The sequence below is a fragment of the Sphaerisporangium flaviroseum genome, assembly GCF_039537005.1.
Classification (GTDB): Bacteria; Actinomycetota; Actinomycetes; order Streptosporangiales; family Streptosporangiaceae; genus Sphaerisporangium; species Sphaerisporangium flaviroseum.
On the sequence record NZ_BAAAZR010000001.1, the window covers coordinates 342110 to 715108 of the forward strand.

Sequence of the window (372999 nt, forward strand, 5' to 3'; positions counted from 1 at the left end):
GTCGGCGACCGGCCACCGGCGTCCCGACAGGGCTCGCAGCAGCCCCGACCCACCCGCGTAGTCCTCGTCGCGCAGCTCGACCGGCTCGGCGGGGTCCAGCGTGCCCGCGCAGATCGCCCGTGCCACCGTCGCCAGCAGCGGCAGCTTGCCGACGCTGGCGAGCGGCAGCTCGGCGTCGTCGCTGACCGCGATCTCACCGGGCACCGAGACTGCGATCATCATGGCGTCAGCACCGTTCCCGGCCGCGCGGCCGTCTCCTCACCCTCCCGTACCACGACCCGGCCGGCCACCACCACGGTGTGCACGCCCTTCGGCGGCAGCAGCGGCTCGGCGAAGGTCGCGCCGTCGCCCACCGTGGCCGGGTCGAACACCACCAGGTCGGCGTGCGCCCCGTTCACGATCATCCCGCGCCCGGCCAGCCCGAACCGCTGCGCCGCCAGCCCCGTCATCTTCCGTACCGCCGTCGCCAGGTCGAGGATCCCGAGGTCCCTGGTGTAGCGGCCGAGCACGCGAGGGAACGTGCCCGCCCAGCGGGGATGGGGGCGCCCGCCCGGCTTCGGCACGCCGTCCGAGCCGATCATCGTGTACGGCGCGGCCAGCACCCGGCGCACGTCGTCTTCCACCATAGAGTGACTGATGATCATGACTTCGCCGCGCTCGGCCAGCAGCAGGTCGGCGGCCACGTCGAAGGGGTCGCGGCCGTGCGCGGTGGCCAGCTCGGCGACCGTACGGCCCTCGGTGTGCGGATGGCGGGGGGCGCGGGCGATGGCGATACGGTCCCAGCCGCCGTTTCCCACGGTGTTCTCCCAGCCGGGCACGCCCTCGGAGATCGCGGCCCGCATCCGGTCGCGCTGCCCGGGGTCGGTCAGCCGCGCGGTGAGCGCGGCGGTGCCGCCGTTGGACGCCCAGGGCGGCATCATCGCGGACAGGTGCGTGCTGGCCGCCGTGTAGGGATAGACGTCGCAGGTCACGTCGAAGCCCTCGGCGCGCAGCCGGGCCAGCCTGGGCAGGGTCCGCTCGGTGCGGCCCCAGGCGTACTTGCCGGCGGTCTTGTGGTGTGAGACGTGCAGGGCCGCGCCACTCCGGCGGGCGATCTCCACGGCCTCCTCCAGCGCCTCCTCCACCCGCGACATCTCGTCGCGCAGGTGGGTGACGTACGGCTTGCCGTGCCGGGCCGCGACCTCGGCCAGCGCGACCACCTCGTCGGTGTCCGCGTAGGTGCCGGGCGTGTAGATCAGCCCGGTAGACAGGCCGGCGGCTCCCTGAGCGAGCGACCGGTCGAGCAGCGAGCACATCATCGCCAGCTCGGCGGGTGTCGCGGTACGGTCCACGGGCCCCAGCACCCCGGCGCGCAGGGTGCCGTGCCCCACCAGGGAGGCGATGTGGTTGGCGCGCGGCACGGCGGCGTGCGCCGCGGCGAACCCGGCGAAGTCCTCCCAGAAGCCGACGTCGCCGCCGAACCCGACGGACGCCTCGGCCCGCAGCTCCGGCACCCGTTCGGGCAGCGCTGAGAACAGTCCGGAGCCGCAGTTGCCGCAGATCTCGGTCGTCACCCCGGCCAACACCGGTGCCCGCACCAGCTCCCGGTCGCCGCCGAGCAGCGCGATCCCGTCGGAGTGGGTGTGCACGTCGATGAACCCGGGGGCGACGGCCAGCCCGGCCGCGTCCAGGGTTTCGCGGGCGTCCGCGCCCGAGTCGGCGGGCAGTACGGCGAGCCGCCCCCCGGCCACGCCCACGTCCGCGGTCCGCGGCGGCGCCCCCGTGCCGTCGACCAGGAGCCCGCCTCGGACCAGCAGGTCGAACCTCACAGCACCTGTCCAAGGAAGGCGCGGAAGCGCTCGTTGCGGGGGTTCGCCAGCACCTCACGCGGGTCGCCCTGCTCGACGATCACGCCGTCGTCGATGAAGACCAGGTGGTCGCCCGCCTCGCGGGCGAAGCCCATCTCGTGCGTCACCACCATCATGGTCATCCCGCTGACCGCCAGGTCGCGCATCACCGCCAGCACCTCCTGCACCAGCTCGGGGTCGAGCGCGCTGGTCGGTTCGTCGAACAACATCACCTTGGGGCGCATCGCCAGGCTGCGGGCGATCGCGACCCGCTGCTGCTGGCCGCCGGAGAGCTGCGCCGGGTAGTGGCCGGCCCGATCGGCCATGCCCACCCGGTCGAGCAGTTCCTCGGCCTGCCGCCGAGCCTTCTCCCTGGGAACGCCGCCGACGACCAGCGGTCCCTCCATGACGTTCTCCAACGCCGTGCGGTGCGGGAAGAGGTGGAACCGCTGGAAGACCATGCCGATGTTCTGGCGCTGCCGGTTCAGCCGTGCGGGAGGAAGATGGTGGAGCCTGTCGTCGCGCTCCTCGAACCCGATCAGCTCGCCGCCCACCCTGATCCGGCCGGCGTCGATCGTCTCCAGCCGGTTGACACAGCGCAGCAGGGTGGACTTGCCCGACCCCGACGGCCCCACGACGCAGACCACGCCGCCCTCGGGCACGTCGAGGCTCACGCCCTTCAGCACCTCCAGTGCGCCGAAGCGCTTGCGCACCGAGCGGATCTCCACCATGGGACGGTCCACTAGACCTCACCTCCGGCGAACGGCCGCAGGTTGCGGCGCACCCTGGCGGGCAGCTTGTCGTGGCCGCGCTCGAACCGCCGCTCGATGAAGTGCTGCCCGACGCTCGCGATCGTGGTGAGCACCAGGTACCAGATCGACGCGACCACCAGCATCGCGATGACCTCGAAGTTGCCCAGGTAGATTCGCTGCGCGACGGTCAGCAGCTCGGCTCCCGCGATCACCGACACCATCGACGTCGTCTTCAGCATGGAGATGAACTGGTTGCCGGTCGGTGGCACGATCACCCGCATCGCCTGGGGCAGCACCACCCTGCGCAGCACCTGGCCGTGCGACATGCCGAGGGACTCGGCCGCCTCCCGCTGGCCGGGGTCGACCGAGCGGATGCCCGCCCTGACGATCTCCGCCATGTACGCGCCCTCGTTGATCGCCAGCCCGAGCAGCGCCGCGGTGAACGGCGTGACCAGCTCGTTCGCCTGCCACTCGACCAGTTTCGGACCGCCGAACGGCACCCCGATCGCGATGGTGGGGAAGACGAGGCCGATATTGAACCAGAAGATCAGCTGGACCAGCAGCGGCGTGCCGCGGAAGAACCACGTGTACAGGGCGGCGGCCCCACGCAGCACCGGATTGCCCGACTGCTGCGTCACCGCCGTGAGCACGCCGAGGGCGAGCCCGATCACCATGGACAGCACGGTGAGCTGGATGGTGACCCACAGCCCGCCGAGGATCCTGCCGTCGCCGAGGAAGGCGATGATCACGTCCCAGTGCAGGTTCGGGTTGACGATGATCGTGTAGAGGAGCCACACCAGGAACAGCCCGGCCAGGGCCGCGGCCAGCCACCGCCCGGGGCGCGGCGGCCGTACCGCGTCCACGGGCAGTTCGGTCACTTCCACGGTTTGGTGTTCACCATCGCCTCGGGCACGGCATTGGCGGCCACGCCGTACTTGTCGAGGATCTTCTTGTAGCCGCCGTCGGCGATCAGCTCCTGCATGGCCTTCGCCACCGCGTCACGCAGGGCGGTGTCGCGCCGGTCGACGGCGATGCCCCACGGCCCGGCGTCGTACTGGCCGGGCAGCACCTCGTACTTGCCGGTCTGCTCGGCGTACATGGCAGCCACCGGGGAGTCGACGATGGTGGCGACCGCGCGGCCGGAGTCGATGCTGAGCAGGCCGGTGGGGGCGTCCTCGCTCTGCATGATCGTCAGCTTCTTGTCGCACTTGTCGCTCTGCTTCTCGCCGATGGCCAGGTTGGAGCTGCCCTTGGCGAGCACGACGGTGCGGCCGCACAGGTCGGCGAGGTCCTTGACGCCCTCCGGGTTGCCCTTCTTCACCATGACGGCCCCGCCCGCGCTGAAGTAGTCGACGAAGTCGACGGCGGCCCGGCGCTCCTCGGTGTCGCTCATGGAGGACAGCACGAGGTCCCACCGGTCGCTCTGCAGACCGGGGATGAGCCCGTCGAAGGCCGCATTGGTGATGGTCGACTTCAGCCCGAGCTTCGCGGCGATGGCCGCGCCGAGATCGGGATCCACGCCGGTCAGCTCCTGGGTGCCCTTCTTGTACATCTCCATCGGCGGGTAGCCCTCGGCGGTCGCCAGCCGGAGCACGCCCCGCTCGCGCACGTCGGCGGGCACGAGATCCTGGGCGGTCTTGCCCGTGGCCGCCGCGGCGCCTTGGGCCGCATCCGTCCCCGAAGAGGAGCGGCCGCAGCCGCCCGCCAGCGCCGTGACGATCAGCACGGCTGCGGCGGCCGTGTAAAGGCGCTTCGTCATGAAAACTCCCAGTTCACGAAATGGTTGTGCACATGGTGGCGGTGAGAGTGGAGGATCCCAAGACTCGTGAATGCTTGTGACCCTCAGCCTCGAAAATCTCGATGCTCGCGCTGACACACTCACGAGAGGACCGCCGTATGGCCCAAGCCCTGCTCGTCGCGTTCGAGATCTCGGTACGGGACAATCGGGAGAGACTCGACCCATAAAGCGCAACGGGGGCAATGAGGATGGGGATCCTGATCCGCACTCGTGACGTGCCCGCCGCGCGCCGATATGACGAATGGCGAAGCATCGTCTGCGACACGCTGGGTCCTCTCGATTTGCGGATCGAGGGGGACGCACCGTTACGGGGTGAGATCAGCGCGGGGCATCTCGGCCCATTGGGTGTCGGCAGGGTGCAGACCTCCACGCCACACAGCGTCCACCGGACACCTGGTCTGATCCGCCACGACAACCCCGACCTCTATCGGGTGGTGCTGGCGATCTCCGGACGCCCCGCCCTGATGCAAGACGGCAGGTCCACGCAGCTCAAACGCGGAGAGTTCGCAATCTACGACTTCGGCCGGCCGTACGAGCTGGCCTATGACTCGGCGGTGCATCTGGCGATCTTCGGCTTTCCCCGTACGATGCTGGCCCTGCCCTTCGAGTCCATCGCGAAGCTCACCGCGGTCCCGATCACACCAGATTCCGGGGGCGGCGCCCTCGCGGCCCCCCTGCTTCGCAGGGTGGCCCTGGATCTCGAGACCTACCAGACCGCGAACGCGGCCCGGCTGTCCACAGTGGTGATGGACCTGGTCACCATGGCCATCACCGAGCGTGTCGAGCAGACCGAGACGCTCTCGGAGGAGTCACGGTCACGAACGCTGCTGCTGCGCATCCACACCTTCATCGAGCAGCATCTGGGCGAACCAGATCTCGCTCCCGGCACCGTCGCGGCCGCGCACCATGTCTCCTTGCGTTACCTGCACCGACTGTTCGAGACACAGGACACCACAGTGGCCGCGTGGATACGGCACCGGCGTCTCGAACGCTGCCGCAAAGACCTGGCCGACCCGGCCTTCCACAACGTACCCGTCGGGGTCATCGCGTCCAGGTACGCCCTTCCGGACTCGGCTCACTTCAGCCGGCTGTTCCGGCGCACGTACGGATTGCCTCCCGCCGAGTACCGCCGCACCTGCCTCATGCCACCGGGCTGAGGGCCTGGCACGGAAAGTCAATCGCCTGGCACCGAGAGCCAAGCCCCGGCGGGCCCGGATCCGCAGAATGAAGGTGTTCGCACCGACCGGCGCGAACAACCGCCAGGAAAGGCCCAGCGATGTCCCCCGTACTGTTCGTCAATCTGCCGGTCAGAGACCTGGACAGGTCGAAGACGTTCTTCACCGACCTCGGCTTCACGTTCTTCGGCATGGCCGACGACATGGCCTCCGTGGTGATCAATGAACACGCGCAGGTCATGCTGCTGACCGAGCCCACGTTCGCCACGTATGCGGGCACGGATGTCGCCGACGCCACCAAGAGCACCCAGGTGATCCTGGTCATGGGCGTCGAGAACCCCGCTCAGGTCGACGAGTTGTTCGACAAGGCCCTCGCGGCGGGTGGCGCCCCCGTCGGCGATCTGAGGAATGACGGCTTCCGGTACCAGCGCGGCTTCACCGACCTCGACGGCCACCACTGGGAGGCCCTGTGCCTGGTGGCACCGGCAGGCTGAAGGAATGCGCGCCATGAACGAGATGATGACCGGAAGGGTGACCTCGGCCGACGGGACCTCCATCGCGTACGACCGATCCGGCTCAGGTCCGGCGGTCGTCCTGGTGCACGGCGCGTTCACCGACAAGACCCATCCCACGCTGCACGGCGTAGCGACCGCCCTGGCCCCATGGTTCACGGTTTTCAACTATGACCGTCGTGGCCGCGGCGAAAGCGGCGACACCCGGCCGTATGCCGTTGAGCGTGAGATCGAGGACCTGTCCGCCCTCATCGAGGCGGCGGGCGGGTCGGCCATGGTCTTCGGTGGGTCCTCCGGCGCCGCCCTGGCGCTGGAGGCCACGGCCCGGAACCCGGCCATCTCGAGACTCGCCGTGTGGGAGCCTCCGTACCACGTTGACCACAGCGCACCCACTCTGTCGTACGACTTCGCCGGCGAGAGAATTCTCCGGGGCCGTGTCGATCAGCGGGCCGCTCGTTCGACGTATGGGGGCGAGGGCCGAGGGGCGGCCCCGCAGGACAAGGAGAACGCGATGCCGAAATACCTGCTGATCATGCGGGGCACCGATGAGACGAACGCGGCCATGATGGCTGATCTCGACGAGATGATGGCCACCACCCACCGGTTCATCGAGGACCTGATGAAGGCCGAGGTCCTTGTCGCGGCCGAAGGGCTGGACGATCCGGGCCAGGGCGTCGTGGTCGACTTCAGCGGCGAGGCGCCGGTGGTCACGGACGGGCCGTACGGCGAGACCAGGGAACTGTTCGGCGGCTACTTCATGCTCGATGTGGCCACGAAACAGGAGGCGGTCGAGTGGGCCAAGCGGGTCCCGGCGGTTCGCGGGTCTAAGATCGAGGTCCGGCGGGTGGCCGAGGCCGACGAGGTCCCGCAGGGCAGCGAGAGCAACGGCCAGATCTGATGGGTACGGCCGACGTCGAGGCCGTCTGGCGGATCGAGTCGGCCAGGATCGTCGCCGCGCTGACCCGGTTCACCGGCGATTTCGGGCTGGCCGAGGACGCGGCCCAGGAGGCGGTGGCCGAGGCGCTGGTGTCGTGGCCGCGTGCCTCTCCGGCCAATCCGGCCGGCTGGCTGATGGCCACGGCCCGGCGGCGGGCGATCGACGCGATCCGCCGCCGGACCGCCCTCCAGGACCGATACGCCCTGCTGGCGGCCGACCCCGCGGTCGACCAAGAAATGGACCCCGACAAGATCGACGACGACGTCCTGGCGCTGATGTTCGTCAGCTGCCACCCGGTGCTCTCCCGCGAGGCCCGGGTGGCGCTGACCCTGCGCGTGGTCGGCGGACTGTCCAGCGAGGAGATCGCCCGCGCGTTCCTGGTACCCGTGCCGACCGTGCAGGCCCGCATCACCCGGGGCAAGAAGACGATCGCGGCGGCCGGGGTGCCGTTCGAGCTGCCACCGGCCGGCGAGCGCCGGGAACGGCTGGGAGGCGTGCTCAGCGTCCTCTATGTGATCTTCACCGAGGGGTCGACGGCCACGTCGGGCGACCGGCTGCTGCGCCCCGACGTCGCGTACGAAGCGATCCGGCTGGCACGCATGCTGGTCGCGCTGCAGCCGGACGAGCGGGAGGCGCACGGCCTGCTCGCGTTGTGCGAGCTGACGGCCGCGCGCTTCCCGGCCCGGACCGGCCCGGACGGCACGCCGATCCTGCTCGAGGACCAGGACCGGCGGCTGTGGGACTTCTCGGCGATCCGCCGGGGGCTGGCCGCGCTGGCCAGGGCATCGACCCGTGGCCTCGGCCCCTACGGCCTGCAGGCCGCGATCGCCGCCGTCCACGCGTCGGCGCCCTCGGTCGAGGCGACCGACTGGGACCGGATCGTGCTGCTCTACGAGGCGCTCGGCCGGGTCGCGCCCTCGCCGGTGGTCGAGCTCAACCGGGCCGTTGCCGTGGCCATGGCCTCGGGTCCGGCGCAGGCCCTGGCCATCGTGGACGAGCTGATCGCCTCGGACCGGCTCCCCGGTTCGCATCTGGTTCCGACCGTACGCGGGGAGCTGCTGTCCCGCCTCGGCCGGCGACCGGAGGCACGCGCCGAACTGGAGCAGGCCGCCCGGCTGTGCGCCAACCAGCGCGAACGCTCAGTGCTGTTGCGCAAGGCGGCCGCGCTGGACAGAACCCTGGACTGACTCCCCCCAGCGTCCGGCCCTCTTTACACCCTTCGGCTGCCCTGCCTTCCTTGGTGATCGTTGCGAACGCGCGAGGAGGGCGGGTCGGCGCTGGTGGAATTGAGCGTCATGAAGCGCCGCATCCCGTACGGTGACCAACCACACTGCAGCCCATGAAGGGAGTTGAAAGTGCCAAGTCAAGAGGTGAGCAACGGGCCCACTCGATCCACGCGGCGACGTCTGGCCGTTACTCTTGCCCTGCTCACCGTGGTGGCGATGATGGGTACAGGATGTGCTGTTGTCACGTCCTGGGCGTCCTCTTGCGTCAACGACCCGACTGGTCCTTGGACAGATCGTGCGAAACAAGAGTCGATCGTGGACCGATACCCGGCGGACGCGGCTGCTCTCTCTGCCAAGTATGTAACTCTGGGTTGCGAAGATGACGACGACATCGCGGTTGTCGGACGGCGCTACCGATTTACCGGTAATCCGCATGCTGTCGTGGATTACTACAAAGACGCGGCCGGAAAGCAAGGATGGCATCTCTTCAGAGACGGATCCAAGGAGCGGCTAACACACCCGCAGTCCTCAGATGTTTGGCCAGGCGAGACGTGCTTTTCCAAAGATCTGGGAAAGTTCACGGGGTATCTGAGCCTCGCGGGCGACTACACCTCACCAGAGCTAGGAAGCGATCCGCCTACAAAGACGTACTGGCTGGAGATCTCTTTTGCCGCCAGTGGCGGAGGCTGGTGTACGCCGGACTGATCTCCGCGCGTTTCCCCGCCTGAGCTGACTCACAGCTCAACACGATGCTCGATGAGCCGGGGCTGAGGAACGAAGTCCCGGATCTTCGATCGCCCCCAGTCTGGTATGGCGGCCAGCCACTCGCCGGCGATCGTGAGGGCGGTACGTGTGCGACGGTGCGACCTGGGGCGGCGGGTGACGTTTGGCGGCGCGGAGCGTCGTCGCCTTGATTGATCGAGTGAAACGATCAACGTGTACAGGTACCGTTCCGAGGCATGATCCCCTCGACGCTACAACCGGAGCAACCCATTGAGCAGCAGCGCCCGCCGCAGGAGCGGCAGAGGAGCTCCGGCAAGTGGATCGGCCTGATGGTGGCCGGGATCGCCATCCTGTTAACCGGCTTCGCCGCGGGCGTCGTGGTCACCTCGAATGCGACGACGGAGCCTTCGCCTGCGGCGTCGGTCCCGCCGACGACTGCGACGTCCACCCTCCTGGACATCCTTGGGCCGAACCTTGAGCAGCGCACCGCCTACCTCAAGATCCTCGGGGAGATGAACCCCGAATTCGCCTCGAACCCTGACCGCGCGGTACGCCGAGGACAGAGCTTGTGCCTCGACATCGCCGAGGGCATGCCAAGGGTCAAAGTCGAGGACAATGCGCTGAAGCAGTTCTCCAGTACGAATGGCGTAGGCCTGGACCAGGCGCGCGACATTGTGGCTGCGGCGAACAGGTTCATCTGCCCGAAGATCACCATGACGTCCTAGCCCCCACACAGACGAAAGGCACCGCTAGGGAGCGGTGCCTGGTCGCAGGCTCGTACGGCGCGTATCCGGGAACAGCTCCTGAAACTGGACGGTGGAGAGATCTCGTACGGCGCGTATCCGGGAACAGCTCCTGGAACCGGACGGTGGAGAGATGGTGCTCAGTCCTCCGAAATCGCGAGCCGGGAGACGTACGGTCGGTATCCCCTCGGCCACCATTCCGGCGCTGACGGACCATCTCCTGCACCGCGCCATCGACGGAAGCGAAGCGCATCCCCGTTGCGAGGGTGCCTACGCCGGTGCCTTGACGGCCGAGCCCTCCGCGACCCGCTCTCGCGTGACGCGGCGGCGCCGGGTCGGCAGCCCGAGTGTCGGGTTGCCGACGCTCCAGGCGGCGCCCTTGCAGATCAGCTCCTTGTAGACGGCGGCGAGCCGACCGGTCAGGACCGGCCGCACGGCGCGGTCGTCGGCGGTGACGTACTGGATCAGACCCTCCTTGCGGCCCAGTGAGATGCACTGGTTGAAGTAGCGGATCGGCGCGTTCGGGAGCTTCCCGCCGGTCAGGCGCGCCGCGATCGCGTCGGCGGCCCGCCACGCGGTCGGAGTTCCCGAGGCGCACGACATCCGCAGCGGCTTGTCCCCGGGGCCCATCGCCATGGCCGCGTCCCCGATTGCGTACACGCCCGGGTGCGAGACCGAGCGCATGGTCGCGTCGACCACGATCTGGCCGGTTCCGGTGACCTCCAGGGTGGTCGCCTTCGCGATCGGGTGGACCGCGAAACCGGTGGTCCACACGGTGACCGCGGCCGGGATGGCCTTGCCGTCGGCGGTGACGACGCGGTCGGCTTCGACTCCGGTGACGGCGGCGTGCTCGTGCACGGTGATCCCGAGCTTGCCGAAGACCTTGCACAGGTGCTCACGGCCCTTGGGTGAGAGCCAGTCGCCGAGGCCGCCGCGGGCGGCGAGGGCGACGTCGAGGTCCGGGCGGGTCTCGGCGATCTCGGTCGCGGCCTCCAGGCCGGTGAGGCCGCCGCCTACGACGACCACGGTCTGCCCGGCGTCGAGGCGGGCCAGGCGCTCACGCAGCCGGAGGGCTCCGGGGCGGCCTGCGATCTCATAGGCGTGCTCGGCGGTCCCGGGGACGCCTTGGGCGTCCCAGCCGCTGCCGAGGGCGTAGACGAGAGTGTCATAAGCGAGTTCTTCGGTGCCGTCCGCGTCGGCGACCACCACGGTCTTACGATCGACGTCAACGCCGGTGACCTTCCCGAGCCTCAGTTCGACACCTGTGCCCGCGAACATCTCTCTGAACGGCCGGGGCTTGAGGTCTTGGCCGACCGCGAGCTGGTGGTTGCGGACGCGTTCGACGAAGTCGGGCTCGGCGTTGACGAGGGTGATGGCGACGTCCTCGCGGTGGAGCCGCCTGGCGAGACGACCGGCGGCGATGGCTCCGGTGTATCCGGCTCCGAGAACGATGATGCGGTGCTGCATCTTCTTTGCTCCTTCATGCGCGGGTTCGCCACTTGAACCGAGCGGCCCGCCGTTTCCTGACAGGAACGCGATGTGAAGCACCTCACATAGCGCTCAGAAGACGTTGAACAGGGACTCCCCGTGGTCGGCGGCCGCCCACTGCGCGGTCGCGCGTTCGAGCTTGTCGGGGTTGACCTGGTTGCGGACCGCGGCGATGCCCTCGCCGGTGACCTCCAGGCACATGACGCCGACGACCCGGCCGTCCAGCACGACCACGACGGCGGGCTCGCCGTTGGCGGTCCAGGCGTAGACCTCGGGCGAGCCGCCGGCCAAGGCGCGCTTGGCCTCGCCGGGTTTGAACAGGCCCCACAGGAACTTCGCGACCGCGACGGCGCCCACGAACGCCTTGGCGCGGGCCGGGACCTTCCCGCCGCCGTCTCCGATCGAGATGGCGTCCTCGGTGAGCAGGCGCACGAGCGGCTCGGTCCGGCCGCTGGTGGCGGCCGCCAGGAACTCCTCGACGATCCGCCGGGCGGCGCCCTCGTCGACCTCGGTGCGGACCTTGCCGTCCGCGATGTGCTTCTTGGCGCGGTGGAAGATCTGCTGGCTGGCGGCCTCGGTGGTGTCGAGGATCTCGGCGATCTCCCGGTGCGGGTAGTCAAAGGCCTCCCGCAGCACGTACACCGCCCGCTCGTTCGGCGAGAGGCGCTCCATGAGGGTGAGGACCGCGTACGAGACCGATTCACGCTGCTCGACGGTGTCGGCCGGGCCGAGCATCGGGTCCCCGGCGAGCAGCGGCTCGGGAAGCCATTGGCCCACATAGGTCTCGCGGCGCGCTCGCGCGGAGGCGAGCTGGTTGAGGCACAGGTTGGTAAGGACCTTCGTCAACCACGCCTCGGGGATCTCGATGCGGTCGACATCTGCGGCCTGCCAGCGCAGGAACGTCTCCTGCACGGCGTCCTCGGCCTCCGCGGCGGAGCCGAGGAGGCGGTATGCAATGGCCTCCAGGCGCGCCCTGGAGGCCTCGAACCGGCCGACGTCGCTCGCGGTCAAGGGCATGGCCCGAGCCTAGCCCGCGCGGCACGAATCGGCCGCCGCCGCGATGGGGCCGGTCCCCGTTCACACGTGAAGGGACTTCGCGCAGGACGCGACACGGGCAACATCCTCACCGCGAACGCCTGGGCGTCGATCCGGGAGCTGATGGACCGGATGGGCCACTCCATCCCGGGCCGCGATGATCTCTATCAGCACGGGTCGGACGAACGGCAACGCCGTACCCGCTGCTGTACACGGTCCCCGCACCTGCGGGGGCAACACCCTTGGGGGCTCAGGCTGGAGAGCGTTCGGAGGGTGGCTCCCAGCCACCGGGTCAGCGCGTTGCCGAGCGTCTCCCGAGGTGCTGGAACGGATCGTGCGACGCGGAGATCGCCGGTCAGCCCAGGTCGGCGTCGTGGACCAGGATGGCGGCCTGGACCCGGTTCGCCAGGCCCAGCTTGGCCAGCAGGCGGCTGACGTGCGACTTCACCGTGCCCTCCGTCAGCCGCAGCTCGCGGCCGATATCGGCGTTGGACAGGCCGCGGGCCACGGCTCTGATCACCTCCTCCTCCCGCCCGGTGAGCCCGGCGAGCTGCCTGCGCGCGGCGTCGGCGCGGGAGGGGGTACGGTCCACGTAGGAGGCCAGCAGGCGTTTGGTGACCGACGGGGAGAGCATGGCGTGTCCGCCGGCCACCGTACGGACCGCGGCGGCCAGCTCTCGCGGCGGGCTGTCCTTGAGCAGGAAGCCGACCGCGCCCAGACGCAGCGCCTCGTGCACGTACTCGTCCAGGTCGAACGTCGTGAGCATGACGAGCTTGGGTGGGTCCGGCTGGGCGAGAAGCCGGGCGGCGGCGGTGAGGCCGTCCACGCCCGGCATGCGCACGTCCATCAGCACCACCTCGGGCCGCAGTCGCCGCACGGCCGAGACGGCCTCGGCGCCGTCGCGAGCCTCGCCGGCGATCACGATGTCGCCGGCGGCCTCCAGGATCAGCCGCAGGCCGGAGCGGACCAGTTCCTCGTCGTCCACAAGCAGCACCCGGATCACGCAGGTCTCCCAGTCCCGCTCGCGTGCGGCGGCGCGCTCATGCCGGGATCCGCGCGCGCACCAGGAAGCCGCCGCCGTCCTCGGCGCTCGTCCGCAGCGTGCCGCCGAGCAGTTCGACCCGCTCCCGCAGGCCCACCAGGCCCCAGCCCGCGCCCGGCAGTTCCTCGCGCGGCGCGCCCGGCGCGTCGTTGCGCACCTCCACCTCCAGCACGTCAGGACCGTAGCGGATGCGCACGTCCGTCCCCGCGTCCCCGGCGTGCTTGTGCACGTTGGTGAGCGCCTCCTGCACCACCCGGTACGCGGTCCGCTCCACCGTCGTCTCCACCGGACGTACCTCGCCCTCGTCGTACCTGGTCACCGTGATGCCCAGGGAGCGGGACTGGTCGAGCAGCCGGTCGAGGTGGGCCAGCGTGGGCGGCGGCCGCAGCGCGCCCTCCCGGTCGGGCGAACGCGGAGAGCGCAGCACGCCGAGCACGTCGCGCAGGTTGGCCAGCGCCTCCCGCCCGATCCCGCCGATCAGCGCGGCTACTCGGGCCGCCTCGTCGTCGTCCGTTCGCACCTCCAGCGCCCCGGCGTGCAGCACGATCAGCGAGACCCGGTGCGCGACCACGTCGTGCATCTCCCTGGCGATCCTGGCCCGCTCCTGTGCCCTGGCCTGCTCGGCCCGCAAGACCTGCTCGCGTTCCAGCCGCTCGGCCCGCTCCCTCGCCGCCGCCAGCACCTCGCGCTTGGCACGTACGTAAAGGCCCACCGCCACCGGCAGCCCGATCATCGCCAGCGCCATTACCAGGGCGTTGCCCGGGTTGGTGGTCATCACCTCACGCAGGCCGTCCTGGCACGCGCCCACGACGGCGGAGATCCCGCACACGATCAGGCAGCCACCGAGGTAGGCGACGATGCCGCGGCTCCGGCTCAGGGTCAGTCCCGCGTAGTAGGAGGAGATCACCAGCGGCGGCCACATGACAAGCCAGGCGTAGCCGACGGCGCCCACCGCGGCCAGCGGCCACCAGGACCGCGGCACCCACCAGGTGGCCACGCCCGTGGCCGCGGAGAGCACGACCAGAACCGGGAGCGGCAGGTCCGACGGCACGCCGGCCTGCCCCTGCACCACGAGCAGTGAGAGCGCGAACACCCCTCCGCCGAGTAACACGAACCGCATGTTCACAAGCTAGGGGGTGGCCCGGAAAGGGTGTTATGACGAAAGTAGCAAAGGCCGATCGACGATCGGGGCATCCCGGGCGGCGGGCGAGGGCGCGAACGTGGGTCGCATGCGTAGAACCGTTACCGCCGCCGTCGTGTCGCTGGTCGTCCTCGGTGGTCTCAGCACCCAAGCCCACGCCCGGTCCGCCGTCACGGCCGACCCGGCCCTGCCGGAGCCGACCGGCTCCCTGTCCGTCGGCACCACCACCCTGTACCTGGTCGACGCGGACCGTCCCGACCCGTGGAACCCCGCGGCGGACAAGAGAGAGCTGCTGGTCTCGCTCTGGTATCCGGCCAAGAAGACCGTGGGGAAGCGGGCGCCGTACGTGACGCCCCAGGAGTCCGCCGCGATCCTCAAGGACTACGAGGACGTTGCCCCGGACGCGCTCACCAGAACCAGGACCCACGCCAAGGTCGGCGCGCCCGTCCGGACGGTCAAGGGCGGCCTGCCCCTGGTCGTCATGTCGCCGGGGTTCAGCTTCCCGCGCGCCACCTTGACCTCGCTGGCCGAGGACCTGGCCAGCAGGGGGTATTTGATCGCAGGAGTGGAGCACACGTACGAGTCGGTCGCCACCACGTTCCCGGACGGCCGCACCACCTCCTGCCTGGCGTGTGTGAGTGGGCAGGACGGCGCCAGGGTCGCCGCGAGCCGGGTCAAGGACGTGCGATTCGTGCTCGACGAGCTCGCCGAGGGCCGCTGGGGCAAAATGATCGACCGTGAGAGGATCGCCATGGTGGGCCACTCGATGGGCGGCAACAGCGCCGCGCTGGCCATGGAGTCCGACTCGCGGGTGCGGGCCGGGGTCAACCTGGACGGCAGCTTCAACCCGCTGGTCAAGTCGCTGAAGCGGCCCTTCATGCTGATCGGGACCCAGGCGCTGCACACGCCCAGCGGAAAGGACCGCTCGTGGCCGGACTCCTGGCCCGGCCTGAAGGGCTGGAAGCAGTGGATCACGGTGGCGAGGACGGACCACTCGGCATTCGTCGACTACGCCGTGCTCAGGCCCCAGCTCGGCCTGCCCGCGCAGGAGTTGGACGGCGAGCGGGCGCTGCGCATCACCCGCGCCTACCTGGCCGCCTTCCTCGACCGTCACCTGCTCGGCAGGCACACCGCAGTCGAGGACTTCCCCGAGGTCACCGACCACACATGCGACGCTCATTCGGGGTAGTCCTTCGAGCGTGATGGCGTGCGCGGCACGGTGGATCGGCCTGGCCCCCTGGATCCCCGACCTTAATGGCACGCTAATGGCACGCGATCATGCCCGTGTCCTACGCGGACGCAGACGGCTCCCCCTGCCTGATCTTCCCGTCTGCCTCGACCCACCGCGAAGCGGCAGCATACCTACCCGGAGCCGAGGCCCCCGCCGGAGGCATGGGTTTGGGGTTGCAACCTGTACCGGGGTACGGGCTTACCGTCGAGGTGTAGGGGTCGCTCGCGTGAGAGTCGGGCGGTCTTGGCACGTGGAGGGCTCATGGAGTGGGCACCGGCTGCATGCACGCTGCCGACAGAGGAACGGCCGTTGAGGGTGGCGGAGTTCGATGAGTTGTTCGCCTCGGCGCTGTGCGGGCTGGAGCGTGTGACGTCTACGCGCCTGCGGCTCGTGCTGGCTGGTGGAGCACAGGTGGAGGAGACCGCGAGGGGTCTGGCTGCGCGTGAGTCGGACTGCTGCTCGTTCTTCGTCTTCACCTTCGCCGGCGACGGTAAGAGCCTGGTGCTGGACGTCGAGGTGCCCGCGGTTCAAGCCAAGGTGCTGGATGGGCTGGCGGCTCAGGCGGTCAAGGCGGCTCCCCGGGTAGCGCCGTGAGTGGGAAGTGGTTGCGTACGGGAGAGGTCGCGGAGGCGGTGGGGGTCAACGTCCAGACGTTGCGTTACTACCATCGGCGGGGCCTGCTGGAGGAGCCGCAGCGGAGCAACGGAGGGCACCGGCTGTATCCGCCGGAGACCGTGACGGTTCTTCGTGTGATCAAGGTGGCGCAACGGCTGGGCTTCACGCTGGATGAGGTGGCCGACCTGGTCGAGACAGTCGCACATCGTCATGGCAGACCCGACACGGGCTTGCAGGCGCGGGCCACGGCCAAGCTGGCCGAGGTGGAACAGAAAATCGCCGACCTTCAGGCGATTCGCGAAACGCTCGTCCAAGCGGTCGATGCCGGGTGTGACGACCTGGTGGCGTGTGCGGGAAGTCCGTGCTGTCCCCTGCCCTTCTCGGACGTGACGGACGGGGGCCGGCATGCCGATCTCAACTGATCCCAGCCGACGCCGGCGACTGCTTCCGGCTGGCGTGACGGGCTTGGCTGCACTGGCCTGCGCCGCCTGCTGTGTGCTTCCTGTACTGCTGGCGGCAGGGGTGATCGGTGGCGCTGGAGCTGTGGCGCTGACGAACATCATGCCGATGGTGGCTCTGGGCCTGGCGGGTGTGACCGTGCTGATCTGGGGGCTGGCATGGTTTCTCCGGAGCCGCAGGCGGGTGACTGGGTGCGCGGGCGGAGACGGCTGCGGCTGCCACAGTGCGAAGACCCGTCAGCACCTGGTAAGCGACCCTCTACAGTCACGGCTGTGACTGTCGCGCGTTCCCTGCTGCTGTTCGTGGTCGCCGCGCTCGCCGAGATCGGCGGGGCCTGGCTGGTCTGGCAGGGGGTTCGAGAACAACGCGGGCTGCTGTGGGTCGGCGCCGGGTTCATCGCTCTGGGCTTTTACGGGCTCGTGGCCACCTTCCAACCGGATGCCCACTTCGGCCGCATCCTGGCCGCCTACGGCGGAGTGTTCGTGGCGGGCTCACTGGTGTGGGGCATGGTGGTAGACAAGTTTCGCCCCGATCGGTGGGACCTGATCGGGGCGGCCATCTGCCTGCTGGGTGTGCTGGTCATCATGTACGCCCCACGCGGGTGACCATCGAGTGACCTACGCCAGTGCACCGCTGTTGCACCGCATGGCGATGGCGCGTCCTCGGTCGGCGGGTGCGGCTTGGTACGGCGGGTGCTGCGTGCGGCGGGCGGCCCGCGTTCCCGCCGCCGGCCGGGACCGGCGTCCACGCCGCACGCCCGGCCGGGCGGAGCGGGCGGCGGGCCGTGCGGCGGCGCGGAGCGCCGTCGCCTTGATCGGCGGTTCTGGTGTGCGAGCGTCATGTGTGCGGTGCCCCTGTCATGCTGCCCCGTAGGCGTGACGAGGGTGCTTTAGGCCGCGGTGGACAATATGAGCTTTCGACCGCCAGGGAAGAGGATGGTCCTATGCGGATAAGAATCCAAGCCTCAGACCTGCCTGGGCGCATCTGCGGCCCCGGCCATGACATGCCCGGCTACGGCAACGTGCACGTCGGGGTCCAGCGGCGGGACCGGCGCGACGAGATCCTCGATCTCCAGCCAGGCGACGTGCCTTCGGCCGTGTGGACGCTGGAGTGCGTCACGGTCCCGAGCGAGAACGGGGTCGACATCAAGGGTCCTCATATCCAGGGCCGCCCCGGAGGTCGGTTCGTCTACCTCTCCTGGGGCACCGTGGATGGCAACGGCGGCTTCGAGATGTTCCGCCGGGCGAAGCTGATGCTCGACGCCCTCGATCCGGGCGTTCTCGATGCCGCCATGCGCTCAGGGGTGCTCCTCGCGCGGCTTGGGCTCACCGACGCCAAGGGACAGCCGTTGTGCGCTGCCGTGCGTCCGCCGGCCATCACGTGGTCCGCAGCTCCGGACTGATCCCGTCCCCGGAACCGCCAGATCCTCTGCGGTCGCCGCCTGCGCTCTGGGGCCTGGTTTTCCGCCAGACGACCACGCCTCCGGTGAAGGACAAGATGGCGGCGAGGCCGCCCAGCACGTGGATGATGTGCTCGAATCGCACGTCGGGATCCATCACGGTGCCCTGTGGATCGTCGGGGTCGTAGATAAGGGTCTTGGTCTGGCCGTATACCGGCTCGCCAGACCAGCGATGGAAACCGATCCGCGCCCTGACCTGCGCGCCTTTACGGGTCGTGAATCCGACGATCACGGCGCCCTGTCCGCGAGATCCATGATCCACTCCGTGAACGAGAGCGTTCACCTCAACGCCATGGCCACGAAGTTTCCGTACATGCACGAAGTCGTCTACCGACATCACCAGGAACCCGGTACCGGCCAGCACCAGCAGAACCGCGATGCTGCCCGGCAGGGTGAAGACCCAGTCCCAGAATCCCAGTGACGACGCCGCTGAAGGGTCAGCCGCCGTTCGCCGCGGTCGGCGATACTTGGCTCGACGCGATCGATTCTTTCGAGCCTGCCGCTGAGATGCCCTGTTCACCGCGTCCGCTCTCACACCCAATCGACGGCCAGATGATCGAAGAACGTTTCGCCGGCCGACTGGGGTTCCCGGTACGACGCCGCTTGGTCCTGGTGCGCTTTGTCGGTCGACGCTGGCAGGTGGTTCACTGGGACTGAGCTGATGGCTCGTCGTCCTCGTCGGGGTCATCTTGTGGGGTGATCTGCTCGGGTGGACGGCCTGTGGCTGGGTCCATCCTGGTCACAGTCGGCACGAGCAGAGGAAGCCTGTCCGACCTGGCGACGAGCGGCCCCTCGCCTCGTACCGCCTCACAGCTAGGATTGCCGTTGCTGTACTTCGCTGCTGTACACGTCAAAAGGCCACTTCGGCACTCACAGGGCCATTCCAGCACGCGGGCGGCGATGATCTATCAGCACTCGAACGACGAGCGGCAGCGGTAGGTAGCCCGGAAGCTCGATGACCTCGCCTGTAGGGCACCTAAGAGGGGATCGGGCGCGCAACGGGCACGGAAGCCGAAAAGTGCCGGATGTAGATCAAAGCCTCGTTTGCGACAACCATGCCTGACCTGGGCTTTTCTATGTCCGTAAGAGGAGTGGAGCCTAGGAGATTCGAACTCCTGACATCCTGCTTGCAAATCGGCCTGATTCTCAAGGACAACGGCCTCGACCTGCGCGGGAGACGGTCCGCGAGTGACCGTGATTAACCGCTGTTGACCGCCCTTAATGGCACGCTAATGGCACGCTAATGGCACGACGATCATGCTCGCACCTGGGCACTCCACGCAACGCGCGGACCCCGCCCTCTGATCAGCCCGTCTGCCGACGACCCGCCCGAAGGGGAAGCGGGCCAGGGCCACGGGTACCAGATGGAGCGCCCTGCTGGACGAACGATCTGGTACCCGTGGCCCTGGTCTGCTCGGCTTGTCCCGGGTCGATGGCGGGCGCGATGATCAGCCTACGGAGTTGATACCCCGGCATGACGACCATCCCGGAGCCGGAGCGCCCCCGCCGGAGGCAAGAGCACCTGGCTGCACTTCACACGCGAAAGCATCTCATGGTCAACTCGGGGAATGTCGGCGATCGTCACATCCATCATTGCGGTCACTGGGACCCTCTTAGGTTCTCTGATGACATTCCTACTCCAGCGTCGTTCCATCGATAGATCGGAAAGGTTCGCTCGAGCGGAGCGGCTTCGAGGTGAGCAGATCAAGATTTACAGCGACTTTGCGCGGACAATTCTGCACTTCCGCAGTGCTCAACGACGGGCCTGGAGTGAGCGGGCCAAAGACGACAGGAACAGCGAGGCCTACCGCACGGCGGTGGATGAGGTCTTGCGCGCACGTGCAACGGGGTGGACGGCTCTGTATCAGGTAGAACTGATCACAGAGGATGTCGAGATCAGACGACTCGCGAACCACGCCATGGAATTGGTCAAGAGCATGAACAAGGCCGAGACCGCGGATGATGTGAAGGCTCTGACTCCGGAAGTTCGCGTAGCGGTGGAGGACTTCGTCCGTGCGGCTGGCGTCATGGTGCGGAAGGTGTAAGTGTGCGTGATCCGAGCGCGGGCGCCGCTTTCCCTGATGCGGGAAGCGGCGTTTTGGCTGGTGGAGCCTAGGGGATTCGAACCCCTGACTTCCTGCTTGCAAAGACGCGTGCCGATCTTTCTCGACCTGCGAAGACGCAGCTCAGCGCACTGATCGTGTTTCCCGTGGTTCCCTGTGACTCCCCCTTGATCACCGCCCCATCGGGCACGCAACGGGCACGGCAACCGGCGACGACCTCCTCTTTATCAGGACCGTTCGCCCCACGATCCGGGAGTAGCGGCCTGGCTCGCGATGGTGACCGGCGGCGGTGATCGTGAGCGGTTGTGTGGGGCTGTTGCAGTATGCGTTTCAGTAGTCGGCCCCTTGCCTGCCAGGGGGCTATACCGCACCGAGCCTTCGTACGTAGTGGACCCCCGGCATGTCCTTGATTGATTCACCGATGATCTTTATGGCCCGGCGGTCCGTCAGCTTGACGTAGAACGACTCGGTCATCTCCTCCAGGGAGAGAGTGCCCGTGTCCTCGGGTTCACTCTGCGTGTAGTGTTCGCGAACTTTCTTCCGCTGCGCGTGGTCCTCGAAGTAGATCTTTTCCACTCTGTCGATAGCCCAGAGCCGGTCGACTATGGCCTGTTTCTGTGCCTCCGTCACGGACCGGTCGTGTACGCCCGTGCACAGTAGTCCGGGACCATGAGAGCAGAGGTCGATGGCCACATCTGCCTTGCCTTGCCAGAAGTCCGGAACCGCGGGGACGACATAGCGCACTCCAGGGATGGACCTGGCTTCCTCCGCCACGCGTGCGTAGTTGTCCCATTGACTTACCGTTCCGACGAAGTAGGCCAGAATGGTGGCGGTATCGAGATACGGAGTATTGTGGACAGTTCCGTCGAGGATCCGCGACGTCCACACACCTAGGGGCGGCTCAGCGGGAGGCACCTGCTCGGGCTCGCTTTGGGACCGAGTCATGGTGGTGCTTGGTCGGAAGCGAATGGTGATGACCCCGGTTATATTTCGCAGGGCCGCCTCTATCTTGGTTGGGTTCTTCGCGGCCTCGTTGTTCGCCGGCGAGCAGCGGAAAATCGGATTGTCGCAGAGTCCCACAGAGAAACCGTGTTGCTCCGGCCATGGGCCATCAGGGGGAGAAAGCGGCCTACGGGACAGGTCGCGAAGGTACCAGGCGCCGCCGCCGGACACGCCTAGCAGCATCAGCACCGCTAGGCTCGTGAGCAGTAGCCTGCGATGGGCGAAGACCCACGAGCGTAACCACGAAATCCGGGGAGAGTCGTTTCCGAACGATAACTCCTCGGCGTCTGGCGAGTCGGTTGGCGTATTCATGCTCCCACTCTTCCGATCTTCCTCATCGCCGGTCAACTGCTTGGGAGCCCGATGGGTGCTGGTCCGCTGCCGCGACAAGCGTGCCCGGTCGGACCTCACGTCTCCGCCTGTGGATGGACCGTCCAGGCCAGCGTGTTCGATGCTGCTTGCGCTTGAACGGTGGGCCGGGGTTGAGGAACGAAGTCCCGGACCTCCGATCGCCCCCAACCCCGTATGGTGGCCGGCCAAGCATGGCGATCGTCGTGCTGCATCTGGGCGGCGGCGCGTCCCTGGTCGGCGGGTGCGGCTTGGTACGGCGAGCGCTGCGTACGGCGGGCGGCCCGCGTTCCCGCCGCCGGCCGGGACCGGCGCCCACGCCGCACGCCCGGCCGGGCGGAGCGGGCAGCGGGCCGTGCGGCGGCGCGGAGCGCTGCCGCCTTGAAGACGTGGAGAAAGTTCTCATCCAGCGTCGTTGGTGTCCTTGTCCTGCCTCGCTTGATGGTTAACACTGCGCCTCGGTTGATGGTTGACATGATCAATCCGGAGTCGTGCCGGGGATGCGACTTGCGGCATGAGCGGACGTCGGCACCTGCTGTCCGAATGAAGAACGGTCGCCGCGATTCCTCGCTCCCCTGTTCACCGTCTCATCAGTGGTGGGTGCTGTCGGATGGCGATGGCGCGGGGGACGATGGGAGGTTCAGGCTTGTGATGGAGATGGCGAACGACGATGCTGCTGCCGCGGCGGCCGTTCGGGCAGGTGACGAGTCGGCGTTTGCGTCGTTGGTCGAGCGGCACCGTCGAGAGCTGCGGGTGCATTGCTACCGGATGCTCGGTGCCTTCGCCGACTCCGAGGATCTGGTGCAGGAGACGTTTCTACGTGCGTGGCGCAGTCGGGGCGGATTTGAGGCCCGGTCCACGTTTCGGGCCTGGCTCTACCGGATCGCGACGAATGCGTGCCTGGACGTGCTGGCGCAGCGGCCACGACGGGTGCTGCCCTATGACGTAGCGCCGGCGGCGGGTTCGGGCACCGCGCTGCCGCTCCCGATGGACGGGCCGTGGTTGGAACCCTGTCCGGACCACCTCTTGTCGGGTGCGGTACCGGCTGACCAGGCCCCTGACGCGGTCTTGGTGGCCAAGGAGACCATCGAGCTGGCGTTCCTGGCGGCCATCCAACACCTGCCGCCGCGACAACGTGCGGTGCTCATCATGCGTGACGTGCTGGGCTGGTCGGCCTCCGACACGGCCGGGTCGCTCGATCTGAGCGTTGCTGCGGTGAAGAGCGCGTTGCAGCGTGCGCGGTCGACGTTGCGTAGGCATCTGCCGCGCAGTCGGCTGGAGTGGGGCTCGGTGGCCGGCGCGACGGCCGAGGAGCGTGTGTTGCTGCGCCGGTACGTCGACGCGCACCGCCGGGGTGACGGCGATGCCCTTGCCGCGCTCCTGAGTGAGGACGTACGTGTGTCGTTCCCGCCGCTTCCGCTGTGGGTCGACGGGCGGGACTCGTTCATCGCCGGCAGCAAAGAGTTCGCCGACGCCGGCGAGTACAGGTATGTGGAAACTGGTGCCAACCTGCAGCCGGCGGCGGCGGTCTACCTCCGCCGACCCAGCGACACGGTGTTCCGGCTGCTCGCGTTGGAGGTCCTCCGGATCGAGAAGGGCCGGATCGCCGAGATCGTGGACTTCAACGATCCTGCGGTACTCGCTGCGTTCGGTCTCGCACCGGCGCTGTGACGCCGCCGAGCGATTCCTTTCGCGTCCGGTCGCAGTCTCGACTACCAGCGCGTCGATCAGCCGACGCGAGTGAACGAGGAGGCACGAGCGATATGAGCCCAGACGGTTCCCCGCGGACGATCCCGGTCGCAGTCCGGGACCGCGCATGGTCCGGCGCGTCCTGGTGCGCGCGCATCCTATTGGCACTGTTCTTCGTGCCCGTCGGCGCAGCGAAGGTGGCCGGTGCGCAGCAGGCGGTGGACATGTTCACGCAGATCGGAGCGGGCCAATGGCTTCGGTACGTCACCGGAGCAGTCGAGATCATCGGAGCTGTCGGACTGCTCGTGTCGCCGGTGGCCGGCCTGGCCGCACTCGGTTTGGCCGCGACGATGATCGGCGCGACCGCGACACACCTCTTCGTCCTCGGCGGCGAGCCATGGACGCCTCTGCTGCTGCTGGTGGTGAGCGCGCTCGTCGCGTGGGGCTGCCGACACCGGAGCCGTGCCCTTCTCGGGAGCATGCGACACGCGCTCGCGCCGCAGCTCGCCGACCAGGGAGGGAAGCAGGCATGAGGAAGGTCATCCTCGCGATGCAGATGTCACTGGACGGCTTCGTCGCCGGCCCCAACGGTGAGCTCGACTGGATGTGGCACGCCTTCAACGACGAGCTGAAGACATCCATCATCGAATCCATCCGGCAGACCGACACACAGCTGCTCGGCCGGGTCGCCTACCAGGAGCAGGCGGCGCACTGGCCCACCTCGACGGACGAGATCGCGCCCCTGGTCAACAACGCCACGAAGGTGGTGTTCTCGCGGACCCTCGACTCCGTCATGTGGGCGAACTCCCGCCTGGCGACCAGTGACATCGCCACCGAGATCGCGCAGCTCAGGCAGCAACCGGGCAAGGACATCACCCTCGTCGGCGGCGCACGCCTGGCCCAGACCGCGTCCAGGCTGCGCCTCATCGACGAGTACAACCTCGTCGTCCACCCCGTGGTGCTAGGCGCCGGCCTGCCGCTGTTCGCCGATATGGCCGCACCGATGCCGCTGAAGCTCGTCAAGAAGGAAGCCTTCGGTACCGGCGCGATGCGACTCCTCTATCGACGCGAATGACGCTATGCCAGCCGACACGTAAGGCACCACCCGGGACGTGAGGGACATTAACGACGCGACGAGGCGGGGGGCCGAGCTCAACTCTGCGTTCGGCCCCCATGATCGACAGGCCAGATCCAGATCCAGATCTCGCCTCGTCATCAACACCCCACGGCGCTGACGCGACAGGTCCACGGCCGGGCTCAACCGCCTCAGCATGCTGCGCTCGTCACCGCCTGGACCCCCGCGAGGCAACTACTGATGGCCTCACGCGGAGCCCGACTGAACGTCCGCTCATCGGCATGAGCGGAAGTGTCGCCGGGCGACATGATGGCCAGTCCGCGCAGAACTTGGGTTGGTCAGCCTCCTCGTGATCATGTAAAGCATCAGGCGGGGCCGAAGCGTCAAGCATCATGTGAGGCCAGGCAGTGTAGGGCGCTCGGATGATCTCGTGTTGGGTCCGGGGTCTTCTTGTGGTGCCGGCTACTTCTCGGGGTCGAACTCGAGGATGGTGCGGTCTGCGGGGAGTAGGCGGGGTTCTTCGCCGGGCTCGGTGATGACGAGTATGGGGACGCCTTCGCTGATGCCGTGGGTTCGGCGCTCGGGGTCGGTGGGCATGCGGGCGGTTACCTGGGTGCCTGGGGCCACGGGCACGGGATCGCTCGGCCGCCTGGAACTCCTCAAGATCGGCACCTCGGCCGAGCCGGACATCACCCCCGGCGACGAGATCACCCCGATCGGCCTCATCGGCTACGTCTGGGAGCAGACGCCCCACCGCACAGCAGTGCGTAGCGTCACGGTGGACGGCCGGCGCAAGCCCGGTGTCGTAAGGGGTCGACGGTTGCCGTTGCTGTATTTCGCTGCTGTACGCATCAAAAAAGGCCACTTCCCGATCATGGGATGTGGCCTTTGAGCTGGGGTGGAGCCTAGGGGATTCGAACCCCTGACTTCCTGCTTGCAAAGCAGGCGCTCTGCCAACTGAGCTAAGGCCCCTCGCTGGAGGACAGCCTACCGGGAGGAGGTGGCCACTGGGGCCGTGCGTGGCTCGTTGTCGAGGATGAGGCTGGGGAAGTCGGCGATGGAGTCGATGATCTTTGTCGCGCCGCCCCTGAGGAGGCGTTCGCGGCTGTGGACGCCGGTCAGGACGCCGGCGACGATGGACGCGCCCGCGCGGCTGCCGCACAGCATGTCGCTCTCGGAGTCGCCGGCCACCGCGACCTGGCGGACGTCGTCGATGCGCAGGCGCAGAATCGCCGAGAGCACCAGGTCAGGTGCGGGGCGGCCGCGTCCGGCGTCCTCCGGGCAGAGGGCGAGGTCGATCTTGTCCATCCAGCCGACGGCGTTCAGCACCCGGCCGAGGGTCGCCCGGCTGAAGCCGGTGATCAGGCAGATCTTCACCCCGGCGGCACGTAACTTCTCCAGGGCCTCGACCGTGCCGGGCATGGGATAGAGGCCGGCCCGTTCGATCGCGCCCTCGTAGGAACGTTCGAAGGTCAGGTTGGCCGCCTGTGCCTGCGCCTCGTTGCCGGGGAAGATGCCCCGGAAGACTTCGATTTTGGGACAGCCCCGGGACCGATGCACGTGCACCATAGCGCGCGCATATGCCCCGGTCCCGGGGACTATGCCCTGCGTGGCGATCGCCTCGGCGAACGCCCGCTCCACCATGGCGATGTCACCGATCGTGGTGCCGGCCAGATCGAGGCAGGCAAGCTTGATGGGTGAGGCGCTGGTCATGCCGTCACCTCCGCCTTGATCCGAAACCGTTTCACGCACCGTCAACAGCCCAGGTGGTCAGTTCTCGCTGCCGGTCGCCTCGGTCCACAGATCGAGCTCGGCGCGGTCGGCCTGCACCTTACGCCAGACGAGCAGCCCCCCGAGGGCGACGAGCGCGAGAACGAGCAGCTTCTTCACGGTGTAACCCCACTTCTCAACGGTCTCACCAACCGAGGATGAGACAACGCCGGGTTCCTAATAGATGGTTGCAGCCTAGCAAGGGTTCGCCTTCCTCCCCCGGCCGCACGAGAAGCGGTTGTCCAGAATCTTCTGATACGGAACCCTCTTTGCGACATCCGTTACGAGCCTCGGCCCTTTAGGTAAGAGCCGACCAAGGATCTGATCAGGCGTTACTCCGTATGGAGACCGGACGCCTCGCTGCGGAGATTTCGTCCTACAGCGGACAAGGTCAGCGTCCGATGGTGCCCTCCGGGGGTACGTCGGCGAGGTAGGCCGTCAGGTCGGGACTGTCGGGGGCCAGCATGTGCCGCACCCAGGCGGCTCGCTCGTGTTCCAGCGGTGGCAGCTCCCAGACACAGCCGATCCACGGCTTGGCGAGCTCTTTGAAATTGGCCGGATCGGTGTCCTCGCACCCCAGGAAGGGCATGCCGGCCGCGGCCGTGTGGCACTCCAGCACGTTGTCCCACACCCAGGTGTAGGCGTTGAGGTACGAGGCCTCGCGCGCGCGGTGCAGGACGACGAACGCGGCCGGCGGGGTGTCGTCGAGCTCGGGCAGCAGGTGAGGAAGGTACGCGTAGGCCGCCCTCTGGATCGCCTCCTCGATTTCGGTGTCGAAGGTGTTGACGTGATAGCGCTTGACCTGCCGTCCGGCGATCTCGATCATGCCGGGGACGCGCAGAAACTTTTCGGTGAAAGCCACTGTTGGACGGTAAAGCGATCACACTGACACGTATTGTCAGTGTTATGCGCGCGAGTCGGCTGCTTTCCATTCTCCTTCTCCTCCAGACCCGAGGCCGGCTGACCGCGCGCCAGCTGGCGGAGACGCTCGAGGTCTCCGTACGCACCATCTACCGTGATGTTGAGTCACTGCACGCGGCGGGCGTCCCCCTGTACGGCGACGCCGGCCCCGCGGGCGGCTACCAGCTGGTGGACGGCTACCGCACCCGGCTGACCGGGCTGACGACCGAGGAGGCGGAGGCGCTCTTCCTGGCCGGGATGCCCGGTCCCGCGGCCGAGCTGGGCCTTGGAGCGGTGGTCGCGGCGGCGCAGCTCAAGCTCCAGGCCGCGCTCCCCTCGGAGCTGCGTGACAGGGCGGCCCGTATCCAGGAACGGTTCCACCTGGACGCTCACGGCTGGTACCACGACGGCGACCAGTCACCACATCTCGCCCCGATCGCCGAGGCCGTGTGGAACCAGCGTCGCATCAAGGTGTGCTACCGCCGCTGGAAGGCGCCCACGGATGTCACCCGGATCCTGGAGCCGTACGCCATCGTCCTCAAGGGCGGGAAGTGGTATCTCGTGGCGTGCGGCGGCGGGCGGGTACGCACGTACCGCGTGCACCAGGTGCTCGACCTGACCGTCATGGACGAGAGCTTCGACCGGCCCGCCGACTTCGACCTGGCCGCCTACTGGCGGGCCTTCCTCGTGGAGTTCCGCACCCGGCTGTACCAGGACGAGGCGACCGTACGGATCTCACCGGACGGCCTGGAGCGCATGCGCGAGTTGATGAGCGCCGCCGTGGTCGACTCCGTGAGCGAGACCGCCACCGCTCCGGATGAGGACGGCTGGGTGACCGCCGTGGTGCCGATCGAATCCCTACAGCACGCCCATACTGAGTTCATGAAGCTGGGAGCACTGGTGGAGGTGCTCAAGCCGTACGAACTTCGCGAGCGGCTGGAGGCTACGGCACGCGGGCTCTCCGCGCTGTATCTCTCCGGCTGAAGACAGGCTCCTCCTGCGCCCCGTACCCGGACAAGACCGAAACGCGGGGGCCGTTCTCTCCTAAGTGCTACGACACGGTCGCGCGCCACCGAATGGACACTCGGAGTTATCGATGATTACTGTGAGTGACGAAGTGAGCACATCCCGCTCCGGTAGCACAGGCCTGCCGGGAACCCGCCCGGGGGCTCGCCTCGGGTGGACGGGGACTATCCAAGGAGAACTGATGCAAGCCAAGTGGCTTACGACTCTCGCGCTGACCGCGGTGGTCAGCGGCGCGAGTGTGGCGGCGGTCGCGGTGCCGGCGTCGAACGCGGACTCCACGCCGGCGCGTCCGGGTGCCGCCGCGGACTTCCGCGGTTACCAGGTCCTCAAGCTGCCCAACGCCAATGTCGCCAACTTCGCCCGGCGGACGATCAGGTGCCCGAGCGGTAAGAGGGCGATCGGCGGCGGCGCCGAGGCCCAGGGCAACGACGCCATCCTGGTCGGTTCGTTCCCCACCGACGACGCGGGCGGCTGGGTCGGCCTCGGCCGTCAGAACAACTACGGCACGGTGGGGATCAGCGTGTACGTGATCTGCGCCGACGCCAGCTGAAGTTCCTGACGAGGTGAAGTGACCGAGGAACCAGGGGTGCCGACGGACCGAGGTCGACGACGAGATGCCGGTGCCGCAGGCTGATGGCGGCCGCAGTTGTGATGGCGGCCAAAGGTGAAGGCGCCGCAGGCTGAGCGGTGTGCGCCGAAGTCGCCGGGCGCCGGCCATCCTGATGGTCGACGTAGCGTGTCGGCGGTCGAGGCGAGGTGGACGGTCGGCTCCGGCCAGGGCTGACGACCCGGCCGTCCACCCACCTCAGCCCATCTCGGCCACCTCGAGCCACCCACCTCACAGTCCACGTCAGCCCAGCTCGTAGTCCAAGTAGTACGAGTGCACGCCCTCCTCCACGACGATCTGTCCCCCGCCCTTGATTCCCAGAAGCTCGCCGGTTCCCGAGTCGGGAAGGATCGTCCAGCTCATCGTCTGCTCGCCCCCCGAGCCCGTGGCGGTGTGGTGAAGTACGAAGCTTCCCTTACGCCCCTGGACACTCCCCGTGAAACGTTCAAATCCCACGTAGGCCGCCGAGCCTTCGACCTGCGCCATCGCGGTGAGGATGTCGGTCGTGCTGGTCCCTTCCAGGTCTCCGTGGAAGGTCTTGGTCAGGTGCACCCGGCCCAGCGTGGCGCCCTCACGCTCGTCGAACGTGTGAGGCTCCCAGCTCTCGATATCGAAGGTGCCGTTCGCGCGTGACACAGTTGTCCTCCTTGGATGGTGTTCGGGCACCCCATCCTGCTGCGCATGCCTGACACCTGCTGTCAGGTACGCGCCACCTCTGCTAGGTACCATGCGATCGCGGCGCCAATCCCCCGTTCGCACCCATTTGTACGGCGCGCTCCGGGGCCCCTACAGACTTGGAGAGGCAATGACCCTGTTCGACATGCCCCTGGAACGCCTCCGCGAGTACCGTCCGGAGCGGGACGAGCCCGCCGATTTCGACGCCTTCTGGAAGCAGACCCTCGATGAGGCGTCGACCCATGACCTGGCGCCGGACTTCGCCCCCCACGACGCCCCGCTTACCGGTGTCCAGGTCTACGACACCACGTTCGCCGGTTGGGGCGGCCATCCCATCAGGGCCTGGATGATGGTCCCCACCGGTGGCACCCGGCTGCCCTGTGTGGTGCAGTACATCGGCTACACCGGAGGCCGGGGCCTTCCCATCGACCACCTGGTCTGGCCGACGGCCGGATTCGCCGCACTCATCGTGGACACACGTGGTCAGGGCGCGGAGAACCCTTCGAGCGCCGGCGCGACCGGCGATCCGCACGGCGGCGACTTCGCCCAGGCGCCCGGCATGATGACCCGGGGCATCCTCGACCCCGAGCAGTACTACTACAGGCGTGTCTTCACCGATGCCGTCCGCGCGGTCGACGTGGCCGCCACCCACCCTGCCGTGGACGCCGGCAGGATCGCGGTCGCCGGTATCAGCCAGGGCGGTGGCATCGCCCAGGCCACCGCGGCACTGCACCCGGACGTCAAGGCGGCCCTGATCGACGTGCCCTTCCTGACGCACTTCCGGCGGGCCGTCGAGATCACCGACCGTGAGCCGTACCAGGAGATCGTGCGCTTCCTGGCCACCCAGCGCGACACCGCGGACCGGGTCTTTCGTACGCTGTCGTACTTCGACGGGATGAACTTCGCCGCCCGCGGCCGGGTCCCCGCCATGTACTCGGTGGCGCTGATGGACTTCATCTGCCCGCCCTCCACGGTCTTCGCCGGTTACAACCACTGGGCCGGCCAGAAGGAGATCACGGTGTGGCCCTGGAACGGGCACGAGGGCGGTGGGGGCCGCCAGCGTGAGCTCCAGCTTCACCACCTGCGAAGGCTCTTCTCCGTGGTCTGACCTCAGCGGATCTAGGCCGCGCCCGCCGCCTGGTACGCCCGCGCGATCTGGCGTGCGCCTGTGAGCAGGGGCTCGACGAGCTGGGGCAGTTCCCGGGCGCGGCGGGAGGACAGGACGACACCCACGGCGGCGATCGGCCGGCCGTCCACGATGATCGGTGCGGCGGCCGAGCACGACCCCAGCGTCATCTCCTCGTAGGTGAACGCGTATCCCTGGGCTCGTACGGACGCGAGCTCGCGCGCGAGCCTGCCGGGTTCGGTCACGGTGTGCGGCGTCGGCCGTTCCAGCTTCCTGGAGAGGTAGGAGGTGATGAACCACTCGTCCTCGAACGCCAGAAGCGCCTTCCCGACGCCGGTGGGATGCATGGGCAGGCGCGCGCCGGTGCGGGAGACGATCGGCACGGCGCGCCGCCCGTACACCTTGTCCACATAGAGCACCTCCACCCCGTCGCGGACCGCGAGATGGACGTTCTCCCCCGTGCTGCCGAACAAGTCCTGCAGCCACGGGTGCGCGACCTCGATCAGGCGGCGGGGCGCGAGCTGGCCGAGCTCCCAGATGCGCAGGCCGATGTGGAACCGGCCGTCGTCGTCGCGGCTGAGCGCCTTTGATGCCACCAACTCGTGGACCAGCCGGTGGGCCGTGGTGAGGGTGACGCCGCTACGACGGGCGATCTCGGTCAGGGTCAGCTGCGGGTGTGCGGAGTCGAAGGCACCCAAGATGGCCAGCACCCGCGATGTCACCGTACGCCCCAGGTCGCGGGATCCACCGGCCACCACGCCTCCCCGCCATCCATCCACACGCTGTGGATATTTTGCCTCATCTTCCACTCAGCGGAAGGCGAAGCTCGTACCGCGGCTACTCGCGGCAGGATCCTCCTCCTATGCGAACTCAGGTCGGAATCGTCGGAGCGGGTCCGGCAGGTCTGCTTTTGTCCCATCTACTCCATCTACGGGGCATCGAGTCGGTCGTGCTGGAGCTCCGCAGCCGGGACCACGCGGAGAAGCGGGTACGGGCCGGAGTGCTGGAGCAGGGGACGACCGACACCCTCGTCGAGGCCGCCGTGGGCGAGAGGCTGCTGCGGGAAGGGCTTCCGCACCGGGGGATCGAGCTGCGGTACGGGGGAGCGGGGCACCGCATCGCCTTCGAAAAGCTCGTCCCCGGACGGGCCATCACGGTCTACGGCCAGCAGGAGGTCGTCAAGGACCTGATCGCGGCCCGCCTCGCCGACGGGGGAGATCTGCGCTTCGACGTGGACGACGTGGCCCTGCACGCCATCGACACCGACCATCCGTACCTCACGTTCGGCGGCGAGCGGCTCGACTGCGACTTCATCGCGGGCTGCGACGGTTTCCACGGCGTGTCGCGACCGTCGATCCCGGAAGGCGTGCTGACCGAGTACGAGCGTGAGTACCCGTTCGCCTGGCTGGGCATCCTCGCCCGGGTCAAGCCGTCGGCGGAGGAGCTGATCTACGCGCGGACCGAACGGGGGTTCGCCCTGCACAGCATGCGCTCCCCCGAGATCAGCCGGTTCTACCTCCAGGTCGCCGCGGACGAGGACATCGCCGAGTGGCCGGACGACCGCATCTGGGCGGAGCTGAAGGCACGGCTGGAGACGGTCCCCGGCTTCGTCCTCGCCACGGGGGAGATCATCGACAAGGGCGTCACGCCCATGCGGAGCTTCGTCGCCGAGCCGATGCAGTACGGGAGGCTGTTCCTGGCCGGTGACGCGGCCCACATCGTGCCCCCGACGGGGGCCAAGGGCCTCAACCTGGCCGTCGCGGACGTACGCCAGTTGACCAAGGCGCTCGTCCACCGGTACGAGACCGGCTCGGACGAGTTGCTGGACGGTTACTCGAAGGCGTGCCTCAAACGGGTCTGGCGGGCGCAGCACTTCTCCTGGTGGATGACGACGCTCCTGCACACCTTCGACTCCGACGACGCCTACGGTCACCGGCTGCAACTCTCCTACCTGGACTACGTGACCTCCTCCGAGGCCGCGGCGAGGACGCTGGCGGAGAACTACGTCGGCCTGCCGTACGGATCGCTGGAGTGAGCACCGCCCCCGTCGAGTGAGCCTCTCCCACCGAGCCGAGCCCCCAAGGACGCCCCCGCGCCGAGGCGGTATCCCCCCGTGTGCTTAACCTGAAATAACAGGAGACGGGAGGGATTCGGATGCCCGATCCAGCAGAAGCGAGCGTCTTCTTCATCGGAAACGCCACCACGCTGATTCGCTCTCATGGTTTCACCCTGCTGACCGACCCGAACTTCCTCCACCGCGGACAGCGTGCGTACCTGGGCTGGGGCATCAGCACCCGCCGCCGTACCAACCCCGCGTTGGAGATCAGCCGGCTTCCGGAGATCGACGCCGTCGTGCTGTCGCACATGCACGGTGATCACTGGGATCGTGTGGCCCAGGAAGGGCTGGACGCGGATGTGCCGATCATCACCACGCCCCACGCCGCCTCGCGGCTCAAGCGTCAGGGGTTCCGGAACGCGATCAGCCTGGAGACCTGGCAGGACCGCCGGCTTCGCCGGGGAGGTAACACTCTTAAGGTCACCGCCCTGCCCGCCCGCCACGCGCCCGGGTTCGCCGAGAAGCTGCTTCCTCCCGTCATGGGAAGCATGCTGGAATTCGGCCACGACGACGGCGAGGTCAGCCTCCGGCTGCACATCAGCGGGGACACGCTCCTGGACGAGCGCCTCGCCGCGATCCCCCGCCGCTTCCCGATGATCGATCTCGCCATCGTCCACCTGGGCGGTACCAAGGTGCTCGGGGCGCTGCTGGTGACCATGGACGGGGTCCAGGGCGCTCACTGGGTCGAGTTGATCAACGCGAACTACACGCTCCCAGTGCACTACGACGACTACGAGGCCTTCACCTCAGGGCTCGACGACTTCCGTCACCACGTCAACCGCCTCGGGCTGTCGGACCGGGTCCGCTACATCACCCGCGGCGAGACCTACCACATCCTGGGCCGGCGGGCGGGGCACGGGATCCGCTGACCGGATATGGGGGAAATCCTGGTCGGCACGGCGTCATGGACGGACAAGACGCTGCTGAAGTCCGGCTGGTACCCGCCGGACGTCACGACGCCTGAGGAACGTCTGCGTTACTACACGCGCCTGTTCCCGCTTGTGGAGGTCGACTCCACCTACTACGCGACGCCCGCGCAGGAGACCGCGCGGCTGTGGGCGGAGCGGAGCCCACCTGGCTTCACCTTCGACGTCAAGGCGTTCTCGCTGCTGACCGGCCACCCGACCCGCCCGGCGGCGCTGCCGAAGGACCTGCGGGTCGAGATGGCACCGGGCAAGAAGAACCTGTACGTCCAGGATCTGGATCCCGCCGTCGTCGAGCAGGTGTGGGAGCGCTTCGTGTCCGCGCTGCTGCCGCTGTGGGAGGCGGACAAGCTCGGGGCGGTGCTCTTCCAGTTCCCCCGGTGGTTCCCGATCAGCAGGCGCAACAAGCACTACATCCTCGAGTGCAAGCGGCGCTGCGATCCGTTGCGGATCTCGGTGGAGTTCAGGAACCGCACCTGGATGACCGAGGAGAACCAGGCCGAGACGCTGGACTTCCTGCGCTCGTACGCCATCCCGTACGTGTGCCTCGACATGCCGCAGGGTCACCCGTGCTCGATCCCGCCGGTCGTCGCGGCCACGGCGGACCTGGAGATCGTCCGGTTCCACGGCCACAGCGACAAGTGGACCAGCAGCGACATATACGAACGCTTCGGCTACCTGTACTCCCCCGAGGAGCTCAAGGAATGGACGCCCAAGCTGTGCGAGCTGGCCGGCCAGACCTCCACCACGCACGTGCTGATGAACAACTGCTACCGCGACTACGCCCAGACCAACGCACGGCAGCTCGCCGACCTGCTCAGGAGCATGCCGTCGTGCCAGGTGAGGCAGGCGGCCGAATGATCGAAGGGCCTACGCCGAGGCGGCCACGGTGGGCACCCGGTCGAGGGAGATGCCGAAATGCTTCCGGTAGGCGTCCAGCACCTCGGCGTCGCCGTCCAGAAGCTGCTCGCGGCGCTCACCGTCGATCGTGTGGATCAGCTTAGCCCCGCTCAGCGTGACCCGGCCCGACTCGGTCATCCGCGAGCAGGTCAGCGACCGGGTGAAATGGGACTGCGGCGAGGTCTGCTGCCACCAGCAGGTCGGCACGAAATCGCTCAGCTCGTAGGGCCGCGGGTCCAGCCGGTACTCCGGTGTGCCGTCGAGGATGACATCCACGTCGCCGTGCCGGTTGTCCCGGACGATCCGGAACACTCCGCCGGGATCATGCTGGTCACCGTCGGCTTCCATGCGCAAGGGATGCCGGCTGAACTTCCCGAAGCCGACGTCGACGAGCCACGGCTCATCGAGATCGACCCGCAGGGCGAGGTGGTCGAACGGCGGTCCTGCCCGGTCGCCGTCGAAGACGCGGGCGGACAGCAACCTCACCGGATAGCCCAGGGCGGTCAGCAGGGCGGCGAAGGCACCGTTGAGTTCGTAGCAGAACCCGCCCCTGCGGTGATCGACGATCTTGTCCAGGAGCGACCCCTCATCCAGCACGATCGGCTCGCCCAGATGGATGCTGAGGTTCTCGAACGGTACGGACAGCAGATGCGCCTGTTGCAGGTCCCGGAGCGCCTCGATGTCGGGACGGACGGGCCGTACCACGCCGATCCGGGTGAGATACGCATCGATCTGTGAGTCGTCCATGCAGCTCTCCATCCCATATGTCCTATCCCGTCATACTGCCGCACGATCGTTTCCACAGGCTGTGGAAGGTGCTCGACCCGGCCGGATTGGGGAGAGCCCGCATTTCGTGGCCGTGCCCGCTGAGAGACGAGCGCTACGCACGGTGACCTGCGTGTTGTCCACATAGGGGAAAGGGCTGCTACCGGATCGGTGAGCAGCCCTTTCCTGGGTTCCAGAACTCGACCTCTGGTCTCGTCCTCAACGCGTGGCGGTACGCACTTCGCTATGCCACGCCTTTCTTCACAACCGCCCTTAGAAGGGCTGTGAGAACGGCTGGCTGAACGGCTGCGAGAAGGGCTGGCTGAACGGCTGGGAGAACGGCTGGGAGAACGGCTGACTGAACGGCTGGGAGAACGGTTGCGAGAAGGGCTGGCTGAACGGCTGGGAGAACGGCTGGCTGGAGGCGCTGGCAGGAGCGGCCAGGACCCCGAACGCCACACCGGTCACAAGGGCGGTACCAGCGATGATGCGGCTGTAGCGGGCGAGACGGCGCATGACGGCAAGACCTCTCATTCGCTTATATGGGCAGGATCAATATAAGCAGGAGACATGCCCTTTTCCCACTGGTTGACTCATATTTGTTGATCCGAGCATCGGCGAACCGCAAGGGTCACAGCCATCGCGCCGGCTCCTGGAATCCATATACTCCATGACACTCCGTAAACCACGCTGATCAGCGAAGTGCGCGCCTTTTCATAGTTCTCATTCGCACACGCAGAGCAACCGTCCAGGACACCGGTAACCCATCACGACGGCTGAGGGACGCCGTCGGACACCGTGACCCTCAGGAGGTCGCCTCGACGAATGAGACGATCTGCCGTCCCAGCCGCTCGCCCGCGTCCTCCTGGAGGAAGTGCCCTGCCCCCTCGATCGTGGGGTGGGTCAGGCTCGCGGCGCCGGGGATCAGCTGCTTGAACAGCGGAGCCATCGGCCCGGTGATGGGGTCCTTGTCGCTGAACGCGACCAGGAACGGCCCGTCCCAGCTTCTGAGCACCTCCCAGGCGGCCCGGTTGGCGGGGGCCTCGGGGTCATCCGGCTCAGCGGGCACCAGGCCGGGCATGGCACGCGGACCCGCCTTGTAGGACTCGTCCGGGAACGGCGCGTCGTAGGCGGCCCGGACCGCGGCCGGCAGCGTGGTCTCGCAACCGGCCTGCACCGACCGGGCCACGTCGAAGGACGGCGCGGTCTGCACCGAGTGCCGGAACCGCAACCAGGTCTCGGGCATCGGGAAGTCACCGGTCGGCAGGCCGGTGTTGGCCGCGACGATGCGCGCGAACCGTTCGGGATGGGCGACGGCCAGCCGCAGCCCGATCAGCCCGCCCCAGTCCTGCCCTACCAATGTGACCTCTCGCAGGTGGAGGACGTCGAATATCAGCGAGCGGGTCCATTCGATGTGCCGCTTGTAGGAGTGGTCGCCGATCTCCGTGGGCTTGTCGGACCGGCCGAAGCCGACCAGATCCGGAGCGACCACGCGCAGACCGGCCGCGGCCAGCACCGGTATCACGTGGCGATAGAGGAACGACCAGCTCGGCTCGCCGTGCAGGCACAAGACGACCTGACCATCGGCCGGCCCCGCCTCGACGTAGGCCATACGCAGCCTGCCACCGTCCAGATCGGGGACCTCGGCATACCCGACGTGGAACGCGAAGTCGGGCAGATCGGCAAAGCGCTCCTCCGGCGTACGCAAAACTCGCATCGCCCCATCATGGCACCACCGACTTCACCGCCCTTTGATCTCGCACCACACGCCGACCCGATCCGGCCTGAACCCGGGACGCACCGGCCCGACCCGCCGTCTTCGGTGATCTACAACCCGCTCGCATCGCATGAAACTTTCATTTCTGCCCGCATCGTCCCAAGATGCGTTTCATGTGGCAGGACAGCGTTCCACTGTATGCACGATCTGCGGGCCAACGGCAGCCGGGATCCGATGTCTTGACCCCCTGTTTCACCGGACGTAAAAGTGCGGAGGAGTTGGACAGCGCTTCCTTCACTCGCCTCGGAGCGTCACCGAGGACGGCCGTCTTCGCGTACTCCGCCACGGGCCGGGCCATGTCAGAGTCCCGGCCCAGAGGACGGCGGATGGGCGCAGAGGCGGCCCGCCCACCGGTGCGCACCGGGGCTGCACGTCATGCCAGCACGTGACCGCGCAGCGGGGCCACGCCGTCATCGGCCCGGCCCGGCACGCGGCCATGGCCCGGCTCGGTCCGCACAGGACCGGCCGGCTCCCACGGAACTGGAGGTTCCAGTGCGAAGAAGGAAGGACCGCGGCACCCGCTCCATGCTCGCCGCGCTCGCGACGACCGTCACCGCCATCGTGATCTGGGCACTGGCGCTGGTGACCATGCCCAGCGCGTCCGCCGCGACGCTGTTCGGCGACGACTTCCAGGACGGCGACGCGGCGGGCTGGTCCAGGTCCGGTGGCAGTTGGTCGGTGGTCGCCGACGGATCCCAGGCGCTTCGGCAGTCCGGCACCAGCGCCGACGCCCGGGCGGTGGCCGGCGCCGGATGGTCGGACCAGGCGGTGCAGGCGCGGGTGAAGCCGATCGTGTTCAACGGCAGCGGCCGCAACGTCGCGATACTGGCCCGGGCGCAGAGCACCAGCAGTTACTACTTCCTCGGGCTGAGCAACTCGGGCTCGGTCGTCCTCGGCAAGCGGACCGGCGGCGGCCTGGTCACCCTCGCCTCCGCCCCCACGACTGTGACCACGGGCACGTGGTACACGCTGAGGCTGGAGGCGTTCGGCACGACGTTGCGCGGCTTCGTCAACAACGTGCAGGTCGTCTCGGCGACCGACACCACCTACGCCTCCGGCCGCGCGGGCCTGGCCGGCTACTACGCCAGCGCCTCGTTCGACGACGTGCTGGTGACCGACGTCGGCGGACCCAGCGAACCGCCGACCACCCCGACGGTCACCCCGCCGCCGCCCGGCACCTGCTCGACTTCCGGGACGCCCATCGGGTTCGCCTCGGTCAACGCCTGGGGGCAGAGTGGAACCACCGGCGGCGCCGGCGGGTCGACCGTCGAGGTCGACACGGCGAGCGAACTGATCTCCGCCATCGCGCAGAGCGGGCCGCTGAACATCTGCGTGCGCGGCATGATCACGGTTCCGGCCGGGATGTACAACGTCGCCTCGGACAAGACGATCGTGGGCATCGGCTCCAACGCCGGCATCAGCGGCGGCGGGCTCAACATCGGCCTCCCCGTGGACGACGCGATCACCTCACCGCCGGCGACCGCCGTGAACAACATCATCATCCGCAACCTGTCGTTCCGGAACGCGAACGATGACTCGATCAACGTGCAGATGTTCTCCCACCACGTGTGGATCGACCACAACGACCTGTGCTGCGGGTACGACGGGCTGATCGACATCAAGCGCGGCTCGTCCTACATCACCGTGTCGTGGAACCACCTGCACAACCACACCAAGAACATGTTGCTCGGCCATGACGACGGCGCCGGCGCGCAGGACATCGGCCGGCTCAAGGTCACCTACCACCACAACTGGTTGAACCAGACGCCGCAGCGCAACCCGCGGGTGCGGTTCGGCGAGCCGGTGCACGTGTTCAACAACTACTACTACTACAACACCGACGTCGGAGTGGCCTGCCAGGCGAATGCCGGCTGCATGGTCGAGGGCAACTACTTCGACCGGGTCGAGGAGCCGGTGTCGAACTCCTATGCCGGCCCGACCGGCAGGTGCGTCGCACGGAACAACGTGTTCGTCAACGAATCAGGCCAACCGGACTGCAGCGGCAGCGTGCAAGAGCCCAGCACCTACTACAGCTACACCCTGGACGACCCCAACTCCGTTAAGGCCCTGGTCACCGCGGGCGCGGGGGTCGGCAAGATCTGACCCCCAGGGACTGGCGGGCCCTCTCCCGCACCCGCCAGTCCCCCAACCCCTCGCAACTTCCCTCTCTAGAAGTCCTTCTGAACCTCAAAGGCCGCTCCCCGATCACCGGGAGCGGCCTTCGTTCAGGTGGCCAGGTCGGCGGTCGGTTCGGCGGCGGTCGCGGAGATCGGTGGCGGCGACGGCCGGCCCGGGGGCCGTCGACACGATGTACCGGGAGTTCACGGACGCGGCGGAGCAACGCAGACAACACGAGCTGGACGCGGTCCGCGGCCTGCACCCCCAAGAGGTGATCGAGGCCACGGAGAGCGACCTGCTCCATCGTGTCGCCCCTCCGTGATGGAAGCCGGTCAGCGCGCCGCCGCGGCCATGGCCGTGACGCTCGTCCGGAGGTTCGCCGGGACTGGGACGTCCTCGACGAATCCCCCGCCGTCCGCGGCGCAAGGTGTCGTGGCAGCGATGCCGTGCGTACGTGCGTGGTCGTGTGCTCCTCCCGGGACCGGCTCGGCCGACTGCGGTGCACACCCGTCCCGGGGAACCCAAGGCTACGGAAGTGTCATTTTCTGGCAACACCGCTTTGAGATGGGTAAGCGTCCCCGTGGTCGGCGGGTAGCTGACCACGGGAGACCTATGCATGCCGTGTCGAGCGAGGAGCGAGGAGCGCGGACGTGGACTACGAAGAGTTCCTCGAAATCGTGAGCCGCCAGACCGGCCTGGACGCCGAGGCCGCCGAGCGCGCCATACAGGCGACGCTCGAGACGCTCGCGCGGCGCCTGTCGAAGGGCGAAAGCCGCGACCTGCTCCGGCAACTGCCCGCCGAGCTGAAGCCGTATGTCTACACGGACAAGGACCCCGAGGCCTTCGACGTCGACGAGTTCCTCCGGCGCGTGGCCGAGCGGGAGCAGGTGGACGTCGAGGAGGCCGAACGACACGCGCGAGCCGTCTTCTGGGCGCTGGGCGGCGCCCTGGACGCCAAGGAGGTGGCCGACCTGGCGGCGGACCTGCCGGAGGAATTCGACCCCCTGGTGGCCGAGGCCCAGCGGCGGCACGTGGAGGTCATGCGGTCCTCGGAGTTCCTCAGCAGAGTCGCCAGACGCGCCGGGCTCGACGCCGAGGGCGCCGAACGCGCCACCGCGGCCGTGCTGGAGACGCTCGCCGAGCGCATCGCCGCAGGCGAGGTCAGGGACCTCATCCGCGAACTGCCAGTCCGGCTGCACCCACCGCTGAGGCGGGGCATCGCCGGTCGCCCCGGCACGGCCACACGGATGGGGCTGGAGGAGTTTCTGCGCCGGGTGGCTGAGCGGGAGGGCGTGTCCCTTGACCAGGCGCGGGAACATGCCGCCGCCGTGTTCGCCACGTTGCGCGAGGCCATTACGGACAAGGAGTTCTTCGACGTGACCGTCCAGTTGCCGAACGAGTACTGGACCCTGCTTCCCCGTCCGTGAGTGGGCGATGGGCGGGCTCGCCGCTCCACGTGCTCCATGAAAACCCCGGCAGGTCCTCGAAACCGCGTCAGAAGCGGGTCACCTCTTCCCGCGGAGGCCCTGACACGTCACAGGCCGGCCCGGCGGTCCCGGGTCCGATCATGGCTGTCGTCTCAGTCCGTCGTGATCGCGGCTCCGTCCCCGTGCGCATGGAGTCCGGCCGGTCCATCGTCGTGGCGGGCAAGCAAGGAGGTCTTGGCCGCCGGGGACGGCGCGGTGCGCCTGGACGAGGAGGGCGACCTGGTGATCTCGCCGTTGACCGCGGAGGACTGCCGACACCCACGGGGTGACGCTGGTCAACTTCGCGCTGTTCGACCTGCTGGGGTTACAGCTGTCGCCCCGCATCCGCGACCTGGGCAAGATCACCCTGTACCGGGCATGGCCACGGGCACGGGCCGAGGCCGACTACCCCCGCGCCGCGCCGCTGCTGACTCGGCGGCTGAACACCGGTCTGATCACCGAGCACTACGACGACCTGCTCAGGCTGGCCGGGTCGCTGAAGCTCGGCCACGCCACCGCATCCTGTCACTATCTCTGCTCCGGAGTCAGGACGTGTCGGGTCCGGTCCCCGATCCAGGCCGCTTCGAGGATCGCGGTCAGGCTGGCGGTGTCGGTCGGGCCTGGATGGTTCTGGATCAAGCGGGTGACGCCACTGGCCATCTCCGCGAAGCGCGGGAGGTCGGCGCGTGCCACGCCGATGTCCGCCAAGGTGGTAGGGATGCCGATGTCGGCAAGGAGCCCGTCGAGCCAGGTGAGGAACGTGTCTGCGGCCTCGGCATCCGAGGCGTCGGTCACGTCGAGCCCGCACACCCCGGCGAGGATGGCCAACCGGTCGCCGATGGCATCCCTGGCCGCGTCCAGCGCGTAGGGCAGCAGCAGCCCGACACCCAGGCCGTGCGGCGTGTGGGTGGCTGCGCCGATGGGGTACTGGAGGGCGTGCGGAGCCGCGTTGCCTGCGTGGGAAAATGCGAGCCCGGCCAGCATGGACCCATAGGACATGTCCGCGCGCGCGTCCTTGTCGCCTCCGTCCCTGACGACATGGGGCAAGCTGCGGGCGATCCGCTCCGCGGCCAGGAGCGCGTAGTGATCGGTGATCGGGTTGCGGCCGAGGAAGACCTGCTCCACCGGGTCGCGCGGTCCGTGGGCCCGGGGTCGCGCGGTGTAGCTCTCCACCGCGTGACAAAACGCGTCGATGCCGGAGTGGGCAGTGACGGTCGCAGGGCAGGTGTAGGTGAGCTCGGGGTCGACGATGGCGAAGTCGGGCACGATGTGGACGCTGGAGACCCCCACCTTCAGCTCGCGGTCCGGGTCGGTCAACACCGAGACGGGCGTGAGCTCGGAGCCGGTGCCTGACGTCGTCGGGACCGCGACGAGAGGAATCGTCGGCCCCGGCACCTTCGACTCGCCGTAGAAGTCGCGCGGCGTCCCACCGTGGCGCCGGATGACGCCGACGATTTTGGCGAGGTCGATCACCGTGCCACCCCCGATGGCGAGGATTACGTCGGCGTCCACCTCTGCGGCGACCGAGACGGCCAGGGCGACATCGGCGAGTGGCACGTCGGGAGTCGCGTCGGCGAACACCCCGACGACTTCGACCTTCTCCCGCACGGCGGCCACGATCTCGGCCACGCCCGGCTGCCCCAGAAGAACCCGGTCGGTCACGATGAGGACTCGCGAGCCACACTCGGCCACCACTCGTGGGATGTTCTGCGCGACCCCTTCGCCCATTATCAGCTGGCGTGGTCCGCGGACGGTCTCAAGCATGTCAGTGCCTCTCTGGAACGTCGGCGGTGATTCGCTGGGCGGACGTCCAGGTCAACTGCGAGAACGGGACGGCGTCGGCAAGGTTGGCCGCCGGGTGGCGCGGGCAGGCGCCGGGCTCCCAGACTCGGTCGTGCCCGGGCGCCCTCAGGTCCATCGCGATGATGACGTCGCCCTTGGTGGGCGGGTCAGTCGGGTCGAGGGTCCCGGTCAGGTCATGTGTGCACAGGGCGCGGTGATCCTCGGCGGGAACCCGGAGCAGCAGGCCGGTCACGGTAGGTCGATCGCCGCGTAGGTGACGTCGAGGTACTCAAGGATGCCCTCGTGCGACCCCTCCTTGCCGATCCCGGACTGCTTCACGCCTCCGAACGGAGCTGACGGGTCCGAGATCAGACCACGGTTGATGCCGACCATCCCCGTCTCCAGCCCCTCGGTGAACCGGAGCGCCCGCTGGAGGTCACGGGTGAAGACGTATCCGACCAGGCCGTGCTCGGTGTCGTTGGCCTTCGCCATTACCTCGTCGTCGGACGTGAACGAGATGATCGGCGCCACCGGGCCGAAGATTTCCGCCTCCAGCATCCGCGCGTCTTCGGGCACGTCGACGAGGACCGTAGGCGGGTAGAAGTAACCCGGCCCATCCGGACGCTCGCCGCCCACCAAGACACGGGCGCCGCGATTGACCGCGTCGGCGACGAGCTCGTCGATCTTGGTGACCGAGGCCTCGTTGATCAACGCCCCGACGTCCACGCCGTCGTCGAGACCATGGCCCACCGAGAGCGCGCCCATCCGCTTGGCGAAGCGCGCCGTGAACTCCTCGCGCACCGGCTCCTCGACGTAGATTCGGTTGGCCGCTATGCAGGACTCGCCGATGTTGCGCATCTTGGCCACCATGGCACCGTCGAGCGCGACGTCCAGGTCCGCGTCGGCACACACGATCAAGGCCGCGTTGCCGCCCAGTTCCATGGAGGTGCGCAGCACGTTGTCCGCCGCCTGTCGTAGCAGCACACGCCCGACCTCGGTCGACCCGGTGAACGAAAGCTTGCGGGTCCGACGGTCGGCTAGCAGTGCTGAGACCACCTCGCCGGCACGCTTGGTTGTCACGACGTTGACGACGCCTGGGGGAACGCCGACCTCCTCCATGATGCGGGCCAGGAACAGCATGGTGAGTGGCGTCTGGGCTGCCGGCTTGGTGATCGTCGTGCAGCCCGCCGCCAGCGCAGGAGCGATCTTGCGGGCACCCATGGCCAACGGAAAGTTCCAGGGCGTCACGAAGACGCACGGTCCGACCGGCTTCGGCACGGTGAGGATGCGATACCCACCTGCGGGAGCGGTGTTGTAGCGTCCCTCGACGCGCACCGCCTCCTCGGCGAACCAACGGAAGAACTCGGCGCCGTAGGCCACCTCTGCCCGAGCCTCGGCGAGCGGCTTGCCCATCTCGAGCGTTATCAGCCGGGCGACCTCCTCGGATCGCTCGGTCAGTGCCCGGTACGTCGCGGTCAACAACTCTGACCGTTTTCGCGGCGGGGTCGCCGCCCACTCCGCCATTGCCTTGCTCGCCACGTCCAGAGCGGCGAGCCCGTCAACGACGTCGGCGTCCGCCACCTCGGCGATGGTCTTGCCGGTGGCCGGGTCCTCGACGACAAAGGTGGCTCCGCCGGCGGCGTCGCGCCAGGCGTCGCCGATCCGGAGCCGCCGGTGCTCGGGGGCCAGGACGTTCATCGGGTCACTCATCGCGTCGCCTCCTGTGATGTTCTTGGTGATGTCCAGCGTGACCTCGGCGATCGCGCCACGCGCGTTGACGAACGGGTCACACGACCTCGTCGGGGTCGAGGTCGCCGAGCGGGTCGAACGTGGCCTTGGCCCTGGCCGCAGGGCGACGCCCCGCGCCACCGGTCGCCTTCTCGGGCCATGGCCGCTTCAGCGTCGTCAGGCCGTGCTCACCGGGACGGTCCGCCGAGGCTCGATTGCCACGTGCGGGCGCATGTTGACGTCGCCGCCCTGCGCGGTTACCTCCCGGCCTCGGACAGCGCCAGCCCGGTGCCCGCATCGAACAGGTGCGCACGGTCCAGGTCGACCGTGACAAGCAGCCGCTCGCCCGGCGTGCCTGTGACGGTGGGTCGTGCCTTGACCTTGAGGATCTCCGTCCCCACTCGGACGTCGACCACCGTTCGGTCACCGAGCGGCTCAAGGCCGTAGAGCTCGCCCGACAACGACGCGTTCCCACGCTGCTCGACGGACAGGTCCTCTGCGCGCAGGCCCAGCAGCAGCGGACGACCGTCCTCAGCCGTGGTCCAGCGGGGCCGCGGCAGTGTCCAGCCGTCCGCCCCGACCAGACGATCTCCCTCGGCGTGGCAGGCGAGCAGGCTGATCGGCGGGCTCCCGACGAAGCCTGCGACCCACTGGTTGGCTGGACGCTCGTACACCTCGGTCGGCGTTCCGACCTGTTGCACCTTCCCCTCCTTGAGGACCGCGACCTGGTCGGCCATGGACAGGGCCTCGACCTGGTCGTTGGTCACGTAGACGAAGGTCGCTCCGAGGCTCCGGTGGATGCGGGTGAGCTCGGTGCGCATCTCGACGCGGAGCTTGAGGTCGAGGTTCGTCAGCGGCTCGTCCATGAGAAACGCGCGCGGGCGACGGACCAGCGCCCGGGCCAGGGCGACACGCTGCATCTCACCGCCCGACAACTGCGCCGGACGACGCTGCAGCAGACGTTCGATGTGCAGCAGGCTCGACATCTGCTCGACGGCAGCGGCGACCTCGCTCGAAGAACAGCGGCGTGCCCGCAGCGGCGAAGCGATGTTCTCGTACGCCGTGTGTCGCGGGTAGAGGGCGTAGTTCTGGAAGACCATGGCCAGGTCGCGTGCGGCCGGGGCGTCACCGGTCGCGTCCCTCCCGTCCAGATGCACCGACCCGGCGTCAAGCTTCTCAAGGCCGGCGATCGCTCGCAGGGTCGTCGTCTTGCCTGCCCCGGAGGGCCCGAGCACGACGAAGAACGAGCCGTCCGGCACGTCCAGCGTCACCCCGTCCAGGGCCTGGACTTTACCGAAGGACTTGCACAGCCCGTGCACTACCACGGTTCCCATCAGGCCACCAGCTCTTCCGTGCTCACGTCGTAGACCGCCGGGGTCCCGCCGGTGTGCCGCAGCCCGACCGGTGCGTCAGCGGCGAAACGGACAGTCGGTGGCATGCGAACCCGTACGTCGCGCTGGCCGCCGTGGTCGACCACGTAGATGATTTCGTCGCCCAGCCACTCCGCCGAGGCCACGCGGGCCGGGACCGAACGTTCCGCCCCTGGTTCTGTGACTTCCAGCGCCTCCGGCCGGACGCCTGCGACCAGGCGACGGTCGCGCGGCAGGCCTGGCGGTGGCGTGAGGACCAGTCCGCCCTGACTGCGCAGCTTCCCGTCGGCCACCTCCACCTCGATCAGGTTCATCGGCGGGGAGCCGATGAACGCGGCGCAGAAAAGACTCGCCGGACGGTCGTAGACTTCCAGCGGCGTGCCGATCTGCTCGACGCGGCCCTTGTTGAGGATGGCGATTCTGTGACCGAGCGACATCGCCTCGACTTGGTCGTGGGTGACGTAGACCATCGTCGTCCCCAGCTCCCCCTGCAAGTGCTTGATCTCCGTGCGCATGTCCGCCCTCAGCTCCGCGTCCAGATTGGTGAGAGGTTCGTCCATGAGGAATGCGCGCGGTCGTCGCACCAGGGCGCGAGCGAGCGCGACGCGCTGCTGCTCCCCGCCGGACAGTCGGCGCGGTCGCCGGTCCAGGAGCGGACCGAGCCGCATCAGCCGGGCGGCCTCCTCGACCCGCTCGTGCACCTCCGCCTTGGGCAGTCCCTCGGCCCGCAGGGGGAACGCCAGGTTGTCGCGGGTTCTCAGATGCGGGTAGAGAGCGTAGAACTGGAACACCATGGCGATGTCGCGCTCGGCGGGCGGCAGGTCGTTGACGAGCGTGTCGCCGATGCGGATGTCGCCCGTCGTCTGCCTCTCCAGGCCGGCTATGGCCCGCAGCGTGGTCGTCTTGCCGCAACCCGAAGGGCCGAGCATCACGAACAGCTCGCCGTCGCCGATGGACAGGTCCACGTGATCAACTGCGACCGTCCCGTCCGGGTAGCGCTTGCGCAGGGCGGTCACCTCGATGCCCGCCATCAGCGTCGCACCGCCCCGAGCGTCACACCGGCGACGAGGTGCTTGCGCACCAGGTAGGCGAAGACGAGCACCGGCAGGGCGAACACCACGGAGGCGGCGGCCACGAGACCCCAGTCCACAGTGGTTCCACCGATGAGGCCGGCGATGGCGGGTGGGGCCGTCCGCACATCGTCGCTGGAGGTGAGGAAGATGGCGAACACGAACTCGTTCCACGAGAAGATGAGTGCGAAGACCGCCGTCGCGGCGATGCCGGGCAGCAGCAGGGGAAGGGTGAATCGCCGGAACGCCTGCAAGCGGGTGTAGCCGTCGAGCATGGCGGCATCCTCGTACTCTGCGGGCACCTCGTCGACGAACCCCTTCATCATCCAGATCGTGAACGGGACGTTGAACGCGGCGTAGATGAGGATCAGGCCGAGCTTGGTGTCGATGAGTCCGACTTGGCGGTACATGAGAAAGATCGGGATCACGACCACCACGGGCGGCATGAAGCGGGTGGACAGGATGAAGAACAGTTGGTCCTTCTTGGCCTTCACCGCGAAGCGTGAGTAGGCCCACGCCGCCGGGACCCCCAGCACGGTGGCCAGCACCGTGGAGACCCCGGCGACCACGACGGAGTTGAGGAACGAGACGGACAAGGCCGAGCGACCGCCGCCGGAGGCGACGAACACGTCCTTGAAATGGTCCATCGTGAACTTGAAGTCGAAGAACTTGGCCGGGATGGCGTAGACGTCCCGGTTCTCCTTGATGGACGTCTCGATCATCCACAGCACCGGAAAGAGCATCACGACGGCCAGCACGGTCAGCAGCGCGACCTCCAGCACTGCGCGGCCCCGGCCGCCAAGGCGGCGCCCGGGGGGCCTGTGATCCCGGACAGGACCTGGGGACACGGCCTCGTCGACGGAGACGGCCATCAGTCCTCCTTGAGCTTGTTCAAATAGCGCAGGTAGAGCTGCGTGAGCACGATGACGACGAGGACCATGAGAATCCCGTACGCCGAGGCGGTTCCGGTGTTGAAGCCCAGGAACGCGACCTTGTAGACGTGGAACGACAACGTCTCGGTGGAGACCCCCGGACCTCCGCTGGTGAGGATGTAGACGAGGTCGAACAGCCGGAAGGCCTCGATGGCTCTGAACAACACGGCAATGAGGAGCAGCGGCCACACCAGCGGAAGAGTGATGGTGCGGAACCGGAACCACTCGGACGCCCGGTCGATCGAGGCGGCCTCGTACAAGTACTTGGGGACCGCGGTAAGGCCCGCAAGTGCGATGAGCATGATGAACGGCGTCCATTGCCAGGTGTCGACCACGATCAGGGAGATCAATGCCGTTCGCTGCCGGGTGAGCCATTCCACCTGATCCAGGCCGAGCGAGCCGAGCATGCTGTTGATCACGCCGAACTGCGCGTCGAGCATGAATCGCCAGAACAGCCCGACCACGACCGGCGACAGCATCATCGGAACCAGGAACAGAGTGGTCAGCAGTCCTCGCCCGTGCGTGCGCCGTGAGATCAGGTAGGCGATGGCGAAACCGAGCACGGTCTGCAGGGCGACCGCGCCGACCACGTAGATCAACGTCGTCAAGGCCCTCAGGTGGACCTGCGCCGAAGCCAGGATGGCGGTGTAGTTCCCGAACCAGATGAACTCGGCGGGCCCCCCGCGGGTGGCCGAGTAGTCGGTGAAAGACAGGTACAACGCCCACAGCAACGGGAACACCGACATCGCGAGCAACAGCAGCAGCGCGGGGGAGATGAAGGCCACGGCGAGCCCGCGGTCGCTCAACCGGCGGGACCGACCCGGTGCAGGCGGCGTCGCGGACGCCACCTGCCCGGGGTGGTCGGTCGTCAGAGGGGCGGGGTCACTCACAGTCCGCCGCCGCCCTTGCGGCTGCCGGAGTCGAGCACGCCCTGCTGCTGCTTGGCGATGTCGTCGAGCGCGTCCTTCGGCTTCTTCGCGCCGTTGAGGGCCGCGTTCACGTTGGTGTTCTCAATGTCGACGAGGCGCGCGTACTCGGGCACGTTCCACATGTCCCGCATCCGCGGAACCGAGTCGGCGTACACCTTGTTGAACGGCCCGGCATTGAGGAACTCGGGCGACTCCAGGGCGTCCGTACGCGATGGCACGCCACCGGCCGCGGCCCACTTCTTCTGGATGTCGGCCCGCTCGAACCACTTCATGAAGTTCAGGGCCTCCGCCTGGTTCGCCTTGGGGGAGTAGGCCGATACGTGCATCCCCATGCCGCCGAGAGGCACCAGGTTCGTCTTCTGGCTCGGCAGGGTGGCAAAACCCAGCTTGTCGAGAATCTGCTCCCGCGTGGTGCCGAGCGTCGACTGCTTCGGGTCAAGCAGGCCGCCGCTCGCGGCGATCCAGTTGAACGCGATGCATGCCTTGCCCTGGGCGACCGCCGCGTTCACCTCGTCGATGAACCAGTTGCCGGAGCCCTTGGCGGTCAGCGGCTTCATCTTGTTGACCAGGACGTCCATCGCCTCCTGGCCCGCAGTGTCGTTGAGGACGCCGTCGATCTTGCGCGTCTTGGAGTCCCAGAGGTTGCCGCCGTAGACGCCGTTGACCGTGTTGTAGGTTACGGCCGCGGCGTCGGAGCCGTTGGCCTGGTGGAAAGCCAGCCCGCTGACGCCAGGGTGGTCCGCCTGGCACTTCTCGGCGACTGAGATCATCTCGTCCCACGTCTGCGGTGGCTTGTCGCCGATCAGGTCCTTGCGGTAGATCATCGTCCAGGTGTCGCCGAGCAGCGGCAGTCCGTACATGCTGGCGTTTTCGTCGCGCTTCCCGGTCTCCGCCTGGGGGAACTGGCCGTAGGCCGCCAGGAGGTACGGGTTGTAGGCCTTGAGGTCGATGTTCGCCTTGACGAAGTCGGTGATGTCGAGGATGTTGCCGTTCGTCACGGCCTCGCCGATGTGTTGCGAGTCCAGGATCGGGATGTCGAAGTCGGTCTTGTGCGCTGCGAACTGGGTGAACATCGCGTCGTGCCAGTTCGCGTTCGGCACGGTTTTGACCTTGACGGTCACGTTCGACCGCTCCTTGGTGTACTCGGCGTTCGCGAAGGCTTCCAGCGCGTGGGCGGGGGGCCAGTCGAACCAGATGAAGCTGAGGGTCAGCGGGTCCTTGGCGAGCTCCGGGATGGCCGCCGGTGCCTTGGGGGCGCTCGCCTTCGCGCCGTCGTCCTGACCGCAAGCCGCCATGGTCGTGGCCACCAACATGGCCGCCGTCGCCAGCCGCACCTTTCGACGGGGAACGGACAGTCGTCCTATTCGCTTTGGATACCGCATCCTTCTTGCCTGCTTTCTGGGTGGGGACCTCTGGAGCCTTGCTGCGTGCTTCGCCGAGCGGTTGCTGGGTTGTTCAGGCGTGTTGCCGGCCGTCGCAGGGGCTGACCCGCGGACCGGCGTCACGAGTACGCCGCGATGTAATGGGGCTTCAAGCAGTCGAGAAGTCCTTCGGTCCTTGTGCGGCCCGGGGGCGAATCGAGTAGGACGTCGAGCATGCTCATGGGAGCTCCAACTGATCGAAGCGGAGCGATGGCGGGCGGTTCCGCGATGGGTGAAGGATGGCTGGCATCCGTCACATTTCCTATACGATCCGAGTGGGGGCAGCATCCCGCAGCGTTGCGACCGATGTCAACAGGTTCCCGAAGACGCAAGAAAGGACCTCACGTCACGATGGACGACGAAGCGATGATCGCGCGGCGCCGTGGGGCCATGACGGGCGGAACGCCGCCGGGAAGATCTCGCGGCCGGCTTGCCGACGAGGTGTACGACACGCTGCTCGGACAGCTGATGTCGCTACGGATCGAGCCTGGCTCCCGCGTCACGATCGACGTCCTGGCGCGAGAGCTGGGGGTCTCGCAGACGCCGATCCGAGACGCTCTGAACCGCATGGAGGCCGAGGGCCTGGTCGTGCGTGTGCCCCATGCCGGCTATCGCATTCCCCCCCAAATCACCCGTCACCGATTCGAGGACATGCTTGAGCTCCGCCTGCTCCTCGAGCCGGCAGCGGCGCGCAAAGCCGCCGAACGCGCATCCTCGAAGCAGGTGGCCGGTCTGCGACGAATGCTGGAGGAGATGGCGGAGCTGGAGGGGGGCGATGGGCCCATGGCCTATGGCGCCTTCGGGCTACGCGACGCCGCTTTTCACGATCTCGTCGCCCTGAGCGCGGAGAACCAGGTCATCCGCGAAGCGCTCGCTCGCCTGCACACGCACGTGCACCTGTTCCGGCTTCTCCACGACACCCAGGTCACTCACTTGGCCATGGCCGAGCACGAAGAAGTTCTGGCCGCGATCGCCGCACGTGACCCCGACGCCGCCGCCTACGCCATGCGTCGGCACATCCTGCTGTCCGGCGAGCGGTTCCGACGATTGTTCGACGAGGCCAAGGGCGCGGACGGAATGGCGGTAAAGGCTTGACGGGCGGGCTGGGCCGAGGAATGCTAACTCAATCGGATCGGATCGGATTGGATCCACCTCACCCGCCCCAGATGTGAGGAGAAGCAGGTGCCCAGAGCGCTGCTCCTGACCGGCGACGCCGCCGAGGAGCTCGACACCATGTATCCCTACTATCGCGTGCAGGAGGGCGGCTGGGACGTTGACGTCTCGTCACGGACGATGCGTGACGTTCAGCTGGTCATCCACGAGTTCGACCCCAACTCCGACGCCTACGTGGAGAAGAACGGCCGAAAGTTGCCGGTCGACGTGCCCTGGGCCGAGGTCGACGTCGAGCGCTATGACGCCCTCATCATCCCTGGGGGACGTGCCCCCGAATGGATCCGGGTCGACGCCGACGTCAGGCGCATCACCGAGCACTTCTTCGCGCGCGACCTCCCGATCGCGCTGGTGTGCCACGGCGCGCAGGTGCCGGCTGTGTACGGGCTGCTGAAGGGTCGAAGGACGGCGTGCTTCCCCCCCATCACCGGTGACATGGAGAACGCGGGCGCGACGGTCGTCGACGCTCCCGACGTCGTGGACGGCAACCTCGTCTCCTGCCGGGGGTGGCCCGACATGCCGCAATTCGGCAGGGCGATGATGGAGGTCTTCTCGAAGTCCGTCAACTCCGCATCGGCATGAGCACACCGGACCTGTCCCGGTGACGGCACTTCGGACCGTCACCGTCGACGGCTCCCCCGTCCACGTCCTGGAGAGCGGCACCGGGCCCGCGGTGCTGATGCTGCACGGCTCCGGACCCGGTACGACCGGATCCGGCGCCTGGGCGACGACGGCACAGGCGCTGGGCACGTCCTGGCACCTGGTGGCTCCTGACCAGGCGGGGTTCGGCCGTACACCGATCCCGGCGGGCTCCAGGGGTGGGCTCCGGCTCTGGACGGAACAGGCCGCGGGCCTGATGGATGCTCTCGGTGTCGAGCACTACGCCGTGGTGGGCCACTCCATGGGCGGTGCCGTGGCGCTGGCGTTGGCGGCCGCGCGTCCCCAGCAGGTCACCCGTGTCGTGGCGGTCTCGACGATGGGCGCCCCCGGGGCGCCGCTGTCCGCCGAGCTCGACGCGGTCTGGGCCGCCCCCGCCGGCCCGCTCGGGGCACGAGACATGTTGAGTCGCCTCGTCCTCGACCAAGCGCTCGTGACCGAGTCGGCCGTCGCTGCCCGTGCAGCTGCGATGCGAGCGGGGGCGGCCGCATTCGCGTCGTTGTTCCCTCCACCTAGGGCACGTTGGGCCGACGAGCTCACCCTCTCGGCGCAAACGCTGGCAGGGGTCCGCGCGCCCGTGCTGCTCGTCCACGGCGCCGAGGACCGAGTCACCCCGCTCGGGACGGCAGCCCTGCCCCTGCTCGAACACCTGGCCGATGTCCGTCTGTACGTGCTCGGCCGATGCGGGCACGTGCCGGCGCTCGAGCACCCGCACGACTTCAGGCGACTCCTGTCGTGCTTCCTCGGCCAGGAACGAGGTCACTGATCAGCGGGCGCTGTTGGAGGTCCACTTCTTCGGCCCCGCCGCGCTGACCCGCGCCGCCCTTCCCCACCTGCGGGCACGGCGGTCCGGCGCGATCGTGCAGCTGGTTCGCCGGCGGGGTGCTGTTCGTGGACATGTTGGGCTACGACCCCGCCCGCCGGGTGGACCCCGACCGCGCGGTGGAGGGGTAGTACGCGGGTTGCGTCGAGAGGAGGTGGCGCATCTCGCCGGAGTGAGCGTCGACTACTACACCCGCCTGGAGCAGGCACGCCACAGCACCCCGTCGGACGCGGTCGTTGACGCCCTGGCACGGGTGTTCCGGCTGGATCCGGCCGCCCGCGCACACCTGGCCGACCTCGCGCGACCGGCCCGGCAACGCGCCAGGCAGCCACCGCCGCAGCGCGTGCGCCCGGCCATGCAGCAGATGATCGCCTCGATGACCGAGCACCCGGCAGTGATCCTGGGCCGGCGCACCGACGTGCTGGCCGCGAACCTGCTCGCCCGCGCCCTGCTCACCGACTGGACGCGGCTGCCGGCCCGGGACCGCAACTACACGCGGTGGATCTTCCTCGATCCCGGCGCCCGCGCCGCTTTCCTCGACTGGCCGTCCGTGGCCGCCGACGTCGTCGGCACGCTGCGCCTCTACGCCGGCCGCAACCCGGACGACACCAGGCTCAGCGAACTGGTCGGCGAACTCACGATCAAGAGCCCTGAGTTCCGTACGTGGTGGAACAGCCACAAGGTGCACGAGCGCACCCACGGCACCAAGCACATGATCCACCCCGCCGTCGGGCCGATCACCTTACGGTATGAAGCCTTGACGCTGCCCGGCGACGAGGACCAGACACTCTTCCTCTACACCGCCGACCCTGGCAGCCCGTCACAGGAAAACCTGCGGCTGCTCGGCTTGACAGTCAGTGAGTACCAGATCACGGCAAGCCGCCGGTCAGGTGATTGAGCCACCTGGCGACGGCATGGTTCTGTGCGGGCCGCCGACCCGGTAGGCGGCCATCAGCACGGCTCGTCCCAAGCGCAGTCCTCGTGTTCCGCGCCGCGTACCCGGCGAACCTCATCGGTGATCCGCTCATCGAGGTCGATGGCGATGGCCGTCCCAGGGGGGTAGCCGTGCGGCGCGGGGTGCGAGGACGGTCACCGGGAGGTTCCTAGGTTTCGAGAAAGTGCCTTCTTCTCACCACGCTGACGATCTCCTACGGTTACCAGGTAACCGAAAGAGAGTAGGAGGCACCTCCATGGCCGTCACCCTGGTCGACCCGAGCGGGCTGCCGCAGGTCGGCGTCTACCGGCAGGTGTCGGTGGCAACCGGCTCGAAGCTGATCCACGTGGCCGGGCAGGTCGCCTGGGACACGGACGGGAACACCGTCGGTAAGAATGACCTCGCCGCCCAGGTCGAGCAGTGCTACCTCAACGTCGCTACCGCGCTGGCAGGCGTCGGGGCGTCCTTCGCCGACGTGGTGAAGTTGACCGTGCACGTCGTCGACTGGGCGCCGCAGCGGATGCCGGAGCTGCTGGCCGGGATCGCTCAGGCGTCCACGAAACTGGGTATCACGCCCGCGGCGCCGGCCTCGCTATTCGGTATCGCGGCACTGGATGTGCCCGAACACCTGGTCGAGGTCGAGGCGACGGCCGTCCTCGATTAGGGCTGCGATGCGCCGAACTGGCGGCGCGACATCTCGATGTGGCCCAGAAAACGCTGGGTCCAGCCGCACATGCCGTCGATCACCTCGCGCAGAGCCTCGCCGGCCTCGGTGAGGGTGTACTCCACGCGGGGCGGGATGCTGGGGTGCACGGTCCGCTCCACCAGGCCGTTGCGCTCCAGCATTCGCAGGTTCTGGGTCAGCATCTTGTGGCTGATGCCACCGATCTCGCGGCGAAGCTCGCTGAACCGCAGGGTTCCCTGACCGAGGAATTCGACGATCAGAAACGCCCACTTGTTGGCCACGTCCGAGAAGATCTCGCGTGCCAGCGAGTCAGCACGCGCCAGATCGGCGCCCGGCGGCAGCTCGCTGATTTCCTGTCTAGTTCCCATCGCCAGACTCTCCAATGGTTCTTCAGTAACCGCAAGAGAGTGAACCCGTCTTCGGCGCCGATGGCAAACTGATCGTCGGACCGGTATCCGACACGGTCCGGGTGAATTCGGCAACGACAGGCTGGACGGCATCGGAGGCAACGACACCCTCGACGGCCGCGGTCCGTTCGTCACCGGCGGTACCGACACCTGTGTCGCCGACGTTGGTGACCATCTCGCCAACTGCTGAGTGCGGTACGTGCCCCGCTCGCCACCCGGGAGCAGGGCACGCCGGAGCAGGTGTTCGGCTCGATGAGCGCCGAGCGCCGCTAACGTGGGCGTGTGGTCACGGACATCGGTCTGCCGATCTCTGTCGCGATCAGCGCGGCCGACACCCACGACAGCCTTGCACTGGAACCGCTGGTGCGCGGCATCCCGCCGATCCGCTCCCGGCGCCGCCCACGACGCCGCCGGCCCGCCAAGCTCCACGGCGACAAGGGCTACGACCACCCGCGCCTGCGAACCTTCCTGCGCGGGCGCGGGATCATCCCGCGCATCGCCCGCCGAGGGATCGAGTCCAGCCGGCGGCGGGACGCCACCGCTGGGTCGTGGAACGGACCGTCTCCTGGCTGGCCGGCTGCCGACGCTTACACCGCCGCTACGAACGCCGGGCCGACCACTTCGCATCCTTCGTCGCCATCGCCGCAGCCCTCATCTGCTACCGCCGCCTCACCAAATGAGTCGTCGTCTAAGAAGCCCCGGCGTAGCAGGCGGGGCAACGGCGAGGGCACCGTGTACCAGCGGTCGGATGGCACATGGTGCGGTCAGGCGTACGTCCTCACAACCGACGGCACCGAGAAGCGGAAGACCGTGTACGGCAAGACCGCTGAACAGGTGCGCACGAAGATCAACGAATTGCAGGTGAAGTCACCCCGCGACGCGATGGAGATTCTCGGGCACAGCCGGATCTCGGTCACGATGGAGATCTACACGCACGGCGACGAGGAAAGCCGGGAGAGCGCGATTCGCAAGGTCAACGACCTGTTCGAATAGGCCGTTGCAGTAGTGGTTGCAGTAAACAGCCCCGGACGGAGATCCGTTCGGGGCGTTTTGGCTGGTGGGGCTACCAGGACTTGAACCTGGGACCTCTTCCTTATCAGGGAAGCGCTCTAACCGTCTGAGCTATAGCCCCGCTGTGCGGCGCAGAGAAGACTATCGCCTCCGCGGAGCGGAAGCGAACCGTCTGTCTGACACGGAAAAGCTTACCGTGCTCTCAGGCTTCCCGCGCCAACGGGATGCACTCGTTATCGTCTGACGCGGGGAGTGTAGGGATGCCGTTGAGGGCGGGGGGACGGACCCTCAACGGCACCTACAGCACTACTCGGCCTCGCTGAAGGTCACCTCGACGCCGCCGACCAGATCGGAGGCGACGTTGTAGATGACGGCTCCGAGCGTGGAGAGCGCGGTGATCAGTACGACGTTCACCGCGCCGAGGAGAGCGGTGTAGCCGAGGATCCGCACGGGCTCGAACCACGACTTGATGTCGAGGCCGCTGCTCGTCTTGCCGTCGGGGACGGTGAGCTGGGTCACGGTGTTCACGATGGAGTCGAAGACACCGAGGGCCGACAGCACGCCGTACAGCACGGCCACGGCCACGAACAGCACCACGAAGCAGACCAGGGAGACGACGAAGCTGAACTTCATCGCCGACCACGGCTCGATTCTGCGCAGCACCAGGTGGGCCTTGCGCGGGGCCTTGACCGGTGCGGGCTTGTCACGCTGCTCGGGGCGCTGCCCGACGACCGGTTCGGGGGTGGCCAGGGCCGACATGGCTCCGAAACCCCCCTGCTTGGTCCCGCCGCCAGGACCGGTGGCCGTGCCCGTACGCTGCGCGGGCCCTGCGCCCGTGCGCTGGCCGCCGGGACCCGTGGGGCCCGGAGTGGATCCAGGACCCGGCCGGGTGGAGCCGGGAATCGTCCCTGAGCCGGGGCCGGGCCTTCCGGAGTCGGGAGTTCCGGGACCGGGCCTTCCGTCGGGGATACCTCCGGGGCCGGGCCTCCCAGAGCCGGGAGTGGCCCCAGGACCGGGCCTTCCCGAGCCGGGAGTGGTTCCGGGAGTGGTTCCGGGCGTACCGGAAGGGCCGGGAGCGGCTCCGGGGCGGGGAGCGCCACCGGGGCCGGGCCGTGAGTCGGGACCAGGACCGTCGGGACCGGGCCGCGGGGTGCCGCCGGGGCCGGGCCGCGGAGCGGTCGACGGGCCGGCGGGCATCGCGGGAGCCGGAGCCGCCGCGGGCGGCTTCTGCGCGGGCCTGGTGGGACCCCCTCCCGGACTGTCGGGAGTAGGAGACCAGGCGTTGTTTTCAGGAACGGCCGAGGAGCGGATGCGAAGGGTCGCGTCTCCGTCCTTGCCATCTCCGGCAGGGGTCACCGCATCATCGTCACTGGACACGACAACTACCCTGTCATCACTCTGGTCCCCCGGGGGCTGACCCTTGCCCGTATTTTCCGAGGTGTTCACGCTCTCCGTCACTTGATTACGTGTCGAAGAGTTCACCGAGGAGGCAGGGCGGGGTCCCTTGGCGGAGGTTCGCTTGCGGTTCGCCGATGTACCGGATGATTTACCGGTATTCCCGGAGTTGGCCTGAGGGCTCATTCCTCGTCATCTCCCCCGTTGTCCTCGGTGTCCAGCGCTTCGGCGTTGCGGGCGAGGGCAACCACGCTGTCTCCCTCCGAGAGGTTCATCAGGCGCACTCCCATGGTCTGGCGGCCGGACTGCTTGATCTCGCCCGCACTGGTCCGGATCACCCCGCCGGCCGAGGTGATAGCGAACACCTCGTCCTCGGGACTCACCATGACTGCTCCGACCAGCTTGCCACGGGCACTGACAATCTTCGCAGTCAGTACACCTTGCCCGCCTCTGCCTTGAACGGGATATTGATCCGAAGGTGTCCGCTTCGCATACCCACCGACGGTCGCGATAAGCACGTCGGCGCCATCGCTGACGACGTTCATCGCCAGCAATTCGTCCCCATCGAGGAACCTCATGCCGATGACACCGCTGGTGGCGCGGCCCATCGGGCGCAGGGCCTCGTCGGAGGCGGTGAAGCGGATCGACTTCGCGCCGCGGGAGATCAGCAGGAGGTCGTCCTCCTCGGAGACGAGCCGGGCGGCGATCACCTCGTCGTCCTCGCGGAGGCTGATGGCGATCAGGCCGCCGGACCTGGGGGAGTCGTACTCCGACAGCCGGGTCTTCTTCACCAGACCGCTGCGGGTCGCCAGCACGAGGTACGGCGAGACCTGGTAGTCACGAAGATCGAGGATCTCCATGACGTGCTCGTCGGGCTGCATCGCCAGGAGGTTCGCCAGGTGCTGGCCACGCGCGTCGCGGCCCGAGTCGGGAAGTTCGTATGCCTTGATCCGGTAGACGCGGCCCTTGTTGGTGAAGAACAGCAGCCAGTGGTGGGTCGTCGTTACGAAGAAGTGCTCGACGATGTCGTCCTGCCGGAGCTGCGCGCCGCGCACGCCCTTGCCGCCGCGCTTCTGCGCGCGGTAGAGGTCGGTCCTGGTGCGCTTGGCGTAACCGCCACGGGTGATCGTGACGACCATGTCCTCTTCGGCGATGAGGTCCTCGATGGACATGTCACCGTCGTAGGCGATGATCTCGGTCTTGCGCTCGTCACCGAACTTGCCGACGATGTCGCTGAGCTCGTCGGCCACGATCTGCCGCTGCCGCGGCTCCGACGCCAGGATCGCCTCGTACCCGGCGATCTGCGTCATCAGGGCTTCGTACTCGTCGATGATCTGCTGGCGCTCCAGCGCGGCGAGCTTGCGCAGCTGCATGTCGAGGATGGCCTGAGCCTGGATCTCGTCGATCTCCAGCAGCTCGATCAGGCCGCCGACCGCCTGCGCCGCCGAGGGCGACCTGCGGATCAGCGCGATGACCTCGTCCATGCGGTCCATGGCCTTGAGCAGACCGCTCAGGATGTGGGCACGCTCCTGCGCCTTGCGGAGCAGGTAGCGGGTGCGGCGGACCACGACCTCGATCTGGTGGGCCACGTAGTGCTTGACGAACTGGTCGAGGCGGAGCGTCCTCGGCACGCCGTCGACCAGCGCCAGCATGTTCGCGCCGAAGGTGGTCTGGAGCTGGGTGTGCTTGTAGAGGTTGTTCAGCACGACCTTGGCGACCGCGTCGCGCTTGAGCACGATGACCAGACGCTGGCCGGTGCGCGAGGAGGTCTCGTCGCGCACGTCGGCGATGCCGGTGACCTTGCCGTCCTTGACCAGCTCGGCGATGGTCAGCGCCAGGTTGTCGGGGTTCACCTGGTACGGCAGGGCGGTCACCACGAGGTTCTGCCGGCCCTTGGCGTCCTCTTCGACCTCGACGATGGCCCGCATCGTGATCGAGCCGCGCCCGGTGCGGTAGGCGTCGTCGATGCCGCGGCGGCCGACGATGAGCGCGCCGGTGGGGAAGTCGGGACCCTTGACGCGGACGATCAGCGCTTCGAGGAGCTCCTCATCAGAGGCCTCGGGGTGCTCCAGAGCCCACTTGACGGCCTCGGCGACCTCGCGCAGGTTGTGCGGCGGGATGTTGGTCGCCATGCCGACCGCGATGCCGGCGGCGCCGTTGACCAGCAGGTTGGGGAACCTCGCCGGCAGGACGATCGGCTCCTGGGAGCGCCCGTCGTAGTTCGGCTGGAAGTTGACGGTGTCCTTGTCGATGTCACGGAGCATCTCCATGGCGATCGGCGCGAGCCGGCACTCGGTGTATCGCATCGCGGCCGCGGGGTCGTTGCCCGGCGAGCCGAAGTTGCCCTGGCCGTCGACCAGGGTGTATCGCAGCGCCCAGGGCTGCGCGAGCCGCACGACGGTGTCGTAGATCGACGCGTCGCCGTGGGGGTGGTAGGAGCCCATCACGTCGCCGACGACGCGGGAGCACTTGAAATATCCACGGTCGGGCCGGTATCCGCCGTCGTACATGGCGTAGAGGACACGCCGGTGCACGGGCTTCAGGCCGTCACGCACGTCGGGCAACGCTCGGGACACGATGACCGACATCGCATAGTCCATGTAGCTGCGCTGCATCTCGGACTGGATGTCGACGGGCTCGACGCGGTCAGCCGGAGGCCCCGGCGGGATGTTGACTTCGGTCACGGGTGCTATGTCCTTTTGGGAGATGAGTCTGTACGGCTGCCGCTACACGTCTAGGAATCGGACATCCCGTGCGTTTCTAATGATGAACGACCTCCGTGCCTCGACGTCCTCACCCATCAGCACGGTGAACATCTCATCGGCCTGGGCGGCGTCGTCGAGGGTGACTTGAAGCAGAACCCGGGTCGCCGGGTTCATCGTGGTGTCCCAGAGCTGGGCGGCGTTCATCTCGCCCAGACCCTTGAAGCGCTGGACTCCGTCGTGCGCGCGCGGGTCGCGCCGGCCCTGCTCGACTCCGGCGTTGATGATGGAGTCGCGCTCGCGGTCGGAGTAGGCGTAGCTGGCGTCCTCGCCCTTGCGGTCCCACTTGATCTTGTACAGCGGCGGCTGGGAGAGGTAGACGTGGCCCGCCTCGATCAGCGGCCGCATGAAACGGAAGAGCAGCGTCAGCAGCAGCGTGGTGATGTGCTGGCCGTCGACGTCGGCGTCCGCCATGAGGATGAGCTTGTGGTAGCGGAGCTTCGCGATGTCGAACTCGGCGTGCACGCCGGTGCCGAGAGCGGTGATCAGCGCCTGGACCTCGTTGTTCTTGAGCACCCGGTCGATGCGGGCCTTCTCGACGTTGAGGATCTTGCCGCGGATCGGGAGGATCGCCTGGAACTTGGGATCGCGGCCGCCCTTGGCGGAGCCACCGGCCGAGTCGCCCTCGACGATGTAGAGCTCGCACTTCTCGGGCTCGGTCCACTGGCAGTCGGCCAGCTTGCCCGGCAGCCCCGAGCCCGCCTCCAGCAGCGACTTACGGCGGGTGAGGTCGCGCGCCTGACGCGCGGCGATGCGGGCGCGAGAGGCCTGGAGAGACTTGTTGAGGATCTCCTTGGCCTCGCCGGGGTTCCGCTCGAACCAGTCGCGGATGTAGTCGTTGCAGGCCTTCTGCACGAACGACTTGGCCTCGGTGTTGCCGAGCTTGGTCTTGGTCTGGCCCTCGAACTGCGGGTCGGTCAGCTTCACCGAGATGATGGCGGTCAGGCCCTCACGGATGTCGTCACCGGTGAGGTTGTCGTCCTTGCCCTCCTTGAGGAACTTCTGCTCGCGGGCGTAGCGGTTGACGATGGTGGTCAGCGCCGCGCGGAAGCCTTCCTCGTGGGTGCCGCCCTCGGCGGTGTTGATCGTGTTGGCGAACGTGTAGACCGACTCGCTGTAGGAGGCGTTCCACTGCATCGCGATCTCGACGGAGATGCCCTCGCCCTCGGACTCGAAGTCGATGACCGAGCCGTGGACGGCGTCCTTCTTGGCGTTGATGTGCCGGACGAAGTCGGAGATGCCGCCCTCGTAGTGATAGGTCACGGTGCGGGGCGAGCCGTTGACGTGGTCCTCGCGCTCGTCGTTGAGGACGATCGTGAGCCCCTTGTTCAGGAACGCCATCTCCTGCAACCGGCGCGACAGCGTCTCGAAGTTCCAGGTGGTGGTCTCGAAGATGGTCTCGTCGGCCCAGAAGGTGATCGAGGTGCCGGTCTCGTCGGTGGGCTCGCCCTTGGCCAGAGGAGCGATCGGCCTGCTCTCGGAGTAGGACTGCCGCCAGTAGTGCCCCTCGGTCCTGATCTCCACCTCGAGCCGCCTGGAGAGGGCGTTCACGACCGAGACGCCGACGCCGTGCAGACCGCCGGAGACGGCATAGGACTTGCTGTCGAACTTGCCGCCCGCGTGGAGGACGGTGAGGACGACCTCGACGGCCGGGCGCTGCTCACCGGGGACGATGCCGACGGGGATGCCACGACCGTTGTCCACTACCCGGACACCATTGTCCGCCAGCAGCGTGACCTCGATGTGGTCGGCGTGACCGGCGAGTGCCTCGTCCACGGAGTTGTCCACGACCTCTTGGACGAGGTGATGGAGGCCACGCTCTCCGGTGGAGCCGATATACATACCAGGGCGCTTACGAACCGCCTCAAGTCCTTCGAGAACGGTGATTGAGCTAGCGTCGTAGGACAAGTGCGAAATCCTCCTGCCGCGGACACGCGGCGGGAGAGACCACATGCGGCTGCCCCTGCCGTGCCCGTCACCGTCGTGAGTGCCTCGATGCGACCACCCTGGGAGATCGGCGCGCGGCCGGGGGTGACTCGCATGCGGACGTGTCCGGAATCCGATTTCATTCTACCGGTCAGAAGCGCATCAGGTGGCATTGACGGCCGCTGTGATGGCCTGTCGGGCGTCGAAGGCCTTCCTCAGCATCCCCCCACCGGGATGGGGGTCACTGCCGCCAACGTGATTCTGATCGGTTTCCCCGGGGGTCACCACCTCGATTTCGCTGCTCTGACGACGCTGAAACGCACAGCTCAGCCGTAGGTGTCTCCGGGGCCCCGGCTGCCGGTCACCCGCAATCCGCCTGTCGGCCGGGGGCCGTTCTGCGGTCCGCGCACCTTCACCCGGCTCACCGTGCCGTCACCGAGCTCCTCATTCAGCCGCCTGACCAGGGAGGACGCAAGCAGGCGCACCTGGGTGGCCCAGGCCGTGGAGTCGGCCACGACCAGAACCTCTCCGTCGGCGAAGGTCTCGGGCTTGGTGTGGGCGGCCACATCGGCCCCAACGATCTCGTGCCATCTCCCGAACACGCCTCCGACGGCGAGCGGCTGCTCCCATCCGCGATCGGAGAGCAGGTCGCGGATGGCACGCCCGAAAAGCTGGGGATCGCCGGCGTCGCGCCGGGCCGAAGATCGGCGACGAGGCTCGCGCCGGGGAAGCTGCCCGCGTTTGGCGGCGTCGGATTTCGCCTGGGCGAGCTTCTCGCGCGCCATGGCGGCGCCGCGCGCCGCGACGCCCTCAGGGGACTGGACTCCGGATGGCTCACCTGACACGGGTGACGCTCCCTTCCGCGACGTCGAACCGGGCACCCGCGAGCTGCGCGGGGACGTCCTCGGGCACCGCCGCGGTGATCAGGACCTGTTCGGCGGGGGCCACGATCTCGGCCAGGCTGCGGCGCCTGCGGCTGTCGAGCTCGGCGAACACGTCGTCGAGGATCAGCACCGGGTCACCGCCCTCGGCCTTGAGCAGGTCGTACGCGGCGAGGCGCAGCGCGAGCGCGAACGACCAGGACTCGCCGTGGCTGGCGTAGCCACGCGCGGGAAGCTCGCCGAGGCGGAGCAGCAGGTCGTCGCGGTGGGGTCCGACGAGCGTCACGCCGCGATCGAGCTCGGCCTGGCGGACCTCCAGCAGGCTCGCCCGCAGGGCCTCCTCCAGCACCGCGCGATCGACCACGGCGACTGTGGACAACTCGGGCGCCACGGGACTCGGAGTCCCCGCGGCGGTCCCCAGCCCTGTGGACAAGGTGCCGCGGTATTCGATGTCGGCGGGTGCCGAGGAGGGGGCCAGCAGCGCGTACGCCTGGGCCACGAGCGGGCGCAGGGCCTGCACCAGCTCCAGCCGCGCGGCGAGCAACTCGGCGCCGTGCCTGGCCAGGTGGGCGTCCCAGACCTCAAGCGTGCTGAGAGCGTCACCGGCGCCGGCGGCGGAGAACCCCGCCTCGGACTCCTGACGGCGGGCACTCTGCCGCCGGCCGGGTTTGGCGTGCATGGCCGTGCGCAGCAGGGCGCCGCGCTGCTTGAGCACCCGGTCGTAATCGGCCCGGACTCCCGCGAAGCGCGGCGCTCGGGCGACGAGCAGATCGTCGAGGAACCTGCGCCTGTCGCCTGGATCGCCCTTCGCGAGGGCGAGATCCTCAGGGGCGAACAGCACCGTGCGCAGCAGGCCGAGGACGTCACGCGGGCGGGGCACCGAGGAGCGGTTGAGCCTGGCGCGGTTGGCACGGCCCGGGTTGATCTCCAGCTCGACCAGCGCGCGGCGGTCGTCGCGGACGACCACGGAGCGGATGATGGCCCGGCTGGCGCCCTGGCGCACGAGCGGGGCGTCGGTGGCCACCCGGAAGCTCGCGAGCGTCGCCACGTAGCCCAGGGCCTCTACCAGGTTGGTCTTGCCCTGCCCGTTCGGGCCGACGAGCGCCGTCACCCCCGGCTCCAGGGCCAGCTCCACGGCGGAGTAGGACCGGAAGTCGGTCAGCGACAGATGGGCGACATGCACCTCACGAAGGTTAGTGCGCCCCTACGACAACAACAGCCCAAGAACGCAACGCGTGCCGACGTTCGTAGCTCAGGTTGCGCCGGCCCCACTCGCGGGACGTCGGCATGTGTCACGTCGCGGCGTGACGGGCGCCGCAGGGGTTGCCATGGTGCCGCATGACCGGCCCCGCCGGCACGCGGTATGACCGGCCGCCGCCGGCACGCGGTATGACCGGCCGCCGCCCGCACGCGTTTATGACCGGGGCCGTGGCACCGCATGGCCACCCGCGTACGGCCCTGTACCGGCCGTACGCCACCCGCGAGACGGGAGGGAGCGTGGGATGCCCAAGGGAACGCTGGGATCGGTACGGACCGGCGTGGGACGCCGCCCGTGCCCGGCTGCCCTACAGGACCGCCGGGCCTCGCGCGGGGATCAGCGCTCCTGTGCGGGGCTCAGCGCTCGGCTTCCACAGGGGGTATGACGTCGGCGCCTGGGGAGTCGGCGCCCTTGGCGTGCTGACCCTCGGCCGAGGAGACGGCGTGGCCGCCGAACTGGTTGCGCAGGGCCGCGATCATCTTCATCGCGGGGGAGTCGTCCTGGCGCGAGGCGAAGCGGGCGTACAGCGCGGCGGTGATGGCGGGCAGCGGAACGGCGTGCTCGATCGCGGCCTGGATGGTCCAGCGGCCCTCGCCGGAGTCCTGCGCGTACCCCTTGAGGTCGGACAGGTCGGAGTCCTCCTCGAGCGCGCGCACCGCCAGGTCGAGCAGCCAGGAGCGGATGACCGTGCCGGTGCGCCAGCTCTTGAAGGTGCCGGGGACGTCGTCGACGATGTCGGTCGCGTCCAGCAGTTCCCAGCCCTCGGCGAGCGACTGCATGATGCCGTACTCGATGCCGTTGTGGACCATCTTGGCGAAGTGGCCCGCGCCGACCTTGCCCGCGTGGACGAAGCCGTCCTCGCCTTCGGGCTTGAGCGCCTCGAAGATCGGCATGAGCTTGCGGACGTTCTCGGGGTCGCCTCCGACCATGAGGGCGTAGCCGTTCTCCAACCCCCAGACCCCGCCGCTGACGCCCACGTCGACGAATCCGATGCCCTGCTCTGCGAGCCGCTCGGCGTGCTTCTGGTCGTCGAGGTAGTGGGAGTTGCCCCCGTCGACGAGGATGTCGCCGGGCGAGAGCACCTTGCCCAGTTCCTCGATCGTCGCCCGGGTCGGATCACCGGAGGGGACCATCACCCAGACCACACGGGGGGCTTCGAGTCGCTCCGCCAGCTCGTGCAGGCTGGCGACATCGCTGGTCTTCGGGTCACGGTCATAGCCGACAACGTCATGGCCGGCGCGACGCAGCCGCTCCGCCATGTTGCCGCCCATCTTGCCCAGCCCGACCATGCCGATCTGCATCTCAGCCACCCCTCGTGAAGGTCTCCATCATCCACGACGCATCGAACGCGCCGTACCCCGCCCCGCCGTGTCCAATCAAGGCACGGCGGGGACTCTAGCTGGACAGGCGGATGGGCATGATCAGGTAGCGGTAGTCGGGCGTGACGCCGTCGTCCACAGGCTTGCCTCCGGTGAGGATGGCCGGCTTGGTGGAAGTGGTGAACTGCAGGCGGGCCACGTCGGAGTCGATGGCGCCGAGCCCTTCCAGCAGGAACTGGTGGTTGAAGGCGATGTTGATGTCGTCGCCGTCGAACTCGACGGGAAGCACCTCGACCGCCTGCGCCTCGTCGCCGCTGCCGGCCTCCAGCACGACCTCGCTCCCGTGGAATGCCAGGCGCACCGGGGTGTTGCGCTCGGCCACCAGCGCCACGCGCTTGACGGCCTCGACGAAGGCCGCGGTCGCCAGGTCGGCGTGGGCGGAGAACTCCGTGGGCAGCAGCGAGCGGTATTTGGGGAACTCCGGGTCCAGGAGCCGGGTGGTGGTGCGCCGGCCGGCACTGGAGAAGCCGATCATGCCCTCGCCGGTGCCGCCGGTGGAGCTGAGCGCGATCTCGACCTCGGCGCCGGTGGTCAGCGACTTGGCCGTGTCGGCGAGGGTCCTGCCCGGGATCATCGCGATGGCCGAGAAGTCGGGCTGGTCGGGCTGCCACTTCAGCTCACGGACGGCGAGGCGGTAGCGATCGGTCGCGGCGAGGGTCACGGTGTCGCCCTCGATCTCCATGCGGACGCCGGTGAGCATGGGCAGCGTGTCGTCCTTGCCCGCCGCGACGGCGACCTGGGCGACGGCGGAGGAGAAGATGTCGCTCCCGACCCGGCCGGCGGCCGGGGGCATCGTCGGAAGCGAAGGGTAGTCCTCCGCGGGCATGGTCAGCAGGGTGAACCGGGCGCTTCCACAGGTGACCACGGCCTTGGCGCCTTCCACCAGGAAGTCCACAGGCTGTGAGGGGAGAGCGCGCGTGATCTCGGCGAGCAGGCGGCCGGAGACGAGCACCAGGCCTGGTTCACCGGTCTGCAGCTCCAGGGTCACCTCGGCGGAGACCTCGTAGTCGAAACCCGAGAGCTTGAGCTGCTGCTGGTCGGTGACCTCCAGCCGCATGCCGGCGAGCACCGGCACGGACGGCCTCGCGGGCAGGCTGCGTGCGGTCCACGCGACCGCCTCTGCGAGTACGTCTCGGTCGACACGGAACATCACGTGGATCCGCCTCCTGTTGGTTCGTCTGTGTCTTGATCGCGGTCTTCATCCCGGCTCGACTGCTCCGCGCCGTTGATTCAAGTGTTCACTCTCCCGCACGGGAGGGCCGCGAGAACCCTTCTATGGGTCTTGAGTTCTAAGTAGAGAGAGATACAGGTCATCGCATTAGGGGGCGTGGATACTGTGGAAGTCTAATGTCTTCCCAGCTCAGAGCCCTTTATTTGTCCACCGGGCCTGTGGGCGGGCGGTGGGTTACCGAGCCGGGCCTGGGGACAGACAAGAGTTGCACACAGGCCGTCCCCAGTTTCGGGGGTGTTCATCCACCGGTCATCCACGAGGTTTCCACCGGTTATCCACGGGGTAAGAGGCGTACTTCGGGGTGCCTCCAGACCCTACCCACAGGCCGTCCCCAGGTCGTCCACCGGTGGTCCCCAGGTCTTCCCCAAGATGTCCCCAGGTTCGTCCCCAGGGCTCCGACCAGCCGTTCGCTTGCTTGGTAGCGCTTCGCGGCCCGGATTCGCTCTTCTCACCGGCATTGTGCACTGATCCACAGAGATATCCACAGGCTGTGGATCATCAGGCGTTGCGCGAGTTCTGTTTGATGCGGTTCGTCAGCTCGGTGACCTGGTTGTACATCGACCGGCGCTCCGCCATCAGCGAGCGGATCTTGCGTTCCGCGTGCATGACCGTCGTGTGGTCACGCCCGCCGAACTGCTGGCCGATCTTGGGAAGGGAGAGGTCGGTGAGCTCCCGGGCCAGGTACATGGCGATCTGCCGGGCCGTCACCAGTACGCGCGAGCGCGAACTTCCGCACAGGTCGTCGATCGACAGCCCGAAGTAGGCCGCCGTCTGCGCCATGATCGTCGCGATCGTGATCTCGGTGCTGGAGTCCTCGGTGATGAGGTCCTTCAACACGACCTCGGCGAGCTGCAGATCCACCGACTGCCGGTTCAGGCTGGCGAACGCCGTGACGCGGATCAGCGCGCCCTCCAGCTCGCGGATGTTCGTGGAGATCTTGCTGGCGATGTATTCGAGCACGTCACCGGGGGCGGCCAAGCCCTCCTGGATCGCCTTCTTCCGGAGGATCGCGATGCGCGTCTCCAGCTCGGGCGGCTGGACGTCGGTGATCAGGCCCCACTCGAAGCGGTTGCGGAGCCGGTCCTCCAGGGTCACCAGTTGCTTGGGCGCCCGGTCGCTGGAGATGACGATCTGCTTGTTGGCGTTGTGCAGCGTGTTGAAGGTGTGGAAGAACTCCTCCTGCGTCTGCTCCTTGCCCTCCAGGAACTGGATGTCGTCCACAAGCAGGATGTCGACCGCGCGATAGCGAGCCCTGAATCCGTCGGCCTTGTGGTCGCGGATCGAGTTGATGAAGTCGTTGGTGAACTCTTCCGAGCTGACGTACCTCACGCGGGCCCCGTCGTAGAGCCGCTGCGCGTAGTGACCGATCGCGTGGAGCAGGTGGGTCTTCCCCAGCCCCGAATCGCCGTAGATGAACAGCGGGTTGTACGCCTTGGCCGGCGCCTCGGCGACCGCGACGGCGGCCGCGTGCGCGAACCTGTTCGACGCGCCGATGACGAAGGTCTCGAAGGTGTACTTGGGATTCAGCCGCGCGGGCTCACTGGGCTTGCCGCCCCGGCTGTCCCACCGGTTCTGCACCGGGCGGTCGTAGCTCTCCGACTCTTGGCGCGGACGCGGCGGCTGGCTCTCTGGCCTGCCGGAATACGGCGGTTGTCCCCCATAAGCCCCGGTCTGCTGGGGGTACTGCTGCGCCGCGTCCCCCCGGGCGTACGGCTGAGCGGGCTCACCGCGGGGGTACTGCTGGGGCGTTTCGCCCCGGGAGTACTGCTGCGGGGCGTCGCTGCGGGGGAAAGGCTGTGCGCCGTCGCCACGCGGAAAGGGCTGCGAGCCGTCGCCGCGGGGGTACGGCTGGGACGCGGGCGGTTCCTGCTGGGAAGGCTGAGGCTGCTCCTGGCCGCCCGGACCCGGCTGGCCGGGGAAGTTGTCCTGGTTCTGGTAGCCGTCCTGCCCCTGGTAGCCGTCCTGTGGATACGGCTGGGAGGACCCTCCGGGATTGCCTCCATAGGAGTCGTCGGGGTTCGCTCCATAGGAATAGGAGTAGGGCTGCGCCTGTGGCCTGTTCTGTGGATAGTCGGTGGACACTCCCTGGTCGGGAAAGGGCTGCTGGCCCATGGGGCCTTGCCTGCCAGGCTGTCCGTACCCCTGCTGCGGTTGTCCACCCTGGGGATAACCGGGTGACGAGCCCTGGGGATATCCCTCAGGCCTCGGGGCCGGGGCGTCCCCAGCGCCGGCCATCGGGTCCACCATGACCGCTACTCGCATCGGCCGGCCGAACTCCTGCGAGAGCGCCTGGGCGATGAGCGGGCGGAGCTTGGTCTCCAGGACGTCCTTGGCGAAATCGTTCGGCGCCGCAAGGATGATCGTGTCGTTCACCAGACCGAACGGCCGGGTCATGTTCAGCCACGCGCGCTGCTGAGGCGGGACGCTTCCTTCGGCGAAGCTCTCCAGCGCCCGGGCCCACAACGGACCGAGGTCGACACCATCCATTGGTCGGCCCCTCCTCCCTTACGCGGCCCCCGCACGCGCGCCGCGATTCGTTATCCACATGGATGCCTGCCGGAGCAGGCTCCCTCGGCGTCGGGCCTCGCGGCTGTCCCCACAGCGTTGTCCGCAGGCTCCTTTCGGTGGTCCACAACGGGTCCACACCATGTCCACATACGGTCCACACAGTGTCCACAACTCTCATACGCGCGTCCATGCACGTTGATGAGATGGAGGGAAGGTCCGAAGGGCTGACAGTAGCGCTGTGCACATCCCTGTTCAAGACGTTGTCCACAGCCTAGTGGCAGGTTGGGGGCGGCATGGTGCACATACTGTGGATGACGCGGCGGCGGTGGAAAGACGGCCTGTGGAATAGTGGATAACCGTACGGGCGGCGGCTGATCCGGCCTTTCCGGTTTGACCTCTAGCCTGGTTGCCCCGTAACGTACGACGGTCGGCTTGTCGCGCGACGGCACTTTGGCGTGCCCACGCATTCGGCAGGCCTTGCCCTGTGTGTCAACAGCTCGCACCGTGTGCGGGTGAACTCAAGCCTGGAGCCCACTCGTGAGCAAGCGTACTTTCCAGCCGAACAACCGCCGTCGCGCGAAGACCCACGGCTTCCGGCTGCGCATGCGCACGCGGGCCGGCCGTGCCATCCTCGCCGCCCGCCGTCGCAAGGGCCGCGCGGAGCTGTCCGCCTGACAGCGCGGAGCGCCCGGTGCGTGCTTTCCTCGCCCGTCGGAATTGACCGGCGGGCGATAGCCGTACCCGGACCCATATCCGTCTGAAAGCAGGTCCACTCGTGCTGCCGTCCGCCTCCCGTATGCGCCGTGGTGAGGAGTTCGCGAGCGCGATCCGGGGAGGCAAGCGCGCAGGACGCCCGACCTTGGTCGCCCACCTGAGCACCCAGGGAGATCCCGAGGGTCCGCCACTCGTCGGATTCGTCGTCAGCAAGGCCGTCGGCGGGGCGGTCGTCAGGAACCGCGTCAAGCGCCGTCTGAGGCACCTGATGCGCCACCGCCTGCACTCGCTACCGCGAGGTAGCCTGCTTGTTGTACGCGCCAATCCACAGGCGGCGTCCGCGCGAAGCGAGCACCTAGCCGCCGAGCTCGATGTCGCGCTGGATCGACTTATCGGGCGACGGGCGCCTGGACGACGATCCGGTCGTCCGGTCGCGACGGATGGACAGGCATGAGTAGCGGTGACCCGGGAGCCAGAGAGCGGAACGCGGATGGAGCGAGCCTCCCTCCGCCGGACGCGGCTCTGCCCGGCGCGATCGTGAGCGCGCGGCGGACCCCGGAGATCTCTCCGTTCGCCCGGGCCCTCATGCTCCCGATCCGGTTCTATCGAGCCTTCATCAGCCCCATGCTGGGGCCGAGATGTCGCTTCGAACCATCCTGCAGTGCCTACGGCCTCGAGGCGATCGCCACTCACGGTGCGCTGCGGGGACTGTGGCTGACCGCCAGGCGAATCGGGCGTTGCCACCCCTTCCACCCGGGAGGTTACGACCCGGTGCCTCCGCGCCCGGTCCGGTCCCACGACGAAACGCAAGGGAGCTAGCTCGGTGGAGCTGTCATGGCTGGAGCCGCTGTACACAGCGGTCGCTAAGGTGATCGCCTGGATTCATGCGGCGTACAGCGTCATCATTCCCCCAGACAACGGGCTGAACTGGGCCCTCACCATCATCACGCTGACCGTGCTGATGCGTCTGCTGATCTTCCCGCTCTTCCTCAAGCAGATGCGCTCCTCGAAGAAGATGCAGGAGCTCGCGCCCAAGGTGCAGGAGCTGCGGAAGAAGTACAAGAACGACAAGCAGCGCATGAACCAGGAGGTCATGAAGCTCTACCAGACGGCGGGCGCCAACCCTCTCGGTGGCTGCCTGCCCGTGGTGGCTCAGTTCCCCATCTTCATCTCCGTGTTCACCGTGCTCAGGGCGATGTCGGAGGACAAGGCCCTCTACGGCATGACCCAGGAGCTGGTGGACAGCGCGCGTTCCGCCCACATCTTCGGCGCGCCGATCCCGGCGACGTTCTTCACCAGTGCCCATGAGATCGAGGGACTCGGCGCCGATCCCATCGTCACCAAGATCGTCCTTGGTATCTTCGTGGCGGTCAGCTCCGCCACGACCTTCCTGACGGTGCGGCAGAGCGTCACCCGGTCGATGGCCCAGATGCCGGACAACCCCATGGCGCAGCAGCAGAAGATCCTCATGTACATCTCGCCGCTGTTCGCGGTGTTCAGCCTCAACTTCGCGCTCGGGCTTATCCTTTACTGGGTCACCACCAACCTGTGGACCCTCGGTCAGCAACACTGGTTCTACAGTCGGCATCCGATGCCGGTCGTGGACGCCAAGGGCAACGTGGTGGAGCCCGAGCCCAAGCCCGGACTGCTGAGCAAGATCCTGCCGAGCAAGGCCGCGAAGAAGCCCGAGGACGCTCCCGAGCCCGAGCCAGAGCAGAAGATCATCCGTCAGCAGCCCACCCGGCAGCCGCGCAGCAAGCGCACAGGTAGCAAGAAGCCGTAGCCGGTTGTCGTAAAGGAGAGTCCGGACGTGACCGAAGTCAACGAGGAACAGGCCCCCCAGGCCGCGCCCGACATCGCCGCCCTCGAGCAGGAAGGCGAGATCGCGGCCGACTACCTCGAAGGGCTGCTGGACATCGCCGACCTCGACGGCGACATCGACATGGATGTCGAAGGCGACCGGGCCCTGGTGTCCGTCGTTGACATCAAGGGCGCCGATCTCGTCGGCGCCAACGGTGAGGTGCTGGAGGCGCTGCAGGAGCTCACGCGCCTGGCCGTGCACCGCCGTACGGGCGAGCGTTCGCGTCTGATGCTCGACGTCGCGGGCTTCCGCCAGGGCCGCAGGGTCGAGCTGAGCAGGCTTGGCACCAAGATCGCCGAGGACGTCAAGCGCTCAGGGGAGGCGAAATCACTCCAGCCGATGACGCCTTTCGAGCGCAAGATCGTCCATGACGCCGTCGCGGCGGCGGGGCTGAGGAGCGAGTCCGAGGGCGAGGAGCCCGAGCGCTACGTCGTGGTGCTGCCTGTGTAAGCGTCTCACCCAGCCCTTCGAGGGCGGGACCCAAGGATTACGGGCCGCCGATCCACCGGATCGGCGGCCCTTCGGCGTTCCAGGCTCTCCCGGCCGGAGCGAGTTGCGAGCTCTTCCGATACGAGCGAGCTGGGCCATCCGATGCGTCTCTTCCCTTCTACCGGTTGCGGCCATTCCTGCACGGCGATGGCTCTCACCCCCTTCCGAATCTCTACTCGATCTTGAGGGGCTCATTGCCCGTAGCCGCCCATGGTGCTGCTGGAGCGAGCCGTTTCCCGGGGGGCGTCCACAGGAGCGCCCGAGGGCTCGCCCCGCGGGCACAGTCATGTAGGTCCGACGCGTCGGAACCGAGCAGGAGCGCCGAGACGGCTACCCTTACGCGGAGATGGTCTGACCGTTCTAGTTGAGTGAGTGATGGCGGAAAGCGACGAGCTACCCGATGCGCCGTCTGTGGCGCACGAGGTCTTCACCGGTGAAGCCTGGCCACGGGCCCAGGCGTTCGCGGAGATGCTGGCCGGCCCCGGCGTGGTCCGTGGCCTTCTCGGCCCGAGGGAGATCCCTCGGATCTGGGACCGGCACCTGCTGAACTGCGCGGTGGTGGCGGAGGCGGTGCCCGAGGCCGCGCGCCTCGTCGACATCGGCTCCGGCGCGGGGCTTCCCGGCATCGTCCTGGCGATCGTGCGGCCCGACATCCGGGTGACCCTCCTCGAACCCCTTCTTCGCAGGACCACGTTCCTCGAAGAGTGCGTGGAAGGGCTGAAGCTGACCAACGTGGAGGTGCTGCGCGGGCGGGCCGAGGAGTTGGTGGGGAAGCGGGTCTTCGACGTCGCGTCCGCGCGGGCCGTGGCACCGCTTGACCGTCTCCTGACGTGGTCGCTGCCTCTGCTTCGCGAGGGCGGCCAGCTTCTGGCGATGAAGGGGGAGCGCGCGGCCGAGGAGCTTCACGCCGCCGCGGAGCGATTGCGGGCGTATGGGGTGCAGACCGCCGAGCTTGTGACGGTCGGGCGCGGTAAGGTCGATCCGCCCGCGACTCTCGTCCGGGTGGTCGCCGGAAATTCACCAGCCCCAGGTGCGCAGGGTACGCGGCGCCGACGGAAGAGGTGACGGTTATGCCGGGTACGGCAGACGGCCTTGGCTGGCCGGGGAGTCATGTCTCCGTTTCGAGCGGAAGGCCTTCGGGCCTTGGCTGGCCTTCGGCACCCGCTGCTGCCACGCCGGTTGAAAGGATGACGACCGTGTCACAGCCCCCCCTTAACCCCGGCGAATCGCCGCTGGTCCGAGAGGCGCTCAGCTCAGTGGTTTCACGTGAAACAGTTCCGGCCACCCCCGTGGCCGCCGCTTCGATCGGCTACTCCTCGTCCATGCAGGAGGGCGACTGGCCACGCCCTCAGAAGCAGCGCATCATCACCATCGCCAACCAGAAGGGCGGGGTTGGCAAGACCACGACGGCCGTGAACCTGGCGGCGGGTCTGTCGATGCATGGCCTACGGGTGCTCGTGGTCGACTTGGACCCGCAGGGCAACGCGTCCACCGCGCTGTCCGTGGAGCACCGAGGTGACATTCCCTCGGTGTACCAGGTGCTGGTCGAAGATCTCCCTCTGGGAGAGATCGTCAGCCCGGTCCCCGACATGCCGAACCTTTACTGCGCGCCGGCGACCATCGGTCTGGCCGGGGCGGAGATCGAGTTGGTGTCGCTGGTGGCCAGGGAGGCTCGGCTCAAGCGGGCGCTGGAGGCGTTCGACGCGATCGAGCTCGACTACATCCTCATCGACTGCCCGCCCTCACTCGGCCTGCTCACCGTGAACGCCATGGTGGCGGCCGAGGAGGTGCTGATCCCCATCCAGTGCGAGTACTACGCGCTGGAGGGCGTCAGCCAGCTCCTCCAGAACGTCGAGCTCGTCCGCGTGCACCTGAACCAGGTGCTCCGGGTCTCCACGATCCTGCTCACGATGTACGACGGCCGTACGCGGCTGGCGTCGCAGGTGGCCGACGAGGTGCGCTCGCACTTCGGCGACACGGTGCTCAGCACGGTCATCCCGCGAAGCGTCCGGGTATCCGAGGCGCCCAGCTACGGTCAGTCCGTGCTGACCTACGACGCCGGCTCCAGCGGGGCCATGGCGTACATGGAGGCGGCGAGGGAGATCGCCTTCCGCGGCGCGGCGGTGGCGGGAAGCTGACCCTGTCCGGCAGCGGTACCCTCCTGTGGAGTGTCCCGCGCCGGGCCGATCGGAACGTCAGGATCGATTCGAAGACGCGGCGGGCGAGAACGGCGACGACGATGGTGGCCGTCTCCGCGCGAGCGGGCCGTTGGGCGAGGAGGAGTCGTGGGCCAGCAGAGGCGTGGTGGACTGGGGAAGGGACTTGGAGCCCTGATCCCCACCGGGCCGATCATCGAGGTTCCGAGTGCCACGGGAGCGGCTCCGGAGCCGCCATCGGCAGGCGAAGGGCTGAAGCCGGTCGAGGGCGCCTACTTCCTCGAGATCCCGGTCGAGTCGATCACGCGGAACCCGCGGCAGCCCCGCGAGATCTTCGACGAGGACGCTCTCCGCGAGCTCGCCGACTCCATTCGCGAGGTCGGGCTTCTCCAGCCCATCGTGGTGCGCTCGGTGGGTGGAGGGCGCTACGAGCTCATCATGGGGGAGCGGCGCTGGCGGGCGTCCCAGCTCCTGGAGCTCAAGGAGATCCCCGCGATCGTCCGGAGCACCCAGGACGACGCGCTGCTCCGCGACGCGTTGATCGAGAACCTTCAGCGGGAGCAGCTCAACGCGCTGGAGGAGGCGGCGGCCTACCGCCAGCTTCTCGACGACTTCGGCGCCACCCACGAGCAGCTCGCCCAGCGGGTCGGTCGCTCTCGGTCGCACATCAGCAACACGCTTCGTCTTCTCAATCTCCCTGCCAACGTCCAGCTCCGCGTCGCGGCCGGGACGATCAGTGCCGGGCACGCCCGGGCGCTGCTCACCCTCAGCGACCCCGCGGCTCAGGAGCGTCTCGCCGGCCGCATCGTGGCCGAAGGTCTCTCCGTCCGCACCGTGGAGGAGATCGTTTCGATGGGGGAGGCGACCGCTGCTCCGGCGCCCCGGGTCCGCCGGGTGAAGGACGCCCCTGAGCCGGTCCTGGCAAGCCTCGCCCACCGGCTGTCCGACCACTTCGAGACCCGGGTGAAGGTCGACAAGGGCCGGCACAAGGGCCGCATCGTCGTGGAGTTCGCCACCATGGACGACCTGGAGCGCATCATCGGAGCAATGGCCCCCGACGCCGCCAGCACCTTCCACGCAATAGACGACTGACGCCCCCACCATGGACCTGATGGACCGTCCGTGTCACTCAGGTCCGGCTTTCCGTGTCACTCCTTCCCCGTCGCCGGGACGTTTCTTCCCGTCGCTCTGCGTTGGCTTGCCCGGTGGAGGTGGCGGGGTGTGTCAACCGCCACCTCGGGTCGCGGGCGTTGACGTTGGACGGCTTCGTGGTTTCACGTGAAACGGTGAGTCGTCTGAGGTGGCTGTGAGGACCGTCGCGTCGCAGGGGGAGTGGCGTCGGAGGGAGAGGTGGAGGCGTGGGGAGGTGGAGAGGTGGAGGCCTGGGGAGGCGGAGAGGCGGGGACGCGGACGGGTGTAGGGGTGGCGGGGGGAGGGGTCAGGCTTTGAGGGTTTGGCGGATGTCGGTGAGGAACGTGTCCACGTCTTCGGGGGAGGTGTCGAAGGCGGTCATCCACCGGACGACGCCGCTCGGCGCGTCCCATACGTGGAAGAGGTAGCGGGATTGCAGCTCGCTGATCGCCTCGGTGGGAAGGGCGGCGAAGACGGCGTTGGACTCGACCGGCCACCGGAGGCTCAGCCCGGGGAGATCGGCCACACCGTCGGCCAGCCTGCGCGCCATCGCATTCGCGTGGGCGGCGTTCTCCCGCCACAGCTCCCTGGTCAAGAGCGCTGACAGCTGCGCCGAGATGAAACGCATCTTCGAAGCGAGCTGGAGGGTCTGCCGCCTCAGGTACGGTCCGGCCTCAGCGAGCTCCGGACGGAGCACGATCACCGCTTCCCCGACGAGGGCGCCGTTCTTGGTGGCTCCGAAGCTGAGCACGTCGACACCGGCGTCGGTGGTCAGGTCTCGCAGGGAGCATCCGAGGAAGGCGGCGGCGTTGGCCAGGCGGGCGCCGTCCATATGGAGCAGCATGTCGTTCGCGTGGGCCGTGTCCGCCAGCGCGGTGATCTCGGCGGGCGTGTAACAGGTGCCCAGCTCGGTCACCTGGGAGATGGAGACCACCCGTGGCTGGACCTCGCTGATGTTCCCCCGGCCTCCGAGCCGCGCGGTCACGTCCTCAGGCGTCAGCTTTCCATCGGGGGTGGGGACGGTGACGAGCTTGACCCCAAGGACGCGCTCGCTGGCGCCTGTCTCATGGGTGGCGATGTGCGCCGTGTCCGGGCAGACGACCGCATCGTAGCGACGTCCCAGCATGAGGCTCAGCGAGATCATGTTGGCACCGGTGCCGTTCAGAGCGACCAGGCTCGTGGCCTGGTCGCCGAACTCGGCGCGGATCTGGTCGCCGAGGATGGCGGTCCACCTGTCGTCGCCATAGGCGGGAGCGTCCCCGAAGTTGGCGGCGTTGACGGCGTCCAGCACGGACGGGTGCGCTCCGGCGTGGTTGTCGCTCGCGAAGCTCTTGGCGTATAGCGGTTCGATCACGCCGCCAGGCTACGCCGCCCCCGAACCGAGACGCACAGGACGGTCCCTCGTCGACCGGACGGGGTGGAGTTTTGGAGGTGGGACGGGGTTCGGTGGTGAGCCGGCCCGTTGTGAGGTGGCGGTTGGGTGGGGGGTTTATGGGGTGGGGGGGTGGGTGCGGTGGAGGGCGGATTCTAGGAGGGCGCGGCAGATGGCGCCGAGGTCCTTGCCCGCGGCTTCCACGGCCATCGGGAGAAGGGAGGTCTCCGTCATCCCCGGAGCCACGTTGACCTCCAGGAAGTGCGGCAGGCCGAGGGAGTCGACGATGAGGTCGGTCCGAGAGAGGTCCCGCAGGCCGAGGGCAGTGTGCGCGGTGACGGCCAGCTTCGCGCACGCCTCCGCCACCTCGGGCCGTAGCCGCGCCGGAGCGAAGAACTCGGTGTGCCCGGCGGTGTAACGGGCGGAGTAGTCGTACACGCCCTCGTCGGCGACGATCTCCACGGGCGGCAGCGCGACGGGCCCGTCCCCGAGGTCGACCACCGAGACCGCCACCTCCACGCCTTCGACGTACTGCTCGATCAGCGCGGTGTCCCCGTACGCGAAGCAGCCGACCATGGCCGCCGGGAGCTCGTCGGCCTTGCGGACGATGGACCCGCCGAGGGCGGACCCGCCGCGCGACGGCTTGACGAACAGCGGGAGCCCGAGGCGGTCGATGATGCGCGCGAGCACGGCCGAGGCGCCGAGGTCGTGGAAGGTCTCCTTGGGCAGCACGACGGCGTCAGGCGTGCGAACCCCCACGGACCGGACCATGGTCTTGGCGGTCGGCTTGTCGTAGGCGATGCGGCAGGCCTCGGGCGCGGCCCCCACGTACGGAACAGAGAGGAGCTCCAGCACCGAGCGGATGGCTCCGTCCTCCCCGCTGCCGCCGTGCAGGGTCACGAACACCACGTTCGGCGGGTCGGCGAGGACGGCGGGCACCAGGCCCGAGTCGGTGTCACGCGTCTCCACGCTGATCCCGGCGGCCCGGAGCACCTCGGTTACGCGGCGCCCCGAGCGCAGGGAGACCTCTCGCTCGTAGGACAGCCCGCCTGCCAGTACCAGCACATGGCCGAGATCGCTCATCGAGGACCTTTCTTACATCGTTGGACCGGCGAGGCGCCCCGCCGGTCGGGCGGGGCGCCTCCCGTACGTCAATTCTCAGGCCAGGTCGGGACCGGGCGTGTCGACACCGCCGTGAGGCGGCATCGAGCCCGTGCCGAACGTGTCACGCAGCCGGAGCTCCTGCTGAACCACGCCGGCGAGACGGCGGACGCCCTCCCGGATGCGGTCGGGCTCCGGATAGCAATAGGACAGGCGCATGTTGCGGGCACCGGAGCCGTCGGCGTAGAAACCGGTGCCGGGCACGAACGCGACCCGCTCGGCGACGGCACGCGGCAGGATCGCCTTGGAGTCGAGCCTTTCGGGCAGGGTCATCCAGACGAAGAAGCCGCCGGCGGGCCGGGTCCAGGCGCAGCCGGGCGGCATGAGGGCCTCCAGGGAGCCGAGCATGGCGTCACGACGCTCGCGGTAGAGCTCGCGGAACGACTTGATCTGCTCTTCCCACGGCTGGGTGGCGAGGTACTGCCCGACGGCGAGCTGCGCGAAGCTCGAATGCGAAAGCACCGCCGACTCCATCGCGAGCACCAGCTTGTCCCTGACGGCGTGCGGCGCGAGGGCCCAGCCGACGCGGAAGCCCGGCGCGAGCGTCTTGGAGAACGATCCCAGGTAGACGACCCCATCTGGATCGTCCGCTCTCAGCGCCCGCATGGGGTCGCCGTCGAAGCCGAGCAGACCGTACGGGTTGTCCTCCACGACCAGCACGTCGGCCCGCCGGCAGACCTCCATCACCTGGCTGCGCCGGGCGGGGCTGAGGGTGACCCCGGCGGGGTTCTGGAAGCTCGGAACGGTGTAGAGGAACTTGATGCGGCGGCCGGAGCGCTCCACCGACTCGATGGTCTCCGCGAGCGCCTCGGGGACGAGCCCCTGGTCGTCCATGGTGACGTGCACCACGGACGCCTGGTAGGCGGCGAACGTGCCGAGCGCGCCGACGTACGACGGGCCCTCGGCGAGCACGACGTCTCCGGGGTCGATGAAGATGCGGGTGATCAGATCGAGGGCCTGCTGGGATCCGACGGTGACGACGACGTCGTCCGCGCCGGCCTCGATGCCCTCCAGGCGCATGACCTCGCAGATCTGCTCGCGCAGGTGCGGGTCGCCCTGGCCGGAGCCGTACTGCAGGGCCACCGTGCCCCGCTGGGCCACCAGGTCGGCGACCAGCTCGCCGACGGTGTCGAGGGGGAGGGCCGTGACGTACGGCATGCCGCCGGCCAGCGAGACCACCTCGGGCCTCGACGCGACGGCGAAAAGAGCTCGGATCTCGGAGGCGACCATCCCGGTAGCGCGTGCGGCGTACCGATCGACATAGGCGTCGATGCGCGACCCGTGGGTCGCCTTCCTCCGACCGTGATCCTGCTCTTCCGTCACGGTCCACCTCCTAGGGCATAGCCGAGCCAGGTCACTGCGAAGGGACCAGAGTACGGCAGAAGGGCTCGATGCCTTCGCGTGTTTTCTCCCCTAGGGGATCTATCCCGGCATACCGACCGGCGTCCATCAAGTCGTCAGACGCATTCTCACGATCTTCCCCCTGCTCGACGGCCGATCGGGCGCGACAGGCCGGCCGGTTCGGCGACCAGGACCGACGTACTCCCCTTTCACTCGGCTACCATGCCAGTCTGGAGACGCCGTAATTCGTGCGCTTTTCCGCCATGACTCGCGTCCGTCTCGCAAGGATTGGGGGCCCTGGGGTGTCGCGTCGGCTGGTGAACGTCACGCTGGACAACCTTGGCGATCTGCCACGCCGCTGCCGGGGGTGTGTCTTCTGGGAGCTCGACCCGGTCAGCGGGGAGCGTGCCCAGCTCGCGGGTGACCCCGGGCTCGAGAAGGAGGCCTGGATCTCCGCGACGCTGCTGGAGTGGGGAAGCTGCGGGAAGATCTGCTACGTCGACAGTGTGCCGGCCGGATTCGTGCTGTACGCGCCGCCGCTGTACGTGCCCCGCTCGGTGGCGTTCCCCACCTCTCCGGTGAGCGCCGACGCGGTCCTGCTGATGACCGCCCACATCATCCCGGAGTTCTCCGGGGGAGGGCTCGGGCGGATGCTGATCCAGGGGGTCGCGAAAGATCTGACGCGTCGTGGCGTCCGGGCCATCGAGGCGTTCGGCGACCTGAAGTGGGAGCAGCCCGGCTGCGTCCTGCCCGCCGAGTATCTCCTCGCGGTCGGTTTCAAGACCGTCCGCCCGCATCTGCGCTTCCCGAGGCTCCGCCTGGAGCTCAAGACCGCGGTGTCGTGGCGTGAGGACGTCGAGGTGGCCCTGGAACGGTTGCTCGGCTCCATGTCCCCAGAACGCGCCCTTCGCCCCGTCTGAGACGATCTCAGCCTTTGCGTACGTGGCCAGGACCGTTCGGCCACGCAAACACAGAGCCCCCGTGCCGTCTGGCACGGGGGCTCTGCTGGGTGGGTGCCGCCGGAAGAGGCGGTGGTACGGCTCGCGTCACGCGGGCCGCAGGGGCGTCTAGATGACGCCGTCGAGCTCGCGGAGCAGCATGGCCTTCGGCTTGGCGCCGATGATCTGCTTCACGACCTCTCCATTCTTATAGACGTTCAGCGTCGGAATCTGGAGTACGCCGTAGTCGCGAGGAGTCTCGGGATTCTCGTCGATGTTGATCTTCACGATGGTGAGCTTGTCGGCGTGCTCGGCCGCGATCTCCTGAAGGATCGGCGCGACCTGGCGGCACGGACCGCACCACTCGGCCCAGAAGTCGACGATCACAGGCTTGTCGCTCTTGAGGACGTCGGCCTCGAAACTGGCGTCGGTTACAGACTTGATCTCGCCCAAGGTGTTCTCCCCTTAACTGGTGACGGTGGCGTGGTCCGCGAGCCACCGCTCGGCGTCCAGCGACGCCGAGCAGCCGGTGCCCGCGGCGGTGATCGCCTGGCGGTAGGTGTGGTCGACGACGTCGCCGGCCGCGAAGACACCGTCGACGTTGGTCCTGGTGGTGGGCGTGTCGACCAGGATGTAGCCCTCGTCGTCCACGTCGAGTTGCCCCTTGAAGAGCTCGCTGCGGGGGTCGTGACCGATCGCGATGAACACGCCGGTCACCGGCAGCTCGGTCTCCTCACCGGTCTTGAGGTTCTGGATCCTGACGCCCGTGACCCGGGAGTCGCCGAGTATGTCGACGACCTGGCTGTCCCAGATGAAGCGGATCTTCTCGTTGGCGAAGGCCCGGTCCTGCATGATCTTGCTGGCGCGCAGCTCGTCCCGCCGGTGGACCACCGTGACCGACCGGGCGAACCTGCTGAGGAACGTGGCCTCCTCCATGGCGGTGTCACCGCCGCCCACGACCACGATGTCCTGGTCGCGGAAGAAGAAGCCGTCACACGTGGCACACCAGGAGACGCCGTGGCCGGAGAGGCGCTTCTCGTTGGGCAGGCCCAGCTCGCGGTACCCGGATCCGGTGGCGACGATGATGGTCCTCGCCAGGTAGGTCTCCGTGGCGGTCTTGACGACCTTGGGATGGCGGTCGAGGTCGACTTCGACGACGTCGTCGGCGACCAGCTCGGCGCCGAACCGCTCGGCCTGCTTGCGGAAGCTGTCCATCAGCTCCGGCCCGAGGATGCCGTCCGGGAAGCCGGGGTAGTTCTCCACGTCGGTGGTGTTCATGAGCGCGCCACCTGCGGTGACGGAGCCCTCGAACACGAGCGGGTTGAGGTCCGCGCGCGCCGCGTAGACCGCGGCCGTGTATCCGGCAGGCCCCGACCCTATGATGATCACATTACGGACGTCGCTCACGCCTCTCGCCTTTCGTGCCCATGGTGGTCGCTGGCCGGACTGCCGGTGTGCGTCGCCACTCCGCTCCGACTCCTTGTTTACCTGTTCCTTCGATGCAGTGGCGTCAACAGATCCTAGGGGCCTGAGATTCCCTCCCCTGCCAAGCGCGGTCCCCGACATGACGAAGTCCTCCGCGGTCACCCGAGGAGGACTTCGACGGTAGGAGCAAAGGAGACTGTTCTCCCAGCTTGAACGCTTTTATTGCCAGCGGCTCACAGCAGGCTGACGCATGTTGGCGCACTTGGAGTCGACCACGTACACCCAGACGGCGTTGCGGAGCCGGTCCTTCCAGAAGGCCATCACCGTGGCTTCGTTCCCCTGGTAGAAAGCCTTGTCGACGCCGATCGGCTTGGGAGCCTTGCTCAGGCCGAGCTTGCTGCCGACCCGCTCCGAGATCTTGGTGACGCACCGCACGACCGTGGCGTCCGCCGACGCGTCGCCTCCCGAGCCCGGGCCAGTGGCGCCCACCAAGGTCGCAAGCGGGCCGTTGAGCACGGTGTTCGAGTAGTTGTAGTCGCTGCTGCCGATCACGTAGCTACGGGTCGGCGGCCTCTCGGCCGTGGTCCTGCCGGGCTCCACGATCGAGGACGGGGCCGGCAGGGCGACGGAGCCTGTCGGCCCGCCGTCGGTGCCTGTGGCCGAGAGCATGGTCGAGGCCAGCCCGGTAGCGCCGATGACGACGGCCGCCGCGACGCTCGCGGCCGCGGGCATGGCCCAGGGGCGGCGCCGGGAGGTCTTCCCGCGTCTGGCTCTGGCCGGGACGATCGACCCGTCATCGGCCACGACGCCGAGCCGCACGACTTCTGGCTCCGAGGGAGCCGGAGCCTGTGGGGCCTGTCGTGCAACCGGCACCAGTGGGACCGGTGGCGAGGGCATCGGTGGCGCGGTCTCCCAGGGGGAGTCGCCCATGATGCGGTCCCAGTCTGGTGCCTCGTCGAGCTTGAGCCCGCCTCCGGCCAGTCTGGTCTCGGCCTCGGCCGCCAGGGCCTGGTCGATGCGGAGCGCGACGCCCATCGGCATCGCCGGCACCGGCACGGCCGCGAATACCTCGCGGACCGCGGCCAGGTCAGCGAGGCTCTCCCCGCAGGGATCGCATACAGCGAGATGCTCGCGGACCCGTGTGGCTGTGGCGCCGTCGAGAAGACCCTCTGCCAACTCTGCAAGGATCTCCAAGTCGTAGTGCGTATCACCCGTCACGAAGTTCTGCTCCCTTCGCGGATGAGACGCGGGTTAGGTCTGATCGGTTCCGCAGATGCGAAAGAATTGGGGCAAGTTTCGCGCGGCCCCGCGCACATCTGCTCTTGATCGTGCCTGTCGGTACTTCGAGCACTTGGGCAGCGTCCTCCACGGAATAACCCATCATGTCGACCAGCACCAAAGCGGCTCGCTGGTCGGCGGGGAGCAGCTTGAGCGCCGCCGTGACCTCCATGGAGACGTCGCGTTCTCCTGTCTGGTCGGGCATCGGCGCGTCCCGCTCGGCGGCCTCGACCAACTCGTCGTCGGCGACCGGGCGGATCGATTTGCGACGCATGCGGTCGAGGCAGGCGTTGACGACGATGCGGTGGAGCCATGTGGTCACCGCCGCTTCGCCGCGAAAGCTGTCGGCCTTGCGGTAGGCGGAGACGAAGGCGTCCTGTACGGCATCGGCGGCCTCGTCGGGGTCACCGAGAGTGCGCAGCGCCACGGCCCACATGCGGTCGCGATGTCGGCGGACGATCTCGCTGAAGGCGTGTGGATCACCGCCGATATGGCTCGTCAGCAGGTCCGCGTCGGACAACGCGGACCGTGCGGCGTGCTGTGACGCCGGCGGGCTATCGGGAGGAGGGTTCACAACGCGTGTCCTGTTAGGCCGATCCGGGAGAGTGCACCACTACGTCATAGATGGTGCCACGAAACTTCCCCTCAAAGGCCGGAAGGCGCGTAAACCAGATCAAAACGTACTGACCGCTGGTGGCCTTCTCCGGTGTGAGGGTCACCGTGCCGGAGACATTCTCCTGCTTGGCGGCCGTTTTCAGGGAGCCCAGGTCGGCCGAGTTGCCGACTTTGAGCTCGATCGACGAGCCAGGCGTGTCGCCCAGCGTGACGACCACATCGGAGATCGAGGTCTGCTTCCCCATCTCCAGGATGAGACCGACGCCTTCCTTGAGCCTGCCGAGCTGAGGGCTCTCGTACTTGTCGGTGTGCCACTCGGTCGACGGCTTGCCGTCGACGGCCAGGCGGGCGAGGTCTGGGTGCTCAGAACGGTCGCTGCCCAGCGGGTCGAAGCCGTCGGCCCTCGATGGCTTCACCGTGACGATCTTGGGTGCCGGCGGCTCCGAGGCGGAAGAGGAGGCGGCGGGCGCCAGTGGCCGCTTGCCGAGGCTCTGGCCCAGGGTCCAGGCGCCGATGCCCACCGCGGCGATGATCAGGATGATCACCACGGTGATCATGGCGCGGTTCACCATGCCGCCGGAGCGCTGCGGGGCGCGCGGTGCGGAGGTCCGTTGAGGCGGCTGCCGGGACTGCCGGGTGTCGGTGTCGTCGGGAGCCTCCGCGCGCAGGCTGAGCGCGGGCGGCAACCCCGAAACCGGCACGGGCGCGGGCCGTGGCACCTCGGCGAGCGCCTCCGCCACGTCGGCGGGGGTCGCCAGCGCCGGAAGGCCGCGCCGGGGCTCCTGCATGAGCGCCCGGCAGGTGATCGCGTCGAGGAAGCCGGGAACCCCGGCCGTGACCTGCCGCGGCGTGCAGACCTTGCCGTCGTCGAGCGGGGCGGGCGGGAGGCCCACGTCGCCCTCGCCCGGCCAGTGGCCGGTCAGCGCGGTGTAGAGCAGCCGTCCGAGCCCTTGGGCGTCGTCGCGGGCGGGGTCCTCGCTCTCCATGGCGCACAGGGATGCGTCCACGGCCAGGCCGAGCAGCTTGACGGTGCTGCCGGCCGTCCAGATCAGGCGGTCGGGTGTGAGGCAGAGATGAGCGAGCCCCGACTCGTGGGCATGGGTCACCGCCTCCGCGGCCTCCGCGACGAGCGCGGCCGCGCGCTCGGGTGCCATCGGCCCCGAGGACACCATGTCGGTCAAGGTCTCGCCGGTGACCCACTCGCTGACGACATAGGCCTGGCCGTCTTCCTCGGCGGCGTCGAAGACCTGTGTCAGCCGGGGGTCGGTCAGGCGGCTGGCGCCGCGGGCGGCGGTCACCACCTCGACGGTCCGCTCGAACTCGGGTGACAGCGTGAGGACGCAGACAGGCCGCGCGAGCACTTCGTCGATGGCCTTCCACAAGGTGGCGCCACCTGACTCGCTGACGCGGTCTTCCAGGCGGAACCGGTCGGCCAGACGGCCACCTGGTTCCACGGCCGGGGCGCTCATGAGGCGATCCTCTCCCTGGTCGTGGGCGATGTCCGTGCGAATACCCCCACGCCCCTCCTGCTCCTTGTCAGCTGGCAGTGCCCTGTCACCACGATGCACCGGGCACCATGGTAGTGCGGAGCGGGCTCCGCCCGTGTTCCCCTTGGAACACGGGCGAACCGGACTTCCGGGTTACCTATGACTAGCGGCCTACCCGTCCCGCCACAAGTCCAATGATCGAGCTGATTTCTGCGATTCGCATTCGCTGCGATGTGACCAGGTAAATCAGCATGCCCAGACCGCCGCCCGTCACAAGCATGATCCCCGAGCTCAGCGGCGTGACCCCGGCCAGTTGTTTGGTCGCCCACAGGGCGATGAGGGCGATGACGGCGGCCGGGATGGCGGCGACGTACATCCGCGACAGTCCCGAGGCGACGATCCTGCCGCCGAGCCCGCCGCCCACCTTGCGGCTGGCGAGCCTCCAGGCGACCGCGCCGCCCACGACGTACGCGGCGGTGAAGGAGAGGGCGAGGCCCATGACGATGAGGTGCGGCGGCAACGTGAAGTAGAGGATGAAGCTCAGCGCGGCGTTCACCAGGACGTTCCCTCCCGCGATCAGCGCGGGGGTGCGGGTGTCGCCGAAGCTGTAGAAGACGCGCAGCAGCAGTTGGTAGACCGAGAAGGGCACCAGCGCCAGGCCGAACACCTGCAGAACGTTCCCCATGTTCACGGCGTCGTCCACCGAGGTGCTGCCGTGGGCGAAGATCAGCACGGTCACCGCCGGGCCGAGCACCATGAGCAGCAGCCCCGCCGGCACGATCACCGATGCCACCAGCCGCACCCCGGAGGCGAACTCATCACGGATGGCGTCGAACCGGCCCTCGTGCACGTACCGGCTCATACGGGGGAGCATCGCGGTGATCACCGAGACGGCGATGATGCCGTAGGGCAGCTGGAACAGCTGGAAGGCGTAGCTGTACGACGCGATGCCGGCGACGTTGCCGGTGCCCTGCTCGGCCGCCTTGCCGGTGGCGCCGGTCGCCAGGTTGGTGGTGATGATGTAGCCGGTCTGGTTCAGCACGACGAAGGCGAGCGTCCACACCCCCGCGCGGCCCATCTCGCCGAGCCTGGCGTTGCGCAGGTCGAAGCGGGGCACGAACCGGAACCCGACACGGTGCACCGCGATGACGAGGACGACCGACTGGATCACGATGCCGGCCGTGGTGCCCAGGCCGAGGAGGAGCAGGTCGGAGGAGGTCACCGCGTCGATGTCGCCACCGGCCCGGCTGGCGAAGAGGTAGAGCAGGCCGACCGTGATGACGATGAGGTTGTTGAGCACCGGCGCCCACATCGGCGCGGCGTACCGGTCACGGGTGTTGAGGATGGCGCCGGCGATCGCGCCGATCCCGAAGAACGCGATCTGGGGAAGGATGTAGCGCGCCAGCGTGGTGGCGACGTCGGCGCCACGAGGCGTCAGGTCGGTGGTGAGAAGCTCGATGAGCAGCGGGGCGCAGAGCACGCCCAGCGCGGCGATGGCGAGAAGCGCCATCGTCGCCACGGTCATCAGCCGCTGCTCGTAGGCCCGCCCGCCGTCGGCGTCGAACTTCTGCGCCTTGACGATCATGGGGACGATCACGCTGCTGAGCACCCCTCCGATGAGGAGGTCGAACAGGATGAACGGGATCGTGTAGGCGACGTTGTAAGCGTCGCCCAGGGCCGCGACGCCGATGGCCGAGGCGAGCACCGCCGTACGGACGAAGCCGGTCAGGCGGGACACCATGGTGCCCGCTGCCATGATCGCGCTGGCGCGCAACATCCGGCTCATGAAGGACCCTCTCGATGCTGTGCCGGTTCGGGTACGGCCCGGGGACCGGGCCGCCCGGCTCTGCGGCCCTTCGCGGGCCGCCGCGAGTGGCGGCGCAGGACGCGCAGCATCACGGCGGCGAGCATGACGGTGAGGGCGGCCCCGACGATCACCAGCGCGATCTCGGTGTATCCGGTCCTGTTGACCGTCACCTCGACCGGAAGGCCGTAACTTGCTCCGCCGACGCTGGTGAGCTGCACCTTGAACGTCGTCTGGCCGCCGCTGGTGCTATTGGCGATCATGGGGATGTCGAGGGATTTGGTCTTGCCGGGGCTGATGGTGACCGGCGACTCGTACGCACCGATGGTGAGCAGCTTCCGGTCACTGGAGGTGATCTTCACCCCCACGGTGACCACTTCGTCTGGAAGATCATTGCGAATGCTGATCGGGACGATGCCGTTCTTGCCCGCGAGCGTGCGCTGCTCGCTGGTGATGGAGATCGCGTTGGTGCGCGTCGTCACGGCCGCGTCGAGCTGCTTGAGCAGCGGACCGGCACTGTTCGTGCGTCCACGCCAGGCCGTCGAGGTGAGCCGCAGAAGGGCGGTGTCGAAGATCCGGCGAGGGTCCTTGGTGACCGCGACCGTGAGCTCGGCGCGATTACCGAGCTTCTTCACGGTGCCGATGTAGGACCGGGGGAGCTCGCCCTGCGCGTCCTTCTCGGTGTAGACGAGGTCGGAACGCGGCACGGCCGTCTTGGACGGCTTGATGGAGCTCAGGGAGACCGGCTTGAGCCAGGGCGTGGTGGCCGCCGTCTTGAGCAGGGCCGTCACGAATTCCGGGTCGGGATTCCACCGGCGCGGCGGCGCGGCGATGACCGAGCGCGGCTCGTCGGGCCGTTCGACGCTGATCATCGCGGTCTCGGCGAGGAACCGCTGGGTGACGAGCGCCGCGGAACCGGGGGCGGAGGTGTCGGCCGGGGTGATGAGCTGGCTCAGCACCGGATCGACCAGCAGCGCGTCGACCGGACCCTGGACGGTCGGGATCGAGGCGGCGGCGTCGGGAGTGTAGGTCAGCGGAGGGTTCGGCGGGAGGGCGGCCGAGGTGAGGAGCACCCGCTTGACGCCGCCCACCGCCAGCACGTCGAGGGCGTCGTGGTCGACCAGCCCGCCCATCGGCCAGTTGGTGGTGGTCCCCACGTCCTTGCCGAGCAGGTCGGTGGCGATGGAGGCGCCCTTGGTGAGCGCGATCCCCGTCGCCGTGTCGAGCCCGTGGTGGCTCACGGCCGTGACGTCGGGGTCGGCGTACGGGGTCGCGGAGACGGGGGCCTCGGAGAGGGCGCCGCGCAGCCTCTGCAGCCACTGCGCGGCCCCCTGGTCGGGGGGCTTCTTGAGCGTGCGCGCGCCGGACTTGAGCATGTAGCCCTTGGCCATGGCCTGCGCGTCGTCGAGGAGAGCGGGGTCGACGAACCAGCTCACACCCTTGGACGGGGTCTCCGCGATCTTCAGGATCTTGCCGAGGCGCCCGTCGTCGGCGACCGCCTGCCGCAGGCCCTCGTCGACGAAGGTGGCGTCGTCGCCGCGATGGGGCTGGTCCATGAGCGGAAGCGCCCAAGCGATCTTGGTGCGGGTGACCGGCTGGTCCTTCGAGGCGAAGGGAAGCAACGTGCGCTGGGCGGCGAGCTGCCGGCCCACCCCGTCCACCAGCTCGATGGTGAGGGGGTAGACGCCGAAGCCGAACATCTGGAGCTCTGCCGGCGTGAGGGAGAACTCCCACGGCACCTTCCCCGACGGCGCGAACTCGTTCACGAAGATGGTGCGCCACGGGGAGTCGAGGATCGGGCCGCCGTCGGCGAAGGCCTGCATGGTCGCCCGGGTGAGGAACTTCTGCCGGGAGAAGCGCAGGCGCACCGAGACGCCGGCGAGGGGGGCCGCGCCGGTGTTGGCGACGGATCCGGAGATCGTGATCGGCGTGGCGGGGTCGCGCGCCACCTGGGGCGTGACGGAGTTCACCACGATCTGGACGTCCTGACGGGACGCCGCCGTCGCGCTCGTCATCTGCTCGGCCAGGGCCGCTTGAGATGCGCCGACACTGGCGACGGCCGCCGGGGCGATGAGGAACGCGGCGGTCAGAACAGAGATCAGGGCGGCTCCGCGTGTCACGTGCCGGCCAGGGGTGGAGTTCGGCGCACGCCCAGAATGGTATGGCCTAAAGCAGAGCGGGCGGCGATTCGCAGCGGGGGAGCCCCATCACCGGCCGTACTTCCTTGGAGCCCGGCATGCGCACCGCCTTGTGCCGCGCCGCCTGGAGGTCCACGCGTTTGCCTGGAGTGAGTGAGAGCAGGTCAAGCACCCCGAGCCGCAGCGCTGTACGGCGCTCTCCGGTCGGCGTGTACACCATCTCGTCCGGGTCCCGGGAGGCGGTCAGGCGCTCGTCGATCAGCACTGTGAGCTCTTCGGGGAGCAGTAGAGGTGACACCGATGTGGCGGCGTAGTCGGTGGCGGAATTGATCAGGAACGCGGGCGCCGGCCGTACACGCCGGGCGCCGAGCAGGGCTCCGATGGAGCCTGGCCGCGGAGGGCAAGCGACCGTCGTGACCACGGCCACGGGCTCTCGCCGGTTGCGCGTCGTGACCTCGAAGACGGTAACCCGGATGCACGAAGACGGCTCGACGTGGAGAATTCCAGGGAGGTCGTCGGCGCACGTCAAGGGGCGCGGAAGCCGTACGATCTCATGGTGGATCTGGTGGGACAGCAGCCGGCGGTGGATCGCGAGGGCGTCTTTCATCTCTCGTGCTCCTTGTCTTGTCCGGGTGCCCCCGACAGATCTACGACTGACCGTAACCTGGTGATCGCGTGGGGTGTATCCCCTAGCTGGTTACACCAGGGCTAGCGCGGAGATTCTCTTCCGTAACCGAAGGACCTACCCAGCTTGTCCGTCTCAAATCTGAGCGTTAGTCAGCAGAAGGCCGTGATCGACCTATTCCGGCGGATTGCTCCCGTCGCCGATGAGCTCGGCGACGTGTTCGCCGCGCATGGGCACGAGCTCGCCGTGGTCGGTGGTTCGGTTCGCGACGTCTTCCTCGGCCGGATCGGCAACGACCTCGACCTGACCACCGACGCCCGCCCGGAGCAGGTGCTCGAGATGGTCAAGGACTGGGCCGACTCCATCTGGACCATCGGCATCGACTTCGGCACGGTGGGCGTGCGCAAGGGGGCCTGGGTCCTCGAGATCACCACCTACCGCAGCGAGTCGTACGATCCGAAGTCGCGCAAGCCCGAGGTGATCTACGGCGAGACCCTCGAGGCCGACCTCGAAAGGCGCGACTTCGCGGTCAACGCGATGGCGGTGCGGCTGCCGGGACACGAGTTCGTCGACCCGTACGGCGGGCTGACCGACCTCGCCGCGAAGGTCCTACGCACGCCGGGCACGCCTCAGCAGTCCTTCGACGACGACCCGCTCAGGATGCTGCGGGCGGCGCGCTTTGCCTCCCAGCTCGGGTTCACCGTCGATCCGTCCGTGGTCGCCGCGATGACCTCGATGGCCGACCGCATCGAGATCGTCTCGGCCGAGCGCATCCGCGACGAGCTCGACAAGCTGATCTGCGGCGAGCACCCGAGGGAGGGCCTCGGCCTTCTCGTGGACACCGGCCTCGCCACCCACGTCCTTCCCGAGCTGCCCAAACTGCGGCTGGAGATCGACGAGCACCACCGGCACAAGGACGTCTACGAGCACACGCTGATCGTGCTGGAGCAGGCCATCACGCTGGAGGCCGCCGGTCCCGACCGCGTGCTCCGCTGGGCGGCGCTGCTGCACGACATCGGCAAGCCCAAGACACGCCGGTACGAAGAGGGCGGGCGGGTGTCCTTCCACCACCACGAGGTCGTGGGCGCCCAGATGACCAAGAAGCGGCTCACCGAGCTGCGGTTCCCCAAGGATGTCGTCGCCGACGTCTCGCGCCTGGTCGAGCTGCACCTGCGCTTCCACGGTTACGGCACGGGCGAGTGGACCGACTCGGCGGTGCGCCGCTACGTCCGCGACGCCGGGCATCTGGTCGAGCGTCTGCACAAGCTCACCCGGGCCGACTGCACCACCCGCAACAAGCGCAAGGCGCAGGTGCTGTCCAGCACCTACGACGGCCTGGAGGAGCGCATCGCCCGTCTCGCCGACGAGGAGGAGCTGGCGAAGATGCGGCCCGAGCTCGACGGCAACGAGATCCAGGAGATCCTGGGCGTCGGGCCTGGGCCGGTGATCGGCAAGGCTTACAAGTTCCTGCTCGACATGCGCCTCGACCAGGGCATCGTCGGCAGAGAAGCCGCCACCAACGCCTTGGTCGAGTGGGCACGCAAGCAGGGCGTCATCCCGGGCTAGCCTTTGTCGGGGCTGCGCGAGTGTCCTCGGACTTGTCCACAAGCAGAACCCGGCCACGGGAGTTGTCCACAGGCAGGACCGACCTCCGGGAATCGCCCATGAGCAGGGTCGAGTTCCGGGAGTTGTCCACAGGCGGGATTCAGTGCCGGGAGTCGCCACAGGCAGGGCCGGGTTCTGAGTCTGGCCACGGCATGACCGACTTTCCGGAGGTTGTCCACAGGCAGGACCGGGCTCTGGGAGTTGCCCAGGGCAGGAGCCGGTTGCGGGAGTTGTCCACAGGCGGGCGGGGCTTGCTGATGGGAGAGGTGGGCCGGGTCTAGGGTGGCCGGGTGGACGCCGAGACACTGCGTGACCTTGACCGGAGACACCTGTGGCATCCGTACGCCGCGGCCTCTCCGGCCGCCCCCGCTCACCCCGTGGTCCGGGCAGACGGCGTACGGCTGACGCTCGCCGACGGACGTGAGCTGATCGACGGCATGTCCTCATGGTGGGCGGCCATCCACGGCCACAACCACCCACGGCTCAACGCCGCCGCCCGCGACCAGCTCGACTCTATGGCGCATGTGATGTTCGGCGGCCTCACCCACGAGCCCGCCGTACGGCTGGCGCGGCGCCTGGCGGCGATGACGGGTCTCGAGAAGGTCTTCCTCGCCGACTCCGGGTCGGTGGCGGTCGAGGTGGCCATCAAGATGGCGATCCAGGCCACAGGCAGGAGCCGCCTGCTCACCGTCAAGGGCGGCTACCACGGTGACACCTTCGGGGCCATGTCGGTCTGCGACCCGGTCAACGGCATGCACCACCTTTTCACCGGCGTGCTCCCCCAACACCTCTTCGCCGAAAGACCACCCGGCGGATACGGCCGCCACCCCGATCAGGGTTCCCCTCTCCAGGGCCACGGTCCTCGACTCGGGAACGGCGGTTCGGATCCTGGAGGGGACGACGGTTCGGGTCTTGGAGGGGACGACGGTTCAGGTTCTGGAGGGGACCACGGTTCAGGTCCTGGACGGAACGGCGGCTCGGATCTTGAACGGAACGGTGGCTCGGGTCCTGGAGGGCGGCCCGCCGAGTCTCTGGTCGATGAGGCGTATCTCGATCATCTGGACGACATGGTGGCACGGCACGCCGGTGAGCTGGCGGCGATCATCGTCGAGCCCGTGGTGCAGGGCGCCGGAGGCATGCACTTCTACCATCCCGCCTACCTCCGAAGGCTGCGGGAGCTGGCCGACGAGCACGGCGTCCTCCTGATCGCCGACGAGATCGCCACGGGGTTCGGCCGCACGGGCGAGCTGTTCGGCTGCGACCATGCGGGCATAAGACCCGACATCATGTGCCTGGGCAAAGCACTGACCGGCGGCTACCTCACCATGGCCGCCACCCTCTGCACCGCCGAGGTGGCTGAGCGGATCGGCGTGCTGATGCACGGGCCGACCTTCATGGGCAACCCGCTCGCGGCGGCCGTCGCCGACGCCTCGCTCAGCCTGCTGGAGGAGCGTCCGTGGCGCGACGAGGTCAAGCGCATCGAGGCCGGCCTGGTCGACGGGCTCGCCGGCATCGCCGGTGCTCCGGGCGTCAGGGACGTGCGGGTCCTTGGAGCGATCGGTGTGATCGAGACCGAGCGTCCCGTCGACGTGGCGATGATCCAGAACATCGTGATGGAGCACGGCGTCTGGCTACGGCCCTTCGGTCATCTTCTGTACACGATGCCGCCCTACACCACCGACACCGTCGACCTCACCCAGATCACCACCGCAATGAAGGCCGCGGCCGCGGCGATCTCCAACGGATCATCGGGGAGACGCCTGCGATAGACAACAGGGGAGACGGCGAGCTGGACGGCGGGCGATGACGGGTTGGCCGGATACGCCTGGGAGACGGCGCGGGTGGCGGTTGGCAGAGCCACCGGGGAGACGGCGAGCTGGACGGCGGGCGATGACGGGTTGGCCGGATACGCCTGGGAGACGGCGGGTGGCGGTTGGCAGAGCCACCGGGGAGACGGCGAGCTGGACGGCGGGCGATGACGGGTTGGCCGGATACGCCTGGGAAGCGATTGGGGCGGATGACGTCGTCACGGTTGGTCCGTGGTCAGGGGGCGGGGTTCGGGGGTTATTGGGTTACTTCTTGGGGGGTGCGGGGGGAGGTGCCTCCGGTGAGGAGGCGGTAGCCGAGGGCGCTGAGCATGTACCCCACGGAGGCGATCACCAGGACCACGTAGGACTTGCCGTTGGGCGGCAGGAGTAGTGCCGCGACGACGGCGGCCAGCACGAACATGCCGTTGAAGAGCATGTCGTAGATCGAGAACACCCGGCCGAGGTAGGCGTCCTGGACGTCGCGCTGCACGATCGTGTCGGCGCAGATCTTCACGCTCTGCCCGGTGACGCCCAGCACGAAGCCGGCCGCCAGGAACCCGATCTGGTGGAAGGGCAGGCAGAGTGCCAGCTCGAGCACGCCTGCCGTGGCCAGCATGATCGGGATCCATCCCTCGGGACGGAAGCGCTCGGTGGCCCATGGGGTGATCAGCGCGGCCGCGAAGAACCCCAGGCCCGAGGTGGCGAGCACCCCGGTGATGTGGGTAAGGCCGGCCTCCACGTTCGTGGTGAAGTAGAAGCGGTAGAGCATCACGGTCATGACGATGGTCATGCCGTAGAGAAACCGGTGGGCGGCCATGCTGGCCAGCGCGGTGGCCGGGGACCTCATGTGCACCACATGGCGGGCGCCGTCGACCATGCCGGTGATCACGTGGCGGACGGCCTCGCGGGCCTGCGGCCGCTGTGGGTCGTACGACGGGCCGAGCAGGCTTCTGTGCATGGTCGAGGCGATCAGCGCGCTCAGGCCGAACACCACGCCGGAGACGACCAGCAACAGGGCCGTACCGCTGTGCTCAGCGCCGAAGGCCAGGCGCAGCAGGTATCCCACTCCGGCCCCGAAGAAGGTGGCCACCGTGCCCGAGGTCGGGGTGACGGCGTTCGCCAGCAGCAGGCGCTCCCCGTCGACCACATGGGGCAGCGAGGCGCTCAGAGCGGACAGGAAGAAGCGGTTGACACCCAGCACCGCCAGAGCGGCGCCGTAGAAGCACCAGTCGGGAGCGTTCAGCGCCACCAGCAGGGCGGCGATGACAAGGAGGCCCCCTCGGACCACCGGTGCGATGACCAGGATCTGGCGCCGGGACCAGCGGTCGATGAACACCCCGGCGAAGGGGCCGAGAATCGAGTAGGGCAGTAGCAGGACGGCGAACGCGACGGCCGCCTCGGCCGCGCTGGTCTGCTTCTCCGGGGTGAAGAAGGCGTACCCCGCGACGGCGAACTGGAAGACGCCGTCGGAGAACTGCGAGACGAGGCGGGTGGCGAACAGTCGTCTGAAGTCCCGGCCCCGAAGGACGGCACGGAGGTCGGAGACAGAGGGCACGCGGATCAGCCTACTGGCCATGGGTCGAGCACCACATCGGGAACATCCCTGAGGTCCTCTCGCTCCGCGTGGCCGGGGAGGCGATGGCTTCCTGGTCGCCAGGGGGTTTTGGGATGGCTGCGGTGGGTTCGGGGGTCAGGGTTGGCGGTTGGGGGTCAGGGTGGCGGTTGGGGTCAGGGTGGCGGGGGTTTTGCCTGGCTGGGGTGGGTTCGGGGGTCAGGGTGGCGGTTCCGGGGTCGGGGTGGCGGTTTTGGGGGTGGCGGGTGGCGGTGGGTTCCGTGGTTCAGGTGCTGGGGTGGTGGTGGATGCTGGGTAGCCGGGTGGTGGAGCGCTGGGGTGGTGGTGGACTGTGGGTGGCTGTAGGTAGAGGGAGGGTCTACTTAGTGTGACGTTTGCCTACCTGTGGATGACGGTTCTCTGACCTTGGCGGCTGACGGCCGGTCAGCGGCACGGAGACAGTAGACATGATCACGTACCCTCGACAGGTGACCACCCATGACGAACACGTCGTGCTCGTGAACGCCGAAGGCGAGGCGATCGGCACAGCGCCCAAGACGGTCGTGCACGGCGTCGACACACCACTCCACCTGGCGTTCTCCTGCTATGTGTTCGACGGCGATGGAAGGGTTCTGCTGACTCGGCGTGCCACCCACAAGCGCACATGGCCGGGGGTGTGGACGAACAGCTGCTGCGGCCACCCGCTTCCCGGAGAGCCGCTGGTGGACGCCGTCGCTCGCCGGCTGTCCTACGAGCTGGGCCTGGCCGCCGACAGCGTGGAGCTCATGCTGCCCCGGTTCGCGTACCGCGCGGTGATGGAGGACGGCACGGTGGAACACGAGATGTGCCCGGTGTTCCGAGCCATCGTGTCCAGCGAACCGCGCCCGAACCCCGAGGAGGTCGGCGGCGCCCGATGGATGCCGTGGAAGGAGTTCACGGACGACGCCATGACGGGCCTGCTCGCGATCTCTCCGTGGTGCGGCGAACAGGTGCCGCTCCTCACCGCGATGGGTCCCGACCCTTCCCTTTGGGCCGCGGCCGATCCGGCGACCCTCCCGCCCGCGGCACGCAGCCCCCACTAGGCCGCTGGTTCACGAAGAAGAGGCCTTACCGGCTCGCCACGTGAGAAGAGGCGTTCCTGGCTGGTCACGTGTGAGGAGCGCGTCCCCGGCTCGTCGCGTACAAAAAGGCGTTCCCGGCTCGTCACGTACGAAGGCGTTCCCGGCTCGTCACGTACGAAGGCGTTCCCGGCTCGTCACGTGTGAAGAGCGTCCCTGGCCGTCACGAAAGAAGCCGTCACGAAAGAAGAGGCGTCCCTGGCTTGTGGGAGCCGTGGACGCCTCTTCGGTCGTCGTATATATGGGCGGCGGCCCTGTGGCGGGCCGCCGGTTGGGTTGGCGGGGTCAGCGCTCGATCTCGCCGCGGATGAACTGCTCGACGGCGTCGCGAGCCTCGTCGTCGGAGTACTGCTCCGGCGGCGACTTCATGAAGTACGAGGAAGCCGACAGGATCGGCCCCCCGATGCCGCGGTCCATGGCGATCTTGGCGGCGCGGACCGCGTCGATGATGACGCCGGCGGAGTTCGGCGAGTCCCACACTTCGAGCTTGTACTCGAGGTTCAGCGGGGTGTCGCCGAAGGACCTGCCCTCCAGGCGGACGTAGGCCCACTTGCGGTCGTCGAGCCACGGCACGTGGTCGGACGGGCCGATGTGGACGTCGGCCTTGGCCATCTCGTGCGGGATCTGCGACGTCACAGACTGGGTCTTGGAGATCTTCTTGGACTGGAGGCGCTTGCGCTCCAGCATGTTCATGAAGTCCATGTTGCCGCCGAAGTTGAGCTGGTACGTACGCAGCAGCTCGACCCCGCGGTCCTCGAAGAGCTTGGCCATGACCCGGTGGGTGATGGTCGCGCCGACCTGCGACTTGATGTCGTCGCCGACGATCGGGACGCCCGCGTCGGTGAACTTCTGCGCCCAGACCGGGTCGGAGGCGATGAAGACCGGAAGCGCGTTGACGAAGGCGACGCCCGCGTCGATGGCGCACTGGGCGTAGTAACGGTCGGCGTCCTCCGAACCCACGGGCAGGTAGGACACCAGAACGTCGGCCTGGCACTCACGGAGCGCCGCGACCACGTCGACCGGAGCCTCGTCGGACTCGTCGATCATCTCACGGTAGTACTCACCCAGGCCGTCATAGGTGGGGCCACGCTGCACAGTGACGCCCGTAGGCGGCACATCGCAGATCTTGATCGTGTTGTTCTCCGAGGCCACGATCGCCTCGGAAAGGTCACGGCCGACCTTCTTGGCATCGACGTCGAAGGCCGCCACGAACTCCACGTCACCGACGTGGTAGTCGCCGAACTGAACGTGCATCAGGCCCGGCACCCGGCTGGCGGGGTCGGCGTCCCTGTAGTAATGCACGCCCTGCACAAGCGCCGCGGCACAGTTGCCGACTCCGACGATGGCTACGCGCACGGAACCCATCGCACTCGCTCCTTTACTCATTCGTCTTATCAGGAACGGGCTCGGCGTCCTGCGCCTCCGCCCTGTCCGCTGTTGTCCGGACGGCTTGCGCACGTTCGGTATCGATCAGCTCGTTCAGCCAGCGCACCTCGCGCTCGACTGATTCCAAACCGTGGCGCTGTAATTCCAGGGTGTAGCTGTCCAGCCGCTCGCGTGTACGGGCGAGTGCCGTACGAACCCCGTCCAGTCGTTCTTCCAGACGGCTCCTGCGGCCTTCGAGGATGCGCAGCCGTACTTCCGCCTCTGTGTGGCGGAAGAAGGCGAAGTGCACCCCGAAGCTTTCGTCTTCCCAGGAGGAAGGCCCTGCCTGGGTGAGCAACTCCTGCAGGCGCTCCTTGCCCTCGGCCGTCAGCTTGTAGACGATCTTCGAACGACGGCCGGAGAGCGGCAGTGTGCTGTCCCGCGCACCCTGAGCGGGGGCGCAGGCACCGCTCTCGTCCGGCGGCTCCTCCACGATGAGCCCGTCGGCCAGGAGCTGACGGAGGCATGGATAGAGCGAGCCATAGGAGAACGCACGGAACATGCCGAGCAGAGCATTGAGCCGTTTACGCAGCTCATAGCCGTGCAGGGGAGTTTCGTTGAGCGAGCCGAGCACGGCCAGTTCCAGGACTCCGCCTCTGCTGACCGCCACTGGAACCGCCCCCTCTCGCATCGATGTGTCCGGCCGATGTATCGAGCCGATACATCTAGAGGATACGTCGCGGCGGCATACTGCGCAATCAACGAAACCGTCAACCAGTTGGGCGGATTGGCTAAAAAAGTCGTAGTCTGACGCTCATGTGGTCACAGCGAGCGGTCGTGGACTACGGCCTCGCGAAGCGGGCGACCGTACAGTCGCTGCGCTCCGGTCGCATGGCCAGGAGCGACGTATGTGATGCCCACCCCTATCTTTTGCGTGCCGCTCGGTACCACGGTGAGGCCACCAAGCGTGCCTGCCCCGTGTGCGAGCACCAGAACGTGACCCATGTCACATATGTGTACGGCGACCAGCTAGGTCGCAGCGCAGGACGTGTAAAGGCCACGTCAGACCTTGCTCAGATGGCCCATGAATACGAGGAATTCCGGGTCTACGTTGTCGAGGTCTGCCAAGGTTGTTCATGGAATCACCTGACGGTTTCCTTCGTCCTAGGCAATGGCGGGCCACCGGGTAGCTCCGACATAGACGGACAGACCGCGGAGACGTAGTCCAGCGCAGTCGAGCCTCCAGCTCGAAAGGCAGGGTTCCCCACCTGCCGGACCTACGTCGAAGACCCTCCAGATCGCCAGATGACCCAACGAGGACGCGTGAGTTACAGCAGCTATGGCTCCGAGCCGACCGGCCGCCCCGACCCATCTGAGGCCTCCGGTGGATCAGCTCGTCCAGGGCGGCGCCGTCGCTCTGCCCAAGGAGGCACGCCCGCCGGTGGACATCCGGCGCCGCGTTCCGCATCGACTCCCGACCTGCCATCCGGCCGGCGTGCCGCGCCCCCACAGGGCGACGCCGGCTGGGGCGAGCCACAGGGATCGCCGTCCGGACGCTCCGGCGCACGGCCCGGCGGGGGCGACCCCCGTCCGCGGTCGGCGTCCCCCGATCCACGTCCACGGCCCATGGCTGCCGACCCCCGCTCACACTCCGCATCCGCCGAACCACGCTCACGTGCCGGCTCGGCGGATCCCCGTACCCCGGCTCCTCGCGGGGCCGACACGCGCTCGGGTGGAGGCGACCCCCGCCGGGCCGCGGGCGACCCCCGGCCCCGGCGTTCCGAAGCGGCCTTCGAGGACACCCAGTCCATAGGGCTCTCCGCGTCCGGCCAGGGCGCTCCCCGGCGCGACTCCGCCGCCTCCCCGGCCGAGACGGTCGTGAGCCGCGACGCGGGACCTCGCCGCAGCCGCAGGGCAGGTGGCGGACCCGGCGCCGGTGGACTAGGTGGACCAGGCGGCCCGGGCGGTCCCGGTGGCCGCGGGCCGGGAGACCGGCCTCCCGGTGAGGGCCCCGGCCGGCGGCGGGCACGGGACGACGAGCCGTCCGGCCGTGCGGGCTGGCGCCGGTTCGTGCCCAACTGGAAGATCGTGATGGTCGGCTTCGCCGTCGTGTCGGCCGGAATCTTCGGCATGATCGCCGTCGCGTACGCCAACACCCAGCTTCCGACGGAGAACGACGCCCAGAAGGCGGCGATCTCCCAGGGCAGCAGCTTCTACTACGCCGACGGCTCCTTCATGACGCGCCTGGGGACCGAGCGCCGGGCCGTCAGCATCGACGATGTTCCGAAGTACGTGCAGGACGCGGTGATCGCGGCCGAGAACAAGACCTTCTACAGCGACTCCGGCATCTCGCTCTCCGGCATCGTCCGCTCGGCCTGGAACACGGCGACCGGAACCCAGGTCCAGGGCGCGTCCACGATCACCCAGCAGATGGTCAGGAACTACTTCAACGGCCTCAGCCAGGAGCGGGCGATCAAGCGGAAGGTCAAGGAGATCTTCATCGCGGTCAAGCTCGACAAGGAGTGGCCCAAGGAGAAGGTCCTCGAGTACTACCTGAACACCGTCTCCTTCGGCCGCAACACCTATGGCATCGACGCGGCCGCCCGGGAGTTCTTCGGCCACGGCGTCAAGAAGCTCACCCCTGCGGAGGGCGCCTACCTGGCGGGCCGGATCCAGCAACCGGGGGTGTTCGACGTCGCGGAGGAGAAGAAGAACTACTCCGGCACCCAGTACCGGTTCACGTACGTGCTGGGGCAGATGGCCGAGATCGACCCGGCGAAGTACGGCAACTACCCGACCACGCTGAAGTTCCCCAAGCCGGATCCCCGCAGGGACTCCTCGGCGTTCGCGGGACTGCGCGGCTACATGCTGACCGAGGTGCTCAAGGAGCTTGAGACCAAGGGCCTGCCGCGCGCCGAGATCGAGAACGGCGGATACAAGGTCTACACCACGTTCGACAAGAACCTCATGGAGGCCGCGAAGAAGGCGGTCATCTCGACCACCGCCGGGCTGCCCAAGGAGGTCCACACCGGCCTCGCCGCCGTCAACCCGACCAATGGCCGCGTCGTGGCCTTCTACGGTGGCAACAACTACCTGGGCAAGCAGAAGGACCAGTTCAACGAGGCGTTCCAGGCCCGCAAGCAGGCGGCGTCGGCGTTCAAGCCGTACGTGCTCGCGGCCTGGCTGGAGGCGGGAAACAGCCTCAAGAGCTACGTGACCGGCAAGCAGCCGCTCAAGCTCGAGGGTACGACTCCTATCTTCAACGGCCACTCGACCCCGTCGGCGATGAACATCATCTACGCGACGCAGCACTCCATCAACACGGCCTACGGCCAGATGGGCGCCGAGGTCGGACTGGACGCCGTGAAGCGGATCGCCGAGGACGCGGGCCTGAGCAAGGAAGCACTCGAGCAGGACGTCCAGGAGCACAAATACCTGTTCTCCATCGGCAGCGCCGGCGTGACCCCCGTCGAGCAGGCGGCGGGGTACTCGATCTTCGCCAACAAGGGCAAGCACTACAAGACGCACACCGTCATCAAGGTCATCGCCCCGGACAAGACCGAGGTCGTCGCCGAGGACAAGTCGCCCAAGCAGGTCATCTCCGAGGAAGTGGCCGCCGACGCCGTCGTCGCCCTGCGCTCGGTGGTCAAGGGCGGAACCGGTACGGCCGCCGCCCTGACCGACCGTCCGGTCGCGGGCAAGACCGGAACGAACAACGACAACAAGGAAGCATGGTTCGTCGGCTTCACCCCGCAGCTCTCGACGGCGGTCGGCATGTATAAGGAGAACCGCAAGAACGGTGCCGAGCTGTCCCTGGGCAACAACTTCGACGGAGGCACCGTCCCCGCCCGCGTCTGGCGGGCGTTCATGGTCGAGGCCATGAAGGGGCAGAAGCCCATGGAGTTCCCCCCGGCGACGAACATCGGCAGGCCCCGGGACCTTGCGCCCAAGCCGACCCCGACTCCGACCCCGACGCCCACCGACGACGGGTTCCCGGATGACGACGGGTTCCCCGACGACGACGGGTTCCCCGACGACAACAACGGTGGCGGGAACGACGGCGGCGGCTGCCTTCCCTGGGATGACAGCTGCAACGACAACAACGGGGGAGGCGGCGGCGACCCGTTCACCCAGGGCGACATGCCCGGCGCCGCCACGCCGACACCGACGCCCTCGCCCTCAGGCGGGCGTCGGTCCACGACGACCCCCACCCGGTGATCGAATAACCTCATGAGCCGATCGACGTACGTCCCCTCTCCCACCGGCCCTGTGGCGCGTGCCGTGCTGCCGCTCGTACCCCTGGGGCTGCTCGCGGCCCTGGGGGCGGTGCTCGCGTACGCGTGGAAGGCGCCGTGCCGCTTCGGCGGGGCGTGGAACGACGGCACCCAGCAGTTCCTCAACTTCTGTTACACCGACATCTACCCGCTGTGGTGGAACGAGAAGCTGGACCAAGGGCTCGCGCCCTACTTCGGTCACGACGTGGAGTATCCCGTCGGCATCGGCTCGCTGATGTGGATCGTCCAGAAGCTGGTGGGAGGGCTCAACGAGCCGGGGGTCTGGTTCTACGACCTCACCGTGCTCGTCATGGCGGTGTCGCTGATCGTCGGCGTCCTGATCATGGCGGCGCTGGCGGGGCTGCAGGGCCGGCCCTGGGACACGCTCTGGTACGCGCTGGCGCCCGCGCTCATCCTCACCGCGTTCATCAACTGGGACCTGCTCTGCGGCGCCCTCAGCCTCGGGGCCTTCCTCGCGTGGTCGAGGAAGAGGCACCTCCTGGCCGGGGTGCTGCTCGGGCTCGCGATCGCCACCAAGTTCTACCCGCTGGTCTTCTTCGGCCCGCTGTTCCTGCTGGCGTTGCGCACCCGCAGATGGCACGCTTTCCTCTGGACGCTGGCCGGCACCGTGACCACCTGGGTGGCCGTGAACCTGCCGTTCATGATCTTCGCGTTCAAGGGCTGGAAGAAGTTCTACGCCTTCAGCAGCGAGCGCGGAGCCGACTGGGGGTCGCTCTGGTACTTCTTCCAGATGAAGCAGTGGCCGATCCTCGGTGACGCCGACCGGCTGGACACTCTCGGCATCGTGTCGTTCGGGGTGCTGTGCCTGGCGACGGCCGTGCTGGCCCTGGCCGCGCCGACCAGGCCGAGGCTGATGCAGCTGTGCTTCCTGGTCCTGGCGGCCTTCATGGTGACCAACAAGGTGTGGTCCCCGCAGTACGTCCTGTGGCTGGTGCCGTTCGCGGTGCTGGCGCGGCCGAACTGGAAGCCCCTGCTGCTGTGGCAGGTCGCCGAGTGCTGGTACTTCTTCGCGATCTGGCTCTACCTGGTGGGCATCCAGCCGGGTAACGAGGCTCTCGGGATCGGCGACACCACCTACTTCACGGCCGTCTGGGGACGGGCCATCACGATCGCCATCATGGCGGCATTCGTGATCAGGGACATCCTGCGTCCCGAGCACGACGTGATCCGGCAGGGCGGCGTGGACGACCCGATCGGCGGCGTCTTCGACGGCGCCAGGGACCACTTCGTCCTACGCCTCAGCTCTCCCCGGCCCAAGGACGAGCCCGTGCCGTACTCGGCATGACGCCCGTCGCCGCACAGGCTCTGCGTGGCTGTGCCGCGCCATGCCGTGATTCCTGATCGAAAGTCCAGGATGACCCTCTATTCTCCTATGTGTGCAGACCTCCTGCGAGGAGACCGATTCTCGGGTGCCGGCGGGCACGTCCGACGGCGATGCGCTGTTGCTGTGGCTGGGTTCGCGCGTGGGGATCGTCGTCGTCGCGACGGTGGGGGCGGGCATGCTCGCGGGGGACAAGACCCTCGCGCCGTTCCTGGAACGCTGGCAGCACTGGGACGCCAAGCACCTGGTGGACATCGCGAAGTTCGGCTATGACGGCGACCCCGCCGCCGCCCACGACCCGGGGCTGCCCGCCTTCTTTCCGGGGATGCCCCTCGCGCTCCGCCTGGCGCACATGATCGTGCCCGACTGGTCGCTCGCGGGTCTGCTGATCTCGTTCATCGCGGGAATGGTCGCGATGCTGGCACTGGCGAGGCTCGGCGAGTTCGAGGGACCCGAAGGCGCGGGGTGGCGGGCCGTGCTGGCCCTGCTGCTCTGCCCCACGGCGGTGTTCCTGTTCGCCGGGTACTCCGAGTCGCTGTTCCTGGCCTTCGCCATCCCCGCCTGGCTCTATGCGCGGCGCGAGAAGTGGGCGGTCGCGGGACTGCTCGCGGCCGGGGCGTCGTGCGTGCGCATCACCGGGTTGTTCCTGGCGCTCGCCCTCATCGTGGAGTTCGTCATGCGCCGCGGCCGGGCACGTGAGGCCGCGTGGCTGCTGGTCCCGTTCGTGCCGCTCGCGCTCTACTCGCTGTACCAGCACGGACGTACGGGTGACTGGCTCGCCTGGCAGCACGCGCAGGAGGCAGGCTGGGGACGGCGGATGGTCTGGCCGTGGGAGTCGTTCACGACGACCTGGCAGATGGCGACCGGCGGAGGGCAGTTCGTCTGGGCGTTCCGCATGGAGATCGCGGGCGCGCTCCTCGGGGTCGCCGTGGTGATCTGGCTGCTCGTGGCCCGGCGCTGGAGCGAGCTCGTCTACGTCGGCCTCCAGTTGGGGGCCCTCCTGTTCTCGGCGTTCTACCTGTCGATCCCGCGCGCGGCGCTGCTGTGGTGGCCGCTCTGGCTGATGCTCGGCCAGGTCTCCGTGCGCCGCCGATCCGTGCTCGTGGTGTACGCGCTGGTGGCCGGGCCCCTGATGGTGCTCAACACCGTGAGCTTCATCGGCGGGGCCTGGGCGGGCTGAAGGACACCGCCCTTACCCGGATTGCGGACGGAATAATCCAGGGATTTATCCACAGGCTGTGGATCAAAGGTGTTCACGCAGGAAGGCGATGTCGGCCGCCTGCCCGTCGCCCGGCGTCTCCACCACGATCGAGGCCCCCGCGGAACGGCACACGCTCAGGATGAGCTCGGGATCGATCTGCCCCTTGCCCAGGTTGGCGTGCCGGTCGGCCCCGGAGTCGAAGGTGTCGCGCGAGTCGTTGCAGTGCACCAGGTCGATGCGGCCCGTGATCGCCTTGACGCGGTCGACCACGTCGGCGAGCTCTTCGCCACCGGCGTGCGCGTGGCAGGTGTCCAGGCAGAACCCCACGTCGAACCCGTCGAGGGCGTCCCACAGGCGGGCCACGCGCTCCAGCTTGCGCGCCATCGCGTTGCCGCCACCCGCGGTGTTCTCGATGAGCACGGGGATCGGGGTCTCCAGCCGCTCGAACACCTTGCGCCAGTTGTCGAAGCCGATCTGGGGGTCGTCGTCCTTGCCGACGTGGCCGCCGTGCACGATCAGGCCCTTGGCTCCGATCGACGCCGCCGCCGCGAGCTGGCTCGCCAGAAGCTTGCGGCTCGGGATGCGGATGCGGTTGTTGGCGGTGGCGACGTTGATCACGTAGGGCGCGTGGACGTAGACCTCTACCTCCGACGCCCTGAGGGCGTCCGCGGAGGCGGGCAGGACCGGCCCTTTCCACCCCTGGGGATCGCCCAGGAAGAACTGCACGACCTCGGCGTTCCGCGCCGTCGCGTGGGCCAGTGGGTCGTCTTGGTCGACATGAGCTCCGATACGCACCATGGGTCGAGCGTAGCCGTTTCAAGAACCACCCCAGGGGCAGTTGATCGCCGGGTTGGTACGCCCAGAAACCCGCGTACCGTGAGACATAGGAGACGACTGTGGCCTACTACCGCCGCGGGATCAGCCTCTTAGGCCTGATCTACATTCTCATCGGCATTTACGTCGCATGGGTGTACGAGTACATTACGCCGGCCCTGCTCAAGAGGATCGCGCAAGCCCTTCTGGCGGTCTTCCTCTGGTTCCTGATCTTGCTCGGCGTCGACCTTCATATCGGAGGCAACGGGTAGCTCCTGCGGTTCCCTTCCCGCCAACGCCGACGGGAGCGCCTCGGGGGGGCGCCCCGTCGTCGCGATACGGCCCCTGGTCAGGGGATGAATCCACCGTGATAGATACCCGTCGCCACACCGACGAATGACATCACGATGGCGACGATGTTCACCGAGCGCTCAGCCGTCGTGGCGGAGACATATTGCGAGTACATCCCCACGATGAACCCCACCACACCGGCCCATGACGCGATCATGTGGGCGCTGACGACGAACCCGCTCACGAACGCCACCAGACCGCAGACGAGGGCGATCAGGGTCAACGTGTTCTCGCGAGTGTGCTTCCTGCCGTCAGAGTTGAGCGTGAGGCGGAAGGGCTCGCGCTCGGTAGGGCCAAGGGCTCGTGGCATGGCGGCCACCTCCTCTCTTCTCTCGTGACGTTCCCCTTGCGGGCCACGGGCAATCGCGGCCGGGCGGGCGAGAGACCCTGGTAGACTTCTGGGGCTGCGTTTGTTATGCGCGTGTTAACAGCCGCGCTTATCGCTCCGCCACCGAAGGCGGTCGCGAAGACGTCAGCGTCCTCCTGTCACGGCATGGTGTCGTGACCGCAACAGTCCAGAGGAGGTTGGAAGTCCGCATGCGTCGTTACGAACTGATGGTCATCCTTGACCCGTCCCTCGACGAGCGCACGGTGACTCCCTCGCTCGACCAGTTCCTCAGTGTCGTCCGCAATGACGGTGGCACCGTGGAGAAGGTCGACGTGTGGGGCCGTCGCCGGCTCGCCTACGACATCATCAAGAAGTCCGAGGGCATCTACGCCGTCGTCGACCTCACGGCCGAGCCGGCCACGGTCAAGGAGCTTGACCGCCAGCTCAACCTGAACGAGGGCATCCTGCGCACCAAGGTCCTGCGTCCCGACATGCACTGAGCGGCTTCGGGTCATGCCGAAGCCCGGCTTTTTGTCGGGCGGTAGCCGTACTCTGAGGCCCAACAGCTGCGCAGATTCACGCAGGAAGGCGAAAGCGACCGATGGCAGCAGGCGACACCACGATCACCATCGTCGGCAACCTTGTCGACGACCCGGAGCTGCGTTTCACCCCCTCGGGGCAGGCCGTGGCCCGGTTCCGCATCGCATCCACTCCGCGGTTCATGGACAAACAGACCAACGAGTGGAAAGACGGCGAAAGCCTCTTCCTAACCTGCAACGTGTGGCGCCAGGCGGCGGAGAACGTCGCCGAGAGCCTCCAGCGCGGTATGCGGGTCATCGTCCAGGGGCGGCTGCGCCAGCGGTCGTACGAGACCAAGGAAGGCGAGAAGCGCACCGTTTACGAGGTCGAGGCCGACGAGGTCGGTCCGTCCCTCCGTAACGCCACGTGCAAGGTCAACAAGACCGCCCGTCAGGGCGGTGGCGGTGGCGGCGGGTTCGGCGGCGGCGCCGACGACCCGTGGGCCTCGGCCACTCCGGCACCCCCCGGTGGCGGCGGCGGAGGCTACGGCGGTGGCGGTGGCGGCGGCTACAACCAGGGTGGCGGCTTCGGCGGCTCCCAGGGTGGCGGCGGCGACCTCAGCGACGAACCGCCTTTCTGATCAGCTTTTCAATCCCAGTATCCGATCGACCATTCCCGCATCATGCGGGGCTCTCTTAGGAGGAGCACCACGATGGCGAAGCCGGCACTGCGCAAGCCGAAGAAAAAGGTTTGCCTGTTCTGCCATGACAAGATCTCCTACGTCGACTACAAGGACACGGCCCTGCTGCGGAAGTTCATTTCCGACCGTGGCAAGATCCGTGCTCGCCGGGTGACGGGCAACTGCACCCAGCACCAGCGTGACGTGGCGACCGCGATCAAGAATGCCCGTGAGATGGCCTTGCTGCCGTACACGAGCACCGCGCGCTGAAAGGAGGCTCTGAGATATGAAGCTCATTCTGACCACTGAGGTCTCGGGCCTCGGCGCCCCCGGTGACATCGTCGAGGTCAAGGACGGCTACGGCCGTAACTACCTGATCCCGCGCGGGTTCGCCATGCGGTGGACGCGTGGCGGCGAGAAGCAGATCGAGTCCATCAAGAAGGCTCGTGACGCCCGTGAGATCCGTGACCTCGGCACCGCCAAGGAGGTCGCCGGCCGGCTCGGCGCCCTGCGGGTGACGCTGAAGACGCGCGCTGGTGACTCGGGCCGCCTGTTCGGCTCGATCACGACCGGTGACATCGCCGACGCGGTCAAGGCCGCCGGCGGACCCACCCTCGACCGCCGCCGCATCGAGATCAACAACGCGATCAAGAGCGTCGGCTCCCACCGCGTCTCGGTCCGGCTGCATCCCGAAGTCGCCGCGAACCTCGATGTCGAGGTCGTCGGCACCTGAGCGATCAGCTCGTGAAGTCCGCGAGGGCCCCTTCCCGTTCCGGGGAGGGGCCCTCCGGCGTCCGCGGGCCGCCTTGTGTAAGGGATGGCCTTCCCGTGCTGCGACGGCTGGACACGCCGAGCGCCGTCCCGTCACCTCGGCCGCGTGCTCAGCCGCCGGTGACCAGCCACGCGCGGCCGTACGCACGCGCCCCGAGGGTGAGCAGCCGGGCCACCATCCAGACCGCGAAGGCGGCCCAGAGCGCCACCAGGCCGCCGCCAAGGTGGACGACGGCGAGCACCGCCGGGAGGTAGACGATCGTCGTGAGGGCGGACGCCCAGGCGAGGTAGCGCCGGTCACCCGCTCCGATCAGCACTCCGTCGAGGACGAACACCACGCCGGCCAGGGGCTGGAGCAGCGCGACCGGCCAGAGCACCGCGTCGAGCTGGGCGCTCACGGCAGGGTCCGCGTCGAACAAGTGGGGGATGACCGGGCGCAGGAGGAGGATCGCGAACCCCAGTAGGATGCCGTACCCGATTCCCCAGGTGACCATGGTCCGCGTGGCGGCGCGCGTCCGGTCGACGTTCCCGGCGCCGAGGGCCTGCCCGGTGATCGCCTGGCCCGCGATCGCGAGGGCGTCCAGCGCGAGGGCGAGCAGTGACCAGATCTGGGTGGCGATCGAATGGGCCGCCAGCTGGGCGACGCCCATGCGGGTGGCGACGGCCGTCCCGACGATCAGCACGATGCGCAGGCAGATCGTGCGGATCAGCAGCGCGAACCCCGCCGTGCCGGAGTCCCTGATGCCGGCCAGGTGCGGTCGCACGGACACGTGCTGCCTGCGGGCCCCTTTGACGGCGACCGCAAGGTAGACGGCGGCTCCGAGCCCCTGGGCGAGGACGGTGCCCCAGGCCGACCCCGCGATGCCCCAGTGCAGCACGAGCACGAACACGGCGTTCAGCACGGCGTTGAGCGCGAACGAGCCGACGGAGACGACCAGCGGCGTCACGGTGTCCTGGAGCCCGCGCAGGATCCCCGTGCCCGCCAGGATGATGAGCATGGCCGGGGTGCCGATCAGGCTGATCCGCAGGTAGGTCACGGCGGGAGCGGCCACATCAGGGGAGGCGCCGAACAGGTCGACGATCGACGGAGCGAGCGGCCAGCACACCGTCACCACGACCAGGCCGATGGCGGTCGCCAGCCAGAGCCCGTCGATGCCCTGTTTGACGGCCCTCGGGAGGTTCCCCGCGCCGACCTGTCTCGCCACGGAGGCCGTGGTGCCGTAGGCCAGGAAGACGCACACGTTCACCAGAGTGGTGAGGGCGGTCCCCGCGATGCCGAGAGCGCCTAGCGCGACCGTGCCGAGGCGGCCGACGATGGCGTAGTCGACGAGAATGAACAGCGGCTCGGCCACGAGCGCGCCCAGCGCCGGAACGGCCAGTCGCAGGATCTCCCGGCTACCGGTGCGGGGGGTAAGAGACACTTGTCTATCTTGCCCCTTACGTCGCCATGGTGCGGACCGACTCCCGCAGCAAGATGAGTATTACACCGACTTTCTTTCCTCCACAGCCCGTGGATGTCGTTTTCCCTGCTCAGCAAGGGCTGTGAGGTTATGCACACGAGTTATCCACAGAGTTGTCCCCAGTGTTCCCACACCTCCTGGCGAGAACTGCACACGTTATCCACAACGTTGTCGACAGGACGCGTTGCCGGTTCGTTCAGAACCGGCGACACTGTCAGCCCGGCTACTTCGGGGGTGGCACGGGTGTTCGAAGGAGGGCGGCCAAGGTGAGCAGTGAGGTGGTCCCGGCGGCCTTCGGCGCACCCTTCGAGCGCACGCCCCCCAGCAACATCGAGGCCGAGCAGTCGGTCCTCGGCGGCATGTTGCTGTCCAAGGACGCCATCGCCGACGTGGTCGAGGTGCTGCGCTCCGACGACTTCTACCGGCCCGCGCACCAGATCATCTACGACGCCATCCTCGACCTGTACGGGCGGGGCGAACCGGCCGACTCGGTGACCATCTTCGGTGAGCTGTCCAAACGTGGTGAGCTCGCGCGGGTCGGCGGCGGTGCCTACGTCCACACCCTCACCGCCGTCGTGCCCACGGCAGCGAACGCCGGCTACTACGCCAAGATCGTCCGAGAGCAGGCGATCCTGCGCCGGCTCATCGAGGCGGGCACCCGCATCGTCTCCTACGGATACGGCGGTCAGAACGAAGAGGTCGACGAGCTGGTCGACCGCGCCCAGGCCGAGATCTACGCGGTCACCGAGCGCCGGACCAGCGAGGACTACCGCCCGCTCTCGGAGATCATGCCCGGCGCGCTCGACGAGATCGAGGCCATCGGCAGCCGGAGCGGCCAGATGGTCGGCGTCCCCACCGGCTTCCAGGACCTCGACGCCCTCATGAACGGCCTGCACCCCGGGCAGATGATCGTCGTGGCGGCCCGGCCGGCCATCGGCAAGAGCACGCTCGGGCTCGACTTCGCTCGTTCCGCCGCGATCAAGCACCACATGGCGACGGTGGTGTTCTCGCTGGAAATGTCGCGCAACGAGATCACGATGCGCCTGCTGTCGGCCGAGGCCCGGGTGGCCCTGCACACCATGCGCTCCGGCACGATGAACGACGACGACTGGACCAGGCTCGCGCGCCGCATGAGCGAGGTCGCCGAGGCCCCGCTGTTCATCGACGACTCGCCGAACATGTCGATGATGGAGATCCGCGCCAAGTGCCGCCGGCTGAAGCAGCGCAACGACCTGCGTTTCGTCATCGTCGACTACCTCCAGCTGATGAGCTCCCCGAAGAAGACCGAGAGCCGCCAGCAGGAGGTCTCAGAGATCTCCCGTGCGCTCAAGCTCCTCGCCAAGGAGCTGGAGGTGCCGGTGATCGCGATCTCCCAGCTCAACCGCGGTCCCGAGCAACGCACCGACAAGCGCCCCCAGGTCTCCGACCTGCGTGAGTCCGGCTCCATCGAGCAGGACGCGGACGTCGTCATCCTCCTTCACCGGGAGGACGCCTACGAGCGCGAGTCGCCGCGCGCCGGTGAGGCCGACCTCATCGTGGCCAAGCACCGTAACGGCCCTACCGCCACGGTGACGGTCGCGTTCCAGGGCCACTACAGCCGCTTCGTCGACATGGCCCCTCACTGAGGGAAGTGCCTCGCGCGGGGTGTGTCCGAGCTCCCCATGCTTGAACCTCAATTAATCTTAAGGTCAAGCGAGTGATCGGAGCGTGCCGACCATGGGTGGATCCCTCCACGGTGTGCCGGAGCTCAGCGTCGGAGAGCTGGCCGCGCGAAGTGGCGTGGCGGTCTCCGCGCTGCACTTCTACGAGAAGCAGGGGCTCATCAGCAGCCGCCGCACCGCCGGCAACCAGCGGCGCTACCGACGCGACATGTTGCGGCGGGTGGCGTTGATCCGGATGGCCCAGCGTGTCGGGGTTCCCCTGGCCAACGTGGCCGAGATCCTCAGCATGTTCCCGCCCGACCACGTCCCCACGCGGAGCGACTGGCAGCGGATGTCCCAATCGTGGAAGGAAGAGCTCGACGAGCGCATGCGCCGGCTGCAGCAGTTGCGCGACGACTTCACCGACTGCATCGGATGCGGCTGCATGTCGATCGACCGGTGCCCGCTGATCAACCCGGACGACGAGCTCGGCAAGCGGGGGCCCGGCCCTCAGCGGCTCCTGGAGGCCGGGCAGAGGCGTCAGAACCCTCAGACCACCACGCGGGCGTGCGTCGTCAACCGGCCGTCGTCGGACAGCACGTGCAACGCGAACCCCGGAGGCAGCGTGCGGTCGATGGGCGGCCAGGCCGAGGACTCCTGCGGGAGCAGGACCGTCGAGGCCACACCGGGCGCGACGTAGACCGGGAGCCCGGCGAAGACGGTCGCGGCCGCCGTGTGGACGTGCCCGACCAGGACGCCCACGATCTGGGGATAGGCGCGGAGCAGTTCCTCCAGGCGCTCCGGCTCGTTGAGCCGGATGTCGTCGACGTAGGGGACGCCGACCGGCACCGGCTGGTGGTGCATGCCCACGATGACCGGCCCGGCGGACGACTCCAGCACCTCGGCGAGCCACCGCAGGGTCTCGTCCTCGAGGTAGCCGTCATCGCGGCCGGGGATGCTGGAGTCGCACAGCGCGACCGTAACCCCGCCGAATCGGAGCACCTGGTTGACGGGCGCGCCGGCGTCGGAGCCGCTCGTCTCGCCGAGGAGCACCTTGCGGAACTCCGGCCTGCTGTCGTGGTTGCCGGGGCAGATGAGCGTCGGGTACGGGAACCGCAGCAGCTCGCGGGCGATCTCGTACTCCTCGACGGTTCCGTGGTCGGCGATGTCACCGGTCACCAGCACGGCGTCGATCGGACCCGGAAGGCCGGACAGGTGGCGCACGACCCGCTCGGTCCGCTCGGCGCTCTGCGGGGAACCGTCGAGGTGGACGTCGCTGACGTGGGCGATCGTGATCATAGCTCCCAGGGTTTCACGGGGGCGGCGGGATGACCACTCTGGCCTGTTCCCGCAGAACCTCCGCGGTCGTCTGGTCGGCGGGGAAGAAGGACTCGATGGCCAGCTCGGCGATCGTGATGTCCAGCGGGGTGCCGAAGGTCGCGATGGTGCTGAAGAAAGCCAGCTCGCCGCCGTCGTGGCGAAGGCGGAGCGGCACCATGATGTCGCCGGGGCCGGGCATCTCGACAACGGGTTCCGGCTGGTCGCAGGGGTAGGCGCGGAGCTCCTCGTGGAGGGCCTCCAACTGCGGGTCGGCGGTGAGCGCGACCTGGCGCCGCAGCCGTTCGAGCAGGTGGCCACGCCACTCGCCGAGGTTGACGATGTGCGGGGCCAGGCCGTCGGGATGCAGGCTCGCGCGCAGCACGTTGACGCGTCCCTCGAGCAGGCCGGGTGACAGGAGCCGGGTGAACAGCGACAGGCTCGCGTTGGCGTCGACGAGGTTCCAGCGCCCGTCGACCACGACCGCGGGATAGGGCTCGTGGCCGGTGAGTATCTGCCGGAGCGCCTTGCGCACGGCCGTCATCTGCGGCGCGTCCAGGGTGGTCTCGGAGAACACGGGGGCGAATCCGGCCGCGAGCAGCAGGCGGTTGCGCTCGCGCAGCGAGAGGTCGAGCTCCTGGGACAGGTGGAGGACCATCTCGCGGCTCGGGTTCGAGCGCCCGGTCTCCAGGAAGCTCAGATGGCGGGCCGAGATGTCGGCCTGGATGGCCAGGTCGAGCTGGCTGAGCCTGCGATGTTCACGCCAGTGGCGCAGGAGTTCGCCTACGGGTCGCTGGGAGAGCGCCGTGGTCGTCATGCCGCGAGGTTAACCGGTGCGGTCGTGAGCCGCGATTACGTCCCGGGTAACCGGACGCATTCCCCGCATGCGAAAACCGGGGTACGGCGGCCCCGCGTTCGCCGTACCCCGGTGGGGAAGGTGCGGGTCACTCCCAGCGGAACAGGCGGGCCGCGAACAGGCCGGCCACCACGGCCCACACCGCGAGGACGATGAGGTGCAGCGCCTGAGGGGCCGTTCCCGACCAGGCGTCCCTCATCGCCTGGCCGAACGCCCCCGTCGGGGTGAAGTCGCTCAGCCGGCGCAGAAGCTCGGGCATCATCTCGCGGGCGATCCACATGCCGCCCAGGAAGAGCAGGGGGAACATCACGATCGCCCCGACCCCGCTCGCGGCGCGGCTGTTGGGGACCACGGCGGCGAGGGCCAGGCCGATCGCGAACATGGCACAGACCCCGAGGACGAAGGACAGGAGGAACCACGGGAGATGTGCCGGTACCCGTGTGCCGAGCACCAGGTGCCCGAAGAAGATGGTCAGAGCCGTGGCGACGGTCGCCGTCGCCAGGTTGAGCATCAACTGGGCGGCCAGCACGTTACGGGGGGAGGCGGGAGTGGTCGACATCCGGCGCAGGATCCCGCGCTCCCGGTACAGCGCGAGAACGGCCGGGATCACAGTGAAGGCGGCGGTCACCACGGAAAGCATGATCATCATGGCGGGCAGTTGGGTGTCGACGACGCGCTCGCCGCCGAGTTCGGGCACGGCTTCGCGGAATCCGGGGATCGCGCTGCCGAGGACCAGCAACAGCGCGAGCGGGAGGGCGATCGCGAAGAACGCGGTGACCGGTTCCCGGAGATAGAGCTTGGCCTCGGTGAGCACCAGCTTGCGCAGGCCGGCGCCTCGGGGGGTGGTGGTCAGGGGGAGGGCGGTACCGGTGCTTGACATGTTGAGGGTCTCCTAGGACGCGTCGATGGCCGCGTGGCCGGTGAGGGCGAGGAAGGCGTCGTCGAGCGTGGCACGCTCCATCTGGAGCCCCGCTGGGACGATCTGGTTGGCCGCGAGGGCCGTGGTGACGGCGAGCAGGAGGTTGTCCGATCCGGTCACCGTGACGGTGTCGCCGTTCCGGGTCATGCCCGCCACCTCGGGGACCGACTTGAGGATCCGGTCCGCCTCGGACGCGCAGCGGAAGGTGAGGCGCTGTCCGCCGTCGACGTTCGCGATCAGCCCGGCCGGAGTGTCCACCGCGGCGACCCGGCCCTCGTCGATCACCGCGATCCGGTCGCAGAGCCGTTCGGCCTCCTCCATGAAATGCGTGACCAGGACGATCGTGACGCCGCGTGACCGGACCAGCTCGATGAGGTCCCAGGTCTCCCGCCGGGCCTGCGGGTCGAGCCCCGTGGTGAGCTCGTCGAGGATGGCCACACGCGGGGCGCCGACGAGGGCCAGGGCGATCGACAGCCTCTGCCGCTGCCCGCCGGAGAGCTTGGCGAACGGGGTGTCCCGCTTGGGGCCGAGGCCGACCTCCTCCAGCAGCCCTTTCCAGTCGGCCGGCCGGTCGTAGAAGGAGGCGTAGAGGTCGAGCGCCTCCCACACCTTGAGCTTGTCCGGGAGCGAGCAGTCCTGGAGCTGCACGCCGACCCTCTGCCGCAGCTCGGCACGGTCGCCGCGCGGGTCGAGGCCCGTGACGGCGATCGTGCCGCTGTCGGGGACGCGGAGTCCGGAGATGCACTCGACCGTCGTCGTCTTTCCCGCGCCGTTCCGGCCGACCACGCCGAAGATCTCGCCTTCCTCCACGGTGAAGGACACGTCGTCCACCGCGACCTGTCGGCCGTACAGCTTGCGCAGCTTGGTTAGCTCGATGAGTGCCATGCCGTAGACGCTAGGAAACGCGCCGTTTGTTGGTAATGCGGCTGCGGACCGAACGTGGGTGTACCTAGGTACACCTTGACTCGGTATCCACGGCTACTACGAACTACGTTCCTCGTCCACGAAACTAGGACCCATGGTTCTCAGGACGGCGGTCGGCTTCGGTCGCGGCCTCGTGTACATCCCGTTGGTCGCCCTCCACCTGGTCACGTTGACGCTGGCCGCGGTGGCGTTCCTGCTCACCTTCGGGCTGGGGATGGTGTTCCTCGGCCCGGCCGGCGTCCGCCTGGTCCGCCGGCAGGCCGGCCTGGCGCGCAGGCTGGCACACGCGTGGTCCGGTGTGGACATCGCCACCCCCTACCGCCCCTCTCCGCCTCCGCCCATGCCTCAACGGGACGGCTGGTACCGCGATGGCCGCCAGCTCTACCGCACCCCCAGGATCCCGTCCTTCAACAGGACCTGGAACTGGATGTACAGGGACCCGGCCACCTGGCGTGACTACGCCTGGCTGGCCACCGAGCCGCTGGTCGGCGGGTTGCTGGTCCTGTCGCCCTTGCTGACGGCGGGGCTCGGCGCCGTCCTCGTGTACACGTGGCGGCCCATGCAGGCCGTCACCGGGATCGTGCTCGTCATCGCGGGGGTGCTCCTCGCTCCGCGGATGGTACGTGTTCACGCGTTGTGGACACGGCTGCTGCTCGCCCCCACCCACAGGGCCCGCCTGACGAACGAGATGCGCCACCTCAGCCAGGTGCACACCGAGGTGGTCGACTCGCAGGCCGCCGAGCTGCGGCGCATCGAGCGCGACCTGCACGACGGCGCGCAGGCGCGCCTGGTGGCCATCGGCATGACCCTGGGCGCGGCCGAGGAGCTGCTCGAATCCGACCCGCAGGCCGCCAGGGCACTGATCGCCAAGGTGCGGGAGGCCTCGGCCGCTTCGCTGGTCGAGCTGCGCCAGCTTGTGCGCGGCATCCATCCGCCGGTTCTCGCCGAGCGTGGTCTGGGTGACGCCGTGCGGGCTCTGGCCCTCGACAGCCCGCTCAAGGTGGCCGTCAGCGTCGACCTGCCCACACGGCCCGACGCCCCGGTCGAGTCGGCCGCCTACTTCGTCATCAGCGAGCTGCTCGTGAACGCCAGCAGGCACGGTGACGCACGGAACGTCGAGGTCGACATCAGCCACCGCCGCACCGCCCTGCGCATCACCGTCACCGACGACGGTCATGGAGGGGCCGATCCGTCACGGGGCAGCGGCCTGCGCGGCATCGAGCGGCGGGTGGCCGCCTTCGACGGCGTCCTGGCACTGCACAGCCCGGCCGGCGGGCCGACCGTCGCCACGGTGGAGTTCCCCCACGCGCTCGGCCCGGACGCCTCCTGCGGGTCCACTCTGCCTAAGTGGAAGAACACGCTGATGGGCATCTGCTGGGGGCTATTCTGGCTGCCGCTGTTCCCCCAGGGCCTCGTGCCCCTGTTCTTCAAGATCTTCGGCGTCGACGAGCGTAGCTGGTTCCTCGCGCTCTACATGCCCGAGGCCTTCCAGTGGCCGGTGATCCTCGGCATGATCGCTCTAGGCATATGCATGATCGCGTTCGCGGTCAGAGCCTCCAGCGAAGTGCGGGAACGAGATGTGGAGCCCAACACGTGAGGGTGGTTCTGGCCGAAGATCTCTTCCTGCTCCGTGACGGCCTGGTCAATCTGCTCCGGGCGCACGGGTTCGAGATCGTCGCGGCCGTGGAGTCGGGGCCCGAGCTGCTCAAGGCGCTGCTCGACGAGCGTCCCGAGGTGGCGGTCGTCGATGTGCGGCTGCCGCCCACCTTCACCGACGAGGGGCTCCAGGCGGCGCTGACGGCCCGCCGCGCGATCCCCGGCCTGCCCATCCTCGTCCTGTCCCAGCACGTTGAGCAGCTTTACGCCAGAGAGTTGCTGGCCGACGGCACCGGTGGCGTGGGCTATCTCCTCAAGGACCGCGTCTTCAACTCGGAGCAGTTCATCGACGCTGTGCGCCGGGTCGCCTCTGGAGGCACCGCCATGGATCCCGACGTCATCGCCAAGCTGCTGGCCAGCAACGCCCGCAACGAGCCGCTCGGAAAACTGACCCCGCGTGAGCGCGAGGTGCTCGAGTTGATGGCCGAGGGCCGCTCGAACGCCGCCATCGCCCAGCGGCTGTTCCTGAGCGAGAGCGCCGTGGGCAAGCACACCGCCAACATCTTCACCAAGCTCGACCTCGCCGCCTCCGACGACGACAACCGCCGCGTGCTGGCCGTGCTGGCCTACCTCAACGGCACCAGATGACCCTGCCTTCTCGGCACATCCGCTGCGCGCACGCTCGCTGCTTCCTTCGCAGGCAAATGTCCGACCCAGGCGCTACCTTTCTGGGGAGCGAACGTTTCGAAGGGGATGTATCAGTGTGAAGTTCCAGGTGAGCCGCGATGTCCTGGCCGACGCGGTGGCGTGGAGCGCCCGGGCCCTGCCGGGCCGTCCCGCCGTGCCGGTGCTGTCAGGCATCCTGCTGGAGGCGCTCGACGACAGCCTCCGGCTCTCGGTGTTCGACTACGACGTCTCCGCACGCGCCCTGATCGAGGCCGACGTCGCGGAGCCGGGCAAGGTGCTGATCCCGGGCAGGCTGCTCGCCGAGATCACCAAAAGCCTCCCCGCGGAGCCGGTCCAGATCCTCACCTCGGGGTCTGAGGCGGTGCTGACCTGCGGTGGCGCCGAGTTCGGCCTGCTCACGATGCCGGTGGAAGACTTCCCGACGCTGCCCGCCATGCCCGCGAAGGCCGGTGCGATCGGTGGGGTCGCCTTCGCCACCGCGGTCGGCCAGGTGGCCGTGGCGGCCGCCCGCGACGACACGCTTCCCGTGCTAAAGGGCATCCGCCTCGACATCGACGGCGTCAACGTGTCCATGGCGGCCACCGACCGCTACCGCATCGCCGCGCGTCACCTGCTGTGGCATCCCGAGCGTCCGGATCAGCAGGCCGCCGTCATGGTGCCCGCCAGGGTGATGGCCGAGGCGGGCCGTGCCCTGCGCGCGGGTGAGGTGTCCATCGGGTTCGGCGACGGCATCGCCGGTTTCGAGTCCGCCGGCCGCGCCACGACGGTGCGCCTGCTGGACGACCAGTTCATCGACTACCGCTCGCGCCTGGCCGACGACTGGTCGATCCGGGCCAACGTCAGGGTGGCCCCCTTCATCGAGGCGATCAAGCGTGTGTCGCTCGTGGCCGAGCGCCACACCGCCATCCGGCTGTCGTTCACCCAGGGCCAGGTGCTGGTGCAGGCGGGCGGTGGCGACATCGGCCGGGGAGCCGAGGCGGTGGGCGCCGAGTTGGACGGCGACGACATCCAGATCGCCTTCCAGCCCCACTTCCTGCTCGACGGCCTCACCGGGGTGGAGACCGAGACCGCCTGGCTCAACATGTCCTCCCCGACCCGGCCGGTGCTCATCACCGACGACGAGGACGACCCCTCGTTCCGCTACCTGGTGATGTCCCTGCGGCTGCCCTGAACAGGCGTTCACCCTTCGGCCACGGGCACGGCCGGAGAGGACGCCGGCCTGGGCCGGGCGCCGCCGCATCACCCCTGCGGGCGCGGGCTGGTCAGTCCAGCAGTTCGGGGGTGTCGGCGAGGGCGATGGCGATGTGCTCCATGCAGGCGTGACCGGCGCGTTCGGCGGCGGCCGCGTCGCCCGACGCGATGGCGCGGGCGATGGCGTCGTGGGGGATGTGGCCGTTCTCCAGGGGCGCGCCGGCGGCGGCGATGCTCGCGCGGAGCGCGGCGGAGAAGTCCTTGTAAAGCTCGATCAGCACGCGGTTGTGCGTGGCCTCGACGACCGCGATGTGGAAGGCCAGGTCGGCCTCGACGAACGCGTCGACCTCGGCCTCGACCCAGGCCTGTTCCCGTCGCAGCAGCGCCGCCTCGATCAGCTCGATGTCGCCTTCGGTGCGCCTGACGGCCGCGAGCTTGGCGGCTTCGACCTCCAGCGCCCGCCGGACCTCCAGGATCTCCAGGTGCTCGGCCGCGCGCAGCCGCCGTGCCATGGCTCCGGAGAGCTCGCTGGTGGCGCGCACGTAAGTGCCGTCGCCCTGGCGGCACTCCAGCAGGCCCGCGTGGGTGAGCGCGCGCACGGCCTCGCGCACGGTGTTACGGCCGACGCCGAGCTGCTCCGCGAGCACCGTCTCGGTGGGGATCTTGGCATGCAGACGCCAGGATCCCGAGGTGATCTGCTCCTTCAGTTGCTCGATCACTTGGTCGACGAGGGAAGCCCGCTGCGCCGTACGCAGACTCACAGTCTGCCTCCTCCGAGGTAACCAATCATCCTACGAGTCAATGATTGGTCGACCTTAATTATTCCCGGGTCTCCGCGCCAAATCCGGAGGCCAGGCGGGGGAGGCCTACCGTACGAACACCGCGGACGTCACGGCACCGGCGACGGTCGACCTGACCCCGACCGCTTCGAGTGCCCTACGATACGCGCCTGTCTGGCGGTCACGATTACCGGCCTTGCCCCAGAGGTCACCGAGCTCACGCCAGGTGCCCGCGATCTCCCGGTCGCGGATCGTGCCGCCTGGCGGAGCGGTCGACAGCAGGGCACCGGCACGCTCCAGGCTCGGGATGAACAGGCCATCGGAGCCATCGGACCGTGCCAAACCAACCTCGGCGAGCACCAGGTGTGCCGAAGCGGCGATGACTTCGGACTCGCCGGCCAGAAGCTCCAGAGCCTTGGTCGCCAGGTCCTCCGCGCTGTGGGCGTCGCCGGACGTGAGCCGGACGCGGGCCAGCACGACGAGGCTTCGCGCGTGCTCGCCGGAGGCGGCCGGGAGGGTGGAGAAGACTTCGGTGGCGCTGGAGACCATCTCGTCGACCTGGCCGAGGGAGTCGGACCGGGCGGCGGAGATCTCGGCCCAGCGCATGGCGACCCTGGCCATCTGGGCGGCGATCCTCGCGGGCCGTCCGGCGGACAGGGCGTCGTCGGCGAACCGCACCGCGAGCGCGGAGTCCTCGCCCTCGGCCGCCGAGATGCTGGCCTGCCAGAGCGAGAGGATCTCGGTGGTGCGGTCGGCCGGCACGGGCACGCCGGTCATGTCGAGCACCTGCTCGACATAGGACAGCCCGATCTCGGCGTCGGCCAGCGCCGCGGCGAGGTCGACCGCGACCTCTCCGTGGAAGAGCGACAGCTCCGTGACCTGCTCCAGCGCCTTGTTCCCAAGGTCGCGGGCACGCATCACGTCACCGGCGCGCTGGTAGCACCGGCACAGCGCGGCCATGAGCGGGACGTCGGCCAGGCGCTCGGGGTGCGCGGCGGCCTCGCGGCGCAACCGCTCGTACGCCTCGACGGCTCGCCCGATCTTGCCCTGGGCCTCCAGAGCACGGGCACGCCCGAGACGGGCGTGCGCCGCGAGGAGCGCGTTGTCCTCGCCCGCGGCCTTGACGATGTCACCGAAACGGTCGGCGGCGATCGCCGGGTCCCCGTGGTAGAGCTCCAGCTCGGCATGACGCAGCCCGAGCTCGGTGTCGATGCGCTGACGCGGCTCGATCCCGTGGAGCAGAAATTCGGTGGTGCATCCCAGGCGTTCCGCGAGCAGGCGGGCCACCACCGGCGTCGGCGTGCGCTTGCCGGACTCGATGAGTGAGACATAACTGTCGGAGAGGTCGGGTCCAGCCAACTGTGCCTGAGACATTCGCCTGCTCAGACGCAGCCCGCGGACGCGGTCACCGATGGTTCCCTGACTCGGCATGTGATCTCTTAGGGCGGGGATATGGTCAATGGTTCCGCCATGATGGCACGAAGCAGCCGAATCGGGTATACCCACGTCAAGAATCCCGAGGGCAAACTACATCTCACGTCTCGGGATTCAGGACGAAAGCGGACTAATCATCGTCATCTGAGCTAGGGAAGAGCATCTGGCAGACCTCGAGGTACAAGGTCTCGGGATACGGGATGAAGGGGACGGTCGACAGGGCCTGATCTTGGCCGGCCGACTCCAGGACGAACTCGCCGTATCCCAGCATGCGTCCGAGCAGCGAGCGCTGGAAGCTCATGTCGGTCACCTTGCCGAGCGGCATCATCGCCACCCGGCGGGTGATCAAACCAGTGGTCAGCAGCATGCGCTTGGAGGTCACCACGAAGTAGTCGACCGACCACTCCGCCACTTTCCACACGAAACGGATCAAGAGCAGCAGCCAGGCCCACCAGACGATCACTAGTGCCTGTGATCCTTGGTTCTCACCAAGCCACTTGCTCAGCAATCCTGCCAGGATCAGGCCACCGAAGACCTCGGCGACCGGACGTAACAGCACGGCCGGGTGGCGCCGCACCATGATGACCTGGTGTTCGTGAGGGAGAAGGTAACGGTTGACCGACGACGGAGCAGAGTCCCCGTGGGTCACAAGCCTCATGTCAGCCTTGTAAAGAATAGAGCCAGCGAATCCGCGGCATTCACCACAGTGTCCATTGCTCCCTTGACCGCTGTTGCCGCGTCAGCTGGTCTGGTGAACAGGTAGAAAGCCACAAACGCGATGGCTGCGTACGTTAGAACCTTCTTGACCTGCACTGCCGCCTCCGTTTAACCACTCACCCACTGCACCCACCGTATACATTACCCAGCCGGTTGGCCGAGTAAAGCGCATCCGTACCCCACAGTCTTTAGGGGTCTGGATGTGACCTGCGTCACTCCTGCTGGCCGGCGACCACCGCGAGCACTTGGAGGTGCTTGCGCGCGATGCGCTCGACCAAGCTGGGGTACGCGTAACCAGTGACCTCCATCGCGCCGTGGTGAGCCGCTTCGACGCAGCGTGTCACGGTCGCGGCGGGATGAACCCCGGCGAACTCGACCTTAAGCACGGTCTCGACCTGCGTATAGGCGTCAATATCCGGCAGCTGGTCCATGGCTCTCCCAGGTGTGCGTCCACGGCCTGAGGGCCGGAACACAGTGACATCGTCATCACTCTGTGTACCCACCGAACCACATTATGTAACGAGGCGAACGTCAACCCGAGGGAAAGAACGAAAAGGAATCAGGCGATGCCCGTAGGGGTCGTGCCGGGGATCGTCCGCAGCCATAGAAGTGTGGCCGAGTCGTCTGACTTCGTGGAGGAGTGCCCGAATCAGGCGACGCTCAGACGACGCCGTAAAGGCGGTCTCCGGCGTCGCCGAGACCGGGCACGATGTAGCCGAACTCGTTGAGGCGCTCATCGAGTGCCGCGGTCACCACGCGCACCGGCTGGCGCGAGTCGGTGAAGACGGTCTCCATGTAAGCCAGGCCTTCGGGGGCGGCGAGAAGGCAGATGGCCGTGACGTCCTCGGCGCCGCGCTGGAAAAGCAACTCGATGGCCGCCGCGAGGGTGCCGCCGGTGGCCAGCATCGGGTCCAGGACGTAGCACTGGCGGCCGGAGAGGTCCTCGGGGAGCCGGGTGGCGTAGGTCTGGGCCTTGAGGGTGCCCTCGTCGCGGATCATGCCGAGGAAGCCGACCTCGGCGGTCGGCAGCAGGCGGGTCATTCCGTCCAGCATGCCGAGGCCCGCGCGGAGGATCGGGACGACCAGGGGTGCCGGGCGCGCCAGCCGTACCCCGTGGGCGGGGGCGACGGGGGTGGAGACCGTCGCCTCGGTGACCCGGACGTCTCGTGTGGCCTCGTATGCGAGCAGCGTGACGAGCTCGTCCGCGAGCCGGCGGAACGTCGGGGAGTCCGTGCGTACGTCCCGAAGCGTGGTCAGCTTGTGGGCGACGAGCGGGTGGTCAACGACGAGGGTCTTCATGGCTGCCAACGGTATCTCCTGATACCCGGTAAATGGTACGAGCGGGTCGGTATCGACCATCACACCCTAAGCTGACTGGGCACACCCGTTTTTGATCACAATTTGCCCGAGGGGCGTACGGGGGCTGAGTGATTCTGCGAGCATTGCCAACTGTGAGAACCGCGTCGGTAGGGTGAAGATGACAGACGTAGATGCTCTTGACTTCGCCATCGTGGTTTACCGCGAGGACGACTGCTGGGAAGCCGAGATGCTGCCCGTGGGCCTCACAGCGGACCTGCACGGGCTCATCCATGCCCTTCGACAGCAGCCGAGTATGGGCGCCACGATTGGCCTGGTCGCCGTGGGGGATGACTTCTTCGTGGCACTACGGGTGTTTGGTGAGCGTGTCGACGTCTTCCTCTCCGACATCACCGCTTCGTGGGACTGGCCCCTGGCCCAGCAGGTCCTCGAGTTCCTTGATGTCCCGGTGCCCGAAGAGGAGGAGCTGGACATGGTTCTCCCGGCGGGAGATCTGTCGATCTTCTCCGATCTCGGGCTCGACGAGATGGAGCTGGGAGCCCTGTCCGGCGACCTCGAACTGCTTCCTGATGAGGTGCTTTCCAGCATCGCCGCACGGCTCGGGTTCTCCCAGCCGTTTGAACGTGCCGTCGACTCAGCCCTCGGCTGACCTCGGGAGCCCCGATCATGCCCTCGAGACCAATACACAGCGCTCTGTTCTCCGCGGCCTTCGTCCGCACGCCCGACGGGTGGAGCGGAGCCGAGGTCGACCTCACGAGCGCCGAGATCGCCGACGATCTCGGCGACGCCGTGCAGGAGGCCCTCGGCCTGCAAGGTGACGAGCTCGCCCTGCTCTGCGCCGAGGTGGAGGACGAGTGGTTCGCCCTCGTCCGCTACGACGGCGACGCCGAGCCGCGGGCGTTCCTGTCCGACGCCCACGCCGCGGCGAGTGATCCCCTCGGCGAGCTCTTCGGCGAGCTCGCCGGTGTCGTGGTGCCCGACAAGGAGGCCGACCTCGGGGTCCGGCCGGCCGGCGACTTCGAGTTGCTGAGCGACCTCGGGGTGAGCGCCGAGGAGTTGCTGGAGCTCAGCATGGAAGAGGGTGTGCTCCCCGCCGACACCCTCTCGGTGATCGCCGAGAAGCTCGCCTTCGCGGACGAGCTCGACCGGCTGCATTAGCGGCATTGGCGCCATCGCCTGAGAGGCTTCGCACATGAGCGGCCCGTCCTTCGACGAGCCGATGAGGCTCGCGCTGGCCCAGGCCGTGAGGGCGGGCGAGCGCGGCGAGGTGCCGGTCGGAGCGGTCGTCCTCGGGCCCGGCGGCGAGGTCCTGGCGGTGGCGGGCAACGACCGTGAGGCGAGCGCCGATCCGACCGCCCACGCGGAGATCCTGGCGCTGCGCGAGGCCGCGCGCGTGCGCGGTGAATGGCGCCTGGCCGGATGCACGCTGGTGGTCACGCTGGAGCCGTGCACGATGTGCGCGGGAGCGGCGGTGCTCGCTCGGGTCGAAAGGCTCGTCTACGGCGCCTCGGACGAGAAGGCAGGCGCCGCCGGGTCGCTGTGGGATGTGGTGCGGGATCGGCGGCTGAACCATCGTCCCGAAGTGATCCTGGGAGTGCTCGCGGAGGAGTGCGGGGCCGTGCTCAAGGACTTCTTCGCGGACCGACGCCCATGAAAGCCCCTTTCTTCGCATAACGGACGCTTGTCAGGCGCCAACGGTGCCGTGGATCCGGTAGGCTGCTCGACGGTGGAGTCGCCTAGTGGCCGAGGGCGCACGCCTCGAAAGCGTGTGATGGGGCAACCTATCCGTGGGTTCAAATCCCACCTCCACCGCCACCACGAAGGGCCTCCTGCCCGGCATCGCCGGCTGGAGGCCCTTCGCATGTCCGTGGTCATGGCAGGTCGTTGAAAGGCTTGGCGTACGTGAACGCGCCACGCATGTCCGGGGCATAGGTGGTGAGGGTCCGGACCTGGAAGTGCGGCGCCCATTCAGGGACCGGTGGCGTGATTCCGTACTCCTCGGCCAGCCGGAAACCGAACAGCGGGTAGTAGTCGCTGTGCCCGAGGAGCACGACGAGCGGCTCGCCGCACGCGTCCGCGGCGCCGAGCACGGCGTGCATGAGCGCGTGCCCGACTCCCTGCCGCTGGAACGCGGGCAGCACGCCGAGCGGTCCGAGACCGAGCGCCGGGGTGGAGCCGACCGAGGCCCTGGTGCAGACGACATGCCCGGTGACGGCGCCCTCCGCCGTGGTCGCGACCATGGAAAGCTCGGGAACCCAGCCCTCGTCCGCTCGCAACGCGTCTACCAGGCCGGCCTCTGCGGGTACAACTCCGGGCGTATCGGACGTGCCGAAGGCGGCGGCGTGCACGTCACGGATGGCCGGGATGTCTGCGGGAAGCTCACGTCGTATCAGCATCCGCCCAGGCTTCCCGGCCCCCCGCAAGGCCGTCAACCGAAAAAGCCGTCCCCATGGTGGCTTGAGGCAGGAGATGTACGTGCCGGCGAGATGGGCTCGCTCGCCCGCCGAATGTCATGCGGACCGGACACGGCATCTAGCGGTTGTAAGCCTGGAATGCCCGGAGTGTCAGCTATTTATGTGCTTGATGTGGCGAAATTACGCTTTTTTCCTCTTATGGGAAGGTCGCTGAATTTCGCCGGTTGGCATTTGTCGCGATGTTCCCGATATCCCGAGTACACCACTGCGAGGCTTCCGCAATGCGTCCAGACGTCTCCACCAACGGAGTGAGCGCTTCCTCGCCGGGAGGCCTTCTTGCGGGGCGACCATCCACGGAGGCCGGCCTCAGGGGTCGAGCGTGGTCTCCTCGGCGTTCTCCACGCGGCCGTGAAGCGCCTGCTCGTTGATCTCCAGGTTGTTGATCAGCCGTAGCGTGGCCGTGATGGCGTGGCCGATCAGCATGTCGGGGGCCTCGCCGTACTCCACCTGGAGAAGCGTGTCGGCGGCCCGGTCGTCCGGCACGCTCTGGACGTCGCGCCAGGTGTCCTCCGCGCCGGTCTCTGTGGCGGCGCGGAGGAGCGAGGCGACGGCATGAGCCTTGGCTCTCGGGATCGTGAGGGTGAGGAACCCGCGCTCAGAACGGTCGAGCCGGACTCCGTCCTCCGCGCCGCGGAACAGCAGGGCGTGCAGGAGGTCCTTCGCCTCGGTCAGCAGCGCCTCCCCCTGCGCCGAGCGGTGCTCGGGGGCGATGAGCGGGCCGCCCTTGTGCGGAGGATCGAGAAGGTCGCCTTCCGCTTCGAGGATCTCCCGGGTCAGGGCCCGGTAACGCTCGATGTAGACCGGCAGGGAGGTCTGGTCGAGGTCGAGCTCGCGTATGCGGGCGGCTCTGTCGCTCCCGCCTTCCTCGGCGGCGCCGTCGCCTGCGCCCCGCCGGGCAGGATGGACGTCCTCGCTCCGCTGACGCGCGTGGTCCTCACCGGCCTGGGTCCCGCCGTTCCCGGCAGGCGTCTGGCCGTTGACCGGCTGAACCGGCGCGCCGCCGGCCTCCTGCACCGGCTGGGCGTACAGGCCCTGCTCCGGGCCCCGCTGGACCTGCCGGGGAATCGTGTAGGTGACCTCGTCGGCCTTCAGCGCCAACGTCATCAGCTGCTCGACCAGCCACTCCGTGGGCTGCTCGTGGAGACGACTGCGCAGGCGTTCGCGCAGCTCGCCCGTGAGTTCCTCACGGACCTGCGCCACGAGCTGTGTGACATCTCGCATGGGTAACCGTCCGACGTTGCGTTCCAGCGGCCTGAGCCGTGTCGCCCGTGCGACTGTCGCAGCTTAGGAAGGGGACGCCCGGCGGATGATGCGGAAGGGAACTGTTTTACCTAGGACACCGGAGGTTGGAGCAGATCATTCGGGGCCGGGGCCCGTGGGGGCGTCCACGTCGAGGACCCGGGCGTGGAGCACCGAGCGCTGGTGCAGTGCCGCGCGCAGCGCCCGGTGCAGGCCGTCCTCGAGGTAGAACTCGCCGCGCCACTGCACGACATGGGGAAAGAGATCACCGTAGAAAGTCGAGTCCTTGGCGAGCAGGGAATGCAGGTCCAGCACCGCCTTTGTGGTGATCAATGAGTCGAGCCTGACCTGCCGGGGCGGTATTCGCGCCCAATCGCGATGCGACAGGCCGTGCTCGGGGTAAGGGCGGTCGTCGCCGACTGACTTGAAGATCACCCTATTGAGTTTAAGAGAGTTTTCGACCCTTGCCTGCTTCAGCGGGCGTCTGCTGAGTCACGGAGCGGCTCAGACGCTGCCCTTGAAGGTGTCGCACTGGCCGGGCTCAGCGGTCTTGTAGCCGGTGCTGAACCACTTCATCCGCTGCTCCGCCGTGCCGTGGGTGAACCCTTCGGGATCGACGCGGCCCTGTGCCCTCTCCTGGATCCGGTCGTCGCCGACGGCGGCCGCGGCGTCGAGCGCCTCCTGGATCTCGGTGTCGGTGAAGGGCTTCTCGTAGAAGCCGGTGTCCACGGCGTTCTTGGCCCAGACGCCGGCGTAGCAGTCGGCCTGAAGCTCCAGCCGGACGGAGGCGCTATCCGCGCCCTGGCTGTTCGGGCCGACACGTTCCATGGTCCCGAGGAGATCCTGCACGTGGTGCCCGTACTCATGGGCGATGACGTAGGCCTGCGCGAACGGTCCGCCCTTCGCGCCGAACTTGCTCTCCAACTCGTCGAAGAAGGTCATGTCCAGGTACACGCGCTTGTCGCTCGGGCAGTAGAACGGGCCGACCTGCGAGGTGGCCTGGCCGCAGCCGGTGTCCACCGCCTGGGAGAACAGCACGGTGTTCGCCTTGGAGTACTGGCCGTTGCCGGCCTTGTCGAAGGCGTCCGTCCAATAGGCCTGGATGCTGTTCACCACACCGACCACGCGGCAGTTCTCCGACTTGTCGGCGTCGGTGCCCTTCTTGCATTCCTCGGAGCTGCCGGAGGTCGGCTGGACTCCTGTCGTGTCACCACCGCCGCCTGTGATGTCACCAGGGTTGATGCCGAAGATCAATGCGGCGATGAGGGCGATGATGCCCGCGGCGCCTCCACCGATGGCGAGCCCGCCACCACGAAGTCCGCCGCCACCACCACGGTTCTCGACCTGTGATGAATCCAGGTCGACGTCGTCACGGAAGTCCATTGGCCCGTTTTCCCTCGTCTTAGGTTTTCAGGGTCCTATATGAACCGGCTAGTGCCCCGCAGCGAAACGATCATGCGCGTTCGATGCAGAGACGCAGGTCAGGCCGAGTGCCGAAAACAGGACCGAGGGCAGGCCGTCCATCTTCAAGGCTGTCACCGCTGGGCGCCAACGACCGGCCGGGCCGGGCGTGGGATCCCAGGTCCTTGATCAATGGCGGGTTACTGTGGCGATCAGGCGACCATGGATAGTGATATGGAGGTTACCTTGCGTTCGGAAAACGAGGTGCCGCCCCCCGCCTACTTCGTCCGGAGCGTCCCGATCATGCCGACGGGCAGGTGGGTGCGGGACAGGGTCACGACCCAGGGCCCCTACGTCGCGGGACTGGTGCTCGCCCTCGCCGCCGGCGCGGGTGTGGGCATCGGTCTGAGCCCGTCGTGCGGGCTGACCGCGCCGCTGCCGGACCGCTTCGGCTACGAACCACGCTTCCCGGACCGCCCCGGGCTCCCGTACGTCGTCCAGTGGCAGCCCATGCCGCCTCGCCTGCCTTCGGGGGGCCACTGACGCGGGTACGCCCGAAGAAACCGGGACACCGCAGCGGCACAGCCCATCAGAGGGTCTTCGATGCCGGGGCCCGTCACCGCGCTCACCCCGCGGACCCGGACGCACGAAGGGCCCGGTTGGATCGACCGGGCCCTTCGTGTTCTTGCTGCTCAACCAAGCGCGGAGGATAGGAGATTCGAACTCCTGAGGGGTTGCCCCCAACACGCTTTCCAAGCGTGCGCCCTAGGCCAACTAGGCGAATCCTCCGCCGAGAAGCTTACCGGACTTCCGGGCCAGTGAAGACCACGGAGACGACCACGAATCGGTCTCGGAGTTCGGGGCCGAGGGCGCACCGAGCACTGCCGCGCCCGGCTAGACTGTCACCGGACCCCTCGCATGGCGTCATCCTGTGAACCTCCCCAGGGCCGGAAGGCAGCAAGGATAAGCGGGCTCTGTCGGGTGTGCGAGGGGTCTCTTCGCTGGAGCCCCGGGACGGTGCCGTCACATGAGCGTGCTGCTCGACCCTCGTGGACTTCCGGTGGACCACCACTCCGACCCCCTAGGCGAGGAGACGGCATGAGTCTCGCCCTTTATCGCAAATACCGGCCTGGGACGTTCGCCGAAGTCAAGGGTCAGGACCACGTCACCGAGCCGCTGCGGCAGGCGCTCAGCACCGGCCGCATCAACCACGCCTATCTCTTCAGCGGCCCTCGCGGGTGCGGCAAGACCTCCAGCGCGCGCATCCTCGCCCGCTCGCTGAACTGCGAGAAGGGCCCGACCCCCGACCCCTGTGGCGAGTGCGAGTCCTGCGTGGCCCTCTCGTCGACGGGCCCGGGCCATCTCGACGTCATCGAGATCGACGCCGCCTCCCACGGAGGCGTGGACGACGCCCGAGACCTGCGCGAGCGCGCCTTCTTCGCCCCGGTCTCCGCGCGTTTCAAGATCTACATCATCGACGAAGCGCACATGGTGACCCGCGAGGGGTTCAACGCGCTGCTCAAGCTCGTCGAGGAGCCGCCGCCGCACCTGAAGTTCGTCTTCGCGACCACCGAGCCGGAGAAGGTCATCGGGACCATCAAGTCCCGCACCCACCACTATCCGTTCCGGCTGATGCCGCCGGCGACGCTGCGGCAGCTTCTGGAGGAGATCCTCGAATCCGAGTCGGTGCCGTACGAGCCCTCGGCGCTTCCTCTGGTCGTGCGCGCGGGCGCGGGCTCGGCGCGCGACTCCCTCTCGATCCTCGACCAGCTGCTGGCCGGCGCCGACGACGCGGGCATCACCTATGCGCGCGCGGTCTCGCTCCTGGGCTACACCGACGCGGATCTGCTCGACGAGATCGTCGCGGCCTTCGCCAGACGCGACGGCGCCGAGGTGTTCCAGGCGGTCAACCGCGTGATCGAGGGCGGCCACGACCCGCGCCGCTTCGCCATGGACCTGCTGGAGCGCTTCCGCGACCTGGTGGTGCTCGCGAACGTCCCTGAGGCGGCGGCCAACGGTCTGCTCGACCGCCCGGCCGACGAGCTGGAGCGGCTGGTCGGGCAGGCCGCGTCGATGGGCCCGGCCGAGCTGACCCGGGCGGCCGAGGTGTTCAACGCCGGGCTGACCGAGATGCGCGGTGCGACCTCACCCCGGCTGCTGCTGGAGCTGATGTGCGCCAGGGTTCTGCTCCCGGCCGCCGAGCAGGGTGAGGCCGCGCTGCTCGCCCGCCTGGAGCGACTGGAGCGCGGCGGGGTGGTGGCCGCGGCCGTCCCCGTGCCCGCCGCCCCTGCGTCCCTGCCCTCCGCCGGCGCGGTGCCTTCGGCCGGCACGGCCGCCGCGCCCGGCGCGGCACCCCCGGCCGAACCGGTGCGCCAGGCACCGCAGGTCCAGCCCGCGCAGCCGGTCCAACCGGCGGACCAGGCTTCCGAGAGCGGGCAGGCCGAAGGCCGGGCGCCCGCCGCGCGTCAGGCGGCGGACGACTGGCCCGCGCCCTCGCGGCCCGGTGCGGCCCAGGCACCGTCGCGCCGGCCCGAACCGTCCCCGGCTCCGGCGGCTCCATCGACGCAGGTGGCCTCCTCGGGCGGCGCCTTCCACCAGACGTGGCCGCAGGTCCTCGACGTGCTCAAGCAGCGCTCCCCGGCCGTCTGGGCCAACGTCAACACCAACTCCCAGCTCATCGGCGTCGAGGGCAACATCGTCACGCTGGGCTTCAGCCAGGTCGGCGCCATGCGCAACTTCGTCAACGGCGCCAAGGACGCCGTCGTCGCGGCGGCGATCGCCGCGGTGATGGGAGGCAACTGGCGCGTGGAGGCCGTGGTCGGCAATTCCGGCGGTGGCGGCTCGCCCTCGGCCCCCGCGTCCTCGGCTCCGCCCCAAGCCGTACGGCAGGCTCCCGCGGCCAGGCCTCCGGCTTCTCGTCCGGACAGCGTGCCGTCCCCGCGCCCGGACACTTCGCAGGCGGCCTCGCCGCCCGCGGCGCAGAGAGAGACGGGCCGGAGGCAGGCCGCCCAGAAGCCGCAGGCGGCGCCCGCGGCCTCCGACGAACCCTGGCCGGACGCGCCGCCTCCGGACGACGAGGGCCCGGCGAGCGGCCCCGGCTTCTCGGCCTCCGGTTCCGGCCTCGCGGCGGCCCGTTCGGCGGCGCACGCGGCGGCCCAGGCAGGGCCCCGGCAGGGCGGTGCCGCCGGCTGGCCGGACGCTGTGCCGCGCCGTTCCGGTCCCTCCGCCACCGAGGCCGACGAGGTCGACCCGTACAACGACGAGGACGCCGACGCCGATTCGCTGACCGGCATGGCGCTGGTCCAGCGGGAGCTCGGCGGCCAGGTCATCGGCGAGATCGACCACGCCTGACAGTGGTTTTACCGCGAAATGGCGCCACCGCGCGACAGGAGCGCTCGACCAGGACACTCCCTGGCCCTGATCTGACGCTGTACGGGCTTCTCCGTGACCGACCGACTATGGAAGATGCTCCCGACCTGCGGCGGGTGGCGAGGTTCCGCACCACTTGCCCGGATCGTACGGCGAACACTGACGTGCGCCAGTGCAACATGCGTGGCAAACCCCGTAGGCTCGTGCCACACGCGAAGCCATGAGGAGCGCACGATCGTGAATCCAGGGGATGTCAACTTGCAGCAGTTGCTGGAGCAGGCGCAGCTCATGCAGCAGCAGCTCGCGACGGCCCAGCAGGAGCTCAACGACGCGGAGATAGAGGGAAGCGCCGGCGGTGGCCTCGTCGTCGCGACCGTCAACGGGAGTGGTGAGCTGCTCGAGCTGAAGATCAGCCCCAAGGCCATCGACGCCGGTGACCCGCAGGACACGGCCGACACGATCGCCGATCTGGTGATCGCCGCCGTGCGCGATGCCGTCCGCGCGGCCGCCGACCTCCAGCAGGAGAAGCTGGGCCCGCTGGCACAGGGCCTTGGCGGGGGCGGATTCCAGCTGCCGGGATTTTAGGCGTCATGTACGAAGGGGTCGTCCAGAATCTGATCGACGAGTTGGGCCTGCTGCCCGGCGTCGGTCCCAAGAGCGCGCAGCGGATCGCCTTCCACCTGCTGTCCGCGGATCCCGCCGACGTCAAACGGCTGGCCCACGCTCTGCTGGAGGTCAAGGAGAAGGTCCGGTTCTGCCGCGTCTGCGGGAACGTCGCGGCCGAAGAGGAGTGCCGGATCTGCCGGGACGTCCGGCGCGACCCCCACATCATCTGCGTCGTGGAGGAATCCAAGGACGTCGTCGCCATCGAAAAGACTCGTGAGTTCCGTGGTCGCTACCACGTGCTCGGTGGCGCGATCAGCCCGATCGAGGGCGTCGGTCCCGATGATCTCCGCATCCGCGAGCTCATGAAGCGGCTGGCGGACGGGGCGGTCACCGAGCTGATCCTCGCGACCGATCCGAATCTCGAGGGGGAGGCCACGGCCACCTATCTCGCCAGGCTGGTGAAACCCATGGGTTTGAAAGTGACACGATTGGCCAGCGGTCTGCCGGTCGGCGGAGACCTCGAGTACGCCGACGAGGTCACCTTGGGCCGCGCGTTCGAAGGACGGAGGCTGCTGGATGTTTGACGAGTGGAGCGCTCTAGCCGATCGCATCGCGGCACACGCGCAGAACTACCTCGACGGCCTGACCAGGCTCGCGGGCGGGGAGGGCGGCGACGCCATGCTTCCCATGCTGCTGGTCGAGGTCTCACAGGTCAGCCTGGCGGGCGCCCAGCTCGGAGCGGCCCAGGACGTGATCCTGCAGGGCAACTTCGAGCCCGCGACGGGCCCCGACCCCGACCTGGACGGGGTGCGTACGGCCCTGGCCACGCGCCTCGGCCCTGTGGACGACTACGCGGAGGTCTTCGACCCCTACAAGGACACGGTCGTCACGCCTTACCGGCTCTCCGACGACCTGGCGGCCGTCGCGGCCGATCTGATCCACGGGCTCGGTCACTACCGTGCGGGGCGCCCCCTTGAGGCCCTGTGGTGGTGGCAGTACTCCTATTTCAACACCTGGGGCAACCACGCGGGTGCCGCGATGAGGGCGTTGCAGGCCCTGGTCGCGCACACACGACTGGACGTCGTGGAGGAGACCACGACCGCCTGACCGTCCACAGGCGGGTGCCTTTCGTCCACAGAAAAGCCCTGATTTCCACAGGTCACGGCCGCGGTTGTCCACATGCTGGCCAGTTCAGTTGGGTCGTCTGAGCGCGCCAGTAGACTGTGGGCTCCGCAGACTGACCCTTGGGGAGACATCCCGTGGCGCTCGTTGTCCAGAAATACGGTGGTTCCTCCGTCGCCGACGCATCCCGCATCAAGCGGGTCGCCCAGCGCATCGTGGCGACGAAAAAAGCCGGCAACGACGTCGTGGTGATCGTCTCGGCGATGGGTGACACGACCGACGAGCTGCTCGAGCTGGCCCAGCAGGTGACGCCGCTGCCCCCGGGGCGCGAGCTCGACATGCTGCTGACGGCCGGCGAGCGCATCTCGATGGCCCTGCTGGCGATGGCGATCGCCAACCTCGGCCACGAGGCGCGGTCCTTCACCGGCTCGCAGGCGGGCGTGATCACCGACTCCACGCACGGCAAGGCGCGCATCATCGACGTGACCCCCGGCCGCATACAGGGTGCCCTGGAGATCGGTCAGATCGCGATCGTGGCCGGCTTCCAGGGCGTCTCGCAGGACACCAAGGACATCACGACACTCGGACGGGGCGGCTCCGACACCACGGCGGTCGCCCTCGCGGCGGCCCTCGATGCCGACGTCTGCGAGATCTACACCGATGTCGACGGCATCTTCACCGCCGATCCGCGCATCGTCTCCGCCGCTCGCCAGATCCCACGGATCTCCTACGAGGAGGCCATGGAGATGGCCGCCTGCGGCGCCAAGATCCTGCACCTGCGCTGCGTGGAGTACGCCAGGCGGTTCGACCTGCCGATCCACGTCAGAAGCTCGTTCAGCAGCAGGGAAGGCACATGGGTCGTCTCCGATCCCAACACTGAAGGAAACGAGATGGAGCAGCCGATCATCTCCGGTGTCGCACACGACCGGAGCGAGGCAAAGATCACTGTCGTCGGGGTTCCCGACAAGGTCGGAGAGGCCGCGGCCATCTTCAAGACGCTCGCCGCCGCCGAGGTGAACATCGACATGATCGTGCAGAACATCTCGGCGGCCGCCACCGGGCGCACCGACATCTCCTTCACGCTTCCCTCCGACGACGGAGCGGTCGCCGTCACCGCCCTGAAGCGCATCCAGGAGCAGATCGGGTTCGAGAAGATCCTCTTCGACGACCAGATCGGCAAGGTCTCCCTGGTCGGCGCGGGGATGCGCTCGCACCCCGGCGTCACCGCCAAGTTCTTCGGCGCCTTGGCCGACGCCGGCGTCAACATCGAGATGATCTCGACTTCCGAGATCCGCATCTCGGTCATCGTGGGCCAGGAGGACGTGGACCCGGCCGTGACCGCCGCCCACCGCGCCTTCGACCTCGATGTCGACCAGGTCGAGGCCGTGGTCTACGGAGGCACCGGACGATGAGCGACCAGCGGCCCCGCGCCGGCGAGGAGAGTGACCCCATGGTGAACGCCACCAAGCCCACCCTGGCCGTCGTCGGCGCGACCGGCGCCGTCGGCACGGTGATGCTCGACATCCTGTCCAGCCGCCCAGATGTGTGGGGCGAGATCCGCCTCATCGCCTCGCCTCGCTCGGCGGGCAAGCGCCTCGTGGTGCGGGGCGAGGAGGTCGAGGTCATCGCGCTCTCGCCCGAGGCCTTCGACGGGGTCGACGTCGCGATGTTCGACGTGCCCGACGAGGTGTCGGCCGAGTGGGCGCCGGTCGCGGCGTCCCGTGGCGCGGTCGTGGTCGACAACTCCGGCGCCTTCCGCATGGATCCCGAAGTGCCGCTCGTGGTGCCCGAGTGCAACCCCGGGCAGGTGCACCGGCGTCCCAAGGGCATCATCGCCAATCCCAACTGCACGACGCTGTCGATGATGGCCGCCCTCGGCGCCCTCCACCGCCAGTACGGCCTGCGGGAGCTGGTCGTGGCCTCCTACCAGGCGGTCTCGGGCATGGGCGTCTCCGGGCCCGAGAGGCTCTACGACGAGATCGAGGCCGTGGCGGGCAACCGCACGATCGGCACCGTCGCCGGCGACGTGCGCAAGGCCGTTCCCGACCTGGTCGACTCGCCGTTCCCCGCGCCCCTCGCCTTCAACGTGGTGCCGGCGGCGGGCTCGCTCAAGGAGGACGGCTGGTTCTCCGAGGAGCTCAAGGTCCGCAACGAGTCCCGCAAGATCCTCGGCATCCCCGACCTGAAGGTCTCGGCGACCTGCGTGCGGGTCCCCGTCATCACCACCCACTCGCTGGCGGTGCACGCCACCTTCGCCGAGCCGGTGACGGTGGACGCCGCCAGGGCGGTGCTGGAGGAGGCCCCGACCGTTGTGGTCCTCGACGATCCGGCGAACGGCGTGTTCCCCACGCCCGCCGATGTCGTCGGCACCGACCCGACCTACGTCGGCCGCATCCGCCAGGCGCTCGACTTCCCGAACACCCTCGACATGTTCGTCTGCGGCGACAACCTGCGTAAGGGCGCGGCCCTCAACACCGCCGAGATCGCCGAGCTACTGGCGGCGGAGTTCTCCGCGTAGGCGAGTCGCACGGCTCTTGGGTCACCCCGTAAAGGGGCGACCCGTAACGGGGACCTCGTGAGCCGTAACGGTGACCCGTGAGCCGTAACGGTGACCCGTGAGCCGTAACGGTGACCCGTGAGTCGTAACGGGGACCTCGTGAGCCCTGACGGTGACCCGTGAGTCGTAACGGGGACCTGTGAGTCGTGACGGGGACCTGTGAGTCGTGACGGTGACCCGTGAGTCGTAACGGGGACCTCGTGAGTCGTTGACGGGGACCTCGTGAGTCGTGACGGGGACCCGTGAGCGGTGAGCGGTGATGTTGTGTGCTGGCGCCTGGGTGGGGGTGTGCCCGGGTCAGTGGTAGGTGATGTCCCAGTGGCTGGGTTCGTCGGCGTAGACCGTGTAGCCCTGGGGGCGGCGCTCGTAGTAGAGCCTGGCGCCGTCCCCACGGACCTGGCCCTTGCGCTTCTTGCGGATGTACCGGTCGACGCACCTGTTGTGCTCGATGTCGATCTTGTAGCCCCTGCCGTGGCTGACGGCGCCTCTGGCGTGGCCGACCTCGGTTCCCCCGGTGACGACGATCCCGCAGCCACTGCGCCGCTTCAGGTTGACGACGCCCCACAGCGTTCCGAGCCGTACGGAGTCCAGCGACGTGCACGAGGGCCGGAACCGGTTGGCGCAGTGGCCCGATGACCTCCACCGGAGGCCCGCGTGGCGCAGGCGCCGCGCGGCCTGCGGGTGCTGAAGGCGTACGGCCCGGTAGAGGCGGTGCTGCCTCCAGAGCATCGCGCTCACCATCCCGGCGGACCTTCCGACGCGTGCGGTCCTGCCGATGCCCTCCACCTGTCCGGTGGCGTACCCCACCCTCGTCGCGTCCGCCGCCGTGCGCAGGGTGGCGGGAATCGAGTAGTTCAGGCCCCGCTGTCGCAGGCGTAGCCGCAGGGTGTGGCCGTTCGCGGGTGTGCCGGCCTCCTTGCCGGCATGGTGAGGCAGGGCCCGGACCGCGGCGCCTGGCCGGCGTGGAGTAGCCGCCGAGGCCGGTCCGGCCGAACCCATCGCCGTGACTGTGATCTGCACGGCGAGCAATGCGCACGCACCAAGCCACGCGGGCCTTCGAGTGCATGGATGCAAACCCATATTGATCCTCTGTCGCAGGGCGCCCCTCCGCCAGAAGATCTATCCCACCCCCGGAAAGTGCTGACTCCACTACTCTGCGTGTTTTTGCGGGAAAATGGCGGCCATGCTGTGCGTCTGTGACCATGAAGGGCTACGAGTCGTACAGTGGCCACGTGGTCGAATCGACGCCAAGAGCGCGTGGGGGAGAAAAGACCCGGGAGGTCATCGTCGAGACGGCCCTGCGCCTGTTCCGGGAGCGGGGGTACGAGGCGACGACCATGCGGGCCATCGCGGCCGAGGCGGGTGTCTCCGTGGGGAACGCCTACTACTACTTTTCATCCAAGGAGCAGTTGGTCCAGGCGTACTACGACCGGGCGCAGACCGAGCACGAGGCCGCCTGCCGCGAGCTTCTCGCCTCCGAGCGGAGGTTCGCCGAGCGGTTGAGCGGCGTGCTCCGTGCCTGGGTGAAGGTCTCGGAGCCGTACCACGGGTTCGCCGTCAAGTTCTACAAGCACGCCTCCGAGCCCAGCAATCCGCTCAGCCCGTTCAGCGGGGAGTCCGCGCCCGCCCGTGAGGCGGCGATCGGCATCTACCGTCAGGTCGTCGAGGGTTCCGCCGACCGCATCGACGCCGAGTTGCGTGCGGAGCTGCCCGAGTTGCTGTGGCTGTCGTCGATGGGCATGGTGCTGTTCTGGGTGCACGACACCTCGCCCGGCTGCGAGCGCACGTACCGGCTGATCGAGGTGATGGTGCCGTTGATCGACCGGCTGGTCGGCCTGTCGCACCTGCCGGGGCTGCGCGGGGTCACCCGTGACTTCATCACCGCCATGCGCGAGCTGCGGGCCTGAAGAAGGCCGCCGCCGGGCGGATGACGTGCGCGACATACCGGCCGGTTGGTATGGTCTCGCTCAGGAGGTGGACAGTGAAGCGTTGGGGTATCACGATCCCGTTCTTCGATCGCACCATGGCCGAGTCCAAGGACCTGGTGGCCGAGTTGCCCGGTCTTGGATACACCGACGCGTGGTCCTCCGAGGTGAGCGGCACCGACGGCTTCGTCCCGCTCGCCCTGGCCGCCGACTGGGCGCCCGGCCTGCGCCTCGGTAGTGCCATCGTCCCGGTGTCCACCCGGGGCCCCGGCCTGCTCGCGATGTCGGCCGCCACCCTGGCCGACCTCGCGCCCGAGCGGTTCGTGCTCGGCATCGGCGCGTCGTCCCCGGCCATCGTGGAGCGCTGGAACGCCGGCGAGTTCACCAAGCCGTACGGCAGGACCCGTGACACCCTGCGCTTCCTGAAGCGGGCCCTCGCCGGGGAGAAGGTCACGGAGAAGTACGAGACCTTCGAGGTCAAGGGCTTCAAGCTGGAGCGCGCGCCCAAGGTGGCTCCGAAGATCGTGCTGGCCGCCCTCCGCCCCCGCATGCTCCACCTCGCGGCCGAAGAGGCCGACGGCGCCATCACCAACTGGCTCTCGCCGGAGGACGTACGCCAGGTGCGGGCGGAGGTCGGCCCGGACACCGAGCTGATCGCCCGCCTGTTCGTGTGCGTCAGCGAGGACACCGACAAGGTCAGGGCGCTGGGCAGGCGGATGCTGGCGGCGTACCTCACCGTGCCGGTGTACGCGGCGTTCCACGACTGGCTGGGCCGTGGCGAGGTGCTCCGGCCGATGCACGAGGCCTGGGCCGCAGGCGACCGCCAGGCGGCGCTCAAAGCCCTTCCCGACGAGGTCGTGGACGCGCTGATCGTGCACGGTGACGCGGCGACCTGCCGGGCACGGATCCGGCAGTACGTCGACAACGGCCTGACCACGCCGGTGCTGGCCCCGATCCCCGGTGGTGAGGTCCCGATCCCGCAGGCTGTACGCGATCTCGCACCGTCCGCGTCCTGAGCCGGGGACGGAACTCCGTCCGCGCACCGGACGTTATCGGGGTGCGCGCAAGGGTAGTGGCGCGGTCACGGTATCCGACCGTGCGCGCACAGACGGAGGGGGCCATCATGGGCAAGGCTGGACGTGCGACCGCGGCCTATCGCGCCTACAAGGATGTCAGCCGGCCCGGCTCGCCGGGCCTGATGGACCGCGTCAGGGCACTGCCGAGGATGGTCGGCGGCGCCCTTCGCGGGGAGTACCGCGACCTGGGCAAGAAGAAGCTCGCTTTGATGGGGATGGGCATCCTCTACATCGTCTCGCCCATCGACGTCATCCCCGAGTTCCTGCCGCTGATCGGTGTGACCGACGACTTCGGCGTGTTCCTGTGGCTGATGACCTCCCTGCTCGGCGAGAGCGGCCGATACCTCGACTGGGAGCACAAGAGGGTGCGGGGCGAGGTCCTCTAGCCCCCAGGGCTGTGGTCTCCGGGTTCCCCTATAACTCTTCCCTGAGGAGCCAGGCGCGTGAGGGCAGGGGATGCCCGAAGAGCCGCGCCGCGTTGCCGTACGCGACCCTGGCGATGTCGGCGGGCGGCAGGCTGCCGAGGTTGCGTGCCAGTGCCTGCTGGACGTCGGGCCAGGTGGACTCCGAGCGTGGGTAGCCGCTTTCGAGCAGGACATGCTCCAGCCCCACGGCCAGTCGCACTCCCGACAGCGCGTAGTCGTCGAGAGTGCCGAAGTAGAAGTTGCGGCGGAGCACCTCGCTGGGCTTGAGACCGCCCTCCCAGGTGGCCTCGCCCGCGACCGGGTGGTCGAGGGCGTAGTCGGCGCGGGCGGCCAGCATGGGGAGCCAGCCGACGCCACCCTCGACGATGAGGATGCGCAGCTTGGGGAAGCGCAGCGGCACGCCCGACCAGAGCCAGTCGGCGCAGGCGAACATCGCGCTGGCCGGGATCATCGTGGTGATGGCCTCGATGGGGGTGTCCGGCGAGGGCACCGGCGACCAGGACGAGGCGCCGGTGTGCAGGCAGACGACCGTGCCGGTCTCCTCGCACGCGGCGAAGAACGGATCCCAGTGGCCCGTGTGGATGGACGGCAGCCGCAGCCGGGTCGGGAACTCGGGGAAGACCACGGCCTTGAAGCCGCGAGCGGCGTTGGCCCGGACCTCCTTGGCGGCGACCTCGGGGTCGGGCAGCCAGGGGAGCTGCAGGGCGATGATGCGCTCGGGATAGGTGCCGGCCCAGACGTCGCAGTGCCAGTCGTTCCACGCGCGGATGAGGGCGAGGCCGAGGTCCTGGTCGCGGGTCCTGGCGAAGGCCATGCCCGACTGCACGGCGAGCATGCCGGGGAAGCTGAGCGCCGCCCAGACCCCGGCGATGTCCATGTCGTCGATGCGGGCCTCGATGTCGTGGCAGCCGGGCCGCATCTGCTCGAAGCGCACGGGGTCGAGGGTCCACTGGTCGCGCGGGAGGCCCGCCCCGGCGTCCAGGCCGGCGCAGGCGTAGGTGCCGCCGCCGTACCGCCACACCTGGTGACCCGCCTCGGTCTCCACGACCTTGGGCGCGGCGTCGACGTACTTCTCCGGAAGTCTGCCGTCGAACAGGTCCGGCGGCTCGATCAGGTGATCGTCGACGCTGATGATCACATAATCTCGCCGCCTTGGCTCGGGGTCAGGGGGCAGCGATGTGTTCACAGGGAAAACCGTATGCCGCAGGAATAACACGAGACAAGCTGGGAGGTCTCCGGTTGGTATCCGTTCGTACGGGCATCCGATCTCGGGCCGGTTAAGGGGCTTGTCAATTGGGGTGACATTTCCGGCGATATCGCAGTCATGGGGTGGTGACCTGCACGGCGAGGACGGGATACCGGGTCGCCGGGCCGTCGGCTCCGGAGGAAAGCTCCGCCTCGGCGCCCTCGCTCTCGAAGCGCACGACGCAGGGGCGCGGCGGGACGTGGCGCCGCCGGTGCCGGATCACCGCGAGCCGCGGCCCGCCGATCGCGGCGCCCGTCGCCCTGAGGCGGCCACCGGCCAGATCGGCTCGGGCGTGTTCAGCGCCTTCGTACTTCACCCACACGACCGATGCCATGGGCGCCTCCGGGTCCGCGACGAACGTCTTCACCGGAAACGTTACGTGCGCCGCGGACCATACGACGCCGTGTTCCGTAGTCCGTCATCGCCCGGCGCCCCCGGAAATGACCTCGTAGGCGGCGCCAGGCCTCTGCTACCTTTATCGGCATGAAGCGCGCTGCCATGACGACGACGCCGGAGAGTGTCCCGGCGCGCTGACAGCTGACTTAGTCCGAAGCCCCGGGGCGAGTGCCCCGGGGCTTCGTCTTGCGGTCACTCGCCCGATGTCCGCGAGGAGACCACCATGCACGACCATCGCAAGCTCGGCCGCGAGCTGGACCTGTTCGACACCGACCCGCTGATCGGCGCGGGACTGCCGTACTGGCTGCCGGACGGCGCGGCCGTGCGGCACGCCCTGGAGGAGTACATCCGCGCCGCCGAGCGGCGGGCGGGCTACCGGCACGTGTACTCGCCGGTGCTGGCCAAGCGGGAGCTGTACGAGATCTCCGGGCACTGGTCGCACTACAGCGACGACATGTTCCCCCCGATGAATCTCGGGTCCGAGCAGATGGTCCTGCGGCCGAGCCTGTGTCCCCACCACGCGCTGATCTACCGCTCCCGTTCCCACAGCTACCGCGAGCTGCCCTTGCGCATGGCCGAGCTGGGCGGCATGTACCGCTCCGAGCTGTCGGGCGTGCTCGGCGGGCTGACCCGCGTCCGTGCCATCCAGCTCAACGACGCGCACATCTTCTGCACCCTGGACCAGGTCGCCGACGAGGCGCTTGCGTCCCTGGAGATGATCCGCCAGGCGTACCAGGCGCTTGGGATCACCCCGGCCCGCTACCGGCTCTCCCTGCCCGGCCCCGGCGGGAAGTACGTCGCCGGCCCCGATATGTGGCGGCGCTCCACCGCCCTGCTGACCGACGTCCTCGACCGCTCCGGCCTGCCCTACGAGGCGGCCGAGGGAGAGGCGGCGTTCTACGGCCCAAAGATCGACGTCCAGATCGCCGACGGCGCGGGCCGGGAGTCCACCCTGTCCACCGTCCAGGTCGACTTCCACCAGCCCGAGCGGTTCGACCTGCACTACATCGGCGCGGATGGCGCGAAACACCGGCCCGTCATGGTCCATCGCAGCATCATCGGCAGCGTGGAGCGGGCCGTCGCCCACCTCATCGAACAGCACGGCGGGGCCTTCCCCGCCTGGCTCGCCCCGACCCAGCTGGTGATCATCCCGATCTCCGACGCCGAGGTGCCGAACGCCGAAGCGCTCGCCCGGCGATGTGCCGGCCTCGGGCTGCGAGCCGAGATCGCCGGCCCGGAGCGCGGCAGCCTGGGGGCCCGCATCCGGGAAGCCCGCCTGGTGCCCTACCAGGCCGTGATCGGCGCCAAGGAGGCCGCGGGTGACCAGGTGGCCCTCCGCCTGCGTGACGGCCGCCGCCTCGATCCGAGGCTCGCCGACGACGTCCTCACCGGTATCGGCGCTCTCGTCGATGCCCACAGCACCGACCTGTGGGACGGCGCCGCCTGGCGGCGACAGGGGCGCGGTCAGTGACCGGGGGCCGGGACCGCGTCGGTGCCCGGTGCGGACCGGCGTTCCGCCTGCAGATCGTGGGCCTCACGGCGGATCAACAGGACCCACCCTCCGACCGCGATGCCGATGAAGAGCCACCACTGCACGCTGTACGCCAGGTTGAGGCCGCCACCGCCGCCCAGGTCAGGCGGGGGAACAGGGTCGGGGGCGGGCGCGGTGCCCGGCCGCTGCTCGGTCAGTTCGACGTATCCGCCGAAGAGCCGGTACGGCATCGTCCTGGCGAGGTTCGGGGTGTTGATCAACAGCACCTGCCGGGCCGGCAGGCCACTGCGGTCGTTGATGCCGGTGCTGTCCTCGGTCTCGGCAGGGCGTAGCCGCCCGGTGACACTTACCTCACCGGCGGGCGGGGGAGGGACCTCCGGCGGAGAGTCCGCGGTGGGCCCTATCTTCACCCAGCCCCGGTTGACGACGACGGCGGTGCCGTCCGCCATGACGAGTGGGGTGAGCACGAAGTACCCGGGCCGGCTGTTCTGGGTGCGGCGCCGGACCACCAGCTCATGGGCCGGGTCGTAACGGCCGGTCGCGGTGACGCTACGGAACTTGAGGGAGGGCGGCACCTCGGCGCCCGGCTTGTCGATGCTGGTCAGCGGCACGGTCGGCGCGGCCAGGTTTCCCGTCGCGACGTCGCTCGCAGCCGACCTCTCCTCATAGCGCCCGAACTGCCACCTGCCCAGCAGAAGGAATGAGGGGATGAGCACCAGGACCAGCACGTGGAGTGCCAGCCAGCGAGGCGTCAGGAGGAACCGGTACACGCCTTCAGCCTAGGCAAGCCGGGGAGCGGTCCGTGACTCGACCGTGGCCTTGGCCTGGGAGTTGTCCCCGTGGCCACCCCGACTCCGCGTTCCCTGCGACGTCGTGCCTGGGTAACGGCCCGGCATCGCCCGGCGCCGTGTCCGGGCCCCGGCGGAGCGTGTCCGGCCATGTGTGTCCTTGGACGTGGTGAAGACGTCGCCACCCGCCGATCATGATCTCGTGGAACCACTCGCGGACGGCGGAGGCATGCCGTACGGTCGTTTGGGTTCGTCCACGGCAGCTTGTTTCCGGCCTTCGGGAGCCCTCTCAAAAATGATCGCGCCTACTCTCGCGCTGCCTCCTGCCGCGCAGCATCAGGTGTTGCCGAGGATGAACGTCCTGATCCGGCACGCGGTGCCTCGTGTGCTGGAGGGCATGATCCTTCCGGTGGCCGTGTTCTACGCGGGCCTGCTGCTCGCGGGGATCCGCGGCGGGCTGGTCATGGCGATGGCCTGGGTCTACGGAGGGGTCGCGCTGCGCCTGGTCCAGCGCAAGGCGGTGCCGGGCACCGTTCTGCTGGCGATGCTGGCTATCACGGTACGGGCGGTGCTGGCGCTGGTCACCGGCGATGTGGTGATCTACTTCCTGCAGCCGACCCTGGGTGTCTTCTGCGCGAGCCTGGCCTTCCTGGCCACGGCCGCCACCCCACGCCCGCTGATCGAGCGGGTCACCACCGATCTGGTGCCGCTGCCCGACCATCTGGTCCACCATCCACGGATGCGCAGGTTCTTCGTCCACCTGTCGCTGCTGTGGGGCGCCGTCCAGTTCGCCAACGGGTCGCTCAGCCTCTGGTTGCTGTTCAGCGAGCCGATCGAGACCTACCTGATCGTCAGGACGGCGGCGGTGGCCGTGCTGATGCTCCTCGCGGCCCTGGCCTCGCTGCTCGCCTTCAAACGGGTGCTGCGGGCCGTGCAGCGCCATTAGCCGCGCGAGCCGGCGCCCTCGTGCGGGGCTCAGCCGGCGCGCCGGGCGCCGGGGCCGAGTCGTGGGGTGACCTGGCGCGGCGAGGGCACCTCGTGGCCCTCGGCGCAGCGGAGTCGCACATCGATGGGCGAGCCGCAGTCGCGGTGGGTCAGCACCACCGGCGGGCCGCTCGGATCGGCCATGTAGCGATCGCCCCAGTGCATGAGGCTGACCATGATCGGATAGAGGTCGAGGCCCTTCTGGGTGAGGCGGTACTCGTCGCGCCGGCGGCGGCCCGGCTCGCGGTAGGGGACCTTGCGCAGCAGGTCCGCCTCGACCAATCGCGCCAGCCGGGCGCTGAGCACCTGCCGGGGTGCCCGGGTGCCGGCCTGCAGGTCGGCGAACCTGCGTACCCCGTTGAAGGCTTCCCGCAGCACGAGGAACGTCCACTTCTCGCCGAGGATCGCGAGCGTGCGTTCGATCGAGCAGTTCTCCACCCGGAAGAGGTTCGGCTCGCTCATTCTGGCATCGTAGGCGTTCATTTTCGGTCCTCCAACGCAGCTAAGTCTAGTTGACAGACTCAGGTGCGCTAGGACAGGCTGAGTTCGTGACTGGAACCCAGGTGGTGATCGCCCAGGTCGCCGCACCTGTGGCGGCGCCGGTGATCGAGATCCGGCCCGCGCGGATGGACGACGAGCAGAGGGTCAGAGCGTTCGTCGAGTCCCTCTCCCTCAGGAGCCAGACCCTGCGCTTCTTCTCCGGAATGACGCGGCCCGACAGGCGGCTGGTACGGGCCATGATCACCGTCGACGACCATCGTGACGTCCTGCTGGCGGTGGACGGCGACGACCGGGTCCTCGGTCATGCCATGAGCTTCCAGCGGGGGGACGCGACCGAGATCGCGGTCGTGGTCGCCGACGAGTGGCAGGGGGTGGGGCTCGGCTCCCGTCTTGTACGGACGTTGCTGCGGCGGGCCGTCGCGGGAGGGGCGGTCCACGTCGGTATGGACGTCATGGGGGAGAACCGCAAGGTCCTGTCGATCATCAAGCGGTGGTGGCCGGACGCACAGGTGCGCGTCGAGTCGGGCACCGTCGAAGTCCTCGCCAGGATCACCGCCCACCCGTCGGCGTAGGACCACGCTCCCAGACAGCGCGTCCCCGCGGTCCTCCGCTCCCATCCGGTGAACCGGCCCCGGGGAGGAGGATTTCGGGTGGGGCGGCGGCGAGGCTGGAAGCATGATTGAGCTCACTTCGCTCACCAAGCGCTACGGCTCGACGATGGCCGTGGACGAGTTGTCCTGCACCGTCCACAGTGGCCTGGTCACCGGATTCCTCGGCCCCAACGGGGCCGGTAAGTCAACGACCATGCGCATGATCCTCGGGTTGGACCATCCGACCCGGGGTGAGGCCCGTATCGACGGCAAGCCGTACGCCGAGCACCGCCATCCCCTTCGCAAGGTCGGCGCGCTGCTGGACGCCAGAGCCGTCCACGGCGGACGCAAGGCCCGTGACCACCTGCTCTGCCTGGCGCAGAGCAACGGGATCGCGTCCTCGCGGGTCGAGGAGGTGCTGGATCTCGTCGGGCTCGCCGAGGTCGCCAGACGGCGCGTGGGCGGCTTCTCGCTCGGCATGTCCCAGCGCCTCGGCATCGCCGCCGCCATGCTCGGAGACCCGGAGATCCTTATATTCGACGAGCCGGTCAACGGGCTCGATCCAGAGGGAATCCTGTGGATCCGGACGCTGATGCGCGATCTGGCCGCCGAAGGCCGTACGGTCCTGGTCTCCAGCCATCTGATGAGCGAGATGGCCCAGACGGCCGACCACCTGATCGTGATCGGCAGGGGACGGCTCATCGCCGACACCCGGATGGACACGTTCATCGGCGGCAGCTCGCAGCGGTACGTGCGGGTGCGCGGCCCCCGGCTGGCGCGACTGGCCGAGCTCCTTGGGGACGGCCGTGACGGGGCCCGGGTGGAGCGGCACGACGACCACCTGCGGGTGACCGGGACGACCGCCGCGGCGGTCGGCGAGTCCGCTTCGGCGGCCGGCCTGACCCTGCACGAGCTGGCGACCGTCGAGCCGACCCTGGAGGCGGCATACATGGAACTGACCCAGGACATCACCGAGTTCGCGGGGGTGACGGCATGACCGGCCTGCTTCGCTCTGAATGGACCAAAATCTACTCGGTCCGCTCGACGGTATGGGCCCTGCTCACGGCGGTCGTCGTCATGCTGGGCCTCGGCGCGATCATCTCGGGTGCGACGGCGGGTCTCGGGGACCGGGCGGCGCTCACCGATCCCACCACGGTCAGCCTCGCGGGGGCGCCGATCGCGGCGGTGGTCGTGGCGTCGCTCGGTGTCCTCCTCATCAGCGGTGAGTACCGCACCGGCATGATCCGGACCACGTTGGTCGCCGTGCCGCGACGGCTCCGCATGCTCGCCGCCAAGACCGCCGTGTTCGCCGCGGTGGCGTTCGCGGTGTCGCTGGTCATGTCGTTCGCGTCGTTCTTCGTCGGCCAGGCCCTGCTGGGCGACAAGGCCACGGCCCTGGGCGCTCCGGGCGTGCTGCGCTCGGTCGCCGGCTGCGCGCTGTACATCGCCGCCGGCGGGTTGTTCGGCCTGGCCCTCGGCACGCTGGTCAGGCACACCGCCGGAGGAATCGTCGCGGTGGTGCTGCTGACCCTCGTCCTGCCGCAGATGACCGCTTTGCTGCCCGGCGGGTGGGGCGCGACCGTACGGATGTACTTCACCACCAATGCCGGGCAGCAGCTCCTCCGCCCCCACGCGGAGGCGGGACAGCTCGATCCTTGGGCGGGGTTCGGCGTCTACTGCGCCTGGATCGCGATCACGCTGCTGTTCGCCGCCGTGCTGCTCAGGCGCAGGGACGCCTGACCGCCGCCGTGCCGCCACCGGCCTGCCGCCAAGGGTGATCGAGGCAGGCCGGTGCCTTGGGACGGCGGCCGTTGTTAAGATGATTCGACCCCGGAGTTTGCAGAACAAGGTTCTGCTGGGTCACCATTGTGAATGTGAAGAGTGCGAAGAACGGACGAGACGGCCGCACCCGCATCATCGATGGTGCGCTGCGCCGCTTCAGCCAGGACGGGGTCTCCGCCACGACCCTCGCCAGCCTCCGCGAGGAGAGCGGGGTCAGCGTCGGAAGTTTCTACCACCACTTCGCCAGCAAGGAACACGTCTTCGGGGTGCTCTACTCCGAGATCCAGAACATGTACCAGCAGGCCTTCGTCGACGAATTGTTCCGGCACGAGAGCGCCCAGGGCGGCATCGAGGCGATCGTGGCCATGCACATGGCGTGGTGCGGGGAGCACCCCGAGCGGGCCCGCATCCTGATCAGCGAGCGTCCGCCCCGCCGCGAGGAGCCGGGCGGCCCCGAGGTCGCCGAGTCGCGCAGGGCGTTCTTCCGCCAGGTGTCCGACTGGTGGCGCCCCCACATGAAGGACGGCGTCCTGCGCACCGTGCATCCCACGATGTGTTACGTCCTGTGGCTCGGCCCCGCCACCGAGATGTGCCGCCTGTGGTTCTCCGGCGCCCACCAGCCGACCGAAGAAGAGATCAAGGCCCTGTGCGAGGCCGCCTGGCACAGCCTCCGCCTGGCCTGAACAGGGCCTGCTCGCGGGTGCCGGGATGCCTGAGCCCAAGCTGGACGATGGCGGACGCGCGCACCTCGTGCGAGGGGGTGCGCGCGTCCGCCATCGTCCAGTGGTTGGGCGGGGTCGGCCGTGGCGTCAGAACAGGTTGTGGGACGGCCAGGCGGTGACCTGCTGGACCGCCTCCCACATCATGCCGTCGAGATTGATGTTGTTGCCGTTGGCGAGGGCCGCCCAGCAGTATTCGCCGCTGGTGCGCACGACGATGGCCTCGGTTCCGCTGAGTCTGCCGGTGTGCCACCAGTTGCCGGCGGAGTTGACCGACCAGCCGCTGGCGTAGTTGGGGTTGGCCGACGAGGGCGTGGTCATCGTGGTCGTCGTGTCACGGCGCAGCAGATCCGGCACGGTGGCGAAGCCGTCCGCCCGCACCGCGAACCGCGCGATGTCGACGGGCGACGCGAGCCATCCGCCGTGGGAGTCCATCCGCCTGACGGGCATGCTGTACGGGTCGCTGGTGCTGTAGTAGACCACCTCGTCGGCTCGCTTCTCCGCCCGGGTGTTCCCGGCGATGTGCATGTTCGAGATCCCGCTGGGCGCGAGCACGTTCTGGCGTACGTAGTCCGCGTACGGCTGCCCGGTGATCTGTTCGATGACCCGGCCGAGCAGGCAGTAGCCGAAGTTGGAGTACATGTACGTGGTGCCCGGCGTGAACTGCAGGGGCCGGCTGTCCAGCACCCAGCCGATCAGTTGGGCGTGGGTCATGGTCGGGTTGGTGAACATCGGGTCGTTGCCGTCGTTGGTCCACCCGCCGGCGGTGTGCTGGAGCAGGTGCCGGATGGTGATCGCCTGGACGTTCGCGCTGTAGGGCTGTGTGCCGTAGCGGGTGCCGAGGACGCCGCCGGCGCCGAAGACGCGTTGCCCGAGCGTCAACCGGCCGCTCTCGACGAGTTGCATGATGGCGACCGCGGTGATCGGCTTGGACACGCTGGCGATGCGCAGCAGGTGCCGTTCGGTCAGACGCTCGCCGGTCTCCCGGTTCGCCAGACCGTAGCCGCGCGCGAAGACGAGCGAACCGCGCCGCGCGATCGCGAGCGATACGCCGGCCACCCCTGAGGAGGTCATGTGGCGGTTGACGACCTCATGGACCGCCGCGAAGTCTCCGTCGGTGGGTGTGTCGTGCAGCCACAGCGCCGCGAACCGGGGAGTGCCGTTGCCGTAGCCGCTCACCCGTGCGGGCCGGTATCCGAGTCGTTGATGCTCGTCGAACGCCGCCTGGTACGCCGCCGAGGTGAGACCGTGGCGTGCCGACCAGCGCGGCCCCGCGCCACGGGTCCAGATGGCCGCGTACAGGTCCGTGCCACCCACCGTGTATCCGCTGATGACGGCGGGCCGGTATCCCTGTGCGGTCAGCCGGTCGAACTCGGCCTGGTACTGCGCCGAGTTCAGGCCGTGCCGTGCCACCAGGGCGGGCCCTGGCGTGTTCTCCCAGATCGCCGCGTAAAGCGCCTGACCTCCGGACTCGTAGCCGTCGACGTGCACCGGCCGGTACCCCTGCGCGGCCAGCCGGTCGAACTCGGCCTGGTACTGCGCCGCGGTGAGATTGTGCCGTGCCACCCACGCCGGCCCGCCCGTCTGCTCCCAGATCGCCGCGAAGAGCACCTGCCCGCCGACCCTGTAGCCGTCCAGGTGGACGGGCCGGTAGCCCTGCGGTGTGAGCCGGTCGAACTCGGCCTGGTACTGGGCCGCGGTGAGGCCGTGACGGGCCACCATGGGAGGCCCTGGCCTGTTCTCCCAGACGGCCGCGTACGTGGCCTGCCCGCCGGAGTCGTAACCGTCGACGTGGACCAGCCGGTACCCCTGCGCGGCCAGCCGGTCGAACTCGGCCTGGTACTGCGCCGCGGTGAGGTTGTGACGCGCCACCCAGGCGAACGTGCCGGCCAGCATCGCGCCGGTGCGCTGGGTCACCGCCGCCGCCGCCGATGTCGCCCCCACCCCTCCGAGGCCGAGGAACGCGCCTACAGTCAGGCCTGCTCGAAGCAGGCTGCGTCTGTCGAACGCTGATGGATCCCCCATGTCAACCTCCCACCCCGCGCTCTCACCGCGCCGGTCGATTCGGTAGATACGCCATGTCTCATAGAGGGTGCGAGACGGCGACCCGCGGAACATGAGTAGCCCCCTACTCACCTGCGCATGATCTCAGCAGAGCGCGAAGAATCCCGGGACACACGCCATGGTGCCCGGGATGGAATCGCTAGGAGTATGCGCGCGGAGCCCGCGTTGCGGGAGGACGGTCAGACGAGTTGGCGGAGGCGGGTGGGGACGCACCAGGCCTCGTGGTTGAGGGAGATGTCAAGACGGAGGTCCTGGCGCTGGCGGCGGAGGCCGGGGACCTGGAAGCGGTCCTGGACGTCGAAGCGCCCGCGGCGGGGATAGCCGAAGCCCAGGGCACCGGGCAGCACTCTCAGGTCATCCCGGTTGCCGCAACTGGGGCAGGTCCACGCGACCAGATCCATGCCGCGGTTGTAGTCGTGGCAGGCGAGGAAATATTCATCTGGCTGGAACCTGGACTCGCAGGCGAAGCACGGGATCAACATCGAGATCCGCTCCTTGGAACATCTTGGTGCGGGCAGCGTACGCCCCAGTCGTATCTGTACCCGCTTGACCGCTGCTTGCGAACTACTTGAGTGCCCGGCGCCCCAGGTCGTTTATAGCACCCTCTACCTGCGGGATTGTCCCACTTTGATGATATTGATCCGGCGTTGATCCGACGTTGACCGGTGGGCGGAACGCTTTGAGGGTGGGCACGGAGCTTGGGGGGTTCGAGATCCGTGTCAACGTCCGGCCGGTCGTCGTTGTGAGGCGGCCGGCCGCCGCGAAGCGCCTCCGGTAGCCACCGGGCCCCCTGGCGCTGAGCAGCGGCAGACGACCGGCCGGGCACCCATAAATAAATACCCATAAACCCCATTAAAGCGTACATACGCGCCTACATCCGGAACTCCCATAGCTCCTCAGCCGAGAGCTTGAACAGGACACGGTGACCATAAGTGATCAACCACGTGTGGATGACGCGATTAGATGACGACCCCTTCTGCGGGGTACGAGAGCTAATCGCTGACCTGGTCGAGCTTCAGGAGGGCGCGCAGGTCATCGGCCTCGGGCGAGCCCAGGCGAGTGAAGATCTCCAGGGCGCGTTTGAGGCAGTCGCCGCTTCGCCGGACGCTGCCGAGCCCGGCGAGCGCCCGGCCCAGCACGGTCAGTGACAGCGCCTCCCCGTATGGGTGGCCGATCTCCTTGCTCAACGTGAGCGCCTGCTCGGCGTGCCGGGCAGCGTCCTTGTAGCGTTCGGCGGCGATGAAGGTCTCGGCGAGCCTGCAGCACACCCGCTGTTCCCACACCTTCTGGTTGCCCGCGCGGAAGAAGTCGAGACACTCGGCGTGGTGCACGACCGCCTCCGTCAGCCGGCCCACCCGGGACAGGACGATGCCGAGGTGGTAGCGCGCGCGGGCCATGCCCGCGCCGCTGCCCAGTTCCGTGAAGATCGCCAGACCGCGTTCCGCGGCGGCGATCGCCTCCTCCGGGTGTCCGAGCCCCAGATGGTCACGCGCGGAGTAGCTGGCCACCAGCGCCTCGCCGGCCGCCGCTCCGATCTCCTGGTACGCCTTGAGCGCGGAGTCGAACCAGGCCAGCGCGTCTTCGTGGCGGCGCTGCCGCCCGGCGACGACCGCCAGCGCGTTGAAGATCTCTCCGGTGACGATGCGGTCGCCGGTGATCCCCGCCAGGTCGAGCGCGGCGCGGAACTGCTCCTCGGCGTCCCTGAGCCGGTTGGCGCCGAACAGAACCCGGCCGAGCACGTACCGGGCGCGCAGTTCGCTCGACTTGTCCCCCATGGCCTGCGCGGTGGCGAGCACCGCGCCGGTACGACCGGCGAACTCGCGGACGTACGCCCCCGACTCCAGCAGCGGCTCCATGGCGACGAGCAGGTCGGCGGCGGGCAGCAGGGTTTCGGGCGTCGGGCCGGACTCGGCCGTCTGCCCGACCGCGGCGAACAGGGCCTCGGCCTCGATGGTGAGCCAGGCCACGGCCTCGTCCGCGCCCGCGAAGCTGCGGCCGGAGACGCCCGTGGACACCAGGTGGTCGGAGATGACGCTGCCCTCGTACGCGAGCCGGTGCGCCGCCTGCGCCGACGCCAGGTAGAACCCGAGCAGCCGCCGCAGCGCGAGCGCCCCCGCACTCGGGTGCTCGGTGATCTCCGCCTGCTTGCGGGCGAACAGCCGCAGCAGGTCGTGGAACCGGTAGCGGCCGGGAGCGGGCGCCTCCAGGAGGCTGACGTCGACCAGCGACTCCAGCATGTCCTCGGTCTCGGTGGTGCTGAGCGACAGGACGGCCGCGGCGGCCTGGACGGAGATGTCGGGACCGTTCGGCAGCGAGAGCAGCCGGAACGCCCGTGCCTGGCCCGGTTCGAGGTGGCCGTAACCGAGTGCGAAGGTGGCGTCCACCGCGAGGTGGCCGATGCGCATCTCGTCGAGGCGGCGGCGCTCGTCGGCGAGCCGGGGGGAGAGCGAGGCCACCGTCCACGCCGGTCTGGCCGCGAGCCTGGCCGCCACGATGCGGACGGCGAGCGGCAGGAAGCCGCAGATCGCGACCACGTCCATGGCGGCGGCCCGCTCGACGGCCACGCGTTCCGGTCCCGCGACGGCCGAGAACAGGCTCAGGGCCTCCTCGGGCTCCATGACCTCCAGGTCGATCAACCGGGCCGAGGGCAGGTCGGCCAGCTTGCCCCGGCTCGTGATGATCGCCGCGCATCCCGCCGTGCCCGGCAGCAGATGCTCCACCTGCTCGGTGTCGCGGGCGTTGTCCAGCAGGACGATCATGCGCCGGTCGGCGAGCAGCGATCGGAACAGCGCGGCGCGCTCGGCCAGGCCGTCGGGGATGACGTCGACGGGGATGCCGAGCGCGCGCAGGAACGCGGCCAGCACGGACTCGGGAGCCGTCATCTCCTCGCCGTAACCGCGCAGGTCGGCGTAGAGCTGGCCGTCGGGGAACACCTCGTGGAGTGAGTGGGCGACGTGCACGGCGAGGGTGGTCTTGCCGACCCCGCCGATGCCCGACACGGCGGCGACCGGCATGCCCTCGCTGCCGCTGACGCTGGTCAGCAGCGTGCGCAGCCGGTTGACGACCTGACGGCGTCCGGTGAAGTCGTTCACCGCGGCGGGAAGCTGCGCCGGCCGGGGCATCTCGTGCAGGACCTCGCGCTCGGCCTCCTCCGCCTCCGCTCCGGCGGCGGATCCGTCACCCGGTCTCCCCGGGCGTGCCTCGCGCCTCGGCTCCGCGCGGCGGTCGTCGTCATCGCGCCTGGACACGGGCGCTCGTACGGGCTGGGCCGGCGTCCACGCGAGCTGGGGGTCGGCGGCGAGGATGCGCTGGTGCAAGGAGGCGAGCTCGGGGCCCGGATCGATGCCGAGCTCCTCGACGAGCGCGTGCCGGGTGTCGGTGAACACGGTCAGCGCGTCCGCCTGCCGGCCCGTCCGGTAGTAGGCGAGCATGAGCTGGCCGCGCAGGCGCTCCCTCAGCGGGTGCTCGGCCGTCAGGGAGAGTAACTCGGGGATGACGTCGGCGTGCCGTCCGAGCGCCAGGTCCAGCTCCATCAGGCTCTCCATGACGCCGACGCGGCGCTCGATGAGCCTGCCTCGCTGGCTCTCGATGTACGGCCCGACGGCGCCGGCGAGCGGCTCGCCCGACCACAGGGCCAGGGCCTCGCGCACCGTGTCGGCGGCGCTCACCAGATCGCCCGCCTTGCGCTGGGCCTCGGCGTCCGCGACGCGGCGCTCGAAGACGGACAGGTCGAGGGCGCCCGCCGGGAGCCGGAGCGCGTAGCCCCGGCCCACCGATGTGAGCAGCTCAGGGCGCATGCGCGGTGAGCGTTCCGGTTCCAGCACGGCTCGCAGGCGGGAGACGTAGGTGCGCAGCGCGCCCAGCGCCCGGGGTGGAGCATCCTCCCCCCAGACCGCGTCGATCATCTCCATCGGCGTGACCGCGCGGCCCTCCCGGAGCAGCAACATGGCCAGGATGGACCTTTGCAACGGCGTGCCCAGCTCGATCTCGTGGCCGTCGAGCCATGCCTGAACCGGCCCAAGTACCGCGAAACGCAGGCCAGCCTCAGCGTCTTGACCAGCCATTTTCCGAGTTCCCCACCCTAAACAAAGTTTTGTGTCCAAATGATAGTTCCCCCGTTGCTTTCCCCCCTATGCAAGTGCGTTGACGTTAATCCGCTCGTTGATTCCACGTTGATCTGCCGTTGAACGCGCGAGCCCATGCTGATGGCAGTTGAGCGTGACCCGCTGCGGGGGCGGCCACGCACGACGCCGACACTGCGGCCGGATCCGGTGGGCGAAACCGGGTCCGGCGGGGGGCGGCTCAAGCGTCTTGCAGGCGAAGGTAAGGCCGTTGTAAGTGTCCTGCAGGCGATGGGTTCTATCACTTGGACATAAGCCCCGGAGCGCAGAGAAACCGGGGAGCCCCTCATTTCAGGAGAACCACATGCGCCGCTCGATCCGCACCATGCTCGGCATCGCCGCAGCCTCCGCCATCCTCGCAGTAGGTGTCCCCGCTGTCGCCTCCTCGGCGAGCGCGGCGACCACCACGAAGACCGCGACCGCTTCCAGTTACGACTACGACGAATACTGGGGCTATTACTACTCGAAGTACTACGACGGCTCCCGTGCCAAGGCCAAGGGCCACGTGTACGAGGACGACCACGGTCGCTTCCACGTCGAGGGCAAGCTCTACGACAAGTACTCGCCGGGCTGGCTGTGCGGCTACGTCCAGGTGAAGTTCGAGAACGAGGACGGCGACGACTCGACCTACTGGGCCAAGAAGTGTGGCTCCAGCGGTTACCGCTACTTCCACTTCTACGAGAATCACGTCGACAACATCCAGGTCCGCACCTGCTACTGGAGCAAGCACCACGAGAGCAAGAAGTACTGCGGCCGCTGGAACTACATCTACGAAGCCGACAGCCAGGAGTGATCCTGACCACTGAGCGCACGGCGGGGGAGACCTAAGGCTCCCCCGTACGGCACCCGCGGAGGCTGGGGAGCCCGCGGGGGTACCACAGGGGGGACGTCCCAGGGGCACGGGGAAAAGGCCCTTGGGACGGAACGCCGGCCAACCCGGAACCACAGGGGGGACCGGAAGATACAGGGGGAACACAGCCCGCCCGGAAGCCGAAAGGCATCCGGGCGGGCCGTTTCGTGTCACGAACCGAACAGCGAGGTCGCGCCGCTTTCACGAGGCCGAGGTGACGGCGGTCACGGGCTCGCCGGGGCCAGGGCCGGGGGCGTCCAGGCGGCGAACCATCTCCTTTCGGTGAATCCGGCGAGAGCCTCTTCCAGATGTCCGAGCGACGCCGCCACCCAGGGCAGATCGATCGGCCGCTCGCTGGACAGCGCGGCCATCCGCTGCTCCTCGCCCTCGCCGTACAGCAGGCTGGTCGCGACCCGCACGCGCAGGGTGCCGGGCGCGTCGCCGAAGACCGCACCCGGCAGCACACCCACTCCGTGCTCGTCGAGCAGGGCCGAGGCCAGCTCGCCCGAGGTGGCGAACCGCCGCAGCGGCGCGAGGTCGGGATAGAGGTAGAACCCGCCCTGCGGATACGCGACGCCGGCGCCCGCCCTGGCGAACCGGTCGGCCACCGCCCTGGCGACGACGCCGTGCAGCCTCCTGCTGGCGGCGACGCGCTCGACCAGCTCGGGCGGCTCGGTGTAGGCGTACGCCGCCGCGTGCTGCACCGGCGTGGCGGGGCAGGACCAGATCTCGGACGCCACGGCGAGCAGCCGGTCGCGGAGCGGGATCGAGGTGAGCCTGGCCACGCCGATGCGCCAGCCGCCGAGCGCGTGGCTCTTGCTCAGCCCGCTGGTGACGATGGTCCGTTCGGGTGCGATGTCGGCGGGACTGAGGAACGCCGCGCTCCGGTCGTGGACGAGGTCGCGGTAGATCTCGTCGGAGATGATCATCAGGTCGAGCTCGCGGGCGGTCTCGGCCAGGCGCCTGATGGTCTCCGGCCTCGCCAGCCTGCCCGTCGGATTGTCGGGCAGCGTCACGAGGACCGAGTTCACCGTACGGCCCTGAGCGCGGGCGCGCAGGACGGCGCCCGTCAGCTGATCCGGGTCCGGCGTCCCCCCCTCGCCGGGGGGCGCGGGTACCGGGATCGAGCGGACGCCCGCCAGGTCGGCCTGGGCCGCGTAGCTCACCCAGCTCGGCGCCGGCAGGACGATGTCGCCGCCGATCGCCGGCAGCAGCGCGTAGAGGAGGGGCTTGCTCCCGGGGCCGCAGACGACCAGCTCGGGATCGGTGGGCAGGCCGCGCCGGTCCCAGTAGCCCGCCGCCGCCTCGCGAAGGACGGCCGCGCCCGCGACGGGTCCGTAGGAGTTCTCCGGCGAGGCCTCGGCGAGGCGCTCACGCAGCGCCGGGTGGACGGGAAGACCGGCTTCTCCGAAGGCCAGGTTCAGCACCCGCTGCCCGGCGCGACGTCTTCGGGCAATTTCCTCGTTAGCTGCCAGGGTGGCCGAAAGTGTGACGTTCACGGTCATAACCTCCTAGTACTGGGGGACGTGCCCAGCTTGCTTGGGTACATCCATCAGTACAAGCGAGGCTTTTCGTGGGTGACCATAAGGAGAAGTGATGCTGGACCTCCGGCGCCTGGCCCTGCTCTGCGAGTTCGCGCGCCGAGGCAGTATCGCCGCGACCGCGACCTCGCTCGGGTACAGCGCCTCCGCGGTCTCCCAGCAGCTCGCGGCCCTGGAACGCGAGACCGGCTCGGTACTGCTGGACCGCACGTCCCGCAGCGCACAGCTGACCGAGGCGGGGCATCGTCTCGTCGAACACGCCGAGCGGATCCTCGCCATGGCCGAGACGGCCGAGTCCGATCTGTCCGCCCACGCGGCCACACCTTCGGGCCGCGTCGTGGTGACCGCCTTTCCCACAGGCGCGGTCGCGTTCGCCCCCGTGCTGGCCAGGTCGCTGCGCCGCCACACGTCACTGACGCTCCGGCTACGGCAGAGTCGCTCCGGGCGCGGCATGCGGGAGGTGCAGTCAGGCGAGGTGGACATCGCGCTGGTGGACGACTGGTACGGGGGACTGCGGGCGCGCAACACCGAGGCGTTGCGCGTCCTGCCGCTGCTGCTGGACCCGATGGTGCTGGTCGTGCCGCGGCGGCACAGGATGGCCGACCCGTCGATCCCGGTCGACCTGTGGGCGCTGCGCGACGAGCCGTGGATGGCCACCCCCGATGGCGAGCCCTCCCGGATGGGCGTGGACAGGCTGCTGTCCGACGTCGGAGGCGCTCACCCCGTGCCGTGGGAGTTCGAGGGCCTCGGAACCATACTCAGCCTGGTGGCCAAGGGCATCGGCATCGCGGCCGTTCCGGCGCTGGCCCTGGCGGCCGGGGTGCGAGGAGTGGCGGTGCGGCGGTTCCCCGGCGACCCGGTCACCCGGGAGGTGCAGGCCGTCGTCAGAACCTCGAGCGTGAACCGCCCGTCCGTGGCGGCGACGCTACGCGCGTTGCACGTGGCGGCACGCTACCTGGCCGCCGACCTGGCGCCTGTGCGCTTCTCCGCCGAATAGGGACAGGGGGTGCGGCTCCCGCCGCGGGGGACGAGCGGGAGCCGCACGAACGAGCCCGGACGGTGAACTCAGCAGTCGACCAGGTCGGGCTGCTGGTTCAGGATCTGGGAACGAGCGGTGACGAACTCCGCGTGTGCCTTCTCGGCCGCGGGGTCGAACACGGCGACACGGTGGCAGTTCTGGAAGGCGAGCCGCACGCCGAAGTGACGCTCCAGAGCGCCGCGCATCGCGTCGCTCGCCAGGCAGCGCAGGAGCTGGCCCCGCGCCGCCTCGTCGGGTGGCGGCGTGTGGTTGTCGGCGAACTCGGCACCGCTCTCCTGGCGTTGCCGCACCAGTTCGGTGATCATGGCCCAGGCGTACGGAAGGGACTCACGGACGCAGGCGAGGAACGCCTCGTCGTCGACCTCACCCGCACGTGCTTGGTCGAGGAGCTCGTTCGGAACGGTCAGCGACATTCTTGGTTCTCCTCTCGGGAGGGACGCATCCGACGTTAGGCGTCACGTCGGACTGACTCCAGGTGGCGTAAGGGGGACAGTCGCGTAGGGGCCCGGCTCTCATCCTGCGCCGACGGTGGAACGCTCACCGAAGACGAAGTCGTGGTCGATCTGCTGGAGGAGGTCTTCGCCGGTGGCCCGGTTGGCCCACGCCCGCGCGTTGCGGGTGTGGAACTCGATCGCCTGCCGGCCGAACTTCTCCCAGTCCTTCTTCTGGGCGCGCAGATGGCTCATGAGCACCGCGAGCGCCTCCTGGTTGGCGGGCTCCAGGGCGTCGAGGGTGAACGCGCGGCCCTGCTCCATGGCGCGGACGGCCGGCGAATGCTCGAGGCACACCAGCAGGTCGTCACCCACCTGCTCGCGGAGGAAGGCGACGTCGGCCTCGGAGTGGACCTTGTTGCCGATCACCGCGATCGGCACGTCGAAGTCGCGGGCGTGGTCGCGGTACTGGCGGTAGACGCTCACACCCTGCCTCGTCGGCTCGGCGACCAGGAAGGTCATGTCGAACCGGGTGAACAGCCCGGAGGCGAACGAGTCGCCGCCGGCGGTCATGTCGACGATGACGTGCTCGTCGTCCCCGTCGACCAGGTGGTTGAGGAAGAGCTCCACCGCGCCGACCTTGGAGTGGTAGCACGCGACGCCCAGGTCCTCCTCGTTGAAAGGGCCGGTGACCATCAGCTCGAAGCCCTGGACGGTCGTGGCGAACCGCTCCATGAAGAAGGGGTCGGCGACGCTCACCAGCCGGGATCCGCGGCCGGGCGGGGTCGTCTTGACCATGGACGCGGCCGAGGTGACGCGGGGGTTGTCCCCGCGGAGGTACTCCTTGATGTCGCCGATGTGGGCGCCCAGCGGCTCCGGCAGCGCCGAGGGCTCAAGCCCGAGGACCAGGCCGAGATGCTGGTTGATGTCGGCGTCGATGGCGACCACCGGGCCGCCCTGCTTGGCGGCGTACCTGGCGAACAGGGAGGACAGCGTGGTCTTGCCGCTGCCTCCCTTGCCGACGAAGGCGACTCTCATGTCTCGGATCCAATCTGATTATGAAAACCATTGCAAGTACCGAAGGCTCATGATGTCACGCGCCCGGCCGCCGGCAGGTGTTCCTCGTCAGGACATGACCGGTCCTTGCCGGAGTCCACAGGGGCAGGGGCTGGACACCTTGACCCGCGCGATGCGCCCTCCGGCACCCCTTCGCCGGCTGCCGGGCCACCCTTGACCCGAGAGCCGGGGGTCAGCTCGCTGGGGGGCGGTAGTACTTCACGATGGCGTCCATGGTGGGCTTGAGCCGGTCCCACTCGGCCCGGGTGGTGACCCAGCCGATGACGCTGATCCGGTCGCCGGAGACGACCATCCGCTGGAGCTCGTGGTAGGGCACTCCCTTGACCGCCCACGAGTGGTATCCCGGGCCGGTCCAGGTGCTCTCCCACTCGGCCACGGCCTCGCGCTTCGCGGGCACCTTCGCCAGGCGGAGCTTCCGGTACTTCCTGACCGACGCCGACAGGGACGTCTCCGCCTCCCGGAGCAGCTCCAGCGGTCCCCTGCCGCCGGCGTCGCTGACCCGTAGCTCCAGGTAGGCGGTTCCCGTGCGCTCCGACCAGGTGAAACGGTTCTGCCTGATGGTGAGCTGCCAGCCCCGCGGGACCGCGGCCTTCCAGCCCTGGCCGGCGTCGTACCACTTGAGCCGCAACCGGCTCGGGGTGGCGGACGGGGTCGCGACCGGCGTGGCGGCCGGCGCGCTGGAGGAGGACACCCCCAGTGGTGACACGCCGCCAGGCTCCGCGCTCGCGGTGCCGCCGGTCGGACGCAGGACGGCCCAGCCGCCGATCGCGCCCGCGACCACCACGGCCGCCGTCACCCCGGCGACGAGCTTCGTACGGCTCGCGTCCCGGGAGGAGCCGGAAAGGAGTTCGGAGAGCCTGGAGCGACCGGGGTCTCCGGCCACAGACCCGAGCCTCGTACGGCTCGCGCCCTTGCTGGGGGCGGAGGAGGTCGTGGTGCCGCTCTGGGTCAGGATCGCGTCGAGCAGGCCCTTGGCCTCGGAGGCGCTCATCCGCTTCGCCGGGTCCTTGGCGAGCAGGCCGGCCAGCACCGGGCGAAGCTCGGCGGGCGCCTTGGTGAGCGCGGCGTCCTGGGTGAGCAACGAGGCGAGCGGTCCCATGGTGCTGTCGAAGGGAGGACAGCCGACGACCGTGGCGTACAGCGTCGCGCCGAGCGACCACAGGTCGGCGGCCGGGGCGGCGGGCGCCCCGTCGATACGTTCGGGCGCGAGGAAGCCGGGCGATCCCACCGTGCCGCTCCGCTGGGCGTAGGGGTCGCCGAGGGAGGTTGCGATGCCGAAGTCGCTGAGCACCACGCGACCGTCGTAGCCGATGAGGATGTTGGCCGGTTTCACGTCGCGGTGCACCACCCCGGCGGAGTGCGCGACGGACAGGGCGGTGAGCACCTCGCTCGCGATCGTCGCGGCGCGGGGGACGGAGAGCGGGCCCTCGCTGCCGATCACCCGGTCGAGGGAGCGGGACGGCACGAGTTCCATGATGATCCAGGGCCGGCCGTCCTCGTCCGCCACGTCGAAGACGCCGACGATGGTGCGGTGGTTGAGCCGCGCGGCCGTCCGGGCCTCGCGAGAGGTCCGGTGGATCATCTGGAGCTGCTGACGGGAGTCGAGCCTGTGCGGGATCAGCACTTCCTTGACCGCCACCGGCCTGTCGAGCAGCGTGTCGTGCCCCTCCCAGACCATGCCCATGCCACCCTGACCCAGCGCTCGCACCAGCCGGTATCGCTTCACCACCAGCTGCCCAGGAGTTCCCATCTAGTAAGCCCCCTCGCGGGCGATAGAGCGAGAAGTCAGCAGATCGGAAGTCTTCCATAATTGTCGGCTTTGGCGCGCTCCAACCGGAGCCGCGGCGCAAGACGTATGAATGCCTCTCGTACGGGGTTCAGGAAAGAGGCGGCAGGGAGCCGGTGGCGATGTGGGCCAGCGTGATCTCGGTGAGCGTCGTGTCCTCGAAGGTCCGCAGAGCCGTCCACACGTCCGCCAGCGGCTTTGCGACCCCGGGGAACCGCTCGCTGTGGGACGGCACGCCCTCGATCACGATGATGATGTCCGCCAGCGTGATATCGGTGGCCGGCCGCGCGAGCCAGTACCCCCCGTCGGGGCCTCGCTGGCTCTCGATGAGCCCCGCGCGCCGCAACTGGAGCAGGATGTTGTCCAGGAACCTGCGAGGGATGTCCTGGGAGCTCGCGATCCGCTCGGCGGGCACGGGGCCCGGCGGAGCGGCGGCCAGCTCCGCGGCGGCCCGCAGTGCGTACTGCGTCCTGGCGGAGATCCGCATCAGCCGACGCGCTGGTCGAGCCCCCAGCGGCGCCGGAGAGCGTTGTCCGCCGCGCCGAAACACATGTCCACGACGATGCCGATGACGAGGATCACGATCATGGTGGCCAGCAGGCCGGGCGCGTCGGACAGTTCCCGGGCGTTGTCGAGTTGCTCCCCGATCGACGTCTGGTGGGCGATGATCACCAGCAGTTCGCCCGCCATCAGCGACCGCCACGCGAACGCCCATCCCTGTTTCAGTCCCGACAGGAACGACGGCAGCGAGGCGGGCAGGATGACGTGCCGGTAGAGCGCGAGGCGGCGCAGGCCGAGGATGTGCCCGGCGCGCAGCAGGATCGGCGGGGTGTAGTCCACGCCCGCGATCAGCCCGTTCGCGATGGACGGCGCCGCGCCGAGGACGACCACGAACAGGATCGCGCTCTCGCTCAGCTTGAACAGCAGGATCGCCAGCGGGAACCAGGCGATCGACGGCATGGTCTGCAATCCCGTGATCAGCGAGCCGAACGCCGCCCGCAGGGGACGGACCCGTGACACGGCCGCGCCGATGAACAGCCCGACCAGCACCGCGATGGCGAACCCGGTGACGGCCCGGCGCATCGTCACGGCCACGGCGTCGTAGAACTCCGCGTCGCCGAGGCGGGTCCACAGCTCGCCGAGGACGGTGACCGGGCCGGGGAAGACGTACTCCGGGCGCCATCCGCTGAGCACGACCAGTTGCCAGACCACGAGGACGAGCAGGATGGCCGCGATCATCGGCCAGGCTCTGGCCCAGATCCTCGCGGCCACGCCGCGCCGTTCGCGGGTGGACAGCTCCAGCGCGTCGAGACCGGCGATCTGCTGGGAGATATCGGTGGTCATGCCGGCCATCACTTCTCGCCGCCCACGCCGACGGGCCGCCGCGCCGGCCGGGCGTGGCGCAGGACCTCCTCGCGAAGCCTGTCGGTGATCCCGGCCGCCAGCTCGGCCACCTCGCCGGAGTCGGTGCGCCGGGGCCGCTGGAGCGTGACGGGGAACTCCTCGATCACCGTGCCGGGCCTGCTGCTCAGCAGGACCACGCGGTCGCCGAGGCGTACGGCCTCGCGCACGTTGTGGGTCACGAACAGCACGGACAGCTCACGCTCACGCCAGATTCGCTCCAGCTCGTCGTGGAGCAGGTCGCGCGTCATGGCGTCCAGGGCGCCGAAGGGCTCGTCCATGAGCAGCACGTCGGCATCCTGCGCGAGAGCCCTGGCGAGCGCGACCCGCTGGCGCATGCCGCCGGACAGCTCGTGCGGGCGCTTGGCCCCAAGGCCGCCCAGATGGACGGTCTCCAGGAGCTCGGCCGCCCGGGCACGGCGTTCCTTCTTCGTGGTGCTCCTGGCCGAGCTGGTCACGCGGAGCGCGAGCTCGATGTTCGCCGAGACGGTGAGCCAGGGGAACAGAGCGGGCTCCTGGAACATCATGGCGATGCGTCCACCCTGGGTGTCGATCTGCCCTGCCGTGGCGCGGTCGAGCCCGGCGACCAGGTTGAGCAGCGTGCTCTTGCCGCAGCCGGACGCGCCCAGCAGGCAGACGAACTCGCCCCTGTCCACCGACAGCGTCACGCGATCGAGGGCCAGAAGCTCCCGGCCGTACACCTTGGAGACCGCGTCCAGCCGGACCGCGGGCTCGCGCCCGTCGGCCCGGCTGGAGCGCAGCTCCTGAATCGGAGCTGTCACTTCGACTCCTCACCCAGCGGCCCGCCGGCCCGTGACCGGGAGCGCCGCGTCGACTCTTCTGACGTGCAGTGCCTGCTCACTTGTCGTTCACCGCCTGCCGGCCCTTGGCGGCCAGCACCTCGTTGAGGATGGTGAGGTCGTAGATGCCGTTCAGGTCCACCGGGTCGAGCAGGCCCACCTTCTCGGCGTGGTCGGCGCTGGTCACCAGGGAGGACGCGATGGGGTCGTTGGTGAAGGTGATGTTCTTGAACGCGCTCTCCAGCACCTCGTCCTTGAGGGGCTTGCCGGAAAGGTCCTTCAGCTCCGCGTTGATGGCCTCTTTGGCGCCGGCCGGGTCGGACTCGATGTAGGCGTTCGACTCGACGTGCGCCTCGATCAGCTTCTTCACCAGGTCCGGGTGCTCCTTGAGGAACTCCTGCCTGACGATGAGGTGCGTGATCACGAACTGCTTGTTCGGCCACAGGTCGGCCTCGGTGATCAGGGTCTTGCCCTTGCTCTCCTGGATCATGCGGCTCGCGAAGGGCTCCGGCACCCAGGCGCCGTCGATGTCACCGGTGGCGAAGGTCTGCAGCGTCTGGGCGTTCTCCTGGGGCACGATCGAGACGTCGCCGCCGCCCTTGGTGTCGGTCTTGAGGCCCTTCTCCTGGAGCCAGTAGCGCAGCGCGACGTCCTGGGTGTTGCCGAGCTGCGGTGTGGCGATCTTCTTGCCCTTGAGGTCGGCGACGCCGTTGATCTCCGGCTTGACGACGAGGTACACCCCGCCGGACGCCGCACCGGCGACGATCTTGATGGCCTGGCCCTTGGACTTCGACCAGGCGTTGATCGCCGGGTTCGGTCCGATGTAGGTGGCGTCGACGGCGTCCGAGAAGATCGCCTCGGTGGCGGCGGGCCCGGCGTTGAAGGTGGCGGTCTTCAGCGTCACGCCGCTGCCGAGCGCCTTGGCGAAGAAGCCCTTCTTCACTCCGACCAGGGCCGTGGAGTGGGTGATGTTCGGGAAGAAGCCGAGGCGGACCTCGGTCTTGGCGCCGTCGCCGCCGGAGGCGCCGTCCCCGCTCCCGCCCCCGCCGCAGGCCGCCGCGAGGGCCGTCACCGCGACCACGGCCAGCGCCGCCGTCATCCCCCGGAGCCTGCGAACCCTCATTGCCACTCCCTAATTCCTACTTAATAAGTCGGTTGGGTGTATAAGACGATATACCGAGCGTGGTGTCAAGCCGGGGTGACGAGGCGAGCACGCGTCGTTACCGGTTTGTGGCCGGTGGGGCACCATGGATCGTGGTGATAGATGCCGTTTTAAGGGAAATGACGGTTTACCAACGCTGGCAGTGGGTCAGCCGACGACGATCCGGTAGGTGTGACCGGTGACCGCCTGGAAGACGGCGGTGTCACCCTCGACGGTGCAGGGCACACGGGTGCTGCAACCGCTCAGGAAGGCGGGGTTGCGCAGCCGCACCTCGCCGTCGTGGCCGGAGGTGAGCCGCACCTCCACGACCACGCCCTCCTTCCAGGTCACGCCCACGGTGTGGCCGCCCCGGGCGCGCAGCCCGTCGAAGGAGCCGTACGGCCAGGCGGACGGCAGCGCGGGGAGCACGTCGACCACGCCGGCGTGACTCTGCAGGAGCATCTCCGCGATCCCGGCCGTGGTCCCGAGGTTGCCGTCGATCTGGAACGGCGGATGCGTGCTCCACAGGTTGGGATGCGTGCTGTGCTTGAGCTGCTCGCGGAGCAGGCGGTGCGCCCGGTCTCCGTCGAGCAGCCGAGCCCACAGATTGATCTTCCAGGCCCTGCTCCAGCCGGTGCCGCCGTCCCCTCGGTGGTCGAGCGTGACCCGCGCCGCCTCGCCGTACTCCGTGCAGGGCCGGATGCGGCGGCCCGGGTGCAGCGCGAACAAGTGGCTGATGTGCCGGTGTGTGTCGTCCGGATCGTCCCAGTCTTCCCGCCACTCCTGGAGCTGCCCGAAGGATCCGACCCGCAGCCCCTCGTCCAGCTCGCCAAGGGCCTTCAGCAGGTGGTAGCCGGGGTCGATCCCCAGGTGGTCCGCCGCCTCGGCCGTGTTGGCCAGCAGGTCCCACACGATCTGCTGTGAGCTCGCCGCGCCCGCCGAGAAGGGCCCGTGCTCGGGCGAGTGGCTCGGGGAGACCACCAGGCCATGGTCCTCGGTCAGATTGTCCAGCCAGAAGCCCGCCGTCTCGCTGAGCAGAGGGTAGGCGTACTCGCGCAGGTAACGGACGTCGCCGTTGAACAGGTAGTGCTCGTAGACGTGCTGGGCCAGCCAGGCGTTCGCCTCGGGGAACCAGAAGGAGGTCGGCCAGTCGTGCACCCCGGTGAACCCGAACGGGTTGGTGTTCTGGTGGACCACCCAGCCGGACGCGCCGAACATGGTCGCGGCGGTGATCCTGCCCGGGGCGCGCAGCCGGTCGACGAAGCGCAGCAACGGCCGCACGCACTCGCCGAGCCCGGTCACCTCGGCCGGCCAGTAGTTCATCTGAAGGTTGATGTTGGTGTGCCAGTCGCCGTCCCAGGGCGGGGCGGGGCTGTCGTTCCACAAGCCCTGGAGATTGGCCGGCAGCGGCGAGTCCTGCCGTGAGGAGGCGATCAGCAGGTAGCGGCCGTAGGCGAACAGCAGCGTCTCCAGCGCCCGGTCGCCGGGGCCGCCGGCGCCGTACTGGGCGATCGCCTGGTCCGTCGGGACGGGCTCTCGCGCCGAGGCCGCGGCGCACCCGCCGATGTCCAGCCGGACGCGGTCGAACAGCTCCCGGTGATCGGCGACGTGCTCGGCGCGCAGGGCCGTGTAGCTCCGGGCGGACGCGCGGTCGACTCGTGAGGTGACCTCCTCGTGCGGGTCGGCCCCGCGGTACCCCGGATGCACGCCGGCGTAGTCGGTGCCCGCCGAGAAGACCAGCGTCACCGCGTCGGCGCCGTGAACGGCCACCGCTCCGTCCTGGTCCGTACGGCGGCCGCCCTCGGCCAGCACCTGGGCCTGCCCTTCGAAACGAAGGCCGTTGTCCTCCAGCTCTCCCCGGAAGGTCAGACGTCCCCGCTCCGGCCGTACCCGCGAGGCCGGCCGTATCCGGGGGGAGGCGAGGGCGGCGGCGAGCCGTACCGTCAGGGAGACCTGGCCGGGACGGTCGGCGGCCAGCCGTATGACGACCGCCTGCGCCGGGTGGCTGGCGAAGTGCTCACGCGTGAAGCGGACGCCGCCCGCGGTGTAGCGCACGGACGCGATCGCCGTGGTCAGGTCGAGCTCGCGACGGTAGTCGCGGACCTCGCCAGGCGTCCCGAAGTCGAGCAGCAGATCGCCGAAGGGCTGGTAGGCGCCGAACCCGGGGATGTGGCCGTCCATGCCGGCGACGTTGCCGAGCAGGCCGACCGCCTCGCCGGGCTCGATCCGGCCCTCCTCGGCGATCCGGCGCCTGACCTCGTCGAGGACGCCCGGCCGGGGGGACGGCCAGTCGCCGGACCCGTATCCCCGCCCGGCGTCCTTGGAACCGGGTCCGCCCGTCCACAGGGTGCTCTCGTTCAGGGATACGCGCTCGGTCCCGAGCCGCCCGAAGACCATCGCGCCGAGCCTGCCGCTCCCGATGGGCAGCGCGAGCCGTTCCCACGCGTCGTGCTCATCCGGCCCATCCGCAGGCCGGTCGTACCACAGGGTCAGCATGTCTCCCCGATCAGCATGATCAAATCAATCCTAACGGGGCAGATCAGAATTGGTTACAAGATGCGTTAACTATGGGTTGCTCGGTCATATCGGGTGACGGACCGGCGGATCGGGGTCACCAGGTGACGGGAAGCTCGATGAAGCCTCCGGTCAGCCGGCCTGTCCGGGTGCGCAGCCGCTGAAGGGGCGTGGCCAGTTCCAGCGTCGGGAACCACTGGAACAGGGTGCCGAACACCACCTGGAGTTCCACCCGCGCGAGGTTGGCGCCGATGCAGTGATGCTGGGCGTAGCCGAAGGCGACATGGGGATCCCCGGTCTCGCGGGCGATGTCGAAGACGTCCGGCTCGGCGAAGACGCCCTCGTCGCGGTTGGCCGCCCCGGGCAGGAGGAGCACCGCCTCGCCGGCCTCGATGGTGACCCCGGCGAACTCGATGTCCGCCTTGGCGTACCGGACGAGGCCGTGGTCGGACGGTGAGGCCATGCGCAGGATCTCCTCGACCACGGCCGGCGCGAGGGAGGGGTCGCTGGCCAGCGCGTCACGCTGGGTGAGGTCGCTGAGGAGGAAGACGACGCCGTAGTCGATGCGGTTGACCGTGGTCTCGTGCCCGGCGAACAGCAGGCCGGCGCCGAGGTCGGCGATCTCCTTGTCCTCGGCGTCCATGTTCGCCAGGTCGGAGAGCACGTCCTCGGCCGGGTTCCTGCGCTTCTCCACCACCAGGGCGTGGATGTAGGCGCTGAGCTCCTCCATCGCCGTCGCGGACGCCAGCGGGTCGTTCATGTTCGTCATGCCGTCCGACAGGGCGCGGAACCGCTCGCGGTCCTCGTACGGCACGCCGAGCAACTCGCAGATGACCAGCACGGGAAGCGGGAAGGAGAACCGTTCGTGCAGGTCGACCGGTGGCGTCATGGTCGCCACCTGGTCCAGGAGGTCGTCGACGAGGAACTGGATGTGGTCGGTCAGCGACTTCATCCGCCGGGCGGAGAACGCGGGGGCGAGGAGCCTGCGCATCCTCTCGTGCTCGGCCTTCTCGGTCGCGTAGTCGCCTCTCGGGCCGCCAAGGAGGGCCGAGCCGGAGATCCGCGGCGCGTTGCCGGGCTCGGGATGGGAACGGCCGAGACGGTCGTCGGCGAGCAACCGCCGCACCTCGTGGTACCCCGTGACCAGCCAGGCCTCGTCGCCGGCCTGGGTCCTCACCCGGCTTAGCGGCGCCTGCCTGCGCAACTCGTGGTACGCCGGTGGCACGTCCAGCGGGTTGCTCCGCGGGAACGGCAGCTGAGGGAGATCCGACACGATTGGCGCCCCTCTCGTCGGTTCGCATCCCACTCGCCGTCGCGAACGGGTCTTATCGACCGTCGCATTCGCGAGACGTTCCTGCAATGCCAATTGTCAAGACTTGTCATGACAGCTAGTGATGTCGGGAGATGAGATGAGGGGAGTCGCCGGCGAACCCCCGAACGGGGACCACCCTGGTGGTCCTGTCCGGCGTCAAGGCCTGAGCTAGTTGGCCGGGATGATGCCGAAGCCCACGGCGGCGATTACGACGGCGCCCAGGATCACCCGGTAGACGATGAACGGCGTGAAGCGGTGCGTGCTGATGTACCTGAGGAACCACGCGATGGCCGCGTAGCCGACGGCGAACGACACGAGGGTGGCGAGGATCGTCGGACCCCAGGCGGGCACCTCTCCCACGCCGATCTGGAACAGCTCCAGGACGCCCGACATGAGCACGGCCGGGATCGCCAGCAGGAACGAGTACTCCGCGGCCTCCTCGCGCCGGTAGCCGAGAAGCAGGCCGGCGCCGGTCGTGCCGCCGGACCGGGAGACGCCGGGGATCAGGGCCAGCGCCTGCGCCAGGCCGTAGGTCAGGGCGTGCGGCAGGTTCAGGTTCTTGTCGAGGGTCAGCTCGTTACGTGCCATACGGTCGGCCACCCACAGCAGCAGGCCGAAGACGATCAGGCAGCCGCCGACCAGGCGCAGGTCGCGCACGGTGGTCTCGATCTCGTCCTTGAACGCGAGGCCGAGCACGCCGATCGGGATGCTTCCGGCGATGACGTACCAGCCCATACGCGCCGCCGGTTCCTGCCGGAGGCCGGGGTTGAACAAGGACCGGGTCCAGGTGGAGATGATGTCCCAGATGCGCTTGCGGAAGTAGATCAGAACGGCGGTCTCGGTGCCGAGCTGGATGACGGCGGTGAAGGCGGCTCCCGGATCCTTCCAGCCGAAGAATGCGGACACCACCCTGATGTGCGCACTGGAGGAAATGGGGAGGAACTCCGTCAGCCCCTGCACCAGACCCAGCACGAGCGCCTCGAACCAGCCGATCAAAGAAAACACCTTCCGGGGGAGGGTCGCGACGAACCGTGCCGGCGACCATGTGGACGGACCAGGCGAGGCTAGCCGAAGTCTGGCATCGAGGTACTCGGCTGAATGACCGATCCGCCGCGGGAAGGCTTCAGGCGGGGGGCAGGGAGCCCGCCAGCTCGCCGGCCAGATCGGCGAGGCCGCACTGGCGCACCCCGTCGATCATCATGCGAAGGTCCTTCGTGACGCGGGCGGAGCGTACGTCCGCGGCGAGTGCGACCGCGCGGCGGGCCTGCTCCGTGCCGGTGTCACGCTCTCCCTCGCGCAGGCGCAGCACCGCGAGCCGGGTGAGGCAGCGTAGACCCGTGCGTGTGCGGTTCTCGCCGAGCCGCTCCAGCGCGGTCGCCAGGCGGACGCGCGCACGGGAGTCCTCGCCGAGCTGGAACAACGCCAGCCCCAGCGCGCTGTCGTGATGACCGGGAGAGACGGTGATGTGGCGTGCCCAGTCGGGCGCCACCGCCGGCTCCGCCCGGGCCAGCGCCTCCTCGGCCAGGCCGATGTGCCGTAACCCGCCCGGCCGGTCGCCCGCCGCGGCGCAGTGGCGGGCGGCCACGGCGTGCACGTTGGCCCGCTCGGCGCTGGAGATGCGCTCGTCGCCGAGCGCCAGCCGGAGGATCTCGACGCCGTCTCGCGGCCTGCCCATGTCGGCGAAGGCGACGGACAGGTCGAGCATGGTGTGGGCACGCAGATCGCGGTCGCCCCCGCGCGCCGCCGAGTCGAGGGCGAATGTCAGCAGCCTCGCCGCCCGCTCCATCTTCCCCTGGTCGTACGTCGCCCAGCCCACACGGTCGGCGAGCAGCGCCACGGCCGAGCAGAGCCGCTCGCGCGTGGCCTCGGTCATCGGCCTGTCCTGCAGTTTCACCGCCCACTCGAGAGACCCGCGGGCCATCGCGATGGCCGCGTTGCCTCCACGAGCGAGGTCCATGCGCATGTAGAGATCGGCGGCGGCTTCGACGGCCTGGACCTCGGGCAACCCGACATGTGACGGCGGCTCGGTGCCGAGGCCGTCGAGCAGGCGGGTCAGAGGCTCCCCGGTGGCGACACCCATGGAGGCCGCCGCGATGACTGAGAGTAAACCTCGCCTCTTCATATCATCGACGGTACCCATTTCGGGGGCGCAGACATCCGGGCTTCCCGTTGCGGCAAAGGGAAGCGCGAAGGCGCCGAGGGCGATCTCGTAATGGTGCATCAACGCGGGGGTGGCCTCGCGGTCTCCACGCTCGACTCGGCTGAGGTGACCTGCGGAGACGCCGGTCATGAGGGCGAGTGTACCGAGGCTGAGACCCGCGCGCCGACGGGCCGCGCGCAGATCCTCACCGATGGCCATGGTGGCTCCCCGTGTTGCGGCAATGACAGTGCGGCACCACAATGGCGGTGACACGCCGTTATCGAACCCTCACACTGACCGTAGCGCGGATGTCACTCGCGCAGACCGATGACGCCATAAATGGCGGGCCTGGGACGACGATTCCCGCGTCATGGGCCTTGGATTCGGAACAGAGGTCCTGGCCAGTGCGAAACTTCACCTCAGCCCTACGCCGGTACGCCGGCCCACCCCCGCTGTTACCCGAGCGCCAGAAAGAGGCGGCGGAGTGAGCCCGCCAACGGCCGACGAGTCCGGATGGATGGTGTTCCAGTCGGACACCGGCCGCTTCTGGGCGACGCGATTGCGCTTCGACGACGCGATCGAAGCCGCGGGGGTGTGGCGCACGGTGGACGCCGACGACGCGACGACCCTGGCCAAGCTGATCGCCGAGCAGGAACTACGTGCCCGCTCGGTGTCCTGAGGGCACCTGCATCAGCTCGGCCCCCGCGCGCGGCCTGGCGAAGCTCATACGTCGGAGCGGATCTCCGGGAGGTCGGTGAGCTCCCACTGGACGTGGTAGACGCCGTCGCGATCGACCTTGCGGTAGGTGTGGGCACCGAAGTAGTCGCGTTGCCCCTGGATCAGGGCCGCGGGCAGCCGCTCGGCGCGCAGCGCGTCGTAGTACGCGAGCGAGCTGGCGAAACCGGGGGCGGGGATGCCTCCCCTGACGGCCGCCACGGCGACGTCGCGCCACGCGTCCTGGGCGTCGCCCATCTCGGCGGCGAAGCGCTCGTCCGACAGCAGCGTGGGGACGTCCGGGTCGGCCTCGTAGGCCGCGCGGATGCGGTCGAGGAAGCGGGCTCTGATGATGCAGCCGTCCCGCCAGATGGCCGCCATCGCACCGAGGTCGATGTTCCAGCCGTACTCGTCGCTGCCCGCCTGGATCTGGTTGAAGCCCTGCGCGTAGGCGACCACCTTCGATGCGTACAGGGCCTGCTCGACGTCGTCGGCGAAGGAGTGGTCGAGGCGGCCGCCGGAGGGCCCGGGCAGGCCGCGTGCCACCCGGCGCATGTCCACATGGCCCGAGAGGGCGCGGGCGAAGACCGCCTCGGCGATGCCGGTGACCGGCACTCCGAGGTCGAGGGCCGCCTGGACGGTCCAGCGGCCGGTGCCCTTCTGCTCGGCCTGGTCGACGACGACGTCGACGAACGGCTCGCCGGTGGTGGGGTCGGTGTGCGAGAGCACCTTGGCGGTGATCTCGATGAGGTACGACTCCAGCCGGCCGGTGTTCCAGGTGCGGAAGGTCTCGGCGATCTCCACGGGTGACATGCCCACGCCCTTGCGGAGCAGGTCATAGGCCTCCGCGATGAGCTGCATGTCGGCGTACTCGATGCCGTTGTGCACCATTTTCACGAAATGTCCGGCACCGTCGGGGCCGACGTACGTACAGCACGGGACGCCGTCCACCTTGGCCGCGATGTCCTCCAGGATCGGCCCCAGCGACTTGTACGCCTCGGGCGACCCGCCGGGCATGATGCTCGGGCCTTCCAGCGCGCCCTGCTCGCCACCGGAGATGCCGACGCCGACGAAGTGGATGCCGGTCTCCTTGAGCGCCTTCTCGCGGCGCCGGGTGTCGGCGAAGTGGGCGTTGCCGCCGTCGATCAGGATGTCGCCGGGTTCGAGCAGCGGGGCGTACTCCTCGATGACCGCGTCGGTCGACTGCCCCGCCTTGACCATGATCACCATCTTGCGCGGCCGCGCCAGCGAGGCGACGAAGGCCTCCGGCGTCTCCGCAGGGATGAAGTCCCCCTCGTGGCCGAACTCCTCGATCAGCGCCTTGGTCTTCGCGGACGAACGGTTGTGCACGGCGACCACGTACCCGTGCCTGGCGAAATTGCGCGCGAGGTTCCGGCCCATGACCCCGAGTCCGGTGACGCCGATGACGGCCTGCTGTGCCATGTCCGATCACTCTCCTTTGATCTAGCAATACGCCGGGGACGGCCGCCGGGTTCGATCGGGCGAGCACGTGCGGTGGCGTATCCATGTAACCACGCGAGTGATCAGGCGCGTCCTGCGGTCAGTCCCGCAGCAACCTGGCGATCGGTGACTCGTCCAGGTGCTGGAGAAGATCGCGGCAGTCCTTGTACACGGCCTCCGCCCCGGCCTCCAGCAGCGACGCGGAGTCGATACCACCCGACCGCACGGCAACGATGCCGACCTTCGCCGACCGGGCGGCCAGTCCGTCCCACACGGTGTCGCCGAGCATGATCGCACCCTCGGACGGAAGGCCGGCCTTGTCGAGCGCCTGCTGTATCGGCTGGGGGTGCGGTTTCGACTTCTCGACGTCGCCGGCGTGAACCATGGCCGACACGGCGTCCTTCGCGCCGGTGACGCCTATCAGGCGCTCGGCCTCGTCCTCCGGGGCGCTGGTGGCGGCCACCACGACGAGGCCCCGATCGGCGAGTGTCCGCAGCAACTCGCCCGCGCCAGGTACGGGCCGCACCTCGTCGAGACGCGGCTTGTACAGCTCCGCGTGCGTGTCGGCGATCGCCTGCGCCTCCTCCTCGGTCGCATCCGGAAGCAGATAGTCGATCAGGTCCCGATCCGCGCGGCCGATGGCCCCATGGATGTCCACCATCAGGACGTCACGACCCTGCCGGCGGAAGCCCTCCCACCACGCGGCCACGTGCAGGTAGTTCGTGTCGACCAGGGTGCCGTCAATATCGAAGATCACTCCGCGTCGCATCGCTCACCATCCCTGTAATGCCCGAAACCTGCCCATCCCCCGCGCGCTCTGGGATCCCGCCACCGAAATGGCGGGAGTTCGCCCCTTACTGAGGACTTGACCCCACAACGAAGAGCAAGTGACACATGCCCGGTTCCGTACCCCGGAGTGCGGAAATACAACAAGCATCGCCGAGTGGGCAAGGAAGGATCTTGGCTCCGGGGCGGTGAGCAGCCTGAACAGGCGCCCCGGCTCAACCGGACGAACAGGAATCCTGCGTCGCGTCGATGCCCTTCAACTCCTCCTCGGAGACGGGAGCGGCCTTCAGCCCTCGCCAGTCGGAGCCGATCACCAGCACGAGCCTCGGCGTCACGGCGTCCTTGATCAGGGTGTTGCGGGAGACCAGGAGGTCGTCGGCCAGCGTCGGGACCCTGGCCTGCCCGTTCGTGGAGTACCCGATCGTCGTCTTCGGGTACGGCTTGCGCTTCGTGTCGCCGACCTGCACGACGGTGTATCCGCGCTGCTCGAGGCCGGCGGCGACCTGCGTTCCGAGGCCTCCGCGGTTGGTGCCGTTCTGCACCACGATCTCTATCTTGGACTTGGGCACCTTGCCCTGGCGGCCCGTTTTGATGTGCGAGCCCTCGATCTTCGTGTCGGTCGCCACGAGCCGGAAGAGCTGCTTGGCCTGGGGCTGCACCCACTCGACCCGGCCCGGCTGGGTGAGGGAGTAACGCCACGGGGTGGTGACGAACCGGATGTTCCCGGCGGCCAGCCCCTGCGCGCTCGCCGCCAGATCATTCATGACGCCCACGGTCAGCCGGGGGTCGGTCGTCACCGACTTGGTGGCCGCGTCGAGGAAGCGGAACAGCTTGGCCGGGTCGGACAGCGTGGCGCCGCTCATCGCCTTGTTGATCATCGAGGCGATGAACATCTGCTGCCGCTGGATACGGCCGATGTCGGACCCGTCCCCCAGGCTGTAGCGGGCGCGGACGTAACCGAGCGCCTGCTCACCCTTGACGGTCTGCCTCCCGGCGGCCAGGTGCAGCATCGCCTTCTTGTCGTCGATCGCCTTGGGCACGCAGATGTCGACGCCCCCGAGGGCGTTCACCATGCTCTTGAAGCCCGTGAAGTCGACCTTGGCGAAGTGGTCGATGTGGATCCCGGTGAGCGACTCGATCGTCTTCCAGGTGCAGGCGATGCCGCCGAAGTTGAACGACTCGTTGATCATGCCGACGTGGGGACGCTGCCCCGGCAGGCCGTTCTTGGGCTGGCAGGCGGGCAACTGGACCAGCGAGTCACGCGGGAAGCTGATGAGCAGCGCGTTGTCATGCTTGGGTGACACGTGCGCGAGGATGATCGTGTCGGTGCGCTCGCCCACTTCCCTGTGGCCGTACTTCGCGTTGGCGCCGGCACGCGTGTCGGAGCCCACGATCAGGACGTTCAGCGCCTTGCTCGCCTTGGCCGGACGCTTGCCGAGCTCCTTGGCGTCCACCTCAACGTGCTTGATGTTGCCGCTCAGTTTGGTGTACGCGCCGACCAGTGTCGCGCCGCCGGCCACGGAAACCCCCGCGACCGCGGCCACCAGGCACCACAGCCATGCCATCCAGTGCCGCTTCACCCTGCCGGGCGGCCCCGCCGCGGACTCGTGTCCGGGCTGGACAGCGCGCACATCGACAAGCCCGCCGTTCATTGTCCCCACGGAATGGCCAGGGCTGGTGGCCCAAGGCCACACGCCGACTCACAGGCACCGGATCCCACCGCCCGGCGAACCGCGAGCAAGTCTAGCGACGGCGAGGATATTTGTAGTCCGCTGTCTCCATATTCGCAGGAAATCCGGATTTTCCTGGACTACCAGCGCCCCCATGGACGGCATCGGGCCGGGTCCGGACCGGTCTTCAGGACCTCCCCGCGGTGGTCAGAACGCGCTCGTCCGCCGGGGGAACGTCCCGTTCTTTCTCGGCGGCCGAGCGGGCGAGGCGTCGGCCGAGACGCTGGGCCGGCCGCTCGACGAGGCGGTAGGTCACCGCGGCGCAGGCGATCACCGCGATGAACAGCACGGCCTCCCAGGCCAGCCGCTCGGCCAGCGGGATCCCCGAGGGGTCCATGGTGAGCCTCCTCACGACTTGCAGGACCAGGGGATGCAGCAGGTAGACGGAGTAACTCGCCAGGCCGAGCCAGACGAGAACGGGCGGGAAGGCGCGGTGGCGCAGGGCGAGGCCGGCGGCGAAGGTGAGCCATGCCGCGACGACGGCGGTGGACCAGCCCCACTTGAACGCCAGCTGCCCGGCCTCGGTCATGCCCCATCCCGGCCCGAGCCACACCGCCACGGCGACCGAGATCACCGGTACCAGGCCGATCATCCACCGCCACCGTGCCCACAGGGCGGGCGACCGCTCCATGCGGTAGATGGCCGTTCCGCCGAACATCGTCGCCAGGATGATGAGGCTCTGCCACGCGCCCACCCTGCTGTTGAAGGTGAGGAGCACGAGGGTGAGGACGGCGACGGCCGCGGCCCCGCGGGCCCGTACCCGAGGGTTCTCGCTCAGGACGGCGACGATCCCGCCGAGGAGCACGACCGCGGCGACGACGATCACGCCTCCTCCCACGGCGTGGGACAGCCAGCCCGCCGGTACGAGCGTGCCGGCGACGAGCGCGCACACCGCCAGGCTCAGCGAGGTGCCGGCGCTGGCCCGGTGGATCCGGAACACGAACATCGCGGTCACGAGCAGGTAGAACGCCATCTCGTACGAAAGGGTCCAGAAGACGTTGACGACGCTGGGCACCTGGAGCAGGTCCTGCAACATCGTCAGGTGCGCCAGGGCGAAGGACCACGGCTGCCCGGAGGCCTGGGCGGGCAGCGGCGTGTAGACGCCGATCAGCCCGAACACGGTGCCGGCCACCGCCACCATCGCCCACAGGGGGTAGAGGCGGAAGACACGGGTGATCCAAAAGCCCCGGACGCTACCGCGCCGCTCCAGGGACACCGGCACGACATAGCCACTGACCAGGAAGAACACCAGCACGCCGTACTGCCCGAAGTCGAACCACGGGCTGATCGAGCGGCGGATCTCCGGCAGCAGGGGATCCAGTGAGTGTTCGAAGACGACGATCAGCGCGGCGATCCCGCGCAGGGCGTCCAGCCAGGACTGCCGGGTGCCTCGGGATGCCGGTGGCGAGGGCGTCGAGCGGGTCGCGACATGCATTCGGCCTGGGCTACCCGCGATGTACCGGCGATTAACCCTGATTGCCGCGATTCACATCAAAGGTGATATTTGCCTCAAACGCTAGCCAGGCGCCTCCTCGCGGGAGTAATGGAGGAGGCCCGTGAGGACGTCCTCCAGGGTCACCACCCCGGTCACGGTGCCGTCGTCGTCGGTGATCGCGGCGAGCTGGGCCCGGCGCTTGCGTATCGTCGCCAGCACGTCGGCCAGTGTCGTACCGCGGTGCACGTGGGGCAGCGCGCGAGCCGGCAGGGGCTCGTCCGGCGCGTGCCCGTTGAGGGCGTCGAGGACGTGAAGGTACCCGCACAGCCGGCCCGGGCTTTCACCGCGTACGGGGAAGCGCGAGTGGCCGTAGCGGCCGGCGTACTCCTGGAGCTCGGCCGCGCGGGTCGTGGCGGGCACGCTGACGACCTCGCTGATCGGCACCATCACGGACTCGACCGGGCGGGCGTAAAGGCCGAGGGTGGCGATCATCCGGTCGTGCTCGTCCTGCTCCAGCAGCCGGTGCCTGCGCGACTCCTGGATGAGGGCGGGCATCTCATCTGAGGTGTAGACGGAACGGATCTCCTCGGTCGGCGGGATCTTCAGCACCCACAGGACGGCCGCGGCGATGGCGTTGATCCCGACCAGCAGTGGCCGGGTGGCGCGGGCGACGACGCGCAGCGGCGGTACGAGCCACAGGGCCGCCTTGTCCGGGATGGCCAGAGCCAGGTTCTTCGGCACCATCTCACCGATGATCACATGGGCGGAGACGACGATGAACAGGGCGAGGGCGAAGGCGGTCGGGTGGACCAGACCGTGGGGAAGGCCCAGGGCCGCGAACAGCGGCTCCAGGGCATGGGCCAGGACCGGCTCGCCGACGGCGCCGAGCGCCAGCGAGGCGAGGGTCACCCCAAGCTGGGCGGCGGCCAGCATGAGCGGGACCGCGTCCATGGCCGCGAGCACCGCGCGGGCCCGCCGGGAACCCTGCTTCGCCAGCGGTTCGATCTGCGTACGCCGGGCGGAGATCAGCGCGAACTCCGCGCCGACGAAGAAGCCGTTCACCGCCAGCAGCAGCACGATGGCCAGGACGTCCAGCAGCGTCATGGGCCGCTCCTGGCCACCGGGAAGCGGGCGGCCGTCATGAGGGCTCCTCCTCGGAGTCCGGGGCGGTGAGGGTGATCTGCTCGATCCGGTGGCGCCGCATGGTGTCGACCCTGAGGGTCCAGCCGTTGACGACCACGCTGTCCCCGGGGTCGGGGAGGCGGCCGAGGCGGCTGATCAGCAACCCGGCGAGGGTCTCGTACGGTCCTTCGGGCATCTGGAAGCCGGTGCGCTCCTCGGCCTCGTGGGCACGCAGGAGCGCGGGCACGGCCACCGAGGTCCCGGCGGGCAGGAAGGCGGACTCCGGCTCGCCAGAACCCTCCTCGGGCAGGTCGTACTCGTCGGCGATGTCGCCGATCAGCTCCTCCGCGAGGTCTTCCACGGTGACGATGCCGGCGAAGCCGCCGTACTCGTCGACCACCACGGCCATCTCCCGCCTGGCCGTGAACAGGCGCTCCTGCACGGTCGCCAGATCGAGTGACTCGGGCACCAGGACGGGCGGGCGCAGGATCGCCGCCACCCGCGTCGTCGAGCGCTCGGCCTCGGGCACGGCGAAGGCGTCGACCACGGTTGCCACGCCCACGATGTCGTCGAGCTGGCCCCCGGATACGGGGAGCCGCAGGTGGCGTTCGCGGCGGGCGAGGGTCAGGAACTCCGTGACGCTGGCGCCGTCGGTCACGGTGACGCAGTCCATCCGCGGGGTCATCGCCTCGGCGGCGGTCCTGTCCCCGAAGCGCAGCGCGCGGCGCAGCATGGCGGCGGTGCCGATGGGAAGGGCGCCGGCCTCGACCGACAGGCTCATCAGTAGGCTGAGCTCGTCAGGGGAACGCGCGGAGGCGAGCTCGTCCTGGGGCTCGGCGCCGAGCGCGCGCACGATGGCGTTCGCCGTCGCGTTGCAGGCCTTGATCAGCGGGGCGAACACCGCCGAGAAGATCCGCTGCGGGGGCGTGGAGATGCGGGCCACGGCCATGGGGCGGGACAGGGCGGCGTTCTTGGGAACCAGTTCGCCGAGCACCATCTGGCTCACCGTCGCGATGAGGAGGCCGAGCATCGCCGCGATGCTCTCCGTCACCCGGTCCGGCAGGTTGGGGATCCACGCCAAGAGAGGGCGTAGCAGGCCGGCGATGGCGGGCTCGGCCATGACGCCCAGCAGCAGTGAGGTGATCGTGATGCCGAGCTGGGCCCCGGAGAGCTGGAACGACAGCCGCCGGATCGCCGCCTGGATGCCCTGGGCCCCGCGGTCGCCCGCCGCGGCAAGCCGCTGGACCTCGCTCCGCTCGACGGTCACCAAGGAGAACTCGGCCGCGACGAAGAAGCCGTTCGCGATGACCAGGGCCAGCGCTCCAAGCAGATAGACCAGGTTGAGGATCACGGTGTCGCCCTCCCGCGAAGGCCGCTACATCAGTAGATCAGACCTTGCGACATGTTGCGTCTCCGCGGGCACCGTACCCGGGACGGCCCTTCGCCGGGGAGTCCCGCCGGCGGGAAATGGCCGGCCGCCTGGGCCCCGGGGTCGGGGAATTAACCGTAGGGGGGTATGGTTCCAGGGTAAGAGCGCAGGTTGCGAGTGGCGCTCGTGGCTCCGGAGCACGCACCATGGAGATGAGCGAGAGGAGAGGTCATGGCATCCGTCACCAGTGGACGGGCCGCAGGGGGCGGCGAGATCGAGCTGGTCATCGGCGGGATGACGTGCGCCTCCTGCGCCTCGCGCATCGAACGCAAGCTCAACAGGCTCGACGGCGTGACCGCGACGGTCAACTACGCCACGGAGAAGGCGAAGGTCGCCTACGGCGACGGTCTGCGTCCCGAAGACCTGGTGGCCGAGGTCGAGAAGGCGGGGTACTCCGCGGAGCTGCCCAGCGTGGAGCCGCCGGCCGAGGAGCTTGACGGGCTCGCCCCGCTACGGCGGCGGCTGATCATCTCGATCCTGCTCTCCGTCCCCGTGATCGCGATGGCCATGATCCCCGCCCTGCAGTTCGACCACTGGCAGTGGCTGTCGCTCACCCTGGCCGCCCCGGTCGTGGTCTACGGCGGCCTGCCGTTCCACCAGGCCACGCTCACCAACTTGCGGCATGGCACGGCCACGATGGACACCCTGGTCTCGCTGGGCACGCTGGCCGCGTTCGGCTGGTCGCTGTGGGCGCTCTTCTTCGGTACGGCCGGAATGCCCGGCATGCGGCACGGATTCGAGTTCACGCTCAGCCGGGGGGACGGGGCAGGGAACATCTACCTCGAGGCCGCCGCCGGCGTGGTGACCTTCATCCTGGCCGGTCGCTACTTCGAGGCCAGGTCCAAGCGCCGGGCGGGAAGCGCGCTGCGGGCCCTGATGGAGATGGGGGCCAAGGACGTCGCCGTCGTACGGGCCGGCCGTGAGGAGCGGATCCCGATCGACCGGCTGGCCGTCGGTGACGCCTTCCTCGTACGGCCGGGGGAGAAGATCGCGACCGACGGGGTGGTCGAGGAGGGCGCCTCGGCGGTCGACGCCTCGATGCTCACCGGAGAGTCCACCCCGGTCGAGGTCGGTCCCGGGGACATCGTGACCGGCGCGACCGTCAACGCGGGCGGCCGCCTGGTGGTGCGCGCGACCCGCGTCGGCGCCGACACCCAGCTCGCCCAGATGGCCCGGCTGGTCGAGGACGCGCAGAACGGCAAGGCCGAGGTCCAGCGGCTGGCCGACCGGATCTCCGCCTTCTTCGTGCCCATCGTCATCGCCCTGTCGGCCGGCACGCTCGGCTTCTGGCTCGGCACCGGGAACGGCGCCGTCGCGGCCTTCACGGCGGCGGTGGCCGTACTGATCATCGCCTGCCCGTGCGCGCTCGGCCTCGCCACGCCTACGGCCCTGATGGTCGGCACGGGGCGCGGGGCGCAACTCGGGATCCTGATCAGGGGGCCGGAGGTCCTGGAGTCGACCCGGCGGGTGGACACGATCGTCCTCGACAAGACGGGCACCGTGACCGCCGGCCGTATGACGCTGGCCGGCATCACCACCGCCCCCGGCGAGGACCGCGACGAGGTGCTGCGACTCGCGGGGGCACTGGAATCCGCCTCCGAGCACCCGATAGCCCAGGCCATCACCAAAGCGGCCACCGAGCGCGGTGCGGCCACCGAGCGCGGTGGGGCTGCCGAGCGCGGTGCGGGCCCCGGGAGCGCTGCGGGCGCCGGGAGCGTGGCGGACGCAGGGAGTGTGGCGGGCCTCCCTGGCATCGAGGGGTTCGCCGGCATCGAGGGTCTCGGCGTGCAGGGGGTGGTCGACGGCCGCGCGGTGCTGGTCGGCAGGCCTCGGCTGCTGGCTGAGGCGTCGCAGCACCTCCCGGTCGAACTGGAGCGCGCCGTCGCCGAGGCACTGGCACGCGGGGAGACGGCCGTCGCCGTCGGCTGGGACGGAAAGGCGCGGGCCGTGCTCACCGTCGCCGACGTCGTCAAGCCGACCTCGGCCGAGGCGATCGCACGGCTGAAGCGGCTCGGGCTGCGTCCGGTGCTGCTGACCGGCGACAACCAGGCGGTGGCGGAGAACGTGGCCGCCTCGGTCGGCGTGCCCGTCGAGGACGTGATCGCCGATGTGCTGCCCGCGGGGAAGGTCGACGTGGTCAAGCGGCTCCAGGCGGAGGGCCGGGTCGTGGCCATGGCCGGAGACGGCGTCAACGACGCGGCGGCGCTCGCCCAGGCGGACCTGGGCATGGCCATGGGCACCGGCACCGACGTGGCCATCGAGGCGTCCGATCTGACCCTGGTACGAGGCGATCTGCGGGTGGCCGCGGACGCGATCCGGCTGTCCCGCCGCACGCTCCGCACGATCAAGGGCAACCTGTTCTGGGCCTTCGCCTACAACGTGGCGGCCATCCCGCTGGCGGCGTCCGGGCTGCTGTCACCGATGATCGCGGGCGCCGCGATGGCGTTCTCCTCGGTCTTCGTCGTCACCAACAGCCTCCGCCTCCGCCGCTTCACCCCGCTCTCCTGACCGTCCCGGCGGTGGAACCCCCACAGCCGTGGGGACGGCGCGTCGGGCTCATATGTGGTCTCATGTCTCGGCCCTTGGCCTCCCGAACAAGACCGTCCACCCGGCCATTCCGTCGCAAGTAAAGATCGGTGCTGCGTCGCTCGCACCTGCCGGGACCAGTGGGTGGCGGCGGGGTGAGGGTTCCATCTCGGGGTGGCGGTGGGGCCACACGCGCCCGGAGGACTTCTGTGCCGGGAGCACAACGTGCATCACCCAGTGGTGTGGCAGTTTCACAGCATGTCGCGATGGCTCGTCGCCTTGCGTTCCTCCGGTGCCCGCCGGGCCGGCCCGTACTCCTTGGACGCGCTGCCGATCGTGGTCAACTCCATCGCCGTACCCCCGCCGATCGTGGTCAACTCCATCGCCGTACCCCCGCCGATCAGGGACCGGCCCGCCTCCGGCCGTACCGCGACGATCGCCTCTTCGGCTGCCGTATTGGCATTATCCGGTGTATCCGGAATATTGCTATTGGGCACGTGCCGTTAATGCCGCCCTAAAAGGCGATTACAAACATCACGATATGTCCTACTTTGCTCGGTAGGGCCATGAATCGTGGAGGTCTGATGGATCGTCTGGGCGGCTCCGAAGAGCCGGACAGCTCCTCGAGCAAGTCCGACCGGCCCCGGAACCGCGGCCCTTCGGCCGGCGTCGAGGAGTTCGCCTCCGCCCTCAACGATCTGGCCCTCGGCGGTGACGGCTGGCGGTCCATACTGCAACGGATCGCGGATGAGACCGGCAGGGCGGCCCGCCTGATCGGCGTACACGGTGGCGTTTTCCACGCCACCGATGGGGGCGACGCCACGATGAGCCCCGCGGAGGTGGCGCGCGCCTTCGCCGAGGCCGGCCCGGTGCGCGTGGTGTGCCCGGACGGATGGCAGGCACGCGCCCTCGCGGTATGGGCGGGCCAGCGCCGAGTGGGCCTGCTGCTGCTGGCCGAGCCCCTGCCCGACCATGTGCTCCCCTACCTGCGGGCCTCCTCGACCGCGGTCGCCATCGAGGCCGTACGCCGGGACGCCTCCGCCGTGGCCAAATCGGAGACGGCGAGCAGGCTCATCGACGAGCTGCGCTTCGGCGCGCTGCGCGGCACCGAGGAGGTGACGCGGACGGCGGCGAGATTCGGGGTCCACCTCGACCAGCCCCATGCGGCCACCGTCTTCGCCTACGACGGCCCCAACCGGCGTACCTGGTCCACAGCGCTTTCCTGGCTGGAGATGCCGGTCAGGCAGAAGGGCGTGGAGGGCTGGACGGTCCTGGCCGGGGACATCCAGCGCGAGGTGACCCGGATCCGGGTCCGCCTGCAGGGGATGGTGGGCGACGGGACCGTGCTCGCCGCGACGGGGCCGGTGGTCTCGGACCCCGCGCAGACGCCCCGCTCGTTCAGGGACGCGGAGACCGTGCTCGGCCTGCTCAGGAGGCGTCCCGGCGAGACCGAGCTGCTGCATTCGTCGCTCGGGCTGGCGCAGTTGCTGCTCGCCGTGCCGCCGGACCGGCTCCAGGCGTTCGTCGACCAGCAGCTCGGGCCGATCCTGGACCGGCCCGAGCTGATCTTGACCCTCGACGCGTGGCTCGCCACCAGAGGCAGCCGGGCGGCGGTCGCCGACCTGCTGCACCTGCACCGCAACTCCGTGGGCTACCGGATCGGCCAGATCCGCCAGCTCCTCGGCTCCGACCCCCTTGACCCGGCCACGGCCCATCACCTGCAGACCGCGCTTACCGCCCGCGAATTGCTGCACGTTTTTTCGGAAAACACATGATAAATGCCGATATATCTTCGCCTGTCCTTTTGGAGGCACCGCGATGAAACCAGGAATACGAGCATGCCTCGCGATCACCGTCGCCCCGGTACTGCTGCTCACCGCCTGCGGGGGGAGCGGCGGCGGTGGCTCGACGACGTCCGGCGGGTCGCCGGCGGCGGTGAAGAAACAGCCGGACGTGAACGGGGACGGGAAGGTCGTGATCGCGATCATGAGTCCCGGTGACACGCAGGACAACGGCTATTACCAGAGCTTCGTCGACGACGCCGACAAGGTCGCCAGGGAGAACGGCTGGGAGGTCAGGACGCTGGACAAGCTCAACCCGGCGGACGCGGTGGCCCAGGCGCGCAATCTGTGCCGGCAGCGCGTGGACCTGATCGCCATCGGCGCCAGCGAACTCAAGGACGCGCTGACCGCGGCTCCGGAGCCCCAGTGCAAGGAGGTCCACTGGTATGTCAACGGGGGTGGCGGCGTCCAGCAGACGCAGTACTTCTCGCAGTCGCAGGACAAGGTGAACGAGTCCCTTTACGCCGCCGGGTACGCCGCGGGACTGTTGCTGAAGGAGGCGGGCGGCACCAAGGCGGGCTACATCACCGGCCCGGAGCTGGATTTCTCCAAGCAGGCGGCCAAGGCGTTCCGCGTGGGCATCCAGGCCGTCGTGCCGAAGGCCGAGCTGGTCACGACCTACACCGGTGACTTCGACGACTCGGCCAAGGCCAAGGAGGCGTTCGAGGCCCAGAAGGGCCAGGGGATCAAGATTGTCTACCCCTATCTCGGTGGCGCCACCGACGCGGTCACCCAGCAGGCCAATGCCGCCGGGATCCCGGCGCTGACCCCCGGCACCGACCGGTGCGCGGACACGACCACCAAGTACGCCGTGTCCGTCATCTTCAGCCCGGGTGCGTACTTCGCCGCCGCACTAGCGGACTTCAAGGCAGGAACGCTGAAGATGGGCAGCGCCCGGGTGTGGAAGATGGGCGTCGACCCGGTGCCCACGGTCAAGATCTGCCGACCGGCGGACGACCAGCAGCAGAAGGTGGACCAGGTCATGAAGGACATGGGCACAGGGAAACTGGATGTCGACGCCACCGTCAACAGAGCCCAGTAAGCCCCCCGGGTCCCCAGCGGGCACCTCTGGGTCCCCACCGGGCACCTCAGGGCCCTCACCGGATTCCGGGCCCCCGCCGGGCGCCTCAGGGATCCCGCCGGACATGCCCGGGACCCCACCGGACTTCTCCGGGACGGCCGTGGACGGTACCGCGGTGGGCCCGGATACGGCCGGAGGATTCGGGGGTCCCATTGCGGTGGAGATGCGGGGGATCCGGAAGCGCTACGGCTCGGTCGTCGCCTGTGACGACGTCTCCCTGAGCGTGGGCAGCGGTGAGATCCACGGCCTGCTGGGGCAGAACGGCGCGGGCAAGAGCACGCTGATGAGGATCCTCGCCGGGCTCGTCAGGCACGACTCCGGCGAGATCGTGATCGGCGGGCGTCCGGTGGCCGTAGAGGACGCGGAGGTTGCGGCACGGCTGGGAATCTCCATGGTCCATCAGCACTTCAGCCTGATCGGTCGGATGCGGGTCTGGGAGAACGTCACCCTCGGGGAACGCGGCCGGGTGGACCGCGACCGGATACGGCGGCTGGTCGTGGAGGTCGGTGAACGGTACGGCCTGGCCGTGGACCCGGACGCGCGCGTCGAGGACCTGTCCACGGGCGAACGCCAGCGCGTCGAGATCGTCAAGTGCCTGAGGCGCGACCCTCGGGTGCTGATACTCGACGAGCCGACCTCGGTGCTGACGCTCAAGGAGTCGAGGGAACTGTTCTCGGTGCTGCGTCGGGTGACGCGTGACGAGCACAGGACCGTCATCCTGATCAGCCACAAGCTGGACGAGATCCTGCACGCCACCGACCGGGTGACCATCATGCGCGGTGGCGCGGTCGTTGCCAGGCACGCCACCGCCGAGACCGGCGTACGCCTGCTGGCCCGGGAGATGATCGGCCGGGAACTCTCCCGCTGGACCACAGCCTCCGCGATCGGCGCCACAGAATCCCTCCCCCCACGACCCACCGAGCGACCACCCCCTCCCGCCCCAGACCAAGCGCCACCCCCACAACTCGTCGACCCCCTCGAACCGGAACCGGAACCGGAACCGGGAGCGGGGCGGGGAGTTGAACCAGCAGTGGGATCGGGACCGGCAGCGGGATCGGGACTGGCAGCGGGGCCGGGACTGGTAGCGGGATCGGGACTGGTAGCGGGATCGGGACCGGTAGCGGGGCCGGGACTGGCAGCGGGAGCGGGACTGGCAGCGGGAGCGGGAGTTGAACCGGCGGCGGCACCGGCACCGGCGGCGGGATCGGGGTCAGGACTGGGATCTGGAGCGGGGTTGTGGGAAGTGCGGTTGCGGGTGGTGGAGGCTTGTGCTTCCGCGGGGGACGGTCGTCCGTTGTTGCGTGGGCTTTCTCTGGAAGTGCGGGCGGGAGAGATCCTGGGCGTGGCCGGAGTGGAGGGGAACGGTCAGGCGGCACTCGGTGACCTTCTCTCCAGCCTTCTGGAACTGGACTCCGGCTCCGTCGAGGTGTGCGGCCGTGCCGTGCCCGCCGGAACCCCGGGCGCGATGCACAGAGCAGGCGTCGGCGTGGTCCCCGAAGATCGGCACGGCTCCGGCTGTGTGCTGGACATGAGCGTCGCGGAGAACCTCATGCTCGCCGATATCGACCGTGTCACCTCCGGTCTGTTCGTCAGCCCGCGCCGCCTCCGGGCCAGGGCGGAGAAGCTGATCGAGGACTTCGCCATCGTGACCCCCTCGGCGCGAACACCCCTGCGCCTCCTGTCGGGCGGCAACCAGCAGAAGGTCGTCCTCGCCCGTGAACTGGCCGCCGATCCGAAGGTGCTCGTGGTGGCCCAGCCGACCCGCGGCCTCGACGTCGGAGCGATCGAGTACATGACGGAACGGATCCACCGGGCGGCACGAAGCGGCATGGCCGTGCTGCTGATGTCCACGGAACTGGAGGAGATCCTCACCCTCGCCGACCGCGTGGCGATCATCCATCGTGGCGCGATCGTGGGCGAGATGCCGCGCGCGAACCTCGACCTCGAACGCCTCGGACTGATGATGGGAGGCCACACCACATGAGCCCCCCCACCCTGCGGCTTCCCCGGGAGAGGCCATGTCACATGGGGACCTCCACCCTGCGGCCCCTCTGGGAGGGCGATGGGTTACGCGGCATGAAGGCCTTCGCCGTGCGGCTTCCTCGGGACGGGGGGTCGTGTCGCGTGGGGGTCTTCGCCGTGCGGTTCCTCCGGGTGTGGGGTGGGTTGCGCGGTGTGGGGGCTTTCTCCTTGCTGGGTTCTTGGGATGTGGGTGGGCGGTTGTGACGCGGATCGTGTTCAGGGTGTCCGGTGAGGGGGAGGCGGTCGGATCGTCGGGGGGTGCCGTGGGGCGGGCGTGGGTGGCCACCTGTGTGCTGTACCTGGTCTCCTTCGCCGCGGCCCTCGGTGCCGCGACCGCGCTGGTGACGCTCACGGGTCACTCCGTGGGAGAGACCCTGCTGGCCCTGTACGAGGGCAGCCTCCACGGTGGGGCCTCCATCGGGCAGACCATCGACGAGGCGACCCCGCTGCTGCTCGTCGCGACGGGTGCGATCATCTGCGCCCGTGCGGGGATCTTCAACATCGGGCAGGAAGGCCAGCTCCTCATCGGTGCCATGGCGGGCGCGGCCATCGGCCTCTTCCTCTCCAGCCCCGTCCCTGGCGCCGATCCAGCACTCGGCTCCGGTGCGGGTTCCGGTCTTTCCGTGGGCTTCAGTGCCGGTTCTGGGCTTTCCGTGGGTTCCGGTACCGGGTGGGTGGTCCTGGTGCTCGTGCTGGGCGGGGCGGCTCTGGCGGGGGCCGTTTGGGCCGGGATTCCCGCTCTGCTGTTCTACTGGCGCGGGGTCGATGTCGTGATCAGCACGCTGCTGCTGGTGTTCGTGGCGGTCCAGCTGGTGTCCTTCGCGGTGAACCGTGACTACCTGCTCCAGGAGACGGCGGTGAAGGGGCAGATCCTCTCGCAGCAGTCCGACGCGCTCCCCGAGGGGGTACGGCTGCCGCGTCTCGGGGAGTATCCCGACTTCACCATCGGCACCGGCGTCTTCGTCGCCCTGGCGCTCACCGTGGTCGTGGCCGTTCTGCTCCGGTACGGCCGCTGGGGTTTCCGGCTGCGGATGCTCGGCCTCAATCGGGTGGCGGCGCACCGGGCGGGAGTGCGGGCAGCGGCGCTGGGGGGCGGTGCGTTGCTGCTGTCGGGCGGGTTCGCCGGGCTGGCGGGAGGGGTGATGCTCACCGGCACCGTCTTCCGCATCCAGCCCGGCCTTTCGGACAACGTGGGGTGGGAAGGGCTGCTCGTCGCGCTGGTGGCCCGCAACCATCCTCTGGCCGCCGTGCCGGTCGCCGTGTTCTTCGGGGCACTGCGCGCAGGTGGGGGCTTTCTCGCCTCGACGGGTGTGCCGCGTTACCTGGTCTCGGTCGTGACGGCTCTGCTCGTACTGGCCGCGGTCTTCCCCGCCGCGTACGCGGAAGCCCGCGGACGCCGGCGGCGCATGACGGTGTGGGGAAGGTGAGGGCCGTTGGACGGTGTGGAGGTGGGTGGGCGGCGGTTCTTGAAGGTGGGGGGCGTTGGACGGTGCTGGGGCGTGCCCATGAGGGTGTGGGGGAGGTGAGGGGTGTTGGACGGTGTTGAGCTTGTGTTGGCCAGTGCGGTGCGGTTGAGTGTGCCGCTGGTGTTCGCCGCGCTCGGCGAGTGGGTCGCCGAGCGTGCGGGGGCCCTGAACATCTCGGTCGAGGGAATGATGCTCGGCGGGGCGTTCGCGGCGGTGACGGGTGCCTCGGTGACCGGTTCACCGGGCCTGGGGCTGCTCTTCGGCGTCGCCGCCGGCCTGCTGGTCGCGTTCGTCCATGCGTGCTTCAGCCACCGCCTGACGGTCAACACCTACGTCGTCGGGCTCACGCTCAACGTTCTCGTGCTCGGGCTGACCAGCTTCCTGGCGACCCGCTCCGAGCCCCACCAGGTCGGCAAGCAGGCCATCCCTGTCCTGTCCGACATCCCCCTCATCGGCGGGGCCCTGTTCGACCAGCGCCTGCCCGCCTACGCGCTGGTCGTGCTGGTCCCGTTCGCCTGGTGGCTGGTCCACCGCAGCCGCTGGGGGCTCGAGGCGCGGGCGGCGGGCGAGAACCCGCGGTCGGCGGACGTGACCGGCATCGACGTCAACAAGCGCAGACGGCAGGCAATGCTGATCTGTGGTGTCCTCGCCGGGCTCGGCGGCGCTCATCTGGCGGTCGGCGAGGTCGGGCTGTTCAACCAGAACATGACGGCCGGACGGGGCTACCTGGTGATCGCCGCGGTGATCTTCGGCGGTTGGACGCTGCGCGGCACGCTGGCGGGTTGCCTGGTCTTCGGCGCCGCCGACGCGATGCGGCTGGCGCTGCCCGCGCTCGGATACCAGCTCAACCCGCAGCTCCTCGTCGCCGCTCCGTACCTGCTCGCCCTGGTCGCGATGACCTTCTTCGCCAGTGGCCATCGCGGCCCGGCGGCCCTCGGCGTCCCATTCGTCCGAGGTGTCCCGTGAGAGGAGTGCGAAATGTGTCACGTGAAACATCGCGCCTGTCCCCCCAGCAGGCGCCACCATCCAGCAAACGGAAAACGACGTACCGCGTGAACGCTGACAGGCGAGGCATCACATGAGAGCCGTCCAGTATGCGACGCACGGCGGGCCGGAGGTCCTGTGCCCGGTGACGCTGCCCGACCCGGAGCCGGGACGGGGTGAGGTCCTGATCGCCGTACGGGCGGCGGGCGTCAACCGGCTGGACGTGTTGCAGCGGCGCGGACCGGGATTGCTGCCGGGATTCTCGCTGCCGCATGTCCCAGGAATGGACGTGGCCGGGGTCGTCGTGGCCCTCGGACCCGGCGTCACCACCCGCGCCACCGGTGACCGCGTCGTGGTCGACCCGGCGCTGCACTGCGGGGACTGCGCGGCCTGCCGCTTCGACGACTCGGCGTTCTGCACGGCCATCCAGGTCGTGGGCGGCACCCGCCAGGGCGGGTACGCCGAGCTGGTCGCGGTTCCGGAGTCGCACACCCATGTGATCCCCGGGCACGTCGGCATGGAGGAGGCCGCGGGCATCCCCACGGTGTACGCCATGGCCTGGCAGGCGCTGGTCATCCGGGGCGACCTGACGAAAGGGGAGACGCTGCTGGTGCACGGCGCCGGCAGCGGCATCTCGATCGCCGCCGTCCAGATCGCCAAGTCGTTCGGCGCGCTGTCCATCGTGACGTCGGCCTCGGCCGCCAAGCTGCGCCGCATGGCCAAGCTGGGCGCCGATGTCACCGTCGACCGCACCGAGGCCGATGTCGCCGCCACGGTGCGCGAGGCGACGGGCGGGCGGGGGGCCGACATCGTGCTCGACCACGTCGGCCCGGCGCTGTTCCAGTGCTCGCTCGACTCCCTACGTCTACGGGGGCGCCTCGTCTTCTGCGGCAACACCACGGGCGTGACGGCGTCGTTCGACCTGGGGGACGCCTACCGGCGTGGCCTGACCATGCTCGGCTCGGAGTCGTACGGCCATGCCTCGTTCGCCCAGATGCTCGCCTGGTACTGGTCGGCCGCCCGCGAGCCGGTGATCGACTCGGTCTTCCCGCTGGAGGCGGCCGCCGACGCCCACCGCCGCCTGGAAAGCGGCGCGAGCACCGGCAAGATCCTCCTGTCGCCGGGCGCGCCGATGACGGGCCGGATCAGGGCCGGGTCTGGATGTTGACGGCCTTCATGCGGGTGTAGGCGTCGAGGCCGGTGCGGGCGTGGCCGCTGGAGCGGCGGGGCTCGCCGCGTCCGCCGTTCATATCCGGGGCGAAGTGGCAGTTCACGTTGACCTCGCCGCAGTCGAGCGCGTCGGCCACGCGGAAGGCCCGTTCGAGGCCGCCGGTGAAGACGGTGCCGTTCAGACCGTACGACGTGCCGTTGGCCAGCCGGATCGCCTCGTCCTCCGTCGAGAACGGCATCGCCGCCAGCACCGGGCCGAACACCTCGCGCTGCTCTATCTCGCTGCCCGGCCGCACCCGGCCGAGCACGGTCGGCGGGACGAAGGTGCCAGGGCCGCCGGGCGGCACGGCGGGGGCGCCGACCACGGTCCCGTCCCCGGCCCCGGTGGCGCGGGAGACGAAGCCGCGCACCCGGTCCGCGTGCTCCTCGCTGATCAGCGGGCCGATGAACGTGTCCTCCGCCAGGGCGTCCCCCAACGGCAGCCCGGCCGCGGCGGCGGCGACCCCTTTGACCACGTCCTCGTAGACCGGCTCCTCGACGAGCAGCCGGCTGCCCGCGACGCAGACCTCGCCCATGTTGACGAAGGCGGCCATCATCGCCCAGCCGACGGCCTGGTCCAGGTCCGCGTCGGCGAACACCAGGACCGGGGACTTGCCGCCGAGCTCCAGGTGGACCGGGGTGAGGTTCGCGGCGGCCAGCGCCAGTACCCGGCGGCCGGTCTCGGTACCGCCGGTCAGGCTGACCAGGTCCACGCGGGGGTCGGTGACCAGCCGCTCGCCGACGCTCTCTCCCGGGCCGAGCACGATGTTGAGCACACCGGGCGGCAGCCCCGCCCGGGTGAGCAACCGCCCCAGCTCCACCAGGGTGACCACGGCCTCCTCCGGCGGCTTGGCGACGATCGAGCATCCCGCCGCGAGAGCCATGGCGATGCGCTGGCCACCGGTCATCAGCGGGCCGTTCCACGGGAGCAGCTCCGCGACCACGCCGGCGGGCTCGCGCAGGCGCATGGTCAGCAGCTCAGGGCCCCCGCCGGGGAGCAGCTCCGGCGGGTACGCGCTGCGCCGCACGTCGCCCGAGGCGGTACGCGCGACGGCGGCCGCGTACGAGAAGGCGGTGGCCGCCTCGTGGACGTCGTAGGTCAGCGCGCCGCCGATGGCCTTGCCGGTGTCCAGCGCCTCCAGTGTGGCGAGCCGCCGGGCGTCCGCCCGGATGGCGGCGGCGACGGACTCCAGCAGTTCGGCGCGGACCGCGCCGGGCATGCGCCGCCACTCTCCGGTGTCGTGGCTGCGTCGCGCCGCGCCGATGGCGGCGTCGACCTCGTCCGGGGTGGCCTCGGCGTACGATCCGGGTGTCTCACCGGTCGAGGGGTCGGTGACCGGGCGGATGACGCCCTGGCGCGACTCGCGACCGTCGATGAGCTGGGGAAGCGGATCGGTGTCGAGCCATGCGGGGTCGTAACGCATGAGATCAGCCTGGTCGGCGCCGCGAGCTGCGGCATTGTGTCCCTGGCATGGAGTACATCCGACTTGTTGTGCTCCGGGGCGGATGACCGAAATGCCGCATGAGCCTACCGTTCGGTCACGTGGCGCTGATTCCGGACCTCCTGATCACCGGTGGCGACGTCGTGACCATGAACCCTGACCGCGAGGTTCTTGTGGGGGGCGCCGTCGCCATCGGAGGGGAGCGGATCGTCGCGGTCGGGTCCACGAGCGGGCTGCGTACCCGCTGGCCGGGAGTGGCGGAGCTGGACGCGCGGGACTGCGTCGTCACGCCGGGGATGGTCAACGCCCACCAGCACCTGACCGGCGACCCGCTGGCGCGTGCGTGCATCCCGGACGGCATCACCTCCGACGAGGCCGTCTTCCGCTGGTCGGTGCCCCTGCACGCCGCGCACCGTCCTGAGGACGACGAGCTGTCCGCCCTGCTCGCCTGCGTCGAGAGCCTGCGCAACGGGGTCACGACGATAGTGGAGGCCGGCACCGTGGCCCACCCCGCGCGGGTGGCCGCCGCCATGACCAGGGCAGGTGTGCGCGGGACCGTCGGCGCCTGGGGCTGGGACGTCGGCGACGCCCCCTACGCCGCTCCGGCCGGCGAGGTGCTGGACCGGCTGCGCGCGCTGACCGAGGCCTACCCGGCCGGTGGCATGGTGGCGGCGGCGGTCACCCTCGTGGGGCACGGCCTGGCCTCCGACGAGCTCCTGGCGGGGGCCGCCGAGCTGGCCGGGAAGGCCGGTGCCGTCATGACCATGCACATGTCGCCCGGACCCGGCGACGTGGAGCACTACCGCGAGCGTTCCGGCCGCCGTCCGCTGGCCCACCTCGCCGGCCTCGGTGTGCTCGGCCCCCATCTACTGCTCGCCCATGCGGTCTGGCTGGACGACACCGAGGTCGAGCTGCTGCTCTCCAGCCGTACGGCCGTCGCCTACTGCCCGTGGGCGTACCTACGGCTGGGCCAGGGGGTGACCAGGGCCGGGCGGCACGCCGAGCTTTACGCCCGGGGCGGCCGGGTCGCGCTCGGATGCGACGCCGGCAACGCGGGAGACGCCGCCGACATCCTGCGCGCCGCCGCCCTGGCCGCCGGCCTGGCCAGGGACACCGCGCTCGACCCCGCCGCGCTGGGCGCCGCCGGGGCCTTCGCGATGGCGACCATCCGGGGCGCGGAGGCGATCGGCATGGACGGCCAGGTGGGATCGGTCGAGGTGGGCAAGCTGGCCGATCTGGTCGTCCACGACGCCACCGGGCCGCAGTGGACCCCGCGCGGCGACGTCGCGCAGCAACTCGTGTGGTCCACCGACGGGCGCTCGGTACGTGACGTGCTCGTCGGCGGCCGGTTCGCCGTCCGCGACGGCCGGTGCGTCACCGTCGACGAGCGGGCACTGCGCGCTGAGGCCGCCGAGGCGTCGGCGGCGCTGCTCGCCAGGGCCGGAGTCTCGATCCGCCACAACTGGCCCCAGGTTCGGAGTAGCTGACGACGCCCCGAGGGTTTGGAGCAGCCGATGAGAGTCGCCGTGATGACCGCCCCCGAGGCGGTCGAGCTGCGGGATGAGCCCACGCCGAAGGCGGGCCCCGACGAGGTGCTCGTCCAGGTGGGGGCCTGCGGCCTGTGCACGATGGAGCGCAGGCTCTTCGCGGGCGAGAAGCCTTTCTACCCCGTCGCGCCCGGTCACGAGGTCGCGGGCCGGGTGGTGGAGGCCGGCGCCGCGGTGGAGGGGATCCCCGGCTCGCCCGCCGTCGGCGACACGGTCACCATCGACCTGCTGACCCGGTGCGGCACCTGCTCGGCCTGCCGCAGGGGCCGGAGCGCGCTCTGCAAGCGCCCCCAGGGCGGCGCGCTGTCGGACGGCACGGTGTCGTTCGGCGCGGGTCTGGCCGAGCACGTCGTGGTCAGGGCGACCCAGGCGTACGTGACGGGGGCGGCCCCGATGGAGCACGCCGTCATGGGAGAGCCGCTCGCCTGCGTGGCCCACTCCGTCCGCCTCGGCGGGCTGCGCGCCGGGGACCGGGTGGCGGTCGTCGGCGCGGGGTACATGGGCCGGTTGCACCTGGCCCTGGCCCGCCACAAGGGCGCCGCCGCGACGGGCGTGGTGGACGTGAGCCCCGACCGGCTCTCCGGGGCCCGCACGGCCGGAGCGGCGTGGGCCGCCGCCCCCGAGGAGGCCCTGGAGATCGGCGGCAAGCAGGATGTCGTGTTCGTCACGACGGGAGCCCCCGGCGTGCTGGAGAACGCCGTCGCGCTGTGCGACGACGGAGGCACGGTGGTGCTCTACGGCGCCTTCCCCAAGGACCTGTCGGCGGGGCTGAGCCCTGATCTGATCCACCACCACGAGCTGTCGATCATCGGTGTCTACAGCCAGGAGCCGGAGGACTGGCGGGAGGCCGCGGCTCTCATCGCCGCGGGACGGCTGGCCGCCGACCTCGACGCGCTGGTCTCCGCCCGCTTCTCCCTGGACGACGTGGGCGCGGCGCTCAAGCTCGCCGCCTACTCCCCGGTCTACCGGGTGCTGGTGGGCGCATGCTGAGAACCGTCGTGGGGGTCGACCTCGGATCGAACTCGGCACGGGCGGTGGCACTCGACCCCGAGGGCAACGTACGAGGCTCGGCGACCGGAACGTATCCCGGCGCGGAGAGCTGGCCCGAGGGCCGGGCCGACCAGGCGGCGTGGCTCGCCGGGGTGGTGGAGGCCGTGACCGGGCTGCTGGGCTCACTGAACGGAGGAGGAAGGCCCGAGGCGATCTGTGTCGGCGGCCAGAGCCCGACCACCGTGCCCGTCGGGGAAGGCCCGGCGGTGACGTGCCGCCATCCGGCGGGTGCCACCGGCAGCCCCGCAGAGCAGCAGTACGCCCAGCGCGACGTGCTCGGCCCCGGATGTGAGGCCCGCCAGGTGTTCGACTGGTTGATGGCCCGGCTCGGCGCGGACGACCACCAGTCACGCTGGCCGGGCGACCCGCCCCTCGACGGGTTCGGGCCGCTCACGCTCACCGGCGCGGCCGTCGGCGAGACGGACGGAGGGCTCGGCCTGCCGCCCGGCGTGCCGCTGGTCGCCGGAGCGCCGGACGCCTACCTCGCCTTCTGGGCCGGGGGCCTCGACACGCCGGGCCGGGGGCTCGACCCCGGCGGACGCACCGGCGGCCTCGCCGTGGCCATCGAGGCGAGTGCCGCGCACGGCGACCTGTACGCCCTCCGCAGCGTCGCCACCGGAGTCGACATCGTCGGCGGACCGGTCGGCGCGCACGGGCTCATGCTGGAGTGGCTCGCCGGGCTGACCGGCCGTTCCGTCCCGGATCTGCTGGAGCTGGCGGAAGCCGTTTCCCCCGGTTCCGGCGGGTTGCTCGTCCTGCCGTACCTGGAAGGGGAGCGGGCGCCCCGGTGGAACCGCGAGCTGAGGGCGGAGATCGTGGGGATCGGCACCGGCCACGGTCCCGCCCACGTGTGCCGGGCGGTGATGGAGGGCGCGGCGTACGGCCTGCGCCACATCGCGGACGCGCTGCCGGTGTCCCTCGGCGTGCTCGTGTGCGCGGGATCCCCGGCCCGCAGCCCGCTGTGGTGCCGGATCAAGGCCGACGTGCTGGAGGTGCCGGTCGAGGTGCCTGCCGAGACCGGGCTCGCCGCCTACGGCGCGGCGCTGGCGGCGGGCGCCGGCGCCGGATGGTGGCCCGCGCCCGGCACCGCCCCCGGCGGCTCCTGGCCACGGCCCTCGGTGACGGTCGTCGAGCCGTCGCCCGACCCGGTCTACCGCGACGCCTACCGGCGGTTCATCGCGCTCGGCGACGCGGCCGAGCTCCGTCTCGCATCCGAGGAGTCTTTGTGCCCAACCCGGTGATTTTCGTCGACCTCCCCACCCGTGATGTCGAGGCGGCTTCGGAGTTCTACAGGGAGCTGTTCGGATGGAAGATCAACGGTCGGCCGCAGGGAGTGTTCCACCAGGTCATCGCCGGAGAAGGGGTGCGTCTCGGGCTCTGGAACGAGCGGGAACAGCTCCCCGATCCGATGCCGCGCCCGCCGCAGCCGCGTTCCGGCCCGCAGCCGCGCACCTACATCCTGGTCGACGCCGCGCCCGGCGAATACTTGAACCGGGCCGTCATGCTCGGCGCCACCGCCCTGTGGGAGCAGACCTACTGGGAGGAGTTCGACGGCCACCACGCGTCGTTCCTCGACCCCTGGGGCAACCAGATCATCATGTGGTGGAAGTCGGATGGAAAGGCCCTGACCCGGTGACCTCGTAGCCGACCACTGGACGCAGTCAGGAACGCCGATCTTTGGGCTGGGGGCACATGGAGGGCACGCCGATCCCGGACGTACCGTCCGAGACGTCGCCCCTCAATCGGATGATCCGCCAAGACGCCCTCCAGGGGGTCCGTCTCCGGGTCCTCCCCTCAACCGGCGGTCCGCTCGCCGGTCGCCGGTCCGTCCGAGCAGGACAGGAGGCAGCTGGTGCTCCCAGACGACCTGACGGAGCAGGCTCTGCACCAAAGCGTCACGCGCAGGAAGGATCGGTGGGAACGCGAGTCGCGCGGGCTCGTGGATCCTCCTCTGCCCAGTGACATGCTCCAGCCCTGGGAGGTCTGGGACGAGGACCTGTTCGCGCTGGAGATGATCAGGGTCTTCGGGCGGTCGTGGGTGTGGCTGGGCGACACCGAGGACCTGGCCGAACCCGGGGACTACATCACCGGCCGCATCGGCATGCAACCCGTGATCGTGATCCGGCAGGACGATGGTTCGGTCAGGGGCTTTCTCAACAACTGCCGGCATCGAGCCGCGGCGCTGGCGTCCGAGCCGGCCGGGCACTGCCAGGCCCTGGCCTGCCCTTACCACGCCTGGACCTACGCCATCGACGGCAGGCTGCTGAGCATTCCGGACATGAACCGGATGTACGGCCAGGGCTTCCCGATGGAGGAGTACGGCCTGGTCCCGATCCGGGTGAAGGTGGCCTTCGACAAGCTGGTCTTCGGATGCCTGTCGCGCAAGGCGCCGCCGTTCGAGTCGTGGATCGCGCCACTGCTGCCCCGCTACGAGAAATACAAGATCGGAAGCTACCGGCGGTACCACAGGGAGCTCGACGAGGTCTATCCGATCAACTGGAAGGCCTTCGTGGAGAACTCCAACGACGACTACCATGTGCGCTTCGTCCACCGGCGGCTGAACAAGGTGCGCAAGCAGATGGACACGGTCGTGCGCTTCGAGGGCCGTACGACCAGCGGGTACAAACCGCATGCGGAGAGCTTCGACATGTCGCTCGGGCGTACCGACCTGAACGAGGAGGATCTTCGCGGCAGCTACGCCGAGTTCGTCTATCCGAACCTGACGCCGTTGCCGTACGCCTCCCAGCTCATCATGGTGAGAGTGGACCCGATCGCGGCGGGCAGGTCACGGCTCTTCTCCCGGATCTACGGGCTGACCGAGGAGATCGCGCTGCAGAACCGTGAGCTCGACGGGCTCGCGCTGACCAACAAAGAGGACACCGACATGGTGACCCAGCTGATGGAGAACCTCCGGTCGCCTTTCTACCGGGTGGGTCCGCCCAGCGTCTGGGAGGGAAGGGCTCAGCACATGATGCGCCTGATCCGCCAGGACGTGGCGACGCCCCTCGACGCGGACGAGTTCGAGGGGCCCGTCGACAAGGATTGAACGGAAGAGGACCTGACGGGCGTGACGGCACAAGCACTGAACGGCTCAAGGAGGCACTGGTGCTCGGCAAGAAGCTCACGGAGGCACGCTGGACGCATGTCGCGCTGCCAAGCTGTGACCTCGACAAAGCCATCGAGTTCTACACGACCATGACTCCGCTCGTGGTGGTCTCCACCCACGAGGACAAGGACGGGCGCAACGCCTGGCTCTCCAACGACAAGCAGGTGGACACCCCGTTCGTCCTGGTCCTCGTGGAGTTCGCCAAGGACAGGGGCACGCCGCAGCCACAGCTCTCGCCGTTCGCCCACCTCGGTATGGAGGTGCCGAACCGCGAGGACGTCGACGAGATCGCGCGGCGCGCACGGGAGCTGGGCTGCCTGCACTGGGAACCGATGGAGCTGCCGCCCCCGGTCGGCTACATCTGCGCCCTCAAGGATCCCGACGGCAACGTCGTCGAGATCTCCCACAACCAGAAGGTCTTCGAGGAGGTTCGCACCCTTTGGGGGGAGTGACGCGGCAGGCGGTGGAGCGCTACATGGAGGCGCTCAACCGCCGTTCCCCCGAGGAGATCGCCTCCTGCGTGACGCCCGACTTCCACAACGAGCACACGTCCGTGGCCGGGACCGGCCTGCGCGGCAGGGACGCCTACCGCGCAGGCCTGGTGGATTTCCTGGCCGACTTCGCGAACCTTCACTACGAGGTGGAGGACATGCTGATCGACGGTGACAGGGCCGCGGTGGCGTACCGGATGGCCTTCGTCCACAGGAGCAGGCCGGTGCTGATCCGGGGAGTGTTCCGCTTCCGGGTCAGAGACGGGCTCATCGCCCACCGAGTGGACTACTGGGACGGCGCCGACTTCGAACGCCAGGTTCTCTGAGCAGGCACGTGCCTCGGTGGAACGCTTCGCCGGAGCCCGGGAGCAGGGAGAGGAAGAAGCGTGCAGCACACCTCCGCCGTCGGAGCGGGCAAGCTCCGCCGCATGCGGCGCATGTTCGGCGCCGACGGCCGTGGCGTCTTCGTCGCGATCGACCACGCCGCGTACATGGGCGAGGGCCCGCCGCTCGGTGAGCCCATGTACGAGATCGCGGCCGGCCGGCCCGACGCGGTGCTGGCGACCTGGCACGTGGCCCGTGCGTACGCGGGCCCGCTCGCCGGCTCCGGGCTGGTGCTCCGGGTGGACGGCGGCTCGTCCGAGCTCGGCGACCGGGCGGCCGGCGACACGAACGCGCTGCTGCACCGGCCCGAGGAGGCGCTCACGATCGGCGCCGACTGCGTGGTCGTGCTGGCCTTCCCCGGCGCCCCCGACGAGGACAGGTCCCTCACCCGGCTCGCCCGGCTGTGCTCGGAGTGCGAGCTGCTCGGCCTGCCCGTGATGGCGGAGATGATCCCGGGCGGATGGGGCCAGGCCGTGCCGTGGACGGCCGAGAACGTCGCGCGGGCGGCCCGCATCGGCGCCGAGTTGGGCGCCGACATCGTCAAGACGGTCTGCCCCGGGCCGCCGGAGGAGTTCGCCGAAGTGGTGCGGGCCTGTCCCGTCCCGGTCGTCGCGCTGGGAGGTCCGAAGATGGCGACCGAGGACGACGTGGTGGCCCTGGCCCGCGGGGTCGTGGACGCCGGCGGGGCCGGTGTCGCCTTCGGACGCAACGTCTGGGGCTCGGAGAAGCCGCGACAGCTCGTGGAGCGGTTGCGCGAGGCCGTTCACGGCGCGGCGGACGCGGATCGCCCTTCCAGTACCAGCCCGGGAGCCGGGCGGTGAGCCGGGTCCTTTCGCCGGACGTGGCTCCTCATCGGGGCCCGGTTCTCGCCGCCCTCAGTCGCAAGATCCAGATATTTCTCCACAAGAGGTGATCGATACTGTGGTTCCGCCTACCACCGCGATCGCGGACGTACTACAACTGCGCGGGCTCACCGGCTGGCTCAGCCCGCCTCTGCGGCCCATCCACCGGTCGCTGGGCCTGCTCGGAAGGGCCCGCACCGTACGGCTCGCACATGGGCAGGGAGACGAAGGACTGGATCCGCTGCTCTCGCTGATGGACGAGGACCTGGAGGACCGGGTGATCGTCGTGGCCGGCGCCCAGGCGGCGGCCGGAGCGGTGTGGGGCGAGATCCTCACCCGCGCCGCCCTCGCCCGGGGCACGGCCGGCCTGCTGGTGGAGGGCGGGGTCCGCGACGCGAACGCGTTCCGTGACCTCGGCCTGCCGGTGTGGGCCCTCTACGAGGCCACGGCCGGGCCCGGCCCCAAGGTGCACGTGGCGTCCATCGGCCTCCCGGTGGAGATCGCCGGGGTACGGGTGGACGAGAGCACCACCATCGTCATGGACGGCGCCGGGGTGGTGGCCCTTCCCTCGACGGATGTCTTCGCCGAGTCCTACATGTACGCGGACGCCGAGGAGGACGTCGTCATGGCTCTGCGGGACGGCGCCACCCTCGCCGAGGCCCACCGATACAAGGAGGACATGGTGGCCAAGATCCGCCGATCCCTGTGAGCAGGCGGATCACCGGTCCTTCCTGACCGCGGACCGCGGAAACGCGCGTACCCGCCCGGTGGTCCGGGGCGGGTACGCGCGTTCGGCGGGCGTCAGTCCTTGAAGGCGTCCTTGACGTTCTTGGCGGCGTCCTTCACTCGCTCACCGGCCTGCTTCAGGTGGCTCTTGGACTCGTCGGCCTCGCCCTCGGCCCGAAGCCGGTCGTCGTCGGTGGCGTCGCCGACACCCTGCTTGACCTTGCCCTTGAGCTCTTCGGCCTTGTTGGAGATCTTGTCTTCAGCGCCCATGATCTGGCCCCCTTCACATCGGGTGTGTCCCGTTACTGCCCCTGTCCGGTGGGGAGGTGGGTAAACGCGATCCCGGCCTCTGCGCTCGCTCAAGACCTGACATGATCGAACAAAACCCCAGGTGAGGGCGGTGTTCCGTGATCGTTGCCGTGCCGGAGCGCGGCGGGGCGGGGCGGCCGTAGGTTCCGAGACGAAGGCTCGCCGGTCGCGGCGGTCTCCTCCGGGAGCGGCCGTTTCCCTCTCCGATAAGCCTCGCCCTCGCCGTCGAATACGGAGATACTCGATCACAGTCGAGCAACTGGCACAGTACGGTCCCGAATCAAGGAAGCAGGAGAATGACCTCTCTCCGGCGGCGCTCGGCCGTGTTGGTACTCGTCGCGGCGTTCGCGGCGTCCGCCGTGCTCGTCCTCGCGATGTGGTTCGGCGGCGGCTGGCCGAGGCCGGAGATCCCTGGACTGCCCTCTCCCGGGGCCCTCACGACCCTGGGCCTTCCCATCGTCAGGGTCGTCCACGACATCTGCGCGATCGCGACCGTGGGAATCCTGCTCGCGGCCGTGGCGCTGGCCGATGACGCGGCCTCCCGGCGGCAGATCACCCACTCGGCCGCGCCCTGGGCGCTCGGATGGGCGGCAAGCGCGGCCGTCACCCAGATCCTCACCCTGTCGGACCTTCTGGGCCTTCCGGTGGGCGAGGCCCTGGAATCGGGCTTCCTGCCCACCTTCAGCGTGGAGGTTCCCCAGGGCCAGGCGTTCTTGCTGGTGACGCTGACCACCCTGGCGATCGCGGTCACCGCGACGCTCCCGCTCGGCCCCTGGCGCCGGGCGCTGCTGCTCGCTCTGGCCATCTTCGCCGTGCTGCCGCCCGCGTATGTCGGCCACTCCGCCTCCGCCGCCGATCACAACATCGCCGTCTCCAGCCTGATGCTGCACATCGCCGCGGTGACGGTCTGGGTGGGTGGCCTGTTCGGGCTCGTCACCCGCCTTCGCGGGTCGCGGTCGCCGGGTATGGCGGTACGTCGGTTCAGCGCGATCGCCCTCTGTTGCTACATCGCCGTCGGCGGTTCCGGCCTGGTCAACGCCTGGGTCCGCCTCGGGGAACCGGCGGAGCTCTGGGGGTCGCGCTACGGACTGCTGGTCCTCGCCAAGCTGGCCGCCCTGGTGGCCCTGGGGTGGTTCGGCGTGCGGCACCGCCGCTCCACGATCGCGGCCCTGGAGACCTCGGCGGCGTCCCGGCCCTTCCTGCGCCTGGCGACCGTGGAGATCGCCCTGATGGCCTGCACGGTCGCTCTGGCGGTCGCCCTGTCACGCACCCCGCCCCCGCGCGCGGAGGCGGCCCACGACCAGCACGAACTCCTCGGCTACTCGCTGCCTCCTTTCACTCCCTGGCGGCTGCTGACCGAGATCCGGCCCGACCCGCTCCTGATCCTCGCGGTGGCGGGCCTCGGCGCCGCCTACCTCGTCGGCGTGTGGCGGCTCGCGCGACGCGGCGAGGCCTGGCCCCTCGGCCGTACGGTGGCGGCGCTGGCCGGCCTGCTCGTCCTGCTGTTCGCCGCGGCGGGGGGCGTGTCCGCGTACGGGCCCGCGATCTTCTCCATGCACGCGCTGCAGTACGCCCTCCTCGGCACCGTCGGACCGGCCCTGCTCGCCCTCGGAGCCCCGCTGGTGCCGCTCCAGGCCGCCGCGCCGCACCTCAGGCGGATGACCGAGGGCCCGACGGCGCTCCGGCTGACCCGGCCTGTGGTGGCGCTCGCGCTGTACGCCGTGCCGTATCTCATCCTCTACGTCACCGGCCTGTTCGAGTCGGCCCAGTCGAGCCTCGCCGTGCGCTTGGTGGCCGAGGTGGTCGTGGCGGTGACCGGCATGTGGTTCTTCAGCGTGGCGCTGGGCCTCGATCCGCTGCCGAGGCCGATCGGCCCGGTGGTCCGCACCCGCATGCTGCTGGGCGCGCTGGTCGTACAGGCGTGGATGGCCCTGGTGTTCCTCACGGGCCCCCTCCAGGGACAGGGGTGGTACGACGTCCTCGCGATTCCCTGGGCTCCCGGCGGCCTCGCGGACCAGCGGACCGCTGTCGTGCTCGGTGTCGGGCCGGCCACCCTCGCCATCGTGGCCCTGCTCGTCCTCATGGCGATCTGGCGGCGTGACGCCCGGCGGCGCGTCACCACCCAGGACGCCCCCGACGAGGCCACGGTCGCGCGTCCATGACGGTCTCGAACGGGCTCGTGCGGCGCCTCGGCACCGGGGACGCCGTGGTGGTGGGTCTCGGCTCCATGATCGGGGCCGGGGTGTTCGTGGCGTTCGGGCCCGCCGCCTCGGCGGCCGGGTCGGGGCTGCTGCTCGGCCTCGCGGTCGCGGCTCTGGTCGCCTACTGCAACGCCACCTCCTCCGCGCGCCTCGCCGCCCGCTATCCCGAGTCCGGCGGCACCTACGTGTACGGGCGCGAGCGGTTGGGCGACTTCTGGGGATACCTCGCCGGGTGGGGGTTCGTGGTCGGCAAGACCGCGAGCTGTGCCGCCATGGCGCTGACCGTGGGCGCCTATCTCTGGCCGGGCCGCGAGCACCTGGTGGCCGTGGCCGCCGTGGTGGTGCTCACGGCGGTGAACTACGCCGGAGTGCACAAGGCGGCCTGGCTGACCCGGGTGATCGTCGCCGTCGTCCTGGTGGTGCTGGCCGTGGCCGTGGTGGCCAGTTTGACCAGCGGCAGGGTCGACCTCGCGCGGCTCGAACCGTCCACAGGGGTCACCGTGGCGGGGGTGCTCCAGGCGGCGGGGCTGCTGTTCTTCGCCTTCGCCGGGTATGCCCGCATCGCCACCCTGGGCGAGGAGGTGCGGGACCCGGCCAGGACGATTCCCCGGGCCATCCCCATCGCCCTCGGTCTCACGCTGGTCGTCTACGCCGCCGTGGCCGTCGCCGTCCTCGCCGCGCTCGGCCCGGAGCGGCTCGCCCACTCCGCCGCTCCCGTCGCGGACGCCGTGCGTGCCGCCGGCGCCGCGCCGCTGGTGACGCTGGTGAGGGTGGGGGCCGCCGTGGCGGCCCTCGGATCGCTGCTGGCGCTGATCCTCGGCGTCTCGCGGACCGTGCTGGCGATGGCCAGGGACGCGCACCTGCCACGCGCGCTCGACGCGGTGCACCCGAGGTCCCGCGTGCCGTACCGCGCCGAGTTGGCCGTCGGCACGGTGGTCGCCGTGATCGCCGCCACGGCCGACGTGCGGGGCGCGATCGGGTTCTCCTCGTTCGGCGTACTGCTCTACTACGCGATCGCGAACGCCTCGGCCCTCACCCTGACCGCCGAGGAGGGCCGCCCGCCCAGGGTCGTACCGCTGGCGGGCCTCGCCGGCTGCCTGTTGCTGGCGTTCAGCCTGCCCCTGTCCTCGACGCTCGCCGGCTGCGCGGTGCTGGCCGCCGGCGTCCTCGCCTGGGTCGTACGAAGAGCCCTTCGATCTCGCTGACCGGGGCCGGCGGCCTGCCCGCTCACCACAGCCGCCGGCGCGGGTCTCAGCGGGCCGCGCCGGAATCGCTCAGAACAGCCAGTCGAGCAGACCGCCGTTCTTGGTCTGCGTCGGGCTCGGGGCCGGCTGCGGAGCCTGCGTGGTGGGCGGCGGCGTGGGGGACGGGCTCGGCCGCTCGGTCGGGTCGTCCTCGATCCGCGGTTCTTCCGTCTGCCGGGGGCGGGAACTGGACTGCGGGGACGGCTGCGGCGAGCGGACGCGGGTGCGCGTCGGCGACGGGCGGGTGGTCGGCTCGTCGCTCACCTGCGCCTGGGAGGCCGTCGGCACGGAGGTGGCCGTCTCGCTCGGCGACGACGTGGTCTCCACGGGAGTGCCCGTCGGCTCGTCGGTCGGCTCCGTACTGGGATCGGCGGTCGGGCCTTCGGTCAGCGTGGGGTCCTGCGAGGGCGGGGCGCAGTCGGCGGTCGAGCAGGACGCCTCCGGCTTCGCGCCGACCGAGGAGGACACGATCCAGCCACCGGCCACGGCGAGCACGACGATCGCGACCATGGCCAGGACGAGGCGCTTGTTCTGGCTGCTCCTCTCCTCATCCGGGTCCTTCTCGCCGGTCCAGCCCGAACCGAGGAAGCCGCGGCGGCTCTCCGCTTCTATCTCGGGTTCGCCGTCGGGATCCCACTGGTCGTCATCCGGCCGGGCGTAGCCCTCGGGCCGCTCGTAGTCCTCCGCCGCGTCGAAACCCTCGGCATCGCCGGCCCGATCGAGGTCCGGCCGCTCGAACTCCAGCGAGTCGTCACTCTGAGCCCGAGCGGGATCCTGCCCGGGTTTCCAGCCGTCAGACAGCAGGTCACCACCCGCGCGCACCGGTTCGTCGTTCCACTCGATACCCAGGGGGCCGGTATTGAGAGGATCCTCTTCATAGGATCTCGGGGTGCCGTCGCGGTCCATGCCGAACCTCTCTGCTGTGATTCCTGGCCGCGCAACTTATTAGCAGTTCCGACTGCGGCTTGTCCGGAAAGTTCACACATTTCCACAAGATTAGCAATCTTCCCATGAGTCACATGTGTACCAAAGCGCTGCTTGGCGGCAAAGCTGCAACGATCGTGTGGCGGACCGGTCGCGTGTCCACCGCCATCATGACCACGACGGGAGCCCGATGTGATCGACAAGGATCGGCCCGCGCGCGTACTCGCCGGGCTCCAGGCGTTCTACCAGGCCGTACCCGCCGCCACTGCGCCCTCGGACGGGGGCGCCGAGGCGGCGCTGGCCCTGTTCCACGACGTGGCCTCGACGGTGCCCGCGTACCAGGCGTTCCTGCGCGAGCACGGCCTCGATCCCGCGACGATTCGTGCCGTGGACGACTTCACGCGCGTACCGCTCCTCGACAAGGACAACTACCAGCGGCGGTACGCCCTGCCCGAGCTGTGCCGGGGCGGGCGGCTGGACGCCTGCGACATGGTCGCGGTGTCCTCGGGCTCGTCCGGCACGCCGACGGTCTGGCCCCGCTCCGTGCTGGACGAGCGGCTGGTCGCCACCCGGTTCGAACAGGTCTTCCACGACAGCTTCCGCGCCGACGAGCGGCGGACCCTGGCGGTGATCTGCTTCGCGCTCGGGAGCTGGGTCGGCGGCATGTACACCGCCGCCTGCTGCCGGCACCTGGCCGCGAAGGGCTATGCGATCACGGTCGCGACGCCGGGCAACGACGTCGAGGAGATCCTCCGGGTGGTGGGCGAGCTCGGGCCGCACTTCGACCAGGTGGTGCTGCTGGGCTATCCGCCGTTCGTCAAGAACGTCGTCGACGCCGGGCGGGGCCGGGGCGTCGACTGGGCGCGGTACGGGATCCGCCTGGTGCTCGCCGGCGAGGTGTTCAGCGAGGAGTGGCGCGACCTGGTCGGGCGCAGAGCCGGGATGAACGAGCCCTGCCATGACTCGGCGTCCCTCTACGGCACCGCCGACGCCGGCGTGCTGGGCAACGAGACCCCGCTGAGCATCCGCGTCCGCCGGTTCCTCGCGAGCGACCCCGGCGCCGCGCGTGAGCTGTTCGGCGACTCTCGGCTGCCCACCCTCGTGCAGTACGACCCCGTGACCCGCTACTTCGAGACCCATGAGGGCACGCTGCTGTTCACGGGCGACAACGGCGTGCCGCTGGTCCGCTACCACATCGCCGATGAGGGCGGCATCGTGACCTACGACCGGATGCTGGAGTTCTGCCGGAAGCACGGCTTCGACCCGGTGGCCGGGCCCGGGACCGCCGATCAGCGCCGGGGAGCACCGGCCCTGCCCTTCGTGTACGTCTTCGGGCGGTCCCTGTTCACCGTGTCGTTCTTCGGGGCCAACATCTACCCCGAGAACGTCACCGTCGGCCTGGAGCGGCCCGAGGTCGGCGACCGGGTCACGGGCAAGTTCGTCCTCATGGTCGATGAGGACGAGGACCGCGACCGCCATCTGTCCGTGGTCGTGGAACTGGCTCCCGGAGAGCGGGACGATCCCGATTTCGTGCCCGTGGTCGCCGCCTCGATCAGGACGGAGCTCCTGCGGCTGAACAGCGAGTTCGCCCACTACGTCCCGGCCGCGTACCAGACGCCGGCGGTGGAGCTGCGTGAGACCGGTGACCCCGAGTTCTTCCCGCCCGGCGTCAAGCACCGCTACACCCGTTAGGGATGACCCGTCGGCGGGGCGGGTCAACGAATCCTGGGCCAAAGTTGACCCTCGTGAGGGCGGTATACGGCTACATAGCCCTATTTTGGAGCGATCCATAGGGATTCAGCGGGGGATCCGGCGATGGCGACGGGGCGGCATACAACCCGTCCAGAAGTCGTCGTACGTTGGTTATGAGCAGTCACTTTGCGTACGAACACGCAGGTGGCGGGCAGGGCCGAACGTCCTGCCGGGAGGCGTCGTAAGCCCCTGTCGGGTTACTCCGCCGTACCCGACTCTGGATGGGGATCCCTGACAGGGAGGTGCGCCATGCGTTCCTTGGCCAGGTGGACGACGAGGTGTGTTCGCCGATATCGGTTCGACCGCAATCCGCTGCGCCGGCGCTCCGACCGGATCGAGGCCATCGCCGTGATCATCACCTTGCTGGCCCTGCTGGCCAGTGTGTGGCCCGCCGTCCTGGTGGCCCGCGTCGTCTATCAGCATGGGGTCGTCGCGGAACGGGTCGAGCCCGGCGTCCGCGAGGCGGTCACGGCCGTCCTGCTGGAGGACGCCGCCAGCACCAGCGCGGTCTCCTCCCATGGCGCCGTGCTCGGCGTGAAGGCGAAGGCCCGGTGGTACCTGCCCGACGGGCGACTGCGTACCGGCGTCGTCTCTGTGCCGGCGCAGGCCAGGGCCGGCTCCACGCTGGAGATGTGGGTCGACTCCTCAGGCCGGCCAACGGCCGCGCCGAGGACGCACCCGCAGACCGTCGCCGACACGGTGGTGGCCGGATTCGGCGTCGTCACCGGGGCCGCGGGGCTGCTGGGCCTGAACCTGCTGCTGGTCCGGTGGCTCCTGGACCGCCGTCGCTACGTGGAGTGGGACAGGGCCTGGACCTCCGCCCACGACCGGTGGCGGGGCCCGAGGCAGCCCTGAACTGGAGGGAAGCCATGAACGGACGACCGGTGGTGGTGGGCGTCGACGGCTCGCCGGCCGCGCTCGGCGTCGTACGGTGGGCCGTCGACGACGCGATACGGCGTGACCGGGACCTGCGGATCGTCCATGTGGCAGAGCCCTGGGTGTTCGACCAGTCGCTCGCCACACCGCCGGGGTTCCACGAGTCCCTGACGGAACGGTCGCAGGCCGTGCTCACGGAGGCCGCCAAGGTGGCCCGTGACCGGGCGCCGGGCCTGCGGGTCGAGACGGTGGCGCGAACGGGCAACGTGCGGAAGGAACTGCTTCGCGAATCCCATGACGCCGAGGTGCTGGTGGTCGGCAGCCGGGGCCTCGGAGGATTCATGGGGCTGGTGCTCGGCTCGGTCTCCATGGGCGTCACCGGGCACGCGGACTGCCCGGTCGTCGTGGCCGTGCACGTGCAGGAGACCGCGTACGGAGAGATCGTCGTGGGCCACGACGTGTCACCGGAGTCGGAGACGGCGCTGGAGTTCGCCTTCGAGGAGGCCGCCCGCAGGGGAGCCCGGCTGAGGGCCGTCTACGCGTGGCAGGTGTCGGTGTTCCTCCCCATGTTCACCAGCTACACCTCCGACCTGGAACAGATCTACGACGTCGGCACGCGAGCGGCCAAGGAGCAGCTCCTGCCATGGCGGGACAAGTATCCACAGGTGGAGGTGCACGACACGGTGGTGCGCGCCCACCCCGTCGAGGCCCTGGCCGAGGCGTCGTCCAGGGCGGACCTGCTCGTGGTCGGCTCCCGGGGAAGGGGCGCCTTCGGCTCCGCCGTGCTCGCCTCGGTCGGCCACGGCGTGCTCCACCACGCGTACTGCCCGGTCGCGATCGTACGACCCCACCCTTCCTCGGCGCCCGCCGTCGACCGGGGTCCCAGTGGCGGCGGGGGCCTGGGTAGATGAAGCAGAACCTCCGTCTCGGGCACGTGGCGGGCATATCCGTGGGCGCTCACTGGTCGACGATCGTGATCGTCGTGTTGATCGGCGCGGTGCTGGCGAGCGCCGTGCTGCCGAAGGCGGCCCCTGACCACGACCCCGCCCGCTACTGGATGGTCGCCGCCGCGGCGTCGCTCATATTCCTGCTGTCCCTGCTCGCCCACGAGCTCGCCCACGCGATCGTCGCCCGCCGCTGCGGGGTGCCGGTGAAGTCGATAACGCTGTGGCTGCTCGGCGGGATCACCGAGTTCGCGGGGGAGACCAAGACGCCCAAGGACGAGTTCCGGGTGTCGGTGGCGGGCCCGCTCGTGAGCCTGGTGCTGGGGATCTTCTTCTACGTGACGGTGCTGCTCCTGCCCGGTCCGGTCCTGCTGGTCGCGGCCGTGCAATGGCTCGCCCTGATGAACGTCGTGCTGGCCGTCTTCAACATGCTGCCCGGCGCCCCCCTCGACGGCGGCCGGGTGCTGCACGCGGCGTTGTGGCGCAGGCACGGGGACCGGGCACGTGCCGACCGTGCGGCGGCCAAGGCCGGGCAGGCGCTCGGCATGATGCTGATCGTGGCCGGTGGCCTGGAGCTGATCTTCCTTGGATGGACCGGCGGGCTCTGGTTGATGCTGATCGGCTGGTTCCTGGGCAGCGCCGCGCGGAGCGAGGGCCTGGCCCGGGTCGCTCACGAAGGGCTCAAGGGATGGAGCGTGCGGGACGTGATGACGGCGTCTCCGGACGTGGCACCCGCCTGGCAGGAGATCGACGACTTCGTCTCGACCGTGGCGTCGCGCTCCCGTCAGGCCGTGTTCCCCGTCGTGAACTTCGCCGGCGAGTCCGCGGGAACCCTCTCCCTGGAGGCTCTCACGGCGATCCCGCCCGAACAGCGCCACGACAGGCGGATCTCTACGGTGGCCCGGCCCCTGCCCGCCGATCGGCTGCTCTCCCCGGATGACCAGGCCACACGGATCCTTGAGGTCTCCGGCTTCTCCGGTGAGCTGATGGCCGTGGTCGCCGACGCGGGTCGTGTCGTGGGCATGGTCACCACGGCCGACTTCACCCGATCCCTCCAGCAGGCGATCCTACGCGCCACCTCGTCTCGGACCGGCACGGCGACGGACCAGGGATCCCAGCGGAACCACCCCACCGAACCTCTGCACGATCCCGGAGCCTGACACCTTCCACGTGCGCCTCGTCGATCACCGGAGTGCCCACAGGCCGGCCAGGGCCTCGGCGAAGCGGGACTCCGGCGCCTCCGCGGCCACCTCGACCGCGTCCGCGACGGTGTCCACGTCGGTCAGGCGGGGCATCCGGGCGATGCTCAGCCCCGCCCCGGCCAGCCGTGCGAGCTGGGCATCCCCGGTGTACGGCTGGGACATGGGCACGCCGAGCAGCAGACCCGGGTCGGGCACACGAAGCCCGAGCAGCCAGAATCCACCGTCGGCCGCCGGACCGAACACGGCGTCCCACGTGCCGAGCAGCGACAGGGCGGTGGACAACATCTCCGCGGTGACCTGCGGGGTGTCCATGCCGATCAGCACGATGGGCGCATGCAGGAGCCGGTAGGCGTCGTCGAAGGCGGCCGCCAGCCGTTCGTCCAGCCCCTGGCCGCGCTGCCGGAGCACGGTGAACCCGTCAGGCAGCCACGGGCCAGGAGCGCCCTCCAGCGCCAGCACCCGCCGCGCCGACGGCGCCTTCGCCACCGCCTGGAGCGTGTCCGCCAGCGAGGCGGCGGCCAGCAGCGCCGCGTCCGGCGGGCTGAAAGGCGGGGTCAGCCTCGTCTTCACCTTCCCCGGCACCGGCTCCTTGGCGATCACCAGCACCTGGCCGGCCGCACCTCCGCACCGGAGTCCCGGCCGCACGGCCGCGCCGCCCCGGTCCCCGGAGCTCATGGCGTGCCCTCCGGCCAGGCCATCACACGGTCCTGCTCCGCGAGGTCACGGTGGTATCGCGCCATGACACGGCGCATGTCGCCGATCGCCCGCAGCGTCCCTCGTACCGTGCCCGTCACCTTCGAACGGCCCGCACGCGGCAGGTAGTCGACACCGGCCTCGCCGAGCCGCCATCCCGCGGCGGACGCGCGCAGCACCATCTCCAGCGGATAGCCGAACCGCCGGTCGATCAGGCCGAGCGCCAGGAGGTCCTCGCGCATGGCCGCACGCATCGGCCCGAGGTCGTGCACGGGGGCACCGGTCCTGCGCCGCAGCCTCGCGGCGAGCACGGCGTTGCCGAGTCGTGCGTGCAGGGGCCAGGACGCGTCGGCGCGGAGCAGGCGGCGGCCGAGGACCAGGTCCGCGCTCCCGGCGAGCACAGGCTCGGTCACCCGTGGAAGCTGGCGGGGGTCGAGGGAGGCGTCGCAGTCCATGAAGCAGACGAGGTCCGCCGTCGCCGCGACCAGCCCGGCATGACACGCGGCGCCGAAACCCCGCCTGGGCTCGCTCACCACCCGCGCGCCGAGGCCGGTCGCCACCGCGGCCGATCGGTCCGTGGACCCGTTGTCCACCACGATCGGGCGGAACCCGTCGGGCATGCGTTCCAGCACCCACGGCAGGGCGGATTCCTCGTCCAGGCAGGGGAGCACAACGTCGATCTCCATGATTGTGACGGTAGAGCCGCCGGGGCCGTCCAACCCTTACGAGGTGATGACGGATCTCCCGGGAGTGCGCAGCTCAGGCCTACGGTGAGATCGTGATCCGCAGACACGTGGACGGCGCCGGGACTTCGTCCTCGGCTCTGGCCGAACCCCGGGCCGTCCCGCCCCCGGCCGCTGACAGGCGCCGGACGCGGCGGGCGCTGGCCGCGTGGGCCGGGTTGATCGTCTCGGCCTTCGCGGCGGGGGCGGTCCTGCACGGCCTCGGCGTGCTGACGATCGATCACCTGCCGCCGCTGCACGCCCACTTCCGCGTGCTCACGATCACGCTTCTGCCCGCCGCCGTGCTCGCCGCCGCGGCCGTCATCGTCCTGCCCGATCTCCTCGCGCGAGGCGGCTTCGGCCGGGCGCTCCTGCTGGCGTACGGCTGCGCGCTGGCCTGGACGATCCTGCTCGCCCTCTCAGGTGACGGGCCGGCCGAACCGCTCACTCACCAGACCGAGTACCTGGCCGTGCTTCCCGCCGTCGGGGACGACCCGCTGGGATGGCTGGCGTCGTTCACCGAGCGTCTCGGCGGCTACCCGACTCACGTGCGCGGGCATCCGCCGCTGCCGGTGCTGATCCTTTGGGGGCTGGCACGGCTCGGGATGCCTGGGGCGCTTCCCGCCTCCCTGCTCGTCATCACCGTGGCCTGTTCCGCGACCGTGGCGATCGGGCTCACCGTACGGACCCTGGCGGGCGAGGACGCCGCCCGTCGTGCGCTTCCGTACCTCGCGCTCACCCCTTCGGCGGTCTGGATCGCCACGAGCATGGACGCGCTCTTCGCGGGGGTCGGCGCCTGGGGCGTGGCCCTGCTGGTGCTCCCGTGCCGAGGGCGGAGCGGGCCCGCCGCGCGGGCGAGGGTCCTGTGCGGCGTGGCGGCGGGGGCGCTGCTCGGCGCGCTGCCGTACCTCAGCTACGGGCTCGTGCCTTACCTGCTGATCCCGCTGGTCGCCGGGATGGTGGCGCGCGTACCGAAGGCGACCGTGTTCGCGGCGCTGTTTGGCGCGGCGGCGGTGACGGCCGCTTTCGCCGCGGGAGGGTTCCTCTGGCCCGCCGGGGTGCTGGCCACGCATGCCCAGTGGGCGGCGGATGCGGGCGCGGCCCGGCCCTACCTGTACTTCCTGGTCGCGAACATGGGCGTCCTCGCGCTGATGAGCGGCCCGGCGACGGCGGCCGGTCTGGTGCGCGCCGGCTCCAGGCCCGTCGGGGCGATGGTGGCGGCGGCGTTGGTCGCGGTGCTGGCATTGGACCTCAGCGGCGTCACCCGAGGTGAGGTCGAACGCATCTGGGTGCCCTACGCCCTGTGGGTCGGACTGGCGGCCGGCGCGGTGCCCGGCCGCCGCTGGCTCGCCGCCCAGGTGGTCACGGGACTGCTGCTCCAGTCGCTGGTGCTGTCCCCATGGTGAGCCGCTCGGGACGACATGGGCGGTGGACCTGATCAGCCGAGGGGGGCGGTGGCGAACTCCCGCATGCCCTCGGTGAACCCCGTACGCGCGCGAAAACCCAGATCGCGGGCCGCGCGGTCGGGGGTGGCGACGATGTGCCGGACGTCGCCGAGGCGGTACTCGCCGGTGACGACCGGCTCGGGACCGTTCCGCTCCGCCGCCAGGGCCCCGGCCATCTCGCCGATCGTGTGGGGCCGGCCGCTCGCGACGTTGTACGCGGCCAGCTCGCCCGGAACCGTACGTGCCCGCGCGGCGGCGACGTTGGCCTCGGCGACGTCGCGCACATGGACGAAGTCGCGACGCTGCCGGCCGTCCTCGAACACGCATGGGGCCCTGCCCGCCTCCAGAGCGGATCGGAAGATCGCCGCGACCCCCGAATAGGGCGTGTCCCTGGGCATCCTCGGGCCGTAGACGTTGTGGTAGCGCAGCGCGACCGCCGTGCCACCGGTCTCCCGCGCCCAGTTGGCGGCCAGATGTTCCTGCGCGAGCTTGGTGGAGGCGTACGCGTTGCGCGGGTCCGGCGGCGCGTCCTCGGCGATCGTGGCGGAGGTCAGCTCCGCGCCGCACCGCGGGCACCGAGGCTCGAACACGCCCCCGGCCAGGTCCTCCCTGGTACGGGGGCCCGGTCGCACCCGGCCGTGCTCACCGCAGTCGTAGGCGCCCTCGCCGTACACGACCATGGAGGACGCCAGCACGAGGCGCCCTACTCCGCTCCTCGCCATCGCCGCCAGCAGCACGGCGGTGCCGTACACATTGACGGAGGCGTAGTCGGGCAGATCGGCGACGTCGACGCCGAGCCCCACCTTGGCCGCCTGGTGCACGACCAGGTCCACACCATCGAGTGCCCGGTCCAGGACCGCGGGGTGGCGTACGTCGCCGGTGACGAGACGGACTTCTCCGAGAGCAGGACGCGCGCGCCCGGGGAGGTGCGCTGCCTCCGAGGTGGCGTCATGCGCGGGAACCCGCAGGTCGAGGCCGGTCACCTCGTGCCCGGCGGCGCCCAGGGCCTCCACCACGTGACTTCCGATGAAACCGGCCGCGCCGGTGACCAGTGCCTTCACGATGCCGAGGGTAGTTACGGCGCGCCCGGTCCGGCGGCCGGGCGGCCAGATGTTCGCGGGCCGTAAGAACTCAGCGGTAGTCGAGGATCATCTGGCGGATGTCGTGGGCACAGCCCCAGGACATGCTGACTCCGACACCGCCGTGGCCGTAGCTGTGGATGACGCGGGAACCGTTGATGGTCTCCTCGTCGAGGCGGATGCGCTTGCGCCCCGGCCGCAGGCCCACCTCGACCCCGAGGACGCGGGCCCCTTCGAGCCTCGGCTCGACGGCCACGCAGCGGCGCAGGATCGCCTCGGTCTGCTCCGGGTCGGGGGTGAGGCTCCAGTCACCGGAGCCCGCCGTGCCGCCGAGCACCACGCAGTCGGCGTGGGGCATGTAGCCGGTCCACTCGGTCTCGGCGCCGCGTTCGAAGAAGAATTCGTCGAGGCCGGGGTTCTCCACGACGACGTGCTGACCGCGCACGGGATGGACCTCGGGATCGTCGGCCAGGAAGTGGGCCCCCACCCCGCTGCAGTTGACCACGACCGGAGCCTCGGTGGCCGCCGACTCCAGGGACGCGACGGGCCGCAACTCGACCTCGACACCCGCCGCGCCGAGGCGCTCCACCAGGTAGGTGAGGTAGCGCGGCATGTCGGCCAGCGGCGAGGAGATCCAGAACGCCACCGGGAACCCGGCGTGCTCGCCGGGATCGCACGGCTGGAAGCCCGGCAACCGCTCGGCCCACGGCGGCACCCCGTTGCCGAGCCGGCTCACCAGCCGCCCTCGCGCGATGCGCACCCCGGCATCCGGATGGCCGGCGAGCATGGTGAACTCCTTCAGGCTCGCCTCCTGCCATCGGACGGCCGCCTCCAGCGGCTCGGTGAAGACCGGACCGCCGATCATGGCACCGGCGACCGCGGAGGTGGTGCGCCCGGGGAGCTCGGCGCTACGGACCCGGACCTTCAGGCCGGCCTCCGCGAGGCACACCGCTGTCGTCAGCCCGGTCACTCCGGCACCGATGACCAGCACATCAGTCACGCCGGTCGGCTCAGCCACGCGATCCTCCACTCACCGCCGGGCACCACCGCGCCACCGGCCGTGCCACTCGCGGGCGCCCACTTGTATCGCCCGCCTACGACGCAGCATAGGAGGTGTCTCCGACAGTGCAGGAGGCTTCGGCCGTCCTCATGGCCCGGAAGACCCATGACACCGGCGTCGTCAGCCCGTCCAAGCGGCTTCCACCGGGTCCCGCCGGCACGCCGTCGCGCGGAGGCTTCAGTTGTCGCGGAACCGGAGCAGCAGCATCGCCGCGTCGTCGTGCAGCGGGGCGTCGACGTGGGCGACCAGGTCGAGCCGGAGCGCCTCGAGGGCCGCCTCGGGGTCGTCGTCCTTGAGCAGGAAGGCGCGGTCGGTGAGGGGGTAGAAGCGGCCCACACGGTCGCGGGCCTCGATGACCCCGTCGGTGTACAGCAGGATCTGGTCACCCGGCCCGAACATGACGTGGTGGGGGTTCGGGCCCTCCACCTCGAGGACGGCCAGGCCGAGCGGTGGCGCGGTCTCCGAGGGCTCGGCGAGCGTGATCGCGCCGTTGGCGTGCAGAATCAAGGGCGGAGGGTGGCCGTAATTGAGCAGCGTGAGCTCCCCGCCGGGGTCGGCGTCGACCAGGATGGCCGTGACGAACTCCTCGCCCGAGAGCCGCCGGTTGAGGGCCTTCTCGAGCCGCCCGCTGACACCACGCAGGTCGGCCTCGTCGTGGGCCGCCTCGCGGAACGCGCCGAGCACGAGCGCCGCCGTCTCGACCGCTTCCAGCCCCTTGCCCTGCACGTCGCCCACGATCGCGCGGACCCCGCCCGGACCGGTGACCACTTCGTACAGGTCGCCGCCGATGCGCGCCTCGGCGTTGGCCGAGGTGTACGACACGGCCGCGCGAAGGTGGCCCGCCCGCCGCGGCACCGGTCTGAGCAGCACGCGCTGCGCCACCTCGGCCACCGAGCGCACGGTCGCGAGCTCGCGCTCGCGTCGCTGCCGCCCCACCGTGGCGAGGATGCTCGCCGCCGTGACCCCGGCGATGGAGACCAGGCTCATGGTGCTCTGCGGGTCTCCGAACAGGCCGTCGTACACGGCCAGCAGCAGCGACAGGACCAGGGTCACGACTCCGATCGTCACGGTGCGGGGCACGCCGCCCACGAGGCTGGCGAAGGCGGGCCCGACGGCCAGAAGGGAAAGGTAGCCGAGGTCGGTGACGGTCAGTATGTCGACCGCGGCCACGACGCTCAACGAGGCGAAGGGAAGCGCCCCCATGAGCAGCTGGGTTCTGCGGCTGACCGTGGTCATAGGCGCTCCGCAGTCGTGACGGTCGGTTCGCGCTCTGACTCGCTCGTCACAGGGTGCCTCCGCGGGATGGGTCGATTTCGGTGGTATGCCGACCAGACTTCCCGGTGCTCCGCGGTAACTGTAACAAGGTGGAGAATCCACGAACAGCGCGGCGACCTTACGCACCGGTCACAGCTACGAGTGACAGGACCACGGGGTCGTCGGAACGGCCCGCGTCGCGGGAGCGGCGAATCCGGCCGAGGACCGCTTCCCCGCGCGATCGCCTTACCGCAAGAATCACTGATGACCAGGAAAAGGGATAATTCCGACCCGTCCCCACCTACGGGAGTATCCACCTCGACAACCTCACAGCACCCAACGAACTGCACGCTCTCCAGCGTCTGAAAGCCGGACCGAGCCTGCCCGAGCACGATTCGAGCCGGGAGGTCTCTGAAGGCATCATGAATCGAACCTTACTCTGGGATGGGCCAAGTGGGACCGATTCGATATAGGTCTTCGAATTTCCCTCTTGCGGTCGCGCTCACAAAAGCCGATCACCCCCCCATAAAGCGAAATATCCTCATGATGGGGGTAATTGGGGCATGGCCTTCGCGGTCGTTCACACATGGAAGACCGGTACATCGGCCGCGATGGCGGGGAAGGGAGCCCGGCGCGCTGGGACCCGCCCCGAGACGAGCGCGGGGGTGGTCACGGGCCCGTGACCACCCCCGGCCGGATCTAGCTGGTGGGACTCCCGTGAGGGTGGCTGTCGGAGTGCCGCAGCGCCGCGGCCGCGGCCCGGGCGTCGGGCCCGGGCAGGTCACGGCTGAACGCGTAGACCACGGCCGCCGTCGCGATGGCCCCGGTGTTCAGAGCCAGCGCCTTGTCGTTGATGTTGGCGATGGTGTCGCACGCCTGGTGGTAGCACGGGTCGTAGGGCGCGCCGGCGGTGCCGCCGAAGAGCGCCTGCTCCGCGGGCGTCTTGGCGCCCTCGGCGCCGGTGAACAGGCCTCCCGCCGGGATTCCGGCGTCGATGAACGGGCCGTAGTCGGACCGGCCGTCGAAGTCGCTGCCCACATGACCCTGGCGGAGGGTGTCGAAGTACTTCTCGAAGAGCTTCTCGATCTCGTCGGATCCGGGCGGGCCGGCGGGTGCGCCCGTGGCGTCGGAGTCGTCACCGTCGAAGATCTTCAGCGCGTAGTTCGTCGAGGCGACCATGTCGAAGTTGAGGTACAGCTTGATCTTCGCCCTTTCCGCGGGGGTCAGGGAAGCGACATAGTGCTCCGAGCCCAGCAGGCCGAGCTCCTCGGCGCTCCAGAACGAGAAGCGCAGCCTGTTCTTCGTGGGGATCTTGGACAGCTTGGTCGCGACTTCGAGGATCGCGGCGCTGCCCGAGCCGTTGTCGTTGATGCCGGGCCCCGCCAGGACGCTGTCGAGGTGGGCGCCGAGGTGGACGACCTTGCTGGCGTCACCCCACTTGGAGTCGGCGATGACGTTGTGCGTGGTGCGGATCTCGCTGGTGGTGTCGGTCTTCAGCCGCACGACTGTTCCGGCGGGGCTGGACAGCTCCTCGCCGACGGCGAAACTGGTCCCGACCACCGGGATGGACACGGGGGTGCCCAGGTTGCCGCGGAGGGTCGCGGTCCGTCCCTCCTGCCCCTCGTTGAAGATGATCGCCCCCACCGCGCCTGCCGCCTGCGCGTTCTGCGCCTTCACCACGAAGTCGCAGGTGCCGCGCCGCATGAGGGCGATGTTCCCGGCGGTGAACCCGGCGAAGTCGCTCGCCTCGCACCCCGAATTGGAGGTGCTCGGGGTCGGCCCGGGAGGCAGCACCAGGTCGACGTTCTGCAGGGTCGCGGTGACGTCCCCGGTGCCCGAATAGGTCATGGTGGCGAACTCGCCGACCGCACTCCCGTCCGGCGGGGTGGGGGCGTACACCTTCGGCTCGGGGGAGACCTGCTGCATCAGGGCCGTGGAGTGCTCCTCGAAGAAGGGGAACTCGAACGGCTGGATCGTCACCTTGTAGCCGGCCTTGCGGAGCTTGTCGGCCACGTAGTCACGGGAGGCGGTGAACCCGGGGGTTCCCGCGGCACGGGTGCCGCCGTTGGCGTCGGCGATCTCCTGCAGCCTCTGCAAGTGCTGCTTCACCGCCGGTGCGGAGATCGTACGAGCCAGCTGCGTGACGTCGGGATCGGCGTCGGCCGGTGCGGTGGATATCAGGGGGAGCACCAGGGCGGCCGTCGCGGTGGCGAGGCCCGCCCCTCTGCGGAGGGTGAAGCGCATTGAACTCCTTCTTCGATCAACAACTGGTGAGCCGGTTTCCGAAGTCCTGCTGACCGCTGAAACTAGCCGGAGTCGACCGGTAAGTGAAGGACTCGGAATCCCAGATGTCCCGCAGGTGAGGGGATCGCGACTCGTCCGGCCACCTAGGCGGGGCGATGCCGGACCGCCTCGATGACGCCCTGGACGGCATGCATGATGCGCTCGGCGGCCTGGTCGGGGTCCGGTTGCCCGGCGTCGAGCCACGCGATGACGGCCTCGATCACCACGGCGGGGACGAGTTGCGCGGCCCATGCCGTCCACGGGCCGTCGGGGAGCATCGCGGCGAGGCTGTGACGGGCGATGCCGATCGCCGCCGCGGCGAACGAATCGGTGAGGTCGCGGAACTCCGGTTCCCTGACCGCGTACCGGAACAGCAGCCGGAAGCCGTCCGGGTCGTCGGCGGCGGCACGGATCAGGGCGGCGACGCTGTCCATGGCGTACTCGCCGGCGTGGAAGGTCCGCTCCAGCCGCCCACACGTGCGATCGAGAACCGCACGGTACATGTCGGTCTTGGAGTCGAAGTGCCGGTAGAGGATCGCCCTGCTGATCCCCGCCTCGCCCACGATGTCGTCGAGGCTGGTGGCGGCGAAGCCGCTGCGGGCGAAGGCCCTGGTGGCGGCCGCCAGGATCTGCTCCCTGCGCTCGCCACGACGCAGCCGCCGTACGTGCGTGGGCATGGCCGGTGGTGCGTCTGCCCGGCTGGGCGTCATGGACTCCCTTTCTCGGCCCCCTTGTCGAATGCTCAGTGTATAAGTAGCTTTGTTGACATAGAAGTATACAAATCCGAGTTAACCGGAGGGCCACCAATGACCACCTCGACCCCGCTCCCCGCCATGCCGTTCGAGCAGACGCACCTTCTTCGGATGGCGCCCCTGCTGCGCGCGCTCCAGGCGAAGGGTTCCGTCCACCGGGTGCGCACGCGGGCAGGCGACGAGGCCTGGCTGGTCACCGACTACGAGGAAGTGCGGCGGCTGCTCAACGACGACCGGCTCGGCATGGCCCACCCCGACCCGGACAACGCGGCGCGCGCCAGCGAGTCGGCCCTGTTCGGGGGCAGGCCGCCTGACAACTACGAGACCGAGCACGCCGACCGGGCCCGGTTCCGCCGCCTGCTCCAGCCGTTCTTCGCCCCCAAGCGCATGCGGGCGTTCCAGCCACGGGTCGAGCGCATGGTGACCGAGCTGCTCGACGGCCTGGCCGCCGGGCCGGTCCCGGCCGACCTGCATCAGGCCCTCGCGCTGCCGTTGCCGATCCTGGTGATCTGCGAGCTGCTCGGCGTCCCGTACGAGGACCGCGACCGGTTCCGCGGGTGGAGCCAGGACGCCGCCGCGCTCGGTGACCGGCAGGTATCGGAGCGCGGCCTGGCCGAACTGTGGACCTACACGCGCGGGCTCGTCGAGCGCAAGCGCGCACAGCCCGCCGACGACGTCATCTCAGGTCTGTGCGCCGCCGAGGACGACGCCCTTCCCGTCGACGAGATCGCGATGCTGGCCGCGATGATCCTGTTCGCCGGGCACGAGACCACCGTCGTGCAGATCGGTTACGGCGCGGTGCTGTTGCTGACCAACCCCGACCAGCACCAGGCAGTGCTGGACGATCCCGCACTGCTGCCGTCCGCCGTGGAGGAGTGCCTGCGGGTCGCGAACGTGGGCGCGGGCAACGGCATGCCGCGCTACCCGCGGATGGACATCGAGGTCGCCGGGGTCACCATTCCCGCGGGTGACCTGATCCTGCTCGACATCGGGGCCGCCAATCACGACGCGCAGGTCTTCGCCGATCCTCACCGGCTCGACATCACGAGGAACGCGGGGGCGCACCTGTCGTTCGGCTACGGTGCCCACTACTGCATCGGCGCGCCGCTGGCGCGCATCGAGCTCCAGGCGGTGTTCTCGCGGCTCATCCCGCGCTTCCCCGCGATGCGGCTCGCCGTGCCCATCGAGGAGCTACGCCTGCGGGACGACCTGCTGACCGGGGGATTCAGGGAGATTCCCGTCACCTGGTGACCGATGTGTCATCGGGCAAAGCCCCGGCCAAACGGCGTTACCGGGCAGGAGAGGCGGGGGATGGGCCTATCGTCCCTGACTCACGGAGGCCGTCATGGCGCAGAGAACGACCGCTGCCGCGGAGGGCGCGACACCGAGCCGGACCCGGGAACCCCGGCGAACGGCCGCTACGGCGCGACGACGGGCGGCCCCGGGTGGCACGGCGGCCGGGGAGGAGCGTGCGGCACAACGGCCGGAGGTGACCTTGCCGGTGGTCGGCACGGTGGCGGTGCCGTCGGCGGACCGGCTCGTCTTCTACGCGGCGCTGGGTGTGCTGGCCGCCTTCGAGATCATCGAGTGGCCCGTCGCGCTCGTCGTCGGAGCCGGCCACTTCCTCGCCGCACAGCATGTCTCCCACGCCCTGCAAGAAATCGGGCAGGCCGCGGAAGCCGTGTGACGCGGCCACCCGGCGCGCGCCTGTCCCGGTGGCTTGGAACACCGTTTGCCGCCCGCTCCCGTTGCGTTGTCCGCCAGCGGGTAGGGACCGGGGAGAGCACCGAGAGGTGGTGGCATGAAGTCGATCCTGTGCCGCTACGTCGTCGCCGGCGTCCTCGCGGCGGCCGCGGGGACGACCGCGCTTTACGCCACGACCTACCTCGACCAGGTGGTACGTGGCCGGCCGTCGAGCGACCTGCCCGAGCGGACCGCCGGAAGGCTGGCCGACCTGGCCGGGCTCGGACTGGGAGAGGGAGACAAGGCCGAAAGCCGCAAGCAGGGGATCGGCGCGCTGCTGGGCATCGGGACGGGGGTCGTTCTGGGCGCCGCCTATGGGGGGCTGCGCATCCGCGTACGGGAGGTGTCCGTGCCGGTGGGAGGCGTCGGCCTCGGGCTGGTGGCGACGGTGGTGGCGAACACGCCGATGACGGCGCTGGGCCTGACCGACCCGCGGACCTGGGGAACGGCCGGATGGCTGTCCGACCTCGTGCCTCACCTGGTCTTCGGTCTGGTGACCGCGTACGCGTTCCACATGATGGCCGATCAGGCCGGATCGCGGAGGAATCAACCGGGCTGACCGCATCTGGCGTCGCCCCGCACCTGCTTTCTCACCGGACTTCACCGCCCTTCGCGGCAACGCGACACAGCCACGAAGCAGTGCGTGGTGCTCCGGAACACGGCATCTGACACCCGAACCCCGTCTTCTCGCGTAGCGAAACAGGACAGAGGAGTCATACCCATGACTTTCAATCCTTTGGAGCAGCAGGGGATCCCGCTGGACCGGCAACTCCGTAACTGGCGGGAGCTGAACGTTCCCCAGCTCGACCCGGACCACTCCGATCCCTACGCTCGCTGCCGCGTCATCGCCATGAACGGCATCGAGATCGAAGCGATCATGTTCAGCCACCAGTTCGCCCGGCGCTGCCCCGACCTGGAGGTACGCCAGCAACTGGCGGAGGTCCGCTACATCGAGCAGCAGCAGCAGAAGGCCGTCAACTGGCTGCTTCCCGGCCTCGCGTCCGTTCTCGAGACCACGATCGCCTACGAGCAGGTCGCCGTCGACCTCACCGCCTGGGTCGCGCGGATGGAGCCGGACCCGTACCTCAAGCAGGCCTTCGAGTTCGGCGTGCTGGAGGATTTCGATCACCTTTACAGGTACGCGAACCTGTATGAGCTGATCGAGCACCGCAAGGCGGAGAAGATCGTCGACGCGCTGACCGAGGTCATGCCGGGACGGCCCACGCCGATGCACCACCGGCATCCGATCGACAACGTCCGCGACCACTACGACAAGGACACGACCAGTCCGATCTCCAAACTCCACACGCTGACGATCATGGCTGCCGAGCAGCAGACCATGAACTTCTACATGAACGTCGGCCCCGAGTACATGGAGCAGATAGCCCGGCAGCTCTACCAGGAGATCGGGCTCATCGAGGAGGAGCACGTCACCCACTACGAATCGCTGCTCGATCCCAGGGAGACGTGGTGGGAGCAGCTCGTGAACCACGAGTACAACGAGTGCTACATGTACTACTCCTTCATGGAGACGGAGTCCGACCCCCAGGTCAAGGCGATCTGGGAGTTGCACCTCAACATGGAACTGGAGCACCTCCGCATCGCCTGCGACCTGATGCGCCGTCATGACGGCCGCGATCCCGCGGACATCCTCGCGTCCGAGTTCCCCACGCCGGTGACCTTCGAGCCCAACAAGGCCTACCTGCGCGAACTCATCGCCACACAGCTCGACCTCACCACGCTGGGAACCGGATACGTGCGCGAGGCGCACGAGCGCTTCCAGCGGTTCCAGGAGCGTCTCCACGGCGGGGAGACCCCGCCCAGCGACGTGGTCCTCGAGGACACCGCGGCCAAGTTCGGCCAGGACTACCGTATGGAGACCGAGGGCCCGCATCCCATTCCGAGCATGCGCGCCCGCGACTGAGCACCCTCAGGAACGCCGTGGTGTCCACGGCGTTCCGACGGGAAAGGCCGGCAGCGGCCGATTCGGAGCGTGGCTGCCGGCCTGCCCGGCGGATTCTCCGGCCTACTTGGCGCCTTCCACCAGGTCGACGAGCGCGGTGGCGGTACGGAAGTACTTGTTCCGCCCCATGTCGCCGACCGTGTTGATTTTGAAGGCCTCCTTGAGGAGCTTGGCGTCGCCCTCGCTGACCCCCGCCAGTGCGGACACCGGGGCCTTGACGAGCTCCGCCAGGCTCTTGCCCTCGTATTCCTTGTCGAGCAGTTTGGACAAATCCGCTGTTATTGCCATAAATCCCCCAGTGATATCCCCGCCCGAGCCAGACGGCCGGGCATTGAACACTTTCCCCCTGGAAATCCGCAACACGGCCACCTGCCGACAAGACAAGTTAAAGACGCCTCAGCCGGGCGTGGGGTACGGCCGTCACCGGCCGTACCCCACGCCCGGCCTGCGAGGCCCGTGCCAGGATCAGGCGCCCGTAGGGAACGTGCGGGCCGTGCTCACGGACTGGAGCAGGTGTATCCCGCCGGCACCTGGGTGTTGCCGTTCGGGCGGGAGCCCTGGAAGCCGAAGCTGGTGCTGGCGTTCGCCGCGAGTGTTCCGTTGTGGCCGGCGTTCTTCGCGGTCACCGTCTGCCCGCTGATCGTCAGCGTGGCGTTCCAGGAGCCGGTGATCGTGTGGCCGGCCGGCAGGGTGAAGGTCACCGTCCAGCCGGTGATGGCCGAGGTGCCGGTGTTGGTGACGGTCACCGGCTGGATGACGTAACCGTTGCCCCACTGGCCCTGCGTGGTGCCGGTGACCCCGCACCCGTTGCCGCCTCCGCCGCCTCCGGTCGTGGTGGTGAAGGTGACCGGGCTGGAGTTGCCGGACAGGTTGCCCGCGCCGTCCCTGGCCCGTACGTAGACCTGGTACTGCGTGCCGGCGGTCAGCCCGGTGAGCGAGATCGAGTTGGTCGTGGACTGGCCGAGTTGCGGGTCGGTGGCGCCCTGCTCACGGTAGACGTTGTAGCCGGCCAGGCCGGAGCCGCCGGAGTCGGTGGAGGCGCTCCAGGAGAGCCTGGCTCCGCTGGAGGTGACGTTGGAGGCCGTGGGGGTGCCCGGCGTCGTGGGCGCGGTGGTGTCGGTCCCGCCGCCGCTGTAGATGGTGGCTTCCCTGGCGGTCTGCCTGATGCCGTTCGCGCCGTTGAAGATTCTTGTACCCCAGGATGTGAGGCTGCTCGCATTGAAGTTGGTCACCATGTCGAGGTACTCGACGCCGCCGCCGTTGCCGCTCCACGACCAGCCGATGTAGCCGAGGCCGCGGGACTGCGCCTGCGACATGATCGTGTCCTCGTCCGGGTCGCCGTCGGAGTGCATGTTCCCGAACTCGCCGACCACCAGCGGCAGCCCGGCGGTCTGGAAGCTGTTGAAGTAGGCGTTGATCTCGGCCGCCGTGTCGAAGACGCCGTACATGTGGATGGAGAAGACGGTGTTGCGCTGGGAGTCGGCGTTGAAGACACTGGCCGCCGTGTCCCGCATGGTGAACTGCCAGTCCTGTCCCCAGTTGGGCGCGTCGACCATGAGCAGATGCTGGAAGCCGGCGGCGCGCATCCGGGTGATCGCGTTGGACGTGGCCTGGGTCCAGGCGCTCACGTTGTTGTTGCCGTAGGGCTCGTTGCCGATGTTGATGACGACGTGGTTCTCCTGGCCGGTCAGCGCGCTCTGGACGCTGATCCAGTAGTTGACCGCGGCGTCCAGGGTGGTGGCGCCGTCCTGCTCGCCGTAACCGGTGGTGTCGTGGTTCTCCAGCACGCAGATCAACCGGTTCGCCTTGCACTGCGCGACCACGTTCGCCACGTCGCTCGCGCTGTTGGGGGTCCAGCGACCACCGCTCAGGACCACGCGTACGGTGTTGGCGCCGAGGGATTTGATGCCCGCCAGAGACGAGGTGGTCTGGCTGGCGAACCAGGTGTGCGCATGGCTCACACCTCGCATGATGAAGTTATTGCCGTTGGCCTCGACGATTCTCGTCCCGCTCACGCGGAGCCCGACCGCCGCCTGCGCGGGCTGCGCGACGAGCATCGAGACGAGGAGGGCGAGCAGAGAGATGATCGCCGCCTCCGCAATCCGGAGTCGCTTTCTCATGGGTCACCTTTCTTGGCGGAATGAACCGGTTAAGTCATACGGCACGCGTCGGCCCTTCCGGTGGGAGCGCTCCCATGTTCAGCGCATTTCCGCAAGATGTACAGGAGGTGTCCGAGGCGGAGGCCCGCCGCACGGCGGGGCGTGCGGGGCCGCCGGGCCTCCCTACATCGGAAGACGCCGCCCAAGGTGGCCGGACGGATCGCCCCGGCGCCGCCGCACCGCCGGAAATCGGCTGAAAGTTTCAGCTCATCGACGACGCATCTCGAACAACCGCCCCGGCCGCTCGCCGACGGTGACCGTCTCCACCCTGGTGAACCCATGGTCCTCGTAGAAGCCGACCCACGGCAGGCCGCCTATCGCCCGCGGGTCCAGCCCTCGGAGCGCGTGGCCCGAAGGTAGTCCTCGGCGGGCGGCTCGACCGGCCTCTCGTCGTACTGGGTGGAAAGGACCATGGAGGAGCGTATGTCGCCGTGCTTGCCCAGGCGTTCGAACAGCCCTTCCAGATGCTCGATCGACCCCGCCCTTACCTTCACCATGGCGCAGTAGTCGCCGCTGAGCTTGTGAAGCTCCACGACCTCGGGATAGTCGTCGGCGGTGGTCGTCCTCAGCAGGCACTTGCCGAGGACACACCGCATCTCCACGAACGCCATGACCGGATAGCCGGCGCGGCGGGGGTCGACGCGGGCCCGGTAGCCGGTGATCACCCCGGACTCCTCCAGCCGGCGTACCCGTTCGGCCACCGCGGGCGCGGAGAGGTTGATCCGGCGGCCCAGCTCCTTGAACGAGAGCCGCCCGTCGGATTGCAGCTCCTCGACGATCCGCCAGTCGATGCTGTCCAGCGGTCTTTCCGAGTGAAAGGTCACCTGTACCAAGTTCCTTTCATCGTGACGGCGAGACGGTCATCACACCTGTTCCTGGGCATTCAATCCGGCAAGCGGTGTTCCTAGCATCATTCACCATGGGAATCACAGTCGTCGCCGCCCCGGCAGGCACGCGTACACGCTCCATGTTCGGGCTGCTGGCGGGCGTCGCGTTCGTGAACACCGCGATGGTCGGGGCCAGCACGGCGGCCAGCCTGATCGCCTCGGAGAGCAGCGGGCCCGCATGGGGCGGGGTGCCGAACGCGGCCACCGTGCTGGGGACGGCACTCGGCGCCCTCAGCTCGGGCACGCTGATGGCACGGCACAGCCGGCGTTTCGCTCTCCTGGTCATGTACTGCATGGCGGTGACCGGCGGGGTCGTCGCGTTCGCCGGAGCGGTGACCGGGACGCTGGCCCCCCTGCTCGCCGGCATGGTGCTGCTGGGGCTGGGCAACGGGGGAGCGCAGCTGTCCCGCTACGTGGCGGCCGAGCTGTATCCCGAGAACCGGCGGGGGTTCGCGCTGTCCGCGGTCGTCTGGGGAGGAACGGTCGGCGCGCTGGCCGGTCCCGCGCTCATCGCGCCCGCCGCGGCCGGAGCGGAACGGCTGGGACTGCCTGGGCTGTCCGGCCCGGTCGGCGTCGCCGTTCTCATGATCGCCGCCGCGCTGGTGTCCACCACGACGCTGCCGCGCGCCGTCGCCGGGCCGGGCGGGTCGGAGGAGCCCGTCCTGCCGCCCTCCCCGGTCCGCACCGTCCTGAGGCGGCCGGCCGTCACCACCGCGCTGGTGGCCATGGTGGCGGCGCAGGTGGTCATGGTGGCGCTGATGGTCATGACCCCGCTGCAACTTCACGACCACGGCCATGGACTCGACGTCGTGGCATGGGTGCTGAGTGCCCACATGATCGGGATGTTCGCTCTGGCCCCGGTGTCGGGACGCGTCGCCGACCGCTGGGGCGGCCGGGCGGCCATCGGCGCGGGTGTCGTCACGCTGGTGCTCGCCGCCGGCACGGCCGTGGCCGTGCCCACCGCGCACGTGGTGGGGCTGCCGGTGGCGCTCTTCCTGCTGGGGTACGGATGGAACCTCGTCTTCGTCGGCGGCAGCAGCCTGCTGAGCCGTGACCTCCCGATCGAGGACCGCAGCCGGGTGCAGGGAGTGGTGGACGCTCTCGTGTGGGGGGCGTCGGGCCTCGCCAGCCTGTCGGCGGGCCAGCTGTTCGGCTCCGGGGGGTTCGCGCTCGTCGCCGTGGTGGCCGGTGTGCTGGCTCTGGCGCCCCTGCCACTGCTCATACGCCGCGGCTGAGCGCCCCGTCTCAGGCGGGGGCTCCCTCGACCAGGAGGAAGCCCTCGCCATCGTGCACGGACGAGCGGGATCACCCGCCTCGTTCAGCTCGGGTACGGCCTCACGGAGTCGCCCCGCCTTGTTCGGGTGGGGTGGCTTTCACGGAGTCGCCCCGCCTTGTTCGGGTGGGGTGGCTTTCACGGAGTCGCCTCACCTTTCAGCCGAGTACGGCCTTCACGGTGCCGGCGCCCACGGTCAGCCCGCCTTCGCGGATGGCGAAGCCGAGGCCGGCCTCCAGGGCGACGGGCTTGCCCAGCTCGACCGTCACCTCGACGGTCTCACCAGGAAGCGCCATCTCGTCATCGCCCAGGGCCACCCGCCCAGGGACGCCGGTCGTCCGCAGGTAGAACTGCGGCCGGTAGCCGGACGTGATCGGCGTACTCCTGCCGCCCTCCTCCTGGGTGAGCAGGTAGATGGTGGCGGCGAACCTGCGGTGGGCCGTCTGGCTGCCCGGGGCGGCCAGCACCTGGCCTCGGCGCACCTGGTCGCGGCGGACGCCCCGGAGCAGCAGCGCCGCGTTGTCACCCGCCTCGCCCCGCTCCATCGTCTTGCCGAAGGTCTCGACCCCGGTGACCACCGCGGTGAAGCCGTCACCCAGCCCCACGACCTGGACGGTGTCGCCGACCGTCACCGAGCCGCGCTCGATCGCGCCGGTGACCACGGTGCCGCGCCCGGTGACGGTGAGCACGTTCTCCACCGGCATCACGAACGGCGCGTCGACGTACCGGACCGGTACCGGGATGTGGTCGTCGACCGCCCGCAGCAACGCCTCGACGGAGGCCACCCACTCGGGGTCGCCTTCCAGCGCGCGCAGCCCGGAGACCCGGACCATGGGCACGTCGTGGTAGCCGTGCTCGGCGAGGAGCTCCCGCAGCTCCAGCTCCACCAGGTCGGCCAGCTCGGGGTCGGCGCCGTCGGCCTTGTTGAGGGCGACGACGAGGTGCTCGACTCCGACCCGCCGCGCGAGCAGGGCGTGCTCGCGTGTCTGCGGCATGATCCCGTCGACCGCGGACACCACCAGGATGGCCCCGTCGAGCTGCGCCGCCCCCGTGATCATGTTCTTCACGTAGTCGGCGTGGCCCGGCATGTCCACATGGGCGTAGTGGCGCGAGGCCGTCTCGTACTCGACGTGGGAGATGTTGATGGTGATGCCCCGGGCGGCCTCCTCCGGCGTCCGGTCGATCCGGGCGAACGGCACGTAGGTGGCGCCGCCCCGATCGCTGAGCACCTTGGTGATCGCCGCGGTGAGCGTGGTCTTGCCGTGGTCGACGTGCCCCATGGTGCCGATGTTGAGATGCGGCTTGGAGCGCACGTAGTTCTGCTTCGCCATGTTCCTTGTCCCTTGACGCCTTTCGGGTCGTGACCCGCGCGTTCAGCCGACCCTTCCCCGCGGGGTCACTGAAGACGTCCGGGAAAGGGTCAGCGCTCCGCGCCGTGAAGCCGCGTTGCGGCCGGCATCGGGGCACGCGCCGTCGCGCCCGCGGTGGCGGGCGTCGCGAGCAAGGCGTGCCGGAACATGTCCCCATGGTCGGGCACGGCCCGGCGCGGGCGCAAAGGGTTTTCCGCCACCTCGGCCGCGGGCCGTCCGAGGTCCGCCTTCTCCGCGAGCGGCAGGCGCAGGACGAACAGCGGTGGATCGCCTCCGGGGAACGATCGTCGTGGTCCCGCTCGTCGTACCTGAGACGGCTCACTCAGGGGTTGCCCGAGATGGACACAAGACGCTTGTGGGGTCAGACGATCGTGGCGTTCGTATGCCTTCTGGCCGGCGGATTGCTGATGGTCTTCACGGTCCCGTGGGTTCAGCCGGAATTGCGAGCGTCGCGGGGCGAAGGTGACATCGGAGTCTTCACCGCCGTCGAGACCAGGGCGTTGGGGTGCGGCAGGGGCGTCCGCCGAATGAGCAACCCCTGCTGGCGCGGCGAGTTCCATTCCACCGACGGACACCGGTACCTTCCCCGCGTCTGGCTGGCCGACAGTGGTGTGGGGGACATCTCGGCCGGACAGAAGCGCCAGGCGATCGACGTCGGGCACGGAAACCAGGTCTATCCCTATCCCTTCGTGGCCTCGACGGCCGTTCTCGGATGGGTCTACGCACTGATCATCGGCGCCGTGATCGTCGTGGCGAGCCTCGTCTGGCTGGTGAGGTCACTTCGCAGGCTGAGAAGAACCCGATCGGCCGGCCATCCGTCCAGTGGGCCGGGGATCACTCGTCCGATTTGAACTGGTAGCTCGCGGGGGGCGTGAAGGACGGGTCGGGTGCGCCGTACACCAGGGCCACCTGCGCGTGTGACTTCAGGACGATAACGGCCGGGTCGCCCGCCACCTTCTGACCGTTGACGTAGGCGGTCAGCGTCTTGCCGTTTCCGGTCCTGAGCGCGCCGATCTGGCCGGCGGTCAGCGTGACGCCCCACTGCTTGAAGATCTGGCCAAGGGTGTAGATGTGGCCCATCTCCGCAGGCTCGATGTGCAGCACCCCTCGGGTGTCGTGCGTGTGCAGGGCCGTCATCTCCTCCGACTCGGGGTCGATGCCGATGTTGGCGGCGACGGTGACGGGGGCGCCGTCGACGAAGACGTCGAGATGGGCGTGGTAGTGCTCGGCCGTGCCCATCGGCCCGGTCTTCAGGCCCGCTGCCCTGATCCCCGGCTGAGGATCGGCGGGCGCCACCCACGGCGGGACCCCGCCGTACGGAGCCGGTGTGCTGACGGCCTGGCGGACGGCGAAGAAGCCGTAGCCCAGTCCGCTGAGCACCAGCGCGGCCACGACAGAGCTGACCACCGGCGTCGATACGCGACGGCGGCCGAGAGGGCGCTGGTCGACCTGCTCCGGCTCTTCCTGCGCCGTTGTCAGGGGCCGCTGGGCCTGCTCGGTCTCGTTAATGGACATCGGCCGCCTCCACCACACGTATAAGCCTTAGCTGTGCCCATTTATCCGCCGGCTTCGGTGATGTGGCCACCGCCGTTCACGCGGAATATCGACCGCATAATCGGCTCACGCGTAGCTACACCACGAGACGTATCGGATAAATAGGAATAACCGGTAATTTTCAGGTTACCGAGGCAGCGGCGGCATAAGCAGAGCGCGCCGTTGGCAGGAACCGGCGGGAAGAACAGGTCATCGGCCGGTTGACCTGGCGCTCCGAGGTGGGCATCGTGAGCTGATGACCAATGATGAGGTACGAGACGAGGTGGCGCTGACCAATCTCGACCAGCCGTTGTTCGACGGGGCGGACGCGACCAAGCGAGATCTGGTGGACTACCTGGACGCCGTTCGTGACCGCATCATTCCCGTGCTGCGCGACCGGCCGCTGTCGGTGGTCCGGGTTCGCGCGGGTCAGGCGCCGTTCATGCAGAAGAACATCCCCAAGTACACCCCCTCCTGGGTGCGGAGGGTCCCGCTGTGGGCCGAGAGCTCGCGGCGGGAGGTGTCCTACGCCCTGTGTGACGACCGGCGCACCTTGCTGTGGTTCGCCAACCAGCGGGCGGTGGAGTATCACCCGACCCTGGTCCTCGCGGCTCATCGCGACCGCCCCACCCACCTCGTCCTCGATCTCGACCCTCCGGTGGAGGACGCGTTCCCGCTGGCCGTCCGCGCCGCCCAACTGATCCGCCAGGCCCTGGCCGACGATGGCCTGGTGGGCGCGGTCAAGACCAGCGGCGCCAAAGGCCTGCACGTGTTCGTACCGATCGACGACCACGCGCCGATGGAGGACGTGGCCGCGGCCACCCGCGCGGTCGCCGCACGGGCCGAGCGCATCGACCCGGCGCTCGCCACCACGGCGTTCATCCGGGAAGACCGCGGCGGCAAGGTGTTCCTCGATTCGACCCGGGCCGGCGGGGCGACGGTGGTGGCGGCCTACAGCCCACGCGTCCGGCCGGGGGTTCCGGTGTCGTTTCCCCTGGCCTGGGACGATCTCGACAGCGTCGCACCCACGGACTTCACCGTGCACACAGCGGCGCGGCTGATCGGCGACGGCGATCCGTGGAGCGCGCTCATGCCCGAGCCGCAGCGGTTGCCCGCCGACCTGATCGAGGAAGGTCACACGATCCCGGTCGCCCGCGTGCAGGCCATGCACGAGGGCAAACGGCGTGCCCGCCTTCGCCGCGGCTGACGGATCAGTCTCCTTGGGGGGACGTGATGACCTGCTCGCCGAGCGCGTCCCCCAGGCTGTCGCACACCTGGAGGAACGTTCCCAGACCCGTGGTCATCAGGGTTCGGCGGAGCGAGGGCGGCGGAGCGACCAGGACGAAGCGCACGCCGCGGACCGCGCACTCTTTGTAAACGGTGACCATCGTGCCGAGGCCCATCGAGTCGCAGAAGGTCATGGGGGCCAGGTCCAGCGCCAGGCAGCCGTCTTCGAGGAAGTCCCACAGGTGCCAGGCCATGGTGACCAGCACCGGTGCGCTGTTCCAGTCGAGCTCGCCGCGCACGTGGACCACGGCGTATGTGCCGGGAGCGCCGAGATCGAGGGTGAAGGAAAGCCCAGCCCGGGACTGCTCATCCATCGATCCCCCTCACGTGGACACAGTCGTCCGGGCGCGGCCGCGACCTGTGTCATCAATCAAAGTACATCCACCCGGGCAATCGAGACCCTGCAATGGCCACACCCTCGCCCGGCCTCTGGCCGGACCGTTCCGCGGCCGCTCACCGCGGGTCGTGGCTCCCGGGCATTGTCACAGCAGGGTCATGACCAGGATGAGGCCCTGGATGGAGGAGTCCTCCCCGTGCAGGACGGAGAGCTCGATGTCGAGTTTGACCGGGCGGCCCCGTCTGTTCACCGCGTCCACGATGAGCTTGCCGGTGTCTTCGGCATGGGAGGAGGAACCGCCGTCGAACATCCGGCGCAGGGCCGGTGTGATCGCCTCGACCGGCAGGCCGATGTCCAGGGCCGGCAGGTGGCGGCCGGTCACCTCCTCGGTACGAAGACCCCACAGCTCCTCGGCACCCGGGCTCCACATCAGCACGCGCAGTTCACCGTCGATCACGGCCACCGCGTCACCGAGTGAGCGCACCACCGAGGCGATGAAGAGGCTGGCGCGGTTCAGCTCCAAGCTGCGCGAGTTCAGGGTGTCGTTGATCTGCTGCAGCTCGTCGTTGCTGCACTGGAGCTCCTCGTTCATCGTCTCGAGCTCCTCGTTGGTGGACTGCAGCTCCTCGTTGGTGGTCTCGAGCTCCTCGTTGGTCGACTGGAGCTCCTCGTTGGTGGTCTCCATCTCCTCGTTGAGCGACTGGAGCTCCTCGTAGGCGCGCTCCAGTTCCTGGTTGGCGTGTTCGAGGTCGTCTCGGAGCTTGCGGTAGCGGGTGACGTCGTGAAAGGTGATCGCCACCCCCACGTGTTCCCCCCCGGGCTCTTGCAGCGGAACAACGGATATGTCGTAGATGTCGGGCTGTGCGACGCCGTGCCGCTGCCAGGTCACCTCCCGTACCTCGGCTGCCCGTTTGTCCTGCTCCACCTGCTGGATCACCGACCGCAGCTCGACGGGACGGTAGGAGACCTCCAGGTCCTGGAAAGGACGTCCGAGGTCTCGGGGCCGGATGTTGAACAGCGCTTCGGCCAGCGCGTTGGCCAGCGCCAGGTTTCCCGACAGGTCGAGCGCGATCTGCGCCACCGGTCCCCAATTCAGAGCGGCGATCTGGATCTGTGAGGCCTGCCGCGCCGGTTCGGCCTGCGCCGCGTCGAATGTCCAGGACTGGCGCGCGCCGACCGGAGCCGGCGCGATCTTGCGGAAGAGCCGGGTCCTGAGGTCGACCGGCTCGAACCTCTCGCTGTGGTTGAGCAGCATCTCGGCCTTGCCCAGGAACAGGTAGCCCGGGTTGCCCAGGGCGAAGTGCAGCCGCCGGACGACGCTGAGCTGGGTCTCGGCGTTGAAATACATCAGGGTGTTGCGCGCGAGGAGCAGGTCGACCCGCGATATGGGCGCGTCCCGGGTCAGATCGTTGCGACCGAAGATCAGCTGGCGACGCAGATCGCGCCGGAACGCCATCCCGCCACCGGCCGGCTCGAAGTACCGCTCACGCAGGTCGGCGGGGACATCGGCGAGTTGACGTTCGCCGTAGACGGCGGTACGGGCGATCTGGAGGGCCTTCTCGTCCAGGTCGGTGGCGTAAATCTTCACGCGATGCCTGAACTCCTCCATCCCCAGCTCTTCGGCCATGATCATCGCCAGGCTGTAGGCCTCCTCCCCGGTGGCGCATCCGGCGCTCCAGATACGGATGGGGTTACCGGCTCCCTTGGACTCCAGCAGCGAGGTCAACGCCGTCTCACGCAGCACCTGCCAGGCCGCAGGGTCGCGGAAGAACCCGGTCACGTTGATCAGCAGGCTGTCGAAGAGCCTGCCGAACTCCTCCGGCTCCAGCTCGAGGTGGTCGCGGTACTCGCCGTAGTCGTTGAGTTTCAGCGTCTCCAGCCGCCGGTTGATCCGGCGCATGAGCGTCGTCTGCTTGTAACCGGTGAAGTCGAAACCCCGGGTCTCCTTCAGCATGAGAAGAAGATCGTGGAAATCGCGTTCCGTGCCAGGGTCCACGGCCAGTACCTTACCTATCCAGCTGTTCCCGGTGACCGTCATCCCAGGCGGGCGACAGGCTCTGACCGATCTTGGCCTGCAGCTCCCGCAGAGTTCTCAGAGCCTCGCGATCCAGGGCGCCCTGCTCGCGGAACCACCGCACGGAACTGGCCCGCCCTCGCTGCTCGGCGGAGATGAGCATGCGGTCCATGACGCGGATCCGCTGCTCCAGCCGGAGAGAGGCGATACCGAGCGCCCGCTCGACGGCCGCGCCCTGCCCGTCGATCATGGCCTCCAGTGACCAGGTATGCCCGATCAGGCATTCATAGCGGGTCTCGCCGCCGCCGTCCCCGGCCTCGTACAGGGGACCGCTGCACTCAGGACAGCTGAACTCGCTGAGCCGGCCCTGAGGGGCCCCGGTGCCGGTGGACGAGAGCCACAGGGAAACCTGCCGTTCGAGCTCGGGATCGGCCGGCCCGCCCCCCGCCGTCACCTCCACAGGAGTACGGCTCTGTCTCAGGATCCACGTGGCGATCTGCTCGACGGTGCCCACGTGCGGCTTCCCGGTCTTGGCCAGCGCGGCCCGGGGCATGCCGTCGAAGGCGCTCTCATCGGGGTCCTGTACCGCCACCGCCCCGCCGAGACGCTCCACCACGGCGGATCCCTGGGCTCCGTCGTCGAGCGTCCCGCTGCACACCACGGCCATCGTGCGCGGTCCACCGGCCAGGGCGGCGCTCTGGAACAGCGGATCGGCGGCGGGGCGATGGCCGTTGTGGCGAGGGCCGCGGGACAGCCTGACCGTCTCACCGGTCACCAGCAGGTGATGATCCGCAGGCGCGACATAGACGCGACCGTGTTTCAGCGGCTCGCCGTCCTGCGCGTTGGCGGCGCGCAGCGGTCCGGCGCGGTCGAGGATGCCGGCCAGAGCGGTGCCGCCGTGGGGAGAGATGTGCAGGACGACCAGGACGGCGGCTCCGAGATCGCCCGGTAGCCGGGCCAACAGGGCGCGGAGCGACTCCACGCCACCGGCCGAGGCTGCGACGACCACCAGATCGCGGCCCGGAATGATTGCCACAGCCCCCTCATATCCACAAACGGTCGACTCATGCGATACACGGCGACATAATAAATCGATCGTCAATGTTCGGAGCCGGCTTTCGTGACCGGTTCAGCTGAATCACATGAGGGTGACTCCACCACTTCAGCCGCCCAGGCTATGCCCGTGATGCTAGAAGGATTAGCGTAGAGAAATCTAGACGGGGGTGGGGGCAAATATGGATCTCTCCGTAAAGGTGCTCCAGCGTCGCCGCGCGTCCGCCATTGTGGACATCTCTGGCGATTTGGATGCAGGCGCCAGCGGCGTCGTCGACCGGTTCCTGCTGTCCCTCGTCGACCAGGGATGTACGCACATCCTCATCGAAGGCCGTCGGCTGCTGTTCTGTGACGTCGCCGGCGCGCGGGTGCTCAACAACGTCCACGAGAGAATGCGACCGGCGGGTGGCGGCCTCGTGGTCATCGTCCAGCCCGCTTTGTGGAGGTTCTTCGGCCTGATCTGGCCCGGTGGGCTGTCCGAGTACCCCGTGATCATGCTGGCCGAGAGGCCGGAACGTGACATCACCCCGAGGCCGGCGCGGCATGTCGCCGTCATACGAAGCTTGAACCATGAACGGCCCCTGCCGAGACGCAAGCCCGGGGGAATTCCGCGTGCGGTGCCCGAGATGCCGCATCCGGTGCTGGAGCGATCACGAGTGTTACGGGAGCAGGCTCAGAGCCATCTCAAGATCATGCACGAGCGGGTGGGGGTCGCGTACGCGACCATGGCGGAGATCCAGGAGAGACTCGTGGTGGCGAGAGCCACGTTGCGTGTCCGCCAAGACGCCCGGCGAGCGCTGCTGTAACGGGGAATTCCAGTCCGCCGTGCCATAAAGCGCGACGACGAACCCCGGGCAGCCCAAGATCGTGCGGTCGCCCCCCGCTGCCCCTGGTCTTGCGGGGAACGGTCAGTACCAGCCCATGGCAAGTACCGTCGGCGTACGGGTGTCGCCGCTGGAGCCGTCGCACCGCCCGTTCGTGCTGCCATGCACGGTCTTGAGCACCTGGGGGTCGACGTACGAGGAGCGCCCCGCGTTCGCTGCGGGCCCGTGACCGGTGAGGTGACGCTTCCGTAACTCGTTGGAACGCGATTTGTTGGCCATGAGTCCTCCCTGTTGGGCCCCGCCTACCCCCTCTTTCAGGGTTCATTCACCCCGGCCCGCCACCAAGGAGCGCCGTCGCAGGTGACGAGGAGAAAATTCATCGGAAGGCGTGCGTGGCGGGGCGGATCGGGCCGGAACCTCGCCCGGTGACTCCCCGGCCGGTCCGGTGCAGTGGTCATCGGCGCCACGTAAGCTGAACTCGGTCCAGAGACGCGGCCGCCGTTGGCGCATGCATGGAGAGCAAGCCGTGTCTCTGTTAGAACCCGCTCGCCCCGACAGCGGATGGGCGATCGTCCATGGCCTGGACCTGATCGGCATCCGCGGAGGCGCACCTTTCGGCCATCCTTCGCGGCCCCTGAACAACGGGGCGCCGCCGGGCATCGTGTCCCGCCACCCCATCCGCGCTCGCACGTTGATCAGCGGCCTCGTCATGCCCGTGGCCGGTCTGTGCCTGCGCTTGGCCGCCGCCTGACGCCCTGGAGGAACGATGTCCATGTCCGACCGATACGGAATCAGCCGCGTGTGCGGCGGTCGCTACCCGCTGACGGCCGAGGGCCTGATCCCATCGCATGCTCATGAGACCCACGCCTCCGGCCGGAGCACGGAGGACTGCCCCGGCGGCGGGCGCCCCCCGTACCGCCTGGTGACCTCACTGGGCCGCCCCCTGGTGCCCTACGGGGCGATCAGTCCCGCGGCCTGGGCCGGGCTGCTGCGGCTGTACCACGCGTCCGACCTGCTGATCACGACCGACGTGCGCGCCCTGTTCCACCTGCCGGCCAGCCATCGCGCCGCATGGGTCGAGATGTCGGCGGCCGACCAGAGGGACAGGTGGCTGCGGCTGAACGCGCGGGGTCGCGCCTGGGTCGAGGCCAACGCCGGCGCCTACCGCGCCCACTACCCCGAATACGACATCGACCCGGACAACATGATCAACGCTCTCCTGGAGGCCTATAGGGAGGGGGGAATCCTGGTGGAGCAGGCGTGGAGCGCCCTGGTCCGCGTGCTCGGCGATCGGGAGGTCACCGGCCGTCTGCTCGCATGGGCGGCACGACAGGGCGACCTGGCCTCGACACGCGACGCCGAGGCAGTGCTGGCGTGGCGCCGCGATCAGTTCATCACCAACTCCGCCTGATGACCGCCGGCCGGAGCCGGCCGCGAACCCACGGGCCGGTACCGGCGCGTCACCGGTCCGTGGGTGCCTCCGCGACTCACGGACCGGGCCGGCGCGGTCGCGTCACCGGTCCGTGGATGCCACGCTGCCGCAAGGTGAGACCGTGCGCGGAGGTCGCCTGCCCTAACAGGTCGAACAGCCCGGCCATGGTGGCGGGTGCTTTCCCAGGATCCGGACGAGCCGCCCGGCCTCTAGCCCGTGGCCGTTGAAGGACAAGGTAGGCACAGTGGCCACAGAAGTGGACATTCGTCACTACGATCCCGCTTGTGAGTGATGCACAGTCCCCCCTGGACACCGCCGTATTCGTCGATCAGAGTGGCCGCCGTGGCCGAGTCCTGATGGTGGTCGGTGCTCTCTCCGGCACGCTGCTGATCGCCTGCATGGGGGTCCTGATCGCAGGAGCGTTCACGGGCACTTCGCTCACGGTGATCGGCTGGCCCGGCGGTGGTCCCAAACCGCCGGTTCCCGTCGTCACCTCGTCTCTGACCTCCGTGTCCCCGACGGCGACCCCCCGGCCAAAGCGGCCGTCCCCTTCGGTCACGGCACGCCGAACCCCTGCGCCGACCGTCTCGCCCAGGCGCACGCCGGAGCCCACCCCCATCCGCACGCCGCGGGCGATGCCCACCACCATCACCACCGCCGACCCGACCACCCCGCCGCCGGTCGACGAGCCGACCAGCACGCCTCCGACGTCGGACAGCCCTGTGCCTCCTGGCAAGACCAAGCAACCCCCCGGACAGGTCGCCGACAGAACGCCTGGCCCCAAGAAGTGAGCCGGCAGACGACCCACACCGCGGTCATGCCGCCGCCGCCGGCCGAGGAGGCCACGCGGCGGAGGCGGCGTGCGGATCCCCGGGGCCACTGGTTCCTGGTCGCGATTCTGATGGTGCTGGTGTCAGGGGCCCTCGTGTTCGAGGGGTACGTCACAGGCGCGCAGGGCGAGACCCATGCCGCCCCGCCCGTGACCGCGCCCCCTTCCGCGGAACTCCGCCGGATCTGGCAGAGCGGCCCGGTGCTCAACCTGACCGGGTCCAAGCCCGGCAGCGTCCGGCTTCCGGCCCGTACGGTCGCGCTCACCTTCGACGACGGCCCTGACCCGCGCTGGACGCCCCAACTGCTGGACGTGCTGAAGCGGCACGGAGTCAAGGCGACGTTCTTCGCGGTTGGAGCCAAGATCGCGGAGAACCCCGAGCTCACCCGGCGGATCGTCGCCGAGGGACACGAGATCGGCAACCACACCTACGCGCACCCCGACCTGTCGGCGATCCCGGAATGGCGGCTGCGGCTGGAGGTCTCGCTCACCCAGAAGGTACTGGCCGGTGCCACGGGCCGGCACACCCGGCTGATGCGCCCGCCCTACTCCTCGACGCCCGGCTCGGTCACGGCCCCGCAACTGCGGGCGATGCGCGCCCTCGGCGGCGAGGGATACCTGGTGGTGCTGACCGACATCGACACCAAGGACTGGTCCAGACCCGGCGCCGGACCGATACTCCACGCGGCGACGCCCCGGCGGGGCCGGGGTTCGGTGATCATGATGCACGACTCCGGCGGCGATCGCGGCCAGACGATCACCGCCGTCGACCGGTTGCTCACCTTGCTGTCCGAACGGAACTACCGGGTCACCACGCTGACGGCGGCGCTCGGCATGCCCTCGGCGTACGCGTCGGCCGGGCCGGGTGACCGCCTGATCGGCGCCGCGCTGGGGCTGGCGCAGCGTGCGTCGGCCGCGTTCACCGGGGCGATGTCCTGGGTGCTCGTCGCGGCGGGGGTGCTCACGATGGCCCGGCTGCTGTTCTTCCTCGTCCTCGCCTGGATGCACGTGCAGCGTGTGCGTGGCGGCAGGCGCCGCGTGGGCAGGGCTCCGGCATGGCTCTCGCCCCCGCCGGTGAGCGTGATCGTGCCGGCCTACAACGAGGCGGTGGGCATCGAGGCCACCGTTCGCTCGCTGGTGACCAGCGACTACCCCGGCGTCGTCGAGGTGATCGTCGTGGACGACGGCTCCACCGACGGCACCGCCGCGATCGCGTCCGGCCTCCGATCGCCCGGAGTGCGAGTGATCGAGCGGCCGAACGGCGGCAAGCCCGCCGCGTTGAACACCGGCATCATGCACGCCTCCCACGACATCCTGATCATGGTGGACGGCGACACGGTGTTCGAGCCCGCGACCATCGGCCATCTGGTCCGGCCGCTGGGCGACCCCCAGGTGGGCGCGGTGAGCGGCAACACCAAGGTCGGCAACCGGCGGGGAATGATCGGCCGCTGGCAGCACATCGAGTACGTCATCGGCTTCAACCTGGACCGCCGCGCCTTCGACCTGCTCGGCTGCATGCCCACGGTGCCGGGGGCGATCGGCGCCTTCCGTCGTTCGGCGCTGGCCTCGGTCTCGGGGCTCAGCCTCGACACGCTCGCCGAGGACACCGACCTCACCATGGCGATGTGCCGGGCCGGATGGCGGATCGTGTACGAGGAGAACGCGCTGGCGTGGACCGAGGCGCCGACGTCCCTCCGGCAGTTGTGGCGGCAGCGTTACCGGTGGTGTTACGGCACCCTCCAGGCGATGTGGAAGCACCGGCGCGCGGTCGTCGAGCCTGGGCGGTTCGGCCGTCGTTGCCTGGGTTACCTGGCCCTGTTCCAGGTGGTGCTGCCGCTGGTCGCCCCGGTCGTGGACATCATGGCGGTCTACAGCCTGGCCATCAACGACCCGCTGCCGGTGGTGGCGGTGTGGGCCGGATTCGTGCTGGTCCAGGCGTTCACCGGCTGGTACGCCCTGCGGCTCGACCGGGAACGCGCCTCGGTGTTGTGGGTGCTCCCTCTTCAGCAGTTCGTCTACCGGCAGCTGATGTACCTTGTCGTGATCCAGTCGGTGGCCACCGCCATGCTGGGGGTCCGGCTCCGCTGGCAGACGATCAGCAGAGAGGGAACCTTCTCCACCCCGGCCACCCGGCGGCCGTGACCTCAGCACCTCGCCCATCCGGCCGTCTCGGTCCACGCCGTCGGCGGTGACGACGGATCGACGTGGTCTATCCCGCCCCACGAGAGCGCGGCACCACCAGGCCGGTTTCGTACGCGGTGACGACCGCCTGGGTCCTGTCACGCAGCCCCAGCTTGCCCAGCACGCGGCTGACGTGGGTCTTCACCGTCTCCTCCGTGACCGTCAACCGGCCTGCGATCTCCGGATTGGACAGACCCTCGGCGATGAGCCGCAGGACCTGCGTCTCGCGAGGGGTGAGCGCGGCGAGCGCGGCGGTCGAGGACGCGTCCGGCTTGGGGCGCAGCAGGGCGAACTCGCTGATGAGGCGGCGGGTCACCGCGGGGGCCAGGAGCGCTTCGCCGACGGCGATGACCCGCACCGCGTCGAAGAGCCGTTCGGCGGTGACGTCCTTGAGCAGGAATCCGCTGGCCCCGGCGCGGAGCGCGTCGTAGACGTACTCGTCCAGGTCGAAGGTGGTCAAGATGAGGACGCGCGGTCCCGCGGTCGTGGACCCGGCGAGCCGCCTGGTGGCTTCGATGCCGTCCACGCCGGGCATGCGGACGTCCATGAGGACGACGTCGGGGGACACCTCGCGGCAGATCCGTACGGCCTCGGCCCCGTCTGAGGCGGTTCCGACGACGGTGAAGTCCGGTTGGGTGCCGAGCAGTTCGGCGAATCCGGTGCGTACCACCGGGTGATCGTCGACGACGACGACCCGTACCGGCGCGGACTGAGCGCTCATCCGGCCGTCTCGTCCTTTCCCGGCAGGCGGGCCTCCACGAGGAAGCCCCCGCCGGTGGCGGGGCCGGTGCGCAGCGTGCCGCCGACGGCCGCGGCGCGTTCTCGCATGCCGGACACCCCATGACCGTCGACGGGCATCGCTGTGGAGGGGCCGGGGCCGTTGTCGCGGATGAGCAGCCGCAGGGCGTCACCGGTGTAGTGCAGTTCCACGTCGACGGCGGCACCCCGCGCGTGCCGCCGGGCGTTGGTGAGGGCTTCCTGGACGATGCGGTAGGCCGCGAGCTCGACGCCGGGGTCGAGCGTGACCGGCCGACCGCGCAGGATGAGCCGGGTGCCGGTTCCCGACGCGTCCCGTGCCTCGTCGAGCAGCTCGTTGAGCTCCCGCAGGCGCAGGCCCGGCTGGGGTTGCCTGTCGGCCGCGTCCGTCTTCGCGTCCTCACGCAGCACGCCGAGCAGCCGCCGCATCTCCGTCAGCGCCGCGCGGGCGGTGTCGCCTATGGCCGACAGCCGCTCCGCTCCCGCGGCCGGCATGCCGGGGACGGCCAGCCGCGCCGTCTCCGCCTGCACGGACACCATGGAAATGTGGTGGGCGACGACATCGTGCAGCTCACGGGCGATGCGAGCGCGTTCGCCGCGCGCGGTGTGCTCCAGCAGGCTGCCGGCGATGACCTGCTGGGCGGCCGCGTTCTCCACTGCCTGGCAGTGCGCCCGCCGTGCGATCCCGGCCAAGGCCGCCGCCGGGGCGAAGCAGGCCAGCAGCAGGATGAGGATCCGTACCTCCCCGGTAGCCGGGTCGGCCAGCGCCAGCAACGGGAACGGGGCGGCGAGAAGTAAGGCCAGTGACAGCGATCCGTTACGGCCGAGCCGGTACCCGGCGATCAGTTGTGCGCCCACACCCGCAACGGTCAGCGTCTGGAAGGCCGCGAGCGACAGCAAGCCGGTCGCGGAGACGACCACGGCGGCCGCGGCCGGCTGCGCCCACAGGAGCGCGATGGGCAGCGTGGTGGCAAGGCCGAGCAGTCCGAACACCACCAAGAAGAGCGCGCCGTCCGTACGCTCGGCCGGCGGCATGTTCCCGGCATGAACGATCGCCTCGCCCACCGGCGCGCTGACGACATGCCCGAATGGATACGTCGCCGGCGTGCCCCGAGCCTGGGCGATCGACTCGGCGAGCGCGAGCAACGCCAGCACCACGCCGGCGACGACGGGCGCATGGGGAACCGCCGCGATGCGCCGCCGGCCGGCGGCCCAACCGCCGCCCCGGTCGTGCGCTCTGTCCACAGAGGCAATTGTCGCGGTCGGCCCGTGTTCCGGCATCCCTCGCGTGAGGGATGGGATGTCCCTTGTGCCAGCGATCGAGAAGATCGCTCCACGGCGTGACGACCGGGCGTCCCGCCGCTGCCTAATCTGCCTGGCATGGAAGCGACCATCGAAGTCACCGGTCTGCGCAAGCGATTCGGCCAGATCATGGCCCTGGACGGGATGTCCTTCACCGTGATGCCTGGGCAGGTCACCGGCTTCGTCGGCCCCAACGGGGCGGGCAAGTCCACCACGATGCGGGTGATCCTCGGCCTGGACGCGGCCGACGAGGGCCGCGCGTTGGTGAGCGGCCGGCCGTACCAGAGCCTGCGGAACCCGCTCAGCCAGGTCGGGGCGCTGCTGGACGCCAACGCGCTGCAGCCGAGCCGCACGGCACGCGACCACCTGCTGTGGCTGGCCCACTCCCAGGGCCTGAGCGCCAAGCGGGTGGACGAGGTGATCGAGCAGGCCGGGCTGGGATCCGCGGCCCGGCGGAAGGCGGGCGGCTACTCCCTGGGCATGCGGCAGCGGCTCGGGATCGCCGCGGCGCTGCTCGGCGACCCGCCGGTCCTCATGCTCGACGAGCCGTTCAACGGCCTGGATCCCGAGGGCATCGTGTGGATACGCCGCTTCCTGCGGTCGCTGGCCGCCGAGGGGCGTGCCGTCCTGGTGTCCAGCCACCTGATGGGCGAACTCCAGGACGCCGCGGGCCATCTCGTGGTGGTGGGCCGTGGCCGGGTCGTCGCCGACACCAGCGTGGCCGATCTGATCGCGACGGCGTCCAGCGATCAGGTGACGTTGCGCACCACGGCGCGATCGGAGGCGATGACGGTGCTGGCGCACGCCGGCGCGACCGTGGCCGCCACCGACCGCGACACGCTGACCGTGTCGGGGCTGGCGGCGGAGCGGATCGTGGCCCTGCTCAGCGAGAAGGCGGTGCCGTTCTCCGAGGTGGCGGCCCACCGCGCGACACTCGAGGAGGCCTACCTGGACCTCACCCGGGACGCGGTCGAGTTCCGCGCCGCCGCGGGTCCGCGGGCCACGGGACAGGAGGCGGCACGATGACCACCGCCACCGGCACCCCGTACCGGTCGGCCCTGCCACCCGGGCGCGACCGCTTCGCCCACCTGCTGCGCTCGGAGTGGACCAAGTTCCGGACGGTCCGCGGCTGGGTGATCACTACGACGATCGCCGCGCTGGTCGTCGCGCTGCTCGGGCTGCTCTTCGCGTCGGGCAGTCGCAGCACGTGCGGCATCGGTCCGATCGAGGTCGCCTGCCCCACTCCGCCAGTGGGGCCGGACGGCGAAGCGGTGGATGACACCTTCTACTTCGTGCACCGGTCGCTGACCGGAGACGGCGACATCACCGTCCGTCTGACCTCGATGACCGGCATCATCACCTACCCCCCGCCCGACCACGACGAGATCGTCCCCGGCCTGGTGCCGTGGGCGAAGGCCGGGGTCATCGTCAAGGACGGCACCCGGGAGGGGTCGGCCTACGCGGCGCTGATGGCCACCGCCCGCCACGGGGTGCGGATGCAGCACAACTTCACCCACGACACGGCCGGTCGCCCGGGCGTCGTCTCCCCGGCGTCCCCGCGCTGGCTGCGGCTGACGCGCTCCGGCGACACGCTGACCGGCTACGAGTCCGCCGACGGCACGCGCTGGACCAAGGTCGGCACGGCTCGCCTGGCCGGGCTGCCGGCCACCGTGCAGGTCGGGCTCTTCGTCGCCTCTCCTGGCGATCTGACGGTGAAGCAGGGCAGTCTGGGCGGGAGCATCGAGCAGGTTCGCTTCACCCAGGCCACCGCCGTCTTCGACCACCTCAGCCTGCGGGGGGCGACGTCCCCCGGTGAGTGGAGCCGGCAGGGGGTGGGCCGCACCGGAGACACCGACTGGGAGCGTTACCACCGTCCGGCCGGGCTGGAGGAGTCCGGAGGCACGTTCACCGTGACCGGCTCCGGCGACATGGCGCCGTCCGTGGACGGTCATCAGATCGAGCGGCTCCTCACCGGCGCGCTGGCGGGGCTGATCGTGGTGATCGTGGTGGCGGTGATGTTCGTCACCGCGGAGTACCGCCGGGGCCTGATCCGGACCACCCTGCTCGCCGGCCCCCGGCGAGGCCGGATGCCGGTGGCGAAGGCCGTCGTGATCGCCGCGGTGGTCTTCGTCGCCGGACTGGCCGCCGCCACGGTCACGGTCGTTTTCGGCAGGCGGATCCTGGTGGCCAACGGCAACCACGTCCTCCCGATGTCCTGGCTCACCGAAGTGCGCGTCATCGCCGGCACAGCCGCGCTGTTCGCCTTCACCGCCGTCTTCGCCCTCGCCCTCGGTGCCCTGTTCCGGCGCGGCGTCGCGGCGGTCATCACCGCCATGGTGACGATCGTCGTTCCGTTCATCCTCGCGACCGCGTCCGTCCTGCCCGACGGTGCGGCGCAGTGGCTGCTACGGCTCACCCCGGCCGCCGGCTTCGCGATCCAGCAGACCATGCCTCAGTACGCCCACGTGCTCCGCCATTACGTGCCGGCGGCGGGCTACTACCCCCTGGCGCCGTGGGCCGGTCTGGCGGTGCTGGGCGGGTACGCCGCGCTCGCCCTCGGTCTGGCGGTCTTCCGGGTGCGCCGGAGGGACGCGTGAGGCGGGAACTGCACGCGGAGTGGACCAAGCTGCGCACCCTGAGGGGTACCGGCCCGCTGCTGCTCGCGCTCGTCACGCTGACCGTCGCCGTGAGCGCCCTGGCAGCGGGCGCCGTCTCCTGCCCGCCGACGGGCTGCGACCACGACCCCGTCAGGCTCAGCCTCTTCGGCGTCCAGGTGGGCCAGGCGATCGTCGCCGTCCTGGCCGTGCCGACGATCAGCGGTGAGTACGGCACCGGCATGATCCGCACCACCCTGGCGGCGATGCCGCGCCGGACCACCGTCCTGGCCGCCAAGGCGGCCATCCTCGCCGGCCTGACGCTGGTCGCCGGGACCATCGCGGTGCTCGCGTCCGTGCTGGCCGGGCGGCTCGTCCTGCCCGGCAACGGCTTCACCCCCGCGCACGGGCACCTGTTGCCGTCCCTGGCCGACGGGCCGACGCTCCGTGCGGCCGCAGGCTCGGTGCTCTACCTCGCGCTGATCGCCCTGCTCAGCCTCGGCATCGCCACCGCCGTACGGGACTCCGCCGCGGCCATCGGGGTGGTGCTGGGCCTGCTCTATCTCCTTCCACTCATGGGCCTCGTGGTCTCCGATCCGGACTGGCAGCGGCTGCTGTGGCGGATCTCGCCGATGAGCGCGGGGCTCGCCATCCAGGCCACCAAGAATCTCGCCACCCTGCCCCTCACCCCCTGGGCGGGCCTCGGTGTGCTCGCCGCATGGGCCGCCGCGGCCCTCCTGGGCGGTGGGCTGTCGCTACGGCTGCGCGACGCGTGAGCCGCGCCCTATGATCATCATTCGAACCTGTGTACGAGTCTGTGGATACTGTGGATAACTTTCCCGGATCCCTGAAAGGTGTTTCGCGTCCGAGGGGCGGGAACCGGTCGAAATCCAGACTCGCTGCCAGTTTGATGTATTTCATGTAAAACCAGTAGGAAATATTGACTTAGCCCGTGCGGGATCATAGATTCGCACCTATGAGCCAGGGCCTTTACCTGACCACGCGCCCGCATGTCGACTTCGGTCACGTCGCCAGCGCACAGTGTCGTTGATCACGGATCAGTAGCAGCCGTTCCCCGTCACGAAGGCGTACCACTTCAGCTCGCCCTTCGTGCTCCCCGCGTGGCCGATGGAGCCACGCGGTTCCGGCGCACCCTTCCCGGCATGCCGCTCGCGGCGAGACGTCTTGCGCGCATGCCTCCCCCGTGAGGACAATCTGTGATCAAGTTCAGACAAGCCCTGCTGCCCGTGCTGCTCGCGGCCACGGTGGCCGCCTGCGGTTCGGCCGAAGGCTCGGCCGGATCCGGTGGGCAGGAGGTGACCGAGCTGCGCTACCAGGGCAGCGTCGGCGCCGTGACCTTCCCCGAACTGGCCGAGGCGCTCGGCTACCTCGGTGACGTCAAGCTCAAGTGGGTGGGCAACACCACCAGCGGCCCGCAGGACATCCAGTCGGCCGCGACCGGCCAGACCGACTTCGGCGGGGCCTTCAACGGCGCCATCATCAAGCTGAAGGCGGCCGGAGCGCCGATCAAGGCGGTCGTCGGCTACTACGGGTCCGACGAGAAGAGCTTCAACGGCTACTACGTGACCGAGGGCAGCCCGATCAGGACCGCCCGCGACCTCATCGGCAAGAAGGTAGGCGTCAACACGCTCGGCGCCCACCACGAGGCGGTCATCAAGGAGTACCTCAAGCGTGAAGGGCTGACGCCCGAGGAGATCAAGCAGGTCGAGCTCGTCGTCATCCCACCCGTCAACACCGAGCAGGCCCTGCGTCAAGGTCAGTTGGACGTCGGCACCCTCGGCGGGATCCTCAAGGACAAGGCCCTGGAGCGCGGTGGCCTGCGGCCGCTGTTCACCGACGTCGGCCTGTTCGGCCCGTTCACCGCCGGCTCCATCGTGCTGCGCGAGGACTTCATCGCCAAGAACCCCGCCACCACCAAGACATTCGTCCAGGCCTTCGCCAAGGCCGTCGCCTGGACCCAGACGCACTCCGCCAAGGAGGTCGTGGCCAGGTTCCAGCAGATCATCGCCGAGCGCGGGCGCAGCGAGGACGCGACCGCGGTGGCGTTCTGGAAGAGTGCGGGAATCGCAGGGCGGGGCGGGGTGATCGCCGCCAAGGAGTTCACGACCTGGACCGACTGGCTGGAGCGCGAGGGCGAGCTCAAGCCGGGACGGCTCAGGGTGCAAGACCTCTACACCAACGAGTTCAACCCCTACGCGAAGGGGAACACGTCATGACCATCGCACCGGGCCAGACCGTCACCCGGACGAAGATCGGTATCCGCGGCGTCAGCAAGGTGTTCCAGGTCCGGGGTGCCGACCAGCCGTTCACCGCGCTGGACCGGATCCACCTCGACATCCGCGGCGGGGAGTTCCTGACCCTCGTCGGGCCCAGCGGTTGTGGGAAGTCCACGTTGCTGGACATGATCGCCGGTCTGTCGGTCCCGAGCTCTGGGGAGATCGTCATCGACGGGACACCCGTCACCGGTCCGGGGCTGGATCGAGGGATCGTCTTCCAGCAGTACGCGCTCTTCCCCTGGCGCACCGCCGCGGGCAACGTCGAGTTCGGCCTTGAGGCGCTGGGGACCCGGCGGAGCGGGAAGAGGGGCGCCGTACCGAAGAAGGAACGGGCGGAGGTGGCGCGGCACTATCTCGATCTGGTCGGGCTGAGCGGGTTCGAGGATCGCTACCCGCATGAGCTGTCCGGTGGCATGCGCCAGCGCGTCGCCATCGCCCGCAGCCTCGCCTTCGACCCCGACGTGCTGCTCATGGACGAGCCGTTCGCCGCCTTGGACGCCCAGACGCGGGAATCGCTCCAGGAGCAACTGCTGCACATCTGGGAGAAGACCGGTAAGACGGTCGTCTTCATCACCCATGGCATCGACGAGGCCGTCTACCTCGGCCAGCGGGTGGCCGTCATGACGTCCAAGCCCGGCCGGATCAAGGAGATCATCAGCGTCGAGTTCGACTCCCGCGAGGGTGATCTGCGGGCCGACGCCCGGTTCGGCGAGTACCGCCACCACATCTGGACCCTGCTGCGCGACGAGGTCGCCGCGGCCCAGCGAGAGGAGGCGAACTCCGTTGGCTGATCCAGGCGTCACCCGTACGGCCGCGCCCTCGCCGGAGAGGGATGACGACGAGGACCTGTTCCTCGGCGACAAGCACTGGTACGACCTTCCCGACGACGACGCCGAGCCGGAGGAGGCCGTTGGGCCCGTCCACCGGCGACGGTTCTGGCGCGCGGTGGCCCGCGGCGCGTCGAGGGTGGCGGGGAAGTCGGCGGCGATCCTCCTGCTCCTGGCACTCTGGGAGACGCTGCCCAGGATCGGCGTGGTGGACCGGGTGTTCGTGCCTCCGCTGTCGGAGGACCTGGTGGCCTGGTACGAGCTCCTCACCGGCGGTCAGCTCGCCGAGCACTTCCAGGCCTCGCTGATCCGCTCCTTGGCCGGATTCGCGCTGGCCATCGTACTGGCGATCCCGCTGGGACTGGCGATCGGCTGGTACAAGCCCATCGCCGACTTCCTCAGCCCCGTTCTCGAACTGTTCCGCAACACCTCCGCCGTGGCGTTGCTGCCGGTGTTCACGCTGATCCTCGGCATCGGCGAGGCCACGAAGATCACCTTTGTCCTGTATGCCTGCTCCTGGCCCATCCTGCTCAACACGATCAGCGGGGTGAAGACCGTGGAGCCGCTGCTGATCAAGTCGGCCAGGTCGATGGGACTGGGCCCGGCCAGGCTCTTCCAGAAGGTGATCCTGCCCGCGGCCGTGCCGACCATCTTCACCGGTGTCCGGCTGGCCGGGGCCTACTCCATCCTCGTCCTGCTGTTCGCCGAGATGGTCGGCGCCAAGGCCGGGCTCGGCTACCTGATCCAGGCCTCGCAGTCGAGCTTCCGCATCCACGACATGTACGCCGGAATCATCACGATCTCCGCCATCGGCCTGTTGTTCAACCAGCTCCTGGTCACTGTGGAGCGTCGATTCTCCACCTGGAGGACCTCATGACCACTCGCAAGCTGCATCTGAACGCCTTCCTCATGGGCGTGGGCCACCACGAGGCCGCCTGGCGCCACCCGCGCACCGACCCTTCCCGGCTGACCGACGTGCGGCACTACCAGCAACTGGCCCGGATCGCCGAGCGAGGCAAGCTCGACTCGGTCTTCCTCGCCGACGGTCTCGCCCTGTGGGGCAACGTCCGGCACAACGCGCTGGGCGGGCTCGAACCACTGACGCTGCTGTCCGCGCTGGCCGTGGTGACCGACCACGTCGGCCTGATCGCGACCGTCTCCACCACCTACAACGAGCCGTACCACGTGGCCCGCAAGTTCGCCTCCCTCGACCACATCAGCGGCGGACGGGCCGGCTGGAACATCGTCACCTCGGCCGGCGAGGCGGAGGCGCACAACTTCGGCATCGAGCGCCCGCCGCACGCCACTCGCTATGCCAGGGCGGACGAGTTCCTGGACGTCGTCACCAGGCTCTGGGACAGCTGGGAGGACGACGCGATCCTGAGGGACCGCGCGAGCGGCGTCTACGCCGACACCGGCAAGATCCACCCCCTCGAGCACTCGGGCGAGCATTTTCAGGTCCGGGGCCCGCTCAACACCTCCCGCCCCCCGCAGGGCCACCCCCTGTTGGTCCAGGCCGGATCCTCCGAGGACGGCAAGGAGTTCGCCGCCCGCCACGCCGAGGCCGTCTTCACCGCCCAGCAGACACTGGGGGAAGGTCAGGACTTCTACGCCGATCTCAAGAGCCGCCTCGCCAGGTATGGCAGGCGGCACGACGAGCTGCTCGTGCTGCCGGGCATCTCGCCGATCATCGGCTCCACCGAGCGGGAGGCGCTGCGCCTGGAGAAGGAGCTGGAGGATCTCATCATCCCCGCCTACGGCCTGGCCCAGCTCTCTCACATGATCGGCGTCGAGCTGCCGGAGAGCGCGCTCGACCAGCCGCTGCCCGACATTCCCGTCGAGACCGAAGGGGCGCAGAGCCGTCGCAAGCTCGTCGTCGACCTCGCCAGACGCGAGGGCCTGACCGTGCGGGGGCTCCTCGGCCGCCTGGCAGGAGGCCGCGGCCACCGGGTGGTCGCCGGAACACCCGAGCAGATCGCCGACCAGCTCCAGGAGTGGTTCCTCAACGGCGCCGCTGACGGGTTCAACATCATGCCGCCGGTCCTGCCCGGCGGCCTGGAGCACTTCGTCGACCACGTCGTGCCGGAACTGCAGCTCAGGGGCCTGTTCCGGACCGAGTACGAGGGCCGCACGCTACGCGAGAACTACGGCCTCGCCAGACCCGCCTCCCGCCACGACCTGCCGGCGAGCGAGGAGCTCGACGTGGTGGTGGCCTCATGAACCCCGTCCACGAGGTCCTGGCCTCATGAGCCTCGTCACCGTGGGGACGGCGCATGCATGACCGACACGCCGCTCGATCGTACGTCTGACCGGGAAACCGTTGACGCCCCGGCCGCCTTCCGGCGGCCGGGGCGTGGCGCGAGGTCGTCAGGCCGCGACGGGTGAGTACTCCGAGGCGTCGCCGGCCAGCACGGTGCTGGGCCGGCCGTCGACGCCGACGGGGACGTCCCCGGCGATGGTCACCCGGTGCAGGCGACGCGGCTGGTCACCGAAGTCGTGCACCACGCGATGCTGGGTGGCGCGGTTGTCCCAGATGGCCACATCGCCCGGGGCCCAACGCCAGCGGACGGTGTTCTCCACCTGTGTGACCTGGTCCTGAACCAGACGGATGATCGAGGCGGAGGTCTGTGCGGACAGCCCCACCAGGCGCTTGGCGAAGTCGCCCAGCAGGATCGACCGTTCACCGGTCTCGGGATGCACGCGCACCACCGGATGTTCGGTCTCGAACACCGTGGAGGCGAAGATCTCGGCGTACTCGCGGGCCCGCTCGGGGTCGTCCGAGGAGGCCACGCGCGTGTAGTCGTACTGGTTGGTGTGTACGGCACGCAACCGGTCGAGCAGCTCGCGAAGCTCGGCGGGAAGGTACTCGTAGGCGGCCACAGTGTTGGCCCACAAGGTGTCGCCTCCCGCCAACGGGACGGTCACGGCGCGCAGGACGGACGCCAGTGGCGGCCGATCGACGAAGGTGACGTCGGTGTGCCACCGGTCGACCTTCTGGCCGTTTCGGTAGTCCAGGTCGAGGATGTGCGCGTTGTCATAGAGAGCCGGAACGGTGGGATGCGCGGCGGTCGGCTCGCCGAGCGACCGGGCGAAGGCCACCTGGCTCTGCTCGTCGAGGTGCTCCTGGCCGCGGAAGAAGACCACCTTGTGGCGGAGCAGGGCGCTGCGGAGGTCGGCGATGACGTCGGCGGACAGGCCTCCGCCGAGCCGCACGCCGGTGATCTCGGCGCCTATGCGGCCCGCTACGGGGGTGATGTGCAGGGTTGACATTGGGTTCGTCCTTCCGAAGGGAGATGGGTCGGTTTTCGGAAGGAGGGACACAGTGCGCTGGCCACGCGGCAGAAGTCCACGTGACCTCGGATGGTCAGAGTCGTGGGGGTCACGCTGCCAACGTAGGTCGGTGGCCAGAAGAAAGTCAACACAATTGGTAGGGAATAGGGGTTAATCCGAATCGGCGTGCTCGTGGGATCGTGCGGCGCGCTCTCCCTGGTGGCATGACCCGGAGTTGACAGCAATCTATGTATTACCTACCTTTTTGATAGGTAAAGCGAGAGTCATGCGCCATACCCGACACGAGAGGCTGAGCGATGTCCGTCGAGCTCATCGGTATGGGCGGCACCGGCCCTTGCTCGCAGGCGTTCCCGGCGGAAGTCCTTCCGGAAAGAGCCCTGACATGAGAGCGACCGCGAAGGCCGTCCCGCATACCGCCGAGGAGCGGTCGTTCGCCGAGTTCGCCGGCCGTCACAGGGCGGTGTACCTCCCCACCGGCTATGCGGCGGACCTTCCGCTGGAACGGGTGCCCGAGCGGGAGCCGCTGATCGTCCGTGAGATGGGATCGGCCTTCGTCGACCTGCTGGCGCCGCTCACCTCGGGTCGCGGCGGCCGGTTCATTCCGGATCGCCAGGGAGAACAGGTCTACCTGCCGAGCGGTGGAGAGCCGCTGTTCTACGTGGGATCACGCAGGGGTGTGCCGCACCACGCCATGACCGGGTACACCCTCGGGGGAGCGCCGCCTCCGGTGCCGCGATTCCTCACCGCGCGGACCCTTCCCGAAGGGCCGTGCGACTTCCGGCGGGACCTGTGGCCGGTGGTCGCCAGGGAACTGGCCTACGCCTACTACCACGAGTTGTTCACCGCCCACCCGTCACGGACCCGCCTTCCCTGGGCGGAGTTCGAAGCCGCGTTCGCCGTGCAGGAGTGGGGTGGCACGGCGGTGCGCGCACTGATCAGGAAGGCCGTGCCACGCTATGCCGACCGGTTGAACCTCGACCGCCTGGATCGTCCGTTGCACGGGATCCGGTTCGGGGATCTGGCCGGGCTGCAGCGGTGGATGCACGGCTACCTGGCCGCCGACCTGGAGCGGCGTGCCGATCCGGCGCACAGCGCCGATCTGGCCATGATCCACGGGTTGCTCGCCGTCCAATCGGTACTGGCGCCCGAGGCCGGATTCCGGGACTTCTTCGATCTGGTCGCCGGTGGTCCGCCGGCGCCGCGCATAGCGGAGTTGCGGGCGCTGGCGAGAGCGGGCGTGGTCACCTTCCTCGGGGCGAACCTCCAGGTCCAGCCGGACGAGAGAACCGGCAGGTGGCGGGCGAGCGGCCCGACCGTACCCGGGGTGGTCGAGGCGCGGACGCTGGTCGAGGCGCGATGGCCCACGCCGAGCGGGCGCCGCGGCGCCGGACTCTTCGAGCACGCCGGCGGCGTGCCCGTGTCCGTGCACGCGGAGGCGGCGGGTGCGCGCATTCGCGCCGCCGCATGAGCGAGTGCTTTACCCCTAATTCCGACGAGTTTACTATGGAATGCCTCGGGGTCACTGTCAGACCACACGTGAGAGGTCGGAGATGAGCGAGACCGAAGCGGTCCGCCGCGAGGAGCCACCCGCGCAGCCCGGCGGCCGGACATGGGCGATCAACGAGGACTGGGCGGCCACGATCATCGGGCTCGCGCTGCTCGTGCTGGTGATCACCGGTGTGATCCCCGTAGGGCTGGTGCCGTGATGGCCGGCGAGGAAACGGGCGTCACCGCGCCCACGGGGGGAGTCCCACCCGAACCCACGCACGGAGCCACGACCACGGACACCGTCACCGGCCGGCCGCCGGACGCGACGTGGCCGTGGGCACTGGCGGGACTGGTGTTGGTGCTCGCGCTGGCCGCGGTCACCCGCGTGCTGGACAAGAACGTGCCGGACCTGCTGGAGGGCACCGCTCTGGAGGACCTCGGCGCCGCGATCGAGTACCCGGTGTACGCGATCGTGCTGGGCCTGCTGGGCAACGCCATCGTCACCGCGACCGGGCTTCGCGACCGCCTCTCCGGGGGGTTCCGTACGGAGTTCTTCATCAAGACCGGCCTGGTCCTGCTGGGCGCCTCGATCAACCTCAAGGTGATCGTCACGGCGGCGGGGCCGGCCATCATCCAGGCCATCGTGCTGATCAGCGCGGTGTTCCTGTTCACCTGGTGGCTGGGTGGCAGGCTCGGCCTGGACGACAAGCTACGCGCGCTGCTGTCGGCGGCGGTGTCGATCTGCGGGGTGAGCGCGGCCATCGCCGCGGCCGGAGCCGTACAGGCGAAGCGGGAACAACTCGCCTACAGCGCCAGCCTGGTGATCGCCTTCGCGCTTCCATCGATCTTCGTCCTGCCATGGCTCGCCACGGTGCTCCGGCTCAGCCCGGAGGTGGCCGGGGCCTGGATCGGCGGCAACATCGACACCACGGCGGCGGTAACGGCGGCCGGGGCCGTCGTCGGTGAGGAGGCCCTCCAGGTGGCCACCATCGTGAAGGTCACCCAGAACGCCCTCATGGGCGTGGTGGCCATCGCGCTGACCGCGTACTTCGCCTTCAAGGTCGAGCGCCGCCCGGACGCCCGCCGTCCCGGCCTCGGCGACCTGTGGAACCGCTTCCCCAAGTTCGTGCTCGGGTTCGTCGCCGCGTCGGTGATCGCCACCTGGTGGCTCACCACGGTGAGCGCGGCCACCGGCAAGGCGACCATCGGCGTGGCCAACGACCTGCGCGTCTGGTTCCTGATCCTGGCCTTCGTCAGCATCGGCCTGGAGTTCCGCGTGGCCTCGCTGAAGGAGGCGGGCTGGCGGCCGGTCGGCGTCTTCGCCGCCGCGACGGCGGTCAACCTCGTCCTCGCCCTGGGGCTGGCGGCCCTGCTGTTCAGCGGGTTCTCCGTCACGTAGCGGACGGAGGGGCACCACGGCGAACGCGGCACGAACGCGGCACGAACGCGGCACGAACGCGGCACGAACGCGGCACCAACGCGGCACGAACGCGTCAGCCACGCCAGGCGGCGGCCTCGATGAGGCGCGGTGCGAGTGCCGCCGCCTGGGCGCGGATCTCCGGGATCGCGGTCGTCTCGTACAGGCTGCCGCGAAGCGGGGGGCCCAGCGTGTAGATCCGGGACTGCGGTCTCCCCGTCGCGTCCAGCACCGCGCCATAAGGGTCGGCCTCCAGCCCGAGCCGTAGTCGATCCGGCCGGGCCAGGCCCCCCGCGACCAGACCCGTCACGAGCGGGTCGGCGTCGATGCGAGACCCGGGCCCGGTGGCGTTGACCAGCCAGCCGACATCGAGATCCTGACCGGTGTCATCGGCGGCCACGTGGACACGCAGCCCGGCGGGCCCGATGGCGGCCCTGACGACCTGGCCGCGGAGCACGCGCAGGCGGCCCGCGGCCCGCAGGCCGGCGACGCGAGCGGCCGTCGCAGGAGGGATCCGGTGCCGGTGGACCTCCCAGTAGCGCGCGGCCAGGCTCAGGAACCGCTGCTGCTCGGCTGGAGAGAGGCGGGCCCACAGCCGCTGGACCTGCGGTCGCAGGCCGTCCACCACGCCGGGCCAGTCGCCCTCGTTGTCCTTCACGGCGGATCGCACGGCTCGCAAGAGGTCGCCCAGCCCCAGCGGCCCATCCGGGATCGACACCGGGACCGCAGGCGGCACGGGCTGCGGCTGTGGCTGCGGCAGCAGGGCGTGCCGTGACACCGCGTACACGACCGTGTCCGGATGTGCGCGGGTCACGGTGATCGCGACGTCCACCATGGTCAGGCCCGTGCCCAGCACGAGCACCGGAGCGCCGTCGCGGATCCGGGTCAGCGCGTTCGGCGCCCATGGATCGGCGATGTGACGGGGGCTCTCGATATCGGCGATCCGCGACCAGGTGGCCGGCGGGCCGTTGCCGAGAGCCAGGACGACGGCGTCGGCGTCGACCTGCCTGCGGTCGGAAAGATGGACCCGCGGACCTGGATCCCGGCTCAGGGCGCTCGCCGTACCTGTCACCTTCCGCAGCACGCGGGCAGGTCGATCTTCGGCTTCGGCCAGCGTGTCGCGCAGGTAGCGCCCGTACGCCTCTCTCGGCAGGTAGTCGGAACCGTCGACGGCCAGGCCGTTGTCGTGGGCCCACCGCAGCAGATGGCCGGGATCGTCGTCGAGCGCGCTCATCTTGGCGGCACAGGCGTTCAGGAGATGGCATGGATCGGTGGTCGAGTACGCCTGTCCCGTCGCGTGCCGTCCGTGCTGGTCGATCAGTACGATTTCCAGCGGGATGGCGCGTGCCCGCGCCTCGCGGAGGAGATGGACCGCCGCCAAGGTGCCGCTCGCGCCGCCACCTACCACGATGACCGATGGAGAATCTGCCACGTGACCAGCATAACCCTCTATTCCTATAGGGAAAGTAGGTCATGTGAACTCCACACTCTGACGGCCGTTGTGCACGGCTCCCGGATACGGCGGCCGGTCTGGCCGCCGGACGGCGTGGTGATGGACTCCTGACCTTCCGGTTACCGTCGCCGAGGCATCTTCCGTCGTCTCAGGCCGGTAGGAGGTGTGAAGGTGGACCGATCGTCTTTGGCTTTGTCATCCTTCGTCCGCCCGTACGCCGCGCTGGTCGCGGTCGCCGCGCTGACAACTGGAGTGAACGCGACCGGCACGAGCACGACCGGCACGAGCACGACCGGCACGAGCACGACCGGCACGAGCGCGGCCGGCACGAGCACGGCCGGCACGAGGTCCACGCAGGTCCCTGCCGGTGCGGATCCCCTGAACCGACCCCGTGGAGGCATCTCGCCCTGGCTGATGTGGCGGGTCACGGCGGCTCTCCGCGGCCAGGATGGGCGCCGAGCTCACCGGGCGGGAGCCGCCGTGCTTCCGCGGACGATGAGATCGGTGGTCAGGATGAGGCGGCTGTGCGGCAGGGGCTCCCCGCGGGTCAGCGTGACCACCATGGATGCGGCGGCCATGCCCATCTCGCGGAGCGGCTGGCGGATGGTGGTCAGCGGAGGGGTCACCCACTGCGCCGGCGTCAGATCGTCGAAGCCGACCACGCTGACGTCGTCGGGAACCCGCAGGCCCATCCTGGCCACGGCCTGGTAGACGCCCATGGCCTGTCCGTCGTTGGACGCGAAGATCGCGGTCGGGGGCTCCGGGCGGGCCAGTAGCGACAGGGTGTGCTCGATGCCGTCCTCGAGAAGGAACTCGGCCTCGCACACCATCGATGGATCCACCGGCACACCCGCCTGGTCCATCGCCGCGCGGTATCCGTCGAGCCGTGCTCTCGCCGAGAGCAGATGCGGAGGCCCGGTGATGATGGCGATGCGCCGATGTCCCAGTCCGAGCAGGTGACGCGTCGCCGTGAGTCCGCCGCTCCAGTTGCCGGCACCCACAGAAGGCACCTCGTGACCCGGCTCGCCGGTCGGGTCCACCAGGACCAAGGGGATGTTACGGGTGCGCAACCGCTCCCGCTGCTCGCCGGTGAAGCCGGAGAACACGGCGATCAACCCAGATGGCCGGCGGCGGACGACGCCTTCGAACCATCCGGGATCCGCGATCTGCCGGCCCTGTAGTTGGGAGAGCACCAGGGAAAGCTGGTGCTCTCGCGCCACCGACTCCACACCATTGATGATCTCCATGGCGTAGCCCGACGCGGGTTCCAGCTCGTGGAAAACGAGTTCGACCATCGAGGTCCGGCCCGCCGGCTTTCTCTGGCGCCGGTAGCCGTGCTCCTCGATGATCTTTTCGACGTTCGCGCGGGTGCCCGGAGAGACTTCGGACTTGCCACTGACGACCTTGGACACCGTCGAGATCGATACCTCGGCCAGCGCGGCGATCTGCGCGATGGTCAGGGGCGAGGGGTGTTCGGCCGTGTGTGAAGCAGATTCCCGCGAAGCGGTCATGGCAGCAGCTTAACCGCCATGACCCCGCATTCCGGTGATCGTCGTACCGCCCGCGGCATCCGCCGGCGCCCGGCTCGGCAAGCTCTTCACCCCGCTGGCCCAGCCCGCGCACGTGTGACGGCTCCGCGACCGCCGTCCCTCGATTCGTGGGCGGCACGGTCGCGTTTCACGACGTGGAGGCCGTCTGGTCAAGCTCGGCGATCAGTTTCTCGATGCGGCCCCGAATCTCGTCGCGGATCGGGCGTACGGCCTCGATGCCCAGACCCGCGGGGTCCTCCACCCGCCAGTCCTCATACCGTTTGCCAGGGAAGATCGGACAGGCGTCCCCACAGCCCATCGTGATCACAACGTCGGAGGCCTGCACCGCCTCGGTGGTCAACACCTTCGGCTGCTCTCCCGCGAGGTCGACGCCGACCTCGGCCATCGCCTCAACGGCCACCGTGTTGATCTGCCCGGCCGGGACGGAGCCCGCGGAGCGGACCTCGATGCGGCCACCTGCCAGGTGAGCGAGCCAGCCGGCGGCCATCTGGGAGCGTCCGGCGTTGTGCACGCAGACGAAGAGAACGCTCGGCTTGTGACTCATTGCCGTCACTTGGTCCTTTCCTGGTCGACGGGCACGTCATCGCGTCATACGTCATCGCGTCATAGGTGTTCGGCGGCTTCGGTGAGCTGATCAGCCGAGCGGGCGGTAAGGCCGAACAGGCCATGCACCAGTACGAGGCCGATCGCTCCGCCGGCCGGCTGGGCGACGACGAAGCCGGGCACCGAGGCGGGCGCGATGCCGGCGAAGGTGTCGGAGAACGCGCGGCCGACGGTCACGGCGGGGACCGGCCCGAGTATGACGATCAAGACGCCGAGGCCGACCACGGTGGCAATGGAGTTCTGCGGCAGGTGCAGGCCCACATCGTGCGGTGACAGCGTCTGCGCCATGATCCCGGAACCGACGACCACGGTCACCAGCGGGGCGGTGCCGACGAACTCGGCCGGCGCGCACCGAGGGAGCGCGATCACTCCACCACTCTGGTGAGGATGCGCGTCCAGACTTTCATGACCTGCCCTTATCGAAGTATGTCTAAGTCGGCAGCCGTCAATATAGGCGTATTCCGATACCGATGAGGTGGCCTGGAGGTGAACCTCAGGTGTCCGGCGTCCCTGGCGGGTGGGTCTGTCCGACGACGTGATCGGGTCAGGCCGACGGTCAGAGCTCTGAGCGTTTGGTCAACCTGTTTTGGCCCTCCCGGCACACCCGTTTGATTGGGGTACCCGGTTGATGCCCACCCGGGTGGGGGGCCCATCGGGAGGCGGGAGTAGGGGGTTCCCGGAGCAAGGGGGAAGCCGGGCTTCACGGACGAAGGAGTCCTGCGCCGTCACGGACAGGGACAGCATTCTCTGGATGGAGGAGTCCGACGCCGTCATGGACGTGGTTGATCGATTGGTGGACGCCCTCCCGTCACCCGTTTGATTGGGGCACCCGGTTGATGCCCACCCGGGTGGGGGGTCGACCGAGAGGCGGGAGTGGGGGGCTCCCGAGCAGGGGGCCCGGCCTTTACGGACGGAGGAGTCCGTGCGGTCATGGACAAGGATGGCGCCTTTGGGACGCGGGGTCCTGCGTCGGCACGGACAACACTGCGTCTCTGGAGCCGGGGGTCCTGCGCTGTTACGGATAAGGACTGCGTCGTTGGGACGGGGTAGTTCCGCGTCGGCACGGATAACACTGCGTCTTTGGAGCCGGGGGTCCTGCGCTGTTACGGATAACACTGCGTGTCTGGAGCCGGGGAGTCCTGCGCTGTCATGAACAAGGACTGCGTCTTCGGGAGGGGGGTCCTGCGTCGGCACGGACAACACTGCGTCTTTGGAACCGGGGAGTCCTGCGCCGCCACGGACAAGGACTGCGCCTTTGGGACCGAGGAACTCGCACCCTCACGGACAGGGACTGCGATTGATCCCAACCTGGGTGGGCGACACCCGGGTACCCCGATCAAATGGGTGCCGGGAGGGCCTCTCCTTAATTTGATCAAACACCCAGACCCTGCATCTACCCGGGCGCCAAAGCATCGACCCTCGCCTAAGGAAGCCCGCCAGAGTCGCCCTCGTCCAGGAAGGTCCACAGCCTGCCTCATCCACCGGCGACCCCGGCTTGCCTCTTTCACCGGCGACCCGGCTTGCCTCTTCACCGGCGACCCCGTTCGCCGGTGACCCCGGCGTGCCTGGCCTCCCCCGTTCGCCGGTGACCCCGGCGTGCCTGGCCTCCCCCGTTCGCCGGTGACCCCGGCGTGCCTGGTCGTCGATGGTCCTTGACCCGGGTGGGCGACACCCGGGTACCCCGATCAATGGGTGCCGGGAGGGCCTCTCGTTGTTTGATCACCACTCCAACCATGCCCCGATGCCACCCACCCCAGGCCCCAGAGCACCGACCCCCACCTAAGGAAGCCCGCCCGCGTCGGCCCGTCCAGCGCTGTAGGCGCGCGGGTGGTGATCGAGGTAGGTAGGGTCGGGGCACCGAGAAGGGCTGGAGACGCGATGGCCGACGCCGATGGACGGGAACTGAGGTTACGCACGTACTGGGACCGTCAGGCCGTGACCTACGACCGGCAGATGGCGTTCGCGGAGCGACGTTTCTTCGGCGACACCCGCGAGTGGCTCTGCCGGCAGGCTTCCGGTGAGGTGCTGGAAGTCGCGATCGGCACCGGCCTGAACCTCCAGCACTACCCGGACGGTGTGCGGCTGACCGGCGTGGAGTGGAGCGAGGCGATGCTCGCGGTGGCCAGGCGCCGCGCCAAGGTGCTCGGCGTGCCGGCCGACTTACGGCAGGCCGACGCGCAGGCCCTGCCCTTCCCCGACGCGAGCTTCGACACGGTGGTCTGCACGTTCTCGCTGTGCGCGATCCCCGACGAGTCTCGCGCGCTCACCGAAATGCACCGCGTGCTGCGGCCGGGCGGCCTGCTGCTACTGGCCGACCACGTCGCCTCGTCCTCCTGGCCGATCCGGGTGCTGCAGGCGGCGGCCGACCTGGTGAGCGTTCCGTTGCAGGGTGAGCACTTCCGCCGTCGCCCGCTGCCGCTGGTCCGCGCCATGGGGCTGGCCGTGGAACGGCACGACCGTTTCAAACTCGGCATGATCGAACGCCTGACCGCCCGCAAAACCTAAGAGCCCCCAGGTGTACGTCAAGGACGCTGAGGGTCACGCCGACGTTCCCGGAACCGTCATGCGCTGGGAGACGGTGCTGCGGCGGGATCGCTCAGCGCCTGTTGCAGAGAGGTGTAGGTGGGGATCAGGTCGGCGATGCCGAGGAGGAACAGCAGGCGGGCTACCGCGCCGCCTGGGGTGGGGAGCACCAAGCGTAATTGGGCTCCGAGCTCGTAAGCGTGCTCGTGGGAGCGGATCAGGGCGCGCAGGCCGGTGCAGTCACAGAAACGAGTATGGCTCAGATTCACCACCACGCCGTGGCCGCTGCGTTCCAGCAGTCTTTCCAGGTGGTAGGCCAACCGCCCGCTGGTGGCGACGTCGATTTCCCCGGATACCGCGAGGATCACCCAGCCGGTGTCGGCGTGTTGCAACTCGATCAGCGATACACCGGTCACCGAACGCAGCCTCCGCTTGGCAGTATCGAACCGCGGCCGCGTCTCTGGACCAGGCCCCCAATGTACCCCTCCTCGGGAGGCCTGGCCGAGTGTGGCAGGAAAGCGGACCCGGCCGGTGCTCCTTTCCCTTATGACAGTCGGCGCTCCTATCCCTTATGACAGGCTGTCGAGCCAGGCGCGGTGCAGGTCGGCGAATTGGCCGGCTTCGGTGATGAGGCGGTCAGGGGGGCCGTCCTCCACGACGCGGCCGGCGTCCATGACGAGCACCCGTTCGGCGATCTCGACGGTGGACAGGCGGTGGGCGATGATCAGGGCGGTGCGGCCGGTGAGGACGGTGCGCAGGGCGCGCTGGACGAGTCGCTCGCTGGGGACGTCAAGGCTGGAAGTGGCCTCGTCGAGGATCACCAGGGCCGGGTCGGCGAGGAAGACCCGCGCGAACGCCACGAGCTGCCGTTGCCCGGCCGACATGCGACCACCGCGCTTGCCGACCTGGGTCTGGTACCCGTCCGGCAGCGCCGCGATGAACTCGTGGGCGCCGATCGCTCGGGCCGCCTCCTCGATCTGGTCCGGGGTGGCGTCTGGGCGGCCGAACCTGATGTTGTCCGCCACAGTGCCGGTGAACAGGAAGTTCTCCTGCGTCACCGTCACCACGGCCCGGCGCAGCGTGGCCTCGTCGAGGTCGCGCAGGTCGATGCCGTCGAGCAGGACGCGGCCTGCCGTCGGGTCGTAGAAGCGCGCCATCAGTTTCGCCACCGTCGTCTTGCCCGCGCCGGTCGCGCCGACCAGTGCGACGATCTGCCCGGGGGGTATGTCCAGATCCAGCCGGGGCAGGACCGGCACGCCGTCGATGTAGGAGAACTCGGCCCCCTCGAACCGCACCGCCCCGCGGGGACGCGGAAGCGGCGTCGGATGGTCGGGCTCGGCCACCTCGGGCCGCTCCTCCAGCACGCCGGAGAGGTTCGAGAGCGCCGCGCCGGCCGACTGGAGCGTGTTGTAGAACTGGGAGATCTCCTGCATCGGCTCGTAGAACTGCCGCAGGTACAGCAGGAACGCGGCGAGCACCCCCACCGTGACCGCGTGGTGGAGCGCGAGCCAGCCGCCGTACAGCAGGACGGCCGCGACCGTGAGGTTGCCGATCAGCTTGATGCCCGGCATGAAGACCGCGACGAGGTGCATGCTGCGCGCGCTGGCGTCACGGTAGCCGGTGTTGAGCTCCTGGAAGATCTCCTGGTTGCGCGGCTCCCTGCGGAACGCCTGGACCGCCCTGATCCCGGTCATCGACTCCACGAAATGGACGATGACCAGCGCGACCGCCTCGCGGGTCCGGCGGTAGACGATGCTCGACTCACGCCGGAACCACCGGGTGAACAGCAGCAGGATCGGCAGCGGCACCAGCGCGACCGCGCCGAGCGGCAGGTCGAGCACGAGGAGCAGGACCGCGGTGCCGAACATGGTGAGGACGGCGGTGACGATGCTGTCGAAGCCCGACTGCAGCATCTCGGCGATCGCGTCGATGTCAGAGGTGAGCCGGGCGATGACCCGCCCCGAGGTGTACCGCTCGTGGAACGCCAGCGACAACCGCTGGAAGTGGTCGAAGACGCGGCGGCGCAGCTCCAGCAGGATCTGCTGCCCGATCCGCCCGGATATCTGGAGGAACACCTGACGGGTGAACGCCTGGGTCAGCGCTGCGGCCAGGATCGCCGCGACGGACACGAGCAGCGTCTTCGTGCCCTCGTGCCGCAGCATCGGCGGGATGCCGGAGTCGATGGCGACCTTCACCAGGTACGGGATCGCGAGACCGGCGGCGTTCGAGACCACGATGACCGAGATCAGCAGGGCGATGGCCCGCCGGTGGGGGCGCAGCAGGTCGCCGAGCAGCCGCCGGGACCGCGCCCGCAGCAGCACCGACACCTTGTCCGGCAGTTCGTCCTGCTTTTCGGCGGCGACGCCACGCCAGCGTCCCGGTTCGACGGCCGCTCTCGCTTGCGTGCCGTCGTTAGCGTCATTCGCTTGCGCGCCGTCGTTAGCGTCATTCGCTTGCGCGCCGTCCTCCGTGTCAGTGGCCGGGTGACTCATCGCAGCGCCTCCTCGTGGTCGAAGTCGGCGTCCTGCGCCAGGAGTTCGCGGTATTCGGGGACCTGCGACAGCAGCTCTTGGTGCAGGCCAAGGTGTGTGATGGTGCCGTCGCGGAGCAGCGCGACCTTGTCGGCGAGCAGCACGGTGGACGCGCGATGCGCCACGACCAGGCCGGTCGCGTCGGCGAGCACCCCGCGCAGCGCCTGCTCGACCAGGGCCTCGGTCTCGACGTCGAGGGCCGAAAGGGTGTCATCCAGCACGAGGATCCTGGGCTTGCTGAGTACCGCGCGGGCCAGGGCGAGCCGCTGCCGCTGTCCGCCCGACAGTGACATGCCCTGCTCGCCGATCCGGGTGTCGAGCCCCCACGGAAGGTCGTAGGCGAAGGTGGCCTGGGCTGTTTCGAGCGCGTCGCGTAGTTCCTCCTCGGTCGCCTCGCCCCGGCCGAGTGTGAGGTTCTCCCGCACACTCATCGAGAACAGCGTCGGCTCCTCGAAGGCGGTGGCGACCATCGAGCGCAGTGATGGCAGCGTCAGGTCGCGGATGTCCCGCCCGTCGATCGTGACCCGACCTGTGGTGACGTCGGCCAGCCTCGGCACCAGCGCGGTCAGCGTCGTCTTGCCCGAGCCGGTGGCCCCGACGATCGCGACGGTCTCGCCCGGCCGCACCTCCAGCCAGACATCGCGCAGCACCGGCCGGTCGCCGCCGGGGAACCGGAAGCCGACGCCCTCGAACCGCAGGTGCCCGCGAGGATGCTCGATCACCTCGGTGCCGCCGACGATCTCCGGCTCGGTGTCGAGTACCTCCATGACCCGGTCGGCGGAGGTCATGGCCTCCTGTGCCATCGCGAGGATGTAGCCGAGCGACGCGATCGGCCACACGAGCTGGAGCATCAGCGTGATGAAGGCCACCAGGGTGCCGAGCGTCAGCGTTCCCGCACCAACGGCGAGCGCGCCGAGCAGGAGCACCATGGCGAGGGTGACATTGGGGATCAACTCCAAGAAGGTGAAGAAGCGGGACGCCAGCCGCACCTTGTCCATCGCGACCAGGTAGACCTTGCGTGCGGCGGCGTCGAACTCGGCGAACACATGCGGCCTGCGCCCGAACGCCTTGACCGTACGGATCCCGAGTGCCGCCTCCTCGACGTAGGTGGCGATGTCGCCCTGCATGTCCTGCATCTGGCGGGAGATCCGGCGGTACTGCTTCTCGAACCGCAGCGACACGGCGAAGATGGGCACCGCGGCTGCCACGATGAGCAGGGCGAGCGGCCAGTACATCCGCAGCAGCAGCACGGTCACAGTGACCAGCTGCACGATGTTCATGACGAGGAACAGCAGGCCGAACCCCGAGAACCGCCGGATGGTGGACAGGTCGGTCGTCGCGCGGGACAGCAGCTGGCCCGACTGCCAGTCGCCGTGAAAGCTCATCGGCAGCCGCTGCAGGTGCCGGTAGAGATCGTCGCGGATCGCCGTCTCCAGCCCGAGCACCGCCTTGGTCTGCGTCCATCGGCGTACGAAGATCAGGAACGCCTCGGTGGCGCCGAGGGCGAGCGCGAGCAGTCCGAGGGGGAGGAGGGCGTCGTCGCGGCCGTGGCTTACCGGGCCGTCGATGATCTCCTTGCCCACCAGGGGGATCGCGATGCTGGTGGCGAGGCCGGCCATGGTGGCGAGCCAGATGAGGACCAGGCGCAGGATGTACGGGCGGAGGTAGGGCGTGAGCCGCCGCAGCGACCGGGCTCTCCCGCTGCGCGGCTTTTCCAGGAAGTCAGGGGCAGGGTCGCCGTCGTTTCCGTCGGAAGCCATGAAAGAGGGCACTCCTTACGAGGTCGGCGCTGATGGGCGCGATGGACGGGGGCGGAGAGGGCTGGGGGTCCCGCGAAACGGGGACAGGCGAGAAGCCACGGCCGAAGACGTTGCCTTTACGTTCCAAGCCGGTTGCTCCCCGATCAACTGGTTTTGCGGGCGCACGGAATACTCCACGCACCGGCAGATGGCCCCGATTCGGCATACCCACGGCGCGGACGCGGTCCACATGGCCACACCGCCGCGCGGTCACTCGCCGCCGTGGTGGTCCCCTTCCTCGGCAGGTTGTCCGGTCGAAGCCCGCCGCCCGGCCTGGAATCGCACGGGCGTCAACGCGAGGGACGGCTTTCCCGGGCTTCGGTGTGGCCGCGTTGGAAGGTCGCGTACAACCACCACAGGGACGGCAGCAACAGGACGGCGCCCACGGCCAGCGAGCCGAGGGTGGCGGCCAGCACGCTGTCGGTGGCGGCCGCCTCGTCGAGGGTGACGCCGGGCAGCAGGTGGGGGTACTGGCCGACGCCCCATCCCCACAGCAGTCCGGTCACGGCCAGCGCGGCGGTGAGGCGGACGGCTCGGTAGGCGCGGCGCCACAGCAGCACGAGCGAGACCAGCCCCGCGGCGATCGACAGCACCAGCAACGGCAGCGCCCGGCCCGCGGTGAGCGCGTCGAACAGCCGCGGCGCGTCGGCGCGTAGCACCAGGAGACCGGCCGCCGACATCAGCCCTACGACGGCGCCGCACACCAGGGCGCGGTGCCGGAACTCCTCGGCCAGGCCGTCCTCGCCTGCCCGCTGGGCGTCCCGGGTCAGGTACGCCGCGGCGAGGTAGGCCGCGGTGCCGACGGCCAGCGCACCGCTCATCGCCGAGGTGGGGTTGACCCAGCTGGAAACGATGTCGCCCTTGGCGATGCCCGCTGGGACGCGCCCGGAAGCGAGCGCGCCGGCCACCGTGCCCAGGAAGAACGGAGTGGCAACCGAGGAGAACGCGAAGGCCGCGCCGAACAGGCGACGTTGCCACAGCTCGGTGGAGACCTTGCGGAAGGCGAAGGCAGCGCCGCGGGCGATGATGCCGAGCGCCGCCAGCGTCAGCGGGATGTACAGTGTCGACGCCACGGCGGCGAACACTCCGGGGATGCCGGTCCACATCAGGACTATCACGAAGATCAGCCAGACGTGATTGGCCTCCCACACGGGCCCGATGGAGTGTTCGATCAGCGCCCGCCGGTGCTGCCCGGTGCGGGAGCCGCCGGCCAGGAGATCCCAGACACCGCCGCCGAAGTCGGCGCCGGCGAACAGGACGTAGGCGGTAAGGCCGGCCCACATGACGGCGATCATTATCTCCGCCAGCGGCATGATCACACCACTCTCTCATCATCGACGTCCGGATCCTGGGGGGCCACGGGAACCGGCCTGTCGCGGGCCAGACGGCGAAGGACGTACACGGTGGCGACGGTCAGCACCGCGTACACCAGGGTCACCAGCACGAACCCCCATACCAGGCCGGGCGCGGGGTTGACCGCCGCGGAGGTGCGCAGCACGCCGTAAACGATCCACGGCTGGCGTCCCACCTCGGTGACGGTCCAGCCGGCCTCCAGCGCCAGCACGGCGGCCACCCCGGAGGCCGCGGCCCCGCGCAGGAACCACGGCGAGCGCGGCAGGTCGCGCCGCCGGATCCAGGCCACCGCCAGCCAGGCCGACAACGCCAACAGGGCGAACCCGAGGCCGACCATGATCTGGAACGCCCAGTGCACCACGTTGACCGGCGGCTGGTCGGCGAATGGCACACGGTCCAGCCCCATGACCTCGGCGTGGGGGTTCCAGTGGGCCAGCAGCGACAGCCCGTACGGGATCTCCAGCGCGTAGCGCATCTCCCCGTCGACGGCGATGCCGCCCAGGTGCAGCGGAACCCCGCGCTGGGTGTGGAACACCCCCTCCATGGCGGCGAGCTTGACCGGCTGGTTGTCGGCGACGAAGTGGGCGGCCCAGTCGCCCACGCCGATCTGCACCGGGGTGATCACGGCCGCGACCGTCAGCGGCAGCAGCAGGCCGAGGCGGTGGTAGCGGTCGCGGCGCCCGCGCAGCATGGCGACCGCGTAGACGCTCGCGATGCCGAACCCGGCCACCATGAACGCGGCCAGGATCATGTGCACCGTCTGCGGCGGCGTCGCCGGGTTGAACATCGCCGCCCACGGATCCACCGCCACCACGCGGCCGCCCGACACCTGGAAACCGGTCGGCTGCTGCATCCACGCATTGGCCGTGACGACGAAGAAGGCGCTGGCCACCCCGGCCAGCACGATCGGGATGCCGGTGAGCATGTGGGCCACCGGCGACAGCCGGTCCCAGGCGTACAGATAGATGCCGAGGAAGATGGCCTCGATGAAGAAGGCGATGCCCTCCAAGGCGAACGGCAGGCCGATGACCTGGCCGTAGACGCCCATCAGTCCCGGCCACAGCAGGCCCATCTCGAACGACAGGATCGTCCCTGACACCGCACCGACGGCGAACAGCACACCCATCGCCCTCGCCCATCTGCGGGCCAGCAGCCGGTAATGGACGTCTCCGCCGCGATGGCCCCGCCACTCGGCGAGCAGCGTGATGGCCGGCATGCCCACGCCCAGGCACGCCAGCACGATGTGCCAACCCAAAGACAGCGCCATTTGCATACGAGCGGCGCCCAGGTCGGCGTCACCGGCGCCGACCAGCATTTCAGCGATCATCATGCCCCCCCGATGACTGTGGAACTGCCGCGGCCGGTATCGATCCCTTCCGCGGACCGGCCGCATCCATGACTTTCAGGGGTTATGGCCTTGCGTCGTGTTCAACGGGGTCGGCCCTTCCCCTCGTATACGCCCGGAAACCCTCGCCTGCAGGAATGCCCCTCAGGCGCGGCTCTTGCACCGGAAGGTGGGCAAACACCTGGGTATCTCGCTTCCGGCCGGCCATCCACGGGCCGCATCCGGATCAGGTGGTGCCGGTGCTGCGGTGGTCATGGTGGCGGACCAGGGGGGCGAGGTCCGGGGAGTGACGGGCGACGATCTGGCGGACGAGGGTCTCGGCGAGCGGGCGCCTCGCACGGCTGGCGAGTTCGGCCGGGTTGGCTCCGCTGGCTCAAGTGGCGGCTCAAGGGCGACACCACCGCCAGGCAACTGTTCGTCGGGCCGCAGTGCGGTCTGTGCGACGGCGAGTGGGACGTGAGGCGGAAGAACCTCAACTGATCCCGCACCGGTCAGAGGGTGGGACGGGAACCTCGTCCCACCCTCACGCCTGCTTCCTCACTGGCTATTAGACCGGGCATGCGGACATGTCGGTGCCCGCCCTTCGTCATGAAGGGCGGGCAAGTGGTTGGTTGCGAGGTTTACTTGAGGATGGGGTGGCGTCGGACGAGTTGGGTGTTGCCCCACCATTCGCCGATGCCCAGCGTGTTGCCGGCGCCTGCCAGGGCGAGGCCGGCCAGCACGATGGTGTAGATGATGTGGTCGTCCATGAAGGGGTTGTTGGCCAGCGGGAGTTCGGCGGCCCACATGAACATCAGCAGCAGGCCGCCGGTGGTGGCGGCGATCTTCATGCCGGCGCCCAGGATGAGCGCGGTGCCGATGCCTGCCAGGCCGGTCATGAACAGCCAGTCGACCCAGGGCTGACCGGCCAGGTTGGCGAAGAGTCCGCCGAAGGTGTGGTCGGTGGTGCTCTTGAGGAATCCGGTGGTCGGGCTGCCGCCGTTGATCCACGCGCGGTCGGCCGGGGTGGCGAAGCCCCAGCCGAAGAGCTTGTCGAGGAAGGCCCACAGGAAGACCCAGCCGATGGCGATACGGGCGGCGGCGAAGACGTACTCGACGGGGCCGGCCTGGGTGCGGGGCTGGGGGGCCTTCACGGCGGGGGTGCTGGGAGTGGAGCCACCCTGGTGGCGTCCTTCGGTGAGTGCCATGGCGGCCTTCCCTTTCAGTGCGGGGGTCACTGTTTCTTCCGCCCTCATCACATCGTTTCGCCGCCCCGCCAGGCAGAGCCGTACGGCTCGACCCCTTGAGTCGGATGTCCCGCCCGATACGGGACCTTCGGCTCTGGCTGCCGTCCAGCCAGGACGCAAGCCTGAAGAGGGCGGTTCGCAGCACGCCGGCGTTGAGCCGGAAGAGGAAAGGTCCCCTGGCCGTCACAGGAAGTGGTCGCGATGAGCCGCTTCCTCTCAGCAGAGGGATCGCTTACGGAGGGAAGGACCATGAACACGCGAACGTCTGACGAGATCGCCCGTGCGGCGCGTACGGCGGTCGAGGCCGCGGTCTGGGCTCCTTCCGTGCACAACACCCAGCCCTGGTCCCTAGCCGTGCGCGGCGACGAGATCAGCCTGCGCGCGGACCCGGACAGGAAGCTGCGCCTGGCGGACGCGGCCGGTCGGCAGATGCTGATCAGCGGTGGGGCCGCTCTCTTCGACGTACGGATCGCGCTGCGCGAGCTCGGTTACGAGCCTGAGGTGCGGGTGCTTCCGGATCCGGACCGGCCGTTGCTGCTCGCGACGATCCGCATGCGTGCGGCAGGCCAGGCCGACGAGCACTCTCGCCTTCTCTATGGGGAGATCAAGAAGCGGCGGACTCATCGTGCCGGATTCACCGATGCGCCCCTTCCTGAAGACCTGGTCGAGGCCTTGGTGGCCCAGGCGAGCACGGAGGGGGCATGCCTGACGCCGGTCAGGTCCGAGGCGGCCATGCGCGTGCTGGCCGCGCTGACCAACGCCGCCCAGGACGTGCAGTCCGACGACCGTGGCATGAGCCTGGAGATCATCCGTTGGAGCGGCCCGCCCGGCAGCGTACGACAGGACGGTGTGCCGGCACGTGGTCACACCGGCGAGCCCAGGCGCACGTTCCCGCAGCACTTCGACCAGCGCGGTTACGCGTGGGGCAATCCCTGCGGCAGCGAGACCGACCAGAGTACGTCTACCTCCACCGGGCTCGTCGCCGTCCTCACCACGCCGGGTGACTCCCGTGAAGACTGGCTGGCGGCGGGTCAGGGACTGCAGCGTGTCCTGCTGCATGCGTCCGCCCATGGCGTTCGGGCCGCCTTTCACACGCAGGCGCTGGAGTTCCCCGAGCTGCGCGAGTTCCTCCGGCAGCACGTGTGCTCGGGCGCGTTCCCGCAGATGATCATGAGACTGGGCCTGGCCCAGGGCGAGGTCGGCAGTGTCCGCCGCCCGGTGTCCGACGTGCTGGAAGAGAACTGAGCCGGCGCTGCGCTGAGACCGAGCCCCCGCACGCCAGAAGGCCCGCCCCGCGCGTCCTTGCGGGGCGGGCCTTCTGGCATGACGAGAAGATCGGTTCAGGACGAGAGTCCTTACTTGCAGAGGACTAAGACCCTGTGGGTGGTGGCGGTTCCTGGCGGAGCCTTGCATGCATGACGAGATTGCCACCCGAGGAATGCGATGTGCTGCTGCGAGACGGCGGTATCGCTCACATCCGCTTGCTGCGCGTTTCCGATCAGGCCGCTCTGCACGAGCTGGTCGACAGGTCGTCCGAACGGTCCACCTACCTGCGGTTCGCGACCGGCGGGACCGCCACGGCACACGCTTACATGGACCGCATGACCGGGTCCGGCTACCGAGGCCAGGCGCTGGTGGCCCTGGTACGGGGCCGTCTGGTCGGTGTGGCCGAGTACATCGGCGATGACGCCGGTGTACGGGCCGATCTGGGAATCCTGCTCGACGACGAGACCCACGGTCATGGCCTTGGCACGGTGATGCTGGAACATCTGGCACTGAACGCGGCCGAGGAAGGGATCAAGGAGATCGTGGCCGACGTGCTCGCGGAGAACACGCCGGTGATCCGGATGCTGAAGGACTCCGGCCTGGAGCTGCGGCAGCGTTACGCGGACGGGTGGGTGAGCTTCCAGATCTCAACGGCGACCAGCGCCGAGCTGCTGGCCAGGATCGACGCCCGTGAGCACGAAGCGGAACGCAACTCGCTCTCCGGCGTGTTCACCCCGCGCTCGGTCGCGGTGATCGGAGCGAGTCGTGCGGTCACCGGTGTGGGGAATCGGGTGGTGCGGAACCTGATCGACGGAGGCTTCGCCGGCCCGATCTATCCGGTGAATCCGAGGGCCGCGGAGGTATGCGGCCTTCCCGCCTACCCCGACCTGTCGGCCGTCCCTGGTCCGGTGGATCTCGCCGTGGTCGCCACCCCGGCCACCGCGGTGCTCGGCGTGGCCCGCGACTGCGCCCGTCACGGCGTGCGTGGCCTGGTCGTCGTGAGTTCGGGATTCGCCGAGATGGGGAGCGCTCAGCAGGAGGCCGAGCTGGTGCGGGTCTGCCGGGAGGCGGGGATGCGTCTGGTCGGGCCGAACTGCCTGGGCATCGTGAACACGGCCGTGTCGCTCAACGCGAGCTTCCTTCCCGACCGGCCGCGGGCCGGGCGGCTGGGCCTCATGTCGCAGTCCGGCGCGGTCGCGGCCGCGCTCATCGACCGTGCCGCGGGGATCGGGCTGGGCATCTCCTCGTTCGCCTCCGTCGGGAACAAGGCCGACGTCAGCGGCAACGACCTGCTGGAATATTGGGAGGACGACGCCGCGACGGACGTCATCGCGCTGTATCTGGAGTCGTTCGGCAACCCGCGCAGGTTCGGCCGCATCGCCCGCCGGGTCAGCGCCACCAAGCCGATCCTGGTGGTCAAGAGCGGTCGCGGTGACGCCGGCGGCCGTGCGGTACGGTCGCACACGGCCGCGGCGGCGACCCCGGATGCGGCCGTCGACGCGCTGCTGCGGGCGTCTGGGGTGATCCGGGAAGACAGCGTGCAAGACCTGCTGGACACCGCCCGGCTGCTCACCCACCAGCCGCTCCCGGAAGGCCCGCGGGTCGCGATCGTGGGAAACTCCGGCGGCCCCCAGGCCATGACCGCCGACGCCTGCGAGCAGAGGGGTCTTGTCGTCCCGGAGCTGTCCGAAGCCATGCGAGAGGCGTTGCGTGTACGGCTGCGTACGGCCGCGGCGGTCGGCAACCCGGTGGACGTGACCGCCGACGGTGAGGCCGGGGAACTCGCGGACGCGATCCGAACGGTGCTGGCCGATCCTGACGTCGACGCCGTGCTGGTCGTCTACACCCCGCCGTTCGGCTCGGGCCTGTCCAGGACCCGGGAAGCCATCGCCGCCGCCTCGCAGGGAACGGGCAAGACCGTGCTGGCCTGCGTGCTCGGGCACGACGGTCTGATCGGCTCCCACGTGCCGAGTTACGCCTTCCCTGAGCAGGCCGTCCACGCCCTGAGCCGTGCCGTGCAGTACGCGACATGGCGTTCACGGCCCCAGGACCCCCCCGTCGAGGTGCCCCCAGTACATGCCGCCTCCGCGCGCCAGATCGTCCAGACCGACCTGGCGCACCACCCCGAGGGCCGCTGGCTCGACTACCAGACGGCCGCGCGCCTGCTCGGTTGTTACGGGGTCCAGGTGGCCAAGGCGGTCCCGGTCGACGGCGCCGATCGCGCCCGCGAAGCCGCCGCCCTCCTCGGCCTGCCCGCCGTGCTCAAGGCCACCGGGCCCGGCCTGGTGCACAAGAGCGACGTCGGAGGCGTGCGGGTGAACCTGCGAAGCGCGGAGCAGGTGCGACAGGCCTACCGGGAGATGGCCGAGCGGGTCGGGCCTGAGATGACCGGCGCGCTGGTGCAGCACATGGCCGCCGACGGCGTCGAGATGATCGTCGGCGGTGTGGCCCACGACGTCTTCGGACCGCTGGTCATGGTGGGACCAGGCGGCGTGACGGCCGAACTGCTGGCCGATCGCGCCTTCCGGGTACCGCCGATCAGCGGCGCGGAGGCCGTCCGCATGCTCGGGGAACTGCGCTGCGAGCCGCTGCTTCGCGGCTACCGCGGCCGGCCCGCGGCGAACGTGCAGGCGTTGCAGGCACAGATCATCGGGGTAGGGCGCCTCATGGACGACCTTCCCGAGGTGGCCGAACTCGATCTCAACCCGGTGATCGTCACACCTGCCGGCGCGGTCGCCGTGGACGTGCGTGTGCGGCTCGCGCCCGCCGCACCACGCCGGTCGCCGTTCCGCCGCCGGCTGCGCTGAGAACCACCACGAAGGCGAACGCCCGACCATGACCTCACAGAAAGAGAAAGCCATGAGCGACCGCAGCACCTCTGCCGTACTGGAAGAGCTCGACACCGAGGAATGCCTGAGACTCATCTCCCCCGGGGGCGTCGGCCGGGTCGGCTTCAACACCCCTGACGGGCCGACCGTGCTGCCGGTCAACTACACGATGGACGGCCGGGCGGTGCTGTTCAGGACCGCCTTCGGCGGGCCGATGGACCAGGACCTGAGCACAGGGGTCAGGGGCGTCGAATTGAAGATCGCCTTCGAGGTCGACCACATCGACACCGCGGCCCAACAGGGATGGAGCGTCCTCATCCAGGGAGCCGCTCACCGTGTCTCGGAGGAGGAACTGGCCACCCTGAGCTCCCCTATCGCCGAGCCGTGGGCCGGCGGCGAGCGGCGGCTGTACATCCGGGTGGACCCCGTTCAGCTCACCGGCCGGCGCATCCGCCACGAATAGGGTGGGAGAACGTCGCCGCCCACCTGCGGTCCCAGGGCCGCTTGAAGGGACAGCGGCCCGGCGGCACGCTGAAGCCGCCGAGACGCTGGTCAGACGGCGGGCGTGTTCGCAGGCCAAGGGTGCCGGATGTGTTCGTGAGCCAACGACGGCTCGCAGGCCAAGGGTGCCGGATGTGTTCGTAGAGCCAAGACGGCGGGCGTGTTCGCAGGCCAACGGTGCCGGATGTGTTTTGTCATCATCTCGGCGCTTGGGGTGGTCTTGCGCTGGGTGGGAATCACCCGGGTGCCCCGATCAAGTGGGTGCCGGGAGGGCCTCCATGGGTTGGTCAGCCCTTGGACTTGTGACGTTGTGACGGTTGGATGCCGAGGTGTTTTCCCCGCCCGTTACCCGGTTGATCGGGTACCCGAGTGTTGCCCGCAATTGTCATTCTCTGCGAGGTCGCTGGCCTTGCGGGTCTGTTGGGCGGTGCTGAAGCAGACGGCACCTTCCAGCCAGACGCCTGACACCGGCACCGTGTGCACCCGCCCGCCCGTGCCGGACGTTGCGAGCAGATAATCCTCGCTGTCGCTCAGCCGTTTCCGTGCGTCGGTCCAGGTGAGTGCCGTCAGCGGTGCGCCGCTAGGGCTGGACGGCTTCTCGGCTATCGGTTCTGACCCTGCCATCTCCGCTCCTCAGATTCGGCGGGCGATGACGTTGGTGATGCTGATGCGAACTGCGCTGAAGCCTTGCTGTACGAATGATTCAGCGAGGTCATCGGCGGGTTGCGAGGGGTAGTAGCGGTTGGCGATGCGTGCGGCGATGTGTTTGATCTGGTCCGGCTCGGCGGAGACGTGTGCTTCTCCTTCGACGGTGACGAAGCTGTAGGGTTGCCGCTCATCGCTGACGCAGAGTGCGATTCGCCGGTCGTGGGCCAGGCTTTTGCCCTTGACGCTCCCAGGGGATAGGGCGAAGGCGAGTTCGTCGCCGTCGAGAATGAAGCAGACCGGGGTGACGTGGGGTCGCCCGTCGCGGCGGGTGAGAGCTATGTGGGCAAGCCTTGTTCCCGCTGTGAGGAAGGATCGCCATTCGTTGTCGGTCATCGTTGTCATCGGTGTGTTCCCTTTCTATCGATGTTGCGATTTCCCGCTGAGGGTGGCGCTGCGGCATTCAGCCGATCGCGGGGCGCGGGTGAACTCTTTCTCCTTGGCGAGCGGTGGCCGAGCTGTCGAGATTGACATGCCGTCGACGCTAGAAGCGATGAGTGATCGAGAAAAGCGATTGTTTACGATCAAATCCATCGTGATCTGCTATATATAGAGTCATGGCCGACGTCGACCTGCGGCAACTGACGACGATGATCGCGATCGCGGAGGAGGGGACGTTCTCCCGAGCGGCGAACAGGCTGGGCTACACCCAGTCGACCGTGAGCCAGCACATCGCAGCGCTGGAGAAGACTCTTGGCGGCTCGGTGTTTGATCGGCCCGGTGGTCCAAGGCCGGTGCGGATAACCCCTCTCGGAGCCGTGGTGCTCGAGCAAGGCAGGGAACTGCTGTCGAAAGCCCAAGCGCTGGGACATGCGGTCGATCGATTCAAGGCCGGCGATGGCCGAATCGACGTGGGCACCCTGCAGAGCGTCTCCAACGTGATCCTTCCCACCGTGCTGCGCCGCCTTCGGGACGAGCACCCCAACTGCGAGATCAGGCTCTCGGAAGCGGAGCCGGACGAGGCGCAGATGGGCGATCTCGACCTCTTGTTCCACGACGGACTGATCAGCGATGAAACGGAACACGTCCTGCTGATGGAGGACCCCTACTTGGTGGTGGCGCGTCCAGGAGACCTGCCGACCGGCCGGGTGCCCGCGGAGAAGCTGGACGGGAAGGCGATGGTGGCCTGGCCGGCGACCTGTGACCAGCCCAGATTGGAGAAGTCCCTCGCGCTCGCAGGCGCACAGCCGCGCATCGTGTTCCGCTCAGGGGGCAACGAAACGATCCTGTCGATGGTGCGCGCCGGGATGGGGCTCGCCGTTCTGCCCTGGCTTGCGATTCACCACGTCGTGTGCCGCTCGTGTGGCGCGATTCATGGACCAGAAGGTTGGCCCGATCTGCAGGTTCACGAACTTGACCCCACACCCATGCGCAAGATCTACCTTCACTGGCGCCCTGGACGCGGCGGTCAGTCGCCGCTTGCGGCCCGCACCATCGAGATCGCCGTTGAAGTCTCGCGTGAGCTGGCTCGGCAGGCTCCACCAGCCCGGACCTAAGGCATCCTTTGGATCATGGATTGAGGTGCGCCGGGCGGCGGGAATCTCAGGCCGCGAACAGGAGCATCAGGCCCGCCACCGTGTAGGCCACCATCAGGACCAGGAGGGGGATCTGGCCCATGACGGCGGTGCGCCGGGAGAACAGGGCCAGGGCGCGGTCGTGGGCCAGCACGGTGCCCATGACGTGCCCGATGACGATCATGGTGACCTGGAGCATGGCGATGCCCGCGGGGCTCGTGCCGGCCGCGCTGACCTGCCACCCTGCCGTGCCGAGCCAGTCGGCCCCGGTGACCAGCGGGTCGGACAGCAGCGCGATGGCGTGCTGGCCTTCGAGGAGCAGCAGCGTGAAGTAGTGGGCGGCCAGATAGCCCACGGCGATCGGCATGATCGAGTGAGCCAGCTCTCCCGCCGTCGTCCCTGGCTCAGCCCCGCCCCGCCGCCCGGCCAGCGCGGTCGCCGCCAGGTAGGCCGCGAGCACCGCGCCGATGACGGCGAGCAGGCCTGCCGTTCCCAGCACCGGCGCCGGGACCGGACCCTCCTGCAGCAGGCGCACCCAGAACGGCGCGTTGGACATGCTGTCGTACATGGTGGACCCGAGCAGCACGACCACCAGAGTCGTCAGCCCCGGCGCGGGCTCCAGCCCCGCCATACCGTGCAGCGGATTACGCCAGGTGAGGGTGCCATCCGGGTTCCTGCCCACGGGGGCGAGCCTGCCGATGAGGTCGCTGTAGACCTCGAACGCGTCACCCTTGTCGAACCACCCGGAGCCGAAGACCACCGCGCCGCCGAGCATGGTCACGGCGTACAGCGCGAGCCAGACGCCGATGACGGGCAGGGTCGCGCGCTCGGGGGCGACCAGCTCCAGCCAGGTGAAGGCGAACAGGCCGGTGGCGGCGGGCCGGTACCCCAGTCCTTGCGGCAGCGGCCGGAGCCCGCGCCGGTGGTCACGCCGAAGCGCCGCGCAGGCCAGCAGGTGCAGCGTCCGCAGCGGGTTCAGCGTCCGCCACACCGGGCCGAACAGCAGCGACAGCGGGATCAGGCCCACCCAGAACAGGACGTAGAAGACCCCCGCCGTCGGGTTGGCGGCCCGGTCGGGACCGAAGAGCATGCCGAGACAGAAGTACGCCGTGGCGAGGAGCCCCGCCGTCCGCCAGAACCACCGCCATGCCGGACCGGTCACCAGGTCCTGGACGCGCACGGACACGGGGCGGGCGTAGGCGAGCGCGCCGGCGAGCCGTGGTTCGGTCCACAGTGTGCCCAGCGCGGCGAACGACACCAGCAGCGCCAGGACCGCGCCGGTCATCGCGGCCGAGAAGGGGATCGGCAGGTCCTGGCGCCCTCCGACGCCGTGGGCCAGCGGGAGCACCGGGCCTCCTAGCGCACCACGAGCTGGAAGAGCTGCAGCCCCTGCTCGTGGGTCTCCACCTCGAACAGGCCGCTTTGGTCGGCGACGAACCCGATCGTCCCCGGCACGCCCGGCCGCAGGTCCGCCGCCTTGTCGTAGCCGTGCACGTGAGCCTGGTCGGCCACGTCGCCGGTGACGGTGATCCGCACCATCTGGCCTTTGGCCACGTCGATGCGGGCTGGCGGGGGAGTGACGGTCCGGCCGGTGACGGTCACCGTGATCTCCTTGACGGCCGTCGGGGCGGGCGCTCCGGCGGCCGTCCCGCCGCAGGCGGTCAGGCAGAGCATCGCCGCGCCGAGCAGGGCGGCGGGACCGGGACGGGTGCGGGCAGCGAAGAGTCTCACGGTCGTACTCCTGAGGGCGGCACGGGCATCGATGGCGGGATCGGACCTGACTTCAGCGACGTCGCGCACGAGGGGCTCTCCGCGCGTCCGCGCCACGACGAGGCGCGGGACCCGCCCCCGGTCCGGGACGACCGCGCGTTCCCGGCGCGGGCTGACCGCGCGTCCCCGGCGCGCCGGACGGGCGGGCGGCACGCGCCACCATGACGCCCGCCCCCGTGACCAGCAGCGCGGGCAGCAGCCACACCAGCGTGTCCGTGCCCGAAGACGCCGGTGACTCCCCGGCGGCCCCAGGCGCGGACGGAGGCGTCGTCCCGGCCGGGGACGTGCCGTCGCCGCAGCCGGTCTCGGGCATGGTCCTCGGCGTGCAGCCTGGCGACGGCGTCGCTCCCGGCGTCTGCCCGGGCAGGGGCCGGGCGGCCTCGCCCGCGCCGGTTTCGCCCGCGCCGGTCGCATCCGCGCCGGTTTCGCCCGCAGCGGTTTCGCCGGCGGCGGCGAGCAGGGCGGCCGACGGCGGGTCGGCGGGCGTCTTCCAGCCCTTGGGAGGCGCGGTGGTGCGGCCCGCGTAGGTGAACCGGACTTCTCCGCGCACCTTGTCATCGTCGGAGGCGACGGTCCAGTAGTGCACGACGTAGGTGCCCTTCTCCGGCCAGTGGGCCACCGGGATGCGAACCTGGAACCCCTCGTGGTAGAGGCGCGGTTGCCAGCTGCCGTCGACGAGGAAGTACTCGGTGATCGGCTCGTCCAGGCGCTTCGGCTCGCCGTGCGCCCACGGCCGGTCCACTCGGCGGCCGCTCGGCGCGGTGAGAGTGAAGTACGCGTACGACCGCGGCTTCTCGGTGAAGTACAGCGAGACCGCGTCCAGCGGCTCGGCGACTGTGCTGTCCTTGGCCGGCACCGACAGCGCGAGCTGTCCATGTGCGTCGGCCGGGGACGTCGCAACGGCCACGGCCGCACACCCGAGGACGGCCGGCAGCAGCACCCGGAACAACCACGGGACAACGGCCGCCCATCGACCACCCGGTAATGCCGGGGATCGAATTCCACGAGAAACAGCGGTCGTGGACAAACGCGAGGAATCCTCTCCGAGAAACGCGTGCGCCGACCACGTCGATAACGAATGAAGACCCGCCGGACGCATGGGGTGCCGCCCCGATTCGTTCAACGGGATACCGCGCCCACATTGTTGTCACGGATCTTCAAGAGCGTCAAGGCTTCGCCTTCGGCGAGAAAGCTCCCGAGCGGCGCATTCTCGGCCGGGCGCTGGATGCCCTCCCGTCAGGAGGAGTTCTTGACCCGGCCGAGCACGATATCGACGGCCAGGAAGACCAGCAGCGAGACTCCCAGCAGCGGGATGAACGCGCCCACCACGACCGCCGCCGCCCCTACGGCCAGTAGCACGGGCACGGGTGCCGCGCGCCAGCCGCCACGCGCGTAGGGGGCGGCGAAACCCCGGGTGGGACGCCGCTGCCACCACATCCGGTATCCCAAAATGATCATGGAGATGAGCGCGAGGGCGAGGGCGGCCAGCATGATCTGGTTCGCCAGGCCGAACAGCACGCCCATGTGCCCGTCGATGCCCCAGCGGGTCAGCTTGGCCGCCAGTGGGAAGTCCTTGAAGCGCAGTTCGCCGGTTACCTGGCCGCTCGCCGGGTCGACCGCGACCTGGTCGTTGCGCTGGGGCCACTGGCGGTCCATCTCCTTGACCGTCAAGGCGCCGCCCGGTTCGGCAGGCCAGGCGATCTCCAGCGGACCCGACAGCCCGGTGCCCGCCGCGGCCCGCACGATGCGGTCGGCGTCGACCTCGGCCGCAGGCCCGCCGCCCTGACCGGAGTGGCCGGAGTGGCCCCCGGCGGTGGCGGGCAGGGACGGAGTGGTCCAGCCGAGGGCGGTCTGGAGCGTGTCGACGTTCGCCCCCGCGTATTTCGACCAGGTCAAGCCGGTCGCCGACAGGAACAGCAGCCCGACGGCGATCCACAGGCCCATCGAACCGTGCCACGACAGGGTCCGACGCAGGCCTCTCGCCTTGCGGTCGGGCCGCAGGGTGCGGCGACGGTGGCTCAGCCACAGCACCACGCCACCGAGCGCCACCACCCACAGCCAGCCGGCCGCCAGCTCGCTGTACAGGCGCCCGGGCTCGCCCAGATGCAGATGGCGGTGGAAGCTCGAGATCCAGGCGCGCACGGGAAGCGCGCCGGAACTGCCGTAGCTGGGAAGCACGCCCCGGACCTGACCGGTGTAGGGGTCGACGAAGACCGCCAGCCGGGTGCTCTCCGGCAGGCCGGCCACATCGAGCAGGACCCGGGTGGTCTTTCCCGGTTCGGAGGCAGGCCATACGGCGCCGATCGCCCCCTGCGGGTGCGCCTGCCGGGCGGCGGTGATCTGCCGCGCCAGCGGGAGCGGCGCCTGCCCGGCACGTGCGGGCTGAGCGGTCAGCTCGTGGGCGTGGACCACCTTCTCGAGCTGGAAGGAGGCGGCGTACAACAGGCCGGTGGTGGCGGCCACCAGCAGGAAGGGAGCCACGAGGATGCCGGCGTAGAAGTGCAGGCGCAGCAGCAGGGCTCGCGTCGCCGGCCAGGCGGCGGAACGGGAGCGTTCAGCGGCAGGCTGAAGCTCGCGCACGTCAGAGGTCATGAAAGTCTCCGTTCACGGAGGCGCGCGCAGGCGGAGGCACGCCTCGGCGGGGTTCGTCATAGGGGCGCCGCGGTGCCCGGACCCGCGAGTACGGCCGCCGTGGTGGCGGGCCGCACGCGGCGCGGGGCAGGCGACGACCGGACGCGGACCGGGACAGCCCGCGCCGGTGAACGTCTCACGGGCACGTGGCCCGGATCAGATGGCGAACACCCTCGCGGGCGGCCCGCGCCGGGAGACGGGCGCGGCGAGCAGCCGGGTGAGGAACGAAAACCCGCCATCTTCGCAGGGCCGCGTAACGAGACGCGGCGCGGCCGGCACGGCCACCCGCACCAGCAGGGTGACCACGGCGGCGACGAGCAGGCGCAGCAGCATGGCCAGCGCCGTCTCCCCGCGTTCCAGCCAGTGAGCCGACAGCAGCGCCGTCACGGTGTGCGCCAGCAGCATCGCCACATCAACAGCCAGGCCGCCGTGCCCGTGACCGGCAACCGGCGGCGGCTGCACCGCGGCCGCCGAGAACAGGTGGTGCAGGCCGTATTGGGTGGCGAACGCCGCGGCGAGCAGGGCTCCCAGCCCTCGCTGCCGCCGGGCCAGGACGAAGGCGCCACCCGTCACGAGCGCCGTCACCTCGATGAAGACAGCCGCGTCGATGGCCGCGCCTCCGGCCAGCGCGTGCATGCCCAGCGACACCGCCACGCACACCACCGCGAACACGGTGGCGCGCAACAGGCGCAGAACGGGCACGCCCCTCATCGTGACAGAAATCAATGATCCTGCCGAGTAGGCGTGCGGTGAACGCGCCCCCGATCATCGCGTCACAAGGTCGTCATGCCAGGCCAGGTCGTCGCTTCCCGAGGGGCAGCCCTGCGCGGCACCCTGGCCGCGGCTTGAAACGTGCGCGGCGCCATGTCTTCCATCGAAGTCGGACACTTGGGTAGCCGCCAACGATCACCTTTCCGGGTCATCCCCACGCGGCTTCCTCGGAAGACAGGACCAGCATGCGCGTCCCCCAAGAGGATCTCAGGGACGGTACGCGTCGATGAGGTCGTCCCCGTGGGGGTCCTTCGCGGTTCCGTGGGTGCGCGGCGTGTTGATGGAGGTTTTCACGTCCCAGCGTCGACGGCACTCGGCGATCGGGAACCTTCCCCCAGCCGTCTATGAGATCACCTAGCTGGAATGGCCGCACCGGCTGCATGAAACCGAGTGTCCACGCCTCGGGCGGACGCCAGGTGACGTTGTGGCGTTCGAGTGCGCGCCCATGCGTTGGGCGATGAAGCGCGTCGGGTCCAGGCGAAGTCGCCTGGACCCGACGTTTGCCATCGGCTAATGGGTGGTCATGCCCTGGTCCATCTCTGGGTGGCCTGGCCGTTGCACGTGGCGACGGTCACGGTGGAGCTGTTGCCGGTGCCGGTGACGTTGAGGCAGAGGTTGTTGGCGCCGCTGGTCACGGTGCCGTTGGAGTTGAAGGTCCACTGCTGGTTGCTGTTGGTGTGGCAGTCCCACAGTTGCACGCGGGTGCCCGAGCCGGCGTTCGTGGGGGCGTCCAGACACTTGCTGAGGAGCTGGAGTCTGCCGGAGCCGTAGCTGAAGAGCTGGTTGGCGTTGGTGTGGCAGTCGTAGATCTGCAACTGGGTGCCGTTGGCGCTGGCGCTGTTGGGGGAGTCGACACAGCGCCCAGCGCCCTCGTTGCGCAGGCGGAAGCTGGTCGTGGAGGTCGGGGTGACAGTCGGCGTGACGGTGGGGGTCACGGTCGGGGTGACGGTGGGGCTGGGAGTGGGGGTCGTGCTCCCGAACTGGGAGATGAACTTCCACACCTCGCCCTTGGTCCAGGTCTGGGCGCCGTTCTCGGTGTAGGTCCCGTCCACCGGGGCGGGCGTGTGGCCGTTGTCGAACGCGGCCCAGACGACCGGGTATCCGGCACGGCATCCGGAGTAGGCGGTGACGATGTGCGACCGGCTGCCGGAGCCCGGCTCGGGCGGGTTCTGGGCGGTGCAGCCGTTGTTACGGACGAATCTGTCGCGCAGTGTCCGTCCTTGCGAGATGTTGAGGACGCTGTCGGTGATGCCGTGCAGTCCCATGTAGGCGATGGGCTCGGTGCCGCCGCTGCATCCACTGAGCTGCGCGCCAGAGAACACCGCGACCGCACGGAAGACCGTCGCGCGGCTGCATGCGAGGGAGAAGCTCATGCCGCCGCCGTAGCTGAATCCCATGGCGAAACGAAGCGAGGGGTCGACACAGAGATCCGACTCGACCCGCCGCATGATGTCGTCGATGAAGATGACGTCCTCGCCGCCGGAATTGGCCCAGCCGTTATTGAAGCCCTGCGGCGAGACGAAGATCGCGGTGTTGTTCGACAGCTGCCGCTGTCCGTAGTAGGACCAGGAGGCCCCGCTGCTGCCGCCCGAGTCGACGTCGTTCATGTTACCGTTCAACCAGTGCAGGCCGAAGATCAGACGGTAGGGGTTGTTGTTGTTGTAGTTAGCGGGAATCCGCAGGATATAGGTGCGATTCTTGCCGCTGGTCGTAATGGTCTGCGTTCCGCTGCTCAACGTCGGGTTCTTGCCGCATCCCGCGGTTCCCGCGAGCGCGGCGGCGGTGGACGCCGAGGCACCTGTGCTGCTGCCGCTGCTCATCGCCGCGTGCCCCATCACCAGGACGATCGCCGCTGCGAGCGCCACGGTCCCGAGAATGGACCTATGCTTCCACATTTGCGATTCTCTCTGGCTGTAGGGACCGGGCCGACGATAAAGACATGTTCTGCTTTCCTCTCCATCAGCGGTATCGAAGCCGGGGAGCTGCGAAACCGGAATCGAGATGTGAGCGCTAACGTTCACCAGGACTTATCGGTATGCCACTTGCGCGCTGTATGGCGTGTAATGTAGGGGAGCAAATACGACCCGATTGCGGATGTCAAGTAACTTGATTCGCAGCGCCGGACGCCGGGCTCGTGGGGCGTGCCCCCGCGCGTGCTGGCCAGGGAAGGTTCGTGCCCGCCCCCGGCGCACTGGATGAAACTTTCGTAGTGACTGGGGCGATCGCGTGCCGGGCGGAGGGCGGCGACTCTCGAATATGATCATGCGATGCCGCCGTCACGTGCTATTGTGCCCCACCCATAAGTTTTCGCAGAATTCCGATAGTTTCGGTCGGGATCGGCCAATCCTGGGTCGCGTGGGTCCAACCTTCAAAGCGCAGCGGCATGAGGAACTCGGCGATGCCCTGTGGTACCTGATGGCTGGGATTCAAGGAATGGATCTGCAAGGACACTACAGCGCCAAAGTGCGAGGCGACCGACGTCGGCAAGATTCTGGGGAATTTCGGGGTCCCGGCCAAACTCATGGCCTTCCTGGCCGAGACGAACCCCTCGCTCACCAACAAGCAGTTCCATGACGCGCTGGTGAAATGGGCGAAGAAGGAGGGGGCCACCTGCGAGAAAGACAAGGTGACAGGACTGACCGTGTGCAGCGGGCTCAAGAGCGGCACGCACTTCGGCCTCAGCGGAACCACCTTGGGAGACGTCACGCTGACCGGGCCGCCCCTCAAGAACTTGAGCCGCACCTTCCTGAACCACGAAGCCGAGCACATGCGCCAGTGGAATTTCTACTACAACCAGACGAACTTCTGGCCGACGTTCCTCGTCTACTATTTCGCGCAGCATATCGAGCCCGCGGGCGACTCGTGCGCGAACATCTATGAACAGCAGGCTGAAAAAAGGGCAGGACCTACGACTGTTGATGGGCTCTCATGACTGGAAACAAGGACTTCCGACGGCGCCGATGGTCATCCGGGTTTCTCCTCCTTACGGCCTGCGTGCTGCTGCTCATGGCCTGCACGCCGCCGCTGGGGGACCGGTTGCCGCGTCCGGTCGGAGTCGGGCGCGCGGACGACGGGCAACTCAGGTTCGTGATTCCGCTCTGCGCGGGTGAGGCCATCTCCTCGTTCGCGGCGGTGGACCACGAGACCGAACGGCCTGTATGGAAAGTGTCGCGGCCGGCTCGGCGGGACATGAAGAAGATCGTCCTTGGGAACGCTCAAGGGTTCGCGGAACAGGAGATCCCTCTCGCGTCGCCGTTGCCGTCCAACCTCGACGTCAGCGCGACGCTGGCGAGCGATCTCGTGGTCGGTTCCGCGTTCACGCTGGATCAGATACCAGAGGATCTCGCAGGCACCGCCACGGTTGTGAACGTGATCGGAAAGGGAACTCCGGAACCGGAGGAGGAATTCTTGCGGCAGACCGACGCCGACTACTGCTGAACCGAGCGCCGTGCGGAATCTGATCGATGACCTCACCACCTCACCGCAGTCCACCCAGCTGGCCCGACTGGATGAAAGACGGCCCCGGGCCTCGATGCGGCCCCTGATGGGCCTGCTCGCCTTCCTGGCCATCGAGACCCTCCTCGGCCTACGCTCCCGCATGACCCGATAGGCGACGGCCGGCCTTTCGAGGAGCCGGCCGCCCGGAAATACGTGTACTCCGGCCGCCCGTGGTGGCCGGAGTACACGTCGTGTTCCCCGGCATCGAACGCGACGTCGGCCACCGCGGAGGCCGCCGGCGGGCGGCGCGGGCCGGGGGAGTGGCTTATCCGATTACCGGATCGTCGCCTGCTGAAACATGCGCTTCACAGCTCCGACCTCGGGCCTTAACGTTCTACAGCATTCCCGCAGGCGCATACACCGCCCGGGAACGTCGCACGGCTCCTTGCCATGTGAACGGCGTTACGGACTTATGGAAGGACCTCATGCCGGTGGCTGTGAACCAAGCATGGTGAGTCCGGTGGCCGCGATTTCGGTGAGCGGGCTGTCGAAGTCGTTCGGCGGTGTCGTCGCGGTGAACGACGTATCGTTCGCGGTCTCGAATGGCGAGGTCGTGGCTTTGGCCGGAGAGAACGGTGCCGGCAAGTCCACCATCAAGAACCTCATCGGCGGAACCCTGCGGCCCGACTCCGGGCACGTCGGTTTCGGCGGCGAGATCGCCCACGCGGGAGCGGGCGGCGCGAGGCACTCGGGCGTGGCCACGGTGCACCAGGAGACCAGCCTGTTTCCCGACCTGACGGTCGCCGAGAACATCTTCATCGGCCGTCTCAGGTCCTCCCGGGCGATGACGGTCCGGCCCTCGGCCCTGCGGCGCGCGGCCGCCCCCATCCTTCAGCGGGTCGGTGCCGGCTTCGGGCCGGACGCGGTCGTGCGGGTGCTCTCCGCCGGGCAGCGTCAGCTGGTGGAGATCGCCAAGGCTCTTGCGGCCGAACCCCGCGCCATCGTGTTCGACGAGCCGACCGCCTCGCTCAACCTCGCCGAACGCGAGCTGATCATGCGGATCGTCGAGCAACTGAGCGCCGACGGGGTCGCGGTCCTCTACATCACCCACTATCTCGAGGAGATCTTCAGGCTCAGCCGGCGAGTCGTGGTCATGCGCGACGGGCGGCTCGTGGCCGACCGGCCGACCCGCGAGCTCGACCGCCCCACCCTCGAGTCGCTCATGGTGGGACGCGAACTCGCCCAGGGATATCCCGAGCTTCCGCAACCGCGGCCGGTCAACGCGCTGTCCGTACGTGACCTGGGCGACGACTCCCGGGTGGAGGGAATCTCGTTCGACATCACCCGGGGCGAGATCTTCGGCCTGGCCGGGCTGATGGGCTCGGGCCGTACCGAGGTCGCCCGGGCGATCTTCGGACTCGCGGGCCGGACCGGGCGGATCGAGGTGGCCGGACGCCCGTTGCGGCGCGGAGACGTCCGCGCGTCCATCGCCGCCGGAATCGCGTTCGTCACCGAGGACCGGCGGGACGAGGGACTGTTCCTCGAGCGGCCGATCCGCGAAAGCCTCTCCATCGTCGACCTCGACTCGGTCTGCCGTCTGCGGCCGTTCGGCTGGCTCGACAACACGGCCGAACGCCACCTCGCGCGGGAACTGGCGACGACCGTGGGCCTGACGGCGCGCGGCGGGCTGGACGCGGCCGGCGGTTCGCTGAGCGGCGGGAACCAGCAGAAGGTGGTCCTCGCCAAGTGGCTGAGCAGGCGGCCCGAACTGATCATCCTGGACGAGCCGACGCGCGGTATCGACGTAGGGGCCAAGGCCGAGATCTACCGGCATCTGGCCGGGCTCGCGCGAGCCGGATCGGCGATCCTGCTCATCAGCTCCGAGATGGAGGAAGTGCTCGGGCTGAGTCATCGCGTCGGTGTCATGCACGAGGGCCGGTTGGCCGGCGTTCTCGACCGGTCGCAGGCGACCCAGGAGGCCGTCATCCGGCTCGCCACCGGGGGTGCCCGATGAGATCCGCCCGCCAATGGTCCGTTCTCGCTCTGCGACGGCAGCCACTTTTGCCGGTGTGGGTCGTCCTGCTCCTCACCCTCGCAGGGCTTTACAGCGGTTTCGGCACGACGGCGAACCTTCGCAACATCGCCATCCAGGCGAGCCCGCTGATCATCGCCGCGGTCGGCGCGACATTCGTGATCATGACGGCGGGGATCGACCTGTCCGTCGGCTCGATTCTGTTCCTGGCGGCCGCGATCGAGTCCAGCCAGGCGCTCATCTCGGCGCCGGCCGGTGCGGTGTTCCTCGCCATCGCCGCGGCGGGACTGCTCATGGGCCTGCTCAACGGGGTCGCGGTCGCGATGACCCGGGTCCCCGCCCTGATCGTGACCCTTGCCTCGATGCAGGTCTTCCGGGGCGCCGGCGGTCATATCACCGGCCAGCAGAACATCGATCTTCCCGCGCACCTGCGGGGAATCGGCACGGGGAGTCTCCTCGGCGTCCCCGCCCCGGTTCTGCTCGCCGCGTTGACGGCCATCGGCGCAGGCATGCTGTTCAGCCGTACCGTGTTCGGCAGATACACCCAGGCCGTGGGGTCCAACCGCGCCGCCGCCCTCAACGCGGGGCTCCCTGTCAGGTCGGTGACGGCCGGCGCCTACGCGTTCGCGGGCCTGCTGGCCGCTGTCGCCTCGCTCACTCAGACCGCACGCCTGGGCGCCGTCCAGCCCTCCATCGGCGACGGCTTCGAGCTGACGGTGATCACGGCGGTGGTCCTCGGCGGCACCAGTCTTTTCGGGGGGCGGGGAAGCATCACCGGCACCGTCCTCGGTGCGCTCGTCCTCACCACCGCGCAGACCGGGCTGGTCTTCTCCGGAGCCTCGCCCTACGTCTTCGACATCGTCCGTGGCGGCGTCCTTCTCACCGCGGTCATCGCCGCCGGTACGCGGTGGCGGAACCTGGCTCAGACCTTGCGGCTGCCCGGCCGTTCATCGTCCGGCGGGGGCCGGACGATTTCGAGCGCATGAATCTTGCGTCATGAAATGAAAGGTAACCCCCCATGAAAGCCTCCCTGATCATTCGATCCATGGCAGCGCTCACGGCGTCGTGTCTCGCACTTGCCGCCTGCGGTTCGAGCGCGAAGCAGTCCGGATCGGCCACGTCCGGCAAGACGGTCACGATCGGTGTGAGCTTCGATCTGCTCAACGCGATCCGCCAGGCAGAGAAGGCGGCGATCGAGAAGGCGGCCAAGACGGCCGGATACGACGTCGTCTTCACCGTCGCCGACAAGGACCCGCAGAAGCAGTCCTCGCAGATCCAGGACCTGATCCAGACGCGCAAGGTCAGCGCGGTGATCGTGATCGCCCAGGACGGTCAGCAGATCGCCTCCTCCGTCAGCCTGGCCAAGGCCAGGAACGTTCCGTTCATCGCCATCGACCGGGCGATCGCCGATCAGCAGGACGTCACGTTCCAGATCACCGGCGACCCATCGGCCGACGGCCGGCTTTCCGCGGCCGAGTTCTCGAGCGCGGCCAAGACCGAACCGTTGAAGGTGCTGGAGCTCGTGGGCGCGCTCACCGACCAGAACGCGATCGGCCGCAGGGACGGATTCAACGCCGCTCTCAAGGGCGACCCGAACGTCACCATCGTCAGCCAGGTCCCCACCAACTGGGACCCGGCCCAGGCCCTGGACGGGACGTCCAACGCGCTCCAGAAGAACCCCGACATCAACGCGATCTTCGTTCCCTCGGACTTCCTGCTGCCGTCGGTGCAGTCCGCGCTGACCTCGGCCAACCGGCTGGCCCCGATCGGAGACCCCAAGCACGTGTTCCTGGTGACCATCGACGGTGACCAGAACGGATGCGAGGCCATGCGGGCCAAGACCCTCGACGCCGACATCGCCACCCCCGTCGACGAGTTCGGGCGGCAGGCCGTCTCGGCGATCACCACCGCACTCGGCGGGAAGGCCGTCAACCCCAGGACCGTCCAGACGCGGGGTCTGACCCTGAACCAGGCCGGCTTCGCCGCGACCAGCCCGCAGGTGTGGGGCTGTGTTGCCTGAGTCCGTACGCGGGGAGGGCACCGCCGAGGTGCCCTCCACCGCGCCTGCGACCTACTCCACGAAGCGGACGTCGTGGCTGCGCGATCCGGCCCGGCGCCCCGGGTGGTTCGCCGATCTTTCGATGCTGCCCGCGCTGGTCGCCCTCATCGCGGTGCTGAGCCTGCTCACCGACGGATTGCTGACGCCTTCGAACATCGTCAACGTGTTCAGCCAGTCCGCCGTGGTCGCGATCGCGGCGATCGGCGCGACCTTCGTCATCCTGACCGGCGGCATCGACCTGTCCACCGGAAGCGTGATCGGCGCCGGCGGGGTCGCGGGCGCCTGGATCATCACCGGCACGGGTAATGTCCCGGCAGGCGTCGCGGCAGGACTGCTCACCGGAACCGCGATCGGTCTCGTGATCGGAGCCGTCGTGGCGAGGCTGCCTGTCGTCCCGTTCGCCGTGACCCTTGCCGCGCTCTACGTCGTGAGCGGTGGGACCACGCTGCTCAGCCATGGCAGGACGATCGCCCCGGTCCCCTCCGGGTTCATCGGCTTCAGCATCGATGGGCCCGGTGGGGTTCCGTACTCCGTGTGGCTGGCCGTCGTGCTCTACGCCCTCGCGCAACTCGTCCTGACCCGCACCGCGTGGGGAAGGCGTGTCCTGCACGTCGGAGCGAATGCCGAGGTCGCTCGCGTCAGCGGCGTCAGCGTCACCCGAACCAAGGCGAGCGTCTACGCCGTCGCGGGCCTGTTCTCCGCGATCGCCGGCATCGTCCTGACCTCCGGGCTCGCCGGAGCGGGCGCGAGCATGGGCGGCCCGCTGCTGCTGAACATCGTGGGCGCCGTCGTGCTGGGCGGCACGGGCCTGACCGGCGGGCGGGGCAGCCTGCTGCGCACCGGCATCGGCGTGCTCTTCCTCGGATTTCTCTCCAACGGTATGAGCCTGCTCGGCCTGGCCTCTTTCGACCAGCAGATCGTCACCGGCGTCATCATCTTCCTCGCCGCCTCCGCTGATGGACTCCACCGCCGGCTGAAGCGCGGCCCCTGATAATCAATGACATTCGCGGCACGGATCGGCGAGTTCCGAAAAACGCTATCGACGCCCTAAAAAATCGTGGATACGTTCATTTCAATCTTGTTACGGCGCGCTCGGCGATTCGTACTCATCCGCCATTGTCGGCGCGCCAAGCGGAAAGGATGCCAATGCCGCGCCCCCGTCCCCCCCAATCCGTCCGCGCTCGAATCCGCCTCGGCCGCCGCACATTAGCCTGGGTGCCGGCCGCACTCATGACACTGGTCATGACACTGGTCATGACACCGCTCCTGGCCGTGCCCGGCGTAGCGTCGGCCGCCGCGGAACCCGGCCTCGACCCCAGCCAGTTCCAAGGCGTGCACTGGTCCCGCCTCGGCGACAACTTCACCTTCGACCGGCTCGTCCTGCAGGGACTGTCCGCGAACGACGACTACAACGCGGCCAGAAGCAAGGCCGACGCCATGTTCGCCACGTTCCAGAGCGACCTGGGCGCCAACACCGTCCGGCTGCCGATCAACCCCGCCACCACGGTCTGGAACACCTACAACGGCGTCATCGACGCCGCGACGGCCAGGGGCTTCAAGGTCGTCCTGTCCTACTGGGTGGAAGACGGGAGCAACAAGGTCGTCGACGGTTACCTGCCCACCTGGAACCGGATGTGGGACACCCTCACCGCCAGGTACGTGAACAACCCCCAGATCTATTTCGACCCGATAAACGAGCCCATCGGATTCACCACCCCCCAGTGGCTGGACTTCGCCGCCAATTGGATAGCCCGCGTGAGTTCCGCCGGCTTTCCCAGGAACCGGATGCTCATCGAGGGCGCCCAAGCCGACGGCGGCGGCTGGGGATCCGACCTGAGGCCGCTGTGCAACGACTCCCGATTCGCCGGGACCTACCTCGCGATGCACCGCTATGCCTTTCCCTATGCCGCGAGGACCTATGACCAGTGGGTCAACGACATCAAGACCTATATGGGAAACTGCCCCGCACGCACCATCGTGGAGGAGTTCGGCGCGGACGCCGACAACGGCATCAACTACAATGCCACCCCGAGCGCCTCGACCCCCAAAGAGGTCGCGTTCCTGCGCGCCATCACCGACGTCATCCGCGAATACCGCCTGGGCGCGATCTGGTGCCACGGCGTCGGCGGCAGGACCACGAGCCCGGACCACGACTCGCTCAATATCCTGAGACTCTACAGCGGGTTCTACGGCGGCACCGGCAATTTGCCGCTGTGGACGCCGAACCCCACGGCGACCGACCGTCTCAAATACGCCTGGGGCAGGTCCGTCTCGGCTACGACCCAGCTGCGAAACGTCTTCTACAATAGGTGCCTCGACGTACCCGGCAATTCACACAACAACGATGTCCGGCTCCAGGTCTCGGACTGCCGGAACGGCGACAACCAGCGATGGACCAGGCAGGCCAACGGCACGATCACCGTCTACAACGGCACGAAATGCCTGGACGCCTTCGGCTTCGGCAAGACCAACGGCACCCGTGTGGTCATCCACGACTGCTTGGGCAACGCCAACCAGAAGTGGCTCTTCTTCTCCGACGGGACGATCCGCGGAGTCGACTCCAAGCTCTGCCTGGACGCCGACCTGTACAGCGCCCAGAACGTCCAACTGTGGTCCTGCGGGAACGGCAACAACCAGAAGTGGCAGCTCCTCTGACGGGGACGCGCGAAGGCCGGTCTCGGATCGAGGTCCGCGACCGGCCCCCTCAGGTTCAGGGTGTGGCCCGGAAATTCTGGCGCTGGCGTCCCAGGTGGTCGATCTCAAGCTCGACCACGTCCCCGGCGCGCAGGTAGGGCCGGTCCTGGCTGCCGAGGGCGACACCCGCGGGCGTGCCGGTGTTGATGACGTCGCCGGGGTTGAGGACCATGAACTGGCTGACGTACCAGATCAGGTGAGCCACGTCGAAGATCATGTCCGCGGTGGTGCCGTCCTGGCTCAGGTGCCCGTTGACCCAGAGCCGCAGGCTCAGCTTCTGCGGGTCGGGGACCTCGTCGGCGGTGAGGATCGGGCCGGCCGTGCCGCGCGAATTTCATGTTCCCGCCTCTCTCGGACCCTGCTTGATTGTTTCGACAGACTAGCCTCAGGTATTCGGAGCAATGAGACCGTCATCCGAATGTGCGTCATTCGGATTCCGGCTCCGGCCTGCGACTATTCGTGGGACGGATGACGTCGTTCTGTTACTCGCGCTTCGTCCGGCGTCGCCCCGGGATCTAGGGTGACTTGCGTGACACCCTCTGAATCTGAACTCGAACGATTTCAGGAATACCGGTCCGGCATGTTCGCGCATTGGCTGGATCTTGGATGACCGCGTCGATGCCGGCCGACGTCGCCGTCCCTTTGGTTCCGCTGGAGGGCGTGGACGACGTGGGCCTTGCCCGTGAGCACCTCGGCCGCGGGACGCTCGTGCGGGTGGCCGATGGCGTCGTCGCCGCGGTCGACGACATCCCGGAGGGCCACAAGGTCGCCGTGCGCGCCGTCGCCAAGGACGCGGCCGTCCGCAAGTACGGCGAGGTCATCGGCATCGCGCTGCGCGACATCCCGCCCGGCGCCCACGTTCACACGCACAACCTCGGGGTCGGGCCGCAGAGCCTCGGCCTCGCGACGGTCCCCTCCACGCCGTCGCCGTGGTCCGCGCCGGCCGTCCCGACGCGCGACCATTTCCTCGGCTACCGCAGACCTGACGGCCGGGCCGCGACCCGCAACTACCTGGCCGTGCTCCCGACGGTGAACTGCTCCTCGACGGTGGCCCGCATGGTGGCACATGCCGCGAACGCCCAGGTCAAGGTGCCCGGTTTGGACGGGGTCATCGCCCTCACCCACGAGTTGGGCTGCGGTATGGCCGAGGGCACCGCAGGCGACGACATCCTGCGCCGCACCCTGCGCGGGTATGCCGGGCACGCGAACATCGCCGGTGTCGTGATGGTCAGTCTGGGCTGCGAGATCAACCAGCCGGAGAACATCTTCGGCGGCGGCCTGGCCGTCGAGACCCTCTCCATCCAGGACCTGGGCGGTACGGCCGCCACCGTCAACGCCGCCTTGGAGTCCATCTCGGCGATGGCGTCGCGGCTCGCCGGCCTGCGGCGTGAGCCCATTCCGGTCGGCGAACTGATACTGGGATTGCAGTGCGGCGGCAGCGACGCCTACTCCGGGCTGACGGCCAATCCGACATTGGGCGTGGCCGCCGATCTGCTGGTGGCCGCCGGTGGCCGGGTCGTCCTCGGTGAGACTCCCGAGATCTACGGTGCCGAGCACATGCTGCGCACGCGGGCCGCCGCGCCCGAGGCCGCCCGCCGCGTCGACGAGCTGATCGCCTGGTGGCAGGCCTATACGGCGAGCAATGACGCGGAGCTGGACAACAACCCGTCCAGGGGCAACCGGGACGGTGGCATCACGACGATCTGGGAGAAGTCGCTCGGTGCGGTCCTGAAGGGCGGGACGAGCCCGCTCAACGACGTGGTCGCCTACGCCGCCCCGGTCATCGCCCCGGGGCTGACCTTCATGGACACCCCCGGGTACGACCCGGTGTCGGCGACCGGCATGGTCGCCGGCGGGGCCAACCTGCTGGCGTTCACGACCGGCCGGGGATCGGTCTTCGGGTCACGCCCGACTCCCTGTCTCAAGATCACCACGACGACCCGGTTGTACGAGCACATGCGCGCCGACATGGACTTCGACGCGGGCCCGGCGATGTCGCGGGAAGACCAGATCCGTTATGGAATCCTGCTGTTCGAGGCCCTGGTCGACATGGCGTCGGGTACGCCGAGCAAGTCCGAGGCGCTCGGCTTCGGCACCGAGGAGATCGTGCCGTGGCGGATGGGAGCCGTAGTATGACGTCGGTTTTCTGGGACGGCCGGGCCACCTTGGGCGAGGGGCCGCTGTGGGACGCGCGGATCGACGCCCTGCACTGGGTGGACATCGTCGAAGGAACCGTCTACACCCAGGCCGCCGACGCCGAGCGTCCGGCCAGGATCCACGTCGGGGCCCAGGTCGGCTGCCTCGGCCTCACCGACGATCCGCATGTGCTCGTCGCCGCCATGCGTACCGGCTGGCATCTCCTGGACGTCCGTACCGGCGACCGCGCGTTCCTGGCCGACCCCGAGGCGGACCGCCCGGCCTGCCGGTTCAACGACGGGTCGGTCGACCCCGCCGGGCGGTTCTGGACCGGTTCGCTGGAGGACGGCGAGACGCGGCGCGAGGGCCGGCTCTACCGATTGGACGCCGACGGCGCCTACACCGTCGTGGACGAGGGCTTCTACTGCCCCAACGGCATCGACTGGTCGCCGGACGGGCGGTGGATGTACTTCGTCGACTCCCGCGACGACGTGATCTACCGGTACGCCTTCGACGTCGAGTCAGGGGAGGCGACGGCTCGTCAGGTCTTCGCGGACACCTCGGCGCTCCCCGGCATCCCCGACGGGCTCCGCGTCGACGCCGCGGGTGACGTCTGGTGCGCCTTCTGGGACGGAGCCCACGTGACCCGCTTCACCTCCGGCGGCGCCGTGGCCGAGCGGGTGGGGGTTCCGGTCATCCGTCCGACGAGCATCGCCTTCGGCGGGCCGCGGCTCCAGACGATGTACATCACCTCGGCGTCCATCGGCCTCACCTCCTCCCAGCTGGACATGCGGCCGCCGGCAGGGGCGGTACTGCGGCATGACGTCGACACCCCGGGACGGCCGTCGACCCCCTTCCGCTTCGCACGAGAGGTCATCGCATGAGATTCGGCGAGAAGGTCGCCGTCGTCACCGGCGCCGACTCCGGCATCGGCCGGGCGACGGCGGTCCGGCTCCTGCGCGAGGGAGCCACGGTGGTGGCGGTCGACCTGAAGCACACCAGGCCGTGGCCGGACCACGACAAGGGACGCCTTCGCCCGCTCGACCTGGACGTCGCGGACCTGGACGCGGCGCAGTCGCTGGAAAAGTACCTGCGCGGGGAGTTCCAGCAGGTCGACGTGCTGGCCAACGTCGCCGGAATCCTGCGTATCGCACCCTTCCTTCAGGTCTCACGGGCCGACTGGGATCGCGTCGTCGCGGTGAACCTGACAGGGGTCTTCTTCCTGTGCCAGGCCGTCGCTCGCATCATGGTCGACCACGGCACGCCCGGCCGCATCGTCAACGTCTCCTCGGTCCACGCCGTGGTCTCCGAGCCGAACGCCGCGCCGTACACGGCGACCAAAGGCGGGCTCGAGGCGATGACCCGCACGATGGCATCGGAGCTGGCCCCCCACGGCATCACCGTGAACTGCGTACGGCCGGGCGCCACCCGGACCAAGATGAGCGAGCCCATCTACACCCCCGAGATCGTCAGCTCTCTGACCGCGAAGATCCCGCTGGGGAAGATCGCGCCACCCGAGTGGGTGGCGGCCGCCATCGTCTACCTCGCGTCAGAAGAGGCGTGCTACACCACGGGCGCCTGCCTGGACGTCGACGGCGGATACGCCATGGACGGTTCGCTGCCCGGAACGGCGTACTGATGGGCACCGTCGCCGTGGTGACGGGCGCGGCCTCCGGTATCGGCCGCGCCACCGCTCTGCGCCTGGCCCGCGAGGGCTACGAGGTCGCGATGATGGATCTCGACGTCACCGGTCTCGTCGAGACGGGCGCCCTGATCCAGCGGGCCGGTGGCCTGGCACACCCTTTCACCGTCGACCTGTGCGACCCGCTGGCCGTGGGGTCGGTGACCCGGGAGATCGCCGTCACCGTCGGCGCCCCGGAAGTGCTGGTGAACGTGGCCGGGATCGGCCTGTCCGCGAACGTCCTGGAGACGAGTGACGCCGACTGGAACCGCGTCATGGCGGTGAACCTCACCGGGCCGTTCCTCACCATCCGGGCGACCCTGCCGCTGATGCTCGACCGCGGCAGCGGCGTGATCGTCAACATCGCCTCCGTCGGCGGTCAGGTGGGGCTGGCGCGCCGGGCGGCGTACTGCGCGTCCAAGGCCGGGCTGGTCGGCCTCACCCGGGCGGTCGCCGTCGACCACGCACGCGAAGGAATCCGCTGTGTGGCGATCTGCCCCGGAACCGTGGAGACCGAGTGGATCGGGAAGATCCTCGCGAACGCGGCGGATCCGGTGGCGGCCCGAGCCGCGATGGCGGCGCGGCAGTTGGACGGGCGCATGGGCGCGCCGGACGAGATCGCGGCCATGGTCGCCTTCCTCGCGGGGCCCGAAGGCAGGTTCGTCAACGGGGCCGCACTCGTCCTCGACGGAGGGATGACGGCGGCATGAGGACGCTGACCGCCGCCCGGGCGATCTCCGCCGACCTGGGCAGGATCGTCGGTGCGCAGAACGTCAAGGTCCGCCCGGCCGCCCTGGTGCCGTACCGGACGGACGCCACGTTCGGCTTCACCGGCGTGCCGGCGGCGGTCGTCAGGCCCGGCGGTACCGAGGAGGTGCCGCCCCGCCAGGTGATCAGTGCGCTCGGTGACCACGTCGAGGTGCCCGGCGCGTCCGACTGCTGTGGCGCGGCCGGTACGTATGCCCTCCTCAGGCGCCGCGACAGCCGGCGGGTCCTGGCTGCGAAGATGGCGGAACTGGCCGCACTTAATCTAGATTTCCTGGTTGTGGTGAACCCGGGGTGCCAGCGTCAACTGATCGCGGCGGTGCGCCGCGCTCGGCTGGGAACGCGAGTGCTCCATCTGGCGGAGCTCGTCGCCATGGCTCAGACGGCGACGGCGGACGGATGAACGGCTCGCCGGGCCCTTCGGACGACCGCCCCGCCGACGAGATCGCCGACCTCGCCCCACGCGATCCGCGGGACGCCATGTCGCTGCAGACCGCCTGGCTGCGCAGTTTCCTCGCGGTGGCGGACAAAGGCGGATTCGGCGCCGCCACCCTCGGCCTGCACCTGTCGCAGTCGCGCGTCAGCGCCCACGTCGCGGCCCTGGAACATGCCCTCGGAGTGACCCTCTTCGATCGCAAGGCACGCCCCATCTGCATGACCGAGGCGGGCGAGCTGTTCCGCGGACACGCCCTGAACGCCCTCCTTGAACTCCAGCGCGGCATCGAAGCCGCCCGCAGCACGCTCGACAACTTCGTCGCGCACATCAAGCTCGGCAGCTACCCGAGCGTCAGCTCGACGTACCTTCCCACGGTGTTGCGGGAGCTGACGTCGAAATACCCGGGCATCACGATCGAGCTCCACGAGGGAACGGCCTCGACACTGGAGGAGATGGTCGTCAGCGGGGCCGTCGACCTCGCGTTCCGGCCGCTGCTCCCGAAGATGCACGAGACCACGCTCTGCCATCGAACCATCTGGCGCGAGGACATCGTCGCCGTGATGCGCGAGCAGGACCCCCTCACCCAGAAGACCTCGGTCAGCGTCGACGACATCCTGCAGCGGCCACTGATCGGCAATCCGGCCGGCAGCGAGGACGACGGCGGCGGGTTCGACCTGCGCAACACCCTCGGGGACGAGGCGGGACGAGCCGACATCGCCTACCTCACCGACCAGCCGGCGACCCTGGTCGCACTGGTCCGCTCCGCCTTCGGCATCGGCGTCGTCAACCGTCTCGCCCTGGAGACCACCAGCACCGAAGGCCTCGCGATCCGCACCATAGATTCCCCCACCGCCCGCAGGGAAGTCGCCCTCTTCTGGACCCGACGCCGCTCGGACGCCGCAGCGGTCAAGGCATTCCTCGACGCCCAGGAACGCGCCCAGCTCCCCCCCGGCGTACAGGCCATCCCAACTCCGGGTACTCCCGGTTCGGCGGGTGTCATGCGAACGGGCCGCCAGGCCCGTTGAGTGGGCGGCCCGGTTCGGGCGGTTCACGGTCAGGCCTTGTTGAAGAGGTTCTTGGCCCAGAGGTAGGAGACGACGGCGATGCCGGCGCACCAGGCGGTGGCGATGGCGCCGCTGTTGCCGATCGGGGTGCCGAGGAGCAGGCCGCGGACGGTTTCCATGACCGGGGTGAAGGGCTGGTATTCGGCGAACCAGCGCAGGACGGTGGGCATGGAGTCGGTGGGGACGAAACCGCTGCCGAGAAAGGGCAGCAGGATCAGGGGCATGGGGGGGTTGCTGGCGGCCTCGCGGGTCGGGGACTTCATGCCGAGGGCGACCGCGAGCAGGTGACGGCCACGACGAACAGGGTGAGCAGGCCGGCGGTGGCCAGCCATTCGACGGCGGTGGCGTTGGGGCGGAAGCCGAGGTTGGGGCGGAAGCCGAGCGCGAAGGTGATGCCGATGACGGCGGCCATGCCGAGGAACTGCTGGATGACGCTGCCGACGACGTGGCCGGTCAGGACCGAGGCTCGGGAGATTCGCATGGTGCGGAAGCGGGCGATGATGCCTTCGGTCATGTCGGTGGCGACCATGACGGCGGTCCCGGTCGCGGCGGTGGCCACCGCCATGAGCTGGATGCCGGGGACGACGTAGTTGACGTAGGCGTCGCGGCCGCCGCCGCCGAGTCCTTTGCCCAGGGTGCCGCCGAACACCCAGACGAACACGATCAGGATGATGACGGGAGTGGCGACCAGCTGCACGGTCATGGACGGGTAGCGGATCAGGCGCTTGAGCTGGCGCCGCATCATGGTGGAGTTGTCGCGCATGGCGAGGGACAGGGTGCTCATCAGGTGGTGTAGCCGAGGGCGGCGGTTGAATGCGGCCTTGGCCTTCTGGATCTCCCCTGGGTCTCCGCCCGCGACCAGGTAGCGCAGGCCGCCGATGGTGAACATCAGCGTTGCCAGTGCGACCTGCAGGCCGACCAGCCAGTGCCGGAGGTTGTCGAAGACCGTTCCTCTGCGCGGGGGTGGCCTCGGGTCAGTGGACGAGCAGGTTGATGGCGACGCCGATGGGGATTGAGGTGAGCACGCCGAGGGCGAAGAACATCCACTGTTGACGGTTCTGGGCTTGGGTGGTGGCTCTGGTTTCGCTGAGGAGGACTTGCCGTATCTTCTCGGCTTGCACGTGGTCGATGGCGAGGAGTTGCTGTTGTTCTCCGGCTTGGGCGAGGAGTGTGTCGCGGGCTGCCTCTTGGGCTTCGAGGTCGTGTCGCAGGTCGTCGAGGAGCGCGGCGGCTTGGCTCGGACAGCCACCATCGCCATCCTCCACACTCGCGATCTCTACGCCCGGCTCATGTGACCCCGTGGTCATCCGTGTGCGCTGGGCGGGCTCCAGGAGCGGACGGTTGGTGTCACCCTGCTGGTGTGCCGCTTCCGGGTCAGAAATCAGGCCGTACTACAGGTCTTTCTGTAGGGGACATCCGGGAGGAATTGATTCCACTCGTCCTGGCTGAGGTCGCGGGCGAGGGCGGCACAGATATGTGCCGCCGTTCGGCGGGTGTCGATGTTCCAGAGGATCACCGTCTGGTCCTCGCCGGCGGAGGCGAGGGTGCGTCCATCCGGACTGACCTCCACGGCCCTGATCGGCCCGGTCTGGCCGGTCAGGGTGGCGAGCCGTTCACCGGTGGCGGGATCCCACAGCCTGACCGTTCGACCCCCCGCGGTCGCGAGGACGCGACCATCCGGGCTGAACCCCAGGGTGGTCACCGGTCCTTCGTTGTCGGTGAGCGTGGCCAGGCGGGTCCGACGTGCGACGTCCCAGAGGATGACGGAGTCGTTCTTGTCCGCGAACGCAAGGGTGCGGCCATCCGGGCTGAAGCCGACCGAGGAGACCATTTCGCTGTGGGCGAGGGTGCCTACGCGGGTGCGGTTCGCCACGTCCCACAACACCACGGTGTGATGGTGGCCGCCGACGGCGAGGATGCGCCCGTCCGGGCTGAAATCGGCGCTGTTGAGCGCGTACTCGTGTGTCAGGGTGGCCAGGCGGGTCCGACGGGCGACGTCCCAAAGGATCACCCTTCGATCGCTACTCGCGGTGGCGAGGATACGCCCGTCCGGGCTGAAAACGACATTGCGGATCATATCGCTGTGCCCGGTGAGCTTGACCGGGGATGCGCCACCCGTGGCGTTCCAGATATTGAGGTAGTAGTCGCGAGTACCACCCTGGTGTTGGGCTGTGCCCGTGACGGATGCCAGGGTACGGCCGTCGGGGCTGAACGCCACGGCGTTGACCGGCCCTGCCCGGCCGGTGAACGTGGCCAGCCGGGTGCGGCCTTCGACCCCCCAGAGGATGACCGTCTCGTCCGCGCCGGCTGTGGCGAGACTGCGCCCGTCGGGGCTGAAGGCGACGTCGTTGACCCAGTCGGTATGGCCGACAAGGGACAGCCGTGTGGGGTCCCACAAGATGACTCTCGAATCCTCTCCGGCTGAGGCGAGCGTGAGACCGCGCGGCTGGAAGGCGACCGCGTAAATACTGTCGGTGTGGCCGTGGAGCGTGGCGAGGCGCCTGCGGCGAGCCACGTCCCAAAGGATCACTGTCCGGTCATGGCCGGCGGTGGCGAGAGTTCGGCCATCGGGGCTGAAGGCGACCGTTCTGGCCTCTCCGGTGTGGCCGGTCAGTGTGGCGAGGCGCGTCCGCCGCCGAACGTCCCAGAGGACCACGGTCTGATCAGGGCTGGCTGAGGCCAGGGTGCGCCCATCGGGGCTGAAGGCGACGTCGTCAACCGATTGGGTGTGCCCGGAGAGGGTGGTCAGCAGCTTGCCCGTAGCCGGATCCCACAGGTTTATGGCGTGGTCGGCCCCGCCGGTGACCACGGTGCGTCCGTCAGGGCTGAACGCCACCGTTTGCACGAAACCGGCGTGGCCGGTGAGCGTGGCGAGGCGCGCCCGCCGCGCCACGTCCCAAAGGATCACGGTCTTGTCGGCGCCGACAGAGGCGAGGGTGCGCCTGTCCGGGCTGAAGGCCACGTCATTGACGGCCGCGGTGTGGCCCGTGAGCGTGGCCAGGGGCTTGCGCCGTGCCACGTCCCACAACACGACTTTGTGGTCGTCCCCTCCGGTCGCGAGGGTGCTCCCGTCCAGGTTGAAGGCGAGCGCTCTGAGCCAGGTCGCGTGGCCCGTGAGGGTGGCCAGATTTGTACGACGTGATGCGTCCCACAGCATCACGGTCTTGTCCTTGCCGGGGGTGGCCATGGTGCGTCCATCCGGACTGAAGGCAACCTCAGAGATCGCGTCGGTGTGGCCGGTGAGCTCCGTTCGGTACGCCTGGTGTGCGGACATGCTGAGCAAGGCGCTGCGGGCCTCGGCCGAGGGCGCGATGTGGAAGGCCTCCACGCTGAGCAGCATCGCTGTGCCGGGGCGGGAGTCGAGCAGCGCGAGAGCCTGAGCCGCGAGTTGGCGGGAGAGCGCGATGCGGCCCGCCTCCTCTGCCTCCTGACGCTGCTGGACGGACATGACCCCGACGCTGGTGGTGACGAGGACCAAGAAGGCCAGGCCGGTGGTGAGGTACCGCAGTTGCCGATGGCGGCGGGCTGCGGCCTGCTTCTCGGCCGCCTCGGCGGTGATGCTCGCGTCCAGGAACCTCCGCTCGAACGAGTTGAGCCTGTCCAGGTGTGTGTCTCGCGCCGCCCATTCCTGTGCCAGCGCCAGGCTCGCACCCCGGTACAAGGCCCCAGGGTCGTGATCGAGCGACGCCCAGGTCTGGGTGGCCTCTGTGAGCTGGCGGTGCGTCCGCAGGTCTTCGCGGTCGGCGGTGAGCCACATGCGCAGGCGAGGCCAGGCGCCGATCAGCGCCTCGTGCGCGATCTCCACGGTGTCATCGCCCACCGTCAGAAGCCGGGCCTTGGCCAGCTTGTCGAGCGCGGCGGTGAGGTCGGGATCGTCAACGTCGAGTTCGGTGGGAGCGACGCGGCGCCTGGTGTCCTCGGTGCCCTCACCCAGCGCGGTCAGCCGGAGGAACAGACCGTGCGCCTGGTGCTGCTGACCTCGCGTGAGGCCTTTGTACACGGTCTCGGCGGTTTGCGCCAACGCACCCCGGATCCCCCCGGCGGCGTGATATCCCGCCAGGGTGAGGGTGTTTCCGCGCCGACGCCGCCACGTCTCCAGCAGGGCGTGAGAAACCAGGGGCAGGGCGCCGGACTGGCCCACGGCGTCAGCCACGAGCTCCGTCAGCAGTGAGCCTTCCACGGTGCAGTTCGCACGGTACGCGGGCTGCGTGATCGCACGGCGCAGCTCATCGGCGCTCATGGGCCCGACCAGAACCTGGGAGTCGCTCAGAGCGGCGGCCAGGTCCGGGTGATCGGAACAGTGTTTGTAGAAATCCGCTCGTACTCCGAGCACTACCCGCGACCGGCTGTTCTCGGCCTGAGCGGCCTCCATCAGCGCCGTGATGAACTTGGCCCTCTCGCGTTGGTCCTGGCAGAGGGTGAAGACCTCCTCGAACTGATCCACCACCAGCACCAGATCACCAGGAGGCTGCCGCCCGGCCAGAGCCTCCCGGATGCCGAGATGGAGATTCCGCGGATCAGCGACCAGATCGGCGTACAGCCGCCCAGCCGTCCGCCCCGTCACGGCCGCAAGCTGGATGGCGCACTCCTCCAACGGACGTGGTCCCGGGGTGAACACGACCGTCGGCCAAAGCTCCCCCGTTTCCTGCGCGCCGGCCTGGATTCTGGCGACCATCCCCGCGCGCAGCACCGAGGACTTTCCCACGCCAGAGGGACCGAATACCGCGAGGAACCGCCGCTCGGACATTCGCGTGAGCAACTCTTCGACCAGCCGTTCCCGGCCGAAGAACCGCTCGGCATCGTCGAGTTCAAACGCGGCCAGACCGACGTAGGGCGACCCGGCCTCGGTGTCTTCCCTCCCCGCGGGGGGCGTCTCCGCCAGCGCCACCTTGGCGGCGACCTCATGCCAGCGCCGCTCCCACTCGACGTCGTCTCCGCCACACGCTCGCACGTACGCAAGAGCCACCGCAAGGCTGGGAAGTTTCCGTCCACCGGCCGCCTCCGAGAGCGCCGCCGCAGAGTAGTGCGCCTGTCGTCCCAGATCCCGATATGTCGGAGAACCAGCCTTCTCCCGTAATCGCCGCAGGTCCGCCGCGAATTCCACGACCCCCTCGTCGCCCGGCCCCAGCGGTCGTTCTGGCCTGGGCATCATCCCACCCCCTGTCGACCTCGCGCTTATCGATCTCCGGGCCGCTTGTCCTGCTATATCGACGGTTGCCGAGACGGGGATTGTTCACCAGTTGTTGTTCAGGCTCCACCCGTCGACCGTGAACAACAACCGAACGCTAGATATACCCCATCGGCGAACAACGCCGGCCGATTGCCTCGACAAACACCGGTAACGAATTAAAGAGCCGAGAACTAACCACAGAAACGGACCGCCGAAAACCAGCGGGCAGGTCGGATCGGCATCGGGGACAACTTTACGCAGGTAGGAGGGACAGACGTGAACAAAGCAAGCCGGCCTTGGATCTGCGCGACCTTCGTCGTTCTAGGACTGGTCGCGCCTACCGCACCCGCCATCGCACACTCATCGACGGACCGGACGCTCCAGAGCGACTCGGCACTCCGGAACGCCGAAAGCCGCGCCCGTACGGCCGCTGACAGGAATTGCACACGGCCCCTGTGCGGCTACGTCTACAACCGCGACAACCGGTACAACCTCCTGATCACGGACGACTGGGGAAAGCGGAAGGATCGGCGCACGTGGTTTTCGCTCAGGCCGGGACAGAACGGTTCCCACGTCGGGGTCAAAGACGTCGACGGATTCTGGGTCGGCCCACGGTGCAAGGTCAAGAAGGCCTGGGTCCGCAACTACGGCGCCGGCTGGCACAAAGTACGCAATGGGCAGCGGGTCGTGATCACCGACATCAAGTGCTCGTGACCTGTCGCGGGGCCTCTGCGCACCTCAATTCGCACCAAGCGCATCCTTCGCATCCACAGCAATAGAAAGGAATCTACATGGAGAGCACGACGATTTCCGGGGTAGTGAAGGGACGGATGTCCACAGCCCGGCGAGTGATGATCATTCCTGCTGTTATGACCGCCGCCGCCGTCACGCTGAGCGCCCCCGGCTACGCCGAGGCCGAGCCGTCGGCGCTACGCAAGCCCGCCATGTCCGCGGACAGCTTGACCACCGCGAATGTCGCGAGAACCATCCCCAGCCGGTACTGCGGCCAGGCCAGAGGATCGGGAGGCTACGTACGCCAGGCGGCACCGTGGAAAAGCGGACAGTACATCCATGTCTCCTCGGTCGTGCACTGCGGCCGGGCTGACATGTGGGGCATCCGGGCAGTCGAAACCCACCTGTCGCAGTATCGAGGGCTCGGCATCTGGCGTGCCAAGGCACGCAAGATCACCCGCAAGAACGGCCGGGCGGCCTATACCGTCACCCACAACCTGAGCTGGAAGTGTTCCGGCGGCAGCCAGCTCTACCGGAACACCACCGCCAATCGCGTAGGTAAGTGGGTGTACCAGATTCACTCCGGGCAGCGACGCATCAGTTGCTGACCAACCCCGCTGCACGACCTCTCCGTCCTCCGGTATGGCGTGACAGGTCACACCGGAGGCGGAGCACAACCCCGCCGGAGAAGTCATGTCCCTTGCCTCCAGACCCATTCTGACCGGGATGACCCTTCTTACCGGGGCGGCAGCCGTACTGGCCCTCTGGCTCTCGGGCGCCATCGCGGCCGGAGAAGATGCGCATTCGGCCGAGAAACGCCGTTACATCGCCGCCGCGGAGGCCGTCTGCCAGGAAGCCGGGCAGGCGGCGAGCACCGAGGGGAACCCGCCGGACAGCCCGCGGGCGGCGGTCGCCGAACTGCGGCGGAGCGCTGCGGCGATGACACAGGCGGCTGCCCGGCTAGGGACCTTGCGGCCACCGCGACCTGACGGTGATGCCATACAGCGACAATTCGTCCTGCCAGCCAACCAGTTGGCTGCCCGCATGAGAAGTTTGGCCGGGCAGGCGGAGGAAGAACTGGCCGAAGGGCGCGGGGCGGAAGCCGTCGCCGTCGTCGAGCGATCGCTGGCCTCCGACGAAGCCGAAACGGCGCTGCGCTCATTCGCCCACGCGTATGGGCTGAGCATCTGCGCAGGAGAGTAGCCGCAGGTCACTTGTGTCAGAGCGGACTGGGGCCGAGCTCGGTTCGGGCCGGCGGGGTGGTTCCCACCCCGCCGGCCCGAATCCCCACAGCGGGACTGACGTGGCAGGCCCGCCGACTGGCACTACCTCCTTGTCACGGGTGCGTCATGGTGACGATGACGATGGCTCCGCCGGCGCGGACGCCGGCCCGGCTCATCTGGCGATGGGTCAGGGACTGGTGCAGGTGGCGGTGGGGGTGGCCGCGGTGCCGTTGGCGGTGAAGCCGAAGGTGGTGGACGAGTTCGCCGCGACGGAGCCGTTGTAGGAGGCGTTGCGAACCGTCGGTCTTCAGGTACGTATCGTAGACCGGCAGCCCGCCGCGCGGCTGCCCTCACCGTTCGCGCCCGGCTGGACGAGACCGTGCCGATGTTCCACCGCGACATCGAGACCCGGCTCGCCGCCACGGCGATCCCTGCGCCGATGACACGGCTGGCCCTCAAATTGGCATGGGAACGCGGCACCCTGACCTACCTCAACACCGCCGGCGGCTGGAACCGCGAGGTACGCACCTTTGCCCTCACCCGCGACGTTTGTCCCGGCCTGGACACCTGCCTGCCCGCCAGCGTGGCCGTCGAGCAGCTGATGAGCGCCTACCTCGACCGATACGGCCCCGTGAGCATCCGCGACGCCACCTGGTGGTCGGGGCTCTCACGGGCCGCGGTGCTGGCCGGCCTCGACCGCGCAGCCGTCAAGCTCGTCGAGGTCCGCGCCCCGTGGAGTACGAGCCGGCTATACATGTCCGCCGAGCGGTTCACCCAGTTCACCGCCGCTCCCCATTGAACGGTCCGGCGTGTCCTCGCTGCGGTGGCTTCCGCGCGCGGCGGAACCGCTTCGGCCGTCGACCGGCTCACGCGGGGGTCCCGCCGTAGAGATCGCGTCTCACCCCGCCTACCTGTGGAACCTCCATGGAAGGCCAGAGCATCTCGTGAGCATCGCGGTCATGAACTGGGTGTGGCAGTACTCGCCCACCTCCGGTAACCAGCGCCTGGTCCTGCTCGCGCTCGCTGACGCCTGCTCGCGGGACGATGGCACCGGGTGCTGGCCCTCGGTCGCGACCGTGGCCCGCAAAGCCAACATCAGCCCGCGCAGCGTTCGGCGGATCCTGGGCGAGCTGGCGGCCGCCGGGCATCTGAAAGTCCGCCGTAGTGCCGGCCCGCACGGCACCAACGGCTACGCGATCATCATGCGAACACCAACCGTGCCACCGACCCCACTGGTGACGATCCGCAGCGATTTCGAACCTGTGTACGAACCTGTGGATTCTGTGGATAACTTGGCCGACCCCGGACACCTTGTCACCCCTGACAGCTTGTCCGGGGTGACACCGGCGACCGCCGGGGGTGTCACCGGTGACAGGGGAGGGGTGACACGGCTGTCCCCCGATCCACCAATGAACCACCAGGAACCACCACCGCCACCCGTGCACGAGCAACCAATCTCAAGGCGGAGGCGCGGGAGCGGTGACACGACCCCTGCCCGGTCCGCTCAGACCGGCCGGCCGCCGATCCGGTGGCCCGAGGGCGGCGGCGGAGGCCAGCCGGACACCGGCAGTCCACAGCCGGGCAGTCCAGAGGAGACCTGCGCCCACCCGATCGAGGTCTTCATCGCCGAACTCGGCCCCAACTGGCCACTGTCGGCCCGTCACATCGACCGGCTCACCCCGCCATCGCCGCCGCGCTGGCCGACGGCTGGCACACGGCCGCGCTGGCCGAACACGTCGGCGCCAACACCACCGGCGTGCGCAACCCCTACGCCGTTCTGACCGCCCGCCTCAACGACCTCCCCGACCTCGCGCGACTACCGCCACCGACTCGATCGAGTCCAGCACACCGGACCGTCATCGAGGCGACCACCCCCGCCTGCCCGCACGGCGACCCCCGCCCTGGCGGATGCGCCCTGTGCCGCCGCGGCATCACCCACCTGGAGACCGCATGAAGATCCGCATCATCGGCCTGCCCGATGAAGTCACCCAGGCCGCCGAGATCATCGGCACCGCCTTCGACGTCATCGAGATCTCCGACCCCTACCCCTGCCGAGGCGCCAGCCGCAACGTTCGCATCTACACCGAGGTACGACCGCCGGAGCGTCCCGCGATCACTCCATCCCAGGCGGGCAGTCCACCGCAGCCCTCCGCGTAGTACGTCGGCCACAGCCCGTTCCATGCAGTTCGCGCCGCAGCAACCACGCAGAGCACGGCCGGCCCCGGCGTCCAAGCCACCAAGCATCGACCGCCGGGGCCGTACTCCCACCGCCCAACTCGATCGGACAGGAGCACGCCCATCATGACCTCCCCCTCCTCTCGCCACCAGGCCGGCACGCACGTGGTACTCCCGCAGGGCGCGCCGCGGCTCACCCCGGCCGCGGCGGCCGAGCTGCTTGAGATCCTGCTGGAAGCTCATCAGGAGTTGCTGAGCAGCCGTCCCGACGCGGCCTGAGCGAAGGAGAGAGCCAGTGGAGGAACCCCTTGCCGTCGATGAAGCGGGCGATGCGCTGACGGCCTTTCATCGGGTCTCCGAGCGGATCATGTACGACGATGCACCGCTGCCTGCGGCGCTGATCGCCCTGTGGCACGACGATCGGATGCTTCTGGTCTTCGACCGGTTTCGTCAGGGCTGGGAGCTGCCGGGCGGCAGGATCGATCCCGGAGAAACGCCGCGACAGGCGGCCGTACGGGAGTTGCGCGAAGAGACCGGTCTTCACATTGAGGACCTGTTCTTCGTCGGATACGCACGCTTCGTACTGGGGGCCGAACGGCGAGAGGAGTACGCGGCAATCTACGTCGCCTGTTTCACGGGGACGCCGGATACCGAGATCAGCGGCTTCGTCCCGAACGATGAGATCAGCGCCATCCGCTGGTGGGACGGCATCGAGACTCTTCCAGGGCGGATCCAGGTGCTCGACGTGCTCCTGGCGCGACTCGCGAAAGACGCGTACCTGGAGAGCCCGCGCCTTGGCGCTCTTCCCGCCCGGGACGGCATCGGAGATGAAGGAGGCCGGCCGCATCGGCAACGCTGATGCTGCTCCAAGCCCCTAGCCACCACCTGTAGATGAAGAGATCGCAGCTGCGAATCAGGAGCCATGGACACCATCCACTTCGCCTTCTATGGTCGGGTCTCCACCGAGGACAATCAGGACCCCGAGTCCTCTCGTGGGTGGCAGCTCACCCGCTCCCGTGCGCTCATCGATTCGCGCGGGGGCGTGATCGTCGCCGAGTTCTTCGATGTGGACAAGTCTCGCTCGATCCCCTGGCAGCGCCGGCCGCACGCGGCCGCGCTGCTGGCTGAGCTGCGCAACCCAGATCGCGGGTTCGAAGCCGTGGTGATCGGCGAGCCGCACCGCGCGTTCTACGGCAACCAGTACGGGCTCACCTTCCCGGTCTTCGAGCACTTCGGCGTGCCGCTTTGGGTGCCAGAGGTCGGCGGGCCGATCGACCCGGGCAACGAGGCACACGACCTCGTCATGAGCGTGTTCGGCGGGATGAGCAAGGGCGAGCGAAACCGGATCAAGATCCGGGTACGGACTGCGATGTCTGCCCAGGCGCAGATGGAGGGACGGTTCCTTGGCGGCCGGCCCCCGTACGGCTACCGCCTGGCCGACGCCGGCCCGCACCCGAATCCGGCTAAGGCCGCCGATGGCCGGCGCCTGCACAGCCTTGAGCTTGACCCAGTGGCCGCGCCCGTCGTCGCCCGGATCTTCCGGGAGTTCCTCGGAGGGCGTGGTCTGTACGCGATCGCCGAGGGGCTGACCGCCGCTGGGGTTCCCAGCCCGGCCGCGCACGATCCGGCCCGGAACCGGCATCGGTCCGGGGTGGCGTGGTCCAAGAGCGCCGTACGTGCGATCATCCTCAATCCCCGCTATACCGGGCGGCAGGTCTGGAACCGGCAGCGCAAGGACGAAGTGCTCATCGACGTCGACGACGTCGGACTCGGCCACACCACCAAGCTCCGCTGGAACTCGGCTGAGGAGTGGGTCTGGTCGGATGAGATCGTCCACCCGCCGATCATCACCGCCGAGGACTTCGCCGCGGTGAAGGAGACGCTCGCCGGACGCGGTGGCCGGCAGACCGGCCGGCGGATCAAGCGCACGGACAACCCGTACATCCTGCGCGGGTTGACCTGTCCGAAAGCGAGACGCTCGCCGCGGCTCGCCGTCAGGTGGCCGAATGCGATCGGAAACTCGCCCAGCACCGGGCTGCCCTGGAGGCCGGCGCTGACCCGGCCGTGGTCGCTGGCTGGATTCGTGAGGAGCAGGCCCGGAAAGTCGCGGCCGAGGCGAGGCTGCGCAGGGCGCCGGCCCGTCGGCGGCGGCTCATGCGGGACGACCTGGCCGAGATGATGCACGCGCTCGGCGGGATGGTGCAACTGCTCGGCCAGGCCGAGCCGGTCAGGAAGGCCCGCCTGTACGCCAAGCTTGGCCTGCGGCTGACCTACCACCCGGGCAAAAGAAAAGTCCTGGTCGGCTCTGTGAGCGACCAGGACCCTATAGGCGAATCGATGGTGTCCGAGGGGGGACTTGAACCCCCATGCCCCGTAAAGGGCACTAGCACCTCAAGCTAGCGCGTCTGCCTATTCCGCCACCCGGACAGTGGTGCCTGCACGTGGGAACGTCTCCCCGCGTCGGCTGCACTAGGTTAGCAAACTCCGGGCAGTGCGTCATACCGGGATTCCCCCGGGTGCTTGAAGGCCATGCTGGCCGGTCTTTCGGCCCGAGGCCCGTACTGACCCCCCGGAACCGGCGGGCAGCCCGAGCTCGAGCCGGCCATGGAGCCCATACTGAGCCAAAGCCGGTACTCACCGTGAAGACTGTACGAAATCGAAGGAGCACATATGACCGCGTTCAAGGGTGAGGACGAGGTCGTTGGGCTGTGCCGCGACCTGATCCGTATCGACACGACGAACGCAGGGGACAACGCGGGCCCGGGGGAGCGGGAGGCCGCGGAGTATGTCGCCGGGAAGCTGGCCGAGGTCGGTCTGGAGCCGCGGATCCTGGAGAGCGACGCCAGGAGGGCCAATGTGGTCGCCCGTATCGAGGGCACGGACCGGAGTCGGGAGGCCCTGCTGCTCCATGGGCACCTTGACGTGGTTCCCTTCAACGCGGGGGACTGGACTCATCACCCGCTGAGCGGGGAGGTCGCCGACGGCTGTGTATGGGGTCGCGGCGCGGTGGACATGAAGAACATGGACGCGATGATCCTCGCGGTCGTCCGGCAACGCCTCAGCGAGGGGCGGAGGCCTCCGCGTGACGTCGTGCTGACGTTCACGGCCGATGAGGAGGCCGGCGGCCATTACGGTGCGCAGTGGCTGTCGACCGAGCACAAGGACCTTTTCGAGGGGTGCACCGAGGCGATCGGCGAGGTGGGCGGGTTCAGCGTCTCCGTCGAGGAGGCCCGGCGGATCTATCTCATCGAGGCCGCCGAGAAGGGCATCGCCTGGATGAAGCTCACCGCCGCGGGCCGTGCCGGGCACGGATCGATGCTGAACGGGGAGAACGCCGTCACCGAGCTCGCTGAGGCGGTCGCGCGGATCGGGCGCTACGACTGGCCGGTACGGCTGACGCCGACGGTGCGGGCCTTCTTCCGCGAGGCCTTCGACCTTGAGCTGGAGGCGGAGGACGCGGAGGCCACGGTCGCGAAGCTCGGCCCACTGGCCCGCATGATCGGCGCCACGCTGCGGAACACGGCCAACCCGACCATGCTCGGCGCCGGGTACAAGGCGAACGTGATCCCGCAGACCGCGACCGCCCACGTGGACGGCCGGTTCCTGCCGGGATACGAGGAGGAGTTCTTCGCCACGGTCGACGAGCTGCTCGGGCCCAACGTGACCAGGGAGTTCGTCTACCACGACATCGCGGTCGAGACGGCCTTCGATGGTTCCCTCGTACGTGCCATGTCCGGTGCGCTGCTCGCGGAGGATCCGGGGGCCCGGGCCGTGCCCTACACGCTTTCGGGGGGGACGGACCTCAAGGCGTTCAGCCGCCTGGGCATCCGGGGGTTCGGGTTCGCGCCGCTGAAGCTGCCCGCCGACCTGGACTTCTCCGGGATGTTCCACGGTATTGATGAGCGGGTACCGGTGGATTCGCTCCAGTTCGGAGTACGGGTTCTTGACCGTTTCCTCGACAACTGCTGACGTGTTCCACGAAAAAGCGTTGCCGTGACTCATGGTGCTGCTACGGTAACTTTCCGTTGAGGGGTTGGTCCATGACCTGCCCTGCGAATGCTGGGCTGGTCGAGAGTTCGGGGAGGTCACGTGGCACGCATGCCGAAAGGGCGGCGGAGGGCTGAGTCGCCCGCCGTCGCTCCGTGCGTGCCCGTTACCGCTTCAGGTGATCAGGCTCAGGCGATCGAAACGCGGGAAGGCCGGATGGCACGGTTCGTGGCCGGCGCCCGGTTCGGTCGTCTGCTGGCCATCGGCGGTCTCATCGCCGTCGGCTGGTTCCTGGGCGTGGTGTTCGGTTTCGCGGGCGCCGCGGCCGCTGATGTCCCCGCTGCTCATATGCCCGTCGTCAAGGCCGTGAAAGCGGTCACGACGGGTAAGGCCGTCAAGGTCATGACGGGTAAGGCCGTCAAGGTCGCGACGGGTAAGGCCGTCAAGGTCGCGACGGGTAAGGCCGTCAAGGTCGTGGAGACCGTGGCGGCGCATGGTTTCCTCTCCACAACGCCTCTTGTCGCTCCCGGGTCGGCGCCGGCCGACGGTTTCCCCACGGTGAGCGACAGCGTCCCGGCGGATGCCGGGGCGATGGCCGGGCGGAACGTCGACGGGCTCACCAGCCAGTCGAAGCCCGCTCTTCCCGCACCATCCACCGCCGATCACTCGGCGGGGGCCAATGGGTTCGTGCCCCGGGGTGGTGGCTCCGGCCCGTTCGGGCCGAGTGTCGGCGATGTCGCGAGGTCCGTCTTCGACCCGCGGCTCATGGTCGCGCCCGCCGAGACGGCGAGTGCACCGGCCCCTGTCGTCCGCACTGCCGCGGACGACCCTTCTTTCTCTCCCGACTGATCCCGCCTCTGTCCCGGTCCTGACCTGCGCGGTCCGGCCGGTTGCGGAGCGCACCGCCGATCTCTTTTCGGGAGTGCCGTCTCCGCGCGGGTGACATGTCATCTCCAGTCTCGCGATGGCCTCGGGCGCCACTGTGCGGTCTGTGCGGTCTCTCATGTGGCACAGCCCTGTGCTCTTCGCGGTCTGTCAGGAACTCCCCCCAAGGATCCAAGGAGCAATCTGTTATGCGTACGTGGGCGAAGGGCTCCGCTCCCGCCGCACTTCTGGCGGTAGGCGTCATTACTCTCGGTAGCGGTACGGCCGTGGCCGACACCTCCGGCAGCGGTTCGGTGGGCGGCGGCAACCAGGTGAACCTGCCGATCACTGTTCCCGTCGACATCAGCGGCAACGCCGTCGGCGTCGTCGGCGAGGCCTCGGCCTCGTCGCGGGGCGGCTCGTCCGTCCAGGGCGGTGGCGGCAACGGAGGCATCCAGGGCGGCACGTCAGGACGCAACAGTGTTCTGGGCGGCAACCAGGTCAACGTCCCGATCACCGCACCCATCAACGCCTGCGGCAACGCCGTCTCGCTGGTCGGGCGTTCCGACGCCGGCTGCCGCGGTGGCGCGTCCGTGAAGAACCCAGGCGGGGGTGGTGGTGGCGCCGGTGGTAACCGTACCGACGGGCGCCACAGCGTCCTCGGCGGAAACCAGGTCGTCGCGCCGATCACCGCGCCCATCAACCTGTGCGGGAACGCGGTGGCGATCTTCGGCGAGGCGACCGCGGGCTGCCGTGGTGGCGCGTCCGTGAAGAACCCAGGCGGCGGTGGCGGCGCGGGTGGCAACCGCACCTCCGGGCGTTCCTCGGTGCTCGGCGGCAACCAGGTCGTCGCCCCCATCACCGCACCGATCAACATCTGCGGAAACTCCGTCGCCCTCATCGGTGAGGCGTTCTCGGGGTGCCGTGGCGGTGCCATCGTCAAGCGCGGTAACGGTGGCAACGGTTACCGCGGGAACGCCCCGCGCCCCGGCTTCGGAGCGGGTGGCAACGACACCGACGGCCGGTTCGGCGCGGGCAGCGGGAATCAGGTCGTCGCCCCGATCAACCTGCCGATCCAGGCCTGTGGCAACGCCGTCGGCAACGCCCACGCCGGCTGCCCTGGCGGCATCAGCGCCCCGCCGGCCGGTCGTGGCGGCGGCGCGGGTGGCAACCGCACCTCCGGGCGTTCCTCGGTGCTCGGCGGAAACCAGGTCGTCGCGCCGATCACCGCTCCCATCAACGTCTGCGGCAACGCCGTCGCCGTGATCGGGGGAGCCTTCGCGGGCTGCCGCGGGGGTGCCTCGGTGAAGGGCGGCGGTGGTCGTGGAGCGGGCGGAAACCGGACGGACGGGCGCTACAGCGTCCTCGGTGGCAACCAGGTCGTCGTCCCCATTACGGCTCCGATCAACGCTTGCGGCAACGCGGTCGCCGTGCTGGGCGACGCCGCCGCGGGGTGCCTCGGAGGCGCGCACGTCGGGGGCGGCGGGCAGCACGGGTACGGCCACTGGGCGCGCAGCTCGGGCCGGGTTCCCACCAGGGCGTCGAGCCTGGGCCTGGTGCCGGAAATGCCGCTGGTCCCCGCGCTGCCCGGGCGGCGTGAGGCGGGCGACCTCACCCACCAGCCGGGTCAGGCGGCTTCGCCCCCCGGCGGGCCGCAGAAGGCGATCGGTCTTCCGGCGCTTCCCGTGCCTGGCGACTCCGCCGGTGCCCAGCAGCCTTCCGCCGGCCCGCTCGACCGGCTCGGCGGGACCGTCAAGAACACTCCGGTCGGCGGTGTCGTCAACAGCCAGATGACCGACAGCCTGCCGATCGGCGCCGTGGGTCTCATGAGCGCGGAGCAGCCGCTGGGGGTCACGGGCATGAACGCCGGTGCGCTGGCCGCCCTGCTCGTCGGCGCGCTGTTCACGGCCTCGGCCACGCTGTTCGCCGGCACCCGCCGCCTTCGCCTCCGCCGGAAGTGACCTTTGCGCACGACCGGTAGACCCCTCCGCCGTGATCGCGCGGTGGAGTCCGTGACCCCTCCGCCGTGATCGTGCGGTGGAGCCCGTGAGACCTTCGCCGTGATCGTGCGGTGGAGCCGCGAGAACTTCGTCGTGATCGTGCGGCGGAGGCCGAGAGACCCTTCGCCGGGAGGTTACGGCGGAGTTGTAGACCCTTCGTCGCATCCTGCGGCGGAGTCATAGACGCTTCGCCGTTGCGAGGACGGCCGCGGTGCTGGGACCGCTGAGCTTTACTCGCACGGCGGAGCACAGAAGCTTTGCCCGTTCCGGGGGCGCGGCCCGGAGCGGGCAAAGCCATGTCCGGGGGGGTTACAGTTGGGTGGGCGGGGATTACAGTGTGCTGGCGACTCGTAGGATCTTGCGGCGCAGCCGTACGTACCGACGGCCATCGGGATACAGCCGCAGGAGGTCCAGCTCCCAATGTCCGTATTCGGCATGCTCAGTAAGAACCCTGCGGGCGGTTTCCCGCGAGGTCCCGCGCGGGAGATACAGGTCCAAATAGGAGTACTCGAGCACAGCGGTTAGTCTCCGAAGGGTGTGCAAGGGGACGCTGGCACTCTATGGGCTCTATTCTGCGTCCTCATGGGTATCGGGTCCAGGTAGGTGGAACACCGGTAAGTGACCGGGTAGTCCGACGGGGAAGATCCCGGCGACGGGTTACCTTCATGCCTGTGACGGATCAGTCGGAGCGCCGCCAACGGCGCCCACACTGGTCGGCAGGAGAACGACAGCGAACAGCGAGGTAGGAAGCAGCGTGCCAGCCAACAACGGCAACGCCGGCGGAACCCGCCTGGTGATCGTCGAGTCGCCTGCGAAGGCGAAGACGATCGCCGGGTACCTCGGGCGCGGCTACATCGTGGAGTCCAGCATCGGCCATATTAGGGATTTGCCCGAAAAGGCTGACGACATCCCCGAGAAGTACAAGGGCGAGGCATGGGCCCGGCTTGGGGTCAACGTGGACAACGAGTTCGAGCCGCTCTACGTCGTCAACCCGGACAAGAAGTCACAGGTGTCCAAGCTCAAGCAGCTGCTCAAGGACGCCGACGAGCTCTATCTCGCCACTGACGAGGACCGCGAGGGCGAGGCGATCGCCTGGCATCTCCAGGAGGTGCTGAAGCCCAAGGTCCCGGTGCACCGCATGGTGTTCCACGAGATCACGCCGCAGGCCATCCAGGACGCGGTGTCGAATCCCCGTGCCCTGAACCTCCGCCTGGTCGACGCCCAGGAGACCAGGCGCATCCTCGACCGGCTCTACGGCTACGAGGTCAGCCCGGTCCTGTGGAAGAAGGTCAAGCCCCGTCTGTCGGCCGGCCGCGTGCAGTCCGTGGCCACCAGGCTGGTCGTGGAGCGCGAGCGCGAGCGCATCGCCTTCACCTCCGCCGCCTACTGGGACCTGCAGGCGCTCTTCGACGTCGGCCGCGACGAGGACCCGCGGAGCTTCAACGCGACGCTGACCGGCGTGGACGGCCGCAAGGTCGCCCAGGGCCGCGACTTCGCCAGCACCGGCGCGCTCAAGAGCCCGGACGTCCTCCACCTCGACGAGCAGGCGGCCGGCGCCCTGGCGCAGCGTCTGGAGAGCTGCTCGTACTCGGTCACTTCGGTCGAGAGCAAGCCGTACACGCGCAAGCCGTACGCGCCCTTCCGGACCACCACCCTGCAGCAGGAGGCGAGCCGCAAGCTCGGCTTCTCCGCGAAGTACACGATGCAGGTCGCCCAGAAGCTCTATGAGAACGGCTACATCACCTATATGCGTACCGACAGCACCACGCTGTCGGAAACGGCGCTGACCGCCGCCAGGAACCAGGCCGTGCGGCTGTACGGCCCTCAGTACGTCCCGGACAAGCCGCGGGTCTACCAGAGCAAGGTCAAGAACGCCCAGGAAGCCCACGAGGCCATCAGGCCCTCTGGGGACGAGTTCCGCACGCCAGGAGAGACCGGGCTCACCTCCGACCTGTTCCGGCTGTACGAGCTGATCTGGCAGCGCACGGTGGCATCCCAGATGAAGGACGCCGTCGGCGAGGCCGTCAGCGTGCGCATCGGCGGCACCTCCAGCACCGGAGAGCGCGTCGAGTTCAGCGCGTCGGGCCGCACGATCACCTTCTACGGCTTCCTCAAGGCCTACGTCGAGGGAGCGGACGATCCCTCGACCGACCGCGACGACTCGGTGAGCCGCCTGCCCAACGTGCGGCAGGGCGACCCGCTGACGGCGCTCGCGCTCGCCGCCGAGGCCCACGCCACGCGCCCGCCGGCCCGTTTCACCGAGGCGTCGCTGGTGAAGGAGCTGGAAGACCGCGAGATCGGCCGCCCGTCGACGTACGCGTCGATCATCGGCACGATCCTCGACCGGGGTTACGTCTTCAAGAAGGGCACGGCGCTAGTGCCGTCCTTCCTGGCGTTCGCCGTGGTCAACCTGCTCGAACAGCACTTCGGCAACCTCGTCGACTACGACTTCACCGCCGAGATGGAGAAGGTCCTCGACGACATCGCCAACGCCCGGGCCGAGCGCGTGCCCGAGCTGCGCCGCTTCTACTACGGCGACCAGGGCGACGACGGCCTGAAGGAGCTGGTCAGCGACCTCGGCGAGATCGACGCGAAAGAGATCAGCTCGTTCTCGATCAAGGACACCGACATCATGATCCGGGTCGGCCGGTACGGCCCGTACCTCGATCGCGACGGCGCCCGCGTCAACGTCCCCGAGGACCTCGCGCCCGACGAGCTCACGGCCGAGAAGGCCGAGGAGCTGTTCAGCCAGCCGAGCGGCGAGCGTGAGCTCGGAACCGATCCGGCCACCGGTCACAGGATCGTGGCCAAGACCGGCCGTTTCGGGCCGTACGTCACCGAGATCCTGCCGGAGGAGGAAGCTCCGGTCGAGGTCAAGAAGAAGACCAAGAAGGATTTGGCCAAGGCCCGTACGAGCTCGCTGCTGAAGTCGATGTCGCTGGACACCGTCACGCTGGAGGACGCTCTCAAGCTGCTGTCCCTGCCCCGCGTGCTGGGCCGGCTCGACGGCGAGGAGGTGACCGCGCAGAACGGCAGGTTCGGCCCTTACATCAAGAAGGGGACGGACTCGCGCTCGCTGGCCTCCGAGGAGGAGCTGTTCACGGTCACCATCGAGAAGGCCAAGGAGCTGTTCGCGCAGCCCAAGCAGCGCGGGAGGGGCCGTGCGGCCGCCGCGCCGCCGTTGCGCGAGCTCGGGGCGGACCCGGTCTCCAAGCAGCCGGTCGTGGTCAAGGAGGGCCGTTTCGGGCCGTACGTGACCGACGGCGAGACCAACGCGTCGCTGCGCAAGGAAGACTCCGTCGAGCAGATCACGATCGAGCGCGCCGCCGAGCTTCTGGCCGAGCGGCGGGCGCGTGGCCCGGCGCCGAAGCGCCCGCGCGCCAAGGCGGGGGCCAAGGCCGGCGCCAAGTGACGACCTCGCGCCGCCGTGGCCGGTAGAACCACCACCGGCTACGGCGGCGCGAAGTTCTGACGCATGTACTCCGCCGTGGCCGGGAGGACCACCACCGGCTACGGCGGCGCGAAGTTCTGACGCATGTACTCCGCCGTGGCCGGGAGGACCACCGGCTACGGCGGCGCGGAGCTCTGACGCCTGTATTCTGCCGTGGCCACCGGCTACGGCGGAAAGGGCGGTCAGGCGAAGAGGGTGCGGCCCCAGTAGTCGCCGGCGTCGCGGAGTCCGGGCGGGCAGGCGAACAGGCCGCTGGAGACATGCTTGATGTACTCGTTCAGCGGGTCCTTACGGCTCAGTTCCATCTGGACCGGGACGAACTGCTTGCGCGGGTCCCGCTGGTAGGCGATGAAGAACAGCCCGGCGTCGAGCCGTCCGAGCCCGTCCGAGCCGTCCACGTAGTTGTAGCCCCGCCGGAGCAGGTGGGCGTTCCCATGCGTCGAGGGGTGCGCGAGCCGTACGTGGGCGTCGATCGCGATGACCGGGGTGCCGTCCGGGTTCTTGGCGGCGAAGTCGAGCTCGTCGAACTCGTGCTTCTTGCCGAGCGGCGCGCCCTCGCCCTTGTCCCTGCCGAAGATCTGCTGCTGCTCGGACAGCGAGGTCCGGTCCCAGGTCTCGATGTTCATCCGGATCTTACGCGTGACCATGTAGCTGCCGCCGCTCATCCACGCGGGCCCGTCCCCGGGGGCGACCCAGAGCTGCTGCTTGAGCATGGAGGCGTCTTCGAGCTTCAGGTTGTTGGTGCCGTCCTTGAAGCCCATCAGGTTGCGGGCGGTGGACTGGGCGCGGGAGGTGGACGACGTACGGCCGAAGCCGAGCTGGGACCAGCGGACCGACACCTTGCCGAAGCCGATGCGGGCCAGGTTCCGCACCGCGTGCACGGCGACCTGCGGGTCGTGGGCGCAGGCCTGGACGCAGATGTCACCCCCGGAGATCTCCGGCAGCAGGTCCTCGCCGGGGAACTTCGGCAGGTCGGCCAGGGCGCCGGGCTTCTTGGCGGCGAGCCCGAAGCGGTCGTCGAACAGCGAGGGCCCGAAGCCGATCGTGATGGTCAGCCCGGAGGCGGGCAGGCCGAGGGCCTCCCCGGTGTCGTCCGGCGGGGCCTCGATCGCGCCGCCGACCGCGCCGAACGTCCCGGAGTCCTTGCCCTGGGTCATCCGAGCGGCGGACGCGGTCCATTCCTGGAGCATGTCGATCAGTTCGTCTCGCTTCTTGGTGATCACGTCGAAGCTGACGAAGTGCAGGCGGTCCTGCGCCGGGGTGACGATGCCGGCCTGGTGCTCGCCGTAGAAGGGCAGGGGATCGGAGGTGGAGGCCGCGGCGGCGGGCTGCGTGCCCTCCATCAGGGCGTTGGTGGCGATGGCCCCGGCCCCAACGGCCGCCACGCTCGCCGCTCCGAGCCCGAACAGCTTGCGGCGGTTGATCTGCGTCACTTCGCCTCCTCGTCAGGGCGTGTCCCGGGCCTGGTCAACTGGCCACCACCGCGGCGACCTTGCTGATCGGCTCGGCCAGAGCGTTGATGGCGTCGGACAGTTCCTTGAGGTCGGCCTTGGACAGCTCGGTGTGGAGCTTCCAGCCGTCGCCCGCCCGGTGCTTGCCGAGGGTGTCCTCCGCCACGGTGAACTTCTCGTCGAGGGTCTTCGCGAGGTCGGGAGCGCGCTCGTCGAGGACGGGACGCAGGGCGGAGACCGCCGCCTGCGAGCCCTCCAGGTTGGCGGCGAAGTCCCACAGGTCGGTGTGCGAGTAGCGGTCCTCCTCGCCGGTGATCTTGCCCGTGGCGACCTCGTCGAGGAGCTCCTTGGCGCCGTTCGCGAGCTTGAGCGGGGAGAGCTTCTCCGAGTTCGCCTTCTCGACGATCTTCTTCACGTCGGCCATCAGCTTGTCGGCCAGGGGGCCGTCCTTGCTGACGTCCTTGGTGATCCACAGGTCCTTCTCGATCTTGTGGAAGCCGGTCCACTCCTCGCCCTTGGCCACGTCACCCTCGCGGGCGTCGATGGCGGGGTCGAGGTCGCCGAAGGTCTCCGCGACGGGCTCGATGCGTTCCCAGTAGGTGCGGGCGATCGGGAACAGCGACTTGGCCTTCTCGATGTCCTCCGCCTTGACGGCGTCCACGAACTCCTGGGTCTTGGTGAGCAGCGCGTCGCTCTGGCTCTTCACGTACCGCTGGTAGTCGGAGGCCGCCTTGGCGAGCTTGACGTCGTCGCTGAGCGGTACGGAGGCGCCGGTGACCTTCAGCGGGTTGCGGATGCCCTTGCCGATCATGCCGGGCTTGCAGGCCGTCTCGTACACGCCCGCGGGGAGCTCGACGATGACCTGACGGGTGAGGCCGGGGACGATGTTCTCCACCTCGCCCATCACGCGGTCCCCGGCGGCGTACACGTAGAACTCGGTGACCTTGCTGCCGCCGTTGGTCACCTCGAACGTCGAGGTCCCGGCGGGCAGGGCGGCCGTGGACACCTTGCACTCGGTGTCCGAGGCGGCGACGGCGATCTTCCCGGGCTTGCCGGCCTGTGCGGCCGTGTCGCCGCCTCCACCGCTCGTCGACGAGCACGCGGTGAGTGCGGCCAAGGCCAGCGCGCCGGCGGTGAGAGCAAGGGGGGTACGCATGGTTCTCCAGTTCAGACGGTCATGTTGACCGAGGTAAGAGGTGCTCACGAGAAGGGGGCTCAGGAGGAGGCGGACGCCGCGGTCGTGGCCTGCGTGGGGGAGGCTCCGGGCGTCTTGCGGGACGGCATGAGGAACAGGACCAGCACGGGCACGAGGTAGGCGGCCCAGGCGATGGTCTCGAGGATGGTGGGCTGCGGAGTGAAGTTCAGGATGCCGCTGAGCAGGGTGGTGTACCAGGCGTCCGGGGGCAGAGCGCCGGTCAGGTCGAAGGCCGGAGCGGTCAGCACGCTCACCACGCCCGCCTCGATGAGGTCGTGGACGCCGTATTTGAAGATGCCCGCGGCGACCAGGATCAACAGCAGGCCGGTCCAGGTGAAGAACTTGCCGAGGTTGATGCGCAGCGCGCTGGCGTACAGGCCCCAGCCGAGCACGACGGCGGTGAGCAGGCCCAGGCTGATCCCGATGAGCGGGGAGGCGCTGCTGGTGGCGCCCTGGGCGGCGGCGAAGAAGAGCAGCGCGGTCTCCAGGCCCTCGCGGGCGACGGCGAGGAAGGCCATCACGACCACGGCGCCCGCGCCGAGGTTCAGCGCCTCGCTCAGCTTGACCCGAAGGTCGCCCGACAGGCGCCGGGCCGCCGTCCGCATCCAGAAGATCATGAAGGTGACGAACACGGTGGCGGCGATGGAGGTGATCGCGTCGAACAGCTCGTGCTGGCGGGAATCGAGCTGGGCGGCAGTGAAGGTGAGCAGTGCGCCGAACCCGATGGACAAGGCCACGGCGGCGCCGACGCCGCCCCAGACGAGGGGCAGCCTGTCCCGGCGATCGCTCTTGACGAGGAAGGCGACAAGGATGGACACGACAAGGGTCGCCTCAAGGCCCTCGCGCAGACCGATGAGATAGCTGGCGAACACTGTGGTCTCCCCTGACAGTTGCTTAGCCTCGCCTAAATTAGGACAGGATTACCTTAGCCTTGGCAAGGGTGTGACTTGAGGTCGGTACCACGTTTCCGGATTTCGTCTCGGGGAAACCGTCCGGCGCCTGAGCGACGGGGGGTTCGCCGCCTTCCGCGGCGACCCGTTCCGCAGGGCTCGCCGGCCGGTGAGTGTTCGTTGTCCCCAGGCAAGGGGCGCTTGCCTTGGAGTGACGACCCGGGCGCTCCATCTGTCGCCACGGGCGGGGCCCGGGGGGTCCACGGGTCACCGCGAGTGATGCCTCGGCACCTTCCAATATGGGATCATTCCGACCTTTCGCTGCATGTTCCCTGCGAGGGATGTCAGGGAGGTAATACGCTCGGGAGAGGAGCGGGCAGGCACATTCGTCCTGCCTTCGATCCGCCCCAGCCCAGCGAGCACCTGGATACGCTGACATCATGACCACCTCCGGCCGGTCCGCCGCGCGTCGTAAACCCCCTCACGTGCTGGCGAACGCGCCATTCCGCCGGCTGTGGACGGCCATGGCGGTCTGCAGCCTGGGCGACTGGCTGAACATCATCGCGATCACCGCCTTCGCGGCCTACCTCACCCGCGGTTCGGGGTACCAGGCGCAGAGCCTCGCAATCGGCGGCGTCTTCGTCGTCAAGATGCTGCCCGCGATCCTGCTCGGGCCCCTCGCCGGTGCGTTCGCCGACCGGTTCGACCGGCGCCTGACCATGTTCTTCAGCGACCTGCTGCGGTTCGCGCTCGTCCTGTCGATCCCGCTGGTCGCCAGCTACCAGTGGATCATCATCGCGACGTTCCTCGTGGAGTGCGTGAACCTCTTCTGGGTTCCGGCCAAGGACGCGACCGTGCCCAACCTCGTTCCCAAGGAGCGGCTGGAGGAGGCCAACCAGCTCAACCTGCTGGTGACCTACGGCACGGCACCGGTCGCCGCCGCGCTGTTCGCCGTACTGTCGGTGACCGTCGAGGTGGTCGGCAAGGCCGTCCCGAACCTCGCGTTGGAGCCCGCGCTCCCGGCGCTGACGATCAACGCCGTCGCGTACCTCGTCTCCGCGTTCCTGATCTTCACGCTTAAGAGCATCCCCAAGGACCACACCAGGGTCTCCACGCCGTCGATGCTGCGGCAGATCATGGACGGGTGGCGCTTCGTCGGCGGCAACCGCATGGTGCGCGGGCTCGTCATCGGGATGCTGGGGGCGTTCGCCGCGGGTGGCGCGGTCATCGGTGTCGCCAAGGTGTACGTCGTGGCGCTCGGCGGTGGGGACGCCGCGTACGGCATGGTCTTCGCCGCGGTCTTCATCGGCATGGCCCTCGGCATCTTCTTCGGCCCGCGCCTGCTGCGCGAGCTGTCGCGGCGGCGCCTGTTCGGGCTGGCGATCGTCACCGCCGGCGGCGTGCTCGCCGCGACCGCGCTCATCCACAACCTGGTGATCGTGGTCATGCTGGTCGTCGTGCTCGGCGCGTGCGCGGGCATCGCCTGGATCATCGGATACACGCTGATCGGGCTGGAGGTCGAGGACGGCCTCCGTGGCCGTACGTTCTCCTTCCTCCAGTCGCTGGCCCGGGTCACCCTTCTGCTGGTCGTCGCCGTCGCCCCCGCCCTCGCCGGCCTGTTCGGCGAGCACCGCCTCTCCATCGGCGCCGGGGTGGCCTACCGCTTCGACGGCCCCAACCTCGTCATGCTGATCGGGGCGCTGGTCGCGGTCGTCGTCGGCCTGCTCTCGCTGCGGCACATGGACGACCGGCGTGACGTGCCCATCGGATCCGACCTGATGGCGGCCCTGCGGGGCGAGCGCTTCGTCCCGGAGACCGCCGACCAGTCACGTGGCATGTTCATCGCCTTCGAGGGAGGCGAGGGGTCCGGCAAGACCACCCAGTCGCGGCTGATCGCCATCTGGCTGCGTGACCAGGGCTTCGATGTCGTGCAGACCCGTGAGCCGGGTTCCACCAAGGTCGGCATGCGGCTCCGGGCGATCCTGCTCGACTCGGCGCACCAGGGGCTGTCCGCGCGCTCGGAGACCCTGCTGTACGCCGCCGACCGCGCCGAGCATGTCGAGAAGGTCATCCGGCCGGCGCTCGAACGCGGAGCGATGGTCACCTGCGACCGCTATGTCGACTCCTCGCTCGCCTACCAGGGCGCCGGCCGCGAGCTGGAGGCGCAGGACGTCGCCAAGGTGAACTCCTGGGCGACCGGCGGGCTGGTTCCCGACCTGACCGTGCTGATCGACGTGCCGCCGTCGGTCGGGCTCGCCCGGCTGGGCTCGCCGGCCGACCGCATCGAGTCGGAGCCGCTCGAATTCCACGAGCGGGTCCGCCGCGAGTTCCGGGCGCTGGCCGCCGCCGACCCCGACCGCTACCTCGTCGTGGACGGCACTCAGCCGCAGGAGCAGATCTCCCTGCTGATCCAAGATCGCATCCGCGAGATCCTCCCCGACCCGGTCCCGCAGGAGACCGAGGCCATCACGGGCACGATGCCCGCCATCCGCGACTAACCTGGCGAGCGTGACAGTCTTCGACGACCTGGTGGGCCAGGAGCATGCCGCGGCCGTGCTCCAGCGCGCCGCGGCGGCCGGTGCCGAGGCCATCGCCGGAGGGCGGGGCGCGGGCATGACCCACGCATGGCTGTTCACCGGCCCGCCCGGGTCAGGACGGTCCGAGGCGGCCCAGGCCTTCGCCGCCGCCCTCCTCTGCCCCGACCAGGGCTGCGGCCACTGCGACATGTGCCACCAGGTCAGCGTCGGCTCCCATCCCGACGTCGAGACCGTACGGCCGCAGGGGCTGTCGTACAGCGTCAAGCAGACACGTGAGCTGGTGCTGCGGGCCTCGGGCGCGCCCACTCTCGGGCGGTGGCGCGTCATGCTGTTCGAGGACGCCGACCGCGCCACGGAGGCAGCCGCCAACGCCCTGCTCAAGGCCATCGAGGAGCCGCCGCCTCGCACGGTCTGGCTGCTGTGCGCGCCGTCTCCGGACGACATGGTGATCACCATCAGGTCCCGGTGCCGGGTCGTCACGCTCCGCACGCCCTCCACGGCGGCGATCGCCCACATGCTGGCCACCCGTGACGACGTGCCCGCCGAGATGGCCGAGTTCGCCGCACGGGCCACTCAGGGGCACGTCGAGCGGGCGCGGCGGCTCGCGCTGGACGAGGAGGTGCGGCGCCGGCGGGAGGCCGTCCTGTCGCTGCCGCGCTCGCTGACCGGCGTGGGCGAGTGCGTCGACGCGGCCGAGCGCCTGGTCAAGACCTCCTCGGAAGATGCCCAGGACGCGACCAGCCACCTCAACGACGCGGAGACCAGCGAACTGCGCAAGATCTACGGCGAGGGGTCGACGGGCAAGGGGCTCAACAAGGGGCTGGTCCGTGGCGGCGCGGGCGCGATGAAGGAGCTGGAGGACCGGCAGAAGTCGCGGGCGACCCGCATCAAGCGCGACTCGCTCGACGTGGCGCTGCTCGACTTGGTCGCTTTCTACCGTGATGTGCTGGCCGTGCAGTTCGGAGCCCAGGTCGAGCTGTCCAGCGACGACCGCAGGGCCGACCTTGCGGCGCTGGCGCGATCGAGCAGCCCTGAGGACACTTTGCGGCGCATCGACGCGATCATGCTGTGTCGTGAGCGGCTGGCCGCGAATGTGAACCCGCAGATCGCGGTCGAGGCGATGACGATCTCGTTGTGGCGTCCACGGCTGTGACGCTGTGTTGCGGGGGTTTGCGCTAAGGCTGGGTGGTTGATCCAGACTTATTGATGTCCCACCCGGCAAGCGTTTGATCGGGCTAGACGTGGCTTCCCACCCGGGTTGTGACATCCCTCAACCGCTTCGAGGGATGGACAAGCGTCGCCGTCTGCGTGCTCACTATCTTGCCGCTCCCGAAGGAGATGTCACCACCTGGGTGGGAAGCCTCCCCTTGCCCCGTCAAATGCATGCCGGGTGGGCCGTCACACGTTGGACCACCACTAAGCCAACACACCTACGGCACAAACCTGTGCGCCCGATCGATCACCGACCAGTCGGGACGCCCTTTTCGCGGTGTCCCTTCACGCCACCCGCAGTGTCCGTTCACGCCGCCCGAGCCCCGGACCCCCTCGCGGTGCCCCTTTCGCGCTGCCCGAGCGGGGGACCTCCCCCTTCTCGGTGTCCCTTCGTGCCGCCCGAGCCCCAGACTCCCCTCGCGGTGGCCAGGGACCGCCGGGACGTCCGTATCGCTCAAGTGCCAGCCACGCCGGGCCGGTATTGCCCTCCAGAACCGGTCTGCGCGTAATGTGGGGCCCGGGCGCGTCAGCGTGGGCCGTACCGGCGAGGAAGCGGAGGGGTTCCATGGGCATGATCATGGCCGTGAGCTTTACTCGCTACGGCAGGTTGTACTACCTCGACCCAGGCGGCCACAGTCCAAAGGTCGGCGACAAGGTTCTGGTGCCGACGGACGCCGGAGCCGAGGTGGCCGAGTGCGTGTGGGCGCCGCAGTGGGTGAGCGAGGACATCGACGGCCTGCCGGTCTGCGCGGGTATCGCCGGCGAGGAGCACCTGGGGCGTGACGAGGGGAACCGCCGGCGCCGCGCCGAGGCCCGCAGCGTGTCCAAGCGCCTGATCAAGAGGCACGAGCTGCCCATGAAGATCGTCGGCGTCGACTACCTCGACGCCGACAACATCTACACGGTCTACTTCTCCGCTCCGCACCGGGTCGACTTCCGCGCGCTCGTACGAGACCTCGCGCGTAACCTGCGCGCCAGGGTCGAGTTACGGCAGATCGGGCCGCGCGACGAGGCGCGGCTCCAGGGCGGCATCGGCCCCTGCGGCCGTGACCTCTGCTGCGCGACGTTCCTCAAGGACTTCGAGCCGGTGTCGGTCCGCATGGCAAAGGACCAGGACCTTCCGGTCAATCCGCTGCGCATCGCGGGTGCCTGCGGGCGTCTGATGTGCTGCCTTAAGTACGAGCACCCGTTATACCAGGAGTTCCGGGCGTCGGCGCCGCGCGTGGGGGTCGCGGTGGACACCCCGGAGGGCGCGGGCACCGTGGTCGGGCACAACGTGCCCTCCGACTCGGTCGTCGTGCGGCTGAACGACGGGGGACGCAGGTGCGCCTGCTCGCGAGCGAGCGTGTGCGCACCGCGCAAACAGCACGATGAGAAGTACGGCGGGCTGGAATCCGTCGAGGAGTGAGAGCCCAGTTGGGCGGGGTACAACCAAAGCGCCGCGCGGTTGATCAACCGGCAGGCGTACTACAACGGGGGACAGGGGTCGGCGCATGATGCGCTTTTCCGGCGCTAGCCGTACGGCTACCGCTCTTCTCGCGGCGACGCTGATCGCCTCGGCGTGTTCCGCCACAGGAGACGCGGACCATTCAACAGACGGATCGCGGCCGGCTGATCCCCCGGCCGCCACCCAGGCCGGTGAGGCCGCCACCAAGGCTCCCTCCGCGGCGCTGGCGCCGTTCTACACGCAGAAGATCCAGTGGACGCCCTGTAAGGACAACTTCCAGTGCGGCCGGCTGGCCGTCCCGCTCGACTACGCCAACCCCGGCGGCGAGCGCATCCAGATCAGCGTCGTCCGGCTCCCTGCGACTGGTGCCCAGCGGGTGGGGTCCATCCTGCTCAACCCGGGAGGTCCGGGCGGCTCCGGCATCGCATACGCCCGGGCGGCCAAGACCGTGCTCAGCCCCGCGGTCCTCTCCCGGTTCGACACCGTGGGCTTCGATCCGCGAGGCGTCGGCCAGTCCTCGCCCGTCCGCTGCCTCTCCGGCCCCGAGCTCGACAAGTTCATCGGCCTGGACGGCACCCCTGACAGCTCCGCCGAGGTCGCCGCGCTGGCCAAGGGCGCCAAGGATTTCGCGGAGGGGTGCGAGGCCAGGTCGGCCAAGCTCCTCCCGCACGTCGGCACGGCCGACGCCGCCCGCGACATGGACGTCCTGCGGGCGGCCCTCGGTGACCAGGGCCTGACCTACCTCGGCAAGTCGTACGGCACCTACCTGGGCGCGGTCTACGCCGACCTGTTCCCCAAGAAGATCCGGGCCATGGTGCTGGACGGGGCCATCGACCCCTCGCTCCCACCGGTGCCCTCGGTCAACGCGGCTCAGGCACGCGGCTTCGAGGTGGCGTTCCGCTCCTTCCTCGCCGACTGCTTCAAGGAGTCCTCGTGCCCGTTCGCCGGCCGGAACACCGACATGGCTCAGTCCCAGCTGGCGAACCTGCTGAAGGCGGCCGACCAGCATCCGCTGCGTAACAACACCGGCGACGGGCGGAAGATCGACGAGTCCTGGACGACACTCGGCATCGTCACGGCCCTCTACGACAAGCGCTCGTGGCCGGTGCTCCGGGCCGCCCTCGGACAGGCCTTCCGGGGTGACGGCACCACGCTGCTGAAGCTCGCCGACATCCTGGTCGATCGCGACCAGAACGGCACCTACTCCAACCAGACCGAGGCCAACATGGCCGTCAACTGTGTCGACCATCCCTATCCCCACAAGATCTCGGCGTACGAGGAGGCGGCGCGGGCGGCACAGAAGGAGTCCCCGCTGTTCGGGTCGTACGTGATGTGGGGGTCACTGCCGTGCGAATACTGGCCGGTCAAGCCGACGGGGACCGACAAGCCCCTGAAGGCCGCGGGGGCACCCCCGATCCTGGTCGTCGGCACCCAGCGCGACCCGGCGACGCCGTACGAATGGGCGAAGGCGCTGGCCACGCAGCTGTCCTCCGGCGTCCTCCTCAGCTACGACGGTGACGGCCACACGGCCTACCGCACCGGCTCCACCTGCATAGACCAGGCGGTCGACCGCTACGTGATCTCCCTGACCGCCCCCAGCAACGGCACCCTCTGCCCAAAGGTGACCTGACCTGCCCGCAACGCTCGGCATGCCGGCCGACTTGAACCAGACCTGCCCACGAGGCACGACCTGCCCACCCGGTCCTGATCTCCGACGAGCCACCGGCGGGCGCGAGAACGGCCGGAAACCTGTAGACTTCCACACGCTGCGGCATCACCGCGCAGCGTGCCGCCTTAGCTCAGTCGGCCAGAGCGACGCACTCGTAATGCGTAGGTCAAGGGTTCGATTCCCTTAGGCGGCTCAGCAGCTCTGACCTGCAAAGACCCCCTGGAGATCATCTCCGGGGGGTCTTTGGACGACAGGCGTCTTTGACAGGGGAGGGGCAGCAAGCCCCCCCGGGGCTCGTAGAGCCAGCGGTGGCCGAGCACCTGCTCTCCAGCGCATGCTCAGTCGGTACGGCGTGCGGACGCTCGCGGATGACATGGCCGCCTACGACCCGATGAGCTACCACTGAGCCGATCTCAAGGATCCGGCTGGTCCGTAAGTAGGCGACCGATCCGCCAGACATGTCCCCCCGTTTTGCAGTACCACACGGCATCCGCTCCGCTGATCTGAGAATGCAGACCGACGTGATGCGCTGTACAGACGGGCCAAACATGATGTTCCCGCTCCATCAGAAACTCCTGCACGGTGTCCGCGACCTGCGCCAGCGTACCCGCATCGCCGGAATCGAACACAAGATCGTCCCCGTGACGCCAACCATCGACGTACTTCAGGTACGGAAATCCGGAATCAAGCCCTACCGTGATCCGTGCCATAGCCCGTGTGTGCGGGCTCATGTCCTTGCTCACCGTGACAAGGGCCTCGACAGCCCGCCCCATGGCGTCCAAAAGGATCTCTGCTGCTTCGTCGGTACCGACAGGGCCATGCTCATGGAATATCGAATGGAGTATTCCCATCTTCCGTGAATTGTTCAAGGGAGGCGCAATACCTTCCCTGGTCAGCCTCTCCAGCCAATCTTCCATGTCAGGATCAACGTTCATGCGCGCCTGCAACCCTTTCAAGTCTGCCGCTCAACCATGCAGGAAGGCCGTGGGTGTAGTCGCGTCCCGAGGGATCGACCGCACCCACGGCCGGGCCATAAAGCTAGTGAGCCCCTCTCAGCTCCACCTTCCCCAGCTTCCATAGCCGTGAATGCTCCACCGTTGCGCGCCGATGATGGCGGTACCGCTAAGCTTTATCTCGATCCTGCTCCAGGGCGTGAGATTGCGCGGAAGAATCCCGTACTTGTAGTAACGGCCTCGCACTTTCTCCTTTTTGTTCGGAATGCCCCACTGGCCGTGGAACCAGTAGTTCCCGTCTTCGACGTGGCCATAGTCCTGATTCATCACAGTGTATCCGTCGATGATTATCTGGATATGCAGGTAGACGGCGTAGGCATGCCGCAGGTTGCCGTGGAATCGAGCTGACCATACTAGCGAGCAGTGCCCGGTGTTCCAAGTGCACTGCCGATTGATATCGATACAGCCATCGGTTCCGCACTGCTTCTTATGGCTGATCTGCCACAGTTGGCCGTCTAGGTCGTAAATATTAACAGGATCGGTCGGATACGCGTAGCCGTTCGCCCCGCCGCCTTCAACCGGGTCGACCTGTAGAAAGCGACCGGTGAGAGGGTTGTAGAGGCGGACACCCATGAGGACGAGGCCGGCAAGCGAGTCAATGGAGCGTTGGTGGGTGCCGAGCCAGCCGTATCTGCTCGGGTTGGTGATGTTGCCGGTACGTGGGGCACCGTATTCGGTGTGTTCGAAGTACGAGCTGATTCCGGTCACGGTCGTACTGCTGCTCGCAGTGGCGATGACATCGCCGTGGAGGTTGGCGAGTTGGAGGGTGATGGTGCCGTCGCTCGACTGGACGGCCGCCATCCCGGCTGCACCCGAGACGTTACGCGTCCATGTGCCGCCGGCTTCCGCGATCCATGCGGGTGAATCCCCGGTCGCGGCGTAGTGGTTGGTCATGGTGCCGGATGCGATCCCGCCGCTGCTGGTCATGGCGCGGATGCGGCCGAGTGGGTCCAGGGTGAATTCGCGGGTGTGCTCGTTCTGGGTGAGTGAGGCGACCATGTCGTTGGCGTGGTAGCCGATCTCGAGGTCGACCCCGCCCGAGACGTGGGCGGCCGGAACGCTTGTGGTACGGCCGAACGCGTCGTAGGTGTAGCCCGCCGTGGTGATGCGGTCGTCGGCGTCGTAGGTGGCAGTCTGGGCGGTGGGCGTGGTGCTGGTGCTGCACGCGCCTCCGGCCGCGGCCGGATAACTGGCCAGGCTGGTGCGGTCGCTGTTCAGGTTGAAGCCGTACTGGCGGGTGACGCGCGCTCCCGCGTATACGTCCGCGACGGAGGTCAGCCGTCCAGCGCTGTCGTAGCTGTACGTCTGATTGCTGCCGCCTGGGCCGGATTGTGCGACGGTGCGGCCGTCCTTATCGGAGATCGCGGTGAACTCCAGCCAGGTAACGCCGCTCTTGGCGTATGTGAGGAGAGTCGCTTTGCCGACGCTGTCGTACCTCCAGGTGGTTGTGAGTCCACCGGGGAGACTCTGGACGCGCGGCTGGCCGTCGGGATCGAAGGCGGCGCCGAAGATTCCTGGGGTGCCGGTGTTGACACTCGTGACCAGGCCACGGCGTTCGACCTGGCCGGATACGTCGGTTCCGTCGTAGGTATACGTGTAGGTGCCCTTGCCGTCGTTCAGGCTGGAAGTCCGCCCGTAGGCGTCATAGGTGACGGTCGAGGAATTACCGTCGGCGTCGGTGGACGTGGTGACGCGGCCCAGAGCGTCGTAGCCGGTGGTGATCGTGGCTCCACCCGCAGTGGTCGTGGTCGCGAGCCCTGTGGATGCGCCGTAGGCGTAGGTGACGTCGGGGACCCCGCTCCCGCCTGCTGAAGCGGGGCTCACGGCGATCGCTCGGGTGATCGGACGGTCCGCGGCGTCATAGGTCAGAGTGGTGGTGCGGGTCGCCGCACCTGAGGTTTCCAGCATTGTGGCCTGTTGGCCGTAGTAGCCGTAAGTAATCGTGGTGGTGGGGATGGTCTGCCCACCAGGTTGGGCGGCCGGGGCGGTACGGCAGGGCAAGGTAGCCCATTGCGGCTTGCTGCCACAGGCGGATACCGATGGGTGGGCTCCGGCCGTGTAATAGCTGGTGGTGGCGGTTCCGGCATCGGAGCCGCTGGAAGCGGGCATGCGGCGTTCGATCTCGCGGCCTGCCGCGTCGTAGCGCGTACGCAGGACGATATCGGTGCCGCCGGGCATGACCGTGGTCTGAGTGGTGGCGCTGAACAGGTCCCAGCCGGAGGTGTCCCCCGACATGATCGGGTTGTAGCCGGTCTTCGTCGTCCGGACGTCCGCGGTACCCGGGGTGGCGGCGCCGTCCACCACCAGCGGCTGCACCGTGGTGGTGGTCACCAGGTGGTAGTTGGTGTTCGGGTCAGGTTTGCCCTCGTCATATGTTCGGCTTGTCCGCAGGCGCGCCGAGACGATGATCAAACTGCTCTGGCTGGCCATCATCAATATCGACGACAAGCGCGCCCGCGAACGCGCCGCCCGCCGGGAAAAGACCGGCAAACGATCCGACCAGCCCGCACGCCTCATCGAAGGGCAACGCACCATGGGATGGCGCGAAGCACTCAACGAGCTCGACACCGCCTATCCAGGACAAATCAGGTAAAGAGGACTCTCCAATCACCTGACACGATCTTTACACACTTCAGGTGAAAGCTCGGGAATGGAGACCATGGAGCGGTGATCGTAGACGGCGACGGGACTGATCCTGGGTAGCAGAGCGCCCATCGCGAGTTGAAGCTCGCGTCCCGTCACCTCATCGAAGACACCAGCGTGACGCCTACGCGGTGGCTGCGCAGCAGATCGAGACCGATGACCCGGATCCGTCGCGATCCATGGAGTCTCAATGGGGAAGTCAAGGGGCTTGGATGACCGGCGGTGCAGGCGTGAAGAGTCGACCGTCTCGCAGGAGGGCCCACAGTACGTTCACCCGTCGCCGGGCCAGGGCGATCAGAGCCTGCACATGCTTGAAGCCCTGACTACGTTTCTTCAGGTAGAAGTCGCGGTTCGGGCCTTCTCTGACGATGCTGGTCTGAGCGGAAAGGCAGAAGACACGGCGCAGGCGGCGGCTATAGCGTTTGGGGCGATGGAGATTGCCGGTACGGCGTCCTGAATGGCGTGGCACTGGAGCCAGTCCTGCGGCCGAGGCCAGGTGGCCGGCGTCGGCGTAGGCGGCCATTTCACCTGCGGCAACGATGAACTCCGCCCCCAGGATGGCGCCGATGCCGGGCATCGACTCGATGATCTGTGCCTGTGGGTGGGTGTGAAACGCCTCGGTGATCTGCTTATCGAGCGTTTTGACCCGCTCGTCCAACGCCAGGAGCTGGATGGCGAGATCGGCAACGATCTGTGCGGCGATGCTCTCGCCGGGCAGCATGAAGCGCTGGGCATCTGCCGCTTGCAACGCGGTGGCCGCGACCTGTCCTGCGGCCCGGACACCACGTTTGCGCAGCCACGCCTCGACCCGAGCCTGCCCACGCCGGCGCAGCGCGGTCGGGGTCTGAAATCCTGACAGCAACACCAGCGCACCCTTGTGCGCGGAGTAATCGAAGGCCCTCTCCAAGGCGGGGAAGATGCCCATGAGCACATCCCGAAGCCGGTTGACCATCCGGACACGGTCAGCCACAAGGTCGCTGCGATGACCGGTCAACAACGCCAGATCGGCGACCAGTTGCGCGGGCACCTCGATCGAGGCGAGGTCACGGCGCAACCGAGAAGTCTCAGCGATGACATACGCGTCGCGAGCATCGGTCTTGGCCTCACCCCGATACGCCCCGGCCATTTGGTGGACTGTCCGGCCGGGCACGTATGCCGGCTTTTGACCATAAGCAGTCAGCAGCGCCAGCAGCAGCGCGGAGGAGTTGCCGCGGATGTCAACCGCCCACTGCAGGGACTGCGCCAGGCTCAGCGCCTCGCCGATCCCTTCCACGATCGCAGCCTCATCGTTGGCGATCTTCTTCGACCAGATCTGGGTGCCGTTCTCATCGACTGCGACGCCCCAGTGATGAGCCTTGCCGGTATCGATCCCCACCCACACTCGAGACCGCGGCCCCTGCGCATGTTCCATGCATCGCTCCCCACCACCGAAGATCTGCCTTTGGCCCGAGAAGCATCCTGCCGTCATCTCCGTAAACAGCGACCGAAACGCACATCTCAATAAGCGGTCAGGGAGCCTTGGAGAACCGGGCGGCCACTCCATGGAAGCCACTGAAGGCAGAAGACACATCGGCCACACCCGGTCCTCCCGGACCGCTTACCAACTTACGGTGAAGACCATGGCCGAGGCGTGAGACGGTGCATCGGTCTCGGAGCCCGCAATGTAGGGCGATGAGGGCTCCCACTGTGGTGGGAGCCCTTCACGTTACGGTCTGGGGACGGCGGGCTGGTCGTCGGTCCAGGCTGCTTCGATGGCCCTGGTCTGGCTCTTGCCGGGGAAGGGCTTGCCGTTGTGCGTGGCGTCGATGGTGTAGGACACCACCGTCATGGTTCTGGTGTCGACCACGATCGTGTACCTGCTCCCGCCCTTGGATACCTGATGGCCATAGGTGAGTGTCTTCGCTGCCCGAGTTACTGTGCTGGACACCGGGCATGGCCGACAGTGCGTCGTAGGCGGCCTGGCGGACCGCCTTCGACACCGGGAACTCGTACAGGAGGCTTGCGTAGGCGCCCTTGAGCCAGCGGTCCATGTTCTGTGGTTGCACGGGGTTTTCGCCCTCGCTGGCGGCCTTCACAAGCCATTCCTTCAACGCGGCCGGATCTGTGGGCATCGCTTGCAGGTCCTGGAACGACAGCTTCCGGCCTTCGATCCTCCAGCCTGTCCCCTTCACGGGCTTGATGGTGCCCTTCTCCGGGGCCATGGACAGGTCGACCTTCATGCCCTCGGTGCGGTAGCTCCACTTCTGTGGCGAGCCGTCACGTTTCCACGCTGCCCGGTCGGCGGTGCTCTTCGGCTGCGCACCTAGTGGACGGAAGCCCCACGAGTGCTTGCCGTCACGGCCGGCCCAGTTTTCGATGACCCGCCGTTCCACCAGCCAGTACTTGTTGGAACCGGTGCCCACCTGGTGCGGGTGGGTCATGGTCAGCACGGTCCTGACCCGCCAGTACGTGCCTTGCGTCGGCTCCGCCGAAGATCGGGCGGCTTGGACGGGAGAGGCGGCAACTGCCAGGGCCAGGGTGGCCAGACTGATCACTATCGACTTGCGCATATCAGTTTCCTTCCTTGAGGGGATGGGGGTTGGGGAGGTCGGGCTTCTGGTCCGTCCAGGTGCTCTGCTTGACGGCTGTGAACCTGATGAGCTCGCCCGAGTCCGGTGTGAGCGTCTCCACCGCCAGCGGGGCGCCAGTGGCGGAGTCCACGATCAGCCGCGTCTGGATCGCTCTGTCCGGGCGTGTGAAGTCCGGCTGCCGGTAGACCACCGCCTGCCCGGACCTGCCGAGCTGGTCGGTGGCCCGCCCCTGGGCGGTCACGCCGGGGAGTGAGGCCATCAGCTGGTAGGCCGCGGCCCGCACCTCGGACGGGACCGGCACGTAGACAATGAGGCTGGCGAGGTTCTCCAATAGTCCTGGCACGTCGCCCGGCGCGGGTTCGAGCAGAGCGCGCAGCTTCTCCGGGCTGGCGGGAAGCTCGTCCATCTTGGTCAGCGGCTTGCTGGCGAACATCAGCCGCCAGTTCACATCCGCCGACTCGTGGGATTCAGCCTGGCCGGGTGCCGCCTCCAGCCGGTCGGGGTCCGCGCCCAGCAGCGTGCCGGGCGCCCCGTTCTGGTACGGCCAGACCGACGGCGAGCCGTCGGCCTGCCAGGCCGCCTCGTCCTGCGGTGTTGCCGGCCGGGCCCCGAGGTAGCGCCGTACGATCCAGTGGGAGTCCTGCTTGCCCACGGGGATCCAAGTCTCCTCGGACGCGGTCACCTGCAACGTGTACCGGTTGCCGGGTTCGCGCACCCGGATGCCTCTGACCAGGTTGTTACCCCACCAGGCGCCATCGTTGGGCTGCTTGGCGACCGAGGTCGCGGCAGCCAGCAGGATCTGCTGGGCGGTGGGCCGTACCGGGGCCGGCAATGACGGCGGGGCGGCCGAGGAAAGCACCAGGGCAGCGGCGGCCGCCGCCCCGGCCAGGCCCATGCTGACTGTTGTCAAGCGCGGCGAGCGCCTGGGAGCCCGTTCACGGGCGATATGCGCGTGGAGCCGGGCGCGGCCTCGCGCGACCGTCTCCTGCGAGGGTCCCGGTACAGCGCGCACCTCCTCACGCACCGCGGACAGGTCATCCATGTGAGTCTCCAATTGTGGGGTTGACGTCGCCGAGCACGATCCGGACCTTCCTGCGCGCCCGGTTCAGCCGGGAGGCGACCGTGCCGTAGGCGATGTTCAGTGACGTGGCGACCTCGTCGTAGCTCATCCCGGCCACCGCGACGAGTAGGAGCACGTCTCTGTCACCCGCCGAGAGTCCGGCCAACGCCACCGCGAGCGGCCTCCGTACGCCCGCCGCGTCCACTCGGGTGAGCACCCGGTCCTCCGGCCCCGCGTCGGTCGCCTCCGCCACGGGAGCCCGTCGGAACGCCGCCAGCATGCGGGAAAGCGCCCTGTTATGGCGCGCGACCTGATGGATCGCGATGCCGTAGAGCCAGGGCCGCACGGCGCCGCGCACGGGGTTGAAAGTGTCGCGCTTGCGGAAGGCTGTCAGGAAGGTCTCCGCAGCCAGGTCGTCCGCGGCGTCGCGGCCGAGCCGTACGGACAGGTAGCGGTAGATCTCCGCGAAATACCGGTCATAGAGAATCGCGAACCGTTCCGGCTGCTGAACTGACTCGGCGATGACCGTCACATCGTCGGCCTCGATCGGGGGGTCGCCCACCTCTGGCGGAGCGGTCATCCGCAGTGTCCCTTCTTTCGCTTACCCCTACTCCGCCGATCGCCGCTTTCCCCTTCTCGGTGAGCCATTGGGGGACAACATTGACGCCATCCCCCTTCGCGCCTGGAGAGCACGGCAAGGCCACCGCGGGTGCCGGCCCCGTCATGTGCTCGCACACACCGTCGTCCGGCCGGGCACATCGAGGCGCTGAAAAGCCGGCCTGTCATCGCTGACATCGTCAGGTGCTCCCGGGACCTGCCCTTGAGGCTCTGGCGGCTGGTGTCGCGATTGTGGCTCTCTACGTGATTCGCGGATCGACATAGCCACGATTTCGTGCGAATAGCGGCAGCCGTGAATGCATCAGCGTGCCGTGGCGATCCGGTAGGCGCGGATTACGGTCTGTTCGACGGTATTACCGGAGATGTCGGTGGACTTGGCCCGGAGCGACACGAACCCGTCCGCATCGGGGTGGTGCAGGACCACCCTGGAGCCCGTGATCTTCGTCGGTGTCCAGGTGGTGCCGTCGTCGTAGGAGACCTCCACCGCGAGGTCGCGGGCGCGGCCTGCCCCGCTGCCTGGGAGCGGGTGTACGGTGACCGGCACCGTGAAGCCGCGACCGGCAGGCGCGGTGTTCTGCGCGTCGAGGTCGGGGGTGAAGCGCACCACGGACACCGGCAGGCGGGTGGAAGTTTCCGCGGTGGCCGAGCGGAATGTCCAGGTCACCGAGGTGCGGGTGGACAGGGTGGCGGGGGCGCCGCGTTCGGCCTGGGCGACCAGCCGGTAGGTCGCCTGTTCGGGAGGTACGGGGAAGTCGGCCGTCAAGGATGGTGCCTCGCCGACGAGTTGGCCGTCGCGGTAGAGGGCGGTGTGCTCGGTGGCGCGCGAGGAGTAGCCGAGCGAGCCGCGACCATCGCCGAACATCCACAGGCCGGTCGAGATTACGTCGCCGTCGCGGCTGACGCTGTCGCCGTCCTGATCCCCTGACGGCAGCGAGGGCCCGAACACGCCGCGGTTCCACAGCTCAGTGGTGACCTGGCCGGTCCGGTAGCTGGTAGCGCCAGACTCGAACCTGTTGACCCGGCCGTCCGTGCCGTACTCCCACAGGACACGCTGCCAGCGGATGCCGCCGTCGGTGTTGAGGTATTCGGTCTGGACGGACGGCGTGCTGAACGACGTCGTGATCAGGACGGAGGCTATCTTGCCGTCGCGCGGCCAAGCCCGGCTCGCTGCCCTGGCTTGTGCGCCCGGCAGGTGGCGAGCGTAGTCGGTACGGACTTCCGCCAGGTCCTTCTTCGCGACGGCCCGGTGGAACCCGGTCACCATGCGACCTTGCTCAAACCACGCCAGCCGATAGGTGTCCGTGCCGACCCAGTGCCCCGCCACCATGGTCAAGAAGCCCTCGTAGTGGCGGTCCGGCCCAAGTTGGGCGGTGAAGGCCCGATCGAACCCGCTCGGAAGCCACCTGCTGTTGCGTCGCGTTCCATCAGGAGCGCGCCACTGGAAGACGACCTCGGCTTGCTTTAGCTTAGCGTCTGAACTGGGAAGCTGCACCGAGAGAGGTCGGCCGAGGCGGGCGTCGGCATCGACGGTCTGGGATCTGTCCAGGTCGACTTTCGGGTGGACGAGCAGCGTGAGGCCGTCGTCGCTCAAGATCGTGGTCTCCACCTGCCACTTGCCTTTCGGCAGCCGGAACCGGGACGTGCTCTCGCCGCCGAACACCACGATCGGCAGCTGATCGACGTCCAATCTCTGGAGAGCCAGCTCGTAGTCGCCGGTGGGATTTCCTGCCCTGTCGGTGTGCTTCACGGTTAGGTCGTAACTTTCGACCTCCTTCTCCACCGCCACCGGCGTGCTCACGGTTACCCCGTCCGCCCCTGTGGCCTCGATGAAGCCGCCCAGGAGCCCGTCGGGAACGTCGGTGCGGGTGTCCGCCGTTACAGTGGCCTCGGCCTGACCGCCCACAGGCAGGGTGAGGGTGTCCGGGGTCACCGTGAACGCTTTGCCGGCCCGCGCTACAAGGTGCAGCGTGACCGGCTTGTCAAGAAGATTGTGGTAGGTCAGCTTCTTGGCGATCGGCTGGTCATCCTGGTGAGGCCATGCCTGCAGGCCGTACCCGAGCCCTGGAGGCTCGGCGGTCACGCCTTGAGCCGCTGCCCGGTCCGCGTCCACCCTGCCCGCTCCCTGTGCGAAGATCCCGATCTCCGGGCTAGGCTTGGCCGAGCCCATCAACGCGGCCTTAAGCGTGCCGGCCTTCCAGCCCGGGTGTGCGCCCGCCAGCAGGGCGGCCACCCCCGCCACGTGCGGCGTGGCCATCGAAGTCCCCGACTTGGCGACGTACGGCCCGCTCCCCGGGCTGTCCTTGCCCCGGGCGGCGGTGATGTCCACGCCCGGCGCGGTGATGTCCGGTTTCAGTCCGCCGTCGCCGATCCGCGGCCCCCGGTTGGAGAACGGGGCCAACTCGTCCGCCTTGCTGACCGCGCCCACGGCCACGGCGGCCTCCGCGCTCGCAGGCGAGCTAACCGCGCGGTCCAGACCGTTGTTGCCCGCAGCCACCACGAACAGCGTGCCGTACCCCTCGGTCAAGGTCTGGATGCCCTGCTCCAGCGGGTCGAGGTCCGGCGTGTCAGGCCTGCCCAGGCTCATGTTCACCACCCGGGCGCCCTGCTCTGCCGCCCACTGCATCCCGGCCAGGATGGCGGAGTCGCTACAGAATTGCGACTCGCAGACCTTCCCGTCCAGCAAGGTGACATCAGGGGCCACGCCGCGGTACTTCCCTCCGGAGGCCGCGCCGGTCCCGACGATAGTGGACGCCACGTGGGTACCGTGCCCGACCACGTCGCGCTCGTCGGGCTCCTCGGTGAAGTCCGCTCGGGCAGTCACCTTCCCCGCCAGGTCGGGATGAGTGGCGTCGATGCCGGTGTCGAGGACCGCTACCTTGACTCCAGTTCCGGTGAAGCCCCGCGCCCAGGCGGCTGGCGCGCCGATCTGCTTCACGCTGGTGTCCAGCGAGATCTCGCTACGGCCGTCGAGCCAGATCTTCCCCTGGCCGCGCTTGGCGTCCTGCCAGAAGCGGGACGCGTCTGCCCGCTCCTGCTGCACGGCGAAGCCGTGAACAGCGGCGAGTTCTCTGAGCCCCGAGGCTCCTCGCAGCGAGCGGGACCGGGCGGCGCCGGTGACGATGAGCGGCAGCTTCGAGTGCCGGTCGTCGTAGCCGAACTTCAGCAGCGTGCTCACCTCGAACAGGCGAGGATCCAGCCGCCCCGCCCTCAGCAGAGGGACCGCGTCGCTGGGCACAACCCGCAGACGCCCGCCGCTGTCGTCAGTACTGAAGGTGATGTTCGCCCGCCCCTCACCGCGCTCGATCACCGCATTCAGCTCTTCGTCGACGGTCACCCGATCACCCGTGATCAGCGTGACCGTACGATCGCCGGTCTGCGGCTCGGCTAAAGAGGCTTCGGCCGAGGTGGGTACCGCGGTCAGCACCGCGGTGGCCAGCAGTAATGCCCCCACCGCTCTCGTTCTCTTGCGCACGGTGACATCTCCGGATCGTCGACAGTGAATCACTGCTTATCCGCCGATGCCGGAGATTCCCTTCACGCGCCTCGGGATGGTCGTCGGCTTGGCGGCCTTCGACGCCTGCGCGCACGCGGATGCGCGCCAGGCGTTCGCCTTCGCGACGGTGTACGCCGAGGAGGCGGGCGAATGGCACCTCCGCGCGAAGATCGACTCCTTCCGCGCCCGGCAGGACATCTGGATCGGCAACTCCGACTCCGGGCTCACCTACGCCAGAGTGGGGCGCTCACCGGCGGCGGCGCCTACAGCCGCCGTCGTTCTCTCGACGGTGCTGGCTACCCGCATCGTGACGTCCTTTTCACCAAGGTGCGCGACCAATTCAACCTGTCTGAGCCGGTTGACGATCTGTGGAGCCGCTATCGCCGACGCATGCCGTACTCGTCCGCTGTCGCCCGGAGGTGCGGGACGGGCTGTTGCGGCTCCGTGCGTCGGGCTGGCGGGTCCGATCGTCACCAACGGGACGGCGGACAACCAGCTTGGCAAGATCCAGCGGACTGCATTGGTCGAGGCCGTGGACGCCGTCGCGCTTCCGCGCCACCACCTCCTACGGCGACATCACGGCCCGCAGCCTCTAAGGAGCAGAACCAGGACCATCCGGCCGGGCCCACCGCGATCGAGGACCCGGCCGTCCGTCCTGGGGGGCCTGCGATCCACGTGCAGCGCCTGGAGAGGCCGTACAAGACGCCTAACGAAGGTCGCCGGCGGCCCCGCGGCCGCGGCCTTTGCTACTGATCGTCCACGGCGAGACCGACGCCTACTGCTTCCCGGAAGTCGCCCGGGCCCGCAGCGTTCGAGAGGCGGCAGTGAACCGTCAGACCGCCACCCGGATTCGGTCGTGCCGTCACGGTCATCGCGTGGGCTCTCGCGATTGAAGCGACGATGGAAAGGCCCAGGCCGGAGCCGTTGGCGCTTCGCGTACGGTCGGGCGCCATCCGGCGGAAGGGCTCGAACAGCTCGGGAATGCGATCGGCCGGGACCTCCGGACCGGTATTGGACACGACCAGCCCGTCATCCGGTGTCACACGTACTTCCACACTTCCGTCGGGCACATTGTGCCGGACCCCGTTTTCCACCAGGTTGGTCACCAACTGGGTGAGCAGTACGGGGTCCCCCACCACGGTGGTGGGCCGCGACCGCAGCGTCACCCTGGGGAAGCCGGCCACGACGTCCGCGGCGACCCGGTCGAACCGCACGGCCTCGACCTCGTCGAGGCCGTGGTCGCTGCGTGCCAGCACCAGGAGTCCGTCGATCAGGCGCTCCGTCCGCCGGTTGGCCTCCAGCAACTCCGCTCTGAAGCGCTCGATCCGGTCAGGTGTCGGGTCGGCCAGGCCGATCTGGATGGCCGCCCGCTGAATGGCGAGCGGTGTCCGCAGTTCATGCGAGGCGTTCGCGACGAACCTGCTCTGTGCGGTCACCGCGCGTTCGAGGCGGTCCAGCATGGCGTCGAAGGTGTCGGCCAGCTCTTTCAACTCGTCCTTCGGCCCCTTGAGCGCGATCCGTTCGTGCAGGTTCGTCACCGACAGCCGCCGGGCGGTCCCCGTGATCCGCCCCAACGGGCGCAGTGTGCGCCCGGCCAGCCACCACCCGGCACAGATCGAAACACCGATCAGCACGACCCCCACGACCAGCGTGATGATCGAGATGCCGGGGCCGGTGCTGGCGACGTGCCGCACGATGAGGGGCGTGCCGTCGGGGGCGAAATGGACGGCGGCCGACTCCGTCCTCGACTGGTACAGGACGCCATAGGTGACGAAGACGTTGACGGCGGCCAGTACGGCCATGGACGTGGCGACGAACAGCACACTGTAGAGCGCGGCGAGCCGGACCCTGAGCGTCATGACAGGTGGTATCCGCTGCCGGAGACCGTCTCGATGACCGGAGGGTCGCCGAGCTTGGCGCGCAGCTTGCTCATGGTGACCCGGACGACCCCGCTGAACGGGTCGGTGTGCTCGTCCCAGGCCCGCTCCAGCAGTTCCTCCGCGCTCACGATCGCGCCGTCCGCCCGCATGAGGACCTCCAGCAGGGCGAACTCCTTGCGCGACAGCGCCAGATAGCGGCCGTCCCGGAACGCCTGCATGCGCGGTGTGTCGAGGACGATGTCGCCGTGGGTCAGCAGTGGCGGGACGGGCGCCCGGCTGCGGCGTCCGAGGGCCTGGACACGTGCCACGAGTTCCGCGTAGTCGAACGGCTTGGGCAAGTAGTCGTCGGCACCGAGGCCCAGCCCGGCGACCCGATCGCGTACGGACGCCGCCGCCGTCAGCATCAAGATCCTCGTACGGGCACCCGCTTGCGCGAGGTCACGGCAGATGACGTCACCAGGCGTTCCCGGTAGGTCGCGGTCCAGCACGAGCACGTCGTAGTCGTTGACGCTCAGCCGTTCGGCCGCCGCCGTGCCGTCGTAGGCGACGTCGACCGCCATCGCGTACCTGCGCAGCCCTTCGGCGACCAGGTCCGCGAGAGCCTTCTCGTCTTCGGCCACAAGCACACGCATGACCCAAGTCATACCCGGTCAGGGGTTACCTGGGCGTTAACGAGCGCGGAGACGGCCGCGAAACGTCCCCTCCGCGATCGTCTGCCGCATGAGAATCCTCGTTATCGCCCTGGCGTTCCTCGTCGTGGGATGCGGCGCCATCCCGGGCCTCGGTGCCGACGGCAAGAAGCACGACCAGCTCGTCAAGTACGCCCAGTGCCTCCGGCAGCAGGGCGTCAACGCGTCAGACCCGCCGGCCGGTGAGGACGGCTTCAACCTCGACGCCCGTGGTGTGCCCAAGGACAAGCTCGAAGCCGCCCTGAAGACCTGCAAGCAGTATGCCCCGAAGGAGGAACCTCCGAGCGCGGAGGACCTCGACAGGATGCGCAAGACGGCCGCCTGCCTGCGCAAGAACGGCGTCGAGGCGTCCGACCCGACGGCCGCCGAGCCGGGGATCAGAGTCGGTTCGCCACCGCCGGGCAAGGACATCGACGCCATCATGGCCGCCTGCCAGAAAGAGGTGGGGGAGTGAGGCGGCTGGTCGCCGTGGCACTCGTGCTGACCGCCTGCACTCCGACGCAGGCGGCCACCCCGTCGTTCCCCACGACACCCGTCGTCCGTACGGACCTGGTCAGCAGGACCAACGTGGACGGCACGCTCGGCTACGCGGGCCGCACAACCGTGGCCGGCGGCTCGGGAATCGTGACGTGGCTGCCCGCGGAAGGCCGGATCATCAGGCGCGGCCAGCGGGTCTATGCGGCCGACGGGCACGCCGTTCCGCTCATCTACGGGCGGACCCCACTGTGGCGAACGCTGTCGGTTGGAATGCGAGGCCGGGATGTGCGGGTGGTCGAGCGGAATCTCGCCGCCTTGGGCCACTCGCTGGTCGTGGACGACCGGTTCACCTGGACGACGGCGCGGGCCGTCAAGGCGTGGCAGCGCCACCTCGGCCGACCCCGGACCGGCACGCTCACCCCGTCGGACACCGTCGTGGAACCCGGCCCGATCAGGGTCGCCTCACGTGCCGCACGGCTCGGCGGGCCCGCCTCGGGCCCGCTGCTCACCGTCACCGGACTGAAACGTCAGGTGGTCGTCGACATTCCCGTCGACCGGCAGCAACTCGCGGTCAAAGGCGGAAAGGTCACCATCACGCTCCCCGGCGGAAAGACCACGACGGGGCACGTCACCACCATCGGCACCGTCGCTAAGGCGGCGACCACCGGCCAGACCGGGCAGGGCACCGAGACGGCCACCATCGCCGTCACGATCACCCTGGACCGCCCGAAGGCCGCGGGACGTCTCGTCGCGGCACCTGTCACCGCCGGGTTCGCCGGCGCCGTTCACAAGGGCGTGCTCGCCGTGCCCGTCGAGGCCCTGCTCGGGCAGGCGGACGGCACGTTCGCGGTCAACGCGGCGGGACGGCTTGTCCCGGTCGAGATCGGACTGTTCGCCGAAGGGCTCGTCGAGGTCGCCGGAGTGGCCGAGGGCACGCAGGTTCAGGTGCCCAAGCCATGAGCGTCATCGAGCTGGAGAACGTGTCCAAGACGTACCCGGGCGGGGTGCGGGCCCTGTGGGACGCGACGCTGACGATCGGCCCAGGGGAGCTGGTGGCCGTCTGCGGGCCGTCCGGGTCGGGCAAGTCCACCATGCTGCACCTCATGGGGACGCTCGACCGCCCGAGCGAGGGCCGCGTCAGGCTGCTCGGCCACGACATGGCCACTCTGTCCGACCGGCGGCTGTCGGCGGTGAGAGCGAACTGGATCGGGTTCGTCTTCCAGCAGTTCTTCCTCACCACCCACCTGACGGCCGCGGAGAACGTGGCCACCAGGCTGCTTTACCGGGGCGTCCCCGCCCGCCGCCGCATCCTGGCCGCGCACGAGGCGCTCGAACGCGTCGGGCTCGGCGATCGGCTCACCCATCGCCCCCACGAGCTGTCGGGCGGCGAACGCCAGCGGGTGGCCATCGCCCGCGCCCTGGTCGCCCGGCCGGTGGTGCTGTTCGCCGACGAACCCACCGGCAACCTGGACACGGCCTCCGGTGCGGGCATCGTCGACATCCTGTGGAAACTGCACGAGGAGGGCACCACCGTCGTGGTCATCACCCACAACACCGACCTGGCCGAGGCGCTCCCACGCCGCGTGGACGTCTTGGACGGGAGGCTCCTGTGATTCCCGAACCGGCCCGGCTGAGCGCATGGGACCTGGTCGCCGTCGGGCTGGCCGGGCTGCGGGCACGCCGGGGAAGGGCCGTGCTGTCGGCCCTCGGAGTGGCCATCGGGATCGCGTCCATGGTCGCCATAATGGGCATCAGCACGGTCAGCGGTGCTGGCCTCCAGGAGCAACTCGCCCGTGTCGGGACGAACGTGCTGACCGTGGCGCCGGGTCATTCGATCAGCGGGAATGAGGCGTCACTGCCGCTCGAATCGGTCGCCCGTGTCTCCCACATCCCCGGTGTGGTCGGCGCCACCGCCATCGCGTACCTGAAAGGGGCGACCGCCCGCCGTACCAAGCTGATCGACCCGGCGGTCACCAATGGAGTGGGGGTCGCCGCCGTGCGGCTCGACCTCCTCGCGACGCTGAAGGGGACGGTCAGGTCGGGCACGTTCCTCAACCCGGCCACCGCCCGGTACCCGGTCGTCGTCCTGGGCGTGATCGCCGCCGACCGGCTCGGCATCGACCGACCCGGACGGCAGATCTACATCGCGGGCCGGTGGATGACGGTCATCGGCATCCTTGACCCGCTCCCACTCGCCCCCGACCTCGACAACGCCGCGCTCGTCGGCCGGCCGTACGCGGAAAAGGAACTCGGCTTCGACGGCCACCCCACCATCGTGTACGAACGGTCGACCGACGACCGCGTCACCACGATCGCGAAGGTACTCGCCGCAACCGCCAATCCCGAACATCCCGACCAAGTCCAGGTCAGCCGCCCGTCCGACGCTCTGACCGCGGAACTGGCCGCGCGTGCGGCGTTCAACGGCCTTTTCCTCGGACTCGGCGCGGTCGCCCTCCTCGTCGGCGGCATCGGCATAGCCAACGTCATGGTCATCTCGGTGCTGGAACGCCGCCAGGAGATCGGCCTGCGCCGCTCCCTCGGGGCGACGCGAGGGCAGATCCGTCTGCAGTTCGTGGTCGAAGCGGTGGCCCTGTCCCTGTGCGGGGGCGTCGCGGGGACCATCGCCGGCCTGGCCGCGAGTCTGCTCTTCGCTTTCGCCCAAGGCTGGCCTCTCGCCCTCCCCACCCAGGTCATCGCCCTCGGTGTCACCGCGGCCGTACTGGTCGGAATCGTCTCCGGCCTCTACCCGGCCCGCCGCGCCGCCGCCCTCACTCCGACCGAAGCCTTGGCGACGGGATGAACCTGCCTGCGCTCAACAGGCGCACTCAGAGGACTTCAGGGCCAGCGTGGCGAGGTGGCGGGCGATGCCGTTGGTGTCGGTGTTCTCCACGTTGCTCAGGACGACCACCGCGATGTCGTCATCGGGCAGGTACATGTTGCTCGCCGCGTAGCCCAGGAGCAGACCCGGGTGGTAGCGGAGTCGGTGCCCGTCGAGCCGGTCGACGAGCCAGCCGAAGGCGTACGCGGTCGAGGGCAAGTGGAGGCAGCCACTGGAGGGGCACGATGCCTGTGGCGTGAACGCCTTCTTGACGGTGGCGGGTGGCGCGACCTCGTGCGCGCCGAACGCCCGGTCCCAGCGGACGATGTCGTCGGCGTTGGAGTAGATGCCGGTCGCGGAGAACGCCTGGGAGCCGTTGATGGGCGCGGCCGGTGATCCGAGCGTGAGGTAGCCCTTCGCGTACCCCTCGGGCGGATTTCCCCTGCTGTAGCCGGTGTGCTGGAGTCCGAGCGGGCCGGTGATCATGTTGCGCAGTACGGTGCCGTACGGCTTGCGCGTCACCTTCTGGATGATCGCCCCGGCCAGGATGTAGCCGGAGTTGGTGTACTTCCAGCAGGTGCCGGGCTTGAAGTCCAGTGGCTCGTGCACGAACCGTTGGATGAGTTCCCTGGTCGTGGTCGGCTGCGAGAGCTTGGAATAGAAGTCGGGCAGTAGCTGGATGTCGGGAATGCCGGAGGTGTGGGTGACGGTCTCGCGGACCGTGATGGGCCGCCACGCCTTCGGGCAGGCCTTGAGGTACGAGGGGACGAGATACGGACAGACCGGGTCGTCCAGGCCGAGCAGCCCACGGTCGCGCAGCTTCAGTATGAGCATCGAGGTGAACTGCTTGGTGACCGAGGCGATCCGGAAGACCGTGTCCGGGCGGTTGGGGATGTGCTTCTCCTCGTCGGCCTCGCCTGCGGCGAAACGCACCAGCACCTTCCCGCGTCGTTTCACCAGCGCCGAGCCGGTGAACTGCTCCTTCGCGGCCAGATCCCGCAGGTACTCCTGCATCGCCGCAGCGGTCTGATCATCCGTCGGTGCCGTTGGGGTCGCCGGCGGGTCCGATTTCTGGGTGAATCCGCCGCGATCGGCACCGAGGCCGGTCACGCCGGTGCCCCCGGCGGAAACGGCGAGGGCAGGAGTGGCCGAGGGTACGGCTCCGCCGGTCAGTGCGGCACTGATCACAAGGACCCCGACAATATTAGGCCACTTGGCCATTTTCTCCCCCTTGAATATACCGCTGTCCCGAAATTCCGGCATTTCTCCGAATCGAGTCAGGCTCGTTTGAGAACGCCCTGGCGACCATTCTTATGGGGGCTTGCTCCATTCCTCGGAATCACGAACGGTGATTGACGCCTTTTTCCTTCCGTATATCTCTTTGTTAACGCTGCTCGGTGGTCGCCGGCCGGGAGTCACCCTTTTGATCTTTGGCTGTGGCATCCAGGCCCCGGCCTCAGCTACGGTTCGGCCATGGCCAAGGGCTCGGGGCGGCGAATGACGGGCTCAAGCGAGGGGTGCGTGTTCTGCGCCATCATCGCCGGTGACACCCCCGCCACGGTGATCCGCACCTGGCCCGACGCCCTGGCCCTCCGCCCGCGCCATCCCGTAACCGACGGCCACGTCCTGGTGATCCCGTACGCGCACGTGCGCGACGTCGGCCAGGACGTCGCGGTGTCGGCCGTCACCATGGCCCGTGCCGCCGAGCTCGCCGCCGGCCTGCCCGCGGCCAACGTCATCACCTCCCGCGGCGCCGCTGCGACCCAGACCGTCTTCCACCTGCACCTGCACGTGATTCCCCGCACCCTGGACGACGGCCTGCCACTGCCCTGGACCCTCCAGCACGCCACGCGCGCCGCCGCAGAGCAGGAGGGAAGCCGGCCATGGGGACGGTGAATCTGGTGTGGGCGCGTGAGCCCATCCCGCCCCGTACGTCCGCCACCCCGTCGGTGTTCCTGGCCGGACCCACCCCCGTGGCGGGGAGCGGCACCCCGTCCTGGCGGCCGCAGGCCCTCCAGATCCTGACCCAGGCCTGGGACGGCGCCCGGCCGCTGACCGTCTTCACCCCCGAGTCCCGCGACAGCGTGCGCGCGGTCCGCTATGAGGACCAGTTCGCCTGGGAGAACCTCGCCCGCCGGCGCGCCGGCGCCATCATGTTCTGGATTCCGCGCGACCTGGCCACCCTGCCGGGCTTCACCACCAACGTCGAGTTCGGCCATGACGTGACCACCGGCCGGGCCGTGCTGGGCTGCCCGCCGGACTGCCCCAACCCCGAACGCAACCGGTACCTCATCCACCTGGCCCACAGCTACGGCGTCCCGGTCCGCTCCACCCTGGCCGAGACCGTAACCGCGGCGCTGGCCATCGCCCAGCGCACAGACGTCTCACACCCATGCGGGTGACGATGACGAGCGCCGCGGCACGCACGGGCCGGGTGAACGAGGACTTCACCGGTGCCGTGCACCCACCTCGACGGGGCCTGAGCGCGCCGAATCAGCACTATCCCGCCCATCGCAGGAGAGACGACATGTCCAAGCCCTTCCCTGACAGCCCTACCAGCCCACATGAGCTGTCCGATGTCCCGCTCGCAACGCGGTTGGAGCGCTGGCTCGAGTTGACCGGCCGTGACCTGCACGTGCAGGCGATCGCCACATTGAAGTCCCGGGGCGACTACGACCCCGGCCGCTACGGCGACGCCGGCAAGTACCCGCCGCTGACCGCGGGCGAGCATCTCGAACTCCTGGTGCTGGGAGAGTCCATCGCGAGGAGCGTCCGGAACCCCGCTCACGTCGACCGCGCGCTCCAGGCGGGCGTGACCTGGCGGCAGGTGGCCACGGCGACCGGCCAGGACGAACAGGACACGCGCCGGGAATACCAGGTGTGGGCTGACGACCGATACGACCTGCAGCAGAACCATCCCGGCACCACAAGCGGCATGACCGAAGAAGAGCATGAGCAGGCGACCGCCCGAGCGACCGTGTCGTGACCGGTGTCAGGGCCGCGGGAAGGTGCCGACCGCGGCGGCCTGCGTTCGCGAGTTCATGGTGACTCCCTTATCAGGTCAGAAAGTGACCGCTATGCGTTCTAGCCTGGAACAAGACCACGATCCACAGCCACGTAAGGCGGGGACCATGACCACCAACGACCAGAGCACTGGCGTAGCCCGAGCTGATTCGTCCACCGTGGGCGGTGAGCACGCCGACCTGTTGGCGATACTGGCCAAGCAACGACACTTCCTGCGCTTCACCACCCGCGATCTCACCGACGAGCAGGCCGGACAGCGCACCACCGCAAGCGAGCTCTGCCTGGGTGGCCTGATCAAACATGTCACGGCCGTCGAACAGCGGTGGATCGACCTCATCCGAGGCGAGCCGTCCGCGATGGTGGATTTCTCGGAGATGACCGAGGACGACCAGGCGCGGTGGGCTGACGGCTTCCGGCTGTTGCCCGGCGAGACGCTGGCCGATGTGCTGGACGACTACGCTGAGGTCGCTCGTCGAAGCGACGAACTGATCGCCGGCCTGCCCGACCTGAATGCCGTCCACCCTCTGCCGAAGGCTCCCTGGTTCCAGCCTGGCGAGCAGTGGTCGGCCCGCCGAGTGGTCATGCACATCGTCGCCGAGACCGCACAGCACGCCGGCCACGCCGACATCATCCGCGAGTCCCTGGACGGCGCCAGAACCATGGGCTGACTCGCGGAGACCCATCAGAGGCATGCGCGACGCTCCGCGCTCGGCGGGCTCGCCGGGGTGGCGATCGGGTTCGCGGTGATCGCGGTGTTCGCCGGGACGAACGGCCGGCCCATCTCTGTGCCGCCCGTCGTGTTCGCCGGGGGCATCGGCGTGACCATGCTGATCGGAGCGGTCGCCGGCCTCTATCCGGCCATCCGCGCGTCGAGAACGCCTCCGACGGCGGCCCTGAACGCATGACCGACCGCGGCTCGCGATGATTTCCCGGGCCGGCGCGGGTTGTAGTCCTGATCGGGCGTCAACCGAGAAGGGACCGGGCTGAAGAATGACCATTGACGAGGAACAGATCCGGACGTTGATCGAGCGCTGGGCCGAGGCGGTCCACCGGGGCGACATGAGCGGTGTGCTCGCGGACCACACCAAGGACATCGTGATGTTCGATGTGCCGCCACCGTACGAGGGCGTGCGCGGCATCGACGCCTACCGGGAGTCGTGGCCGCTCTTCTTCGAGTGGCAGGCACAGGGCGCCCTGTTCCAGATCGACTCGCTGGACGTCACCGCCGGTGACGACGTCGCCTACGCCCACGCCCTGCTGCGGTGCGGAAGGCCGGACCAGCTCGACGACCGGCCCGGCTTCCGGCTGCGACTCACGCTCGGCCTGCGCAAGGAGCACGGCCGGTGGGCCGTCGCGCACGAGCACCACTCCTTCCCCGACACCGGCACCGACGGCTAGTGCTTGCGCAGTGCCAGGGTCTCGGCCGCCGTCTCCAGGGCGGACAGGTGCTCGTCGACCGAGCGCAGGCCTGCCTTCATCGTGTTGATGGAGATGTGGGTCGCGCCGGACTCCCGCCACCGGCCGGCCAGATCGTCCAACTCCTCGGCGTCGCCCGTCCAGTTGACCCGGCCTTCCATGCCGAGTTTGGACGGGTCGCGCCCCGCCTGCGCCGCGGCCTCGTCGATCATTGCCTTGGCCTCGTCGAGCTTCGGGCCTGGAGACATCTGCGGGAACCAGCCGTCGGCCAGCCGTCCGGCACGGCGGTACGCCGCGGGCGACTGCGCGCCGAACCAGACGGGGATCGGCCGCTGCACCGGCAGGGGCGCCAGTCCCGCTCCGGTCACCCGGTCGTAGGTGCCGTCGAAGGTGACCGACGGCTCGGTCCACAACCGGCGCATCAACTCCACCTGTTCCTCGATGCGCCTGCCCCGGGTGGTGAAGTCCTGGCCGAGGGCCTCGTACTCGACCGGGTTCCACAGCCCCACGCCCAGCCGGAACCGGCCGGCACTGAGCAGGTCGACCTCCGCCGCCTGCTTGGCCACCAGGGCCGTCTGCCGCTGGGGCAGGATGATGATGGCGGTGACGAGCTCCAGCGAGGTCAGCGCGGCCAGGTACCCGAAGAGGACCATCGGTTCGTGGAACGTCGTCTCGATGTTGTACGGACCTTGCCAGCCCTGGTGCACCGCCGGATCGGCGCCGACGACGTGGTCGTAGACCATCAGATGCCGGTAACCGAGCTCTTCGACCCCTTGCCCGTAGGCGCGCACCGCGCCCGCGTCCGGGCCGATCTCGGTCTGGGGAAAGACGACGCCGATCCGCATTGATGGCTCCTGTCGACTGTCAGGTGAACTCCCCGACAATCATTCCGTGCACAGCACCGCTCAACCGTGCGTCGCGCGGTGCTGTGAGCTGTGGTCAGGCCGGGACCGTCACAGGTGGATGCCCTTCGGGGCCAGCTCAACGTGCCGTCGCGCGAGGTGTCAGAACGAGACGTCGCCGGTGACGTTGCCGATCGTCACGGCCTTGCCGACCTGGGCATTGCCGTAGATCTGGGTGACCATGCGACCCGCCACCGGATCGTTCATGCCCGTGCTGACGAGGGCGGCCAACTCACGACGGAACTCGGGGTCGGATTCGGCATGGCGGTCGAGGATCGCGGACAGGGATGCGGCGGCCTCCCGCGCATCGGCCCCTGATCCCACCGAGGAGATCACCTTCTGCGCTGACTCGTCACCGGAGAGCTTGCCGCGAATAAGGTCGAACAACCGCTTCATGCCGTTCCAGGCGTCCTTCCCCGCCTCTCCCGCGAGGCCGTCGGCAAGCTTGGAGACGAACAGCGTGGCAGCGGTGAGGAGCACTGGGTCGACCAATGTGTCGCCTTTCTCTCACACTTCGGCAGTACCCGCCCATGGGTTGAAGAGGTGGGCTACAAGCAGTGCTATCGCCCATTTGTCGGGGATTACGCTGATGGCGGCGAGAATCACTGGGGGTGCGGCCCATTGGTACAGGCGTGAAGTGTCAGTTGCGATGATGGTCTGCCCATATGCCAGCGTCAAGGTGACGACCAACATGGGCACGATAAGGCCGTCGTCGGCGAGTACGGCCAGCACTCCCGCGCCCCAGGGAAGGAGCATGACCTTGGGGTCGAACCACTTGCCCAGGTGGTGCACCCTGCTGGCGGTCAGTGGCTGATGGGTCACGTGCGGTTGCCCCATGAGGTCGTCGCCGATCTTGGCCGTGAGCCTGCGCGCCAGCGGCGCCACGAGTGCCACGAGAGCGAGCGGATTCCAGGCGTAGCAGGCGGCGAAGACCGGACCTGACTCCTTGATGGTCCCCGACACCAGTGCCAGCGCCACGCCCAGCGGTGGTATGCCCTTCTGGAATGCAACCGCGGAGGCCACGGCCCAGGTCATCGCCGCCGCGTCCACCAGGACGGGCCATCTGAGGTGGATCCGCCAGATCCCCGACAGCCCGCACACCATCAGCCCGCCCACCACGCGCAGGCGGGAGTCGGCGATCCAGGGCTCCAGCCACACGGTGACCAAGGGCGGCAATGCCAAAAGGTGCAGTGTGGTGGACCAGCGCCAGCGGGTGACGCTGTCCTTGCAGATCGCGGGCAGCAGCCAGCGCAGGACGAAAGGCATCGACACGGCTTCGCCTCGCCCGGCGGACAGATAACGCCGCCCATCCGGACTGATGGCGGAGACGACATTCATGAATCCGAGCAGGACGAGTACTCCGCCCACTGCCAGGGCGATGCCCGCTTCGGCCATCCCTTTCCCCGCTTTCGGTCAGATTAAGGCGTGTAGCGGGAGAAGAGGGGTGTGGCCGCAATTCTCCGCGAGATGGACACGGGCTAAGTGGACGAGATAAGCAATATTGCCGTAAGTAGGTTAATACGGTAAGCGGTGAGATGAGGGTGGATGAAGCCTTGTATTGGTTTCGGGGGGTCCATTCACGACTTCGCGACCTGCCTCCTGACCGACGACGGCCGGATCGTCGCGGTCGAGGACGAAAGGCTGAGCCGGGTCCGCTACGCCTACCGCGAGCCGGATCCCTGCTCTCGATCGCTGGCCTACTGCCTCGAAGGCTTCACGCGCGACATCGCGGGCACGGCGGCGTTCGGTGCCAACGACATGCTGGCCGGCCTGCTGAACGGCGTCCGCGAGGTCTCGGGTGAGCGGCTCCGGTGGATGAACCATCACTACTCCCACGCCTTGAGCACGTTCTTCACCAGCCCGTTCCACGAGGCGGCCGTGGTGGTGGCCGATGGCGCCGGCAGCGTGGTGGACCTGCCAGGAGTGCCCCCGGGCATGCATGCCCGCGAGACGACCTCATGGGCGATCGGCCGTGGCAACGCCCTGCATGTGCTCGATCGGGTCAGCGGTGAGAAGCGCGGCGGACCCGGCTCGAACGACGCCGACGCCCTGATGTCCAACTCCCTCGGGGACCTTTACCGGGCCGCCACCGAGGCCATCGGCTTCGGCTTCCTGCAGGCCGGCAAGACCATGGGGCTCGCGCCGTACGGCGACGCCAGGTTCGTCGACCGCATGATGGAGGCGGTCGAGTTGTACGCCGGCGGGCGGTACTCGATCAACATGGAAGGCAAGGGCGGGGTCGTCGAGATCCTGGAAGGAATACCTCACGGCCCCCTCGACGACGACTTCGACACCAACGCCTCGATCGCCTTCGCCGTGCAGTCGTGTCTGGAAACGATCCTGTTCCATGTGCTGGACGAGGTCTGGGACGCCACCCGCAGCCCCGATCTGTGCCTGGCCGGCGGGGTCGCCCTGAACTGCGTCTTCAATGGAAAGATCAAGGCGCGTACCCCCTTCGAGCGGGTGCACGTGGTCTACGCCCCCGGCGACAGCGGCACGGCCATCGGCGCCGCGCTGCATTGCGCCCTGGAGGAGGGCTGCGGCGACCGGCATTGGCGCCTCGATCCGTCCCCCTACCTCGGGCACGAGCACAAGGACGACGGCCTCGAGGCGTACGGCAGGCGGCTGGCGGAGGAGGAGCTCTGCGCGGACGTCGCGTCACTGCTCCGCCGGGACAAGGCCGTCGCGTGGTTCCACGGCGGCGCGGAGTTCGGCCCGCGAGCTCTCGGCAACAGGAGCATCCTCGCCGATCCGAGCCGCCCTGAGATGCGCAAGCGGCTCAACCACATAAAGTCACGCGAGCAGTTCCGGCCGTTCGCCCCGGTGATGCTCGTCGAGCACCTGCAGGAGTACTTTCCCGGCGCGGATCCCTCGCCCTACATGCAGTTCTCCTACCCCATCAAGGAGTCGCTGCGGGGGACGGTCGGCGCCGTCTGCCACGTCGATGGATCGGCTCGCGTGCAGACGACCGACGAGGCGCAGAATCCGCTCCTCGCCGAGCTCCTGAAGGAGTTCAACCGCCAGGGCGGCCCGCCCGTGCTGCTCAACACCTCGCTCAACGTACGGGGCGAACCCATCGTCGAGACGCCTCTGCAGGCGCTCGACGCGCTGGCGCGGACCGATCTCGACGCCCTGGTCATCGGCGACCGGCTGATCGTGAAGTAGCGGCTCACCGCAGGAAGCGGCGCAGGAGGCCGCTCGGCCTCCGCGTGGTGCCCTCAGGGGGCAGCACCTCCCGCAGCTCCTCGTCGGCCGGTCCGCCGTACTGCTCCAGCAGGCGAAGGTCCTCCGCCGCGCGCACGGGGTCGCACGCGGGCAGACGCCCGAACAGGTGCAGACGGGCCCTGACCCTGGCGGGATGGCGGCCCAGCACCTGTCCGAGCTCGGATATCCCCATGCCGTCGTCGAATCCGTTGACCATGGCCGACTCCTGCTCGGCCGTCCACGGCGGTTCGGGCGCCAGGCGCGGTTCGTCCATGCCGATCCTTCCCTCGCCCGGTGTCATCGCCGGGCAGCCGGTCGTACGAAGGGCTCGGAGACCGCCTCGGAGGTGAGGGCCCCGTAATGGGCGGGCTTGCGGAAGGCGTTCCCCCACTTGGCACGGGCACGGTAGGCGCGCATGGCGTCCAGATCGAAGTCGGCGAGGAACACCCCCTCACCCCTTCCGGCTTCCACCAGCAGTGGGTCGAGACGCTCCTGCCGCTGATCGTAGACAACGGGGCTGAAGGCGATGGAGCGGCCGTGTCCGGCGTAGTTGGCCATCGCGACGCCCACCATGTTCTCGAAAGCACGGGCCTGGAACTGGTTGACGCGGATGTCGTCCAGCAGGCAGGCATTGGGGGTGAGGATCAGCTCCGCCCCCTTGAGCATCAGGACCCTGGCGCTTTCCGGGAACTCCCGGTCGTAGCAGATCATCGCGCCGACCTTGACCTCGCCCACCGCTGTGAGCAGGGACGCGACATGGAAGCCGTCGCCGGGAGTGCAGGCCGCCTCGACGTCGTCGTCGAGTGTGTGGACCTTGGCATACGTCAGCACCAGGTCGCCCCGGCGGTCGATGAGCGAGATGGAATTGCGCGGGGCTCCCGGCCACCGCTCGAGGTAGGTCAGGCCGATCGCCATCTCAAGCTCGCGGGCCAGTGCCGCGAAGTGCGAGACGAAGGGATCGGTGCGCGAGACCGCCAAGCGGGACCATGCCGTACGGTCGCCGGAGAAGGTGTAACCGACGCTCCACATCTCCGGGAAAAGGGCGATGTCGGCACCGAGGCGACGCGCCTCTCGGCAGTAACGCTCACCCACACGGAGATTGGTGGCCACGTCAAGGCCGTTGGAGTGCAGCTGGAGCAGGCCAACGCGCAGCGGTCGCACTCCCCCACTTTAAGGGGAGAAGCCACGGGTGGGAATCGATACCGGATGTGGTGGGCTCTTGACCGTTAGTGCCACTTCGTCGACGATTCCAGTGCACGAAACGCGCAGGACCATGAATGAGGGTCATGACCGGCGAGGCGGAGATCCCACCGGTCGTCACCACGGTGGTGACGGGCGGTCGAGTCGAGAAGCTGGTGAACATCGCCCATGCGGCGAATGTGACCATCTATCCAAGCGACTCCAGATCTGTCCCTCAAATCCAGCAACTTCCGCCCGACATTTCCGACTTCACGGGCAGGCAGGAAGCCTTGGCCACGCTGGAGAGCCTCCTCACGGAGGCCCAGCCGACCGGCACCGCGGTGGTGGTGTCCGCCATCTCGGGCAAGGCCGGAGTGGGCAAGACGGCGCTCGCCGTCCACGCGGGCCATCGGCTGCGCACCCGCTACCGCGACGGGCAGATCTACGTGAACCTCCGCGGCTACGAACCCCAGAGTCTGCGGCCCGCGGACGTGCTCGCGGAGTTCCTGCGCGCGCTCGGCACCGACAACGCCGAGATCCCGGAAGGCCTCGGCGAGCGCGAGCGACTGTACCGCGACAGGATCGCCGGCCGCTCGATGCTGGTCGTCCTCGATAACGCCGCCTCCGAACAGCAGGTCAGACCGCTACTGCCAGGAAGCCCGACCTGTGGAGTGATCGTTACCAGCCGATCGCGGCTACCGGGACTCGACGGCGGACGCAATCTCAATCTCGACATCCTGGCGCCCGAGACCGCGCTGGCCCTGCTGACCAAGATCGTGGGGGCCGATCGGGTCGAGGCGGAGCAGGAGGCCGGGCGCAGAATCTGCGAGCTCTGCGGCGGGCTCCCCCTCGCGATCCGCATCGCGGGGGCGAAACTCGCCGCTCGGCCGCATTGGCGCCTGGCCCGCCTGGCCGACCGCCTGGGCGACGAACAGCGCAGGCTCGACGAGTTGCGACTGGGGGACCGTGAGGTCAGGGCCGGCTTCGAGCTCAGCTACGCCGCCGGCGCCCCCGCCGAGCGAGCCATGTTGCGCTCCCTCGGGCTGCTGCAGGCACCCGACTTCGCCGCCTGGGCGGCCGCGGCGCTCGCCGGAGCGAGCCCCGACGACGCCGAGGACCTCCTCGACCGGCTCGCGCAGTCGCAGCTCCTCGAACCCATGGGCGAGGACGATCGCGGACAGCTCCGTTACCGTTTCCACGACCTGCTCCGCCTGTTCGCCAGGGAGAAGCTGGCGGTCGAGGAGTCGGCGGACACCCGGAGCGCCGCGCTGCTGGCGCTGCTCGACGCCTGCCGTGGCCCGACCCGGCGGGCGCTCGCCCGGCTTCCTGCGGGGATCAACTATCTGAAGGTCGCCGAGTCCGCGATGTCCCCGCTGGAGCCGCCCGCTGAGGAGTCTGCGCCGAGCAGTGCCGAGGCGTTCGCGTGGTTCGCGACCGAGCAGGCCACGCTGGTGTCGGCGGCGCACCAGGCGTTCGGAGCGGAGTTGTGGGGGCCGGCGTGGGAGCTGGCCTACTGCCTCACCCACCACCTGCGGCTCCGGTCGCAGTGGCACGAGGCCGAGGTCCTCTACGAGGTGGCGCTGCGTGCCGCTCGGCGCTCGGGGAACGGCGGTGGCGAGGCCGCGATCCTGCGCAGCCTGGGCAACTGCTACCGCGACCAGCGCAGGTTCGAGGACGCGCTCGCTTCACTGGGTGAGTGCGCTGCGCGCTACCGTGACCTCGGCCAGCGGCTGGGGGTCGCGCAGACGCTGACCAACCTCGGCGACGTCTACCTCGAGCTCAACCGGTTCGGCGAGGCCCGCGAGTGCCTTGAGGAATGCCTGGCCATCGTGCGTGCTCTGGGCACGGTCCCCCTCATCGAGGCGTACACCATCAACAGCCTCGGCTGCGTTCACAAGGACCAGGGTGACTTCGCCCGCGCTCTCGAGCTTTTCGACGAGTGCCTGGCCATGTTCCGTGAACACGGCGACAGCCTTGGTGAGGCATGGTGCCTGCGATGTGTCGGCGACACGCAGATGGAGGCCGGTCGCCTCCGGGAAGCCATGATCACCTTGCGGCAGGCGCTGGTCCTGTTCGAGACCTTGGGCGATCAGGTGGGGGAGGGGTGGAACCAGCGCAGCCTGGGCGAGTTGCTACGCGGTCTCGGCCGCCATGCCGAAGGGGAGCGGGCAGTCCGTCGCTGCCTCGAGCTTTTCCGCAGCGCCGGAGACCGGTTCGGTGAGGCCTGGGGGCTGCGTGGCCTCGGCGACCACTACCGGGTGCAGGGCGACTGGGCGCGGGCCACGGCGTGCTTCGAGGAGAGTTTGGAGATCTTCGCGGTGCTGCACCCTGGCGTGTCGCGGGGCGAGGCGGCCGTGCTCATCGACCTGGGCAGGACACAGCAGGCCGCAGGTCGGCTGGAGGAGGCCCGCCGGAGTCTGGACCGTTCGGTCAAGCTCTACCGCGAGATGGGCGACCGGGCAGGGGAGGCCTGGGCGCTGTGCTGGCTGGGGGCGGCCCTGCGCGAGTGCGGTTCCGCCCTAGAGGCCGACCGGGCGCTCGACGGCGCGCAGGCGCTCTTCGCCGGGATGGGCGTACCGCGAGGGCAGGCGGTGGTCGCCTTCCTGCGCGGCGAAGGCTCGTCAGCAGTGGACGCCGCCCCTTGGTACGAGACCGCGCTTGCGGTGTTCGCCGCCACGGGCGATGAGTGGTGGGAGCGGACCACGCGCGAACGACTGCACCGCCTGCGTTCGGCGGACAGCTGATCTGTGCACCTTTTCGTGGATAGGTCTAGGCATTGAACCTTTGTCATGAAAGAAGACTCTTAGGGGTGGGGGCCCAGACGAGACAGGACAACGGGGAGAGAGATGCCGGTAGATCTGTTCAACACCAAGCCGCTCGCGTGGGATTCGGCCGGGCTGGACGCCGACACCAAGGCGATGCTCGACAACCTGCAGCCCAACATCGTGCAGGCGCATGTCCGTGAGCACCTGGCGGTGTTGTTCGTCCACTTCGACGACGGGGCCGACGGGAAGCGCTTCCTGCGAGGTCTGCTCCCGCTGATGAAGTCGGCGAGGAAGCACCTGGAGGAGGTTCGCGCGTTCGACCGGTCCAAGGCCCCCGGCACGCCGTACGTCGGGGTCGGGATCAGCAAGGCGGGTTACCTCAAGCTCGGCCACTCCACGACGAAGTTCGGCGACAACGCGTTCAAGTCGGGGCTCAAGCGCCGCAAGGACACGTTGAGCGACCCACCCGTGGGTAAGTGGGAGAAGCCGTACCAGGGGGAGATCCACGCCGTCGTGCTGATCGGCGACGCCACCGGGGAGCCGGTCGCCGCCACGCGCGAGCGGGTGCTCGCGCTGCTGCCCAAGACCGCGCAGGTGCTCGGTGAGGAGACCGGGCTCGGGCTGCGCAACGCCCAGGGCCGCGGGATCGAGCACTTCGGGTACATCGACGGCCGTAGCCAGCCGCTCTTCCTCGCCGACCAGGTGGCGAAGGAGCCCGGGAAGAACTGGACGCCGTTCTTCCCGCTGAGCCACGTCCTGGCGGCCGATCCGCTTGCTCCCAGGCCGGACCGTCATTTCGGCAGCTACCTGGTCTTCAGGAAGCTGGAGCAGAACGTCCGCGCCTTCCGGCAGGCCGAGGAACAGCTGGCCGACAGCCTCGGGCTCAAGGAGGCCGACCGGCAGCGGGCGGGTGCCATGCTCGTCGGCAGGTTCCGCAACGGCACGCCACTGAGGCTCCATGGCAAGCCGAGCTCCGATGGCTTCCCGGTGCAGAACGACTTCAGCTACCGTGACGACTCCGGCGCGAAGTGCCCGGTCGGCTCGCACATCCGCAAGGTGAACCCGCGTGACACCCGTGACGGCGGCCTCGAACGGGTCCTCGGTGTGATGATGGCCAGGCGCGGCCAGACGTACGGCACGCGCACCGACGTGCCGTGGGACGACGCGCCCCCGGAGACCCGGCCGACAGGCGGAGTGGGCCTGCTGTTCATGGCGTTCAACGCCAGCCTGCAGTCGCAGTTCGAGTTCACCCAGCAGACGTGGGCCGACAACCCCGGCTTCCCTGAGGAGGGCGTCGGCCACGATCCCGTCATCGGCCAGGGCAAGCGAGAGCTGAAGGTGAGGTACCGCGAGACCTGGGGCGGCGACAAGCTCAGCCCGCCGATCGCGGAGATCCCGCAGACCGTGACGATGAAGGGCGGAGAGTACTTCTTCATGCCCTCCCTCGCCTACCTCAAAAGCCTGTGAGGACCGTCGAGAGCCTGTGAGGACCGGCGCCACGGACTCGGCAGGAGGGTGAACCGAGCCGGTGAGGCGGCCCGCGCCTCACCGGTTCGGTGGACCGGTCGACGCCGCCGGTCAGGCGTCGAGCACACCACCCGCGGCACCCGCTGATCAGGGCAGGGTGAAGGTGGGGAGCAGGGAGGGCAGGTCGGTGGCGCCCTTGCGGGTGACCGTCAGCTCCCGGGTGCCTTCGTGGGCCTCGACGAGCCCCCGGAAGACCAGGGCGTCGAGCACCGCTTTCCCGAGCACGCCGCCCAGGTGGGGGAGGCGGTGGATACGGTCGAGGCAGGCCGTGGCGAGCTTGCGGCGGCGGCTGTCCACCGTGGCCAGGTCGACGCCGAGCTCGGCGAACAGTGTCGGGTCGCCGCCCATCGCCAGGGCGCTGTCGCTCCCGTCCGGAGGCCGAAGGGCGCCGCGTTCGATCAGCGTGCTGAAGAGAGCCACGCCCAGCAGGCCCGCGGCGTGGTCGTAGCAGGTGTGCGCGACGTCGTCCGGCGTCGAGGGCCGGTCCGGACGTACGGCCAGGTCGGCGTGCGCGTAGCGTGCCAGAGCCGTGAGCACCTCGCCCAGGCCCGGTGAGGCCACCCGGTAGACCGCGTGCCGGCCGGTGTGCTCGACGCTGACCAGCCCGCTGGAGCGCAGGCGCGCCAGGTGGTTGCCCATGCGCGGCGCGGACACGCCGAGCGCGTCGGCGAGCTGGGTGAGGGTGTGCGGGCCCTCGGCGCAGAGGAGCTGGAGGGCGGTCAGGCGTACCGGGTCGGCGAGCTCTCTGGTGAGCGAGATGACCGAGCCCAGCACCGGCTCCCGCGAGTCGACCCATCCCCTCATGGCGACCTCCCCATCCGTCCGCCGAGCATACCAACCTTCACGAGATCCTGAAGGATGGTTGTCCAGAAGCCTGCGACGTCGTTACATTCACCTTTAATGGATACGTGAAAGGTGGATGAGGATGACGGTGATCGCGTCGAGCCGATCGGCCGGGAGCGAGGAGGCCGGGCTGAGACGCCTGGTGTGGGGCCGGGGGATCTCGGCCCTGGGAGACGGGCTGTGGTTCACCATCTGGGCGCTGTACTTCACGCGCATCCTGCACCTGTCACCGGCGACGGTCGGCATCGGCATGGCGGTGGCCAGTGGTGTCGGCCTCGCGCTGGCCGTCCCGCTCGGCGCCATGGCCGACCGGTTCGACGCGCGCACGATCCTGGTCGTCTTGACGGTCGTCCGCGGCGCCGCCATGGCCTGCTACACGCTGGTCCACGATCCGTGGACGTTCCTGCTGGTCACGACGGTCTTCGTCGCTCCGGCGAACGGCGCCACCGCCGTCCGTACCGCCCTGGTCGCGGGCCTGGTCACCGGCACGGAAGCCCGGGTGAAGGCGCTCGCGCGGCAGCGCGTCGCCCAGCACGTCGGTAACGCGCTCGGAGCGGGCGCGGGCGCGCTGGTCCTGGCGGCGGACGATCCGGCGGCGTACACGATGGCCATCATGGGGAACACGCTCAGCTTCGTCGTGCTCACCCTGCTGACCCTCACCATCACCTCGCCTGACGGCCGATCCGGCACCGGCGCCACGCCGGGCGGCAAGGATCGGGGGCCGGGCATCAGGCGCGTGCTGCGTGACCGTCCCTACCTGGCCGTCGTCGGCTCGACCTCGATGCTGTCGTTGTGCTGGGCGATGCTCTCCACCGGCCTGCCGCTGTGGATCGCGAACTCCACCCGGCTCCCGCTGTCGCTGAGCGGCGTGGTCGTGGTGATCAGCTCGGTCGGGATCGCCGCGCTGCAGATATTCGTCACGAAGCTGGCCAGGACCACGTCACAGGCGGCACGCACCACCGTCTGGGCGGGAGCGTTCCTGGCCGCGAGCTGCGTCCTGCTGGCGACCACGGCCGGGGGCTCGGGGGCGGTGGCGATGGTCGTGGTGACGGTCGCCGCGTTGCTGCACGTCGCCGGTGAGCTGGGATACGTCGGGGGCGGCTGGGGGCTGTCGGTGGAGCTGATGCGGGAGGACGCTCGTGGCGCCTACCAGGGCGCGTCCGAGGCGGCGACCGCGACGGTGCAGATGTTCGCGCCGGGTGTGTTCACCCTCGCGCTGTCGATGTTCGGGGCGTCCGGCTGGCTCCTGGTCGGCGCCGTCTTCCTCGCGTGCTCCACCCCGGTGCCCGCCCTGGCCCGCTGGGCGGTCCGTACGCGCTGACCCGAGCCGGATGGCTTTCGCGTCGCCATCACCAAAACCGGGCGCCCGCGACCACGCCCGGCTGATGGTCTTCGCCTGCCAGTCAGGGCTGGTCGGTTAGGACGTTCCGGGCCGAGCGCGACGCCGATCGCCAGGGGTCACGGCATGATCGCCGGCAGTCTTTGTCCAGTCTTTGTGCTGCGATCAGAACGGATGCTCGCCGGTGGGCCGTTCTACTTTCAAGGGCCTTCACTCCCGTTACCGGAGGAGGATGGCATGACCACGCAAGCAGGCCGGCTCACGGCGCCGATCCACGTACCGGCCGGGGCCACAGAGGGCGGAGACGGCATCGTCGTCGGCGACGGCCCGGTGATCGTGGACGCCTACATCGACTTCCAGTGCCCGTTCTGCAAGCAGTTCGAGCTGACGTCGGGACCCACGCTAGACCAACTGGTCGAGAACCGGCGGATCACTGTGGTGTACCACCCGATGGCGTTCCTGGACGCGGCGTCCACCAACCAGTACTCCTCTCGGGCCGCTTCGGCCTCCGGCTGCGCATCCGACCAGGGCATGTTCATGGAGTACGCCTACGGGCTGTTCGTGAACCAGCCACCCGAGGGCGGGCCGGGGTTGAGCGACGACGAGCTGATCGAGCTGGGAACCACGGTAGGGATCACGGACCCGGTCTTCGAGGCGTGCGTCCGCAGGCACACCTACATCGAGTGGGCGGCGTACGTCACCGCGAGGGCCGTACAGCGCGGGGTGAACGCCACCCCGACCGTCTTCGTCCAGGGCGTTCCCGTTCCGGCGAACCCCCAGGTGATCGTCGCCGCGGTGACCGCCGCGACGAGCTGAGCCGTGGTCGCCGGGAAGCCGGCCGACGGTGGCTCGGGGTACGCGGCGGGGGGCCGTGGGTGGCCGGGTGCGACAGGAGGGGCATAACCTGCACTGAGACAGTAATCGGGGGGACTGCGGAAAGGGGTTGCATACCCATGTCAGCGTCGCAGCACGGCCAGAACCTGGATATCCGTGTTGAACGCCTTGAGAACTGCACGGTGCTGTACCTAGCGGGTGATCTCGACTTTCACGGCACCCCCGGCTTCTACGCCAACGTCGACGGGCTGTGGACGCCCGACGGCGCCCCTCGCCTCGTCATCGATCTCGCGAGGCTCACCTTCTGCGACTCCGCCGGCCTCGGGGCCCTGGTCTACGTCTTCAACCAGATCGCCGCCGCCCAGGGGCGCTTCATCCTCGTCGCGGTCCCCGACTACCTGCAGCGACGGCTGCGGATCAGCGGCCTGAACAACCACTTCGAGTCACGGGACACCGTCGAGCAGGCGGTGCAGGAGGCCGGTGCGGCCTGAAGCGGCCCGGAGGGTGCCGGCTCGGGGGCGAGTGACACCCTCTCAGGGGTGAACGGCCGGCTCAGACGGCGCCGATCGAGATGCCGACCCCGCCTCGGGTGCTTCCGCCGTACCGCTCCTTCTCGCGGGCGATGTCGAGCGGTTGGATGCTGCTGCGCCCGGCCAGCGTCTCCTCGGTGAGCAGGGCCGCCGGAACCAGCCAGGAGACCTCGAACTCGATGCCGTCGGGGTCCTTGGCGTACAGGGCCTTGGTGGTGGAGTGGTCGGAGGCGCCGACCAGGGCGCCGAGGGAGTTCAGCTTCGCGGCGATCTCCTCCAGGTCGTCGAGCGTTTCGACCTCCCAGGCCAGGTGGTAGAGGCCGACGGTCGCGCGGCCCGCCTCGGACGGCCCTGCCCCGGCCCCGATCTGGAACAGCCCGAGGTCGTGATCGTTGTTGGACGACGGCGCCTGCAGGAAGGCCGCACCGGGGAAGGCCATGACCACGCGGAATCCGAGCGCCTCCTCGTAGAAGGTGACGGCGCGCTCGACGTCACGCACGTACAGGACGGCGTGGTTGAGACGGTGAACGGGCATGGGTGCCTCCGATAACTTGAACTCTCAACCAACATACCCCCTGTGGATGAGAGCTCAAAAGGGCAAGGTCACCGTTGCGGGTCGAGGAGGAACGCGCCGGGGTCGGCGATGATGCGCTGGATCACCTGCCCGGCCGCCCCCAGCGTCGCGGCGTCGGCACCGACCCGCGAGACGACCAGGGCGGGGACGCGGGCACGCATCTGCCCGAGCCTCTTGCGCATCGCCTCCTCCGCCGGTCCGGACACCCAGGGGAACAGCGGGGCGAAGATCCCGCCCAGCACGATCGTGTCGGGGTCGATGAGGTTGACGGCGGTGGTGAGGGCGATCCCGAGCGCGGATCCGGCCCGGCCGCAGGCGGCCTCCGCCGAGGGTTCACCAGCCTTCAGGCGGGCCACGAAATCGGCGATCTCCTCGCCCGGGTGCAGCAGGGCGTCCTGCCCGGCGTACCGCTCCAGGCATCCGGTGCCGCCGCACCGGCACGGAGGGCCGTCGGGGGAGACGACGACATGGCCAAGCTCGCCCGCGAACCCGTGGGCCCCACGGAACAGCGCCCCGTCGATCACCAGGCCGGCACCGATGCCGATTTCTCCGGAAACGTGGAGGAAGTCGCCGAGCGTCGCCCCCGACCCGAACCAGAGCTCGCCCAGCGCGGCCAGGTTCGCCTCGTTGTCCACAAGCACGGGAAGCGGAAGCGCGAGCAGCTCGCTGACGGCGACGTCACGCCAGCCGAGGTTGGGCGCGCGGTGGACGGTGCCGGTGGAACGGTCGACGGGGCCGGGTAGGGCGACGATGGCCCCGGCCACGGAGAGCCCCAGGCCGGCGGCGTCGGCGAGCATGCCGGTCGCAAGCTCGCCCAGCCGCGTGATCACGTCCGACGGCGAGGCGGCGCGGTTGTCCACAGCCTGTGTACGGAGCAGCCGCACCGTGCGGCTCAAATCGACGACGCAGGCGGCCAGGTAGTCGACGTTGATCTCCAGCCCGAGGGCGGCGACCCGGTGCCCGCTGAGGCGGACCACCACCCCGGGACGGCCACGCTCCCCGTCGCGCACGGTGCCGGACTCGACCGCCATGCCGGCGTCGATGAGGTCGCCGACCAGCTTCGACACCGTGGTCTTGGTCAGGCCGGTGGTCTCGGCGAGCGCGGCGCGGGTCAGCGGGCCGCGCCGGTCGAGCGCCGCGAGCACCACCGCGAGGTTGCCCGCGCGCATCGCGTCGTGCCTGAGTGCCTGTGCCATCAGGGGATGTCACCGGCTTCGATCACAGCCCCCCACTCCTTCTGGTGAACTCTTTCCCCGGGTACCTCTTGACCTGCCGCGAGTAGCGGAAGATATTTAGTCCACAACATAGACTAAATCGGGAGAGACCAGCGGTGGACGCGTACGCACCCAAGAAGGAAGACAAGTTCACGTTCGGCCTTTGGACGGTCGGCTGGCAGGCGCGTGACCCGTTCGGCGACGCCAGCAGGGCCCCGCTCGACCCGGTCGAGGCGGTGCACCGCCTCGCCGAGCTCGGCGCCTATGGCGTGACATTTCATGACGACGACCTCCTCGCCACCGAGCCCGACCGCGACAAGGCCATCCAGAACTTCAAGCAGGCCCTGAGCGACACCGGCCTCAAGGTTCCCATGGCGACGACGAACCTGTTCACCCACCCCGTTTTCAAGGACGGGGCGTTCACGAGCAACGATCGGGACGTCCGCCGGTACGCCCTGCGCAAGGTCCTGCGCAACATCGACCTCGCCGCCGAACTGGGCGCGACGACGTACGTCTGCTGGGGCGGACGAGAGGGCGCGGAGTCCGACGGCGCCAAGGACGTCAGGGCGGCACTCGACCGCTACAAGGAGGGCCTCGACCTTCTCTGCTCTTACGTGATCGACAAGGGCTATGACCTGCGGTTCGCCCTCGAGCCCAAGCCGAACGAGCCGCGCGGCGACATCCTGCTGCCGACCATCGGCCACGCGCTCGCGCTGATCAACGAGCTGGAGCACCCCGAGATGGTGGGGCTCAACCCCGAGGTGGGCCACGAGCAGATGGCCGGGCTGAACTTCGTGCACGGCATCGCCCAGGCGCTGTGGCACGGCAAGCTCTTCCACATCGACCTCAACGGCCAGCACGGCCCGAAGTACGACCAGGACCTCGTCTTCGGCCATGGTGACCTGAAGAGCGCCTTCTTCCTGGTCGACCTGCTGGAGAACGGCGGCTACGAGGGCCCCCGGCACTTCGACTACAAGCCGCTGCGGACCGAGGACGCCGAGGACGTGTGGGTCTCGGCAGCGGCGAACATGCGGACCTACCTGATCCTGAAGGAGAAGTCGGCGGCGTTCCGCGCCGACCCCGCGGTCCAGGAGGCCCTGGCGAACTCCCGCGTGCTCGAGCTGGCCCAGCCCACGCTGGCCCCTGGCGAGACCTACGACGACCTCGCCAAGGACGACTTCGACCTCGACAAGGCGGCCGAGCGCGGCTTCCACTTCACCCGCCTCAACCAGCTCGCGCTCGAGCACCTCCTCGGAGTGCGGGGATGACACTGGTCGCGGGAGTCGACTCTTCGACGCAGAGCTGCAAAGTCGTCATCCGCGACGCGGAGACCGGGGTCCTGGTCCGTGAGGGCCGGGCCCCGCACCCACCCGGCACCGAGCTCCACCCCGATCACTGGTGGCAGGCCCTCCAGGAGGCGGTGGCGGCGGCGGGCGGCCTTTCCGACGTCGAGGCGCTGTCGGTGGCCGCGCAGCAGCACGGCATGGTGTGCCTCGACGAGCACGGCGAGGTCGTCAGGGACGCGCTGCTGTGGAACGACACCCGCTCCGCCCGCGCGGCCGGTGAGCTGGTGGCCGAGCTGGGCGGGCCACGGGCGTGGGCGGAGGCGGTCGGCAGCGTCCCGGTCGCCTCCTTCACCGTGACCAAGCTTCGCTGGCTCGCCGAGAACGAGCCGGACAACGCGGCCCGTACGGCGGCGGTGTGCCTGCCGCACGACTGGCTCACCTGGCGCCTCGCCGGATCCCCCGGGATCGGGGCGCTCACCACCGACCGGGGCGACGCCTCGGGGACCGGCTACTGGTCCCCCGCGACGGGCTCGTACCGTCCCGACCTGCTGAAGCTCGCCATGGGCCACACCCCGCTGGTGCCTCGTGTACTCGATCCCACGGGTCAGGCGGGGGAGTCAGGCGGGGCACGGCTCGCGCCGGGCACCGGGGACAACATGGCCGCCGCGCTGGGCGTGGGGATGCTCCCCGGCGACGTGGTCGTCTCCATCGGCACGTCGGGGACGGTCTTCGCCTGTGCCGGCGCGCCGAGCCATGACGAGTCGGGGGACGTGGCGGGCTTCGCCGACGCCACCGGACGGTTCCTCCCGCTGGTCTGCACGCTGAACGCGGCCCGTGTCCTGGACGCGGCGGCGGGGATGCTCGGGGTGTCCACGGCGGAGCTGTCCGATCTCGCGCTGGAGGCCCCGCCCGGAGCGGACGGGCTCGTGCTGGTGCCCTACCTCGAAGGAGAGCGGACCCCGAACCGGCCGGACGCCACCGGGTCGCTGCACGGGCTGCGGCTGTCCAACTCGACCCCCGCGCACCTGGCCAGGGCCGCCGTGGAGGGCATGCTGTGCGGGCTCGCCGACGGGCTGGACGCGCTGGGGCTGGAGCCCCGCCGGGTGCTGCTGATCGGCGGCGGCGCCAGGTCGGAAGCGGTGTGCAGGATCGCGCCCGCGGTGTTCGGGCGGCCTGTCCTTGTGCCGGAACCAGGGGAGTACGTCGCGGACGGGGCGGCTCGCCAGGCCGCCTGGCTCCTCGGCGGCACCCCGGAGCCGCCCGCGTGGCAGCCCGGCGTACCGGAGCTCTACGAGGCCGCCCCGGCACCAGGCGTGCGGTCGCGCTACGCGGAGGTCACCGCGGGAATCTGAGGTCCGACCCTGAGGGACCCCTAGATCGCCTCAGGGGTCGATCAGGGGCGGCACCGGATGTTCGGGACGACCGTTTCGGGACAGTCTTGACCCATGCTGCCCCTGAGAAGGCTTCACCCCCTGGTCGCCGGAGCCGGAATGCTGGTCGCGTCGATCACGATGGCGGTCGGCCGGATCGGTGTCCCCCTGGACGCGCTTCACCTGACGATCGGCCAGTCCGCCGCGCTGGAGCGCGGCGGGTCCACCGAGTTCGCGATGGCACTGCTCGCCCTGTCCTCGCTTGGACTGCTCGCGGGCCTGCGGGCCGTACGGGCGCCCGTGTCGGGCTGGCCGGAGCGTCTCATGCTGACGTGGGTGGTCTCCCTGACCGTCGCCGCCGTGTCCCCGGTCACCGCGGTGATCGATGTGATGATCGCGATCGCGTTGGCCAGCCTCGCCGGAACCGCCGCGCTGATGGTCAGGCGGTTCGGCGACGACGAGCTCTGGCGGCCGGTGGGGCGTCCGCTCGAGTGGCTCGCACTGGGCGCCGGCGGCGGTCTCGCCGTGCTGACCTACGTCGCCTTCCCGGGGCACCGGGTCATGATCGGCCTGGCCGAATGGGCGCTGCTCGGCATCGAGGTCGCGGCCCTGGCCGTCGTGGCCGTACAGCTCGTTCGGATCACCTTGAGCTCCGCCGTGAGCCCCGCCGCGACGGCCGTCACCCCGCCGGTCGTCACCGCCCCGGTGACCGCCGCTCCGAGCGTGACCCCCTTCCCGCTGCGGGCCTGGGTACCGAGCGCCCGGACGCCGGTGAGGAGCCCGGCGATGAGCGCCTCCGTGAGCATGGCCATGACTCTGGAAACCGCCACAACCGGCGCGGGAAGGTCCACTGGGGTCCTAAGCCGACACTGACCCTAGAAGGACTCAATTCACGAAATATCACGGATGTATCAAGAAAATCATCGGTCGCAATGCTAGTCTCATCGGCGATCTTCACCTCGGCTGCCGGTCCATGACGGCAACCCGCCGACCGATGAGGTGTCATGACATCGAGCAGGTCCGTCCGGTTCAAGATCTCCGCATTGCTCGTGATCCCGCTCCTCTCCCTCGGAGTCCTGTGGGCCTTCGGGGCGAGCGTCACCCTGCGAGAGTCCGCGAACCTGCTCAATGTCGCCTCGCTCTACGAGGACATCGGCAAGCCGGGCGACGAGCTTGCCATCGCCCTGCAACGTGAGCACGTACTCTCCGCGGAGCTCCTCGGCGCCCGGTCCGAACGGGCGCAGAGCGCGCTGGTCGCGCAGCGACATGAGTCGGACAAGCTGAGGGACCGCCTGCGCCGGATGGCCCTGACGGACGACGCACAGGCGGCACTCTCGACACCGGCGATGCGCGCCAGGTTCGAGGACATGATGGCCAGGCTCGACCGGCTGGACTCGACCCGGGCGGCCGTCGACAGCGGATCCATCGACCTGGTCACGCTCACCCACGCCTTCTCGCAGTTCCCGGACGGCATGCAGAAGCTCGTCACCAGCATGTCGGCGACCAACGACGTGGAGCTCTACCAGCAGTCCCACAGTCTGACCGCGATGGCCTACTCCAAGGACTTCCTGTCGCGCCAGCGGGCCCTGGCGGCGGGGGCGCTGATCGCCGGCCATCCGATGTCGCCGGGCGAGCTGCGGCTGTTCTCGGAGCTCGCCACCACCCGGCGGTTCCTGTTCGACCAGGCGCTGCCCGAGCTCCAACCCGCGACCCGCGAGCCCTTCGAGAAGCTGGTGAGGTCGGAGGCGTACCGGGGATTCATCGCCATGGAGGCCCAGATCCTCTACGGAGACGGCCGCACCATCTCGCACGCGGCCTGGCGATCGGTCGCGGACGAGGTGGAGAGGTCCTACCAGGCGACCCTGACCAAGGCCGGCGCGGCGCTGGCCGCGAGCGCGGAACCGGCGGCGATCGTCACCTTCGTCCGAGCGGGCCTCGCCGGCGCGCTGGGGCTGCTCGCGGTCGTCGCGTCGCTGATCGTGGCGTTCCGGGTGGGCCGGGGCCTGACCAGGGAGCTCGGCGAGCTGCGGGCCGCCGCCACGGAGCTGGCCACCGTACGGCTGCCGCGCGTCATCGAACGCCTGCGCCGGGGCGAGGACGTGGACACGGACATGGAGGTGCCGCCGCTCACCGTCACGGCCACCACCACCGAGGTCCGTGACCTCAGCTCCGCCTTCGACAGCGTGCAGCGCACCGCGGTGGAGACGGCGGTCGAGCAGGCCCGGCTCCGCGACGCGGTGAGCAAGGCGTTCCGCAACCTCGCGAGACGCAGCCAGTCGCTGCTCCAGCGCCAGCTCAAGCTGCTCGACGGCATGCAGCGGCGCGTGGAGGAGCCCGAGACGCTGCGCGACCTGTTCCGCGTGGACCACCTCACCACCCGCATGCGGCGGCACGCCGAGGGCCTGGTCATCCTGTCGGGCGACTCGCCGGGCCGCTCCTTCCGTCAGGACGTGCCGGTCATGGACGTCGTCCGCGCGGCCATCGGTGAGGTGGAGGACTACACACGGGTCCGCGTCCACCCCATGCCGGACGCCACGATCGCGGGCGGCGCGGTCGCCGACGTCATCCACCTGTGCGCGGAGCTGGTGGAGAACGCCACCTCGTTCTCCCCGCCCCACACCGAGGTCACCGTACGCGGCGAGCTCGTCGCCCGGGGATTCGCGGTCGAGGTCGAGGACCGGGGACTCGGCATGTCACACGAAGAACGTGACACGATCAACGAGAAGCTGTCACGTCCCCCGGAGTTCGACCCGGTGGAGACAGAGCGTCTCGGCCTGTTCGTCATCGGCCGGCTGGCCGCCCGGCACGGGATCCGGGTCGAGCTTCGCAGCTCGCCGTACGGGGGGACGGCCGCGATCATCCTCATCCCCGAGTGGCTGATCACGGCGCAGGCGCACGTGGAGCCGGTGGCCGCGCACGCGGGACCGGCGATGCCCGCGCGCTACCAGGGCGCCGGCCACGCTCTCGCGCGGCGCCCGGCCTCCGGGGGCGCGCCGGCGTCCGGCCAGGACCGGCTTCCCCGGCGCGTACGGCAGGCCAACCTGGCGCCGCAGCTCAAACAGGGGACCGGGGTGAAGGCGTCCCCCGCCCAGGCGGCCACGGAGACCAGAGCGCCGGCGGACGCGCGGGCACTGACCGAGACACAGGCGCCGACCGACACACAGGCGACGACCGAGACGCGGGCGCCGACCGACACACAGGCGACGACCGAGACGCGGGCGCCGACCGACACACAGGCGACGACCGAGACGCGGGCGCCCACCGAGACACAGGCGGTGACCGACACGCGGGCGGTCACGGGGCAGCCGGGGCCGGACGCGCGGCCGCCCGCAGGCAGATCCCCCGAGGAGTCCAGGGCTCTGCTGAACTCCCTCCAATCGGGCTGGCGGCGTGGCCGGGCCGACAGTGAACGAGACGGCGAGGAGGCGTGATGGTGTCGACCGAGCTGAACTGGTTGCTCGATGACTTCGTGACGCGGGTGACGGACGTCCGGCACGCGATCATCCTGTCCAACGACGGGCTGCGCGTCGCCGCCTCGGGAAGCCTCTCCCGGGAGGACGCGGAGCATCTGTCCGCCGTCGCCGCGGGGTTCCAGAGCCTCGCGAAGGGCGCCAGCCTGCGGTTCGACGGCGGCGCCGTACGGCAGACCATCGTGGAGATGGAGGCGGCGCTGCTGTTCGTCACGGCGGCGGGCAACGGAAGCTGCCTGGCTGTGATGAGCATGATGGAGGCCGACGCAGGACTGATCGCCTACGAGATGGCCCGCCTGGTCGGCAGGGTCGGCCAGCACCTGACCACGCACCCGAGAGGCGCCGTGTGATGGACGGAACGGAGTGGATCGACGACGGTCCCGTCGTCCGGCCGTACGCCCTCACCAGGGGCAGGACTCCGCCGTCCGCGAAGTCGTTCGATCTCCTCACCCTGATCGTGGCCACCGGCACGGAGGCCGCTCCCGACACGGCCGACCTGGGTCCCGAGCACCGGCGGCTGCTGGCGATGGTCCGCAGGGCCCGGCCGGTGGTCGAGGTGGCCTCCGACATCGACCTGCCCCTCGGCGTGATCCGCCTCCTCCTGGACGACCTGCTGACCCACGGCCTGATCCTGACCCGGCCTCCGGCCGCCACGACCCCGTCCGCCGAGGCCGGCATCCTCCAGGAGGTCATCAAGGGGCTCCAGGCGTTGTAGACCCCGCTCACCGAGGCGGGGCCGCGGCGCGATGGAGCACCACATAGCCTTCGCGGTCGAAGAGGACCTGGTAACCGAGGCCCTTCAGCTCGTTCACCCGTTCCCGCTGCCGGTCGGGTGACGGCCACGGGTAGGCGACGTGGGCGGTGTCGGCCACGATCCAGGATGCCGCCGGCGGTTTGTCCTCCCACAGCAGCACCGTCGTTCTCGCGGACAGGTGCGGGCCGACGTGGTTCACGGCCTCGACCACGACCCCGGACGGCACGGCCGCGACCGCCTCGTCCGCCGCGACGACGTCCGCGTGCTTCTCGTAGAACTCCGGCCGGATGAGCTGGTCGAACGGGAACCGGGGGATCAGCGTGAACGCGACCACGCAGACGCCCGCCGCCCAGACCAGCGCCGCGCCGCGCTCATCGGTGCCGGGACGGCGGCGTCGTACCCATCGGATCAGGCGGGTCGCGCCGTCGACGCCCGCGCAGAGCAGCACGACCACGGTGAAGGCGCTGTGGTGGAAGTCGGTGACCCACCAGTGGACGCGGTCCGACAGCATGCGCTCCAGCAACTGTGGCAGTGCCATGAGCGTCAGCGGCGAGAACAGGCATGCCAGCAGCGTCGGCCACAGCAGGAACGCCAGCGTGTCGATCTTGACCTGCGGGCTGAACAGCGTCCCGAGGACGGTCAGCGGATCGGTGACCGCCCGTGCCGCCAGGTGCGGGATGTCCTGGCCGAGCCCGCCGTAGGCCCAGTACATGTCGGGATCCCCGCCGAGGGACGGGATCAGCAGTGCGCGGACGCAGAAGGTGTACACCAGGCCGAACGCGATGTACATGGCCCCGTCGGTACGCTGGCCCCGCAGCATGACGTAACCGCCGAAGCCGGCGACCATGAGCCCCATGTCCTCCTTGACCAGGAGCAGCGCCATCGCGGCGAGCCAGGTGGCCGCGTGCTTGCCGGCGCTGAACCGCTCGATCATGACAGCGGTGAGGAGCGGAGCGAACGCCACCTCGTGGAAGTCGAAGTTCATGGCCCGGGCCACGGGCCAGGAGACGGCGTAGGCGACGACGACGAGGTAGGCGCAGCCGGTGCCGAGCATGCGCCGGGTGAACAGCCACAGGAACGGTATCGCCAGTGCGAACAGCACGGTGGGCCACGATCAGCGTCTCGGGCCCATCGTGCACCCAGTACAGCGGGGCCAGCACCGCCAAGATCGGCGAGAAGTGCTCGCCGAGCTGGATGAAGTCCATGCCCTGGCCGATCGTGACGCCCCGCAGCGGGCTCGTGGGCGCGCCGAACGAGGCGAAGCCCCGGACCGCCTGGTCGAAGAGCGTCAGATCCAGGCTGGTCGCCCGGTACAGGTCGAACCTGACCAGGCCCAGCAGCGCGGAGACGCCCGTCGAGGCGAGGACGATGGCCGTCACGGCGATCACATGCCGGGTCCGCGTCGAGGGCCTCAGCGCCGCCGTCACGACCTCCCGGGCGCGCCCTGGGACCGCCACTAGGAACAGCGCGGCTCCCACCCCCTGAGGTCGTCGATCTGCACGCACACCGGTCAGCGACACTATTCACTCGTCCGGGACGAAGGAGGAACGGTGAGATCAACTTGTAATCGAGCTTAAGTATGACAAAGAGGCCATGCGAAGCGGTCCGTCACCACGATCACGTGTCTCCTGCCGGGCACCTTCCGCAGCGGCTCGGGTCTCGTACCATGAGTGCGTGCAGGGCCTTGTTCGCTCCGTGTGGAACGAGCCCCGTCCCCCCAATCCGCCGCGGCGGGTGTGGCGCGACTGGGTTCTCGTGGGCGTGCTCGTGCCGACCGCGGTGCTTGAGGGAATCCTGCGGCCCGATCTTCCGTGGCGGGTCCTCTCGGTGGCCGTCACCATCGGGCTGATCGCCACGCTGTTGTGGCGCCGGACCAGACCGCTGCTGATGGTCGCGATCGTCTTCGGCACCACGAGCGTGACCCCGCTGCTGACCAACGGTGACGGCACAGAGACGCACACCATGGCGTACCTGCTGCTCGTGGTGTATTCGTTGTTCCGGTGGGGGTCGGGTCGCGAGGCCGTGCTCGGGCTGCCGATCATGCTGACAGCGGTCTTCCTCTCGATGGCCTCCGGCCGCCTCGCCTCCGCCGACGCCGTCGCCGCTTTCGCCGTCATGTTCTCGGCCATCGCCCTGGGCGGGGCGTTCCGCTACCGGGCCAGGGCGAGGATGCGAGAGCTCGACCACGTCAAGCTGCTCGAACGTGAACAGCTGGCCCGCGACCTGCACGACATCGTCGCCCATCACGTCTCGGCGATGGCGATCCGCGCACAGGCGGGCATCGCCACATCGGCGTCGCGACCGAACGCCGCGACCGAGGCGCTCCACGTGATCGAGGCTGAGGCGTCGCGCGCCCTCGCCGAGATGCGCGCCATGGTCCGCGTCCTGCGCAGGAACGAACCGGCGGAGCTGGCGCCCGGCCGGACCATCACCGATCTCGAACAGCTCGCCGGCACGGCCCGCGTCGGTCCGGCCGTCAACGTGGAGATCCTCGGCGACCTCGACGACCTGCCGCCGGCGGTCGGGGCCGCGATCTACCGCCTCGCCCAGGAGTCGGTCACCAACGCCCGGCGGCACGCGCGTCACGCCACCCATATCGAGGTCCGCGTCGCGGCCGACGCCACGTCGGTGCACCTGCGTGTGAGCGACGACGGCGAAGGCGGTCCCCTGCGCCCGGGCGCGCCGCCGGGATATGGGCTCATCGGCATGATCGAACGCGCTCACCTGCTCGGCGGCACCTGCGTAGCCGGCCCGAATCCCGTGAGGGGCTGGACGGTGACCGCCGTGCTGCCCCGAACCGGCATGGCGACATGAGCATCCGAGTGATCGTCGCCGACGACCAGGAGATCGCCCGCACCGGGCTCAGGATGATCCTCGACGCCCAGCCCGGCATCGAGGTCGTCGGCGAGGCCGCCGACGGGCGGCGAGCCGTCGAGCTCGCGCGGCGCCTGCGCCCCGACGTGTGCCTGTTCGACATTCGCATGCCCCGCCTCGACGGCATCGAAGCCACCCGTTCCCTCGCGGGACCCGCCGTCGAGGACCCCCTCGCCGTCGTCGTCATCACCACCTTCGACCTCGACGAGTACGTCTACGCCGCACTCAGGGCCGGCGCCCGGGGTTTCCTGCTCAAGGACGCCGGTCCCGACCTGCTCTCCCAGGCCATCCGCGCCGCCGCCGACGGCGACGCGCTCATCGCCCCGAGCATCACCGCACGACTGCTCGAAGCCTTCGCCCACGCCGGGCCGGCCTCACGGCCGGCGCCGCTCATCGAGGCGCTCACCGGCCGAGAAGAGGAGATCCTCATCACCGTGGCCCGTGGGCGGACCAACAGCGAGATCGCCGACGAGCTTCACATCACTCTGAGCACCGTCAAGAGCCACATCGCGAGCCTGATGACCAAGCTCGGCGTCCGTAACCGCGTCGAGATCGCCATGTGGGCCTACGAGACCAACCGCGTCAGGAAATGATCCGGGCGCGGGAGGCGCCCGCGCCCGGATCATTCTTGACGCGGTGCCGCGGGCCTGATCGAAGTCGGCGGCATGCGGTGATACGGGTCTGGTCGTAGTCGGCCGATCGGCCGCGACAAGGTCGTACTTTCGGCGGTTGAGCCGCCACTTGGGGCCTCGTCACACTGATCCTGCAGTTCGTAGCGGCTGCTCGCAGTGGATGAGGAGAATGCGATGAAGGCGTTCGTCTTGCGCTCGTACGGTTCACCCGACGTCCTCGACCTCACGGATGTCGACACACCCGCGCCCGGCCACGACGAGGTGCTGGTCCGGGTGCGCGCCACCTCCGTCCAGCCCTACGACTGGCACCACATGAGAGGGGAGCCGTACATCGCGCGCCTGATGCCCGGCGGTCTCGGGCTGCGCAATCCGAAGCTCGGCATCCTGGGCGCCGATATTGCGGGGGAGGTCGAGGCGGTCGGCAAGGACGTGACGGCGTTCCGTCCCGGCGACGAGGTGTTCGGGTTGCTCAAGCAGGGCGGCTTCGCCGAGTACGTATGCGGCCGGGAAGACGAACTGGCGCCGAAACCGAAGAACCTGTCGTTCGAGCAGGCGGCGGCGGTACCGCTGGCGGCCGCCACCGCCCTGCTCGCCCTGCGGGACAAGGGACGGATCGAGCCGGGGCAGAAGGTCCTCGTCAACGGGGCTTCGGGAGGCGTGGGAACCTTCGTCGTGCAGATCGCCCGAGCGCTCGGCGCGGAGGTCACCGGCGTCTGCAGCACGCGGAACGTGGAGCTGGTCCGATCGCTCGGCGCGGACGAGGTGATCGACTACACCAAGGAGGACTTCACGCGGAACGGGCGGCGCTATGACCTGCTGGTGGACATCGCCGGAAGCCACTCGGCAACGGCATGCCGGCGGGTGCTGACTCGCAAGGGGGCCTACGTCGTGGTCGGCGGGCAGCCGGGCCGATGGGTGCAACCCGCCGGTCACGCGTTCTCGGTGATCGCGGTGGCACCGTTCGTGTCCCAGAGGATGTCCGTGGCCGACGTGGTCGGATACGTGGAGAACAAGCGGAACCTGTTGACGCTGACCGAGCTCATCGAGCAGGGCAAGGTCACACCCGTCATCGACCGGAGCTACCCGTTCGAGGAGATTCCGGCGGCCATGAGATACCAGGAAGAGGGCCACGCCCGAGGCAAGGTCGTCATCACGCTCTGAACCCGCCCCACGGCCGCGGGTTCCGAGCCGGGTTCTGCCGGAGCCGCTGGGCGTAGCGGTCATCGTGCTCTGTTCCGAGGACTTCCCGCATAACTGTTGACGTATCAAATAAACGCTCTTTTAATTCACGCATGGGGCGTATCGCAGGCGTCACCGCCGCCGAAACCCGCGAGCGGTTGCTGCACGCGGCGGCCGAGACCTTCGCCCAACGCGGCTACGACGGCACGCGCGTCACCGACATCGCCACGGCCGCGGGGGTGAGCAACGGCGCCTTGTACGCGCACTTCGGCTCCAAGGCGGAGTTGCTGGTGGTCGCGCTGCGCGCACACGGGCCACGGCTGCTGGCCGACCTGCTCGCCGCCGACCCGAACCGGTCGATCGCGGATCTGCTGCTCGCC

At 69.1% G+C, this 372999-nt stretch carries 344 protein-coding genes, 6 tRNA genes, 1 other RNA gene and 12 pseudogenes (1 of these 363 running past the window's edge); 194 read left to right on the plus strand and 169 right to left on the minus strand.

What is annotated here, in order from left to right:
• The 5 genes in view from ABD810_RS01670 to ABD810_RS01690 are tightly spaced (at most 11 nt apart) and all read right to left on the minus strand, a layout consistent with a single transcriptional unit that may run on beyond the window.
• A protein-coding gene (locus ABD810_RS01670) for a serine hydrolase (protein ID WP_344933294.1) crosses the window boundary here: on the minus strand, nt 1-222 show its 5' end (the start). 561 nt of this gene lie to the left of the window's left edge; only the first 222 of its 783 coding nucleotides appear in the window; its start codon is at nt 220-222; its stop codon lies beyond the left edge, outside the window.
• Nucleotides 219-1808, minus strand: a complete 1590-nt coding sequence (locus ABD810_RS01675) for an N-acyl-D-amino-acid deacylase family protein (protein WP_344933296.1) — start codon at nt 1806-1808, stop codon at nt 219-221. Before ABD810_RS01675 ends, ABD810_RS01670 begins: the two co-directional genes overlap by 4 nt.
• On the minus strand, nt 1805-2557 hold the full coding sequence (locus ABD810_RS01680) for an amino acid ABC transporter ATP-binding protein (RefSeq protein WP_344935358.1): 753 nt from the start codon (nt 2555-2557) through the stop codon (nt 1805-1807). The genes ABD810_RS01675 and ABD810_RS01680 overlap by 4 nt, the downstream gene beginning before the upstream one ends.
• Before the next feature lie 11 nt (nt 2558-2568).
• Complete coding sequence (locus ABD810_RS01685; protein WP_344933298.1) at nt 2569-3462, minus strand: amino acid ABC transporter permease; 894 nt, start codon at nt 3460-3462, stop codon at nt 2569-2571.
• The gene (locus tag ABD810_RS01690) at nt 3453-4337 is read right to left on the minus strand and encodes an ABC transporter substrate-binding protein (RefSeq protein WP_344933300.1); all 885 of its coding nucleotides are present in this window, start codon (nt 4335-4337) and stop codon (nt 3453-3455) included. The genes ABD810_RS01685 and ABD810_RS01690 overlap by 10 nt, the downstream gene beginning before the upstream one ends.
• 221 nt (nt 4338-4558) lie before the next feature.
• On the opposite strand from ABD810_RS01690, the gene ABD810_RS01695 reads away from it, so the two are divergent.
• The 7 genes and pseudogenes from ABD810_RS01695 to ABD810_RS01725 all read left to right on the plus strand — a co-directional run bounded on the left by ABD810_RS01695 (nt 4559) and on the right by ABD810_RS01725 (nt 9674).
• Complete coding sequence (locus ABD810_RS01695) at nt 4559-5533, plus strand: AraC-like ligand-binding domain-containing protein (RefSeq protein ID WP_344933302.1); 975 nt, start codon at nt 4559-4561, stop codon at nt 5531-5533.
• Between the two features lie 119 nt (nt 5534-5652).
• Entirely contained in the window at nt 5653-6045 is a 393-nt protein-coding gene (locus ABD810_RS01700; RefSeq protein ID WP_344933304.1) for a VOC family protein, read from the plus strand.
• Between the two features lie 25 nt (nt 6046-6070).
• Nucleotides 6071-6493: pseudogene (locus ABD810_RS01705) on the plus strand (alpha/beta fold hydrolase); the annotation flags it as partial.
• 81 nt (nt 6494-6574) lie between these two features.
• Nucleotides 6575-6961 (plus strand): YciI family protein, encoded by a 387-nt coding sequence (locus ABD810_RS01710; protein ID WP_344935360.1) that lies wholly within the window; start codon nt 6575-6577, stop codon nt 6959-6961.
• Nucleotides 6961-8187: an RNA polymerase sigma factor gene (locus tag ABD810_RS01715; RefSeq protein WP_344933307.1), complete on the plus strand. Its 1227-nt coding sequence runs from the start codon at nt 6961-6963 to the stop codon at nt 8185-8187. Before ABD810_RS01710 ends, ABD810_RS01715 begins: the two co-directional genes overlap by 1 nt.
• Nucleotides 8188-8541: 354 nt before the next feature.
• Nucleotides 8542-8931 (plus strand): hypothetical protein, encoded by a 390-nt coding sequence (locus ABD810_RS01720; RefSeq protein WP_344933310.1) that lies wholly within the window; start codon nt 8542-8544, stop codon nt 8929-8931.
• A gap of 254 nt (nt 8932-9185) precedes the next feature.
• Complete coding sequence (locus ABD810_RS01725) at nt 9186-9674, plus strand: DUF732 domain-containing protein (protein WP_344933312.1); 489 nt, start codon at nt 9186-9188, stop codon at nt 9672-9674.
• A 288-nt stretch (nt 9675-9962) separates the two neighbouring features.
• Here ABD810_RS01725 and ABD810_RS01730 read toward each other — a convergent pair whose 3' ends face one another.
• From ABD810_RS01730 to ABD810_RS01745, 4 genes are all read right to left on the minus strand, one after another.
• Nucleotides 9963-11159, minus strand: coding sequence for an NAD(P)/FAD-dependent oxidoreductase (locus ABD810_RS01730; RefSeq protein WP_344933314.1), 1197 nt, complete (start codon nt 11157-11159; stop codon nt 9963-9965).
• Nucleotides 11160-11252: 93 nt separating this feature from the next.
• The gene (locus ABD810_RS01735) at nt 11253-12197 is read right to left on the minus strand and encodes an RNA polymerase sigma-70 factor (RefSeq protein WP_344933316.1); all 945 of its coding nucleotides are present in this window, start codon (nt 12195-12197) and stop codon (nt 11253-11255) included.
• Between the two features lie 373 nt (nt 12198-12570).
• Complete coding sequence (locus ABD810_RS01740; RefSeq protein WP_344933318.1) at nt 12571-13218, minus strand: response regulator; 648 nt, start codon at nt 13216-13218, stop codon at nt 12571-12573.
• Nucleotides 13219-13255: 37 nt separating this feature from the next.
• A complete protein-coding gene (locus tag ABD810_RS01745) occupies nt 13256-14377 on the minus strand; it encodes a sensor histidine kinase (protein WP_344933321.1) in 1122 nt (373 codons plus the stop codon).
• A gap of 109 nt (nt 14378-14486) precedes the next feature.
• Here ABD810_RS01745 and ABD810_RS01750 point away from each other — a divergent pair, with 109 nt between their 5' ends.
• The 5 genes from ABD810_RS01750 (at nt 14487) to ABD810_RS01770 (ending at nt 18105) form a co-directional block, all read left to right on the plus strand.
• Entirely contained in the window at nt 14487-15587 is a 1101-nt protein-coding gene (locus ABD810_RS01750) for an alpha/beta hydrolase family protein (protein WP_344933323.1), read from the plus strand.
• A gap of 357 nt (nt 15588-15944) precedes the next feature.
• Entirely contained in the window at nt 15945-16223 is a 279-nt protein-coding gene (locus ABD810_RS01755; RefSeq protein WP_344933325.1) for a hypothetical protein, read from the plus strand.
• On the plus strand, nt 16220-16666 hold the full coding sequence (locus tag ABD810_RS01760; RefSeq protein ID WP_344933327.1) for a MerR family transcriptional regulator: 447 nt from the start codon (nt 16220-16222) through the stop codon (nt 16664-16666). The genes ABD810_RS01755 and ABD810_RS01760 overlap by 4 nt, the downstream gene beginning before the upstream one ends.
• A gap of 309 nt (nt 16667-16975) precedes the next feature.
• Entirely contained in the window at nt 16976-17308 is a 333-nt protein-coding gene (locus ABD810_RS01765) for a YnfA family protein (RefSeq protein WP_344933329.1), read from the plus strand.
• 338 nt (nt 17309-17646) lie between these two features.
• The gene (locus tag ABD810_RS01770) at nt 17647-18105 is read left to right on the plus strand and encodes a DUF5990 family protein (protein WP_344933331.1); all 459 of its coding nucleotides are present in this window, start codon (nt 17647-17649) and stop codon (nt 18103-18105) included.
• Here ABD810_RS01770 and ABD810_RS01775 read toward each other — a convergent pair.
• Complete coding sequence (locus ABD810_RS01775) at nt 18080-18526, minus strand: DUF3592 domain-containing protein (RefSeq protein WP_425566832.1); 447 nt, start codon at nt 18524-18526, stop codon at nt 18080-18082. The two genes, ABD810_RS01770 and ABD810_RS01775, sit on opposite strands and share 26 nt — an antisense overlap.
• A gap of 53 nt (nt 18527-18579) precedes the next feature.
• On the opposite strand from ABD810_RS01775, the gene ABD810_RS01780 reads away from it, so the two are divergent.
• Both ABD810_RS01780 and ABD810_RS01785 read left to right on the plus strand, forming a co-directional pair.
• Entirely contained in the window at nt 18580-18819 is a 240-nt protein-coding gene (locus ABD810_RS01780) for a hypothetical protein (RefSeq protein WP_344935438.1), read from the plus strand.
• 968 nt (nt 18820-19787) lie between these two features.
• Nucleotides 19788-20207, plus strand: coding sequence for a hypothetical protein (locus ABD810_RS01785; protein ID WP_344933333.1), 420 nt, complete (start codon nt 19788-19790; stop codon nt 20205-20207).
• 378 nt (nt 20208-20585) lie between these two features.
• Here the strand turns inward: ABD810_RS01785 and ABD810_RS01790 are convergent, their stop codons facing one another.
• Nucleotides 20586-21305, minus strand: coding sequence for a permease-like cell division protein FtsX (locus ABD810_RS01790; RefSeq protein WP_344933336.1), 720 nt, complete (start codon nt 21303-21305; stop codon nt 20586-20588).
• Nucleotides 21306-22232: 927 nt separating this feature from the next.
• Between ABD810_RS01790 and ABD810_RS01795 the strand changes: the two genes are divergently transcribed.
• The 3 genes from ABD810_RS01795 (at nt 22233) to ABD810_RS01805 (ending at nt 24339) form a co-directional block, all read left to right on the plus strand.
• The gene (locus ABD810_RS01795) at nt 22233-23246 is read left to right on the plus strand and encodes an RNA polymerase subunit sigma-70 (RefSeq protein ID WP_344933339.1); all 1014 of its coding nucleotides are present in this window, start codon (nt 22233-22235) and stop codon (nt 23244-23246) included.
• Between the two features lie 92 nt (nt 23247-23338).
• A complete protein-coding gene (locus ABD810_RS01800) occupies nt 23339-23797 on the plus strand; it encodes a DoxX family protein (protein ID WP_344933342.1) in 459 nt (152 codons plus the stop codon).
• On the plus strand, nt 23794-24339 hold the full coding sequence (locus ABD810_RS01805; protein ID WP_344933344.1) for a dihydrofolate reductase family protein: 546 nt from the start codon (nt 23794-23796) through the stop codon (nt 24337-24339). Before ABD810_RS01800 ends, ABD810_RS01805 begins: the two co-directional genes overlap by 4 nt.
• A 462-nt stretch (nt 24340-24801) precedes the next feature.
• Here ABD810_RS01805 and ABD810_RS01810 read toward each other — a convergent pair whose 3' ends face one another.
• Entirely contained in the window at nt 24802-24936 is a 135-nt protein-coding gene (locus ABD810_RS01810) for a hypothetical protein (protein ID WP_344933346.1), read from the minus strand.
• 16 nt (nt 24937-24952) lie between these two features.
• Between ABD810_RS01810 and ABD810_RS01815 the strand changes: the two genes are divergently transcribed.
• Nucleotides 24953-25231, plus strand: coding sequence for a hypothetical protein (locus ABD810_RS01815; RefSeq protein WP_344933348.1), 279 nt, complete (start codon nt 24953-24955; stop codon nt 25229-25231).
• 7 nt (nt 25232-25238) lie between these two features.
• Here the strand turns inward: ABD810_RS01815 and ABD810_RS01820 are convergent.
• The 4 genes from ABD810_RS01820 to ABD810_RS01835 all read right to left on the minus strand — a co-directional run bounded on the left by ABD810_RS01820 (nt 25239) and on the right by ABD810_RS01835 (nt 26971).
• Nucleotides 25239-25311 (minus strand) — tRNA-Ala (locus ABD810_RS01820).
• Between the two features lie 15 nt (nt 25312-25326).
• Entirely contained in the window at nt 25327-26052 is a 726-nt protein-coding gene (locus tag ABD810_RS01825; protein ID WP_344933350.1) for an HAD family hydrolase, read from the minus strand.
• A 57-nt stretch (nt 26053-26109) separates the two neighbouring features.
• Nucleotides 26110-26229 carry a DLW-39 family protein gene (locus tag ABD810_RS01830; protein WP_211264163.1) on the minus strand — a complete coding sequence of 40 codons (120 nt, stop codon included), beginning with the start codon at nt 26227-26229 and terminating at the stop codon, nt 26110-26112.
• A 271-nt stretch (nt 26230-26500) separates the two neighbouring features.
• Nucleotides 26501-26971 carry a hypothetical protein gene (locus ABD810_RS01835; protein ID WP_344933353.1) on the minus strand — a complete coding sequence of 157 codons (471 nt, stop codon included), beginning with the start codon at nt 26969-26971 and terminating at the stop codon, nt 26501-26503.
• A 44-nt stretch (nt 26972-27015) separates the two neighbouring features.
• On the opposite strand from ABD810_RS01835, the gene ABD810_RS01840 reads away from it, so the two are divergent.
• Nucleotides 27016-27993, plus strand: a complete 978-nt coding sequence (locus ABD810_RS01840) for a helix-turn-helix transcriptional regulator (RefSeq protein ID WP_344933355.1) — start codon at nt 27016-27018, stop codon at nt 27991-27993.
• A 223-nt stretch (nt 27994-28216) separates the two neighbouring features.
• On the plus strand, nt 28217-28585 hold the full coding sequence (locus tag ABD810_RS01845; RefSeq protein ID WP_344933357.1) for a hypothetical protein: 369 nt from the start codon (nt 28217-28219) through the stop codon (nt 28583-28585).
• 300 nt (nt 28586-28885) lie between these two features.
• On the opposite strand, the gene ABD810_RS01850 is transcribed toward ABD810_RS01845, so the two are convergent.
• Nucleotides 28886-29278 carry a DUF3224 domain-containing protein gene (locus ABD810_RS01850; protein WP_344933360.1) on the minus strand — a complete coding sequence of 131 codons (393 nt, stop codon included), beginning with the start codon at nt 29276-29278 and terminating at the stop codon, nt 28886-28888.
• 169 nt (nt 29279-29447) lie between these two features.
• Between ABD810_RS01850 and ABD810_RS01855 the strand changes: the two genes are divergently transcribed.
• Nucleotides 29448-30425 carry an acetylxylan esterase gene (locus ABD810_RS01855; RefSeq protein ID WP_344933362.1) on the plus strand — a complete coding sequence of 326 codons (978 nt, stop codon included), beginning with the start codon at nt 29448-29450 and terminating at the stop codon, nt 30423-30425.
• Nucleotides 30426-30436: 11 nt separating this feature from the next.
• Here the strand turns inward: ABD810_RS01855 and ABD810_RS01860 are convergent, their stop codons facing one another.
• Nucleotides 30437-31198, minus strand: coding sequence for an IclR family transcriptional regulator (locus ABD810_RS01860; protein WP_344933365.1), 762 nt, complete (start codon nt 31196-31198; stop codon nt 30437-30439).
• A gap of 107 nt (nt 31199-31305) precedes the next feature.
• Here ABD810_RS01860 and pobA point away from each other — a divergent pair, with 107 nt between their 5' ends.
• The 3 genes from pobA to ABD810_RS01875 all read left to right on the plus strand — a co-directional run bounded on the left by pobA (nt 31306) and on the right by ABD810_RS01875 (nt 34343).
• Complete coding sequence (gene pobA, locus ABD810_RS01865) at nt 31306-32478, plus strand: 4-hydroxybenzoate 3-monooxygenase (RefSeq protein ID WP_344933368.1); 1173 nt, start codon at nt 31306-31308, stop codon at nt 32476-32478.
• Nucleotides 32479-32597: 119 nt separating this feature from the next.
• Nucleotides 32598-33428, plus strand: coding sequence for an MBL fold metallo-hydrolase (locus ABD810_RS01870; protein ID WP_344933370.1), 831 nt, complete (start codon nt 32598-32600; stop codon nt 33426-33428).
• 6 nt (nt 33429-33434) lie between these two features.
• Complete coding sequence (locus ABD810_RS01875; protein WP_344933373.1) at nt 33435-34343, plus strand: DUF72 domain-containing protein; 909 nt, start codon at nt 33435-33437, stop codon at nt 34341-34343.
• Nucleotides 34344-34352: 9 nt separating this feature from the next.
• On the opposite strand, the gene ABD810_RS01880 is transcribed toward ABD810_RS01875, so the two are convergent.
• From ABD810_RS01880 to ABD810_RS01890, 3 genes are all read right to left on the minus strand, one after another.
• Complete coding sequence (locus tag ABD810_RS01880; RefSeq protein ID WP_344933377.1) at nt 34353-35129, minus strand: arylamine N-acetyltransferase family protein; 777 nt, start codon at nt 35127-35129, stop codon at nt 34353-34355.
• A 291-nt stretch (nt 35130-35420) separates the two neighbouring features.
• Nucleotides 35421-35663 carry a hypothetical protein gene (locus tag ABD810_RS01885; protein WP_344933380.1) on the minus strand — a complete coding sequence of 81 codons (243 nt, stop codon included), beginning with the start codon at nt 35661-35663 and terminating at the stop codon, nt 35421-35423.
• Between the two features lie 289 nt (nt 35664-35952).
• The gene (locus ABD810_RS01890; protein WP_344933383.1) at nt 35953-36864 is read right to left on the minus strand and encodes a haloalkane dehalogenase; all 912 of its coding nucleotides are present in this window, start codon (nt 36862-36864) and stop codon (nt 35953-35955) included.
• A gap of 552 nt (nt 36865-37416) precedes the next feature.
• Between ABD810_RS01890 and ABD810_RS01895 the strand changes: the two genes are divergently transcribed.
• The 4 genes and pseudogenes from ABD810_RS01895 to ABD810_RS40910 all read left to right on the plus strand — a co-directional run.
• Entirely contained in the window at nt 37417-39027 is a 1611-nt protein-coding gene (locus ABD810_RS01895) for a pectate lyase family protein (RefSeq protein ID WP_344933385.1), read from the plus strand.
• A gap of 169 nt (nt 39028-39196) precedes the next feature.
• Nucleotides 39197-39364: a hypothetical protein gene (locus tag ABD810_RS01900; protein ID WP_344933387.1), complete on the plus strand. Its 168-nt coding sequence runs from the start codon at nt 39197-39199 to the stop codon at nt 39362-39364.
• 328 nt (nt 39365-39692) lie between these two features.
• Nucleotides 39693-40469, plus strand: a complete 777-nt coding sequence (locus ABD810_RS01905; RefSeq protein WP_344933389.1) for a DUF2267 domain-containing protein — start codon at nt 39693-39695, stop codon at nt 40467-40469.
• Between the two features lie 319 nt (nt 40470-40788).
• Nucleotides 40789-41019 (plus strand): annotated as a pseudogene (locus ABD810_RS40910) (Tn3 family transposase); the annotation flags it as partial.
• 17 nt (nt 41020-41036) lie between these two features.
• Here ABD810_RS40910 and ABD810_RS01910 read toward each other — a convergent pair.
• The 8 genes from ABD810_RS01910 to ABD810_RS01945 form a co-directional block, all read right to left on the minus strand.
• Nucleotides 41037-42272 carry an iron-containing alcohol dehydrogenase gene (locus tag ABD810_RS01910; protein ID WP_344933392.1) on the minus strand — a complete coding sequence of 412 codons (1236 nt, stop codon included), beginning with the start codon at nt 42270-42272 and terminating at the stop codon, nt 41037-41039.
• A gap of 1 nt (nt 42273) precedes the next feature.
• Nucleotides 42274-42543: a hypothetical protein gene (locus tag ABD810_RS01915; RefSeq protein ID WP_344933395.1), complete on the minus strand. Its 270-nt coding sequence runs from the start codon at nt 42541-42543 to the stop codon at nt 42274-42276.
• On the minus strand, nt 42540-44000 hold the full coding sequence (locus ABD810_RS01920) for an NAD-dependent succinate-semialdehyde dehydrogenase (RefSeq protein ID WP_344935366.1): 1461 nt from the start codon (nt 43998-44000) through the stop codon (nt 42540-42542). Before ABD810_RS01920 ends, ABD810_RS01915 begins: the two co-directional genes overlap by 4 nt.
• A gap of 275 nt (nt 44001-44275) precedes the next feature.
• Nucleotides 44276-45352: an ABC transporter ATP-binding protein gene (locus tag ABD810_RS01925; RefSeq protein WP_344933398.1), complete on the minus strand. Its 1077-nt coding sequence runs from the start codon at nt 45350-45352 to the stop codon at nt 44276-44278.
• Nucleotides 45352-46419 (minus strand): ABC transporter ATP-binding protein, encoded by a 1068-nt coding sequence (locus tag ABD810_RS01930; RefSeq protein ID WP_344933401.1) that lies wholly within the window; start codon nt 46417-46419, stop codon nt 45352-45354. The genes ABD810_RS01925 and ABD810_RS01930 overlap by 1 nt, the downstream gene beginning before the upstream one ends.
• Nucleotides 46419-47330 (minus strand): carbohydrate ABC transporter permease, encoded by a 912-nt coding sequence (locus ABD810_RS01935; RefSeq protein ID WP_344933404.1) that lies wholly within the window; start codon nt 47328-47330, stop codon nt 46419-46421. The genes ABD810_RS01930 and ABD810_RS01935 overlap by 1 nt, the downstream gene beginning before the upstream one ends.
• Nucleotides 47330-48196, minus strand: a complete 867-nt coding sequence (locus tag ABD810_RS01940) for a carbohydrate ABC transporter permease (RefSeq protein ID WP_344933406.1) — start codon at nt 48194-48196, stop codon at nt 47330-47332. Before ABD810_RS01940 ends, ABD810_RS01935 begins: the two co-directional genes overlap by 1 nt.
• An 80-nt stretch (nt 48197-48276) precedes the next feature.
• A complete protein-coding gene (locus ABD810_RS01945) occupies nt 48277-49614 on the minus strand; it encodes an extracellular solute-binding protein (protein WP_344933408.1) in 1338 nt (445 codons plus the stop codon).
• Between the two features lie 477 nt (nt 49615-50091).
• On the opposite strand from ABD810_RS01945, the gene ABD810_RS01950 reads away from it, so the two are divergent.
• From ABD810_RS01950 to ABD810_RS01970, 5 genes are all read left to right on the plus strand, one after another.
• Nucleotides 50092-50835, plus strand: coding sequence for a GntR family transcriptional regulator (locus ABD810_RS01950; protein WP_344933410.1), 744 nt, complete (start codon nt 50092-50094; stop codon nt 50833-50835).
• 87 nt (nt 50836-50922) lie between these two features.
• Nucleotides 50923-51492, plus strand: coding sequence for a DJ-1/PfpI family protein (locus ABD810_RS01955; protein ID WP_344933412.1), 570 nt, complete (start codon nt 50923-50925; stop codon nt 51490-51492).
• A gap of 19 nt (nt 51493-51511) precedes the next feature.
• A complete protein-coding gene (locus tag ABD810_RS01960; protein WP_344933416.1) occupies nt 51512-52333 on the plus strand; it encodes an alpha/beta fold hydrolase in 822 nt (273 codons plus the stop codon).
• Complete coding sequence (locus ABD810_RS01965) at nt 52224-53288, plus strand: helix-turn-helix transcriptional regulator (protein WP_344933419.1); 1065 nt, start codon at nt 52224-52226, stop codon at nt 53286-53288. Before ABD810_RS01960 ends, ABD810_RS01965 begins: the two co-directional genes overlap by 110 nt.
• A gap of 292 nt (nt 53289-53580) precedes the next feature.
• Complete coding sequence (locus ABD810_RS01970) at nt 53581-53988, plus strand: RidA family protein (protein WP_344933422.1); 408 nt, start codon at nt 53581-53583, stop codon at nt 53986-53988.
• On the opposite strand, the gene ABD810_RS01975 is transcribed toward ABD810_RS01970, so the two are convergent.
• Nucleotides 53985-54392 (minus strand): winged helix-turn-helix transcriptional regulator, encoded by a 408-nt coding sequence (locus ABD810_RS01975; protein WP_344933424.1) that lies wholly within the window; start codon nt 54390-54392, stop codon nt 53985-53987. The genes ABD810_RS01970 and ABD810_RS01975 overlap by 4 nt on opposite strands.
• A gap of 7 nt (nt 54393-54399) precedes the next feature.
• A complete protein-coding gene (locus ABD810_RS01980; protein WP_344933427.1) occupies nt 54400-54591 on the minus strand; it encodes a hypothetical protein in 192 nt (63 codons plus the stop codon).
• Nucleotides 54592-54713: 122 nt separating this feature from the next.
• Between ABD810_RS01980 and ABD810_RS01985 the strand changes: the two are divergent.
• Both ABD810_RS01985 and ABD810_RS01990 read left to right on the plus strand, forming a co-directional pair.
• Nucleotides 54714-55096, plus strand: a pseudogene (locus tag ABD810_RS01985) (IS5 family transposase); the annotation flags it as partial.
• A 130-nt stretch (nt 55097-55226) separates the two neighbouring features.
• Nucleotides 55227-55409, plus strand: a complete 183-nt coding sequence (locus ABD810_RS01990) for a hypothetical protein (RefSeq protein ID WP_344933430.1) — start codon at nt 55227-55229, stop codon at nt 55407-55409.
• A 62-nt stretch (nt 55410-55471) separates the two neighbouring features.
• On the opposite strand, the gene ABD810_RS01995 is transcribed toward ABD810_RS01990, so the two are convergent.
• The 9 genes from ABD810_RS01995 to dnaA form a co-directional block, all read right to left on the minus strand.
• A tRNA-Ile gene (locus tag ABD810_RS01995) sits at nt 55472-55548 on the minus strand.
• A gap of 185 nt (nt 55549-55733) precedes the next feature.
• A complete protein-coding gene (locus tag ABD810_RS02000) occupies nt 55734-56186 on the minus strand; it encodes a DUF3566 domain-containing protein (RefSeq protein ID WP_344933432.1) in 453 nt (150 codons plus the stop codon).
• An 818-nt stretch (nt 56187-57004) separates the two neighbouring features.
• Nucleotides 57005-59506 (minus strand): DNA gyrase subunit A, encoded by a 2502-nt coding sequence (gene gyrA / locus ABD810_RS02005; RefSeq protein ID WP_344933435.1) that lies wholly within the window; start codon nt 59504-59506, stop codon nt 57005-57007.
• 42 nt (nt 59507-59548) lie between these two features.
• Nucleotides 59549-61492 (minus strand): DNA topoisomerase (ATP-hydrolyzing) subunit B, encoded by a 1944-nt coding sequence (gyrB, locus tag ABD810_RS02010; protein WP_425566833.1) that lies wholly within the window; start codon nt 61490-61492, stop codon nt 59549-59551.
• 344 nt (nt 61493-61836) lie between these two features.
• Nucleotides 61837-62355 carry a DciA family protein gene (locus ABD810_RS02015; protein ID WP_344933441.1) on the minus strand — a complete coding sequence of 173 codons (519 nt, stop codon included), beginning with the start codon at nt 62353-62355 and terminating at the stop codon, nt 61837-61839.
• Complete coding sequence (gene recF, locus ABD810_RS02020; protein WP_344933443.1) at nt 62345-63574, minus strand: DNA replication/repair protein RecF; 1230 nt, start codon at nt 63572-63574, stop codon at nt 62345-62347. The genes ABD810_RS02015 and recF overlap by 11 nt, the downstream gene beginning before the upstream one ends.
• A gap of 431 nt (nt 63575-64005) precedes the next feature.
• A complete protein-coding gene (gnd, locus tag ABD810_RS02025; protein WP_344933448.1) occupies nt 64006-64959 on the minus strand; it encodes a phosphogluconate dehydrogenase (NAD(+)-dependent, decarboxylating) in 954 nt (317 codons plus the stop codon).
• A gap of 85 nt (nt 64960-65044) precedes the next feature.
• The gene (gene dnaN / locus ABD810_RS02030) at nt 65045-66181 is read right to left on the minus strand and encodes a DNA polymerase III subunit beta (RefSeq protein ID WP_344933451.1); all 1137 of its coding nucleotides are present in this window, start codon (nt 66179-66181) and stop codon (nt 65045-65047) included.
• 576 nt (nt 66182-66757) lie between these two features.
• Nucleotides 66758-68746 (minus strand): chromosomal replication initiator protein DnaA, encoded by a 1989-nt coding sequence (gene dnaA / locus ABD810_RS02035; protein WP_344933455.1) that lies wholly within the window; start codon nt 68744-68746, stop codon nt 66758-66760.
• Nucleotides 68747-69304: 558 nt separating this feature from the next.
• Between dnaA and rpmH the strand changes: the two genes are divergently transcribed.
• The 8 genes from rpmH to ABD810_RS02075 all read left to right on the plus strand — a co-directional run bounded on the left by rpmH (nt 69305) and on the right by ABD810_RS02075 (nt 75079).
• On the plus strand, nt 69305-69442 hold the full coding sequence (gene rpmH, locus ABD810_RS02040; protein ID WP_010849920.1) for a 50S ribosomal protein L34: 138 nt from the start codon (nt 69305-69307) through the stop codon (nt 69440-69442).
• Between the two features lie 121 nt (nt 69443-69563).
• The gene (rnpA, locus tag ABD810_RS02045) at nt 69564-69935 is read left to right on the plus strand and encodes a ribonuclease P protein component (protein WP_425566857.1); all 372 of its coding nucleotides are present in this window, start codon (nt 69564-69566) and stop codon (nt 69933-69935) included.
• Between the two features lie 131 nt (nt 69936-70066).
• Nucleotides 70067-70300, plus strand: coding sequence for a membrane protein insertion efficiency factor YidD (gene yidD / locus ABD810_RS02050; protein WP_344935370.1), 234 nt, complete (start codon nt 70067-70069; stop codon nt 70298-70300).
• 4 nt (nt 70301-70304) lie between these two features.
• Complete coding sequence (gene yidC, locus ABD810_RS02055) at nt 70305-71264, plus strand: membrane protein insertase YidC (protein ID WP_344933461.1); 960 nt, start codon at nt 70305-70307, stop codon at nt 71262-71264.
• Between the two features lie 27 nt (nt 71265-71291).
• Nucleotides 71292-71792: a Jag family protein gene (locus ABD810_RS02060; RefSeq protein ID WP_344933464.1), complete on the plus strand. Its 501-nt coding sequence runs from the start codon at nt 71292-71294 to the stop codon at nt 71790-71792.
• A gap of 414 nt (nt 71793-72206) precedes the next feature.
• Nucleotides 72207-72896, plus strand: a complete 690-nt coding sequence (rsmG, locus tag ABD810_RS02065; RefSeq protein WP_344933467.1) for a 16S rRNA (guanine(527)-N(7))-methyltransferase RsmG — start codon at nt 72207-72209, stop codon at nt 72894-72896.
• 257 nt (nt 72897-73153) lie between these two features.
• Entirely contained in the window at nt 73154-73969 is an 816-nt protein-coding gene (locus ABD810_RS02070; RefSeq protein WP_344935372.1) for a ParA family protein, read from the plus strand.
• A 147-nt stretch (nt 73970-74116) separates the two neighbouring features.
• Nucleotides 74117-75079 carry a ParB/RepB/Spo0J family partition protein gene (locus ABD810_RS02075; RefSeq protein WP_344933470.1) on the plus strand — a complete coding sequence of 321 codons (963 nt, stop codon included), beginning with the start codon at nt 74117-74119 and terminating at the stop codon, nt 75077-75079.
• 346 nt (nt 75080-75425) lie between these two features.
• On the opposite strand, the gene ABD810_RS02080 is transcribed toward ABD810_RS02075, so the two are convergent.
• From ABD810_RS02080 to ABD810_RS02090, 3 genes are all read right to left on the minus strand, one after another.
• Complete coding sequence (locus ABD810_RS02080) at nt 75426-76472, minus strand: threonine aldolase family protein (RefSeq protein WP_344933472.1); 1047 nt, start codon at nt 76470-76472, stop codon at nt 75426-75428.
• Nucleotides 76473-76607: 135 nt separating this feature from the next.
• A complete protein-coding gene (locus ABD810_RS02085; RefSeq protein ID WP_344933475.1) occupies nt 76608-77573 on the minus strand; it encodes a D-alanine--D-alanine ligase family protein in 966 nt (321 codons plus the stop codon).
• 75 nt (nt 77574-77648) lie between these two features.
• Complete coding sequence (locus tag ABD810_RS02090; RefSeq protein WP_344935374.1) at nt 77649-78881, minus strand: aminotransferase-like domain-containing protein; 1233 nt, start codon at nt 78879-78881, stop codon at nt 77649-77651.
• A 413-nt stretch (nt 78882-79294) separates the two neighbouring features.
• Here ABD810_RS02090 and ABD810_RS02095 point away from each other — a divergent pair, with 413 nt between their 5' ends.
• Entirely contained in the window at nt 79295-79912 is a 618-nt protein-coding gene (locus ABD810_RS02095) for a GNAT family N-acetyltransferase (protein WP_344933478.1), read from the plus strand.
• Nucleotides 79913-80059: 147 nt separating this feature from the next.
• Here ABD810_RS02095 and trxA read toward each other — a convergent pair whose 3' ends face one another.
• The 8 genes from trxA to ABD810_RS02135 all read right to left on the minus strand — a co-directional run bounded on the left by trxA (nt 80060) and on the right by ABD810_RS02135 (nt 89284).
• Nucleotides 80060-80383, minus strand: a complete 324-nt coding sequence (gene trxA, locus ABD810_RS02100; RefSeq protein ID WP_344933481.1) for a thioredoxin — start codon at nt 80381-80383, stop codon at nt 80060-80062.
• Between the two features lie 12 nt (nt 80384-80395).
• Nucleotides 80396-81337 (minus strand): thioredoxin-disulfide reductase, encoded by a 942-nt coding sequence (trxB, locus tag ABD810_RS02105; RefSeq protein WP_344933484.1) that lies wholly within the window; start codon nt 81335-81337, stop codon nt 80396-80398.
• A 237-nt stretch (nt 81338-81574) separates the two neighbouring features.
• Nucleotides 81575-82573: a zf-HC2 domain-containing protein gene (locus ABD810_RS02110; protein ID WP_344933487.1), complete on the minus strand. Its 999-nt coding sequence runs from the start codon at nt 82571-82573 to the stop codon at nt 81575-81577.
• Nucleotides 82563-83207 (minus strand): RNA polymerase sigma factor SigM, encoded by a 645-nt coding sequence (gene sigM / locus ABD810_RS02115; RefSeq protein ID WP_344933490.1) that lies wholly within the window; start codon nt 83205-83207, stop codon nt 82563-82565. The genes ABD810_RS02110 and sigM overlap by 11 nt, the downstream gene beginning before the upstream one ends.
• A gap of 13 nt (nt 83208-83220) precedes the next feature.
• Complete coding sequence (locus ABD810_RS02120) at nt 83221-84717, minus strand: protein kinase family protein (RefSeq protein ID WP_344933493.1); 1497 nt, start codon at nt 84715-84717, stop codon at nt 83221-83223.
• 181 nt (nt 84718-84898) lie between these two features.
• Nucleotides 84899-86521, minus strand: coding sequence for a murein biosynthesis integral membrane protein MurJ (murJ, locus tag ABD810_RS02125; RefSeq protein WP_344933497.1), 1623 nt, complete (start codon nt 86519-86521; stop codon nt 84899-84901).
• Nucleotides 86518-88659, minus strand: a complete 2142-nt coding sequence (locus ABD810_RS02130; RefSeq protein WP_344933500.1) for a DUF6049 family protein — start codon at nt 88657-88659, stop codon at nt 86518-86520. Before ABD810_RS02130 ends, murJ begins: the two co-directional genes overlap by 4 nt.
• A 46-nt stretch (nt 88660-88705) precedes the next feature.
• Nucleotides 88706-89284 carry an aminoacyl-tRNA deacylase gene (locus ABD810_RS02135; protein WP_344933503.1) on the minus strand — a complete coding sequence of 193 codons (579 nt, stop codon included), beginning with the start codon at nt 89282-89284 and terminating at the stop codon, nt 88706-88708.
• A 144-nt stretch (nt 89285-89428) separates the two neighbouring features.
• On the opposite strand from ABD810_RS02135, the gene ABD810_RS02140 reads away from it, so the two are divergent.
• The 3 genes from ABD810_RS02140 to ABD810_RS02150 all read left to right on the plus strand — a co-directional run bounded on the left by ABD810_RS02140 (nt 89429) and on the right by ABD810_RS02150 (nt 92886).
• Nucleotides 89429-90868, plus strand: coding sequence for a CCA tRNA nucleotidyltransferase (locus ABD810_RS02140; RefSeq protein WP_425566834.1), 1440 nt, complete (start codon nt 89429-89431; stop codon nt 90866-90868).
• 329 nt (nt 90869-91197) lie between these two features.
• A complete protein-coding gene (locus ABD810_RS02145; protein WP_344933508.1) occupies nt 91198-92676 on the plus strand; it encodes an aspartate aminotransferase family protein in 1479 nt (492 codons plus the stop codon).
• Between the two features lie 72 nt (nt 92677-92748).
• Nucleotides 92749-92886: a hypothetical protein gene (locus ABD810_RS02150; RefSeq protein WP_344933510.1), complete on the plus strand. Its 138-nt coding sequence runs from the start codon at nt 92749-92751 to the stop codon at nt 92884-92886.
• A gap of 85 nt (nt 92887-92971) precedes the next feature.
• On the opposite strand, the gene ABD810_RS02155 is transcribed toward ABD810_RS02150, so the two are convergent.
• Entirely contained in the window at nt 92972-94291 is a 1320-nt protein-coding gene (locus ABD810_RS02155; protein WP_344933512.1) for an MFS transporter, read from the minus strand.
• A 443-nt stretch (nt 94292-94734) separates the two neighbouring features.
• Between ABD810_RS02155 and idi the strand changes: the two genes are divergently transcribed.
• Nucleotides 94735-95349: an isopentenyl-diphosphate Delta-isomerase gene (gene idi / locus ABD810_RS02160; protein ID WP_344933515.1), complete on the plus strand. Its 615-nt coding sequence runs from the start codon at nt 94735-94737 to the stop codon at nt 95347-95349.
• A 321-nt stretch (nt 95350-95670) separates the two neighbouring features.
• Here idi and ABD810_RS02165 read toward each other — a convergent pair whose 3' ends face one another.
• Nucleotides 95671-96750: an inositol-3-phosphate synthase gene (locus tag ABD810_RS02165; protein WP_344933518.1), complete on the minus strand. Its 1080-nt coding sequence runs from the start codon at nt 96748-96750 to the stop codon at nt 95671-95673.
• 13 nt (nt 96751-96763) lie between these two features.
• Nucleotides 96764-97420, minus strand: a complete 657-nt coding sequence (locus ABD810_RS02170; RefSeq protein WP_344933521.1) for a PadR family transcriptional regulator — start codon at nt 97418-97420, stop codon at nt 96764-96766.
• A 146-nt stretch (nt 97421-97566) separates the two neighbouring features.
• Here ABD810_RS02170 and ABD810_RS02175 point away from each other — a divergent pair, with 146 nt between their 5' ends.
• The 4 genes from ABD810_RS02175 to ABD810_RS02190 all read left to right on the plus strand — a co-directional run bounded on the left by ABD810_RS02175 (nt 97567) and on the right by ABD810_RS02190 (nt 103546).
• Nucleotides 97567-97974 (plus strand): DUF5318 family protein, encoded by a 408-nt coding sequence (locus ABD810_RS02175; protein ID WP_344933523.1) that lies wholly within the window; start codon nt 97567-97569, stop codon nt 97972-97974.
• A gap of 402 nt (nt 97975-98376) precedes the next feature.
• The gene (locus tag ABD810_RS02180) at nt 98377-100968 is read left to right on the plus strand and encodes a transglycosylase domain-containing protein (RefSeq protein WP_344933526.1); all 2592 of its coding nucleotides are present in this window, start codon (nt 98377-98379) and stop codon (nt 100966-100968) included.
• Between the two features lie 12 nt (nt 100969-100980).
• Nucleotides 100981-102330, plus strand: coding sequence for a glycosyltransferase family 87 protein (locus ABD810_RS02185; protein ID WP_344933528.1), 1350 nt, complete (start codon nt 100981-100983; stop codon nt 102328-102330).
• Nucleotides 102331-102454: 124 nt separating this feature from the next.
• The gene (locus ABD810_RS02190; RefSeq protein ID WP_344933532.1) at nt 102455-103546 is read left to right on the plus strand and encodes a mannosyltransferase family protein; all 1092 of its coding nucleotides are present in this window, start codon (nt 102455-102457) and stop codon (nt 103544-103546) included.
• 63 nt (nt 103547-103609) lie between these two features.
• Here ABD810_RS02190 and ABD810_RS02195 read toward each other — a convergent pair whose 3' ends face one another.
• Nucleotides 103610-104365 (minus strand): deoxyribonuclease IV, encoded by a 756-nt coding sequence (locus ABD810_RS02195; RefSeq protein WP_344933534.1) that lies wholly within the window; start codon nt 104363-104365, stop codon nt 103610-103612.
• 98 nt (nt 104366-104463) lie between these two features.
• Between ABD810_RS02195 and ABD810_RS02200 the strand changes: the two genes are divergently transcribed.
• Entirely contained in the window at nt 104464-104652 is a 189-nt protein-coding gene (locus ABD810_RS02200; protein ID WP_344933537.1) for a hypothetical protein, read from the plus strand.
• A gap of 77 nt (nt 104653-104729) precedes the next feature.
• Here the strand turns inward: ABD810_RS02200 and ABD810_RS02205 are convergent, their stop codons facing one another.
• Complete coding sequence (locus ABD810_RS02205; protein ID WP_344933539.1) at nt 104730-105041, minus strand: hypothetical protein; 312 nt, start codon at nt 105039-105041, stop codon at nt 104730-104732.
• A gap of 227 nt (nt 105042-105268) precedes the next feature.
• Between ABD810_RS02205 and rpsF the strand changes: the two genes are divergently transcribed.
• From rpsF to rplI, 4 genes are all read left to right on the plus strand, one after another.
• Nucleotides 105269-105559, plus strand: a complete 291-nt coding sequence (rpsF, locus tag ABD810_RS02210; protein ID WP_344933541.1) for a 30S ribosomal protein S6 — start codon at nt 105269-105271, stop codon at nt 105557-105559.
• Between the two features lie 101 nt (nt 105560-105660).
• Complete coding sequence (locus ABD810_RS02215; RefSeq protein ID WP_344933543.1) at nt 105661-106218, plus strand: single-stranded DNA-binding protein; 558 nt, start codon at nt 105661-105663, stop codon at nt 106216-106218.
• 72 nt (nt 106219-106290) lie between these two features.
• Entirely contained in the window at nt 106291-106527 is a 237-nt protein-coding gene (rpsR, locus tag ABD810_RS02220; protein ID WP_061256131.1) for a 30S ribosomal protein S18, read from the plus strand.
• A 16-nt stretch (nt 106528-106543) separates the two neighbouring features.
• On the plus strand, nt 106544-106990 hold the full coding sequence (rplI, locus tag ABD810_RS02225) for a 50S ribosomal protein L9 (RefSeq protein ID WP_344933546.1): 447 nt from the start codon (nt 106544-106546) through the stop codon (nt 106988-106990).
• A 148-nt stretch (nt 106991-107138) separates the two neighbouring features.
• On the opposite strand, the gene ABD810_RS02230 is transcribed toward rplI, so the two are convergent.
• Nucleotides 107139-108449, minus strand: a complete 1311-nt coding sequence (locus ABD810_RS02230; protein ID WP_344933548.1) for an MATE family efflux transporter — start codon at nt 108447-108449, stop codon at nt 107139-107141.
• 305 nt (nt 108450-108754) lie between these two features.
• Between ABD810_RS02230 and dnaB the strand changes: the two genes are divergently transcribed.
• Together dnaB and soxR are read left to right on the plus strand one after the other, a co-directional pair.
• Nucleotides 108755-110113, plus strand: a complete 1359-nt coding sequence (dnaB, locus tag ABD810_RS02235; protein WP_344933550.1) for a replicative DNA helicase — start codon at nt 108755-108757, stop codon at nt 110111-110113.
• Between the two features lie 91 nt (nt 110114-110204).
• Nucleotides 110205-110651 (plus strand): annotated as a pseudogene (gene soxR / locus ABD810_RS02240) (redox-sensitive transcriptional activator SoxR); the annotation flags it as partial.
• 26 nt (nt 110652-110677) lie between these two features.
• On the opposite strand, the gene ABD810_RS02245 reads toward soxR, so the two are convergent.
• The 4 genes from ABD810_RS02245 to ABD810_RS02260 all read right to left on the minus strand — a co-directional run bounded on the left by ABD810_RS02245 (nt 110678) and on the right by ABD810_RS02260 (nt 114105).
• Nucleotides 110678-111427, minus strand: a complete 750-nt coding sequence (locus ABD810_RS02245) for a phosphodiesterase (RefSeq protein ID WP_344933552.1) — start codon at nt 111425-111427, stop codon at nt 110678-110680.
• A gap of 13 nt (nt 111428-111440) precedes the next feature.
• Nucleotides 111441-112262 (minus strand): helix-turn-helix domain-containing protein, encoded by an 822-nt coding sequence (locus tag ABD810_RS02250; protein WP_344933555.1) that lies wholly within the window; start codon nt 112260-112262, stop codon nt 111441-111443.
• A gap of 127 nt (nt 112263-112389) precedes the next feature.
• Entirely contained in the window at nt 112390-113181 is a 792-nt protein-coding gene (locus ABD810_RS02255; protein WP_344933557.1) for an ABC transporter permease, read from the minus strand.
• 12 nt (nt 113182-113193) lie between these two features.
• Entirely contained in the window at nt 113194-114105 is a 912-nt protein-coding gene (locus ABD810_RS02260; RefSeq protein WP_344933559.1) for an ABC transporter ATP-binding protein, read from the minus strand.
• A 133-nt stretch (nt 114106-114238) separates the two neighbouring features.
• Between ABD810_RS02260 and ABD810_RS02265 the strand changes: the two genes are divergently transcribed.
• The 3 genes from ABD810_RS02265 (at nt 114239) to dnaN (ABD810_RS02275) (ending at nt 117598) form a co-directional block, all read left to right on the plus strand.
• Nucleotides 114239-115741 carry a sensor histidine kinase gene (locus tag ABD810_RS02265; RefSeq protein ID WP_344933562.1) on the plus strand — a complete coding sequence of 501 codons (1503 nt, stop codon included), beginning with the start codon at nt 114239-114241 and terminating at the stop codon, nt 115739-115741.
• Nucleotides 115738-116388: a LuxR C-terminal-related transcriptional regulator gene (locus tag ABD810_RS02270; RefSeq protein WP_344933564.1), complete on the plus strand. Its 651-nt coding sequence runs from the start codon at nt 115738-115740 to the stop codon at nt 116386-116388. The genes ABD810_RS02265 and ABD810_RS02270 overlap by 4 nt, the downstream gene beginning before the upstream one ends.
• Nucleotides 116389-116503: 115 nt before the next feature.
• Nucleotides 116504-117598: a DNA polymerase III subunit beta gene (gene dnaN, locus ABD810_RS02275; RefSeq protein WP_344933567.1), complete on the plus strand. Its 1095-nt coding sequence runs from the start codon at nt 116504-116506 to the stop codon at nt 117596-117598.
• A 91-nt stretch (nt 117599-117689) separates the two neighbouring features.
• Here dnaN (ABD810_RS02275) and ABD810_RS02280 read toward each other — a convergent pair whose 3' ends face one another.
• The 5 genes from ABD810_RS02280 to upp all read right to left on the minus strand — a co-directional run bounded on the left by ABD810_RS02280 (nt 117690) and on the right by upp (nt 121847).
• A complete protein-coding gene (locus tag ABD810_RS02280) occupies nt 117690-118379 on the minus strand; it encodes a FadR/GntR family transcriptional regulator (protein ID WP_344933569.1) in 690 nt (229 codons plus the stop codon).
• A gap of 105 nt (nt 118380-118484) precedes the next feature.
• Complete coding sequence (locus ABD810_RS02285) at nt 118485-119828, minus strand: helix-turn-helix domain-containing protein (RefSeq protein WP_344933572.1); 1344 nt, start codon at nt 119826-119828, stop codon at nt 118485-118487.
• Between the two features lie 133 nt (nt 119829-119961).
• The gene (locus ABD810_RS02290; RefSeq protein ID WP_344933582.1) at nt 119962-120489 is read right to left on the minus strand and encodes a PH domain-containing protein; all 528 of its coding nucleotides are present in this window, start codon (nt 120487-120489) and stop codon (nt 119962-119964) included.
• A gap of 271 nt (nt 120490-120760) precedes the next feature.
• On the minus strand, nt 120761-120979 hold the full coding sequence (locus ABD810_RS02295; RefSeq protein WP_344933584.1) for a three-helix bundle dimerization domain-containing protein: 219 nt from the start codon (nt 120977-120979) through the stop codon (nt 120761-120763).
• A 229-nt stretch (nt 120980-121208) separates the two neighbouring features.
• Complete coding sequence (gene upp, locus ABD810_RS02300) at nt 121209-121847, minus strand: uracil phosphoribosyltransferase (RefSeq protein WP_344935376.1); 639 nt, start codon at nt 121845-121847, stop codon at nt 121209-121211.
• A 178-nt stretch (nt 121848-122025) separates the two neighbouring features.
• On the opposite strand from upp, the gene ABD810_RS02305 reads away from it, so the two are divergent.
• From ABD810_RS02305 to ABD810_RS02320, 4 genes are all read left to right on the plus strand, one after another.
• A complete protein-coding gene (locus ABD810_RS02305; protein ID WP_344933587.1) occupies nt 122026-122514 on the plus strand; it encodes a tRNA adenosine deaminase-associated protein in 489 nt (162 codons plus the stop codon).
• Nucleotides 122515-122531: 17 nt separating this feature from the next.
• Nucleotides 122532-123023 (plus strand): tRNA adenosine deaminase-associated protein, encoded by a 492-nt coding sequence (locus ABD810_RS02310; RefSeq protein WP_344933589.1) that lies wholly within the window; start codon nt 122532-122534, stop codon nt 123021-123023.
• A gap of 34 nt (nt 123024-123057) precedes the next feature.
• Entirely contained in the window at nt 123058-123519 is a 462-nt protein-coding gene (tadA, locus tag ABD810_RS02315; RefSeq protein ID WP_344933591.1) for a tRNA adenosine(34) deaminase TadA, read from the plus strand.
• A gap of 71 nt (nt 123520-123590) precedes the next feature.
• Nucleotides 123591-123680: transfer RNA gene (locus ABD810_RS02320), tRNA-Ser, on the plus strand.
• Between the two features lie 56 nt (nt 123681-123736).
• Here the strand turns inward: ABD810_RS02320 and ABD810_RS02325 are convergent.
• From ABD810_RS02325 to ypfJ, 4 genes are all read right to left on the minus strand, one after another.
• Nucleotides 123737-124261, minus strand: coding sequence for a GNAT family N-acetyltransferase (locus tag ABD810_RS02325; RefSeq protein WP_344933592.1), 525 nt, complete (start codon nt 124259-124261; stop codon nt 123737-123739).
• 384 nt (nt 124262-124645) lie between these two features.
• The gene (locus tag ABD810_RS02330; RefSeq protein WP_344933593.1) at nt 124646-125560 is read right to left on the minus strand and encodes a hypothetical protein; all 915 of its coding nucleotides are present in this window, start codon (nt 125558-125560) and stop codon (nt 124646-124648) included.
• Nucleotides 125561-125695: 135 nt separating this feature from the next.
• On the minus strand, nt 125696-126013 hold the full coding sequence (locus tag ABD810_RS02335; protein ID WP_344933594.1) for a type II toxin-antitoxin system VapB family antitoxin: 318 nt from the start codon (nt 126011-126013) through the stop codon (nt 125696-125698).
• Nucleotides 126014-126082: 69 nt separating this feature from the next.
• Entirely contained in the window at nt 126083-126961 is an 879-nt protein-coding gene (gene ypfJ / locus ABD810_RS02340) for a KPN_02809 family neutral zinc metallopeptidase (protein WP_344933595.1), read from the minus strand.
• Between the two features lie 264 nt (nt 126962-127225).
• On the opposite strand from ypfJ, the gene ABD810_RS02345 reads away from it, so the two are divergent.
• A complete protein-coding gene (locus ABD810_RS02345) occupies nt 127226-127522 on the plus strand; it encodes a hypothetical protein (protein ID WP_344933596.1) in 297 nt (98 codons plus the stop codon).
• Between the two features lie 160 nt (nt 127523-127682).
• Here ABD810_RS02345 and ABD810_RS02350 read toward each other — a convergent pair.
• Nucleotides 127683-127768 (minus strand) — tRNA-Ser (locus ABD810_RS02350).
• A gap of 116 nt (nt 127769-127884) precedes the next feature.
• On the opposite strand from ABD810_RS02350, the gene ffs reads away from it, so the two are divergent.
• From ffs to ABD810_RS02385, 7 genes are all read left to right on the plus strand, one after another.
• Nucleotides 127885-127980: signal recognition particle sRNA small type (gene ffs / locus ABD810_RS02355), an RNA gene on the plus strand.
• Nucleotides 127981-128077: 97 nt separating this feature from the next.
• Nucleotides 128078-130330: a DNA polymerase III subunit gamma and tau gene (locus ABD810_RS02360; protein WP_344933597.1), complete on the plus strand. Its 2253-nt coding sequence runs from the start codon at nt 128078-128080 to the stop codon at nt 130328-130330.
• Between the two features lie 255 nt (nt 130331-130585).
• Nucleotides 130586-130933, plus strand: a complete 348-nt coding sequence (locus tag ABD810_RS02365) for a YbaB/EbfC family nucleoid-associated protein (RefSeq protein WP_344933598.1) — start codon at nt 130586-130588, stop codon at nt 130931-130933.
• A gap of 5 nt (nt 130934-130938) precedes the next feature.
• Nucleotides 130939-131538 (plus strand): recombination mediator RecR, encoded by a 600-nt coding sequence (recR, locus tag ABD810_RS02370; protein ID WP_344933599.1) that lies wholly within the window; start codon nt 130939-130941, stop codon nt 131536-131538.
• Nucleotides 131531-132061 (plus strand): DUF5063 domain-containing protein, encoded by a 531-nt coding sequence (locus ABD810_RS02375; protein ID WP_344933601.1) that lies wholly within the window; start codon nt 131531-131533, stop codon nt 132059-132061. The genes recR and ABD810_RS02375 overlap by 8 nt, the downstream gene beginning before the upstream one ends.
• Nucleotides 132062-132213: 152 nt before the next feature.
• Nucleotides 132214-133488 carry an aspartate kinase gene (locus ABD810_RS02380; protein ID WP_344933603.1) on the plus strand — a complete coding sequence of 425 codons (1275 nt, stop codon included), beginning with the start codon at nt 132214-132216 and terminating at the stop codon, nt 133486-133488.
• Complete coding sequence (locus tag ABD810_RS02385; protein ID WP_425566836.1) at nt 133485-134594, plus strand: aspartate-semialdehyde dehydrogenase; 1110 nt, start codon at nt 133485-133487, stop codon at nt 134592-134594. Before ABD810_RS02380 ends, ABD810_RS02385 begins: the two co-directional genes overlap by 4 nt.
• Nucleotides 134595-134930: 336 nt before the next feature.
• Here ABD810_RS02385 and ABD810_RS02390 read toward each other — a convergent pair whose 3' ends face one another.
• Entirely contained in the window at nt 134931-135653 is a 723-nt protein-coding gene (locus ABD810_RS02390; RefSeq protein WP_344933605.1) for a hypothetical protein, read from the minus strand.
• A 182-nt stretch (nt 135654-135835) separates the two neighbouring features.
• Between ABD810_RS02390 and ABD810_RS02395 the strand changes: the two genes are divergently transcribed.
• The 3 genes from ABD810_RS02395 to ABD810_RS02405 all read left to right on the plus strand — a co-directional run bounded on the left by ABD810_RS02395 (nt 135836) and on the right by ABD810_RS02405 (nt 138020).
• Nucleotides 135836-136540: a TetR/AcrR family transcriptional regulator gene (locus ABD810_RS02395; protein WP_344935380.1), complete on the plus strand. Its 705-nt coding sequence runs from the start codon at nt 135836-135838 to the stop codon at nt 136538-136540.
• 50 nt (nt 136541-136590) lie between these two features.
• Nucleotides 136591-137574, plus strand: coding sequence for an LLM class F420-dependent oxidoreductase (locus ABD810_RS02400; RefSeq protein WP_425566837.1), 984 nt, complete (start codon nt 136591-136593; stop codon nt 137572-137574).
• An 80-nt stretch (nt 137575-137654) separates the two neighbouring features.
• Entirely contained in the window at nt 137655-138020 is a 366-nt protein-coding gene (locus ABD810_RS02405; protein ID WP_344933610.1) for a YkvA family protein, read from the plus strand.
• 28 nt (nt 138021-138048) lie between these two features.
• On the opposite strand, the gene ABD810_RS02410 is transcribed toward ABD810_RS02405, so the two are convergent.
• Both ABD810_RS02410 and ABD810_RS02415 read right to left on the minus strand, forming a co-directional pair.
• Nucleotides 138049-139197, minus strand: a complete 1149-nt coding sequence (locus ABD810_RS02410) for an amidohydrolase family protein (RefSeq protein WP_344933612.1) — start codon at nt 139195-139197, stop codon at nt 138049-138051.
• 184 nt (nt 139198-139381) lie between these two features.
• Nucleotides 139382-139672 (minus strand): hypothetical protein, encoded by a 291-nt coding sequence (locus ABD810_RS02415; RefSeq protein ID WP_344933614.1) that lies wholly within the window; start codon nt 139670-139672, stop codon nt 139382-139384.
• A gap of 249 nt (nt 139673-139921) precedes the next feature.
• On the opposite strand from ABD810_RS02415, the pseudogene thrS reads away from it, so the two are divergent.
• Nucleotides 139922-141172, plus strand: a pseudogene (gene thrS / locus ABD810_RS02420) (threonine--tRNA ligase); the annotation flags it as partial.
• Here thrS and ABD810_RS02425 read toward each other — a convergent pair.
• Complete coding sequence (locus ABD810_RS02425) at nt 141166-141963, minus strand: SURF1 family cytochrome oxidase biogenesis protein (RefSeq protein ID WP_344933616.1); 798 nt, start codon at nt 141961-141963, stop codon at nt 141166-141168. The pseudogene thrS and the gene ABD810_RS02425 sit on opposite strands and share 7 nt — an antisense overlap.
• A gap of 370 nt (nt 141964-142333) precedes the next feature.
• Here ABD810_RS02425 and ABD810_RS02430 point away from each other — a divergent pair, with 370 nt between their 5' ends.
• Complete coding sequence (locus ABD810_RS02430; protein WP_344933619.1) at nt 142334-142927, plus strand: VC0807 family protein; 594 nt, start codon at nt 142334-142336, stop codon at nt 142925-142927.
• A gap of 29 nt (nt 142928-142956) precedes the next feature.
• On the opposite strand, the gene ABD810_RS02435 is transcribed toward ABD810_RS02430, so the two are convergent.
• Nucleotides 142957-143448, minus strand: coding sequence for a winged helix-turn-helix transcriptional regulator (locus ABD810_RS02435; RefSeq protein ID WP_344933621.1), 492 nt, complete (start codon nt 143446-143448; stop codon nt 142957-142959).
• A gap of 65 nt (nt 143449-143513) precedes the next feature.
• On the opposite strand from ABD810_RS02435, the gene ABD810_RS02440 reads away from it, so the two are divergent.
• The 4 genes from ABD810_RS02440 (at nt 143514) to ABD810_RS02455 (ending at nt 146521) form a co-directional block, all read left to right on the plus strand.
• Nucleotides 143514-144038: a GNAT family N-acetyltransferase gene (locus ABD810_RS02440; protein WP_344933624.1), complete on the plus strand. Its 525-nt coding sequence runs from the start codon at nt 143514-143516 to the stop codon at nt 144036-144038.
• 103 nt (nt 144039-144141) lie between these two features.
• Complete coding sequence (locus ABD810_RS02445; RefSeq protein WP_344933626.1) at nt 144142-145053, plus strand: ATP-binding cassette domain-containing protein; 912 nt, start codon at nt 144142-144144, stop codon at nt 145051-145053.
• Nucleotides 145050-145796: an ABC transporter permease subunit gene (locus ABD810_RS02450; protein ID WP_344933629.1), complete on the plus strand. Its 747-nt coding sequence runs from the start codon at nt 145050-145052 to the stop codon at nt 145794-145796. The genes ABD810_RS02445 and ABD810_RS02450 overlap by 4 nt, the downstream gene beginning before the upstream one ends.
• 134 nt (nt 145797-145930) lie before the next feature.
• The gene (locus tag ABD810_RS02455) at nt 145931-146521 is read left to right on the plus strand and encodes a TetR/AcrR family transcriptional regulator (RefSeq protein WP_344933631.1); all 591 of its coding nucleotides are present in this window, start codon (nt 145931-145933) and stop codon (nt 146519-146521) included.
• Nucleotides 146522-146647: 126 nt separating this feature from the next.
• Here ABD810_RS02455 and ABD810_RS02460 read toward each other — a convergent pair whose 3' ends face one another.
• From ABD810_RS02460 to ABD810_RS02470, 3 genes are all read right to left on the minus strand, one after another.
• The gene (locus ABD810_RS02460) at nt 146648-148582 is read right to left on the minus strand and encodes a serine hydrolase (RefSeq protein WP_344933632.1); all 1935 of its coding nucleotides are present in this window, start codon (nt 148580-148582) and stop codon (nt 146648-146650) included.
• 218 nt (nt 148583-148800) lie between these two features.
• Entirely contained in the window at nt 148801-149103 is a 303-nt protein-coding gene (locus ABD810_RS02465) for a hypothetical protein (protein ID WP_344933634.1), read from the minus strand.
• Nucleotides 149104-149613: 510 nt separating this feature from the next.
• On the minus strand, nt 149614-152685 hold the full coding sequence (locus ABD810_RS02470; RefSeq protein WP_344933637.1) for an AfsR/SARP family transcriptional regulator: 3072 nt from the start codon (nt 152683-152685) through the stop codon (nt 149614-149616).
• A gap of 361 nt (nt 152686-153046) precedes the next feature.
• On the opposite strand from ABD810_RS02470, the gene ABD810_RS02475 reads away from it, so the two are divergent.
• Nucleotides 153047-153535, plus strand: coding sequence for a hypothetical protein (locus tag ABD810_RS02475; RefSeq protein ID WP_344933640.1), 489 nt, complete (start codon nt 153047-153049; stop codon nt 153533-153535).
• Between the two features lie 281 nt (nt 153536-153816).
• Here ABD810_RS02475 and ABD810_RS02480 read toward each other — a convergent pair whose 3' ends face one another.
• A complete protein-coding gene (locus ABD810_RS02480; RefSeq protein WP_344933643.1) occupies nt 153817-155091 on the minus strand; it encodes a pyridoxal phosphate-dependent aminotransferase in 1275 nt (424 codons plus the stop codon).
• Between the two features lie 97 nt (nt 155092-155188).
• On the opposite strand from ABD810_RS02480, the gene ABD810_RS02485 reads away from it, so the two are divergent.
• A complete protein-coding gene (locus ABD810_RS02485) occupies nt 155189-156130 on the plus strand; it encodes a LysR family transcriptional regulator (RefSeq protein ID WP_344933646.1) in 942 nt (313 codons plus the stop codon).
• Nucleotides 156131-156198: 68 nt separating this feature from the next.
• On the opposite strand, the gene ABD810_RS02490 is transcribed toward ABD810_RS02485, so the two are convergent.
• The 11 genes from ABD810_RS02490 to ABD810_RS02540 form a co-directional block, all read right to left on the minus strand.
• The gene (locus ABD810_RS02490; protein WP_344933649.1) at nt 156199-156585 is read right to left on the minus strand and encodes an SCO5389 family protein; all 387 of its coding nucleotides are present in this window, start codon (nt 156583-156585) and stop codon (nt 156199-156201) included.
• A 99-nt stretch (nt 156586-156684) separates the two neighbouring features.
• A complete protein-coding gene (locus ABD810_RS02495; RefSeq protein ID WP_344933652.1) occupies nt 156685-157641 on the minus strand; it encodes an ATP-binding protein in 957 nt (318 codons plus the stop codon).
• 211 nt (nt 157642-157852) lie between these two features.
• On the minus strand, nt 157853-159430 hold the full coding sequence (locus ABD810_RS02500) for a serine/threonine-protein kinase (RefSeq protein WP_344933655.1): 1578 nt from the start codon (nt 159428-159430) through the stop codon (nt 157853-157855).
• A gap of 127 nt (nt 159431-159557) precedes the next feature.
• On the minus strand, nt 159558-159953 hold the full coding sequence (locus ABD810_RS02505; protein ID WP_344933658.1) for an RrF2 family transcriptional regulator: 396 nt from the start codon (nt 159951-159953) through the stop codon (nt 159558-159560).
• A complete protein-coding gene (locus ABD810_RS02510) occupies nt 159953-160810 on the minus strand; it encodes an ABC transporter permease (RefSeq protein WP_344933661.1) in 858 nt (285 codons plus the stop codon). Before ABD810_RS02510 ends, ABD810_RS02505 begins: the two co-directional genes overlap by 1 nt.
• A gap of 8 nt (nt 160811-160818) precedes the next feature.
• A complete protein-coding gene (locus ABD810_RS02515) occupies nt 160819-161649 on the minus strand; it encodes an ABC transporter ATP-binding protein (RefSeq protein WP_344933663.1) in 831 nt (276 codons plus the stop codon).
• Between the two features lie 76 nt (nt 161650-161725).
• Entirely contained in the window at nt 161726-162790 is a 1065-nt protein-coding gene (locus ABD810_RS02520) for an ABC transporter substrate-binding protein (RefSeq protein WP_344933665.1), read from the minus strand.
• A 186-nt stretch (nt 162791-162976) separates the two neighbouring features.
• Entirely contained in the window at nt 162977-165304 is a 2328-nt protein-coding gene (locus ABD810_RS02525; RefSeq protein WP_344933667.1) for a glycoside hydrolase family 95 protein, read from the minus strand.
• Nucleotides 165305-165419: 115 nt separating this feature from the next.
• Nucleotides 165420-166595: a cytochrome P450 gene (locus tag ABD810_RS02530; protein ID WP_344933669.1), complete on the minus strand. Its 1176-nt coding sequence runs from the start codon at nt 166593-166595 to the stop codon at nt 165420-165422.
• A gap of 207 nt (nt 166596-166802) precedes the next feature.
• Nucleotides 166803-167639, minus strand: a complete 837-nt coding sequence (locus ABD810_RS02535; RefSeq protein ID WP_344933671.1) for an undecaprenyl-diphosphate phosphatase — start codon at nt 167637-167639, stop codon at nt 166803-166805.
• A gap of 118 nt (nt 167640-167757) precedes the next feature.
• Nucleotides 167758-168993, minus strand: a complete 1236-nt coding sequence (locus tag ABD810_RS02540) for a helix-turn-helix domain-containing protein (RefSeq protein WP_486387621.1) — start codon at nt 168991-168993, stop codon at nt 167758-167760.
• Nucleotides 168994-169258: 265 nt separating this feature from the next.
• Between ABD810_RS02540 and ABD810_RS02545 the strand changes: the two genes are divergently transcribed.
• Nucleotides 169259-169453 carry a hypothetical protein gene (locus ABD810_RS02545; RefSeq protein ID WP_344933676.1) on the plus strand — a complete coding sequence of 65 codons (195 nt, stop codon included), beginning with the start codon at nt 169259-169261 and terminating at the stop codon, nt 169451-169453.
• Nucleotides 169454-169497: 44 nt separating this feature from the next.
• Here the strand turns inward: ABD810_RS02545 and gndA are convergent, their stop codons facing one another.
• From gndA to ABD810_RS02575, 6 genes are all read right to left on the minus strand, one after another.
• A complete protein-coding gene (gene gndA, locus ABD810_RS02550) occupies nt 169498-170931 on the minus strand; it encodes an NADP-dependent phosphogluconate dehydrogenase (RefSeq protein WP_344933680.1) in 1434 nt (477 codons plus the stop codon).
• A gap of 118 nt (nt 170932-171049) precedes the next feature.
• Nucleotides 171050-171718 carry an HAD family hydrolase gene (locus ABD810_RS02555; protein WP_344933682.1) on the minus strand — a complete coding sequence of 223 codons (669 nt, stop codon included), beginning with the start codon at nt 171716-171718 and terminating at the stop codon, nt 171050-171052.
• Nucleotides 171719-171950: 232 nt separating this feature from the next.
• On the minus strand, nt 171951-173387 hold the full coding sequence (locus ABD810_RS02560; protein WP_344933684.1) for an LCP family protein: 1437 nt from the start codon (nt 173385-173387) through the stop codon (nt 171951-171953).
• Between the two features lie 205 nt (nt 173388-173592).
• Nucleotides 173593-174900, minus strand: coding sequence for an acyltransferase family protein (locus ABD810_RS02565; protein WP_344933686.1), 1308 nt, complete (start codon nt 174898-174900; stop codon nt 173593-173595).
• 81 nt (nt 174901-174981) lie between these two features.
• The gene (locus ABD810_RS02570) at nt 174982-176004 is read right to left on the minus strand and encodes a hemolysin family protein (protein ID WP_344933688.1); all 1023 of its coding nucleotides are present in this window, start codon (nt 176002-176004) and stop codon (nt 174982-174984) included.
• Nucleotides 176005-176038: 34 nt separating this feature from the next.
• Complete coding sequence (locus ABD810_RS02575) at nt 176039-177373, minus strand: hemolysin family protein (RefSeq protein WP_344933690.1); 1335 nt, start codon at nt 177371-177373, stop codon at nt 176039-176041.
• A 249-nt stretch (nt 177374-177622) separates the two neighbouring features.
• Between ABD810_RS02575 and ABD810_RS02580 the strand changes: the two genes are divergently transcribed.
• Nucleotides 177623-179959: a heavy metal translocating P-type ATPase gene (locus ABD810_RS02580; protein WP_344933692.1), complete on the plus strand. Its 2337-nt coding sequence runs from the start codon at nt 177623-177625 to the stop codon at nt 179957-179959.
• A 269-nt stretch (nt 179960-180228) separates the two neighbouring features.
• Here the strand turns inward: ABD810_RS02580 and ABD810_RS02585 are convergent, their stop codons facing one another.
• Nucleotides 180229-180360 carry a hypothetical protein gene (locus ABD810_RS02585; protein ID WP_344933694.1) on the minus strand — a complete coding sequence of 44 codons (132 nt, stop codon included), beginning with the start codon at nt 180358-180360 and terminating at the stop codon, nt 180229-180231.
• Between the two features lie 201 nt (nt 180361-180561).
• Between ABD810_RS02585 and ABD810_RS02590 the strand changes: the two genes are divergently transcribed.
• The 6 genes from ABD810_RS02590 to ABD810_RS02615 all read left to right on the plus strand — a co-directional run bounded on the left by ABD810_RS02590 (nt 180562) and on the right by ABD810_RS02615 (nt 188539).
• Nucleotides 180562-181752: a PucR family transcriptional regulator gene (locus ABD810_RS02590; protein ID WP_344933697.1), complete on the plus strand. Its 1191-nt coding sequence runs from the start codon at nt 180562-180564 to the stop codon at nt 181750-181752.
• Nucleotides 181753-181795: 43 nt separating this feature from the next.
• Complete coding sequence (locus ABD810_RS02595) at nt 181796-182860, plus strand: BMP family ABC transporter substrate-binding protein (RefSeq protein WP_344933698.1); 1065 nt, start codon at nt 181796-181798, stop codon at nt 182858-182860.
• A gap of 103 nt (nt 182861-182963) precedes the next feature.
• Nucleotides 182964-184883 carry an ABC transporter ATP-binding protein gene (locus ABD810_RS02600; protein ID WP_344933701.1) on the plus strand — a complete coding sequence of 640 codons (1920 nt, stop codon included), beginning with the start codon at nt 182964-182966 and terminating at the stop codon, nt 184881-184883.
• Nucleotides 184884-185121: 238 nt separating this feature from the next.
• Nucleotides 185122-186348, plus strand: a complete 1227-nt coding sequence (locus ABD810_RS02605) for an ABC transporter permease (protein WP_344933703.1) — start codon at nt 185122-185124, stop codon at nt 186346-186348.
• A 105-nt stretch (nt 186349-186453) separates the two neighbouring features.
• The gene (locus tag ABD810_RS02610) at nt 186454-187353 is read left to right on the plus strand and encodes an ABC transporter permease (RefSeq protein ID WP_344933707.1); all 900 of its coding nucleotides are present in this window, start codon (nt 186454-186456) and stop codon (nt 187351-187353) included.
• A gap of 112 nt (nt 187354-187465) precedes the next feature.
• Nucleotides 187466-188539 (plus strand): zinc-binding dehydrogenase, encoded by a 1074-nt coding sequence (locus ABD810_RS02615; RefSeq protein ID WP_344933710.1) that lies wholly within the window; start codon nt 187466-187468, stop codon nt 188537-188539.
• On the opposite strand, the gene ABD810_RS02620 is transcribed toward ABD810_RS02615, so the two are convergent.
• Nucleotides 188517-190004, minus strand: a complete 1488-nt coding sequence (locus tag ABD810_RS02620; RefSeq protein ID WP_344933712.1) for an aldehyde dehydrogenase family protein — start codon at nt 190002-190004, stop codon at nt 188517-188519. The two genes, ABD810_RS02615 and ABD810_RS02620, sit on opposite strands and share 23 nt — an antisense overlap.
• Before the next feature lie 98 nt (nt 190005-190102).
• Here ABD810_RS02620 and ABD810_RS02625 point away from each other — a divergent pair, with 98 nt between their 5' ends.
• From ABD810_RS02625 to ABD810_RS02665, 9 genes are all read left to right on the plus strand, one after another.
• Complete coding sequence (locus ABD810_RS02625; protein ID WP_344933714.1) at nt 190103-191509, plus strand: amidohydrolase family protein; 1407 nt, start codon at nt 190103-190105, stop codon at nt 191507-191509.
• Nucleotides 191510-191536: 27 nt separating this feature from the next.
• Nucleotides 191537-192559, plus strand: coding sequence for a zinc-dependent alcohol dehydrogenase (locus tag ABD810_RS02630; RefSeq protein WP_344933716.1), 1023 nt, complete (start codon nt 191537-191539; stop codon nt 192557-192559).
• Entirely contained in the window at nt 192553-193860 is a 1308-nt protein-coding gene (locus tag ABD810_RS02635; RefSeq protein WP_344933718.1) for an FGGY-family carbohydrate kinase, read from the plus strand. The genes ABD810_RS02630 and ABD810_RS02635 overlap by 7 nt, the downstream gene beginning before the upstream one ends.
• Nucleotides 193845-194255 carry a VOC family protein gene (locus ABD810_RS02640; RefSeq protein WP_344933720.1) on the plus strand — a complete coding sequence of 137 codons (411 nt, stop codon included), beginning with the start codon at nt 193845-193847 and terminating at the stop codon, nt 194253-194255. Before ABD810_RS02635 ends, ABD810_RS02640 begins: the two co-directional genes overlap by 16 nt.
• A 216-nt stretch (nt 194256-194471) precedes the next feature.
• Complete coding sequence (locus ABD810_RS02645) at nt 194472-195665, plus strand: aromatic ring-hydroxylating oxygenase subunit alpha (RefSeq protein WP_344933722.1); 1194 nt, start codon at nt 194472-194474, stop codon at nt 195663-195665.
• Nucleotides 195666-195724: 59 nt separating this feature from the next.
• Entirely contained in the window at nt 195725-196177 is a 453-nt protein-coding gene (locus ABD810_RS02650) for a VOC family protein (protein WP_344933724.1), read from the plus strand.
• The gene (locus ABD810_RS02655; protein WP_344935382.1) at nt 196174-196542 is read left to right on the plus strand and encodes a nuclear transport factor 2 family protein; all 369 of its coding nucleotides are present in this window, start codon (nt 196174-196176) and stop codon (nt 196540-196542) included. The genes ABD810_RS02650 and ABD810_RS02655 overlap by 4 nt, the downstream gene beginning before the upstream one ends.
• 60 nt (nt 196543-196602) lie before the next feature.
• The gene (locus ABD810_RS02660; RefSeq protein ID WP_344933727.1) at nt 196603-197421 is read left to right on the plus strand and encodes a class I fructose-bisphosphate aldolase; all 819 of its coding nucleotides are present in this window, start codon (nt 196603-196605) and stop codon (nt 197419-197421) included.
• 100 nt (nt 197422-197521) lie between these two features.
• Entirely contained in the window at nt 197522-198151 is a 630-nt protein-coding gene (locus tag ABD810_RS02665; RefSeq protein WP_344933730.1) for an RraA family protein, read from the plus strand.
• A gap of 92 nt (nt 198152-198243) precedes the next feature.
• On the opposite strand, the gene ABD810_RS02670 is transcribed toward ABD810_RS02665, so the two are convergent.
• A complete protein-coding gene (locus ABD810_RS02670) occupies nt 198244-198438 on the minus strand; it encodes a CsbD family protein (protein ID WP_344933732.1) in 195 nt (64 codons plus the stop codon).
• Nucleotides 198439-198773: 335 nt separating this feature from the next.
• Between ABD810_RS02670 and ABD810_RS02675 the strand changes: the two genes are divergently transcribed.
• Nucleotides 198774-200639 (plus strand): bifunctional copper resistance protein CopD/cytochrome c oxidase assembly protein, encoded by a 1866-nt coding sequence (locus ABD810_RS02675; protein ID WP_344933734.1) that lies wholly within the window; start codon nt 198774-198776, stop codon nt 200637-200639.
• Nucleotides 200636-201883, plus strand: coding sequence for an APC family permease (locus ABD810_RS02680; RefSeq protein ID WP_344933736.1), 1248 nt, complete (start codon nt 200636-200638; stop codon nt 201881-201883). Before ABD810_RS02675 ends, ABD810_RS02680 begins: the two co-directional genes overlap by 4 nt.
• 69 nt (nt 201884-201952) lie before the next feature.
• Here ABD810_RS02680 and ABD810_RS02685 read toward each other — a convergent pair whose 3' ends face one another.
• A complete protein-coding gene (locus tag ABD810_RS02685; protein ID WP_344933738.1) occupies nt 201953-202744 on the minus strand; it encodes a hypothetical protein in 792 nt (263 codons plus the stop codon).
• A gap of 294 nt (nt 202745-203038) precedes the next feature.
• Between ABD810_RS02685 and ABD810_RS02690 the strand changes: the two genes are divergently transcribed.
• From ABD810_RS02690 to ABD810_RS02705, 4 genes are all read left to right on the plus strand, one after another.
• Complete coding sequence (locus ABD810_RS02690; protein ID WP_344933741.1) at nt 203039-204538, plus strand: phenylacetate--CoA ligase family protein; 1500 nt, start codon at nt 203039-203041, stop codon at nt 204536-204538.
• 309 nt (nt 204539-204847) lie between these two features.
• A complete protein-coding gene (locus tag ABD810_RS02695) occupies nt 204848-205453 on the plus strand; it encodes an Rv1733c family protein (protein ID WP_344933743.1) in 606 nt (201 codons plus the stop codon).
• 14 nt (nt 205454-205467) lie between these two features.
• Nucleotides 205468-206385, plus strand: coding sequence for a universal stress protein (locus tag ABD810_RS02700; protein WP_344933745.1), 918 nt, complete (start codon nt 205468-205470; stop codon nt 206383-206385).
• Nucleotides 206382-207578 carry a site-2 protease family protein gene (locus ABD810_RS02705; protein ID WP_344933746.1) on the plus strand — a complete coding sequence of 399 codons (1197 nt, stop codon included), beginning with the start codon at nt 206382-206384 and terminating at the stop codon, nt 207576-207578. Before ABD810_RS02700 ends, ABD810_RS02705 begins: the two co-directional genes overlap by 4 nt.
• Before the next feature lie 24 nt (nt 207579-207602).
• Here ABD810_RS02705 and ABD810_RS02710 read toward each other — a convergent pair whose 3' ends face one another.
• Both ABD810_RS02710 and ABD810_RS02715 read right to left on the minus strand, forming a co-directional pair.
• Entirely contained in the window at nt 207603-208295 is a 693-nt protein-coding gene (locus tag ABD810_RS02710; protein ID WP_344933747.1) for a TIGR04282 family arsenosugar biosynthesis glycosyltransferase, read from the minus strand.
• Entirely contained in the window at nt 208292-208999 is a 708-nt protein-coding gene (locus ABD810_RS02715) for a glycosyltransferase family 2 protein (RefSeq protein WP_344933748.1), read from the minus strand. The genes ABD810_RS02710 and ABD810_RS02715 overlap by 4 nt, the downstream gene beginning before the upstream one ends.
• 92 nt (nt 209000-209091) lie before the next feature.
• On the opposite strand from ABD810_RS02715, the gene ABD810_RS02720 reads away from it, so the two are divergent.
• The gene (locus ABD810_RS02720; protein ID WP_344933750.1) at nt 209092-210441 is read left to right on the plus strand and encodes a hypothetical protein; all 1350 of its coding nucleotides are present in this window, start codon (nt 209092-209094) and stop codon (nt 210439-210441) included.
• A gap of 32 nt (nt 210442-210473) precedes the next feature.
• On the opposite strand, the gene ABD810_RS02725 is transcribed toward ABD810_RS02720, so the two are convergent.
• The 5 genes from ABD810_RS02725 to ABD810_RS02745 all read right to left on the minus strand — a co-directional run bounded on the left by ABD810_RS02725 (nt 210474) and on the right by ABD810_RS02745 (nt 216866).
• Complete coding sequence (locus tag ABD810_RS02725; RefSeq protein WP_344933752.1) at nt 210474-211541, minus strand: NAD-dependent epimerase/dehydratase family protein; 1068 nt, start codon at nt 211539-211541, stop codon at nt 210474-210476.
• A gap of 70 nt (nt 211542-211611) precedes the next feature.
• Nucleotides 211612-212577, minus strand: a complete 966-nt coding sequence (locus tag ABD810_RS02730; RefSeq protein ID WP_344933753.1) for an FAD-dependent oxidoreductase — start codon at nt 212575-212577, stop codon at nt 211612-211614.
• 219 nt (nt 212578-212796) lie between these two features.
• Nucleotides 212797-213855, minus strand: a complete 1059-nt coding sequence (locus ABD810_RS02735) for a PP2C family protein-serine/threonine phosphatase (protein WP_344933754.1) — start codon at nt 213853-213855, stop codon at nt 212797-212799.
• A gap of 717 nt (nt 213856-214572) precedes the next feature.
• Nucleotides 214573-216117 (minus strand): M28 family metallopeptidase, encoded by a 1545-nt coding sequence (locus ABD810_RS02740; protein ID WP_344933756.1) that lies wholly within the window; start codon nt 216115-216117, stop codon nt 214573-214575.
• Nucleotides 216118-216260: 143 nt separating this feature from the next.
• Entirely contained in the window at nt 216261-216866 is a 606-nt protein-coding gene (locus ABD810_RS02745) for a TetR/AcrR family transcriptional regulator (protein WP_344933757.1), read from the minus strand.
• A 96-nt stretch (nt 216867-216962) separates the two neighbouring features.
• On the opposite strand from ABD810_RS02745, the gene ABD810_RS02750 reads away from it, so the two are divergent.
• The 4 genes from ABD810_RS02750 (at nt 216963) to ABD810_RS02765 (ending at nt 220575) form a co-directional block, all read left to right on the plus strand.
• Nucleotides 216963-218159 carry a cytochrome P450 gene (locus ABD810_RS02750; protein ID WP_344933759.1) on the plus strand — a complete coding sequence of 399 codons (1197 nt, stop codon included), beginning with the start codon at nt 216963-216965 and terminating at the stop codon, nt 218157-218159.
• Between the two features lie 94 nt (nt 218160-218253).
• Nucleotides 218254-218595, plus strand: coding sequence for a hypothetical protein (locus ABD810_RS02755; protein WP_344933761.1), 342 nt, complete (start codon nt 218254-218256; stop codon nt 218593-218595).
• A gap of 114 nt (nt 218596-218709) precedes the next feature.
• Nucleotides 218710-219210, plus strand: a complete 501-nt coding sequence (locus ABD810_RS02760; RefSeq protein ID WP_344933763.1) for a hypothetical protein — start codon at nt 218710-218712, stop codon at nt 219208-219210.
• Between the two features lie 162 nt (nt 219211-219372).
• Nucleotides 219373-220575, plus strand: coding sequence for a hypothetical protein (locus ABD810_RS02765; RefSeq protein WP_344933765.1), 1203 nt, complete (start codon nt 219373-219375; stop codon nt 220573-220575).
• Nucleotides 220576-220677: 102 nt separating this feature from the next.
• On the opposite strand, the gene ABD810_RS02770 is transcribed toward ABD810_RS02765, so the two are convergent.
• The 3 genes from ABD810_RS02770 to ABD810_RS02780 all read right to left on the minus strand — a co-directional run bounded on the left by ABD810_RS02770 (nt 220678) and on the right by ABD810_RS02780 (nt 223597).
• Nucleotides 220678-220902 (minus strand): hypothetical protein, encoded by a 225-nt coding sequence (locus ABD810_RS02770; protein WP_344933767.1) that lies wholly within the window; start codon nt 220900-220902, stop codon nt 220678-220680.
• Between the two features lie 209 nt (nt 220903-221111).
• A complete protein-coding gene (locus tag ABD810_RS02775) occupies nt 221112-222734 on the minus strand; it encodes a cellulase family glycosylhydrolase (RefSeq protein ID WP_344933769.1) in 1623 nt (540 codons plus the stop codon).
• Nucleotides 222735-223087: 353 nt separating this feature from the next.
• Entirely contained in the window at nt 223088-223597 is a 510-nt protein-coding gene (locus ABD810_RS02780; RefSeq protein WP_344933772.1) for an Lrp/AsnC family transcriptional regulator, read from the minus strand.
• Between the two features lie 95 nt (nt 223598-223692).
• Between ABD810_RS02780 and ABD810_RS02785 the strand changes: the two genes are divergently transcribed.
• A complete protein-coding gene (locus tag ABD810_RS02785) occupies nt 223693-224895 on the plus strand; it encodes an MFS transporter (protein WP_344933775.1) in 1203 nt (400 codons plus the stop codon).
• Between the two features lie 196 nt (nt 224896-225091).
• Here the strand turns inward: ABD810_RS02785 and tuf are convergent, their stop codons facing one another.
• Entirely contained in the window at nt 225092-226264 is a 1173-nt protein-coding gene (gene tuf, locus ABD810_RS02790) for an elongation factor Tu (RefSeq protein ID WP_344933776.1), read from the minus strand.
• A gap of 377 nt (nt 226265-226641) precedes the next feature.
• On the opposite strand from tuf, the gene ABD810_RS02795 reads away from it, so the two are divergent.
• Nucleotides 226642-227154: a hypothetical protein gene (locus ABD810_RS02795; RefSeq protein ID WP_344933779.1), complete on the plus strand. Its 513-nt coding sequence runs from the start codon at nt 226642-226644 to the stop codon at nt 227152-227154.
• On the opposite strand, the gene ABD810_RS02800 is transcribed toward ABD810_RS02795, so the two are convergent.
• The gene (locus ABD810_RS02800) at nt 227138-227818 is read right to left on the minus strand and encodes a hypothetical protein (RefSeq protein ID WP_344933781.1); all 681 of its coding nucleotides are present in this window, start codon (nt 227816-227818) and stop codon (nt 227138-227140) included. The genes ABD810_RS02795 and ABD810_RS02800 overlap by 17 nt on opposite strands.
• Nucleotides 227819-228092: 274 nt before the next feature.
• On the opposite strand from ABD810_RS02800, the gene ligD reads away from it, so the two are divergent.
• Nucleotides 228093-229043: a non-homologous end-joining DNA ligase gene (gene ligD, locus ABD810_RS02805; RefSeq protein WP_344933783.1), complete on the plus strand. Its 951-nt coding sequence runs from the start codon at nt 228093-228095 to the stop codon at nt 229041-229043.
• Nucleotides 229044-229047: 4 nt separating this feature from the next.
• On the opposite strand, the gene ABD810_RS02810 is transcribed toward ligD, so the two are convergent.
• The 3 genes from ABD810_RS02810 to ABD810_RS02820 form a co-directional block, all read right to left on the minus strand.
• On the minus strand, nt 229048-229437 hold the full coding sequence (locus ABD810_RS02810; RefSeq protein ID WP_344933785.1) for an STAS domain-containing protein: 390 nt from the start codon (nt 229435-229437) through the stop codon (nt 229048-229050).
• A gap of 168 nt (nt 229438-229605) precedes the next feature.
• Nucleotides 229606-231456: a CheR family methyltransferase gene (locus ABD810_RS02815; protein ID WP_344933787.1), complete on the minus strand. Its 1851-nt coding sequence runs from the start codon at nt 231454-231456 to the stop codon at nt 229606-229608.
• A 10-nt stretch (nt 231457-231466) separates the two neighbouring features.
• Complete coding sequence (locus ABD810_RS02820; protein WP_344933789.1) at nt 231467-232510, minus strand: chemotaxis protein CheB; 1044 nt, start codon at nt 232508-232510, stop codon at nt 231467-231469.
• A gap of 199 nt (nt 232511-232709) precedes the next feature.
• Here ABD810_RS02820 and ABD810_RS02825 point away from each other — a divergent pair, with 199 nt between their 5' ends.
• Nucleotides 232710-233333 carry an STAS domain-containing protein gene (locus tag ABD810_RS02825; RefSeq protein WP_344933791.1) on the plus strand — a complete coding sequence of 208 codons (624 nt, stop codon included), beginning with the start codon at nt 232710-232712 and terminating at the stop codon, nt 233331-233333.
• A gap of 102 nt (nt 233334-233435) precedes the next feature.
• On the opposite strand, the gene ABD810_RS02830 is transcribed toward ABD810_RS02825, so the two are convergent.
• Nucleotides 233436-233630: a hypothetical protein gene (locus ABD810_RS02830; protein WP_344933793.1), complete on the minus strand. Its 195-nt coding sequence runs from the start codon at nt 233628-233630 to the stop codon at nt 233436-233438.
• A gap of 247 nt (nt 233631-233877) precedes the next feature.
• On the opposite strand from ABD810_RS02830, the gene ABD810_RS02835 reads away from it, so the two are divergent.
• The 4 genes from ABD810_RS02835 to ABD810_RS02850 all read left to right on the plus strand — a co-directional run bounded on the left by ABD810_RS02835 (nt 233878) and on the right by ABD810_RS02850 (nt 237754).
• Nucleotides 233878-234102 carry a hypothetical protein gene (locus tag ABD810_RS02835; RefSeq protein WP_344933795.1) on the plus strand — a complete coding sequence of 75 codons (225 nt, stop codon included), beginning with the start codon at nt 233878-233880 and terminating at the stop codon, nt 234100-234102.
• A gap of 21 nt (nt 234103-234123) precedes the next feature.
• Nucleotides 234124-234762 carry a hypothetical protein gene (locus ABD810_RS02840; protein ID WP_344933797.1) on the plus strand — a complete coding sequence of 213 codons (639 nt, stop codon included), beginning with the start codon at nt 234124-234126 and terminating at the stop codon, nt 234760-234762.
• 377 nt (nt 234763-235139) lie between these two features.
• Nucleotides 235140-235574, plus strand: a complete 435-nt coding sequence (locus tag ABD810_RS02845) for a hypothetical protein (RefSeq protein WP_344933799.1) — start codon at nt 235140-235142, stop codon at nt 235572-235574.
• Nucleotides 235571-237754, plus strand: a complete 2184-nt coding sequence (locus tag ABD810_RS02850) for a bifunctional polysaccharide deacetylase/glycosyltransferase family 2 protein (RefSeq protein WP_344933801.1) — start codon at nt 235571-235573, stop codon at nt 237752-237754. The genes ABD810_RS02845 and ABD810_RS02850 overlap by 4 nt, the downstream gene beginning before the upstream one ends.
• Nucleotides 237755-237821: 67 nt before the next feature.
• Here the strand turns inward: ABD810_RS02850 and ABD810_RS02855 are convergent, their stop codons facing one another.
• Entirely contained in the window at nt 237822-238514 is a 693-nt protein-coding gene (locus tag ABD810_RS02855) for a response regulator (RefSeq protein WP_344933804.1), read from the minus strand.
• Complete coding sequence (locus ABD810_RS02860; RefSeq protein WP_344933807.1) at nt 238511-239794, minus strand: sensor histidine kinase; 1284 nt, start codon at nt 239792-239794, stop codon at nt 238511-238513. The genes ABD810_RS02855 and ABD810_RS02860 overlap by 4 nt, the downstream gene beginning before the upstream one ends.
• Nucleotides 239795-239929: 135 nt before the next feature.
• Here ABD810_RS02860 and ABD810_RS02865 point away from each other — a divergent pair, with 135 nt between their 5' ends.
• The 7 genes from ABD810_RS02865 (at nt 239930) to ABD810_RS02895 (ending at nt 247789) form a co-directional block, all read left to right on the plus strand.
• Nucleotides 239930-240877, plus strand: a complete 948-nt coding sequence (locus ABD810_RS02865) for an ATP-binding cassette domain-containing protein (protein WP_344933809.1) — start codon at nt 239930-239932, stop codon at nt 240875-240877.
• Nucleotides 240874-242448, plus strand: a complete 1575-nt coding sequence (locus ABD810_RS02870; RefSeq protein ID WP_344933811.1) for an ABC transporter permease subunit — start codon at nt 240874-240876, stop codon at nt 242446-242448. The genes ABD810_RS02865 and ABD810_RS02870 overlap by 4 nt, the downstream gene beginning before the upstream one ends.
• On the plus strand, nt 242445-243221 hold the full coding sequence (locus ABD810_RS02875) for an ABC transporter permease (protein ID WP_344933813.1): 777 nt from the start codon (nt 242445-242447) through the stop codon (nt 243219-243221). The genes ABD810_RS02870 and ABD810_RS02875 overlap by 4 nt, the downstream gene beginning before the upstream one ends.
• A 441-nt stretch (nt 243222-243662) precedes the next feature.
• On the plus strand, nt 243663-244682 hold the full coding sequence (locus ABD810_RS02880; protein WP_344933815.1) for an ABC transporter substrate-binding protein: 1020 nt from the start codon (nt 243663-243665) through the stop codon (nt 244680-244682).
• Entirely contained in the window at nt 244679-245533 is an 855-nt protein-coding gene (locus tag ABD810_RS02885) for an ABC transporter ATP-binding protein (protein ID WP_344933817.1), read from the plus strand. Before ABD810_RS02880 ends, ABD810_RS02885 begins: the two co-directional genes overlap by 4 nt.
• Nucleotides 245526-246446, plus strand: coding sequence for an ABC transporter permease (locus tag ABD810_RS02890; protein WP_344933819.1), 921 nt, complete (start codon nt 245526-245528; stop codon nt 246444-246446). The genes ABD810_RS02885 and ABD810_RS02890 overlap by 8 nt, the downstream gene beginning before the upstream one ends.
• On the plus strand, nt 246443-247789 hold the full coding sequence (locus tag ABD810_RS02895) for an LLM class flavin-dependent oxidoreductase (RefSeq protein ID WP_344933821.1): 1347 nt from the start codon (nt 246443-246445) through the stop codon (nt 247787-247789). The genes ABD810_RS02890 and ABD810_RS02895 overlap by 4 nt, the downstream gene beginning before the upstream one ends.
• A 147-nt stretch (nt 247790-247936) precedes the next feature.
• Here ABD810_RS02895 and ABD810_RS02900 read toward each other — a convergent pair whose 3' ends face one another.
• A complete protein-coding gene (locus tag ABD810_RS02900) occupies nt 247937-248839 on the minus strand; it encodes a TauD/TfdA dioxygenase family protein (protein WP_344933823.1) in 903 nt (300 codons plus the stop codon).
• A gap of 403 nt (nt 248840-249242) precedes the next feature.
• Between ABD810_RS02900 and ABD810_RS02905 the strand changes: the two genes are divergently transcribed.
• From ABD810_RS02905 to ABD810_RS02915, 3 genes are all read left to right on the plus strand, one after another.
• Nucleotides 249243-250328, plus strand: a complete 1086-nt coding sequence (locus ABD810_RS02905; RefSeq protein WP_344933825.1) for a hypothetical protein — start codon at nt 249243-249245, stop codon at nt 250326-250328.
• 82 nt (nt 250329-250410) lie between these two features.
• Complete coding sequence (locus ABD810_RS02910; RefSeq protein ID WP_344933828.1) at nt 250411-250566, plus strand: hypothetical protein; 156 nt, start codon at nt 250411-250413, stop codon at nt 250564-250566.
• On the plus strand, nt 250566-251747 hold the full coding sequence (locus ABD810_RS02915) for a YeiH family protein (RefSeq protein WP_344933831.1): 1182 nt from the start codon (nt 250566-250568) through the stop codon (nt 251745-251747). Before ABD810_RS02910 ends, ABD810_RS02915 begins: the two co-directional genes overlap by 1 nt.
• Nucleotides 251748-251841: 94 nt before the next feature.
• Here ABD810_RS02915 and ABD810_RS02920 read toward each other — a convergent pair whose 3' ends face one another.
• The 5 genes from ABD810_RS02920 to ABD810_RS02940 form a co-directional block, all read right to left on the minus strand.
• Nucleotides 251842-253197, minus strand: coding sequence for an FAD/NAD(P)-binding protein (locus ABD810_RS02920; protein WP_344933833.1), 1356 nt, complete (start codon nt 253195-253197; stop codon nt 251842-251844).
• Nucleotides 253198-253337: 140 nt separating this feature from the next.
• Nucleotides 253338-253571 carry a hypothetical protein gene (locus ABD810_RS02925; protein ID WP_344933837.1) on the minus strand — a complete coding sequence of 78 codons (234 nt, stop codon included), beginning with the start codon at nt 253569-253571 and terminating at the stop codon, nt 253338-253340.
• Nucleotides 253572-253679: 108 nt separating this feature from the next.
• The gene (locus ABD810_RS02930) at nt 253680-254729 is read right to left on the minus strand and encodes a LacI family DNA-binding transcriptional regulator (RefSeq protein WP_344933839.1); all 1050 of its coding nucleotides are present in this window, start codon (nt 254727-254729) and stop codon (nt 253680-253682) included.
• Nucleotides 254730-254895: 166 nt separating this feature from the next.
• A complete protein-coding gene (locus ABD810_RS02935; RefSeq protein WP_344933841.1) occupies nt 254896-255312 on the minus strand; it encodes an arsenate reductase ArsC in 417 nt (138 codons plus the stop codon).
• A gap of 59 nt (nt 255313-255371) precedes the next feature.
• The gene (locus ABD810_RS02940; RefSeq protein ID WP_344933843.1) at nt 255372-255740 is read right to left on the minus strand and encodes an MIP/aquaporin family protein; all 369 of its coding nucleotides are present in this window, start codon (nt 255738-255740) and stop codon (nt 255372-255374) included.
• Between the two features lie 1509 nt (nt 255741-257249).
• On the opposite strand from ABD810_RS02940, the gene ABD810_RS02945 reads away from it, so the two are divergent.
• Nucleotides 257250-257876: a class I SAM-dependent methyltransferase gene (locus ABD810_RS02945; protein ID WP_344933845.1), complete on the plus strand. Its 627-nt coding sequence runs from the start codon at nt 257250-257252 to the stop codon at nt 257874-257876.
• Nucleotides 257877-257932: 56 nt separating this feature from the next.
• Here ABD810_RS02945 and ABD810_RS02950 read toward each other — a convergent pair whose 3' ends face one another.
• From ABD810_RS02950 to ABD810_RS02975, 6 genes are all read right to left on the minus strand, one after another.
• Complete coding sequence (locus ABD810_RS02950) at nt 257933-258310, minus strand: STAS domain-containing protein (protein WP_344933847.1); 378 nt, start codon at nt 258308-258310, stop codon at nt 257933-257935.
• Between the two features lie 153 nt (nt 258311-258463).
• Nucleotides 258464-260386 (minus strand): ABC transporter ATP-binding protein, encoded by a 1923-nt coding sequence (locus ABD810_RS02955; RefSeq protein ID WP_344933848.1) that lies wholly within the window; start codon nt 260384-260386, stop codon nt 258464-258466.
• The gene (locus ABD810_RS02960) at nt 260383-262185 is read right to left on the minus strand and encodes an ABC transporter ATP-binding protein (protein WP_344933849.1); all 1803 of its coding nucleotides are present in this window, start codon (nt 262183-262185) and stop codon (nt 260383-260385) included. The genes ABD810_RS02955 and ABD810_RS02960 overlap by 4 nt, the downstream gene beginning before the upstream one ends.
• 329 nt (nt 262186-262514) lie before the next feature.
• Nucleotides 262515-263537 carry a cytochrome d ubiquinol oxidase subunit II gene (locus ABD810_RS02965; protein WP_344933852.1) on the minus strand — a complete coding sequence of 341 codons (1023 nt, stop codon included), beginning with the start codon at nt 263535-263537 and terminating at the stop codon, nt 262515-262517.
• A gap of 2 nt (nt 263538-263539) precedes the next feature.
• On the minus strand, nt 263540-264907 hold the full coding sequence (locus ABD810_RS02970) for a cytochrome ubiquinol oxidase subunit I (protein WP_344933854.1): 1368 nt from the start codon (nt 264905-264907) through the stop codon (nt 263540-263542).
• A gap of 635 nt (nt 264908-265542) precedes the next feature.
• Complete coding sequence (locus ABD810_RS02975; protein ID WP_344933856.1) at nt 265543-266109, minus strand: hypothetical protein; 567 nt, start codon at nt 266107-266109, stop codon at nt 265543-265545.
• A 288-nt stretch (nt 266110-266397) separates the two neighbouring features.
• Here ABD810_RS02975 and ABD810_RS02980 point away from each other — a divergent pair, with 288 nt between their 5' ends.
• The 3 genes from ABD810_RS02980 to ABD810_RS02990 all read left to right on the plus strand — a co-directional run bounded on the left by ABD810_RS02980 (nt 266398) and on the right by ABD810_RS02990 (nt 270705).
• Complete coding sequence (locus ABD810_RS02980; protein ID WP_344933858.1) at nt 266398-267393, plus strand: Acg family FMN-binding oxidoreductase; 996 nt, start codon at nt 266398-266400, stop codon at nt 267391-267393.
• 170 nt (nt 267394-267563) lie between these two features.
• Nucleotides 267564-270221: a GNAT family N-acetyltransferase gene (locus tag ABD810_RS02985; RefSeq protein ID WP_344933860.1), complete on the plus strand. Its 2658-nt coding sequence runs from the start codon at nt 267564-267566 to the stop codon at nt 270219-270221.
• 52 nt (nt 270222-270273) lie between these two features.
• Nucleotides 270274-270705 carry a pyridoxamine 5'-phosphate oxidase family protein gene (locus ABD810_RS02990; RefSeq protein WP_344933862.1) on the plus strand — a complete coding sequence of 144 codons (432 nt, stop codon included), beginning with the start codon at nt 270274-270276 and terminating at the stop codon, nt 270703-270705.
• A gap of 671 nt (nt 270706-271376) precedes the next feature.
• On the opposite strand, the gene ABD810_RS02995 is transcribed toward ABD810_RS02990, so the two are convergent.
• Nucleotides 271377-271784 carry a PPOX class F420-dependent oxidoreductase gene (locus ABD810_RS02995; protein ID WP_344933864.1) on the minus strand — a complete coding sequence of 136 codons (408 nt, stop codon included), beginning with the start codon at nt 271782-271784 and terminating at the stop codon, nt 271377-271379.
• A gap of 221 nt (nt 271785-272005) precedes the next feature.
• Between ABD810_RS02995 and ABD810_RS03000 the strand changes: the two genes are divergently transcribed.
• Nucleotides 272006-272944, plus strand: coding sequence for a LysR family transcriptional regulator (locus ABD810_RS03000; protein WP_344933866.1), 939 nt, complete (start codon nt 272006-272008; stop codon nt 272942-272944).
• Between the two features lie 46 nt (nt 272945-272990).
• Here the strand turns inward: ABD810_RS03000 and ABD810_RS03005 are convergent, their stop codons facing one another.
• The 6 genes from ABD810_RS03005 to ABD810_RS03030 form a co-directional block, all read right to left on the minus strand.
• Nucleotides 272991-274310 carry a hypothetical protein gene (locus ABD810_RS03005; protein ID WP_344933868.1) on the minus strand — a complete coding sequence of 440 codons (1320 nt, stop codon included), beginning with the start codon at nt 274308-274310 and terminating at the stop codon, nt 272991-272993.
• A gap of 8 nt (nt 274311-274318) precedes the next feature.
• Nucleotides 274319-274693 (minus strand): cupredoxin domain-containing protein, encoded by a 375-nt coding sequence (locus ABD810_RS03010; RefSeq protein WP_344933870.1) that lies wholly within the window; start codon nt 274691-274693, stop codon nt 274319-274321.
• Nucleotides 274694-274745: 52 nt separating this feature from the next.
• On the minus strand, nt 274746-275639 hold the full coding sequence (locus ABD810_RS03015; RefSeq protein ID WP_344933872.1) for a copper resistance CopC family protein: 894 nt from the start codon (nt 275637-275639) through the stop codon (nt 274746-274748).
• A gap of 329 nt (nt 275640-275968) precedes the next feature.
• Complete coding sequence (locus tag ABD810_RS03020) at nt 275969-277324, minus strand: PepSY-associated TM helix domain-containing protein (RefSeq protein ID WP_344933874.1); 1356 nt, start codon at nt 277322-277324, stop codon at nt 275969-275971.
• A gap of 195 nt (nt 277325-277519) precedes the next feature.
• Nucleotides 277520-278065, minus strand: coding sequence for a hypothetical protein (locus ABD810_RS03025; protein WP_344933876.1), 546 nt, complete (start codon nt 278063-278065; stop codon nt 277520-277522).
• Between the two features lie 590 nt (nt 278066-278655).
• Nucleotides 278656-280029 carry a ricin-type beta-trefoil lectin domain protein gene (locus ABD810_RS03030; RefSeq protein ID WP_344933878.1) on the minus strand — a complete coding sequence of 458 codons (1374 nt, stop codon included), beginning with the start codon at nt 280027-280029 and terminating at the stop codon, nt 278656-278658.
• Between the two features lie 626 nt (nt 280030-280655).
• Between ABD810_RS03030 and ABD810_RS03035 the strand changes: the two genes are divergently transcribed.
• The 7 genes from ABD810_RS03035 (at nt 280656) to ABD810_RS03065 (ending at nt 288318) form a co-directional block, all read left to right on the plus strand.
• Nucleotides 280656-281066 carry a hypothetical protein gene (locus ABD810_RS03035; RefSeq protein ID WP_344933881.1) on the plus strand — a complete coding sequence of 137 codons (411 nt, stop codon included), beginning with the start codon at nt 280656-280658 and terminating at the stop codon, nt 281064-281066.
• Nucleotides 281067-281128: 62 nt separating this feature from the next.
• On the plus strand, nt 281129-281572 hold the full coding sequence (locus tag ABD810_RS03040) for a hypothetical protein (protein WP_344933884.1): 444 nt from the start codon (nt 281129-281131) through the stop codon (nt 281570-281572).
• Nucleotides 281573-282092: 520 nt separating this feature from the next.
• Complete coding sequence (locus ABD810_RS03045; RefSeq protein WP_344933886.1) at nt 282093-283586, plus strand: sugar ABC transporter ATP-binding protein; 1494 nt, start codon at nt 282093-282095, stop codon at nt 283584-283586.
• A gap of 53 nt (nt 283587-283639) precedes the next feature.
• On the plus strand, nt 283640-284590 hold the full coding sequence (locus tag ABD810_RS03050) for an ABC transporter permease (protein ID WP_344935384.1): 951 nt from the start codon (nt 283640-283642) through the stop codon (nt 284588-284590).
• 32 nt (nt 284591-284622) lie between these two features.
• Nucleotides 284623-285624 carry a sugar ABC transporter substrate-binding protein gene (locus ABD810_RS03055; RefSeq protein ID WP_344933888.1) on the plus strand — a complete coding sequence of 334 codons (1002 nt, stop codon included), beginning with the start codon at nt 284623-284625 and terminating at the stop codon, nt 285622-285624.
• Nucleotides 285614-286654 (plus strand): ABC transporter permease, encoded by a 1041-nt coding sequence (locus ABD810_RS03060; RefSeq protein ID WP_344933890.1) that lies wholly within the window; start codon nt 285614-285616, stop codon nt 286652-286654. The genes ABD810_RS03055 and ABD810_RS03060 overlap by 11 nt, the downstream gene beginning before the upstream one ends.
• Before the next feature lie 251 nt (nt 286655-286905).
• Nucleotides 286906-288318 (plus strand): ricin-type beta-trefoil lectin domain protein, encoded by a 1413-nt coding sequence (locus tag ABD810_RS03065; RefSeq protein WP_344933892.1) that lies wholly within the window; start codon nt 286906-286908, stop codon nt 288316-288318.
• 55 nt (nt 288319-288373) lie between these two features.
• Here ABD810_RS03065 and ABD810_RS03070 read toward each other — a convergent pair whose 3' ends face one another.
• Nucleotides 288374-288667, minus strand: coding sequence for a fumarylacetoacetate hydrolase family protein (locus ABD810_RS03070; RefSeq protein ID WP_344935387.1), 294 nt, complete (start codon nt 288665-288667; stop codon nt 288374-288376).
• A gap of 296 nt (nt 288668-288963) precedes the next feature.
• On the opposite strand from ABD810_RS03070, the gene ABD810_RS03075 reads away from it, so the two are divergent.
• Genes ABD810_RS03075 through ABD810_RS03100 form a run of 6 tightly spaced genes read left to right on the plus strand, consistent with a single transcriptional unit; the run spans nt 288964 to nt 294400 of the window.
• Complete coding sequence (locus ABD810_RS03075; protein ID WP_344933895.1) at nt 288964-290493, plus strand: UxaA family hydrolase; 1530 nt, start codon at nt 288964-288966, stop codon at nt 290491-290493.
• Nucleotides 290490-291377, plus strand: a complete 888-nt coding sequence (locus ABD810_RS03080) for an SMP-30/gluconolactonase/LRE family protein (RefSeq protein ID WP_344933898.1) — start codon at nt 290490-290492, stop codon at nt 291375-291377. Before ABD810_RS03075 ends, ABD810_RS03080 begins: the two co-directional genes overlap by 4 nt.
• Nucleotides 291374-292132, plus strand: a complete 759-nt coding sequence (locus ABD810_RS03085) for an SDR family NAD(P)-dependent oxidoreductase (protein ID WP_344933900.1) — start codon at nt 291374-291376, stop codon at nt 292130-292132. Before ABD810_RS03080 ends, ABD810_RS03085 begins: the two co-directional genes overlap by 4 nt.
• Nucleotides 292132-292884: an SDR family NAD(P)-dependent oxidoreductase gene (locus tag ABD810_RS03090; protein ID WP_344933902.1), complete on the plus strand. Its 753-nt coding sequence runs from the start codon at nt 292132-292134 to the stop codon at nt 292882-292884. The genes ABD810_RS03085 and ABD810_RS03090 overlap by 1 nt, the downstream gene beginning before the upstream one ends.
• Nucleotides 292881-293342 (plus strand): heterodisulfide reductase-related iron-sulfur binding cluster, encoded by a 462-nt coding sequence (locus ABD810_RS03095; protein WP_344933904.1) that lies wholly within the window; start codon nt 292881-292883, stop codon nt 293340-293342. The genes ABD810_RS03090 and ABD810_RS03095 overlap by 4 nt, the downstream gene beginning before the upstream one ends.
• Nucleotides 293339-294400, plus strand: a complete 1062-nt coding sequence (locus ABD810_RS03100) for a LysR family transcriptional regulator (protein ID WP_344933906.1) — start codon at nt 293339-293341, stop codon at nt 294398-294400. The genes ABD810_RS03095 and ABD810_RS03100 overlap by 4 nt, the downstream gene beginning before the upstream one ends.
• Before the next feature lie 29 nt (nt 294401-294429).
• On the opposite strand, the pseudogene ABD810_RS03105 reads toward ABD810_RS03100, so the two are convergent.
• From ABD810_RS03105 to ABD810_RS03120, 4 genes and pseudogenes are all read right to left on the minus strand, one after another.
• Nucleotides 294430-295223, minus strand: a pseudogene (locus ABD810_RS03105) (ABC transporter permease).
• 39 nt (nt 295224-295262) lie between these two features.
• Nucleotides 295263-295376, minus strand: a pseudogene (locus ABD810_RS03110) (hypothetical protein); the annotation flags it as partial.
• 37 nt (nt 295377-295413) lie between these two features.
• Nucleotides 295414-295704, minus strand: coding sequence for a hypothetical protein (locus ABD810_RS03115; RefSeq protein ID WP_344935440.1), 291 nt, complete (start codon nt 295702-295704; stop codon nt 295414-295416).
• Between the two features lie 116 nt (nt 295705-295820).
• On the minus strand, nt 295821-299543 hold the full coding sequence (locus ABD810_RS03120) for an nSTAND1 domain-containing NTPase (protein ID WP_344933908.1): 3723 nt from the start codon (nt 299541-299543) through the stop codon (nt 295821-295823).
• Between the two features lie 342 nt (nt 299544-299885).
• Between ABD810_RS03120 and ABD810_RS03125 the strand changes: the two genes are divergently transcribed.
• The 3 genes from ABD810_RS03125 to ABD810_RS03135 all read left to right on the plus strand — a co-directional run bounded on the left by ABD810_RS03125 (nt 299886) and on the right by ABD810_RS03135 (nt 301544).
• Entirely contained in the window at nt 299886-300323 is a 438-nt protein-coding gene (locus tag ABD810_RS03125) for a hypothetical protein (RefSeq protein WP_344933910.1), read from the plus strand.
• Between the two features lie 77 nt (nt 300324-300400).
• Nucleotides 300401-300949, plus strand: coding sequence for a hypothetical protein (locus tag ABD810_RS03130; protein ID WP_344933912.1), 549 nt, complete (start codon nt 300401-300403; stop codon nt 300947-300949).
• Nucleotides 300950-301034: 85 nt separating this feature from the next.
• The gene (locus ABD810_RS03135) at nt 301035-301544 is read left to right on the plus strand and encodes a hypothetical protein (RefSeq protein ID WP_344933915.1); all 510 of its coding nucleotides are present in this window, start codon (nt 301035-301037) and stop codon (nt 301542-301544) included.
• 207 nt (nt 301545-301751) lie between these two features.
• Here the strand turns inward: ABD810_RS03135 and ABD810_RS40925 are convergent.
• Nucleotides 301752-301820: pseudogene (locus ABD810_RS40925) on the minus strand (hypothetical protein); the annotation flags it as partial.
• A 78-nt stretch (nt 301821-301898) separates the two neighbouring features.
• On the opposite strand from ABD810_RS40925, the pseudogene ABD810_RS03140 reads away from it, so the two are divergent.
• From ABD810_RS03140 to ABD810_RS03160, 6 genes and pseudogenes are all read left to right on the plus strand, one after another.
• A pseudogene (locus ABD810_RS03140) lies at nt 301899-302363 on the plus strand (DNA glycosylase AlkZ-like family protein); the annotation flags it as partial.
• Between the two features lie 160 nt (nt 302364-302523).
• Nucleotides 302524-303345, plus strand: a complete 822-nt coding sequence (locus ABD810_RS40930; protein ID WP_425566858.1) for a helix-turn-helix domain-containing protein — start codon at nt 302524-302526, stop codon at nt 303343-303345.
• A 169-nt stretch (nt 303346-303514) separates the two neighbouring features.
• Nucleotides 303515-303721: a hypothetical protein gene (locus tag ABD810_RS03145; protein WP_344933918.1), complete on the plus strand. Its 207-nt coding sequence runs from the start codon at nt 303515-303517 to the stop codon at nt 303719-303721.
• Between the two features lie 144 nt (nt 303722-303865).
• On the plus strand, nt 303866-304018 hold the full coding sequence (locus ABD810_RS03150) for a hypothetical protein (RefSeq protein ID WP_344933920.1): 153 nt from the start codon (nt 303866-303868) through the stop codon (nt 304016-304018).
• 16 nt (nt 304019-304034) lie between these two features.
• Nucleotides 304035-304598 (plus strand): NUDIX hydrolase, encoded by a 564-nt coding sequence (locus tag ABD810_RS03155; RefSeq protein ID WP_344933923.1) that lies wholly within the window; start codon nt 304035-304037, stop codon nt 304596-304598.
• A 63-nt stretch (nt 304599-304661) separates the two neighbouring features.
• Complete coding sequence (locus ABD810_RS03160; RefSeq protein WP_344933925.1) at nt 304662-305918, plus strand: recombinase family protein; 1257 nt, start codon at nt 304662-304664, stop codon at nt 305916-305918.
• A 159-nt stretch (nt 305919-306077) separates the two neighbouring features.
• Here ABD810_RS03160 and ABD810_RS03165 read toward each other — a convergent pair.
• A tRNA-Leu gene (locus ABD810_RS03165) sits at nt 306078-306166 on the minus strand.
• A gap of 243 nt (nt 306167-306409) precedes the next feature.
• On the opposite strand from ABD810_RS03165, the gene ABD810_RS03170 reads away from it, so the two are divergent.
• From ABD810_RS03170 to ABD810_RS03180, 3 genes are all read left to right on the plus strand, one after another.
• Complete coding sequence (locus ABD810_RS03170; protein ID WP_344933927.1) at nt 306410-307708, plus strand: M20/M25/M40 family metallo-hydrolase; 1299 nt, start codon at nt 306410-306412, stop codon at nt 307706-307708.
• A 234-nt stretch (nt 307709-307942) separates the two neighbouring features.
• On the plus strand, nt 307943-308575 hold the full coding sequence (locus tag ABD810_RS03175; protein WP_344933929.1) for a hypothetical protein: 633 nt from the start codon (nt 307943-307945) through the stop codon (nt 308573-308575).
• A gap of 224 nt (nt 308576-308799) precedes the next feature.
• Nucleotides 308800-310551, plus strand: a complete 1752-nt coding sequence (locus ABD810_RS03180) for a chaplin family protein (RefSeq protein ID WP_344933931.1) — start codon at nt 308800-308802, stop codon at nt 310549-310551.
• Nucleotides 310552-310920: 369 nt separating this feature from the next.
• Here ABD810_RS03180 and ABD810_RS03185 read toward each other — a convergent pair whose 3' ends face one another.
• Entirely contained in the window at nt 310921-311106 is a 186-nt protein-coding gene (locus tag ABD810_RS03185) for a DUF5703 family protein (protein ID WP_262847182.1), read from the minus strand.
• A 238-nt stretch (nt 311107-311344) separates the two neighbouring features.
• On the opposite strand from ABD810_RS03185, the gene topA reads away from it, so the two are divergent.
• Nucleotides 311345-314002: a type I DNA topoisomerase gene (gene topA / locus ABD810_RS03190; RefSeq protein WP_344933935.1), complete on the plus strand. Its 2658-nt coding sequence runs from the start codon at nt 311345-311347 to the stop codon at nt 314000-314002.
• A 221-nt stretch (nt 314003-314223) separates the two neighbouring features.
• Here the strand turns inward: topA and efeB are convergent, their stop codons facing one another.
• Genes efeB through efeU form a run of 3 tightly spaced genes read right to left on the minus strand, consistent with a single transcriptional unit; the run spans nt 314224 to nt 317559 of the window.
• The gene (gene efeB, locus ABD810_RS03195; RefSeq protein ID WP_344933937.1) at nt 314224-315474 is read right to left on the minus strand and encodes an iron uptake transporter deferrochelatase/peroxidase subunit; all 1251 of its coding nucleotides are present in this window, start codon (nt 315472-315474) and stop codon (nt 314224-314226) included.
• Between the two features lie 34 nt (nt 315475-315508).
• On the minus strand, nt 315509-316648 hold the full coding sequence (gene efeO / locus ABD810_RS03200) for an iron uptake system protein EfeO (RefSeq protein WP_344933940.1): 1140 nt from the start codon (nt 316646-316648) through the stop codon (nt 315509-315511).
• Nucleotides 316649-316707: 59 nt separating this feature from the next.
• Nucleotides 316708-317559, minus strand: a complete 852-nt coding sequence (efeU, locus tag ABD810_RS03205; RefSeq protein ID WP_344933943.1) for an iron uptake transporter permease EfeU — start codon at nt 317557-317559, stop codon at nt 316708-316710.
• 458 nt (nt 317560-318017) lie between these two features.
• Here efeU and tmk point away from each other — a divergent pair, with 458 nt between their 5' ends.
• The 5 genes from tmk to ABD810_RS03230 all read left to right on the plus strand — a co-directional run bounded on the left by tmk (nt 318018) and on the right by ABD810_RS03230 (nt 324635).
• The gene (gene tmk, locus ABD810_RS03210; RefSeq protein WP_344933946.1) at nt 318018-320075 is read left to right on the plus strand and encodes a dTMP kinase; all 2058 of its coding nucleotides are present in this window, start codon (nt 318018-318020) and stop codon (nt 320073-320075) included.
• A 10-nt stretch (nt 320076-320085) separates the two neighbouring features.
• Nucleotides 320086-321267, plus strand: coding sequence for a DNA polymerase III subunit delta' (locus ABD810_RS03215; RefSeq protein WP_344933949.1), 1182 nt, complete (start codon nt 320086-320088; stop codon nt 321265-321267).
• Nucleotides 321268-321897: 630 nt separating this feature from the next.
• Nucleotides 321898-322734: a PSP1 domain-containing protein gene (locus tag ABD810_RS03220; protein WP_344935389.1), complete on the plus strand. Its 837-nt coding sequence runs from the start codon at nt 321898-321900 to the stop codon at nt 322732-322734.
• Nucleotides 322735-322819: 85 nt separating this feature from the next.
• Nucleotides 322820-324403, plus strand: coding sequence for an alpha/beta hydrolase (locus ABD810_RS03225; protein ID WP_344933952.1), 1584 nt, complete (start codon nt 322820-322822; stop codon nt 324401-324403).
• A 158-nt stretch (nt 324404-324561) separates the two neighbouring features.
• Nucleotides 324562-324635, plus strand: a tRNA-Thr gene (locus tag ABD810_RS03230).
• Nucleotides 324636-324855: 220 nt separating this feature from the next.
• Here the strand turns inward: ABD810_RS03230 and ABD810_RS03235 are convergent.
• The gene (locus ABD810_RS03235) at nt 324856-325398 is read right to left on the minus strand and encodes a hypothetical protein (protein WP_344933954.1); all 543 of its coding nucleotides are present in this window, start codon (nt 325396-325398) and stop codon (nt 324856-324858) included.
• A gap of 96 nt (nt 325399-325494) precedes the next feature.
• Nucleotides 325495-327888, minus strand: coding sequence for an RHS repeat-associated core domain-containing protein (locus tag ABD810_RS03240; RefSeq protein WP_425566842.1), 2394 nt, complete (start codon nt 327886-327888; stop codon nt 325495-325497).
• On the opposite strand from ABD810_RS03240, the pseudogene ABD810_RS03245 reads away from it, so the two are divergent.
• Nucleotides 327854-328048, plus strand: a pseudogene (locus ABD810_RS03245) (IS256 family transposase); the annotation flags it as partial. The gene ABD810_RS03240 and the pseudogene ABD810_RS03245 sit on opposite strands and share 35 nt — an antisense overlap.
• 249 nt (nt 328049-328297) lie before the next feature.
• Here the strand turns inward: ABD810_RS03245 and ABD810_RS03250 are convergent.
• The 7 genes from ABD810_RS03250 to ABD810_RS03280 form a co-directional block, all read right to left on the minus strand.
• Nucleotides 328298-329509 carry an IS110 family RNA-guided transposase gene (locus tag ABD810_RS03250; protein ID WP_344933960.1) on the minus strand — a complete coding sequence of 404 codons (1212 nt, stop codon included), beginning with the start codon at nt 329507-329509 and terminating at the stop codon, nt 328298-328300.
• A gap of 289 nt (nt 329510-329798) precedes the next feature.
• Entirely contained in the window at nt 329799-330647 is an 849-nt protein-coding gene (locus ABD810_RS03255; RefSeq protein ID WP_344933963.1) for a hypothetical protein, read from the minus strand.
• A 1-nt stretch (nt 330648) separates the two neighbouring features.
• A complete protein-coding gene (locus ABD810_RS03260) occupies nt 330649-331710 on the minus strand; it encodes a CU044_5270 family protein (RefSeq protein WP_344933966.1) in 1062 nt (353 codons plus the stop codon).
• Nucleotides 331703-332308 carry an RNA polymerase sigma factor gene (locus ABD810_RS03265; RefSeq protein ID WP_344933968.1) on the minus strand — a complete coding sequence of 202 codons (606 nt, stop codon included), beginning with the start codon at nt 332306-332308 and terminating at the stop codon, nt 331703-331705. The genes ABD810_RS03260 and ABD810_RS03265 overlap by 8 nt, the downstream gene beginning before the upstream one ends.
• Before the next feature lie 339 nt (nt 332309-332647).
• Entirely contained in the window at nt 332648-335797 is a 3150-nt protein-coding gene (locus tag ABD810_RS03270; protein ID WP_344933970.1) for a S8 family serine peptidase, read from the minus strand.
• A gap of 788 nt (nt 335798-336585) precedes the next feature.
• The gene (locus tag ABD810_RS03275) at nt 336586-337698 is read right to left on the minus strand and encodes a sensor histidine kinase (protein ID WP_344933972.1); all 1113 of its coding nucleotides are present in this window, start codon (nt 337696-337698) and stop codon (nt 336586-336588) included.
• Nucleotides 337695-338351, minus strand: a complete 657-nt coding sequence (locus ABD810_RS03280) for a response regulator transcription factor (protein ID WP_344933974.1) — start codon at nt 338349-338351, stop codon at nt 337695-337697. The genes ABD810_RS03275 and ABD810_RS03280 overlap by 4 nt, the downstream gene beginning before the upstream one ends.
• 88 nt (nt 338352-338439) lie before the next feature.
• Here ABD810_RS03280 and ABD810_RS03285 point away from each other — a divergent pair, with 88 nt between their 5' ends.
• Genes ABD810_RS03285 through ABD810_RS03300 form a run of 4 tightly spaced genes read left to right on the plus strand, consistent with a single transcriptional unit; the run spans nt 338440 to nt 341685 of the window.
• A complete protein-coding gene (locus ABD810_RS03285; protein WP_344933976.1) occupies nt 338440-338862 on the plus strand; it encodes a hypothetical protein in 423 nt (140 codons plus the stop codon).
• Entirely contained in the window at nt 338859-339845 is a 987-nt protein-coding gene (locus ABD810_RS03290) for a peptidoglycan-binding protein (RefSeq protein WP_344933978.1), read from the plus strand. The genes ABD810_RS03285 and ABD810_RS03290 overlap by 4 nt, the downstream gene beginning before the upstream one ends.
• Nucleotides 339842-340498 carry an ABC transporter ATP-binding protein gene (locus ABD810_RS03295; protein ID WP_344933981.1) on the plus strand — a complete coding sequence of 219 codons (657 nt, stop codon included), beginning with the start codon at nt 339842-339844 and terminating at the stop codon, nt 340496-340498. Before ABD810_RS03290 ends, ABD810_RS03295 begins: the two co-directional genes overlap by 4 nt.
• A complete protein-coding gene (locus tag ABD810_RS03300; protein WP_344933983.1) occupies nt 340495-341685 on the plus strand; it encodes an ABC transporter permease in 1191 nt (396 codons plus the stop codon). The genes ABD810_RS03295 and ABD810_RS03300 overlap by 4 nt, the downstream gene beginning before the upstream one ends.
• A 12-nt stretch (nt 341686-341697) precedes the next feature.
• On the opposite strand, the gene ABD810_RS03305 is transcribed toward ABD810_RS03300, so the two are convergent.
• Complete coding sequence (locus ABD810_RS03305; RefSeq protein ID WP_344933985.1) at nt 341698-342924, minus strand: serine hydrolase domain-containing protein; 1227 nt, start codon at nt 342922-342924, stop codon at nt 341698-341700.
• Between the two features lie 276 nt (nt 342925-343200).
• Between ABD810_RS03305 and ABD810_RS03310 the strand changes: the two genes are divergently transcribed.
• The 6 genes and pseudogenes from ABD810_RS03310 to ABD810_RS03335 all read left to right on the plus strand — a co-directional run bounded on the left by ABD810_RS03310 (nt 343201) and on the right by ABD810_RS03335 (nt 346125).
• Complete coding sequence (locus tag ABD810_RS03310) at nt 343201-343599, plus strand: HIT family protein (RefSeq protein ID WP_344933987.1); 399 nt, start codon at nt 343201-343203, stop codon at nt 343597-343599.
• On the plus strand, nt 343587-344105 hold the full coding sequence (locus ABD810_RS03315) for a nucleoside 2-deoxyribosyltransferase domain-containing protein (protein ID WP_344933989.1): 519 nt from the start codon (nt 343587-343589) through the stop codon (nt 344103-344105). The genes ABD810_RS03310 and ABD810_RS03315 overlap by 13 nt, the downstream gene beginning before the upstream one ends.
• A gap of 125 nt (nt 344106-344230) precedes the next feature.
• Entirely contained in the window at nt 344231-344689 is a 459-nt protein-coding gene (locus tag ABD810_RS03320) for a hypothetical protein (protein WP_344933991.1), read from the plus strand.
• Between the two features lie 145 nt (nt 344690-344834).
• On the plus strand, nt 344835-345395 hold the full coding sequence (locus tag ABD810_RS03325) for a DinB family protein (protein WP_344933994.1): 561 nt from the start codon (nt 344835-344837) through the stop codon (nt 345393-345395).
• Between the two features lie 45 nt (nt 345396-345440).
• Nucleotides 345441-345632 (plus strand): annotated as a pseudogene (locus ABD810_RS03330) (ABC transporter permease); the annotation flags it as partial.
• Between the two features lie 85 nt (nt 345633-345717).
• Nucleotides 345718-346125: a YybH family protein gene (locus tag ABD810_RS03335; RefSeq protein ID WP_344933997.1), complete on the plus strand. Its 408-nt coding sequence runs from the start codon at nt 345718-345720 to the stop codon at nt 346123-346125.
• Here ABD810_RS03335 and ABD810_RS03340 read toward each other — a convergent pair.
• The 3 genes from ABD810_RS03340 to ABD810_RS03350 all read right to left on the minus strand — a co-directional run bounded on the left by ABD810_RS03340 (nt 346122) and on the right by ABD810_RS03350 (nt 348440).
• Nucleotides 346122-346988 carry an LLM class F420-dependent oxidoreductase gene (locus ABD810_RS03340; protein ID WP_344934000.1) on the minus strand — a complete coding sequence of 289 codons (867 nt, stop codon included), beginning with the start codon at nt 346986-346988 and terminating at the stop codon, nt 346122-346124. The genes ABD810_RS03335 and ABD810_RS03340 overlap by 4 nt on opposite strands.
• A 159-nt stretch (nt 346989-347147) precedes the next feature.
• Complete coding sequence (locus ABD810_RS03345; protein ID WP_344934003.1) at nt 347148-347537, minus strand: hypothetical protein; 390 nt, start codon at nt 347535-347537, stop codon at nt 347148-347150.
• 15 nt (nt 347538-347552) lie between these two features.
• Nucleotides 347553-348440 (minus strand): hypothetical protein, encoded by an 888-nt coding sequence (locus ABD810_RS03350; RefSeq protein WP_344934005.1) that lies wholly within the window; start codon nt 348438-348440, stop codon nt 347553-347555.
• A 150-nt stretch (nt 348441-348590) separates the two neighbouring features.
• On the opposite strand from ABD810_RS03350, the gene ABD810_RS03355 reads away from it, so the two are divergent.
• A complete protein-coding gene (locus ABD810_RS03355; protein ID WP_344934008.1) occupies nt 348591-350210 on the plus strand; it encodes a carbamoyltransferase family protein in 1620 nt (539 codons plus the stop codon).
• Between the two features lie 4 nt (nt 350211-350214).
• Here the strand turns inward: ABD810_RS03355 and ABD810_RS03360 are convergent, their stop codons facing one another.
• Entirely contained in the window at nt 350215-350523 is a 309-nt protein-coding gene (locus tag ABD810_RS03360; protein WP_344934011.1) for a hypothetical protein, read from the minus strand.
• 23 nt (nt 350524-350546) lie between these two features.
• Entirely contained in the window at nt 350547-351410 is an 864-nt protein-coding gene (locus ABD810_RS03365; protein ID WP_344934013.1) for a carbon-nitrogen hydrolase family protein, read from the minus strand.
• A gap of 116 nt (nt 351411-351526) precedes the next feature.
• Here ABD810_RS03365 and ABD810_RS03370 point away from each other — a divergent pair, with 116 nt between their 5' ends.
• Both ABD810_RS03370 and ABD810_RS03375 read left to right on the plus strand, forming a co-directional pair.
• Nucleotides 351527-354172: an ATP-binding protein gene (locus ABD810_RS03370; RefSeq protein WP_344934016.1), complete on the plus strand. Its 2646-nt coding sequence runs from the start codon at nt 351527-351529 to the stop codon at nt 354170-354172.
• A 102-nt stretch (nt 354173-354274) separates the two neighbouring features.
• Nucleotides 354275-355660 (plus strand): Dyp-type peroxidase, encoded by a 1386-nt coding sequence (locus tag ABD810_RS03375; protein ID WP_344934019.1) that lies wholly within the window; start codon nt 354275-354277, stop codon nt 355658-355660.
• 147 nt (nt 355661-355807) lie between these two features.
• Here ABD810_RS03375 and ABD810_RS03380 read toward each other — a convergent pair whose 3' ends face one another.
• Nucleotides 355808-356524 (minus strand): ArsR/SmtB family transcription factor, encoded by a 717-nt coding sequence (locus ABD810_RS03380; RefSeq protein ID WP_344934022.1) that lies wholly within the window; start codon nt 356522-356524, stop codon nt 355808-355810.
• Nucleotides 356525-356645: 121 nt separating this feature from the next.
• Between ABD810_RS03380 and ABD810_RS03385 the strand changes: the two genes are divergently transcribed.
• From ABD810_RS03385 to ABD810_RS03395, 3 genes are all read left to right on the plus strand, one after another.
• A complete protein-coding gene (locus ABD810_RS03385) occupies nt 356646-357884 on the plus strand; it encodes an MFS transporter (protein WP_344934025.1) in 1239 nt (412 codons plus the stop codon).
• A gap of 255 nt (nt 357885-358139) precedes the next feature.
• Nucleotides 358140-358718 carry a DsbA family protein gene (locus tag ABD810_RS03390; RefSeq protein ID WP_344934027.1) on the plus strand — a complete coding sequence of 193 codons (579 nt, stop codon included), beginning with the start codon at nt 358140-358142 and terminating at the stop codon, nt 358716-358718.
• 137 nt (nt 358719-358855) lie between these two features.
• On the plus strand, nt 358856-359227 hold the full coding sequence (locus ABD810_RS03395) for an STAS domain-containing protein (RefSeq protein WP_344934029.1): 372 nt from the start codon (nt 358856-358858) through the stop codon (nt 359225-359227).
• Between the two features lie 61 nt (nt 359228-359288).
• Here ABD810_RS03395 and ABD810_RS03400 read toward each other — a convergent pair whose 3' ends face one another.
• Both ABD810_RS03400 and ABD810_RS03405 read right to left on the minus strand, forming a co-directional pair.
• Nucleotides 359289-359801: a VOC family protein gene (locus ABD810_RS03400; RefSeq protein ID WP_344934031.1), complete on the minus strand. Its 513-nt coding sequence runs from the start codon at nt 359799-359801 to the stop codon at nt 359289-359291.
• Nucleotides 359802-359869: 68 nt separating this feature from the next.
• Nucleotides 359870-361036, minus strand: a complete 1167-nt coding sequence (locus tag ABD810_RS03405; protein ID WP_344934033.1) for an ROK family protein — start codon at nt 361034-361036, stop codon at nt 359870-359872.
• Nucleotides 361037-361170: 134 nt separating this feature from the next.
• Between ABD810_RS03405 and xylA the strand changes: the two genes are divergently transcribed.
• The 6 genes from xylA to ABD810_RS03435 all read left to right on the plus strand — a co-directional run bounded on the left by xylA (nt 361171) and on the right by ABD810_RS03435 (nt 367895).
• A complete protein-coding gene (gene xylA / locus ABD810_RS03410) occupies nt 361171-362322 on the plus strand; it encodes a xylose isomerase (RefSeq protein ID WP_344934035.1) in 1152 nt (383 codons plus the stop codon).
• Nucleotides 362319-363692, plus strand: a complete 1374-nt coding sequence (gene xylB, locus ABD810_RS03415) for a xylulokinase (RefSeq protein WP_344934037.1) — start codon at nt 362319-362321, stop codon at nt 363690-363692. Before xylA ends, xylB begins: the two co-directional genes overlap by 4 nt.
• Nucleotides 363693-363785: 93 nt before the next feature.
• The gene (locus tag ABD810_RS03420; protein WP_344934039.1) at nt 363786-364583 is read left to right on the plus strand and encodes a DUF998 domain-containing protein; all 798 of its coding nucleotides are present in this window, start codon (nt 363786-363788) and stop codon (nt 364581-364583) included.
• 131 nt (nt 364584-364714) lie between these two features.
• Entirely contained in the window at nt 364715-367141 is a 2427-nt protein-coding gene (locus tag ABD810_RS03425) for a sensor histidine kinase (RefSeq protein WP_344934041.1), read from the plus strand.
• Nucleotides 367141-367530: a roadblock/LC7 domain-containing protein gene (locus ABD810_RS03430; protein WP_344934043.1), complete on the plus strand. Its 390-nt coding sequence runs from the start codon at nt 367141-367143 to the stop codon at nt 367528-367530. The genes ABD810_RS03425 and ABD810_RS03430 overlap by 1 nt, the downstream gene beginning before the upstream one ends.
• A complete protein-coding gene (locus tag ABD810_RS03435) occupies nt 367530-367895 on the plus strand; it encodes a DUF742 domain-containing protein (protein ID WP_344934046.1) in 366 nt (121 codons plus the stop codon). Before ABD810_RS03430 ends, ABD810_RS03435 begins: the two co-directional genes overlap by 1 nt.
• A 7-nt stretch (nt 367896-367902) precedes the next feature.
• Here the strand turns inward: ABD810_RS03435 and ABD810_RS03440 are convergent, their stop codons facing one another.
• Both ABD810_RS03440 and ABD810_RS40935 read right to left on the minus strand, forming a co-directional pair.
• On the minus strand, nt 367903-369036 hold the full coding sequence (locus ABD810_RS03440) for a DUF2079 domain-containing protein (RefSeq protein ID WP_344934049.1): 1134 nt from the start codon (nt 369034-369036) through the stop codon (nt 367903-367905).
• Nucleotides 369037-369100: 64 nt separating this feature from the next.
• Nucleotides 369101-369454 (minus strand): annotated as a pseudogene (locus tag ABD810_RS40935) (hypothetical protein); the annotation flags it as partial.
• Nucleotides 369455-369629: 175 nt separating this feature from the next.
• Here ABD810_RS40935 and ABD810_RS03450 point away from each other — a divergent pair.
• The 4 genes from ABD810_RS03450 to ABD810_RS03465 all read left to right on the plus strand — a co-directional run.
• On the plus strand, nt 369630-370748 hold the full coding sequence (locus ABD810_RS03450; protein WP_344934054.1) for a sensor histidine kinase: 1119 nt from the start codon (nt 369630-369632) through the stop codon (nt 370746-370748).
• Nucleotides 370745-371401, plus strand: coding sequence for a response regulator (locus ABD810_RS03455; protein ID WP_344934056.1), 657 nt, complete (start codon nt 370745-370747; stop codon nt 371399-371401). The genes ABD810_RS03450 and ABD810_RS03455 overlap by 4 nt, the downstream gene beginning before the upstream one ends.
• Nucleotides 371402-371614: 213 nt before the next feature.
• Nucleotides 371615-372601: an NAD(P)-dependent alcohol dehydrogenase gene (locus ABD810_RS03460; protein WP_344934060.1), complete on the plus strand. Its 987-nt coding sequence runs from the start codon at nt 371615-371617 to the stop codon at nt 372599-372601.
• 131 nt (nt 372602-372732) lie between these two features.
• Nucleotides 372733-372999: TetR family transcriptional regulator (locus ABD810_RS03465; protein ID WP_344934063.1), on the plus strand; the 267-nt coding region annotated here is incomplete at its 3' end.

Bases quoted from the DNA above. Each gene is read 5' to 3' on its own strand.
- ABD810_RS01680 (WP_344935358.1), bottom strand. From the start codon at position 2,557: ATGGTGGAGATCCGCTCGGTGCGCAAGCGCTTCGGCGCACTGGAGGTG.
- ABD810_RS01690 (WP_344933300.1), bottom strand. From the start codon at position 4,337: ATGACGAAGCGCCTTTACACGGCCGCCGCAGCCGTGCTGATCGTCACG.
- ABD810_RS01695 (WP_344933302.1), top strand. From the start codon at position 4,559: ATGAGGATGGGGATCCTGATCCGCACTCGTGACGTGCCCGCCGCGCGC.
- ABD810_RS01700 (WP_344933304.1), top strand. From the start codon at position 5,653: ATGTCCCCCGTACTGTTCGTCAATCTGCCGGTCAGAGACCTGGACAGG.
- ABD810_RS01710 (WP_344935360.1), top strand. From the start codon at position 6,575: ATGCCGAAATACCTGCTGATCATGCGGGGCACCGATGAGACGAACGCG.
- ABD810_RS01715 (WP_344933307.1), top strand. From the start codon at position 6,961: ATGGGTACGGCCGACGTCGAGGCCGTCTGGCGGATCGAGTCGGCCAGG.
- ABD810_RS01725 (WP_344933312.1), top strand. From the start codon at position 9,186: ATGATCCCCTCGACGCTACAACCGGAGCAACCCATTGAGCAGCAGCGC.
- ABD810_RS01730 (WP_344933314.1), bottom strand. From the start codon at position 11,159: ATGCAGCACCGCATCATCGTTCTCGGAGCCGGATACACCGGAGCCATC.
- ABD810_RS01735 (WP_344933316.1), bottom strand. From the start codon at position 12,197: ATGCCCTTGACCGCGAGCGACGTCGGCCGGTTCGAGGCCTCCAGGGCG.
- ABD810_RS01745 (WP_344933321.1), bottom strand. From the start codon at position 14,377: ATGCGGTTCGTGTTACTCGGCGGAGGGGTGTTCGCGCTCTCACTGCTC.
- ABD810_RS01750 (WP_344933323.1), top strand. From the start codon at position 14,487: ATGCGTAGAACCGTTACCGCCGCCGTCGTGTCGCTGGTCGTCCTCGGT.
- ABD810_RS01770 (WP_344933331.1), top strand. From the start codon at position 17,647: ATGCGGATAAGAATCCAAGCCTCAGACCTGCCTGGGCGCATCTGCGGC.
- ABD810_RS01785 (WP_344933333.1), top strand. From the start codon at position 19,788: ATGACATTCCTACTCCAGCGTCGTTCCATCGATAGATCGGAAAGGTTC.
- ABD810_RS01795 (WP_344933339.1), top strand. From the start codon at position 22,233: ATGGCGAACGACGATGCTGCTGCCGCGGCGGCCGTTCGGGCAGGTGAC.
- ABD810_RS01800 (WP_344933342.1), top strand. From the start codon at position 23,339: ATGAGCCCAGACGGTTCCCCGCGGACGATCCCGGTCGCAGTCCGGGAC.
- ABD810_RS01805 (WP_344933344.1), top strand. From the start codon at position 23,794: ATGAGGAAGGTCATCCTCGCGATGCAGATGTCACTGGACGGCTTCGTC.
- ABD810_RS01810 (WP_344933346.1), bottom strand. From the start codon at position 24,936: ATGCCCACCGACCCCGAGCGCCGAACCCACGGCATCAGCGAAGGCGTC.
- ABD810_RS01825 (WP_344933350.1), bottom strand. From the start codon at position 26,052: ATGACCAGCGCCTCACCCATCAAGCTTGCCTGCCTCGATCTGGCCGGC.
- ABD810_RS01840 (WP_344933355.1), top strand. From the start codon at position 27,016: ATGCGCGCGAGTCGGCTGCTTTCCATTCTCCTTCTCCTCCAGACCCGA.
- ABD810_RS01845 (WP_344933357.1), top strand. From the start codon at position 28,217: ATGCAAGCCAAGTGGCTTACGACTCTCGCGCTGACCGCGGTGGTCAGC.
- ABD810_RS01855 (WP_344933362.1), top strand. From the start codon at position 29,448: ATGACCCTGTTCGACATGCCCCTGGAACGCCTCCGCGAGTACCGTCCG.
- pobA (WP_344933368.1), top strand. From the start codon at position 31,306: ATGCGAACTCAGGTCGGAATCGTCGGAGCGGGTCCGGCAGGTCTGCTT.
- ABD810_RS01870 (WP_344933370.1), top strand. From the start codon at position 32,598: ATGCCCGATCCAGCAGAAGCGAGCGTCTTCTTCATCGGAAACGCCACC.
- ABD810_RS01875 (WP_344933373.1), top strand. From the start codon at position 33,435: ATGGGGGAAATCCTGGTCGGCACGGCGTCATGGACGGACAAGACGCTG.
- ABD810_RS01880 (WP_344933377.1), bottom strand. From the start codon at position 35,129: ATGGACGACTCACAGATCGATGCGTATCTCACCCGGATCGGCGTGGTA.
- ABD810_RS01885 (WP_344933380.1), bottom strand. From the start codon at position 35,663: ATGCGCCGTCTCGCCCGCTACAGCCGCATCATCGCTGGTACCGCCCTT.
- ABD810_RS01890 (WP_344933383.1), bottom strand. From the start codon at position 36,864: ATGCGAGTTTTGCGTACGCCGGAGGAGCGCTTTGCCGATCTGCCCGAC.
- ABD810_RS01910 (WP_344933392.1), bottom strand. From the start codon at position 42,272: ATGCTTGAGACCGTCCGCGGACCACGCCAGCTGATAATGGGCGAAGGG.
- ABD810_RS01920 (WP_344935366.1), bottom strand. From the start codon at position 44,000: ATGAGTGACCCGATGAACGTCCTGGCCCCCGAGCACCGGCGGCTCCGG.
- ABD810_RS01925 (WP_344933398.1), bottom strand. From the start codon at position 45,352: ATGGGAACCGTGGTAGTGCACGGGCTGTGCAAGTCCTTCGGTAAAGTC.
- ABD810_RS01930 (WP_344933401.1), bottom strand. From the start codon at position 46,419: ATGGCGGGCATCGAGGTGACCGCCCTGCGCAAGCGCTACCCGGACGGG.
- ABD810_RS01935 (WP_344933404.1), bottom strand. From the start codon at position 47,330: ATGGCCGTCTCCGTCGACGAGGCCGTGTCCCCAGGTCCTGTCCGGGAT.
- ABD810_RS01945 (WP_344933408.1), bottom strand. From the start codon at position 49,614: ATGGCGGCTTGCGGTCAGGACGACGGCGCGAAGGCGAGCGCCCCCAAG.
- ABD810_RS01950 (WP_344933410.1), top strand. From the start codon at position 50,092: ATGGACGACGAAGCGATGATCGCGCGGCGCCGTGGGGCCATGACGGGC.
- ABD810_RS01965 (WP_344933419.1), top strand. From the start codon at position 52,224: ATGTCCGTCTGTACGTGCTCGGCCGATGCGGGCACGTGCCGGCGCTCG.
- ABD810_RS01970 (WP_344933422.1), top strand. From the start codon at position 53,581: ATGGCCGTCACCCTGGTCGACCCGAGCGGGCTGCCGCAGGTCGGCGTC.
- ABD810_RS01980 (WP_344933427.1), bottom strand. From the start codon at position 54,591: ATGGTCACCAACGTCGGCGACACAGGTGTCGGTACCGCCGGTGACGAA.
- ABD810_RS02000 (WP_344933432.1), bottom strand. From the start codon at position 56,186: ATGTCGGCCCTGGCCACCCCCGAACCGGTCGTCGGGCAGCGCCCCGAG.
- dnaA (WP_344933455.1), bottom strand. From the start codon at position 68,746: ATGGATGGTGTCGACCTCGGTCCGTTGTGGGCCCGGGCGCTGGAGAGC.
- rnpA (WP_425566857.1), top strand. From the start codon at position 69,564: ATGCGCCGTGGTGAGGAGTTCGCGAGCGCGATCCGGGGAGGCAAGCGC.
- yidD (WP_344935370.1), top strand. From the start codon at position 70,067: ATGCTCCCGATCCGGTTCTATCGAGCCTTCATCAGCCCCATGCTGGGG.
- rsmG (WP_344933467.1), top strand. From the start codon at position 72,207: ATGGCGGAAAGCGACGAGCTACCCGATGCGCCGTCTGTGGCGCACGAG.
- ABD810_RS02070 (WP_344935372.1), top strand. From the start codon at position 73,154: ATGCAGGAGGGCGACTGGCCACGCCCTCAGAAGCAGCGCATCATCACC.
- ABD810_RS02085 (WP_344933475.1), bottom strand. From the start codon at position 77,573: ATGAGCGATCTCGGCCATGTGCTGGTACTGGCAGGCGGGCTGTCCTAC.
- ABD810_RS02090 (WP_344935374.1), bottom strand. From the start codon at position 78,881: ATGGTCGCCTCCGAGATCCGAGCTCTTTTCGCCGTCGCGTCGAGGCCC.
- ABD810_RS02120 (WP_344933493.1), bottom strand. From the start codon at position 84,717: ATGAGCGCCCCGGCCGTGGAACCAGGTGGCCGTCTGGCCGACCGGTTC.
- murJ (WP_344933497.1), bottom strand. From the start codon at position 86,521: ATGAGCCGGATGTTGCGCGCCAGCGCGATCATGGCAGCGGGCACCATG.
- ABD810_RS02135 (WP_344933503.1), bottom strand. From the start codon at position 89,284: ATGAAAGACGCCCTCGCGATCCACCGCCGGCTGCTGTCCCACCAGATC.
- ABD810_RS02155 (WP_344933512.1), bottom strand. From the start codon at position 94,291: ATGGCCAGTAGGCTGATCCGCGTGCCCTCTGTCTCCGACCTCCGTGCC.
- idi (WP_344933515.1), top strand. From the start codon at position 94,735: ATGATCACGTACCCTCGACAGGTGACCACCCATGACGAACACGTCGTG.
- ABD810_RS02165 (WP_344933518.1), bottom strand. From the start codon at position 96,750: ATGGGTTCCGTGCGCGTAGCCATCGTCGGAGTCGGCAACTGTGCCGCG.
- ABD810_RS02175 (WP_344933523.1), top strand. From the start codon at position 97,567: ATGTGGTCACAGCGAGCGGTCGTGGACTACGGCCTCGCGAAGCGGGCG.
- ABD810_RS02180 (WP_344933526.1), top strand. From the start codon at position 98,377: ATGGCTGCCGACCCCCGCTCACACTCCGCATCCGCCGAACCACGCTCA.
- ABD810_RS02185 (WP_344933528.1), top strand. From the start codon at position 100,981: ATGAGCCGATCGACGTACGTCCCCTCTCCCACCGGCCCTGTGGCGCGT.
- ABD810_RS02195 (WP_344933534.1), bottom strand. From the start codon at position 104,365: ATGGTGCGTATCGGAGCTCATGTCGACCAAGACGACCCACTGGCCCAC.
- ABD810_RS02205 (WP_344933539.1), bottom strand. From the start codon at position 105,041: ATGCCACGAGCCCTTGGCCCTACCGAGCGCGAGCCCTTCCGCCTCACG.
- rpsF (WP_344933541.1), top strand. From the start codon at position 105,269: ATGCGTCGTTACGAACTGATGGTCATCCTTGACCCGTCCCTCGACGAG.
- ABD810_RS02215 (WP_344933543.1), top strand. From the start codon at position 105,661: ATGGCAGCAGGCGACACCACGATCACCATCGTCGGCAACCTTGTCGAC.
- rpsR (WP_061256131.1), top strand. From the start codon at position 106,291: ATGGCGAAGCCGGCACTGCGCAAGCCGAAGAAAAAGGTTTGCCTGTTC.
- rplI (WP_344933546.1), top strand. From the start codon at position 106,544: ATGAAGCTCATTCTGACCACTGAGGTCTCGGGCCTCGGCGCCCCCGGT.
- ABD810_RS02245 (WP_344933552.1), bottom strand. From the start codon at position 111,427: ATGATCACGATCGCCCACGTCAGCGACGTCCACCTCGACGGTTCCCCG.
- ABD810_RS02250 (WP_344933555.1), bottom strand. From the start codon at position 112,262: ATGACGACCACGGCGCTCTCCCAGCGACCCGTAGGCGAACTCCTGCGC.
- ABD810_RS02255 (WP_344933557.1), bottom strand. From the start codon at position 113,181: ATGTCAAGCACCGGTACCGCCCTCCCCCTGACCACCACCCCCCGAGGC.
- ABD810_RS02260 (WP_344933559.1), bottom strand. From the start codon at position 114,105: ATGGCACTCATCGAGCTAACCAAGCTGCGCAAGCTGTACGGCCGACAG.
- ABD810_RS02265 (WP_344933562.1), top strand. From the start codon at position 114,239: ATGGTTCTCAGGACGGCGGTCGGCTTCGGTCGCGGCCTCGTGTACATC.
- ABD810_RS02285 (WP_344933572.1), bottom strand. From the start codon at position 119,828: ATGCCGAGTCAGGGAACCATCGGTGACCGCGTCCGCGGGCTGCGTCTG.
- ABD810_RS02290 (WP_344933582.1), bottom strand. From the start codon at position 120,489: ATGAGGCTTGTGACCCACGGGGACTCTGCTCCGTCGTCGGTCAACCGT.
- ABD810_RS02295 (WP_344933584.1), bottom strand. From the start codon at position 120,979: ATGGACCAGCTGCCGGATATTGACGCCTATACGCAGGTCGAGACCGTG.
- upp (WP_344935376.1), bottom strand. From the start codon at position 121,847: ATGAAGACCCTCGTCGTTGACCACCCGCTCGTCGCCCACAAGCTGACC.
- ABD810_RS02305 (WP_344933587.1), top strand. From the start codon at position 122,026: ATGACAGACGTAGATGCTCTTGACTTCGCCATCGTGGTTTACCGCGAG.
- ABD810_RS02310 (WP_344933589.1), top strand. From the start codon at position 122,532: ATGCCCTCGAGACCAATACACAGCGCTCTGTTCTCCGCGGCCTTCGTC.
- tadA (WP_344933591.1), top strand. From the start codon at position 123,058: ATGAGCGGCCCGTCCTTCGACGAGCCGATGAGGCTCGCGCTGGCCCAG.
- ABD810_RS02325 (WP_344933592.1), bottom strand. From the start codon at position 124,261: ATGCTGATACGACGTGAGCTTCCCGCAGACATCCCGGCCATCCGTGAC.
- ABD810_RS02330 (WP_344933593.1), bottom strand. From the start codon at position 125,560: ATGCGAGATGTCACACAGCTCGTGGCGCAGGTCCGTGAGGAACTCACG.
- ypfJ (WP_344933595.1), bottom strand. From the start codon at position 126,961: ATGGACTTCCGTGACGACGTCGACCTGGATTCATCACAGGTCGAGAAC.
- ABD810_RS02360 (WP_344933597.1), top strand. From the start codon at position 128,078: ATGAGTCTCGCCCTTTATCGCAAATACCGGCCTGGGACGTTCGCCGAA.
- recR (WP_344933599.1), top strand. From the start codon at position 130,939: ATGTACGAAGGGGTCGTCCAGAATCTGATCGACGAGTTGGGCCTGCTG.
- ABD810_RS02375 (WP_344933601.1), top strand. From the start codon at position 131,531: ATGTTTGACGAGTGGAGCGCTCTAGCCGATCGCATCGCGGCACACGCG.
- ABD810_RS02385 (WP_425566836.1), top strand. From the start codon at position 133,485: ATGAGCGACCAGCGGCCCCGCGCCGGCGAGGAGAGTGACCCCATGGTG.
- ABD810_RS02395 (WP_344935380.1), top strand. From the start codon at position 135,836: ATGAAGGGCTACGAGTCGTACAGTGGCCACGTGGTCGAATCGACGCCA.
- ABD810_RS02400 (WP_425566837.1), top strand. From the start codon at position 136,591: ATGGTCTCGCTCAGGAGGTGGACAGTGAAGCGTTGGGGTATCACGATC.
- ABD810_RS02430 (WP_344933619.1), top strand. From the start codon at position 142,334: ATGAACGTCCTGATCCGGCACGCGGTGCCTCGTGTGCTGGAGGGCATG.
- ABD810_RS02435 (WP_344933621.1), bottom strand. From the start codon at position 143,448: ATGAACGCCTACGATGCCAGAATGAGCGAGCCGAACCTCTTCCGGGTG.
- ABD810_RS02445 (WP_344933626.1), top strand. From the start codon at position 144,142: ATGATTGAGCTCACTTCGCTCACCAAGCGCTACGGCTCGACGATGGCC.
- ABD810_RS02450 (WP_344933629.1), top strand. From the start codon at position 145,050: ATGACCGGCCTGCTTCGCTCTGAATGGACCAAAATCTACTCGGTCCGC.
- ABD810_RS02460 (WP_344933632.1), bottom strand. From the start codon at position 148,582: ATGGGGGATCCATCAGCGTTCGACAGACGCAGCCTGCTTCGAGCAGGC.
- ABD810_RS02465 (WP_344933634.1), bottom strand. From the start codon at position 149,103: ATGTTGATCCCGTGCTTCGCCTGCGAGTCCAGGTTCCAGCCAGATGAA.
- ABD810_RS02470 (WP_344933637.1), bottom strand. From the start codon at position 152,685: ATGGCTGGTCAAGACGCTGAGGCTGGCCTGCGTTTCGCGGTACTTGGG.
- ABD810_RS02475 (WP_344933640.1), top strand. From the start codon at position 153,047: ATGCGCCGCTCGATCCGCACCATGCTCGGCATCGCCGCAGCCTCCGCC.
- ABD810_RS02485 (WP_344933646.1), top strand. From the start codon at position 155,189: ATGCTGGACCTCCGGCGCCTGGCCCTGCTCTGCGAGTTCGCGCGCCGA.
- ABD810_RS02490 (WP_344933649.1), bottom strand. From the start codon at position 156,585: ATGTCGCTGACCGTTCCGAACGAGCTCCTCGACCAAGCACGTGCGGGT.
- ABD810_RS02495 (WP_344933652.1), bottom strand. From the start codon at position 157,641: ATGAGAGTCGCCTTCGTCGGCAAGGGAGGCAGCGGCAAGACCACGCTG.
- ABD810_RS02500 (WP_344933655.1), bottom strand. From the start codon at position 159,430: ATGGGAACTCCTGGGCAGCTGGTGGTGAAGCGATACCGGCTGGTGCGA.
- ABD810_RS02505 (WP_344933658.1), bottom strand. From the start codon at position 159,953: ATGCGGATCTCCGCCAGGACGCAGTACGCACTGCGGGCCGCCGCGGAG.
- ABD810_RS02510 (WP_344933661.1), bottom strand. From the start codon at position 160,810: ATGACCACCGATATCTCCCAGCAGATCGCCGGTCTCGACGCGCTGGAG.
- ABD810_RS02520 (WP_344933665.1), bottom strand. From the start codon at position 162,790: ATGAGGGTTCGCAGGCTCCGGGGGATGACGGCGGCGCTGGCCGTGGTC.
- ABD810_RS02525 (WP_344933667.1), bottom strand. From the start codon at position 165,304: ATGCTGACCCTGTGGTACGACCGGCCTGCGGATGGGCCGGATGAGCAC.
- ABD810_RS02540 (WP_486387621.1), bottom strand. From the start codon at position 168,993: ATGGCCATCGGTGAGGATCTGCGCGCGGCCCGTCGGCGCGCGGGTCTC.
- gndA (WP_344933680.1), bottom strand. From the start codon at position 170,931: ATGGCACAGCAGGCCGTCATCGGCGTCACCGGACTCGGGGTCATGGGC.
- ABD810_RS02555 (WP_344933682.1), bottom strand. From the start codon at position 171,718: ATGCGACGCGGAGTGATCTTCGATATTGACGGCACCCTGGTCGACACG.
- ABD810_RS02560 (WP_344933684.1), bottom strand. From the start codon at position 173,387: ATGAACGGCGGGCTTGTCGATGTGCGCGCTGTCCAGCCCGGACACGAG.
- ABD810_RS02565 (WP_344933686.1), bottom strand. From the start codon at position 174,900: ATGCATGTCGCGACCCGCTCGACGCCCTCGCCACCGGCATCCCGAGGC.
- ABD810_RS02570 (WP_344933688.1), bottom strand. From the start codon at position 176,004: ATGACGCTGCTGGACGTCCTGGCCATCGTGCTGCTGCTGGCGGTGAAC.
- ABD810_RS02580 (WP_344933692.1), top strand. From the start codon at position 177,623: ATGGCATCCGTCACCAGTGGACGGGCCGCAGGGGGCGGCGAGATCGAG.
- ABD810_RS02585 (WP_344933694.1), bottom strand. From the start codon at position 180,360: ATGGAGTTGACCACGATCGGCGGGGGTACGGCGATGGAGTTGACCACG.
- ABD810_RS02590 (WP_344933697.1), top strand. From the start codon at position 180,562: ATGGATCGTCTGGGCGGCTCCGAAGAGCCGGACAGCTCCTCGAGCAAG.
- ABD810_RS02595 (WP_344933698.1), top strand. From the start codon at position 181,796: ATGAAACCAGGAATACGAGCATGCCTCGCGATCACCGTCGCCCCGGTA.
- ABD810_RS02600 (WP_344933701.1), top strand. From the start codon at position 182,964: ATGCCCGGGACCCCACCGGACTTCTCCGGGACGGCCGTGGACGGTACC.
- ABD810_RS02615 (WP_344933710.1), top strand. From the start codon at position 187,466: ATGAGAGCCGTCCAGTATGCGACGCACGGCGGGCCGGAGGTCCTGTGC.
- ABD810_RS02620 (WP_344933712.1), bottom strand. From the start codon at position 190,004: ATGCGTTACGACCCCGCATGGCTCGACACCGATCCGCTTCCCCAGCTC.
- ABD810_RS02625 (WP_344933714.1), top strand. From the start codon at position 190,103: ATGAGCCTACCGTTCGGTCACGTGGCGCTGATTCCGGACCTCCTGATC.
- ABD810_RS02630 (WP_344933716.1), top strand. From the start codon at position 191,537: ATGAGAGTCGCCGTGATGACCGCCCCCGAGGCGGTCGAGCTGCGGGAT.
- ABD810_RS02635 (WP_344933718.1), top strand. From the start codon at position 192,553: ATGCTGAGAACCGTCGTGGGGGTCGACCTCGGATCGAACTCGGCACGG.
- ABD810_RS02670 (WP_344933732.1), bottom strand. From the start codon at position 198,438: ATGGGCGCTGAAGACAAGATCTCCAACAAGGCCGAAGAGCTCAAGGGC.
- ABD810_RS02675 (WP_344933734.1), top strand. From the start codon at position 198,774: ATGACCTCTCTCCGGCGGCGCTCGGCCGTGTTGGTACTCGTCGCGGCG.
- ABD810_RS02680 (WP_344933736.1), top strand. From the start codon at position 200,636: ATGACGGTCTCGAACGGGCTCGTGCGGCGCCTCGGCACCGGGGACGCC.
- ABD810_RS02695 (WP_344933743.1), top strand. From the start codon at position 204,848: ATGCGTTCCTTGGCCAGGTGGACGACGAGGTGTGTTCGCCGATATCGG.
- ABD810_RS02700 (WP_344933745.1), top strand. From the start codon at position 205,468: ATGAACGGACGACCGGTGGTGGTGGGCGTCGACGGCTCGCCGGCCGCG.
- ABD810_RS02705 (WP_344933746.1), top strand. From the start codon at position 206,382: ATGAAGCAGAACCTCCGTCTCGGGCACGTGGCGGGCATATCCGTGGGC.
- ABD810_RS02710 (WP_344933747.1), bottom strand. From the start codon at position 208,295: ATGAGCTCCGGGGACCGGGGCGGCGCGGCCGTGCGGCCGGGACTCCGG.
- ABD810_RS02715 (WP_344933748.1), bottom strand. From the start codon at position 208,999: ATGGAGATCGACGTTGTGCTCCCCTGCCTGGACGAGGAATCCGCCCTG.
- ABD810_RS02735 (WP_344933754.1), bottom strand. From the start codon at position 213,855: ATGACCACGGTCAGCCGCAGAACCCAGCTGCTCATGGGGGCGCTTCCC.
- ABD810_RS02740 (WP_344933756.1), bottom strand. From the start codon at position 216,117: ATGCGCTTCACCCTCCGCAGAGGGGCGGGCCTCGCCACCGCGACGGCC.
- ABD810_RS02745 (WP_344933757.1), bottom strand. From the start codon at position 216,866: ATGACGCCCAGCCGGGCAGACGCACCACCGGCCATGCCCACGCACGTA.
- ABD810_RS02750 (WP_344933759.1), top strand. From the start codon at position 216,963: ATGACCACCTCGACCCCGCTCCCCGCCATGCCGTTCGAGCAGACGCAC.
- ABD810_RS02755 (WP_344933761.1), top strand. From the start codon at position 218,254: ATGGCGCAGAGAACGACCGCTGCCGCGGAGGGCGCGACACCGAGCCGG.
- ABD810_RS02760 (WP_344933763.1), top strand. From the start codon at position 218,710: ATGAAGTCGATCCTGTGCCGCTACGTCGTCGCCGGCGTCCTCGCGGCG.
- ABD810_RS02765 (WP_344933765.1), top strand. From the start codon at position 219,373: ATGACTTTCAATCCTTTGGAGCAGCAGGGGATCCCGCTGGACCGGCAA.
- ABD810_RS02770 (WP_344933767.1), bottom strand. From the start codon at position 220,902: ATGGCAATAACAGCGGATTTGTCCAAACTGCTCGACAAGGAATACGAG.
- ABD810_RS02775 (WP_344933769.1), bottom strand. From the start codon at position 222,734: ATGAGAAAGCGACTCCGGATTGCGGAGGCGGCGATCATCTCTCTGCTC.
- ABD810_RS02785 (WP_344933775.1), top strand. From the start codon at position 223,693: ATGGGAATCACAGTCGTCGCCGCCCCGGCAGGCACGCGTACACGCTCC.
- tuf (WP_344933776.1), bottom strand. From the start codon at position 226,264: ATGGCGAAGCAGAACTACGTGCGCTCCAAGCCGCATCTCAACATCGGC.
- ABD810_RS02795 (WP_344933779.1), top strand. From the start codon at position 226,642: ATGGACACAAGACGCTTGTGGGGTCAGACGATCGTGGCGTTCGTATGC.
- ABD810_RS02800 (WP_344933781.1), bottom strand. From the start codon at position 227,818: ATGTCCATTAACGAGACCGAGCAGGCCCAGCGGCCCCTGACAACGGCG.
- ligD (WP_344933783.1), top strand. From the start codon at position 228,093: ATGACCAATGATGAGGTACGAGACGAGGTGGCGCTGACCAATCTCGAC.
- ABD810_RS02810 (WP_344933785.1), bottom strand. From the start codon at position 229,437: ATGGATGAGCAGTCCCGGGCTGGGCTTTCCTTCACCCTCGATCTCGGC.
- ABD810_RS02825 (WP_344933791.1), top strand. From the start codon at position 232,710: ATGGATCTCTCCGTAAAGGTGCTCCAGCGTCGCCGCGCGTCCGCCATT.
- ABD810_RS02830 (WP_344933793.1), bottom strand. From the start codon at position 233,630: ATGGCCAACAAATCGCGTTCCAACGAGTTACGGAAGCGTCACCTCACC.
- ABD810_RS02840 (WP_344933797.1), top strand. From the start codon at position 234,124: ATGTCCGACCGATACGGAATCAGCCGCGTGTGCGGCGGTCGCTACCCG.
- ABD810_RS02845 (WP_344933799.1), top strand. From the start codon at position 235,140: ATGGTGGTCGGTGCTCTCTCCGGCACGCTGCTGATCGCCTGCATGGGG.
- ABD810_RS02855 (WP_344933804.1), bottom strand. From the start codon at position 238,514: ATGAGCGCTCAGTCCGCGCCGGTACGGGTCGTCGTCGTCGACGATCAC.
- ABD810_RS02865 (WP_344933809.1), top strand. From the start codon at position 239,930: ATGGAAGCGACCATCGAAGTCACCGGTCTGCGCAAGCGATTCGGCCAG.
- ABD810_RS02870 (WP_344933811.1), top strand. From the start codon at position 240,874: ATGACCACCGCCACCGGCACCCCGTACCGGTCGGCCCTGCCACCCGGG.
- ABD810_RS02885 (WP_344933817.1), top strand. From the start codon at position 244,679: ATGACCATCGCACCGGGCCAGACCGTCACCCGGACGAAGATCGGTATC.
- ABD810_RS02895 (WP_344933821.1), top strand. From the start codon at position 246,443: ATGACCACTCGCAAGCTGCATCTGAACGCCTTCCTCATGGGCGTGGGC.
- ABD810_RS02900 (WP_344933823.1), bottom strand. From the start codon at position 248,839: ATGTCAACCCTGCACATCACCCCCGTAGCGGGCCGCATAGGCGCCGAG.
- ABD810_RS02905 (WP_344933825.1), top strand. From the start codon at position 249,243: ATGAGAGCGACCGCGAAGGCCGTCCCGCATACCGCCGAGGAGCGGTCG.
- ABD810_RS02910 (WP_344933828.1), top strand. From the start codon at position 250,411: ATGAGCGAGACCGAAGCGGTCCGCCGCGAGGAGCCACCCGCGCAGCCC.
- ABD810_RS02915 (WP_344933831.1), top strand. From the start codon at position 250,566: ATGGCCGGCGAGGAAACGGGCGTCACCGCGCCCACGGGGGGAGTCCCA.
- ABD810_RS02930 (WP_344933839.1), bottom strand. From the start codon at position 254,729: ATGACCGCTTCGCGGGAATCTGCTTCACACACGGCCGAACACCCCTCG.
- ABD810_RS02935 (WP_344933841.1), bottom strand. From the start codon at position 255,312: ATGAGTCACAAGCCGAGCGTTCTCTTCGTCTGCGTGCACAACGCCGGA.
- ABD810_RS02945 (WP_344933845.1), top strand. From the start codon at position 257,250: ATGGCCGACGCCGATGGACGGGAACTGAGGTTACGCACGTACTGGGAC.
- ABD810_RS02955 (WP_344933848.1), bottom strand. From the start codon at position 260,386: ATGAGTCACCCGGCCACTGACACGGAGGACGGCGCGCAAGCGAATGAC.
- ABD810_RS02960 (WP_344933849.1), bottom strand. From the start codon at position 262,185: ATGGCTTCCGACGGAAACGACGGCGACCCTGCCCCTGACTTCCTGGAA.
- ABD810_RS02965 (WP_344933852.1), bottom strand. From the start codon at position 263,537: ATGCCGCTGGCGGAGATAATGATCGCCGTCATGTGGGCCGGCCTTACC.
- ABD810_RS02970 (WP_344933854.1), bottom strand. From the start codon at position 264,907: ATGATGATCGCTGAAATGCTGGTCGGCGCCGGTGACGCCGACCTGGGC.
- ABD810_RS02975 (WP_344933856.1), bottom strand. From the start codon at position 266,109: ATGGCACTCACCGAAGGACGCCACCAGGGTGGCTCCACTCCCAGCACC.
- ABD810_RS02980 (WP_344933858.1), top strand. From the start codon at position 266,398: ATGAACACGCGAACGTCTGACGAGATCGCCCGTGCGGCGCGTACGGCG.
- ABD810_RS02985 (WP_344933860.1), top strand. From the start codon at position 267,564: ATGACGAGATTGCCACCCGAGGAATGCGATGTGCTGCTGCGAGACGGC.
- ABD810_RS02990 (WP_344933862.1), top strand. From the start codon at position 270,274: ATGAGCGACCGCAGCACCTCTGCCGTACTGGAAGAGCTCGACACCGAG.
- ABD810_RS02995 (WP_344933864.1), bottom strand. From the start codon at position 271,784: ATGACCGACAACGAATGGCGATCCTTCCTCACAGCGGGAACAAGGCTT.
- ABD810_RS03000 (WP_344933866.1), top strand. From the start codon at position 272,006: ATGGCCGACGTCGACCTGCGGCAACTGACGACGATGATCGCGATCGCG.
- ABD810_RS03020 (WP_344933874.1), bottom strand. From the start codon at position 277,324: ATGACCTCTGACGTGCGCGAGCTTCAGCCTGCCGCTGAACGCTCCCGT.
- ABD810_RS03030 (WP_344933878.1), bottom strand. From the start codon at position 280,029: ATGTGGAAGCATAGGTCCATTCTCGGGACCGTGGCGCTCGCAGCGGCG.
- ABD810_RS03035 (WP_344933881.1), top strand. From the start codon at position 280,656: ATGGCCTTCCTGGCCGAGACGAACCCCTCGCTCACCAACAAGCAGTTC.
- ABD810_RS03055 (WP_344933888.1), top strand. From the start codon at position 284,623: ATGAAAGCCTCCCTGATCATTCGATCCATGGCAGCGCTCACGGCGTCG.
- ABD810_RS03065 (WP_344933892.1), top strand. From the start codon at position 286,906: ATGACACTGGTCATGACACCGCTCCTGGCCGTGCCCGGCGTAGCGTCG.
- ABD810_RS03075 (WP_344933895.1), top strand. From the start codon at position 288,964: ATGACCGCGTCGATGCCGGCCGACGTCGCCGTCCCTTTGGTTCCGCTG.
- ABD810_RS03080 (WP_344933898.1), top strand. From the start codon at position 290,490: ATGACGTCGGTTTTCTGGGACGGCCGGGCCACCTTGGGCGAGGGGCCG.
- ABD810_RS03085 (WP_344933900.1), top strand. From the start codon at position 291,374: ATGAGATTCGGCGAGAAGGTCGCCGTCGTCACCGGCGCCGACTCCGGC.
- ABD810_RS03090 (WP_344933902.1), top strand. From the start codon at position 292,132: ATGGGCACCGTCGCCGTGGTGACGGGCGCGGCCTCCGGTATCGGCCGC.
- ABD810_RS03095 (WP_344933904.1), top strand. From the start codon at position 292,881: ATGAGGACGCTGACCGCCGCCCGGGCGATCTCCGCCGACCTGGGCAGG.
- ABD810_RS03100 (WP_344933906.1), top strand. From the start codon at position 293,339: ATGAACGGCTCGCCGGGCCCTTCGGACGACCGCCCCGCCGACGAGATC.
- ABD810_RS03130 (WP_344933912.1), top strand. From the start codon at position 300,401: ATGGAGAGCACGACGATTTCCGGGGTAGTGAAGGGACGGATGTCCACA.
- ABD810_RS03135 (WP_344933915.1), top strand. From the start codon at position 301,035: ATGTCCCTTGCCTCCAGACCCATTCTGACCGGGATGACCCTTCTTACC.
- ABD810_RS40930 (WP_425566858.1), top strand. From the start codon at position 302,524: ATGAACTGGGTGTGGCAGTACTCGCCCACCTCCGGTAACCAGCGCCTG.
- ABD810_RS03145 (WP_344933918.1), top strand. From the start codon at position 303,515: ATGAAGATCCGCATCATCGGCCTGCCCGATGAAGTCACCCAGGCCGCC.
- ABD810_RS03150 (WP_344933920.1), top strand. From the start codon at position 303,866: ATGACCTCCCCCTCCTCTCGCCACCAGGCCGGCACGCACGTGGTACTC.
- ABD810_RS03160 (WP_344933925.1), top strand. From the start codon at position 304,662: ATGGACACCATCCACTTCGCCTTCTATGGTCGGGTCTCCACCGAGGAC.
- ABD810_RS03170 (WP_344933927.1), top strand. From the start codon at position 306,410: ATGACCGCGTTCAAGGGTGAGGACGAGGTCGTTGGGCTGTGCCGCGAC.
- ABD810_RS03175 (WP_344933929.1), top strand. From the start codon at position 307,943: ATGGCACGGTTCGTGGCCGGCGCCCGGTTCGGTCGTCTGCTGGCCATC.
- ABD810_RS03180 (WP_344933931.1), top strand. From the start codon at position 308,800: ATGCGTACGTGGGCGAAGGGCTCCGCTCCCGCCGCACTTCTGGCGGTA.
- efeO (WP_344933940.1), bottom strand. From the start codon at position 316,648: ATGCGTACCCCCCTTGCTCTCACCGCCGGCGCGCTGGCCTTGGCCGCA.
- tmk (WP_344933946.1), top strand. From the start codon at position 318,018: ATGACCACCTCCGGCCGGTCCGCCGCGCGTCGTAAACCCCCTCACGTG.
- ABD810_RS03220 (WP_344935389.1), top strand. From the start codon at position 321,898: ATGATCATGGCCGTGAGCTTTACTCGCTACGGCAGGTTGTACTACCTC.
- ABD810_RS03225 (WP_344933952.1), top strand. From the start codon at position 322,820: ATGATGCGCTTTTCCGGCGCTAGCCGTACGGCTACCGCTCTTCTCGCG.
- ABD810_RS03240 (WP_425566842.1), bottom strand. From the start codon at position 327,888: ATGATGGCCAGCCAGAGCAGTTTGATCATCGTCTCGGCGCGCCTGCGG.
- ABD810_RS03250 (WP_344933960.1), bottom strand. From the start codon at position 329,509: ATGGAACATGCGCAGGGGCCGCGGTCTCGAGTGTGGGTGGGGATCGAT.
- ABD810_RS03255 (WP_344933963.1), bottom strand. From the start codon at position 330,647: ATGCGCAAGTCGATAGTGATCAGTCTGGCCACCCTGGCCCTGGCAGTT.
- ABD810_RS03260 (WP_344933966.1), bottom strand. From the start codon at position 331,710: ATGGATGACCTGTCCGCGGTGCGTGAGGAGGTGCGCGCTGTACCGGGA.
- ABD810_RS03265 (WP_344933968.1), bottom strand. From the start codon at position 332,308: ATGACCGCTCCGCCAGAGGTGGGCGACCCCCCGATCGAGGCCGACGAT.
- ABD810_RS03275 (WP_344933972.1), bottom strand. From the start codon at position 337,698: ATGACGCTCAGGGTCCGGCTCGCCGCGCTCTACAGTGTGCTGTTCGTC.
- ABD810_RS03280 (WP_344933974.1), bottom strand. From the start codon at position 338,351: ATGCGTGTGCTTGTGGCCGAAGACGAGAAGGCTCTCGCGGACCTGGTC.
- ABD810_RS03285 (WP_344933976.1), top strand. From the start codon at position 338,440: ATGAGAATCCTCGTTATCGCCCTGGCGTTCCTCGTCGTGGGATGCGGC.
- ABD810_RS03295 (WP_344933981.1), top strand. From the start codon at position 339,842: ATGAGCGTCATCGAGCTGGAGAACGTGTCCAAGACGTACCCGGGCGGG.
- ABD810_RS03305 (WP_344933985.1), bottom strand. From the start codon at position 342,924: ATGGCCAAGTGGCCTAATATTGTCGGGGTCCTTGTGATCAGTGCCGCA.
- ABD810_RS03310 (WP_344933987.1), top strand. From the start codon at position 343,201: ATGACGGGCTCAAGCGAGGGGTGCGTGTTCTGCGCCATCATCGCCGGT.
- ABD810_RS03315 (WP_344933989.1), top strand. From the start codon at position 343,587: ATGGGGACGGTGAATCTGGTGTGGGCGCGTGAGCCCATCCCGCCCCGT.
- ABD810_RS03320 (WP_344933991.1), top strand. From the start codon at position 344,231: ATGTCCAAGCCCTTCCCTGACAGCCCTACCAGCCCACATGAGCTGTCC.
- ABD810_RS03325 (WP_344933994.1), top strand. From the start codon at position 344,835: ATGACCACCAACGACCAGAGCACTGGCGTAGCCCGAGCTGATTCGTCC.
- ABD810_RS03335 (WP_344933997.1), top strand. From the start codon at position 345,718: ATGACCATTGACGAGGAACAGATCCGGACGTTGATCGAGCGCTGGGCC.
- ABD810_RS03340 (WP_344934000.1), bottom strand. From the start codon at position 346,988: ATGCGGATCGGCGTCGTCTTTCCCCAGACCGAGATCGGCCCGGACGCG.
- ABD810_RS03350 (WP_344934005.1), bottom strand. From the start codon at position 348,440: ATGGCCGAAGCGGGCATCGCCCTGGCAGTGGGCGGAGTACTCGTCCTG.
- ABD810_RS03355 (WP_344934008.1), top strand. From the start codon at position 348,591: ATGAAGCCTTGTATTGGTTTCGGGGGGTCCATTCACGACTTCGCGACC.
- ABD810_RS03360 (WP_344934011.1), bottom strand. From the start codon at position 350,523: ATGGACGAACCGCGCCTGGCGCCCGAACCGCCGTGGACGGCCGAGCAG.
- ABD810_RS03370 (WP_344934016.1), top strand. From the start codon at position 351,527: ATGAGGGTCATGACCGGCGAGGCGGAGATCCCACCGGTCGTCACCACG.
- ABD810_RS03375 (WP_344934019.1), top strand. From the start codon at position 354,275: ATGCCGGTAGATCTGTTCAACACCAAGCCGCTCGCGTGGGATTCGGCC.
- ABD810_RS03380 (WP_344934022.1), bottom strand. From the start codon at position 356,524: ATGAGGGGATGGGTCGACTCGCGGGAGCCGGTGCTGGGCTCGGTCATC.
- ABD810_RS03385 (WP_344934025.1), top strand. From the start codon at position 356,646: ATGACGGTGATCGCGTCGAGCCGATCGGCCGGGAGCGAGGAGGCCGGG.
- ABD810_RS03390 (WP_344934027.1), top strand. From the start codon at position 358,140: ATGACCACGCAAGCAGGCCGGCTCACGGCGCCGATCCACGTACCGGCC.
- ABD810_RS03395 (WP_344934029.1), top strand. From the start codon at position 358,856: ATGTCAGCGTCGCAGCACGGCCAGAACCTGGATATCCGTGTTGAACGC.
- ABD810_RS03400 (WP_344934031.1), bottom strand. From the start codon at position 359,801: ATGCCCGTTCACCGTCTCAACCACGCCGTCCTGTACGTGCGTGACGTC.
- ABD810_RS03405 (WP_344934033.1), bottom strand. From the start codon at position 361,036: ATGGCACAGGCACTCAGGCACGACGCGATGCGCGCGGGCAACCTCGCG.
- xylB (WP_344934037.1), top strand. From the start codon at position 362,319: ATGACACTGGTCGCGGGAGTCGACTCTTCGACGCAGAGCTGCAAAGTC.
- ABD810_RS03420 (WP_344934039.1), top strand. From the start codon at position 363,786: ATGCTGCCCCTGAGAAGGCTTCACCCCCTGGTCGCCGGAGCCGGAATG.
- ABD810_RS03425 (WP_344934041.1), top strand. From the start codon at position 364,715: ATGACATCGAGCAGGTCCGTCCGGTTCAAGATCTCCGCATTGCTCGTG.
- ABD810_RS03430 (WP_344934043.1), top strand. From the start codon at position 367,141: ATGGTGTCGACCGAGCTGAACTGGTTGCTCGATGACTTCGTGACGCGG.
- ABD810_RS03435 (WP_344934046.1), top strand. From the start codon at position 367,530: ATGGACGGAACGGAGTGGATCGACGACGGTCCCGTCGTCCGGCCGTAC.
- ABD810_RS03455 (WP_344934056.1), top strand. From the start codon at position 370,745: ATGAGCATCCGAGTGATCGTCGCCGACGACCAGGAGATCGCCCGCACC.
- ABD810_RS03460 (WP_344934060.1), top strand. From the start codon at position 371,615: ATGAAGGCGTTCGTCTTGCGCTCGTACGGTTCACCCGACGTCCTCGAC.